Annotated in this window: 405 protein-coding genes, 9 tRNA genes, 1 other RNA gene and 4 pseudogenes; 155 read left to right on the forward strand and 264 right to left on the reverse strand. The window is 67.2% G+C overall.

Annotated elements, in window-relative coordinates:
* Positions 1-513: 513 nt before the first annotated feature.
* The 21 genes from ON062_RS04200 to infC all read right to left on the reverse strand — a co-directional run bounded on the left by ON062_RS04200 (position 514) and on the right by infC (position 21,798).
* Positions 514-1,329 carry a DUF4184 family protein gene (locus tag ON062_RS04200; RefSeq protein WP_274645888.1) on the reverse strand — a complete coding sequence of 272 codons (816 nt, stop codon included), beginning with the start codon at positions 1,327-1,329 and terminating at the stop codon, positions 514-516.
* An 8-nt stretch (positions 1,330-1,337) separates the two neighbouring features.
* Complete coding sequence (tyrS, locus tag ON062_RS04205; protein ID WP_274645889.1) at positions 1,338-2,642, reverse strand: tyrosine--tRNA ligase; 1,305 nt, start codon at positions 2,640-2,642, stop codon at positions 1,338-1,340.
* Between the two features lie 63 nt (positions 2,643-2,705).
* Entirely contained in the window at positions 2,706-3,500 is a 795-nt protein-coding gene (locus tag ON062_RS04210; protein WP_274645890.1) for a hypothetical protein, read from the reverse strand.
* Entirely contained in the window at positions 3,497-4,150 is a 654-nt protein-coding gene (locus ON062_RS04215) for a SatD family protein (RefSeq protein WP_274645891.1), read from the reverse strand. Before ON062_RS04215 ends, ON062_RS04210 begins: the two co-directional genes overlap by 4 nt.
* An 87-nt stretch (positions 4,151-4,237) precedes the next feature.
* Complete coding sequence (gene argH / locus ON062_RS04220) at positions 4,238-5,668, reverse strand: argininosuccinate lyase (RefSeq protein ID WP_274645892.1); 1,431 nt, start codon at positions 5,666-5,668, stop codon at positions 4,238-4,240.
* A gap of 9 nt (positions 5,669-5,677) precedes the next feature.
* A complete protein-coding gene (locus ON062_RS04225) occupies positions 5,678-6,814 on the reverse strand; it encodes a heparan-alpha-glucosaminide N-acetyltransferase domain-containing protein (protein WP_274645893.1) in 1,137 nt (378 codons plus the stop codon).
* Positions 6,811-7,734, reverse strand: a complete 924-nt coding sequence (gene argF / locus ON062_RS04230; protein ID WP_274645894.1) for an ornithine carbamoyltransferase — start codon at positions 7,732-7,734, stop codon at positions 6,811-6,813. The genes ON062_RS04225 and argF overlap by 4 nt, the downstream gene beginning before the upstream one ends.
* A complete protein-coding gene (locus ON062_RS04235; protein ID WP_274645895.1) occupies positions 7,731-8,945 on the reverse strand; it encodes an acetylornithine transaminase in 1,215 nt (404 codons plus the stop codon). The genes argF and ON062_RS04235 overlap by 4 nt, the downstream gene beginning before the upstream one ends.
* Positions 8,942-9,841: an acetylglutamate kinase gene (gene argB, locus ON062_RS04240; RefSeq protein ID WP_274645896.1), complete on the reverse strand. Its 900-nt coding sequence runs from the start codon at positions 9,839-9,841 to the stop codon at positions 8,942-8,944. Before argB ends, ON062_RS04235 begins: the two co-directional genes overlap by 4 nt.
* Entirely contained in the window at positions 9,838-10,995 is a 1,158-nt protein-coding gene (argJ, locus tag ON062_RS04245; RefSeq protein WP_274645897.1) for a bifunctional glutamate N-acetyltransferase/amino-acid acetyltransferase ArgJ, read from the reverse strand. The genes argB and argJ overlap by 4 nt, the downstream gene beginning before the upstream one ends.
* Entirely contained in the window at positions 10,992-12,044 is a 1,053-nt protein-coding gene (argC, locus tag ON062_RS04250) for an N-acetyl-gamma-glutamyl-phosphate reductase (protein ID WP_274645898.1), read from the reverse strand. Before argC ends, argJ begins: the two co-directional genes overlap by 4 nt.
* Positions 12,045-12,521: 477 nt before the next feature.
* The gene (gene pheT, locus ON062_RS04255) at positions 12,522-15,032 is read right to left on the reverse strand and encodes a phenylalanine--tRNA ligase subunit beta (RefSeq protein WP_274645899.1); all 2,511 of its coding nucleotides are present in this window, start codon (positions 15,030-15,032) and stop codon (positions 12,522-12,524) included.
* A complete protein-coding gene (gene pheS, locus ON062_RS04260; protein ID WP_274645900.1) occupies positions 15,032-16,072 on the reverse strand; it encodes a phenylalanine--tRNA ligase subunit alpha in 1,041 nt (346 codons plus the stop codon). Before pheS ends, pheT begins: the two co-directional genes overlap by 1 nt.
* A gap of 44 nt (positions 16,073-16,116) precedes the next feature.
* On the reverse strand, positions 16,117-17,046 hold the full coding sequence (locus ON062_RS04265) for an amino acid ABC transporter permease (RefSeq protein ID WP_274645901.1): 930 nt from the start codon (positions 17,044-17,046) through the stop codon (positions 16,117-16,119).
* On the reverse strand, positions 17,043-17,690 hold the full coding sequence (locus ON062_RS04270) for an amino acid ABC transporter permease (RefSeq protein ID WP_274645902.1): 648 nt from the start codon (positions 17,688-17,690) through the stop codon (positions 17,043-17,045). The genes ON062_RS04265 and ON062_RS04270 overlap by 4 nt, the downstream gene beginning before the upstream one ends.
* A 77-nt stretch (positions 17,691-17,767) precedes the next feature.
* Positions 17,768-18,628 (reverse strand): glutamate ABC transporter substrate-binding protein, encoded by an 861-nt coding sequence (locus tag ON062_RS04275; RefSeq protein ID WP_274645903.1) that lies wholly within the window; start codon positions 18,626-18,628, stop codon positions 17,768-17,770.
* Positions 18,629-18,710: 82 nt separating this feature from the next.
* Positions 18,711-19,508 carry an amino acid ABC transporter ATP-binding protein gene (locus ON062_RS04280; RefSeq protein ID WP_274645904.1) on the reverse strand — a complete coding sequence of 266 codons (798 nt, stop codon included), beginning with the start codon at positions 19,506-19,508 and terminating at the stop codon, positions 18,711-18,713.
* Positions 19,509-19,597: 89 nt separating this feature from the next.
* A complete protein-coding gene (locus ON062_RS04285; protein WP_274645905.1) occupies positions 19,598-20,392 on the reverse strand; it encodes an RNA methyltransferase in 795 nt (264 codons plus the stop codon).
* An 81-nt stretch (positions 20,393-20,473) separates the two neighbouring features.
* The gene (rplT, locus tag ON062_RS04290) at positions 20,474-20,854 is read right to left on the reverse strand and encodes a 50S ribosomal protein L20 (RefSeq protein ID WP_274645906.1); all 381 of its coding nucleotides are present in this window, start codon (positions 20,852-20,854) and stop codon (positions 20,474-20,476) included.
* A gap of 30 nt (positions 20,855-20,884) precedes the next feature.
* Positions 20,885-21,079, reverse strand: a complete 195-nt coding sequence (rpmI, locus tag ON062_RS04295; protein WP_274645907.1) for a 50S ribosomal protein L35 — start codon at positions 21,077-21,079, stop codon at positions 20,885-20,887.
* A gap of 71 nt (positions 21,080-21,150) precedes the next feature.
* Positions 21,151-21,798, reverse strand: coding sequence for a translation initiation factor IF-3 (gene infC / locus ON062_RS04300; protein WP_274645908.1), 648 nt, complete (start codon positions 21,796-21,798; stop codon positions 21,151-21,153).
* A 304-nt stretch (positions 21,799-22,102) separates the two neighbouring features.
* On the opposite strand from infC, the gene ON062_RS04305 reads away from it, so the two are divergent.
* Positions 22,103-22,456 carry a DUF1844 domain-containing protein gene (locus ON062_RS04305; protein ID WP_274646268.1) on the forward strand — a complete coding sequence of 118 codons (354 nt, stop codon included), beginning with the start codon at positions 22,103-22,105 and terminating at the stop codon, positions 22,454-22,456.
* Between the two features lie 6 nt (positions 22,457-22,462).
* On the opposite strand, the gene ON062_RS04310 is transcribed toward ON062_RS04305, so the two are convergent.
* From ON062_RS04310 to ON062_RS04335, 6 genes are all read right to left on the reverse strand, one after another.
* Entirely contained in the window at positions 22,463-23,257 is a 795-nt protein-coding gene (locus tag ON062_RS04310) for an SseB family protein (RefSeq protein WP_274645909.1), read from the reverse strand.
* Positions 23,241-23,987 carry a bifunctional 1-(5-phosphoribosyl)-5-((5-phosphoribosylamino)methylideneamino)imidazole-4-carboxamide isomerase/phosphoribosylanthranilate isomerase PriA gene (gene priA, locus ON062_RS04315; protein WP_274645910.1) on the reverse strand — a complete coding sequence of 249 codons (747 nt, stop codon included), beginning with the start codon at positions 23,985-23,987 and terminating at the stop codon, positions 23,241-23,243. The genes ON062_RS04310 and priA overlap by 17 nt, the downstream gene beginning before the upstream one ends.
* 54 nt (positions 23,988-24,041) lie before the next feature.
* Positions 24,042-24,692: an imidazole glycerol phosphate synthase subunit HisH gene (gene hisH / locus ON062_RS04320; RefSeq protein WP_274645911.1), complete on the reverse strand. Its 651-nt coding sequence runs from the start codon at positions 24,690-24,692 to the stop codon at positions 24,042-24,044.
* Positions 24,689-25,312, reverse strand: coding sequence for an imidazoleglycerol-phosphate dehydratase HisB (gene hisB / locus ON062_RS04325; protein WP_274645912.1), 624 nt, complete (start codon positions 25,310-25,312; stop codon positions 24,689-24,691). Before hisB ends, hisH begins: the two co-directional genes overlap by 4 nt.
* Positions 25,309-26,403, reverse strand: coding sequence for a histidinol-phosphate transaminase (locus ON062_RS04330; protein ID WP_274645913.1), 1,095 nt, complete (start codon positions 26,401-26,403; stop codon positions 25,309-25,311). The genes hisB and ON062_RS04330 overlap by 4 nt, the downstream gene beginning before the upstream one ends.
* Before the next feature lie 75 nt (positions 26,404-26,478).
* Positions 26,479-26,850, reverse strand: coding sequence for a LysM peptidoglycan-binding domain-containing protein (locus ON062_RS04335; protein WP_274645914.1), 372 nt, complete (start codon positions 26,848-26,850; stop codon positions 26,479-26,481).
* Positions 26,851-27,110: 260 nt separating this feature from the next.
* On the opposite strand from ON062_RS04335, the gene lexA reads away from it, so the two are divergent.
* Positions 27,111-27,791, forward strand: coding sequence for a transcriptional repressor LexA (gene lexA / locus ON062_RS04340; protein WP_274645915.1), 681 nt, complete (start codon positions 27,111-27,113; stop codon positions 27,789-27,791).
* A 70-nt stretch (positions 27,792-27,861) separates the two neighbouring features.
* Positions 27,862-29,394, forward strand: coding sequence for a hypothetical protein (locus ON062_RS04345; protein WP_274645916.1), 1,533 nt, complete (start codon positions 27,862-27,864; stop codon positions 29,392-29,394).
* A gap of 94 nt (positions 29,395-29,488) precedes the next feature.
* Here ON062_RS04345 and ON062_RS04350 read toward each other — a convergent pair whose 3' ends face one another.
* Positions 29,489-30,448, reverse strand: a complete 960-nt coding sequence (locus tag ON062_RS04350) for a methylenetetrahydrofolate reductase (protein ID WP_274645917.1) — start codon at positions 30,446-30,448, stop codon at positions 29,489-29,491.
* An 89-nt stretch (positions 30,449-30,537) separates the two neighbouring features.
* On the opposite strand from ON062_RS04350, the gene ON062_RS04355 reads away from it, so the two are divergent.
* Complete coding sequence (locus tag ON062_RS04355; RefSeq protein ID WP_274645918.1) at positions 30,538-32,451, forward strand: prolyl oligopeptidase family serine peptidase; 1,914 nt, start codon at positions 30,538-30,540, stop codon at positions 32,449-32,451.
* Between the two features lie 29 nt (positions 32,452-32,480).
* On the opposite strand, the gene hflX is transcribed toward ON062_RS04355, so the two are convergent.
* The gene (gene hflX / locus ON062_RS04360; protein WP_274645919.1) at positions 32,481-33,998 is read right to left on the reverse strand and encodes a GTPase HflX; all 1,518 of its coding nucleotides are present in this window, start codon (positions 33,996-33,998) and stop codon (positions 32,481-32,483) included.
* Positions 33,999-34,112: 114 nt separating this feature from the next.
* Between hflX and ON062_RS04365 the strand changes: the two genes are divergently transcribed.
* Entirely contained in the window at positions 34,113-34,754 is a 642-nt protein-coding gene (locus ON062_RS04365) for a class I SAM-dependent methyltransferase (RefSeq protein WP_274645920.1), read from the forward strand.
* 21 nt (positions 34,755-34,775) lie between these two features.
* Here ON062_RS04365 and dapF read toward each other — a convergent pair whose 3' ends face one another.
* The 20 genes from dapF to sigK all read right to left on the reverse strand — a co-directional run bounded on the left by dapF (position 34,776) and on the right by sigK (position 53,336).
* The gene (dapF, locus tag ON062_RS04370; RefSeq protein ID WP_274645921.1) at positions 34,776-35,645 is read right to left on the reverse strand and encodes a diaminopimelate epimerase; all 870 of its coding nucleotides are present in this window, start codon (positions 35,643-35,645) and stop codon (positions 34,776-34,778) included.
* Between the two features lie 9 nt (positions 35,646-35,654).
* Positions 35,655-36,614, reverse strand: a complete 960-nt coding sequence (gene miaA / locus ON062_RS04375) for a tRNA (adenosine(37)-N6)-dimethylallyltransferase MiaA (RefSeq protein WP_274645922.1) — start codon at positions 36,612-36,614, stop codon at positions 35,655-35,657.
* Positions 36,611-38,158, reverse strand: a complete 1,548-nt coding sequence (gene miaB / locus ON062_RS04380) for a tRNA (N6-isopentenyl adenosine(37)-C2)-methylthiotransferase MiaB (protein ID WP_274645923.1) — start codon at positions 38,156-38,158, stop codon at positions 36,611-36,613. Before miaB ends, miaA begins: the two co-directional genes overlap by 4 nt.
* Before the next feature lie 48 nt (positions 38,159-38,206).
* Positions 38,207-38,815 carry a regulatory protein RecX gene (locus ON062_RS04385; protein ID WP_274645924.1) on the reverse strand — a complete coding sequence of 203 codons (609 nt, stop codon included), beginning with the start codon at positions 38,813-38,815 and terminating at the stop codon, positions 38,207-38,209.
* Positions 38,816-38,829: 14 nt separating this feature from the next.
* Complete coding sequence (recA, locus tag ON062_RS04390; RefSeq protein ID WP_274645925.1) at positions 38,830-39,876, reverse strand: recombinase RecA; 1,047 nt, start codon at positions 39,874-39,876, stop codon at positions 38,830-38,832.
* 250 nt (positions 39,877-40,126) lie between these two features.
* Entirely contained in the window at positions 40,127-40,351 is a 225-nt protein-coding gene (locus tag ON062_RS04395) for a DUF3046 domain-containing protein (RefSeq protein ID WP_274645926.1), read from the reverse strand.
* A 7-nt stretch (positions 40,352-40,358) separates the two neighbouring features.
* Positions 40,359-40,667 (reverse strand): helix-turn-helix domain-containing protein, encoded by a 309-nt coding sequence (locus ON062_RS04400; protein WP_274645927.1) that lies wholly within the window; start codon positions 40,665-40,667, stop codon positions 40,359-40,361.
* 166 nt (positions 40,668-40,833) lie between these two features.
* The gene (locus tag ON062_RS04405) at positions 40,834-41,319 is read right to left on the reverse strand and encodes a CinA family protein (protein WP_274645928.1); all 486 of its coding nucleotides are present in this window, start codon (positions 41,317-41,319) and stop codon (positions 40,834-40,836) included.
* Positions 41,316-41,882, reverse strand: a complete 567-nt coding sequence (gene pgsA, locus ON062_RS04410; protein ID WP_274645929.1) for a CDP-diacylglycerol--glycerol-3-phosphate 3-phosphatidyltransferase — start codon at positions 41,880-41,882, stop codon at positions 41,316-41,318. The genes ON062_RS04405 and pgsA overlap by 4 nt, the downstream gene beginning before the upstream one ends.
* Positions 41,883-41,927: 45 nt before the next feature.
* Complete coding sequence (locus ON062_RS04415) at positions 41,928-44,654, reverse strand: DNA translocase FtsK (protein WP_274645930.1); 2,727 nt, start codon at positions 44,652-44,654, stop codon at positions 41,928-41,930.
* 54 nt (positions 44,655-44,708) lie between these two features.
* Positions 44,709-45,200, reverse strand: a complete 492-nt coding sequence (locus ON062_RS04420; RefSeq protein ID WP_274645931.1) for a GNAT family N-acetyltransferase — start codon at positions 45,198-45,200, stop codon at positions 44,709-44,711.
* 70 nt (positions 45,201-45,270) lie between these two features.
* Positions 45,271-46,947: a ribonuclease J gene (locus ON062_RS04425; protein ID WP_274645932.1), complete on the reverse strand. Its 1,677-nt coding sequence runs from the start codon at positions 46,945-46,947 to the stop codon at positions 45,271-45,273.
* An 81-nt stretch (positions 46,948-47,028) separates the two neighbouring features.
* On the reverse strand, positions 47,029-48,006 hold the full coding sequence (dapA, locus tag ON062_RS04430; protein WP_274645933.1) for a 4-hydroxy-tetrahydrodipicolinate synthase: 978 nt from the start codon (positions 48,004-48,006) through the stop codon (positions 47,029-47,031).
* A 31-nt stretch (positions 48,007-48,037) separates the two neighbouring features.
* Positions 48,038-48,802, reverse strand: coding sequence for an SDR family oxidoreductase (locus ON062_RS04435; protein WP_274645934.1), 765 nt, complete (start codon positions 48,800-48,802; stop codon positions 48,038-48,040).
* 1 nt (position 48,803) lies between these two features.
* Positions 48,804-49,316, reverse strand: coding sequence for a dihydrofolate reductase (locus ON062_RS04440; RefSeq protein ID WP_274645935.1), 513 nt, complete (start codon positions 49,314-49,316; stop codon positions 48,804-48,806).
* Positions 49,313-50,119, reverse strand: a complete 807-nt coding sequence (locus ON062_RS04445; RefSeq protein WP_274645936.1) for a thymidylate synthase — start codon at positions 50,117-50,119, stop codon at positions 49,313-49,315. Before ON062_RS04445 ends, ON062_RS04440 begins: the two co-directional genes overlap by 4 nt.
* A gap of 28 nt (positions 50,120-50,147) precedes the next feature.
* Positions 50,148-51,035 (reverse strand): aminodeoxychorismate lyase, encoded by an 888-nt coding sequence (locus tag ON062_RS04450; RefSeq protein ID WP_274645937.1) that lies wholly within the window; start codon positions 51,033-51,035, stop codon positions 50,148-50,150.
* 180 nt (positions 51,036-51,215) lie between these two features.
* Complete coding sequence (locus tag ON062_RS04455; RefSeq protein WP_274645938.1) at positions 51,216-51,854, reverse strand: DNA-directed RNA polymerase subunit beta; 639 nt, start codon at positions 51,852-51,854, stop codon at positions 51,216-51,218.
* A gap of 34 nt (positions 51,855-51,888) precedes the next feature.
* A complete protein-coding gene (locus ON062_RS04460) occupies positions 51,889-52,737 on the reverse strand; it encodes an anti-sigma factor (RefSeq protein WP_274645939.1) in 849 nt (282 codons plus the stop codon).
* Positions 52,734-53,336, reverse strand: coding sequence for an ECF RNA polymerase sigma factor SigK (gene sigK / locus ON062_RS04465; RefSeq protein WP_274645940.1), 603 nt, complete (start codon positions 53,334-53,336; stop codon positions 52,734-52,736). Before sigK ends, ON062_RS04460 begins: the two co-directional genes overlap by 4 nt.
* 220 nt (positions 53,337-53,556) lie before the next feature.
* On the opposite strand from sigK, the gene ON062_RS04470 reads away from it, so the two are divergent.
* Positions 53,557-54,219 carry a fasciclin domain-containing protein gene (locus tag ON062_RS04470; RefSeq protein ID WP_274645941.1) on the forward strand — a complete coding sequence of 221 codons (663 nt, stop codon included), beginning with the start codon at positions 53,557-53,559 and terminating at the stop codon, positions 54,217-54,219.
* Positions 54,220-54,347: 128 nt separating this feature from the next.
* A tRNA-Lys gene (locus ON062_RS04475) sits at positions 54,348-54,423 on the forward strand.
* A 17-nt stretch (positions 54,424-54,440) separates the two neighbouring features.
* Here ON062_RS04475 and ON062_RS04480 read toward each other — a convergent pair.
* Positions 54,441-55,019 (reverse strand): isochorismatase family protein, encoded by a 579-nt coding sequence (locus tag ON062_RS04480; RefSeq protein ID WP_274645942.1) that lies wholly within the window; start codon positions 55,017-55,019, stop codon positions 54,441-54,443.
* Complete coding sequence (locus ON062_RS04485) at positions 55,016-57,385, reverse strand: MMPL family transporter (protein WP_274645943.1); 2,370 nt, start codon at positions 57,383-57,385, stop codon at positions 55,016-55,018. Before ON062_RS04485 ends, ON062_RS04480 begins: the two co-directional genes overlap by 4 nt.
* Before the next feature lie 53 nt (positions 57,386-57,438).
* On the opposite strand from ON062_RS04485, the gene ON062_RS04490 reads away from it, so the two are divergent.
* Entirely contained in the window at positions 57,439-58,392 is a 954-nt protein-coding gene (locus tag ON062_RS04490; protein ID WP_274645944.1) for an EamA family transporter, read from the forward strand.
* 28 nt (positions 58,393-58,420) lie between these two features.
* Here the strand turns inward: ON062_RS04490 and ON062_RS04495 are convergent, their stop codons facing one another.
* A complete protein-coding gene (locus ON062_RS04495) occupies positions 58,421-58,819 on the reverse strand; it encodes a hypothetical protein (RefSeq protein WP_274645945.1) in 399 nt (132 codons plus the stop codon).
* Positions 58,820-59,292: 473 nt separating this feature from the next.
* On the opposite strand from ON062_RS04495, the gene ON062_RS04500 reads away from it, so the two are divergent.
* The 4 genes from ON062_RS04500 to ON062_RS04515 all read left to right on the forward strand — a co-directional run bounded on the left by ON062_RS04500 (position 59,293) and on the right by ON062_RS04515 (position 61,734).
* On the forward strand, positions 59,293-59,745 hold the full coding sequence (locus ON062_RS04500) for a hypothetical protein (RefSeq protein WP_274645946.1): 453 nt from the start codon (positions 59,293-59,295) through the stop codon (positions 59,743-59,745).
* A gap of 101 nt (positions 59,746-59,846) precedes the next feature.
* Positions 59,847-60,431, forward strand: a complete 585-nt coding sequence (locus ON062_RS04505) for a hypothetical protein (RefSeq protein WP_274645947.1) — start codon at positions 59,847-59,849, stop codon at positions 60,429-60,431.
* A gap of 106 nt (positions 60,432-60,537) precedes the next feature.
* Complete coding sequence (locus tag ON062_RS04510; protein ID WP_274645948.1) at positions 60,538-60,669, forward strand: hypothetical protein; 132 nt, start codon at positions 60,538-60,540, stop codon at positions 60,667-60,669.
* A gap of 66 nt (positions 60,670-60,735) precedes the next feature.
* The gene (locus ON062_RS04515; protein WP_274645949.1) at positions 60,736-61,734 is read left to right on the forward strand and encodes a hypothetical protein; all 999 of its coding nucleotides are present in this window, start codon (positions 60,736-60,738) and stop codon (positions 61,732-61,734) included.
* Positions 61,735-61,759: 25 nt separating this feature from the next.
* On the opposite strand, the gene ON062_RS04520 is transcribed toward ON062_RS04515, so the two are convergent.
* Positions 61,760-63,547: an SIR2 family protein gene (locus tag ON062_RS04520; protein ID WP_274645950.1), complete on the reverse strand. Its 1,788-nt coding sequence runs from the start codon at positions 63,545-63,547 to the stop codon at positions 61,760-61,762.
* A gap of 183 nt (positions 63,548-63,730) precedes the next feature.
* On the reverse strand, positions 63,731-67,396 hold the full coding sequence (locus tag ON062_RS04525) for a P-loop NTPase fold protein (protein ID WP_274645951.1): 3,666 nt from the start codon (positions 67,394-67,396) through the stop codon (positions 63,731-63,733).
* A gap of 197 nt (positions 67,397-67,593) precedes the next feature.
* Here ON062_RS04525 and ON062_RS04530 point away from each other — a divergent pair, with 197 nt between their 5' ends.
* Positions 67,594-67,905: a hypothetical protein gene (locus tag ON062_RS04530; RefSeq protein ID WP_274645952.1), complete on the forward strand. Its 312-nt coding sequence runs from the start codon at positions 67,594-67,596 to the stop codon at positions 67,903-67,905.
* 366 nt (positions 67,906-68,271) lie between these two features.
* On the opposite strand, the gene ON062_RS04535 is transcribed toward ON062_RS04530, so the two are convergent.
* Positions 68,272-68,661: a sulfate permease gene (locus ON062_RS04535; protein WP_274645953.1), complete on the reverse strand. Its 390-nt coding sequence runs from the start codon at positions 68,659-68,661 to the stop codon at positions 68,272-68,274.
* Positions 68,662-68,800: 139 nt separating this feature from the next.
* Positions 68,801-72,229: a MobF family relaxase gene (gene mobF, locus ON062_RS04540; protein WP_274646269.1), complete on the reverse strand. Its 3,429-nt coding sequence runs from the start codon at positions 72,227-72,229 to the stop codon at positions 68,801-68,803.
* A gap of 104 nt (positions 72,230-72,333) precedes the next feature.
* Here mobF and ON062_RS04545 point away from each other — a divergent pair, with 104 nt between their 5' ends.
* Both ON062_RS04545 and ON062_RS04550 read left to right on the forward strand, forming a co-directional pair.
* On the forward strand, positions 72,334-72,978 hold the full coding sequence (locus ON062_RS04545) for a hypothetical protein (protein ID WP_274645954.1): 645 nt from the start codon (positions 72,334-72,336) through the stop codon (positions 72,976-72,978).
* Positions 72,979-73,042: 64 nt separating this feature from the next.
* The gene (locus tag ON062_RS04550; protein WP_274645955.1) at positions 73,043-73,606 is read left to right on the forward strand and encodes an HD domain-containing protein; all 564 of its coding nucleotides are present in this window, start codon (positions 73,043-73,045) and stop codon (positions 73,604-73,606) included.
* On the opposite strand, the gene ON062_RS04555 is transcribed toward ON062_RS04550, so the two are convergent.
* Positions 73,594-74,064 (reverse strand): NUDIX hydrolase, encoded by a 471-nt coding sequence (locus ON062_RS04555; RefSeq protein WP_274645956.1) that lies wholly within the window; start codon positions 74,062-74,064, stop codon positions 73,594-73,596. The genes ON062_RS04550 and ON062_RS04555 overlap by 13 nt on opposite strands.
* Positions 74,065-74,081: 17 nt before the next feature.
* The gene (locus ON062_RS04560; RefSeq protein WP_274645957.1) at positions 74,082-74,855 is read right to left on the reverse strand and encodes a helix-turn-helix domain-containing protein; all 774 of its coding nucleotides are present in this window, start codon (positions 74,853-74,855) and stop codon (positions 74,082-74,084) included.
* Positions 74,856-75,040: 185 nt separating this feature from the next.
* On the opposite strand from ON062_RS04560, the gene ON062_RS04565 reads away from it, so the two are divergent.
* The 19 genes from ON062_RS04565 to ON062_RS04655 all read left to right on the forward strand — a co-directional run bounded on the left by ON062_RS04565 (position 75,041) and on the right by ON062_RS04655 (position 90,921).
* Complete coding sequence (locus ON062_RS04565) at positions 75,041-76,102, forward strand: ArdC family protein (RefSeq protein ID WP_274645958.1); 1,062 nt, start codon at positions 75,041-75,043, stop codon at positions 76,100-76,102.
* 26 nt (positions 76,103-76,128) lie between these two features.
* Positions 76,129-76,995 carry a bifunctional DNA primase/polymerase gene (locus ON062_RS04570; RefSeq protein WP_274645959.1) on the forward strand — a complete coding sequence of 289 codons (867 nt, stop codon included), beginning with the start codon at positions 76,129-76,131 and terminating at the stop codon, positions 76,993-76,995.
* Positions 76,992-77,621, forward strand: a complete 630-nt coding sequence (locus ON062_RS04575; protein WP_274645960.1) for a DUF2637 domain-containing protein — start codon at positions 76,992-76,994, stop codon at positions 77,619-77,621. The genes ON062_RS04570 and ON062_RS04575 overlap by 4 nt, the downstream gene beginning before the upstream one ends.
* On the forward strand, positions 77,614-77,958 hold the full coding sequence (locus tag ON062_RS04580; protein ID WP_274645961.1) for a hypothetical protein: 345 nt from the start codon (positions 77,614-77,616) through the stop codon (positions 77,956-77,958). Before ON062_RS04575 ends, ON062_RS04580 begins: the two co-directional genes overlap by 8 nt.
* Positions 77,959-77,963: 5 nt before the next feature.
* A complete protein-coding gene (locus ON062_RS04585) occupies positions 77,964-78,773 on the forward strand; it encodes a hypothetical protein (RefSeq protein WP_274645962.1) in 810 nt (269 codons plus the stop codon).
* Positions 78,770-79,300, forward strand: coding sequence for a ParB N-terminal domain-containing protein (locus ON062_RS04590; RefSeq protein WP_274645963.1), 531 nt, complete (start codon positions 78,770-78,772; stop codon positions 79,298-79,300). Before ON062_RS04585 ends, ON062_RS04590 begins: the two co-directional genes overlap by 4 nt.
* Positions 79,287-79,772, forward strand: coding sequence for a hypothetical protein (locus tag ON062_RS04595; protein WP_274645964.1), 486 nt, complete (start codon positions 79,287-79,289; stop codon positions 79,770-79,772). Before ON062_RS04590 ends, ON062_RS04595 begins: the two co-directional genes overlap by 14 nt.
* Before the next feature lie 42 nt (positions 79,773-79,814).
* Complete coding sequence (locus ON062_RS04600) at positions 79,815-80,474, forward strand: hypothetical protein (protein WP_274645965.1); 660 nt, start codon at positions 79,815-79,817, stop codon at positions 80,472-80,474.
* A gap of 6 nt (positions 80,475-80,480) precedes the next feature.
* Complete coding sequence (locus ON062_RS04605; RefSeq protein ID WP_274645966.1) at positions 80,481-81,644, forward strand: M23 family metallopeptidase; 1,164 nt, start codon at positions 80,481-80,483, stop codon at positions 81,642-81,644.
* Positions 81,641-81,913 carry a DUF6112 family protein gene (locus tag ON062_RS04610; RefSeq protein ID WP_274645967.1) on the forward strand — a complete coding sequence of 91 codons (273 nt, stop codon included), beginning with the start codon at positions 81,641-81,643 and terminating at the stop codon, positions 81,911-81,913. Before ON062_RS04605 ends, ON062_RS04610 begins: the two co-directional genes overlap by 4 nt.
* Positions 81,914-81,980: 67 nt before the next feature.
* Positions 81,981-82,250, forward strand: coding sequence for a DUF6112 family protein (locus tag ON062_RS04615; protein ID WP_274645968.1), 270 nt, complete (start codon positions 81,981-81,983; stop codon positions 82,248-82,250).
* A gap of 21 nt (positions 82,251-82,271) precedes the next feature.
* Positions 82,272-83,603 (forward strand): conjugal transfer protein TrbL, encoded by a 1,332-nt coding sequence (locus ON062_RS04620; protein ID WP_274645969.1) that lies wholly within the window; start codon positions 82,272-82,274, stop codon positions 83,601-83,603.
* Positions 83,600-85,063, forward strand: coding sequence for an SCO6880 family protein (locus ON062_RS04625; RefSeq protein ID WP_274645970.1), 1,464 nt, complete (start codon positions 83,600-83,602; stop codon positions 85,061-85,063). The genes ON062_RS04620 and ON062_RS04625 overlap by 4 nt, the downstream gene beginning before the upstream one ends.
* Positions 85,064-85,102: 39 nt before the next feature.
* Positions 85,103-85,525, forward strand: a complete 423-nt coding sequence (locus ON062_RS04630; protein WP_274645971.1) for a hypothetical protein — start codon at positions 85,103-85,105, stop codon at positions 85,523-85,525.
* Positions 85,522-87,015 carry an ATP-binding protein gene (locus ON062_RS04635; protein WP_274645972.1) on the forward strand — a complete coding sequence of 498 codons (1,494 nt, stop codon included), beginning with the start codon at positions 85,522-85,524 and terminating at the stop codon, positions 87,013-87,015. Before ON062_RS04630 ends, ON062_RS04635 begins: the two co-directional genes overlap by 4 nt.
* Positions 87,016-87,091: 76 nt before the next feature.
* Positions 87,092-88,075: a DNA-processing protein DprA gene (gene dprA, locus ON062_RS04640; protein WP_274645973.1), complete on the forward strand. Its 984-nt coding sequence runs from the start codon at positions 87,092-87,094 to the stop codon at positions 88,073-88,075.
* Between the two features lie 29 nt (positions 88,076-88,104).
* Positions 88,105-89,874, forward strand: a complete 1,770-nt coding sequence (locus tag ON062_RS04645; RefSeq protein ID WP_274645974.1) for a TraM recognition domain-containing protein — start codon at positions 88,105-88,107, stop codon at positions 89,872-89,874.
* A gap of 72 nt (positions 89,875-89,946) precedes the next feature.
* Positions 89,947-90,393: a single-stranded DNA-binding protein gene (locus tag ON062_RS04650; RefSeq protein WP_274645975.1), complete on the forward strand. Its 447-nt coding sequence runs from the start codon at positions 89,947-89,949 to the stop codon at positions 90,391-90,393.
* Positions 90,394-90,399: 6 nt separating this feature from the next.
* Positions 90,400-90,921 (forward strand): hypothetical protein, encoded by a 522-nt coding sequence (locus ON062_RS04655; protein ID WP_274645976.1) that lies wholly within the window; start codon positions 90,400-90,402, stop codon positions 90,919-90,921.
* 172 nt (positions 90,922-91,093) lie between these two features.
* On the opposite strand, the gene ON062_RS04660 is transcribed toward ON062_RS04655, so the two are convergent.
* Genes ON062_RS04660 through ON062_RS04680 form a run of 5 tightly spaced genes read right to left on the reverse strand, consistent with a single transcriptional unit; the run spans position 91,094 to position 97,924 of the window.
* Positions 91,094-91,621 (reverse strand): gluconokinase, encoded by a 528-nt coding sequence (locus tag ON062_RS04660; RefSeq protein WP_274645977.1) that lies wholly within the window; start codon positions 91,619-91,621, stop codon positions 91,094-91,096.
* A 5-nt stretch (positions 91,622-91,626) separates the two neighbouring features.
* Complete coding sequence (gene manD / locus ON062_RS04665) at positions 91,627-92,865, reverse strand: D-mannonate dehydratase ManD (RefSeq protein ID WP_274645978.1); 1,239 nt, start codon at positions 92,863-92,865, stop codon at positions 91,627-91,629.
* Between the two features lie 40 nt (positions 92,866-92,905).
* On the reverse strand, positions 92,906-94,291 hold the full coding sequence (locus ON062_RS04670; protein ID WP_274645979.1) for a mannitol dehydrogenase family protein: 1,386 nt from the start codon (positions 94,289-94,291) through the stop codon (positions 92,906-92,908).
* Positions 94,288-95,643: a glucuronate isomerase gene (uxaC, locus tag ON062_RS04675; protein ID WP_274645980.1), complete on the reverse strand. Its 1,356-nt coding sequence runs from the start codon at positions 95,641-95,643 to the stop codon at positions 94,288-94,290. The genes ON062_RS04670 and uxaC overlap by 4 nt, the downstream gene beginning before the upstream one ends.
* 37 nt (positions 95,644-95,680) lie before the next feature.
* Positions 95,681-97,924: a glycoside hydrolase family 2 protein gene (locus ON062_RS04680; RefSeq protein ID WP_274645981.1), complete on the reverse strand. Its 2,244-nt coding sequence runs from the start codon at positions 97,922-97,924 to the stop codon at positions 95,681-95,683.
* Positions 97,925-98,070: 146 nt separating this feature from the next.
* Here ON062_RS04680 and ON062_RS04685 point away from each other — a divergent pair, with 146 nt between their 5' ends.
* Entirely contained in the window at positions 98,071-99,282 is a 1,212-nt protein-coding gene (locus ON062_RS04685) for an AraC family transcriptional regulator (protein WP_274645982.1), read from the forward strand.
* Between the two features lie 65 nt (positions 99,283-99,347).
* Here the strand turns inward: ON062_RS04685 and ON062_RS04690 are convergent, their stop codons facing one another.
* From ON062_RS04690 to ON062_RS04725, 8 genes are all read right to left on the reverse strand, one after another.
* Positions 99,348-100,847, reverse strand: a complete 1,500-nt coding sequence (locus ON062_RS04690) for an MFS transporter (protein ID WP_274645983.1) — start codon at positions 100,845-100,847, stop codon at positions 99,348-99,350.
* Between the two features lie 156 nt (positions 100,848-101,003).
* The gene (locus ON062_RS04695; protein ID WP_274645984.1) at positions 101,004-101,978 is read right to left on the reverse strand and encodes a Gfo/Idh/MocA family protein; all 975 of its coding nucleotides are present in this window, start codon (positions 101,976-101,978) and stop codon (positions 101,004-101,006) included.
* A 59-nt stretch (positions 101,979-102,037) separates the two neighbouring features.
* Positions 102,038-102,907: a sugar phosphate isomerase/epimerase gene (locus tag ON062_RS04700; protein WP_274645985.1), complete on the reverse strand. Its 870-nt coding sequence runs from the start codon at positions 102,905-102,907 to the stop codon at positions 102,038-102,040.
* Between the two features lie 2 nt (positions 102,908-102,909).
* A complete protein-coding gene (locus ON062_RS04705; protein ID WP_274645986.1) occupies positions 102,910-103,743 on the reverse strand; it encodes an SDR family NAD(P)-dependent oxidoreductase in 834 nt (277 codons plus the stop codon).
* Positions 103,744-103,832: 89 nt separating this feature from the next.
* Entirely contained in the window at positions 103,833-104,633 is an 801-nt protein-coding gene (locus tag ON062_RS04710; protein WP_274645987.1) for an SDR family oxidoreductase, read from the reverse strand.
* Between the two features lie 3 nt (positions 104,634-104,636).
* The gene (locus ON062_RS04715) at positions 104,637-105,866 is read right to left on the reverse strand and encodes a family 1 glycosylhydrolase (RefSeq protein WP_274645988.1); all 1,230 of its coding nucleotides are present in this window, start codon (positions 105,864-105,866) and stop codon (positions 104,637-104,639) included.
* 38 nt (positions 105,867-105,904) lie between these two features.
* Positions 105,905-108,568 carry an alpha-L-rhamnosidase gene (locus ON062_RS04720; RefSeq protein ID WP_274645989.1) on the reverse strand — a complete coding sequence of 888 codons (2,664 nt, stop codon included), beginning with the start codon at positions 108,566-108,568 and terminating at the stop codon, positions 105,905-105,907.
* Between the two features lie 20 nt (positions 108,569-108,588).
* Entirely contained in the window at positions 108,589-109,887 is a 1,299-nt protein-coding gene (locus tag ON062_RS04725) for an MFS transporter (protein WP_274645990.1), read from the reverse strand.
* A 162-nt stretch (positions 109,888-110,049) separates the two neighbouring features.
* Between ON062_RS04725 and ON062_RS04730 the strand changes: the two genes are divergently transcribed.
* On the forward strand, positions 110,050-110,688 hold the full coding sequence (locus ON062_RS04730) for a TetR/AcrR family transcriptional regulator (RefSeq protein ID WP_274646270.1): 639 nt from the start codon (positions 110,050-110,052) through the stop codon (positions 110,686-110,688).
* 34 nt (positions 110,689-110,722) lie between these two features.
* On the opposite strand, the gene ON062_RS04735 is transcribed toward ON062_RS04730, so the two are convergent.
* Complete coding sequence (locus tag ON062_RS04735; RefSeq protein WP_274645991.1) at positions 110,723-112,696, reverse strand: FAD-dependent monooxygenase; 1,974 nt, start codon at positions 112,694-112,696, stop codon at positions 110,723-110,725.
* 161 nt (positions 112,697-112,857) lie between these two features.
* Between ON062_RS04735 and ON062_RS04740 the strand changes: the two genes are divergently transcribed.
* From ON062_RS04740 to ON062_RS04770, 7 genes are all read left to right on the forward strand, one after another.
* The gene (locus ON062_RS04740; protein ID WP_274645992.1) at positions 112,858-113,568 is read left to right on the forward strand and encodes an IclR family transcriptional regulator; all 711 of its coding nucleotides are present in this window, start codon (positions 112,858-112,860) and stop codon (positions 113,566-113,568) included.
* 236 nt (positions 113,569-113,804) lie between these two features.
* Positions 113,805-115,298 (forward strand): fumarylacetoacetate hydrolase family protein, encoded by a 1,494-nt coding sequence (locus tag ON062_RS04745; RefSeq protein ID WP_274645993.1) that lies wholly within the window; start codon positions 113,805-113,807, stop codon positions 115,296-115,298.
* Positions 115,295-115,969 carry a GntR family transcriptional regulator gene (locus ON062_RS04750; RefSeq protein WP_274645994.1) on the forward strand — a complete coding sequence of 225 codons (675 nt, stop codon included), beginning with the start codon at positions 115,295-115,297 and terminating at the stop codon, positions 115,967-115,969. Before ON062_RS04745 ends, ON062_RS04750 begins: the two co-directional genes overlap by 4 nt.
* A 21-nt stretch (positions 115,970-115,990) precedes the next feature.
* Positions 115,991-117,550, forward strand: coding sequence for a 5-carboxymethyl-2-hydroxymuconate semialdehyde dehydrogenase (gene hpaE, locus ON062_RS04755; protein ID WP_274645995.1), 1,560 nt, complete (start codon positions 115,991-115,993; stop codon positions 117,548-117,550).
* A gap of 77 nt (positions 117,551-117,627) precedes the next feature.
* Complete coding sequence (gene hpaD / locus ON062_RS04760; RefSeq protein WP_274645996.1) at positions 117,628-118,791, forward strand: 3,4-dihydroxyphenylacetate 2,3-dioxygenase; 1,164 nt, start codon at positions 117,628-117,630, stop codon at positions 118,789-118,791.
* A gap of 9 nt (positions 118,792-118,800) precedes the next feature.
* Entirely contained in the window at positions 118,801-119,586 is a 786-nt protein-coding gene (locus ON062_RS04765) for a 2-keto-4-pentenoate hydratase (RefSeq protein WP_274645997.1), read from the forward strand.
* Positions 119,571-120,374 carry an HpcH/HpaI aldolase/citrate lyase family protein gene (locus tag ON062_RS04770; protein WP_274645998.1) on the forward strand — a complete coding sequence of 268 codons (804 nt, stop codon included), beginning with the start codon at positions 119,571-119,573 and terminating at the stop codon, positions 120,372-120,374. Before ON062_RS04765 ends, ON062_RS04770 begins: the two co-directional genes overlap by 16 nt.
* Before the next feature lie 74 nt (positions 120,375-120,448).
* Here the strand turns inward: ON062_RS04770 and ON062_RS04775 are convergent.
* Positions 120,449-120,913, reverse strand: a pseudogene (locus ON062_RS04775) (ABC transporter permease); the annotation flags it as partial.
* Positions 120,914-120,991: 78 nt separating this feature from the next.
* Entirely contained in the window at positions 120,992-121,399 is a 408-nt protein-coding gene (locus tag ON062_RS04780; protein ID WP_274645999.1) for a hypothetical protein, read from the reverse strand.
* 125 nt (positions 121,400-121,524) lie between these two features.
* On the opposite strand from ON062_RS04780, the gene ON062_RS04785 reads away from it, so the two are divergent.
* Complete coding sequence (locus ON062_RS04785; protein ID WP_274646000.1) at positions 121,525-122,739, forward strand: acetyl-CoA C-acyltransferase; 1,215 nt, start codon at positions 121,525-121,527, stop codon at positions 122,737-122,739.
* Entirely contained in the window at positions 122,739-123,143 is a 405-nt protein-coding gene (locus ON062_RS04790; protein WP_274646001.1) for a PaaI family thioesterase, read from the forward strand. Before ON062_RS04785 ends, ON062_RS04790 begins: the two co-directional genes overlap by 1 nt.
* 21 nt (positions 123,144-123,164) lie before the next feature.
* On the opposite strand, the gene ON062_RS04795 is transcribed toward ON062_RS04790, so the two are convergent.
* On the reverse strand, positions 123,165-124,184 hold the full coding sequence (locus ON062_RS04795; protein ID WP_274646002.1) for a dihydrodipicolinate synthase family protein: 1,020 nt from the start codon (positions 124,182-124,184) through the stop codon (positions 123,165-123,167).
* A 16-nt stretch (positions 124,185-124,200) separates the two neighbouring features.
* Complete coding sequence (locus ON062_RS04800) at positions 124,201-125,214, reverse strand: ornithine cyclodeaminase family protein (RefSeq protein WP_274646003.1); 1,014 nt, start codon at positions 125,212-125,214, stop codon at positions 124,201-124,203.
* A 112-nt stretch (positions 125,215-125,326) separates the two neighbouring features.
* Between ON062_RS04800 and ON062_RS04805 the strand changes: the two genes are divergently transcribed.
* The 7 genes from ON062_RS04805 (at position 125,327) to ON062_RS04835 (ending at position 133,103) form a co-directional block, all read left to right on the forward strand.
* Positions 125,327-126,703 (forward strand): aldehyde dehydrogenase family protein, encoded by a 1,377-nt coding sequence (locus ON062_RS04805; RefSeq protein WP_274646004.1) that lies wholly within the window; start codon positions 125,327-125,329, stop codon positions 126,701-126,703.
* A 52-nt stretch (positions 126,704-126,755) separates the two neighbouring features.
* Entirely contained in the window at positions 126,756-127,661 is a 906-nt protein-coding gene (locus ON062_RS04810) for a LysR family transcriptional regulator (RefSeq protein ID WP_274646005.1), read from the forward strand.
* Positions 127,662-127,798: 137 nt separating this feature from the next.
* Positions 127,799-129,307 carry a bifunctional 3-(3-hydroxy-phenyl)propionate/3-hydroxycinnamic acid hydroxylase gene (locus ON062_RS04815; RefSeq protein ID WP_274646006.1) on the forward strand — a complete coding sequence of 503 codons (1,509 nt, stop codon included), beginning with the start codon at positions 127,799-127,801 and terminating at the stop codon, positions 129,305-129,307.
* 9 nt (positions 129,308-129,316) lie between these two features.
* Positions 129,317-130,258, forward strand: a complete 942-nt coding sequence (locus ON062_RS04820) for a VOC family protein (protein WP_274646007.1) — start codon at positions 129,317-129,319, stop codon at positions 130,256-130,258.
* 6 nt (positions 130,259-130,264) lie between these two features.
* On the forward strand, positions 130,265-131,263 hold the full coding sequence (locus ON062_RS04825; protein WP_274646008.1) for a fumarylacetoacetate hydrolase family protein: 999 nt from the start codon (positions 130,265-130,267) through the stop codon (positions 131,261-131,263).
* Positions 131,245-132,102, forward strand: a complete 858-nt coding sequence (locus ON062_RS04830; protein ID WP_274646009.1) for an ABC transporter substrate-binding protein — start codon at positions 131,245-131,247, stop codon at positions 132,100-132,102. Before ON062_RS04825 ends, ON062_RS04830 begins: the two co-directional genes overlap by 19 nt.
* Before the next feature lie 26 nt (positions 132,103-132,128).
* The gene (locus ON062_RS04835) at positions 132,129-133,103 is read left to right on the forward strand and encodes a helix-turn-helix domain-containing protein (RefSeq protein WP_274646010.1); all 975 of its coding nucleotides are present in this window, start codon (positions 132,129-132,131) and stop codon (positions 133,101-133,103) included.
* 41 nt (positions 133,104-133,144) lie between these two features.
* On the opposite strand, the gene ON062_RS04840 is transcribed toward ON062_RS04835, so the two are convergent.
* On the reverse strand, positions 133,145-134,755 hold the full coding sequence (locus ON062_RS04840; protein ID WP_274646011.1) for an FAD-binding oxidoreductase: 1,611 nt from the start codon (positions 134,753-134,755) through the stop codon (positions 133,145-133,147).
* Between the two features lie 101 nt (positions 134,756-134,856).
* Here ON062_RS04840 and ON062_RS04845 point away from each other — a divergent pair, with 101 nt between their 5' ends.
* From ON062_RS04845 to ON062_RS04865, 5 genes and pseudogenes are all read left to right on the forward strand, one after another.
* Positions 134,857-135,735: an SDR family NAD(P)-dependent oxidoreductase gene (locus ON062_RS04845; RefSeq protein ID WP_274646012.1), complete on the forward strand. Its 879-nt coding sequence runs from the start codon at positions 134,857-134,859 to the stop codon at positions 135,733-135,735.
* Between the two features lie 111 nt (positions 135,736-135,846).
* Positions 135,847-137,136, forward strand: a complete 1,290-nt coding sequence (locus ON062_RS04850) for an NADH:flavin oxidoreductase (RefSeq protein ID WP_274646013.1) — start codon at positions 135,847-135,849, stop codon at positions 137,134-137,136.
* Between the two features lie 9 nt (positions 137,137-137,145).
* Positions 137,146-137,853, forward strand: a complete 708-nt coding sequence (locus ON062_RS04855) for an EthD domain-containing protein (protein ID WP_274646014.1) — start codon at positions 137,146-137,148, stop codon at positions 137,851-137,853.
* Positions 137,854-137,934: 81 nt separating this feature from the next.
* Entirely contained in the window at positions 137,935-138,771 is an 837-nt protein-coding gene (locus tag ON062_RS04860; RefSeq protein ID WP_274646015.1) for a glucose 1-dehydrogenase, read from the forward strand.
* Positions 138,772-138,873: 102 nt separating this feature from the next.
* Positions 138,874-139,104, forward strand: a pseudogene (locus ON062_RS04865) (FAD-dependent oxidoreductase); the annotation flags it as partial.
* A 57-nt stretch (positions 139,105-139,161) separates the two neighbouring features.
* Here the strand turns inward: ON062_RS04865 and ON062_RS13815 are convergent.
* From ON062_RS13815 to ON062_RS04885, 4 genes and pseudogenes are all read right to left on the reverse strand, one after another.
* A pseudogene (locus ON062_RS13815) lies at positions 139,162-139,266 on the reverse strand (3-alpha-hydroxysteroid dehydrogenase); the annotation flags it as partial.
* A gap of 31 nt (positions 139,267-139,297) precedes the next feature.
* Complete coding sequence (locus ON062_RS04875) at positions 139,298-140,329, reverse strand: ABC transporter permease (RefSeq protein WP_274646016.1); 1,032 nt, start codon at positions 140,327-140,329, stop codon at positions 139,298-139,300.
* A complete protein-coding gene (locus ON062_RS04880) occupies positions 140,326-141,285 on the reverse strand; it encodes an ABC transporter permease (protein WP_274646017.1) in 960 nt (319 codons plus the stop codon). Before ON062_RS04880 ends, ON062_RS04875 begins: the two co-directional genes overlap by 4 nt.
* Complete coding sequence (locus tag ON062_RS04885; protein WP_274646018.1) at positions 141,282-142,787, reverse strand: sugar ABC transporter ATP-binding protein; 1,506 nt, start codon at positions 142,785-142,787, stop codon at positions 141,282-141,284. Before ON062_RS04885 ends, ON062_RS04880 begins: the two co-directional genes overlap by 4 nt.
* A 123-nt stretch (positions 142,788-142,910) precedes the next feature.
* Here ON062_RS04885 and ON062_RS04890 point away from each other — a divergent pair, with 123 nt between their 5' ends.
* From ON062_RS04890 to ON062_RS04915, 6 genes are all read left to right on the forward strand, one after another.
* Positions 142,911-144,164, forward strand: a complete 1,254-nt coding sequence (locus ON062_RS04890) for a substrate-binding domain-containing protein (protein WP_274646019.1) — start codon at positions 142,911-142,913, stop codon at positions 144,162-144,164.
* 97 nt (positions 144,165-144,261) lie between these two features.
* Positions 144,262-145,269, forward strand: coding sequence for a fumarylacetoacetate hydrolase family protein (locus ON062_RS04895; protein WP_274646020.1), 1,008 nt, complete (start codon positions 144,262-144,264; stop codon positions 145,267-145,269).
* A 2-nt stretch (positions 145,270-145,271) separates the two neighbouring features.
* Positions 145,272-145,880, forward strand: coding sequence for a cupin domain-containing protein (locus ON062_RS04900; protein WP_274646021.1), 609 nt, complete (start codon positions 145,272-145,274; stop codon positions 145,878-145,880).
* On the forward strand, positions 145,877-147,859 hold the full coding sequence (locus ON062_RS04905; protein WP_274646022.1) for an acetoacetate--CoA ligase: 1,983 nt from the start codon (positions 145,877-145,879) through the stop codon (positions 147,857-147,859). Before ON062_RS04900 ends, ON062_RS04905 begins: the two co-directional genes overlap by 4 nt.
* 55 nt (positions 147,860-147,914) lie before the next feature.
* Positions 147,915-148,499: a TetR/AcrR family transcriptional regulator gene (locus ON062_RS13925; protein WP_274646023.1), complete on the forward strand. Its 585-nt coding sequence runs from the start codon at positions 147,915-147,917 to the stop codon at positions 148,497-148,499.
* 571 nt (positions 148,500-149,070) lie between these two features.
* Positions 149,071-149,439, forward strand: a complete 369-nt coding sequence (locus tag ON062_RS04915) for a hypothetical protein (protein ID WP_274646024.1) — start codon at positions 149,071-149,073, stop codon at positions 149,437-149,439.
* Positions 149,440-149,521: 82 nt separating this feature from the next.
* Here the strand turns inward: ON062_RS04915 and ON062_RS04920 are convergent, their stop codons facing one another.
* The 13 genes from ON062_RS04920 to ON062_RS04980 form a co-directional block, all read right to left on the reverse strand.
* Positions 149,522-150,709, reverse strand: a complete 1,188-nt coding sequence (locus ON062_RS04920; protein WP_274646025.1) for an MBL fold metallo-hydrolase — start codon at positions 150,707-150,709, stop codon at positions 149,522-149,524.
* A 714-nt stretch (positions 150,710-151,423) separates the two neighbouring features.
* Positions 151,424-152,629: a site-specific integrase gene (locus ON062_RS04925; RefSeq protein WP_274646026.1), complete on the reverse strand. Its 1,206-nt coding sequence runs from the start codon at positions 152,627-152,629 to the stop codon at positions 151,424-151,426.
* Complete coding sequence (locus ON062_RS04930; protein WP_274646027.1) at positions 152,619-152,963, reverse strand: AlpA family transcriptional regulator; 345 nt, start codon at positions 152,961-152,963, stop codon at positions 152,619-152,621. Before ON062_RS04930 ends, ON062_RS04925 begins: the two co-directional genes overlap by 11 nt.
* Before the next feature lie 51 nt (positions 152,964-153,014).
* Positions 153,015-153,090 (reverse strand) — tRNA-Thr (locus ON062_RS04935).
* A gap of 73 nt (positions 153,091-153,163) precedes the next feature.
* Positions 153,164-154,729 (reverse strand): alpha/beta hydrolase, encoded by a 1,566-nt coding sequence (locus ON062_RS04940; protein ID WP_274646028.1) that lies wholly within the window; start codon positions 154,727-154,729, stop codon positions 153,164-153,166.
* On the reverse strand, positions 154,726-155,895 hold the full coding sequence (locus ON062_RS04945; RefSeq protein WP_274646029.1) for a DNA polymerase III subunit delta': 1,170 nt from the start codon (positions 155,893-155,895) through the stop codon (positions 154,726-154,728). The genes ON062_RS04940 and ON062_RS04945 overlap by 4 nt, the downstream gene beginning before the upstream one ends.
* 9 nt (positions 155,896-155,904) lie before the next feature.
* Positions 155,905-156,576 carry a dTMP kinase gene (gene tmk, locus ON062_RS04950; RefSeq protein ID WP_274646030.1) on the reverse strand — a complete coding sequence of 224 codons (672 nt, stop codon included), beginning with the start codon at positions 156,574-156,576 and terminating at the stop codon, positions 155,905-155,907.
* On the reverse strand, positions 156,573-159,278 hold the full coding sequence (gene topA / locus ON062_RS04955; protein WP_274646031.1) for a type I DNA topoisomerase: 2,706 nt from the start codon (positions 159,276-159,278) through the stop codon (positions 156,573-156,575). Before topA ends, tmk begins: the two co-directional genes overlap by 4 nt.
* A gap of 66 nt (positions 159,279-159,344) precedes the next feature.
* Complete coding sequence (locus ON062_RS04960) at positions 159,345-159,662, reverse strand: Rv3654c family TadE-like protein (protein WP_274646032.1); 318 nt, start codon at positions 159,660-159,662, stop codon at positions 159,345-159,347.
* Complete coding sequence (locus ON062_RS04965) at positions 159,662-160,036, reverse strand: TadE family type IV pilus minor pilin (protein ID WP_274646033.1); 375 nt, start codon at positions 160,034-160,036, stop codon at positions 159,662-159,664. The genes ON062_RS04960 and ON062_RS04965 overlap by 1 nt, the downstream gene beginning before the upstream one ends.
* Positions 160,033-160,245 (reverse strand): DUF4244 domain-containing protein, encoded by a 213-nt coding sequence (locus ON062_RS04970; protein ID WP_274646034.1) that lies wholly within the window; start codon positions 160,243-160,245, stop codon positions 160,033-160,035. Before ON062_RS04970 ends, ON062_RS04965 begins: the two co-directional genes overlap by 4 nt.
* A gap of 52 nt (positions 160,246-160,297) precedes the next feature.
* Positions 160,298-161,245: a type II secretion system F family protein gene (locus tag ON062_RS04975; protein ID WP_274646271.1), complete on the reverse strand. Its 948-nt coding sequence runs from the start codon at positions 161,243-161,245 to the stop codon at positions 160,298-160,300.
* Entirely contained in the window at positions 161,242-162,474 is a 1,233-nt protein-coding gene (locus ON062_RS04980; RefSeq protein WP_306802258.1) for a TadA family conjugal transfer-associated ATPase, read from the reverse strand. Before ON062_RS04980 ends, ON062_RS04975 begins: the two co-directional genes overlap by 4 nt.
* Positions 162,475-162,878: 404 nt before the next feature.
* On the opposite strand from ON062_RS04980, the gene acs reads away from it, so the two are divergent.
* Complete coding sequence (gene acs / locus ON062_RS04985) at positions 162,879-164,846, forward strand: acetate--CoA ligase (protein WP_274646035.1); 1,968 nt, start codon at positions 162,879-162,881, stop codon at positions 164,844-164,846.
* Positions 164,847-164,910: 64 nt separating this feature from the next.
* Here acs and ON062_RS04990 read toward each other — a convergent pair whose 3' ends face one another.
* Together ON062_RS04990 and ON062_RS04995 are read right to left on the reverse strand one after the other, a co-directional pair.
* Positions 164,911-165,378 carry a RidA family protein gene (locus tag ON062_RS04990; protein WP_274646036.1) on the reverse strand — a complete coding sequence of 156 codons (468 nt, stop codon included), beginning with the start codon at positions 165,376-165,378 and terminating at the stop codon, positions 164,911-164,913.
* Positions 165,378-165,593 (reverse strand): hypothetical protein, encoded by a 216-nt coding sequence (locus ON062_RS04995; RefSeq protein WP_274646273.1) that lies wholly within the window; start codon positions 165,591-165,593, stop codon positions 165,378-165,380. Before ON062_RS04995 ends, ON062_RS04990 begins: the two co-directional genes overlap by 1 nt.
* Positions 165,594-165,702: 109 nt before the next feature.
* Between ON062_RS04995 and ON062_RS05000 the strand changes: the two genes are divergently transcribed.
* From ON062_RS05000 to ON062_RS05015, 4 genes are all read left to right on the forward strand, one after another.
* Positions 165,703-168,507 (forward strand): transglycosylase domain-containing protein, encoded by a 2,805-nt coding sequence (locus ON062_RS05000; RefSeq protein WP_274646037.1) that lies wholly within the window; start codon positions 165,703-165,705, stop codon positions 168,505-168,507.
* 3 nt (positions 168,508-168,510) lie between these two features.
* Positions 168,511-169,458 carry a metallophosphoesterase gene (locus ON062_RS05005; RefSeq protein WP_274646038.1) on the forward strand — a complete coding sequence of 316 codons (948 nt, stop codon included), beginning with the start codon at positions 168,511-168,513 and terminating at the stop codon, positions 169,456-169,458.
* Positions 169,459-169,519: 61 nt separating this feature from the next.
* Positions 169,520-169,596, forward strand: a tRNA-Pro gene (locus tag ON062_RS05010).
* 61 nt (positions 169,597-169,657) lie between these two features.
* Positions 169,658-170,434 (forward strand): HAD-IIB family hydrolase, encoded by a 777-nt coding sequence (locus tag ON062_RS05015; protein WP_274646039.1) that lies wholly within the window; start codon positions 169,658-169,660, stop codon positions 170,432-170,434.
* A 3-nt stretch (positions 170,435-170,437) separates the two neighbouring features.
* On the opposite strand, the gene ON062_RS05020 is transcribed toward ON062_RS05015, so the two are convergent.
* Together ON062_RS05020 and ON062_RS05025 are read right to left on the reverse strand one after the other, a co-directional pair.
* Positions 170,438-171,793 carry an alpha-hydroxy acid oxidase gene (locus ON062_RS05020; RefSeq protein WP_274646040.1) on the reverse strand — a complete coding sequence of 452 codons (1,356 nt, stop codon included), beginning with the start codon at positions 171,791-171,793 and terminating at the stop codon, positions 170,438-170,440.
* Positions 171,794-171,840: 47 nt separating this feature from the next.
* A complete protein-coding gene (locus tag ON062_RS05025; RefSeq protein ID WP_274646041.1) occupies positions 171,841-172,554 on the reverse strand; it encodes a FadR/GntR family transcriptional regulator in 714 nt (237 codons plus the stop codon).
* Positions 172,555-172,671: 117 nt separating this feature from the next.
* Here ON062_RS05025 and ON062_RS05030 point away from each other — a divergent pair, with 117 nt between their 5' ends.
* Positions 172,672-173,352, forward strand: coding sequence for a DUF1295 domain-containing protein (locus ON062_RS05030; RefSeq protein ID WP_274646042.1), 681 nt, complete (start codon positions 172,672-172,674; stop codon positions 173,350-173,352).
* Here ON062_RS05030 and galE read toward each other — a convergent pair.
* The 5 genes from galE to ON062_RS05055 all read right to left on the reverse strand — a co-directional run bounded on the left by galE (position 173,337) and on the right by ON062_RS05055 (position 179,016).
* On the reverse strand, positions 173,337-174,356 hold the full coding sequence (galE, locus tag ON062_RS05035; RefSeq protein ID WP_274646043.1) for a UDP-glucose 4-epimerase GalE: 1,020 nt from the start codon (positions 174,354-174,356) through the stop codon (positions 173,337-173,339). The two genes, ON062_RS05030 and galE, sit on opposite strands and share 16 nt — an antisense overlap.
* A 13-nt stretch (positions 174,357-174,369) precedes the next feature.
* A complete protein-coding gene (locus tag ON062_RS05040) occupies positions 174,370-175,020 on the reverse strand; it encodes a thymidine kinase (RefSeq protein WP_274646044.1) in 651 nt (216 codons plus the stop codon).
* Positions 175,021-175,023: 3 nt separating this feature from the next.
* Positions 175,024-176,532: a malate:quinone oxidoreductase gene (locus ON062_RS05045; protein ID WP_274646045.1), complete on the reverse strand. Its 1,509-nt coding sequence runs from the start codon at positions 176,530-176,532 to the stop codon at positions 175,024-175,026.
* Positions 176,533-176,622: 90 nt separating this feature from the next.
* Positions 176,623-177,696: an aspartate-semialdehyde dehydrogenase gene (locus ON062_RS05050; protein WP_274646046.1), complete on the reverse strand. Its 1,074-nt coding sequence runs from the start codon at positions 177,694-177,696 to the stop codon at positions 176,623-176,625.
* A 33-nt stretch (positions 177,697-177,729) separates the two neighbouring features.
* Entirely contained in the window at positions 177,730-179,016 is a 1,287-nt protein-coding gene (locus tag ON062_RS05055; protein ID WP_274646047.1) for an aspartate kinase, read from the reverse strand.
* Positions 179,017-179,207: 191 nt separating this feature from the next.
* On the opposite strand from ON062_RS05055, the gene ON062_RS05060 reads away from it, so the two are divergent.
* Complete coding sequence (locus tag ON062_RS05060) at positions 179,208-180,614, forward strand: threonine/serine exporter ThrE family protein (RefSeq protein ID WP_274646048.1); 1,407 nt, start codon at positions 179,208-179,210, stop codon at positions 180,612-180,614.
* 30 nt (positions 180,615-180,644) lie between these two features.
* Here the strand turns inward: ON062_RS05060 and ON062_RS05065 are convergent, their stop codons facing one another.
* The 8 genes from ON062_RS05065 to ffs form a co-directional block, all read right to left on the reverse strand.
* Positions 180,645-181,583, reverse strand: a complete 939-nt coding sequence (locus ON062_RS05065) for a DMT family transporter (protein WP_274646049.1) — start codon at positions 181,581-181,583, stop codon at positions 180,645-180,647.
* Between the two features lie 10 nt (positions 181,584-181,593).
* A complete protein-coding gene (gene recR, locus ON062_RS05070; protein ID WP_274646050.1) occupies positions 181,594-182,187 on the reverse strand; it encodes a recombination mediator RecR in 594 nt (197 codons plus the stop codon).
* Positions 182,188-182,190: 3 nt separating this feature from the next.
* On the reverse strand, positions 182,191-184,413 hold the full coding sequence (locus tag ON062_RS05075) for a DNA polymerase III subunit gamma and tau (RefSeq protein ID WP_274646051.1): 2,223 nt from the start codon (positions 184,411-184,413) through the stop codon (positions 182,191-182,193).
* A 79-nt stretch (positions 184,414-184,492) separates the two neighbouring features.
* Entirely contained in the window at positions 184,493-187,021 is a 2,529-nt protein-coding gene (locus tag ON062_RS05080) for a glycoside hydrolase family 65 protein (RefSeq protein WP_274646052.1), read from the reverse strand.
* On the reverse strand, positions 187,018-187,770 hold the full coding sequence (locus tag ON062_RS05085; protein WP_274646053.1) for a beta-phosphoglucomutase family hydrolase: 753 nt from the start codon (positions 187,768-187,770) through the stop codon (positions 187,018-187,020). The genes ON062_RS05080 and ON062_RS05085 overlap by 4 nt, the downstream gene beginning before the upstream one ends.
* A 76-nt stretch (positions 187,771-187,846) precedes the next feature.
* A complete protein-coding gene (locus ON062_RS05090) occupies positions 187,847-189,088 on the reverse strand; it encodes an acetate/propionate family kinase (RefSeq protein ID WP_274646054.1) in 1,242 nt (413 codons plus the stop codon).
* A complete protein-coding gene (pta, locus tag ON062_RS05095; RefSeq protein WP_274646055.1) occupies positions 189,085-191,223 on the reverse strand; it encodes a phosphate acetyltransferase in 2,139 nt (712 codons plus the stop codon). The genes ON062_RS05090 and pta overlap by 4 nt, the downstream gene beginning before the upstream one ends.
* Positions 191,224-191,261: 38 nt before the next feature.
* Positions 191,262-191,358: signal recognition particle sRNA small type (gene ffs / locus ON062_RS05100), an RNA gene on the reverse strand.
* A gap of 217 nt (positions 191,359-191,575) precedes the next feature.
* On the opposite strand from ffs, the gene ON062_RS05105 reads away from it, so the two are divergent.
* From ON062_RS05105 to ON062_RS05130, 6 genes are all read left to right on the forward strand, one after another.
* Entirely contained in the window at positions 191,576-192,544 is a 969-nt protein-coding gene (locus ON062_RS05105; protein ID WP_274646274.1) for a MoxR family ATPase, read from the forward strand.
* A gap of 53 nt (positions 192,545-192,597) precedes the next feature.
* The gene (locus tag ON062_RS05110; RefSeq protein ID WP_274646056.1) at positions 192,598-193,845 is read left to right on the forward strand and encodes a DUF58 domain-containing protein; all 1,248 of its coding nucleotides are present in this window, start codon (positions 192,598-192,600) and stop codon (positions 193,843-193,845) included.
* Positions 193,832-196,156 (forward strand): DUF3488 and transglutaminase-like domain-containing protein, encoded by a 2,325-nt coding sequence (locus tag ON062_RS05115; protein WP_274646057.1) that lies wholly within the window; start codon positions 193,832-193,834, stop codon positions 196,154-196,156. The genes ON062_RS05110 and ON062_RS05115 overlap by 14 nt, the downstream gene beginning before the upstream one ends.
* A 28-nt stretch (positions 196,157-196,184) precedes the next feature.
* Positions 196,185-196,272, forward strand: a tRNA-Ser gene (locus ON062_RS05120).
* A 172-nt stretch (positions 196,273-196,444) separates the two neighbouring features.
* Complete coding sequence (locus ON062_RS05125; RefSeq protein ID WP_274646058.1) at positions 196,445-197,470, forward strand: LLM class flavin-dependent oxidoreductase; 1,026 nt, start codon at positions 196,445-196,447, stop codon at positions 197,468-197,470.
* 63 nt (positions 197,471-197,533) lie between these two features.
* Positions 197,534-197,695 carry a hypothetical protein gene (locus ON062_RS05130; protein ID WP_274646059.1) on the forward strand — a complete coding sequence of 54 codons (162 nt, stop codon included), beginning with the start codon at positions 197,534-197,536 and terminating at the stop codon, positions 197,693-197,695.
* An 87-nt stretch (positions 197,696-197,782) separates the two neighbouring features.
* Here ON062_RS05130 and ON062_RS05135 read toward each other — a convergent pair whose 3' ends face one another.
* The 4 genes from ON062_RS05135 to ON062_RS05150 form a co-directional block, all read right to left on the reverse strand.
* The gene (locus ON062_RS05135) at positions 197,783-198,313 is read right to left on the reverse strand and encodes a bifunctional nuclease family protein (RefSeq protein ID WP_274646060.1); all 531 of its coding nucleotides are present in this window, start codon (positions 198,311-198,313) and stop codon (positions 197,783-197,785) included.
* Between the two features lie 59 nt (positions 198,314-198,372).
* The gene (gene deoC, locus ON062_RS05140) at positions 198,373-199,038 is read right to left on the reverse strand and encodes a deoxyribose-phosphate aldolase (RefSeq protein ID WP_274646061.1); all 666 of its coding nucleotides are present in this window, start codon (positions 199,036-199,038) and stop codon (positions 198,373-198,375) included.
* A gap of 68 nt (positions 199,039-199,106) precedes the next feature.
* Positions 199,107-199,349 (reverse strand): hypothetical protein, encoded by a 243-nt coding sequence (locus tag ON062_RS05145; RefSeq protein WP_274646062.1) that lies wholly within the window; start codon positions 199,347-199,349, stop codon positions 199,107-199,109.
* A gap of 7 nt (positions 199,350-199,356) precedes the next feature.
* On the reverse strand, positions 199,357-200,835 hold the full coding sequence (locus ON062_RS05150) for an SDR family oxidoreductase (protein ID WP_274646275.1): 1,479 nt from the start codon (positions 200,833-200,835) through the stop codon (positions 199,357-199,359).
* A gap of 112 nt (positions 200,836-200,947) precedes the next feature.
* Between ON062_RS05150 and ON062_RS05155 the strand changes: the two genes are divergently transcribed.
* The gene (locus ON062_RS05155) at positions 200,948-201,961 is read left to right on the forward strand and encodes a hypothetical protein (protein WP_274646063.1); all 1,014 of its coding nucleotides are present in this window, start codon (positions 200,948-200,950) and stop codon (positions 201,959-201,961) included.
* Positions 201,958-202,614 carry a hypothetical protein gene (locus tag ON062_RS05160; protein WP_274646064.1) on the forward strand — a complete coding sequence of 219 codons (657 nt, stop codon included), beginning with the start codon at positions 201,958-201,960 and terminating at the stop codon, positions 202,612-202,614. Before ON062_RS05155 ends, ON062_RS05160 begins: the two co-directional genes overlap by 4 nt.
* A 31-nt stretch (positions 202,615-202,645) precedes the next feature.
* On the opposite strand, the gene ON062_RS05165 is transcribed toward ON062_RS05160, so the two are convergent.
* Positions 202,646-203,338, reverse strand: coding sequence for a CoA pyrophosphatase (locus tag ON062_RS05165; RefSeq protein WP_274646065.1), 693 nt, complete (start codon positions 203,336-203,338; stop codon positions 202,646-202,648).
* Positions 203,339-203,489: 151 nt separating this feature from the next.
* On the opposite strand from ON062_RS05165, the gene ON062_RS05170 reads away from it, so the two are divergent.
* A complete protein-coding gene (locus tag ON062_RS05170) occupies positions 203,490-204,491 on the forward strand; it encodes a lytic transglycosylase domain-containing protein (protein ID WP_274646066.1) in 1,002 nt (333 codons plus the stop codon).
* A gap of 18 nt (positions 204,492-204,509) precedes the next feature.
* On the opposite strand, the gene ON062_RS05175 is transcribed toward ON062_RS05170, so the two are convergent.
* From ON062_RS05175 to ON062_RS05220, 9 genes are all read right to left on the reverse strand, one after another.
* Positions 204,510-205,793 (reverse strand): M18 family aminopeptidase, encoded by a 1,284-nt coding sequence (locus ON062_RS05175; protein WP_274646067.1) that lies wholly within the window; start codon positions 205,791-205,793, stop codon positions 204,510-204,512.
* A gap of 29 nt (positions 205,794-205,822) precedes the next feature.
* Entirely contained in the window at positions 205,823-206,167 is a 345-nt protein-coding gene (locus ON062_RS05180) for a DUF2200 domain-containing protein (protein ID WP_274646068.1), read from the reverse strand.
* A gap of 21 nt (positions 206,168-206,188) precedes the next feature.
* Positions 206,189-207,193 carry a GyrI-like domain-containing protein gene (locus ON062_RS05185; RefSeq protein WP_308209614.1) on the reverse strand — a complete coding sequence of 335 codons (1,005 nt, stop codon included), beginning with the start codon at positions 207,191-207,193 and terminating at the stop codon, positions 206,189-206,191.
* A gap of 53 nt (positions 207,194-207,246) precedes the next feature.
* Entirely contained in the window at positions 207,247-209,574 is a 2,328-nt protein-coding gene (locus ON062_RS05195; RefSeq protein WP_274646069.1) for an FtsX-like permease family protein, read from the reverse strand.
* A gap of 5 nt (positions 209,575-209,579) precedes the next feature.
* Positions 209,580-210,311 (reverse strand): ABC transporter ATP-binding protein, encoded by a 732-nt coding sequence (locus ON062_RS05200; RefSeq protein ID WP_274646070.1) that lies wholly within the window; start codon positions 210,309-210,311, stop codon positions 209,580-209,582.
* On the reverse strand, positions 210,308-210,913 hold the full coding sequence (locus ON062_RS13930; RefSeq protein WP_274646071.1) for a TetR/AcrR family transcriptional regulator: 606 nt from the start codon (positions 210,911-210,913) through the stop codon (positions 210,308-210,310). Before ON062_RS13930 ends, ON062_RS05200 begins: the two co-directional genes overlap by 4 nt.
* 43 nt (positions 210,914-210,956) lie before the next feature.
* Positions 210,957-212,642: an AarF/ABC1/UbiB kinase family protein gene (locus ON062_RS05210; RefSeq protein WP_274646072.1), complete on the reverse strand. Its 1,686-nt coding sequence runs from the start codon at positions 212,640-212,642 to the stop codon at positions 210,957-210,959.
* 67 nt (positions 212,643-212,709) lie between these two features.
* Positions 212,710-213,264, reverse strand: coding sequence for a PadR family transcriptional regulator (locus tag ON062_RS05215; protein WP_274646073.1), 555 nt, complete (start codon positions 213,262-213,264; stop codon positions 212,710-212,712).
* A 71-nt stretch (positions 213,265-213,335) separates the two neighbouring features.
* Positions 213,336-214,991, reverse strand: a complete 1,656-nt coding sequence (locus ON062_RS05220) for an MFS transporter (protein WP_274646074.1) — start codon at positions 214,989-214,991, stop codon at positions 213,336-213,338.
* A gap of 145 nt (positions 214,992-215,136) precedes the next feature.
* Here ON062_RS05220 and ON062_RS05225 point away from each other — a divergent pair, with 145 nt between their 5' ends.
* A complete protein-coding gene (locus ON062_RS05225; protein WP_274646075.1) occupies positions 215,137-215,340 on the forward strand; it encodes a cold-shock protein in 204 nt (67 codons plus the stop codon).
* Positions 215,341-215,597: 257 nt separating this feature from the next.
* Here ON062_RS05225 and ON062_RS05230 read toward each other — a convergent pair whose 3' ends face one another.
* Positions 215,598-216,242: an SDR family oxidoreductase gene (locus ON062_RS05230; RefSeq protein WP_274646076.1), complete on the reverse strand. Its 645-nt coding sequence runs from the start codon at positions 216,240-216,242 to the stop codon at positions 215,598-215,600.
* Positions 216,243-216,308: 66 nt separating this feature from the next.
* On the opposite strand from ON062_RS05230, the gene ON062_RS05235 reads away from it, so the two are divergent.
* Positions 216,309-216,668: a hypothetical protein gene (locus tag ON062_RS05235; RefSeq protein ID WP_274646077.1), complete on the forward strand. Its 360-nt coding sequence runs from the start codon at positions 216,309-216,311 to the stop codon at positions 216,666-216,668.
* A gap of 15 nt (positions 216,669-216,683) precedes the next feature.
* Here ON062_RS05235 and fdhD read toward each other — a convergent pair whose 3' ends face one another.
* The gene (gene fdhD, locus ON062_RS05240) at positions 216,684-217,571 is read right to left on the reverse strand and encodes a formate dehydrogenase accessory sulfurtransferase FdhD (protein ID WP_274646078.1); all 888 of its coding nucleotides are present in this window, start codon (positions 217,569-217,571) and stop codon (positions 216,684-216,686) included.
* A 3-nt stretch (positions 217,572-217,574) separates the two neighbouring features.
* On the reverse strand, positions 217,575-218,669 hold the full coding sequence (moaA, locus tag ON062_RS05245) for a GTP 3',8-cyclase MoaA (RefSeq protein WP_274646079.1): 1,095 nt from the start codon (positions 218,667-218,669) through the stop codon (positions 217,575-217,577).
* A 161-nt stretch (positions 218,670-218,830) separates the two neighbouring features.
* On the opposite strand from moaA, the gene ON062_RS05250 reads away from it, so the two are divergent.
* From ON062_RS05250 to cydC, 4 genes are read left to right on the forward strand one after another with little or no spacing between them, the layout of a single operon-like run.
* Entirely contained in the window at positions 218,831-220,276 is a 1,446-nt protein-coding gene (locus tag ON062_RS05250) for a cytochrome ubiquinol oxidase subunit I (protein WP_274646080.1), read from the forward strand.
* Positions 220,277-220,294: 18 nt separating this feature from the next.
* Positions 220,295-221,326: a cytochrome d ubiquinol oxidase subunit II gene (cydB, locus tag ON062_RS05255; protein ID WP_274646081.1), complete on the forward strand. Its 1,032-nt coding sequence runs from the start codon at positions 220,295-220,297 to the stop codon at positions 221,324-221,326.
* A gap of 57 nt (positions 221,327-221,383) precedes the next feature.
* Positions 221,384-223,099 (forward strand): thiol reductant ABC exporter subunit CydD, encoded by a 1,716-nt coding sequence (gene cydD, locus ON062_RS05260; RefSeq protein ID WP_274646082.1) that lies wholly within the window; start codon positions 221,384-221,386, stop codon positions 223,097-223,099.
* On the forward strand, positions 223,096-224,820 hold the full coding sequence (gene cydC, locus ON062_RS05265; RefSeq protein ID WP_274646083.1) for a thiol reductant ABC exporter subunit CydC: 1,725 nt from the start codon (positions 223,096-223,098) through the stop codon (positions 224,818-224,820). The genes cydD and cydC overlap by 4 nt, the downstream gene beginning before the upstream one ends.
* Here cydC and ON062_RS13840 read toward each other — a convergent pair whose 3' ends face one another.
* From ON062_RS13840 to ON062_RS05290, 4 genes are read right to left on the reverse strand one after another with little or no spacing between them, the layout of a single operon-like run.
* Positions 224,821-226,563, reverse strand: coding sequence for a GNAT family N-acetyltransferase (locus ON062_RS13840; protein ID WP_306802260.1), 1,743 nt, complete (start codon positions 226,561-226,563; stop codon positions 224,821-224,823).
* A complete protein-coding gene (locus ON062_RS05280) occupies positions 226,560-227,357 on the reverse strand; it encodes an ABC transporter permease (protein WP_274646084.1) in 798 nt (265 codons plus the stop codon). Before ON062_RS05280 ends, ON062_RS13840 begins: the two co-directional genes overlap by 4 nt.
* A complete protein-coding gene (gene modA / locus ON062_RS05285; protein WP_274646085.1) occupies positions 227,354-228,136 on the reverse strand; it encodes a molybdate ABC transporter substrate-binding protein in 783 nt (260 codons plus the stop codon). Before modA ends, ON062_RS05280 begins: the two co-directional genes overlap by 4 nt.
* A gap of 3 nt (positions 228,137-228,139) precedes the next feature.
* On the reverse strand, positions 228,140-228,529 hold the full coding sequence (locus tag ON062_RS05290; RefSeq protein WP_274646086.1) for a molybdopterin-binding protein: 390 nt from the start codon (positions 228,527-228,529) through the stop codon (positions 228,140-228,142).
* Positions 228,530-228,658: 129 nt separating this feature from the next.
* On the opposite strand from ON062_RS05290, the gene ON062_RS05295 reads away from it, so the two are divergent.
* From ON062_RS05295 to ON062_RS05320, 6 genes are read left to right on the forward strand one after another with little or no spacing between them, the layout of a single operon-like run.
* Positions 228,659-229,789, forward strand: a complete 1,131-nt coding sequence (locus ON062_RS05295; RefSeq protein WP_274646087.1) for a ThiF family adenylyltransferase — start codon at positions 228,659-228,661, stop codon at positions 229,787-229,789.
* Positions 229,786-231,021: a gephyrin-like molybdotransferase Glp gene (gene glp / locus ON062_RS05300; protein ID WP_274646088.1), complete on the forward strand. Its 1,236-nt coding sequence runs from the start codon at positions 229,786-229,788 to the stop codon at positions 231,019-231,021. The genes ON062_RS05295 and glp overlap by 4 nt, the downstream gene beginning before the upstream one ends.
* Positions 231,018-231,491, forward strand: coding sequence for a cyclic pyranopterin monophosphate synthase MoaC (moaC, locus tag ON062_RS05305; protein WP_274646089.1), 474 nt, complete (start codon positions 231,018-231,020; stop codon positions 231,489-231,491). Before glp ends, moaC begins: the two co-directional genes overlap by 4 nt.
* Before the next feature lie 5 nt (positions 231,492-231,496).
* Positions 231,497-232,120, forward strand: coding sequence for a molybdenum cofactor guanylyltransferase (locus ON062_RS05310; protein WP_274646090.1), 624 nt, complete (start codon positions 231,497-231,499; stop codon positions 232,118-232,120).
* Positions 232,117-232,395 carry a DUF6457 domain-containing protein gene (locus ON062_RS05315; RefSeq protein ID WP_274646091.1) on the forward strand — a complete coding sequence of 93 codons (279 nt, stop codon included), beginning with the start codon at positions 232,117-232,119 and terminating at the stop codon, positions 232,393-232,395. Before ON062_RS05310 ends, ON062_RS05315 begins: the two co-directional genes overlap by 4 nt.
* Entirely contained in the window at positions 232,395-232,628 is a 234-nt protein-coding gene (locus tag ON062_RS05320) for a MoaD/ThiS family protein (RefSeq protein WP_274646092.1), read from the forward strand. Before ON062_RS05315 ends, ON062_RS05320 begins: the two co-directional genes overlap by 1 nt.
* Positions 232,629-232,649: 21 nt before the next feature.
* On the opposite strand, the gene ON062_RS05325 is transcribed toward ON062_RS05320, so the two are convergent.
* The 7 genes from ON062_RS05325 to ON062_RS05355 form a co-directional block, all read right to left on the reverse strand.
* Positions 232,650-233,078, reverse strand: a complete 429-nt coding sequence (locus tag ON062_RS05325) for a molybdenum cofactor biosynthesis protein MoaE (protein WP_274646278.1) — start codon at positions 233,076-233,078, stop codon at positions 232,650-232,652.
* Entirely contained in the window at positions 233,075-233,551 is a 477-nt protein-coding gene (locus ON062_RS05330; RefSeq protein ID WP_274646093.1) for a molybdenum cofactor biosynthesis protein B, read from the reverse strand. The genes ON062_RS05325 and ON062_RS05330 overlap by 4 nt, the downstream gene beginning before the upstream one ends.
* A 43-nt stretch (positions 233,552-233,594) precedes the next feature.
* Positions 233,595-235,175, reverse strand: coding sequence for an SDR family oxidoreductase (locus ON062_RS05335; protein WP_274646094.1), 1,581 nt, complete (start codon positions 235,173-235,175; stop codon positions 233,595-233,597).
* 62 nt (positions 235,176-235,237) lie between these two features.
* Positions 235,238-237,580, reverse strand: coding sequence for an FdhF/YdeP family oxidoreductase (locus ON062_RS05340; protein WP_274646095.1), 2,343 nt, complete (start codon positions 237,578-237,580; stop codon positions 235,238-235,240).
* Between the two features lie 27 nt (positions 237,581-237,607).
* Positions 237,608-239,497 (reverse strand): helicase HerA-like domain-containing protein, encoded by a 1,890-nt coding sequence (locus ON062_RS05345; protein ID WP_274646096.1) that lies wholly within the window; start codon positions 239,495-239,497, stop codon positions 237,608-237,610.
* A 9-nt stretch (positions 239,498-239,506) separates the two neighbouring features.
* Positions 239,507-240,214, reverse strand: coding sequence for a phosphatase PAP2 family protein (locus ON062_RS05350; protein WP_274646097.1), 708 nt, complete (start codon positions 240,212-240,214; stop codon positions 239,507-239,509).
* 25 nt (positions 240,215-240,239) lie between these two features.
* A complete protein-coding gene (locus tag ON062_RS05355; protein ID WP_274646098.1) occupies positions 240,240-241,574 on the reverse strand; it encodes a multidrug effflux MFS transporter in 1,335 nt (444 codons plus the stop codon).
* 270 nt (positions 241,575-241,844) lie between these two features.
* On the opposite strand from ON062_RS05355, the gene ON062_RS05360 reads away from it, so the two are divergent.
* From ON062_RS05360 to ON062_RS05370, 3 genes are read left to right on the forward strand one after another with little or no spacing between them, the layout of a single operon-like run.
* Positions 241,845-242,564, forward strand: a complete 720-nt coding sequence (locus ON062_RS05360; RefSeq protein ID WP_274646099.1) for a DUF3105 domain-containing protein — start codon at positions 241,845-241,847, stop codon at positions 242,562-242,564.
* Between the two features lie 5 nt (positions 242,565-242,569).
* Positions 242,570-243,259 carry a DUF305 domain-containing protein gene (locus tag ON062_RS05365; protein WP_308209615.1) on the forward strand — a complete coding sequence of 230 codons (690 nt, stop codon included), beginning with the start codon at positions 242,570-242,572 and terminating at the stop codon, positions 243,257-243,259.
* A gap of 27 nt (positions 243,260-243,286) precedes the next feature.
* Positions 243,287-243,712 carry a hypothetical protein gene (locus ON062_RS05370; RefSeq protein ID WP_274646100.1) on the forward strand — a complete coding sequence of 142 codons (426 nt, stop codon included), beginning with the start codon at positions 243,287-243,289 and terminating at the stop codon, positions 243,710-243,712.
* Here the strand turns inward: ON062_RS05370 and ON062_RS05375 are convergent.
* Positions 243,673-246,156, reverse strand: a complete 2,484-nt coding sequence (locus ON062_RS05375) for an HAD-IC family P-type ATPase (protein WP_274646101.1) — start codon at positions 246,154-246,156, stop codon at positions 243,673-243,675. The genes ON062_RS05370 and ON062_RS05375 overlap by 40 nt on opposite strands.
* A 58-nt stretch (positions 246,157-246,214) precedes the next feature.
* Between ON062_RS05375 and ON062_RS05380 the strand changes: the two genes are divergently transcribed.
* On the forward strand, positions 246,215-248,440 hold the full coding sequence (locus ON062_RS05380; RefSeq protein ID WP_274646102.1) for an alpha-galactosidase: 2,226 nt from the start codon (positions 246,215-246,217) through the stop codon (positions 248,438-248,440).
* Here ON062_RS05380 and ON062_RS05385 read toward each other — a convergent pair.
* The 4 genes from ON062_RS05385 to ON062_RS05400 all read right to left on the reverse strand — a co-directional run bounded on the left by ON062_RS05385 (position 248,424) and on the right by ON062_RS05400 (position 252,792).
* Positions 248,424-249,359 carry a glycosyl hydrolase family 32 gene (locus ON062_RS05385; protein WP_274646103.1) on the reverse strand — a complete coding sequence of 312 codons (936 nt, stop codon included), beginning with the start codon at positions 249,357-249,359 and terminating at the stop codon, positions 248,424-248,426. The genes ON062_RS05380 and ON062_RS05385 overlap by 17 nt on opposite strands.
* A gap of 37 nt (positions 249,360-249,396) precedes the next feature.
* Positions 249,397-250,350, reverse strand: a complete 954-nt coding sequence (locus ON062_RS05390; protein WP_274646104.1) for a carbohydrate ABC transporter permease — start codon at positions 250,348-250,350, stop codon at positions 249,397-249,399.
* The gene (locus ON062_RS05395) at positions 250,347-251,342 is read right to left on the reverse strand and encodes a carbohydrate ABC transporter permease (RefSeq protein ID WP_274646105.1); all 996 of its coding nucleotides are present in this window, start codon (positions 251,340-251,342) and stop codon (positions 250,347-250,349) included. Before ON062_RS05395 ends, ON062_RS05390 begins: the two co-directional genes overlap by 4 nt.
* Positions 251,343-251,454: 112 nt before the next feature.
* Positions 251,455-252,792 carry an ABC transporter substrate-binding protein gene (locus ON062_RS05400; RefSeq protein ID WP_274646106.1) on the reverse strand — a complete coding sequence of 446 codons (1,338 nt, stop codon included), beginning with the start codon at positions 252,790-252,792 and terminating at the stop codon, positions 251,455-251,457.
* Between the two features lie 207 nt (positions 252,793-252,999).
* Between ON062_RS05400 and ON062_RS05405 the strand changes: the two genes are divergently transcribed.
* A complete protein-coding gene (locus ON062_RS05405; protein ID WP_274646280.1) occupies positions 253,000-254,076 on the forward strand; it encodes a LacI family DNA-binding transcriptional regulator in 1,077 nt (358 codons plus the stop codon).
* 120 nt (positions 254,077-254,196) lie between these two features.
* On the opposite strand, the gene rplL is transcribed toward ON062_RS05405, so the two are convergent.
* Both rplL and rplJ read right to left on the reverse strand, forming a co-directional pair.
* On the reverse strand, positions 254,197-254,595 hold the full coding sequence (gene rplL, locus ON062_RS05410) for a 50S ribosomal protein L7/L12 (RefSeq protein ID WP_274646107.1): 399 nt from the start codon (positions 254,593-254,595) through the stop codon (positions 254,197-254,199).
* Positions 254,596-254,639: 44 nt separating this feature from the next.
* On the reverse strand, positions 254,640-255,155 hold the full coding sequence (gene rplJ, locus ON062_RS05415) for a 50S ribosomal protein L10 (RefSeq protein WP_274646108.1): 516 nt from the start codon (positions 255,153-255,155) through the stop codon (positions 254,640-254,642).
* A 414-nt stretch (positions 255,156-255,569) separates the two neighbouring features.
* On the opposite strand from rplJ, the gene ON062_RS05420 reads away from it, so the two are divergent.
* The 4 genes from ON062_RS05420 (at position 255,570) to ON062_RS05435 (ending at position 259,745) form a co-directional block, all read left to right on the forward strand.
* Entirely contained in the window at positions 255,570-256,232 is a 663-nt protein-coding gene (locus ON062_RS05420) for a YqaJ viral recombinase family protein (protein ID WP_274646109.1), read from the forward strand.
* Positions 256,233-256,358: 126 nt separating this feature from the next.
* Complete coding sequence (locus ON062_RS05425; RefSeq protein WP_274646110.1) at positions 256,359-258,113, forward strand: MDR family MFS transporter; 1,755 nt, start codon at positions 256,359-256,361, stop codon at positions 258,111-258,113.
* A gap of 11 nt (positions 258,114-258,124) precedes the next feature.
* Positions 258,125-258,583 (forward strand): MarR family transcriptional regulator, encoded by a 459-nt coding sequence (locus ON062_RS05430; RefSeq protein ID WP_274646111.1) that lies wholly within the window; start codon positions 258,125-258,127, stop codon positions 258,581-258,583.
* Between the two features lie 130 nt (positions 258,584-258,713).
* Positions 258,714-259,745 carry an NADP-dependent oxidoreductase gene (locus tag ON062_RS05435; protein WP_274646112.1) on the forward strand — a complete coding sequence of 344 codons (1,032 nt, stop codon included), beginning with the start codon at positions 258,714-258,716 and terminating at the stop codon, positions 259,743-259,745.
* A 20-nt stretch (positions 259,746-259,765) separates the two neighbouring features.
* Here ON062_RS05435 and ON062_RS05440 read toward each other — a convergent pair whose 3' ends face one another.
* Positions 259,766-260,659 carry a LysR family transcriptional regulator ArgP gene (locus ON062_RS05440; RefSeq protein WP_274646113.1) on the reverse strand — a complete coding sequence of 298 codons (894 nt, stop codon included), beginning with the start codon at positions 260,657-260,659 and terminating at the stop codon, positions 259,766-259,768.
* 68 nt (positions 260,660-260,727) lie between these two features.
* On the opposite strand from ON062_RS05440, the gene ON062_RS05445 reads away from it, so the two are divergent.
* Positions 260,728-261,384, forward strand: a complete 657-nt coding sequence (locus ON062_RS05445) for a LysE/ArgO family amino acid transporter (protein WP_274646114.1) — start codon at positions 260,728-260,730, stop codon at positions 261,382-261,384.
* Positions 261,385-261,451: 67 nt separating this feature from the next.
* On the opposite strand, the gene rplA is transcribed toward ON062_RS05445, so the two are convergent.
* From rplA to gabT, 10 genes are all read right to left on the reverse strand, one after another.
* Positions 261,452-262,141: a 50S ribosomal protein L1 gene (rplA, locus tag ON062_RS05450; protein ID WP_274646115.1), complete on the reverse strand. Its 690-nt coding sequence runs from the start codon at positions 262,139-262,141 to the stop codon at positions 261,452-261,454.
* 14 nt (positions 262,142-262,155) lie between these two features.
* Entirely contained in the window at positions 262,156-262,587 is a 432-nt protein-coding gene (rplK, locus tag ON062_RS05455) for a 50S ribosomal protein L11 (protein WP_274646116.1), read from the reverse strand.
* A 100-nt stretch (positions 262,588-262,687) separates the two neighbouring features.
* Complete coding sequence (gene nusG, locus ON062_RS05460; protein ID WP_274646117.1) at positions 262,688-263,695, reverse strand: transcription termination/antitermination protein NusG; 1,008 nt, start codon at positions 263,693-263,695, stop codon at positions 262,688-262,690.
* Positions 263,696-263,776: 81 nt separating this feature from the next.
* A complete protein-coding gene (secE, locus tag ON062_RS05465; protein ID WP_274646281.1) occupies positions 263,777-264,040 on the reverse strand; it encodes a preprotein translocase subunit SecE in 264 nt (87 codons plus the stop codon).
* 98 nt (positions 264,041-264,138) lie between these two features.
* Positions 264,139-264,211, reverse strand: a tRNA-Trp gene (locus tag ON062_RS05470).
* Positions 264,212-264,376: 165 nt separating this feature from the next.
* On the reverse strand, positions 264,377-265,738 hold the full coding sequence (locus tag ON062_RS05475) for an NAD-dependent succinate-semialdehyde dehydrogenase (protein WP_274646118.1): 1,362 nt from the start codon (positions 265,736-265,738) through the stop codon (positions 264,377-264,379).
* Between the two features lie 40 nt (positions 265,739-265,778).
* On the reverse strand, positions 265,779-267,338 hold the full coding sequence (locus tag ON062_RS05480; protein ID WP_274646119.1) for an APC family permease: 1,560 nt from the start codon (positions 267,336-267,338) through the stop codon (positions 265,779-265,781).
* Complete coding sequence (locus ON062_RS05485; RefSeq protein WP_274646120.1) at positions 267,335-268,219, reverse strand: universal stress protein; 885 nt, start codon at positions 268,217-268,219, stop codon at positions 267,335-267,337. Before ON062_RS05485 ends, ON062_RS05480 begins: the two co-directional genes overlap by 4 nt.
* Positions 268,216-269,577, reverse strand: coding sequence for an NAD(P)/FAD-dependent oxidoreductase (locus ON062_RS05490; protein WP_274646121.1), 1,362 nt, complete (start codon positions 269,575-269,577; stop codon positions 268,216-268,218). Before ON062_RS05490 ends, ON062_RS05485 begins: the two co-directional genes overlap by 4 nt.
* Before the next feature lie 40 nt (positions 269,578-269,617).
* Positions 269,618-270,976, reverse strand: coding sequence for a 4-aminobutyrate--2-oxoglutarate transaminase (gabT, locus tag ON062_RS05495; protein ID WP_274646122.1), 1,359 nt, complete (start codon positions 270,974-270,976; stop codon positions 269,618-269,620).
* A gap of 101 nt (positions 270,977-271,077) precedes the next feature.
* Between gabT and ON062_RS05500 the strand changes: the two genes are divergently transcribed.
* On the forward strand, positions 271,078-272,604 hold the full coding sequence (locus ON062_RS05500; protein WP_274646123.1) for a PucR family transcriptional regulator: 1,527 nt from the start codon (positions 271,078-271,080) through the stop codon (positions 272,602-272,604).
* A gap of 16 nt (positions 272,605-272,620) precedes the next feature.
* Here ON062_RS05500 and ON062_RS05505 read toward each other — a convergent pair whose 3' ends face one another.
* A complete protein-coding gene (locus ON062_RS05505; RefSeq protein WP_274646124.1) occupies positions 272,621-274,009 on the reverse strand; it encodes an FAD-binding oxidoreductase in 1,389 nt (462 codons plus the stop codon).
* Between the two features lie 95 nt (positions 274,010-274,104).
* Positions 274,105-275,583 (reverse strand): XRE family transcriptional regulator, encoded by a 1,479-nt coding sequence (locus ON062_RS05510; protein ID WP_274646125.1) that lies wholly within the window; start codon positions 275,581-275,583, stop codon positions 274,105-274,107.
* Positions 275,584-275,757: 174 nt separating this feature from the next.
* Here ON062_RS05510 and aceB point away from each other — a divergent pair, with 174 nt between their 5' ends.
* The 3 genes from aceB (at position 275,758) to ON062_RS05525 (ending at position 280,319) form a co-directional block, all read left to right on the forward strand.
* Positions 275,758-277,395 (forward strand): malate synthase A, encoded by a 1,638-nt coding sequence (aceB, locus tag ON062_RS05515; RefSeq protein WP_274646282.1) that lies wholly within the window; start codon positions 275,758-275,760, stop codon positions 277,393-277,395.
* 32 nt (positions 277,396-277,427) lie between these two features.
* The gene (locus tag ON062_RS05520; RefSeq protein ID WP_274646126.1) at positions 277,428-279,023 is read left to right on the forward strand and encodes an isocitrate lyase; all 1,596 of its coding nucleotides are present in this window, start codon (positions 277,428-277,430) and stop codon (positions 279,021-279,023) included.
* Positions 279,024-279,098: 75 nt separating this feature from the next.
* A complete protein-coding gene (locus ON062_RS05525; RefSeq protein ID WP_274646127.1) occupies positions 279,099-280,319 on the forward strand; it encodes a pyridoxal phosphate-dependent aminotransferase in 1,221 nt (406 codons plus the stop codon).
* Between the two features lie 62 nt (positions 280,320-280,381).
* Here the strand turns inward: ON062_RS05525 and ON062_RS05530 are convergent, their stop codons facing one another.
* From ON062_RS05530 to ON062_RS05560, 7 genes are all read right to left on the reverse strand, one after another.
* The gene (locus ON062_RS05530; protein WP_274646128.1) at positions 280,382-281,518 is read right to left on the reverse strand and encodes a UDP-N-acetylmuramate dehydrogenase; all 1,137 of its coding nucleotides are present in this window, start codon (positions 281,516-281,518) and stop codon (positions 280,382-280,384) included.
* A gap of 3 nt (positions 281,519-281,521) precedes the next feature.
* Complete coding sequence (locus tag ON062_RS05535; protein WP_274646129.1) at positions 281,522-281,923, reverse strand: MaoC/PaaZ C-terminal domain-containing protein; 402 nt, start codon at positions 281,921-281,923, stop codon at positions 281,522-281,524.
* On the reverse strand, positions 281,920-282,369 hold the full coding sequence (locus ON062_RS05540; protein ID WP_274646130.1) for a MaoC family dehydratase N-terminal domain-containing protein: 450 nt from the start codon (positions 282,367-282,369) through the stop codon (positions 281,920-281,922). The genes ON062_RS05535 and ON062_RS05540 overlap by 4 nt, the downstream gene beginning before the upstream one ends.
* Positions 282,370-282,430: 61 nt before the next feature.
* On the reverse strand, positions 282,431-283,249 hold the full coding sequence (locus ON062_RS05545) for a sulfite exporter TauE/SafE family protein (protein ID WP_274646131.1): 819 nt from the start codon (positions 283,247-283,249) through the stop codon (positions 282,431-282,433).
* Positions 283,246-284,226, reverse strand: a complete 981-nt coding sequence (locus tag ON062_RS05550) for a DUF2510 domain-containing protein (protein WP_274646132.1) — start codon at positions 284,224-284,226, stop codon at positions 283,246-283,248. Before ON062_RS05550 ends, ON062_RS05545 begins: the two co-directional genes overlap by 4 nt.
* 238 nt (positions 284,227-284,464) lie before the next feature.
* Positions 284,465-284,797 (reverse strand): hypothetical protein, encoded by a 333-nt coding sequence (locus tag ON062_RS05555; RefSeq protein ID WP_274646133.1) that lies wholly within the window; start codon positions 284,795-284,797, stop codon positions 284,465-284,467.
* A 92-nt stretch (positions 284,798-284,889) separates the two neighbouring features.
* Positions 284,890-285,369: a hypothetical protein gene (locus tag ON062_RS05560; protein WP_274646134.1), complete on the reverse strand. Its 480-nt coding sequence runs from the start codon at positions 285,367-285,369 to the stop codon at positions 284,890-284,892.
* Between the two features lie 294 nt (positions 285,370-285,663).
* Between ON062_RS05560 and ON062_RS05565 the strand changes: the two genes are divergently transcribed.
* On the forward strand, positions 285,664-286,404 hold the full coding sequence (locus ON062_RS05565) for a LysM peptidoglycan-binding domain-containing protein (RefSeq protein WP_274646135.1): 741 nt from the start codon (positions 285,664-285,666) through the stop codon (positions 286,402-286,404).
* A gap of 453 nt (positions 286,405-286,857) precedes the next feature.
* On the opposite strand, the gene ON062_RS05570 is transcribed toward ON062_RS05565, so the two are convergent.
* From ON062_RS05570 to ON062_RS05585, 4 genes are all read right to left on the reverse strand, one after another.
* Positions 286,858-286,931: transfer RNA gene (locus tag ON062_RS05570), tRNA-Met, on the reverse strand.
* A 34-nt stretch (positions 286,932-286,965) separates the two neighbouring features.
* Positions 286,966-287,037, reverse strand: a tRNA-Thr gene (locus ON062_RS05575).
* Between the two features lie 54 nt (positions 287,038-287,091).
* Positions 287,092-288,507, reverse strand: a complete 1,416-nt coding sequence (locus ON062_RS05580; RefSeq protein ID WP_274646136.1) for a M23 family metallopeptidase — start codon at positions 288,505-288,507, stop codon at positions 287,092-287,094.
* A gap of 191 nt (positions 288,508-288,698) precedes the next feature.
* Positions 288,699-289,499, reverse strand: a complete 801-nt coding sequence (locus ON062_RS05585) for an inositol monophosphatase family protein (protein ID WP_274646137.1) — start codon at positions 289,497-289,499, stop codon at positions 288,699-288,701.
* A 34-nt stretch (positions 289,500-289,533) separates the two neighbouring features.
* Between ON062_RS05585 and ON062_RS05590 the strand changes: the two genes are divergently transcribed.
* A complete protein-coding gene (locus ON062_RS05590) occupies positions 289,534-291,171 on the forward strand; it encodes an NAD(P)/FAD-dependent oxidoreductase (protein WP_274646138.1) in 1,638 nt (545 codons plus the stop codon).
* A 7-nt stretch (positions 291,172-291,178) separates the two neighbouring features.
* On the opposite strand, the gene ON062_RS05595 is transcribed toward ON062_RS05590, so the two are convergent.
* Positions 291,179-292,270 (reverse strand): hypothetical protein, encoded by a 1,092-nt coding sequence (locus tag ON062_RS05595; RefSeq protein ID WP_274646139.1) that lies wholly within the window; start codon positions 292,268-292,270, stop codon positions 291,179-291,181.
* Positions 292,271-292,429: 159 nt separating this feature from the next.
* Positions 292,430-294,265 (reverse strand): S9 family peptidase, encoded by a 1,836-nt coding sequence (locus ON062_RS05600; protein ID WP_274646140.1) that lies wholly within the window; start codon positions 294,263-294,265, stop codon positions 292,430-292,432.
* A gap of 304 nt (positions 294,266-294,569) precedes the next feature.
* Between ON062_RS05600 and ON062_RS05605 the strand changes: the two genes are divergently transcribed.
* Positions 294,570-294,989, forward strand: a complete 420-nt coding sequence (locus tag ON062_RS05605; protein ID WP_274646141.1) for a nitroreductase/quinone reductase family protein — start codon at positions 294,570-294,572, stop codon at positions 294,987-294,989.
* Between the two features lie 157 nt (positions 294,990-295,146).
* Here the strand turns inward: ON062_RS05605 and ON062_RS05610 are convergent.
* The 10 genes from ON062_RS05610 to ON062_RS05655 all read right to left on the reverse strand — a co-directional run bounded on the left by ON062_RS05610 (position 295,147) and on the right by ON062_RS05655 (position 305,942).
* Positions 295,147-295,231, reverse strand: a tRNA-Tyr gene (locus ON062_RS05610).
* Positions 295,232-295,320: 89 nt separating this feature from the next.
* Entirely contained in the window at positions 295,321-296,238 is a 918-nt protein-coding gene (locus tag ON062_RS05615; RefSeq protein ID WP_274646142.1) for a PfkB family carbohydrate kinase, read from the reverse strand.
* A complete protein-coding gene (locus tag ON062_RS05620) occupies positions 296,235-296,735 on the reverse strand; it encodes an FBP domain-containing protein (protein ID WP_274646143.1) in 501 nt (166 codons plus the stop codon). The genes ON062_RS05615 and ON062_RS05620 overlap by 4 nt, the downstream gene beginning before the upstream one ends.
* 21 nt (positions 296,736-296,756) lie before the next feature.
* On the reverse strand, positions 296,757-297,629 hold the full coding sequence (locus tag ON062_RS05625) for a bile acid:sodium symporter family protein (RefSeq protein WP_274646144.1): 873 nt from the start codon (positions 297,627-297,629) through the stop codon (positions 296,757-296,759).
* Between the two features lie 64 nt (positions 297,630-297,693).
* Positions 297,694-298,491: a hypothetical protein gene (locus ON062_RS05630; RefSeq protein WP_274646145.1), complete on the reverse strand. Its 798-nt coding sequence runs from the start codon at positions 298,489-298,491 to the stop codon at positions 297,694-297,696.
* Positions 298,488-300,416, reverse strand: a complete 1,929-nt coding sequence (locus ON062_RS05635) for a glycoside hydrolase family 13 protein (RefSeq protein WP_274646146.1) — start codon at positions 300,414-300,416, stop codon at positions 298,488-298,490. The genes ON062_RS05630 and ON062_RS05635 overlap by 4 nt, the downstream gene beginning before the upstream one ends.
* Positions 300,417-300,516: 100 nt before the next feature.
* Positions 300,517-301,998 (reverse strand): alpha-amylase family protein, encoded by a 1,482-nt coding sequence (locus ON062_RS05640; RefSeq protein WP_274646147.1) that lies wholly within the window; start codon positions 301,996-301,998, stop codon positions 300,517-300,519.
* A 3-nt stretch (positions 301,999-302,001) separates the two neighbouring features.
* Complete coding sequence (locus tag ON062_RS05645) at positions 302,002-302,991, reverse strand: sugar ABC transporter permease (RefSeq protein ID WP_274646148.1); 990 nt, start codon at positions 302,989-302,991, stop codon at positions 302,002-302,004.
* Between the two features lies 1 nt (position 302,992).
* Positions 302,993-304,615, reverse strand: a complete 1,623-nt coding sequence (locus ON062_RS05650; protein ID WP_274646149.1) for an ABC transporter permease subunit — start codon at positions 304,613-304,615, stop codon at positions 302,993-302,995.
* Between the two features lie 85 nt (positions 304,616-304,700).
* Positions 304,701-305,942: a maltose ABC transporter substrate-binding protein gene (locus ON062_RS05655; protein WP_274646150.1), complete on the reverse strand. Its 1,242-nt coding sequence runs from the start codon at positions 305,940-305,942 to the stop codon at positions 304,701-304,703.
* Positions 305,943-306,165: 223 nt separating this feature from the next.
* Between ON062_RS05655 and ON062_RS05660 the strand changes: the two genes are divergently transcribed.
* From ON062_RS05660 to ON062_RS05670, 4 genes are all read left to right on the forward strand, one after another.
* A complete protein-coding gene (locus ON062_RS05660) occupies positions 306,166-306,654 on the forward strand; it encodes a YajQ family cyclic di-GMP-binding protein (RefSeq protein WP_274646151.1) in 489 nt (162 codons plus the stop codon).
* A gap of 59 nt (positions 306,655-306,713) precedes the next feature.
* Positions 306,714-306,947 carry a hypothetical protein gene (locus ON062_RS13845; protein ID WP_306802263.1) on the forward strand — a complete coding sequence of 78 codons (234 nt, stop codon included), beginning with the start codon at positions 306,714-306,716 and terminating at the stop codon, positions 306,945-306,947.
* A 66-nt stretch (positions 306,948-307,013) separates the two neighbouring features.
* The gene (locus ON062_RS05665) at positions 307,014-308,378 is read left to right on the forward strand and encodes an alkaline phosphatase D family protein (protein ID WP_306802264.1); all 1,365 of its coding nucleotides are present in this window, start codon (positions 307,014-307,016) and stop codon (positions 308,376-308,378) included.
* 56 nt (positions 308,379-308,434) lie between these two features.
* Entirely contained in the window at positions 308,435-308,617 is a 183-nt protein-coding gene (locus tag ON062_RS05670; protein WP_274646152.1) for a hypothetical protein, read from the forward strand.
* A gap of 1 nt (position 308,618) precedes the next feature.
* Here ON062_RS05670 and ON062_RS05675 read toward each other — a convergent pair whose 3' ends face one another.
* Positions 308,619-309,134 (reverse strand): hypothetical protein, encoded by a 516-nt coding sequence (locus ON062_RS05675; RefSeq protein WP_274646153.1) that lies wholly within the window; start codon positions 309,132-309,134, stop codon positions 308,619-308,621.
* Between the two features lie 85 nt (positions 309,135-309,219).
* Entirely contained in the window at positions 309,220-309,603 is a 384-nt protein-coding gene (locus tag ON062_RS05680) for an SHOCT domain-containing protein (RefSeq protein WP_274646154.1), read from the reverse strand.
* A gap of 274 nt (positions 309,604-309,877) precedes the next feature.
* Here ON062_RS05680 and ON062_RS05685 point away from each other — a divergent pair, with 274 nt between their 5' ends.
* Positions 309,878-310,204 carry a carboxymuconolactone decarboxylase family protein gene (locus ON062_RS05685; RefSeq protein WP_274646155.1) on the forward strand — a complete coding sequence of 109 codons (327 nt, stop codon included), beginning with the start codon at positions 309,878-309,880 and terminating at the stop codon, positions 310,202-310,204.
* A gap of 7 nt (positions 310,205-310,211) precedes the next feature.
* On the opposite strand, the gene ON062_RS05690 is transcribed toward ON062_RS05685, so the two are convergent.
* The 9 genes from ON062_RS05690 to ON062_RS05730 all read right to left on the reverse strand — a co-directional run bounded on the left by ON062_RS05690 (position 310,212) and on the right by ON062_RS05730 (position 319,262).
* On the reverse strand, positions 310,212-312,455 hold the full coding sequence (locus ON062_RS05690; protein ID WP_274646156.1) for a LuxR family transcriptional regulator: 2,244 nt from the start codon (positions 312,453-312,455) through the stop codon (positions 310,212-310,214).
* A 249-nt stretch (positions 312,456-312,704) separates the two neighbouring features.
* Positions 312,705-313,103, reverse strand: coding sequence for a VOC family protein (locus tag ON062_RS05695; RefSeq protein WP_274646157.1), 399 nt, complete (start codon positions 313,101-313,103; stop codon positions 312,705-312,707).
* Complete coding sequence (locus ON062_RS05700) at positions 313,100-313,378, reverse strand: helix-turn-helix transcriptional regulator (RefSeq protein WP_274646158.1); 279 nt, start codon at positions 313,376-313,378, stop codon at positions 313,100-313,102. The genes ON062_RS05695 and ON062_RS05700 overlap by 4 nt, the downstream gene beginning before the upstream one ends.
* A gap of 226 nt (positions 313,379-313,604) precedes the next feature.
* On the reverse strand, positions 313,605-314,594 hold the full coding sequence (locus ON062_RS05705; protein WP_274646159.1) for an alpha/beta hydrolase: 990 nt from the start codon (positions 314,592-314,594) through the stop codon (positions 313,605-313,607).
* A 72-nt stretch (positions 314,595-314,666) separates the two neighbouring features.
* Positions 314,667-315,302 carry an HD domain-containing protein gene (locus tag ON062_RS05710; protein ID WP_274646160.1) on the reverse strand — a complete coding sequence of 212 codons (636 nt, stop codon included), beginning with the start codon at positions 315,300-315,302 and terminating at the stop codon, positions 314,667-314,669.
* 138 nt (positions 315,303-315,440) lie between these two features.
* Positions 315,441-316,811, reverse strand: coding sequence for an FAD-dependent oxidoreductase (locus tag ON062_RS05715; RefSeq protein ID WP_274646161.1), 1,371 nt, complete (start codon positions 316,809-316,811; stop codon positions 315,441-315,443).
* 15 nt (positions 316,812-316,826) lie between these two features.
* Complete coding sequence (locus tag ON062_RS05720; RefSeq protein ID WP_274646162.1) at positions 316,827-317,882, reverse strand: polyprenyl synthetase family protein; 1,056 nt, start codon at positions 317,880-317,882, stop codon at positions 316,827-316,829.
* 9 nt (positions 317,883-317,891) lie between these two features.
* Positions 317,892-318,680 carry a class I SAM-dependent methyltransferase gene (locus ON062_RS05725; protein WP_274646163.1) on the reverse strand — a complete coding sequence of 263 codons (789 nt, stop codon included), beginning with the start codon at positions 318,678-318,680 and terminating at the stop codon, positions 317,892-317,894.
* A 36-nt stretch (positions 318,681-318,716) separates the two neighbouring features.
* Complete coding sequence (locus ON062_RS05730) at positions 318,717-319,262, reverse strand: DUF402 domain-containing protein (protein ID WP_274646164.1); 546 nt, start codon at positions 319,260-319,262, stop codon at positions 318,717-318,719.
* A 44-nt stretch (positions 319,263-319,306) separates the two neighbouring features.
* Between ON062_RS05730 and ON062_RS05735 the strand changes: the two genes are divergently transcribed.
* Positions 319,307-320,590 (forward strand): isochorismate synthase MenF, encoded by a 1,284-nt coding sequence (locus ON062_RS05735; protein WP_274646283.1) that lies wholly within the window; start codon positions 319,307-319,309, stop codon positions 320,588-320,590.
* 18 nt (positions 320,591-320,608) lie between these two features.
* Here the strand turns inward: ON062_RS05735 and ON062_RS05740 are convergent, their stop codons facing one another.
* The 3 genes from ON062_RS05740 to ON062_RS05750 are packed head-to-tail and all read right to left on the reverse strand — an operon-like array spanning position 320,609 to position 323,814.
* Positions 320,609-321,472: a polyphosphate kinase 2 family protein gene (locus tag ON062_RS05740; RefSeq protein ID WP_274646165.1), complete on the reverse strand. Its 864-nt coding sequence runs from the start codon at positions 321,470-321,472 to the stop codon at positions 320,609-320,611.
* A 19-nt stretch (positions 321,473-321,491) separates the two neighbouring features.
* Complete coding sequence (menD, locus tag ON062_RS05745) at positions 321,492-323,303, reverse strand: 2-succinyl-5-enolpyruvyl-6-hydroxy-3-cyclohexene-1-carboxylic-acid synthase (protein WP_274646166.1); 1,812 nt, start codon at positions 323,301-323,303, stop codon at positions 321,492-321,494.
* A 1-nt stretch (position 323,304) separates the two neighbouring features.
* Positions 323,305-323,814 (reverse strand): PLDc N-terminal domain-containing protein, encoded by a 510-nt coding sequence (locus tag ON062_RS05750; protein WP_274646167.1) that lies wholly within the window; start codon positions 323,812-323,814, stop codon positions 323,305-323,307.
* A gap of 93 nt (positions 323,815-323,907) precedes the next feature.
* Between ON062_RS05750 and ON062_RS05755 the strand changes: the two genes are divergently transcribed.
* Positions 323,908-324,222: a DUF4229 domain-containing protein gene (locus ON062_RS05755; protein ID WP_274646168.1), complete on the forward strand. Its 315-nt coding sequence runs from the start codon at positions 323,908-323,910 to the stop codon at positions 324,220-324,222.
* A gap of 25 nt (positions 324,223-324,247) precedes the next feature.
* Here the strand turns inward: ON062_RS05755 and ON062_RS05760 are convergent, their stop codons facing one another.
* The 3 genes from ON062_RS05760 to ON062_RS05770 all read right to left on the reverse strand — a co-directional run bounded on the left by ON062_RS05760 (position 324,248) and on the right by ON062_RS05770 (position 327,755).
* Positions 324,248-325,228: a 1,4-dihydroxy-2-naphthoate polyprenyltransferase gene (locus ON062_RS05760; protein ID WP_274646169.1), complete on the reverse strand. Its 981-nt coding sequence runs from the start codon at positions 325,226-325,228 to the stop codon at positions 324,248-324,250.
* Positions 325,229-325,255: 27 nt separating this feature from the next.
* A complete protein-coding gene (locus ON062_RS05765) occupies positions 325,256-326,410 on the reverse strand; it encodes an AMP-binding protein (protein ID WP_274646170.1) in 1,155 nt (384 codons plus the stop codon).
* 442 nt (positions 326,411-326,852) lie between these two features.
* On the reverse strand, positions 326,853-327,755 hold the full coding sequence (locus tag ON062_RS05770; RefSeq protein ID WP_274646171.1) for a 1,4-dihydroxy-2-naphthoyl-CoA synthase: 903 nt from the start codon (positions 327,753-327,755) through the stop codon (positions 326,853-326,855).
* Between the two features lie 91 nt (positions 327,756-327,846).
* Between ON062_RS05770 and ON062_RS05775 the strand changes: the two genes are divergently transcribed.
* Genes ON062_RS05775 through ON062_RS05785 form a run of 3 tightly spaced genes read left to right on the forward strand, consistent with a single transcriptional unit; the run spans position 327,847 to position 331,823 of the window.
* Entirely contained in the window at positions 327,847-328,407 is a 561-nt protein-coding gene (locus ON062_RS05775) for a hypothetical protein (RefSeq protein WP_274646172.1), read from the forward strand.
* Entirely contained in the window at positions 328,407-331,373 is a 2,967-nt protein-coding gene (locus ON062_RS05780) for an ATP-binding cassette domain-containing protein (protein ID WP_274646173.1), read from the forward strand. Before ON062_RS05775 ends, ON062_RS05780 begins: the two co-directional genes overlap by 1 nt.
* A gap of 54 nt (positions 331,374-331,427) precedes the next feature.
* Positions 331,428-331,823, forward strand: coding sequence for a glucose-6-phosphate dehydrogenase (locus tag ON062_RS05785; protein WP_274646174.1), 396 nt, complete (start codon positions 331,428-331,430; stop codon positions 331,821-331,823).
* Between the two features lie 29 nt (positions 331,824-331,852).
* Here ON062_RS05785 and metH read toward each other — a convergent pair whose 3' ends face one another.
* The 4 genes from metH to ON062_RS05805 form a co-directional block, all read right to left on the reverse strand.
* On the reverse strand, positions 331,853-335,500 hold the full coding sequence (gene metH / locus ON062_RS05790) for a methionine synthase (RefSeq protein WP_274646175.1): 3,648 nt from the start codon (positions 335,498-335,500) through the stop codon (positions 331,853-331,855).
* Between the two features lie 53 nt (positions 335,501-335,553).
* Positions 335,554-336,348 carry an LLM class F420-dependent oxidoreductase gene (locus ON062_RS05795; RefSeq protein WP_274646176.1) on the reverse strand — a complete coding sequence of 265 codons (795 nt, stop codon included), beginning with the start codon at positions 336,346-336,348 and terminating at the stop codon, positions 335,554-335,556.
* Between the two features lie 62 nt (positions 336,349-336,410).
* Positions 336,411-337,358: a permease prefix domain 1-containing protein gene (locus tag ON062_RS05800; RefSeq protein WP_274646177.1), complete on the reverse strand. Its 948-nt coding sequence runs from the start codon at positions 337,356-337,358 to the stop codon at positions 336,411-336,413.
* Position 337,359: 1 nt separating this feature from the next.
* On the reverse strand, positions 337,360-337,695 hold the full coding sequence (locus ON062_RS05805) for a PadR family transcriptional regulator (protein ID WP_274646178.1): 336 nt from the start codon (positions 337,693-337,695) through the stop codon (positions 337,360-337,362).
* An 81-nt stretch (positions 337,696-337,776) separates the two neighbouring features.
* On the opposite strand from ON062_RS05805, the gene ON062_RS05810 reads away from it, so the two are divergent.
* Complete coding sequence (locus ON062_RS05810; protein WP_274646179.1) at positions 337,777-338,796, forward strand: o-succinylbenzoate synthase; 1,020 nt, start codon at positions 337,777-337,779, stop codon at positions 338,794-338,796.
* Here the strand turns inward: ON062_RS05810 and ON062_RS05815 are convergent.
* On the reverse strand, positions 338,769-339,428 hold the full coding sequence (locus ON062_RS05815) for a TetR/AcrR family transcriptional regulator (RefSeq protein WP_274646180.1): 660 nt from the start codon (positions 339,426-339,428) through the stop codon (positions 338,769-338,771). The genes ON062_RS05810 and ON062_RS05815 overlap by 28 nt on opposite strands.
* 125 nt (positions 339,429-339,553) lie before the next feature.
* On the opposite strand from ON062_RS05815, the gene ON062_RS05820 reads away from it, so the two are divergent.
* Both ON062_RS05820 and ON062_RS05825 read left to right on the forward strand, forming a co-directional pair.
* Entirely contained in the window at positions 339,554-342,433 is a 2,880-nt protein-coding gene (locus ON062_RS05820) for an MMPL family transporter (protein ID WP_274646181.1), read from the forward strand.
* Positions 342,430-344,781, forward strand: a complete 2,352-nt coding sequence (locus tag ON062_RS05825; protein WP_274646182.1) for a YhgE/Pip domain-containing protein — start codon at positions 342,430-342,432, stop codon at positions 344,779-344,781. The genes ON062_RS05820 and ON062_RS05825 overlap by 4 nt, the downstream gene beginning before the upstream one ends.
* Positions 344,782-345,016: 235 nt before the next feature.
* On the opposite strand, the gene ccsB is transcribed toward ON062_RS05825, so the two are convergent.
* From ccsB to ON062_RS05855, 6 genes are all read right to left on the reverse strand, one after another.
* Positions 345,017-346,102 (reverse strand): c-type cytochrome biogenesis protein CcsB, encoded by a 1,086-nt coding sequence (gene ccsB, locus ON062_RS05830; protein WP_274646183.1) that lies wholly within the window; start codon positions 346,100-346,102, stop codon positions 345,017-345,019.
* A 9-nt stretch (positions 346,103-346,111) separates the two neighbouring features.
* Entirely contained in the window at positions 346,112-347,830 is a 1,719-nt protein-coding gene (locus tag ON062_RS05835) for a cytochrome c biogenesis protein ResB (RefSeq protein WP_274646284.1), read from the reverse strand.
* A gap of 76 nt (positions 347,831-347,906) precedes the next feature.
* The gene (locus ON062_RS05840; RefSeq protein ID WP_274646184.1) at positions 347,907-348,722 is read right to left on the reverse strand and encodes a cytochrome c biogenesis protein CcdA; all 816 of its coding nucleotides are present in this window, start codon (positions 348,720-348,722) and stop codon (positions 347,907-347,909) included.
* Positions 348,719-349,360 carry a TlpA disulfide reductase family protein gene (locus ON062_RS05845; protein WP_274646185.1) on the reverse strand — a complete coding sequence of 214 codons (642 nt, stop codon included), beginning with the start codon at positions 349,358-349,360 and terminating at the stop codon, positions 348,719-348,721. The genes ON062_RS05840 and ON062_RS05845 overlap by 4 nt, the downstream gene beginning before the upstream one ends.
* Positions 349,357-349,989, reverse strand: a complete 633-nt coding sequence (locus ON062_RS05850; protein ID WP_274646186.1) for a histidine phosphatase family protein — start codon at positions 349,987-349,989, stop codon at positions 349,357-349,359. The genes ON062_RS05845 and ON062_RS05850 overlap by 4 nt, the downstream gene beginning before the upstream one ends.
* 20 nt (positions 349,990-350,009) lie before the next feature.
* The gene (locus ON062_RS05855) at positions 350,010-351,020 is read right to left on the reverse strand and encodes a DUF368 domain-containing protein (RefSeq protein ID WP_274646187.1); all 1,011 of its coding nucleotides are present in this window, start codon (positions 351,018-351,020) and stop codon (positions 350,010-350,012) included.
* Between the two features lie 110 nt (positions 351,021-351,130).
* Here ON062_RS05855 and aspS point away from each other — a divergent pair, with 110 nt between their 5' ends.
* Both aspS and ON062_RS05865 read left to right on the forward strand, forming a co-directional pair.
* A complete protein-coding gene (gene aspS / locus ON062_RS05860; RefSeq protein WP_274646188.1) occupies positions 351,131-352,474 on the forward strand; it encodes an aspartate--tRNA(Asn) ligase in 1,344 nt (447 codons plus the stop codon).
* Between the two features lies 1 nt (position 352,475).
* Complete coding sequence (locus ON062_RS05865) at positions 352,476-353,270, forward strand: tyrosine-protein phosphatase (RefSeq protein ID WP_274646189.1); 795 nt, start codon at positions 352,476-352,478, stop codon at positions 353,268-353,270.
* Between the two features lie 9 nt (positions 353,271-353,279).
* Here the strand turns inward: ON062_RS05865 and ON062_RS05870 are convergent, their stop codons facing one another.
* From ON062_RS05870 to ON062_RS05890, 5 genes are all read right to left on the reverse strand, one after another.
* Entirely contained in the window at positions 353,280-353,522 is a 243-nt protein-coding gene (locus ON062_RS05870) for a glutaredoxin family protein (protein ID WP_274646190.1), read from the reverse strand.
* 5 nt (positions 353,523-353,527) lie between these two features.
* Positions 353,528-353,821 (reverse strand): rhodanese-like domain-containing protein, encoded by a 294-nt coding sequence (locus ON062_RS05875; RefSeq protein WP_274646285.1) that lies wholly within the window; start codon positions 353,819-353,821, stop codon positions 353,528-353,530.
* Positions 353,822-353,901: 80 nt separating this feature from the next.
* A complete protein-coding gene (locus ON062_RS05880) occupies positions 353,902-354,000 on the reverse strand; it encodes an AURKAIP1/COX24 domain-containing protein (protein WP_003792170.1) in 99 nt (32 codons plus the stop codon).
* Between the two features lie 81 nt (positions 354,001-354,081).
* The gene (locus ON062_RS05885; protein ID WP_274646191.1) at positions 354,082-354,273 is read right to left on the reverse strand and encodes a helix-turn-helix domain-containing protein; all 192 of its coding nucleotides are present in this window, start codon (positions 354,271-354,273) and stop codon (positions 354,082-354,084) included.
* Between the two features lie 87 nt (positions 354,274-354,360).
* The gene (locus tag ON062_RS05890) at positions 354,361-354,765 is read right to left on the reverse strand and encodes a helix-turn-helix transcriptional regulator (protein ID WP_274646192.1); all 405 of its coding nucleotides are present in this window, start codon (positions 354,763-354,765) and stop codon (positions 354,361-354,363) included.
* 68 nt (positions 354,766-354,833) lie between these two features.
* Between ON062_RS05890 and ON062_RS05895 the strand changes: the two genes are divergently transcribed.
* A complete protein-coding gene (locus tag ON062_RS05895) occupies positions 354,834-356,273 on the forward strand; it encodes a TrkH family potassium uptake protein (protein ID WP_274646193.1) in 1,440 nt (479 codons plus the stop codon).
* The gene (locus ON062_RS05900; RefSeq protein ID WP_274646194.1) at positions 356,266-356,937 is read left to right on the forward strand and encodes a TrkA family potassium uptake protein; all 672 of its coding nucleotides are present in this window, start codon (positions 356,266-356,268) and stop codon (positions 356,935-356,937) included. The genes ON062_RS05895 and ON062_RS05900 overlap by 8 nt, the downstream gene beginning before the upstream one ends.
* 37 nt (positions 356,938-356,974) lie before the next feature.
* On the opposite strand, the gene proC is transcribed toward ON062_RS05900, so the two are convergent.
* On the reverse strand, positions 356,975-357,814 hold the full coding sequence (proC, locus tag ON062_RS05905; RefSeq protein WP_274646195.1) for a pyrroline-5-carboxylate reductase: 840 nt from the start codon (positions 357,812-357,814) through the stop codon (positions 356,975-356,977).
* A gap of 157 nt (positions 357,815-357,971) precedes the next feature.
* On the opposite strand from proC, the gene ON062_RS05910 reads away from it, so the two are divergent.
* Both ON062_RS05910 and ON062_RS05915 read left to right on the forward strand, forming a co-directional pair.
* The gene (locus ON062_RS05910; RefSeq protein ID WP_274646196.1) at positions 357,972-358,937 is read left to right on the forward strand and encodes a cation diffusion facilitator family transporter; all 966 of its coding nucleotides are present in this window, start codon (positions 357,972-357,974) and stop codon (positions 358,935-358,937) included.
* A 14-nt stretch (positions 358,938-358,951) separates the two neighbouring features.
* Positions 358,952-359,881, forward strand: coding sequence for an LLM class F420-dependent oxidoreductase (locus ON062_RS05915; RefSeq protein WP_274646197.1), 930 nt, complete (start codon positions 358,952-358,954; stop codon positions 359,879-359,881).
* Positions 359,882-360,023: 142 nt separating this feature from the next.
* On the opposite strand, the gene ON062_RS05920 is transcribed toward ON062_RS05915, so the two are convergent.
* A complete protein-coding gene (locus ON062_RS05920) occupies positions 360,024-360,455 on the reverse strand; it encodes a nucleoside deaminase (RefSeq protein WP_274646286.1) in 432 nt (143 codons plus the stop codon).
* A 63-nt stretch (positions 360,456-360,518) separates the two neighbouring features.
* On the opposite strand from ON062_RS05920, the gene upp reads away from it, so the two are divergent.
* Positions 360,519-361,151 carry a uracil phosphoribosyltransferase gene (gene upp, locus ON062_RS05925; RefSeq protein WP_274646198.1) on the forward strand — a complete coding sequence of 211 codons (633 nt, stop codon included), beginning with the start codon at positions 360,519-360,521 and terminating at the stop codon, positions 361,149-361,151.
* A 7-nt stretch (positions 361,152-361,158) separates the two neighbouring features.
* Here the strand turns inward: upp and ON062_RS05930 are convergent, their stop codons facing one another.
* Both ON062_RS05930 and ON062_RS05935 read right to left on the reverse strand, forming a co-directional pair.
* Positions 361,159-361,479, reverse strand: a complete 321-nt coding sequence (locus ON062_RS05930) for a DUF3467 domain-containing protein (protein WP_274646199.1) — start codon at positions 361,477-361,479, stop codon at positions 361,159-361,161.
* 85 nt (positions 361,480-361,564) lie between these two features.
* A complete protein-coding gene (locus tag ON062_RS05935) occupies positions 361,565-365,119 on the reverse strand; it encodes a bifunctional RecB family nuclease/DEAD/DEAH box helicase (RefSeq protein ID WP_274646200.1) in 3,555 nt (1,184 codons plus the stop codon).
* A gap of 86 nt (positions 365,120-365,205) precedes the next feature.
* Here ON062_RS05935 and ON062_RS05940 point away from each other — a divergent pair, with 86 nt between their 5' ends.
* The gene (locus ON062_RS05940) at positions 365,206-367,278 is read left to right on the forward strand and encodes an NAD(+) synthase (protein WP_274646201.1); all 2,073 of its coding nucleotides are present in this window, start codon (positions 365,206-365,208) and stop codon (positions 367,276-367,278) included.
* 11 nt (positions 367,279-367,289) lie between these two features.
* Here the strand turns inward: ON062_RS05940 and ON062_RS05945 are convergent, their stop codons facing one another.
* Entirely contained in the window at positions 367,290-367,868 is a 579-nt protein-coding gene (locus ON062_RS05945) for a hypothetical protein (protein ID WP_274646202.1), read from the reverse strand.
* Between the two features lie 107 nt (positions 367,869-367,975).
* Here ON062_RS05945 and ON062_RS05950 point away from each other — a divergent pair, with 107 nt between their 5' ends.
* On the forward strand, positions 367,976-369,442 hold the full coding sequence (locus tag ON062_RS05950) for an NAD(P)/FAD-dependent oxidoreductase (RefSeq protein ID WP_274646203.1): 1,467 nt from the start codon (positions 367,976-367,978) through the stop codon (positions 369,440-369,442).
* 26 nt (positions 369,443-369,468) lie between these two features.
* Here ON062_RS05950 and ON062_RS05955 read toward each other — a convergent pair whose 3' ends face one another.
* The 7 genes from ON062_RS05955 to ON062_RS05985 form a co-directional block, all read right to left on the reverse strand.
* Positions 369,469-369,651 carry a hypothetical protein gene (locus tag ON062_RS05955; protein ID WP_274646204.1) on the reverse strand — a complete coding sequence of 61 codons (183 nt, stop codon included), beginning with the start codon at positions 369,649-369,651 and terminating at the stop codon, positions 369,469-369,471.
* A 48-nt stretch (positions 369,652-369,699) separates the two neighbouring features.
* On the reverse strand, positions 369,700-370,542 hold the full coding sequence (locus ON062_RS05960) for an SGNH/GDSL hydrolase family protein (protein WP_274646205.1): 843 nt from the start codon (positions 370,540-370,542) through the stop codon (positions 369,700-369,702).
* Between the two features lie 184 nt (positions 370,543-370,726).
* Entirely contained in the window at positions 370,727-373,756 is a 3,030-nt protein-coding gene (locus ON062_RS05965; protein ID WP_274646206.1) for an AAA family ATPase, read from the reverse strand.
* Entirely contained in the window at positions 373,753-374,907 is a 1,155-nt protein-coding gene (locus tag ON062_RS05970) for an exonuclease SbcCD subunit D (RefSeq protein ID WP_274646207.1), read from the reverse strand. The genes ON062_RS05965 and ON062_RS05970 overlap by 4 nt, the downstream gene beginning before the upstream one ends.
* 127 nt (positions 374,908-375,034) lie before the next feature.
* Entirely contained in the window at positions 375,035-375,343 is a 309-nt protein-coding gene (locus tag ON062_RS05975) for a hypothetical protein (protein WP_274646208.1), read from the reverse strand.
* A gap of 81 nt (positions 375,344-375,424) precedes the next feature.
* A complete protein-coding gene (locus ON062_RS05980; RefSeq protein ID WP_274646209.1) occupies positions 375,425-375,718 on the reverse strand; it encodes a GNAT family N-acetyltransferase in 294 nt (97 codons plus the stop codon).
* 21 nt (positions 375,719-375,739) lie between these two features.
* Positions 375,740-377,194, reverse strand: a complete 1,455-nt coding sequence (locus ON062_RS05985) for a GH1 family beta-glucosidase (RefSeq protein WP_274646210.1) — start codon at positions 377,192-377,194, stop codon at positions 375,740-375,742.
* Between the two features lie 440 nt (positions 377,195-377,634).
* Between ON062_RS05985 and ON062_RS05990 the strand changes: the two genes are divergently transcribed.
* Positions 377,635-378,417 carry a winged helix-turn-helix domain-containing protein gene (locus ON062_RS05990; RefSeq protein WP_274646211.1) on the forward strand — a complete coding sequence of 261 codons (783 nt, stop codon included), beginning with the start codon at positions 377,635-377,637 and terminating at the stop codon, positions 378,415-378,417.
* A gap of 326 nt (positions 378,418-378,743) precedes the next feature.
* On the forward strand, positions 378,744-379,685 hold the full coding sequence (locus ON062_RS05995) for a DNA-3-methyladenine glycosylase (RefSeq protein ID WP_274646287.1): 942 nt from the start codon (positions 378,744-378,746) through the stop codon (positions 379,683-379,685).
* 519 nt (positions 379,686-380,204) lie between these two features.
* Here the strand turns inward: ON062_RS05995 and ON062_RS06000 are convergent.
* Entirely contained in the window at positions 380,205-381,113 is a 909-nt protein-coding gene (locus ON062_RS06000; RefSeq protein ID WP_274646212.1) for an aldo/keto reductase, read from the reverse strand.
* 110 nt (positions 381,114-381,223) lie between these two features.
* Here ON062_RS06000 and ON062_RS06005 point away from each other — a divergent pair, with 110 nt between their 5' ends.
* The 8 genes from ON062_RS06005 (at position 381,224) to ON062_RS06040 (ending at position 389,079) form a co-directional block, all read left to right on the forward strand.
* On the forward strand, positions 381,224-381,451 hold the full coding sequence (locus tag ON062_RS06005; RefSeq protein WP_274646213.1) for a hypothetical protein: 228 nt from the start codon (positions 381,224-381,226) through the stop codon (positions 381,449-381,451).
* Positions 381,452-381,599: 148 nt separating this feature from the next.
* Entirely contained in the window at positions 381,600-382,631 is a 1,032-nt protein-coding gene (locus tag ON062_RS06010) for an ABC transporter substrate-binding protein (RefSeq protein WP_274646214.1), read from the forward strand.
* A gap of 82 nt (positions 382,632-382,713) precedes the next feature.
* Positions 382,714-383,685, forward strand: a complete 972-nt coding sequence (locus tag ON062_RS06015) for an ABC transporter permease (RefSeq protein ID WP_274646215.1) — start codon at positions 382,714-382,716, stop codon at positions 383,683-383,685.
* Positions 383,682-384,674, forward strand: a complete 993-nt coding sequence (locus ON062_RS06020) for an iron chelate uptake ABC transporter family permease subunit (protein ID WP_274646216.1) — start codon at positions 383,682-383,684, stop codon at positions 384,672-384,674. Before ON062_RS06015 ends, ON062_RS06020 begins: the two co-directional genes overlap by 4 nt.
* Positions 384,674-385,426 (forward strand): ABC transporter ATP-binding protein, encoded by a 753-nt coding sequence (locus tag ON062_RS06025; protein ID WP_274646217.1) that lies wholly within the window; start codon positions 384,674-384,676, stop codon positions 385,424-385,426. The genes ON062_RS06020 and ON062_RS06025 overlap by 1 nt, the downstream gene beginning before the upstream one ends.
* Positions 385,423-386,217, forward strand: a complete 795-nt coding sequence (locus ON062_RS06030; RefSeq protein WP_274646218.1) for a siderophore-interacting protein — start codon at positions 385,423-385,425, stop codon at positions 386,215-386,217. Before ON062_RS06025 ends, ON062_RS06030 begins: the two co-directional genes overlap by 4 nt.
* A gap of 125 nt (positions 386,218-386,342) precedes the next feature.
* Complete coding sequence (locus ON062_RS06035; protein ID WP_274646219.1) at positions 386,343-388,160, forward strand: long-chain fatty acid--CoA ligase; 1,818 nt, start codon at positions 386,343-386,345, stop codon at positions 388,158-388,160.
* Between the two features lie 40 nt (positions 388,161-388,200).
* Positions 388,201-389,079 carry a DUF1295 domain-containing protein gene (locus tag ON062_RS06040; protein ID WP_274646220.1) on the forward strand — a complete coding sequence of 293 codons (879 nt, stop codon included), beginning with the start codon at positions 388,201-388,203 and terminating at the stop codon, positions 389,077-389,079.
* Positions 389,080-389,083: 4 nt separating this feature from the next.
* On the opposite strand, the gene ON062_RS06045 is transcribed toward ON062_RS06040, so the two are convergent.
* Positions 389,084-389,917, reverse strand: a complete 834-nt coding sequence (locus tag ON062_RS06045) for an aldo/keto reductase (RefSeq protein ID WP_274646221.1) — start codon at positions 389,915-389,917, stop codon at positions 389,084-389,086.
* A gap of 58 nt (positions 389,918-389,975) precedes the next feature.
* Here ON062_RS06045 and ON062_RS06050 point away from each other — a divergent pair, with 58 nt between their 5' ends.
* On the forward strand, positions 389,976-390,743 hold the full coding sequence (locus ON062_RS06050; protein WP_274646222.1) for a triacylglycerol lipase: 768 nt from the start codon (positions 389,976-389,978) through the stop codon (positions 390,741-390,743).
* A gap of 3 nt (positions 390,744-390,746) precedes the next feature.
* Here the strand turns inward: ON062_RS06050 and ON062_RS06055 are convergent, their stop codons facing one another.
* From ON062_RS06055 to ON062_RS06075, 5 genes are all read right to left on the reverse strand, one after another.
* Entirely contained in the window at positions 390,747-392,258 is a 1,512-nt protein-coding gene (locus ON062_RS06055) for a SulP family inorganic anion transporter (RefSeq protein WP_274646223.1), read from the reverse strand.
* Between the two features lie 102 nt (positions 392,259-392,360).
* Positions 392,361-392,522: a hypothetical protein gene (locus tag ON062_RS06060; RefSeq protein WP_274646224.1), complete on the reverse strand. Its 162-nt coding sequence runs from the start codon at positions 392,520-392,522 to the stop codon at positions 392,361-392,363.
* Between the two features lie 46 nt (positions 392,523-392,568).
* On the reverse strand, positions 392,569-392,871 hold the full coding sequence (locus ON062_RS06065; protein WP_274646225.1) for a metal-sensitive transcriptional regulator: 303 nt from the start codon (positions 392,869-392,871) through the stop codon (positions 392,569-392,571).
* Complete coding sequence (locus ON062_RS06070) at positions 392,864-394,600, reverse strand: FAD-dependent oxidoreductase (RefSeq protein WP_274646226.1); 1,737 nt, start codon at positions 394,598-394,600, stop codon at positions 392,864-392,866. The genes ON062_RS06065 and ON062_RS06070 overlap by 8 nt, the downstream gene beginning before the upstream one ends.
* A 22-nt stretch (positions 394,601-394,622) precedes the next feature.
* Positions 394,623-394,991: a rhodanese-like domain-containing protein gene (locus tag ON062_RS06075; protein WP_274646227.1), complete on the reverse strand. Its 369-nt coding sequence runs from the start codon at positions 394,989-394,991 to the stop codon at positions 394,623-394,625.
* Positions 394,992-395,312: 321 nt separating this feature from the next.
* Here ON062_RS06075 and ON062_RS06080 point away from each other — a divergent pair, with 321 nt between their 5' ends.
* The gene (locus ON062_RS06080) at positions 395,313-396,278 is read left to right on the forward strand and encodes a phospholipase (RefSeq protein ID WP_274646228.1); all 966 of its coding nucleotides are present in this window, start codon (positions 395,313-395,315) and stop codon (positions 396,276-396,278) included.
* 100 nt (positions 396,279-396,378) lie between these two features.
* The gene (locus ON062_RS06085; RefSeq protein ID WP_274646229.1) at positions 396,379-396,828 is read left to right on the forward strand and encodes a hypothetical protein; all 450 of its coding nucleotides are present in this window, start codon (positions 396,379-396,381) and stop codon (positions 396,826-396,828) included.
* A gap of 211 nt (positions 396,829-397,039) precedes the next feature.
* Here ON062_RS06085 and ON062_RS06090 read toward each other — a convergent pair whose 3' ends face one another.
* The 6 genes from ON062_RS06090 to ON062_RS06115 all read right to left on the reverse strand — a co-directional run bounded on the left by ON062_RS06090 (position 397,040) and on the right by ON062_RS06115 (position 404,535).
* Positions 397,040-397,441 carry a hypothetical protein gene (locus ON062_RS06090; protein ID WP_274646230.1) on the reverse strand — a complete coding sequence of 134 codons (402 nt, stop codon included), beginning with the start codon at positions 397,439-397,441 and terminating at the stop codon, positions 397,040-397,042.
* The gene (locus ON062_RS06095; protein ID WP_274646231.1) at positions 397,438-398,682 is read right to left on the reverse strand and encodes a S1 family peptidase; all 1,245 of its coding nucleotides are present in this window, start codon (positions 398,680-398,682) and stop codon (positions 397,438-397,440) included. Before ON062_RS06095 ends, ON062_RS06090 begins: the two co-directional genes overlap by 4 nt.
* A 189-nt stretch (positions 398,683-398,871) precedes the next feature.
* Positions 398,872-399,528 carry a hypothetical protein gene (locus ON062_RS06100; protein WP_274646232.1) on the reverse strand — a complete coding sequence of 219 codons (657 nt, stop codon included), beginning with the start codon at positions 399,526-399,528 and terminating at the stop codon, positions 398,872-398,874.
* Positions 399,525-401,543 (reverse strand): hypothetical protein, encoded by a 2,019-nt coding sequence (locus ON062_RS06105; RefSeq protein WP_274646233.1) that lies wholly within the window; start codon positions 401,541-401,543, stop codon positions 399,525-399,527. Before ON062_RS06105 ends, ON062_RS06100 begins: the two co-directional genes overlap by 4 nt.
* The gene (locus ON062_RS06110; protein WP_274646234.1) at positions 401,540-402,283 is read right to left on the reverse strand and encodes a TnsA-like heteromeric transposase endonuclease subunit; all 744 of its coding nucleotides are present in this window, start codon (positions 402,281-402,283) and stop codon (positions 401,540-401,542) included. The genes ON062_RS06105 and ON062_RS06110 overlap by 4 nt, the downstream gene beginning before the upstream one ends.
* Before the next feature lie 419 nt (positions 402,284-402,702).
* Positions 402,703-404,535 (reverse strand): DUF2207 domain-containing protein, encoded by a 1,833-nt coding sequence (locus ON062_RS06115; RefSeq protein WP_274646235.1) that lies wholly within the window; start codon positions 404,533-404,535, stop codon positions 402,703-402,705.
* A 46-nt stretch (positions 404,536-404,581) separates the two neighbouring features.
* Between ON062_RS06115 and ON062_RS06120 the strand changes: the two genes are divergently transcribed.
* Positions 404,582-405,013, forward strand: coding sequence for a MarR family winged helix-turn-helix transcriptional regulator (locus ON062_RS06120; RefSeq protein WP_274646236.1), 432 nt, complete (start codon positions 404,582-404,584; stop codon positions 405,011-405,013).
* A 312-nt stretch (positions 405,014-405,325) separates the two neighbouring features.
* On the opposite strand, the gene ON062_RS06125 is transcribed toward ON062_RS06120, so the two are convergent.
* Both ON062_RS06125 and ON062_RS06130 read right to left on the reverse strand, forming a co-directional pair.
* Complete coding sequence (locus ON062_RS06125; protein ID WP_274646237.1) at positions 405,326-405,622, reverse strand: DUF4287 domain-containing protein; 297 nt, start codon at positions 405,620-405,622, stop codon at positions 405,326-405,328.
* Between the two features lie 116 nt (positions 405,623-405,738).
* Positions 405,739-406,197 carry an Hsp20/alpha crystallin family protein gene (locus ON062_RS06130; RefSeq protein WP_274646238.1) on the reverse strand — a complete coding sequence of 153 codons (459 nt, stop codon included), beginning with the start codon at positions 406,195-406,197 and terminating at the stop codon, positions 405,739-405,741.
* A 307-nt stretch (positions 406,198-406,504) separates the two neighbouring features.
* Between ON062_RS06130 and ON062_RS06135 the strand changes: the two genes are divergently transcribed.
* The gene (locus ON062_RS06135; protein WP_274646239.1) at positions 406,505-407,476 is read left to right on the forward strand and encodes a hypothetical protein; all 972 of its coding nucleotides are present in this window, start codon (positions 406,505-406,507) and stop codon (positions 407,474-407,476) included.
* Positions 407,477-407,653: 177 nt separating this feature from the next.
* Here the strand turns inward: ON062_RS06135 and ON062_RS06140 are convergent, their stop codons facing one another.
* Entirely contained in the window at positions 407,654-409,219 is a 1,566-nt protein-coding gene (locus ON062_RS06140) for an L-serine ammonia-lyase, iron-sulfur-dependent, subunit alpha (RefSeq protein ID WP_274646240.1), read from the reverse strand.
* On the reverse strand, positions 409,216-410,442 hold the full coding sequence (locus ON062_RS06145) for a PLP-dependent aspartate aminotransferase family protein (RefSeq protein ID WP_274646241.1): 1,227 nt from the start codon (positions 410,440-410,442) through the stop codon (positions 409,216-409,218). Before ON062_RS06145 ends, ON062_RS06140 begins: the two co-directional genes overlap by 4 nt.
* Positions 410,443-410,552: 110 nt before the next feature.
* Here ON062_RS06145 and ON062_RS06150 point away from each other — a divergent pair, with 110 nt between their 5' ends.
* Positions 410,553-411,029: an Lrp/AsnC family transcriptional regulator gene (locus ON062_RS06150; RefSeq protein WP_274646242.1), complete on the forward strand. Its 477-nt coding sequence runs from the start codon at positions 410,553-410,555 to the stop codon at positions 411,027-411,029.
* A 101-nt stretch (positions 411,030-411,130) separates the two neighbouring features.
* Here ON062_RS06150 and ON062_RS06155 read toward each other — a convergent pair whose 3' ends face one another.
* The 3 genes from ON062_RS06155 to ON062_RS06165 are packed head-to-tail and all read right to left on the reverse strand — an operon-like array spanning position 411,131 to position 416,670.
* On the reverse strand, positions 411,131-411,451 hold the full coding sequence (locus ON062_RS06155) for a hypothetical protein (protein ID WP_274646243.1): 321 nt from the start codon (positions 411,449-411,451) through the stop codon (positions 411,131-411,133).
* A gap of 32 nt (positions 411,452-411,483) precedes the next feature.
* The gene (locus tag ON062_RS06160) at positions 411,484-414,228 is read right to left on the reverse strand and encodes a glycoside hydrolase family 3 N-terminal domain-containing protein (RefSeq protein WP_274646244.1); all 2,745 of its coding nucleotides are present in this window, start codon (positions 414,226-414,228) and stop codon (positions 411,484-411,486) included.
* 6 nt (positions 414,229-414,234) lie between these two features.
* Positions 414,235-416,670 carry a beta-glucosidase gene (locus ON062_RS06165; protein WP_274646245.1) on the reverse strand — a complete coding sequence of 812 codons (2,436 nt, stop codon included), beginning with the start codon at positions 416,668-416,670 and terminating at the stop codon, positions 414,235-414,237.
* A gap of 53 nt (positions 416,671-416,723) precedes the next feature.
* On the opposite strand from ON062_RS06165, the gene ON062_RS06170 reads away from it, so the two are divergent.
* On the forward strand, positions 416,724-417,362 hold the full coding sequence (locus ON062_RS06170) for a TetR/AcrR family transcriptional regulator (protein WP_274646246.1): 639 nt from the start codon (positions 416,724-416,726) through the stop codon (positions 417,360-417,362).
* A gap of 244 nt (positions 417,363-417,606) precedes the next feature.
* On the opposite strand, the gene ON062_RS06175 is transcribed toward ON062_RS06170, so the two are convergent.
* Both ON062_RS06175 and ON062_RS06180 read right to left on the reverse strand, forming a co-directional pair.
* Positions 417,607-417,679, reverse strand: a tRNA-Arg gene (locus tag ON062_RS06175).
* Between the two features lie 97 nt (positions 417,680-417,776).
* On the reverse strand, positions 417,777-418,403 hold the full coding sequence (locus tag ON062_RS06180; protein ID WP_274646247.1) for an asparagine synthase: 627 nt from the start codon (positions 418,401-418,403) through the stop codon (positions 417,777-417,779).
* 93 nt (positions 418,404-418,496) lie between these two features.
* Here ON062_RS06180 and ON062_RS06185 point away from each other — a divergent pair, with 93 nt between their 5' ends.
* From ON062_RS06185 to ON062_RS06195, 3 genes are all read left to right on the forward strand, one after another.
* Positions 418,497-419,342 carry an SDR family oxidoreductase gene (locus ON062_RS06185; RefSeq protein WP_274646248.1) on the forward strand — a complete coding sequence of 282 codons (846 nt, stop codon included), beginning with the start codon at positions 418,497-418,499 and terminating at the stop codon, positions 419,340-419,342.
* Positions 419,343-419,464: 122 nt separating this feature from the next.
* Positions 419,465-420,079 (forward strand): DUF4956 domain-containing protein, encoded by a 615-nt coding sequence (locus ON062_RS06190; RefSeq protein WP_274646249.1) that lies wholly within the window; start codon positions 419,465-419,467, stop codon positions 420,077-420,079.
* On the forward strand, positions 420,076-420,867 hold the full coding sequence (locus ON062_RS06195) for a polyphosphate polymerase domain-containing protein (RefSeq protein ID WP_274646250.1): 792 nt from the start codon (positions 420,076-420,078) through the stop codon (positions 420,865-420,867). The genes ON062_RS06190 and ON062_RS06195 overlap by 4 nt, the downstream gene beginning before the upstream one ends.
* 93 nt (positions 420,868-420,960) lie before the next feature.
* Here the strand turns inward: ON062_RS06195 and ON062_RS06200 are convergent, their stop codons facing one another.
* A complete protein-coding gene (locus tag ON062_RS06200) occupies positions 420,961-421,344 on the reverse strand; it encodes a DUF5684 domain-containing protein (protein ID WP_306802274.1) in 384 nt (127 codons plus the stop codon).
* A gap of 136 nt (positions 421,345-421,480) precedes the next feature.
* Here ON062_RS06200 and ON062_RS06205 point away from each other — a divergent pair, with 136 nt between their 5' ends.
* The gene (locus tag ON062_RS06205) at positions 421,481-421,669 is read left to right on the forward strand and encodes a hypothetical protein (RefSeq protein ID WP_274646251.1); all 189 of its coding nucleotides are present in this window, start codon (positions 421,481-421,483) and stop codon (positions 421,667-421,669) included.
* 366 nt (positions 421,670-422,035) lie between these two features.
* Here the strand turns inward: ON062_RS06205 and ON062_RS06210 are convergent, their stop codons facing one another.
* The 5 genes from ON062_RS06210 to ON062_RS06230 form a co-directional block, all read right to left on the reverse strand.
* Positions 422,036-422,977, reverse strand: coding sequence for an aldose 1-epimerase family protein (locus ON062_RS06210; protein WP_274646252.1), 942 nt, complete (start codon positions 422,975-422,977; stop codon positions 422,036-422,038).
* Positions 422,978-422,980: 3 nt separating this feature from the next.
* Positions 422,981-424,495, reverse strand: a complete 1,515-nt coding sequence (gene araA / locus ON062_RS06215; protein ID WP_274646253.1) for an L-arabinose isomerase — start codon at positions 424,493-424,495, stop codon at positions 422,981-422,983.
* Positions 424,496-424,525: 30 nt separating this feature from the next.
* Positions 424,526-426,097: a xylulokinase gene (locus ON062_RS06220; RefSeq protein ID WP_274646289.1), complete on the reverse strand. Its 1,572-nt coding sequence runs from the start codon at positions 426,095-426,097 to the stop codon at positions 424,526-424,528.
* A gap of 8 nt (positions 426,098-426,105) precedes the next feature.
* Positions 426,106-426,858, reverse strand: coding sequence for an L-ribulose-5-phosphate 4-epimerase (locus ON062_RS06225; RefSeq protein WP_274646254.1), 753 nt, complete (start codon positions 426,856-426,858; stop codon positions 426,106-426,108).
* A 110-nt stretch (positions 426,859-426,968) separates the two neighbouring features.
* Positions 426,969-428,087 (reverse strand): LacI family DNA-binding transcriptional regulator, encoded by a 1,119-nt coding sequence (locus ON062_RS06230; protein ID WP_274646255.1) that lies wholly within the window; start codon positions 428,085-428,087, stop codon positions 426,969-426,971.
* Positions 428,088-428,277: 190 nt separating this feature from the next.
* Between ON062_RS06230 and ON062_RS06235 the strand changes: the two genes are divergently transcribed.
* From ON062_RS06235 to ON062_RS06245, 3 genes are all read left to right on the forward strand, one after another.
* Positions 428,278-428,631 (forward strand): YidH family protein, encoded by a 354-nt coding sequence (locus ON062_RS06235; RefSeq protein ID WP_274646256.1) that lies wholly within the window; start codon positions 428,278-428,280, stop codon positions 428,629-428,631.
* A 12-nt stretch (positions 428,632-428,643) separates the two neighbouring features.
* The gene (locus ON062_RS06240) at positions 428,644-428,991 is read left to right on the forward strand and encodes a DUF202 domain-containing protein (RefSeq protein ID WP_274646257.1); all 348 of its coding nucleotides are present in this window, start codon (positions 428,644-428,646) and stop codon (positions 428,989-428,991) included.
* A gap of 153 nt (positions 428,992-429,144) precedes the next feature.
* Positions 429,145-430,374 carry an MFS transporter gene (locus ON062_RS06245; RefSeq protein ID WP_274646258.1) on the forward strand — a complete coding sequence of 410 codons (1,230 nt, stop codon included), beginning with the start codon at positions 429,145-429,147 and terminating at the stop codon, positions 430,372-430,374.
* Positions 430,375-430,609: 235 nt separating this feature from the next.
* On the opposite strand, the pseudogene ON062_RS06250 reads toward ON062_RS06245, so the two are convergent.
* The 5 genes and pseudogenes from ON062_RS06250 to ON062_RS06270 all read right to left on the reverse strand — a co-directional run.
* Positions 430,610-430,882 (reverse strand): annotated as a pseudogene (locus ON062_RS06250) (substrate-binding domain-containing protein); the annotation flags it as partial.
* 125 nt (positions 430,883-431,007) lie between these two features.
* Complete coding sequence (locus ON062_RS06255) at positions 431,008-432,012, reverse strand: tocopherol cyclase family protein (RefSeq protein WP_274646259.1); 1,005 nt, start codon at positions 432,010-432,012, stop codon at positions 431,008-431,010.
* Between the two features lie 355 nt (positions 432,013-432,367).
* Positions 432,368-432,889, reverse strand: coding sequence for a ribonuclease H (locus tag ON062_RS06260; protein ID WP_274646260.1), 522 nt, complete (start codon positions 432,887-432,889; stop codon positions 432,368-432,370).
* 19 nt (positions 432,890-432,908) lie between these two features.
* Positions 432,909-433,910: a DUF2804 domain-containing protein gene (locus ON062_RS06265; RefSeq protein WP_274646261.1), complete on the reverse strand. Its 1,002-nt coding sequence runs from the start codon at positions 433,908-433,910 to the stop codon at positions 432,909-432,911.
* A 33-nt stretch (positions 433,911-433,943) separates the two neighbouring features.
* Positions 433,944-434,291, reverse strand: a complete 348-nt coding sequence (locus ON062_RS06270) for an ATP-dependent DNA ligase (protein WP_274646262.1) — start codon at positions 434,289-434,291, stop codon at positions 433,944-433,946.
* Positions 434,292-434,332: 41 nt separating this feature from the next.
* Between ON062_RS06270 and ON062_RS06275 the strand changes: the two genes are divergently transcribed.
* The gene (locus ON062_RS06275; protein WP_274646263.1) at positions 434,333-434,695 is read left to right on the forward strand and encodes a hypothetical protein; all 363 of its coding nucleotides are present in this window, start codon (positions 434,333-434,335) and stop codon (positions 434,693-434,695) included.
* A gap of 29 nt (positions 434,696-434,724) precedes the next feature.
* Here ON062_RS06275 and ON062_RS06280 read toward each other — a convergent pair whose 3' ends face one another.
* The 4 genes from ON062_RS06280 to ON062_RS06295 all read right to left on the reverse strand — a co-directional run bounded on the left by ON062_RS06280 (position 434,725) and on the right by ON062_RS06295 (position 438,872).
* Positions 434,725-435,570 (reverse strand): NAD(P)-dependent oxidoreductase, encoded by an 846-nt coding sequence (locus tag ON062_RS06280; RefSeq protein WP_274646264.1) that lies wholly within the window; start codon positions 435,568-435,570, stop codon positions 434,725-434,727.
* Positions 435,571-435,608: 38 nt separating this feature from the next.
* A complete protein-coding gene (locus tag ON062_RS06285) occupies positions 435,609-437,432 on the reverse strand; it encodes a beta-galactosidase family protein (RefSeq protein ID WP_274646265.1) in 1,824 nt (607 codons plus the stop codon).
* Positions 437,433-437,533: 101 nt separating this feature from the next.
* On the reverse strand, positions 437,534-438,523 hold the full coding sequence (locus ON062_RS06290; RefSeq protein WP_274646266.1) for an SRPBCC family protein: 990 nt from the start codon (positions 438,521-438,523) through the stop codon (positions 437,534-437,536).
* A 1-nt stretch (position 438,524) separates the two neighbouring features.
* Positions 438,525-438,872, reverse strand: a complete 348-nt coding sequence (locus tag ON062_RS06295; RefSeq protein ID WP_274646267.1) for a helix-turn-helix transcriptional regulator — start codon at positions 438,870-438,872, stop codon at positions 438,525-438,527.
* Positions 438,873-439,365: the final 493 nt, after the last annotated feature.

The following is a 439,365-nucleotide window of genomic DNA, read 5'->3' on the forward strand; positions in this document are numbered from 1 at the left end:
GAGTTTGAACTGACCAAAAAGATGTCATTGCTGACAATCCATAACGCCAACCCCCAAAGGAGTTGGACTTGATCCAAAGGAATTCTCAACCAACCCTAAAAAAGGTTGGACGAGGATAATTTGGCATTTGACAAGTGCACGCTGTTGAGTTCTCAAGGATCGGACGCCCACCCGCTCAGCCTCACGACCTCGCCAGAAGGGCAACTTCACTATCTTATCCCCCACGCTCCGTCTGTCAAACCAACACACCAGAACACCTGGCAGCCAGCAACCGCGGTCACGAAAGGGAACCCCTCATCCTAGACACAAAAGTCCTACTCTCTCAACCGAGAGATTTGGGAAAAAGGAGACGTTCAACCAACTTGAGGGGGGTAAGACCTTCCGGCCCTTCCGCTTCCCTGTGGGGCGAACAAGTAATAACTTACGCGCAACCCCACCAACCCACAAATCCACCCCACACCCCGGGCGTGTCGCACCCCCGGGCCAGAGCCGTAAGCGGGATGTTTTCGCAGGTCACAGCGAGTAACGTGCGCGACGCGTCGCCTGCACGACGATGCAGAGCCCCAGAGTCGCCACTCCCCACACCGCGCACGCCGGCGGCAGTACCCGGTACGCGAGGTGCGCAACGGTCCATGTCGCGTCGAGCGGACCGTAAGCGGCCAGTCCCCACATCCACGCCGTCACAAGAAACACCGGCAACGCGATGATCCAGGCAAGACGCACCCACGCGGGGAGAACACGGGCAGCGACCGGGGCTGCCTCACGCCGGACCACCCACACAAGCGCGTAGGCCGCGAGGATCCCCAAGCCGAGCAGGCTCGACCCGTGCTGAATCCACTTGAAGCCGACCAGCGGCCCCCACTGTTGCTCGAGCACCGGAAGCGCGACGACTCCCCAGCGCCCCTCGTGCGTGAACAGATCCCACACGATGTGGCTGACGACACCGATCAGCAACGATACGAGCAGCAGAAGCCCACTCAGCCATGAGATGGCCCACCCCGTCGCGCCGCGCCGAACCCCAAAGGTCTCACGCAGCGCGGCCACGACCCCGCGATCCCATTCCGAAGGCAGCCGCTGCGCAAGGAGATTCGGCGCCAGCTCTCGCACCGCCGGACGCAACACACAGCGCCAGACCAGCAGGAGGACGAGCGCCAGTATCACCGTCGCCGGAAGCCATCCGAAGTCATGCGTGAACCCGTAGTGCAGCGGAAACGCCCGCACGAACAGCGGGAGGTCTGGAGTCATGGCTCCGACAGCGATGGCCGCGGGGACAAGGGGTGTCCTCACGAACGGCAACGCCACAACGGCGTGGCTCGGCGTGAAGGGCACCTGCTCGATCAGCCCTCGATAAACACGCCCGCGAGCGTCTTCTTGCCGCGGCGGAGCACGGACACTCCACCGGGGAGCGTCCCGTTCACGACGGCAGTGTCGTCGGCGATCTTTTCACCGTCGAGGCTCACGCCGCCCTGAGCGATTGCGCGCCGACCCTCTGAGATGCTCGCAACCAGACCCGTGTCGACCAGTGCGGTCAGGATGCCGGTGCCCGGCGCCACGGTCGCATTCGGCAGTTCTTCCAGCGCCGCGCGCAACGCCCCCGCGTCGAGCGAAGTGAGATCGCCCTGCCCGAACAGTGCCTCGGACGCCGCGATCACGGCGGTGGTGGCATCCACCCCATGAACGAACGTCGTGACCTCGAGCGCCAGGCGCTTCTGGGCTGCCCGGCGGAACGGTTCATCGGCGACGAGCTGCTCGTACTCGGCGATCTGGTCGCGCGTGAGGAAGGTGAAGACCTTCAGGCGCGAGATCACATCGGCGTCATCGGTGTTCAGCCAGAACTGGTACATCCGGTACGGGCTGCACATTGCAGGGTCCAGCCACACGGCGTTGCCCTCACTCTTGCCAAACTTCGTGCCGTCGCTGTTGGTAATCAGGGGCGTGCCAATCGCGTGCACGGACGCACCCTCGACACGGTGAATGAGGTCGGTGCCGCTAGTGAGGTTGCCCCACTGATCGGATCCACCGGTCTGCAGCACGCAGTCGTATTGGCGGTACAGCTCGAGGTAGTCCATGCCCTGCAGGATCTGGTAGCTGAACTCGGTGTAGCTGATGCCGGCCTCGGAGTTCAATCGCGCGGCAACGGCATCTTTCTTGAGCATGGTTCCGACGCGGTAATGCTTGCCGATCTCGCGCAGGAAGTCGATGGCGCTCATCGGCGCGGTCCAGTCGAGGTTGTTCACCATCCGCGCGGCGTTCTCCCCCTCGAAACTGAGGAAGCGCTCGACCTGGGAACGGAGGTAACCGACCCACTCGGCGACGGTCTCGCGCGTGTTGAGCGTGCGCTCGGCCGACGGGCGCGGATCGCCCACGAGACCCGTCGATCCCCCGACGAGTCCGAGGGGCTTGTGGCCGGCCAACTGCAGCCGGCGCATGGTGAGCAACTGCACGAGGTTACCCAGGTGCAAGCTCGGCGCGGTCGGATCGAAGCCGCAGTAATACGTGATCGGGTCCCCGCTCAGCAGCGCGCGCAGCGCATCGGCGTCGGTGGACACGTGCACCAGGCCACGCCAGACGATCTCGTCCCAAACATTCTCGAAGGACGCGTCGTTGGCCGGTGCGAGGGCAGTCACGGAAGGCTCAGACACGCGCTCCAGGCTATCAGCGACGACCACGCGTCCCGCGCCGAACCCACTGCGACAACTGCCCGATCACAGCAACGTTGCGTGCACACCCCACCACACCAGCACCGCGCAGGCGAGGGCAACGACCCAGCTCACCAAGCTGCCGACCAGAAAGTACTCCGCGCGCGTACCCGTGCCACGATCGTTGTTGATCTCGGGAAACCGAACGATCCCCTTCGCCGCGAGGACTGCCGCGATCAGGGTGTAGGCGCTGGCCAGCGTGAGCGCGAAAACGAGCACGCGTTCGAGCGGACCGATGAGCCGCCCGCCACGCAGTACCGGCGCACTTGCGCGGGCGGCCATCGACTCTTCGGCGCGATCGGTATCGGCATCCTCTGTGTCGGCCAGTGCCGTGTCTGTTGCGGGGGTGTCGGATGCCGCGGCGGCGCCCTGCTCGCTTCGCAGAGCGGTCCGCACGATGACGTTGCCGGATTCCAACAGGAAGACGATGGCTCCACATACCAGCACCGCTGCGTCGAAGGCAGCGTTGCCGAGTGCGGCATACTGCTGCCACGCGTCGCCGAGCGGCCCTGCTTCGCCGCGCCCACCGACGGTGGCGACCGCAATCGCGCACAGTGCCCCGAGCGCACCGATCGGCCAGAAGCCGCCGCGCCCGCGTCCGTCCGGTGGCACCGTCATCACCCAAAGCGCGGCGGCAGCGATCGCCGCGAAGCCCGCAGCTCCCGCGTCGGCACCCGAAGCCAGCACCAGGACGAAGAGTCCACCGGCCAGGTATCCGATCCATCGCCGACGCTCGGGGATGAATTGACGCATCAGGTCGGCCGTGCCGACGGCGAGCAAGAGGAGGCCAGCGAGGATCATTGGGGATCTCCGACAGAGGCGGTCAGCACGCGAAAGCCTTCGACGACCGCGCGAGCACCCGCGCTGCTCAACGCTTGCGACACTGCGGGCTGGCTGATGCCCTCGGCGCGCGCCAGGTCCGACTGCTTACTGCCTACGCACCGCCCGTACACCAGCCGGCGGGTCCGCTCGTTCATCTGCGCGACGAGATCGTCCTTCGCCAGCAGGTAGGCATTCGCCATGCTCGCCTGCGTCTTCATCTCGTCATGTTCCCCCTCGGCAACGACAATCCACGTTCTCGCCTGCGGCGCGGCGCGATGCTCGAGCGAACGCACATGTTCGATCGCGTCGCGCGCGGCCCACCACCCCGGCCCCTCGGGGATGTCACCGTTCGCGGCAGACACAGCGCGCACCTCTCCAACGCCGATCCCGAACCGACACTGGATACCTTCCGGCAGGGCGAGCTGCAGCAGCAGCAGGGAGGCCAGTGCCCGCGAAAGATCCGGGTACAGCCCCTGTTGCTCGTCTCCTACGGTCGGGTGCAAAGGCTGCGTGGCGAAAGGGCGATCCGCGTGGACCCGCGAGATCGCGGCATCCAGCATCTTCTGTCCGGCCTGCCGGTCAGGCAGGGCACGAGAGCCCACAATGTCGGCGATCACGGCAATGCTCATGCGCCGATGGTAGCGCTTATGAAATCTGAATATAAGTACTTTGCTTATTTTTTTCAGAACATAAGCACAGATGCCGCGGCAGCCGCCCTAGATACCCAGCGTGTGGGCACTCGCCTGGACGCGCTCGATCAACGCCGCGCGCTGCTCTGCCACACGCACGGGCGCCGTGCCGCCCGTTCCGGTGCGTGATGCCACGGACCCCAAAACAGTCAGCACCTCGCGAACCGCAGGGGTCAAGTGCGGCGACACCGCGGCGAGCCCAGCGTCGTCGACCTCGTGCAGTTCGAGACCGCTCTGCTCGCACACCCGCACTAGATGGCCCGAGATCTCATGCGCGTCACGGAAGGGTACGCCCTGCTTGACAAGCCACTCGGCCACATCGGTGGCCAGAGAGAATCCCTGTGGCGCGAGCTCGGCCATGCGATCGGTGTCGAACCGCAGGGTCGCGATCATCCCTGCGAACGCGGGAAGAACGGTCTCGAGGGTGCGCACCGAATCGAAAATCGGCTCCTTGTCTTCCTGCAGATCGCGGTTGTACGCCAGCGGCAGCGCCTTGAGGGTGGCGAGCAGGCCGGTCAGATTGCCGATGAGGCGCCCCGCCTTGCCGCGCGCGAGCTCGGCGATGTCGGGGTTCTTCTTCTGCGGCATGATGCTCGACCCGGTCGAGTAGCCGTCATCCAGCGTGACGAAGCCAAACTCCCGCGTGTTCCACAGAATGATCTCTTCAGCCAGACGCGATACGTCGATGCCGATCATCGCCGTGATGAAGGCAAACTCCGCCACCACGTCACGGGCAGAGGTGCCGTCGAGCGAGTTCTCGGACGGGCGCGCCAGCCCGAGCTCATCCGCGACGAGCTGCGGGTCAAGCCCCAGGGTGGACCCGGCGAGCGCTCCCCCGCCATAGGGGGAGACGGATGCTCGCACCGACCAGTCACTGAGCCGCTCGAGATCGCGCGCCAGCGGCCACGCGTGAGCCTGAAGGTGATGAGCGAGGAGCACCGGCTGGGCGTGCTGCAGATGCGTGCGGCCGGGCATGACGGCATCCGGGTGCGCCTCGGCTTGCGCAACAAGGGCGTCGACCAGCCGGAGCACCTCACGAGCGATGGTGCGCGCGTGGTCGAGCATGTACATCCGGACCAGGGTCGCGATCTGGTCGTTACGGCTGCGGCCGGCGCGCAGCTTTCCGCCAACCTCTGCCCCCACCGTGGCGATCAGCGCCTGCTCGAGGGCGCCGTGCACATCTTCGTCCGCCGGGGACGGGCGCAGGGTGCCGTCGGTGATCTGAGCGGCGAGCTGGTCGAGGCCCGCGTGCATCGTGCGCTCTTCGTCGGCTGTGAGATACCCCGCCGCAGCGAGCGCCTTCGCGTGAGCGTGCGAGCCGGCGATGTCGTAGAGCGCGAGATCCCAGTCGAAATGGGTGGAGCGGCTCAGTTCTGCCAGTTCAGGCGACGGGCCCGTCGCGAAGCGGGCGCCCCACAGTGCGCCCTCGTTGGTTCCGTCACCCTTGTTGTCACTCACCCCTCAAGCCTACCCAGCCCGAACGCCCGGACCCGAGCGGACGACGAAGCGTGACAACCGGTCGAGCGCCCACTCGAGCGGGCCGCGACCGACCAGGAGCGCCCACGCGGTGCACGCGGCGATCGTGATCAGCGTGAACGCCCAGAAAGGTTCCGTCGCACGGAAAGCCATGAGATCGCCCGGGGCACCCAGCACCGCCGTCGCTGCAATCGCCCACGCCACGATCTGAGCCGTGTAGGCGGTCAGCGGCATCGCGCCCAGCGCCCGCAGGGGGAACAGCGGCATGCTCACGATCGTCCGACACAGCAGAAGGCACGCGCCGATGACGGCAAGCGCAAAGCCGCCCGATCCGATCGCTTCCCACAGGCCCGTCGAGTGCGGCTCGGCGGAAAACACCTGTTCGAGATAGCTCGGACTGCCCCAGGCTCCCTGTGACGAGACTGCGGGAGACGGTGCGGTCCACGCGGCAAGTAGCGCACCGATCCCGCACAGCGTGGCGCCGACCACCAGCATCCCGATCTGCGTGCGCAACCGGCGCACGTCTGCGCGTCCGAGCGCCATGCCGGCGAAGACGAACGCGATCCAGGTGGTGAACGGGTAATGCCATCCAATAAGGAGAGCAAGATCGTGCCCGGCCGGAGTCGCCCAGAAGCTGAGGTCATCGAGCCACACCTGCACGAACGGCATCACCACAGCGATGACGGCCGCGAGAATCGCCAGCGTGCGTGCGCGCAACGGCACGAATGCGACGGCGATCAGAAACATCAGCGCATAGGCGGGCAGGATCACGAACACCGGCGCACCGGCGAAGATGAGGAACACTCCGAGCATCCACAAGGCGAACGCGCGCACTACCAAGCGCATCATTCCCACGCGCAGACGCTCACCGCGCAGCGGAACAGCACCGCCAGTCACCAGGGCGATCGACACGCCGGCGAGCGTTGCGAACAAGATCGACGATCGGCCGTTCACCACGGCAATCCAGGTGTTGGGATCGAGCCACTCGAGGGACTGCTCGATCGTCAGCAGGTGGGCGGCAAGCATGCCGATGACGGCAAGGCCCCGAGCGAGGTCGACGCCTTGGACTCTGCCCTCACCGTTCAGTCGCCGCCAGCGTGTGGCGACGCCGCCAGCCCCGGGTGTCACTGCTGCCGCAGCAACCAGACCAGCAGCGCCTTCTGGGCGTGCAGACGGTTTTCGGCCTCGTCCCACACCACGCTCTGCGGGCCGTCGATGACGGCCGCATCCACCTCGTAGCCGCGGTCGGCCGGCAGACAGTGGATGAAGATCGCGTCGTTCTGCGCGAGGGCCATCGTCTCGGACGTGACCTTGTACTCCCCCAGGTCGCGGAGGCGTGCGAGCTTCTCCTCTTCCTTGCCCATCGACACCCACGTATCGGTGACGATGACGTCGGCACCGGCCGCCGCCTCGTTCGGGTCGGTGTACAGCGTGACCGAGCCACCGGTCTCCGCCGCACGCCGGTCGGCATCGGCAACCACGTCTTCCCGCGGCGCGTACGCCTCGGGCGAGGTCACCCGCACGTGCATGCCCGCAGTGACGCCGGCGAGCATGTACGAGTGCGCCATGTTCGACTTGCCATCGCCGAAGAACGCCAGGGTGAGGCCCTTCAGGTCACCCTTGTGCTCACGGATCGTCAGGAGGTCGGCCAGCAGCTGGCACGGATGAAAGTCATCACTCAGTGCGTTGACGACCGGCACCGTGGTGCCCTCGGCCATCTGCTCGAGCCCGGACTGCGCGTACGTGCGCCACACGATGGCGGCGACCTGGCGCTCGAGGACGCGCGCCGTGTCGGCCGGCGTCTCTTTGCCGCCGAGCTGGCTGTTCGCCGTCGAGATGATGAGCGGCGATCCGCCCAGATCCGCAATGCCGACCGCGAACGAGACGCGCGTGCGGGTCGACGACTTGTCGAAGATCACCGCGACCGTCTGCGGGCCCTCGAGCGCCTTGACGGCGAAGCGATCCTTCTTCAGTTCGATCGCGAGGTCGAGGATCTCGGCCTGCTCGGCCGGAGTGAGATCGTCGTCGCGTAGCAGGTGGCGGGTCATGCGGGAACCTCCGAGGCGGTCTCGAGCAAGAGGGCGGCTTCGACAGTGCGGAGCGACGCGGTGAACAGGCTGATGAACTCGTCGATCTCGACGTCACCGATCGTGAGCGCCGGAACCAGACGGATGGTCTCGTCGTTGGGTGCGTTGATCACAAGACCGTGCACTTGCGCGGCTTCAACGATGGCCTTGGCGACCGGGCGTGACAGCGCCACGCCGACGAGAAGGCCGCGGCCGCGGCATCCACTGACCAGATCTGAGTCGATCTCACTGATCGCCTGCCGCAGTTGCGTGCCGCGCTCGGCGGCGTTGCGGACGAGTTCGGACTCTTCGATCTCGTTCAGCACGGCGTCAGCGACCGCGGTACCCAGAGAGTTGCCGCCGAACGTCGAACCGTGCGTGCCGGGGTAGAACAGCTCAGCAGCAGACGGGAAGGTGACCAAAGCCCCGATGGGGAACCCGCCACCAATACCCTTGGCCACGGTGATCGCGTCCGGCGTGACGCCCTCGTGCTGGAAGGCGAACCATTCGCCGGTGCGGCCGGCGCCGGTCTGGATCTCGTCAATGATCAGAAGGGCGCCGTGCCGCGTCGTGAGCTCGCGCGCGGCACGAAGGAAGCCCTCGGGCAAGTCGATCACCCCGGCCTCGCCCTTGATCGGCTCGATGAACACGGCCGCGACGCGGTCGTCCATGGCGGCTTCGAGCGCCTCGATCGACGTCTCGATGAACTCGGCGCCCGGCGCCATCGGCTCGAAGGGCGCGCGCATGCCCGCCTTTCCGGTGATGGCCAGCGCACCCATCGTGCGACCGTGGAAGGCGTTCTCAAACGACAGGACGCGCGGCTTGTCGACCCCGCCGTGCAGGCGCGCCAGCTTGAACGCGGCCTCGTTCGCCTCAGCACCCGAGTTCGCGAAGTACACCCGGCCTGCCTCACCGGTGCCGGCGATGCGCTTCAGCCGAGCCGCGAGCGCAAGCTGCGGAGGTGTGGCGAAGTAATTCGACACGTGTGCGAGCGTCGCCGCCTGCCGACTGATCGTATCGACGAACACCGGGTGGGCATGCCCCAGCGAATCGGCAGCCACGCCCGCGAGGAAATCGAGGTACTTCTTGCCCTCGTCATCCCACAGGTACGCCCCCTCGCCGCGGACGAACATCGCCATCCGCGGACCGAAACTGCGAACGAGGTCGCGCCCCGCGTCATCCTGCCAACTCATGAGAGCACCACCTCTGTTCCGATTCCCTTGCTGGTGAACATCTCCACCAGTACCGAGTGCGGCACGCGACCGTCGATGATCGCCGCCGTATCTACTCCCCCTTCGACCGCCTGCAGGCACGCGGTCATCTTGGGGATCATGCCCGATTCCAACTTCGGAAGCAGGGTGCGCAATTCGTCCGACTCCAGATGCGAGACGAGCGAGTCGCGGTTGGGCCAATCGGCATATAGCCCCGGCACGTCGGTCAGCACGACCAGTTTCACCGCGCCGAGGGCGACGGCCAGAGCGGATGCCGCGGCATCCGCATTCACATTGAGCGAGTGCCCGGGGTGATCCAGATCCGGTGCGATGCTCGAGACGACCGGGATTCGTCCTGCCTCAATGTGATCGAGAACCGGACGCGGGTCAACCTGCACGACATCTCCGACGCGCCCGAGGTCGTGCTCGATGCCGTCGATCGTTACGCCACGTCGACGGCCGCCAAACAGGCCCGCGTCTTCACCGCTCAGACCGGTCGCGACCGGTCCGTGCGCGTTGATCTTGGAGACAAGCTGCGGATTGATCTGCCCGGTGAGCACCATGCGCACGACCGAGATCGCTTCGGTCGAGGTGACGCGATAGCCGCCCTTGAACTCGCTCGGGATCGCCAGGCGGTCGAGCATCGACGAGATCTGCGGCCCGCCACCGTGCACGACGACCGGCTTCACGCCGACGTATCGCAAGTAGGCGATGTCGGCCGCGAAGGCATCTTGCAACTCTTCGCTGACCATCGCATTGCCGCCGTACTTGATGACAACGATCTGGTCGCTGTACCGCTTGAGCCACGGAAGCGACTCGATGAGGATCGCCGCCTTGCCGCTGGCCTCGACGGGGTCGGTGTCTTGAATGTCAGTCATGAAGAGTACGCGCTGTTCTCGTGGACGTAATCGTGCGTGAGGTCGTTGGTGAGGATCGTCGCCGATGCCTCGCCCACCTTGAGGTCGATGACCAGGTGCGTCGCGCGCGGAGTGAGATCCACATCCTCGCGGGGCGCGTCGGGGCCGCCGGCCGTACACACCCGCACACCGTTCATCCACACGTCGACGTCGTACGGATCGAAGGCGGCATCGGTGGTGCCGATCGCAGCGAGCACGCGACCCCAGTTCGGGTCGTTACCGAAGATGGCGGCCTTGAACAGGTTGTTGCGCGCGACCGAACGGCCGACCACGACGGCATCGTCTTCACTCGCGGCATTGACGACCTCGATCGTGATGTCGTGGCTGGCACCTTCGGCATCCCCCTGCAACTGACGTGAGAGATCGGCACTGACTTCGGCGAGCGCCTCGGCGAACGCGGTCAGGTCGGGCGTGACGCCCGATGCCCCACTGACCATCAACGTCACCTGGTCGTTGGTCGACATGCAGCCGTCCGAATCCAGGCGGTCAAACGTCGTGCGCGTGGCACCGCGCAATACGGCGTCGGCCTGCTCAGCGGTGAGCACCGCATCCGTGGTGATCACGACGAGCATCGTCGCGAGGCCCGGTGCCAGCATCCCGGCCCCCTTGGCCATGCCGCCGATGGTCCACCCGTCGCGGCTGACAACCGAGCGCTTCGGCTTCGAGTCGGTGGTCATGATCGCGAGGGATGCCGCTTCGCCACCGTCTGCGGAGAGTTCGGCAATCGCCTTCTCGGTGCCATCGAGGACCTTCGCGCGGAAGACCTCATCACCGGTACCGATGAGTCCGGTCGAGCAGATCAGCACGTCACCGGCACTCACGTCGAGCAACTCCGCAGCCTTCTCAGCGGTCTGATGCGTCGTCTGAAACCCGAACGAGCCCGTGAAGCAGTTCGCGCCACCCGAATTCAGCACGATCGCCTCGACCGTGCCGTCGGCGATGACCTGCTCTGACCACATGATCGGGTTGGCCTTGGCGCGGTTGCTGGTGAACACCGCCGCCCCCACCTTGAGCGGTCCGCGGTTCACCACGACGGCAACATCGGGCTTTCCGGTGGACTTGAGACCGACGGCCACGCCGGCCGCCTCGAATCCCTGGGCTGCGGTCACGCTCACGGGGCGACTCCGTTCACTGACAGGCCGGTGCTCTCGGTGAGGCCCAGCGCGATGTTCATCGATTGCACGGCCGCGCCGGCCGTGCCCTTGGTCAAGTTGTCGACCGCTGTGACGACAACGACACGGTTCGCCGCGCGGTCGACGGCGAGACCCATGAGTGCGGTGTTCGCGCCGATCACGTCGGCGGTGCGGGGGAACTCACCCTCGGGGAGCAACTGCACGAAAGTCTCATCGCCGTACGCCGACTGCCATGCGTCGCGGATCTCGGCGTCGGTCGCGTCCGCGGCGATCGGAGCCGTCGACGTCGCGAGGATTCCGCGCGCCATGGGGACCAGCACGGGAGTGAAGGACATACGGATGCCGTCGGCTGCCGCGCCCGCGGCGGCGAGCGCCTGCCGGATCTCAGGGATGTGCCGGTGCGTGCCGCCCACGGCATACGGGTTCGCCGTGCCGAGGATCTCGCTCGCAAGCAGGTTTGTCTTGAGGCTCTTGCCGGCACCAGACGGCCCGACTGCAAGGACCGTGACGATGTCGGTGGTGTCGATCACGCCGGCCGCGACGCCCGGGGCGAGGCTCAGCGAGACGGTGGACGCGTTGCATCCGGGTGCAGCGATTCGGGATGCCCCCACCAACCGGTCGCGCTGTTTGGCGTTACCGCCAATGAGTAGTTCGGGCACCCCGTACGCCCACGGCTCGTGGAAGGCACCGCCGTAGAACGCGTCCCACGCGGTCTCGCTCTCGAGCCGGTGGTCAGCGCCCGCGTCGATCACGAGTGGTGTGTCACCGAGCGCGTCGGTGTACTGCCCCGACTGACCGTGCGGGAGCGCGAGGAAGACGATGTCGTGCCCGGCGAGCGTGTCGGGAGTGGTGTCTTGCAGCGTCAGATGCGCGAGCGATCGCAGGTGCGGTTGGTGCTGGATAAGGGTCTGACCGGCGTTCGAATGCGCGGTCACGGTGCGGATCTCGACATCGGGATGCGCGGCAAGGATCCGCAGGATCTCACCGCCGGCATAACCGGATGCGCCGGAGACGGCGACCGAATAAGTCATGGCTTCCACCTTAGAGTCTGGGACGACGGACCGAAGACGGCGACGCCCACACACGGCGGTCCGCGCAGGACCTCGCGGCAGGGTCGCCTAGAGTCGGCGGCCGTCCAGCCCGAGGCGGCGTCGGCGCGCGGGAGCGATGCTCGAAGCGAGCATCGCGAGTCCCGAGGTGGCCGAAGGCATGCGCCGACAGTAGCGGGGCGGGCGCAGCATCCGCAAATCGCGCTCGTTACCCCTCACGCACCCGCGCCCCGTACCTCCCGCACCTCCCGCGCCCCGCGCGCCGCACCTCCCGGCACCCCGCGCCCCATCCCTAGCGAGTACACGTGTTGTCGCCGACTGCACGGGAAAACATACGCAGTTAGCGTGTGCTCTCGGCGATTACACGTGTACTCGGCGAAAAAGTGGGGTGTGAGGGCGGGGGCGCCAGGGCGTGGGGCGCCAGGGCGTGGAGGGCGGTGCCGGGGTGCGGGAGAAAACTCAGTCGCGGATCGTCGCGCCGACGCGCTCGTGCGCAGCAGCGACGCCGGCGAGCTTCGCCTCGGTGGCCTCGGCTGCGGTGAGCGTGCGGTCAGGCGCGCGGAAGCGCAGCGCGAACGTCAGGCTCTTCGAGCCCTCGGCAACGCCCTGCCCGCGATAGTCGTCGACCAGGCGAACCGACTCGAGCAACTCCCCCGCACCGGCGACCAGCGCATCGCGCACCGACGCGGCGGAAACGCCCGTATCGACGACCAGCGACACGTCCTGCGTCGCCGCCGGGTAGCCCGACAGCGATGCGGCGACGACCTTCTCGCCCGCGAGCGACAGCACCAGGTCGAGATCGAGCTCTGCCACCACCACGCGACCGGGCAGGTCTGCGGCATCCGACACCGCCGGAAGCACCTCACCGACGTACCCGACTTCGGTGCCGTCGACGCTCAGCACGCCCGTGCGTCCCGGGTGCAGCGCGGCGCGCTCACCCTGCGCGACATCGATGCGCACGCCCGCGGCGGAGGCGATCGTGCGAACGGCGTCGAGCGCGTCGACCAGGTCTGCGGGTGCCGCGGCGACACCCGGCTGCTTGGCGACGAGGTTTCCCGTCAGGAGCACCGCAACGTGCCGGTGCTGCGGCGGAATCGACTCGTCGAGCTCGGCGAGCATCGCCGCCGACGGGCGAACAGCCAGCGGCGGCACGTGCGAGGTGCCGTACTGCACGCCGGGCTTCGGCAAGAACACCACACCGGTTTCGAACAGGGCGAGATCGGTGAAGCCACGCGACAGGTTTCGATGCGCCACCTGCAGGAGCCCCGGAACCAGGCTGCGACGCAGGAACGCCGCTTGACCGTCGAGCGGGTTGGCGAGCTTGACGCTCGGGAGGTGCCCGCCGGATGCCGACCCGTGCAGATCGTTCTGCTCGTCGGTCGTGAACGCGAACGATGGGGTCTCGACGAAACCGGCAGCGGCCAGCGCGTTCGACACCCGACGGCGGCCCTGCTGCGCGGCCGTGAGCCCGCGACCGGACGGCGGCGTAGGGAGTACGGAGGGAATCCGGTGGTACCCCTCGATGCGCGCCACTTCCTCGGCGAGCGTCCACTTGTCTGTGAGGTCGGGGCGCCAGGTGGGCGGCGTCACGTGCCAGTCGCCGCCTTCGGCTTCGACGCGGCATCCGATCTTCTCGAGCGCGCCGGTGATCTCTTCGGGCGTGTAGTCGACGCCGATTAGGTTCGACGTGAATGCGGCGGGCAGCGTGACGGCGACGGTCGACACCGGCGTGAACAGCGCACCGCCGACCTCGGTGTCGAGCGTGCCACCGGCGAATTCGACCATCAGGTCTGCCACACGACGGGCCGCGACGAATGCGATCGCCGGGTCGACACCGCGCTCAAAGCGACGGGATGCCTCGCTCGGCAGCTTGTGGCGACGCGCCGTGCGCGCGATCGACACCGTGTCGAAGGTGGCCGCTTCGATCAGGACGTTGCGCGTGGCATCCGTCATCTCGGTCGTTCCGCCGCCCATGACACCGGCGAGGCCGATCGGACCGGACTCGTCGGTGATCAGCAGATCTTCGGTGTGCAGCGTGCGCACCTTGCCGTCGAGGGTCTCGAGCTTCTCCCCCGCGGTGGCACGGCGAACCGTGATGCCGCCGCGCAGCAGGTCGAGGTCGTAACCGTGGATCGGCTGGCCCAGCTCGATCATCACGTAGTTGGTGATGTCGATCAGGATGCCGAGGGAGCGGATGCCGGCGAGCGTGAGCCGCGCGATCATCCACGCGGGCGTGGGCTTGGTGGGATCGACGTCGCGCACGATGCGCACGGCGAACTCGGATGCCCCCACGCGCCCGCGAATCGGAGCCGCGTCGTCCACGGCAACCGAGAATCCCGACGTCGGGTGGGCGATCTCGTCAGCGTCGCGCAAGCCCGGGTCGCGGAAAGCTGCGCCCGTGGCATGCGAGTATTCGCGCGCCACACCGCGGATCGACAGCGCGTAGCCGCGATCCGGGGTGACGTTGATGTCGACGGCAACGTCGTCGAGGCCGAGCAGGGCAATAGCGTCGGTTCCGGCGGGGGCATCGATGCCGAGTTCGATGAGACGAAGGATGCCGTTGTGCTCGTCGCCGAGGCCCAGTTCACGAGCCGACGCGATCATCCCGTCGGAAACGTGCCCATAGGTCTTGCGGGCCGCGATCGGGAAGGGTCCGGGAAGGACCGCGCCAGGCAGCGTCACCACAACCTTGTCGCCGGGGAAGAAGTTGCCGGCGCCGCACACGATGCCGCGCACTCCCCCGTTGGCCTCGCCCACGTCGACCTGGCACCAACGGATGGTCTTGCCGTTGGATTGCGGCTCGGCCTCGAACGAAAGGACCTCGCCGACGACGATGGGTCCCTGCAGGTCGAACCCGAAGACATCCTCTTCTTCGAAGCCGACAGATACCAGCGCCGCCAGAACGTCCTCGGGCGTCGCGCCCGCAGGAACATCGACGTACTCACGCAACCACGAAAGCGGGACGCGCATCAGACCACCATCCCGAACTGCTCGCTGAAGCGCACATCACCCTCGGCCATGTCGCGCATGTCTTGCACATCACTGCGGAACATCAGCGTCCGCTCGATCCCCATACCGAACGCGAAGCCCGAGTACTCCTCGGGGTCAATGCCGGCTGCGCGCAGCACGTTGGGGTTGATCATCCCGCAGCCGCCCCACTCGATCCAGCGCGCACCGCCCTTGAACGTCGGGTGCCAGAGATCGAGCTCAGCGCTGGGCTCGGTGAACGGGAAGAAGTTCGCACGAAAGCGCGTCTTCGCCTCGGGCCCGAACAACACGCGCGCGGCGTGGTCGAGCGTGCCCTTGAGGTGGGCCATCGTGATGCCCTTGTCAACGACGATCCCCTCGAACTGGGTGAACACCGGAAGGTGCGTCGCGTCGAACTCGTCGGTGCGGTACACGCGTCCCGGGCACAGCGCATACAGTGGCAGGTCACGCTCGAGCATCGAGCGCACCTGCACGGGGCTCGTGTGGGTGCGCATCACGAGGTGGCGCTCCACCGGGTCGACGAAGAAGGTGTCCTGCATCTGGCGCGCCGGGTGATCGACGTCGAAGTTGAGCGCGTCGAAGTTGAACCATTCGTGTTCGAGCTCGGGGCCTTCGGCGATCTCCCATCCCATGCCGACGAAGATGTCCGAGATCTGCTCTTGCAGAAGGGAGATCGGATGCCGCGCCCCGACGCGCGCGCGCGAGGCCAGCGCCGTCACGTCGACACGCTCAGCTTCGAGCTTCGCGGCCGTTTCCGCTTCGGCGATCTCTGCTTCGCGCGCCGCAAAAGCCTGGTTCACGCGACCGCGGGCCTGTCCGACGAGCTTGCCGAACTCGGCCTTGCGGTCGTTCGGGACGTGACGCAACTGAGCGTTCAGTTGGGCGAGCGGTGAACCTTCGGCGCTGTGCGCTGAACGCACCTCTTTGAGGGTCGCGGAGTCGTGCGCGTCGGCGATCGCTGCAAGTGCAGCGTCGACCGCGGCATCCACCGCTTCGGGAGAGATCTCGGGAGAGTCAGACACGAGAGACGAGTCTACCGACCTCGTCCCCTGGTCTGCCCCCGAAGCTATCGCCCTTCGGACTGGCGCGCGGCCGCCGTTGCTTCGGCAGCCAGAAGGGCCTGATCCGGGTCGAAGTCGTCCTTCGGCGTGCCGCTCTTCTTGCGCCCCGAGCCATACCCGGATGCGGTGCGACGCGACAACCAGCGCGCGAACCACGACAGCGACAGGTTGATGATCAGATAGATCACCAGCGTCACCGCGAAGAGCGTGAACAGATACCGATTACCCAGAGCAGCCGATAGCTGATTCATGGTCGATCGAATGAGCTCGTGGTAGCCCACGATGTAGCCAAGTGAGGTGTCCTTGAGGAGCACCACCAGCTGGGCGACGATAATCGGCAGCATCTGGCGGAAGGCCTGCGGGAACTCCACCAGCATCTTCGACTGGAACACGCCCATGCCGACGCTCAGCGCAGCCTCGCGCTGGCCCCGCGGGAGGGAGGCGAGTCCGGCGCGGAGCGCCTCGCCGATCAGGGTGCCGTTGTAGAGGGCAAGGGCGAAAACGACGGCCCAGAACGCCCCCGTCGATGCGATGAGCAAGATGAAGAGCATCATGAGGAGCACGGGCATGCCGCGGAGGAACTCGATGAGCCACGCGGTCGGGATCCGGAGCCACGCCTTCTCGGAGCTTCGCATCAGCGAGAAGACCACGCCGAGAGCGATGGCGCCCACGGCCGCGAGCGCCGCAGCCGAAAGTGTGGCGACCACGCCTTCCCACACGATCTCCCAGAACCGCACTTGTGCGAGGGCTTCCCAGCGTGATGCATCGAACATGCCGGGAATCGTGATGCCGCCAGACTGGCGTGGGCCGGCCAGAGTGAAGAACACCCACACGACGGCCGCGAGGATGAGCACACCGGCGACGATGGAGCCGATCAGCGAAGCGCGGCGCGCGCGGGGGCCCGGGGCGTCGAAGAGAACGTTCGAAGCGCTCATCGCTGCACCACCAATCGCTTCTCGAGTTGCCCGGCGAGCAGGCCCAGCGGCACGGTGATCACGAGATACAAGGCGGCCGCGGTCAGCAAGATCGGGATCACCATGTTTCCGTTCGCGTTCGCCAGAGCGCGAGTGACCGCGAACAGTTCGAGCACGAAGAACCCTCCGGCAACGGATGAGTTCTTCGTCAGCGCGATGAACACGTTGATGAGCGGCGGGATCGTCATACGAAAGGCCTGGGGAAGAACGACAAGCGATACCGACTGACCGAACCCGAGTCCGATGCTTCGCGCTGCTTCGGCCTGGCCCACCGGAACACCGTTGATTCCCGAGCGGAGGGCTTCAGCGACGAACGGCGACGTGTAGTACGTCAGCGCGAGGATCGCGAGCGGCACGAATGCCCAGCGGAGGCCGAGAAACGGCAAGACGAATGCCGTGAAGAAGAAGACGAGGGTCAGCGGAGTGTTGCGCGCGATCTCGGTGTAGAACGCTGCGAAGCCGTTCAGCGCGGTCACCGGTGAGATGCGCATCGCGGCGACGAGTGTGCCGACGACCAGCGACAGGATGCCCGAGGCGACGAGCAACAGCAAGGTCATGCGAAAGCCCTCCCAAAAGGTGGGCCACAGACTCAGGTACTGATCCACAGGTAGTCCTCTCGCATGTCAGTAAGGGGAGGGATGCCTCGGCCCCGCGCGGCGGCAGGGCCGAGGCATCCGATCGCTCAGTAGCGGTCCGGTGTCGGCGGCTCGACGAACGGCAGGATGGTACCCGCCGTGGCGTTCCACGCCTCTTCGTAGCTGCCGTCTTCGTAGCTGGCTTCGAGCACGTCGTTGATCCACATGCGGAAGTCGGTGTCGTCGAGCGCGAGACCGATGCCATACGGCTCGTCGGTGAACGGCTCACCCACAACCTTGAACTCGCCCTCGTTCTGTGCGGCGAGACCGGCGAGGATCACGTTGTCGGTCGACACGGCGACGACTGCTCCGTTGCGCAGGGGCTCGAGGCAGTTCGAGTACGTGTCGGTGAGCACCGGCTCAGCACCGATCTCAGCGAGCTTCTCGGCTGGGGTCGACCCCGTCACCGAGCACACCGGCTGACCGACGAGGTCCTCCTCGCTCGAGATGTCGTCGTTGTCGGCCAGCACGAGGATGGACTGCCCCGCCATGTAGTAGGGGCCGGCGAACGAAATGACTTCCTTGCGGGCGTCGTTGATCGTGTAGGTCGCGATGACGATGTCGACCTCGCCATTCTCGATGAACGGCTCACGGTTGGCCGAGACCGCCTCGACCCATTCGATGTTTTCTTCTGCAATGCCGAGGTTTGCGGCGATGATCTTGCCGATCTCGACGTCGAACCCTTCGGGGCCATCCAGACCGTTCAGGCCGAACAGCGGCTGGTCGAACTTGGTGCCGATCGTGATCGTGCCAGCCTCGTTGAGCTCGGCCATCGTCGTGCCCTCTTCGAAGGTGACGTCGGTGTCGGTCTCGGGGGCGGCGGTGTCAGAGCCGTCGCTCGAGCATGCCGACAGCGCCAGGGCGCCCGCCGCCATCAGCGCGATCAGAGGGAGTCTCACTCGCTTCATGTCTTCGTCCTTTGCTGTTGCGGGCCGCTCGTGGCGACCCTCCTCTCGGTTCTCGGCCCCTGGGGAGTGGCCAAGTCTTGCGTCAGTGCTCCAGGATCTTGGATAGGAAGTCCTTTGCCCGGTCGCTCTGCGGATTGGTGAAGAAGTCCTCGGGCGTCGCCTCTTCGACGATTGCGCCGTCGGCCATGAAGAGCACCCGGTCGGCAGCCTTGCGCGCGAAGCCCATTTCGTGCGTGACGACGATCATCGTCATGCCCTCGCTGGCCAGACCGACCATGACGTCGAGCACCTCGTTGATCATCTCGGGGTCGAGCGCGCTCGTGGGCTCGTCCATCAGGATCAGCTTGGGGTTCATCGCAAGGGATCGCGCGATCGCGACGCGTTGCTGCTGGCCACCGGAGAGCTGGTTCGGCATCTTCTGCGCCTGGTTGGCCACGCCCACGCGGTCAAGGAGCTCCATGGCCTTGGCCTCGGCATCCTTCTTCTTCATCTTGCGCACTTTGATCGGACCGAGCGTGACGTTCTCGAGCACGGTCTTGTGAGCGAAGAGGTTGAAGGACTGGAAGACCATCCCGACGTCTGCACGCAAGTGCGCGAGTGCCTTTCCTTCTTCGGGAAGACGATCGCCGTCAATGGTGATCAGTCCCGAGTCGATGGTCTCGAGGCGGTTGATCGCACGACACAGGGTCGACTTGCCCGAACCGGAGGGGCCGATCACGACCACGACCTCGCCGCGATTGACCACCGTGTTGATGTCTTTCAAGACGTGGAGTTCACCGAAGTGCTTGTCGACGTTCTCCACCACGACGAGCGGTTCACCCCGCCGCACATTGATGTTGGACGTGCGCGGCGCAGGCGCCGGTGACTCTGGTGCGACCATGTGTTCACCCTAGGGGCGACCACGGACGCGCATCAGGAGGCCGGAGCGACCTTTACGAAGTTGTAACACCGGCGGAGGGCTGGCCCCCGCTACCCGCGCTGGGCGAACGCGGTTTCGTACAAGCACACGCTCGCTGCCGTGGCAAGGTTGAGCGATTCGGCCGCGCCGTAGATCGGCAGTCGCAGGGCGAAGTCGACGCGCGCAAGGTCCTCATCCTGCAAACCGTGCGCTTCGTTGCCGAAGAGCCATGCCGTGGGCGCTGCGAGTTTGTCTCGGGATGCCAGGAAGTCCCCGCCGCCGACATCAGCGGCAATCACCTGCAAGCCGGCCGCGTGTGAACGGTCGATCGCTGTCTGCAGGTCGACGCCGACGGCGACGGGAACGTGGAAGAGTGATCCCGTGGTGGCGCGCACCACCTTGGGGTTGTAGGGGTCGACGGTCCGTCCGGTGAGTACAACGGCATCGGCGCCGGCCGCGTCGGCCGCTCGAATGATCGTGCCCAGGTTTCCGGGGTCACGAACCTCTTCACAGATCACCACGAGCTTCGGCAGGGACGCGAAGACGTCGCGAATCGCGGTCGGCGACTGGCGGGCAACAGCCACGATGCCCTGCGGTGTCACGGTGTCGGCCATGGCATCCAACACGGCTTCGGTCGTCAGGACGACATCGAGGTTTGCTCGGGCCGCCGCATCGCGCACATCCGTGTGTCGTTCCATCGCCCCGGGGGTCGCGAACAGTTCCACAACCGAGTCGGGACGATAGGCCAGGGCTTCGCGAGCCGCCTGCGGGCCCTCGAGAAGGAAGAGCCCGGTCTCGTGACGCGCGCTGCGCTTGGTCAGCTTCGCCACCGCGCGCACGCGCGGGGATCGTGGGTTCTCCAGCACACGTTCACCCTATCGCCGTGCGGCGCGGGAAAACGCGAAATGGCGCCCTCCCGAGGGAGGACGCCATTTCTGCGAGGAAGGTCAGGCCTTGGGGGCGTTGACGTTCTCGGGAAGTGCGCTCTTCGCGGTGTTGACGAGCGACGCGAAAGTCGCGGCGTCGTTCACTGCGAGGTCGGCGAGCATGCGACGGTCGACCTGCACACCCGCGAGCCCGAGGCCCTGGATGAAGCGGTTGTACGTGATGCCGTTCTGACGTGCCGCTGCGTTGATGCGCTGGATCCACAGGCGGCGGAAGTCGCCCTTGCGCTTGCGACGGTCGCGGTACGCGTAGACGAGCGAGTGGGTGACCTGCTCCTTCGCCTTGCGGTACAGACGCGAGCGCTGGCCACGGTAACCCGAGGCACGCTCGAGGATGACGCGACGCTTCTTGTGGGCGTTTACCGCCCGCTTGACTCTAGCCATTTCGTTTCGTTCCTAACTTGCCCGGGTCGCTCAGCGACCGAGGAGCTTGTTCGCGACCTTGGTGTCGGCCTTCGACAGCACCTGGTCCTGGTTCAGACGGCGGGTGCGACGGCTCGACTTGCCTTCGAGGTTGTGGCGCATACCGGCCTGCTGCTTCTTGAGCTTTCCGCTGCCGGTGATCTTGAAGCGCTTCTTGGCACCCGAGTGGGTCTTCTGCTTCGGCATGTGTTCTTCCTTCGTTTCACTTCCCGCCCAGGCGGGAGTCGGTGTCCCGCCGGAGCGGGAGTCTGTGGGCCTTACTCGGCAGGAGCCGAATCGGGCGTCGGGGTGGGGGCACCGGTTCGAGCGGAGCGCGCTGCCTCTTTGTTGGCGGCACGCTGAGCGTTCTGCTCGGTCTTCACCTCGGACTTGTTCTTGTGCGGGGCGACCACCATCACCATGTTGCGACCGTCGATCGTGGGGTTCGACTCGACCGTGCCGAACTCGGCAACATCTTCGGCGAACTTGCGAAGCAGACGGACACCCTGTTCGGGGCGGGACTGCTCGCGACCACGGAAGAGGATCATCGCCTTGACCTTGTCGCCGGCCTGCAAGAAGCCCTCGGCGCGCTTGAGCTTGGTGATGTAATCGTGGGCTTCGATCTTCAGACGGAAGCGGACCTCTTTGAGGACGGTGTTGGCCTGATTGCGTCGGGCTTCCTTGGCCTTCTGCGCAGCCTCGTACTTGAACTTCCCGTAGTCCATGATCTTGACAACGGGCGGCTTCGAGTTGGGAGCAACTTCGACCAGGTCAAGGTCGGCTTCCTGAGCGAGGCGCAGCGCGACCTCGATACGGACGACGCCGACCTGCTCACCCGCGGGGCCGACGAGGCGGACCTCGGGGACGCGGATGCGGTCATTGGTGCGGGGATCGCTGATGCGGAACTCCTCTTCGTACGGTGACAAACGGCCGCATCACAGGTTGTGATCCGGCCGAAAGAGGGTCCATTCCACCCGCTCAGCGCACAAGCGCGAGCTTTTGCACCCGGTTTTCCACATCACGTGGAACTACCCGGAACGACGTACGTTCGGGGCGGAGCGCATGACCCGGTAGCCTGGAGCGGCAAGCGCGGGTGGGATAAATCCTCTTTCGGTCTGAAGCAGACTGCCCCAGAACTCGCACAAGTCTAGCAGAGAGAGTGGCGTGGACACGATTCCGGAGCACAACGGGCCCGATCAGGCATCAGATGCTGAGAGCGAAGCGGCCCGCCTGGCCCGCTGGGAAGAGCAGGAACGCGCCGCAAGCGACGCAACCCGAGACATCGCCGACGTGCCCGCCGTCGAGGTCATCACCACCACGTCAGTGCACCTGATGAGTGCCGCGGCCGTCAAGGTTGGCCTCGCGGACGACCCCGAAAGCCAGCTCGACCTCGACGAGGCGCGCAAGCTCATCAACGCCCTCGCGGGCCTGGTCACCGCTGGCGCCCCCGAGATCAGCGACATGCACGCACGCTCGCTGCGAGACGGTTTGCGCTCGCTCCAGCTTGCCTTCCGCGAAGCATCCACGATCCCCGATCCGATCGGCAAGGGCCCCGGCGAGAAATGGACCGGGCCGGTCAACTGAGGTCGGTCACGAGCTCCGAACGAGCTTGACTGCCAGCGAGTCGACGAGCACAGCGATCCTGTCATCGGCGGCCCAGCGCTTCGCGAGCCGAGCAAGCACGGCGTCCAGTTGCGCCTTGTCGAGGCCATCCATCAGGTGCAGACGCACGATCAACTCCGGCCCGCGCAGTCGCGCGGTCGGGTCACCTGCTTCCACCGAAAGATCGAGAACGGCGAGCTCGCCACCGATGCTTTCTTGAAGGCCGGCGAAGACCTCGGGTGACAGTGCGCTCGGCACCCACGGGTGCCCTTGAGCAATCGCCCAGACGGCCGGGCGACGCACGACGAACTCCGTCTCCGATGCCGGGTCGATGACGATCAGGTCGGTATCCTCCGCAGACGCCGCAAGGGCCGTGCGAACGCCGGGCGTCGGGATCGGGCGGGCCGTGGCATCCCACACCCTCATCGACTCGACAGAGGTGAAGACCGGCAGTACGCGCCGCCCGTCCGGCGCCGCGACAGTCACGATCGAGAGCTCTTGCGTCTTGTCGACCAACAGCCCGTGCGGCCCCACTCCCTCGTCGCCCTTGTCGGCGATCAGCGGGATCAGCACGCGCGCCTCACGGTATGCGTTGACGACGTCGGATGCCGCTGCCCGGCCTTCGTGAAAGTCGATCAGTGCACCGAGGAGCGCCGGATTGGCAGAGCCGTCATCGGCCGCATGTGGGTTCTCGTGAAAGCTGCGCCCCTCCCAAGGCACACCGGCAGAGTCGGCCGCGTGAGAGTGGCCTTCGGGGTGGCGCGGGTCAGTGTCCGGCGACATCCAGCGCCTCAGCGAGCGTGAACGCACCCGCGTAGAGCGCTTTGCCGACGATCGCCCCTTCGACACCCAGCGGCACCAGGTCGCGCAGCGCTGCGATGTCGTCGAGGCTCGAGATGCCACCCGAAGCGACGATCGGCTTGGGCGTGCGCGTGGCCATTTCGCGCAGCAGGTCGAGGTTGGGGCCCTGAAGCGTACCGTCCTTCGTCACGTCCGTGACCACGTAGCGGCTGCAGTTCGCAGCTTCGAGGCGTTCGAGCACCGTCCACAGGTCGCCGCCGTCCCGGGTCCAGCCACGAGCCGCGAGCGTCGTGCCGCGCACGTCGAGACCGACCGCGATCACATCGCCGTATCGTCCGATCACGTCGGCAGCCCACTCCGGGTTCTCAAGGGCTGCGGTTCCCAGGTTGATGCGCGAGGCGCCACTCTCGAGCGCGGCCTCGAGGCTGCGATCGTCGCGGATGCCGCCGGAAACCTCGACCTGCACTCCGCGCACCTGTTTGATCACCCTGCGGATGATCGCCGAGTTGTTGCCGCGACCGAACGCCGCGTCAAGGTCGACCAGGTGAATCCACTGCGCGCCCTGCTTGGCCCACTCGAGAGCAGCGTCGACGGGGTCGCCGTAGTTCGTCTCGCTACCGACCTCCCCCTGGGTGAGGCGGACCGCTTTGCCGTCTGCGACGTCGACAGCGGGAAGCAGGATCAACTCGGGTGTTGAGGCGAAATCGTTCATGGCTCCTTGTGCGGGAACAAAACGGAAGCACTCGCCTCCGCAGACAGCACGATTTCAGAGGGTAGTCGCGGTAAGGCCGTCGATCCAATTGGAGAGCAGACGGATGCCGGCATCCCCCGATTTCTCAGGGTGGAATTGGGTGGCGCTGAGCGGCCCATTCTCAACTGCGGCGAGGAACGGCGTGCCATAGTCGCACCAGGTCAGTGACGGTTTCGGGAACGGCGGGATCACATCGAGCGTCCACTTCTGCGCGGCGAAGGAGTGCACGAAGTAGAACGGCTCATTCTCAATGCCGCGAAACAAACGCGAACCCTCGTCGGGGCGCACGGTGTTCCATCCCATATGGGGCAGCACAGGAGCATCCAGTTCAGTGACCGCACCCGGCCATTCGCCCAGGCCCTCGGTGTCGACGCCGCGCTCGACGCCGAGCTCGAACATCACCTGCATTCCCACGCAGATGCCGAGCACCGGGCGCCCGCCAGCAAGGCGTCGACCGATCAGTTCATCACCGCGAATGGCCCGAAGCGCGTCCGCGACAGCGCGGAACGCACCTACACCGGGAACGAGCAACCCGTCAGCGTCGGCGATGAGTCCGCGGTCCGCCGTGAGCCGAGCATCGGCACCCGCGGCATCCAATGCCTTGACCACCGAGTGGACGTTGCCCGAGCCGTAGTCGAGGACCGCGACGACCGGTTTGCTCGTCACAGGGCGCCCTTCGTGCTCGGGATGCCGTCCACCAGCGGGTCGAGCGCCTTCGCCTGACGGAAGGCGCGCGCGAAGGCCTTGTACTCGGCCTCCGCGATGTGGTGAGGGTCACGGCCTGAGATCACGCGGACGTGGACGGTCAGCGCCGCCTGAAACGAGATTGCTTCGAACGTGTGACGCACGAGCGAGCCCGTGAAGTGGCCGCCGATCAGGTGGTGTTCGAATCCGGCGGGCTCCCCCGTGTGGACGAGATACGGCCGACCGCTGATGTCGACGACAGCCTGCGCGAGAGCTTCATCGAGCGGAACCAGCGCATCGCCGTAGCGCGAGATGCCCGACTTGTCGCCGAGCGCCTCGCGGATCGCTTGGCCCAACACAATGGAAATGTCTTCCACGGTGTGGTGTGCGTCGATGTCGGTGTCTCCGGATGCCCGCACCGTGAGGTCGGTCAGCGAGTGCTTCGCAAACGCCGTCAGCATGTGGTTGAAAAACGGCACCGTGGTGTCGATGTGGCTGCGCCCCGAGCCGTCGAGGTCGAGCGAGAGCTCTACCGTGGACTCGCTGGTGGCGCGCCGCAACGAAGCTGTGCGGGGCGAACGGTCAGAAGAGGGAGCGCTCATGTTGCCGATCCTAGCGAGGCGAGCGCATCGAGGAATGCGGTGGTCTCCTCCTCCGTCCCCGCCGATACCCGTAGGTGGTGGGGGATGCCGACGTCGCGAATGAGTACGCCGCGGTCATACAAGCCCTGCCACACCGTCCGGGGGTCGTCCACGCCGCCGAACAGCACGAAGTTGGACCAGGACTCGTAGGGGCGATACCCGAGAGCTTCAACTGTGGCGGAAATGCGGTCGCGTTGCGCGACGATCTCGTCGACCATTCGGAGCATGGTGGGCGCGTGCCGCAGGGCTGCAGACGCCGCTGCCTGGGTGAGCGCGCTCAGGTGATACGGCAGCCGGACCAGACGAAGTGCATCGACGATCGCGGGATCGGCGGCGAGGTAACCGACGCGCGCTCCTGCGAACGCGAACGCCTTGCTCATCGTGCGGGACACGATCAAGCGCTCCCGCCCCGGCAGCAGCGTAAGCGCGGAACGCTCACCGGACGGAGCGAACTCGTAATACGCCTCGTCCACGATGACGATGCCGGGAGCGGCGTCGTACACGGCCTCGATCACATCGAGGGGTACCGGAGTGCCCGTGGGGTTGTTCGGCGAGCACAGGAAAACGACATCTGGCGCGGCCTCGGACACCTGCTCGGCGGCGGACTCCGGCGTGACAGTGAAGTCGACGTCGCGCGTACCGGCGATCCACGTCGCCCCCACTCCCCGCGTCAGGAGCGGATACATCGAATACGTGGGAGCGAACCCGAACGCTGTGCGACCGGGACCGGCAAAAGCCTGCAGGATGTGTTGCAACACCTCGTTCGACCCGTTCGCGGCCCAGATGTTCTCGGCCGTCAGTCCGTGCCCGAGGTAATCGGCAAAGCCCTGGCGAAGTTCCGTGAACTCGCGATCGGGGTAGCGATTGACTTCGCGCAGGGCGAGCGCGACCGAGTCCATGATGTCGTCGGCGACGTCTTGCGGAACGGGATGCGTGTTCTCGTTCACGTTGAGCGCCACAGGCAGCGCCGCCTGAGGCGCGCCATATGGCGTGAGCCCACGCAGGTCGGCACGCAGAGGGAGGTCGTCGAGTCGAACGTTCACCCGTCCCATCGTAGGCCCGTCACCGCGATCAGGCCGCTGAATACAGGAGCACCGCGCCACCGCAAGCGAGCGCGGTCAGGCTGATCAATCGGCGGGCGCGTACTCCGCGGGAATAGCCAACCGCTGCCCCACGAGCACGTTGGCACCCTCGAGCGCGTTCAGACGCACGATCGCGTCAACCACGTCGCGGGGATCAGCCGCGGGCGCGACGTCCTGCGCGATCGACCACAGCGAGTCGCCCGTCGACACCGTCACGCTCACGAAGCTCCCCACCGGCGCGCCGTCCGCCTTCGACGCGAGAGCGCCACCACCACTGAGAACCGCGATCGTCACTGCGGCCACCAACGGAGTCGCAGCGAGAGCCGCCAGAACACGCCGGCCGCGCGTCGTCAGACGCAAGCGCGTGCGCGGTGCAGGAAGGATCTGTGCGTAGCCGGTGATGCCGATCGTGGTCATTTCGTTCTCCTCGATTGGGGGAAGTTTCGCCTCGGCGTCTCGGCCGGGAGAGGCCGAAGCGAACCTTCGTTCCGAAGCTATCTTCGATATAACCGCATGTCAACCCATGATGTTCATTCATGACCTTCGAACGCGACACGCGGCCAAGGTCGTGCAATCCCACATGGAATGCGGATACGGTTTCGATACGAGAACCACACCACGGACCTCAGACATTCGAATGAGGATGCTGATCTGGTGACGAGGAGACAGGAACACCCATGAGCGATGCGAGTGCACGGGAGAAGCCGCAAACACGCCGGCGTAAGAGCCTCAGCGACAAGCAGCTCGCCATCCTCGAAGTGATCCAGCGGGCGATCGCGCGCAACGGCTACCCGCCCAGCATGCGCGAGATCGGCGATGCCGTCGGGTTGAAGTCCCTCTCGAGCGTGACTCATCAGCTCAACCAGCTGGAACTCAGCGGATACCTTCGGCGTGATGCGGGCAAGACCCGTGCCATGGAGGTCCTCATCGACCTTCCCGGCACGGCAGCAGAAAACCCGGCAGACACCGCACCCGCCCTCGGCGATGCCGCGCTCGTGCCGCTCGTCGGGAGAATCGCGGCGGGTGTCCCGATTACTGCCGAGCAGCAGGTGGAAGAGATTTTCCCCCTCCCCCGCCAACTGGTGGGCAAGGGAGACCTGTTCATGTTGAAGGTCTCGGGCGAGTCGATGATCGACGCGGCGATTTGCGATGGCGACTGGGTCGTCGTCCGCTCTCAGAGCACTGCCGAGAATGGCGATATCGTCGCCGCGATGCTCGACGACGAAGCCACAGTGAAGGCGTTCCGGCAACGCGACGGCCACACCTGGCTACTGCCCCGCAACTCCGCATTCGAACCTATTTTGGGCGATGACGCGACAGTGCTAGGCAAGGTGGTGGCAGTCCTTCGCGCCGTGTGACGCCGCTACCGCGCACAACATTTGCGTTCCCACTAGTCTGGCGTCACCACGTGTGTGAGGGGACGAATAAATGGCGTCAGAAGTCGATCAGCTCCGAGCCGAGCTCGCGGCACTCCGAGCCGAGAACGCGGCACTGAAGGAGTCGCCGCAGCCATCTGCCCCTGCAAAGGCGGCATCGACGAAGAACCGGCGCGGGTGGTGGCGCGGACTTCTCTCCGCCATCTGCCTGATCTTGGCGGGGATCATCGTTCCGGTATCGATCGTCGGCGGGTGGACTCGTACTCAGCTGGTGAGTGAGGATGCCTTCGTCGCGACATTCGCACCGCTGTCTGAAGATCCTGATGTCCAGGCACTGATCATCGATGAAGCGACCACCGCGATCAACGCTTCGATCGACATTGAGAGCTACACAGACAACCTGTTCGACGGGCTCGCAACACTGGACCTGCCGAACCCCGCCCTCACTGCGCTCGAACTGCTGCGCGCACCGGCAGCCTCGGGCGTCCAGAGCTTGATCGACACCGGCGTCACGAAGGTCGTCGAGTCCGATGCGTTCTCTGCCGTCTGGCGCACCGCGCTCGTCGCGAGCCACCGCGCGTTGGTGGCCACGGCTACCGCGGGCGACTCGGATGGCGTCGTGAGCCTTGCCGACGACGGCACGCTGGGTATCGAGCTGGGCCCGATCATCGAAGAACTCAAGGCTCGAATGATCGATCAAGGAATCGGGATCGCGTCCCTGATCCCACCGATCGAGAAGACGATCGTCCTCGTCCAAAGCGACGCCTTGCTTTTGGTCGGCACGGTGTATGCCATCGCGGTTACCGTCGGTTGGTGGTTGCCGATCATCTGCCTGGCTCTGTTCGGTTTGGGCATTGCGCTGGCACGACGCCGGTCGGTAGCGGTGCTCGGCACCGGCGTAGCCATCGCGATCGGCGCGGGTGCACTCGCACTGGGATTCAACATCACCAGCGCGGTATTAGGTCTCAACGCGCCGTCTCTGGGGATACCGGCACACACCCTCGACACCATTTTCTTCGCACTCGTCGGAGCCATGCGGGACACGGCCGTGGTGCTGACGTTCTTGGGCGTCGTGGTCGCGGTCGCAGGCTGGCTCGGCGGGCGTTCGCAGTCTGCCGCGCGCACCCGCGCCCTCAGCGCGCGACTCTCGGGGTCAGCCCGCGGGGCGCTCCGCCGCAGCGGCCTCAACACGGGCGCGTTCGGCGACTGGCTCTACGCGCAGCGGACTCTCGTACGCGTCGCGATCCTGGTGCTCGCCCTTGTTCTGCTCTTCGCGCTCCGCCCGCTGTCGATCGGCGACATCCTGCTGGTCGTCATCCTGGCGCTGGCTGTATGGCTCATCGCCACGCTGCTGCAGCGCTCGCCCGACGACGATCTCACCCCATCAGAGCCGACGGAGGACGGGGAATCCGACACACTCCCGCTCGATGACGCGATCGTCCCTGAACCGGCACTCGTCCCAACAAGCGGGCCGAACGCCTCAGACCCTGATGCTGATACCGCCGTGCTCGAACCGACCGCTGACGCGCCAGCACCGAAGGCGCCGCGTAAGCCCGCGGCGAAGCGGCCGCCGCGCAGCACCTGATCCGGCGAGGTTCGCCATACGAGGGGGTGCCGTTCACTGATGTGGGCGGCACCCCCTCGTCGCACATCCGGCCTCGAAGAGTCAGCGCCCACTGCTATGCGGAGGGCAGCCCTCTCTCCGCCTCGGCAATGACCCCAGCCTCCCGCAGAACGGTGAGGACGGTGTCGTGGTTGTTGAAGGCGTACATGTGGATACCGGGAGCGCCGCCCGCCAGGACCTCGCGCGCGAGCGCGGCCGCGTGATCGATCCCGATCCGCTTCTGCCCCGACGTCGTCGGTTCGACCTCCAGAGCCACGGCGAGATCGCTGGGCAACGGTTCGCCGCTCAGTTCCAGCACCCGCTTGAGCCGCGACGGGGAGGTGATGGGCATGAGGCCGGGGAGGATCGGTATCGTCACGCCGGCACGCCGTGACCGCTCGATGAACGTCAAGTAGTCGTCGGCGTGAAAGAAAAGTTGCGTGATCGCAAGCGTGGCTCCGGCGGCTTGCTTCGCCAGGAGTGCGTCGATGTGCTCGTTCGGATGCCGCGACCGCGGGTGTCCGTTCGGGAACGCGGCCACGGCGATGTCTACCTCGGGCCGTCGGGCGACTTGCGCGGCCCCGGGCACACCCGGCAGGAGCACTTCGCTGTAGGGCGAGCGTTCCGCCTGCACTCGGTCGATGAGTTGAACGAGTTGCGCGGCACTCTCGAGATCGCCGAGGTAGACGTCGTCTTCGGAAGCACCAGCGGGAGGATCACCGCGCAACGCGAGGAAGCTGCGGATTCCCGCGTCGAGGAATTCGCGAATCAGGGCGTTGGTCGTGGCATACGTGCTCCCCACGCACGTCAGGTGAGCGAGCGGCTCGACGTGCGTCTCGCGCAGAATGTGCGTGAGAAGTTCGAGCGACTTGCCGCCGGTCGACCCGCCCGCGCCATAGGTGACGGAGATGAATCTCGGCCCCGCAGCGGCGAGGTGGCGAATGGTCTCGTGGAGTGACGCGGTGGCCGCTTCGGTGCGCGGCGGATACACCTCGAACGAGAAGGGGATGGGCGGCGCGCTGAGATCGATGGACATCGTGTGTGTCAAAGTTAGCGGATGCCACACCTGCCGCCCGACGTGTGACGACGTGTTTCATCTACGCCGATGCCCGTAACGTGGAACGCATGACTGCCCCACTCCCTTTCGGCTCCTGGCCATCACACGTTTCTGCCGCCGCTGTCTCGGAGTCCTCTCCGCGCCTCGAACGCGCGCAGTTCGTGGGCGATGAGATTTGGTGGGGACAGTCGGTTGCCGCGGAGGGCGGACGCACGACCGTGATGCGCCGATCGGGCGCTGGCACGGCCGAGCCGATTCTCCCTGCGCCGTGGAACGCGCGTTCGGCGGTCCACGAGTACGGCGGAGACGCGTGGGCGGCGACTCCGGCCGGCGCCCTCGTGTTCGTGGAGAAGACAGATCAGCGGATCTGGGCGCTCGACGGCGACACTCCCCGCGCTCTGACCCCGGAGCTCGGCGGCATGCGCTTCGGCGGCCTCCGCATCGCCGGCGACCGGCTCCTGGCGGTGCGCGAGACGCACGGCTCGGGAAAGGTCGTCCGCGACATCGTCTCCGTTCCGCTGGACGGTGCAGCAGCATCGACGCCCGATGCGCTCGTCGTCCTCGCCTCAGGGAGTGATTTCGTTGCACAGCCCGCACTGTCACGCGATGGCTCGACGCTGGCCTGGATCGCATGGAACCACCCCCACATGCCCTGGGATGAAACCACGCTGCGCGTTCGTGCGCTCACCGACCCCGACACCACCGGCACTGTGATCGCTGGCGGTGACGGAAGCGCACCCCTGCAGCCGGTGTGGACTGAGGGCGGCGAACTCACGTTCGTCGATGACCCGAGCGGCCGGTGGAACCTGTGCCGCGTGCGACCCGGCGAGCAACCGCGCCCGCTCGCGCCCGCCGACGCCGACACCGGTGGCGGACTGTGGGTCCTCGGGTCACGCTGGTTCGGCTCGTTCGCCGATGGCCGCATCGTCGCCGTGAGAACGAATGGCAGCGATCACGTGGTTCTCGTCGAACCCGACGGCGCGGTCTCCCCGCTCGACGTCGACGTCGTTTCGAACACGGTGATCGAAGATGTCAGCGGCACCCGCGTGCTGATTTCGGGGACCGCGCGAGACGGCGCGGCGACGGTGTGGGACGTCGACATCGACTCCCCCGCCAGCCCGACCCGAGTTGCCGGCGGAGGCTCTTCCCTCACAGAAGAATGGATGCCACGGGCACAGCCTCTGACGGTGTCCGGCCCCCATGGGCCCGTGCACGCATTCGACTACCCACCCACGCACCCGGAGGTGGTGGGTCCCGCCGACGAACGCCCACCGTACGTCGTGTTCGTGCACGGCGGGCCGACCGCTCACGTCGGTGGCGCGCCGTCAGCGAAGATCGCCTACTTCACTAGCCGCGGGATCGGCGTCTTGGACGTGAACTACGGCGGGTCCACCGGTTATGGTCGCGCGTACCGCGAACGTCTCCGCGGCATGTGGGGTGTGGTCGATGTTGACGATGTGATCGCCGCGGCCCGCGGCCTTGCGGACGCGGGCCGCGCCGACGCGCGTCGTCTGGCCATCGCGGGAGGCTCAGCCGGCGGATGGACTGTCCTGTGCGCCCTCGCGAACTCCGACGTGTTCAGCGCCGGAATCAGTCGATACGGGGTCGCCGACCTTCGTCTTCTCGCCGAAGACACCCATGACTTCGAGGCACGCTATCTCGACAGCCTGGTGGGTCCGCTTCCCGAGGCCGAACAGCTCTACATCGACCGGTCGCCGCTGTCTCACCTCGAGGGCTTTACGACCCCGATGCTCATCGAGCAGGGCCTCGATGACCACGTGGTGCCTCCCTCGCAGTCAGAGGCGGTGCGCGACGCGCTTGCCGGCAACGGCGTGCCGCATGCCTACCTCGCGTTCGAGGGCGAGGGGCACGGATTCCGCCGTGCGGAAACAATCGTCGCCACGCTCGAGGCAGAAGTCGCCTTCCTCGGGGAGGTGTTCGGCTTCACCCCCGACGGCATAGCGCCGATCGTGCTCGACTGACCTCCCGCGCGACCTGAGCGCTCCAGCGGTCAGCGCACAAATGGCTCGAGACGGGCAGCCAGGTGCGCGCCAACGCGTGCGTGGATCGCGGTGCCCTCGGCTTCGTGCTGCTGCTCGAGGAGCATCCCGTGCTCGTGGATCGCGGATACGAGGTCCCCGCGGTCATAGGGCACCAGCACGCGCAGTTCGACCTCTGGCAGCGGCAGCGCGTGTTCGATCGCCGCCCGCAACTCTTCGATGCCCTCGCCGGTGCGAGACGACGCGAACACGGCCTTGGGTTCCAGGCCCCGCAGCACCAGGCGCGTGTCCTCGTCCAGCAGGTCGGCTTTGTTGAAGACGACCAACTCAGGCAGGTCACGCGCGCCCACGTCGCCGATCACATCTCGAACAGTGGCCAGCTGCGCGGCAGGGTCGGGGTGCGCACCGTCCACGACGTGCACGATGACATCCGAACCGCCCACTTCTTCGAGCGTGGAGCGGAACGCCTCCACCAACTGATGTGGCAGGTTGCGCACGAAGCCCACGGTGTCAGTGAGCGTATAGACGCGACCGTCGGTCGTCTCAGAACGCCGCACCGTGGCATCCAACGTCGCGAACAACGCATTCTCGACGAGCACGCCCGCGCTCGTGAGTCGGTTCAGCAGCGAGGACTTGCCCGCGTTCGTGTATCCGGCGATCGCCACCGAAGGGATGGTGTTGCGCTTGCGCTCGGCGCGCTTCGCGTCGCGGGCCGGCGCGAAATCACGGATCTGACGACGCAGCTGCGCCATGCGCGTGCGAATGCGACGCCGGTCGAGCTCGATCTTGGTTTCACCCGGACCACGCGATCCCATTCCCGCGCCACCGGCTCCGACCTGCCCACCGGCCTGCCGGCTCATCGAGTCACCCCAGCCGCGCAGGCGTGGCAACAGGTACTCGAGTTGCGCGAGTTCGACCTGCGCCTTACCTTCACGGGACTTCGCGTGCTGGCTGAAGATATCGAGGATGACGGTCGTACGGTCGATGACTTTGACCTTCACGACGTCTTCCAACGCGCGTCGCTGGCTCGGAGCAAGCTCGGTGTCGGCGATCACCGTGTCGGCGCCGACAGACGCCACGATTCCCTTGAGCTCTTCGGCCTTACCGCGCCCGATGTACGTTGCCGGATCCGGGTGGGGCCTGCGCTGCAGCACGGCGTCCAGCACGATGGCCCCGGCCGTCTCGGCGAGCGCGGCAAGTTCGCGCAGCGAGTTCTCGGCATCCTCCTGCGCGCCCTGCGGGTGCACGCCGACGAGGACGACGTTCTCGAGGCGAAGCTGACGGTACTCGACCTCGGTGACATCCTCGAGTTCGGTCGAGAGCCCCGGCACGCGACGAAGAGCCGCACGCTCCTCGCGATCCCACTGATCCCCATCGGTGTCGGCGCGTCCGACGGTCGATGCGTCCTGGAGCGCCTGAGCAGAACCGAATACCCGCACACCCGAACGCGATTCTGCTCGCGAGAGCACGCGATCGATCGGGTCGCTGCCCGACTCGTCGGTGCCGGTCGGTGTGGTGGTATCGGTCATGGGGTCCTTTCGGCGCCCTCATCAGGGCTGTCAGGGGTGTCGGATGCTTCGGCCGAAGCATCCGTAAACTCTAGCCTCCCGCGCTGGGCGTGGACTCCGCTACGCTCAGAGGCCATGGGCAGTGACCACTACTTCAGCGCGTCGCCCGCAAGCGCTGAGAATCTGCGCCGCATTCGCGTGCGGCTGGACGGTGCCGACGTCGAGGTGACCACGGCTGGGGGTGTTTTCAGTCCCGACCATATCGACGCCGGTACCGGCGTGCTGCTCGCGAATACTCCCCCGCCGCCGCCCGGTGGTCATCTGCTCGACCTCGGGTGCGGTTGGGGACCGATCTCGCTCACCCTCGCTCTGCAGTCACCGCACGCCACCGTGTGGGCGGTCGATGTGAACGAACGCGCGCTCGATCTCGTACGACGCAACGCCGATGCGTTAGGCCTGCAGAACATCAACGCCGTGCTGCCCGATAATGTTCCCGACGATGTGTCGTTTCGCAGCATCCGCTCGAACCCGCCGATCCGCGTGGGCAAAAGCGAACTCCACGGACTCCTCGAGCGCTGGATCCCGCGCCTGGATGAGCGTTCGGATGCGTGGCTGGTGGTCCAGCGCAATCTCGGATCAGACTCACTGCAGCGCTGGCTCGCCGCGACGTTCGAGCGCGGCTACAGCGTGCACCGCACGGCGACGGGCAAGGGCTTCCGCGTCCTGCGAGTCCGGAAACACGGATCGCCGCCGAGCGAGCCGATCACGCTCCCCTGACGGCAGTCCGACGGACGGGCCTCAGGCCAGCGCGACCTCACCCGAGTAGACGAGTGTCGCCGGGCCTGAGAGCAACACGTGCTGCTCGTCGCCGACATACGGCATGCGAACTTCGAGCGTGCCCCCGGGAACACCCACACGCCAGTGATCGGGTGCCGCAGGTCCCGCCCAGTGACGCACGGCGAGCGCTGCTGCCGCAACGCCCGTGCCACAGGAGAGCGTCTCGCCGACTCCGCGCTCGAACACGCGCATGCGGATCGACCCGACGCCATCGGTGACGAGCGGATCGCTGGGCACGACGAACTCGATGTTCGCTCCGTGGGGAGGCTCGGGCTGCATGTGCGGCTGCACAGTGAGATCAAGACCGCCGAGCTCAGCCTCATCCGGGAGCGCCACGACGATGTGCGGGTTGCCGACGTCGATACCCAAGCCCGGCCTCGGTGCCCCGCCGCCCTTCGCGCGGACCACAACTTCCGCGGCATCCACGGTCCACGGGCCGAGATCCACCTCGTAGCCGTTTGGCGCGCGCGTGACGGTCTTCACGCCCGCTCGTGTGCCGAGCAGCATGGGGGTATCGCTCAGTTCACTCAACCCGGCCTGCACCAGATAGTGCACGAAGACCCGCACCCCGTTACCGCACATCTCTGCCTTCGACCCGTCGGCATTGCGGTAGTCCATGAACCACTCGGCGCCGGCTGCGGCGGCATCCCGCCCTTCAGGAATCGCTTCGGCACGTACCACGCGCAGAATACCGTCCCCGCCGATGCCGAAACGGCGGTCGCACAACACGGCGACCTGGTCATCGGTGAGATCAAGCGCGCCGTCGACGTCGGGCACGATGACGAAGTCGTTGCCGGTGCAGTGTCCCTTGGTGAACGTGATGGAGGGCATCGCCCCAGTCTAGGGTCGCGGCGGCACCGACTCGTCGAGCAGGCTCTCGGCGGGAATCACCGGATCCACCCATTCGAGGTCGGCATAACGCTTGAACCACGACACCTGGCGGCGGGCGTATCGTCGGGTGAGCGCCTGGGTCTGCGCGATGGCTTCAGCCTGACTGATGTCGCCGTTCAGCTGTGCAAGGGCCTGCGCATAGCCGATGGCGCGCCGCGCCGTCACGCCCCGTTCGAGTCCGCGCTCGCGCAGCCGGGTAACCTCGTCGATCAACCCTTCGCGCCACATCTCCTCAACCCGTGCATCCAAACGCGGTATCAGTTCTTCGCGCGCGACGGCCGTTCCGATGAGGCGCGTCGGCGTGTGCCACAACACCGGCTGCTCGGGCAGCGCGGCACCGTGTGTCGCACTCCCCTGCGCGAGGACTTCGAGCGCACGAACGATACGGCGACCGTTTTTCGGGTCGATGCGCGCGGCCGTCGCTGGATCAGCATCACGCAGGCGCGCAAAGAGCACGCCGGGCCCATGGGCGACGAGATCGGCTTCGAGCGCGGCACGGACTGCTTCATCGTGCGGCGGGAACTGAAAGTCAAACACCACGCTCGAGACGTAGAGCCCCGAGCCCCCGACGAGAATCGCGTCGGCACCGCGCCCATGGATGTCGCCGATGATCCCGCGGGCGGTCGGCTGATACCAAGCGACCGCGGCCTCTTCGGTGACATCGAGCGCGTCGAACAGGTGGTGCGGGATGCCACGGCGTTCGCCCTCGGGCAGTTTGGCAGTACCGACGTCCATGCCCCGGTAGAACTGCATAGCATCGACGTTGACAATTTCGGCCGGTGTCCCGCGCTCGCGCAGTGCTTCTGCGAGCCGGAGCGATAGCGAGGTCTTGCCCGTGCCGGTGGCGCCGACGATCGCCCACAACCGGTGGGTCGCGGGTTGTGCTGCTGTCGAACGCGCGGCGTTCACACTCCGACGCGAAGGGTGGGCAGGCCGAGCGATACGGCACGCGGGGCACCGGCATCCGCCGGCGCTGGCACGCCGCAAGATTCAGCCTGCGTGCGATCCCAGGCGTCGCCCGATCGCGTACGCCGGATGCGCAAGGGCGCGCCATCGGGTGAGTCAGCGAGCAAGTAGTAGGGCGCCGCCTGGGTGACGACAACCGACACGACATCGCCGGGGCGCGGAACGGGAGAGCCCTCGGGCATTTCGAAGTGCACGAGGCGGTTGTCTTCCGCGCGCCCGGTAAGGCGATGCGTTTCGGCATCCTTTTTGCCTTCGCCGGTCGAGACGAGCACCTGGAGTTCGCGGCCCACTTGCTTCTGGTTCTCTTCGAGCGAGATGCGATCTTGAAGGGCGGCAAGCCGCTCGTAGCGTTCCTGCACCACGGCCTTGGGCACCTGGTTCGGCATGGTCGCCGCTGGAGTTCCCTCGCGGATCGAGTACTGGAACGTGAATGCGCTGGCAAACCGTGCCTGCTCGACGACGCGCATGGTGTCTTCGAAGTCTTCGTCGGTCTCGCCGGGGAAGCCCACGATGATGTCGGTGGTGATGGCCGCGTGGGGCATCTTGTCGCGCACACGTTCGAGAATGCCGAGGAACCGGTCGCTGCGATACGAGCGACGCATGGCCTTGAGGATGCGGTCACTGCCTGACTGCAACGGCATGTGCAACTGCGGCATGACAGCCGGAGTTTCTGCCATCGCGTCGATGACGTCATCGGTGAAGGCCGCCGGGTGAGGACTGGTGAAGCGGATGCGCTCGAGGCCCTCGATTTCGCCGGCAGCCCGGAGCAGCTTTCCAAACGCCAACCGGTCGCCGAACTCGACACCGTACGAGTTGACGTTCTGACCGAGCAGGGTGACTTCCATCGCTCCGTCTTCGACCAACAGGCGGACCTCGTTGAGCACATCGCCGGGACGACGGTCCTTCTCCTTGCCACGGAGGCTCGGGACGATGCAGAAGGTGCAGGTGTTGTTGCAGCCGACGGAGATCGACACCCACCCGCTGTACACACTGTCACGCTTTGTGGGCAGGGTGCTCGGGAAGGTCTCGAGCGATTCGAGGATTTCGAGTTCGGCATCGCCGTTGTGGCGTGCGCGCTCGAGCAAGCTCGGCAACGATCCCATGTTGTGGGTGCCGAACACCACGTCGACCCAGGGAGCCTTCTGCTGGACGGCGTCTTTGTCCATCTGCGCCATGCACCCACCGACGGCGATCTGCATGCCATCGTGCTTGTCTTTGCGTGACTTGAGGTGCCCCAGCGTGCCGTAGAGCTTGCCGGCCGCGTTGTCACGCACCGCGCACGTGTTGATGACGATGACGTCAGCGTCGGTTCCGGCCTCTGCGCGGATGTATCCCGCGCTTTCCAGGGAGCCGGACAGCCGCTCGGAGTCATGCACGTTCATTTGACAGCCGAACGTGCGCACTTCGTATGTGCGCGCCGTACCATCGGCAGCGCGCGCCGCGGGGGACGGCGCAATGAGGGTCGGCTCGGAGGACGGAGAAGTCATAGTGCGAACCATTCTACGAGCCGCCGCTGGGCGGCGGCCGAAGGAGTCTCAGTCGAACCGCACTCTGCTGGGCGGGGCTGCCAGCTCGTCGAGAGCAGTACGTGCGGCAGAGAAGGCCACCCCTCCGCCGTACCCCCTTCGGGCGAGTTGGCCCGCGAGCCTGCGCAAGGCCGCATCACGTTCGACGCCCGCCAAAGAACGCGCCTTTGTTCGTGCGAACTCGAGCGCGCGTTCTGCGTCGTCATCGGGGAGGGTATCCAACGCGGCATCGGCGACGTCACGGGGAATGCCGCGCTTCGCCAGGTTCTGAGCAATGACACCGCGTCCCTGCCCCTTCCGCTGCGTTCCGGTATGAACGAGCTGCTCTGCCAGAGCAGCATCGTCGAGATACCCGTAGCTCAGCACTCTTTCGATGACCTCCGCGACGTCCGCATCCTCGAGCTCGAGCCCGCGAAGGACGCTCTCTGATTCCTTGATCGAGAGCGAACGCGTGCGAAGCCGCTTGAGCAGCGCCGCCATCCCGCGCTCGACCCGGTCGTCTTCGGTTTCAGGCTCAGCCTCGCGAGCCGCGGCAGTCAGTTCACCCCGGGCATCACCGAACATCGGGATCACCGGGGCGAGCGCATCCTCATCGGTCGCACCCGCCCCGGAATCCACAAAACGAACCATGATCAGGCCGGGCGTCGCGCCGCCAACTCGTCGGCAGCGGCTTCGCTAGCGGGCTGACCGATGCCGAGCTTGACCTTGATCTTCGACTCGATATCTGCGGCGATGTCGGGGTTCTTGATCAGGAAGTTGCGGGCGTTCTCCTTGCCCTGACCGAGCTGTTCACCGTCGTAGGTGTACCAGGCACCCGACTTCTTGACGATGGCGTGCTCGACGCCGAAGTCGATGAGTGACCCCTCGCGCGAGACTCCGACGCCGTACAGAATGTCGAACTCGGCCTGCTTGAACGGAGGCGCCATCTTGTTCTTGACGATCTTGACGCGCGTACGGTTTCCGACAGCCTCGGTCCCGTCTTTGAGCGTTTCGATGCGACGGATGTCGAGGCGGACCGACGCGTAGAACTTCAGCGCCTTTCCACCGGCCGTGGTCTCGGGCGAGCCGAAGAACACACCGATCTTCTCGCGCAACTGGTTGATGAAGATCATCGTCGTGTTGGTCTGGTTGAGACCACCGGTCAGCTTGCGCAGCGCCTGTGACATCAGGCGCGCCTGAAGGCCCACGTGAGAGTCGCCCATCTCGCCCTCGATCTCAGCCTTGGGCACCAGAGCGGCAACCGAGTCGATCACGACGAGATCGATAGCGCCAGATCGGACGAGCATGTCGGCAATTTCGAGGGCCTGCTCTCCTGTGTCGGGCTGCGAAACCAGCAGTGCGTCGATGTCGACGCCCAGCTTCTTCGCGTACTCAGGGTCGAGCGCGTGCTCGGCATCGATGAAGGCCGCGATGCCGCCCGCACGCTGAGCGTTGGCGATCGCGTGGAGTGTGAGCGTGGTCTTACCTGACGATTCCGGTCCGTAGATCTCGATGATGCGGCCACGCGGAAGTCCACCGATGCCGAGCGCGACGTCGAGTGCGATGGATCCGGTGGGGATGACGGCCACGGGAGCGCGCTCATCGCTACCGAGACGCATCACCGAGCCCTTCCCGAACTGGCGGTCGATCTGTGCGAGGGCCGATTCGAGGGCCTTCTCGCGGTCAGCGGGTGATGGCATGGCATGCTCCTTCTGCGTGGGTTCCGTCGCCTGTAGGCTGTCGCGCTCCCCTCCGGTGAAGCGGATGCTGCGACAAGGCAGGGGATGTCGGTATGACGTGTTTCACGCTACGAGCACCCTCGGACATTGGACCGAGATTCGACGTTGCGGTGGATAACATCCTGCCGACACCTCTTGGGGAGGAGCCTACGCGGGGATCGAACACATATTCGACGACACGCCGGTCGAGTATTCGATGTTCCATGCGACGTCAGGGCTTCTTCGGATCACGCCGGCCGACGCCGTAGCGGCGCTCGGCAGGTACGTCCATCTCTGCACACAGCGCGAGCCACACATCACGTGGATCGGCCCCGGCGCTGAGCGCGTCGCGCGCACTGCGGTCGCCGAACGCCGACAAGACGAGATCGCCGGTTACCGTGCTCGCGCGCGCGCCGAATTCATCGGACACGGCACGATCGAACTCGCTGCGCCGCATTCAGACGTCAGCGCAGCGACAGTTCGGCGTCGACCTGGGCGACGAGCTCGTCGGGCACGACGTCGGGGAAGTTCTGCAGACCCTCGAGAACCGAGAGCCGGTCGCCGACCTCACGCATGATGGTCGAGATAGGAACATCGAGCGCTTCCGCGACGGATGCGAGGATCTCGCTGGATGCTTCCTTCTGGCCACGCTCCACTTCGCTCAGGTAGCCCAGCGCAACACTCGCGCGACTGGCAACCTGACGGAGGGTGCGTCCCTTTTGTTGGCGGAAATCACGAAGGACTTCGCCGATCTCTTGACGAACCAGAATCATGGGCCCCCTCCTCACTTCTGATGTCCCGCGGATCATCCGGGTGGATAACAGTACATCACCGGAATGAAGCCAATCTAACCCGGGCGGCTGTGCGTTGGGCGGGAATCGCTGAAAGTAACCGACATGAAACACGATTTGTTCCCGACGTCACACGCGACTTTCCCGATCACGCCCCCGGCACCTCTGGCACATTCGCGACACACAGCTCGAGCGCTTCGCGCACCGCGGCGTGACGAATCTCGGCGCGATCGCCCGTCAACGCCAGCTCACGAACTGCGGCAGCCTCCGGTGTGACCACAGCCACGAACACGGTTCCCACGGCCCGGCCGCCCTGCGGCTCGGGGCCGGCCACACCCGTCGTGGCGATGCCCACGTCGACTCCCAGCGCACTCCGCGCCCCTTCCGCCAGCTGACGCGCCACGTCGGGATGCACGGGGCCGTGCGCGGCCAACAACGAAGCATCCACTCCGAGTGCGGACGCTTTCACATCCGTGGCGTAGGCCACAATGCCGCCGCGAACGCTTGCCGACGCCCCTGGTACATCGACAAGGCTGGCAACCACCAGACCACCCGTCAGCGACTCGGCCGTCCCGACGGTCCACCCGCGCGCTTGGAGGGCTCGCAACGCGCTCTCTGCGAGCGTTGCGCTCACGCCTGCTTCGCCCGCCGGGCGCGTACTTCTGTCACGACGTAGTCGATGCCGCTGGCGATCGTCAGGATGACGGCGATCGTCATCGTGACCCCGTTGACCCAGAAGATCCATTCACCCACGAGGGTCCACAGCGGCAGCAGCGCGAGCGCAAGCGCGACACCTTGCGCGACGGTCTTGAGCTTGCCCATCCACGCCGCGGCAAGTACGTGATCGCTCACCACCATGAACCGGTACACCGTCATGCCGACTTCTCGGATGAGCACGATGATCGTGACCCACCAGGGCAGTTCGAGAAGGATCGACAGTCCGATGAAGGCGAAGCCGGTGAGGATCTTGTCGGCAAGCGGATCCAGGAGCTTCCCGAGGTCCGAAACGATCTCGTACTTGCGGGCGAGGTACCCGTCAATGCCATCGGTCGCGATCGCAACGATGAACAGCACGGCCGCCCACCAGCGCAACGCTCCGTCTGCGCCGCCGTCCGCCAGCAGCATCCCGAGGAAGACGGGTGCGCAGAAAATGCGCACGATCGTGATCATGTTCGGAAGCTGCCGGGGAATCGCCATGGCTGCGAGCCTATCTGCTGGGCGTAAGCCGCTCCGGTAGCGACCTCAGTCGCGGCCGGTCAGGCCCCACGCGTCCTCAGATCCGTCCTCACCTTCGACGACGGGCAGACCGTCGTACTGTGCGTCCACAGCGTCAGACCCGTAGCGGTCGTCGGCCGCGCCCGCCGCGGGCGCGGCCGGCGCTGCAGGAACATCATCGCCCCGCAGCCGCGCCAGAACCTCGGGCAACTGCTCGGGGGTGACGAGCACGTCTCGCGCCTTCGATCCTTCGGAGGGACCGACGATCTCTCGAGACTCGAGGAGATCCATCAAGCGGCCCGCCTTGGCGAAACCGACACGCAGCTTGCGCTGCAGCATCGAGGTCGATCCAAACTGCGTCGAGATGATCTGCTCAGCCGCCGCGAGAAGCACGTCGAGGTCGTCGCCGATGTCCGCGTCGACTTCCTTCTTCTCCGCCACCGCTGCCACGTCATCGCGGTACTCCGGTCGGGCCTGCTGGGTGACGTGCTTGACGACTTTCTCGATCTCAGATTCGCTGACCCACGCGCCCTGCACACGCAGGGACTTCGACGCCCCCATCGGCAGGAACAGGCCGTCACCCTGACCGATCAATCGGTCAGCGCCGGGCTGGTCGAGGATCACGCGCGAGTCGGTGACACTCGTCACCGCGAACGCCAGACGCGAGGGCACATTCGCCTTGATCAAACCTGTCACCACATCGACGGACGGGCGCTGGGTGGCCAGCACGAGGTGGATGCCACTGGCGCGTGCGAGCTGGGTAATGCGAACGATCGAGTCCTCGACGTCGCGAGGGGCGACCATCATGAGGTCGGCAAGCTCATCGACGACAACCAGCAGGTACGGGTAGGGCTTGAGCACGCGCTCGCTGCCCACGGGCAAGGTGATCTCGCCCGCCACGACTGCCTTGTTGAAGTCGTCAATGTGGCGGAAGCCGAACGACGCGAGGTCGTCGTACCGCATGTCCATTTCTTTCACGACCCACTGCAACGCCTCTGCGGCCTTCTTGGGGTTGGTGATGATGGGCGTGATCAGGTGCGGGACGCCGGCATACGAGGTCAACTCGACGCGCTTGGGGTCGATCAGCACCATGCGCACGTCGCTCGGCTTCGCCCGCATGAGCAGACTTGTGATCATCGAGTTGACGAAGCTGGACTTACCCGAGCCAGTCGATCCCGCCACCAGCAGGTGAGGCATCTTCGCGAGGTTCGCCACCACGTATCCGCCGCCGACATCTTTCCCCACGCCGATGGTCATCGGATGGGTCGACTGGGCCGCGGCCTGCGACCGCAAGACATCGCCGAGCGTGACGATCTCGCGGTCGGTGTTCGGGATCTCGACACCGATGGCGCTCTTGCCCGGAATGGGCGCCAGAATGCGCACTTCGTTGGATGCCACGGCGTAGGCGATGTTGTTCTGGAGAGCGGTGATGCGCTCCACCTTGACTCCGTGCCCGACCTCGATCTCGTACTGCGTGACTGTGGGTCCGCGCGAGAACCCCGTCACCTTCGCGTCGACACCGAACTGCTGAAGCACACTCGTAATGGCGGCAACAGTGTCGTCATTGGCCTGCGAGCGCGCCTTGTGCGGCGTCCCCTCGGCCAGTGCGTTGACCGATGGCAAACGGTAGGGAAGAGGCGGGGCGGCGCGCATGCCGTCTGCACCGAGGCCGGTGGGCCCCGGCAGTTGGTCATCGGGAATCTCCCCAGTGTCGGAGTCATCGCGTAGCGAGACGCCGGACGCCTCACCCGCTCCGGCGACCACGCCGGCGAGGGCGGCGGCGTCAAACACCTCGGTTAACGCGTCGGGAGCGGACGTCTTCGCCCCCTGCCCGGGGATCGCGGCATCCGGGGTCACCGGCGCCATCGCCTGGTCGAACCCGCCAGAACTGGTCCCTACCGGCAGAAGCTCGGTCAAATCCTGCGAACCGATCCCGTCCTCGGGATCCTGTTCACGACCCGTGCGATTTCGCCGCCACCATGGCATAGACGAGTCGCCTTCTCCGTCCTCGGTCTCCGCACCTGCGGACGGTTTCTCAGCGCGCTCTTCGGGTTGGGCGTCGAACATCCACGCGTACAACTCCCCCAGCCTTCGACCAATGCGGTTGGGCGGAGTCTTGGTGATGATGAGCACGGACAGAATCGCCAGGAGGCCGAGCACGATGTAGGCACCGACATCGGTCAACAGCATCGCGAGCGGTTCTCCCAGCATCCACCCGAACAAACCGCCGGCTTCACTCAGCGCCGGGAGGCCCTGGTTGGGCTGCGGTCGACCGCCCGCGACATGGCAGAACCCGGCGATGGTCAGGACGAACAGGCCGAAGCCGATACCGATGCGCCCGTTGTCGTGCACGGATGAAGGGTGCCGGAACATCCATCCCGCGAGGATCAGCAACAGAACGGGGAGGATGAACGCCTCACGGCCCAGAAGGCCACCGACCGAGTACGCACTGATCGTGGCAGCGACATCCGTGCCGATGAAAAACCATTCGACGATGCTGCCCAGCACCGCCAAGAGCACCAGGAAGAACGGGAAACCGTCACGGCGCTGGTCTTTCTCCAGCGTTTCCGGCCCGAAGGCACGGAAGAGCCCACCGGTGGCGTGTGCCAGACCGAGCCACATGCGGACGATCACCGGCGGCTTGTCGGGTTCACCGACGTACTTCTTGGGCGCCGGTGCCGGCTTCTGCGTGCGCGACGACGCGCCCTTTGCGGGCGCGCGACCGCTCGTGGTCGGCTGTGAACTCCTGGCCATTCCCCCACGGTACGCCGAGCCGGCGACATTTCGCCGTCACCACACCGGCCCCGCTCAGCGCAGGCGCTTGACCATGGTGTCGCGTCCGTGAGCACGGTGGGTGACCGCGAAGCCCTCGGAGCGGTACAGCGTGGTGGCGTAGTTCCCTCGTTCCACGCTGAGACTCAGTCGCGCGTAGCCCGCCTCTTGTGCGCGGGCGCACAGGGCGGTCAACAGGCCGCGCCCTACGCCGTGCGCACGCCAGATCGGTCGGACACCGATGATCAGTTCAGGCACCCCGATATCGACGTATCCGAACCCCGGGTCGTTGCGTGGCAACAGGCGGTACCACGCCGCTCCTATGGGCTCACCGCCGACCTCGGCGATCACTCCGGTGTCGCCCGGGCGCATCCACCCCGCCACATAGCGGCGGTGTTCACTTCCTGTCAGAATCTCGTGCTTGGGACGTGCTCCCTGGGCACGCCAGTTCGCTGCTTCGACGAGCATGTCGGCAAGGAACGCACCGTCGGGCTGCGTCGCGTTGCGAAGCACGAACACCGGTCCCATGCGGTGAGTGTAGCGACACCGCGAGGACGCGAATGACCACGACGATTCGCGCGCGACCGAGGCGCGCCGATTAGGCCTCGATGACCAGCGGAACGATCATCGGCCGACGGCGCAGCGACTGGTTCACCCAGCGTCCGATGGTCCGACGAACCACCTGCGACAGGGCGTGCGTGTCGCGTACTCCCGACTTGGCCGCTTCTTCGAGCGCCGCCGCGATCTTGGGCTTGACGCTCTCGAACACGTTGTCGTCCTCCGCGAAGCCGCGAGCGTGGATCTCGGGACCCGAGATGATGCGGCCGGTGGCGGCATCCACTACAACGATCACCGAGATGAAGCCCTCTTCACCGAGGATTCGGCGGTCCTTCAGATCGGCGTCGGTGATCTCACCGACCGTCGACCCATCGACATAGACGAAGCCCAGGTCGAGTTGACCGACCACGTGGGCATCGCCGTCGCGAAGGTCGATGACGGTCCCGTTCTCACCCAGGATGGTGCGCTCGGGGTCGATGCCTGTGTCCTGAGCGAGCTTGGCGTTGGCCATGAGGTGTCGGTACTCACCGTGGATGGGGAGCACGTTGCGGGGCTTGACGATGTTGTAGCAGTACAGCAATTCACCGGCAGCGGCGTGCCCCGACACGTGGACACGCGCGTTGCCCTTGTGGACCACGTGCGCGCCGAGCTTCGTGAGCCCGTCAATCACGCGGTACACAGCGTTCTCGTTGCCGGGGATCAGGCTCGAGGCGAGGATCACCGTGTCGCCCGGGCCCGGCTCGATCGCGTGGTCGAGGTTCGCCATGCGGCTGAGCACCGCCATGGGCTCACCCTGGGACCCCGTCGACATGTAGACGATCTTGTCGTCCGGCAGGTCTTTCGCCTTCTTGTAGTCGATCAGCACACCGTCGGGAACCTTGAGGTACCCCAGATCGGAGGCGATCGTCATGTTCCGGACCATGCTGCGCCCGAGGAGTGCCACGCGACGACCGTGGGCGGCTGCGGCATCCAACACCTGCTGTACGCGGTGTACGTGGCTCGAGAAACTCGCGACGACGACGCGGCGCGGAGCGCGAGCGATCACCTGATCCAGAACCGGGCCGATCTCACGCTCGAGCGGCGTGAACCCCGGAACGTCCGCGTTGGTCGAATCGACGAGGAAGAGATCCACGCCCTCCTCACCGAGTCGCGCGAACGTGCGCAGGTCGGTGATGCGGCCATCCAGCGGCAACTGATCCATCTTGAAATCGCCGGTGGCGAGAGCCGTGCCGGCGGGCGTGCGGATCGCCACAGCGAGAGCATCCGGAATCGAGTGATTGACCGCGACGAACTCGAGGTCGAACGGCCCCATCTGCTCCTTCTGCCCCTCTGCGACAGTGAGGGTGAAGGGACGGATGCGGTGCTCTTTGAGCTTCGCTTCGATGAGCGCCAGGGTCAGACCGGATCCGACGAGGGGAATGTCGTTCTTGAGCTTCAGCAGGTACGGGACGGCGCCGATGTGGTCTTCGTGCCCGTGGGTGAGCACCACCGCAACGACATCGTCCAGCCGCGACTTGATCGGTTCGAAGTCGGGCAGAATCAGGTCGACGCCGGGCTGGTGCTCTTCCGGGAAGAGGACACCGCAGTCGACGATCAGCAGCTTGCCTTCGTACTCGAAGACGGTCATGTTCCGCCCGACCTCGCCGAGGCCGCCCAGCGGGATGATCCGCAGCGTTCCGGGGGCGAGTTCGGGCGGGTCGTAGACAGTGGTGGGCATGGTCTTCTCCTCAGGGCGCCTGTGCGTCCGGTTGCTACGGGTGTGTCCGAACGCGGCGGGAGCGCGACGGAGGGGTGCGCGTCATCTGGTCGTGCCGGACACCTTCGGAAGTGCGCCACCGGCGGCGGCGTTGCGATCGGGGCGGAAGTTCGAGAAATCGACTCCCGGAACTTCGCGCACGAGGGCGAGCTCATCTTCGATCATCGCGGCTTCCCACTCTTCGGGACCAACGAGCGGGAGTCGAACGCGCGGGCTCGAGATGCGGCCGAGGCCGTGCAAGATGTACTTGGCCGAGACCGTGCCGGGGACATGGGTCATGACGGCGCGCACGAGGGGCTCGAGTTGCTTGTGCGCGGCCGTGGCCGCGGCCAGATCGCCACGATTCACCGCGTCGACGATCACGCGGTAGGGCTGTGCGGCGATGTTCGCAGTCACGCCGATCAGTCCGCTCGCGCCGATCGACAGGTGCGGCAGCACATTGGCGTCGTCACCTGAGAAGTAGAGCAGATCCGTCTGATTGAGAACGCGGCTGACTTCGCTGAAGTCACCCTTCGCGTCCTTGACCGCGACGATGTTCGGATGCTTCGCCAGACGCAGAATCGTCTCGTACTTGATCGGGACACCGGTGCGCCCGGGGATGTCGTACAGGATGACGGGCAGGTCGGTGGCGTCGGCGACCAGCCGGAAGTGGGTGAGGATGCCCGCTTGCGTGGGCTTGTTGTAGTAGGGCGTCACGATCATGATGCCGTCGGCGCCGGCACGCTCGCTCGCCTTGTAGAGCTCGATCGCGTGGGCGGTCTCGTTCGAGCCACCACCCGTGATGATCTTCGCGCGACCGGCTGCCACGTCCTTGCCGACCTCGACGAGTCGGAGCTTCTCCGCATCGGTGAGGGTCGAGGTTTCACCGGTCGTACCAGTGACGACGATGCCGTCGGCACCGTCGGCGATGACGTCGTCGATGTGCTTCTCGGTCGCGGGCCAATCGACCTCGCCGTCCGCCGTCATCGGCGTGACGAGCGCAACCATTACCTGACCGAAGGGATTGCCGTTATGAGCCACGACTCCACAGTACCGGCCCGACGCACGCCGATCAGCGCCCGGATTCGCCGACTTTCGCTGCGAGCGAGGGTGGAACGAGCCTGGTGAGCGCGACCAGCGCGGCATACCGCTTCGATGGGACGGAGACCGCCTTGCCCCGAGCCGCGTCGCGGAGCGACTCTCGCACCACTCGCTCCGCGTCCAGCCACATCCACGCTGCCACGCCCTCTTCGCCCGGAGGCAGGCCCATGCGCTCGTGGAAGTTCGTGTGGGTGAACCCCGGGCACACTGCGGTTACGGTCACCCCGCGCGAAGCATAGCGTCCGTTCGCCCAGCGGCTGAAGCTCACCAACCACCCCTTGCACGCGCCGTATGTCGATCGCGGAATGAATGCCGCAACACTCGCCACGTTGATGATGCGCCCACCGCTATGAGGCAACATCGCGCGCAGCGCGGCGTGGGTCAGGCGCATCGGAACATCGACGTGGAGACGCAGGTGGCGAGACTCGTCCTCGATGTCATTGGACTCGAAGGCGAGTGGCAGGCCGAAGCCGGCGTTGTTGATCAGCAGACCGATCGGCCGATCGGCGTCGGAAACGCGATCGACGACCCGGGAGAGTCCGTCCGCGTCGAGCAGGTCAGCGACCATCGGTTCGACGTCGACTCCGTACTGCCCCCGAATGTCCGTGGCCAGCGACGCCAGGGCGGACTCATCACGCGCCACCAGCACGAGGTCACCCCCTTGAGCGGCGACCTGGCGTGCGTACTCTGCCCCCAGTCCAGAACTCGCGCCGGTGATCAAAGCGCGTCGTGCCATTTCAGCTGCCTTCCGGTTCGTAGGTGAGAAATCGATAGCGGATGCCACTCGAACTCGTGTGCCACCCGTGAGCGGGTTCCACCGCCGCCACCCGCCATCCATCCACCGCGGGTGCGAACGTGTCGCCCGCAACGTCAAGATCGAGCTCGGTGACTTCCAACCGCGAGGCGTGCGCGAGCGCGTCGGAAAACAGCTGGCTACCGCCGATGACCCACGCCCACGGACTGCCCTGCTCCCGCGCGGCATCCAACGCACTATCGAGGGAGTCGGCACGCTCGGCGCCCTCGCCCGCCCATTCGTCGTTGCGCGTCACCACGATGTTGCGCCGGTCGGGCAGCGGCCGAAACCTCGCGGGGAACGAATCCCACGTGCGACGCCCCATGACAACGGGAGTGTTGATGGTGAGCTCTTTGAAGTGGCGCAGATCTTCGGGAACGTGCCACGGCATTCCGCCGTCGGCGCCGATCACTCCCCCGCGCGCCTGCGCCCAGATCAGGCCGAAGCGGGTGGTCACACCGCCACCGCGCCGCGGATCGCCGGGTGGTGCTGGTAGTCCTCCACCACGAAGTCGTCGAAGGTGTAGTCAAAGATCGACTCGGGGTGACGCGCGATCCGTAGCGTCGGATACGCGTAGGGCTCGCGCGTGAGCTGCTCGCGCACCTGCTCGACGTGGTTGTCGTAGACGTGGCAGTCACCGCCCGTCCACACGAAGTCCCCCACCTCGAGCCCTACCTGCTGGGCGATCATGTGCGTGAGGAGCGCGTAGGAGGCGATGTTGAACGGCACCCCGAGGAACATGTCGGCACTGCGCTGGTACAGCTGGCACGACAACTTGCCGTCGGCGACGTAGAACTGGAACAGTGCGTGGCACGGCGCCAACGCCATGTCGGGGATATCGGCCGGGTTCCAGGCCGAGACGATGAGACGGCGCGAGTCGGGGTTCGTGCGAATCTGCTCGATCACCTCGGTGATCTGATCGATCGCCGCCCCGTTGGGGGTCGGCCACGACCGCCACTGGACGCCATACACGGGACCCAGTTCTCCGCGCTCATCCGCCCATTCGTCCCAGATCGTGACGCCGTTCTCTTGCAGCCACGCCACATTCGACTCGCCCCGCAAGAACCAGAGCAGTTCGTAGGCAATCGACTTGAAGTGCACGCGCTTGGTCGTCACGAGGGGGAATCCCTGTGACAGGTCGAAGCGGATCTGGCGCCCGAACGCACTCGTCGTCCCCGTGCCCGTGCGATCGGATTTGTGGACGCCATGGTCGAGCACATCACGCAGCAGGTCTTCGTACGGAGTGGGGATCGCGGTCACGGCTGCCACACTACCGGCTGGCTCGTACTCAGTCTCGGGGCGAGAGCAGGTAGTCGTTGAAGGATGCCGTGAGGGCGGCATCCACCTCGATCTCTCGTCCATCGATCGAGCTGATTGGTGCGGCAAGTCGCACGCTCGACAGCAGCCACGCCGCGTCGGCTGAGCGAAGCATGTCAACCGACACGGTGTCGTAGGCGGTGCTCTCTCCACCTTCGGCCAAGTGCTCGAACAGGCTGAGCTGTGTCGTGCCGTGCAAGATGCCGCCGTTCGGCGCAGGCGTGATGAAGCGGTCGGCCACACGCAGCACGAGCGAGGCGGTCGGCGCCTCGAGGACGAAGCCATCGGAGGTGACGAAGATCGCATCGTCGGCACCTCGGCTCTTCGCCTCGCGGATCGCGGCCATGTTCACCGCATACGACAGCGTCTTCGCCCCCAGCAAGAGCCAGGGTGCGCGCGCGGGAAGGTCGAGCGCGTAACCCCGGTCGAGAGTGACGACGCGGATGCCGTCGCGGCGCGGCCCGGTGAAATCGGCGGCGGGTGCAGAGGTGACCCACGCGGTGGGCGCAGGCCCGTGCTCGACGCCTCGACTCAGAATGAGCTTGATCACGCCCTCCCCGTGCGCCGGGGACTTTGCCGCGGCGAGCTCGACCGCCTGCCGCCACTGGTCGAGATGCGGAGCCGGGAGAGCGCAGATCGCGGCCGAATGCGCGAGGCGTTCCAGGTGGGCGGTGACCTCTTGCGGATGGCCGTCCACGACCCCGATCGACTCGAAGATGCCGTCGCCGCGCTGAGTGCTGAGCTCACCGACAGACAGCGCGGGCGCCGTCGGATCGATGGGAGCGAAGGTGTCGGAGAAATCGGTACGGCGATCGTCGGATGCCGCGGGGTCAATCACCAGCGCGAAGTGCCAACTCATGGGGGAAGCCTACGCCGCCGACCCCTCGGGAATACCTCCGGCGAGCGCGCGTTACACTGGTACGGCCGGGCCGCAGTAACCCCGGGCTCCAACTTCTGCCGCTGCGAGCGGCCTCGCGCCGAGAGGCGTTTCTGCGGCCCGGTTCTTGTTTGCCCGGGTGGGCCATGCCGCGGCGGAAGGTCAGCTCAGCGAGTCGCGGCGCCACAACGCAGCGCAGGCCGCGAGGTCCTCGGCATACGTCGACAGCCGCAGCGCTCGCGTGGTGAAGCCGCTCGCGCGATCCGGCTCGGTGCCTTCATAGTCGTCGGCGACATGGGTCGCACCGGACGCCTCGACGCGACAGAACGCAGCGGCCCGGTCCAGCGCGACCGCGAAGTCCCCCTGGAAAGCACCACGAAGAATCTCGTTGATGAGCGCGACCAGCTCGTCGGGCCCCGCGGGTGCGGGCGCTCCGGCGATCACCTCGTCAGCCGAACGCAGTGCGTGCCGCCCGCGCTCGTAGAGCAGCGCTGCCGTGCGCGCATCGTCATGGATCATGACCTGCAGCAGGTAGAGGCGCCAAAGCGCCCCGGGCAGCGATTTGGCTGGCGAACGCGACCAGAGTTCGGCGACATCGTCGATGCCGTGCTCGGTCGTGAAGGCGATGAGTCGCTCGACCACCGCATCGTCGCGCTCGGCCCGCACCCTCGACAGCAGGGCCTGCGCGGTGGAGTGTGCCACGCGCGAGACCTCGGCGGGGTCGTCCGCGGCGAACAGTCGGTCGAACAACTCAGCGGGCCGCCGGACAGGCTTGTGGAAGGAGCGGGAATCGTCGGTCATCGATTCCAGGCTAACCGCCGCTAAGGACGGGGGCTCACGCCGTGGGGATCGCGAGAATCGGATTGCTCGTCGGTTCGCCCGTGGGTGAACCGCCAGCCTCCTCGATCGTCACGGCGATCACGTCTCCCGCTTGCATGCGTCCGTCGACGAGCGCCGTGGTCGCGGCATCCGGATCTGATTCAAACGTTCCGGCCGCGATCGGCGCCTCGTCACCGCGGATGTACCAAAGCTCGAACGATTGGTCCTCCGCGATGGCGGGCAGACCGTCGGACACCAGCACTGCGCGCCCGAGAGAATTGGACCAGTGGAGGGTCGCGGTGCCGCCGCCGGTCACATCAACCGTCTCCTGTTCGGCGTCCGGAGCAGCCTCGATCTCATTCAGGGCGACAACTGCCGGCGAGGGGCCAATCAGTTCGCCGATGCTTGCGGCGCCCAGGCCCAGCGCGACAAGAAGGAGCAAGGATGCCGCGAGGCCGAACAAGCCGCGCGTCCAGCGACGACGCTCGATCGTCTGAATCGTGGCCGTTGTCGGTGCCGGGTCGTGCATGGGCGCCCGGGGCTCTTCATCTTCGGCCGTGGTGCCCTCATCGGTAGTTACGGGCTCGTCTGATTCCGTAGCCAGTGCGGGCGCAGCATCCACCCCCGAACCTTCGTCCTGCGGCGTCTGCGCGATAAGCGCGAGCAGGTCGGCGCGAACGTGAGGCGGCGGCGCCACCTGAGGCACCGCGTCTGCCAACTCTGCGGCAGTGTCGAGATCGGCGCGCACATGGTGCTCCCATTCGGGATGCAACGCACGAGCGGCCTCGAACGCTTCGCGATCTTCGGGCGAGAGGGCTCCGAGGGCGTAGCCGGCTGCGAGCTGCACGAACTCGTACTCGATCATGCCGTCACCCCCAGTTCCATTCTCAGTCGCGACATCCCGTCGCGCATTCGTGTCTTGATTGTTCCGAGCGGCGCTCCCACCAGAGCCGAGATCTCGCTCTGAGAGTAGCCACCGAAATAGGCAAGCGTGAGCGCCTCGCGTTGAGAATCCGGCAACAGCGAGAGAGCGTTCGTCACTTTCTCCCCCTCGATGCGCAGTTCCACTTGTTCGGCAACTCCGTCATGGGCGACCTCGAGATCGCGCACCCCAACGCGGACGTCACGATCGCTGCTCGCTTGAGCCGAGCGAACACGATCCACCGCGCGCCGGTGAGCGATCGTGAGAACCCACGATCTTCCCTGCCCTCTATTCGGAGCGAACTTGGAAGCGGATTGCCACACCTCGAGAAACACCTCTTGGAGGACTTCCTCGCTTTGCGACCGGTCGACCAGCACTCGAAGAATCAGGCCGAACACGCGTGGCGAGAGGAGGTCGTACACGCGCGCGAACGAGTTCTGATCCCCCTGGGCAATGCGCTGCAGGAGCTCACCAATGTGGTCGACGGATTCCGCGCCGTCTTCGGGCACATCGATTCCGTCAATGACCATGTGCACAAGCATGCCGTACCGCACGGATTTCTCACGAAAGGATGCGGCGCGGCAGGTGGTGCGGTAAAGGCGGTCCTCCGGCGCCGAGCATGCTCGCGGAAACTTTTTTCGCAGTTCTCCAATCCGATCCCATGTGCCCTCCGAATGGCCTTGTGTAACCGCCCCCGGCGGAAGCAGCCCTCACCGGGCACCTGTCATCACGGCCCATCCGGGCCTCATAGAGGAGGAAGTCATGTCACGCATCACCACGAAGCGCGTCTCCACCGGACTCGCACTCGCCGTCGCCGCCACCTTCGCGCTCAGCGCATGTTCGATGGGCAGCTCGACGCCGGCCACCGAATCGGACGAGACCGACGTCACCATGACCGAAGAGGCTGAAGAGCCGATGGAGATGGATCCCGCGGCAAACCTCGTCGGCCCCGGGTGCGCCGACTACGCCGAGGCTGTGCCGGATGGCGACGGATCGGTGGCAGGAATGGCCGAAGACCCGGTTGCCGTGGCCGCGTCGAACAATCCGCTGCTGACCACGCTGACGGCAGCAGTCAGCGGGGAACTGAACCCCGACGTCAACCTGGTCGACACGCTCAACGGTGACGAGTTCACCGTGTTCGCTCCCGTCGACGACGCGTTCGCCGCCATCGACGCCGAGACGATCGAGACGCTGCAGACCGACGCTGACCTGCTGACCACGATCCTCACGTACCACGTGGTCCCCGGCCAGATCGCTCCCGACGACATCGTCGGCATGCAGACCACCGTGCAGGGAACGGACATCGAGGTCACCGGCAGCGGTGACAGCCTGATGGTCAACGGCGCCAACGTCATCTGCGGTGGCGTCCAGACCGCCAACGCGACCGTCTACCTGATCGACGCAGTGCTGCTGCCCGAAATGTAATCAGCGGCGTTGCTTCACAGCCGGGTGCCGGGCCGTCGTCTTCTCACGAAGACGGCGGCCTGCCTCGTTGTGCGGGTGCGGTCCATGTGTCGGCAGCACCCCTCACCGCCCATTAGGCTGGAAGGCGAGGGCCTCTAGCTCAGTCGGTAGAGCATCGGACTTTTAATCCGCGGGTCGTGGGTTCGAGCCCCACGGGGCCCACCACACACGCGCGACGCGCGCTATGCGCCAGATTCGGCCAGGACCGCACCGGCGTGCGCCAGTTCATCCAGCGCAGCTTCGCTGGATTCAGCCGCGACCCCGGCGATGAGGTCCGTGAAGATCCGCACCCTCCGGCCGTGGGCGATCGCATCGACCGCCGAGGCCCGCACGCAGTAGTCGGTGGCGATACCCACGACATCGACATCGAGCACGCCGTGCTCGTCGAGGATGTCGGCCACCGTCTCGTCTTCGTCGGTGACCCCTTCGAACAACGAGTATGCCGGCACCCCCTGCCCCTTCTTCACATGGTGAGTCACCGTCGCAGTGTCGAACCCGGGGTCGTACTCGGCGCCCTCCGTGTCAGCGACGCAGTGCACCGGCCACGTGTCGACGTAGTCTGGCTGGTCGCTGATGTGCCCGCCGTTGTTGCTGTCGGGGTCATGCCAGTCGCGCGAAGCGATCACCACGGAGTACTCCCCCGCGTGCTCGGCCAAGTAGGCGCTGATGCGCTCGGCGACGGCATCCCCTCCCTGCACACCGAGAGCGCCACCCTCGGTGAAGTCGTTCTGAACGTCGACGATGAACAGTGCGGTGCTCATGTATCGAGACTACGCCGGTACTCCCCGCGTGTCAGGGCGTGCCCGTCTTCGGCGACCAGTTCCGGATCGGTGGACGCCGGGACCGCACCCCCTGCGGTCGTAACTCCGGAAAACCCATCACCGTCGCCGCCTGGGAGCGCCGGATTCTGCCCATCTGCGGTCGGATCTCCGGAGTTCGGGTCGGCGGACCGGCGCGCCAGCTTCGACGGCCACCAGATTGCCCGCCCGATGTCGTACGACAGCGCCGGCACCAGCAACGACCGCACGACGAAAGTGTCGAGCAGCACGCCGAAGGCGACGATGAAGGCGAGTTGCACCAGGAACAGAATCGGGATGACGCCGAGCGCGGCGAACGTGGCCGCGAGGACCAAGCCTGCCGACGTGATCACACCACCGGTCGCCACCAGCCCGCGCAGGATTCCCTTGCGGGTGCCGTGCACGAGCGACTCCTCCCTCACGCGTGACATCAAGAAGATGTTGTAGTCCACGCCGAGGGCCACGAGGAAGACGAACCCGTACAGCGGTACCGAAGGATCGGCCCCCGGGAAGTCGAAGATCCCGTTGAAGACGAGCGCGCTTACGCCCAGTGCCGTGCCGAACGACAGAATCACGGTCGCGATCAGGATGACCGGAGCGAGGATCGAGCGCAGCAGCAGCATCAGGATCAGCAGGATCACGACCAGGATCACCGGGATGATGACGGTGCGGTCGCGGATCGACGTGTCATTGGTGTCGATGTCGGTCGCCGTCTCACCGCCGACGAGGGCCACATCGGCGCCGAGCGCGTCGTCGAGGTCAGTGCGCAGTTCACGCACCGTGTCTTCTGCGGCAATCGAGTCCGAGGTGTCGGTCAGGGTTGCAGTCACCAGCACATCGCCGTCAGACACCGTCGGCGCGGGGGCTTCGGTTCCCGGAGGACCGACCGCGGTGAACACCGGCTCGCCGCCTTCGACGGTCACCTGAACCTGACCCGTGGGCGAGTCCTCACTCGATACCGCGACCGAGTCCACGCCGTCGTTCGCTTCGAGCACCTCAACAGTGTCAGCGAGTTCGTCCTCGGGCACGATCACATAGACCGGGCTGCCCGAGCCTCCTGGGAAGTGATCGGCAAGGACCGCTTGGCCATCACGCGCGTCGCTCGTGCCGAGGACTAGTTCGCTCGAGGGCACACCATCGGCCTTGAGCTGTGTCACGCCAACCGCGCCCGCAAGAAGAACGACCGTGCAGACAATCCACACCACGCGTGCGTGGCGGGCGACGAAACGTGCCTGGCGCGGCCACAGACCCTTGACGGGTTGCGTGAGATCGTCGGGGATCTCTTGCGTCGGATTCTTCGGGATGAACGGCCAGAAGGCTGCCTTACCGAACAGCGCGAGTAACGCGGGAAGGAATGTCAGCGCAGACAAAAGGGAGAACACGATCCCGATCGATGCGATCGGCCCGAGCGCGCGGTTCGTTGCGAGATCGCTCAGCAGCAAGCACAGCAGGCCGGCGATCACCGTGCCACCCGACGCGAGAATCGGTTCGACGGACCCGCGCCATGCCGCGGTCGTGGCATCCCATCGACGCGCACCCGTCGCGATCGCTTCTCGGAATCGCGCGACATACAACAGCGCATAGTCGGTGGCCGCGCCGATCACGAGGATGAAGAGGATGCCCTGCACCTGGCCGTTCAGCACCACGATGCCCGCATACGCGAGCCACCAGACGGTGAGTAGTGCCACGCACAGCGCGAACAGTGACGTCATCAGCACGAGGATCGGCAACAGCGGGGACCGGTAGACGATCACCAGGATGATGAAGACGGCAATGAGTGCCACACCGAGCAGTAGCCCGTCGATGCCCAGGAAGCCCTCGACGAGGTCTGCCGTGAAGCCTGCGGGCCCTGTCACCCAGCCTTCGAGCCCCACTGGCAGGTCGTCGGCGATGAGAGCACGAATCTCGGCCACCACTTCTTCGACGTCGGCCGCGGCATCCACCGGCACGAACAGTTGCGCCGCTTCGCCGTCCTCCGACGGAATCGGCGGCGATACCCCATCGAGCACGCCCGGCACCCCAGCGATGTCATCCGACAGCGTCTGAATCTCCGCCAGGTCGTCCTCGGTCAGCTCGCCCGAGCCTTCGACCACAACGATGGCCGGGATGCTGTCATCACCCAAGAAGTCGGTGAGGCGCTCATTGACCTGCGTTGCGTCTGCGCTCGAGGGAAGGAAGGACGACCGGTCGTTCGATGAGACCTCGTCGACTTTGCCGAAGTAGGGCCCGCCGAGTGAGCCACCCACGAGCCACAGCAAGACGAGGAAGACCGGAATCCCGATGCGCAACCATCGCGTCGGCTGGGCACTGGCGTGATGAGGCATCTGCATATCGCTAGTTTATCTAGCAATCTCCGCTTTCGCAAAACTCTATGCTGAGTCTGATGATCCCCGCCACTCTCGCCCTCGTCGGCGCACTCACCTACGGCGCGGCGGACTTCTTGGGCGGCCTGTCCGCGCGCCGCCTCCGCTCGATCGTTGTCACGAGCCTGGCGGCGTTCGCGGGGCTGCTCGCGTTCCTGCTCCTGCACCTCGCGTGGGGCGGGAGCTGGAGTGCGGCCGACACTCTCTGGGGCATCGGGGCAGGGCTTGTCGGCGTTGTCGCGCTCATGCTGCTCTACGCGTGCTTGGCCATCGGCCCGATGAGCATTCTCTCGCCGCTGACCGCGGTGGTCTCAGCGATCGCTCCGATGCTGTGGGGACTGCTCGCGAAGGGCGAAACGCTCTCGCTAGTCGGCTACGCCGGCCTCGGTATCGCGCTCGTCGCTGTCGTGCTTGTCGGCTTCATCCCCGGCGAGAAGGTGGTCCGCCCGAGCCTGCGGGGCGTCATCATGGCCATCGGTTCGGGCGTCGCCATCGGCGGGTTCCTCATCATCCTCGACCACACGTCCCCGTCGAGCGGATTCACACCGCTCATTGCCGGGCGCGCCACCAGCACGCTTGTGACCGGGGCCATCGTTGCGGTCATGGTGCTCGTCGCCCTGCGGCGCGACGGCGCGGCATCCCGAGCGATCGATGCCAGTCCCATCCCCCTGGGCGGCACCCCGACCGGCCATGGTGATGTCGAGCATGCGACGCAGACCCTGTCGGTGAGAATTACTCGCCAGCGAGCGGTGATCCTCGCGGTGGGATGTGGAGTGTTGGATGCCGCGGCCAACGCGCTGCTCTTGATCGCGCTGCGCACGGGGGACTTGACGGTGGTCTCGGCGCTCACAGCGCTGTACCCCGGCGGGACGATTCTGCTGGCCGGCGTCGTGCTGCGTGAACGCGTCGCGGGCATCCAGTGGCTGGGCCTCGTGCTCGCGCTCCTCGCCGGAGGCATGCTCGCCCTGGCGTGACTGCGCCGGGCGACTCCGAGTGGGCGCCCTACGCCCTAGCGAACAGTACGACCCACGACGCGATCACCGCGACCATCCCCAGGCCGGTCAGCGAGATGCCGAAGAGGAACACGGCGCGCAGTGCGGGCCAGAACGCGGTGAGCCGCATGCGGCCGGCGTCGCCGCGCCGATAGTAGATGTCGGCTTCGTCCGCCCCGCCGAGCGTCCGCTCCTGCTCATGGGTGAGTCGCGCGTGCCCCACAGACCCCTGCTCGGTGAACCACCGGGCGACACGCCCCGTGGGCGCGTCTTCGATCATTGCTCGGGCGGGCAGCCATGTTCCGTCGGCGAAGAACATGATCACGGCGACCGACAGGAGGAGAAATCCAAGCCCGAACCCCACCCACGCGAAGATCTCGAGGAGCGCGTCAAGTTCGTGTTCGGGCATGATCCACCACCGTTCTCGGAATGCAACAGAGGCCCGCACGCGGCGGGCCTCTGTGTCGGAGCCACCTAAGGGAATCGAACCCTTGACCTATTCATTTCGAAAGGCCCCAACCTCCCGCCGCGCGGGAGAGGTGTCCACGAGACGATTCGTCTCGACTTACCTGTATTCATCTGGGATTTCTCCCATGCGATGAACTTCGATCTCGGTTGAAGCCTACCCGACGCGTGGGCCCGTCTCGACCCGGTTGGGCTCATTTGTGGTCAACAAATGAACAACGCGCAGGTTCGACCAGCGGGGCCCATGCAGGGCGCACGTTCAGCGCGCGATCATCGGGCCGCTTCACGTCCGGGGCATACGGGCACCCGGCGCGGGAGTATGCCGGCACGCCGAGGAGCTGCCGCTCGCGCCCGATCGACGACCGGCTTGCGGACTCACCCGATCCAATGTCGGTGCCGAAGCGTAGGTTGCGCGCCATGGACAACCTCGGTGCTCCGCTCCAGATCCTCCTCGCGGTGCTCTCAGTGCCTGTTCTCACCGCAGCAATCACATGGCTTGCCCGACGATTCACGAAAGAGTCGCGGCTCACGATCCGAGTCGAGCGACTCGCCGCGATCTACTCGAATCTTCCCGACGGCTCTCCACGCGGAGAGTTCGCGAAGCGCCTCAATGAGGCGACGGCAGAACTGAACGCCCGCATCGACCCGCTGTTCAAGCGTGAGCATCGTCGGAAGTGGAAGGTCGGTGCCTGGATCATCAGCGTCGGAACAATTCTCACAGTGTTCCCGGGGCGCGCAATATTCGGCGAAGGAGTCACGAGTTGGGCTGGTGTGCTCATCGGCATCGTGTGTGTGATTGCCTTCCTCTTGATCGAGCGGGACACGCACAAACAGCGATCGGCGATCGCCGCGAAGGAGGCTGCGCTCTAGTCGACCGGTGATCGAGCGCGATCAGACAGCGCGTGACTTGCCCACGAATAGGCGCGGCGGAGGGCGAGATCCGATCCCGATGCTCTGCGACACTCGCTCACGTGACGAGCAGTTTGTGGCCGCAGATCATCATCGCTTCCTCGACATTGATCGCCGCGTTCCTCGGGTACGCACTCGCGGGCCTGAATGAGGCGCGGCGCGACCGGCGCGCGGCCGAGCGGGAGAAGCTCGCGCGCGCCGAAGATCGTTACTCAGCAGCGGTGCGCGATCGTCATCAGTTTCAGCTCGAGACACTCCTCGCGTTACAGGACGCTGTGCAGCTCATGGCGCGGTTCACCGGCCGCTCCATGCACTTTGACCACGTGCAAGCGCGGGAGGGGAAGTACACGCAACTCCCAGCGGACCACGACGCCGAAATCATGTCCAACGGCTTCGACGTCATTCGACTGCGAAACCGTCTTCTTGATCAAGACCTCCGACGCGCCATCGAGCGCTTCGAGTCAGCCGCGTCCGCCGGCATGCTGCCTCCTACACATTTCATCGGCCTGAGCGGACAGGCGCTCGAGTCCGCTGCCGCCCAGCTCGCCAGCCAGTTCGGCGACGAGTACACACTGGTGATGGGTCAACTCGGCCAGTCGCTACGAACCGAGCTCTCCTGGGTGCCGTCCGAAGCCGATAGACGATAGCCGATAGTGCCACGGGCGCGCCGCGCTGGGGTTCGCGTGTGAGCGAACCAGCGGAGGAGCGTGGAAAAGGAGTCGGGCGCGACTCGCATGGCGCCCGCTCTACCCCATGTTCTTCTTCGGTATCGCGCTCATCGGAACTCCCGCTGTCGTCGTGTGGAGTCTCGTCGAACCGGACCGCTCGGGCATCGACGGCGTCCAAAACCTCCGCGACCGCGTCCTCACCCAATACAGTGGCTGACGGCGGGAGATCACGCACTGATCACCCCTACGCGTCGATGACGGAGGGGGTGGCTAGGGTCGGCCCATGGCTGATGAGCAGGTCGAAAACCCGATCACAATCGCGTTCGCGCATTTCGATGGTGAAGACGAGGCAGCAGCCCACGGTGCGCTCACCCGGCTCCTGCAGGAGTTCGGGCTCGCGCGCGCCCTGGCTGCGGGCATCCTCGAGTTGGTCCCGGATTCGTCGCTCTGGCGGCTCACCATAAGCGGCGACATGGTCCAGACCGTCAACGAGCTCACCGAACGCGGCGAGGACAACCCCTACACAACAAGCAGGGGAGCCGGACATGTCGGCGCGATCACCCTCCCGCACGATGACGGCACTTTCGACATCGTGATTTCCGGACACGTCCTCGTCGAAACCCGCGACGAGCTCGGCAACATCGACCTGTTCGTGCAGCACATTGTGGCCAACGCCGAGCACCTCTCACGCCACGAAGCAGGCCACGTCGCGCTTCGCATCCGCGGCGAGGACAGCGAAGCTTTCCACGACCCGCAAGGCCTTACTCCAACCGATGCCGTCTGGCGCAAACATCTCGGCGCTCACATCGACGATCACCGTATCGAGCGCTACACCGCCGTTCATGCACCCTCACCATTCCGGCACGCCGACCACCTCACCGATGCCATCACGCACCTTCGCGGCGAACTCAACGAGTCGAAACGCGCATGGCGGGACGACATCGACCAGGCCCTCTTCCGCACGATGACCGCCGCAAGCGGGCTGATTCGCGTAATCGCCTACCTTTCGGCTGAGCTCGGGCTCGACGAGCACGGTCGACCCCGCCGCCCTGACCCGTCACCGGTGGGTTGGGATGAATACCTTGAGGACTCGTGGGATGCTTGGAGTCTCACGCTCCATCGCCTGCGTCCGGTCGACAAACTGATGACGGTCGGTGAGCTCGAACTGATCCTCACCAGTCTCTGTCGGCTCGCCACGACCTGGCTGCGCAGCATTGGCATCAACTACGGGATCACCGACGACGATCGGGAGTTCATCTTCTGGGAACGCGACCACTACTAGCCATTCCGTCGGCGCTCAGCGGACGTCACCACCGCTGATACTTCTTCAAGATCGCGCGCTGGGCGATGAGCGCCTCATCGATCGTGACCTTGCCGTCGAACAGCGCGGCCCACGCGGCCGCGTAACCGCGCTCGGCCTGCTTGCGCAACGCCAACTCAGCCTGCGGTTCCTCACCTCGCCAAGCCCACTCGCCGACATACTCGCCGCTCATCGCGTGAAATCCGGGCGTGAACTCTTGGATCAACCCGATTCGATACTCGAACCCGCGATACGCCGCCAGGAACTCCTCCTGGTCAGGGATCAGATCCGTGAAGAAGCGACGGATCTCGCTCGTGAACAGGTGACTTGTCGGATAGACCCAGCCGTTCGTGCCGGCCCAGCGCGGCAGATTCTTCGCCCAATCGTCCGAGAACAGCCGCTGATAGTGAAGGACCTGAGCGGCAGGTGCCCGTTGCTCGAATCCGGCATGGGTCTGACCTTCCACTTCAGTCGCGACCGTGAGCAGCAGCCCCTCTCGGTTTCGTCGCGTCGCGGTGATCGAGATGACCGCGACGGCCACGAACGCCGGGATCAGCCGCACCGAGCGCAGCGCTTGGTTGTACTGGGGCGGGAACGTCGCGCCGGCATCGACCAGTCGCTGCACCACGTCGACCCACAGCCGGTCGTGCACCCCGTCGGAGTCATGCCACACCCCTTCGATTAGTAGCGGCGCGAGCTGATCCATCGACCGGACGTGAGCATCGATCGCGTCATCCACCACCTGCCAGGTGACTTCCGCTCCATGCACAGCGGTCACCGGCTGTGCGGCAATCGAGTCGACCACGGCATCGACGACGCCCATCACAAGGTCGTGGAGATCGATCCGCCTCACCGGGTCAGGAAGATACCGTTTGAGCCGGGCGACCGCCATCGCCGTGGTCAACGGCGGCGCCGACAACCGATCCAACGCCTCCAGACTCTCGACAAGCTCGCCGAACAGGTCATCAGCGCTCGATGCGGGAAGCACGATCCCGCGACGCCCTGTCAGCAACCGCTTCGCCGCCTCGCCACGACTGCTGCGCTGGTCCCAATACAGCGGATATCGTCGGGACGTCGACTGCTCCAACGCGCCGACCAGGGCGACGTCCCAGTCCGCCGACCAGCCTGACACGATCAGCCCGTACTCGTCGAACACCTGCTCCAGCAGCCCCGTCCACTCCGCGGGATAGTCTGACAGCTCTGACGGCGTGTTTCGGGTCCCCAGATCCCGGTAGTCACCATGCAGCTTGATAACCGTCGCGTTCGAATGCGCCAGCGGCGCCATCCCTTTGACCGCCTCCGGCCGGGAGATCACCTGGGGAGACACGCCCACCGCATCGAGGGCCTGTTCCATCAGTCGGTCGAAATTGGTCGTGACGATGACCTTCACCGACCCGCGGCGTACAAGCTCTGCGATCGCACGATGCGCCTTGCTCGGCTGCCGTCCCGGCGTCTCGTCATCCGAGCCCGGCTCGAAGAAGCCTGCGAGCAGCCCTTGCCGAGCCGCCGCAGAAGGAGCCAGCTGCTCCAACAACGACGAATAACCCAGCTCGCCCTCGCCGTTCTCACTCCACCACGACTCAGGGTCAGCTCTGGCGGCGGAAACGGCATCGGCATCATCTGGAGCGGAGGCGGCCGCGACTCGAGCGACGAGCTCGGTCACCACGCCCCAGCCGGTCAGCATGCCTGCGCCGGTCGAGACGCCGGAACCCAGCAACACTGCATAGACACCTGGCTGCGAGTGCATCGACGTCGCCAAAGAAACCAGTGGGGAGAATCCTTGACTCACAACCATGCGGCAAGCCTGGCACTACCCGCCGACACCCGGGCATCGCGCGTCGCGTCACCCCCCGGCCAGACCCATCAGTCGTTCTCCACAAGCACCGCCGCGTCGACCTGGAGGGCGACAATCGTAGACGAATGTCCGCGGCGCTGAATGGCGCAGCTGGGGTGGGCGAAACCCTCCCGTTGTATCCCATCAGTCGGAGAGCCCGAGTCGCTTCATGATCCAAGACTTCTTCTGTGGCAACAGTCCCGCGTCCCGCAGATCGGCAACAGTTCGCTTTGAGACCGAGGTCGACGCTTCAATCCACGGCTCCAGAATCCTTCTCATCCGTGACTTCTCCGATGAAGTCAGATGCGCTCGTACTGCGAGAAGGTTGCTCGCGGCCATCCCTGCGTCGATCTTGTTCATCGGCTTTGCGAGCTCGGCAGCGAGGTAAACGGACGCGCGAGCGGCGGCAGGACTCGACGGCAGGGTCCGGAAGGCGCCATTGGCGGTCGCTCGCCGCGGATGTGTCGACTCGCCAGCGACAGCTTCTACGAGCTCTTGGTAGAGGGCCGGATCGACTCCATTCGAGGCGACAGCTGTCAACACCTTGTCCGAGGATCCACGTGCCCTTAGCCATTTCCACGCGGCCGTGGCTTGGCTGCTGTCGACTCGGCCCGCCCACACCCGCCAATCACTCGCCCGCACTTCGTCGATGCCTGGAAGGGCATCGGCGACGCGGGCGATCTCGGCCAGGGGTGGGCCGGTTGTTATCCAGTGCCGAAGGTGGGTTCCGTTTCCCTCCGGGTCGTTGACCCGCTCGACTTCCGCTGACCCCAGCAGTTCTGGCGTTTTCCCCCGTTGAAGGAGTATGGAATGCGCCGCCAGGACGAGCCGTACCATGGCGGTCACGTCGTGGTCGGGCTCGAGGCGCATCCACTCCCTTCCCCTTAGGGCCAAAGCGTGGAGAAGGTCAACCGATTCGCTCGTCAGCTCCCGCTCGACTTCTCCCAGTTCGTTGAGATCCGCGGTGGACTCGGCGAACCCGCAGAGCAAATCGCTCGCGAGACTGACATCTCGCTCCGCATTCGGGCTCACACTTGCGAGCTGTCGCATTGCGCGCCGCGCCGCCAAGAGGAGACTTGTAGTACCGTCCACCCAGTCGCGGGCTGCAATGGCTTGCAGCGTAGGAGCCAGTTTGTCAGCGTCAATCTTGATTCGGTGACCGCGCACGATCTCAACGATGGCGTCCGCAGCAGTAACCACCACTGATCGAGACCCATCATCCGCTCCGTCCTCACCCAATCTCGAGTAGAGGGCCAAGAGGGCTGCTTCGACGTCGGTGTCATCCGCAGAAGAAGTCGAATCCAGCTGTTCCGCCCAACCCGCCGCACGGGCCGCCGGGCCCACCGCGATTGCCTTCAGGAGCAGGTCATTTGCGATGGTTCCATATCCACGGGAGCGTTCAGACAACACCGCCGAGTCATGCAGGTTGGCCGCCCAGTCGTCAATGAGGGAGAGGCGAAGCACGCGAAAGATCCAATCCCGCCCCACTCCGTCAGCAGACAGGTGGGGCAACTCATCCACGAGTTCCTGGAGCGCGTTCCGCTCGCGCTCGATCGCAACCTCCCGATCCGCTTCGGCCTTGGCATGAGCTGCGGCTGCCTCACGGCGGGCAGCGGCCGACGCCGCTGGTGCCGGTTCGGTCAGCGGCTTAGGTGCAATGAGCTCACCTAGCTGCTCAGCGAGCATGTTCGTCAACGACGACTCGTCGGCATCACGAGTCCGAATGTATGCACGAAGTGGGTCAGAGTCCTCGGCGAAGAGTCCCACAGCCTGCCCACCGAGGTACGCGCTCAGATGCGGATCGCTCCGACCGGCACTTGACGCGATCAGCGCACTGAGCACTTGCCCGCGGGAGTCAGGTGCAATATCCGCGATGGACTCGTAGAAGTCGTGAATGGCGTCACTCTCCCCGGCGAGCGCGAGCAGGCGAGCAACACCCTCGCGACTGCGGGCAGGCAACCGCGAGGTCGCGTCTGCCTGGCTCCCGGTGAGACTGAGCCAGTGCCCATGGACCGTGCGCGCTGTGGTAGCGAGCTGGGCAGCGTCCATCTCCTTGGCAAGCACACCGACGATCGCGATGTACCTCGTCTTCACCACCGAGATTTCTCCCTCGATGTGCTCGAGTAGGTAGGCGATTGCCTCTGTTGCATCGGTTCGGCTAATGCCCTCTAGAGCCTCAATAACATCGTCGAGTGGGAGATCGCCTGCGAGCACCATCGTGTTGTAGACGCGAACGTCCTCAAAGGCGAGCAGATGGTCGCCGGAATGCATTAGCACGAGATCTGCGCGCGGAATCTGGCAATGCATCTCATTCAGAGTCCTCAAAAACCGCTTGAGGTTTGAGTGCAGCTGGTCAGCGACTCCTTGCGCGGCGCGCGGTGCACCCGCTTGCACGAGATCGCTTGTCTCCGTCGCGGAATCTGTTCCGACGATCTCGTCTAGAACAACAGCACCGTCGTCTTGAACGTACTGGCTGTACATCGTTCGTAGATCCGCACGCTCTGGCTCCGTGCTGGCCGCTAGCGCCGGGAGCAGCCCTGGCTCCCGTTCATTGTCCGCCGCGAGGCGAGGGAATTCGGTCTGAATAACGGTGAGCGCGGCGATCTCTTCCGCACGCGCAACCCAATCAAACCCCAGGCTCTCGAATACTCGAACGTTTATCGCAAAGTCATTCAAGAGAATCTTTGTTCGGCGAGGGCTCGTAACGTGAACAGGGGAGAGAATTGCGATCACGCGAGCGCGGATCTCTGCAGGGAGACCGGCCCACACCCCTTGGCTTCGTCCGTCAACGAGCGAAGCCGCGTACTTGCGGAAGGTGTGTGGAGGCTGGGGCGGGAGCGACACTTGGAATTGAAAGATCTTGTCCAGGTACTCGCCGGCAGTGCTGTAGTAAGGCCGCTCTGGGCGCGAGGGCACCGCACGATCCTGCTCCAGATGGCGTTTGATCGTCAGGGCAACTGCGTCTCGATCGAAGGCGACTACAAACACGCACTTGGCATGCCCGAGGAAAGTGCGAAGACCTTCGAGAGTCCTCATCACGTCGTCCGATGAGCATCGGTCGAGTTCGTCGACGAAGATGACGAACTTCTTCCCCCTACCACCCGCCCTCGGTGGGCGCTGAAGGATCTCGTTGAAGATCCGGCTGAACTGCGCGACGTGGCTGGGCCTGGACTCTTCGACTGTGACCTTCGACAGCTCCATGATCATCATCACCACGGCGACCAACAGCGCGCTCCCGGCAACGAATCCGAACCAAGTCGTGGTCTTCGCAAGCGCCTGCTGGAACCAGGTTGTCCCTGCAGATGGATCGAACACGATCGACGTCCACACGAGCGGTGGAACGAGAAAGACAAGCAACGCCAGCAGGACCGCCCCGATCCACCATCTCGTGCTCCGTACCCGATCACCAAGACCGAACGGGAGGCGTACGCTCCGTTGTGTCGTGAATAGCTTGATATCTGACGTGCCCTCCTTCCCGGAAAGTTGGAGGCTGATCTCGCTCAAGAAGTTCGCCTGGAATCCTTGCCCAGCGTTCTTCCATGCATCAAAGTGAAGCACCTCGACAGTCGGATCGAACTGCCGAAGCTCCTGTTGCATGAGACCGTAGAAGCTACTCTTGCCCGATCCCCATGGACCGAAGAGCGCAACGTTACTGTGCCCCGCAGACACCGAGACGAGCTCCGCAACGCGTCGCGCCACGACCCGATGGTTGAGCGAGTCATGCTCGGCTGTGATCTCGCCACCTGCGATGACGGCAAGCGGTTCATCGCGGACCAGATCCTCTATCCCTAGGCGCGTCTCGGCTACCATGTGTCCCCCTAACCAAGGCGTCGATGCGAGGCTGCCCACAACCCCCACAACTGGTTCAGCCGTCCAAGGCCGTGGTCTCGAGGGTAGCGACCGCCCTGGACGTCGCGTTATCGGCGCGCGGCGGGCCGGATGGCGCTGCGCAACCGCGAATCTCAGGACAGTTGCTGGCGCACCCCAGGTCAAGCGCGCGGCGGGTTGTGGCGGGGTACGAGGCGGAGGTCCAGGTCCTCGATGTCGCCCCCACCCACGTGGCACAGAACGTGGCAGTCGAGGCTACGACGATCGAGCAGCAACTCTCGGATGTCCGCGCCCTCGCTCCGACTCTCGTGAAGGGCCGCGCGTTCAGCGCCCCCGGGGGCGACGCACTTCAAGCTGGCAGCGATTCCAACGCCGACTTGGTCGCGCGATCGTGTGACGACCGATCGGGGGTACTTACCTACGCCACAGGATCCCCGTCATCCGTACTTGAGGACGAACTCTTCGCGCGCGCCGCGCGGCTCATCGATTAGACCAGTCGCGGCGTTCGGCATCTAGCAACTCACGGATGCTCGGGACATGAATCCCAGCTTCCTTTGGTCGCCGCGCACGCCGGCTCTGATGCTAAGCGGCAAACGCTGCATAGATGACGCAACCGACACCAACAAACACGGAGATCACAGCGCTCCAGAACTGGGCGTGATCCAACCCACACCCGAGACCAGCACGCCGTAGACGGCGACCGGGAGGATGGACCACCATCGCGGCCCATCTTCGAGCATTGACTGCGACCTAAGGCCCCTTTCGGACCGAGCCTCAGCCGGGCGTCGCCCGCTTGGGTCCCGTCAGCGCGCAGCGCCCGTATGGGGATGGGGTGCGGGCTCGATGCCGTCCAGTCGTCAGGCAGTCGCGCCGACTCGGTCACCTTCGGTACGCACGACGTTCACTCCCTCGCTCGCCACGAGCGCAACGGCAGCGCGGCGCGCACGTGCCTCAAGGATCCGGACGTGTGCCAGCCGGACAAGGCTCACCGGGCCGACGACCGCGAACTTGAACGCGTTCCACAGGCAGACAAGCGCGAGCAGGTAGAGCCACTTCGGCGCATCCTGGTCCGGGAGGCTGATGAACACGACGGCACCGAACACGTGGGCCGGAACGAGCAGCATCGCCGGCACGCCCCACTTGAGCCCGCGGCGAGTCATGATCGCGGCGATCAGGATGTTCGTCGGCATCGTGCGACGAAGGAATGTGTGGATGCGCGCGCTGAGGCTCCAGATGAGTCCGAACATGCGGCTGCCCTCCGTTGGTTCAGCAACGAGAACATGAAGGGACTGGCCGGAGCCGATGTCGTGCCGCCGCACCGAGCGGTGGCGCAGATGAGGTTGCTACTGCACAGACTAGGACGGTACGCGGACACTCGGTAGGCCCTCATCGAGAGAGCGCAGTTCCTCGGTGTTGCGCCGGACGCCGCGGTGGAGTCTGCTCGGCTGCGCGTCCAGCCCGACGAGCAGCGTCGATGGCTGCGCGCGCGGCTGCGGCATCCCGTCGCTGAATGTCGGTCTCGGGCTCTGGACCGATCGCGTCACGGCTGCGGACGTCGTACCGATCGCGGTAGGCCGCGACGATGGTCACTGCGCGTAGCCATGCTGTCTCGGTCGCGGCAGACGACGCTGGGCCAAGCTCCCGAAGCCATTGGTCGCCTCGCTCGCGCGCCCGATCAACGAGAGCCATAACGCGCGCATCCATCAGCTCGCGGCGCTCGTCGAGCGCATGACGCATCTCGTCGGGCATCGGCCCCAGCGCCTCGGGAACGAGCCCGACGATGTGGCGAGGCATTCGCCGCCCCAGACTCTGCCGACGGCCTTCGGATGCCCGAGCAACCCGCGCCGCGAGGACAGCCGCGGCGTCCTGAGCGTCGCCGAGCCCGCGAGAGCGCGCGACCGCGGGGAGCAACGCGTCGACGTTCGCTCCCCCGGCCTCGGCTCGCCGCAGTTCGACGCTTAGGTGTCCGAACGCGTCCGAATCGATCACGGCCGCCGCCTGCTCGGTGGACAGGCCTGAAGTTTCGATCATCGCCACCCATCTCGGGCGTTGCGCGGCCGCCGCGATGGTCTCGTACTCGGCCGCGAGCTGGGCGATCGAACCCCACTGGTCCTGTTCCGCACCCATGCGCTCGTGTGCCGAGAGCTCAGCCCCGACATGCTGCAGAACTCCTCGAAGTACGCTGCGCGCGGTGGCGCGGGCGTCTTCGCCGGGGTGCGGCTCGACGTGCTCGAGATCCGGTCGGTCGGTCGAGACGTAGGCGGTGTTGGCCTCGCGTCCGCGCGTCATCGAGACATAGAGGTTCTCGCGAGTCGTACCCGATTGCACAAGCGTGTGGGCGGTGTCGGTGGTGACGCCCTGCGCGCGGTGAGCGGTGATCGCGTAACCCAGGTCGAGGTTCTCGCCGACGTAGTCCGCGGGCAGGACCACGGACCAGGTCCGCTTCACCCCCGCGCGTCGCACCCGCACCGAGCCGCTGGCAAGCACCTCATCGACCACCCAACGGTCACCGTTGCGCACCCAGGAACGACCAGTGCGGAGTCCCCGGTCGTTCAGCCGCGTGATCACGATGTCCCCGCGTGCAGCACGAGATCCGTCCCGCAGTTCGACTTCGTTCGCGCCGGTCACCTCACCGGCGAGGATGCGGTCGGCGCGAGCGCGAGCGTTGAGCGTAGCGATCGCGTCGTTCGAGTCGCTGATCAGAATGCTGGACTTTCCGGCCCGCATGTCGTGACGCCAGGCTGCGTAGGCGTCGTCGATCATCGCTTCGACCGATCCTTCTCGGATTCGGTCGTGCTCCGCGTACGTCTCGACCACGTCGACATCGCCATCGCGTAGCTGGATGCTCGCGCGCTTCTCCCAGTCATGCCGGAATCGGTGGACATCCGAGAGGTGCGCCACGTCGTCCCTGTCGTGGACAAGGAGCGCGAACGCGCCGCCTGCGTCGACTGCCTGAAGCTGAGCGTGGTCGCCGACGAGAAGCACCTTGGCGCCAGCATCCACCGCAAGTCCTGTGATGCGATCGAGCGAGAGCGTGCCGGCGAGCGAAGCCTCGTCGATGATCACGAGTTGTCCCGCGCGGAAGGTCTCGCCGCGGCTGAGGTGGTTCTGCCACCACTTCGCGGTGTTCTCGGTGGGGATGCCGATGTCGGCCGCAAGCACGTGCGCGGCGGCGGCTGACGGTGCCAGTCCGACGACAGAGCCCGTACCGTGAGTCGCCTCCCATGCCTTGCGTAGTGCGAGCATCGCGGTCGTTTTTCCGGATCCGGCAGGCCCGACCAGCACGTCGAGCGCGCGGCCCGAGGTGAGCACCGTCGCGAGCGCGGCCACCTGAGCGGCGCTCAGCGTGACTCCCGCAGCACGGCGCCGAAGAACGTGCGGATCCACGCGCGGTGCAAGACGATTGCGCGATCGCGCGAGCAGGCGTGCCTCAGCATCCATGAGCGCATGCCCGGTGAACACAGCACCAGCGCGAGGGCGGAAGACGGAGCTGGCGTCTGCCCGCTGGAACTCGAGAGGGCTGCTCGCGAGCTCTGGAGGGGTGAGACGCAGCGATGCACGCTCGGCTGCGTCTGCAACCATCCCGGTGATGGCTTCGCGATCGGATGCCGCGGCGAAGCGGTACTGCATGGTCTGACGCGCCGCCTCAGCAACAAGGTTCCATCGACGCCAGGTGGTGCGCTTCTCAGCGACGGCGTCGACCACCGATCGTCCGAGTGACTCCATAACCTCGAGCGGAACATCCTCTGCCCGCATCACCGTTTGCCGATCACCCTGTGCGACTGAACGTGCCCAGAATGCGGCATCCTGGTCGAGAATCTGGCTGGCACGGTCCCTCCACGCCGCGGTGAGCTCCGCAAGCGACCGCGCCGTCTTCTCGGGCCGAGTCGAGAGTGTCGCCTGTGCACGCAGCTTCATGATCGTCACCGGCTCGGGACGACGGCCGTGTCGGTGGACGAACTGCGCAATGAGTGCGTCCGTCGCGACATCGATGTCGCGCGCCCTCGACGAGAACTCGCGAACCAGGGTCTCCGGAACCCCGCCCACCGCCCACGCGACGCTGCGATCGCGGCCGCGCTGACGTGGCTCCCATGCAACGCCGAGTCGACGGGTCAGCTCGTCCGCGAAGAGCGCCTCGTGCAGTTCCGACAACGCAACGACCGCGGCGTGCAGCGGCCTCCCGTCGAGCGAGCGCCACTTGCCGTCGAGCAGCGTCTGCACCTTGTTGCTGATTACGACATGCGTGTGCAGGTGCGGGTCGCCCGCACGACTGTCGAAATGGTCGAACGCCGTGGCGATGATGCCCGCGACCCCGACCTGTGCAACGGCGCCGTCGCGCCCCGTCGCCCCGATACGCGTGGCGGCAACTTCCCGTTCGAGATACGCAACGGCGTGAGCGACTGCCGCGTGATGGGCGTCGACGATGTGCTCCTGAATGCTCGCGTCTGCAACACCCCAGAGCACGCTCGCAGACTTCGGGATAGAGAAGGTGAAGTCGAACCCTGCGACAGCACGACGCCGGGATGCCGCATCCTCGGTCGGCGCGTACTGCGGGTAAGCGCGGCCCAGCGGTTCACCGCTGATCGGGTCGCGGCCCATTCCGATGAGAAGCTGCAACTGACGTTCACTGACTTCGTCGCCGGTATGGATGCTGCCACCCAGGCTTGTGAGACCGCCTCCCATCCAGCGCCCGGGCGGGGTTCCTTCGGCGGAGTAGTACCGAGTCAGCGGCGTCGAGAGCGAGCGATCACCGTCGCCCGCGGCGACAGTGCGAAGAAGATACTTGTAGCCGTCGCCAGCGCTCATCACCCGCATCGAGACCGTCACCGCCGCACCTCCTCCGTTCAGGAGGGAGGTGCGCGCGCCTCTACTGCAAGAGGCGTGATCCTCGTGTCGGTGGCCTCTGCGACGATCGGCGCATGAGTGAGGTTCGCGTGTCGACGAGGCCGGCAAACGTGGTCGGCTGGGTACTGGCGGTGATCACAATGTTCGTGGTGATCGGGTGGGCCGTCTGGGCTGCGGGAGTCCACGAGGCAGGTACGGCGATCATGCTGATCTCGTTCGCTGTCGCCGTCACGGGGTTTGCGGCTCTCGGTGTGACGATCGCGGCCGGGCTTCCGCGCCCCACACCGTTCGCCGAACGAAGCCTGCTCACCGCGCGATTGGCATGGATCGGTCGCACCTTGTGGGCGGCAGCCCTGATCGCAGTTGGAGGGTACTTCGGCGCGATCATCGCTGCCGACCTCGCGAATCCGAGCCTGAACACCCCTGACCGTGTCAGAAGCTACTTCGTCTTCATTGTTGTGATGCTCCTCGTCCTAGCGGCGTGGGGCATCGTCCTGCCGATCGCGATCGTGACTGGCATCGACATCATTCGCGCCGGTCCCGACCGTCGACGCGCCGCGATGCGCGGCGTGCTCTCGGAGCGCACGCTGAGCGATGCCTGGGTCGATCACCTCACGCACGATGCATACGCGTGGGCAACACTCGCGGCCCTTGTGCTCCTGGTCCCCCTGGCGGCTGCAGTGTTCTGGGGAACGGCCACAAGCGGGCTCTGGAGTTGACGCGCTTCGGTCCAAGGCAGTCCGCCGAGGTCCCTATGCGTCACGTCGCTCTACTCTTGAAGTGATGATCGTTGATCTCGCAGCCCACGCTCGAACACTGGCGGAGCGCCAGCTCGTTGAGGTGCCGCGGCGCTGGGCCCACGTGCAGGGCGTCGCCGCGACGGCGGCCGAGATCGCGTCGGCCCTCAACACCGATCATGCCGACGACATCGTCGCCGCGGCTTGGCTGCACGACGTCGGCTACGCGCCTGACCTCGCGAAGACCGGATTCCACCCCGTCGACGGCGCCCGCTTCGCGCGCGACCAAGGCATGCCTGACCTCGTGGTGCGGCTCATCGCGTTCCACACGGGCGCGGAGTTCGAAGCGCGCCAGCGCGGCCTGCTCGCCGAGCTCGAGGAGTTCACTCCCCCGCCGAGCGAAATCCTCGATGTCGTGACATTCGCCGACATGACGACGTCACCGACCGGTGAACCGATCGCTGCTACCGACCGCGTCGCCGAGATCCTCACCCGGTACGAGCCGAACACTCCCGTCTACGATGCGGTGTCCGCATCGGCGCCGGAGCTGCTCGCCGCCGTTGACCGTGTCAACGCAAGGCTCGCCCGAGTCGGCGTTCACCCGAGGTAGGGCTCGCTCCGTCCTTCGAGGAAGTGGTCGATTCGCAGCTTCATCGAGGGATGCATCGGCAGCTCCACAATCGCGGCGGGTGAGACCCACGCGATGTCGGTCGACTCGCTGTCGAACGTGAGCTCACCGCCGAGCAGTCGGGTTCGGTAGCAGAGCGAGAACTGCTGGCGCACTTCCCCGTCGTCGTACTTCATGACGTGGCGCGGGTTCGTGTAGACGCCGACGAGACCGGTGATCTCGACATCCAGGCCGGTCTCCTCCTTGACCTCGCGGATTGCGCAGTCCTCGATCGACTCCCCCAGCTCCATGCCACCGCCGGGCAGTGCCCAGAGTCCGTTGTCCTTCCGATGCACCAGAGCGATGCGTCCGTCGTCGTCGAGCACCACGCTCGTCGTTGACGGGACGACGCTGTTCGGAAACGGTGCCTCGGGGTCGTTGTAGTAGTCGATGCGTGCCATGAATCTGCCTTTCGCGATCAGCGGGTCGGATAGTGCGCGGGGTGCGCACCGACCCAGATCTGTTCGAACGAGTTCGTGTAGCTCTCCCACACCTCGGGGTCGAGGTCGCGCGGGATCTCGATGACCGGGTTGTCTCCGGCCGGCGAGCCGAGGATGTGGTGGTTGGCGTAGAGCGTGTCGTCGATGAAGAACATCGAGACGTAAAGCGGGGTCGAGTGGGTGCGGATCTGGACGCCCTCAAGATCGTGGATCGGGGCGAGACGCGACAGGGTGAGTCTGCAGCGTCCGGCGAGCGAGTCGCCGATGCCCTCTTCGAGCCCTCGCTGGTGCACGGCCGATGACCCTGGGTCGCCGACGGCGATGCGCACCTGAACACCGCGGGATGCAGCATCCCGCACCAGTCGCAGGAAGCCGTGGACGTTGTCGAACAGGAATGTTCCGCCGTAGACACAGATGTCGATACGGGATGCCGCGGCGGCGAGCGCATCGCGCCAGACGTCGACCGGAACCTGCGCGCGCGACGGGAACAACCGGACCGTCAGCGCACCGTTCAATGATGCTCCGGCGCCGGCGCGCGGCCAGAGATCGTCTGGCTCGCATTCCAGTACCGCGGCGATGGCCTCGGCCACGCGCAACTGAGGTGTCGTCTCGCCGTTGAGCGCTCGCTGGATGGTGCGTTCGTCGCAGCCGGCGCGCGCGGCCAGGTCGCGGATGTTGATGTGGCGCTGCTGCATCTGCTCAGCGAGGCGCTTGCCACTGTCGGTTCCGGTCGGTCGTTGCCCTGCACTCATCGGCACCCTCGCGTCAGATCTCGTCATCCCACTCTGACTCATTCTGACCCGCATCTGGCCTGTTTCTGGAGCATTTGGCCCTGTCGACTCGGCGTCATGTTCATCGGCTTCGCAGATCTCGCCTCCCGTTTCGGATGCGGCGGCGCACCTGATCTGCGAGGGCGGACAACGAATGAGGTGACGACATGACCGACGAGCAGCGGGCCGGCTCCAACGCGGAGGAGAAGCTGCGCGAGGTGCACGAGCGCTTGGCGCGCGCAGTCGAGGAACTGACGTCGGGCGACGAGTGGAGGCGCGCGCTCGAGTTCGCTGCCCGGTTCCGGACGAGATCCTTTGGGAACTGTCTTCTGATCTGGGCACAGCATTCCGCGGCCTATGAGCAAGGCCTCGTTCCGGAGCCGCTGCCGACCTTCGTCGCCGGTTTCCGACAGTGGCAGCAGCTCGGACACCAGGTACTCAAAGGGCAGCGCGGCTATGCGATCCTCGCCCCGATCACTGGCAACTTCGCCACCAAGACGCCGAACGACCCCATGTCATGGCGTCGACTTCGCCGTGGCGAGCGCCCTGGGGCGGGCGAGGTCGTACGTTCGCGGCTCATCGGCGTGAAGCCCGCGCACGTTTGGGACATCTCGCAAACGTCAGGTCCTCCCGCTCCGAGGCGGCAGCTTCCCGAGTTGTTGAAGGGTGAAGCGCCCGATGGACTCTGGAACGAACTCGCGCGGCTGGTCGAGAGCGACGGCTTCACCCTCTCGAGCGTCGCCGATTCAACAGAGATCGGCGGCGCGAACGGTCGTACTGACTTCCTCGCGCGCACCGTCGTCGTTCGCGCCGACATGGATGCCGCGGCCCGCGTCCGGACCCTCACGCATGAGCTCGCCCACATCCGGCTTCATGGCCCCGATCACGAAGCGATCAGTCATCGTGGCATCGGCGAGGTCGAGGCCGAGTCTGTCGCTCTCATGGTCGGAGCCGCGCACGGCATGGACACGAGCATCTACACGATTCCGTACGTCGCGTCGTGGGCGTCGACCGTGAACGGCAAGACCGTCGCTGAGGTCGTTCAGGACACCGGTGAGCGCGTGCGGAGGGCAGCAGTCGAGATCCTCGACGCTCTCACGACGACGAAGGCAGATCTGGGCCACCCGTCTGTGCAGCTCGAGCGCGGCGCACCCGACGCGCACTTCAGGCGCCCCGCCGACCGCCCTGTCGGCCGCGAAGCCGCGGGGAGGCCGACATGGTCCCGGTAGCGGACTTGCTGTTTACGACGGCGCGGATGTCGCGACCAGAGGCCGCACTCGCGTTCGCGCTGGCCGACGTCCCCGTGTTCCCGTGTGTTCCCGGCGGCAAGCGTCCGCTCACGCGCAACGGGTTCCACGACGCGTCGATTCTCGGCCACGTCGTTCACGGCTGGTGGCGGCGCTGGCCCGAGGCGAACATCGGCATGCCGACCGGCCGTCAGTCGGGTGTCGACGTCGTCGACGTCGACACGAAGGCATCCGGCTCTGGCTACGCGACATTCCAACGTGCGATCGATGACGGTGTCGCCGCTGGCGAGTTCGCTCGCGTGCGCACTCCGTCGGGCGGGATGCACGTCTACTACGTCAACACGGACATCGAGAGCCCCTGCTGGGTGTCGACGCGCGCGCACATCGACTTCCGCGGCGAAGGGGGCTACGTCCTCATCCCCCCGTCAGCGGTGGCGACAGACGACGGAGTCACGAGCTATCGGACCTTCTCGCTATCGACGGACCGCCAGCAGCGTCTCGACTCGACGGCCCTGCGGGGCTTCGTAGACCCCCGACCTGCCACGCCGTACTACACCGCCCAGGCGGACCGCGGGAACGCGGACGCTCTGGCTGTCTGGGTTTCGCGCCTGCGGGAGGGAGAACGCAATCGCGGTCTCTTCTGGGCCGCGTGTCGGCTTTTCGACGCCGGCGTGGAGTTCCCCGAAGCGATGAGCGCGCTCGCGCCAGCCGCCGAGGAGATCGGGCTCGACAGGCGCGAGATCAATGCCACGGTCAAGTCAGCCTGGCGACGCAGCGGCTATGACGCGACGATCCGCAAGTACGCGCCACCACTCCCACCGCCGCTTCCTCCGCTCCCACGGCAGCAGCCCGGCCACGGCAGGAGCCTGTCATGATCCGCCGGCCTGTCGATGGCATTCGGCTTGCGACCCTGACGGCGATTGCAGGAACCGTGTTCATCGCGGCGGGCGCCTTCTGGCTCTCGTTCACCTCACTTGCGGACCTTGCCCAGCGCTCGGGGCTCAGCCCCGAGCAGGCCTGGGCATGGCCGCTCATCGTCGACGGAATCATCGTCGTCGCCACCGTCGCGGCCGTCGTCCTCACCGGATCGCGAGGCGTCTGGTACCCGTGGGTCCTGCTCTTCGCGGGCGCATCGGTCTCGGTCGTCGCCAACGCGATTCACGCGATCCTCGCCGCCGACAGCGACGTCCCCGCTGCGCTCGCCGCGTCGGTCGCCGCGGTCCCGCCCCTCGTGCTCCTCGCGATCACGCACCTGACGTCGATCCTCATGCGGCGCCCCGGCCCCGCGATCGACTCGTCGTCCGTCGACGAAGAGCGCTCGCTCCTGACTGCCACCTCGGCGCGGCACCACGACGCGCAGATCCTCCGCGCGTCCGGTCTGTCCAACAGAGCGATCAGTAGACGTCTCGGGGTCCACCCCTCCACGGTCGGCCGCTGGCTGCGGACCACCGGTTCCACTCCCCCGCACGCACTCGAACAGGGAGGCCAGAGCAATGCGTGATGACATCGAACGCCTGACTGAGCCGGACGTCGAAGCGATACCGCCCCGACCCCACCTCGCGAGTCCCAGCACACGATTCGACGCTTCCGCGACGATCGGTTCCGGCGCTCCGGTCGACGCGGCCGAGCGCCATCGGATCGCATGGGTCCGCATCTCGGATCTCGTCAACTCTTCGAGCGGGCGCCTCATCGGGCGTGGACTCGACCTCCAGTCCGAGCTTAGGCGTCGGCTCTCCTCGTCACCCCAACCGGACGGTCAACGCCGTCGGCTCGCGCCGCTCAGCGCGTTCGGCGTCCGCACCTCGCCAACCACTGCCCGCACGCTCGAACGGAGTTGATCACGATGACCACGAACGCAATCGACTTTCGCGCTTCAGAGGGGCTGCGAGCGCTACTCGAACGGATGCACCGCGCCGACGGCCGCGCGTGGTCGAGCGATCCCGAAGCGGCAGACCTCATGCGGTACGCCGCCACTCGCTTCGCGGCGCTCGCCCGCAAGCACGGCCTCGACCCCTGGGAGGCGGCTGCGGCTGCCTTCGATGCCATGCGGGCACCGTGGGTACGGCGCGCGGAAGACCCCTGGGCGGTCGTGACCCGAGCGGTCCAGGTGACCTGCATCGCCGAAGAACGCGCACGCGGGCTGCTCTGCTCTGTGCACCAAGCACGCCGTACTCGCTACGCCGGCTTCCACGATGTCGAGCGATTCAGTGACCGCGAGAACCCGCTCACCGAGTACCACGCGGCGCTCTCGACATCGCCGGACTCAGACCCGCGATCCGCCGAGCTGCCGGACGTCACCGCTGCCGTCGATGACGCAGTGGCCGTGTTCGAACTCCTCGGGTGGCCCGCAGACCACGCGCGATCGAGCGTCGACTACGTCTGCACACGGCTCGGGGATGCCGCGTCCCGGCCGGCCGCGTATGACCTGCTGCGTCGCGACAAGGCCGCGCGAGTCGTCCTCGACCTCCCGGGCTACGCGTGGCGAACGATGCTCACTGTCCTTCTGGGAGTGCCGGATCCCGCGCAGCGGCAGACGGCGGCTGGCCGCGGCATCCTGGTGCGTCTCCTCATCGGTGAGACGATCGACTCACTTCTTGACGACGACCGGCTCGTCACCCGCATTCAGAAGAATCTCCCGGCGGTGCAGCGATGAGTTCCGCCCCGGGTGTCGAACTCGAGCGCTCGATCGATTCCATCCAGATCGGCGCCCGGCACCGCACCGACCTCGGCGATCTCGAGTCGCTCGCGGAGTCGATCCGGCAGCACGGCCTTCTTCAGCCGATCACGGTCACCCCCGAGGGCCTGCTCGTCTGCGGCAGACGGCGGCTTGAGGCGCTCCGCCTGCTCGGGATGCGCAAGGTGAATGTGTGGGTGCGCGCGGGGATCTCCGGCCGACTCACGGAGCTCCTCGCCGAGCAGGACGAGAACACCCTCCACAAGGGGCTCACGCTGACGGAAACGGCCACGCTGTATGCCGAGTGCAAGAAGCTCCTCTCAGAAGACGCGTCGCGCCGGCAAAAGGCATCCCGATTCGGATCGCCGTCAACGCCAGGAATGGACGGTGCCGTTACCGTAACGGCACCGCAAACGACCCCTGCTGGAGATGCCCGCGTCCAGGCTGCCGTGATAACCACCGGCAAGCAGGCGCGTCAACTCGATTCAGCAGGTGGCAGCCGATGAGTCGGTGGACCCAGAGATCAGGGCACGCGCCGACACGACGCTCGCTGCGGTCGACGCAGGTGCCAGCGTGCGCCCCGCGTTCGAAGCGATCACCGGCGAGCTCGCCGCCGCCGACCTCGATGCGATGGCGCGGGCGCCTGATCAGTCCCCCGAACTGCGGGAGGCAGCCGAGACCGCCGCTGCGCGACTCCGCGCCGGCGAGGAGCCCTCCACCGGCGAGAAGCCCGAGATAGTGGCGCGGAAGGCGCTCGCGCGAGCCCGCTCCGACGCCGACAACAAAGCACGGGATGCTGCCGCCCAAGTGCGCCGATTCGCCTTCACCTGGAACGACCTGCGTGAGTGGTGGTCGGGCTACGACCCCGCCGTACTCGCCGAAGGCACGACGGCCGAGGACTGGGCGGCGTTCGAGGCAACCCTCGAGGGCAGCCTCGCATTCGCTGAGGAGATCAGACGCCGGCGCGGGGAGACGTAGTGCACCTGTCGTTCGAGTACATCCCTCCTCGATCGGACCAACATGCTTCCCACCTCCTTTCGCCGCCGCGCCGCCCTCGTCGGAGCGATCACCCTCTGCGTCGCGCTTTTCACCGTGACCGTCGTCGGGATCATCGGCCTCACAATGCCGGCGCAGGAGCAGGACCCTGATCCTGTCAACGTCCGGGCCCAGTCGCAGGAAGCACCGTCGGCCCCCGGTGTGCTCACTCCTCATCGCGTACGACTCTCCTCTGACCCGGAAGCGTCAGCCCGTGCGGTCGCGATGGCCGTTCTGACGTGGGACACCCGAGGTCCCACCGATCCGCTGGACTGGGCACAGCCACTCGTCGACCTCGCCGACGCCGAAGACGCGGCAGCTGTCGCCGCGGACGTGCGCGGATATCTGCCGACGGCCGAACAGTGGGACAGCCTCCAGATGTATGGGACGCGCCAGTGGCTCACGATCGACGCGGTTGCCGTGCCTGACGCCTGGACCACCGCCCTCGAGCAGGCAGCGCCGGGCCAGCTCCCACCCGGTGCGGTTGCCGTGACGGTCACCGGCACGCGCCACCGCGACGGCATCTGGGAGACCGAGCACGTCACCTCCGCGCGGCCCGTGGCCTTCACCGTCTTCCTTGCGTGTCCCCCCGCCGAGCGGTGCCGTCTGCTCCGGCTGTCCCGCGTCGACGCACCCTTGAGATGAGGCGCCGTGCGCAAGCTTCTCGCGTTGCTCGTGATGCTGCTGTTTACCCTGCCGATCGCCGGTACGGCCTCTGTCGCACTGCTGGTGAACCCCGCGTTGGCCTCGTGTGCGACGACATCGCTTGTCGTCGGGCCGATCCCTGATTCACTGACCGCGACCGCTCGCGATGGCTCCGCAGTCACTCTGGGCCGCCAGCAGTTGACGCATGCTGCGACAGTCATCTCGATCGGTGCGGCCACGCGTGAGGTCGGCCGAGCCGGAATCGTGATCGCACTCACGGCTGCTCTTACCGAGTCGAATCTGCGGATGCTGGCGAACTCGACCGCGTACCCGGAATCGACCGAGTACCCGAACGACGGTGATGGCGGCGACCACGATTCGCTCGGGATGTTCCAGATGCGACCCACCAGCGGTTGGGGCACTGTCGCCGAACTGATGAATCCGGATTACCAGGCGCGCGCGTTCTACGGCGGCTCCGACAGCCCGAACAGCGGGAGCCCGCGCGGCCTGCTCGACATCCCCGGCTGGCGATCGCTCACGCCCGGACAGGCCGCGCAGGCCGTCGAGGTGAGCGCGTTTCCCGACCGGTACGACAACGTTCAACCCGTGGCCGAAGCGATCCTCGGAGCGCTCACGAAGACAGCAGGGAGCGCACAGCTGCCGTCCGAGGGAGCGCCGGCCGAGGCATCCCGAATCGTCGTTCCAATGGTCGACGGCACGTACACGTGGGTGTCGTCGTTCGGGTGGAGGACGGACCCGTTCACCGGGCGGCCCCGCTTCCACGCGGGGTCCGATCTCGCCGCCGCTGACGGCACGCCGATACTCGCCGCGGCCGACGGCGTGGTCACCTTCGCCGGAGCCAGTGGCGGGTTCGGCAACCTCATCGTGGTCCGCCATAGGGTCGACGGCGAGCGCGTGGATACGTACTACGCGCACATGTGGTCGAGCGGGGTGCACGTCGTCGTCGGCGAGACTGTTGCGGCGGGTCAGCACATCGGTGACGTCGGCTCGTCGGGGCGATCGGAGGGTCCGCACCTCCACTTCGAGGTCCACATCGGCATCGAGTCGCGGGTCGTGGATCCGCTCGAATGGCTCACCGAGCACGGGGCCACGGGTGTCGACGGTGCGACCGTTGCGCCGGCATCCTGCTCGCCGGAAGGCTCTCGATGACCGCCGTGGTGTACCCCGACTTCGGAGCCGTGGCGAGCGCGGCCCAGTTGCGCGAGGTTGTCGGCGCGCTTCTCATGACCTCCCTCGTCGTCGCGGTGCTCGTCGTTGTCGCGTGCGCGGCGACGTGGGCGATCGCGTCAGGAACCGGGAACGTCCGGGTGGCGACCCGTGCACGGGTCGGTGTGCTTGTCGCGTGCGGTGTGGCGCTGCTCGCCGGTGCGGGAAGCGCGATCGTGAACTTCCTCCTGCAGGTCGGCGCGACGATCTGACCCGCCCATTTGGCGGGCGCTGCGCACCTCCTCGTTGACACCGGCCCACGAGTGAAGGAGTTGCGCCGTGATCGACATCACCCCGAACGGAACCGGTCTGCCGGGCATCGAGCAGCTGCGCGTCATCGTCGGCGCGGTCATGACCGTCGGCCTGATCCTGAGCGTCCTCGCGCTCATCATCGCCGCGATCGTCTGGGGCTTCGGCGCCAACTCGTCGAACCCGCATCTGGCCTCGCGCGGCAAGCTCGGCGTGCTCGTCGCCTGCGGGGCCGCCATCATCTGCGGTGCGGCGGTGACACTCGTCAACTTCTTCTGGAGCGTCGGGCAAACGGTCTGACGCCTCGTCGGGATTCAGGTCATGAGCGTCTGCGACATCCCCGTCATCGCGCCCGTCTGCACCGCTGTGGGCGAGAACGCGGCATCCCTCATCGCCGCCCCATTCGACTGGCTCGCTTCCGCCATGGGTGCGACCGCCGGATGGCTGTTCACAGCCGTATGGGCAGTCTTCGACACGACGACACTCGTCGACCTCAGCGCTCCAGGCTACGTCGGGGTCTACAACGTGCTGTTCGGGATCGCGATCTTCGTCACCCTGGTGCTCTTCTGCCTGCAACTCATCACTGCGCTGGTGCGTCGAGACCCCTCCGCTCTCGGTCGCGCAGGGACGGGGCTCGCGAAGTCGGTCCTGGGGTCGTTCGTCATTCTGACCGTGACCGGACTGCTGATCGAGATCACCGACCAGCTCACGATCGGCATCGTGCAGGCGACCGGCAACACGATGGAGAGCATCGGCGATCGCATCGCGCTACTGGTCGCCGGCCTCGCAACCATCAACATCGCCGCCCCGGGGGTGGGCGCGATCCTGACGATCTTCCTCGCGGGCCTCGCGATCAGCTCAGCCGCGATCGTGTGGTTCTCACTGCTGATCCGCAAGGCACTTCTGCTGGTCGCGATCGTCTTCGGGCCGATCGCCCTCGCCGGGATGACCTGGGATGCCACCAAGGGGTGGTTCGGCAAGTGGGCCGCGTTCGTCCTCGCGCTGATCCTCTCGAAGCTCGTGCTGGTGGTGATCTTCCTCGTCGCGATCGCGCAGGTCGCCGCCCCGATCGACTCGGATCTCGCATCGGTCGGTGACCCCGTCGCCGGCATCGTGCTGATGTTCGTCGCCGCGTTCGCGCCTTACATCACCTACAAGTTCCTCAGCTTCGTCGGCTTCGACATGTACCACGCGATGTCGAGCGAGCAGGAAGCGAAGTCGGCGCTGAACCGGCCGGCGCCCGTGCCCGCGAGTGTCATCGCCGGAGGTGCACGTCAGGTACTCGGAACCTCGAACGGTCCTGGCTCCGGCGCATCGGGCGCACCCGGCGCGACCTCGAGCGGTGCCGTCGCGAGTCCTGCGGGTGCGTCCGGCGCAACCGCCGGAGTACCGGCATCCAGCGCCTCTGCGGGCGCTGCTGGGCTCGGTGCCGTGACCGGAATCGGCGCCGGTGTCGTCGCGGGAGCCGCGGTCGTTCACGGCATCGCCACCGCAGCGCCAAAGGCAGGCGCCGCTGTCGGCCGAGCGGCAGAAGCACACGGTGCAGAGTCCACCGCCTCGGAACCGGCTCGATCAGCTAGCGGGACCTCGAACGCGCGACCCGCGCCCACACCTCCCCCACCGGTTCTTCCGACCAAGGACACCCCGCGATGACCACACGAACAGTCCCCGCCGAGTACGCACTCGCCCCCGCTCGGTTTTCGCGCCTCTCACGACGCGGCATCCTTCTCGGTCTATCACTCCCCCAGCTCATCGCGGTCGCCATCGCTCTCATCACCGTCGTCGTTGCGCTGTACACGGTCGGGGGAACGGCGGTCGCATGGACAGCCCCGCTGTGGGGATCAGCGGTGGCGACCGCATTCGTTCGGCTCAACGGTCGGACAGTCGTCGAGTGGATGCCGATCGTGCTGCGCTGGGCTCGTCGGGCGAGCACCGGGCAACTCGAGTATCGGAAGCGCATCGAGCGCCCTCGACCGGTCGGAACGCTCGCGCTCCCGGGCGACGCCGCCTCGGCACGCGAATGGGAGGATGCCGAGACCGGCGCCGCGATGATCCACGACCCGCACGCCCGAACGCTCACCGCGGTGCTCGCCGTGACGCATCCCGCCTTCACCTTGCTCGATCCGGCCGAGCAGCAGCGCCGCGTAAGCGGGTGGGGGCGAGTCCTGGCGGCGACCTGTCGCTCGGGGCGGATCGCCCGCGTGCAGGTATCGGAGCGCACCCTCCCCGATGCTGGCACCGGACTCACTGACTGGTGGGCGCAGCACGCGACCGATGACGGCGGGTGGGCGGCCACCACCTACCGCACCCTCATCGACAGCGCCGGCCCCGCCGGCGCGCGCCACGAGACCACGATCAGCCTCGCGGTCGACCTGGCGGCGAGCGCCCGCCAAGTGCGCACGAACGGCGGAGGCATCCAAGGCGCAGCCGCAGTGCTGCGCCAGGAGATGTCGATGCTCGTGTCTGCGCTACGTGCGGCCGATATCACCGTGGGGCACTGGCTCGGCGCCGCCGAACTCGCGAAGGTGCTTCGCACGGCCTACGACCCAGCTGCCGCCACCCGCCTCGATCGCCACCCCACGGTGGGTCGAACCCTCGCCGATGCCGGGCCGCTCGCGGTCACCGAACGATGGGACTGCCTTCATTCTGACAGCGGCTTCCACACCGTCCTGTGGATCAGCGAGTGGCCGCGATCGCCGGTCTTCCCCGGATTCCTCGCACCTCTCATCCTCTCCGACGGCATCCTCCGCACCGTGTCGCTCCACTACGTCCCAGTCGCCACCGACCGCGCCGCGCGGGATCTGCGACGCAAGAAGACCGAACTCGTCAGCGATGCCCACCAGCGCTCCCGCGTCGGGCAGGTAGAGAACGCAGCATCCACCGCCGAGTACTCCGACATCGTTCAGCAGGAGTCGGAGCTGACGGCAGGACACGGGATGCTGCGCACCGTGGGCCTGATCAGCGTCACCGCCAGCTCGCGAGATGCCCTCGAATCCGCCGTCGCCTCCGTGGAGCAGGCCGCGGTCCAGGCGTCGTGCGAGACGCGTCGGCTCGTCGGACAGCAGGCGCAGTCGTTCACCGCCGCAGCCCTGCCGCTGTGCCGCAGCGTGTAGCGAGCGGCGCACCTCTTTCGTGAACGGAAGGAGTTAGAGATGCCTGAACGCGCAGGTACCGAGACGCCAACAGATGGGACGGAGCAGCGCTGGATCAGCGTCGTCTTCTTGCAAGGGGATGGAGCCGACGAAGTGCTCGACCTGATCGAACGGAACGGGAGCGCCGCGGCGATCACTCACCTGTCGGCCTGGGACTACGGCGACGAGACGACGGATGCTGCGCTCGTGAACGGCTACGTCTATGACGAGGTTCCGTGGACCACGACCGACCGCGTCGAACTCGATAATGCCTCGGCGTACGCGCTGACCTACAACCGTTCGTTCGGATACGTGTCGCTGCTACGGCGGTTCGTCGCGGAGCCGGAGCCCGCGCCGGCCGCGCCCTCTCGCGCGCCCGCCGGGCAGTGGTTCGCGGCATCCTCTCGTCGCGGCGCGCCCGACCGTGGAGCTGTGACACGGTGAGTGATCTCGAACGGACTCTCACAGCAGCCGTGGTCTTTCCCGCCGCGGACAGCGCCCGTGTGCGACGGGAGCGGTTGCGCTCGATCAAGCGTCTGAGCGTCGACGCCCAGCGTGCTCGCTCGCTCGAGCGTCAGGCGGCCTGGGAGCGCGAGCGAGCTGAAGCCAAGGCGGCGACCTATCTGCCGTCGTCCGGCGAGGACGGCCCGGCCGCGCTGCGCACCCCCGGACGGCTACGGCTGCCGAAGCACCAGGACACGTCGGCGACGCTCGCAGGACACTACCCGTTCCTTGCGGAGGGCGGCCTCGGGTCGTCCGGAGTGTTCGTCGGACAGGATCTCTTCTCAGGCGGCTCGTTCGTCTACGACCCCTGGGTGCTGTATCAGCAGGGCGTCATCACCGCACCCAACGTCGTCCTCGCGGGCATCGTCGGGGCAGGCAAATCCGCGCTCGCGAAGGCTCTCTACACACGATCCCTCCCGTTCGGCCGACGCGTGTACGTGCCCGGGGATCCGAAGGGCGAGCACACCGCCGTCGCCGAGGCGGTGGGTGGCCGAGCAATCGCGCTGGGTCACGGACTGCGCAACCGCCTCAACCCGCTCGACGAAGGACACCGGCCCGCCACGGCATCGGATTCCGAGTGGGCTGCGCAGGTGACCGCCCGGCGGCGGGATCTCGTGGGGGCTCTCGCGGAGACGGTGCTCGACCGCCCGCTCTCGCCCCTCGAGCACACCTCGATCGACCTCGCGCTCGCCGAAGTCGTTCGTGAAGCGAGCATCCCGACCCTGCCTATGGTCGTGGACCGCATCCTGGCCCCCGGTGCGGATCTCTCCGCTGCGGGCCATCCCGATGACGGCCGGCTCGTCGGCCACGCCCTCCGCCGCCTCGTTTCTGGCGACCTTGCCGGGCTCTTCGACGGGCGCTCGACAGTCCGGTTCGATCCGAGCCTGCCGATGATGACCCTCGACCTTTCACGCGTCGCCGAGAACTCGACGCTCGTGTCGGTGCTCATGACGTGCTGCTCAGCGTGGATGGAGTCCGCACTCACCGACCCGGCAGGTGGTCAGCGATGGGTGATCTACGACGAGGCGTGGCGCTTGATGGCCCACCCTGCCCTGCTCCGGCGGATGGACGCGCAATGGCGACTCGCGCGCCACTACGGGATCGCGAACATGCTCATCTTCCACAAGCTGTCCGACCTCGACAACGTCGGCGACCAGGGCTCCGCCATGCGCGCCCTCGCCTCGTCGCTGCTCGCGAACGCCGAGACGCGGATCGTCTACCGCCAAGAGCCCGACCAGCTCGGGGCCACCTCGGCCGCTCTCGGATTGACCTCCACCGAGGAAGCGCTGCTCCCGACGCTCGGACTCGGACAGGGGCTCTGGCGGATCAAAGGGCGCAGCTACGTCGTCCAGCACCAGCTGGCGACTGAGGAGGCGTCGCTGTTCGCGACAGTGGCCCGCATGTCGATCAACACCGAGAAGTTCCGATGAAGATTGACGGTTTCCGCGCGGACCACGGCGGTGGTGCATCACCGAGTGCCTGTGGATCCGAGCGACGGAGGACACAATGACGACATCCATCACCGACGAGCGCTCGGCACGCATCCTCCTAGCCGCAGCATCGGAACCTGGCGACCGCACCACAGGTGCGCTCGTGCGCAGACTGGGTGCGGTCGCGACGCTCGACCTCGTGCAGTCCGAGCAGGTTGTCGTTCACGAGGTCGACAAGGCGGAATTCGAGCTGTGGCGCCGACGCGTCGGACCGCGGATCGAACGAGACGGAGGCGCTCGGATCGTCGAAGCTACAGAGCGAATGAGCCTGCATCTCCTCACACCGGTTGATGAGGAGTGGCCCCGGGAGCTGAACCAGCTCGGCGACCTGGCACCTCTCACGCTCTGGGCGAAGGGCGACGTGAGCCACCTGACGAGACGGGCGTCGTCCCGCGTCGCGATCGTCGGGGCGCGTGCGGCGACGAGCTACGGCGAGCACATCGCGTCGGAGCTGGCCTCGGACCTTGCCGGCGCGGGCCGACTCGTCGTTTCAGGCGGCGCCTATGGCATCGATGGCGCAGCACATCGCGCGGCCACGATGTCGCGCCCGGGAGCGACAATCGCAGTCGTGGCGGCGGGCGTCGACCGCGCATACCCCGCCGGGCACAGCGACCTCTTCACGCGCATCGTCGACGGCGGCGGACTCATCGTGAGCGAGCTCCCTCCCGGTGCGACGCCGACGAGGTGGCGGTTCATGGAGAGGAACCGACTGATTGCTTCGCTCGCCGCGGCGACCGTGGTCGTCGAGGCCGGCTACCGATCAGGAGCGCTCGATATTGCAGCGCGAGCCATCGAACTCGGTCGGCCAGTCGGAGCTGTGCCCGGGCCGGTGACGAGCGCCGCAAGCGCGGGATGCCACCGTCTTCTGAACGAGGGCAGCGCCGAACTTGTGACCAGCGCGGACGACATCGTCGGGATGGTCGACCGGAGCCGACCCTCTTTGACGGGCCTGGCTCACCCGTCGACAGTGACGCGTCCGAACCCGGGGATCGCGCTGTGAGCACGCCCGGACCCCGCGGAGCGCGTCCGATGGGTGACGAACTGACCAACCTCGGGTTGATCGCGCTCGTCGGAGGAGTTTTGCTTCTGCTGATCCTTCGTGGCGCAGCATCCATCGCCGCGTGGGTGACTGGTGCGCGGCCGCCGACCCGTGGAATCGAATCGGGGCTGGCGATCCTGACGAACCCCAGCGAGCCGGGCGTCGCGGTCGGCAGCCCGGGCTTGAACGTCGTGGCGTACTGGGTCTGTGCGAGCCTTCTCTTGGGGACGGCGGCCGCGGTCGGCGTCGGGCTCTGGCTGGCGGTGCGCCGCATCGGCGGCCGAACCGATACCGCGATTGAGAACACACCCGGAATTGCGACGCGCACCGATGTCGCCGCCTTCACGTCGCGCCGCGCGCTGATGCGACGCGCTGGCCACCTGCGCCCGTCGCTCTCTCACCCGAAGGCGGCGGATGCCGGATACCTCCTGGGATACGCACGCTCGACGGCCGTGTGGGCGAGCGTCGAGGACTCCATCCTGGTGATCGGGCCACCCCGATCAGGCAAGGGGCTACACGTTGTCATCAACGCGATCCTCGATGCGCCGGGGGCTGTCGTCACGACCTCCACGCGCCCGGACAACCTCACGGCGACGATGCAGGCTCGATCACGCATCGGACCCGTTGCCGTCTTCGATCCCCAGGAACTCGCCGGCGCGCTTCCTTCGGGGCTTCGATGGTCTCCGATTCGCGGCTGCGACGACCCGCTCACCGCGATGATCCGCGCCGCCGGCCTCGCCTCCGGCACCGGTCTCGGGGCAGGCGGCGTCGACTCCGGCGGGTTCTGGGAGGCCAAGACTCGCACTGCGTTGCAGGCCCTCCTGCACGCGGCGGCGCTCGGCAACCGGAGCCCGAGCGACCTGTTCCGGTGGACGCTCGACCCGGCCGAGGCATCCGACGCCGTGCCGATCCTCGTCAACGACCCTCGCGCAGCAACCGGGTGGGCGGACTCGCTGCGGGCGATGCTCGAGTCCGACCCCCGGACTCGCGACTCGATCTGGCAGGGCGTGTCACTCGCACTCGGAGCACTCGCAGATCCACGGGTGTTGCGCGCGGTCTCGCCCAGCGAGGGTGAGCACTTCGACCCCGAAGCATTCCTCCGCTCGAACGGAACGCTCTACCTCCTCGCCACCGGCGCCGGGGCGAACAACTCCGCAGCGCTCGTCGCGGCTTTCGTCGAAGACCTCATCGAGTGTGCCCGCAGGATGGCCGCCCGCAATCCGGGTGCGCGGCTCGACCCTCCGCTACTACTCGCCCTCGATGAGATCGGCAATCTGGCTCCGCTTCCCTCGCTACCGACGCTGATGGCCGAGGGAGGAGGTACGGGGGTCACGACGATGCCGGTGCTGCAGTCATTGGCTCAAGCGCGTGCGAAGTGGAACGACAACGGCGCCGGCGCAATCTGGGATGCCTCCATCGTGAAGATCATCCTCGGTGGCGCCTCCAACTCGCGTGACCTGCAGGACCTGTCGACGTTGATCGGCGACCGCGATGAGGCGACGGATTCGACCACCGTCGGGGACCACGGCTCAAGATCATCGCAGCGATCGATCCGGCGCGTCGCGATCCTCCCACCTGACACGATCCGACGCCTTCCGTTCGGGACGGGTCTCGTGATGCTGCGCGCGGCGCCGCCGATCGTGACCCGGCTGCGACCGTGGATCTCGCGTGCTGACGCGGCCACGTTGCGGGCAGATCGCGCAGATGTCGAGGCTTCGCTTCGGCCGCGGTCGCCCCGCGACCTCGATCCCGAAGACTGACCATGGAGGGACTGGTGCACCTACTCGTCAGCGCGGGTCGCTCGTGACCCGCTTCCTGAAAGAGGTCCCGTCATGTCGCTCCACACCCAGCAATCCGTCTCCGGATTCATCGCCTCAGATCCGCAGCGGTCGATCACAGAGAACGGCGACACCCGGCTTTACGTTCGCATCGGCCAACCCCACTTCCGCCGCAACGACGACGGCAGCTTCACCGAACTCGACCCCAGCTTCCACGACCTCGTCGCCTACCGCGTAACCGCCGAACGCGCGCTGAGCCAGTTGCAGAAGGGCGACAGCTTCGTCGCCGAGGGCTACATTCGGAGCTTCGCTGTCGAACGCGAGGGACACAGCGTTGAAGCTGAGGAGTTCGTCGCCAAGCGGATCGGTCACGACACGGCGCGGACGAACTATGTCGTCGATCGAACTCGACGCGCGGCACGGGAGCTCGAAGGTCCAACTGCGAATCCGATATCACCGACTGCGCGCAATCGAGCGAACGCTCCGGCGCTCGGTCTGTGACCCGCGATGGATGCTACGACGCGTGAAGGCAACTCGTCACAACGGACTGAGAGCGACTACGCCCCCAGCCCGACAGGTGAGCCGCCCCGTCCGGTCAACTGGAACCTGCTTACGACCGAGGAGGCCGAGGCCGAATGGCTCGAGCTCAATCACTGGGTGAACTGGCTCCGCCGAACCTACGGGCTTCCAGCATCCATTGTCCCCCCGCTCTGGCACCGCCACTGGGAGCTTGTGTGGGAGCTGTCGGCGCTCCACACACACTGGCTCGGCGCGTACGACCCTGACCAACACGCGTCGGCGCCGCTCGGATGGCACCGCGATTTCGCTGACGCGCGGCAACGGTTGCGCGAGTGGGTGTCGATCTCGGGAACTCGCCCAGATCGCGACCGCGCTACTCGGATCACGAACTGGCCAGGAGAGTCACCAACTAGTGAGGCCCCCGAGCGGTGGATCGCGGATCGCGACGCGGATTTTGTCGAGTTTGTTCTGGCCGAGGTCGCGCGACGCTCTGCCGCATCGGCGGGCTGACACCGCGGCAGCGTGTTCACGACACGGTCTCGGTCCGCGGGGTAGCGACTCACAAGTTCATTCGTCCGCGACCTCCACGATCTTCTCCCTGGGGGAGGACGCTGACCAGACTGTGGCCGAGCTCTGCGTTCAGCAGCGACAGCTCCGCGGGCGACTTCCGCTCCGCAGGGTGTCATCCCAGAAACTCGATCGACGCGTCGACCGCTTCCTTGATCGGCATCGCAAGCGGGATGACAATACCGTTCTCGTCGTCGGCGAGCGGCTCCAGGGTCGCCAGTTGCGACGCGAGCATCGATGCGGGCATGAAGTGGCCGGAGCGCTGACCGATGCGCTCTGCAAGCTCCTCATCGTTGCCGTGCGCGTGCACGAAGGCGAGATCGAGCCCGCTGTCTCGGACCAGTGCCTCCCGGTAGACGCGCCGGAGCGCCGAGCAAGCGACCACGACCGGACGACCGGCACTGCGCGCGTCGCGAGCCCGCTCGGCGACGCGGGCGAGCCATGGCCAACGGTCGTCATCGGTGAGCGGCACCCCCGCTGCCATCTGCGCCTTCGCGTCCGCGGAGTGCAGATCGTCGGCTTCGATGAAGACCGCGCCCAGTCGCTCTGCGATGGCTGTGGCGAGCGTGGACTTTCCGGCGCCCGCCACCCCCATCACGATGACTGCGGCCGGCGACGTACGGGCACCGGCCGCGGCATCCATTGCACTCACCAGTCGTGGACGGTGCCGTCGGCGAGGCGGTTGTAGGGCAGGTATGCCTGCTCGTACGGGTACTTCCCCGCTTCGTCGACATTGAGCTCGACACCGAGACCCGGCTTGTCGCCGGGATGCAGCAGCCCGTTGTTCCAGGTGAAGGACTGCTCGAAGACCTGGTCGGTCTTCTGGCCGTGCTTCATGTACTCCTGGATGCCGAAGTTGTGGATCGACAGGCCCAGGTGCATCGCTGCGGCCATGCCGACCGGCGAGATGTCGGTGGGGCCGTGCATGCCCGACTTGATCTGGTACATCGCCGCGTAGTCGAGTGTCTTCTTCAACGGGCTGATGCCACCCATGTGGGTGACCGCTCCGCGGACGTAGTCGATGAGCTGGTCGCGGATGATGTCTTTGAAGTCCCACACGGTGTTGAAGATCTCGCCGATCGCGAGCGGGGTGGTGGTGTGCTGGCGCACCAGGCGCAGCGCCTCCTGGTTCTCGGCCGGGGTGCAGTCCTCCAGCCAGAACAGGTCGTACGGCTCCAGCGACTTGCCGAGCTTGGCTGCCTGGATCGGGGTCATCCGGTGGTGGCCGTCGTGCAGCAGCGGGATCTCAGGCCCGAACTCGTTGCGGACCGCTTCGAACACGGTCGGCAGGTGCCGCATGTACGCGCGGGTGTCCCAGTCCTCCTGCACCGGCTTCGCACCGCGGCGGGCCGGCTCGTGGTCGTAGCGGGCCTCGCCGCCGCCGGTGTCGGACGACTGCGACGCGATGCCGTAGATCGCCTTCAGCCCGGGGACGCCGGTCTGGATGCGGATCGCCTTGTACCCCTGCTCCAGGTGCGACCGCACGCTGTCGAACAGCTCGGGCAGCTCCTTGCCCGACGCGTGACCGTAGGCGAGCAGCCCTGTGCGCGACGCGCCACCGAGGAGCTGGTAAACCGGCATCCCGGCCGCTTTGCCCTTGATGTCCCACAGCGCCATGTCGACCGCAGCCGACGCTGCCATGGTCACGGGGCCGCGACGCCAGTACGCCGACCGGTACAGGAACTGCCAGGTGTCCTCGATCTTGCTTGCGTCCGACCCGATCAGCAGCGGCACCACGTGCTCGGTCAGGTACGCGACAACGGCGAGCTCACGCCCGTTCAGGGTCGCGTCGCCGAGGCCGGTGTGTCCTTCGTCGGTCGTCAGCTTCAACGTGACGAAGTTGCGGTCAGGGCTGGTCACGATGACCTCAGCCTTTTCGATGATCATGAGTTCTCCTTGGAGCGTGGAACGGGGAAGTCGGGTACGGTCACCGAGCGTGAGCGGCAGTCGCATCCTGGGCGAATCGTCGGACAACGTCAACGAAGGCAGGCAGGGACGCGAGCCGGGGCGAGACGAGTCCGATGAGTGCCGAAACGGAGTCGTCGGATGCCGCGGCCGCGGCGACCGCGTCTGCTCTGACGTCGACGGCGCCGGGGTCGTTACTCAGCCAGGTGATCCACGTCGCGAGAGCGCGCGCGCTGGCCGAGGCATCCCGACCCGCTGCGAGCGAGCGCTCGGCGACGGCCGCGAAGCGGAACTCCACCTTGGTGGTCGCCTCGGCGGCGATCTGGGCGAGTCTGTGGACGATGCGAGGGTTCTCGAAGCGCTCAATGAGCTGACGCCGGTACTGCATATGTTCAGTGCCGTCCGGGAGGCAGGCGACGACCTCGTCCCAGAACGACTCGACGAGGGCGCGACACTCGGGGTCGGCGATCGCCTCGGCGACGGTGTCGAGCCCGCGCGGCATGCCCGCGAAGGTGAGGAGACTGTGGGCGCCGTTGAGCAGCCACAGTTTTCGGTTCTCCCACGGTTCGATGTCGTCGACGAACCGTGCGCCGGCACTCTCCCAGTCGGGCCGTCCCGCGGGGAAGTCGCCCGCGAGCACCCAGTCCGAGAACGGCTCGGTGATCACCGTCAGGTCATCGAGCCAGCCGGCGTCCGCGACGACGGCGGGGACCTCGTCGGTATGAGGTGTGATGCGATCGACCGACGTGCTCACGAACGACACGTTCGCGGTGATCCACGCGGCGAGCGCGGGGTCGACCCGCTCGGCGAACGCGGTGAGGCCGCGCGCGACGAAGTCGCCGTTGCCGGGAATGTTGTCGCAGGGGACGACGGCGATCGGCCCGACGGCCGCGTCCCGCCGCGCGTGGAGGGCGGTCAGCAGCCGGCCGAGCACGGTCCTCGCCGCCGACTCTCCCGCCCGCAGTTCGGCGAGGTCTGCTCGCACGTCCCCGTCGTCGAGATCAGGCAGCCCGGCGGTGGTCAGCCGATAGCCGCTCTCGGTCACGGTGAGTGTGATGACGGCGACCTGCGGGTCGCGGGCGAGAGCGGCAAGGCGCTGAACGTCGTGTCCCGCGACGGCCTCGACGACGCTTCCGATCACCTCGAGCTGGTCGCCGTCAGGGCCACGCCCGACCAGCGTGAACAGCCCGTCCTGCCGTTTGAAGGCCTCGGCGCCCGCGACGCTGCGCCCGGTGAATGCCGCGATCCCCCACTGCCCCGCATCGGCGGCATGGGCGGTGTACCAGGCCTGGTGTGCTCGGAAGAAATGGCCCAGTCCGAGATGGATGATCCGCACGGGAGCTGGGGCCGACGCTGCGTCGCCGACGCGCCTTGCGAGCTCGTCGCGGGTGAGCGGTGAAAGGGTCACAGCTTGAACACCTCTCGCGGGATCGCGTCGACGAGATCCCGTGCCACCCGGCGCGCGGTCGGCAGGCTGACGCGCCCCTCGACGACGAGACGCGCCAGGAACGCGGCATCCGATCGTCGTGCCGTGTCGTGTCGTGCGGGAATGGAGAGGAATGCGCGCGTGTCGTCGATGAAGCCGCTCGACCGATAGAAGCCTGCGGTCTCTGTGACAGCCGACCGCCACCGCTGAATCGCGTCGGGCGCGTCGAGGAACCACCACGGAGCGCCGATGAACACGCTCGGATAGAAGCCGGCGAGAGGCGCCACCTCGCGCGAGTACACCGTCTCGTCCACCGCGAACAGGACGAGGTGGAACCCGGGCGCGGTCCCGAAGGCGTTCAGCAGCGGACGGAGATTGTGCGTGTACTCGGTGCGCATCGGGATGTCGTGCCCGGTGTCGGGTCCGAACCGATCGAACGTCTGGCGGTGGTGGTTGCGGAGCACGCCGGGGTGCACCGTCATCACCAGACCGTCCGAGACGCTCATCCGGGCCATCTGGAACAGCATGTGACCACGGAAGAGCCGGGCGCCCGCGGCATCCGCCGTCCCTGCCAACACCGCTCGGAACAGCTCCTCAGCCGTCCCCGGGTCCAGATCCGTGGTGAACGGCTCTGCGACCCCGTGATCCGCCGAGACCGCCCCGTTGTCGACGAAGTAGGCCCTGCGCGCCTGCAGCGCGTCGAGGTACCCCCCGAACGTCGTCGGCTTGCCCGTGGTCGCGAGCAGTCGTCCGACCCGATCAGCGAATCCGGGAGACTCCGGATCCAGGTACGCGTCGGGGCGGAAGGTCGGAAGCACGCGACCGCGAAACGCCGGGTCCGCGGCGAGCAGTGCGTGCGGCGCCAGATCGTCGAGCGGGTCGTCCGTCGTGGCGAGCACGTCGATGCGGAACTCGTCGAACAGAGCACGGGGTCGGAATCGAGGCTCCGCCAACGCGGCGGCGACGCGGTCGTAGATACGATCAGAACTCTCACGCGAGAGCTCCTCCTCCACGCCGAACAGCGTCGTAAGCTCGTCGGTCAGCCAGTATCCGCTGGCTGTCCCGGCGAAGCGGTGCCAGTTGGCCGCGAGGATGCGCCACGCCTCGCGCGGATCGACAGAGCGACCGGGGTCGAGGCCGAGATCGCCGAGCGACACCCCACTCGCATGGAGGAGCCGTGTGACGTAGTGATCGCGGGTGAGGAACAGCTCGGCGGGGTCGCTGAACGGAATGTCGTCCGCCAAGAGACGAGGGTCCACGTGGCCGTGCGGAGAGATGATCGGCGCGCCCGCCACCTCAGCGTGCAGTTCCGCCGCAAGTTCTCGGACACGCACGTCCGAAGGGAAGAGTCGAAAGTCCACGGGACCGGGCTTACTTCGCGATGAGGTTGAGCTGCGCGTTGAGCGCGGCGACCTGCTCGACAGGCACACTGCCTGCCTGCTTGATGAGCTTCTCCAGGCTCATCCGGTCGACGATCGCCTGCATTGCCGGAGGGATCTCGACGCCGCGACCGACTTCGCCTCGGCTTGTCGCGAGTGCTTCGAGCACCGCGCCGATCAGTCGTGCACCCTCCTCCGACTGCTTGATGTCGGCGAGCGTGTCGTTGATCGAGAAGAATCCCTCGGGAGCGGGCAGGGGCGCCTCGTCGAACCAGTTCGCGATGGTGGTGGTGGGCATGATGGATGCCGCGGGCACCTCGTCGACCTTGCGCAGGACGACCGTGTCGGTTTCTTCGCCGGCGCGCGCGGTGATCTCGTGCTCCCCCGTCAGCGGCACGTCGAACCGGAACGCCCGTGCGCCTGAGACCGTGCCGACTTCGGCGCCGTCGACGAGCAGCGTCACCTCAGTCTGGTTGGAGTACACGACCACTTCGCTCACATCTTCGGCGCGCTCAGCGCGGCGGCGTCCCGCCACGTGGACGAACGGCTCGGTCGCCCAGGCCGCCTTGTAGACGTAGAACGCGTCCTTCTTGAGCGAGCGGTCGAACGTGACGAGGCCCTTCTGGTTGCGCCCCGCAACGCCGCCCTCGTCACGGCCGGCCGAACCGAAGTCCGCGAGGTTCCACACGTGCGTGGCCCACAGCCACGGCCGTTCCTCGATCATGCCGACCATGTGCTCGTGATACAGCGCCTGGTAACTCTCGGTGTAGTCGCCCTTGGCGGGATCAGCGGTCTGGTATTGCGTGTTGGCATCGGCCCCGTACTCCGAGAGGCCGATCGCGATGTCGGGGTAGGCGGTGTGGAAGTCGTCGAGCCAGGTGTCGTTGTCGGGGGCTTCGCCGACGTACCAGCCGAAGTAGAGGTTGTACGACATGACGTCGGGCAGCGTGACCAGCGGGTGGTCCGTCTCGAGGAGGAACAGGTTGGCCATGGCTGTCAGACGCGTGGGGTCGAGGCGATGGGCGAGGTCGTTGAGATCGCGGTGCGCAGCCACGACGTCGTCGCCGGCGCCGGCGAGGGTGATCTCGTTCGACAGTCCCCAGCACACGATGCTCGCGTGGTGGCGGTTCTGCACGATCAGCTCGGTGAGTTGGTCGCGCGCGTTGTCGACCGCGCCGGGCAGGAACACGGTGATCTGCGGGATCTCGGCCCACACCACGAGACCCGCCTCATCGCACAGGTCGTAGAAGCGCTGGTCGTGCTGGTAGTGAGCGAGTCTGACCGTGGTCGCACCGATCTCGCGAATCAGTGCGAGGTCGGTCTGCTTCATCTCTTCGGTGATCGCATTGCCGGCGCCCTCGAAGTCCTGGTGGCGCGAGACTCCCCGCAGCGCGTACTCCTCGCCGTTCAGCAGAAACCCGCGTTGCGGGTCGACCGCGAACTCGCGGCATCCGAATCGCAGTTCGACCGCGTCGACGACGACATCACCGTCGACAAGCTCCGCGCGCGCGGTGTAGAGGTGGGGGTCGCGCAGCCCGTGCCAGCGGCGGACCTGCTCGATCGTCAGGTCGGCCCGGGCTGCGCCATCTACAACGGGCACAGAGACGCACGTCTCGCCGTCGATGATGAACCGAACGGATGCCTCGCCGCCGGCGACCCCGGACACGGCCGCGCTCATCGAGACGAGGGCATGCTCGCCTGTGAGCTGCGGCGTGACGGTGAGCCCCGGTCCCCCGTCTGCGTCGAGGGCGAAGTGCGTCGCGCCGACGGTGATCTGCCGGACCTCACGGTAGATGCCGCCGTAGAAGGTGAAGTCGGCCTGCTGCGGGTACACGGTCTCGTTCGCCGCGTTGTCGACCACGACGACGACGGTCGCGGCATCCTGTACGAGATGCTCGGTCACGTTGACACGGAATGTGGAGTACCCGCCGTGGTGACGCGAGAGGAGGTGGCCGTCGACGTACACCTCAGCGCTCGAGTTCGCTCCAGCGAACTCGAGCCAGGTCTCGATCGCGCCGATGTCGGCGGTCACGCGTCGCGCATATGTCGAGCGGCCACGTCGGTATCCGCCACCGGCGGCTCCGTCCGCGAGATTCCACGTGTGCGGAAGGTCGACGGCAGCCCCAGCCGCAGCCACCTCGTCCCAGCTCGCATTCGGCAGAGCCTCGGGGGCGAACGCCCACTCGTCGAGAATCAGCGTCGTCCGACGGGGGGAAGAGAGGGGAGGCTGCGTCATTGTGGTCTCCTTCGGCGCACAGCGCACCGGCGTGTGCCGGGCATGACTCCACGCTAGGAGCAGACGAGGACGAGTGATAGAACTGAAAGCGCAGGAACAGCATTCATCGCGCACGAGTGCCGACGCGATCATGGATCGAGATGACAATGGCGACGACGACGGCTGACACCGACGACCTCGGCACGATCGTCGGAATCCTCACCAACGTGTTGAGCTGTCCCGTGACCGTCACCTCCGACATCACGAGCGCACTTGCGGCATTCCAAGATGCGCATTGCCTCAACCCGCAGCTCCAGCCGGCCTTCACCGCTGCCGCGCTTCGCGAGTTCGTTCACGCGATGCCCGCGCAGGTCATCTACGAGGTCGAAGAGCCGCTCGGGATGGCGGTGACTCTGGCGCGCTGGGACGACCGGCTTCTCGTCATCGGCCCATACACGCACGCACCGATGTACCCTGGGACAGCCGAAGAGGTGATGAGTCGACTCGGGATTCCGACCGCCTACCTGTCGCTGTACAAGCTCTACCGAACGCGTTACGCGATCGTCGATGCCGAGTATGTCCATCGCAGCGCCTCGGCGGTCCTGCGTGCGGGTGGTGGCGAGGATGCTGCCGGCACTCTGCAGCACGTGAAGGCCGAGGGGGGCACCATAGCACCCGGTTTGGGCGACGCTCCGCAATCCGCGTCGTTCGCAGTGATCGAGGAGCGCTATCGCCACGAGCAGGACTTCATGGATGCCGTCGCCGACGGTGCGACAGATCGGGCCCTCGCTGCGCTTCAAGGGCTGTCGGGGATGCCGCGCATCAGCGGCTACTTGAACACGCCGTTCCTCGGCGCGACGATCCTGCGCATCATGGCCCGGGTCGCCGCCCAACGTGGCGGCCTGCCACCGGTGACAGTCGACGCGATCTCCCAGGAGTACGCCCAGCGCTTGCACCGGGTGGGCCACAGCGCCGATCCGCGACACGCGCTTGGGTTCACCTCGCAGATGGTCACCGACTTCTGCGAAGCGGTGAAGCGCCATCGTGTGCGCGGCTATCCGCCTCTTGTGCGGCGCGTCGCCGACGAGATCGACCTGCATCTCAGCCATCACGTCTCGACGCCAGAGCTCGCCGAGCGCCTCGGGGTGTCGGCCTCGACTCTGGCACGGCGGTTCAAAGAGGCCACCGGCACCACGCTTGCGGGCTACGTCGCCCAGCGGCGGGCCGAGCGTGCGGCGCGTCTCCTCGCCACCACCACGCAGGAGGTTCGCGAGATCGCGACGTTCGTCGGGTACGACGATGCCAACTACTTCGTCAAGGTGTTCCGAGCCGAGTATGGAATGACGCCGACGGCGTATCGCGCGCTGCACGGATCATGACGACGGCCCCGGGCGCAGACGCTCTCGCGCCGCCGCCCAGGGCCGTGATCTTCCGTGCGGTTCGGTCAGGCGAGCGACTCCGCCGGGGACTCGACCGTGAACTCGGCCTTGCGGTCCGCGATCCGCTTCTGCACGGCGATCATCTCGCCGCGGTTCAGCTTGTAGCCGTGCATCGCGATCAGCGTGCAGACCCAGCCGAGGATCGGCAGACCGAAGAAGAGCAGCATCGTCATGAGGAGGATCGCGGTGTTCGGGCTGTCCGTCGGCTGAGGCATGACCGCCGAGAAACCGATGAGCGCCACCGCACCCAGGGCGAGCGTCGAGCCGAGGGACGAGATGATCTGGTCGACGAAGTTGTAGGTGGCGGTGACCGTCGCAGGAAGGAACTTGCCCGAGCGGTCGAGTTCGTAGTCGATGACGTCGGCGCGCATGGCACCGGAGGCCACCGTGACCACCATCGACGCGCCGTTGAGGAGCAGGTACACGAGGAAGAACACTATGGTGAGGGGCAGGCTGCCCAGCACCGACCGCAGGTCCACCACCAGGCAGAACGCGGCGAGCACGACGGCGAGGATGATGCAGATCCACGTCCACGTCACCGTCGCCGCCTTCGAGCCGTGCTTGCCGGTGTAGCGAGCGCCGAAGATCGCGAAGACGATGCCAGGGAGGATCGCGATGAGGCTGAGCGTGGTTCCCAGCTGCATGTTTCCGAGCAGGATGCCCCACATCAGCGTGCCGATCACGGCCTGCGACTTCACGACCTGGGCGAGCTTGTCGGATGCGCCGCTGATGAGATACCGCAGGAACGCGCCGTTGTGGGCGAGCACATTCCACATGTCGCGCACCGTGACCTCGGCATCCTTCTTCGACACCGACGCGAGGTGGACGAAGCTCTCCGGCTTGTCGACGCGTGCCACGCCGATGCAGGCGAGGATCTGGAAGACCAGGGAACAGGCCACGTAGGTGATCGCGGTCTCACTGAGCATCCCGACGGTGAACTCGTTGCCGTGACGGGGCAGGAAGACGACGGTGGACACGATCGTGAAGATCGAAGGGATGAGGTAGGCGTACACGGTCGCCCAGACCTGAACCGTCGGTCGCTGACGAGGATCGTTGGTGAGCACCGGACCGGACATTTGTCCGGCGATATCGTTCATCGACGAGCCGATGATGTAGACGAGGTACATCGCGATGAAGTACACCGGGCCGAGGCCGGCGTTCGATCCCCAGACGAACAGCATGAGGATCGCGAGCGATCGGATCGCCCAGCCTGCGAGCATGAAGAAGCGCAGCTTGCCGAACCGGAAGCGCACCTTCTCGATGAGGAGACCGACGAGCGGATCGATCACACCGTCGAACACACGGGTGACGGTGAGGATGATCCCCGCAACGGCGACCGCGATGCCGTAGCCGGCGTTCTGCAGGTAGCTCATGAGTCCGACGAGAACGTAGAAGATCATCGCCGAGCCGTTGTTCAACTGGGAGAAGGCGATCTCCCAGGTGCGGGCTCGACGGTAGGTGACGCCGTCGGCTTCGCTGGCTGTCGGTTTCGGGTTACGCGCCATCGCGTTTCACACTCCTTTGGGGATACTCTCACGACCGATGACGGGAGTCGATCCACGTCGCGCGTATGAGACGACCGCAATCCTAAGTCGGCTGATCGAGCCGGGAATAGAACTGAATCGTCGCGAACAGAAGCAACGCGGCATCCGTGTTCTTCGTCACACGTCCGGCGACGCGGACATTCCCGCCAGCACCGCATCGAGGGTGCGGGTGATCGCGATCGAGTCGGCGTGCGAATGCCAAGGATGCTCGAGGCGCCCGCGACCGATGGCATCGGTGACCGCGCCGAGCATCGGTCCGTATCCGTTGCCCTGACGAGGATGCTCCACTATCTCGGGAACGCCGAAGATTCGCTCGACAGATCCCGCATGCACCCGGGCACGCGATCCGGCCCAGAACATCGGATCGATGGTGATCCATCCCCGCTCACCCGTGACCGTCGCGGTGAGGTCGAGGAAGCGGATCCCCGACCATGCGAGCTGCGCGAAGGACTGGCGGTTTTCGAGCGTCGCGTGACCGTCGATGTCGGTTCCGTCTTCGAAGACACCGGACGCGACAAGCGAGGCCGGCTCGCCGAGGAACCAGTGCGCGAGGGTGACCGGGTAGATGCCACGGTCGCGCAGGATGCTGCCACCCTGTCCCGGGGTGAGGATGCGGCCTCGTGCCTGGAACGGCGTTCCGAAGCTCGCCCGGACGTTGTGGACTGCTCCGAGGAGCCCTTCGCGGACGCGGTCGATCACCTCGATATGGAGTGGATTGAACCGCATCCACATCGCTTCCATCGCGAAGCGCCCGGCCGTCGACGCCGCCGCATACACGCGCTCCGCGTCAGCGGCGCATGTGGCGATCGGCTTCTCGATCAGAACGTGCTTGCCAGCCTCCAACGCCTCGATCGCGATGTCGGCGTGCGTGTGCGCGGGGGTCGCGATGTAGACGACATCGACGTCCACGCGGGAGAGGAGCGCGTCACGCGACGCCGTCGCGAACGGGATGCCGTGACTGAGGGCGAAGCCGTCCGCGCGCTCGGTCGACCTCCCCCACACCGCGGTCACGGTCGCACCCGGCACCGTGCTGAGGTCGGCAACCAGCCGGTCGGAGATGTCTCCCGTGCCGATGATCCCCCATGCGAGCATCGTTGCTCCCTTCCGTTGGCGCCTGGGCGCCCTTCAATCCGTGATGGGACAAATGGGTGTCAGGGAAGCAGGCGTCGGAGCACTTCTGCACTCATCTCAGCGCTGCGCAACGGCGACCCGTCGATCCAGTTCTTGTGTGTCTCGAGGATGATCGCTTCGACGTGCAGGGATGCCGCGCGGTCGATGATCGCTTCGATGGCCATGTTCCCGGTGCCGAGCTCGACGCTGTCGACCTTCACGATGGGGGTCATCGTCGATCCTGCGATCCGCGAGCCGCGATCGGTGATATGGAGCAGGCGCACGCGCTCGCCGAGGTGGTCGAGCAGCGCCAGCGGATCGGCGCCCGCAGTGGCGGCCCAGAAGCAGTCGAGTTCGAACGCCACGTCGTCGGGATCCGTCTGCTCGACGAGCATCGTGAACGCGGTGCCGCCGGACGGCAGCCGTCGGAACTCGGCCGTGTGGTTGTGGTACAGCAGGCGGATGCCGGCCGCGGTGAGCGTGCGGCCGGCCGCGGTGAGCCGTTGCGCGAGCTGACCTACGGCGACCTCGTCGCCGTAGTCGAAGCGGTGCATGCCGGTGACGACGACGTTGTGGGTGCCGAACTCGACGGCTCGCGCCACGACAGCGGCCGGATCCCGCTCGATCGTTCCCAGGTCTTCGTGCAACGCGATGACCGACAGCCCGGACTCCGCGACCAGGCGGGGCCAATCGAGGCGACCCCCGCCGCCCACCGGCATACCCGCAACCCTCGTGAGGGCGCGGACAAGCAGGGGCGTCGGCCGCGTCATGAAGCCGTTGAGTTCGATCGCCTCGAATCCGGCCGAAGCCAGGCGCGCGAGAGTGTCGCGCGCCTGGCTCTCGGTGGATGCGACCCGGCCGATCTGGATCTGCTGGATCGCGCGCAGCGGACGCGGCCGGGGCGGGGTCATCGTCAGAGCGTCTCGCCGGCGTCGGCGAGGAGCGTGCTGCCGGTCATGATCATCGACAGGTCGCTCGCCGCGAACAGGACGACGCGGGCGATGTCGTCGGGGGTGCCCATGCGGCCGATCATGCTCTTGTTCATGACCTCGAGCGGGGGCATCTCGATGCCGGCGGCCGCCGCGGCCTCAGCGCCGGCTTTGGCTGCGGCGAGGTTGCCTTCGGTGGGGACGAAGCTGGGCGCGACGCCCAGTACGCGAATGCCGAGCGGGGCGAGATCGACGGCGAGCGACTTTGTCATGCCGAGCGCCGCGTGCTTCGAGCCCACGTATGCGGCCATGCCCGGGAACGCGACCTGCACGCCCGCTGTCGAGATGATGTTGACGATGACGCCACCGGATCCGTCGGCCGACATGCGACGTGCGGCCTCGCGGGCGCCGAGGAAGACGCCGCGGGCGTTGACCGCGAAGGTCGCGTCCCACATCTCGTCGGGCATCATCGTGACCGGTGCGTTCGGGAAGATCCCGGCGTTGTTGACCCAGACGTCGATTCCGCCGAGTTCGGCGACTGCGAGGTCGGCGGCGGCGGCGACGGATGCCGAGTCAGCCACGTCGGCGTGGGTGCTCACCACGCGGACGCCGTAGCGGTCGGCGAGCTCGACCGCGGCGACGGCGGCGGCATCGGCGTTGAGGTCGATGAGGAGGAGGTCGGCGCCGGCTTCGGCCAGGCGCGAGGCGATGGCCTTGCCCAGGCCCTGTGCGGCACCGGTGACGACGGCGCGGCGGCCGCCGAGCGACAGCAGATCGGTGAGCGGGCGCTCCGAAACATCGGCGAAGGGGAAAGACATGGGTGCTCCTTTGCGTGCTGAGGATCAGCGGGTTGTCTGGGTGCGCATGGCGGGGCGCTGACGTAGGTGACGTCAACGCCCCGCAGGGGTCAGTGGAGAAGTGAGCCCATCTGCTTGGCGATGAGGGTGGTGGCGCGCCTGGGGCTGAGGCGGGACAGCTTGTCCATCGCAGCGGCGTCACTGCCGATGGTCGCGCGGTACTTCCCCTTTACCACGGCGTCGATGATGACCGCCGCGGCCGTCGACGGCGGGGTCGTCTTGTACGCGGGTGCATCGTGCGAAGATCCGTCGGACAGCGCGACTCCGGAGTTCGCGGCGATGTCGGTGCCGATCGCGCCCGGGAAGATGACCGTGACGGCGACGGAGGTGTCGAGGAGCTCCGCGTAGAGCGCCTCGGTCAGCACCTTGACGGCCGCCTTGGATGCGCCGTACACAGCCTGGCCGGGGACGGGTGCATAGGCGCCCATGCTGGCGACGTTGACGAGGGCGGCTTCCGGACGGGATGTCAGGACGGGAAGGAACGAGGTGACCATGTTCATGGTTCCCCAGAAGTTCACGTTCATGACCTTCTCGATCTCCGAGTAGGGCAGGTCGGCGACCTTCACGAACTTCTGGATGACACCGGCGACGTTGATCACTGCGTCGGCTGGGCCGTGCACAGCTTCGACAGCGGCAGGGAGCGACGCGACGGCATCCCTCTCAGTGATGTTCACGACGTGCGCCGAGAAGCGATCGCCCACGTTTGCGAGCGCCGCGGTCTTGCCGAGCCCGTCCTTGTTGAGGTCTACGCCTGCCACCGATGCGCCGGCAGCGAGGAGCTGCAGCGTCACCTCGCGGCCGATGCCGTTGCCGGCGCCAGTGACGACGAAGGTCTTGCCCGAGATCTTCATGGGTCAGGCCTCCGTCGGCAGCGCGTTGCGCTGAGCGACCTCGCCGAGCCAGCCGAGGCTGGGCTTAGGGGTGCGCACGAAAGTGTCGCGGTCGACGGCGATGAGGCCGAACGTCGGCTCCCAGTGGCCCCACTCGAAGTTGTCCAGGAGCGACCAGTGCAGGTAGCCGCGCACAGCAATCCCGTCGGCGATCGTGCCGAGCAGTCCCTCGAGCGCTTCGCCGGTGTAGCGGATGCGCTGGGTGTCGTCGGCCGTCGCGATGCCGTTCTCGGTGATCATGATCGGCGTGTGCTCGCTGACCTCCCACGCGTGGCGCACCGCCATCGCGAGCGAGTCGGGACGGTAGGCCGTGCCGACGAGGGTGTTGTCGGGGTGCGGCGGGTGCGGCACGAGTCCGTTCGCGTCGACCTGCTGGCTCGAGTAGGCCTGCACGCCGACGAAGTCGTCGCCGCGGCTGCCTTCCCAGTACACGTCTTCCTTGCCGTAGCGGATTTGGAGGAGCTTCTCTTCTCCGCCGGGGGCGGCCGTCAGAGCGCCCGCTGCGATGGTCCAACCGACCTTCGCATTCGTGCGGGCGCGGACGATCTCGCGTGCCGCGTGGTGGATGCGGGTGAACATGCGGCCGATCTCGGGATCCGCGTAGGTGAGGAACTCGCTGTGAGTCTTCTTCTTCTGCTCGTCACCGTCGGCCTCGACCGTCGGGCTCGTCCAATCGCCGCCCGACGTCGCGAGGTGACGCATCGCGGTCATGATGGCGGCCTGCATGTTGGGCTCGTTCATGGTGGCGACCCACTCGACGCCGTCGAGGATCGTGCACGCCTGCTCCACGAACGCGCAGAACAGCTCCTGAGCCTCAGGGCCGTCCCAGCCGCCGAGCGCGGCGAACCACTGCGGGGTCGTGAAGTGCTGCAGGGTCACGACCGGAGTCACGCCCTTCTCGAAGCAGAACTCGATCATGCGGCGGTAGTGCGCCAGCTCGGCCTTCGAGAAGTACCCGCGCACCGGCTCGATGCGCGACCACTCCAGGCTGAACCGGTACGAGGTGAGCCCTGCGTCGGCGAGCAGTTGGATATCTTCGCGGTAGCGGTGGTAGCTGTCCACGGCGTCGCCCGACAGTTCCATCCCGGGCATCATCTGCTCACGGGCCCACCAGTCGCTGTTGACGTTGTTGCCCTCGATCTGGTGGCCGGCGGTCGCCGCGCCCCACAGGAAACCGTTGGGGAAGCTGGTCATGTTCGTTCTCTCTTTCGCGTCGATGCGTCGGATGCGCGTCACCGGGAGGCGACGGCGGTGATGAGGGATGCCGGAAGCCCGGCGGTCTGGTCGAATCGACCCTGCTCGGCGACGTGCGTCTCGCCGTCCGGGAAGACGATGCGGGCGGTGGTGCCGGCCGGGATGTCGGCGACGATGCGGATGCCGTCGCCGTCGATCCGCCACTCGACCGCGATCTCACCCTGCGGGCCGTCGTGGGTGCCGCGAGCCCAGGTCATGCCCGGTGCGGGCACCGGGGCGATGGTGACCTTCTCCCACGCGATCGAGTCGGCGTCCTGCCGGAGTCCGAGCGTGTGGGTGCGAAGGAACCGGATCACGGCGCCCTTGCTGTAGTGGTTCAGCGACTCGTGGGCCTCGCCGTTCTCGTCGATGCCCTCCCAGTCCTCCCAGATCGTCGTCGCACCGCGATCGACCATGTACAGCCAGGACGGTGCGGTGCGCTGACCGAGCAGCGCGTAGGCGACGTCGGCGCGTCCGGCATCGGCGAGCACAGGCAGCAGGTCACCGGTGGCGAGGAAGCCGGTCGCGAGGTGCGTGTCCTTCTCATCGATCAGCGTGACGAGGCGGTTCACGGCGGCCGCGCGCAGATCTGCGGGTACCAGGCCGAACGACAGGGCGCGCACGTATGCCGCCTGGGTGTCGGTGGCGGTGGTGCCGTCGCTGTTCAGGTACGCCTGGCGCCAGGCATCGGCGACCTTCTCGGCGGTGTCGGCGTAGCGCGCAGCATCCACTTCTCGTCCGAGAATGTCGGCGACTCGCGCCAGCGTCGCGGTCGAGCGGTGCAGGTAGGCGGTGCCGACCTCGCCCTTGTCAGCCATGAACCATGCCATCGGGTTGTGCTTGATCGGGTCGATACGGTTGCCGTCGCCGTCGCGTTCCTTGGGCTCGGTCCACTCGCCCCAGTGGAAGGTGCCGTCCCACAGGTACTGCTCGAACGGCTCGGGCTCGGGCGACGCCTGCATGCGTGCGTGATGACGAGTGGTGCGCGCCTTCTCGAGCGCCCACTCCACCCAGCGCACCATCGCGTCGTAGTTCTCCTCGAGCACCAGCCGGTCGCCGTAGGAGAGGTACATCTCCCACGGCACGGCGACGATCGCGTCGCCCCACCCGGACGACCCGGTCATCATCGCGAACTGGTCGTCGAGATGGTGCTTGATGCGGCGACCGTCGGGCGAGAAGTTCGCGATGCGGCCGTCGTCGAGCTGGTCGTCACGGACGGACTGCAGCCACTTGCGGGTGAATCCGAGCACGTCATACAAGCGCGTCGCCGTCGGCGCGAACACCTGATAGTCGCCGGTCCACGCAAGCCGCTCACGGGTCGGGCAGTCCGTGGGAACGTCCACGGCATTGCCGCGGAAGCTCCAGTCGGCGATCTCGTGCAGACGGTTCAGATCCCCGTCGCTGCTCTCGAACGAGCCCGTACGTGCCAGGTCGGTCTGGACGACCTGCATCGTGACGGATGCCGGGTCGAATGCGGCACCACTGCGCGTAAGGCGCACATATTGGAACCCGTGCACCGTGTGACGCGGCTCGAACACCTCACCCGCAGGACCTGCGATGACTTCGTCGCGCTGAACGAACGCCTTGCGACCCTCAGGCCGCTCCGAGTCGAGGTGCGACGTCGACAAGTCGCCCAAGGCATCCACATACTCGCCGTACTCGATCTCGGTGCGCGTCCCGGGGTCTCCCAGATCGGCGAGCCGGACCCACCCCGAGGCGTTCTGACCGAAGTCGATCACCCAGACTCCGGGGCGGATCTCGCGCGATGAGACCGGCGAGCGCGTCTGGACCACGCGCACGGGCGGCGCGGGAGACCACGTGATCGCGGGCGCATCGACGACCGCTCCGACGCGGACGGGCTCGACGGCATCCATGTTGAGGGTGTAGTCGACGCTCTGCCCATCCATGAGGTCGGCGCGAGTCATCGTCGAGGCGACACACGTCCAGCTCTCGTCACTCACGACAGTGTGGATCGATCCGTCGGCGAGACGGGCATGCAGCTCGACCCGCGCACCCAGGGTGGTGCCCCACCCGGCGGGCAAGCGGAAGGCGCCGACCTGACCGCGGTACCAGCCGTCCGACAGCTCGATCTCGATCTTGTTGGCACCAGCCGTGACCAGATCGGTGACGTCGTGCGCCTGCGCGTACAGGGTCCGGTCGTAAGAGGTCGATCCGGGCGCAAGCTCGTCGGTGCCGACGCGACTCCCGTTGACGGCGGTCGTGTAGACACCGAGCGCGGACGCATACAAGCGGACCGAGACGACGTCTTCAGGAAGCGCGAACTCCCCGCGCAGCACGTGCGCCGCCCGCTTGCCGTACCCCGGGTCGCCGGCCTCGACCGGAGAGACCCACTCGGCCGTCCAGTCCTCGTCGAGCAACCCGACTTCGAACGAACCCCAGTCCGACCACTCGGCGTGCTCGCCGGTGACACGAACCCGCCAGCTCACCTGACTGCCGCTGCGCAGGGCGTCGAACGGCCAATCGACGAAGCGATGACCTCCCGTCGCGACGATCACCGAACGGTTGCCGTCGATCGACGCCTCGATCTCGAACCGGCCGGCCGAGAGCGGGGACTTCCACGAGAGCCTGGGCGTGGCACCGGTGACGACGAAATCGTCTCCTCCGCTGTCGACGGTCAGGGCGTAGGGGGCGCTGCGCAGCATGATGTCTCCTTCGATCCGGATCAGCGGACTGACTTGACCTTGAGCAGGATGATGAGTCCGCCGATGAGGGCGAACACGGCGCCGGTGAGGTAGAGCAGGGTGTAGTTCTTCACGTCACCTGCGGCGCCGATGGTGATCACGAGGCCTGCGAGCAGCGGCGCCACCGCGCTCGGGACCTTCTGGGCGAACTGAATGACTGCCATGTAGCGGCCGGCCTGGTCACGCTCGGGAATGATCGCGTAGACGATCGCCTGGTCGACGGTAGCGAACACGGCGATTGCAAGCTGCATGAGCAGAGCACCGACGATGATCTGGGGCAGCGACCAGGCGGTCGCCTCGACGACAGCGCCGGCGACGAACAGCAGGGCGGCGATCATCACGAACATGCGACGGCGCTGCAGCTTGTCGGAAAGGAAGCCGCCGAGGATCGCACCCGTCGCAGCTGCGACCACGCCGATCATCCCGACCGTGGCGACGATGCCGCCGACCTCAACGACGGGAAGGTCGAGTCGCTGGGCGTAGAAGAAGGTGCCGAACGTGGTGTTGAAGTACAGGCCGATGAAGAAGACGAAGCGGCCGAGCCAGTTCCATGCGAAGTCGGGGTACTTGCGCACGTTGAAGCCGTAGCTGCTGACGACTGACTTGACGGTGACGTGCTCGGTCTGCGGCAGGTCCTTGGAGCTGCCCTCCGGCTTGATCAGGGGGAAGATCGCGAGGAGGACGGCACCGATCACGCCGGGGACGACGAAGATCAGCATCGTGTCGATCGACGCGACCGCGTAGGCAATGCCGATGCCGAGCACCGGTGCGATCTGCGTGGTGAGTCCGGTGAGCGCGGACACCTTGCCGCGCTGCTGCTCCGGCAGCTTGTCGGCCTGGATCGTCTGAAGCGCGGCGCCCGCGATCGACCAGCCCGTCATGCCGAGCACCCAGCCCACGCCGATGACGAGGAGGTTCGGAGCGAGTCCGATGACGACCAGACCCGCGAAGCCGATGACCGTACCGAGGTAGATGAAGGGGCTGCGACGCCCGAACCGTGAACGCGTCCGGTCGCTCCAGATGCCCACGAGCGGGCTGATGATCAGGTAGACCAGCTGCGCGCTGCCGGTGATGTAGCCGAGAACCTCTTCGTGGCCGGGCGCGAGCTCCGAGATCCGCACGGCGATCCCGTACGACAGCGGAACCATCATTGCCATCGATGCGCCGAAGCTCGCCAGCATCAGCCAGAAGATGTAAGACCGGCTCATCAGCGTCTGCGGCTCGGCCGCGGGCGCCTGGGGAGCAGCGAACTCTTCGGCCTCCGACACATTGTTGGTCACCGTGACTCCTTCATCGTGTGATCCGATCGCGCGGCTGCGCGTGATCGAGGGGCGAGCCTGCTCGCCAAATGTAACCGACGTGGTTATCTTTGCTGAAGAGTAACCATAGTGGTTACGTTTAGCAAGCCGGATCCTCGAAGTGGAAGACTCGGGAGGGTGAAGATGAACGGCACGGATGCCTCAGCCGCGACGACCCCGCAGGTCGATGCCGGTCCGCGCCGGCGCGGCCCCTACTCCTCGACCCCTGCCCGACGCGCGCAGATCGTGCGCGCGGCCTTGGCAAGCATCGCCGAACACGGCTACGAACGCGCGTCCCTGCGCGACATCGCGGCGCGCGCCGAGGTGACCCATGCCGCGCTGCTGCGCCACTTCGCAAGCAAGGACGACCTGCTCCTCGCCGCCCTCGCGCAACGCGACGCCGACGACGAGGAGTTCGCGCGTCACATCATGGAGTCGCGCGTTCCCGCGGAACGGGTGCTCTCAGGCGTGCTCGAGAACGAGTTCGCCCACCCCGAGCAAGGGCGGAACTGGCTGGCCGTCACCGTCGCAGCGACGAACCCCGACCACCCCGCCCACGAGTTCTTCGTCGCCCGCCGCGAGCGCATGCGCTCCCACCTGTCGAGCAGGCGCTTCGGAACGGATGCCGATGGCGAAGAGCTCAGCGCAGATGACAAGGTCACGATGCTCATGGCGATGATCGACGGACTGAGGATCCAGGCGCTCATGGAGCCCGATCACGACGTCCTGCCGCTACTCGAGATCTTCATGCGGCTCATCGCGACGCCGGCTGACGCCGGCTGACGCCGCACGATCGCGCGAGCAGAACGTTCCAACGTCAGGTCACGGGCTCCTCCACCGCGCTACTTGCGGAAGACGTCGCAGCGCCCGCCAGCTGCTGCGGGACCGGCGCGGGCGCCGACTGCTGCGTGAGCATGTTCTGCGCGAAGAAGGCGACCAGGTCGCCCGTCGCCGAGAAGGGCAGCACAGCGGCGACGTACTGGTCGGGTCGAACAACGACGACCGCGCCCTCCGGGGCGATGTCCCGCGCGGCGAAGATGTCGGCTGACGTCCACGCGTTCGGTACGCCGGCGTAGACCTTCTCCCAGTCGGTGAGTCCGAGCGGTCCGGTGCGCGGCGCGAAGATCTCCGGCACGTGGATGATGTCGATCTCCTCGAAGGGCTGCCGGTACACGACCTTGACATCGAAGACCGCGTCGACGTCCGCGCCCTTCGGCGTGAACCGGGCGACCGGCGAATCCGGGGAGGCGAGCCATTCCGCCCATTCCTGGAGCGCCGAGGGCGCGCCGACGGCGGCTGCGTCCGCGAAGGCGTAGATCCTCCAGCGGCCGTCCGCCTTCGCGTGGTGACCGAGGTGGACGACGTTTCCATCGCATACCCGCACGACCTCGACGGACTTGAAGCGCTTCCCGATGGGAAACCCCCCGGCCAGGTTCTGATGAGCAGCGTCGCCCTCGATCATCGAAGGGCCGTACTGCGTCATGAAGCCGGAGGGGAACTCAGCGGTGCCCAGGTAGAACGTGGCCAGCTCGGTGGGATCGGCGATCTCCTCGGGCTTTCGCGCCATCAGGGTCGACCACTCGCGATCGAAGTCGATCAGCTGCTGCGCCACGGGCTGGCGCTCGGCGGAGTAGGTCGACAGCAGCGACGCAGGGCTCAGCCCGGTGAGAACATGCCCCAGCTTCCAGCCCAAGTTGAACCCGTCCTGCATCGAGACGTTCATCCCCTGGCCGGCCTTCGCGCTGTGCGTGTGGCAGGCATCTCCGGTGAGGAAGACGCGGGGAGCGCGATCGGATCCCTCGCCCACGTCGTCGAAACGGTCGGTCACGCGGTGACCGACCTCGTACACCGAGTGCCACGCGACCTCGCGAACGTCGAGCGTGTACGGCCGGAGGATGTCGTTCGCCTTGCGGATGATCTGATCGATCGAGGTGTTCCGCACCTCGTGGTTGTCACCGGCGGCGACCTCGCCGAGGTCGACGTAGACGCGGCTCAGGTACCCGCCCTCGCGAGGGATGTGAAGGATGTTCCCCGCCTCGGCGTTGATCGCGCACTTGGTGCGCCAGTCCGGGAAGTCGGTGTTGACCAGAACGTCCATGACGCCCCATGCGTGGGCAGAGATCCCGCCGATGTGCTTGCGGCCGATCGCCTCGCGCACGGCGCTGCGCGCGCCGTCGCACCCCACGACGTACTTCGCAAAGACCGTGCGCTCCTGTCCGGCGCGGTGCCCGTCGAGGTGACGCACGCGCACCTCGACGGGGTACTCGCCCACGTCGTGCACGGTGAGACCGATGAACTCGATGCCGAAGTCGGGGCGGATGCGCCCCGGGCCGTTCGCTGCGGCCTCGGCGAAGTAGTCGAGCACGCGGGCCTGGTTGACGATGAGGTGCGGGAACTCGCTGATCTTCAGCGCGTAGTCCTCGGTGCGTGCGGTGCGGATGATGTTCTGCGGGTTCTTCGGATCCGGTCCCCAGAAGTTCATGAAGGCGATGTTGTACGCCTCGGCGACGATGCGCTCGGCGAAGCCGAAGGCCTGGAACGTCTCGACACTGCGGGGTTGGATGCCATCGGCCTGGCCGAGTGCGAGGCGCCCTTCCCTGCGCTCGATGATGCGGGTGGTCAGCTGCGGGAACTGCGACAGCTGCGCTGACAGCAGCATTCCAGCGGGCCCGGAGCCGACGATCAGCACGTCCATCTTGTCGGGCAGCTCAGCAGGGCGGTGGATGCCGGTGCCCGCGGCATCCTGCACGCGCGGGTCTGCGGACACGTAGCCGTGGTGATGGAACTGCATGGGGTCTCTCTTCCTCGGACGCCGATGTCGAGGTCGCGCGGCGACGATGCTTGCGGCGAATCCTTGCGCATTCTATATTCGAATACGACGTTCTACTTTTGAACAGAACATATACGAAGAGTGGGACGTCTACAAGAGCGCGCTCGACCGGAGGGATCGCCATGCCAGACACCGAGCGGGCCTCGCCCGCTTCGCAGACCCTGAGCCGCGGCATCCGGATCCTCGAGATCCTCGCCGACGCCCGCGAGCCGCTCACGATCGACGAGATCGCACGGCGACTCGGCGTGCACCGCTCGGTCGCCTACCGCCTGCTCCGCACGTTGGAGGACCACGGCCTCGCGGTGAGGGACTCGGCCGGGCGCGTCGCACTCGGCGCCCGCATGGCGGCGCTGGCCGCCGGCGTCGCCCACGACCTTCAAGCCGAGGCACTACCCGAACTCACCGCCGTCGCGAACGAGCTGGGCATGACGTGCTTCCTGGCAGTCCTCGACCACGACCAGTGCATCACGCTCGCAAGCGTCGAGCCGCGCCACGCGATCGCCTCGGTCGCACAGCGCCCGGGCGCGCGGCATCCGATCACGGTCGGCGCGCCCGGCAAGGCGATCCTGTCCTTGCTGGCACCGGCCGAATTGCCCGACGGAATGTCGGACCGCCTGCGAGCCGAGGTGGACCAGGTCATGCTGACCGGATACGCCACCAGCCACGACGAAGTCATCCCTACCGTGCAGGCGGTCGCCGTGCCGCTGTGCGTGCGTGGTCATCGGCCCGCCGCGATCGCCGTCGTCCATGTCTCGAGCCCGGTCGACCAGACTGCCATCGCCGCGCGGCTGACGCGCTCGGCGACGGCGATCCGCGAAGCTCTGGGGAGCTGACGCCAGTGCTTCTCCGACGGGTGCGTGCAGCTCCGCCAGAACGCCGCCCACCCACTCCACTGCCGCCTCGGACGTCAGAACGATGCCCCCGCGTCATGGCGAACCTCGGGCGACATCTCTGGACGATCTCTTGCGCCAGCGTGGCGCCGAACCCGATGACCAGTGTTCGATCGACGCTTGCCCCGACTCCGAGCGATCATATACGATTTCGAATACGACGCAGAGCGAGGGAGCTCATGACCATCAACACCACACCGGCGAGCGCCCCCGACCAGCGGTTCGCCGCACTCCCCTCCCGTCCTGGGAAGATCATCGCGGTGCACTTGAGCTACGCTTCGCGCGCCGCGCAGCGCGGGCGCCGGCCCGACGCCCCCTCCTACTTCCTTAAGCCGTCGAGCTCTCTCGCGGCGTCGGGCTCGGCCATCGAGCGCCCGTCGGGGACCGAACTGCTCGCCTTCGAGGGCGAGGTGGCGGTGATCATCGGTGAGCCGGCCCGCAGCATCACAGCGGAGGCGGCTTGGTCGCACGTCGCGTGGGTGACGGCATCCAACGATTTCGGCGTGTACGATCTTCGTCCCAACGACCGAGGGTCCAACGTGCGATCCAAGGGGCGAGACGGCTACACGCCGATCGGCCCCGCCCTCATCGACGCGCGGACGGTCGAGCCCGACGCCCTGCGGGTGCGCACCTGGGTGAACGGCGTCCTGGCACAGGACGACACCACCGAAGAGCTGATATTCCCGTTGCCGCAGATCATCGCCGACCTCGCGCAGCACTTCACTCTCGAGACCGGCGACGTCATCCTCACCGGCACCCCCGCGGGCTCGTCCGTGGTGGTTCCCGGCGACGTCGTCGAGGTCGAGGTCGACGCACCCACCGCTCCCGGCACCCCCTCCTCGGGACGCCTGGTCACCGAGGTCGCCGAGGTCGAGGCCTCCTTCGATCCCGCTCTGGGATCGCTCCCGGCGACCGACGACGTCCAGCGCGCCGAGGCCTGGGGGTCGCGCGAGGCGGCCGGCCTGCCGCCCGTGCGCCGCGGGCTTTCCCCCGAGCTGCGGGAGAAGCTCGAGAAGGCCCCCGTCGCCGGGCTGTCGCAGCAGCTGCGCAAGCGCGGTCTCGACAACATCTCACTCGACGGCGTGCGCCCCATGCACCCCGGGGCCAAGCTCGTCGGCACCGCACGGACGCTGCGCTTCGTGCCGAACCGCGAAGACCTCTTCCGCTCGCACGGCGGCGGCTACAACGCGCAGAAGCGCGCGTTCGACGCCGTCGGCGAGGGCGAGGTCATCGTGATCGAGGCTCGTGGCGAGCGGGGCTCGGGAACACTCGGCGACGTCCTGGCCATCCGCGCCCGCGCGCGCGGCGCGGTCGGCATCGTCACCGATGGCGGCGTCCGCGATCATGACGCCGTCGCCGCCGTGGGGATCCCGGTCTACTCCGCCGGCGCCCACCCCGCGGTGCTCGGCCGCAAGCATGTGCCGTGGGACACCGACCTCACCATCGCCTGCGGTGGCGCGACGATCCAGCCCGGCGACGTGATCGTGGGCGACGCCGACGGTGTCATCGTCATCCCGCCCGGTATCGCCGACGAGGTCGCCGATGCGGCTCTGGCGCAGGAGGACGAAGATGCCTGGATCGCGGTCAAGGTCGCCGAGGGGCACCCCGTTGACGGACTGTTCCCGATGAACGAGGAATGGCGGCGTCGATTCGAAGAAGAGACCCGCCGATGAGCGCGCCCTTGCCTGCGACATCGAGCAAGTCGGAGCAGGCGTACTCCTGGATCCGCGAACGGATCGGTCGGAGCGAGTACGGCCCCGGCTATCGACTCGTGCTGGGCACCATCGCCGACGCGCTCGATATGAGCGTCGTCCCGGTGCGCGAGGCCGTCCGACGGCTCGAGGCCGAGGGCCTCGTCACATTCGAGCGGAACGTCGGGGCCCGGGTGGCCGTCGTCGACGAGACCGAGTACGTGTACACGATGCAGACGCTCGGCGTCGTGGAAGGAGTCGCGACCGCCCTGTCGGCGCCTCACCTCACCGACGCCGACCTCGACCGCGCGCTCGAGGTCAACGGTCGCATGGAGCGGCTTCTCGAGCACTTCGACGCGCACACCTTCACTCTGCTCAACCAGCAGTTCCACTCGGTGCTCTACGAGACCTGCCCGAACCCCCACCTCCTCGACCTGGTCCACCGCGGCTGGAACCGGCTATCGGGCATCCGCGACTCCACCTTCGCGTTCGTTCCCGGACGCGCACACCATTCGGTCGAGGAGCACGCCGAGATCATCGATCTCATCCGCGCGGGCGCCGATCCGCTCGACATCGAGCTCGCCGCCCGGCAGCACCGCTGGCGCACGCTGGACGCCTTCATCTCCTCCCGCCATCCCGACACTCTCGACTGAATCTTTCGAAGGGGAACTCCCATGACCGACACCGCCCTGGTCGCATCGCAGCGACACGTGCCCGCCGACCTTCCCACCCGCATCCAGCACTACATCGACGGCGAGTTCGTCCACTCGATCGACGGCGACACGTTCGACGTGCTCGACCCGGTCTCGAACAAGGTGTACCTGCAGGCCGCTGCCGGCAAGAAGGCCGACATCGACCTCGCTGTCGCCGCCGCCGCGCGCGCGTTCACGGAAGGGCCGTGGCCTCGGATGCTGCCGCGCGAGCGCAGCCGGGTGCTCCACCGGATCGCCGACATCGTCGAATCGCGCGACCAGCGCCTGGCGGAGCTGGAATCCTTCGACTCGGGTCTTCCGATCACCCAGGCCCTCGGCCAGGCGCGCCGCGCGGCCGAGAACTTCCGATTCTTCGCGGACCTGATCGTCGCGCAGGCCGACGACACCTTCAAGGTTCCGAATCGCCAGATCAACTACGTCAACCGCAAGCCGATCGGCGTCGCCGGGCTCATCACGCCGTGGAACACGCCGTTCATGCTCGAGTCGTGGAAGCTGGGGCCGGCGCTCGCCACCGGCAACACCGTCGTGCTCAAGCCCGCCGAGTTCACCCCGCTGTCGGCGTCGCTGTGGGCCGGCATCTTCGAGGAGGCGGGGCTCCCGAAGGGCGTCTTCAACCTCGTCAACGGCCTCGGCGAAGACGCCGGCGACGCGCTCGTGAAGCACCCCGACGTCCCGCTGATCTCGTTCACCGGCGAGAGCCGCACCGGCCAGATCATCTTCGGCAACGCCGCCCCCTACCTCAAGGGCCTGTCGATGGAGCTGGGAGGCAAGTCCCCCGCCGTGGTGTTCGCCGACGCCGACCTCGATGCGGCGATCGACGCCACCATCTTCGGCGTCTTCTCGCTCAACGGCGAGCGCTGCACCGCGGGCAGCCGCATCATCGTGCAGCGCGAGGTCTACGACGATTTTGTCGAGCGCTATGCCGCCCAGGCGGCGCGGGTGAAGGTCGGCTACCCCCACGATCCCGCGACCGAGGTCGGTGCGCTCGTGCACCCGGAGCACTACGACAAAGTCATGAGCTACGTCGAGATCGGCAAGACCGAGGGGCGCCTGGTCGCCGGCGGCGGCCGGCCCGAGGGCTTCGACGAAGGCAACTTCATCGCACCGACCGTGTTCGCCGACGTCCCGCCGGATGCGCGCATCTTCCAGGAGGAGATCTTCGGCCCGGTCGTGGCGATCACCCCGTTCGACACGGACGAAGAGGCGCTGGCCCTGGCCAACAACACCAAGTACGGTCTGGCCGCCTACATCTGGACCAACGACCTCAAGCGTGCGCACAACTTCGCGCAGTCGGTCGAGGCCGGCATGGTGTGGCTCAACTCGAACAACGTGCGCGACCTGCGCACCCCGTTCGGCGGCGTCAAGGCCTCGGGCCTCGGCCACGAGGGCGGCTACCGCTCGATCGACTTCTACACCGACCAGCAGTCGGTGCACATCACCCTGGGCGAGGTCCACAACCCGACGTTCGGCAAGCAGGAGCACCACGATGCGACCGACCTCGACGACCCCGACCCCCGCTGACCGGGAGCGGCCGCGCTCTCATCCCGCCGCCGCTCCCGCACCACACATCACCATCGACCCAAAGCAAGGACGCTGACATGACCGCCCAGACCGACAAGACCCTGACATCCTCCGGCTTCTCCGTGAGCCAGGAGGCCCCGATCCACACCGACAACCCGATCCCGACGCCGTCGTCGCCGGCGCCCGACATCCTGCGCTGCGCCTACATGGAGCTGGTCGTCACCGACCTCGCCGTGTCCCGCGCGTTCTACGTCGACGTCCTCGGCCTCTACGTCACCGAGGAGGACGACACCACGGTCTACCTCCGCTCCACCGAGGAGTTCATCCACCACAACCTCGTGCTCCGCCAGGGACCCATCGCCGCCGTCGCCGCGTTCTCGTACCGCGTCCGCACCCCCGAAGACCTCGACAAGGCTGTCGCGTTCTACACCGAGCTCGGCTGCCGCGTCGAGCGCAAAGCCGACGGCTACACGAAGGGCATCGGCGACTCCGTGCGCGTCACCGACCCGCTCGGCTTCCCCTACGAATTCTTCTACGCCACCGAGCACGTCGAGCGACTGTCATGGCGCTACGACCTCCACACGCCGGGCGAGCTGGTGCGCCTGGACCACTTCAACCAGGTCACTCCCGACGTCCCGCGCGCGACGAAGTTCATGCAGGACCTCGGCTTCCGCGTCACCGAAGACATCCAGGACGAGGCCGGCACCGTCTACGCGGCCTGGATGCGCCGCAAGCCCACCGTGCACGACACCGCCATGACCGGCGGCGACGGCCCCCGCATGCACCACGTCGCCTTCGCCACGCACGAGAAGCACAACATCCTCGCGATCTGCGACAAGCTCGGGGCGCTGCGCATGTCGGACCGCATCGAGCGCGGCCCCGGCCGCCACGGCGTCTCGAACGCGTTCTACCTGTACCTGCGCGATCCCGACGGCCACCGCGTCGAGATCTACACGCAGGACTACTACACCGGCGACCCCGACAACCCCGTCATCACCTGGGACGTGCACGACAACCAGCGCCGCGACTGGTGGGGCAACCCCGTCGTGCCGACCTGGTACACCGAGGCATCGCTCGTGCTCGACCTCGACGGCAACCCGCAGCCGGTCATCGCCCGCACCGACGACTCCGAGATGGCCGTGACCATCGGCGCCGACGGCTTCTCGTACACGCGTCCGGACGACGCCGACGAGATGCCCGCATGGAAGCTCGGCGAGTACAAGCTCGGCCACCAGCTGTAGGGTCGGCGGATGCTGACACCCGAGCAGATCGCGTCGATCGCCGACGAACTGGCCGAGGCGGATCGCAGCCACGGTGTGATCCCCCGGATCACCGCACGCTACCCCGAGGCGACCGTCGAGGACTCGTATGCGATCCAGGGCGTGTGGCGCGACACGAACCTCGCCGCAGGTCGGCGTCTGGTGGGGAGGAAGATCGGCCTCACCTCGAAGGCCATGCAGCAGGCGACCGGCATCTCGGAACCCGACTACGGCGTCATGTTCGACGACACCGTGTACCCGTCGGGTGCCGAGATCCCGGTCGACCACTTCTCGAACGTGCGGATCGAGGTCGAGCTCGCGTTCGTCCTCAAGACGCCGCTCGAGGGCCCCGACTGCACCCTCGAAGACGCGCTCGCTGCGATCGAATACGCCGTGCCCGCCCTCGAGGTGCTCAACTCGCACATAGAGCTCGAGGGCCGCACGATCGTCGACACGATCAGCGACAATGCCGCGTACGGCGCGATGGTGCTCGGCGATGTGCACCGGAGCCCTGACGAGATCGACCTGCGCTGGGTGCCCGGCGTGCTCTCCCGCAACGGCGAGATCGAAGAGACCGGCGTCGCCGCCGGCGTGCTCGGGCACCCGGCGACGGGCGTCGCGTGGCTGGCGAACAAGTTCCACCAGCACGGCGCGCGACTCGAAGCGGGCGAGATCATCCTGGCAGGCTCGTTCACGAGGCCGATGTGGGTCTCGCGCGGCGACACCGTGCACTGCGACTTCGGACCGATGGGAACCATCTCATGCCGCTTCGTCTGACCCCGACCTTCCGCAACGACCTGGCCGCGGCATCCCGACCCCTCGCCGGGATGTGGGTGTGCACCGGCTCGCCGCTCGTGGCCGAGATCGTCGCCGGCTCGGGCCTGGACTGGCTGCTCATCGACATGGAGCACGCCCCCAACGGCCTCGAGTCGGTTCTCGCGCAACTCCAGGCGGTCGCGGCGTACCCGATCACCCCGCTGGTGCGCGTGCCGTCGAACGACACGGTGACGATCAAGCAGGTCCTCGATCTCGGCGCCCAGAACCTCCTCGTGCCCATGGTCAACAGCGCGGCGGATGCCGAGGCCGCCGTCGCCGCCGTGCGCTACCCGCCACGGGGTCACCGGGGCGTGGGCTCGGCGCTCGGCCGCTCGGCGCGCTGGAACCGCGTCGACGACTACCTCGCGCACTCCGACGACCACGTCTCGCTGTTCCTCCAGGTCGAGACCGCCGACGCGGTCGCCGCGGCAGCCGAGATCGCCGCCGTCGACGGCGTCGATGGCGTCTTCGTCGGCCCGAGTGACCTTGCAGCCTCGATGGGGCTGCTCGGAGCCCAGACCCATCCACAGGTTCAGGCCGCAGTGCTGCGCACGTTCGAAGCGGTGCACGCAGCAGGCAAGCCGGTCGGTGTCAACGCATTCGACCCTGCCGTGGCGCAGGGGTATGTGGAGGCCGGGGCGGAGTTCGTCCTCGTCGGCGCCGATGTGGCCCTTCTCGCGCGCGGCTCGGAGGCGCTCGCATCGCGCTGGGTGGGCTCGCCCGATCGGGGCGAACGCGCATCGTACTGAGGCGTTCCGAAGCGCCGTGCGAGCGACGAACGCCAGCGCTTCTCCTCCGCCTCGCGGCGGCAGGTCGGGCGACGCTATTCGTAACGGAGCGACTCGACGGGGTCGGCGCTGGCCGCGCGCGCGGCGGGGAGTGTGCCGGCGACGAATGCGATCACCATCACAACGACGATGATCGTCGCGATCGAGACCGGGTCGAAGGCGATCAGGGTGAGCCCGGGTAGATCCGAGAGCAGCGTCGTGGACAGTCCGGCATTGAGGGCGGAGCCGGCGATCATGGCGATGCCGGTACCGATGGCGCTGCCGAAGAACCCGAGGAGCGTGGCTTCCAGGCTGAACAGGGTGAACACACGACCGGACCCCATACCCATCGCCTTCATGAGTCCGATCTCACGGGTGCGCTCCTGCACGCTCATCAGGAGGGTGTTCACGATTCCGAAGCTCGCGGCCAGCAGTGCGATGATCGCGAACGCATTGAGAACGAGCACGATCCCGTCGATCACCGTGGTGACTGTGCCGAGCTGGTCGGCGACTGTCGTGCCGGTGAATCGATGTACTAGCGCCGAGAGCGAGACGCGTTCCCCCATGCCGCTCAACAGCCCGAACTGCACCAATCTCGGTCAGGTCATCGGCTCCCACGGCGCCATCAGGCCCAGCAGCACCACCGCGATCACCATACTGAAGACCACCAGCAGTCCCGTCCGGCGGGCCACCCGGAACGCGACGCCGTGCGGGGCGATGGCGACCGCTGACGCCAGCCCCGGCGACAGCACCCCCAGCACCGCCATCACCCCGACCAGGACGACCATCAGTGAAAGAACCGCTATCGGCCATGTGCGACGGAAGGGCAACGGAGCAACCGCGATGATCGCTGAGGCGACGCTGGTCCACGACGGGACGGATAGTGCCTCTCCGGGACTCGGTGCGATCGTCAGATCAAGGACGACGCCGCCGGACACGACGTCGGAAACCCATGCCGGTACCCGCACAAACGTCTCCGCGTACGCCGAACCGGATTCATGAGCCACACGCACAGATTCGGTCTGCCCAGTCTCGATACAGTGACACCACTCACGAGACGACACCACGGCCACGCACCGGTGCGGTAGTATTCGATACGCTACGAATCGAATTCTATTCGCGAGGAGAAGCCGTGGATCTTGCCCCGAACGATGCGGTCTGGGTGTCATACCGGCGCACGGCTTTCGGAAGAGCTCGCAAGGGCTCGTTCGCCGCAGAGCGCCCCGAAGACCTCGCGCTCACGGCCGTGCGAGCCGCACTGGCCGACGCCCCGGGGCTGCGTCCAGCCGAACTCGACGACTTCTACCTCGGCACGGCCGTACCCGAGGGCGCGCAGGGCGACAACGTCGCACGACGAATCGCGGTGTACGCCGGCCACGACGGACTGCCTGCAGCAACCTTCAATCGCTTCTGCGCGTCATCGCTGCAGGCTGTCGCGACCGCCTCGCAGGCGATCCGCGCCGGTGACGGAGACGCCTTCCTCGTCGGGGGGATGGAGTCCACGAGCAGCACTCCCCCTGCGCCTCACGACATCTACCCCGGAGGGGAGGCCGCGGCGGAACGCGTCGACGCCATCCTCGCATCCGGGCGCGAATGGACCGACCCGCGCACGGAGGGCCACACCCCTGACGTGTACCTGGCCATGGGGATGACCGCCGAGCTCGTCGCCCGCCGCACCGGCACGACGCGGCCCGATCAGGATGCCTGGGCGCTGCAGTCACAAGAGCGCGCGGCCGCCGGGATCGAGGCGGGATTCTTCGCCCGGGAGATCGCACCTCACACGCGCGCCGACGGCAGTGTGATCACAGCGGACGACGGACCGCGTCCCGGAACGACCTTCGACGGCCTGGCCGCGCTCCGCCCCGCCTTCCTGGAGTCGGGCACCGTGACCGCCGGCAACGCGAGTCCCCTCAACGACGGGGCATCGGCCGCGGTCATGATGAGCGCACGGCGTGCGCACGAGCTCGGCCTCGCACCCCTGGCACGCGTGCGGGGTGCGGCGGCCAGCGCACTGTCTCCCGAGCTCATGGGCCTCGGACCGATCGGCGCCACCGAGCGACTGCTCTCGCGACTCGGACTCACCGTCGCAGATCTGGATCTCGTGGAACTCAACGAGGCGTTCGCTGCCCAGGTCGTCCCCGTCGTGCGCGAACTCGGGCTCGACCCCGAACGGGTGAATGTCCACGGTGGCGCGATCGCTCTCGGCCATCCGTTCGGCGCGACCGGCGTCAGGCTCGTCGGCACTCTCGTCAACGCCCTCCAGGCGAGGGACGGCCACCTGGGTCTGGCGACACTGTGCGTCGGCGGCGGCCAGGGCATGGCACTCGTCGTCGAGCGGCTCGCCTGATGATGGGTGAGATCGACCCCTTCATCCTCGCGCTGACGTCGGACGAGCCCGTGCTCGAGTGGTTCGGGATGGCGATCATAGAGGCGTGCAGGGGCGGAGCGACCGTGACGCTCACGGTCGCCCCGCATCATGTGAACGGCAACCGCATGACGCACGGCGGCGTCGTGTTCGCGGTCGCGGATCAGGCGTTCGCGATGGCGGCGAACACCGTCCTGCACTTCGCAGCGACGGCCGACGCGAGCATCCAGTACCTCGCCCCCACCCGCGCGGGTGATGCGCTGACCGCCCGCGCTCGGACGACCTACCACGACGAGCGGCGCGCCGTCATCGATGTCGAGGTGACCGTCGGGGACCGCGTCGTCGCGGTGTATCGAGGCACCGCCCGGGCGACTCGGCGCGCCTGAATCGCCCGGGCGGCGCGGCGATTACGCCGTCGTGCGGCCCTTCACGAACTCACTGTCGGGTAGGTCGGTGACGGGGAGCCCCGACGCGATCAGCGCCTGGCGGGCCTGCTTCATGAGGCGGTCGGGGATGCGCGGGGCGGGCGCCCGGAGTGCACCGCCGTTGAAGCCGGCGAGCCACTCCTGGTATTTCCAGCCCGTGCGGTTGATGACCGTGGTCCCGATCGCCGAGCCGGTGAGGATCGCGGTGTTCGCCGCCCGCGCAGGTGCTACCTGCCACCAGAGCTTCATCGCGTCTTCCCACTGCCCGTTGCGGGCGAGGTCGAACGCGCGGGGGAAGTAGTCGCTCATCCAGTTCGTGTTGCTCGTGCCCGAGAACTGGAAGTCGAGCACCGACATGAGCGGAATCGTCTCACCCTCGATCGGGCACGAGATCACGACCTCGTCACGGAAATGGTGGTACATCTCCATGATGCCCGGGATCCCCGGGTTCCCCTGCTCGGCCTTGATCGCCACGATGTTGGGAATCTCGTCGAGAACGGTCCGCACCCACGGCACCGGCATTCCCGCGTTGTCGATCCGCTCGAATCCCCACGCGGGCAGCCCGAAGAGCATCACGCCGAGATCCGTCGAATCCGCCAGGCGCTTGGTATAGTCGAACACCTCATCAAGAGACGTGGGCCAGAACGCCGTCGGGTAGGACAGCAGAACGCTGTCGACGCCCTCCTTCTCGGCGAGCGCGAGAGCGTGGATGTTCTCCTCGAGCGTGTTGAACGCGGCGTGGAAGAAGAGCTGGAAGTCCGGGCCGCCGGCCTCGCGCGCGACGGCGGTGATCCGCGCGTTCTCCTCGGGGGTGACGTTCAGCTCGGTGACGAGGAGGGTGCCCGCGAAGCCGAGATCCTTGAGCTTGAGGATGTCGTGGCGGATCGCGTTCTCGTTGATCCCTGCGAAATCAGGCGTGTAGGACGGCATCGTCACCGCGATGGCGCCCTTCCAGTGCTCCTTGGCCCACTCGCGGGCTTGGCTCTTCGTGTAGTCGACCATGGGTGGGTAGCTCCTTCTATTTGCGGGTGGTGACGATTCCGACCGGCAGCGCTGTGCCCACGCCCCGCTCGCGCGCGAGATCGACGAGCGCTTCGGCGACGACGATGTCCTGCAGACCTGATCCGGTCGATTTGTAGATGCGGATGCCGCAGTCGCGGTCGACGGACCGCACTTCGAGCAGGATGTCGTTGAGCGAGGCCGTCAGCGCATCGACGTCGACCCCTGCGGCGCGCGCGGCGATCAGGTCGCCGCTTCCGTTGACCACTTCGTCGACACCGTCCGCGACGATCAAGTCTGCGCGCGAGAGGAGGTCGGCGGGCAGTTCGCGCTGAGCGGGCGTCGTCGAGCCGATGGACACCACCGTGGCGTCTGCTCCGACCCATTCCGCGGCGATCGTCGGGCTCTCATCGCGGGAGCGCGCCGCGCACAGGATGAGATCGGCTCCGCGAGCGGCTTCTTCTGCCGTCTGGGCCGGCGTCACCGGCACGCCGAGTGCGTCCGTGAATCGCCGCGCGAAGGCCTCGCGGTTCGCCGCGGTCGGGCTGTAGACACTCACCGAGCCGAACGACGCGACCAGGGCGAGCGCCGAGGTGTGCGACTGCGCTTCGAACCCCGACCCGATCACACCGACCCGCAGCGGCCGCGCCGGAACGAGTCGCTCCACGGCGACAGCCGTGGTCGCGGCCGTGCGCAGTCCGGTCACGCGGTTGCCGTCGACGAGGGCGACCAGGTCGGCCGTCTCCTTGTCGAACAGCGAGATCAGATAGCTCACCTGGAGCCCGTCCGCAAACGACCCGTTGATGGACTTCGCGCCGAAGAGCCTGCCGCTGACCGGCACGGATGGCATGACGCGCGTCCACTCGCGACCGGAATCGGCGAAGATGCGGCCCGGATTGCGACGCTCATCCGCCGACGCCGAGTAGGCATCCCGGATCGCTCTGATCGCCCGGGGCACATCCGAGAGCGCAGAGATATCGGCATCGGTCAGAAAGAGCACCGGCCGAGCGGGTGACTGAGACTCGTTACTCACTGCGACACTCCTTCGTGATACACCGCGTCGTGTTGGAGAAATAATACACGATACGTTTCGTATCTGTTTGAGGTACATTGTGTCTCATCGGCCGAACGATGAGGAGAGGCACATGGCGATCGCGACCGTCAACCCCACCAGTGGCAAGACCGAGATGATCATCGAACCGCACACCCGCGACGAGGTGCTGGATCGCATCGGTCAGGCCGCTGCCGCCGCGGCCACCCTGCGCACCACGACCTTCGCACAGCGGGCGGAGTGGATGCGACGGGCCGCCGACTTCCTCGATGACCAGGCCTCGGGGCTCGCCGAGCTCATCACTGTCGAGATGGGCAAGCCGATCGCCCAGTCGCTCGCGGAAGTCCGCAAGTCGGCGCGGGCGATGCGGTTCTACGCCGACAAAGCCGAGCTGTTCCTCGCGGACGCCCCGCTTCACGACCCGTCCGCGGTCAACGCGAGCCGCGCCTGGACCCGCTACGAACCGCTCGGCGTGATCCTGGCGGTCATGCCGTGGAACTACCCGCTCTGGCAGGTCATCCGATTCGCCGCTCCGGCGCTGATGGCCGGAAACGCCGGTGTGCTCAAGCACGCGTCGAATGTGCCGCAGTGCGCCATGGCCCTCGACTCGTTGTTCGATAACGCGGGTTTTCCCGCCGGCTCGCTGCGTACGCTCCTGATCGGCGGAGCCGACGTCGCCGAGGTCATCGCCGATCCGCGCATCGCCGCGGTCACGCTCACCGGCTCTGAACCGGCGGGTCGGTCGGTCGCCTCGATCGCCGGACAGCACATCAAGAAGGCCGTGCTCGAGCTCGGCGGCTCGGATCCCTTCATCGTCCTGCGCTCGGCCGATGTCGCCGCCGCCGCCGAGACCGCGGTGCGAGCACGGGTCGGCAACAACGGCCAGTCGTGCATCGCCGGCAAGCGCTTCATCGTCCACACCGATGTGTACGACGAGTTCGCACAGGAGTTCACCCGACTGATGGCCGAACTGACGGTCGGCGACCCGCTGGACCCCACCACCGATGTCGGCCCGCTGGCAACCGAGGCCGGCCGCGAAGACCTCGTGGAACTCGTCGAGGATGCGCGGGCCAAGGGCGCCACGATCCTGACGGGCGGCCATGCACCCGATCGTCCCGGCTGGTTCTACGCGCCCACCGTCATCGCCGACCTCCCCGATGATGCCCGGCTCATCCAGGAGGAGGCCTTCGGCCCGGTCGCGTCGCTGTATCGCGCGCGGGATGACGACGATGCACTGCGGTTGGCGAACCAGACCGGTTTCGGCCTCTCGAGCGCGGTCTGGACGACGGATGCTGACCAGGAGCGGCGCTTCGTCGCGGAACTCGATGCAGGCGCGGTGTTCATCAACGGCATGACCGTGTCATATCAGGAGCTGCCGTTCGGCGGAATCAAGCGATCTGGCTACGGGCGCGAGCTCGCCGCCGTGGGCCAGCGCGAGTTCTGCAATCTGAAGACGGTGTGGAAGGCATAGCCTGAGGTGTCGCGGGGCCGCCGCCTCGCGATGCGGACGAAGGAAGTAGTCCATGGCCACTCCCCCCGACTACAACCTGCTGGCGCCCCTGCGTGCGCTCCTCGAGGAGCGCAACGTGACACGTGCCGCCGCTCGCCTGCACGTGTCGCAGCCGGTGATGTCGGTGCACCTCGCGAAACTGCGGGCGCACTACGCCGACGTGCTCCTCGTCCGCCGCGGCAATCAGCACACCCTCACCCCGCTCGCCGAGCGCCTCCTGGCGGCCCTCCCGCACGTCATCGCCGAGATGGATCAGCTGCTGCGCCTCCAGTCGCGCTTCGACCCCGTAACGAGCACGCGCACATTCACGATCGCCGGTGTCGACTACGCCGTCGCGAGGATCGCACCCGCCCTGAGCGCGGCGGCGGCGCGCGATGCCCCCAATATCCGCTTCGAGTTCCCTCCGGTCGACACGCGGCTGGTGAACGGCTTCCCGGATTCGCTCCGGACAATCGACACGGTGATCCTTCCGCACGGCTACCTCGTCGACCTGCCGCACATCGACCTCCCGCTCGAGCGATGGGTGTGCCTCATCGACGGCGCATCGGGAATCGCTGAGAACCCCTCGGCCGACGAACTGCTCACGCGCCCCTGGGTGCAGAACCTCGCTGCCCGAGAAGGGATGAATCCGGCGCGTCGCCAACTGCAGTTCCGGGGTATCGAGATCAGCGTGGCGGCCGTCACCCCGAACTTCTTCGTCATCCCCTCTCTCATCGTCGGCACCGACCGCGTTGCCGTGGTACCGGCCGGCCTTGCCGCGATCGCGGTGACGATGCATCCCCGCCTGCGCGCAGTCACGCCACCGCTGGATCTGGAACCCTTGCACGAGGCTTTCTGGTGGCTCCCCGATCGCGAGCACGACGCCGAGCACAGGTGGCTGCGAGATCTGCTCGCTCGAGTGGCCGCCGATGTGACCTGAGGGTGGTCATCCGAAAATCGGATGGCGGTTATACCTTTCCGCCTGTTCCCAGATGACAGCTACAGCGGCATAGTGGGACGCGGAAGCTCTTGATCGCAAAGCGATACGAGCCGTACCGAACACGAAGGAGTGTTTCTGTGAACATCGACGTCGACGTCGTGGTGGTCGGAGGAGGTCCCGTCGGGACCACCGCCCTCGCGCTGTGCGGGCGAGCTGGCCTGACCGCGATCGCCTTCGAGAAGGATGCCGAGCTCTGGCCCACCGCGCGCGCCGTGCACTTCGACGGCGAGACGATGCGCACACTGCAGGGGCTCGGCGTCGCGACGAGGTTCCAAGAGGTCACGATCCCGATGCGGGATGTCGCCATCGTCAACGAAGCCGGCGAGGTCCTGGTGCACGCCCCGACCGACCGCATCGGCGAGCAGGGCTGGAATGACCACATCAGCTTCCACCAGCCCGACATCGAGTATCTGCTGCGCGAGGTCGTCGCCCAGACGCCGGGCATCGAACTGCGGTGCGGCGTGAAGGTCACCGACGTGGCGGATGCCGACGGCGGGGTCGTGGTGACGACGGTCGACGGCGACGGCACTGTCGGCACGACGCGCGCACGCTGGGCGATCGTCGCCGACGGGGCACGCTCCGAGATCCGGCACGCGCTCGGCATCGAGAGTGACAAGTACGGCGAGGACATGCAGTGGCTCGTCGTCGACGGCCGGCTCGTCGACGCGCCGGGATACGAACCCGACATGATCCAGTTCGGCCGACACACCCGCCCGGCGCTGTGGCTGCGACTGCCGGGAGACCGCGTGCGCATGGAGTTCATGCTCATGCCCGACGACGACCCCGCCGAGATCGTCACTCCGGCCGCGGTCGAACGGATCAGCCGCGGCGCGCTGCCGGCCGACAAGTTCACGCCCGATCGGCAGGCGATCTACACGTTCCGCGGCCGCATCGCCCAGAAGTGGCGCCAGGGCAACATCTTCCTCGCGGGGGATGCCGCCCACCAGGCGCCGCCGCTGTTCGGGCAGGGCCTGTGCGCCGGCATCCGCGACGTGGCGAACCTCGTCTGGAAGCTGGACCTCGTCGCGCGCGGCGTTGCGGACCCGAGTCTGCTGGACACGTACGAGAGCGAGCGCAAGCCGCACGCGACCTTCTGGGTGGAGACGGCCGCCAATCAGGCCGTCATCATCCAGACGACCGACCCGAACGTCGCACACGGTCGCGACGAGTACATCCGCGCGAACCCGGGCGCGTCCGCGGTGCCCGAACCGCCCGCGCTCGGCCCGGGTCTGCACACCGGCGAAGACTCCGGCGGCGGCCGGCTCGGCCCGCAGCCGATCCTTGCCGACGGCACCCGGCTCGACGACATGGTCGGCGCCCACTTCCTCGTCGCCGCCGACCACTCCGTGTACGACGGGCTCTCCGGACCGCTGCGCCGCGCACTCGATGAAGACCCCGACACCGTCACGCTGCTCGATCCCGCGAAGATCTCTTGGCTGCTCGAGACGATCGGCAGCCGCGCGGCGGTACTGCGGCCGGACCACTACATCCTGGGCGTCGCCGAGACCGCTGCGGAGCTCGAGCGGCTCCTGCTGCTCATCCCCTCTCTTTCCACCACCGTCGACCTCGCAGCCGAATCGCGTTAGGAGAACGTCATGTCCTTCAGTCCCATCACCCACATCCGGCATTTCGACATCGCCGTGCCCGACTTCGAGAAGCAGGTCGAGTTCTACAAGAACTACTGGGGTTTGACCGTCCAGCACGACGACGGCGATGTCGTCTATTTCGCCGCGGAGGGCTCGCCCGAGCAGTACACCACGCGGGTGCGGCGCTCGGCCGACAAGCGACTGGACCTCGTCGCGTTCGGCGCCGCCGACCGCGAGTCCGTCGATGCGCTCGCCGAGAAGCTGGCGACCGCGGGCGTGCAGCTCGTGTTCGAGCCGACGGACCTGCAGACGCTCGGCGGAGGCTACGGGTTCCGCTTCTTCGACCTCGAGGGCCGCACCGTCGAGGTCTCGGCGGACGTCGAGGCGCGCCAGCACCGCAAGATCGAGCGCCGCGAGGCGATCCCGGTACGACTGTCGCACGTGGTGCTCAACTCGAACCAGCCCGAAGCGATGCGCGCCTGGTACGAGAAGCACCTCGGATTCCGGCTCTCCGACACCCTCAACCATCCGCACGCGGGCGATCTCTTCTACTTCATGCGGTGCAGCTCGCAGCATCACTCGATGGCGATCGCCCGGGGCCCGCACGCATCCCTTCAGCACGCGTCGTTCGAGATGCGCGGAATCGACGAGTACATGTTCGGCAGCGGCCGGATGATCCGTGCGGGCTACCGCAAGATCTGGGGTCCCGGACGACACCGGGCCGGCGACAACACGTTCACGTACTTCATCGACCCGAACGGCAACACGATGGAGCTCACGACCGAGCTCGAAGAGCTCGACGAGGACTCGTGGCACCCCCACATCTACAACGTCGAGGAGCCCGAGACCTCCGATCTGTGGGGCACCGGCGGCGACATGGACGAGTTCATCACGAAGGAGATGTTCAACGATTCCGACGACCGTCACCTGTTCAAGGCTCCGCCGGTCTGATCCGCGATGACTTCTTTCGCCATCGCCTCCGTCGAACTCGCCGGCGGAATCATTCCCTGCGTCGTCGCCGGTGACGCGGTCTACGACATCCGCACCTCTCTCCCCCGCGTCGCGCGGACGGCGGATCTATTCGCGGACTGGGACCGGAATCTCGATGCGCTGACCGAATACCTCGCGCACGAACCCGAGCCGCTGTGTCGATTCGAGGACATCGTGGCGCAGGGCGGACGCGTGCTCCCCCCGGTGCAGCCGGTCGGCCCGGTCATCGCGGCGGGCGCGAACTACCGTGAGCACATCATCCAGATGAGCGTCGCCCACGGACTCGGCTCCGAGGGCGCGTCCCCCGAAGCGCTGCGCATCGAGGCGGCGGCCGAGATCGACGAGCGCGTGCGGACGGGCGACCCCTACGTCTGGACGGGTCTTCCGTCCGCCGTATCGGGGGCCTACGACGACATCCAGCTGCCCGACGTCGGAACCGACGTGGATTGGGAGCTCGAGCTCGGCGTGTACATCGGCCGTCCCGCGCACCGGGTGAGCACGACCGAGGCCCTGCAGTACGTCGCCGGGTACACGGTCGTGAACGATCTGACCGCGAGATCCCTCGTCCCCCGCGACGACATGGCCAAGATCGGCACCGACTGGTTCCGTGCGAAGAACCAGCCGGGCTTCTTCCCCACCGGCCCGCTGCTGGTGCCGGCACGATTCGTCGCCGAGCCGGGCGATCTTGCGATGCAGCTGCGCCTGAACGGACAGCTCATGCAGGATGCCACCAGCGCAGACCTGGCGTTCGATGTGCTGGCCCTCATCAGCTACGCCTCGTCGGTCGCCCTCCTCCAGCCGGGTGATCTGCTCATCACCGGGTCGCCGGCGGGCAACGGCTCGCACTGGAAGCGCTTCCTGACCGACGGCGATGTGATCGAGGCCGAGATCGCCGGTCTCGGCATGCAGCGCAACGTCGTCCGCGGCGCGACGGGCGTGCTCCCGCCGTGGCAGGCGAGCAGATGAGCCTCCGTCAGAGTCAGTTCGTCCCCCCGGTGCCGCTCATCGCGGCACGCGAACTCGGGCTGCTCGACGGCATCGACCTCGAGACGCGCCGGACGACCGGCAGCCCTGAGCAGCTCGCCGGGCTGCTCGCTGGCGACATCGACGTGTGCGTCACCGCGATCGACAACCTCTTCGCGTGGACTCCCGCGGGCGCCGACGTGCGGCTCGTGGCCCAGATGGAGGCGACGACACCGCTCGGCGTCTACGCGACGCCCGCCGCCGACCGCCCCGCGCAACGCCTGACCGATCTCGACGGGAGCCGGTTCGCGGTGGATGCCGCCGCCAACGGCTTCGCGCTCGTCGCACGCTACCTGTTCGAAGGCGCGGGCATCACCGCGCGGTACGTCGAGGTCGGCGGCGTGAAGGAGCGCCTCGATGCCCTGCTCTCGGGCACCGTCGACGCCACGCTGCTCGGGCCGCCCTTCGACGTCGCCGCACACGAGGCGGGTGCGCCGCTGCTGGCCACGGTGGCGGAAGCGCTGCCCGCCTACCCGGGCCAGGGACTGGTCGTGCGTGCCGAGCTGATCGGATCGCCCGAGCTCTCGGCGTACCTCCGCGCGCTGCGGCTCGCGATCGAGTCGTGCGAAGCGATGACGGATGCCGACGGCGAGGACCTGCTCGAGCGCGCGGGCTTCGGCGCGGCGTCCGCCGCCGCGTGGGCGAGCCGGCCGCGCACCCTCGCGGTCGATCCCGGCGGGCTCGACCTCCTGACGCGGATCCGCGCGCAGCTCGGGCTGCTGCCGCCCGGCATCCGCCTCGAGGATCTCCACGACCCCGCACCGCTGCACATCGCGGTGTGACGCACGCCGATTCGACGAGGAGTCACATGTCATCCCCTGCCGACTCACCCACCCTCACCGCGCTCGACACGCGGCGTGTCGCGCCGTCGGACCGCCCCGACTACTGGTCCGCGGGGATCGCGGAACGCTTCTTCCCCATGCAGGTGGACGCGGTCACGGCGCCCTCGTTCGACGCGCGCCTCGCGGTCGGCGACGTGGGTGCGATCTCCGTCGGCGCGATCCAGGGGCACCCGCACCGTGTGCTCCGTACGTCCCGGATGATCGCCGCCGGGGACCCCGAGAGCATCCTGCTCTACCTTCTCGTGCGCGGAGCCGTGCGCCTCGAACAGGAGGACCGGTCGTGCGTGATGGCCCCGGGTGACATCGCGTGTCACGACACGTCGCGACCCTCCGCGTTCGAAGGCCGATCGGCGTTCGAAGTGCTCGTCTTCAGCATCCCGCGGTGGTTCATCGGCATCGGCGCCGCTGACATCGCCGCACGCAGCGCCACGACCGCGACCCATGCGGGCATGTCACTCGCGCGGGTCGCGGCGCCGTTCCTCGCGGGCGTGGCGCGCACCGCCGCGGGCGGCGCCGGCCTCCCCGCCGATCAGGCGGAGGCTGCCGCCGAGATGATCCTGCCCCTCCTGCGCACGTCGTTCATCGCCGAGCCTCCTGCGGCACACTCGTCCTCGAGCGGGCTCCTCGGCCGGATGCAGCGGTTTGCGCTCGCGCACCTGCACGAGCCGGATCTCGGACCGGAGCGCCTCGCGGCCGCGCACTTCGTCTCCACCCGGTACGTGCACAAGCTGTTCGCGGCGGGAGGGTCCGGAGTGTCGGAATGGATCCGCGATCGCAGACTCGAGGGCGCGACGGCGGACCTGCGCAGCTCACCGACGAGCCCGATCGCCGACGTCGCGGCACGATGGGGCTATCGCCACCCGGCGAGCTTCAGCAGGGCGTTCCGGGAGCGCTACGGCTGCGCACCGCGGGAGCTGCGCGCCATGCCCCTCTCGGCGTGAGGCGCCCCGCTCCGCACGGCGGACGGGGCGCCCCGCGCGCGTCACGACAGCGGGAACCCCTCCGCCCGCATCCGCGAGCCCCAGATGCCGGACTTGCCGGGCGCGATGACGCCACTCGGATCGAGCGTGTCCTTGAGCGTCTCGTTGAAGCGACGGACGGCGTGGTCGTTGAAGCCGAACTGATCGGCCGCGAGATCCATGAACGACAGGTGCGCGCGGTATTCGCCGTATCCGAGCTTGCCCGCGCGAGCGACCATCGCCTTCGCGTGGCGGTATGCCGACTCCACCTGCGCCGGGTTCTTCGTGTCGAACGGGATCACGTTGATGAACGTCGTCGCCCGTGCGTTGATCGGCAGCATCCCGCCCAGATAGTCGAGCCCGGCATCCTCGCACATGCTCTTGAAGAGCTGCTGCGCCTGTCGCGCGTGCGACGCGGTGAGCGGAATGACGGGCGAGAAGTCCACGTGCCCGCCCTCGTCGCCGCCCGACCATCCGGCCATCTTGTAGAGGTCGAGGCTCGGCACCCCGATCTGCACGCGTTCGTGCGGGTTCGGCAGCGTCTCCCACTCGTCCGCCGTGTGCTTCTCGCCCCACAGCTCGACGCTCGGGATCTGCAGGAAGCGCGCCTTGAGCCTGGCGAAGTTGTGGTCCACGACCGCTTCGTCGCCGTACAGCGCGAAGCGCATCATCCACCGGCCGAACCCGAATTCCTTCGCGATCGCGTCGATGATCTCCTCCGGCATCGGGCCCGCGCCGTCGTACCATTCGGCACGCGCGGTGGTCATCGACGCCATGATGAGCGTGTTCGACAGCTGCGGCCGCATGTCGATCGTCCCGGCGAGCATGAGTTCGCGCAGCGCGTCGACCACGGCGGGCATCTGCGCGTCGTCCCAGACTCGCAGCCACAGCGGCAGGTAGATCTCGGGCTTGGGCATCAGCCAGTACCCCATCTTCGTGACGATGCCGAAGTTGGACTGCATGAACAGCTCGGTCGAGGTCGGCCCGAGCCCGCGCTTGTACAGCGGCCAGGTGGGATTGTCGTCCATCGCGCCGGAGCCGGTGCGCATGAGGTCGCCGTCGGGCAGCACGACTTCGAAGCCGCAGTGCGACGCCTGGTCGATCGAGTACGGCATGTAGGTCAGGCCGTGCTCGAGCGTGTTCGACACGACCCCGCCCCAGCCGATGTCGACGATCGACGCGACCAGATCGTGACCGCCGGCCTCGATCGCGTCGTGCAGGTCGAACCAGCTCACGCCGGGCTCGACGATCGCGTAGCCGAGCTCTTCGTTGATCTCGAGCACCTTGTTCATCTCGCGGAACGAGAGCATGACCGAACCGCGCACCTGCGGCGCCGCGCCGCCGTAGCCGTTGTTCTTGCCCCGGCTGATCGGCCAGAGCGGAATGCGGAACTCGTTCGCGATGCGCACGATCGCCTGCACGTCCTCGACGCACGTCGGGCTCACGACCGCCGACGGCACGTTCGTCGCCGCGCCGGGCACTTGATAGGGGTCCTGGAAGTCCTGCAGGGCGGCGGCGTCGGTCGCCACCTTGTCTGCGCCGATCGCCTCGGCGAATGCGGCGAGCGCCGCGTCGAGCTCGGCGGCGTCGACGCCGGGCGGGAGCGGTCGGGTGACCGCGGTGATGTCGCTCATCGTCATCATCTCCTTCGATGTGTTCGGGATGCGGGATCCGCTCTCACTTTCGGCCGCCGCATGCGGAGCACCAGGCAGCCGTACAGCCACGGCACAGAACTGTGCACGAACTGCACGACACGACGGATGCCGGCCCCGAAGGGTTCACCGTCGTGTGGGCTCGCGCAGCGCGGGCTCCGGAGCACGTGAGCGGAGGAGACGTCATGAACGATGGGCGATTGGCCGGCAAGGTCGTCCTGCTGACCGGGATCGGCGGCGGAATGGGCCGCGTGACCGCACGGCTGTTCGCGCGCGAGGGCGCGGTGGTGGTCGGAAGCGATGTCGACGAGGCGAACGCGGCCGAGACGGTGCGGCTCGTCGAGGCGGACGGGCATGCGATCGACGCGACGACGCCGGTCGATCTGGCCCACCCCGCCGAGGTCGACCGATGGATCGGCGATGCCGCGGCCCGATACGGCCGCATCGACGTGCTGTACAACAACGCGAGCCTGCCGCGCTTCGCGCCGTTCGCGCAGATGAGCGAGGACGACTACCGCTTCACGATGCGCAACGAGCTCGACCTGGTGTGGTTCGCCTCGAAAGCCGCCTGGCCTCATCTCGCCCAGGCCCGCGGGGCGATCGTCAACATCGGCTCGGGCGCCGGCAGCCACGGTGTGAGGTCGCTTTCGCAGGCCGCGCACGCGGCGGCGAAAGGCGCGGTGATCGCGCTCACCCGCCAACTCGCCGCCGAGGGCGTCGCTGACGGCGTGCGCGTCAACTGTGTGAGCCCCGGCGTGATGGCGACGCCTCCCGTGCTCTCGATGATCGAGGAGTTCGGCGAGCGCGCGCCGGTGCGCTCGGTCGTCGAGCGCACGATCGACGGGCGACCGGGCGACCCCGTCGCCGTGGCGTACGCGGGGCTCTATCTCGCCTCCGACGAAGCGCGATGGGTCACCGGCGTGAACCTCGACGTCGACGGGGGTGCCGGCGCCATCATGTGACCCTGCTCGCCCGCTCGATTCTCAGACCATCACTTCTCTTTCGATACGGTGCGTAGCGTATACTTTCTCGCACGCACCTCGGATGCGAACAGCCCAAAGGAGGGTTCGTCCATGCAGACGCACACCACGGCGAGCGCGGTGCTCGGCTCGCCGCTGAAGATCAATTCGCTCGAGATCAAGAACCGCATCCTGCTCGGACCCATGGCGGTCCTGCGCCCGACCGAGGACGGCAGGCCGAGCCCGCAATCCATCGCGTTTCTGCGCCGTCGCGCGCGCGGCGGCGTCGGGCTCGTGTTCGTCGGCGGCGCCGTGGCCAGCGAACGCGCCTGGAACGAGTCCCCCTTCTTCCCGAACGTCCGCTTCGACAAGGACGAGTTCGTCCCCGACCTCGCCCGCATGGTCGATGCCGTGCACGACGCCGGTGCGGCGATCTTCGCCCAGATCTTCCCGAGCTTCGGCCGGATGGGGGTGCCGCGAAACGGTGCGCATCCGATCGCCGCGAGTCCGAAGCCCGTCGTCCTCGGCGCGGCCGGCTTCCCCGACCACGTCTACGTCCCCGGCGGCCGGGTGACCCCACCGCCCACCGAGGCCACGGCGGACGACATCGCCCAGGTGCAGGCCGACGTCGTCTCGGCCGCCCGCCGCGCGAAGGACGCGGGATTCGACGGCGTCGAGATCGGCGCGCACATGTGCTACTTCTACTCGTCGTTCCTGTCGCCCCTGGCCAACAAGCGCACCGACGAGTACGGCGGGAGCGCCGAGAACCGTGCGCGGGCGCTGCGCGACGCGGTCGCCGCCGTGCGCGCCGAGGTCGGGCCGGACTATCCGGTCGGCATCCGCATGAGCGTGAACGACCACATGCCGGGGGGTCAGGGTCCGGAAGGATTCGCCGAGGTCGCCGCGCACATCGTCACGGCCGGAGTGGACTTCATCTCGCTCAGCGAGGCCAACTACGAATCGATGGCCGAGAACGTGCCCTCGCGATCGGGCAACATGCTCGCGCACGGCGAGCCGCAGGCGTTCCGGGCCGCGGTCGGCGGCATCCCGCTGTTCCTCTCCAGCACGCCCGACCCCCAGCAGGCGGCCGATGCGATCAGCGCCGGTCACGCCGATGCGACGATGCTCGCCCGTCAGCTGCTCGCCGATCCGGACTACGCGAACAAGGTGATCGAGGGCCGCGAGGGCGACATCGTCTGGTGCGACCACGCGAACTCGTGCATGCGGCGCCTGATGACGAACATCCCGGTCGCGTGTCACAAGAACCCCAAGATGGGACGCGAAGATCCCGGGGCGAAACGCTCCACTGCCCTGCAGAACGTCTTCGTCTGGGCTGCGGGCAATGCGCTGCTGATGAAGATCGCCGACGTCGCGGCGAAAGCCGCACCCAAGCCGAAGCACTGAGGACGGATGATGAACCCCGCATTCAAGATGGTGTTGCTGCTCCGCTCTCGCGACGGGCTCGACGCGGATGCGTTCGTCGACGCGTGGACCGCCCTCGACCGCAGCGACGGCATCGCCGCCGAGGGCTTCGTCGACATCGCGTTCGACGCGCCGCTGGCCGGTCGGGTGCCGATCGAGGGCGTGCAGGAGGCGCCGTTCGACGCCGCCGTGGAGACCTGGTGGGAACGCAAGAACGACGCCGCCGACTGGATCGTCTCGCACGAGTTCAGCGACGAGTGGCTGCCGCGGAGGATGCCGCTGCTGCAGAATCGGCCGACCGCGATCGGCGGCGCTCCCCGACTGCTCTGGGAATCTCCGAGCCCCGTGCCCGCCGACGCGGTGAAGGTGCTCACGCTGCCGGTCGCGGCCCGTCGTCTGCGGGTGGCCGAGTTCGTCGATCACTGGACCGGCGAGCACGCCCGTCTCGCACTGAGCGGCCCGGGAACCCGGGAGCGACTCCTCCGCCTCGAAGACACGCCGGCACCCACCCCCGTGACCACGAGGCTCGACCGGGCTCTGGCGGACGGCATCGGGGCGCTCACGTTCGCATCGATCGGCGCACTGGAGGAGGAGTTCGCCAGCGAGCACTACCGCCGCGTTCTCGCGCCCGACGAAGTCACGTTCACGAATCCCGGGTTCTCGCGCGCGGTGCTGACCAGACCGGTCGCGGCGGTCTGACGACTCTCCCGACATCCACCGGCGTGTCCGCGCGGTCGTCCGCGGACACCTCCCGCTCGACGACGACCCGAGGAGGATGCCATGGCAGGAAGACTCGACGGCAAGGTCGCCGTCATCACGGGCGCGGCGAGCGGCATCGGCCGCGCGGCCGCCGAGCTGTTCGTCGCCGAGGGCGCGCGAGTGGTCGCCGCCGACATCGACGACGCCCACGGAGGCGAGCTGCAGCAGGCCCACCCGAATCACCTGCGCTACGTGCACACCGATGTGACGAGTGAGGCCGATATCGCCGCGGCGGTGACGGCGGCGGTCGACGCGTTCGGGCGGCTCGACATCATGTTCAACAATGCCGGCGCACCGGGCGATCCCGCCTCCGTGCTCGAGCTCGGCCCCGAGGGCTTCGACCGCACGCTCGCGCTCCTGGCCCGGTCGGCGCTCCTCGGGACCAAGCACGCGGCCAGGCAGTTCACCGCGCGGGGCGGCCCCGGGTCGATCGTCAACACGGCGAGCTCCGCCGGCGTGCAGGGCGGGTGGAGCACCGCGGGCTACACGGTGGCTAAGCACGCCGTCATCGGCGTGACCCGACAGTCCGCCGCGGAGCTCGGACGACACGGCATCCGGGTCAATGCGATCGCGCCCGGGATCATCCGCACGCCGATCATGGCGAGGAGCTTCGGAGTGCCGCTTGAGCGCGCCGACGAGTTCGCCGCGTTCCTGGATGAACGGCATGGCCCTCTGCAGCCCATCGGGCGCCTCGGGCTTCCGCAGGACATCGCGGAGGCCGCCCTGTGGCTCGGCAGCGACGCCTCCACGTTCGTCACGGGCATCGTGCTCCCGGTCGACGGAGGTGCGACGGTCGTCTACGCCGGCGCCGCCGCGACGGACGTCTTCAGCGCCGTGGCGGACTTCCTCGCCGAATGACCCCTTGACCGACACGAAGGACGTCATCATACTCGAAACGTATCGTTTCTGATGTGACGGTCATCACCTGCGCGGTGATCCCTACTCGATGAGGAGTCGACCATGCCAGCATCCACACATTCCCCGACGGTATCCGCGTCGACAATCGATGCCTGGGCCGACGAGACGGACGTGATCGTCGTCGGAGGCGGCGCCTCCGGATTCACGGCGGGCATCATGGCCGCCGAGGGCGGCGCACGGGTCGTCCTGCTCGAGAAGGCGCATGCGATCGGCGGCACGTCGGCGAAGTCCGGGGCGGGGATGTGGGTGCCGGCGAAGGTGCACGAACGTCGCTGCGGCTCCGAGCTCCGTCACGAGGCGCCGACCGTGCGCGTCGTCCACGTCGGCGATCACCACGCGGCCGCCCTCGCGGACGATCGCGCGCGCATGGGATTCCCCCATCCCGCCTGCCCCGCCCGTGACGAGCGCGACCTTGTCCGCGAGTCTGCCGGTCATTGCGCGCGCGCCGTCATCCGCAGCCGGGGCATCAGAAGCGATCCCGCACGTGACGCTCACGCCCGTAGAGCGCGACGACAGCGAGGATGATGATGCCGTAGACGATCCGGCTCTGCGCTTCAGCAAGCCCTCGGCTGGTGATGATCGTCGCCACGACCGTCAGGATCAGCGCGCCGAGCGCGGTGCGGGTGAAGCTGCCGCGGACGGACCCGAAGGTCGTTCCGCCGACGAGGACCGCTGCCAGCCCCGAGAACAGGTAGGGATCGCCGGTGCCCTGCGCCCACCCTGCGCCGAACGCGGCGATGAACATCCCGGCGATTCCGGCGAGCGTGCCCGACAGGGCGAACACCCCGGTCCAGATCGCCCCGGTGTTCACACGGGTGAGCGCGGCGGCGCGGGGATTGACACCGGTGGCGTAGAGTTTCCGGCCGGTCGCGGTGCGTGAGAGGAGGAGCCAGACGAGAATTCCCAGGATCACCACGATCGGGATGATCGGGGGAATCGGCGCACCGAAGGTCGTTCCGGTGAGCTGGGCGAGCGAGCGCAGCTCCTGCGGCGGCTGGCCGTTGTAGTCGCCGTTCACGATGAACATCGAACCGCCCGCGAGGATCGCTCCGACGCCGAGCGTGAGCACGAGCGGCTGGATGTGCAGCCAATGGCACAGCCAGCCGACGAGCGCACCGATCCCGCCGCAGACGCCGACGGTCACCAGGAGCGCGAACCAGATGGACCACCCCAGCCGGCTGGTCGCATTCGAGGCGATCATCGCCCCGAACAGGATGTACCCCGCCACCGCGAGGTCCATTCCGCCCAGGATCACGACGAGCGTCTGCCCCATCGCCGCCAGAGCGAGCAGTGACGCCAGCACCAGGATCGCGACCGCGGCCTGCGGTCTGGCCGCGAACGCCGGGATGAGCGCGACGAGGACCGCCACGAGCACGATCAGGACGAGCACCTGCACGAACGGGGTCTCGACGGCCCAGCGCCGCACCCGGGCCCATCCCCGCGCGGGGGGCTGCGGCACCGTGAGCGATCGGGTGACGCCGGTGGATGGATCGGTCATGCACGACTCCTTATCAGTCGCGGCTTGAGGAGGGTCGCCCCGAGGAGGACGCCGACCACCAGCACGAGTCCGTAGGTGACTTGGATGAGGCTCGGCTGCACGCCTGCCGCGGTCAGCAGCTGCTGCACCAGGTAGATCACGACGGCTCCGAGGAATGTGCCGAGCAGACCGCCTCGACCGCCGCCCAGACTCGCGCCGCCGAGCACGGCGGCGGCGATCCCGAGAAGCGCGTACGTCGTGGCGAGCCCCGACTGCGAGGACTGCAGCAGCGCCGAGAGGGCGATGCCCCCGACACCGGCGAACAGCCCGCCGATCGTGTAGGCGAGGACGCGGACGACGGTCACGTTCACTCCGGATCCGAACGCCGAGATGTCGCTCTCTCCGGTCGCGAGGAGGTTGCTGACGTACGCGGTGCGGCGCAGTCCGAACCAGGCCAGCGCGACGACGCCCATCGTGACGGCCGCCGCCGGGAACCAGCCGAACGAACCGGCGAGCGCATCGGTCCAGTTCGCCGGTGCCGACACGGGCTGCTTGGAGATCGTGACCGAGAGCCCGACGAGCACGAAGAACACACCGATCGATGCGACGACCGGATGCAGCCGCACGACGGCCACCAGAATCCCGGTGACCGTCCCCACAGCGGCGGCGGTGACGAGCAGGATGGGCGCGGCGATGTACCACTCCCCCCACCCGGCCGGCAGGAGGACCGCGATGAACAGGCAGTTGATCAGTGTGGCCAGGGGTCCGACCGAGATGTCGATCCCCCCGGAGAGGATCGACGGCGTGGAGGCGAATCCGACGAGAACGAAGGGCGCGAGGGTCGCCAGCGTCGCCGGAAGCCGCTCCGGCGAGAGGAAGCTGGGGCTCACGATCAGGTTGATCACGAGCAGGATGAGCGTGAGCAGGAGGGCGAAGGCCCACCTGCGGCGCTGAAAGAAGGCGAGGACCCGGCTCATGCTGCCTGTCCGATCTGCTGGCCGAAGTAGGCCGCGACGACCGCTTCACTCGTGAGCTGCTCCCGCGGGATCTCCGCGAAGACCGCCTGGTCGCGGAAGACCAGCACCCGGTCCACGAGTTCGACCAGTTCCTCCACTTCGCTGGAGAGCATGACAATGCTCATCCCGTCGGCGCACAGTCGGTCCAGCGTCGCGTAGATCTCCCGCTTCGTCATGATGTCGACGCCGCGCGTCGGGTCGTTCAGCAGCAGCACGCGCGGGTCGGTCGCAAGCCAGCGGGCGAGGACCACCTTCTGCTGGCTTCCGCCGGACAGGCTGGAGATCGGGTCCTCCTGTGTACCCAGCCGGATGCTTAGCGCGGAGACGAACTCGGTGAACCGCTCGCGCATGCGCTTCGCGCTGAGGAGCGGTCCGCGCCGATCCGCACCGAGCGTGGGCAGGGCGAAGTTGTCGCGGATCGACATCGACTCGAACAGGGACTCGCCCCGCCGCTCCCGAGGAAGGTACGCCACGCCGAGCCTCGCGCCGTTCCCCGAGCGCACCGGGATGTCGGGGCTCAGCACCCGGATCACGCTGCCCGGGCCCTCCGCGACTCCTGCGAGCCGCTTGAGGAACAGGTCCTGGCCGTGTCCTTCCAGCCCCGCGATTCCGACGAGCTCGCCGGCGCGCAGGGTCAGATCGATCGGGTCGGCGTGGGCGGTGAGCCGGACCCCCTCCACCCGGAGCGTGGCGTCGCCGAGGGGGCGATCGTGGGTGATCCGTTCCAGCACTCCGCTGGTGCCGGTCATATCCGCGATGAGACGCTCCACCGACAGCGAATCGCGATCGACGGTCGAGACCGTCCGGCCCGAGCGCAGCACCGAGACCCGGTCGGAGATCTCCTGGACCTCGTCCATGCGGTGCGAGATGAACAGGACGCTCACGCCGTGGGAGGTGAGCCGACGGATCTCCGCGAAGAGCCGGTCACGGGTCTGCACATCCAGCGCCGCGGTCGATTCATCGAGGACGAGGATCCCCGGCTCACGGACGAGCGCCCGCACGATGCACACCGCCTGTCGCTCGGACAGCGACAGGTCGCCGGCCGGCGCGTCCAGGTCGATGCCGTCGATGAGGCGGCCGAGCGTCTCCGCGGCGAGGGAGCGCTGCGCGGCGCGGCCGAGACGGCGCGAGAAGACCCCGTCGGTCCCGAGCCAGATGTTGTCGAGGACCGATTGGCTCGTCGCCGTCAGCACCTCCTGGAAGACGACGGCGATGCCGCGGCCGTTCGCCTGCCGCGGGTTGCGCAGGGTGAGCGCCTGACCGTCCAGCGTGAGGGATCCCGTATCGGGGCTGTGGACGCCGCCGATGATCTTGACGAGCGTGGACTTGCCCGAGCCGTTCTCGCCGAGAAGAGTGTGGACCTCGCCCGGGTGCAGGTCGAGTTCGGCATCCACGAGTGCGCGCGTCGCGCCGAAGCGTTTGCTTATCCCGCTGAGCCGCAGCCCGTCATCGGCACCAGACATCCCGTACTCCTCATCGAGTTCCCACCGCGTCGCGGCCCTGATCAGATACTAGACGAACCGTATCGAATGTGTCTATCCTGAATTGGCGCAACGGATGCGCCCACTCAAAGAGGAGATGCACACATGCTGAAGCCCACACGCGTGGCTCGGATGGGAACCGTCGCCACAGCCCTCGCCACCATCGGAGTCCTTGCGCTCGCCGGATGTTCGTCGTCATCGACCGGAACGCCCACCGAATCCGCCACGACTCCTGCCGCAGAGGGCTGCGGCTCGATCCCCCAGCTCGGAGCCAACGACCCGAACGGCCTGCTCGACGGCCTGAGCGCCGAGCTGCAGGATGGCTACAACGCCTACGACATCGAGATCCAGGAGTCCGCCTGGGCGGACTGGAAGTCCGACAAGACCGAGGGCTTCACCGCCGCAATCGTCGGGCAGGCTCCCGCCGCCCCGTACATCGCCACCTTCCAGGCGCAGCTGCTCGAGTCGCTCGAGGCGCAGGATGTCGAGGTCGTCGCCAACCTCGCTCCCAACGACCCTACCGACGTCCCCGGCCAGATCCAGATGTTCAACCAGGCGCTGTCGCTCAAGCCCGACATCATCTTCCTGAACCCGGCCGCCCCCGAGGCGGCGGTGGACCTCGTGAAGCAGGCATATGACGCCGGCATCCCGGTCATCTCGACCGTGGTGCCCCTGGACAGCCCCTACGCGATCAGCCTGGCGAACAACTCGAACCTGCAGGCGATGGAGACCGCGGCCGGCATCCTCGGCGCGATCGGCGGAAAGGGCACCATCCTCCAGGTCGACGGCGTTCCCGGCATCCCGCCGCAGCTGTTCTGGGAGGACGGCATCGCCAACGCACTCGAACTGTGCCCCGACGTCTCGATCGCCGGCCAGGTGCAGGGCTTCTTCCAGCCTCCGGCCGCGCAGCAGGCCGTCGTCCAGTACCTCGCGACGAACCCCGCGGGCGTGGATGCCGTCTTCCAGGCCGGCTCGATGGGTTGGGCGATCCGCGACGCGTTCCAGCAGGCCGGACTGCCGGTGCCGCCGATTCAGGACATCAACGCGTCGCAGGGCATGGCCGCGTACGCTGCCGCGACCCCCGACTACGCGTACTTCGGCACGGCGACTCCCCCGATCCCCGCCGCGCAGGTGGCCGCGCAGATCGGACTGAAGGTGCTCGCCGGCGCAGGACCCAAGGTGAACCAGGTCGTGTGGGGTCCGTACGTGGTCGATCAGAGCAACATCGCGGACGTCGTCGACCCGTCCTGGTCGGAGTCGGACGGAACCGACCTGACCGTAGACGGCGTCTACCTCACGGATGACCAGGTCGCCGAGTTCTTCAACAACCCGGAACTCGGCCCGCAGACAGCCGAGTAGAGCGAGGGGTGGGCGGCGCTGACCGCCCACCCATTCTCCTTACCCAATGCGATACAATACGTAGCGTATCGCTTGCATGATCTGAGGAAGGATCACCATGAAGCTCGGACGCATCACCGTCGAATCCCCCGACGGGCCCGAGGTCCGCGTCGTCGCCGCGGAGCCCGAGAACGGCCGCGTGGTCGATCTCAAGCGCGCGTATGCGCTCGCGCTGCAGCGCACCGGCGCCACGACCGACGGAGCACGACACCTCGCCCACGCGATCTTCCGCGACCTGACGCAGGGCATCTCGACCGGCGACTTCTTCCTCGAGGCTGCGCATCACGCGCTGACTGCGGCGGACGACGCATCGCTCGCCCTCGCCGACGCCTCCTTCGTCGCCGCGATCAAGCCCCCGGTCCTTCGCGACAGCCTGACCTTCAACGGGCACATCAAGAACTTCTTCGGCAACGTGATGAAGTCCAAGCCCACGCGGGCCGTCTACGAGCGGCCCGGGTTCTTCAAGGGGTCCACGGCCACGCTCTACGGCACGAACGAGACGATCCCCTACCCGAGCATCACCGAGCAGCTCGACTACGAGCTTGAGATCGGGTACGTCATCGGGCGCGCCGGGCGCAACATCACCCCCGAGAACGCCTTCGAGCACGTCTTCGGCATCACGATCTTCAACGACTTCAGCCTGCGCGACGTTCAGGTGCTCGAAAGCCCCATCGGAATGGGCGCGCAGCACTCGAAGGACTTCGCCTACGGGATAGGCCCCTGGATCGTGACGATGGATGAGATCCCCTCGATCATCGGCCTGAGGGGGCAGGTCCGGGTGAACGGCGAAGTCTGGTCGGACACGAAGGTCGAGGACTTCATCTGGACGCCGGAGGAGACCGTGTCATACGTGTCTCAGCTGGACGGCTTGCAGCCGGGCGACCTGATCGGGTCCGGGACGATGGCGTTCGGCGCCGGCGCGGAGTTGCGCCGCTTCCTCCAGCCGGGAGACGTCCTCGAACTCGAACTGGAACGGGTCGGGGTTCTGCGCTCCCCGATCGCCGCGGAGAAGGAGACCCCGACATGGTGGCCCACTCCCCAGCCGTACCCGTTCGAGGAGGCGTGACCGTGGCGGAGGCTCCTCGCGTGCGGCGCGTGGTCACCGGCCACGACGATCGCGGCCACGCCGTGATCCTGATCGACGACATCGCCCCCAACTCATTCACCTCGGATGTGATCCCTGGTTTCGGCGCTGCCGTTCCGTGGCTGAGCGGCCACCCCGTCGATCATGTCTCCGACGGCGATCCGGTCGGCGAGGGCTCACCGATCCCCAACTTCCCGCGCGTCGGTGAGACCGTCTTCCGCATCGCCGAGTTCCCGCCGGATGCCGCCTACCCGAGCGATGCACAGGACCGCATCTTCGACGAGATCGACGGAAAGGCGGAGGCCGCCGAGGGAGCGAAGCACTCGAACGGACGGCACTTCTGGTTCCACCGCACCGACTCGCTCGACTACGCGATCGTCCTGGAGGGTGAGATCACGCTCCTCGTCGATGACGGCGAAGCGACCCTCCGGGCGGGCGACGTCGCGATCCAGCGCGCGACGAGCCATGCCTGGTCGAATCGCACCGACCGCATCGCGCGTGTGGCGTTCGTGCTCATCGGCACCGAGCCCGTGTCGGCAGACGAGATCGCCTCGCGGCGCCGCGGTATCCCGGCGGAATCGAAGCGACTGTGATCGTCGATGCGGAAGCCGCCGTCGGCGAGGTCATCTGGCGCCTCGATCCGGCACTGCGGACGCAGACGAACATCGCGCGCTTCACGGGAGCCCTCGGCGACCGCGGCATCGAGCTCGGAGACCGTTACGAAGATCTGTGGCGATGGTCGGTGGACGAGCCCAAACGATTCTGGTCGGAGTGGGCGGATTTCGCCGGCGTGAAGATGGGCGGGACCGCCGGCCCCGTGCGCAGCGACGACGCGATGCCCGACACGCGCTGGTTCGCCGGAAGACAGCTTAACTACGCGCGCGAGCTGCTCGCCGCGCACGAAGGAACCGCCATCGTTGCGCTGACCGAGAGCGGCGAGCGCTCTGAGGTCACGTTCGCCGAGCTGCGAGACGATGTCGCGGCATTCGCCGCTCATCTGCGAGCCCACGGGGTCGGCGCGGGCGACCGGGTCGTCGGAATCCTGCCGAACATCCCCGAAGCCGTCATCGCCCTGCTGGCGACCGCCTCGATCGGCGCGGTGTGGTCGGTATGCGCACCCGAGTTCGGCCCGGGAGCCATCGTCTCGCGCTTCGCGCAGCTCGAGCCCGTTGTACTGATCGCCGTGCCCGGCTACGAGCTGGGCGGCACCGACAGGCACCGCGAGACGGAGCTGACCGAGGTGCTGACTGGGCTCCCATCGGTCGAGCACGTCGTATGGGTGACCGGCCACACGAGCGCGAGACCCATCGACTCGGTCCCGGACTCCTGCGACTGGGCGGATGCAGTGCGCGTCGTCGCCGAGCCCGACTTCGCCGACGTCGACTTCGACCACCCGCTATGGGTGCTGTTCTCTTCAGGCACGACCGGCATCCCGAAAGGGATCGTGCACGGTCACGGCGGGGCACTGCTGGAGCAGCTGAAGCTCTGCAGCATCCACGACGACATCCGACCGGGCGATCGCGTCCTCACGATCGCGTCCACCAGCTGGGTCGTCTGGAACGGCCTGGTCGCGGCTTTGGGCGTCGGGTCGACCATCGTCCTGCTGGACGGCAACCCCACCTACCCCGACCTGGACCGTGTCTGGCAGGTTGCGGCCGACGAGAAGGTCAGCGTGCTCGGCGTAGGGGCGGGCTTCGTGCATGCGTGCGCGAAGTCCGGCCTCGAGCCCGCCCGCGAACACGACCTGTCCGATCTCCGCGTGATCACGGTCACGGGCTCGTCGCTGTCCGCTGACGGGTACCGGTGGGTCTATCGTGCGGTCGGGGATGTCTGGCTCACGTCGCAGAGCGGTGGAACGGACATCGCCTCGATTTTCGTCGGCGGGGTCCCGACACTCCCGGTTCGCGTGGGGTACATCCAGGCTCCGGCGCTCGGCGTGCGCGTCGAGTCATGGGGCGCCGACGGTGAGCCGGCGCCCGGACGTGGCGAGCTTGTCGTGACGGCGCCCCTCCCGTCGATGCCCCTGAGATTCTGGGGCGATCCCGAAAACCTCAGGTACCGCGAGAGCTACTTCTCGACTTTCCCCGGGGTGTGGCGGCACGGCGACTTCATCGAGTTCTCACCGCAGGGCATCGTGATTCACGGACGGTCGGATTCGACGCTGAACCGCAACGGCATCCGTCTCGGATCCGCCGACATCTACGCGGCGGTCGAGGGACTCCCGCAGATCGCCGAGGCGATGATCGTCGGGGCGGAGCGGGGCACCGAGTACTACATGCCGCTGTTCGTCGCGCTCGCTCCCGGGGCGGATGCCGACGATGCCCGGGCTGCCGTTCGCGCGGCGATCCGATCGAATCTGTCACCTCGCTATCTGCCTGACGACATCGTTGTCATGCCTGGGATCCCTCATACGAAGACCGGGAAGAAGCTCGAGGTGCCTGTAAAGCGCATGCTCCAGGGCAGTCCACTCGAGGATGTGGTAGACCGGGGCGCTGTCGACGATCCCGCGCTCCTGGATCGCTATGCGGCCTTCGCTCGCGAGAAGGCCGCCGCCCCTGGAACGGATCGATAGGCGGCGCGCCTCGATGAACGTTTCGTATCGAACGAACAGGATCTAGGGTCGACTCGTGGCGATTCGCAGCGAACAGAGCCGGCAATCCATCCTCCAGGCGACGATGAAGCTCCTCGACGAGCGCGGACCGGATTCGATGTCGGTGCAGCAGCTGTCGATCGAGCGCATCGCGCGCGAGGCCGGCGTGAGCAAAACCACGATCTACCGATGGTGGCCCAGCAAGGCCGCCGTGATCATCGACACATTCCTGGAGAACCACATTCTCCACACGACCCTGAGAGATGATCTGCCTCCCGTGGACGCGCTCCGCGAGCACGTTATCTCGCTCGCGAAAGTGTACTCGGGGCACGAGGGTCGCCTCATGGCACAGCTGATCGCGGAGAGCCAGTACGACCCCACGACCCTTGAGGCGTTCAAGACACTGTTCTGGCGCCCGCGCCGCGAGGTGGTCAACCGGGTGATCGAACGAGCCATCGCCGAAGGATCCATTCGCGACGGCTTTTCGCCGGACGAGCTCGCCGAGCGGATCTACGCGCCCATCTACTTCCAACTGCTGTTCCGCGAAGGCAGCTTCGACGCCAAGAGCATCGCGGCGGGATTCGAACTCGCGCTCCACGGGATCGCCCGTCCCAGCGCCTGAACGACTGCTGCACCCGATCCTCGCGCGCCGCACTTCGCAAGTGGGCGCGGTTGACGTCCTCCACAGCGACGAGCACTTCGCCTTCCATGCTGGCTCTGGGGCTGTGGGTGTCTCAAGCTCGAGGACGATGTCTCCGCGACATCCTCCATCTTCAAGAGCGGAGAATGAGCTCGCGAAGTCGACGCGTCCGCAACATCACGCGCCCGATGTTGCCGCTGACACCGTTGCGCAGGCCCGCGGGAAGCATCCAAGCCTCCATCGCTACCGGGAACGTTACTCACCTGTGGGCCGGGCCACGAAGTCAGACGCGAGCCGCGGCCCGAGCGCGGCACGGTCACTGGAGGAGCTGCGGGAGCGGCTCGCCGTGACACGCACGCAGGAGTATGCGCTCCAAGACGAGGAGGTCGCGCGAGCCTGCGGTCGGTGTCCGTGCCGTGTTCGGCCGCGACGCGACGGCGGTATCCGCGATCAACATCGCCGTGGCGACCTCCCCGCCACGACGTCGCCTCTCTAGAGGGCCCGCTGTTGGAGCTGCTGCACGCCGCCGCGGCCGAGACCTCGCTCCGACTTGGTGCGGCGTGACGCACGCTCGCACCATCTGGTCGATGCGGTAGATGAGCGTCTCGCCGACGACTTCGACCAGCTCGGTATCTCACCCGCGTGCCACTACTGCCGAGCGGGACGCGCCGACCCCTTGAACGAGATGGAACCAAGAATCTCGATGCGAATGAAGGCGGCTGGCGCCGATCCCCAGTGGGTGGTCGAGGTGCTCAAAGCGAACCCCGGAATCCGCGACGACTACTCACCCGACGAACTCGCAGAGCGAATCTACGCGCCCATCTACTTCCAACTGCCGTTTCGCGACGGCAGCTTCGATGCCGACTCCGTCGCGTCGGGCTTCGATCTAGCGGTCCATGGCACTACCCGCCCGAGCGTGTGATCGGCTCCGGACGGCACGCCCATCAATTCCGACGATAGGGCTCGAATTGAACTCCGCTCATCGCTGACTTCCCCCTCTGCGCTCATCCCCGTGATCGAACCGGAAGGATGAGCAGGTCCGACCCGACTGTCAGCTTTCCGGAGAAGCCCTTGGACGCCGGCTTCCACACTCGGTCGGCAGACGTGCTCGGCACGAGGTGCGACAGGACGAGATTCTTGACTCCTGCGGGTTGCGCGACCTGAGCGCCCACCTGCGCGATCGTCGTGTGGGCCTCAAGCAGGTGCTGCCGCACCGGACCTGCCTGCTCCGGGGGCAGAGGGGAAACGACCTGATCCACCCAGGCCGGGTCGATCACTTCGTGAACGAGATAATCTGCCCCCCGCGCCAGATCGATGAGGTTCTGACTCACGGTCGTGTCACCCGAGACGACGACCGAGCCATCCGGGGTGTCGAAGCGGTACGCGAAGGCCGGTGCCGTCGGATGGTGGTCGACGAGGGTCGCCGTTATCGTGACGTCCCCGTCGACCCACACATCGATGGGCGCAGCCAGTCGCGGCGGGACACCCTGCGGATCCACATCCCACACGCCAGCGAGGTCGATATCTTCCACCCTGAACAGGCTCGACGGGGCACGGAAGTTGCTGTCCCGCGCGCGATCGTTCAGATCCTGGGCGAACGCCTCGTCGAGACGGCGCGTGAGTCCCGCAATGCCGGGCGTTGGGGAATCCGGAGCAACGACCGCCGGAGCAGGACGACTCGGTGGGAACACTCGCGGGAGCGTCCCGCGATCCCCCGGCCCGAACACGCGAATCGGGTCCGGGTCGGTGCGCCCGAAGGTGTTCGTGTGGACGGTCGTGTACATCGTCGGCCAGTCCGCGGTGTGATCCGAGTGCAGGTGCGTGAAGAAGACCCCCCGCACCAGGTTGAGCGTCCCGCTCTCGGGACCGAGTCCACTCTCCGACAGCCTCCGCAGCGAACCGACCCCGAGATCGACGATGTAGACCCGGCCGTCGTAGACGATCGCCGTCGACACGCCGGCACGATTACCGCCGCCACCCCAGTTCGGCCCGCCCGCCGTGCCAAGCAAGACCAGACGGGTCCGCGATCCGTGCGATCGGTCGACCACCGTCGCCGACCGGGTCATCGCATTCGCCGCCGCGGGCGACGCCACCGATACGACCGCAGTAGCCGCACCGATCCCGATCGTGCGCAACACCGAGCGCCGCGTCGGGTGGATTGCCTGGCCGTGCTGTCCGACGTCATCACACATCTTCGTGTCCTCTCTCAGTGGGCTAGACGGAGGTGATCAGCATCGACTCACTCCACATCCGATACTAACCGTATCGTTTAGAACACCCCATCGCCAACAAGAGATGCGTACGACATACCGAACCGGTAGCAAGCTCGTTTCTAGAGCAAATGCTTAAGACCGTCGCGGGAAACCATTCGATGGATGCCGCGAACGCCGTCCGTCGGGTCGATGCAGATGCGCGGCCGGTGCCCGACCCGGTCGAGACGTCAACCACCAGCCCGGCACCGCGTCCTTCTCGGCGCTGAAGCCGGCACACGCAGTGCTACGATCAGCCACGCAACGGCCCGCGATCCCGCTCGCGCCGACCAGTCCGAACCATCTGTCGGCGGCGGGTGAATCCTGGTCACCTTCGCCGCCGTGCGTTACCGTCCAGTATTCGAGCGCCGCCGACACCATCCGGCGCGAGCACACTTCGCGGAGCGCCAGGCACGCGTACACGCGCGGTTCTCGCGCTTCTCGAGGTGGTCCTCCGACTGATCGCCACGCCCGAGGGAGAGCCGTCCGGCAGCGATCGCCGTCAGGACGGCCGCGATCACAGGTAGGCGTTGGACTCGCCCGAAATCGCACGCGCATCCCGGTCGGCTCGGGGTGAGGGCGGTCAGCGACTGACGTTAGGGCAGATGTAGACCCACCCGCGCGTGACGGCTTCAACCACCGCTCCGACCCGCGACCTCACGCCTGCAGGTCGGTGCCGCGCGAGGGCGAAAGCTGCTCGAGGATCCGGGCCGTCTCCGGGTTCGCCTGCCTCTTCCGCTCAATGTAGTGCGCCCGCGTGATGGCGGCGTCGGAGTGACCGAGCACCTCCGCGGCGGTCTGGTCGTCCGCCTCCTGGCTGATCAGCGTGGCGACGGTCCTGCGGAACGAATGCGGCTTGATGCCGCGTCCAGCAAGCTCCGCTTCCTCGAGCACCTGCCGGAAGATCCTCCGCGCGTTGTACGGCGTGACGGGGGTGCCACGCTTCGTGAAGAACAACAGGTGCTCCGCATCGCTGTCATCGATGAGCGCAAGACGATGCCGAATGACTTCGGCGGCGAACTGTGGGATCGCGACGACGCGGTCGGACTTGTGCGACTTGGGCCATCCCTGCCGCAGGACTCCCCTCCCCTTCCGCACGACCACGGTTCCCCGGATGTGAATGGTCGGTGGGCTCACCGTCATGTCGACGTCGCACCTGCGGAGCGCGAGCGCTTCGCCGATGCGCGCCGAACTCCCGAGCATGACCTCGATGATCTCGCGCAGTTGGCCATCCGGCTTCGGTCCGGGAACCCCCGGTTCGGTGCGCCACTCACGTGCCGCCCTGCGGATCCGCGTGATCTCGTCCATGGTGAGTGCCTTCGGCATCGGCGTCGCTTTGGGCAGTGGAGAGCAGCCGGTGACCGGGTTGTGGCGGATCGCGTCGTGCCGCATCGCGAACTTCATGATCAGGTTCAGCAGCACACGCGACAACCTCGCCTTCGAATGCGATGCGGACAGCTGCGCCTTCAGGAAGCGGTCGATCCGCGCCGTCGTCATCTCCCGGAGGATCATGTGTTCCCATGCCGGCATGAGAAGGGTGCGCACCTCCGTGGCGTACTGCTCTTTCGTGCCGTCGGACAGGCGCGGGTCGTGCTCGACATCCTCGAGCCACAGTGCGGCAAGCTTCGGGAAGGGAGTGTCGGCCGTCACCGCCTGTCCGGTATCCGAGATGCGATCGCGCTCGGTGAGCTTCACACGGAGCGCGGCGATAGCCTTCGCCTTCGTCGCGGCCGACGCCGTCACCGGGCGCAGCCGACCATCCCAGTCACGGAACCGGCAGATCGCCTGCACGGCACCGGATGGCAGCTTCATCGTGCGGATCGCACCGAACGTTCCGATCTCGGTGCGCGGCCTACCGGGCATTCTCAGCACTCCCCCGCATCGGATCAGACCGCGATTCGAGCCACGCCCGGATCTCGGGAACGCAGTAGCGCAGCTCCTTGCCCACGCGGAATCCCCGCGGCCCCTCTCCCGTCCGGCGCAGGTCGTAGATCACTTGCGTCTTGACGCCGAGATACTCCGCGAGCTCGCTCGTCGTGAGCACCTCGTCCAACCCGACTGCGACGTAGTCCTTCATGCCACTGAGGTGCACCAGACGTGCCAAAGCCAACCCAGACGACTCGATCCACGTGCGCGACGCGCGCGTCAGAACGCTGTCGCGAACGCGAATGTGGCGAATAAATGACCAATCGGCCAATTTCCCCTCCTCGGATGAGAGGGAGGAAATACCAGATGATCAGGTGAGATGTGGAGCCACCTAAGGGAATCGAACCCTTGACCTATTCATTACGAGTGAATCGCTCTGCCGTCTGAGCTAAGGTGGCGCGCTTCGCTTGCGCGTTGCACGATCATCAATCCTACAGGGTCAAATGAGTGCTCGCGAACCACCGAGCATCCTTACTCGCAGCGCAGGCCGTCCTCGGGCGCTGCACCTTCGAGCAAGTAGGCTTCGACCGCGTCGTCGACGCAGCTATTGCCCTTGTTGTAGCCCGAGTGTCCCTCGCCGACACGCGTGACCAGCACGCCCGACGACAGTTGCTCGGCGAGCGACACCGACCACTCGTACGGGGTCGCCGGATCGTTCGTCGTACCCACCACGACAATCGGGGCGGCGCCCTCGGCGGTGATGCGCTCCCGCACGCCCGACGGCTCGTACGGCCACACACTGCATCCGTCCGGCCCGCTCCAGTAGGGGGCGACCGTCGGGGCTTCAGCTGCGAGCAACTCTTCCGCGGCGGCTTCCTGCTCGGGCGTCGAGTCATCGGGGTAGTCCAGGCAGTTGTATGCCGTGAACGCCTCCGTCTGGTTGTCGAGATACTCGCCGTCGGAGCGGTTGTAGTAGAAGTCCGCCAGGCTAAATGCCAGCGCCGGGTCCCCCTGCATGACATCCGTCAGCGCGGCGGTGAGATAGCCCCAGCTCTCTTGGGAGTAAAGCGCAGCCACGATCGCCGTCAGGAGCGAATCCGCACCGAGCATGCGTCCATCCGGCGCCTGCTGCGGAGTGCGGTCCACGGAAGCAAGCAGCGTACCGAGGTCCGCCATGCCTTGATCGACGCTTCCCCGGAACGGACACTCGTCGCTTCCCAGGCAATCCGCCATGTACGCCCGCAGCGCCGATTCGAAACCGAGGCCTTGCGTGGTGCCGACATCGAGCCCCGACACGGACGGGTCGATTGCGGCATCGAGCACCATACGCCCGACATTCTCGGGGTACAGCTTCGCGTAGGTCGCGCCCAAGAATGTGCCGTACGAGTAGCCCAGGTAGTACAGCTCGTTGTCGCCCAGCACGGCACGAATGAGATCCATGTCACGCGCCGACTGCTCGGTGGTGATGTACGGCAGAATGCCACCGCTGTTCTCTTCACACGCCGCAGCGAACTCGGCTGCCCCCTCGAGCAGTTCGTCCGACCAGGCATCCGATCCCCGAGGGTTGTCGGGAATGTCGAACAGGTACGCATCCATGTCGGCGGCATCGGTGAAGCACTCGACGGCAGTAGAGTCGCCGACCCCGCGCGGGTCGAACCCGATGACATCGAATTGCGCGCGCACGGCGTCGCCGGCGGCGTGCGTGACCGAGTCGCGAATGTACCCGACGCCGCTGGCTCCGGGGCCGCCGGGGTTCGTCAACAATGAACCGATCGCGGTGCCGCTTTCGGCCCGGCTGCGCACCATGGCGAGCTCGATCTCCCCTTCGCCGGGGTTATCCCAGTCCAGCGGTGCCGTGAGGGTGGTGCACTCCATCTGGCTCGCAGCCGGCTCGCACGGCCCCCATGACAGCGTCTGCGAGTAGAACGGCAACAGGTCGGCCGAGACGCCGTCGGTCACCGGGGCAGCCGACGCCGTCGACCGAGGTTGCTCGGCGGGGATCTGCGAGGACAGGCATCCGGAGAGTGCGAAGGATGCCGCGGCCAACGCGGCGACGACGCCGAGCATTCGGCGCGTGCGGCCAGAGGTGTGGATCACGGGGTCCTTCCGTTAGCGACGGTGATGAGCATGCTTTCCAGTGCCAGCAGCGGTGCAGCGTTCTGCTCGATGTTGGCGCGGGTCTCACCGATGCGGTCGACCACGGTGAGGGTGCGCTCGGGTGGCCACACTGCGCCGCACGCGCGCAGATCGGCATCAAGTTCACGATTGATCAGCGCCGCGTCGTTGCCGAACTGAATCATCAACACATCGCGGAAGAGGGATTCGAGGTCAGTCAGCACACGATCGATACCGTCGCGCAGGCTACGTGTGGCACGCCGTTTCTGCTCGTCTTCGAGCGCCGAGACCTGCGAACGCACCGCGGGCGGAACCGCCTGTCCCTCGGCGACGCCGAGGGTTCGCAGCAGGGCCGCCCGCTCAGACTCATCACGCTCAGCCGTCAGCGCCTTCGCGTCGTCGGTCGCCGCCGCCACCACCTGTCCAGCTACCTCGACGGCATCGCTGACCCCGCGCACACGCAACACGGCGCGCATGAGTTCGTCGCGACGCGCGCGTGACGCGTCGTCGGTGGCGAGGCGCTGAGCCATGCCGATGTGGCGCTGCGCGTGCCGGGCAGACTGCTCGGCGATGTCGTATGAGACCCCCGCGCGTTCGACAATCAGCCGCGCAACGTCGTCGACGTCGGGTTCGCGCAGGCGCAGGGTACGCACACGCGAGCGGATCGTCGGCAGCAGGTCGGCGTCACTGGGCGCACACAGCACCCATACGGTGCGCTCAGGTGGTTCTTCGAGTGCCTTCAGCAGAACGTTCGAGGTCCGTTCCGACATTCGGTCGGCGTCTTCCATCACGATGACGCGATACCGTCCGACGGACGGCGCGAAGTACGACCGCTCGACCAGCGCACGCGCGTGCTTGATGGTGATGATGACGCCCTCGGTGCGCAGAGCAGTGAGGTCCGGGTGGGTACCGGCAAGCACTTGACGCATCGCCGCGGTGTCTCCGGGTTCGGCGATTAATGCGGCTGCAAACGCGTGGGCAAGAGTCGAGCGCCCTGACCCTGGGGGGCCTGTGATGAGCCACGCATGCGTCAACGCTGCGGGGTCGGATGCTGCGCCCTGCAGCGCGCGGACCGCGGCATCCTGCCCCCAGACCTCACCCCACGGCAACGCGTTGAGGTCGGCCATGGCCGATGCCGTGGCATCCATGCGAACAGCCTAATGCGGGGCGCGGACACCACCGAGACGTGCCATTACACGCTCGCGCACCGCTTCAGCGATATCGGCCGCCGGACGCGACGCATCGACGACGAGAAATCTGCCCGGTTCCGCCTCTGCCAACGAGAGGAAGGCCGCACGGACGCGCGCATGGAAGTCCGCTTTCTCGGCTTCGAGTCGGTCGAACGGCTTGTCGTCGGCATCCAGCCGTGCTCGCGCGTCGGCCGGCTCGAGATCGAGCAGCACGGTGACATCGGGGAGCGCACCTTCGCTCGCCCACAGAGAGAGATCGCGAATCTCTGTGGCATCCAGTACCCGCCCCGCACCTTGGTAGGCCACCGACGAATCGAGATAGCGGTCCTGGATCACGACCTCGCCGCGCGCCAGCGCGGGACGCACGAGCGTGGCGATGTGGTGCGCGCGATCTGCGGCGTAGAGCAGAGCCTCGGCGCGAGGGGCGACGTCGCCGCGATGATGCAAGACGATGTCGCGAATCAGCGTGCCGACCTCGGTGCCGCCGGGCTCACGCGTCCGCACGACGGTGTGTCCGCACCCGGAGAGCCACTCTTCCAGCAGCGTGGCCTGCGTCGTCTTGCCGACGCCGTCGCCGCCTTCGAACGTGATCCAGAGACCGGCGGTGCTGCGGTCCGCGTCGTCGGCCCGCTCGGTCACTTCTTCGCCGCGGCCTTCTTCGCTGGCGCCTTTCGCGTCGTGCGCTTCGGTGCAGGCCCCTTCGCGCGCTTGTCGGCGAGCATCTGGACGGCGATCTCGTACGTGATGTCGTCCGGAGTCTGACCACGCGGGATCGTGACGTTCGTCACCCCGTCGGTGACATAGGGGCCGAATCGTCCGTCCTTCACCTTGATGGGCTTCTCGCTCACCGGGTCGGCCTCGAACTCCTTCAGCGCACTCGCTGCTGCCCGCGCACCATACTTCGGCTGCGCGTAGACGGCCAGCGCCTCTTCGAGCGTGATGTCGAAAAGCTGCTGTTCACTCTGCAGCGTGCGCGAATCGGTGCCCTTCTTCAGATACGGCCCATAGCGACCGTTCTGCGCGGTGATAGGCACTTCGGTCTCGGGGTCGACCCCGACTGTGCGCGGCAGAGAAAGCAAACGAAGAGCGGTGTCAAGGTCGATGGTGTCGACCGACATGGACTTGAACAGCGACGCCGTCCGCGGCTTGGGCGCCGCCGGCTTCTTCGCGCCCCGCTTGGGCTTTTCCTCCGGGGCGAGTTCTGCCGCGATGACCTCACCGGTCACTGGGTCGACGGCCTCCTCCTCGGGGGGATCCACTTCCTGCACGTACGGCCCGAATCGGCCGTCCTTGACGACGATCAGCTTGCCATTTTCGGGGTTCTCCCCGAGAACCCGGTCCCCTGCCACGGGAGCGTCGATCAGCTCCTGCGCGCGAGCGGGCGTGAGCTCGTCCGGGGCCAGGTCGTCGGGAATGTTGATGCGCCGCGGCTCGGCGTCCGGATTCTCGGAGTCGAGGACCTCGAGATACGGGCCGTACTTGCCGAAGCGCAGCGTCGCCACGTCGCCGATCGGGGTCGAGTTGAGGGCGCGGGCGTCGATCTCGCCGAGGTTGTCGACGATGTTCCGCAGCCCCACATGGCCATCCGAGCCGAAGTAGAACTCCTTCAGCCAGTCTTCGCGCTTCTGCTCACCTCGTGCGATGGCGTCAAGGTCGTCCTCGAGCGCGGCGGTGAAGTCGTAGTCGACCAGGTCGGCGAAGTGCTGCTCAAGCAGGCGGATCACGCTGAACGCGAGCCAACTCGGAATCAGCGCCTGCCCACGCTTGGTGACATAGCCGCGGTTGATGATCACGTCGATGATGCTCGCGAAGGTCGAGGGGCGCCCGATGCCCTTCTCTTCGAGCGCCTTCACCAGGCTCGCTTCGGTGTAGCGGGGCTTAGGGCTGGTCTCGTGCCCCTTGGGCTCGACGTCCCGCAGGGCCAAGGTGTCGCCGACGCTCAACTGCGGCAGTGACTGGTCTGCGTTCTTGTCGTCGTCACCACGCTTCTCGTCCCGGCCCTCTTCGTAGGCCTCCAAGAACCCTTTGAACGTGTAGACGGTTCCGGATGCCGTGAACTCGGCGCGCTTACCCGCGGCATCGACCTGCACCGTGACGGTGGTGGTCTCGTATTTCGCGTCCGACATCTGGCTCGCCATGGTGCGCTTCCAGATCAGGTCGTACAGGCGCTGCTCATCGCGGTCGAGCTCGCTGGACACGCTCGACGGTGTCCGGAATGTGTCGCCAGACGGGCGAATCGCTTCGTGTGCTTCCTGCGCGTTCTTGGAGTTGTTGCGGTACGAACGCGGGTTCGCGGGCACAGCCTTGTCGCCGTACATGGCAACCGCCTGCGCGCGGGCAGCTTCGACGGCCTGCTTCGACAGGGCGGTCGAGTCCGTTCGCATATAGGTGATGAAGCCCTTTTCGTAGAGTCGCTGGGCGACGCTCATCGCGTGCTTGGCGCTCATCGACAGCTTGCGGCCCGCCTCTTGCTGCAGGGTCGAGGTGGTGAAGGGAGGCTTCGGACTGCGCGTACCGGGCTTGGCCTCGATGTTCGCGACAGAGCCTTCGCCGGTCTTCTCGATCGCCTCAGCCAGTTCGCGCGCCTGCGCCTCGGTGAGGACGAGCACAGCCTTCTTCAGCTGACCGTGGTCGTCGAAGTCCGTGCCTCGTGCCAGCGGGGCTCCGTCGACACGAGCAAGGCGGGCCGAGAACGACTCGCTCGCCTTGGCCGCGGTCATGTCGATGTCCCAATACGAGGCCGATACGAAGGCCATACGCTCACGCTCGCGGTCCACGACCAAGCGCGTTGCGGCAGACTGAACCCGACCGGCCGAGGTCCCCTGCTGCACCTTGAACCAGAGAACGGGGCTCACGTCCCATCCGTAGAGACGGTCGAGAATGCGGCGCGTCTCTTGCGCGTCAACCAGTGCGTGGTCGAGCTCACGCGTGTTCTGTACCGCTGCCTGGATCGCGTCTTTGGTGATCTCGTGGAACACCATGCGCTTGACGGGAACCTTGGGCTTGAGGACTTCGAGCAGGTGCCACGCGATGGCTTCGCCTTCGCGGTCTTCATCAGTGGCGAGCAAGAGTTCGTCGGCGCTCTTCATGGCGCGCTTGAGCTCAGTGACGGTCTTCTTGCCGCGATCGCTCTCGACGTAGTAGGGGTCGAAGCCGTTGTCGACATCGATGGAGTATTTGCCGTACGCCTGCTTCTTGTCTGCCGGAATACTCTTCTTATCTGCGAGATCGCGAATGTGACCAACCGAGCTGAGCACCTCGTAGCCATCGCCGAGGTACCCCTGAATCGACTTCATCTTCGTCGGTGACTCGACGATGACGAGCTTCTTGCCTTCTGCCAACGTGGCCGTCCTTCCTTCGTCGCACACCATACACGCCACCACCCAGAGTGCTCGCTGTGAGTCTCCTCACGGCGGTGGTCCTGCTCGAGCGGATGCTGTCACCGGCAGCCCGGTGAACACCGCTGCGACGGTCACCGTGGCGACGAGCGATTCAACCTCACAACCGGCGAGTTCCATTCCCGCCGCTGCGGCAAGCTGCGCCGCGCGTTCACATGGGACTCCAACGATCGCGCCGCTCGCGGCATCGGCGGCGGCGAGCGCCGCGGAATCCGCGACGGCTGCGACGCGCTGCGACTGCACGTGAGCAGCACCCACAACGACGAGTCCCAGCGCCAGAGTAGAGGCCACGGCCACGGCACCTGCCGAAGCGACGGTGCCGGGCATCAGCCTCCCCCGTCGATCGCGCAGCCGGTCGCCGACAGCTCTATCCCGAGCCCGGCATCGAGCGTCGCATGCACGCACACCATGTCATCCGGCCCGCGTTCGACCACGCCTGTCGCCCCGTCAATGGCAGCGATGACGTCGTGGACCCGCTGCGCGCTCTCACCGCGTGCCGCCATTCGCGCCGCGTCGGCCACGGCATCCTGCAACCGCACATGACGCGCGCATGCGCCCAGTGCTCCGACCGTGATGACGATCACGGCAACGATCGCTGGCAACGACACCGCGAACTCGGCGGCGACCGCACCCCGGTCATCGGCCCATCCTCGAACGGGGCGCCGCCGGGAGCGCGCGCCGCCGAGTTCGCGCGCGCTCATGCGACCGTCAGCGCGCGTCGCACCAGATCCGTGAGGATGCCGCGCACCTCATCGCTGCGCATGATCACGACCAGCAGCCCGGCGAAGGCCACTGCGGCCATCGTCGCGATGGCGTACTCAGCGGTCGCCGCACCCGTGTCGTCTTTGCCGAACAGGCGGCGAGCGCGGCGCATCGTCACCGCGGGCACGTGTGAATCGTTCATGGACATTGTTCTCCTGTCATCGGTAGGTCGGGCACGGTTTCGGTGTGGGAGCGAGAGATCAGAAGTTCAACGACATCGTCGACATCACCCCCAGGAGCATCGGCGCGACGCCGAGCAGCAAGAACGCCGGCAAGGTACAGACGCCGAGCGGCAAGAGCAGGCGCGACGACAGACGGGCGGCGCGCATTTTCCCGTCGATGCGAGCGCGGTGACGAGCGAGAGCACCGCCCGCACGAAGCAACTCGCGAGCAGGGACACCCGCGGCCTTCGACAGCCGCAGATAAGCCTCGACGGCCGGATCGATGTCGACATCAGCGGCACCCACGATGGCGCGTGCTCGATCCATTGACACGCCGCCCGTCAGTGCGATCGCCATGAGGTCGGCACCCAGACCCGGCACACGCACATCCGTCCGCGCGCGCGCGACGAGCGCGCCGGTCCAGCGGTGCGCTGCGACGACGAGGACGAGTCCGGCGACGGCACAGACAATTCCTGCCGGCTCGGTCACCAGAATCGTGACGGTGTCGAACCCCAAGGCGGTGCCGAGGCCGATCGCGACCAGCGGCAGCCACCCCATCAATCGCGCGGTCCCCGCGGGCTCCGCCAGCGCCACACGCACGTCATCGGCGGTCTCGCGCCCGTCGCGCAATGCCGATGCCAGCGCGCGAAGACTGGGCGCAAGGGGGGCACCCACTGTCGTCGCCACCTGCCACGCCGCCCCGACGTCCTGCCAGACAGTTTGCTGAGGCGGCATGGCCTCCGATCGCAGGCGCAGCCGGCGGGGCGTCTCCTCCACCGTGGCGAGCTCGCTGATCGCCTGCGCAACCGTCATCCCGTCCGCCACCGAGGCGACAATGCGCCCCGCAGCGGGCTCACCTGTTGCAGCGAGATACTCCCACGCACGAAGCGGCGCGACGCCGGCCTCGAGCAGCACAGCCGTCTGCAGAACAAGATCAGCCTCACTTCCGACAAGAGTGTTGCGGGGAGTCTTCCCTCGCCCGGTCATGTCGGGCACGCGACGTCTTCCATGGCCAGACGCCCCGCCACGGTGACCACGGGGCGCCCGATGCCCGCCAATCGCCGCTTACCGGCCGCGTCACGCTCCACGTGGAGCACGTAACCGATGGCGCTCGCGACCTGTCGCGCCAACGCCAGGTCGTCGAGCCCGGCGAGCGCACCCAACGCCTCGAGGCGAGCTGGAACATCGTGAATGCTGTTGGCGTGTACGGTCCCCGCACCGCCATCGTGTCCGGTGTTCAGCGCGCTCAGGAGCTCTCGCACCTCTTCGCCACGGCATTCCCCGACTACCAGCCGGTCGGGGCGCATCCGCAATGCCTCTTTGAGGAGCCGCGCCAAACCGATAGCCCCGGCACCCTCGAGGTTGGCTTGGCGCGCCTCCAAACGCACGTGGTGAGGATGCTCGAGCGTGAGCTCGGCGACGTCCTCGATTGTCACGATCCGTTCGTTCGGTCCCACGGCGGCGAGCAGTGCCGCGAGCAACGTGGTCTTGCCCGCACCCGCAGCGCCGGTCACCAAGACGTTCTCGCGTGCCCGGATGAATCCTTCCAGCATGGTGCGGGCCGCAGCTGTGACAGTCCCCGCGAGTTCAAGATCGCCGAGAGAAGGCCGCACCATTCTCGGCACCCGCAGCGAGATGGTGGTGCCGTCGACGGCGACGGGCGGCAGCACCGCGTGGACGCGCAGTCCCCCGTCGAGCCTCACGTCCACGGCCGGGCTCGCGTCGTCGATGTGGCGGTCGCCCAGTGCGATCAGCGCGACGGCAAGCTCGCGCACGTGCGATTCCCCGGCCCGCCAGCGCTCCACGCGGCGAGGGCCATCGCCGCGGTCGACGAACAGGCCGGTCGCGCCGTTGATGAAGATGTCGGTTACGGCAGGGTCATCCAAGAACTCGGCGAGCGGTTGCAGCAACGGATGCCGCGGCTGGGCCAGTCGCGTGGCGACCGCCCGCTCGGTCTCGGAAGGTCGCTCGGTCTCGGGAGGTGGCTCGCCCTGCCCTGCGTCTGTGCGACGCGGTGGCGGAACGAAGCGGGCCGTCGGAGCAAAGCAGGTATCCGGAGGCCGGATTAGTGAGTCCGTCGCTCGGGCGTGAGCGTCAGGGCGAAGCGCCACCACGGGAGCGAACGCGGGCGACCCCGCGCCGGCGGCACCGGGACCTGGGCCGGGCTCGGCTGCGCGGCCGGTGGCACGCGGCTGAACGACGAAAGCGGAGGGCATGTCCCGACGCTAGATACCCGCGCGCTGCGCTACCGCACCAGACCTGAACGCCGTGGAGAACCCCCGCAGACCATCGCCTGGGGAGGAGGGGGCACGACACCGAGAAAAAACGGGGGCGGCATCCCATGGGGGGAATGGGATGCCGCCACGCGCAGCGTCACACTTCGGGGGTGATTTGGACGCTGCGATACACGAATCGAAGTTCGGCCGTTGTTGAGCATATGTGACAACAGCGTTGACAGCCAGCGGTTCGGGCGCGAATCCCACTGATATATCGCTCTGAATGCAAAAGTTCGTGGCTACCTACTATCGGAGGTAGTGATCAGTCCACGCCGACTGTACGGTGCTGACAAGCTCGCCGGCACTCCGGCGTCGTGTTCCAGCCCGCAAAGGAGCGTGCTCAGATGAGCAGCCAGATCGACCACCTTCTGAACGAGTCCCGGCGTTTCACCCCGTCGCCCGAGTTCGCCGCGCAGGCGCAGGGCACCGCAGAACTGTACGAACAAGCATCCGCTGACCGCGAAGGGTTCTGGGCTGACAAGGCCCGCGACCTGCACTGGCACACCCCGTTTACGGAGGTCCTCGACTGGTCGAACCCACCATTTGCGAAGTGGTTCGACGACGGCGAGATCAACGTGGCGTACAACTGCCTCGACCGCCACGTCGAAGCCGGCAACGGCGACCGGGTCGCACTGTTGTGGGAAGGCGAGCCCGGCGACGAGCGCCGCGTCACCTATGCAGAGTTGACAGACGAGGTCAAGCGTCTCGCCAATGTGCTGGAAGGTCTCGGGATCGGCGCAGGCGACCGGGTGGCGATCTACATGCCGATGATCCCCGAAGCCATCGCCTCGATGCTCGCCGTTGCGCGCATCGGCGCGATTCACTCTGTGGTCTTCGGTGGCTTCTCGGCCGACAGCCTTCGTGCACGCATTGACGACGCGGGCGCGAAACTCGTCATCACCGCAGACGGCGGCTACCGCAAGGGCAAGGTGTCGCCGCTCAAGCCCGCCGTCGACATGGCACTGGCCGACCGCAACGGCTCAGGTGTTCAAGAGAGCGTCGAGCATGTTCTCGTCGTCAAGCGCGGCGAGAACGAGGTCGACTGGACCGAGGGTCGCGACCTGTGGTGGCACGATGTCGTGCCCGCGGCATCCGCTGATCACGTCGCCCAGCCCTTCCCCGCTGAGAACCCGCTGTTCATCCTGTACACGTCGGGCACGACCGGAAAGCCCAAAGGCATCTTGCACACCTCCGGTGGGTACCTCACGCAGGCGGCCTTCACCAACAAGGTCGTGCATGACATCCACCCCGAGACCGACGTGTATTGGTGCACGGCCGACATCGGCTGGATCACCGGCCACAGCTACGTGACCTACGGACCCCTGGCGAACGGGGCCACCCAGGTCGTGTACGAAGGCACACCCGACGCACCGCACCCGGGACGCTGGTGGGAAGTCGTCGAGAAGTACGGCGTCACCGTGCTCTACACCGCGCCGACCGCGATCCGCTCCTTCATGAAGCTCGGTCGCGCGATCCCGCAGAAGTTCGATCTCTCTTCGCTGCGCCTGCTCGGTTCGGTGGGCGAGCCCATCAACCCGGAAGCCTGGGTCTGGTACCGCGAAGTCATCGGCGCCGGCGACGCGCCGATCGTCGACACCTGGTGGCAGACCGAGACCGGCGCGATCATGATCTCGGCGCTGCCCGGTGTCACCGAGACCAAGCCCGGGAGCGCCCAGGTGCCAGTGCCCGGGATCTCGGTCGACGTCGTCGACGAAGACGGCGCACACGTCGGCAACGGCAACGGCGGACTTCTCGTTATCACCGAACCGTGGCCGAGCATGCTGCGCGGCATCTGGGGCGACCCCGAACGGTTCGTCGAGACGTATTGGGAGAAGTTCCAGAAGCAGAATTTCTACTTCGCCGGTGACGGTGCGCGTCTCGACGACGATGGAGACGTGTGGTTCCTGGGCCGCGTGGACGATGTCATGAACGTGTCAGGTCACCGCCTGTCGACGACCGAGATCGAGTCCGCGCTGGTGGGGCACGAAGCCGTGGCCGAGGCTGCCGTGGTCGGCGCCTCGGACGAGACGACCGGTCAGGCGGTGGTCGCGTTCGTGATCGTCAAACAGTCCTACCTCAACGCACACCCGGTCGAGGGGCTCGGGCAGACGCTGCGTTCTTGGGTGGGCGAGCAGATCGGCCCGATCGCGCGGCCTCGCGACGTGTACATCGTCGGCGAACTGCCGAAGACACGATCCGGCAAGATCATGCGGCGTCTGCTCCGCGACGTCGCCGCGGGCCGTGAGGTCGGCGACACCACGACCCTTGCCGACACCGCGGTGATGAGCATCATCTCGGCACAGGTGAAGTAGACGGCTGCGCCGACAAAGATGGCGGATGCCACGTGGAATCGCTCCACGTGGCATCCGTCATTCATCATGCGTGGGTGAAGATGACCTCTACCTCGACCGGCGAGTCGAGAGGAAGCACCGGGACTCCTACGGCAGAGCGCGCGTGGATGCCAGCATCACCGAAGATCTCGCCAAGAACGTTGCTGGCGCCATTGATCACGCCAGGCTGACCGGTGAACTCGGGCACCGATGCGACGAAGCCAACGACCTTGAGCACGCCCGTGAGGCGGTCGACGTCTCCGACAGCCGCGGCGGCCGCGGCAATGGCGTTCAGAGCGCACTGGCGAGCCAGCGCCTGCGCGTCGGCGGGGGCCACCAAGGCGACTTCGTCACCGACCTTGCCGGTCGCCGCGAGCGCCCCGTCGACCATGGGCAGCTGCCCGGCGGTGAATACCAAGTCGCCGTGAACCTTCGCGGGAATGTAGGCGGCGACGGGGGGAACGACCGTGGGGAGTTGGATGCCGAGCTCGGCCAGCCGCGACGAGATGCTCATCACGCCCCCTCGAACTGCTTGGCTGCTTCGGCCGCTGCGCCCAGGCCCGCGTTGGCCTCGCCGCCGCCCACCGGGCGCTTGAAGTACGCGACCAAGCCACCTTCGGGCCCGGTCACCACCTGGACGAGCTCCCACCCCTGCTTGCCCCAGTTGTTGAGGATGGCGGCGGTGTTGTGAATGAGCAGGGGTGTGGTGAGGTATTCCCACGTCGTCATGGCGACTCCCGTCGAAGGCATGAAAAACAGGTCGGTGATAGCTGGGAATCCCCCCGCGTGGGCATACCCGTCAAGGGATCGCCCAGGGTTCTCCCCTACGATCAAGCCTATGCCTGGAACCAAAAGGACAGCCACTGGCGTGCTCGGCGGATTCGCCGGCGTCGTCGGCTTGAGCGTCGTCGCCGGTATTCTCATCAGCGCGACAGTGACCCCTGCCATCGCGCTGTCCGGCAACGCCGCGTCGAACGCGATCACCATGTTCGACCAGCTGCCCAGCAGCCTCGAGATCGACAAGCTCATGTTGCCGACGACGATCTACGCCAAGGACTCCGAGGGCAACGACAAGGTTCTCACCCAGTTCTACGACCAGAACCGCTCCCCCGTCGATTACGACGAGATCGCACCCGTCATGTACGACGCCGTGCTCTCCAGTGAAGACCCCCGCTACTACTCGCACGGCGGCGTCGACATCATCGGCACCAGCCGAGCCGTGCTGTCCAACATCCGTGGTGGTGCGGAAACACAGGGTGGCTCAACCATCAGCCAGCAGTATGTGAAGAACATCCTGGTGCAGAAGTGTGAAGCCGGCGCCGACGAACAGGCCCGCACCGAGATGACCGCTGAACGCGAGCAGGCCGCCGAAGAAGGCACCGCCGCCGCAGAGGCCGCAAGGGCCGAGGCTGAGGCCGAAGGCAAGAGCGAAGACGAGATCAAGAAGATCGTCTCGGAGTTCACCACCGAGTACATCGCTCCCAACGCCACTGAACTACGTACTCGCAGCGACGAAATCAAAATCAACTGCTGGAGCGAAGCCACCACGGCAGCCGGCAGCGAAGGCATCCAGCGCAAGCTGCAAGAGATGCGCTATGCGATCGCCCTGGAGCAGAAGTACTCCAAGAACGACATCCTGCTCGGCTACTTGAACATCGCCAACTTCGGTGGTCAGACGTACGGCATCGACGCGGCATCCCGCCTGTACTTCGGTATCCCCGCTTCGAAGCTCGATTACGCGCAGGCTGCGACGCTCGCCGGCATGGTGCAGAACCCGAACCTTTACCGCATCGACCTCGAGGGCGGCACGACCACCAACACCGACGGCGAAGGCGTCAACGGCGAAGCAGACGGGTACTCCCTGACGAAGAAGCGTCAGCAGTACGTGCTCGATCGCATGCTCGAAGACGGCAAGATCACGCAAGAGCAGCATGATGAGGCGTACGAAGCGCCCATCGAACCAAAGATCACCACGCCGAAGACCGGTTGCGTAGCCGCCACAGGAGCGGAGTACTTCTGCCAGTACGTGCGCTACGTCATCGAGGCCGACCCTGCGTTCGGAGAGAACGAGGTCGAGCGCCGTGAGATGCTGCGCCGCGGCGGGCTCAATGTCTACACGACGCTGGACTGGGATTTGCAAAAGACCGCACAGGAGAGTGTGTCCAAGTGGACGCCCTCCAAGCTCGAGGGAGCCGACTATGGTGCGACCGCCGTCAGCGTGGAGGCCGACACCGGTCGCATCCTGTCGATGGCGCAGAACACCAAGTTCTCCGAGACGAAGGAAGCGCCGGGCTTCACCTCGATCGTCTACGCCGGCGACAAGACCTTTGGCGGCTCGACCGGGTTCGGCGCGGGTTCGACCCTCAAGCTGTTCACGCTGCTGGACTGGCTCGAGCAGGGCCGCTCGGTCAACGAGGTGCTCAACGGGCGCTTGCGAGTGATCGATCATCTGACGAACAGTTGCGACGGTGACTGGTACAACACCTCGGACACGCTGGTCCACAACTTTGCCAAGGTCGGCGGATACGTCGGCACTCCGATGCAGTTCACCCGTGACTCGTTGAACACCGGGTACTTCGCGATGGCAGAACAGCTCGACATGTGTGACATCCCCAAGGTCGCGTCGAAGCTCGGCGTCGACGGGGTAACGATCGAAGGCATCGCCTCGATTATTGGGCCGGTCGCCGTCTCGCCGCTCGCGATGGCTGGCGCGTACGGCACGGTCGCCAACAACGGCGTGTACTGCGAGCCAAAGGCCATCGACAAGGTGGTCGATTCGGACGGTGTCGAGCTGGCATTGCCGGAACGTAGTTGCACCCAAGTTCTCGACCCGGCTGTTGCGTCGACTGCTGCGTACGCCCTCCAGGGCGTCATGAACTACGGCGGCACGGGCGCTGCCGGTAACCCGTTCGACGGCACACCGATGATCGGCAAGACCGGTACTCACGAGACATTCCAAACCTGGCTGGTCTCGTCGTCCACCAAGGTGGCGACCGCGGTATGGTCCGGAAACGCTAAGGGCTTTAGTAACGTCTACAACCCGTACTACAACGGCGTGGAGATGTCACAGTTTCGCTACTTGATCACGAAGGACATCGCCCGCAAGGCCAACGAGCTCTACCCGGGCACGGCCTTCCCGCAGCCGGACAGCAACCTCACGCGTCAGGTGTACACCACGCTGCCGAACGTTGTCGGCATGTCGATGGACCAAGCACGTTCGACGCTTGAGGCTGCAGGATTCAGCGTTCGCGAGGGCGACGCGGTGGACTCGGGCGAGCCCGAAGGCACCGTGGCCGAGCAGTCCCCCGGCGCCGGTCGTGTCGCGGGCGGCACGCTGGTGACGATCTCACCGAGCAACGGAAACGGCTTGACGGTTCCGAACGTCAACGGCTCTGTCGCAAACGCTGAGTCGGCGCTGCGCTCGGCAGGATTCGGCCGAATCAGCTCGTCGTGTTCAGAAGATGAGAACGCAGGTGGCGAGTCCGTCACAGGTACGTCGCCTGCGGCTGGCGAAGTCGTCAACCGCAACACCCAGATCACCATCAACTACGTCTCCCCCAACTGCGGCGGCGGCAACGGTGGTGGAAACGGCGGCGGCAACGGCGGCGGTGGCAACTGGAACAACGGCGACGGAGACGACTGACGCATGGCGGCAACATCCGCTCGCACCGCCCTCACCGCGCTCGGCGCCGTGGGGGCGGTTGCCGCTGGCGCCGCGGTCTGGGGCATCGGCATCGAGCGCTACTTGTTCACCGTCCGTGAGCACACGCTGCGCGTCCTCCCGCCCGGCTCACCCGCCCTCCGCGTGCTGCACCTCTCGGACGCGCATATGGCTCCGTGGCAGCATCGCAAGCAAGAGTGGATAGCCTCGCTCGTCGACCTCGCACCCGACCTGATCATCAACACCGGTGACAACCTCGGTCACGCCGAGGGACTACAAGGAATCCGAACCGCCTTCGCGCCCTTCCGCGGCATCCCTGGCCTGTTCGTCCACGGATCGAACGACCACGCCGCCCCGAGCCCGAGGAATCCGTTCAAGTACTTCATGGGACCTTCGCGCGTGCGCCACACCGAGGAACCCCTCGACACGCACGCGCTCGACGAATATTTGGCAGACGATCTCGGCTGGATGCCATTGAACAACGCAGCAACGTCGCTCAACGTCGCCGGCGTGAGCGTCGACGCGTTCGGAGTGAACGACGCACACCGCGGGTGGGATCGCTTGGAGGAACTCCCCGAGGCGCTGGACACGGTGCGTACGGGCCACAGCACCGACCACGAGCGCTTCACCTTCGGTGTCACACACGCCCCCTACCGTCGCGTGCTCGACGAGTTCACCAGCCTCGGTGCCGACATCATCTTCGCCGGCCACACGCATGGGGGGCAGGTCCGCATTCCCTTCTCGAACTCGGCTCTCGTGGCCAACTGCGACATTCCCCTGTCCCAGGCCCGAGGACTCAGCACGTGGACGCACGCCGGTCGCACGACGCCCCTCAACGTCAGCGCAGGTATCGGTCACTCGATCTTCGCCCCGGTGCGATTCGCGTGCCGGCCTGAGGCATCACTGCTGACCCTGACGCCCCGAGCCGAATGAGTTCGAGTCTCCGTCGGTTCGGTGCACGGCCGATCATCGGGTAGACTCGGAGGGTTGCCACCGGGGTGTGGCGCAGCTTGGTAGCGCGCTTCGTTCGGGACGAAGAGGCCGCAGGTTCAAATCCTGTCACCCCGACCAACACAGAGGGCCCCACCACGCAGTGGGGCCCTCTGCTTTCCGCCGACGCGACAGGATCACCATGCCCCGCACCACCCCGCCGAAGCTCGTCGCATTCGATCTCGACGACACGCTCGCCCCCTCGAAGACGGCGATCGCCCCTCGCATGGGCGACCTGCTGATCGCGCTTGCGGAGCGCGTGGAGGTGGCGATCATCTCGGGCGGGCAACTCGCCCAGTTCACCACCCAGGTGGTCGATCGGCTGCCGGATGCGTCCGCGGACGTGCGCGCTCGGTTCCACCTGATGCCCACGTGCGGCACCCAGTACTACCGGCTCGCAGAGGACGCCGTCACGACGATCTACGCGCGCACGCTGACCGAAGACCAGAAGACCCGGGCACTGACCGCCGTCGAGTCCGAAGCGCGGCGCCTCGGACTCTGGGAAACAGAAACCTGGGGCGACATCCTCGAAGACCGCGGGTCGCAGATCACCTTTTCGGCCCTCGGCCAGCAGGCACCGGTTGAGGCGAAGTCAGCGTGGGACCCGACCGGAGAGAAGAAGAACACGCTCCGCGCGGCGGTCGCAGCCCTTCTCCCCGACCTCGAGGTGCGGTCCGGAGGTTCCACATCGGTCGACATCACCGAGCGAGGGATCGACAAGGCGTATGGCATGACGCAGCTCGCCGAGCAGACCGGCATCCCACTCGATGACATGCTGTTCGTCGGCGATCGGCTCGACCCCGACGGCAATGACTACCCGGTACTCGCAATGGGTGTGGATTGCCACGCAGTCGAGGGTTGGGATGAGACCGCCGAGTATCTCGAACGCCTCATCCCCGCCCTTCCCGTGCGCGACTGAGGCTCAGGCCTTATTCGCCGGCGCCGTCTTCTTGGCGGCGGCGGGCTTCGTTGCGGGCGCCGTCTTGCTCGCGGCGGACGACGAACGCGGGCGACGAGCGGATGCTGCTGCCGCCTCGGCTGAACCAGTTGGCATCGGCATGAGGCGCGTCAGCTGCGTGACGTGGCGCGGCTCGAGCTCCTCGATGCTCGAGACACCGAGCAGCTTCATCGTGCGCTCGATCTCGGTGCGGAGAATCTCGATCGTGCGGTCCACGCCCTGGCGACCACCGGCCATCAGACCGTACAGGTATGCACGTCCGATCAGCGTGAACTTCGCCCCGAGGGCAATGGATGACACAATGTCGGCACCGTTCATGATGCCGGTGTCGACCATGACCGTGGCGTCCTTGCCGACCTCACGAACCACCTGCGGCAGCAGGTGGAACGGCACGGGTGCGCGGTCGAGCTGACGACCACCGTGGTTGGACAGGATGATTCCGTCGACGCCGGCGTCGATCAGACGCTTGGAGTCGGCGACGTTCTGCACGCCCTTCACCACGATCTTGCCGGGCCAGATCTCGCGGATGATCGCGAGATCGTCGTAGCTGATCGTGGGATCCATCGCGGCGTTCAGCAACTCGCCGACCGTGCCGCCGGTCGTCGACAGCGACGCGAACTCGAGCTTCGGCGTGGTGAGGAAGTCGATCCACCACCAGGGGCGCGGGATGGCGTTGATGATCGTACCGACGGTCAGCTGCGGCGGAATGGCAAAGCCGTTGCGCTTGTCGCGCAGGCGCGCGCCGGCCACCGGAGTATCGACGGTGAACTGCAGCGTGTCGAAACCCGCTTCGGCGGCGCGGCGCGCAAGCCCGTAAGAGATCTCACGGTCGCGCATGACGTACAGCTGGAACCAGTTGCGCCCGTGCGGGTTCGCCTTCTTGACGTCTTCGATCGACGTCGTGCCGAGCGTCGAGAGCGTGAACGGAATACCCGCCGCTCCCGCGGCCCCTGCGCCGGCGACTTCACCCTCTGTCTGCATGAGACGAGTGAAGCCGGTGGGCGCGATACCGAACGGCATGGCCGACGTGCCCCCCAGCACCTGCGTCGACATGTCGACGTTCTCAGCGGGGCGCAGGACGTCGGGGTGGAACTCCACGTCTTCGAACGCCTGGCGTGCGCGCGCCAGCGACAACTCCCCCTCGGCGGCACCGTCGGTGTAGTCGAAGGCAGCCTTCGGCGTCCGTCGCTTGGCGATCGTCCGCAGATCGTAGATCGTCAGCGCCGAGTCGAGTCGGCGCTTCCGCGCGTCGAGCTCGGGCTTCTTGAACTGCATGAGTTCGAGAAGCTCGCGAGGGTTGGGCAGCTGGCGCTGAACCATGGGTGGTGCCTTTCGTCGGTAGTCGGGGGCCGCGGGAAAGCGCGCGGTCACTCGGTCGTAGTGCGGGCAAGGCCCGCATGGGCGTAATAGCCGGCAATGTGGTCGTGAATGAGGGTCGCCGCGCTGTCAGGGTCGTGGGCCTCGATCGCCGCAATGATTGCGCGGTGCTCGTGGCTCAGGCGGCTGGCCATGGCATCCCAGTCCTGCACGCGCTCCGCGCCCGCCTGCACGTACGACTCAATGGCGGTGCGCAGCCCTGCCATGGTCGCGGCGATAACGGTGTTGCCGGATGCTTCGGCCAGCGCCAAGTGCAACTGCGCATCGAGCGCCAAGAACTCCGAGGGTGTCAGCTCGGGGAGGCCCATCGCGGCAATCACCGTGTGCGCCTCGACGACATCTGGCGCGGGTTGCGCAGCCAGGTCGCGCACGACGGCGGACTCAAGGACGAGCCTGGTTCGTACGATGTCATCGAGCGGGAAGCCTTGAGCGGCGACCTGCAGCCGCAGCAGCGCGGCCATCCCGCCGCGCGGTGTCGCGATGATGATCGCGCCGGCTGTCGGACCCGATCCCGTTCCGGTGCGGATGAGTCCCATCACCTCGAGCACGCGCAACGCTTCGCGAACGCTGGATCGACCGACGCCGAGGGCGGCTGCGAGCTCACGCTCGGGCGGCAGGCGGTCCCCCGGGGCGAGGCGACCATCGAGCAGGTCTGACTCGATCTTCTCGAGCACGACCTGCCATGCACGCGCTGTTGCGGGCACGCGAGACTCCTTCTTTGTGGTCCGACCACACTAGCTCGTGGTCTGACCACTCTCAAACCGACAGCACATCACGAGCGTGTTCGTGTCACAATCCGACGCACGCGCTACCGTGTCGACATGGATCCCCTCGTGATCGTCCTCCTCGTGGCGGCGTGGGGAGCCCGCCTCACGTTCAACTTCGCACGCAAGGGCGGGTACACGGGGATGGAGGACTACCGCTGGGCGATCCTTCGCTCACGCATGAGCCCCGCGATGTTCCAAGTGTTCAACCTGCTGTTCATCGTGCTCTACCAGAACGCGCTGCTCGTGCTCATCACGCTGCCAGCGCTCGTCGCCCTCCAGAACCCCGTCCCCTTCGGAGTGTGGGATGCCGTGTTCTGCGCGCTCTTCGCCTGCTTCCTCGTCGGCGAGACAATCGCTGACCAACAGCAGTGGGTGTTCCACCGTCGAAAGGCGCAGGCGGCGCAACGCGGGGAACGCCTGAATCCCCCGTTTGCCACACAGGGTCTGTTCCGCGTGAGCCGGCACCCGAATTTCTTCTTCGAGCAGGCTCAGTGGTGGGCGTTTTACGCGATCGGTGCGGCGGCGGCCGTGGCATCCGGTGCCGGTGTCATGGGCGGGGTCGTCAACGCCTCAATCATCGGGCCGCTGCTGCTTACGGCGCTGTTCGTGGGGTCGACGATCTTCACCGAGTCGATCACGGCATCGAAGTACCCCGAATATGCCGCGTACCGCCGTACGACGTCGATGCTCGTGCCGTGGCCGCCGCGGCGGGCGAGCGTTCAGGCGCCGGCGTAGCCGTTGGGATTGGTCGACTGCCAGTTCCAATAGTCGCGGCACGCGTCGTCGATACCCAGCTGCGCCTTCCAGCCGAGTTCGCGTTCGGCCTTCGCGGGGTCGCAGTACGTGGCAGCCACGTCGCCCGGGCGACGCCCGAGCACGACCTTCGGCAGTTCTCGTCCCACCGCCTTCTCGAACGATGTGACCAACTCGTGAACGCTCACTGGAGTCCCGGTGCCGAGGTTGAACACCGCGAATCCCGGCTGCGCCTGTTCGAGAGCCACGACGTGCCCCTCGGCCAGGTCGACCACGTGGATGTAGTCACGCAGTCCGGTGCCGTCGGGGGTGTCGTAGTCATCGCCGAAAATGCCGATCTGCTCGAGGGAGCCCACGGCCACACGCGAGACGAACGGCATCAGGTTGTTCGGGATGCCGGCGGGGTCCTCACCGATCAGGCCACTCGGGTGGGCGCCAACCGGGTTGAAGTAACGCAGGATCGTCACGTTCAGGTCGGGATTGACCCGTGCGATGTCTTCGAGCACCACCTCGTTCATGCGCTTGGACTTCGAGTACGGGTTCGACAGATCGATGCTCGTGGTCGATTCTTCCGTGAACGGAAGATCGGCCGGGTCGGAGTACACGGTACCTGTGCTTGAGAACACGAAGGAGCGGATGCCACGGGCAAGCCCCACGCGCATCAGGGCATAAGTGGTGTCGAGGTTGTTGGAGTAATAGTCCAGTGGCTTCTGCGTCGACTCACCCACGGCCTTGAACGCGGCGAGGTGGATGATCGCATCGAACGGCCCGTGGTCGTCGAACACCCCGCTCACGACCGCGTCGTCGGCGGCATCCCCCACCACGAGCGGCACCGAAGTCCCGGTGATCTGTGCGACACGCTCTGCCGCGACGGCGTGGGTACCCGACAGATCGTCGAGCAGCACGGCCTCATGACCGGCATTCAGAAGCGCAACAGCAGTGTGAGTACCGACATAACCGGCACCGCCGGCGAGGAGAACACGCATGTTCCCAGCCTACTCAGCCCAGACGCCCGCCCGATTCACGCAGGTAACACTCGGCGCACATCGATTCGTACGTCACGCGGTCCGCGGTGAGCTCGTCGATCGCCACCTGGTCGCCGTCGAATACGAAGCGCCCGCCGACCAGGCGCGCGTTGAACAGCGCTTTGCGCCCGCACCGGCAGATCGTCTTCAGCTCCTCGAGGCTGTGCGCCAGTTCGAGAAGGCGCCGTGACCCGGGGAAGGCCTGTGTCTGGAAGTCGGAGCGGATGCCGTAGGCCAGCACGGGCACGCCGTCGAGCACCACGATGCGCAACAGGTCGTCGACCTGTTCACGAGTGAGAAATTGCGCCTCGTCGAGGAGAAAGCAGGCGATGTCTGCGCGTAACGCATCCGCCGGTTCAGGGATCAGCGCGTCGGCCATGCTCTGGCGCGCTCGCTCGCGATGCTCGGCGAACAACGCGCGAAGATCGTCGTCGGGCTTGATCAAGAAGTCGACCGTGCGCTTGACGCCGAGCCGACTGTCGATCTGGTCGGCGCCCTTGGTGTCGATCTCGGGCTTTGCCAGCAACACGTGCTGCCCGCGCTCTTCGTAGTTGAAGGCCGCCTGCAGCAGCGATGTGGACTTGCCGGAGTTCATGGCTCCGTAGCGGAAGTAGAGCTTCGCCACGAGCTAGGCCATGAGGTCGAGCGTGCTGGCCGTCTCCTGCAGAACCTTGCGCGCTGCCTCGGGGCGCGGATTCAGCGACTCACCGTAGCTGGGGATCAGCTCACGCAGGCGCGGCTCCCAGCCATCAATCTGCTCGGGGAAGCATGACCGGAGCAGCGACAGCATGATCGACACGGCGGTCGACGCACCCGGCGATGCTCCGAGGAGGCCAGCGATCGATCCCTCGCCGCCGGTGACGACCTCGGTGCCGAACTGAAGCACGCCGCCCTTGTCCTTGTCCTTCTTCATGACCTGCGCGCGCTGACCGGCGTTGAGGAGCTCCCAATCCGCATCCTTCGCGGTCGGCATGAAGGTGCGGAGGCTGTCCACCTTGGCGGCGTGGTTCTTCAGCAGCTCGCCGATGAGGTAGGTGATGAGGCTCGGGTTATCGATCGCGACCTTGATCATCGGCCACAGGTTGCCCGGGCGTACCTGCGAGACGATGTCCCACATCGAGCCGTTCTTCAAGAACTTGGGGCTGAACGTCGCAAACGGGCCGAACAGCAGCGACGTCTCACCGTCCACAACCCGCGTGTCGAGGTGCGGCACTGACATCGGCGGCGCGCCGACCGACGCCTGCGAGTACACCTTGGCCTTGTGCTGCGCAACGATGGCGGGGTTCGAGGTCTTGAGCCACTGACCGCCGATCGGGAACACGCCGTAACCGGAAATTTCGGGGATCCTCGAGCTCTGCAGCAGCTTGATCGCCCAGCCGCCCGCGCCGACGAAGACGAACTTCGCGTTCGTCACGCCGGGCGTGCGCCCCACGGTGTTGCGCCAGTGGAGATCCCACGTACCGTCCTTGCGGCGGCGAAGCTTGCGCACCTCACGGTTGGTGACGACGTTCGCGCCCTTGGCACGCAGGTGGTCGAACATCTGGCGCGTCAGGGCGCCGAAGTCGACGTCGGTGCCGGCAGGCACCCGGGTCGCGGCGAACGGCTCGTCGGCCTTGGGGCGCTTCTGCATGAGCAGCGGTGCCCACTGGTTAATGACGCGCGAGTCTTCGGAGTACTCGATGCCCTCGAACAGCGGTTCCTTCTTGAGCGCTTCGTAGCGCTTCTTCAGGTAGCTGACGTCCTTCTCGCCGCGCACGAACGTCATGTGCGGTGTGGAGTTGATGAACGTCGACGGCCCGTCGAGCACTCCCTCGTCAACCAGTGTCGACCACAGTTGCCGGCTGAGTTGGAACTGCTCGTTGATCGCGATGGCTTTTGCGGCATCCACTTCGCCGTCGGGACCTGCGGGCATGTAGTTCAGTTCGCACAGCGCGGCATGACCGGTGCCGGCATTGTTCCAGGCGTTCGAGCTTTCGAGCGCGACATCGTGCAGGCGCTCGTAGACGGTGATGTTCCAGTCGGGCTGCAGCTCTGACAGCAGGATTCCCAACGTGGCGCTCATGATTCCGCCACCGATGAGAACGACATCCGCCGTCTTGTCACGCCCGTGATTGTTGTTCACAGGGGTTTCGGTCACCGGACAATTCTAGGCGCCATGATCGGCGGCCCTGACCGTACGACCCTCTTCAGGGACGAAACTTCGGGGATTCTTGCTATCCCGGTCCGCTCAGGCGACGCGCGCGCCGAGGTCGGCGGCAACCAACTCAGCGATCTGCACGGCGTTCAGCGCGGCACCCTTGCGCAGGTTGTCGTTCGAGATGAACAGGACCAGCCCCTTGCCCTCCGGCGCCGACTGGTCGGCGCGGATGCGTCCCACCAAGCTCGGGTCGGTGCCCGCCGCCTGCAGCGGGGTCGGAACCTCTTCGAGGCGAACACCAGGGGCGGATGCCAGTACTTCGCGTGCTCGTTCGGGCGAGATGTCGCGGTCGAACTCTGCATGGATCGACAGCGAGTGGCCGGTGAACACCGGCACGCGCACACAGGTGCCGGCAACCAGAAGGTCGGGGAGTTCGAGGATCTTGCGGCTCTCGTTGCGGAGCTTCTTCTCTTCGTCCGTCTCGTTGAGCCCGTCGTCGATCAGGTTCCCCGCGAGCGGGATCACGTCGAAGGCGATCGGCGCGACGTACTTCTCGGGCTGGGGGAAGTCCACGGCGGACCCGTCGTGGACCAAATCCAGCACGTTGTCCTGTGCGAGCACGCCCTCGACCTGACCGAGCAGCTCCTGTGCTCCGGCAAGCCCGGAGCCCGAGACCGCCTGGTACGTCGAGACGATGAGGCGCGACAGGCCCGCTTCGGCGTCGAGCGGTTTCAGCACCGGCATGGCGGCCATCGTGGTGCAGTTCGGGTTGGCGATGATGCCCTTGGGCGGGTTCACAATCGCGTGCGGGTTGACCTCGCTCACCACGAGCGGGACCTCGGGGTCCATGCGCCAGGCGCTCGAGTTGTCGATGACCACGGCGCCAGCCTCTGCGAACCGGGGCGCGTGCGCGCGGCTGCCGGTTGCGCCGGCGCTGAACAGGGCGATCTGGATGCCCGAGGGGTCGGCGGTCGCGACGTCTTCCACGATCACGGTTTCCCCGGCGAATTCGACGGCGGTACCGGCGGAGCGGGCGGTCGAGAACAAGCGCAGTTCGCGAATCGGGAAATTGCGGTCGGCCAGAATCTCACGCATGACCGTCCCGACCTGGCCGGTGGCGCCGACGACGGCGACAGAGAGTCCTGATTCAGAGATGCGGGTCATGGTGGATCCTTTGAAGAAAACGGTTGGTCGAGTTTAGCGGCCGGTGCCGGCGTGGACGACGGCTTCGACGTCGCCGTCGAGTCCATAGGCGGTGTGCACGAGACGTGCGGCGGCCGCGAGGTCGTCGCCGCGGACGACGACCGAGATACGAATCTCGGAGGTGGAGATCATCTCGATGTTGATTCCCGAGATGCTGAGGGCCTCGAACAGAGTCGCCGAGACGCCCGAGTGCGTGCGCATGCCAGCGCCGACGACCGACAGCTTGCCGATCTGGTCGTCGTGGACGAGGCTCGCGAAGCCGACGTCCTGCTGGTCGGCGGCGAGGGCCTTCAGCGCCTGCGCTGCGTCGGATTTGGGCAGCGTGAACGAGATATCCGTACGGCCCGTGTTCGCTGCCGACACGTTCTGCACGATCATGTCGACGTTGGCGCCGGACTTGGCGACGATCTTGAAGATTTCGGCGGCCTTACCGGGCACATCGGGAACACCGATGACTGTGATCTTCGCCTGGCTGAGGTCGGTCGCAACTCCTGCGACGATCGGCTCTTCCATTCCTTCTCCCTCTACCCCTTCGGGAAGCGACATTCCCTCGCCGAGCACGAAGGTGCCGGCGCTCGAACTGAATGTGGATCGTGCGTTGATCAGCACCCCGTGCCTGCGTGCGTACTCCACCGCACGGATGTACAGAACTTTCGCGCCGTTGGCGGCCAACTCGAGCATCTCTTCGGCCGAGACGACGTCGAGCTTCCTGGCGTTGGGGACGACGCGCGGGTCGGCGGTGAAGATACCGTCGACGTCACTGTAAATTTCGCAGACGTCGGCGTTCAAGGCTGCCGCCAGCGCCACAGCCGTCGTATCCGATCCCCCGCGCCCCAGCGTCGTGATGTCGCGAGTGTCGCGGTTGAAACCCTGGAAGCCGGCGACGATGACGATGGCGCCTTCGTCGAGCGCTTCGCGCAGGCGAACCGGCGTGACGTCGACGATGCGCGCGGCGCCATGCGTGGCATCCGTGATCATTCCCGCCTGCGATCCGGTGAAGGAGCGAGCCTCGAACCCCATCGAGTGAATCGCCATGGCCAGCAGCGCCATCGAGATGCGCTCCCCACTCGAGAGCAGCATGTCGAGTTCGCGCGGGGCCGGAATCGGGGCGACTTGCCCGGCCAGGTCGAGCAGTTCATCGGTCGTGTCGCCCATGGCGCTGACCGCGACGACCACGTCGTGGCCGGCGCGCCGGGCGTCGACAATGCGCTTCGCTACGCGCTTGATGCTCTCGGCGTCGGCGACGGACGACCCGCCATACTTTTGGACGATCAGGGCCACGATAGAGCTCCAGGACGCGCCGAATCGGCGCATGTGAGGGATGTGGTCAGGGGGCGATCGGATGCCGCACCCGCGCGTCCATCATATTCAGCCCCTCATGCACCCTCGTTCATGTGACGGCCCAAGTCACGATCGGTACGATCGACGCGGAGAGTCTTCGCTCTCTACGATCACGAAAGCGAGTTGTGCGGATGGCTGCACGCAGTCGGAAGATTCTGCGCCCGTTCGGCAGCTTGGTGCACCCCGACAACGCGACGTCGACCCCCACCGAAGTCCTCACCATCATCGATGAGGTCCTCGCCGTCCACATTCTCGACCTGGCGATCCGGATGGGCGAGACGATGCTGGTCTCGGGCGCTCCGGCCAGCGAAGTCACTCTCACGATCATCCGCGTCGCGGGCGTCTACGGGCTGGACCCCGTGCACGTCGATGTGACGTACAACTCGATCACGGCCGCGCATCATCAAAGCGGCGCGGCGCGCCCCCTGACACTCATGCGGGTGGTGAAGGGTTCGGCACCCGACCACGACAAGCTGCAGCGGTTGCAGGCGTTGTCAGCGTCGATCTCGTCGGGGATGCCGCTCGAGGAGGCGGCCTCGGAGTATCGCCGCATCCGGCGCGCACCGTTCCGGTACCGCCCGATGGTTGTCGTTGGCGCCCAAGCGCTGCTGGCGGTCGGGGTTGCGGTGATGTTCGGGGGAAACTGGCTGGTCATGGTGCTGGCCTTCATCGCCGCGGGCTCGGCCGCCCTCACCCAGTGGGGCATGGCGAAAGCTCGTGTGCCGTACTTCTTCAGCCAGATCGCGGGGGCCTTCGTGCTGACGATGGTCGCCGCGCTCGCCCAACTGCTGACCCTGACCGACTGGGCCGAGGCCGAAGTCGTGCGCCCGTCGATCATCGTTGCCTCGGGCGTGGTGCTCATGCTGGCAGGCCTCACCGTCGTCGGCGCCGCGCAGGACGCGATCGATGGCTTCGCTCTCACTGCTACCGGGCGCATTCTCGAGCTGACCACCCAGACCTTGGGCGTGGTGCTCGGCATCCTGGTGGGTCTGCAGACGGCACGCGTCATCGGACTGGGCATGGAAGCCCCGAGTAGCGCACTCCCCCTGGGCCCGGTTCCTCTGCAGTTCGTCGGCGCAGCGCTCATCGCCGTCGCTGTCGCGGTATACAACGGTGCCCGTTCGAGGATCATCCTCGTCAGCACGGCGCTCAGCATTGTCGCGTGGCTCGGCTATCTCGCCTCGACGGCGGTCGGGTTCGACGTCGCCACTTCGAGTGGCATCGGTGCGTTCGCCGGCAGCCTGGTCGGGATTGTCGTGGCATACCGGTTGCATGTGCCCTCGGTGGCTATCACGACCGCCGCTATTCTGCCGCTGGTACCGGGTGCCGCTGTCTTTCGCGGTTTGCTCATCGTCGTCGAGGCGGGCGGTAGCCCCGGCGAACTGATGGAGGGGTTCGGCACGTTGGTGAGCGCCGGCGTCGTAGGAATCGCCCTGGCGGTCGGGGCTTCGCTCGGTATCTACCTCGGGCAGCCGCTGCGGGGAACGCTGTACAGCCTCACGCGCCCGCGGTCGCGCGCCCGTGTCGGACCGCGCTGACCGAATCGTGCGCTCGGATCAGCTGTCTGCTCACCCGGGCGCGACAGGGGGCAGCTTGCCGGCCCGTTGCGCGCGCATGGTGCCGCCGGTTGCCGCCAACCAGCATCCGACGATGATCAACGGGAATCCCATCAGCAGGCTCGGCGTGATCGCCTCGCCAAGGAGCACGGCACCGAGCAGGATCGCGATCACCGGGTTGACGTAGGTGAACAGGGGCGCCCGAGCCGGGCCCACCCGTGCGATGAGGGCAAAGAACGCCACCAGCGCAAGCGCGGTACAGAACACACCGAGAGCGACCACCGCTGCGGTCGCGTCGAGTCTGAGGTCCGGCAGCGCGCTCTGTGTGATCAGCCCAAAGGGAAGGTAGAAGACACCCACAGACAGAAGCGCCACCGTCACCGTCCCGAGCGAGGGGACGTCTTTCAGTTTGTGCGCCACGATGAACGGCGCCACTGCGTAGAGCACGGCCACCAGGAGCACTTCGCCCACGGCGATGAATCCTGCAGCACCACCAACGGCGAAGCCTGGCCCGGCGACGACGACGGCGACGCCCGCAAACCCGACGATGAGGCCGATCATGCGCACCGGATGAAGGACGCTGCGGTCTCCGCTGAAGGCGAGGGCCGTGAGTGCGGCGAAAAGCGGAACCGTTGAGACCAAGAGGCCGGTCAGCCCGGAGGGGATCGTTTGCTCGGCGTGCCCGAGGAGCAGAAACGGTCCGGCCATCTCGACGGCGCCAAAGGCGAGCACCCACCCGATCTTCCGGAACGCCGGTCGCAGTGCGCGAGCCCGCAGTGCGAAGGGCAACAGAACGAGCCCACCCAGAAGCGTGCGGGCGGCCACGATCGCGGCGGGCGTGTAGTCCGCGACGGCGATCTTGATGAAGAGGTAGGGCATCCCCCACAGCACCGCCATGATGCCGAAGAGGATCCACGCGCGCGTATCGAACCGGACCACGGCGGCGTTCATTCGTTCCTCATCAGACCGAGCGGCGACCTTCGAATGCACGCCCCAGCGTGACCTCGTCTGCGTATTCGAGGTCGCCGCCCACGGGCAGACCAGAGGCGAGCCGTGTCACGGTGATCTCAAGTGTGTGCAGCAGACGGCTGAGGTACGTTGACGTCGCCTCGCCCTCGAGGTTGGGGTTCGTCGCGAGGATGACCTCCTGCACGGTGCCGTCGGCGAGCCGTTGCATGAGCTGGGTGATGCGCAGGTCGTCGGGGCCGATGCCGGCGATCGGGCTGATGGCGCCGCCGAGCACGTGGTAGAGCCCGCGAAACTCGCGCGTGCGCTCGATCGCGGAGACGTCTTTGGCGTCCTCCACCACGCAGATCAGTGTCTGGTTTCGACGGGGATCGCGGCAGATCGAACAGCGATCCTGTTCGGACACGTTCCCGCACAGGTCGCAGAACCGCACCTTGTCGCGCACTTCACTCAAGAGCACGGCCAGGCGCGACACGTCGAAGCTGGGCGACTGCAGGATGTGGAACGTGATGCGCTGGGCCGACTTCGGGCCAATGCCGGGGAGCCTGCCGAACTCGTCGATCAGGTCTTGGACGATGCCGTCGTACATGGGCTAGTTGAACCTCGTGGGTGACTCGTAGGGTTCCTCGCGCACGAAGGTCGCGCCGAGTACTTGACGCACGACGGCCTCGCCGTAGCGCTGAACGCCGTCGTTGCGGGACGTCACGGTGGGGATGATCGGCGGCGCCACGACCGGCGGAACCTGCGCGTCGGGCGGGACATCGGTTGCCAGTTCGTCATCCTCGTCGTCGTCGCGCGCAGCAGCGGGAGGGGGCACAACGGTGCGGGCTGGGATGTCTTCGGGTTCGTCGTCGACGGCGAACTGCGCGGGAGGCGCTGCGAAGGCCGCCGGGCCGGGATCGGGCGGCGGAGCATCGTCATCGGAGGGAATCGGCGCCACCGCCCACTCTGTGACGGGGTCAGCCGAGCGTGGGACGGTGGCTGTTCCTCGGACGATGCTCTCTCGGGGGCCCGCCCCTGGGTCAGGGTCGGAACTGCCAGAGGGAGCCCTGCTCGTGCTGCCCGAGGCAGGAGCGGGCGCGGAAGGCGCTCGGCCGGCACCCTGGTGCGCTGCGCTGGTCGGCATGGATCCGGCCGGCTTCGCGAGGTACTTCACCCGCAGGCCGACGACGCCGATGATCGCTTGACGAAGGTCTTCGCTCGGGCCCTTCCCCGCGTTGAGCTTCTTGAACTTGTCGATGTCGCTCGTGCTCGCGAACGTAAGGGTGAGGACGTCGTCTGCGAGTTCGGCGACCTGCGCGTTGGACACCACCAACCACGACGTGCGGGACATGTTCTCGAGCGCTCCGAGAATCTGCGGCCATGCGGCGCGCATCCGCTCAAGCGTGACCGGACCGGTCGGCGCCTGTGCAGCGGGCGCTGCCACTGCCGGACTGGCTGACGAGACAGTCGGGCTCGCGCCCGGAGCCTGCGCCGAGGAAGCCTGCGCAGATGGGGCCGGTGCGGAGTGCGCAGGTGCCGCGACTTCGTTGGCGGGCATGCGCGGTGGCGCCGCTGCTGGCGCCGAGTGAACCGGCACCGCTGTCTGCTGCGCCGAATTCGCCGGCGCGGCCGCGGCGGGGCTCTGCGGCGCGTCCGCGGGAGCTTGCGCGGAGGCAGGTGCTTCCGCGGGGACGGAAAGCTGCGGCGCCGCGCCGTAAGTGAGAACTCGGGCGACCATGAGTTCGAGTTGCAGCCGGGGCGACGTCGCTCCGGTCATGTCGTCGAGAGTGGCGATCACCAAGTCTGCCGTCCGTGACAGACGAGCCGTTCCCATGGCATCTGCTTGGGTCTGCATTCGGGCGAGGTCTTCGGTCGACACGCCTCTCAGCACCGCCGACGCATCGGAACCGGTGGCCGCGACCACAATCAGATCCCGCAAACGTTCGAGCAGGTCGTCGACGAAGCGACGAGGATCTTGGCCGGTCTGTACGACGCGGTCGACCGCGGCAAAAGCTGCTGCGGCATCCTGCGCAGCAAACGCGTCCACGACTTCATCCAGCAACTCCGCGTGGGTGTACCCCAGAAGCGCGACAGCCCGCTCGTACGCCACGAGCACCTCGCCGTCTTCTGCGCCATCGACGTGTTCCGACCCGGCGATCAGCTGATCGAGCAGGGAGAGCGTGTCTCGTGGTGACCCGCCACCCGCGCGCACGACGAGCGGAAGCACGCCGGGTTCGACATCGACTTCTTCTTCTGCGCACAGGTGTTCGACATACTCGAGCATCGCCGCGGGGGGAACCAGCCGGAACGGATAGTGATGCGTACGCGATCGGATCGTGCCGATCACCTTCTCGGGCTCGGTCGTCGCGAAGATGAACTTCACGTGGGCCGGCGGCTCTTCCACGAGCTTGAGCAGCGCGTTGAAGCCCTGCGGCGTCACCATGTGCGCCTCATCGAGGATGAAGATCTTGAACCGGTCACGAGCTGGCGCGAACACTGCGCGCTCGCGCAGGTCACGGGCATCGTCGACTCCGTTGTGCGACGCCGCGTCGATCTCGACGACATCCAGCGAGCCACCGCCGCCGCGCCCCAGCTCGACGCAACTATCGCAGGTGCCGCACGGCGTGTCGGTCGGGCCTTCCGCGCAGTTGAGGCAGCGCGCGAGGATACGAGCGGACGTCGTCTTGCCACACCCGCGTGGGCCGGAGAACAGATAGGCGTGGCCGACTCGGTCGCCGCGCAAAGCGGTCATGAGCGGGTCGGTGACCTGGGACTGCCCGATCATCTCCCCGAACGCTTCGGGACGGTAGCGGCGGTAGAGGGCTGTGGTCACTCCCCCAGCCTACGGCGTGGCTCAGACATCGTGGGGGCCGTTCTCCCCACGCGGACGGTCACCCGCAGCATCCATCGACTCACGCATCGACGCCATGATCGACGTCGCCCGTCGCGCCCACCACGGGGATCGCGGTCGTGACCGTCGGCACCGAGGCTGACAGCAACGAGCCGTCTTCGCGCCGCTGGTTCTTGAAGGTCTCCAGCGAGGGCTTGCCCCGACGCACCGGCCCCTGATCGGCGAGCGCAACGCGCACCGTCTGACCGGGCGACACGACATACCCGTCACCACGCACGCTGAAGGAGACAGGTGAGCCTTCGTCACTTGCGGTGATGGAGATCTCGTCGCGCGTGACCTCGACCGTCAGCCGAGTGCCGTGCCAGTGCGCGCGATACGACAGCGATGGCCAGCTCTCGGGCAGGCGCGGATCGAACGACAGCTCGCCGAAGTGATCGCGCATTCCACCGAATCCGCTGACGAGCGCCGTCCAGACACCACCGGCCGATGCGACGTGGACTCCGTCGGAGGCGTTGTGGTGCAGGTCGGCAAGATCGACGAAGAGCGACTGGCGGAAGTAATCCAGTGCGAGGTCCTGATAGCCGACTTCGGCGGCAAGGATTGCTTGCACAACTGCTGAGAGAGTCGAATCGCCCGTGGTCAGCGCGTCGTAGTACTCGAAGTCAGCCAACTTCTCTTCGGCCGTGAAGTGGTTGCCCTGGAGGAAGAGCGCGAGCACCACATCCGCCTGCTTCAGCACCTGATAGCGGTAGATGACGAGCGGGTGATAGTGAAGCAGGAGCGGACGCTTGTCGGCGGGCGTGTTCTCCAGATCCCAGATTTCACGCTCGAGGAAGACGTGATCCTGAGGGTGGATGCCGAGCGCCTCGCTGAAGGGAATGTGCATGGCTTCGGCCGCGCGATCCCACGACTCGGCCTCGCCCTCTTCCAGCCCGAGGCGGTCGACCATACGGCGGTACACCTCGCCGTCGACCTCTTGCATCTCACGAATCGTGCGCGCGGCGAATCGCAGGTTGAACCGCGCCATCACGTTTGTGAAGAGGTTGTCGTTGACGACCGTGGTGTATTCGTCGGGCCCGGTCACTCCGTGGATGTGGAACGAGTCGCCCTCGCTCTCGTGGGAGCCGTCGCTGGATCGCCAGAAGCCGAGCGTGGCCCACAACCTTGCCGTCTCGACGGCGATGTCGACGCCCTCGTGATGCAGGAATTCGGTGTCGCCGGTCGCCCGCACGTACTTGGCCAGCGCAAAACTCACGTCGGCGTTGATGTGGTACTGCGCGGTGCCAGCGGCGTAATACGCCGATGCTTCTTCGCCGTTGATCGTTCGCCACGGGAACAGCGCCCCGGCCTCGTTGAGCTGGTACGCGCGCCGCCGTGCGGCCGGCAGCATGAGGTACCGCATGCGCAGGGCGTTGCGCGCCCATAGGGGTGAGGTGTACGCCAAGAACGGCAGGACGTAGATTTCGGTGTCCCAGAAATAGTGACCCGAGTAACCCGATCCGGTGACGCCCTTCGCAGGGACGCCCTGCCCGTCCGCGCGTGCGGCGGCTTGCGCCAACTGGAACAAGCACCATCGGGTCGCCTGCTGCAGTGCGTCGTCACCCGGGATCTGGACGTCCGAGCGGTCCCAGAAGTCCGTCATCCACTCGCGCTGGCGCGCGAACTGCGCGTCGACGCCCTGCTCCATTGCGCGGTCGACCGTGCGACGGCACCGGTCGACGAGCTCGCGCGCGGGCACGCCTCGCGAGGTGTGGTACGCCACGAGCTTTGTGACCTTGACCGGCACTCCGGCCTTCGCCTGCACGCGGAAGACGTTCTTCGCGATGTCGGGCTCGATCAGGCGACGCGCGTTGAACTCGTTGGTTGTCTCGACCACGTGATCGGCCACCACGGCCAGCGTCATTCCCGACTCGGCCACGCGATACGACAGCGCCGAGCGCGATTCGTCCTGCCAGTACTCCTGGGGTTCGAGCACACGCTCGTGGATGCGCTCGGCCTTTCGCGGGTCGAAGCCGGCCTTCTTGGGGGCAGTCGGGGTGCCGCCGTAAACGTCCTCGCCATCCTGTCGGTTGATCAGCTGGCAGCTGATCGTGACGGGCGCATCGTCGTTGAGGACCGTTACTTCGACGGTCATGATCGCGAGATGCTTCTCAGCGAACGAGACCATCCGCTCGAACTCGATACAGACGTCTTTTCCGGACGGCGTCATCCAGCGGATGTGGCGCTTCAGCACGCCCTCCCGCATGTCGAGAACCCGCTCGTACTCGCGCACGTCGGCGAGATCGAGCGAGAGCGGTTCGTCATCGACGTAGACGCGCATCACCTTCGCGTCGGGCGCGTTGATGATCGTCTGCCCGACCTCGGCGAATCCGTACGCCTGTTCTGCATGCCGAATCGGGAATGTTTCGTGGAACCCATTGATGAAGGTGCCGTACTCGAGCCCGTGCCGACCTTCGGGGTTGTTCCCGCGAAGCCCCAGGTAGCCGTTGCCGGTGGCGAACAGCGTCTCGGTCACACCCACGTCTTCAACGTTGACCGACGACTCGACGAGCCGCCACGGGTCAGCGGGGAAGCGGTCGCGATCGATCATGCAGGTGTCTCCTTCGCGGACGGGATGAATTCGGCGAGGTCCTGGACGACGACGTGTGCGCCCGCCTCGATCAGTGCCTCGGATCCGGCGCCGCGGTCGACCGCTACGACCAGCGCGAACGCGCCCGCCGCGGCCGATGCGACTCCGCTCAGGGCGTCTTCGACGGCAGCCGAACGCGCGGGGTCGACGCCCATCATGCGCGCGGCTTCTACGAACACGTCGGGCGCGGGCTTGGATGAGAGTTTGTCGCGCTCGGCAATCACGCCGTCCATCACGACAGGAAAGCGATCGCGGATGCCGGCGACCGCGAGCACCTCTTCGGCATTCTTCGAACTCGACACCACCGCGACAGGCGTGCCGGCAGCGGCGAGCGCGTCCAACAGCGCAAGTGAGCCGGGGTAGGGGGCGATGCCTTCGTCGCGCAACACGCGTTCGAAGAACTCGTTCTTGCGATTCCCGATGCCGCACACGGTGTCCCGTGAGGGGTCATCATCGGGTGCGCCCCACGGCACCTCGACATCACGGGAGCGCAACAGGCTCGCGACACCGTCGTAGCGCTTCTTGCCATCGAGATAGTCGAAGTAGTCGCGCTCGGTGTAGGCCGGTGAGATGTCCCATTCGGCGAAGAGCTGGGTGAACATCGTCTGCCACGCGTGCATGTGCACCTCGGCGGTGGGTGTGAGCACACCGTCCAGGTCGAACAGCACGGCGTCGTAGGTCGTCAGGTCGGGCAGTGCATTCGCGGTCACGAGACCTCCAACGAGGTATGGATGACGGACATCGGCTCGCCTTCGCGCCGTTCAGCCAGCGTAGCGCGCCGATCGGTCACGACAGAGCGCTATCGGCAAGCGTGAGCGCCTGCCTCGCGATCTCGAGCTCTTCATCGGTGGGCACGACGAGCACGGTGACCGTCGACGCATCTGTCGAGATGACACGGATGCCGCGCCCCGGCGCTTGATTTCGCTCGGGATCGATCTCGATCCCGGCGAAGCCAAGCGTCGCCAGCGCTCCCGCGCGCACCGCGGCCGAGTTTTCGCCCACGCCGGCGGTGAAGGCAATCACGTCGGCGCCGCCCAGTTGGGCGAGATACGCGCCGGCATAGCCGCGCAGACGGTGCAGGTAAACATCGAATGCCAGCGCGGCCTGGTCGTCGCCCGCCGCGATCGCCGCCTGCAGATCGCGCTGATCCGAGTGCCCGGAAAGTCCGAGCAACCCGCTGCGCTTGTTCAGCAGCGCGTCCAGGTCATCGATCGACATGCTCGCTCGCCGCGCAAGGTGGAAGAGCACCGCGGGGTCGATGTCGCCGGACCTCGTGCCCATCACCAGCCCCTCGAGCGGAGTCAAGCCCATGGAGGTGTCCACCGATCGGCCGCCGTCGATTGCGGTGACCGACGCCCCGTTCCCCAGATGGAACACGATCTGCTTCAGCTCAGTGAGGTCTCGGCCCACGAATGCGGCCGCTGCTTCTGAGACGAACTTGTGCGACGTGCCGTGAAAGCCATAGCGGCGAATGCGGTGGGATGCCGCGAGCTCGGCGTCGATCGCATACGTGTACGCGCTGGGCGGGAGCGTCTGATGGAACGCGGTGTCGAAGACGGCGACGTGAGGAACGCTCGGGAAGGTCTTCTTGGCGGCGACGATACCGGCGAGATTGGCGGGATTGTGCAGCGGCGCGAGCACCGACAACTCATCGATGTTGATCTCTACGAGCGGCGTGATCAGCGTGGGCGCGAAGAAGCGCGCACCCCCGTGCACCACGCGGTGCCCGACGGCGACCGGTGCGAGGTCATCAAGGGACGGTCCGTATTCCGAAAACGCCTCGATCATGGCGCGAAAGCCGGCCGTGTGGTCCGGAATCGGTCGCTCGTTGTGGTGGGTGGCGTCGACGACGGTCGGCATCGCACCCTCGAGCGACGCGGCCGGATATACGGTGTGCGTCGCTTTACCCACGGCCTCACCGATGCGCTCGACGAGGCCAGACGCGAGCGTCCGCTCGGAGGCCATGTCGATCAGCTGGTACTTGAACGACGACGACCCGCTGTTGACCACGAGGACGGGTGCGCTCATCGTCGGGCCTCCCCCTGTGCCTGGATCGCGGTGATGGCGATCGTGTTGACGATGTCAGAGACGAGAGCGCCGCGCGACAGGTCGTTGATGGGCTTGTTCAAGCCTTGCAGCACCGGGCCCATCGCCACCGCGCCGGCCGAACGCTGGACCGCCTTGTACGTGTTGTTGCCGGTATTGAGGTCGGGGAAGATGAAGACCGTGGCGCGCCCGGCCACCTGCGATTGCGGCATCTTTGCGGCGGCGACTGCGGCGTCCGCGGCGGCGTCGTACTGAATCGGGCCTTCAACCAGTAGCTCGGGTGAACGCTCTCGGACGAGGGCCGTGGCATCCCGAACCTTCTCTACGTCAGCCCCCGACCCGGACTCCCCCGTGGAGTACGACAGCATCGCCACGCGAGGGTCGATGCCGAACTGCTCCGCCGTGGCAGCCGAAGAGATCGCGATATCGGCGAGCTGCGCGCTGGTTGGATCAGGGATCACGGCGCAGTCGCCGTACACGAGGACGCGATCGGCGAGCGCCATCAGGAAGACACTCGAGACGACCGAGACATCGGGGCGCGTTTTGATGATCTCGAACGCTGGCCGAATCGTGTGGGCCGTGGTGTGGGCAGCGCCCGAGACCATGCCGTCGGCGAGGCCCATGTGCACCATCATCGTGCCGAAGTACGACACGTCGGTCACGGTGTCGGCTGCGCGCTCGATCGTCATGCCCTTGTGTGCGCGCAATCGGGCGTATTCGTCGGCGAACTTGTGGACGTGCACGGCATCGAACGGCGAAAGAATCTCAGCGCCACTCAGATCGAGACCGAGCTCGATCGCCCGGGAGCGCACTTCGAAAGGCTCGCCGAGAATGATGAGGTCGGCGATGCCGCGCGTGAGCACCGTGGCCGCGGCGCGCAGGATGCGGTCGTCGCTCCCTTCGGGCAACACGATGCGCCGCCGCGCCGCGCGCGCACGCTCGATCAGTTGGAACTCGAACATCAACGGCGTGACGACTCGCGTCTCGGCAAGACCGAACCTGCGGCGCAGTTCATCGGTATCGACGTTCCGCTCGAACAACGCCAGCGCCGTGTCGTATCGGCTCTGCGAATCGGCGGCCAGCCGCCCGCGCGTCGACATGATGCGCAGCGTCGTCTCGTATGTGCCGTGCTCGGTCGTGATGATCGGCAGGGACGATCCGAGTCCGTCGAGCAGGCGCATCACCGGTTCTGGCACCTCGAACCCGCCGTTCAGCACGATGCCGGCGAGAGACGGGAAGGTGCCCGACGCGTTGGCCAGGAGCGCTGCGACCAGCACCTCGGTGCGGTCAGCGGGAATCACCACCACGGCACCCTCGAACAGTCGCGGCAGCACGTTGACCATCGACATGCCGGCGACGACGACGCCGAGCGCCTCACGGGTCAGGAGGGCCGGATCCCCAGACAGCATCTCGCCCTCAACGGCACGCTGGATGCCACGCATCGACGGTGCGACCAGCACGCGATCCTCGGGGATGGCCCACACCGGGACGGCGCCGCTGCCGCCGTAGGACGTGCCGGAAACGGCATCCGCAATCGATGAGATCGTCGCGTCCATGTGATCGGGGTCAGCACGGTTGGCCACCACCGCGAACAGTTCGGCGCGGCCGTGTGCCAGCTCGGCGAGCGCAAGAGAGGCGATCTGGCCCATCTCGGCAGGCGTGCGCGCCGTAGACGAACCAAGCTGCTCGGCCTGCCCCTGCGACGCGCGACCACCGAGAACCAAGATGACGGGCGCACCGAGGTTCGCGGCGATGCGTGCATTGAACGCGAGCTCGGCAGGGCTGCCGACATCGGTGTAGTCGCTGCCGACCACCACCACCGCGTCGCACTGCGCTTGGACGGCTTTGTACCGCTCGACGATCGTTGACAGCGCAGCTTCGGGGTCGGCGCGCACATCGTCGTAGGTGACGCCGATGCAGTCGTCGTACGCCAGGTCGACGCCGTCATGATCCAGCAGCATCTCGAGCACGTAGTCGCGTTCGATCGTGGACCGCGCGATCGCACGGAAGACTCCCACTCGCGGTGTCGCGGCGCTCAGCGCGTCAAGCACGCCCAGCGCTACGGTCGATTTACCCGAGTGACCTTCTGCTGATGTGATGAAGATGCTCTGCGCCACACGGCCAGCCTAGAAGGTTCGAGCCCGCCGCAGGAGAAAAGTAAGACTCTCCGCGAACCCGGCAGAGCCTGGTTACCCTTGCTACGTTTCCGTCCTGGGGGAGTTGGCCTGGATGCCGCCTCGCGGAGAGCTGTCACAAGTCTAACCCGAGTGTCGGACGCGGACGAACCCCGCCGGCAACGCTCGGCGAATACGACGGAGGCGGCCCATACGCACCACGGGATTGTTACGATCTGATAAAGGCGACGGAGCCTGCGATCGTCTGACCCGGGACGACGCGAGGGAGGTCACGATGGTCGACACCACGATGACGGATCGAGGAGCGGATGCCGCGCCCGGCGCCGCGTTCGAGATGAACGCCGAGGTGTTCGCCGCGACGACCGGGGCGATCACGTCCTCGATGGAACGCGTCATCGACGGCAAGCCCGAAGCCGTGCGCAGTGCGCTGGTGTGCCTCCTCGCCGAGGGGCATCTGCTCGTCGAAGATGTCCCGGGCGTGGGGAAGACGATGCTCGCCCGGGCGCTCGCAGCGACCGTGGATGCCAGTGTGCGGCGCATCCAGTTCACCCCTGATCTGCTCCCGGGCGACGTCACCGGCGTCAGCGTCTTCAACCCCGTCGAGCGAGAGTTCGAGTTCAAACAAGGTGCGGTGTTCGCGAACATCGTGATCGCGGACGAAATCAATCGCTCGTCCCCCAAGACCCAGTCCGCGCTTCTGGAGGCAATGGAAGAGGGACAGGTCACGGTCGACGGGCGCACGCACTACCTCCCCGACCCGTTCCTGGTGGTTGCGACGCAGAACCCCCTCGAGATGGAGGGCACCTACGCCCTCCCTGAAGCACAGCGCGACCGGTTCATGATGCGCGTGTCGATGGGCTACCCGGACGCGGCATCCGAAGCCCTCATGTTGCGGCAGCGCGACAAGATCAACCCCCTCTCACAGGTGCGCGCGGTCGTGAGCGAAGAGCGCGTGCGCGATCTCATCGCGTGGGCGCGTGCGGTGCACGTGAGCCCCGCCGTCGAGGAATACGCCGTGGCTCTCGCGCAGGCGACCCGCACACACGCGGATCTGCGCTTGGGCGCCAGCCCTCGCGCGACCCTTCAACTCATTCGGGCCGCGAAGGTGTGGGCCGCGCTCGACGGGCGCGGTTTCGTCATTCCCGACGACGTCGCCACGCTGCTCTCCCCCGTCTTCGCCCACCGGCTAATCCCCACGCGGGCCGCCGGTGCCGGGCGTTCGCGGAGTGGTGCTGACACGGTCACGATCATCCTCGAGCGCATCGCCGCGGCCACACGCGTGCCGATCGCTGCGCGAGCGTAGACGCGATATCGGTCTGGCCATGAAGGCGGTCTAGCGGTGAGAGCACTCCGATCATGAGGAAGGTATGGCCGCTCACCGTGCGCGGTACCGGAGCCGGTGCCCTGTCGATCGTCTGTTTCGTTCTCGCGGCCGAACTGGGCGTCACCGAACTCACCTACTTCGGCGTGCTGCTCGCGGCCGTCGTGCTCGCCAGCCTCGCAGCTGTGTCGCTCACTCGCCGCACTGACACCGTCGTCCGAACGATTCGCCCCGAAGTGGTGCACGTGGGGGAAGAGTCGACCGTGGTCACCCGCGTGGGGGTGCGCACCGCCGTCCCCACTCCTCCGGGTACGTGGCATGACACCCTCGGTAGCGGGCTGAGCGGCACACCCGAGGGCGTGCTCCCCGCGATCGGATCGGCCATGCGCAACGGTCAGCGCACCGTGGAGTTTCGCTACACCGCGCGGGGCACGAGCCGCGGCATTCACACCATCGGTCCTCTGTTCATCCGCACGTCTGACCCGTTCGGACTGGCGGTACGTCGCACGCGCTTCGACAGCCGCACAACCGTGACCGTCGCCCCCGCCGTCGTCGACCTCCCCGCCCTCACGCAGTACACCGGCGACAGCGGCGGACTGCTACACAGCACGACGCATCACCTGGGGCAGGGCGCCGACAATCTCGTCGCTCGCCCCTACGCGACGGGCGACTCGATGCGCCGCATCCACTGGCGCGCGACCGCGCATCGCGACACGCTCATGGTGCGCCAAGAGGAACAGGAATCCACCCCCGAGGCGACGGTCGTGCTCGATCGCGGCGGGGAGCGGTGGGCACGCGACGCGCGGTACGCACCCGGCCGCGACCCTGGCTTCGAAGCCGCAGTATCGGCGTGCGTCTCGGTGGTGACGCGGCTCGTGCGCGACGGCTACGCGGTCGAAGTCATCGACTCGGATGCCGCGGTCCTCGCCGAGCGCATCGATGGAGGCGACCTGACCGAGGTCGATGAGATGCTGACGCATTTCGCGTCGCTCACCGCACGGCGCGAAGACGATCTGTCACAGGTGTCGCGACTCTTCGCCGGCAGCAGCACGGGCCCGGTGATCGTCATCACCGGTGCCCTCAGCCGAGCGGATGCCGCGGCTCTCACCCCGCTCGCCCACCACTCTTCGTTCCCCGTGCTGTTCGCCGTCACACCCTCGGAGGGCGCGCTCGAAGACGCCGCAGCCAGCGGCTGGCATGCCGCACCGATCGATATCGACGGCGACTTCGCCGACACATGGCGGGCGACCGCGACGCCAGGAGCAACGCATGTCGTGGCGTGACGCGGCGAGCACTCCCGCGCCCGCGAGCGACGCGTCCTCCGCGCGCCGCGGGGCGCGCACTCTCACCCTGGCCGTGTATCTGACGTTGCTGGCCGCGATCTTCCCGGTCGTGCGCGTCGTGAAGCCCGGCGCGTGGCTGTGGGGATCGATCGTGCTCGCCGCGCTCATCCTCGCGGCAGGGTACGGCGCCCGGCGACTTCGCCTGCGCGCGGTGGCGGTGAGCCTCATCGAAGCGGGCGTCTGGCTCGTCTTCATGACCGGAGTGTTCTTCTCCTCCTCGGCGTTGCTGTGGGTCTTTCCGACACCCGCGACTGTGCGCGAAGTGCCGCCGGTCATCGAACAAGCCGTTGATGAGATCGTGCTCGGCGCGGCGCCCCTCGATCCGACAGCCGCACTGGCCGTCTTGATCGTCGGAGCCATGGGGCTTCTCGCGATCATCGTCGATCACGTGGTGATCACCGCACGGATGCCACTCCTGGCATCCGTGGGAATCATCGCCGTCTCGCTGATCCCGGCCATCGCCGTCGACATCTCGGTCGACGTCGTGTCGTTCATCTGGCTCGCCGCGGCGATTCTGTTTCTGCTGCGCGCCGAGACCCGCTCGCGCGAGAAACCTGCCGAGCAATCGGCCGAGAAGACGGCGGGCGTCCCCGCCACCGCGGTCGGGATCGCGGCGATCGCCGTCGTGGTGGCGGTCGTGGCATCCCCCCTCCTGCCCGAGCCGACAGTGCACGCGGGGTCGGGAGTCGGGCCCGGTCCGGGAATCGACGCGAGCCTCGCCCTCGGCGACGATCTGCGGCGACCGCAAGAGGTCGAAGTGCTGCGCTATACCTCGGACGCAACCACTCCGCCTTACCTGCGCGCCACGACGCTCACGCGTTTCGATGGCGCGATCTGGAAGCCCGACCCCGCACGCACCGTGCCGCTGAATAGCGGATACGGGCTCGACGGAGTAAACCCGCCCGATGACGTCAGGGTCGCCGAGTATCTCACCTCGGTCGAGGTCATCAACTTGTCGTCTTACTGGCTACCGATCCCGTGGGCCGCGACGGATGTCACCGGACTCGAGGGCGACTGGTCGGTCGTGCCGGCCAACCTCACCGTGCTGTCGCAGTCGGCGACCACGCAAGGCCAGACATACACCGTCGCCAGTGAGATCGCCCGCCCGACGCGAGAACAGATTCGTCAGATGGATGCTGTGAAGGGCGCCCGAATCGGCGATGACACCCTTGAGCTGCCGCTCGAGATGCCCCCGATCATCGCCGAGCTTGCCGCCGAAGTCACCGCCGAGGCGACGAACGACTACGACCGGCTGATCGCGCTGCAGCGGTGGTTCCGCGGCGGCGAGTTCGAATACTCGCTCGATGCGCCCGTGGAGGACGGGTTCGATGGGACCGGCGTCGAAGCCGTGGCGCAGTTCCTCGAGGTTCGCGAAGGGTACTGCGTGCACTTCGCATCGGCGTTCGCGTTGATGGCGCGCACGCTCGACATGCCCACGCGCATCGTGGTGGGCTACCTGCCGGGCGGCTCGACCGGTGACGTGCAAGACGGGCAGAGCGTGTATTCGGTTACCAGCGACAAGCTGCACGCGTGGCCCGAGGTGTACTTTGACGAGCTCGGGTGGATCGCGTTCGAGCCCACCACCAGCCTCGGTACGCCGACGAACTTCTCCCCCGCGTCACTCAACCCCGGAACGTCTGACGGCGGCACGACCGACCGTCCGGAGGATCGGCCGACCCCGACGGCATCCGCCAGCGGCACCTCCCTCGACCCCGACATGCCGCTCGGTGGATCCAGTGGGGTCGTGCGCGTTGACGAGGTCGACCTGGCGCCGATGTTCGGCATGATCGCCGCCATCGTGGTGTTGCTCGCCGCTCCCGGAGTGATTCACGTACTGCGCCGCCGCGGGCTCATCTCAGCCTCGCGTGAAGGTGACGCGGCAGCAGCGTGGGCCCTCGTGCAGAACACGGCGATCGATGTGGGAGTGAGCGTACCCGCGAGCGAGTCGCCGCGCGCCTTCGCCCAGCGGCTCACGCGCGAGCACGGCGTGCCGCCTGCGTCGATGAATGCCTTGGTGCGCGCAATCGAGTCGGCGAGCTACTCGCGTGCCGCGGGCAGGGGCTTCGAGAACGGTGAAACGTTGGCGACGGCGTCGAGCGACGTGTGCACGGCTCTCGTTCGTGCGGTGCCTGTGAGCCGGCGAATTCTCGCGGTGGTCGTGCCCCGCTCCTTGCTGATCAGGCCCGGCAGTGTGTATGCCGGAGCGGCAGCAGAACCGGCGTCGTCCGACACCGGCGCTTCGAGCAGGTAGGATGGCCTGTGGCCCTTCGGGGCCGCCTGGAGGATTCGCCTAGTGGCCTATGGCGCACGCTTGGAAAGCGTGTTGGGTGCAAGCCCTCAGGGGTTCGAATCCCCTATCCTCCGCCATTCTTCGAACGCGTCGCACCCCCTGCGCCGGCGACCCACTTCATATGGCGCGACACGCCGGGGGCAGCGCGTAAACGCCGCACACTTCGCCAGATGAGCCCGCAAAGTGCGCCACATAAACACAAACACCATTCACCGGAATGCATTTCGACGGCGTACGGTTGCATTCGACATGCAACGCTTCGGAACTCTCTCGTTCGGACACTACGGACCGCTGGGCGGTGGGCGCGTCCTCACCGCCGGCGACTCGATGCGCCAAGCCATCGACCTCGCGCAGGGCATGGATGACCTCGGCGCCGACGGCATTTACTTCCGCGTGCACCACTTCGCCCGCCAGCAGTCCTCCCCCATGCCCCTCCTCGCCGCGATCGCCGCGACCACGAAGCGCATCGAGATGGGTACCGGCGTCATCGACATGCGGTACGAGAATCCGCTGTACCTCGCCGAGGAAGCGGCTTCCGTCGACCTGATCTCTGAGGGACGACTCGCCCTCGGCGTCAGTCGCGGCTCACCCGAGTCAGTGGTCCGCGGCTACGAGGCATTCGGCTACACCGGGTCTGCCGACCCCCGCGGCGCCGACATTGCGCGCGAGCACTTCGACACGTTCCTGCGCGCGATCGATGGCGAGGGTATGGCAGAGCGCGACGCGCACTCCCCGTTCGGCGGCGGCACCGGCATGCAGCGCATCGAGCCTCACTCCCCTGGCCTGCGCTCGCGCGTGTGGTGGGGCGCGGGCAATAGCGATAGCGCGGAATGGGCGGGCCGCACCGGCGTCAACCTGATGTCCTCGACGTTGCTCACCGAAGCCGACGGCACGCCGTTCGACGAGCTCCAGGCGCAGCAGATCGAGGTGTTCCGCAGCGCCTGGCGCGACGCGGGGCATGCGGGGCAGCCGCGCGTCTCGGTCAGCCGGTCGATCTTCCCGATCACGACGGCCGAAGAAGACATGTACTTCGGCGGTCGGCAGGACGGCGACCAGATCGGCGTCATCGACGGCATCCGCTCGACGTTCGGCAAGACGTATGCGGCCGCACCCGACGTGCTCACCGAACAACTGCTTCAGGATGCCGCGATCCGCAGCGCCGATACGCTCATGCTGACGATCCCGAGCCAACTCGGCGTCGAGTTCAACCTGCGCATCGTCGAGTCGTTCGAAAAGTACGTCGCCCCCGCGCTACGCGCCGCGCACGGAAACTAACCCGTCAGGGCGTGAACTCAGGAACCTCCACGGGGCCGCCAGGCCGATGGACGCAACGATCTGGTGGCCGCCGGGATTGGTCTGAATCGGGACCGCTTCCCCGTTGTTGGCCACCCACACGTTGCCGTCGGCGTCGGATGCCACACCCATCGGCACCACGAAAGCGTCACCGGTCAGTGCCTCGCCGCCAACGAGGGTGCCGTCGTGCTCGAAGACCGCGACTGAGTTGCTGGGATACCGTTGCTGTTCGTCGCGTCCGCCACTGCCCGTGTTCCCCGTCCGCCGCGCTCGCGCGCCACGTTGGCAGGAGCCTCACCCGCGAAAGTCGTCTGGGTCGACATCGTCGAGGAATCGTTTGAATTCGTCCACTCGAGCTTCGGCTACCTCGGGCGCGATAGTGGCGCCTGCGGCATCCGCATCATCGTCGCCTGTCACTTCGTCAACGATTCCTGCTTCAGCGAGGACCGCGTCGGAAACCCAGATCTCGGCCGCCGTCCGGCACGCGAGGGCGATCGCGTCGGATGGGCGCGCGTCGATGCGGTGGATGCCGCCGCCCGCCGACACCACGATTTCGGCGTAGTAGGTGCCCTCGTCGATGCGGGTCACCTGGACCCGCTCGACGACTGCACCCAAACTGACGAGCATCGACCGCATGAGGTCGTGCGCCAGCGGGCGAGGGGTGTCCGCCCCCTCGACGGCGACAAGGATGGACGTCGCTTCTTGCGCGCCGATCCAGATTGGGAGGATTCTGCCCTCCCCCGCTCGATCCTCGAGCGGCTTCAGCAGAATGACATGCTGTCCTGCAGGATCCAGAGCGATCCCTGCCACGCGCACCTGCACCATGCTCGACTCCCTCCGCGCTCGCGGGTGGTGTCTGCCACGTTAGTAGGTCAGCGGCACCGTCAGTAGGTCGAGACTGCTTCGCGGTCCTCGATGATGGCGCGCGTGCTCGACAGACCCAGGCGCGTGGCGCCGGCGGCGAGCATGGCCTCGGCGTCCTGGCGAGTGCGAATACCGCCCGATGCCTTCACCTCGAGGCGGTCACCGACGGTCTGCTTCATGAGGGAGACGGCATGGATGCTCGCACCACCGGCCGGGTGGAAGCCTGTCGACGTCTTGACGAAGTCCGCGCCCGCGCGCTCCGCGGCTTCGCACGCCGCGATGATCGCGTCGTCGTCGAGGGCGGCGGATTCGATGATGACCTTGAGCACGATCGGGCTCGGGGCGGCCGCGCGGACGGCGCGAATGTCTGCCTCGATGTCACCGAAACGACCTTCGACCGCGGCGCCCACGTCGATGACCATGTCGATCTCGTCGACGCCGTGCTGCGCAGCAATGCGCGCCTCGGCGGCTTTGATCTCGCTGTGGTGCTTGCCGCTGGGGAAGCCGACCACGACGGCGAGCTTCAGCCCCTCGGGCAGGTCGACCGGAAGCACCGAGGGCGACAGGCACACGCTGTAGGCGCCGAGCTCAGCGGCTTGCGCGATCGCGGCTTTCACGTCCGCGGTGGTCGCGGCGGGAGCCAGCAGCGTGTGGTCAACGTAGCGGGCAAGGTTCGCAGAGCTCAAGACATCTCCTGAAGGGTGAGGGAGTGGTGCGTCATCGAACGGCGCAGGTGGGCGCCAAACCCCTGAGTTTAGCGCTCCGGGCTGGACGTCGGCCGTGTGCCCGATGCGCCTGGCGAGCGCGGCGCGGGTGGCGGAGGGACGACCTTCGCCACGATGACCGCACCCCGGGGAATGCGCTCGATTCCCCGCTTTCCGTCCACGACCAGCACGCTGTCGTTGGCGCTCAGCAGTTCGCCGAGCGCGTCGGTCGCTCTGCCGTCCGGCAGGATGTAGCGCACAACGACGCGCGTACCGGTGTCGGGCAGGTTCATCAGCGCCTCACCACTGACCGCGTGCGTAGTCCTTGAGGAACACACCGAAGAGGTCTTCGCCCGCTTCTCCGCGCACGATCGGGTCGTACACGCGCGCGGCGCCGTCCACGAGATCCAGGGGTGCGTGGAATCCCTCCTCCGCGAGGCGCACCTTGGTCGGGTGCGGGCGCTCGTCGGTGATCCATCCGGTGTCGACGCTTGTCATCAGGATGCTGTCGGTCTCGAACATTTCGCGCGCGCTCGTGCGCGTGAGCATATTGACCGCTGCCTTCGCCATGTTGGTGTGTGGATGCCCCGGGCCCTTGTATCCGCGGTTGAACACGCCCTCCATCGCGCTGACGTTCACGATGTACTTCCGGCGTGCCGGGCTCGCTGCCATCGAGGGACGCAGCTTCGAGATGAGGAGGAACGGCGCCGTCGTGTTCGCGAGCTGAACCTCGAGCATTTCGAGCGGATCGACCTCGTCGACGCGCTGCGTCCACGAGTTGATGTGGTCAAGGTCCGGCAACAGTCCGCCCGCATCGATGGCCGTACCGGCGTTCAGACGCTCGAGTGAACTCGACCCCGCCGCCATCGCCTGCTCGGTGAGCTCGTCCGCTTTGGCGGCAGCGGCGGCCAGCACCGGGTGGGCGGCAACCGAACGTTCCAGCGCCTGCGGGTGCTGATCATTCGTGTGGCCGAAGGTGACGAGCTCGGGAAGCGGACCGTCGGGCAGCGGTGCGAGTTCGGCATCGACGAGGGGCTGATACGCCCCCGGCGAGCGCCGCACGGTCTGCGTGGCGTTGTTGATCAGGATGTCGAGATGACCGGCCGCCGCGACATCCTCAGCCAGCCCGATCACTTGCGCGGGATCGCGCAAGTCGATTCCGACGATCTTCAGACGGTCGAGCCAGTCCGCGGCATCCGGAAGGGAAGAGAACCTACGAACCGCGTCACGCGGGAACCGCGTCGTGATCGTCGTGTGCGCGCCATCGCGAAGGAGCCGCAGCGCGATGTACATGCCGATCTTCGCGCGCCCCCCGGTCAGCAGCGCTCGCCGCCCGCTGAGGTCGGTGCGCGCGTCACGCTTGCGATGACTGAGCGCTGCGCAGTCCGGGCACAGCTGGTGGTAAAAAGCATCGACCAGCGTGTAGGGCTGCTTGCAGATGTAGCACCCGCGCGGCTTGATGAGAGTGCCGGCCGTGGGCGCCGTGGTCGACGTGCTGATCGGGATGCCGCGAGTCTCATCGTCGATCCGATCCGGCGCCCCGGTCGCCGTCGCGGCGACGACCGCACGATCGGCTTCGGCGACGGCCGCGCGGATCTCTCGCCGGCGCTCCTTCTTGACTGCTTTGAACATGGCCGCGGTCGCACGGCGGACGGTGATGTAGTCCGGATGCCGCTCATCGAGGCGCGCCATCCCCTCGAGCACACGCAATGTGGTCGCCAGCTCGTCGGGGTCGATACCGGGGCCGAGGTCATGCACGCTCGGCTCGTCAGCGGCCATGTCGGGCAGGTCGGCAGATTCGGAAGGCACACATCAGTGTACGGCGGAGCGTATCTGACACGCCCGCGCGCGCTCTTGGTGCACGGGGAGAACACACCACTGGGGGTAAGCGATGAGAGTATCCATCCACAAAGTTCCGATCGATGTGCGACGTCGCGCGGCACGCGCGATCAGCGCACTGGAGTCGAACCACGTCATGCCGAGTAAGCGACAACGCACGCTCAGCCTCGCGCTCAGTGAAGAGGCAACACCGATCTACCGGCCAGATCTGAAGGACCCCGCCTACTGGGAACTGGAGATCACGGGTGTGAAGACGGTCGTGCACACCGGCAAGGACGACACCGAGGCCTTCGATCGCGGCTTCATCATCGTCGCGACGGGTCCGCACGACGTACCGATCCCGCATCTCAGTCTCGACACGGCGGGGCCGAGCCGGCAACTAGAACACCAGGCACCGGATGCGGCGCGTGTTCTCAAGCTCGACGCGCTCTGCTATGCGGCCGAGCACCGTGATGGCAGCCTCTTGGCCCACATCGGTACGATGCCGCCGAAGTTGGAGGCGCTCGCTGACGACATGATCGCGAAGCCGCCCGCCGGGTGGGCGATCTCGGCAGAATCGGGGAACGAGACCGACAAGGGCGAAAAGCTGCCACCGCTGAAGATGCGCCGCTCGCGTGAGACGCGCCCGTACAAAGAGGTGGGCACGTGGAGGTCGTGGGCCGAGCTGACGCGGGGCTACGAGGCATCCTACGCTTCGCACCTCGCCGCGCTGGCGAAACGCGCGGAGGAACCGTGGCAGATCGAGAAGCTGACGGATGAGTTCGGCTGCGGCATCCACTCGGGCGAAGCCCACTCGATTCTGTTGCTCGACAAAGGCGAGTTCGCGCTCTCGGGACCGGGTGCCGAGTACGTCAGCGCCGAACTCGACGAATCCGCGTCGCCACCCACCCTCGTACTCAAAGCGAAAACGGACGCGAGCGTGAAGGACACCTCGTTCGAGGTAGCGCTGCGCTACGACGGCGCGTCGGAAACGTTGCCGTACTTCATCGTTCCGGTCGATGCGACAACCACGGTCCGCCCGCAACCGTCCCTGCTGGGACCGATCTTCGGAGGTGCATCACGATGACATGGACGATCTTCTGGGCGGGAACCGCTGCTGATCAGCCCGCCTATGACCAGTTCACGCACGGCAGCTGCGCGGTCGGATGCGGCCCGGTGGCGTGGGCGATTCTGTTCGGCTGGGCCGACCGCCAAGCGGCCAGTGGCAACGCATACTGGGCGCCGCGAAACGGACTGTATCGCGTGAACGGCGGGCGCGGCGCGGATGCGGTGGCCCCCATCACGCAGGATGCGGGCGTGAGAAACATGATCATCGAGCTGCACAATGCGGTGGGCACATTCTGCGCCTTCGGCTCGGGTGCCACCACACCATGGGATATGCCGGGCGCTCGCTCGTATCTGAACGGACGGACCGGCACGCGGCTGAGCGCGCATTGGAACTCGGTGGGAATCCATGAGACACGCCTGGCGAACTACGCCGCTGAGTCGATCGCCTATCGACGCACTCCTGCGGTAATCGGTACGGGATGGCTCAGCCACTACCCCGTGGCATGGGGATATGCCTGGCAACGACGGACCGTACGACACACGTTCGCGTGGTGGAGCTGGACCGAAACGGTGACCGACACCTGCTTCTATGTGAACAACGGCTGGGGCGGCGGGGGCGCCGGTCAGTGGATTGACGCGGGCACCTGGTTCGCCGGGGAGATTACGCCCTGACAGTGGGCGACCACTGAGACACAGTGGGGCGCTACGGCAGCGGAATTTCGCGCGTAGCGTCCCACGGCTCGGTCCAGCCGAGACGGTCGAACATGCTGTCGAGCAGCAGCGCCGTGAAGCCCCACACCAAGTGCTCGCGATCACCGTGCACCAGCTGGAAAGCGGGGCCGCGCCATTCCTGACCGCCCCGCCGAAGCACCGTCACGCCACGATTATCAGGATCGAGTAAATCGCCGACGGGTGCGCGAAACACCGCGGCGGACTCCGCTTCATCGACGACACCGACCGCAGAAGGATGCCGCCACCACCCCACTACCGGTGTGACCAGGTGCTGGGAAAAGGCCAGCGGGACGCGCGGCAGCGCACCCAGCACTTCGACACCTTCCGGGTCGAGGCCGGTCTCCTCGCGCGCTTCCCGCAACGCCGCGGCGACCGCGGATGCGTCCTCAGCGTCGACGCGGCCACCGGGAAATGCGATCTGCCCGGCGTGCGAGCGGAGCGTGGTCGCCCGCGCGAGCAGCAGCACATCCAATGTGCGCGACACCGCCGAGGCCTGCTGGCGAGGCTCGCTGAGCTGGTCGTCGAGGGTGCCGAACAGGATGAGTACGGCAGCGTCCCTCGGCTCGGCGGCGCTGGGCAGAGCGGCGAATCGGTCGAACACGTCGCCGGCTTCGACGAGTGCAAGAAGCTCGTCTCTCGCACGGGTCGACGGAGGTTCTGACATGGCTCTACGGTATCGTCGCTCACATATAACGTTCAGGTAACGTACCGGAACCGTCCAGACGACGTCGGCAGACTCGGGGACTTGTGCGCGCGAAAGCGCTCACTCTCGCGTCGCTTCGTCGGCGCCGACACTCGATACGGAACCGGTTTTCATGCGCTCCACTTCATCTTCTGCCCTCAATCGTCGCGCCCGTCGCGCCCGCCGCCGCACCCAGCGCCGTAGCGCTGTCGTCGCCGCGAGCCTCGCGGTCGGCTTGATCGCGACGGCCGGTTTCACCGCCGGAGGCAGCGTTTCGCAAGCGCAGGCGTCGTCTGACACCAGCGCGTTCGGGGCGTTCGAACTCGCGTCGTTCACGACGACGACCGACCCCGTGGCCGTTGTGACCGAAGATGGCACGGACGCGATTTCCACCGAAGCCCACGACGCCATCGCCGCAGCCGCCGCGTCAGCGGAAGCAGCAGATGCCATCGCCGAGGCGATCGACGACTCAGGTCTGAAGCTCGAAAGCGACACTACCGAGGTCGACACCACCGACCTCGTCGCCGCCGCCGCGCGCCTCGAGGGTTCGCTCGATCTGCCGGCGCCGCTGGTTCCCGGTCTGACCGCCGAGGTGACCACGCTCATCGCCTCTGTCGATGGCGAAGTTGTTGGCCTGAAGGAAGCCTTGGCCGAAGCCAAGAAGAAGAAGGCCGAGGAAGAAGCCCGCGAGAAGGCCCGTCTCGAGGCCGAAGCCAAGGCGAAGGCCGAAGCTGAGGCCGCAGCCGCAGCGGCTTCTTCGTCGTCGTCCTCGTCGTCCTCTTCGTCATCCGCCTCTTCTTCGCCCGTTCCGTCGGGTGGCGGCGGCGCCAGCCCCGCGCAGGCCAAGGCCATTGCCAAGACGATGGTCGCCAACCGCGGGTGGGGTGGCGATCAGTACGCGTGCCTCGAGTCGCTGTGGCAGAAGGAATCGGGCTGGAACTACAAGGCCTACAACTCCTCCAGTGGCGCCTACGGCATCCCGCAGTCGCTCCCTGGCAGCAAGATGGCCAGCGCCGGTGCCGACTGGCAGACCAACGCCGCCACCCAGATCAGCTGGGGTCTCGGCTACATCTCGGGCCGCTACGGCACGCCGTGCGGCGCATGGAACCACTCGAAGGCCTACGGCTGGTATTGATCTGAGCGCGGTCTGCGCTCAACCGCCGAAGTACGCCCGCGCCACGCGGGTGAGGTCCCACAGGTCACTCACGCCCGCCAACTCGCGAGCCGAGTGCATCGACAGGATCGGGATGCCGACATCCACCGTCCGGATCCCCAGCCGCGTCGCGGTGATCGGCCCGATCGTCGAGCCACACGGGACGGTGTTGTTCGACACGAATTCTTGACTGCTCACGCCAGCCTCAGCACACCACGCGTTCCAGGAGGCCGCCCCGGCGGCATCCGTTGCGTACCGCTGATTGGCGTTGATCTTGAGAATCGGACCTGACCCGAGCACGGGTTGCACGACAGGGTCGTGCTTGTCTGCGTAGTTCGGATGCACGGAGTGGCCGACGTCGCTCGACACGCACCACGATGCCGCGAGTGAGCGCAACTGCTGCTCGCGATCGGCGCCTAGCGAGATCCACAGCCGCTCCAGCACATCAGCCAAGAATGGACCACCGGCACCGGAGCGAGTCCCCGATCCCACCTCTTCATGGTCGAACACGGCAAGCATCGGGATGTGATCCGCGTCGGTGTCGGCGGCCTGCTCGAGGGCCACGACGCCGGCGTGCACCGAGGCGAGGTCGTCAAGCCGTCCGGCGGCAAAGAACACGTGGTCGCGCCCGAAAGTAGTGCCGCGCGCGGCGTCGGCGGTGACGATGTCGTAGCCACGGATGCGCGCGGCATCCACTCCCGCCTCTCGAGCGAGCTCGGCCAGGATGTCGGCAGAGTCGGTGTCGCCGAGGCCCCACACCGGCTGCGTCTGCGATTGCTTGTCGAGCGCGAGATGGTCGTTCGCATCACGATCGAGGTGGATCGCGAGCTGGGGCAAGCGAAGCAATGGGCCCGTTGCAGCGAGCACGCTCGTGCCGTCGTCCAGGACGAGTCGCCCTGCAAGGCGCAGTTCGCGATCGAGCCACGACGTGAGCAGCGGACCGCCGTAGACCTCGACACCGGCCTGCAACCAGCCGAGCTTGCCGGTGGTGGGCTTGGGCTTCAGCTTGAAGCCCGGCGAGTCACTGTGTGCGCCGAAAATGCGCACACCCGTCGATGCGGATGCTGCTTTGGGGACCGCCCACGCGATCACGGCACCATCGCGTACGACCAGGTAGCGCCCGCCCGCGGGCGCCGGCCATGCCGCATGCTCATCCAGTCGCGTGAAGCCCACCGCCTCGAGTCTGCGGGCGACAGCCTCGGCCGCGTGGAAGCTCGACGGCGACTCAGCAACGAAGTCCGCGAGGTCATCAGCATGGGCATGGGGGTCGGATGCGTCGGGCATTGAGGTCACTCCGGGTGTCGTATCGCGGGTCATGCTGAGCGCAGGACCTTATCCATCGGCTTGCCCTTGGCAAGCTCATCGACGAGCTTGTCGAGATACCGGATCTTCTGCATGAGTGGATCCTCGATCTGCTCGACGCGCACGCCGCAGATGACGCCGGTGATCTGGGTGACGCCGGGGTTCAGCTCAGCCTCGGCGAAGAAGTCCTCGAACGTCGTGTGTTCATCAAGATGACGGCGCAGCTGCGCATCGTCGAAGCCCGTGAGCCATTCGATCACCTGATCAAGTTCCTCGACAGTGCGTCCCTTCCGCTCCATTTTGGTGACGTAATGCGGGTAGACCGACGCGAAAGACATGGTGAAGATGCGATGCACCCCTCCAGGGTACTCATCGCTTCAGGAACGGGCGGTGACAGGCTGGCGCAGAATCGTGCGCAGCTTTTCCGGCTCCACCCGGCGGAAGTCGCTCAAGTAGATCTCATGGTGGCGGCCCGTCATCACCAGATTGTTCGCGGGGATGAAGTCGTCGTGCATGCGCTGGAGAACCGGGCCTTCGTCATCGAACGAGCCAACGTGGAGCGTCTGCACGCATCGGCCTTCGTCGAGCGACTCAACACGCACACCCGAGACGTCGTGGCCCTTGCTCGACGCGACCGAACGGGCAGCGTCGACGTCCTCGCGGGTGAGCCAGCCCGGAACCAGAAGCAGCAACGTCCACTGCCAGCGGGATTTGTTACGCGCGGTCGTGAAGGTCGACATGTCATCCGCCCACCACAGACCCTCGAGGGGCGGCACGACATAGTCGCGTTCACGTTCTTTCTTGCTGGCGAACTTCAGCGCATAGGCGACGGGGTAGAGCGACGAGATCGCCGAGGCAAAAGCATCCGAACCTGGAGATCCCTGGCCGTCGATGGCGAGATATTGCCGCTCGGGGATCTCGATCACTTCGAAACGCCCACGCGGTGCTCGATAGGACGGGATCTCTTTCTTCAGATCGACTTTCGCGTGCGCGGGCTGGATGCCGGTTGCGCGAAGCTCACGCTCGAAGGCTGATCGATCTGAGAAGTAGGACACTTCCTGATTCGCGTACGCGTCCCCGGCATCCGGGGCGCTCACACGCTTCCCGAACAGGGCATCCGCCTCATCGAACAGGAGCACCCACGACGCCGTCTCGGCACGCGCGAACAAGGTCGTGAGGTTCTTCTCTGTTTCGCCGATGTACGTACTCAGCAACGCCGACAGCCCAGCCGAAGGTTCATCAGCAGGAGATTTCTCGCGCACGCCCATGGCGCGGCGCATTTCCGCGGTCAGGGTCACGCGGTTCCACCCGTCGCGGGGGATGGCCGCCGCCAACGCACGCCAGGCTCGCGTTCTCGGTCGCACCACGACAACAGCAGTCACCCCGCCATTCTTCGCGCCCGCCCACGCACCTGAAAGCAACCCGACCCCGCAACCTAGGGCGCTCGCTCGCGGACGACCCGCGCGATGTCGATCTTCTTGATCTGACGCGCTGCCGGCCACTGCGAAATGAGGGCCGCGAGCAGCACGCCCAGCGCTGCCGCGGGCAGCGTCCACCACGACCAGCGAAGTTCGAGCGTGAACAGGTCGTCGTTGAAGGTCTGCAAGAACGTCGACGCCGACCAGACACCCAAGATCAGACCAATGGGGATCGCGAGGAGAGTTGCGAGCATGTTCTCGGTGGCGATGGCGCCAGCGACCTTTCGGCGCGGCGCCCCGGCCGCGCGCATCGTCGCAAGTTCGCCTATGCGTTCCACCACGCTGACCGCCATCGTGACGTACATCACCGCGAGCGCGAGGATCGTGCCCGCCACGATCATGATTCCGATAAACGCCCAGAACAGACCGAGGTAGTCGTCGAGAATCCCGACGACAGCCCGGACGTCCTGATAGGCAACGACGCCATCCAACTGTGTGATATTGGCGCGCAACTGGTCGCGGTCGGCACCGTTGGCGTAGAGGAGAGCGAACGACTCGACACCTGTATCCGGGAGGATGCTCGCCGCAACCTCGTCGGTCGCGTAGACCGCGGTGCCGATGGGCTCATCAACGAACGCGACGATCGTGACGTCTGTCTGTCCGTCCTCGGTCGACAGCGTGACGGTATCGCCTTCTTCGACGTCAAGGAGCTCGCCGATGCTGTGCCCCGCGAGGATCCCGTCATCGGGGAGCGAGATCTCGGCACCGTCCATTCCCACGAAGCCGTGCATCTGCGTGTCCGCCTGGAAGCCGTGCAGGACGGTCGCGTACGAGTCGTCGCTGCCAAGCACCGTCACCTTGCCGGCGGCAGTAGGTTCGACCGCCGAGACACCTTCCAGGTCACGCAACTGATCTTCCACCCCCGCACCGGACTGGGCCGCTACGGTCGCGTCTTCGAGATTGACCTCGTCGAATTGGATTTCGAGGGCTCTCAGCATCGACGTCATCAACCCGACCGACGTCAGCACGAGGACGAGGGCGAGCACTCCCCCGAGCATCGTCGCGAACGTACGACGCTTGGAACGGACGATGTCACGCAACGCCATGCGAGTGGTGGTGGGCAGCCAGCGCTGCCTGGCTACGAAGCGACTCCATGCGCCGGGCGCGGAGACCTCCGCCTGCGTGCGCATGGCTTCTGCTGGCGCGGTGCGGGATGCCGTGATCGCCGGGCCGAGGGCCCCCAGCATCCCGATGACCGCACCGAAGAGCAGACCGACCACGATCATCCAGGGATAGTTGCGCACCACTGTGTCGGGCACGCCCACAAACCCGGTGTAGGCGGAGGTGACGGCAGTGTTCGCGAACACTCCGAGAACGACACCGACGATCGCCCCGAGCGTGCCGATGATCAGCCCCTGACCGAGATAGTGGCGCAGCACACGACCGCGGCGAGCGCCGGCTGCCATCAGGGTGCCGATAATCGGTCGCTCCTGCAGAATGCGGCGCGTGAGGAGCACCCAACTCGACACGCCGGCGGCGATCAGGAACAGCGCGGGGAATGCAACTGACATTTGATCGAACCCCTGAAGGTCTTCGCTCAGAGTCGCGTTCGACGGCTGATCCTCCTGCGTCTCGACTGATGTCGCCCCGGCATCCGTCATTGCATCGGATACCGCGTCGGATTCTTCGGTGCTCACGGAGTCGGGCAGCAGCACGAGCGTCTGGTTATCGGGAATGCCGAACCACTTCGATACGTCATCGGTGGACGCGTAGACGACCGCGAACGACTGCGGGTCGCTCAAGATGTCTTGCCGCGAGCGCGCGGGCCAGAGGTACTCGGGCGAGTCCACGACGCCGGCAATGGTGACACTCTGCCATCCGGTCGCGGTGTACACGTCGAAACTGTCCCCCGGCGCGAGGTCGAACGCCTCGGCCGCGTGGGTCTCGAGAAGAACATCACCCGAGGTTCCGTCGAGGTAGTCACCGTCGATGACGTCGACATCATCGATGACGGGGTGCTCGTCAACGGGCACAGAAAGGACCCGCCCGAGCAACTTCGCATCGTCGATGAGCATGGGCGGGTCGATCTGAGTGCGGGTGATGGCATCGCTTGCTCCCGCGTCGAGCGCCGCCTGCGCGACGTCGGCGGTGTCACCGCCCGTCGCGACCAGATCAGCGAAGGAGAGCCGGTCGTACGTCTCTTGATAGCTCGCGGACAGGTTCTGAAACGCCCCTGCCGTCGCGATGTAGATGAGCACGCCCAAGGCGATGGTGACACCGACGGCGATCACCTGGGCGCGCTGGCGCCAGAGGTCACGGAAAGACTTTCGTGTGGAAGCCCTCATCGCGCTCACCAGGTCACGTCGGCCGCCGCCGCGGGGTTGTCGTTGACGACGGTGGACTCGACCTGACCGTCGACGATCGTCACGACGCGGTCGGCGATCTGAGCCACCGACAGGTTGTGCGTGACGATGATCACGGTGCGACCCTGGTGGTGCAGATCCTGCAGCAGGCCGAGGATCTGACGGCCTGTCGGCAGATCGAGTGCTCCGGTGGGCTCGTCGGCGAAGAGAATGTCAGGATCGGTGGCGAGCGCTCGCGCGACCGCAACGCGCTGTTGCTGACCACCCGACAACTGTGCCGGGAAGTTGTCCATCCGATCCCCCAGTCCGACCGCTTCGAGGAGTTCCGGCACGCGCGCTTTGTCGCCGCGGCCCGTCATCTCGATGATGACCTCGACGTTCTCACGGGCAGTGAGCGTGGGGATCAGGTTGAAGAACTGGAAGATGAACCCGACATGGTCGCGCCGGAAGTCGCTGAGCTTGCCCGGGTCTCGCGTCGAGATATCTTCACCGGCGACGATGACCGTGCCATCCGTCGCACGGTCGATTCCGCCGAGGATGTTGCACAACGTCGTCTTACCCGAACCCGACGGGCCGAGAATCACGACGAGCTCGCCCGACGCAATCTCGAGGTCGACGCCTTTGAGGGCGTGGACGGCGGCGTCTCCTGTTCCGAACACCCGCGTGAGCCCTGTGGTGCGGACTCCACGGTCGGTGGCGACGGAGGTCGAAGCGGTCATAAGGTTTCCTTCCGAAAGACGCCGTGCGTGTAAGCGTCGATGGCTTCTGCGGCCCACCGGGCGGAGCCGTCTGGCGACAAGGGATCGACGCCGGTGGCATCGTGGACGTGTTCGTGCAGCAGGATCATGGCGAGGTCATTCACGAGAAGAAATGCCGCGCGCATCTGGGGATCCACTGCCGGCCTCGCGATGTCGTGCACTTCGAGATTTGCCAGGAGGCGAACGCTGAGTTCGTACCAGCGCCGAAACAGCAATCGCCCACCCTCGGTGCCCGACAGCAAGAGGCGACGCACGTATGCGGGAATCGGTGAGCCCTGCGGCAACGCCGACAGCAATGCCTCGACGAAACCTGCTACCGCCCCATCCCCGGTCAGCTCGGTCGGGGGCTGCTGCTCGAGGGCGTCGAAGATCGCGATGACGTGTGCATCCACGGCATCGCGGAGTCCTTCTCGCGTTCCGAAGTGATGCGGAATGAGCGCCACCGATACGTCTGCGTCGCTCGCGACGTCGCGCAGCGACACCGCATCCACTCCTCGTTCGGCGAACAAGCGCAGGGCCGACGCGACGATACGCTCGCGCGCCGTGCGTTCGTCTTCACTCACGCGCTCAGCATACTGAACGAGTGTTCAGCGGTGCAACGGGCGGTCAGAATCGGCGCGAGAACAGTCCCGCCAGCACGGCATGCGCCAGAGGCACGATCGAGGCGATCATGAGCACGGTGCCGAAGACGATGTCATCCAGGCGCATCAAAATGCCGCCGATGAGCAACCCGGCGAAGATGATGGCTGCCACTACCCGGCGACCCGCACGCTCGAGCCCCGCGATCCGCTTATCGAGCTTGGGAGTGTCGACGGCGAGTCGCCCGTCTTCCAACCGCGTCACGACATCGTCGAGCCTGCGCGGCAGGCGAACGGCGATGCCCAACACGTCGCGCACCTCGGTCGCGAACGCCTGCACGACATTGCCGCTCTCCTCACGCAGAAGGCGCTGCGCATAGGGCTCGACCGCATCCCACACGTTGAACGCGGGATCGAGGGAGCTGCACACACCCGAGGTCAACGAGACAGTGCGGATGATGAGGAGGAAGTTCTCCGGCAACTGTGTCGGCATGCGACGAATCGTGTCGCCGAACTCCCGCGCGAAGTCTTCGAACTCGCGCGGGTCCACTTGCGCCAGTTCGGCGAAACCCATTCCACCGAAACGGGCGAACAGCGTCGTCATCGCCCGTTCCAACTCGGTGGTGTCAGCGTCCGGCAACAGCACGCCCACGTCGCGCATGCTCTCTACGAGCCGACGGCCGTCGCGGGCCGCCACCGCGATCAACACGCGACGAAGCCCGTCGCGCAGTCGGTCGGGCACTTCGCCCATCATGCCGAAGTCGATGAACGTGAACCGCCACGTTCGCTCCGTCTCTGCATCAGGAGTCGGGGTGACGAAAATGTTGCCGGGGTGCGGGTCTGCGTGGAAGAACCCATGATCGAAAAGCTGGTCGAACATCACGCGCGCGAACTCGGTGGCCACTTCGCCCGGATCGATGCCCGCCGCCCGCAGCGCATCGACGTCGTTGATCTTGATCGCCGTAACATCGGCCAGCGTGAGCACCTGCCGCGTCGTGCGCTCCCATGCGACCGCGGGCACCGAGACGCCGCCGTCATCGGCAAAGTCCGCGGCGAATCGCTCTGCACTGCCCGCCTCGTGGAGGTAGTCGATCTCTTCGAGGCTCGTGCGCGCGAACTCTTCCATGAGCACGGGCAGATCGACATGACGCCGGATGATCTGAACACGGTGCAACCACCCGGCCACCTTGCGCAGCGCCGCCAGGTCGACAGCGACGACCCGGTCGATGCCGGGGCGCTGGACTTTCACCACGACGTTCGTGAATCCCGCGACGCCCGCATCCTCCACCGACAGCGCCGCACGGTGGGCTTGCCCCAGGGATGCAGCCGCGAGCGGCAGGGGGTCGAACTGAGCGAACGCCCGATCCAGCGGCACCCCGAGCTCTGCCTCGGCGAGCGCTCGGATCTCATCGAACGCGACCGGCGGCACTTCGTCTTGCAGTCCCTCCAGCTCGCGCGTGATCTCGGGTGGGAGCACGTCGAGTCGCGACGACATGAACTGCCCGACCTTGATCATGAGTCCGCCCAACTGCACGGCGAGGGCATGGAAGTGACGAGCGATGTGCTGCAACCGCGCGGGGCGTCCGCGCGCGGCGAGAGAACTCAGCCCGACGCGCGGCAGAAAGAGCTCGTACCACCACGCCTGCACCATGTACCGCAGCGCGAAGCGCAGAATGCGCCGATATCGCGCGCGCGACGCACGCTCGTCGCTCATCACCCCTCCATCATGCCGTGCGAGGGCGAACGCCCAACGAAGGAACCTGCGCGCGCGACGAGAGCCGTCACTCCTTCGCCAGGAGCGCGTAGAGCTTTCGTCGCGCGTCGTCGAGGATCTCTACAGCCTCGGCGATCTGCTCCGGTGTGCCACTGCGCCCCACTTGCGCCGCCGCCTGGGCAAGCGCGAGGCCGGCTTTGGGGAGCGCCGTCGCCCGCGCGGCATCCTTCATCCCCGAGGTCTCCCATGGCGCGGCGCCTTCCTCGCCCGCCGCGGCCACTCCTGCATCGGTCAGGGAGTAGATCTTACGTCCGCCCGACTCTTCGGCCGCGATGAGCCCCTCATCGGCAAGCAACTGCAGCGTCGGATACACCGAGCCGGGGCTGGGCTTCCACGCACCGCCCGAGCGTTCCTCGATTTGCTGGATGATCTGATAGCCGTGCATCGGCGACTCTGCCAGCAGCGCCAACACGGCTGCTCGCACGTCCCCGCGATTCACACGTGACGCGGGTGCGCCAACCCGCTGCTCGAAGGCGTCACGCAGCTGATCCATTGCCTCGAAGATGCCGGGGCCGGGCCACCCGCTGCCGAACCCACTGGCCCGTGATCCTGCACTGTTCATGATCGATCTCCTCGCATCGCAGCTCGCCGCCACGATGACGACTCCCATGAACGATACCTACCGATATATCGTTACGGAAGGTCCTTGACAGATTCCGCCGCACGACGCAGGGCAAATGCGCCGACGAATCCGAGGAGTAGGAAGACGGATGCCACGAGCAGCGCCCATCGCGTCCCATCGGCGAATCCTTCGGCGAGCGCGGCGGTGACAGCGGCGGTCTGATCGCCCAGGGGACTCGAACTCCCCGCCTCGCGGAGCGCAGGGATGGCCGTGCCGGCGGACTGCCTGGTCGCCGTCGCGAGCTGATCAGCCTCGTCGCCACTCACGTCCACACTCTCGAGAGCCGCGGGAAGTGTGAGAGCGAGCGATACCGAGAGCGCCGCACCGGCGAACGCCGTGCCGAGCGCGGAACCGATCTGTCGGACTGTGCTCTGCGTGGCGGAGCCCTGCCCAGAAACTTCGACCGGAACGTCGCGCAACACCGTGCCTGTCAGTTGCGCGGAGGCAAGGCCAAGCCCCAAGCCGTAGACGACGAGAGGAAGCGCGATCACCACCCCGGGTGTATCTGCGTGGATGATGAGCGCGACCACCACGATGCCGACCACTTCGAGCCCGAGTCCGAGCAACACAGTGCCCGGGGACCCGAATCGCGCGGCCAGATGGCGAGCGGATGCTCCCGAGAAGAACGCGCCGATGGCCATGGCGGCGAGTACGAGCCCCGCCCCCATGACGTCGAGCCCGACCGCGTTGATGAGGTAGAGCGGCAGGACGAAGATGATGGCGAACTCCCCCACGGCCACCATCGCGGCGGTGAGGTTCCCCCACGAGAACGTGGGGATACGGAACAGATTGAGGTCAAGAAGCGCCGAACGGCGCACGCGCTCTCGATGGCGCTCCCACAAGACGAACAACGTCAGCGCGACTGCCGCGATCGCAAAGGCCACCGGAACGGCGGAGATCGCGGCATCCGCGGGCCACACCCACCCGAAGATCACCAGGTCATCCTTCGGCGCCCACCAGCCGAGGTCGGGACCCTCGATGACCGCGAACACCAGCGCGCCGAAGCCGATCGCGCTGAGCAGCGCTCCATCGACGTCGGCGCCCGGGCGCCCCTTGGCGCCGCGCGTTTCGGGCACCGTGAGCAGCGCCGCCACAAAGACGGCGATGCCCAGCGGGATGTTCACGAGGAACACCCAATGCCACGACGCCCACTGCGTCAGCGCGCCGCCGGCGAGCGGACCGATCGCCGCGGCCCCCGAGATCACCGCGCCCCACACACCGAACGCGGCCCCGCGATAGCGGCCGCGGAACACCGCATTGACCGTCGACAGCGTTGAGGGCATGATGAACGCCGCTCCGAGCGCTTGGACGGCGCGGGCTGCGATCAGCGGTCCACCACTGTCGGACGCAGCCGCCAGCACGCTGCCGCCGATGAAGATCACCACGCCGATGAGGAACATCAGCTTGCGACCCCAGCGATCGGCCAGCCGCCCGGTCGACAGCAGCAGTGCGGCGAGCACGACCGCATACAGGCTGTTGACCCGTTGCGCGTCGGTGAGGTCGAGACCGATGTCGCTGATGATCTCGGGTAACGCTACGCCGACGATCGTGCCGTCGAGGACGATCATGCCGAGCCCCGCCGACAGGACGGCCAGCGCCAGCCACTCGCGTCGCGTGGGTGGTGAAGACTCTGAGGTCGAGGGATCGAGTGGCTGCGATGCGCTCATTCGGCAGGGCCTTTCGCTCGAGGACGACGCTCGCGCACATCTGCGACGCAAGGCGTTCTCGAATCTATCGTGCAGGGTAGGCTCACTGCGAGGAGCTGACGGCTCCCGGTCGCATTGCGGCCCGCAAAGAAAAAGGAAAGACACGATGGCCACTGGCACCGTGAAATGGTTCAACTCCGAAAAGGGCTTCGGCTTCATCGCACCGGATGCAGGCGGAGACGACCTCTTCGCGCACTACAGCGCGATCGCCACCGAGGGCTACAAGGAGCTCCACGAGAACCAGAAGGTCGAATTCGACGCCGAGCGTGGCCCCAAGGGCATGCAGGCTGCGAACATTCGCCCGCTCTGATCGTCACTCGTCGGGTTTCGACCTGACGGGAAGCCGCAACACCCCGGTCCTTTTGGATCGGGGTGTTGTCGTCTTCCCCCCTCGGCCGCCTCGCCCCGCGAGAGTTCTCGAAAGCGAGCGGTGCGACCTCACGTAGATTTCGAGGAGTGGATGCCGGTGCTATCAGAGATTCGCACGCGAGACGTCACGGCGCCTGACGGTTCTCCTGCGACCCTCGATGATTCGGTCGTGCTGCTGCAACGTCGCAGCTGACCAGCTCAGCCTGCGATCGCCTCGACGATCGGCGTGGATCCTGCGTTGAAACGAAGAGTGCGCCCGATCGTCGAGTCGTCAGCGAGAACCGCGTCGATGACAGCAGCGACGTCTGCACGAGAAACCTTCGTGGCTTCCGTCGCATCGACATGGATGCGGCCCGTGGGCGGATCCAGCGTCAGCGCGCTCGGAGCGACGATCGTGTAGTCGAGTCCACTTGAACGCAAGTGTTCGTCCGCTGCCGCCTTAGCTTCGGCATAGGCGAAGAAGGCGTTGTCTTCGGGCACGCCGTGATCGGTGTCAGCGCCGAAGTACGACACCATGACGTAGCGGCGCACCCCCGCCGCCACGCACGCATCGATCGAGCGAATCGCTGCATCGCGGTCGACCGCGTAGGTTCGCTGAGGGTCTCCCCCACCAGCCCCGGCCGCCCAGATGACGACGTCGTTGCCACTCACGAGGTTTGTGAGCTGGTCGGTGTCGAAGACTTCGATGTCGGCGACCAGTGGCGCGGCCCCGGTTGCGGCCACATCGGTCTCATGGTCGGCATTGCGAAACAGGGCGGTGACGTGTTCGCCACGACCCACGAGCATCGGTTCGAGGAGGAGCGCGACCTTGCCGTGGCCGCCGATGAGCAGGATGCGAGACATAGGGCTCTCCGATCTGACGTTCTCTTCGAGCCTAACCGGGCCCGCAGACCGGCTAAAGTTCTGCGTATGTCTTCAGATCAGCAGGAACTCCACGGCGGCGCTCTCAGTGGGCACGGTAGCCCCGGCCTGTGGGGCACGCTGTTCGGTCTCATGGTCGCGGCCTTCATCGCTGTGCCGCTCTCAGCTGCATTCTCGTTCGCCACGCACCCCGGCACCCAGCAACTGTTCGCCGGTCGACTGAACGAGGCGACCACCGGCGGCTACGTCGCGTTCTGGTGGATCGTCACGATCTTCCTCGCCGCCCTGCCTTTCCTCGTCGGCTACGCCGTCGCGAAGCTGTCGGGCCGCACGCTCGCGATCGTCGGCGCCATCGTTGCCCTCTTCGTCGTCGCCGTACTGGTGCTGGGTCAGATCTTCGTCTTCTGATCTCCCCGGCGACGCTCAGCCGACGCGAATGCGCTCGGGGTGCGTGTACACGTTCAGCGTGTCACCGCGCGAAAAACCCACGAGAGTGAGTCCGCGGGCCGCCGCGAGTTCCACCGCCAGGCTTGACGGAGCCGACACCGCGGCGAGAATGGGGATGCCCGCCATCGCGGCCTTCTGGACGAGTTCGAAGCTCACGCGGCCCGAAACCTGCAGCACCGTGCCCGTCAACGGCAATCGACCTACCGTCAGGGCCCACCCGACGACCTTGTCGACCGCGTTGTGGCGCCCCACATCCTCACGCACGATCAGCTCTTCACCCGATGCAGCGTCGTACAGTCCGGCGGCGTGCAGACCACCAGTCTTGGCGAACGCCGCTTGCTTCACGCGCAGACGCTCCGGAAGTTCGGCGAGGGCCGCGGCATCCATCGTCGCCATATCTTGCGCCACATCGAAGCGCGACGATTTCTCGACGGCGTCGATGGATGCCGCGCCACACACGCCGCACGCGCTCGTCGCCACAAACGCGCGAGCCATGTCGGGAGTGGGAGCCACGGCTCCCGCGCCGAGCGTGACGTCCAGCACGTTGTAGGTGTTCCCGCTCGCGGGTGTCTCGAGCAATGCGGGCCGATCCATCGACTGCGCGCCGAGCCCCGGTCCGCCGCAGTGAATCGCCGCCGCGAGCTGGTCGCTCCGCCCGATCACTCCCTCTGAGACCAAGAACCCTGCCGCCAGTTCGACGTCATGACCGGGGGTCCGCATCGTGACAACGAGCGGCTGCCCGCTAAGACGAATCTCGAGGGGCTCTTCCACGGCGAGCACGTCAGCACGCCGTCGCGCCACAACTTCGCCGTCGCCGTCGAAACTGATTCGCGTGACGGGGCGGTTCGCCGTGATGCGCCCCATTACTCAGCCGCCGATCGCGTTCATACCGCGCGCGGGCTGCAGGAACGACGGTTCGTTGATGGCGTGGCCGGGCAACTTTCCCCGGACGCACGCGCGCAGCATCCCATCGATCCCGTCTGCGCGAGAATCCTCCGCGCCGGGCGCGCGCAGGATCGGCAGCAGGTCATACTCGGTCGTGGAGAAAAGGCAGTTGCGCAATTGGCCGTCTGCGGTGAGTCGAAGTCGGTCGCAGTCCCCGCAGAAGGGTGCTGTCACCGACGCGATGACGCCGACCGTGTCGGGCCCACCATCGAGCATCCAGCGTTCGGCGGGCGCACCCCCTCGCCCCGGAACCGGCGTCAGCGTCCACCGGCTCGACAGCGCCTGAAGAATCTCCTCGCGCGTCACCATGTTCTCGCGTGACCACGTGTGCCCGGCATCCAACGGCATCTGCTCGATGAAGCGCATCTGCGCCGAGTGCGCGACGGCGAAGGCGACCAGATCGACGAGTTCGTCATCGTTGACTCCCCGCATGGCGACCGCGTTGATCTTGAGCGGTCGCAGGTCGGATGCCGCGGCCGCCGCGATGCCAGCGAGAACGTCATCGAGCCGGTCACGTCGAGTGAGTTCGCGGAACCGATCGTGCCTCAGCGTGTCGAGGGAGATGTTCACCCGGTGCAATCCGGCATCGATGAGATCTGACAAGACCTCATCCAGACGGATGCCATTGGTCGTCATCGCAATCTCGACCGGCTGACCGTCGGGACCCCGGAGTCGGGCGAGCCTGCGCACCACATCCACGATGTCGGTGCGCAGCAGTGGCTCCCCTCCCGTGAGGCGAAACGTCGTGATCCCCGCTGCGGCGGCAACGCGGGCCACCTCGACGATCTCGTCGAGCGAGAGGATGCTGGTGCGCGCCAGCCATTCGTTGCCCTGCTCGGGCATGCAGTACGTGCAGCGCAGCGAACAGCGGTCGGTGAGCGAGATGCGCAGGTCGCGATGCACACGCGAATAGGTGTCGACGAGCGGTGCACCCGGCACCGCCGTCGCGTCGCTCGCAGCGTCCGCGGCGCCCGGGAGCGGCATCCGGACACCGATCGTCACGGGCACGGCGCTCATGGACGCGATCCCTCACGCACGCGGCCGTCCCCCGTCTCAGACATGTGTCGAGCCTAATCGCGACACGGGAACCGCGGCTCCTCAACTGGCGCTTGCAAAGGTCGTGCCACCTGCTACAGTGTGGTCAGACCACACCTCGACCCAATCGATCGGAGTGCACAGTGGACCTGCTCGACCCCCTGCTCCTAGCTCGTTGGCAGTTCGGCCTCACCACGCTGTACCACTTCCTCTTCGTGCCCCTCACACTGGGCATGGCGCTCACGGTCGCGATCTTCCAGACAGCATGGTTTCGCACCGGAAAGCTCAAGTGGCTTCATCTGACGCGGTTCTTCGGAAAGATCTTCCTGATCAACTTCGCCATGGGTGTGGTCACCGGCATCGTTCAGGAGTTCCAGTTCGGCATGAACTGGTCGTCATACTCGCGGTTCGTGGGCGACGTGTTCGGCGCACCACTGGCGTTCGAAGGACTCATGGCGTTCTTCTTCGAGGCGACGTTCATCGGCCTCTGGATCTTCGGGTGGGACAAACTCCCCCGCGCCGCACACTTGGCGAGCATCTGGATCGCCACCATCGGGGCGTGGTTCTCGGCGTACTTCATCCTCGCCGCCAACGCGTTCATGCAAAACCCGGTGGGCTACCAGATGGCCGCAGACGGCTCACGCGCCGAAATGAACGACTTCTTCGCCGTGCTGACGAACCCGGTCGCCTTGGCCGCACTCCCTCACACACTGTTCGCGGCATTCATGATGACGGCGGGCGTGATCATCTCGATTGCCGCATGGCACCTGGTGCGCCGCCAGAACATCGAGATGATGCGCTCGGCTCTGCGCTATGGCCTGTGGGGCATGATCGTCGCGTTCGCCGGAGTGGCGCTCTCCGGCGACCAGTTAAGCCTGGTCATGGTCGCGACCCAGCCCATGAAGATGGCCGCAGCAGAGGCGATGTTCGATAGCGCGTGCGGCGCCGATGCCTCGTTCTCGATCTTCACCCTCGGCACTCCCGATGGCACGAGCGAGTTGTTCTCGGTCCGCGTTCCGTACTTGCTCGCCTTCCTGTCGACGCACACGCTGGATGGCTGCGTCGAGGGCATCAACGACCTGAACATGGAGTACACCACGACGCTCTTCCCGCAGTTTGCCGATCAGGTCGACGGCAACTTCGCCCCCATCCTGTGGGTGACGTACTGGTCGTTCCGCTGGATGATCGGCCTCGGCGGGGTTGCCTTCCTTGTCGGTGTCGTCGGCCTCTGGCTCACCCGCAAGAAGGCGAAGCGCGAGGTTCCGGTGTGGGCATGGCGTCTGGCCATTTGGGCATGGCCCGCATCGCTGCTCGCGATCCTCGTCGGCTGGGTGTTCACCGAAATGGGCCGACAGCCGTGGATCGTCTTCGGGCTCATGCTCACCGAGGATGGTGTGTCTCCCAGCGTGCCGGGGTGGAACGTCCTCATCTCGCTGATCGCCTTCACCGCGATCTACGCCATCCTCGCGGTCGTCGAGGTCGGGCTCATCATGAAGACGGCACACGCCGGCCCCGCACCCCTCCCCGATCCGGGAGACCGCGACGAGCGGTCGACCGCGATCGAAGACACCCCCACGACGGTCTACTAGGAGAACACGGACACACTCATGGACCTCGCGTACCTCTGGTTCTGGATCGTCGGCTTCCTCTTCGTCGGCTACTTCGTCCTTGACGGGTTCGACTTCGGCGTCGGCATGTCTCTTCCCTTCCTCGGCAAGAACGACATCAGCAGACGCCAAGTCATCAACACGATCGGCCCCGTGTGGGACCTCAACGAGACGTGGGTGATCGTCGCCGGCGCCTGTCTGTTCGCCGCCTTCCCCGAGTGGTACGCCACGCTGTTCAGCGGCTTCTACCTGGCTCTGCTGCTCATCCTTCTCGCGCTCATCGCACGCGGCGTGTCGTTCGAATATCGGCACCAGCGAGACAGCGTCCGGTGGAAGCAGGGTTTCGACACGATGATCGTCGTCGGGTCGGCTGTGCCCGCGCTGCTGTGGGGTGTCGCGGTGGCGAACATTGTTCAGGGCGTGCCGATCGATGCCAACCACGAGTTCACCGGTTCGCTGCTGACGCTGCTCAATCCGTACGGACTGCTCGGCGGGCTCACCACGCTGTTGCTCTTCTTCACGCACGGGGTGTACTTCGTCGCTCTCAAAACTGATGGGCAAGTGCACGAAGATGCACGACGCCTCGCGCGGCGCTCGGGCCTGCTGACCGTCGTGGTCGCCGCCGCTTTCTTGGTGTGGACGATCTTCATCGCGGCCGGCCACGGTGCGCCGCTCATGGCCCTCGTGATCGGCGGAGCCGCGGTCGCAGCGGTATCGCTCATCTTGTCTCTCGTGTTCAATGCCAGGGATCGCGAAGGCTGGGCTTTCGGCGCGGGTGCCGTCACGGTCGTCGCTGCCGTGCTGACCCTGTGGTTCTCGCTCTACCCCAACGTCATGCCGTCATCGACGGACCCGGCCTACAGCCTCACGATCGAGAACGCTTCGAGCACGGACTACACCCTGCAGATCATGTCGTGGGCGGCGCTGATCTTCCTGCCTCTCGTCCTCGCCTACCAGGGATGGACGTACTGGGTGTTCCGCAAGCGCGTGACGCGCTCGCACATCGAGAAGGCGGCGGCGGTCAGCCACTGACCACACCCGCACTCCGCGTCGGCAGGTCCTGCGACGCGTAGGTAGGCTCAGAGAGTTGTGAACGAACAGACGGATGCCGCGGCGCCACCGCGCACGCGCACCGCACCAGTCGATCCCCGGCTGCTGCGGTATGCGCGCGCCTCGCGGGGCTTCTTCGTCCTGATCGCGCTGATCGCGCTGGCGCAGACCGCAACCATCGTCGCGTTCGCGTGGTTGCTCACCGCGGTGATCACGGGCGCGCTCGACGGAACATCCGTTGCCGAGCAGGCGCGTCTGCTGGCATTCCTCGGGCTGGTCGCGGTCGCGCGCGCCCTCCTGCTCTGGGCGCGAGAAGCGATCGCTGCGCGCGCGGCTGCGCGTGTGCAGACGCAGTTGCGCACCGCCCTGGTCGACGCGGTGTCGTCCCTCGGCGCCGGGTGGCTCGCGGGTCGCAATTCTGCCCACCTCTCGGTGACCGGCGGGCGCGGACTGGACGCGCTCGAGGCATACTTCGGCCGATATCTTCCCCAACTCGTGCAGACCGTGATCGCGACACCGATTCTTGTTGCCGTCATGTGGTGGTTCGACTGGATTTCGGGCCTGACGGTTCTGCTGACACTCCCCCTCATCCCCGTGTTCATGATCCTGATCGGGCTCGCGACGCAGTCGGTTCAGCGCACGCAATGGCAGACGCTGCAACGACTCGCCGCCCGGTTCTCCGACACCGTCGAGGGCCTGTCGACGCTCAAGGTGTTCGGACGACAGCACCGCGCGGTGGCGTCGATCGAGAGCGTCACTGACGAGTACCGCCGCCAGACGATGCGTGTGCTGCGCGTGTCGTTCTTGTCGGGCTTCGCCCTCGAGTTCTTCGCGAGCATCTCGGTGGCGATCGTGGCGGTGTCGATCGGATTCCGCCTCATCGACGGCTCTCTGCTGCTCGGCGTGGGGCTGTTCGTCCTGCTTCTGGCCCCCGAGGCTTACCTCCCGTTGCGCCAAGTGGGAGTGCAGTTCCATGCCGCGTCAGAGGGCGCGGCAGCGACGAATGACGTCTTCGATGTGCTGGATGCCGCGCGCGAGCACCCCAGAGGCGACGGCGCGGCGACGACCATCGCGCCACCCGCACTCGACGCCGACGTCACCGTTTCGCTATCACACGTGCGCGCGCGCCGCGGCGACAGACTGCTAGCGCCGGTGACGCTGACGGCGACGCCCGGGTCGGTGACAGTGATCGAGGGCCCGAGCGGCGCGGGGAAGACGAGCGTGCTCGCGGCACTCCTCGGCACCGTCGAGTTCGAGGGTGAGATCACGCTGCGGGCGCCGGATCGAACCCTGGACGCCGCGTCGGTGCCGGCGGCGTCGTGGCTGGCATGGGCGGGACAGCGGCCTGGTCTCGTGTCGGGCACCGTTGCGGAGAACGTCGCGTTGGGGGATAACGCGGCCGATGCCGACCTGGTCACGCGCGCGCTCGATCTGGCGTGCATCACGGAGGTATCGCCGACGATGTCGCTGGGCGTGCAGGGCTCGGGGCTCTCGGGCGGACAAGCTCAGCGCGTGGCCATCGCCCGTGCGTTCTACCGTCACTTGCGCGGGCGCGGGCCCGTGATCGCACTCGACGAGCCCAGCGCCGCCCTGGATGCCGCAACCGAATCCCGACTGTGGCGTAACGTGCGCGCGCTCGCTGACGCGGGCGCGACCGTGCTCGTGGTTTCGCACCGCACCAGCGTGCGGGCGATCGCCGACCAGGTTGTGACGCTGTCTCCTCCGGCACCCGCGCCGGCCGGGGGTGTCGCATGACCTCGACGATCCCCATCACCGTCCCCACTCCCACGCGCATCGGCGACCCCGTCGCCACCACGCTACGCGGGGCCGTCCCGCCGATGCGACGATTCTGGTGGGCACTGGCTGCGGGATTCGCATCAGAGGCCTCGGCCGTCGCCCTGCTCGCTGTGAGTGCGTGGCTGATCGTGCGGGCTGCCGAGCAGCCGCCGGTCCTCTACCTGAGCGCCGCGGTGGTGGGCGTCCGATTCTTCGCGATCTCGCGCGCGACCTTCCGCTACATCGAACGTCTGACCGGGCACGATGCAACGCTGCGTCAACTTGCGTCGACCCGCGCAGCGTTTCTGCATCGGCTCATTCCTCTCGCGCCGGCGGGCCTGGCCCGCATGCGCCGCGGGTCCGCTCTGGGGGCACTCGTCGACGATGTTGATGACCTTCAGAATCTTCCCCTGCGCGTGATCCAACCCCTGGTGTCATCCGCGACCGTCGCCCTGGCTGCGGTCATCTTGGTCGCCTTCGTCTGGTGGCCCGCCGCCCTGACCTTGCTCGCGTGCCTGCTGGTCGCCGCGGGCGTCGCGACCGCATGGGGTTGGGTGTCAGGGGCGCGCGCGGAGCGCGCCATCGCCCCGCTGCGCGCAGAGGTCTCGGATGCCCTCCACGACCACCTTGGCAGCCTGGATGTGCTGGTCGCGTATGGCGCCGAAGCCGCAAGCCGACAGCGCATCATCGAGGCGGACGGCGCACTGCGTCGCGCGGTGATTCGTCGAGCCGGCGCACAAGCTGGCACGGCCGGGGTCGTTTCCCTCGTCGCGGCCATCGCCTCGATCGCGGCGGTCTGGGTGGCGAGCCCGGCCGTGGCGTCGGGCGACCTGACCGGACCGTGGTTTGCCGTCGCCGTGCTGGTTCCGATGGCCGTGTTCGATGTCTTCGCTTCGGTGCCTGCCGCCGCAGCCGCCTGGCGTCAGGTTCGTGCGTCAGCCGAACGCATCGCCGCCGTCACTCCTGCCGAAGTTCCCGCGCAGATCCCGCGTGACATCTCGGTCCCCACGGGGACCGCCCCCGAACTGGGCGAGGGTCTGCGACTCCGCGGCGCCAGCGTGACCTGGCCGGGTGCTGAGGCCCCCGCGTTGCGCGATATCGACCTCGACGTGCAACCCGGCGAGCGCCTGCTGGTGGTTGGCTCGAGCGGGGCGGGAAAGTCCACACTGGCCGACGCGTTGGTGCGGTTTCTCGCCACGACCGGCGAGTACCGCATCGGCGGTCGCCGCGCCACGCAGATGGCCGCCGACGACGTGCGTCGAACAGTGGGGCTGTGCGAGCAGCGCCCGATGCTGTTCGACGAGGACATCCGCCAGAACCTCCTGTTCGCCCGCGAAGGCGCCACCGACGCCGAACTCACACACGTGCTGGAGCGCGTCGGTCTCGGGACGTGGCTCGCCGAGCGCGGGGGCTTGAGTGCGCGAGTGGGCGAGCGCGGGTCGCTGGTTTCGGGCGGCCAGGCGCAGCGCATCGCGCTTGCGCGCGCGCTTCTCCGTGGCTTCCCGGTGCTCGTGCTCGATGAGCCGACGGCGGGGGTCGATCCCGAGGCGGCCGATGCCCTGCTGGCCGATCTTCTGGGCGCGGTCGAGGACGACCAGGCCGTCGTGTTGATCTCTCACGCGACGGTTCCCGGTCATCTCGTCGACCGCGTGGTGAGGATCGACGCGGGCCGCATTGCCCCCGCAGACCAGCAAGACTGATCAGTTGGCCTTCAGCGGCATCCCGAACGCCTGCACGCCGTCATGCGACGGTAGTGGGACGAACCCCAGCCGCGAGTAGAACGCGAGCGCGCCGGTGTTGTCGCTGGATGCCACGAGGTGCAATCCGCTGACGCCGCGCTCGCGCAGAGCACCAACAAGCGTGTCGATGAGGCGCCTCCCCCATCCCTGACCCTGAAGTTCGGGGAGCAGATCGATGTGAAGATGTGCGGGGTAGTCGCGACCATACGGCTCGGCATCGGCACGTCGCCCATACGCGTAGATGAGCGTGCCATCTTGTCGCGTGCGTTCGACGTCGGGCCGTGGCCAGCGACCCGCGTGACGCGGCCACCAGACGTTAGCGAACCACTCCTCGAACTCTCGCGTGTCGGGTGTCGCGACGACATAGCCGACCACCCGACCATCCTCACCCTCGACAACGAAAGCCAGGTCGGGGTGGCGGGCAACATACGGCAGCACGAACACTTCGGCCCACAGATCGTCATCGTCGAAGACCCCGGTTGCATCGGCTCCCGCATCCGCCGTTTTGAGGCAGATGTCAGCGAGGGCTGGCTCATCGCCTGGGAGGAAAGGGCGGATGTGCGTCATGTCGCGAGTCTGCGGCCGCACGAACCGAACGTCGCGGCGGTCTATGCGTAGTCGCACGGGAGAGCCAGGCCCGAGGCCCAGGCCCGCCACGCGATCGGCGGAGGTGTCCACGATCACCTCGGGCTCCGCGGTTCGCACGCGAACGCCGGCCGGCGTCTGCTCGAGCCGCGTCACACGTGCGAGCCACTCCCCCTCGATCTTTGCGCCTAGTTCGGGCATGCGCAGCGCACCGGTCCAGGTGGCGGCCGGCACCGATTCGAGGTGCACGGTTGACGGGCGAAACACCGCAGCTTCGTCCACCGGCTGAGACGCGGAGGGAGGAGCATCCTGCACGTCGATGCCCCCTCCGCGACGCAGCCGGATCGGTCCGCATGCCCACTCGTCACCAGCCGTCGACCCCGGCACCCGGTTGAGGCCCGCGACCGATGCGACAAACCGCGTCGCTGGCGATGCCAGCACACCCCGCACGTCACCCTGCTGCGTGATCTCGCCGCCCTCGAGCACCACCAGCCTGCTCGCGAGTGCGACCGCGTCAACCGCGTCGTGTGTCGCCACCAGCGCGGTCGTGCGCGTCGCCGCCACCTGCTCGTGCACCAGGGCGCGCACGTCACCTGCCGTTTCAGTGTCAAGCGAGGAGAACGGTTCATCGAGCAACAGGACGTCGGGGTCGGCGGCGAGCGCCCGCGCCAAAGCGACCCGCTGCTGCTGCCCGCCGGACAGTTCCGCCGGTCGTCGCGTGCCGAGGCCTGCGAGCCCCACACGCCACAGCCATTCGTCGGCCTCGGTGTGGGCAGTCGCGGCGGGAACGCCACGCACGCGCAGCCCGAAGACCACGTTCGCGTGCGCCGTCAGATGTGGAAACAACCGGGGTTCCTGCCCCAGCAGCACGACGCCCCGCTTCGCGGGCGCGACGTGAGTACCCGGGCGAGGGGCCCGATCGAGTACCCGCTCACCCACTCGAATCTCGCCTGCCTTCAGCCGCGCCAGCCCCGCGAGCACCTCGAGCAGGGTGGACTTGCCCGCGCCACTCGGGCCCATGATCGCTACGACCTCACCGGCGGCGACCTCGAGCACGACCTCAAGACTGAAGGCGCCCCGGCGCGCGGTCACCTCGGCCGAAAGCGCGCTGCCGGTCATCGCTGCGCCTCCGGCCGCCACGCACGAACGAGCAAGAGCACAGCCACGGCCGTCACGAGAAGCATCAGCGACAGCGCGACGGCGGTGCCCTGCGAGATTCCTGCACCGTTGAACGCGGTGTAGATCGCCAGGGGCATGGTCTGCGTGACACCCGGGGCGTTGCCTGCGAACAGGGCCGTCGCGCCGAACTCACCGATTGCTCGCGCGAAACACAGCACGACGCCCGCGACGAGACCGGGGGCTGCGAGCGGCAACGTGACCTTCCGGAGCGTTGTCCAGCGTCCGGCGCCGAGTGCTGCGGCGACTTGCTCGTACCCAACTCCGGTAGCCCGCAGCGACCCTTCCAGCGCCAAGACCAAGAACGGCAACGCCACGAAGGTCTGCGCGATGACGACCGCGGCCGACGTGAAGGGCACCTGGATCCCCCACATGCTCAGGGCACCACCGAGCACACCGCTGCGACCGAACAGAAAGAGGAGCGCGACGCCACCGACCATCGGAGGCAGCACCAGCGGAATGGTCACGAGTGCCCGCAGCACCGCAGCCGTCCTCGGCCCACTGCGGGCGATGAGCAGAGCGAGCGGCACACCGAACATCACGCACAGCAGCGTCGCGATCAGGCCCGTCGTCACCGAGAGACCGAGCGCCGCCAGTGCCTCGGGCGAGGTGATGTCGGATGCAAGAGAAGACCACTCGACGCGAGAAACCAGTGCCGCGAGGGGCAGTACGAGAAGTGCGAGCCCGAGTACCGCGGGGATCGCGAGGACGCGAGGGACAAATCCTGACGAGTTCACGGCGCACCGAATCCGTGGTCCGCCAGCACGTCCTGCCCGTCGGACGAGAGCACGTAGTCGACGAACGCCTGCGCCGCGCGCGCGTTGTTTGCTCCGGTCGTCACCGCGATCGGGTAGTGGTTCACCACGCTGTGGGTGCCCTCGGGAATCACGGCGCTCACGTCGTCTCTCCCCTGCACGTCCGTCGCGTACACCAGGCCGGCGTCGGCTTCTCCGGCCGCCACCTTGGTGAGCACCGCGGTCACGTTCTGCTCGAGGCTCGCCGCGTCGACATGCACGTCCCCATAGCCGAGGAGTGTCTGCGCAGCCGACCCACACGGCACTTCCGCCGCGCACAGCACCACGGTGAGGTCGGGATCAGCCAGGTCGACGATGCTGTCGATGCCCGCGGGGTTCCCCGCCGGCACGACGATCACCAGCGTGTTCGAGGCGAACAGCACCGGGTTGGCGGCGGCTCCCGCATCAACCACGAGACCCATGGTGCGTTGGTCCGCCGAAGCGAACACGTCCGCGGGTGCACCCTCGATCAGCTGCGTGGCGAGGACGCTCGACCCGTCGTACGAGATCGGGCGCACGTCGAGGTCCGGATGCTGGTCTTCGAAACCCGCCGCGAGGTCATCGAATGCCGTGGCGAGCGAAGCCGCGGCGAAGATCGTCAATTGACCGCTGAGCGGATCGTCGCTTCCCGCGGCATCCGACGGTGCATCGCTCGACGCACACGCGCTGAGGCCGAGGACTCCCAGCCCCAAGAGGGCGGCGCGAATCACTGAGCGAGTCATCGGTCAGCGCCTCGCCGTCTCGACAACCACGGTGGTGGCCTTCACGACCGCCGTAGCGAGCGATCCCACCTCGAGCGCCAACTCGTCCACTGCTTCGGCCGACATCAGCGACACCACCCGGTGGGGACCTGCTTGGATGTCGACCTGGGCCATCACGCCGTCACGCTGAATCCGCGTGACGATGCCGACGAAGCGGTTGCGCGCGCTCGATGTTCCCCCCACCTCGCCACCGGACTCCCCCAGCGCGAGCGCACGGGTGGCCAGAGCATCACCGGGGACCTCGAGGGGAGAGCCGCCCGTCGTCGTCAGCGCGCCCGCATCGATCCAACGCCGCACGGTGTCGTCACTCACGCCGAGCAGTCGGGCCGCCTCAGAAACCTTGTAGGAGGGCATGAACGCCACGCTAGCACCGCACCAGCGGCGAAAGACTTCACTTTTCCCCGCACGCGCGGGTCCACGGTGCACATAGGCAACGCATCTGACACCGACCCCCGCCGGATGAGACAGGTTTACTCTGAGAGCATGCCGCTCCCACCCCTCGTTGAGCCGATCGAGCGCCTGCGCCCGGACGAGTCCGTCCGCACCGCGCGCCATGCCGCGCTCGCGGGCTTCGGTGACCTCGCTCAGCGCCGACTCGCGGCCGCTCACGTCGCGGTGGTCGGCGCGGGAGGAATCGGCGCGCCGGTAGTCCTTGCACTGAGCGCTGCGGGGGTGGGTCGCCTCACCGTGATCGACGATGATGTGGTCGAAGCATCCAACCTGCAGCGGCAGGTGATCCACCGCCGCACCGACATCGGCCGCCCGAAGGCAGACTCTGCCACCCGCGTGGCACAGGAGCTGTCGTCGACCGACGTATGCACCCACGTCGAGCGCCTGGACGCCGGCAATGCGGCTCGACTGTTGGCCGGCGCGGATGTGATCATCGACGGCACCGACACGTTCGCCACGCGCGAGGTCGTCGCCACGGCCAGCGAAGAGCTGGGGGTCCCCCTGGTGTGGGGCGTCGTGCAGGAATTCCATGCGCAAGCGACGGTGTTCTGGTCGCGGCCCCCCGACGGTATCGACGGTGTGCGGCTGCGCGATCTGTACCCGCCCGAGACGGTCGGTGACGTCCCCTCGTGTGCCCAGGTCGGTGTCCTCGGGGCGCTGTGCCTACAGCTCGGCGCCGTGCTCGCCACAGAAGCGATCAAATTGATCACCGGAACCGGGCAACCTCTGCTGGGGCGGGTCATGCTCATCGATGCCCTGCGCGGACGGACCACCGAGGTACCCCTGCGCACCGCGGGCGCCTCCGGCGGGGAGGTACGGGATGCCGCGCCCGAGCCCTCCGGTGCTGCACCGGCATCCGTCCCCCACCTCTCCCCCGCCGAGTTCGATGACGCGCGCGCGGCCGGGGCCATCGCCATCGACGTCCGGGATCCTCTCGAGACGGCGACCGGCGTGATCCCCGGATCACACCTGGTTCCGCTCCAGGCGTTGCTGAGCGATCCGACGGCCGTTGCCGCCTCAGGTCACGTCGTCGTGGTGTGCCAAGTCGGCATCCGCGCGGAGCGCGCCGCGCGGGCGCTCATCGCGCACGGCGTCGATGCGGCCGTCCTCACCGGAGGCATCGACGCGTGGCGAGCGGCCGCACGCGAAACGGTGCCCGCATGAGCGACGACCTGCGCGAGATCGCCGACCACCTCGCCGACGTGCTGTCGGCCGTGACAGCGCTGCCCACCGAAGTTCTCGCCCTCGAAGAAGCGGCTGGGCGCACGCTGACCGAACCCGTGTTCGCCGCCGTCGACATTCCGGTGTTCGACAATTCGGCCATGGATGGGTTCGCTGTGCTCTTCGACGACGTGAAGGACGCGTCCCCCGGCACGCCCGTCGCGCTGCGGGTCATCGCCGATCTCCCCGCGGGCACCGATCTCAATCCGCCCGTGGTCTCGGGCGAGGCGGCGCGCATTATGACCGGGGCACCGGTGCCCTCTGCGGCAACGGCTGTCGTGCCGTTCGAAGACACCGTGGGCGGGCTCGCGGACTCCCTCGACACCGTGACCGTCGTGCGGGCACCGCGCGGATCCGGTGCGCATATTCGTCGCCGTGGCGATGACGCGGTTCGCGGCGCCGAAGTGATCGCCGCGGGCACTCCCCTCGGAGGGTTGCAGGTCGGCGCGATCGCCGCCGCCGGCGTCGCACAGGTCGCTGTCGCGCGTCGTCCGCGCGTGGCGGTCGTCTCGACCGGGTCTGAGCTCGTCCGCGCCGGGGCTCCGCTGCGCCGCGGCCAGATTCCCGAGTCCAACAGCATTCTGCTGGCAACGCTGGTGACCGACGCCGGCGGCGACGTCGTTCAGCAGACCACCATCGATGACATTGGCGATGGACCGCTGCGGCTCATCGAAGAGGCCGAAGCGGCATCCGTCGACGTCATCGTGTTCACCGGCGGCGTAAGCGCGGGCGCGTACGAGGTCGTGAAGAACGCGCTCGGCGAGATGATGACCTTCTCGAAGGTGCGGATGCAGCCGGGCAAACCGCAGGGATTCGGTGCGACACCGGGCGGCACGTTGCTGTTCGGGCTGCCGGGGAATCCGGTGAGCGCCGCGGTGTCGTTCGAAGTGTTCGTCCGTCCCGCCCTTCTCGCACTGCAGGGCAGGTCACTGCTCGCCCGTCCGATCATCACCGTCGCCGCGGGCGCCGGGTGGCGCACCCCGCCGGGCCGGGCACAGTTCCTGCCCGTCACCATCGACCGCTCCGACCCTGCGGCGTGGGTCGCCGTTCCGGCGACAACGGGGGGATCTCACTTGGCCGGGGGCCTCGGCCGCGCCGAGGCGTACGCGCTGGTCGACGCAGACGTGACATCCGTGAACGCCGGCGACCTGGTCGATGTCATGCTTCTGTCATGAGTTTCACGCACCTGGATGCCGCGGGGCACGCCCGCATGGTCGATGTCACCGACAAGCAGCCGACGGTTCGATCCGCCACCGCCCGAGGATTCGTGCGGTGTGCACCCACCGTGGTCGCGGCACTGCGAGACGGCGACGTCCCCAAGGGCGACGTTTTGGCCGTGGCGCGGATCAGCGGCATCCAGGCCGCGAAGCGCACCCCCGAACTACTACCGCTCGCGCACGTGATCGGTGTGCACGGCGCCGTGGTCGACCTGACGATCGAGGATGACGGCGTGGCAGTCGAAGCCACCGTTCGCACCGCGGATCGCACGGGCGTCGAGATGGAAGCGCTCACGGCGGTCAGCGTCGCCGGGCTCGCCATCGTCGACATGGTGAAGGCTCTCGACAAGTCCACATCGATCGAAAACGTCCGTATCACCCACAAGACCGGCGGCAAGAGCGGTGACTGGACCCGACCGGGCGAGTGACCACGATGCCCGCACCATTCGGCGCGATTCTCCTCGCGGGGGGTCGAGCGACACGCATGGACGGCGTCGCGAAACCGCTGCTCGAGGTCGGTGGGCGCACATTGCTCGAGGCCGCGGCGAGTGCGGTGAGGGATGCCGGATGCCACCCCATCACGGTGGTCGCCGATGTCCTCGACCCCACGCTGGATGTGTCGTGGGTGCGAGAAGATCCGCCTTTCGGAGGCCCTGCCGCCGCGATCGTGGCCGCGTGCAACTCGTGGGGTGAGGCCGCGAACGCACCCGAGTGGACCTTCGTTCTCGCGTGCGACCTGCCCGCAGCCGGGCGTGCCGTGGCGATGCTGCGCGAGGCTCTCCCCCTCCTTCCGAGCGACGCCGATGGCGTGTGTCTGGCAGATCCCTCAGGGCGCCCCCAGTGGCTCACCGGCCTGTACCGCAGCACGGCGCTGGCCGCGTCCGCAGCCGCGTTGCCCGATCGAGGACGCAACGCACCGGCCCGCGCACTGCTTGATGACCTCGCGATCACGGTGCTGCGCGCCGACGCCGACATGACGCACGACATCGACACGTGGGAGGATCTGACCAGCGCACGAGAACACGCGCGCCCACGAATCGCCGAGGAGACACCGTGACCGAGAACTCCCGCACCCTCCCGCCCGAAGCGCTGGACGCGTGGGCAGCCACCCTGCGCGAGAAATTCGGTCTCTCACCCGAGGATCTCCCGGTCTCGCTCATCCTCGATCTGGCGCGCGACGTCGCCACGGGAGTCGCCCGGCCCGCAGCACCCTTCAGCGCCTTCGTCGCGGGTCTGATCGCAGGCCGCGCCGGCGGCAGCCCTGCAGAGGTCGAACGCGTCGTGGCGAGCATCACCGCACTGGCGGCAGACTGGCCGGAGCACACGAACTGATGGCGCGTGTGCGGTACTTCGCCGCGGCGGAAGAACTGGCCGGACGTAGCGAAGAGGTTCGCCCCGAGACCACGTTGGGTGAGCTGCGGCGAGCGCTGAGCGCCGAGAACCCGGGCCTGTCGGCGATCCTGCCGCGATGTGCGGTGCTCGTCGGCGGCTCCCGCGTGGCAGATTCGGCGGCCCTCGACACAGACACCCTGGTCGACGTTCTGCCACCGTTTGCCGGCGGCTAAAGATCCTCCGTCCCCGGGTGACTACCCGCCGAGTCCCTTCCACGCCGTGGTGCCATCGGATTCGACTTGGCGCTTCCACACGGGCAGATCCGTCTTGATCGTCTCGATGATCGTGCGACACACGGTGAACGCCTCGGCGCGGTGCGGTGAAGACACCGCAATCGCCACCGCGGCATCCCCGACGGCCAACCGGCCGATGCGATGACTCACCGCGACGGTGGCGCCCGTTTCGCCGATCGCCTCTTCGGCGATCCGGCGCAACGCCTGCTCGGCGTCGGGGTGTGCACTGTACTCGAGAGCGATGACGGCGGTCGCGGCATCCGGATCATGATCGCGCACGCGACCGACGAACGATGTCTCGGCACCCGCGGTCGCATCCGCGACGGCGCTCAGGTGCGCCGCGACATCGAGTGGTTCCAACGAGATTGCGGCCATGCGCACCGGCATCAGTGGTCACCCCCGCGCAGCTGATCGCTCACGTGCGAGGCCACCGACAGGACAACGGGCATGCCCGATCGCACCGCCGCGCTCGAGCCTGGCAGGTTGACGATCATCGTCGACCCGGCGACGCCCGCCCGCCCACGCGACAACATGGCGGCAGGCTTCTCGGCGACGCCCCGTCGACGCAATTCCTCAGCGATACCGGGGATCTCGCGCTCGAGTACGCTCGCGGTTCCCTCGGGGGTCTCATCTCGCGGTGAGACTCCGGTGCCCCCGGTCGTGACGACGAGGTCGACCCCCTCCGTCACAAGCGCGCGCAACGTCTGCGCGACACTCTGCTCGCCGTCAGGGATCACGACAGCGTCATCACACGTGTATCCGGCCAGGCGCAAGGCCTCGACGGCGATCGGCCCGCTCGAATCGGGCCGTTCACCGCGCGCCGAGCGATCCGACACGGTCACGACGACGGCACGGGGAGGCATATCCCCAGCGTAGGCCCCGGCGCCGCGACCAGGGCAGCCAGCTTCACTCCGGCGCCTGCCCCTCGTCGGTGAGGGTCTCGGCGGCCGCCGTGATCCGGTTCGCCATGCCCGAGAAGATGAACCCGTGGAAGGGCAGAACGGCGAGCCAGTACAGCCGCCCGGCGAGGCCCCGGGGGAAGAACACCGCCCGCTGCTCGTAGCGCGATTGAGGCGCGGCATCCGATTCCTCATCAGTTGACGGCTCCGTGGCCACGGCACGCAGTTCGAGCCACGCCAGCCCCGGCACCTTCATCTCGGCACGCAAGCGAAGGAACTCCCCCGGCTCCAGCGCCTCGACGCGCCAGAAGTCCAACGCGTCACCGACCGCGAGCCGGTCGCGACTGCGACGCCCGCGCGCCAACCCGATCCCCCCAACGAGCCGGTCCATCCACCCGCGGATGGCCCACAGCAACGGCGACGAGTACCAGCCGTTCTCGCCACCGATGCCTTCGATCACTCGCCACAGCGCCGGAGCGGATGCCGTCGTCTCGGCGCTTCGCTCATCGACGAACACCACGCGGCCCGACCAGTCGGGATCATTGGGCAACGGATCACTCGGAACCCCCAAGACCTCGGCATCCTGCCAACTGGTCTCCACCGTGTCTTCCTGCACGCGGCGCAGCGCGAGTGCGACCGCAGCACGGTAGGGCGTGAGCCCGCCTGAGGGGCGAGGGATGAGGTCGTCAACAGCATGATCCTTCATGACGCACTCGTTCTGCAGCGACGCCACGAGCGGACGCGCGATCGACCGAGGAATCGGCGTCACCAGGTTGACCCAGTGTGAGGCAAGCGTCGGTGTGAACACCGGCAGCGACGCGATCGGTCGCTGGTGCAGGCCCGCTTCGACGGCGTATCCGTTCATCATCTGCCCGTACCGCAGCACGTCCGGCCCACCGATGTCGACGGCGCGATTGACGGAGCCGTCGATGCGCGCGGCACCAAGCAGGTAATGCAACACGTCGCGCACCGCGATCGGCTGGATATGGTTTCGCACCCAGCGCGGCGCCGGCATGTACGGCAACACGTCGGTGAGGTGCCGCACCATCTCGAACGAGGCCGACCCCGCGCCGATCACGACACCGGCCTGCAGCACCAGGGTGGGCACACCGCTCGCGAGGAACACCTCCCCCACCTCTACGCGAGAGCGCAGGTGCGGCGACAGCTCGACCCCCTCGGGGTGGAGTCCGCCGAGGTACACGATGCGATGAACGGATGCCGCGACCGCCGCGTCTGCGACCGTCCGCGCGGCGCGCAGATCGGCGTCTTCGAAGCCCTTGCCCGCCGCCATCGAATGCACGAGGTAGTACAGGACGTCCACATCTTCGGCCGCTCGGGCGACGGCATCCCGATCCTCGGCGGCTCCCTCGATGACCTCGACCGCGTCGCCCCACGTGAATGCCGCCACGCGCGCGGCATCGCGAGCCAGCACGCGTACGCGGTACCCGGCGGCGAGGAGCCGCGGTACGAGCCTGCCGCCGATGTACCCGGTGGCGCCGAGAACGAGCGCACGAGGCGGGGAGCCGTCGGCGCGGGGCACGGCGAGGAGATCAGACTCTCGCCCCGTGGGTGCGGTGAGGTCGCTCATGGTGCGAGGCTACGCCGGGCGGGTCGCGACGCGAGAGAGCGTGCGCTATCGACCCAAGTGTGCTACTTGACGGGCACGGACCCCGGCGACGTCTCGCGCCGCTCGAGACGGATGATGACCGACTTCGACGTCGGTGTGCCGCTCACGTCGGCCACTGAATCCAGCGGCACCAGCACGTTCGTTTCGGGGTAATAGGCCGCCGCGTTGCCGCACGGCGTCGCATACGCCACGATGCGGAACGCCTCGGCACGGCGTTCTTGAACGACACCGTCCGGGCCGGTCCATTCCGACACAAGATCGACGATGTCACCGTCGGCAAAACCGGCTTCTTCGATGTCCTGCGCGTTCACCAAGACCACCCGGCGACCGCCGTGGATTCCGCGGTAGCGATCGTCCTTGCCGTAGATCGTGGTGTTGTACTGGTCGTGCGATCTGAGGGTCTGCAGGAGCAGGCGGCCGGCCGGAATCACCGGGTACTCCAGCGCGTTGGCGGTGAACCGTGCCGTGCCGTCGACCGTGGCGAATCGGCGCTCGTCGCGCGGTCCGTTCGGGAGGAAGAACGTCCGCCCCTTGTCGATGCGCGCCTCATAATCGTCGAAGCCGGGGACCACTCGGGCGATGTGGGCGCGCACTCGCGAGTAGTCGGCTTCGAGAGCGGCCCAGTCGGCGCTCGGCGCAGCGGCGGGGGCGGCATCCGCGAACACCATCGCGCACAGGCGCGCGACGATGGCTACTTCACTGAGCAAGGCTTCGTCCGGCGGGGCGAGTCTGCCCCGTGACGAGTGCACGGCGCCCATCGAGTCTTCGACCGACACGCGCTGCTCTTTGCCGTCGCGACGGTCGCGGTCGGTGCGTCCCAACGTCGGCAGGATGATGGCTCGCCGGCCGGTCACGACGTGCGAACGGTTGAGCTTCGTCGACACCTGCACGGTGAGATCGACCCTGCGCATTGCTTGTTCGGTGACCTGAGTGTCGGGCGTCGCGCTGACGAAGTTTCCGCCCATCCCCAGGAAGAACCTCACCCGCCCATCGCGCATCGCGCGGATCGCCTCGACGGTGTCGAAGCCGTGGCGGCGGGGAGCGGTGAAGGTGAACTCGCGATCGAGCGCCGAGAGAAAAGCCTCGGACGGCTTCTCATAGATGCCCATCGTGCGATCGCCCTGCACGTTGGAGTGCCCACGCACGGGGCACACTCCTGCGCCGGGACGGCCGATGTTGCCCTGCATGAGCAACACGTTGACGACGTCGCGCAGGGTCGCGACCGAGTGTTTGTGCTGCGTCAGTCCCATCGCCCAGCACACGATCGTGGCCGACGATCCGCGCACCAACTCCCCCACGCGCCGCAGCGACTCTTCGGTGAGCCCGGTCGCTCGTTCGAGTTCTTCCCACGCGACACCGGCGAGCCCGCGCTCGTACGCATCGAATCCGCTCGTGCAGTCGGCGATGAACGCGGCATCCAGCACACCACCGTCGCGCTCCTCGGCTTCGAGCAGGTGCTTGCCGACGGCCTGGAAGAGAGCCTGGTCACCGCCCAGCCGGATCTGCAGGAACTCATCCGCGAGCGCGGTACCGCCGAAGGCCACGCCCCTGATCGTCTGCGGGTTCTCGAAACGCAGCAGGCCCGCCTCGGGAAGAGGATTGACCGCGACGATGGTCGCGCCGCGCTGCTTCGCTTTCTCGAGAGCGCTCAGCATGCGCGGATGATTCGTGCCCGGGTTCTGCCCGGCAACAATGATGAGATCCGCCGAGTGGATGTCCTCGATCGACACGGTGCCCTTGCCGATTCCGAGGGTTTCGGTGAGCGCCGATCCACTCGACTCGTGGCACATGTTCGAGCAGTCCGGAAGATTGTTCGTGCCGACGCCCCGCACGAGCAGCTGGTAGAGGAAGGCCGCCTCGTTCGAGGTGCGACCCGAGGTGTAGAACACGGCCTGATCGGGATCCGGAAGACCGCGCAACGCATCCGCGATCTCGCGCAGGGCGTCATCCCACGAGATCGGCCGATAGTGGGTGTCGTCCGCGTCCTTGATCATCGGATGCGTGAGCCGGCCCTGCTGCCCGAGCCACCAGTCATCGTGTGCAGCGAGTTCGTCGATCGAATGCTCGGCGAAGAAGTCGGGAGTCACTTTTCGCAGCGTCGCCTCTTCAGCGACAGCCTTCGCGCCGTTTTCGCAGAACTCGGCCAGGTGGCGCTTGTTCTCTTCGGGCCAGGCGCAGCCCGGGCAGTCGAAGCCGTTCTTCTGATTGACCCGCACCAGCGTCTGCGCACTACGAACGAGCCCCATCTGTTCGTTCGCGATCTTCAGGGCGTGCACGACGGCCGGCACACCGACGGCGACCTTCTTCGGCGCGCTCGTTCTCAGCTCTGTTTCATCGATGTCACGGCTCGGCGGCTTCGTCACCATGCCCTCAGGCTACGGCGTCCCTCCCCGTCAGCGGCGCGAGTTGCCGAACAGACCGCGAATCACGCCGTTCAGCAGCGTCTGCGTGGACGGTGACGACAACACCTGTTCGAGCGGTGACCGGTCTGCGGCACGGCTCGTGCGGGAGGACCTCGAGGCTCCCGCGGTGCTGCGCAGCAGGCGTTCGTACTCGCGCTGCGCCTTTTTCTCGGCATCCGCCTGCTGCTTGTCGATCGCGGCCTGCTGGCGCGCGAGTTCGGCGTCGATCTTCGCCTTCTCGACCTGTGCGCGCTCGGCGGCCGCGGCTTCGTCGGCGGCTGCGAGCTTTGCGGCGAGCACTTCACGAGCCGATTCGCGGTCGATCGCCGAGCCGTACTTCGCGCTCAGCGGTGATGCCTGCACTGCGGCGGCAACCGCGTCCGCTGGTGTCGGTGACATGAGGCCCTGCGGCGCACGCAGTCGAGTCCACGCAACGGGGGTGGGGGCACCTCGCTCGCTCATCACGGTGACGATCGCCTCGCCGGTACCGAGCTCCTGCAGCACGCGCTCGAGGTCGTAACCCGATGTGGGGTACGTGCTGACCGTCGCGCGCAGAGCCTTCGCGTCGTCGGGTGTGAACGCGCGCAACGCGTGCTGCACGCGAGACCCAAGCTGCGCGAGAACATCGGACGGCACGTCCTTCGGCGTCTGCGTGATGAAAAACACCCCGACACCCTTGGACCGAATGAGGCGAACCGTCTGCACAATCGCCGCCACGAAGTCGCGCGACGCGTCGCGGAACAGCAGGTGCGCCTCGTCGAAGAAGAACACCAGCTTCGGCTTGTCGGTGTCGCCGACCTCCGGGAGGATCTCGAAGAGCTCGGCGAGCAAGTACATCAGGAACGTGGAGAACAGCGCCGGCTTGTCGATGACTCCGGGCACTTCGAGGAGGCTGATGATCCCCCGTCCGTCGGCCGCGTGGCGCAGGAAGTCGGTGACCTCGAACTCGGGCTCGCCGAAGAACACGTCGGCCCCGGCATCCGCGAAAGTGATCAGCTCACGCAGAATGACGCCGGCGGTCGCGCGCGAGAGCCCGCCCAGTTCCGCCAGCTCGGCCTTTCCCTCGTCGCTCGTCAGGTGCATCAGCACCGCGCGCAGGTCTGCGAGGTCCACCAGCGCGAGCCCGTGGGCGTCCGCATAGTGGAAGACCAATCCGAGGCTGGATTCCTGTGTGTCGTTGAGGCCGAGCACCTTGCTGAGCAGCAACGGGCCGAAGCCCGACACGGTGGCCCGCACCGGGACGCCCGTGCCCACGCCACCCAGCGCGAAGTACTCGGTCGCGGATGCCTCAGCCTGCCAGTCCTGTCCGATCGCCCGCGTACGCGCGAGCAACTTGTCGCTCGGCGTGCCCGCCGTCGCCACACCCGTAAGGTCACCCTTGATGTCAGCGGCGAACACCGGCACCCCGTGCGAAGCGAGCTGCTCGGCAATGCCCTGGAGCGTGCGTGTCTTCCCGGTTCCGGTCGCCCCGGCGATGAGCCCATGACGGTTGAGCATCGCGACGGGTATGCGCACCTGCGCCTCGGGCACCGCGTTGCCATTGACGAGCGCACCCAGGTCCAACGTCGCGGCATCGAAGGCGTAGCCCTCGATGATCGCCGTGACCTCTTCGGGCGAAAGCGGCCCGTCCGGCCCCTGCGGCTGCGGCTGCGGCGGTGCTGAGGGATCTGCTGCCTGCACGCTCGGCGCCTCGGTTGGCGCTTCCGGTGCTGTGTCAGCACGTGTAGCGACCTGCCCGGCCCCTGCACGTGCCGCCGCCGCTTCGGCGGCCGCCAGCGCGGCCCGTGCCTGCGCGGCTTTCAGTTCGGCTTCCGCGGCGGCCGCCTGGGCGCGTAGATGCGCTAGCTCCGCGGCGGCGACCTGATCTGCTTCGGCGCTCATGCCCTCAGCCTAGGGTTGCGTCGCCGTGTCGGCGAGTGCCTGCGATCCGCCCGAGCGACGGCGTGACTCTGCGGCGAGCTTGCCAACGAACATTGCGCCCACGAGCAGCGCCACTCCACCACCGATGCAGGCGCCGCCGAGCGTGTCGCTCAACCAGTGCGCGTGCAAGTACGTACGGCTGATGGCCATCAGCACGACCCACACCGCACCCACGATGAACACCCACACCCGCGGGTAGATCACGAGCGCCACAACCGCGAGCGTGGCCGCGTTGGCAACGTGCCCCGAGGGGTAGGACCCGAAATCCGAGAGGATGAGGATCTCTTCGGGGCGCCCGCGCGCGAACAGATGCTTCAGCAACTGCACCATCAGCGCCGACGCAGCCAGCGAGGCCAGCAGGTACACGGCAGCCCATCGTCGTTTATCGAGAACGAGCGCCAATGCGCCGACCAGCGGCACGACGAACACACTGAACCACCCGCCGCCGATGAAGTTCATCGTCTGCGAGAAGGCGAGCATGAACGCCGACTCCCAGTCGAGCAGCCACGCGTTCCACCACACGTCGACCTCGAAGGGGTCGTTGCCGAGCGCGAACGCCCATCCGCCGAGCGCTGTCGCGCTGACCATGAGAATCAACCCCGCGGCGGCGAGCCACGCACGCGTCAGCATCAGTCGACGGTCCGCCGTCGTGTCCGTGGAGTTGCTCGGTGAGGCCATCGGCCTATTGTGCCGTGCGTGCCACCTACGGCGCGAGCCTGGCCACGGTGCGAGGGCGCACAATGAGCCAGAGCGAGAGCACACCAACCATCGCGCACCCGGCCATCACCGATGCCATCGTCGTGGCGGTGATTCCAGTGTCATGCGCGAGCCATCCCACCAGCGGCGACACGATGCCGGCCACACCGAAGTTCGTCGCTCCGAGGATTGATTGAGCGGTACCGGCCGCTTTTCCGTGCCGGTCGAGCGCGAGGACCTGCGCGCACGGGAAGGTGAAACCACACGCGGTCATGAACAGGAAGAGGGGAATCATCACGCCCCAGATCCCCAGAGCGAGCTGGTCGGTGACGATAATCGCGCTGGCCGTGATGACGAGGGATGCGGTCGAGAACGCCATCACCCACTGCGGACCGAAGCGGGCCGCGAGCCGCGATGCCGTCTGCACACCAATCACGACGCCGACCGAGTTGACGGCGAACAGCACGCCGTACTGCTGCGCATCGAATCCGTAACTCTGCTGGAACAGGAAGGACGATGCCGACAGATAGGAGAACAGTCCGCTGAAGGTCATGCCGCCGATGATCAGCACGCCGATGAAGACGCGATCGCTGAACACGCTCCGATACCGCTGCCACACGGTCGTCGAGCCAGCCTCGTGGCGGCGAGCGCGCGGCAGGGTCTCGGGAATGAAGACGATCGCCGCAACGAGCATGATCGCGCCGTACACGGCCAGCACCACGAAGATCCCGCGCCACGGCATCACCAAGAGCAACGCCGAACCCACGAGCGGCGCGAGCACAGGAGCGACACCCGACACCAGCGCCATGCGCGACAGCATCACGACGAGACGCTTACCGCCGAAGAGATCACGGATCACGGCGGCCGCAACGACACCACCGGCGGCAGCACCGGCGCCCTGCAGCACGCGCGCGATGCTCAGCAACTCGAGCGTCGGCGCCAGCGCAGCGGCGGTGCTGGCGACGACATGGATCGCCGTCACGGTGAGCAACGGAATGCGTCGCCCCACCTTGTCACTGAGCGGTCCCACGATCAGCTGTCCCAACGCGAAACCAATCATGGTTCCGGTGAGCGTCAGCTGGATCGCCGCAGCGGTGGTGTCGAAGTCCGCTTCGAGAGTCGGGAACGCCGGAAGGTACAGGTCGATCGTGAACGGCCCGAGCGCCGTGAGTGCACCCAACAGGATGATGTAGAGCACCCGGCGCCGCGCCGAGATGGAATCACCCGGGTGAAGCACGATGGGCGCGGTGGCAGGGTTGCGCCCCAGGGTGCGGATCGCACCCGTCGATGTGTGAGGGGTGCGGGTCTTAGGAGAAGTGGGGATCGAGGCAGTATCGAGCAAGGCAGGCGCGTTTCGTGACGAGGGTGTAGCGGTGCGTGGCACGGGTCGCCGTGGGACGAGGCGTGGGACGCAACAAAAGGATGTCGATCAACGGCTTCACGCATCGAAGTCGAATCGATTCGAGAACCTATGGTAGCGGATGCCTCGACTCAGCCTCAGCGTGCTGCCAGACTCGGGATTCATTACGTCGAATAGGATGGTCGCGTCCCGACCCTCCGTCGCCGCTCGATCACGATCACGCGCCGGCGCGAACAGAAGAGCCGAGATCACATGTCTCCGAATCCTCCCAGCCCCTCGAACAAGCGACAGAGCGGCAATCCTGCGAAGCAGGCAGAGATCAATCTCACCGTGAAGCAGCAGCGCGAGCAGAAGCGACAGGAGAAGCTCGCCGAGTACCAGCGGCAACTGGCGAAGCGCCGGCGCAGCAAGATCGTCTGGTGGGTCGTGGGCGGAACAGCGGCCGTTGCCGTGATCGCGCTCGTCGCGGCATCCATCATCTTTGCTCCGCCGCCCCCGAAGGAGTACACGGCCGGGAGCGAGGGCGTGACGATCGAGGGCGTGGAAGAGTTCACGCACACGACTGAGCACGTCGAAGGCACGGTTGACTACGACCAGAGCCCGCCCGCTGGCGGACCCCATGCGGCCATCTGGCTGAACTGCGGCATTTACAGCGAACAGGTTCCGAACGAAAACGCCGTCCACTCGATGGAGCACGGCGCGATCTGGGTCACGTACAACCCCGATGACATCGCCGGCGATGACCTCGACACGCTGAAGGGCGAGCTTCCGTCGTCGTACGTGATTCTGTCCCCATATCCCGACCTCGACGCCCCGATCGCCCTCTCAGGCTGGAACCACCAGCTCAAGGTGGATTCGACCGACGACGATCGCATCGGCGAGTTCTTCGAAGAGTACTGGCGTAGCCAGAACGTCCCCGAACCGAACGCGGCCTGCACCGGCGCTCTCGATGGCCCCGGCAAGCAACGCTGAGCACTGTGCCCGACCCTGAGGACCAGGACGACCTCGCCACCGCACCACGGGTGCGCTGGTGGATGATCACTCTCGCGGTTCTGGGGATCGCCGGCGTGGCCTTCGCGGTAGGACGGTTCTCGACGTTCGGCGCATCGGCCCCCGCCGCTGACCCGACCACTTCGTCGCCGGAAGCGGGCTTCTCGCGCGACATGCAAGTGCATCACGCACAGGCGATCGAGATGGCGATGGAGACCTATCGCAAGACCGACGACGACGAGTTGCGCATCCTCTCCTATGACATCGCGACCGGTCAGGCCGGGCAACGTGGCGAGATGTACGACTGGTTGGTGCAGTGGGGCCTCCCCCAAGCAGGCGGCGCCCCGATGGCGTGGATGGCCGAGTCAGATGCGGGCCACGACCACGGCGTTCCGGATGACGAGCCGTTGACCGACGAGGAAGCGCGGGACGTCATGGGAATGGCATCCGACAGCGAACTCGATGCACTCGCCGCGGCCACCGGCGCCGAGGCCGACTGTCTGTTTCTCGAGCTCATGATCCGCCACCACGAGGGTGCGATCCCGATGGCCGACGCGGTGATCGAGCTCGGCTCCGAGCCCCGCGTGCTCGCCGTGGCGGGCAGCATCCGAACCGGGCAGTCGGCGGAGATCGAGGCGATGCAGTCGATGCAGCAGCGGCTCGGCTGCGGCGGCTGACCCCGCCTGCGCCGCTACAGTGGGCGGGTGAGCACGCCCGACGACACCGCGCGCCGGCGGCCGGTGCTGCTCACGATCGCGGTCGTGATCGTCTACCTCAGCGCCCTCGGGAACGTGGCGATCGGGGTCGTGGTGATGCTCAGCCGGTACGACGTCGCGCAGCCCTCCGTTCTGGCCGTGACGCTTATCGGCGCCGCGATCGTGCTGCTCGGTCTGCTGATCATCGCGATCGCCTCGGGCCTCGCGCGCGGGTCGCACCTCTCGCGCGTGCTCGTCACGGTCTACGTCGGCATCCTGGCGGTGGGGCACGTCGCGACGATCGTCGCCTCGGATGCCTGGGACTGGGGTGCGGTCGTGCAGCTCGTCGCCGAGCTGTTCGTCGTCGCCGTCGTCTGGCTGCCGCCGGGGTCGCGTCACTTCACGCGCGACGAACCCGCCGTCTCGCCGACCTGAGGCGCCGCGAGCGCCTTCGCCACGAAGCGGCGATGGAAGAACCGCACGATCTCGATCCCCCCGATCGTCAGCGACGTCACGATCGCGATCAGCCACGCGGCATCCTGCCCCGGGTCGACGAGCTGGAAGAACTCGGTCGCGAGGGGAATCGTGAAGATCGCGATCAGCGCGATGAACATCGCACCGATCACCAGCACCTTCAGGCGCGTCACGGGCCGTGAGAGCACCGTCAGAACCCAGATGCCCACGACCGCGAGGATGATCGTCGACCCGGTACGCAGCTCGGCCTCGTCGATGCCGAGCTGCATGGCGCCGAGCGTGTAGAGGGTGAGCGCGATCGCGATGATGATGCCCGCGGGGATGGCGAACGACAGCGAGCGGCGCAGGAATCCCGGCACGTACCGCTGCGCGTTCGGCATGAGCGCGAGGAAGAACGCCGGGATGCCGATCGTGAGCCCGTCGGTGATCGACAGCTGGCGGGGCAGGAAGGGGAACTCGAGCACGAGCAGTCCGAAGAGGATCGCGAGGCCGGTCGCGTACGCCGTCTTGGTGAGGAACAGCATCGAGACCCGCTCGATGTTCGCGATCACCTGGCGGCCCTCGGCGACGACGTCGGGCAGGTGCGAGAAGCGCCCGTCGAGCAGCACCAGGCGCGCGACGGCCTTCGTCGCCGCCGCGCCCGAGTTCATGGCGATGCCCATGTCGGCGGTCTTGATCGCGAGCGCGTCGTTCACGCCGTCGCCCGTCATCGCGACCGTGTGCCCGCGCGACTGCAGGGCCACGACGATGCGCTTCTTCTGCTCGGGTGTGACCCGGCCGAACACGGTGTGCTGCTCGAGCACGTCCGCCAACTCGGCGTCGTCCTCCGGCAGGTGCCGCGCGTCGAAGCCCTCGGCCGACTCGAGGCCGACCTCGCGCGCGATCGCCGCGACCGTGCGGGGGTTGTCGCCCGAGATCACGCGCACGTCGACGCCCTGCCGGGCGAAGTACGCGAGCGTGTCGGCGGCATCCGGTCGCACCTGCTCTCGGAACGTGAGCACGAGCACGGGTGTCACGCCGTCCGGCAGCCGCTCGGCCTCGACGTCGTCGTCGTCGAGCGCGGTGGCGGTGTGCGCGAGCACGAGCGTGCGGCGGCCCGTCGTCGCGAGCGAGGTGACCGTCTCGCCGAGCGGCTGAGCCGGGTCGGAGGCCGCGTCGCTGAACACCATCTCCGGCGCACCCATCACCCACGTGCCCGCGGCGCCCGAGGCGCCCGGGTCGCCCGATGAGAACGAGACGGCGCTCCACTTCCGCACCGACGAGAACGGGATGTACCGCACGGTCGTGAGGGGGTCGTCGACCGGGTACGGTTCGCGCAGGCACTTCGCGGTGGCGTTCGCATCGGGGGCCGAGCCGTACCAGGCGAGGACGGCCGCGGCATCCGCCTCGTCGGGGCTGCCGAGCGGGTGGGCCGCGTCGAACTCGATCTCTCCGGCGGTGAGCGTGCCGGTCTTGTCGAGGCAGATCACGTCGATGCGCGCGAGGCCCTCGACGGCCGGAAGTTCGTTGACGAGCACCTGCTTCCCGGCGAGCTTGGCAGCGCCCACCGCGAACGCGATCGAGGTCATCAGCACGAGTCCGAGCGGGATCATCGCGGTGAGCGCCGCGATCGTGTTGACGACCGCCTGCACCCAGGAGCCGTTCTCCCACGCCGTCACCCAGCCGCCGACGACCATCATCTGCGCGTTGAGCACGAGCAGCCCGACCGGACCGATCAGCCACGCCATCCAGCGGAGCACCCGATCGATCGACGTGCGCAGCTCGCTCGAGACCATCGAGAACTTCTTCGCCTCGTCGGCGAACCTGTTGGCGTACGCGTCGGCGCCGATGCGCACCGCGACGGCGTCGCCCTCGCCGGCGACGACGATCGAGCCCGAAAGCGCTTCGTCGCCGGGCTTCTTGTCGACCGCGTCGGACTCGCCGGTGAGCATCGACTCGTCGATCTGCAGGGCGCGGGATGCCACGACCACCGCGTCGGCGGGGACCTGGTCGCCGGCGCGCAGCACGAGGACATCGTCGGCGACCACCTCGGACGGCGCGATCTCGGACTCCGTGCCGTCGCGGCGCACCCGCGCCCGCGGTGCGTTGAGGAGCGCCAGGCGGTCGAGGGCGGCCTTCGCCTTGAACTCCTGGTAGCTGCCGATGATCGAGTTCGCGAAGGCGGCGAGACCGAACAGCGCGTCCTGCCACCGGCCGAGCACGAGCAGGATGCCGAAGCACGTGAAGACGATGCCGTTGAAGAGCGTGAAGACGTTGGCCCGCACGATCGTCCACGCGCTCCGGCTCGAGTCGGACTCGAACACGTTGACGCGACCGTCGGCGATGCGCTCGGCGACCTCGGCGGCGGTGAGTCCCGATGTCGCATCGGTCGGTGCGCGGTCGGAGACGTCGGGAGCGGCATCCATGCACACACCCTACGGTCGACGGGCTGTCGCCGCGGGTCGGAGACGACAGAATGGAGGGATGCCATCCGATGTGATCCTGCATCTGCGCCACGCCGGCGTCTCCCTCGTGCTCGATGGGCGCGCCGGGCGCCTCCCCCAGGTGGTCCATTGGGGTGAGGCCCTCCCCGACCTCTCCGCCGACGAGCTCTCCGGCCTGTGCGACGCGGTCGTTCCGGTCGTCGGATCGAACAACCCGGATGCCCCGCCCCGGCGCGCGATCCTGCCCGAGCACCGCGACGGGTGGACCGGGCGCCCGGGCCTCGCCGGCTCGTACGGCGGCACCTCGTGGTCGCCGCGCCTCGAGGTCCACAGGGTGACGGTCGACGACGAGGTCGTGCAGGGGGTGGTCGAAGCCGGCTCGGCGACGGCCCGCTTCGACGCCCACGACGGCGGACTTGCGCTCCGCCTCGAGGTCGAGCTGCTCCCGAGCGGCCTCGTCCGGCTCCGGGCGCTCGTCCGCAACGACGACGACCGGCCGTACTCCGTCGACGACGTGAGCCTCACCCTTCCGATCCCCGCCGAGGCCACCGAACTGCTCGACTTCACCGGCCAGCACAACGGCGAGCGCATGCCGCAGCGCACCCCGCTGGTCGGCGGCATCCACCTGCGTGAGAGTCGGCGCGGTCGCACCGGCGCCGACAGCGCCTTCGTGCTGCACGCCGGCGTCCCCGGGTTCGGGTTCGGCGCCGGGCAGGTCTGGGCGCTGCACACCGCCTGGAGCGGCAACCACCGTCACTACGCCGAGCGCGTTTTCACCGGCGAGCAGCTGCTCGGCGGCGGGGAGGTGCTGCTCCCCGGCGAGGTCGTGCTCGCGCAGGGCGAGGAGTATGCGAGCCCCTGGGTGTACGGCGCGTACGGCGACGGGCTGGATGCGGTCGCCCACCGCTTCCACGCCCACCTGCGCGCGGGATCGCGCGCGCCGTCGGCCGACCGTCCGGTCACCCTCAACGTGTGGGAGGCGGTGTACTTCCGGCACGACGTCGACGAGCTCGTGGCGTTGGCGGAGACGGCCGCCGACCTCGGTGTGGAGAGGTACGTCCTCGATGACGGCTGGTTCGGCGCACGCCGGCACGACCGTGCGGGGCTCGGCGACTGGACCGTGTCCGCCGACGTCTGGCCGGACGGGTTGCATCCCCTGGTCGACCGGGTCCACGCGCTGGGCATGCAGTTCGGGCTGTGGTTCGAGCCCGAGATGGTGAACCTCGACAGCGACCTGGCGCGCGGCCACCCGGAGTGGATCATGGCGGCACGCGACGACCTGCCCGTCGAGTCCCGATTCCAGCAGGTCCTCAACCTGTCGCATCCCGACGCCTACGCCCACGTGCGCGCGCAGCTGACCGCGCTGCTCGACGAGTACCCGATCGACTACATCAAGTGGGACCACAACCGCGATCTGATCGACGCGGGCGATCGCACGCGCGGCGGGCGACCGGCCGTGCACGCGCAGACCGCCGCGTTCTACCGCCTGCTCGACGAGCTGCGCGATGCGTACCCGCACCTCGAGATCGAGTCGTGCTCGTCGGGTGGAGGGCGCGTCGATCTCGGCGTGCTCGAACGCACCGACCGCATCTGGGTCTCCGACAACAGCGATCCTCACGACCGGCAGTCGATGATGCGCTGGTCGGTTCAGCTCGCGCCCCCCGAATACCTGGGCGCCCACATCGCGTCGGGGCACTCGCACACCACCGGTCGACGCATGGACCTCTCCTTCCGCGCGATCACGGCGGTGTTCGGGCACCTCGGGATCGAGTGGAACCTCGGCGACACGACCGAGGCCGAGAGGCGGGTGCTCGCGGCGTGGATCGACTTCTACAAGGAGCACCGGTCGGTCCTGATGGGCGGCGACGTCGTGCGGCTGGACGGCTCGAACCCGGAGGTCGTCACCCACGGAGTCGTCTCCCGCGACCGGTCGACCGCGCTCTTCTCGAGCGCCGTGCTCGACACCACCTCCCCCGAGCCGCCGGCACCGCTGAAGCTGCGGGGCCTCGATCCCGCGCGCGCGTACCGCGTCCGCCCCGTGCTGATCGGCGAGCTCCCCTCGGGCCTGCATGCCCCGCTGTGGTGGGGCGAGGCATCGGATGCCGCGGAGCAGGCGGCATCCGAGTACTGGGAGCGGGGAACGCGCAGCGACGTCACGTATCCGGGCGCCTTGTTCCACGCCGGAGTGCTCGAGACCGTGGGCGTCGCATCACCCCGCGTGCACCCCGATCACGCCGTGCTCTACCTCGTCACCGCCCAGGACTGATGCGGAGCCGCCCGTCGACGATCTCGACGGGCAGCGGATCGACGATGCCGCCGACGAACGTCCCGTCGTCGCCGGCGTTGCGGAATGCGAGCAGCACCCACGACCCGTCCCGACGACGCACGAGGCGTCCGACGTACAGCGACTCGTCGGTCACGCGATAGGCGTGCTCGATCGCGAAGGGCCCGGCGGTTCCGGGTGCGTCGACCGCCCAGATCCCGCCGCGTGATCCCGCGCGCGCACCGCCGAGTTCGCCCCCGAGACACGAGAAGAGCAGCACGCGGTGGCCGTCCACGTCGTGGACCTGCGCGACCTCGAGCTGGCCGAACCCGGTGCCCGGAGCCGACAGCGGGGGCTCGACGACCCACGACTCGAGATCGCGCGAGACGGCCGTGCCGATCACGCCGCGCTCGGCAGGTGCTCCCGTCGCCGACCGGGCGGTGATCAGCATCCGCCACCCGTCGCCCTCCCGGACGACGAACGGGTCCCGCCACGCCTCCTCGTGCCAGTCCTCGCCCGGCGCGGTCTCGTACCAGCGCGGATCGGCGCCGAGCACGACCTCGTCGCGCTGCCACGTGATCAGGTCATGCGAGCGCGACGACCCGATCCGCTGCACCCGCCCGTCTCCGTCGCTCGAGACCCCCGAGGTGAACATCCGCCACACGCCGTCGTCGTCGCGGACGACCGAACCGGTCCAGGTCGCGAGGTCGTCGAACGTGCCGGCCGCGCCGGGAGCGAGGGCGTCGGGCAGGACGACCCAGTCGACGAGGTCGCTCGAGACCGCGTGGCCGACCCGCGCGTTCCAGTGCCGCAGGTCGGGGTCGCCCAGCGCGCGCGGCGCCTTCAGGAAGAAGGCGTGGTACTGCTCGCCGTCGTCGGCGGTCCAGAAGTCCCAGACCCAGTCGTCGGCGAGGCGGAGCATCGAGGTCGACCGATCCGATGCCCCGCCGCGCCGGCCGCTACTTGACCGAGCCCGCCGTCAGTCCACGCACGAAGAACCGCTGGAGCGCGAAGAAGATGATCAGCGGCACGATGAGCGTGATGAACGAGCCCGCCGCCACGCGCTGCCAGCCCTGACCGTACTGGCCGAGGAGGGTGTACAGACCCTGCGTCAGCACCTGGTTCGGTCCGCTCTGGATGAACAGGTACGCGACGAAGAAGTCGTTCCACACCCACAGGAACTGGAAGATCGCGAACGACGCGAGCGCCGGCACCGACATCGGCACGACGAGCCGCCAGAAGATCTGGAAGTGGCTCGCGCCGTCCATGCGCGCCGCCTCGATCAGCGAGTTCGGCAGCGTCTGCATGTAGTTGCGGAGGATGTAGATCGCCAGCGGCATCGCGAATGTCGCATGCACGATCCAGGCCGCGGGGTACTGCCCGATGATCTGGATGCCGGTGGTGTTCCCGAACCAGACGAACAGCTGCAGGATCGGGATCACCGCGATCTGGATCGGCACGACCATGAGGCCGAGCACGATCGCGAAGTAGATCTCCTTGCCGCGGAACTGGAAGAACGTGAACGCGTACGCCGCCATCGCCGAGATCATCACGGGGAGGATCGTGGCCGGGATGGTGACGGCTGCCGAGTTCCAGAAGGTGGTTCCGGCATCCAGCGCCGTCCACGCCTGTCCGAACGGCTCGAGCGTCCACTCCGTGCCGAACGGATTCAGCAGAGCGGTCCACCAGCCCGTCGACTCGACGTCGGCACGGGGCCGCAGGCTCGTGATCAGCAGACCCAGCAGCGGGAAGAGCCACAGGACGGCGATCACTCCCATGATGATCGTGATCAGAACATGGGGCTTGTCCTTCTCGGTGCCGTCCTTGCGCAGGCGCTTCTTGGACTTCTTCTCGAGGTCGACCGTCTCGCGGTGGCCCTCGTCGTCGACGAGTGGGGTCGGTACGACGGTCATCGGAGTTCCTCCTGCGCCTTGTAGCTGCGGATCTGGTAGACGATGAGCGGCACCACCGCGATCATCAGGACGATGACCACCGCGGCTGCCTTGCCCGGGTTCTGGAAGCTGAACAGCTGCGCGTAGAAGTCCACGACCAGCACGCTCGTGTTGTACTGACCGCCCGTCATCGCGTAGATGATGTCGAAGGTCTTCATCACGAAGATGGTGACCGTGACGAACACCGCGAGGATCGTGCCGCGGATCTGCGGGACGATCACGAGGAAGAACGCCTTGCGCTCGCTCGCCCCGTCGAGGCGGGCCGCCTCGATGGTCTCCTCGGGCACGCCCTTGATGGCCGCGGAGAGCAGCACCATCGCGAAGCCGACCTGCAGCCAGATGGCGATGAACATGATCAGGAAGCTGTTCAGCCTGCCGGCGTCGAGCGTCAGCCAGGGCACCGGATCCTGTCCGGTCACTCCCGTCCAGATCGCATTGAGCAGATAGATCTGCGGGTTGCCCGGCGGAGCGTAGAAGTAGATGAACCGCCACGTGACCGCCGCCGCGATGCCGCTGATGGCCATCGGAAGGAAGATCATCGCCTTGAACGACGTCTCGCGCTTCTTGCCGAGACGGTCGGTGAGGATCGCGACCAGAAGACCGATCAGCACCGCGGACGCCGGGACGACGATGACCCACAGCAGGTTGTTCAGCAGCACCCCGAGGAAGTTCGGGTCGGTGAACAGGTCGATGTAGTTGTCGAGGCCGACGAACGTGGCGCTCTCGCCGCGGCGCTGGCTCTGCTCCATGAAGCTCTCGATGAAGGTGCGCACCGCGGGGTAGAGCAGGAACAGGATGCCGAGCGCGAGGACCGGGAAGAGGAAGACGTACGGCAGGAGCCGCGCCTTGGTCTTGTCACCCGTCTTCTCGACCACGAAGTTCAGCAGCCAGAAGATCAAGAACGAGACTCCGAGGCCTATCACCACGGAGAGGATTGCACTGAAGATGGCCATCGATACCGCCTGACGTCGTTGTGAGGTTGATGGTGATGCTAGTGGGGAGGCGACGTCGGCCGACAGAGCCGACGTCGCCTCCCTGCCGCTTACGCGGAGTGTCGGGGATGGATTACTGCGGCCACGAGGCGTCGATCGCCTCGAATGCCTGCTCCATCGTCTTCTGACCCGCGAACCAGCTGGTCAGCTCGGTCCACTCGGTGCCGGCACCGACTTCGCCGGGCATCTGGTCGGAGGCGTCGAAGCCGAAGAGCGTCGACGCTGCGAGCAGCTCCTGCGCCTTCTTCTGGAACTCGGTCGTGTACGCCGAGGTGTCGAAGTCGTTGTGCGGCGACAGGAAGATCGCCTGGCTGGCGTATCCGTTCGTGCCGAACTCCGGACCCGTGATGTACTCGACGACCGCCTTCGTGGCCTCGTTGTTGGTGAACGCGCCCACGAGGTCGCCGCCGCCGAGCATCGCCGTCTCCGTACCCTCGGGCGAGGGCAGCTGGAAGAAGTCGATGTTCGAGAGGTCGCCGTCGGCGATCTGCGCCTTGATGTCCTCGGGGAAGAAGTCCGCGATGAACGAACCCTGACGCATCATGAAGCACTGACCGTTGTCGATGCCCTCGACGAACAGCTGGTTGCCTGCGGTCTGGAACGCCGTCGTGGCCGCACCGGGTCCGCCGCCGTTGACCTTGCCCTCTTCGAGCAGCTCGGTCGCGACCTTGTCGCCCGCCTGCGTCACGAGGTCACTCGTGAACAGCACGTCGCCCGCGATCCAGGCGTTGTACTCGTCGAGGCCGCCGTAGCGCAGGACGTACTCCTCCAGCCAGTCCGTGGCCGGCCATCCGGTCGCCGCGCCCGACTCGAGGCCGACACACCAGGGGTAGCCGAGGCCGTCGTCCATGATCTGCTGCTGCAGTGCGGTGAGCTCGTCGTCGGTCGTCGGCACGGTCAGCCCGGCAGCGTCGAACGCCGCGGGGTTGTACCAGACGAGCGACTTGACGTTGATCGAGTACGGCAGACCGAACGTCTGCCCGTCGACCTGCGCGATCTCGCCGAGGCCGTTGGCCTCGTCGGCGATGATCGCTCCGACGTCGATGCCGAGCTCTTCCAGCGGGTACAGCGTGTTGGTCTGGCTCTTCAGCACGCCGGGCTGCGGGTAGATCGCGATGTCGGGCGGGTTGCCCGCCGTCGCGCGCGCGACAACCGCGGTCTGGAAGTCGGTGTTGCCGTCGTAGGTGACGGTGATGCCGCTCTCTTCGCTCCAGGCATCCAGGTCAGCCTGGAACGCCTCGGCCTGCGCGTCGGTGAAGGCTCCCATGATCGTGACCGTGGCGCCTTCGGTGCCACCGCCTTCGCCGCCCCCATCGTTTCCCCCTCCGCCGGTGCAACCGGCGAGGGCGAGTGCGACGAGGCCGAAGCCTGCGAGCGGAACGACGATCCGTCGTCGTTGCATCGTGCCCATCTGAACACTCCTCTTCGAGTTGGTGTGGTGTTGCATGTGACGGCGCCGTAGGGAACCGTTCCCACACAAGCTACGGCACGACGGCGGGCGGGCACAAGAACCCCGTATCACGAATCGATAACCTGCGGGAATTCAACGACATTTGACGCTACGTCGATCTGAAACCGTTCCCATATGCTCGGGCTTGCGGTTATGCTGGCGAGACCGATGCGGCAGCGCGCGACAGGAAGGACCGGCTCAGTGGCGAGCGGAATCGAGGACGTCGCCCGGAGAGCAGGCGTGTCCAAGTCGACCGCGAGCAGGGCTCTCAGCGGCGGGGGCTACGTCTCGGAGGAGACACGGTCGCGCGTGCGACGGGCCGCCTACGAGATCGGCTACGCGCCGTCCACGAGCGCGGTCAGCCTCGCCACAGGGCGCACCCAGAACGTCGGCGTGGTGATGCCCTACCTGAACCGGTGGTTCTTCGCCGAGGTGCTGGAGGGGATCCAGACGGCGCTCCTCGAACGGGGGCTCGATCTCACTCTCTACGACGCCGAGCCGGGTACCGATGGCCGGCGCCGCATCTTCGACGACTTCCTCGCGCGCAAGCGCTTCGACGGTCTCATCGCTGTGGGGCTCGAGCCCGACGATCACGAGGTCGAGCGGCTCGTGGCCATGGGCCGCCCGGTGGTGAGCGTCGTCGGAGCGGGCAGCGAGACGAGCTCGGTCGCGATCGACGACGAACACGCGGCCCGCCGGGCCACCGAGCACCTGCTCGAACTCGGACACCGGCGCATCGCCTTCGTCGGCGGAGAGCCCGACCATCACTGGGCGCAGGTCGACCGTTCGCGTCTGCGAGGGTTCCACACGGCCATGGAAGACGCCGGATGCGCCGACGAGGCGATCCACATCCGATCAGAGGTCACGATCCCCGGAGGCTACGCTGCGGCGGTCGACGCCCTCGGCGATTCGCGAGACCGCCCGACCGCGATCCTCGGCACGTGCGACGAGGTCGCGATCGGCGCGATCATCGCCGCCCGCCGGCTGGGCGTCCAGGTTCCGAGCCAGCTCAGCGTGGTCGGGATCGACGACCACGAGTTCGCCGAGATGTTCTCGCTCACGACCCTGCGCCAGGTGCCGCGCGAGCAGGGGGCGGCGGCGGTCGAGCTGCTCCTCGACCACATCGCCGACCCGGATCGGCCGCCCGAGCAGACGAGCCTGAAGGCGCGGATGGTGATGAGATCCTCGACCGCCCCGCCCCCGACGCACATGACCGCGGCGGCCGCGGACATGCGGCGGGAATGACGAAGGTCCCGGATGCGTGGCATCCGGGGGGGGGGGGGGGGGGGGGGGGGGGGGGGGGGGGGGAGGGGGGCCCCCCCCCCACCTTCGTAAGGTGCTGGCGTGGGGCTCAAGCCCCCGCGGTCACTTCAGGGTGACCGAGGCGCCGGCCTCTTCGAGCTTGGCCTTGGCCTTCTCGGCGTCGTCCTTGTTCGCGCCCTCGAGCACGGGCTTGGGGGCGCCGTCGACGACCGCCTTCGCCTCGCCGAGGCCGAGCGAGGTGAGCTCGCGGACGACCTTGATGACCTGGATCTTCTTGTCGCCGGCAGCCTCGAGGATGACGTCGAACGAGTCCTTCTCCTCCTCGGCGGCGGCCTCGCCACCCGCGCCACCGGCGGCGGGGGCACCCGCGGCGGCAACGGCGACCGGGGCGGCGGCGGTGACCTCGAAGGTCTCCTCGAACTTCTTCACGAACTCGCTGAGCTCGATGAGCGAGAGCTCCTTGAAGGCGTCGAGCAGCTCGTCAGTGGTGAGCTTTGCCATGATGATTCTCCTTGTTGGTGGGTTTCAACGACCGGGGCCCGATGTCAGGCCGCGGACTCCTGCTTCTCACGCAGCGCGTCGACCGTGCGGACGGCCTTCGACAGCGGCGCGTTGAAGAGATATGCCGCCTGGAACAGCGAGGCCTTGAAGGCGCCTGCGAGCTTGGCCAGCAGGACGTCACGGCTCTCGAGGTCGGCGAGCTTGTTGACCTCGTCCGCGGTCAGGGGGGCTCCGTCGAAGAAGCCGCCCTTGATCACGAGATGAGGGTGTGCCTTGGCGAAGGCACGAAGACCCTTCGCGACGGAGACGGGGTCACCGTGCACGAAGGCGACGGCCGACGGACCCTTCAGGTCGTCGTCCAGCGCCGTGATCCCCGCGTTGTTCGCGGCGATCTTGGTCAGCGTGTTCTTCACCACGGCGTATTCCGCGTCCTGACGGATGCTGTTGCGGAGCTCCTTGAGCTCGGCCACCGTCAGACCGCGGTACTCGGTGAGCAGAACGGCGGTCGAGTCCTCGAAGTTCTTCGTGAGCTCGGCGACCGATGCTTCCTTCTGCGCCATGGCCACTCCTTGTGTGTACGAGACGCTCCGCGGTGGCGGGGCGTCGGCCTGGACCTCGGTGCCTGCGCATGAAAAAAGCTCCGGCGCAAGCGCACGGAGCGGGAGTCCTGGATTCAGGAGATCGATCTGTGACACCTGCGCGGGCCCCTGCATTCGCAGTGCTTCGATCTCCGTGCGCAAGCGCACATCGATGACCGGCGGTCTTCGGCTCCGTCCATGGTACGTGACGGGGGTCCAGCGGCAAAATCGCGGGCATTCCGACGGAGACGAGCAGAAATGCGGATGCCTCGCGCCCGCGGCATCCGTCATCGTGCGCATCTCCGTCATCGTGCACACTCCCCTCATCGTGCGCGGCGCGCGCAGCGGCGGGTGTCGCGGCGGGTCGGTGTCGCGACGGCGGGATACCGTGAAGGGGTGACCCCCGAACTCGCCGCACGCGTCGTCGCCGACGCCCGCGACCGGGTCGCCTGGGTGCGTGCGCGATCGCGCGGGATCACCGCGACCGACGTCGCGACCCTCACGAGCGAGCGGGCGATCGTGCGCGCCGCCGACGCCAAGCTGGGCGGCTCGGGGTTCTCGGGCAACGCCTTCACGGCGCACGGTCGCGCGCGCGAGCCGCAGATCGCGGCGTGGGTCGCTGCGACGCACGGCATCCAGCCGTCGAGCGCGCTCTTCCACGCCGAGGTCGAGAAGCGCCATCTCGCGACGCCCGACGGCATCGCCGTCGACCCGGCGGGCCGGGTGACCCTCGCCGAGATCAAGACGACGAACAAGGCGTGGCGCAGCATCCCCCGCTCGTATCTTCGCCAGGTGTGGTGGCAGCAGCACGTGCTGGGCGCCGAACGCACTTTGGTCGCGTGGGAGCAGCACGACGACTTCGTGCCCGTGCACGACGAGCCCCGCTGCGTGTGGATCGACCGCGACGACGCGCAGATCGCCCAGCTCGTGCGCCTGGCCACGGCGCTCATCGACGAGCTCTACGAGCGCACGACCGGCCGCCGCGCACCCCGCACTGCCGAGCGGATGCCTCCCGCCCCGCCGCGTCAGCCGTTCCGCGCGCTCGCCCTCGCCGACTGACCGGCCCGCTCGAGGCGGTTGGTTGACTCAGATCAATCATCGTCGTATAGTTGACTTCGCTCAACCATTGACTTGAGTCAACCATCGATCGCGCCAACGACGTCGCCCGTCTCCGCGAAGGACCCCATGACCGACTCCTCCTCGAGCGCGCCCACGAGCGCGCCGACCGCCGCCCCCACGATGTCGCACCGCGCGGTGCTCCAGGCGCTCACGGGCCTCCTGCTCGGCATGTTCGTGTCGATGCTGGCGTCGACCGTCGTCTCGACCTCGCTGCCCGTGATCATCCACGATCTCGAGGGCGACCAGTCCGCGTTCACGTGGGTCGTCACCGCAACCCTGCTGACCACCGCGATCTCGACGCCCATCTGGGGCAAGCTCGCCGACCTGTTCAACCGCAAGCTGCTCATCCAGCTCGCGATCGCGATCTTCGTCCTCGCGACGGCGGCAGCCGGGTTCTCGCAGAACCCCGAGACCCTCATCGCCTTCCGCGCCGTGCAGGGCATCGGCGCCGGCGGGCTCGCCGCGCTCAGCCAGGTGATCATGGCCGACATCATCAGCCCGCGCGAGCGCGGCCGCTACATGGGCCTGTTCGGCGCCGTGATGGCCGTCGCGACGATCGGCGGACCGCTGCTCGGCGGCGTCATCACCGACACGCTCGGCTGGCGGTGGAACTTCTTCGTCGCCCTTCCCGTCGCCGTCGCCGCACTCATCATCCAGCAGCGCACTCTGCATCTGCCGGCTCGCCCGAAGCAAAAGGTGCGGATCGACTACCTCGGTATCGTGCTGCTCTCGGCATCCGTCTCTCTTCTTCTCATCTGGATCACTAACGCCGGTAGCAGCTACGACTGGTGGAGCACAGAAACCGTCTTGATGGTCGGCGGCGCACTCCTCGGGGTGATCCTGTTCGTGATCACCGAGCTGCGCACCTCGGAACCGCTGATCCCGTTGACGATGTTCCGCGACCGCACGTTCACGCTGTCGGTGCTGGCGTCAATCGCCACTGGGATCGCGATGTTCGGCTCGTCGGTCTTCCTCAGCCAGTACATGCAAATGGCACGCGGCGCGACGCCGACCGAGGCGGGTCTCATGACGATCCCGATGATGGCCGGCCTACTCATCGCATCGACGGTTGTCGGCGGCTTGATCACGAAGCACGGCGTCTGGAAGCCGTATCTCATCGGCGGCAGCATTCTGCTGATCGCGGGTTCGTCGCTGCTGTCGACGATCCACTACGACACCAACTTCGTACTGGTCTCGCTCTACATGTTCCTGCTGGGCGCGGGCGTCGGCTCGACCATGCAGAATCTCGTCCTCGTCGTGCAGAACACCGCGAAGCCGACCGAGATGGGCGTGGCCAGCTCGGGCGTGGCGTTCTTCCGCAGCCTCGGCGGCACGATCGGCGTCTCGGTCATGGGTGCCGCCCTCGCGACCTCGGCGACGAATCTGATGTCGGATGCCAAGGCCGACATCGGCGCGGCGATCGCCGCACTCGGCGAGAAGGGCGCCGCGATCGCCGAGCAGTTCGCCTCGGGTGCAATTCCCCAGGTGTCAGAGCTTCCCGACGGCATCCGCGTCATCATCGAGGACATCTACGCGCAAGCGATCGCCCATTCGTTCCTGATCGGCGTGCCGTTCGCAGTGATGAGCCTGGTCGCGATCATCTTCTTGCCGAACAAGCCGCTGACGCGCATGACCACCAGCGAGCGCATCGCCGCGAGCGAGGCTGATCTCGCCACGGTCACGACGGCGGGGGGCATGGATGCCCTCGCGGCAACGGGCCCGGCCACTGCAACGGGTACCGAGGTCGCCGATGAGATGGGTTCGGATGCCGCACCCTCGGCATCCGATTCGGCTCACGCATCGCGTCGAAGCCGCCGCTAGGGTCGATCCTGATGACCGACGACGACACCCGGCAGGCGCGGACCGATGCGGTGCGCGCCCTCGAGGGCGAGTTCAGTGCCCTGATCACACATTTCCGACGCCTGATCAGCGAGAATGCCACGCGGGTGAGCCCGGGAATGCTGCCCGGCGTCTACAAGGTGTTCACCACGATCGTGCGACGCGAGAATGTGACCTTGTCGGGTCTTGCCGACGAGTTGATCGCCGACAAGGGACAGGTCAGCCGCGCCGTTCGAGAACTCGAATCTTTGGGCCTGATCGCCCGCACCCCCGATCCCGACGACGGACGCTCGAGCATCCTTTCCCCCACTCCGCTGGGGCTCGAGCGATTGGCCGCCGCGCGCGCTCCACAAGAAGGCGCCCTCCTGAACGCACTCGACGACTGGTCGGTGGACGACATCCGCAATCTCTCGCGCATGCTGCGCGCGCTCGGGACCGGAGCAACCCCGTAACGGCAACTTCACGAGCACCTTCCTCGCAATGTCTCGATTGCGTAACACGCCTGAGACATTGACCCGCTTGACTGAAGCCATCGACGTCACGGGTGCCGTCGTGGATGAGGGTACCCGCGAAAGGAGCACCATGAGAGCGCGGACTCTGCGGAGCGCGACCGGCACGCAGCACGATCTGGCACCCGTCGGGGATCCGCCCGAGGACATGCGAGCCGTCCTGCTCGACGCCACTGGAGGCCCCGAGGCCCTTCGCCTGGGCACCGTACCGGTGCCGACGCCGGTGATCAGTGAACTTCTCGTTCGCGTGCACGCCGCGGGAGTCAACCCCATCGATGCGAAAACCCGCGCGGGCGCTGGCGTGTCCGGGGCCATCGCCGATTTCCCGTCGACCCTCGGCTTCGATTTCAGCGGCACTGTCGTGAAGGCTCCCTACGAGGCGCACCCCTTTCCACCCGGCACCCCGGTGTTCGGCATGGTTCCGTTCCCGCGCTCGGGCGGGTCGTATGCCGAGTACGCTGTCGTCCCCACAATGTCGGTCGCGCGCAAGCCACAGACGCTGTCGCACGTTGAAGCGGCCGGTGTTCCTCTCGCCGCTCTCACCGCATGGGGGTTGGTCGTCGAGACCGCTCACGCACACGAGGGCCAACGAATCCTGATCCACGCGGGTAGTGGCGGCGTGGGTCACTTCGCGGTGCAGTTCGCTGCCTACTTCGGCGCCCACGTGACGGTGACCGGGTCGGGGCGCAACGCCGCGTGGCTGCGCGAACTCGGGGCATCCGTCGTCATCGACTACACGACAACGCGCTTCGAAGAGGTCGTGAGCGACGTTGACGTGGTGATCGACCTGGTCGGCAACGTCCAGGATCGCACCGGCTCGCGTTCCCTCGGTGTCGTGCGCCCCGGGGGTCTGTATGTTCTCGTCCCGACCGGTTCGTGGCCGGAATATGCGCAAGAGGCGGATGCCGCGGGAGTGCGCTCTACCAGCTTCAAAGTCACTCCCGACGGCGGCGCGTTGGCCACGATTGCGCGGCTGCTCGACTCTGGAGCCGTACAGGTCTATGTCGATCGCGTGTTCGACCTCGGCGAGGCGGCAGACGCGCACCGCGCCATCGAAGAGGGGCATACGCGAGGCAAGATCGTCCTGCGGGTCTCCGAGGGCTGACGCGGCGCGCGCCCGCCCGCTCAGCGCCGGAGCACGCGCCTTCCGGTATCAACGATCTCGCTCGCGATTGCGTCAAGCAACGGCGAACTCAGGTTCCACTGCTGCCAGTGCAGCGGCACGTCCAACGGCCTGCCACCGAGCCGTATCAGCGCTCCCGATGCCAGCCCGGACGCGGACTGAAAGCTCGGTAGCATCGCCCACCCCATCCCGGCGAGCACCGCGGCGGCAAAGTCCTGGGATGCGGGCACATAGTGCCGCGGGGGCGAGACAGTGACGCTCCCGTACGCGCGTAGCCAGTCGTTTTGAAGTTCGTCGCGCCGATCGAAGTCCACGACAGGCGCACGACCGAGGGCATGCGCGTCAACACCGTCGCCAAACCACCGCGCCGCGAACCCCGGAGTCGCGACCGCCTCGTAGCGCATCGCACCCAACGGGCTTACTCGGCATCCGCCGACGGCCCGCGTCTGCGATGTCACCGCTCCGATCACCGTTCCCGATTCCAGGAGCTCTGCGGTGAAGCCCTGATCGTCTCGGTGCAGGTCGAAGACGACAGGATGCTGTTCACTCAGCCGCGCGAGCGGTTCGACAAACCATGTGGCCAACGAGTCTGCGTTGACCGCCAACGGCACGCGGGCGCGCACCGCATCCCCGTCATCCATCCCCAGTTCGGTCAACGTGTCGTGAGCGAGCGTGGCCGCCTGACGCGCGAATCGCAACACCGCGGCGCCCGCTTCGGTCGGCCGGATGGGCTTGGATCGCACCAGGAGGACCCGCCCGAGCCGGCCCTCCAGCGCCTTGATGCGTTGGCTGACGGCCGACGGCGTGATATGCAACCGGCGCGCGGCCGCCTCGAAGGTGCCCTCGTCCACGGCGGCGGCGAGTGTCTCGGCCAAGTCGAGCGGGATTTCGTTCATAAGGTGACCTTATGTTGCATCAGAATCCTTAGCTGGATTGTAGAGAAATGCGAGCGTAGCGTCTTCTTGTGCTCACCACTCTGCTTGCCGGTTTCGGACTCGGCCTCTCCCTGATCGTCGCCATCGGCGCGCAGAACCTTTTCGTCCTCCGGCAGGGGCTGCGCAAGCAATACGTCTTCCTGGTCGCCACGGTGTGCGCAGCATCCGACGCCGTCCTGATCGCGCTGGGCGTGTCAGGCATCGGGCTCGTCCTGGACGCAGTGCCGTGGCTGGTTGACACAGTGCGCTGGGCCGGCGCGCTCTTCCTGTTCGGGTACGGCTTCCTCGCGGCTCGACGTGTGTGGAGTCCGTCAGGTGAAAGTCTCCAGCCCGCCCAGGCGGACGACGCCGGCACCACGCATGCGGCGCGTTCCGGCGGCGTCCGGACGGCGGCACGCACGCGCCTGATGCCGGTACTCGCGACGTGCCTCGCGCTCACCTGGCTGAACCCGCATGTCTACCTCGACACCGTGTTTTTGCTCGGCACCGTGGCGAACACGCACGATGCGAAGTGGGTGTTCGCAGCCGGCGCGATGCTCGGCAGCGTGGTGTGGTTCTTCGGACTTGCGATCGGGGCACGCTACCTCAGCCGATGGTTGTCGACCCCCCGCGCCTGGCGCATCCTCGACGGCGTGATCGCCGTCGTCATGATCGCGCTGGGTATCAGCCTCATCTGGCCCCATTGACGCTTCCGCCCCCCAGCAACAGACGAAGGGCCCCACCTTGCGGTGAGGCCCTTCGGATGAGTCAGACTCAGATAGCGCTGACGTCCAGCGGGATGCCGGGGCCGAACGTGGTCGACACCGCACCCTTCTGGATGTAACGGCCCTTCGAGCTCGACGGCTTCAGACGCACGATCTCTTCGAGCGCTGCGGCGAGGTTCTCGTCGAGCTGCTCAGCCGAGAACGAGGCCTTGCCGACGACGAAGTGCACGTTGGCGTGCTTGTCGACGCGGAACTCGATCTTTCCGCCCTTGATCTCCTCGACGGCCTTGGCCGGGTTGGGGGTCACGGTGCCGGTCTTCGGGTTCGGCATGAGGCCGCGGGGTCCGAGGACCTTACCGAGGCGACCGACCTGGCCCATGAGCTCGGGGGTCGAGACGGCTGCGTCGAACGCGGTGTAACCGCCGGCAACCTTCTCGATGAGCTCGGCGCCACCGACCTCGTCAGCGCCTGCGGCGATGGCGGCCTCAGCGGCCGGGCCCGTCGCGAAGACGATGACACGGGCGGTCTTACCGGTGCCGTGCGGGAGGATGACGGTGCCGCGCACCATCTGGTCGGCCTTACGAGGGTCGACGGCGAGCTTCAGCGCGACCTCGACGGTCGAGTCGAACTTCGCCGAACCGGTCTCCTTCGCCAGAGCGACGGCCTCGGTGGGCGTGTAGAACTTGTCTGCCTCGATCTTGGCAGCAGCGGCCTTGAATGCCTTGGACTTGGTAGCCATGTTTATTCTTCCCCTCAGTCCTCAACCGTGATGCCCATGGAACGGGCGGTGCCGGCGATGATCTTCGAGGCGGCCTCGATGTCGTTCGCGTTCAGGTCGGGCTGCTTAGCCTCGGCGATCTGACGCACCTGCTCCTTGGTGAGCTTGCCCACCTTGACCGTGTGCGGCGTCGACGAACCCTTCTGGAGGCCAGCGGCCTTCTTGATGAGTTCCGCTGCCGGCGGGGTCTTGAGGATGAACGTGAAGCTGCGGTCCTCGTAGACGGTGATCTCTACGGGGATGACGTTGCCACGCTGCGACTCGGTCGCGGCGTTGTACGCCTTGCAGAACTCCATGATGTTGACGCCATGCTGACCGAGCGCGGGCCCGATCGGCGGCGCCGGGTTGGCTGCACCGGCGTTGATCTGAAGCTTGATCAGGCCGGTCACCTTCTTCTTCGGTGCCATTTCTTTTCCTTTCAACGAGCGGATGCCACGGCATCCGTTCTCCCGCGATTCCGGCCGTTCCGGATCGCGGTGTCTGTGGGCTCGATATCGAGCGGGTGAGTTAGAGCTTGGTGACCTGGTCGAAGCTCAGCTCGACCGGGGTTTCGCGCTCGAAGAGCGAGACGAGGACAGTGAGCTTTCCACTCTCGGGCTTGATCTCGCTGATCGAGCCGGGCAGACCCGCGAACGAGCCTTCCTTGATGGTGATCGTCTCGCCGACCTCGAAGTCGACCTCGGCGGGGATGCTGCGCGCAACCGGCTGACCGCCCTTAGCCGCGGTGGACTTCGCCGGAGCCGCTTCCTTGACCTCGACGAGGCTCTGCAGCATGTTGAACGCTTCTTCGAACCGCAGCGGGGTGGGGTTGTGGGCATTGCCCACGAAGCCCGTGACGCCGGGGGTGTGGCGCACAACCGACCAGGTGTCTTCGTTGAGCTCCATGCGGACGAGCACGTAGCCGGGGATCCGGACGCGCGTGACCATCTTGCGCTGACCGTTCTTGATCTCGACGACGTCCTCCATCGGGACCTCGATCTGGTAGATGTCTTCCTCAACCTCGAGCGTCGACTTGCGCTGCTCGATGTTGGCCTTCACCTTGCGCTCGAAACCGGCGTAGGAGTGGATGACGTACCACTTGCCCGGAAGGCTGCGTAGTTCGGCGCGGAACGCCTCGTACGGGTCTTCGTCGGATTCCTCTTCGTCGTCACCGTTGACATCGGGACCGTCGTACGGGGTGACCACGTCGGCGGCGGCGTCGGCCTTCTCGGCTGCCTCCTCGGCAGCCGACTCGGTGAGAACTTCAGCCGCAGCCTCGACCTCAGCGGTCTCATCGATGTTGAGAGCGTCGTTCACGATCGCGTCTGCCTCCGGGTCTGCCACTTCTACGTCATCCATTTCAGAATCGTCTTCGTCGTCGCCGTCCTCGTCCACGACGTGAATCGCGGCGTGCTCGGCGGACGTGCTCGAGAGCTCTTCGCTCGCGAGGACGTTGCCCTCCTGGGCTTCGTCGTCCTCGGAGGACTGCTCAGCGGCCGTCGCCCAGTCGGCGTCGTCGACATATCTTTCAGACACTTGCGATTCTCTTCCGTATTCGTCGCGGGGATTCTTCCCTCCGCGTCGCCCCCGGTTGCCTCAGGGACGGATTCCGATGGATCAGGTGGGACCGACGCCGAAGACGTACTGCGCAAGCAGAACGAACAACACGTCGAGGCCGTAGACGATCGCCATCATGACCACGACGAAGCCGAGAACGACCAGGGTGTACTTGATGAGCTCTTGGCGCGTCGGCGTGACGACCTTGCGGAGTTCTGCGAACACCTGACGAATGAACAGGGCGATACGAGCGAAGACATTCATCTTCTTCTCTCGCGTGCCGCCTGCAGCGACGACCTCGCCGTTCGGCTCGTCCTGAACCATCGATGTCACCTGATTACCTTCCGCGCCCGGCGGGGCCGGAGCGCTGTGTTGTCACCCACTGTGCTGTGACACGTACTGTCAACATTCGCGCTGACGCGCAGGGCGGACAGGAATCGAACCTGCAACCTGCGGTTTTGGAGACCGCTGCTCTGCCAATTGAGCTACCGCCCTAGAGGCCTCAAGGGCCTCAGGTTCTGCAGTCTTCTGCCGCGTCCATCAAGGGGAAGGAATCCTGCCCAGTGCCGGGCACGGCGAAAGAATGCAGATTTCTACTGCACGCTCCAGTGTACGGCATGCCTCCGCACCCCGCGAACCGAGGGCGGAGGCATGCACGCATCACACGGCTGTGCGAATGAGCTTTTTGTTCACGAACTCGTCGGCGGCGAGCAGACCCATCTCACGCGACGTGCCCGAACGCTTGACGCCACCGAACGGCAGCGCGGGCTCGTCGGCCAGCACGCAGTTGATGTAGACCATGCCGGCGTCGATCTGGTCGGCAATGCGCGCGGCCTGCTCGGCGTCAGTGGTGAACACGTACGATCCGAGACCGAAGGCGGTGTCGTTCGCAAGCTCTACGGCCTCCTGTTCGTTCGAGACCTTGTAGATGACACCCACCGGTCCGAAGAACTCCTCCTTGTAGGCGTCCATGGCCGGGGTGACATCGGTGAGCACGGTGCCTGGGTAGAACGCGCCGTCGCGCACTCCCCCGGCCACGAGCGTGGCGCCCTGGGCGACCGCACGGTCGACCTGGTCGGCCAGACGTTCGGCGGCGGCCAGCGACGACAGCGGGCCGAGAACGGTGTCTTCGGCGAACGGGTCGCCCACCTTCGCACTGGTCATCGCGGCGGTGAACTTCTCAACGAACGCGTCGTACAGGTCGTCGATGATGATGAAGCGCTTCGCAGCGTTGCAGGACTGGCCGGTGTTGTCCAGTCGTGCATCGATGGCCGCCTGCACGGCAGCGTCGAGGTCATCCGTCGACAACAGGATGAAGGGGTCAGAGCCGCCCAATTCGAGCGCGACCTTCTTCAAGTGGCGCCCGGCAAGCTCTGCGACGGCGGATCCCGCGCGTTCGGAACCGGTCACCGAAACGCCCTGCACGCGGCGGTCCGCGATTACCGTTGCGGCCTGCTCGTTGGTCGCGTAGATGTTCACGTAGACGCCCTCGAGCCCGGCATCGTTGTAGATCTTCTCGATGGCGGCGGCCGACTCGGGGCACTGCGGAGCGTGCTTGAGCAGGATGCTGTTGCCCACCACCACGTTGGGCGCGGCGAAACGTGCCACCTGGTAGTAGGGGAAGTTCCACGGCATGATCCCCAGCAGCACGCCGATCGGCGAGCGGCGGATCACCGCGTCACCCTCACCGTCGATCTCCAACGGCGAGTCGCCCGTGATCTTATCGGCGTGGTCGGCGTAGTACTCCGTGATGTCGGCAGCGAAGTCGACCTCACCGAGCGCGGCGTCGAGGGGCTTGCCCATCTCGCGCACGATGATCGCGGCGAGCTCGTCGCGGCGCTCGCGGTGCAGTTCGGCCACGCGGCGGATTGCTGCCGCCCGGTCTGCCACCGAGACGGTACGCCAGTTTCGGTAGGCGGCGTCGGCCGTGGCGATGGCCTGCTCCAAGCCTTCGTCGGTGATGGTCTCGACGGTTGACAGGGTCTCCCCCGTCGCGGGGTTGACGACGGCGTAGTCGGTCATGTGTGCTCTCCGTTCCAGAAGGGGTGGGTCAAGTCTGCCGTTATCGCTTCGCCCGGCGCAGGCTCGGCGGTGATTCCAGAGAAAGTGTCTCGCCCCGGAAGAATGCCGGACGCTTGAGCGACTGCCAGATCATGATGATCACGCCGACGAGCAGCACCGTGACGCCGAGGATGAACACCAGTCCGACGTCGGCGATGTTCGAGCCGCTGCCGTAGTCGGGGTTCATGCTGTCGACGAGGGTGATCACGAACAGCACCGCGAGGATCACCCCACCGACCAAGGGGAACAGCAACGTGAACACGAACGACCGGCCCGAGTCGAACCACTGCTTGCGGAAGTACCAGACGCACGCGAACGCGGTGAGCCCGTAGTAGAAGCAGATCATCATTCCGAGTGCAGTGATGGTATCCCACAGCACGTTTTCGCTCACGAAACGCATGACCGCATAGAAGACGGATGCCACCACCGACGACACGATGGTCGCGTAGCCCGGCGTGAAGAAGCGCGGACTCACCTCGGCGAACTTCTTTGGCAGCGCGCCGTAGTGACCCATGGCCAGCAGCGTGCGCGCCGGGCCGACGAAGGTGGACTGCAGGGACGACGCCGAGCTGGTGAGCACCGCGAGGGAAACCAGGAACGCGAACGGACCGAGGATCGGACCCGACAGGTAGAAGAACACGTTGGCTTGGATGTCGGGGTTGCCGAGGCCGAACTCCCCCTCGCCGGTGCCCGCGAATGACAGCAGCGCGATCGAGATCAGCAGATACAGACCCGCCACGATCAACACGGTGATGGTCGCCGCGCGCCCGGGGGTCTTCTCGGGGTTCTTCGTCTCTTCGTTCATCGTGAGAACGACGTCCCACCCCCAGAAGATGAAGATCGACAGCGACAGTCCCGCGACCACCGCCGCGACCGAGCCGACCGCGAACGGGTTGAACCAGGTCCACTCGAAGGGGCTCGCATCGAACGCGGAGCCATCCGAGACATGAACGAGCGCGGCGATCGAGAACACCACGAGCACGAGCACCTGGAAGCTCACGAGCACGTACTGCAGCTTCTCGGTGGTCTGCAGATCGCGGTACGACACCCACGTGGCACCGAACATGAAAGCCAGACACACGGCGACGTTGATGAACGGGTTGAACGCGAGTTCGGCGATCGTGCCCGGGTTGCCCGCCAACTGGTCGATCAACAGGAACAAGAACTCCACCGCGATACCAGCGAGATTCGACAGGACGAGCACGGTCGCCGCCACGAGTCCCCATCCGGCCATCCAGCCCACCCACGGGCCGAACGCGCGCGTCGCCCACGTGAAGGAGGTGCCCGAGTCGGGAATGCGGCGATTGAGCTCGCGATAGCCGAAGGCAACGAGCAACATCGGAATGAATCCGACGAGGATGATCGCCGGCACCTGGAATCCGACTTCGGACACCGTGGGCCCGAGGGATGCCGTGAGGGTGTACGCCGGCGCGATGGTCGAGATACCGATCACGACCGCGCCGATGAGACCGATCGTGCCGGCGCTCAGACCCTTCTTCGACACCGTTGCAGTGTCGGTGGGAACTGTCACGGGCGCCGCAGCGCCGTCGGGAGCCGTCATTGCCGCCCGCTTTCTGTGGCGCGCGTGCGCGGCACCACCACCATGGGAACAGGGAGCTCGTGCAGCATCTTCGCTGCTGTCGAGCCGAGGAAGAGCCGCCGCGGCTGCGCGAGCCTGCTCGACCCGACAATGGCGAGTTCGCCGGGCTCCCAGCCCAGCTGTGCCACCGCGTCTTCGATGCTGTCACCGCGCGCGACGACAACGTCTGCGTCGATACCCTCGGGCAGCGCGGCAAGGGTACGAGTCAGCACATCATCGGCGTGGGCCGCCCCAGCGATGCGGATGACGCCGGTGTCGACGGATGCCGGGAGGTCCACCGAGACCAGCGAAACCAGGCGCAACTCAGCACCGGTGGCTACGGCGAGCGCGATTGATTCCTCGAGCAGCGCATCGGCACCGGGCCGCGTGCCCACAGCCGCCGTCACGCGCGTGACACCGGTCGCGGGGTCGATGCGCCGCGCCCCTTCCGGCGCGAGGACGACGGGAACCTCTGAGGAATGCAACAGCTCATCAGCGACCGTGCCCAGCCGGTGACGCCCGCGTAGACCGCCGTTGGCGGCACCCACCACGATGTGCGACGCGCGGAACTCGGTCGCGGCGTTGATGAGGCCCTCGGCAAACGACTCGGCGTATCGCACGTGCGTGCGGTGGGCAACGGCATCCGGAATCTCCGACGACGCCGACGCAAGCCATGCGTTGGCCTGATCGACGAGGTAGCGGTCGTACGAGGCGTCGGGCGGGGTGATCACTCCGCGTTCGCCCGGGAGCACCACGATCAGGTCGACCAATGCACCCGACGCAGCGGCAAGGCGCGCGCCGAGGGCGACGGCGTCTTCACCGGCGGTCGTGGCCGTGTAGCCGACGACGATGCGGCCGGTCATGCGCGGGCCGCGTCGAGAATGTTCGCCGCCACAAAGCGACCCATGCGGATCGCGCCGTCCACGTGCTGGTACCCGGCGCCGGCCATGTCGCTGCACGCGAAGTGGATCGGCCCGACGGGGGTGCGCAGGTCAGCGCCGTAGCGGGCAAGCCCACCCAGGTCGAAGCTTGCGGCGTACGCGCCGCGTGTCCACTCTTCGGCGCCCCAATCGCTCTCGAAGTACACGAGCGGGTTCTTCGCTTCGGGCCCGTAGTAATGCGACAGCGACTCGAGGATGCGCTCCTTGCGCTCCTCAGCCGACACGCGGAACAGGTCATCCGCGTTACGGTCGGACACGAATCCCACCAGGGTGCCGCGTTCGTCGCCGTGGTTGGTGTTGTCGTATGCCTCGTGCGAGATCTCGTACGGGCTGAACGCCGTACCGCTGAGCCCCTGCTCGCGCCAGAACGGCCGGTCGTACACGGCATGCACCTTGATGACGAACCCCATCGAGATGTGCTGGTGCATCTGCTGCTTCAGGCGCGGGAGCGCTGGCTGGAAGTCGATCCACGGGTACAGCACGGGCGCGTGGGCGAGGATCACGAATCGCGCGCGCACGGTCATGCCACCGTCGGTACGCACGGTCACGCCGTCGTCACCCCACTCGACCTCGATCACCGGCTGGTCGAGGTAGACGTCCTCCCCCAAGCGCTCGGCGAGCAGCAGCGGAACCTGCTGCAGACCGCCGACGACACGTTCGTCGAGGATGAAGTCGGCGTCAACCAGGTTCGAGAAGCTTCCCGCGCTGGCGGCCATGAGGAGCGCCTGCAGCATCGAGAAGGCGTAGGCCGGCTTGGTGAGCATGGCGCCGGCGATGAACAGCGCGATGTTGTCGCGCGCCTCGACGTCGTCGGTCTGCTCTTCGAGCCAACCTTCGAACGAGATCCGGTCGAGCTCCTCTGCCTGCGGGTGCTCCCAGGGCTTATCGGGGTCGACCTGAGCGACCAACTCGTCGAGCACCTCGATGAGGCGCACGATCTCTTTCTCGGTCTCGGGTGCGACCGGGAAGATCTCCCCGGTGAACCTCTGCAGGGCGCCATCGCGGCCGATGTAGACCGATTCGCCTTCACGGTAGCGGCTGTAGGTCTCAAGGCCCAGCTCTGCCAGCGTCTCTTTGAGCGCGTCTTGATCGGGAGAGACCCACTGCCCACCGATCTCGAGCATGGCGCCGTCGACGGTGTCGGTCCACAGACGACCACCCACCCGGTCGCGCGCTTCGAGCACCGCGACGGAGAGCCCAGCCTTCTTCAGTTCGTTCGCCGCGGTCGTGCCGGCGGCGCCTGCGCCGACGATGACGACGTCTCGGATGATCTCGGTCATGTCACTCCTCTGTGAGAACCGCCCGTCAGAGCGGAAGGGATTACGCAGCGTCCAGCGCCGCGGCGACGACGTCCAGGCCTTCGTGGAGCAGCGCGTCGGGAATGCTGAGCGGCGGCAGGAACCGGATCACGTTGCCGTAGGTGCCGCAGGTGAGCACCACCACGCCCTGGGCGATGCACGCCTTCGCGACCGCGGCGGTGAGCGCGGCATCCGGCTCATTGGTTTCGGGATCCACGAACTCGGCCGCGATCATCGCGCCGTGACCACGCACCTCGCCGATGCGCGCGTCGCGCGCCTGGATGTCGGTCAGGCGCGAGGTGAGGATCGCTCCGATCTCGCGTGCACGCTCGATGAGCCCGTCGTTCTCGAACACGTCGATCGACGCGAGGGCGGCCGCACATGCCACCGGGTTGCCCCCGTAGGTTCCGCCCAGCCCGCCGGCGTGGGACGCGTCCATGATCTCGGAGCGACCGGTCACCGCGGCCAGCGGCAGGCCGCCTGCGATGCCCTTCGCCGTCGTGATGAGGTCGGGCACGATGCCGAAGACGTCGCTCGCGAACATCTCACCCGTGCGCGCGAAGCCGGTCTGGATCTCATCGGCGATGAAGACCACGTCGTTGGCGCGAGCCCACTCGACCAACGCGGGAAGGAACCCGTCGGCGGGAACGATGAAGCCACCCTCGCCCTGGATCGGCTCGATGATGATCGCCGCGAGGTTGTCGGCACCGACCTGCTTCTCGATGACCGAGATCGCCTTCTTGGCGGCATCCGCACCGCTGAGACCGTCGCGGAACGGGTACGACAGCGGGGCACGATAGATCTCGCTCGCGAAGGGTCCGAAGCCGCTCTTGTAGGGCATGGCCTTCGCGGTGAGCGCCATGGTCAGGTTCGTCCGCCCGTGGTACCCGTGATCAAAGGCGACGACGGCCTGCTTCTTGGTGAACTTGCGCGCGATCTTGATCGCGTTCTCCACCGCCTCCGCGCCCGAATTGAACAGGGCGCTCTTCTTCTCGTGGTCACCGGGGGTGACGCGGTTGAGCGCCTCGGCGACGGCGACGTACGACTCGTACGGCGAGACCATGAAGCACGTGTGGGTGAACTGCGCGACCTGCTCCTGCACCGCGGCGACGACCTTGGGGTGCGAGTTTCCGACGCTGGTGACGGCGATGCCTGACCCCAGGTCGATGAGCGAGTTGCCATCGGCGTCGACGATCACGCCTCCACCCGCGGCGATGGTGTGCACGGGGGCGGTGTGGCCGACTCCGGCCGCCACAGCCGCGGACTTGCGCGCGAGGAGCTCGGCCGACTTGGGGCCGGGAATGGCGGTAGCGAGCTTGCGCTCCTGGGGAAGCGTGGGGCCGCCGACGGGGGCAACGGTGAGGGTTTCAGCTGCGCTCATAGTGCCCGAGCGTAGGTGCGACCGGATGCCACACGCACCGTCCAGCGAGTACATTATCGGTACACGTTTGTACGTGTCGTACACACTCGCGAGGAGCACCCATGGCCGTCACCGCCGAGACCCCGACATTCCGCGCACTGCTCGCGCGCGGAGACCTGAGGCTGAGGCTGGATGACGACACGGTCGCCGAGCCGAGCGTGCTGGATCGCCCGGTGCGCTGGGTCCACAGCACCGACCTGATCGACCCCACGCCGTTCCTGTCAGACGGTGTCGTTCTCCTCACGACCGGAACTCAGTTTCGGGATGCCGCGACCACCGACGTCTACACCGCATACGTGGCACGACTGCACGGGCGGGGCGTGGTGGGCCTGGGCTTCGGCACCGAGGTCGTGCGCGACGGCATTCCGCCCGGTCTCGTCACAGCGTGCCGCGACATCGGGATGCCACTGTTCGAAGTGCCGTACCGCACGCCATTCATCGCCGTAGCGCGCGCCAACGCCGAGGCGATCGCCGCCGAGTCGTACTCGAGGCGCAGTTGGGCACTCGCCGCGCAGCGCGCCATCGCACTATCGGCGCTGCGGGCAGACGGCCTGGGTGCCACCGTCGCCGAACTCGCCAAGCAGATCGGCACGTGGGTCGGCATGTTCGACGCTGCCGGCGAGCTCTCACGCCAGTATCCGAGCAGCGGACTGGCACCGGAGGTCGCCGATGCGCTGCGCCACGAAGTGATCGGTGTCTTGGGCCGCGGGGCGCGCGCCGGTTCGTCGCTGCGCATCGGCGATACCACATTCTCGCTGCAGACCCTTGGACGCGGCGGGCACCTGCGCGGAGTTATCGCCCTCGCGGCCGGCGACCTGGATCATGAGGGCCGCGGACTCGTGACATCGGTGATCGCGATGGCGGGCCTGGCACTCGAACAGCAACAGGGTCTCAGCCGCGCGCGTGGGTCGCTACGCGCGGGCCTCATGGAGTCGATGCTCGCCGGGGATCCCGCGCTGGCGCGCCGCATCTCACGCGAGATGTGGGGCCCATTGCCCGCGGCGCCGATCGTTGTGGCGCTGACCGAACCGGACGCGGTACGCATCGAGCCGCTGGCCGAAAGACTCGAGTTGCGCGCTGAGGAACGGCGCGGTTCGGTGTTCTTCGGGCGAATCGACGACGGTGTGGCAATCATCACCTCGGCGTCCGATCGCACGGCCCTCGACGAGGTGGTCGACCTCTTCGGAACGCGTCTGGGTGTCTCGGAACCGACGACCTACGATGGCCTCGCCCCGGCGGTCGCGCAGGCGCGACTGGCGCGAGACCGCGGCACCGCCGCCGTGACCGAGTTCGCATCGGTGGCGGGCGGTGGAGTGCTCTCTTCACTCGGCGCGGACGCGCGTGCACTCGCGCGAGCAGAGCTGGCACCACTCACCCGCCACGATGATGAGCACGGCACACAGCTCGTCGAAATGGTGCGGGTGTGGCTCGACAACGATTGCTCCCACGAGGCGTCGGCGCGCGCTCTCGGCGTGCACCGGCACACCGTGCGCACACGCCTGTCGCTGGCCGAAAAGCTGCTGGCGCGCGATCTCACCTCCTTCGCCACGCGCGCCGAACTATGGGCGGCGCTGCGCGCGCTCGACTAGGCGCAGGGATCGCCGCTCAGCGGCCGGCGATCACGTCAGCGACCTTGGCCGGCCACGCCGTGCGGGTCGATGTCGAACGCGCCTCAATCCGGTCAGCGGTGCCGTACGCGGCGTAGATCCCCTGCACGGCGAGCCACCGAAGCGGTTCGACCTCCCACTTCCCGGCGCGGTGGCCCACCCACGGCAGCCGCGTGCGCTGGGTGTCCTCCCCCACGACGAGGTCGGCCAGCGTGCGACCGGCCAGATGCGTAGCCGTGACGCCGGTGCCGACATATCCGCCTGCCCAGCCGAGCCCGGTCGCGGCATCCAGCCCCACGGTCGCCGCCCAATCGCGCGGCACGCCGAGGACTCCCGCCCACGCGTGATCGATCGGCACATCGGCGAGCGCGGGAAAGAAGTCGTGCAGCAGCGCGGTGAGCGACGCGATGGTTCGCGGCTGCGTGACACCATCGGTGTCCACGCGTGAGCCATAGCGGTAAGGCACGCCGCGTCCGCCGAACGCGATGCGGTCATCGGCGGTGCGTTGCGCGTACATGTAGACGTGGGCATGATCGCCAAGAGTCTCGCGGCCGGCCCAGCCGATGGCATCCCACACGGCCTGCGAAATCGGTGCGGTGACGATCATCGACGAGTTCATCGGCAGCCACGTGCGATGCTGCCCCGCAAGGTCGGGGGTAAAGCCCTCGGTCGCGCGCAGCACGTGACGCGCGCGCACCGTCCCGCGATCGGTCACGGCGCGTCGCGGTGCGATCTCGCGAACGTGGGTGTTCTCGTAAATGCGCACGCCCAACCGTTCGACGGCGGCGGCGAGCCCGGCGACGAGCTTCGCCGGGTGGATGCGGGCGCAGTGCGGATGCCACGTGCCGCCGAGCACACCGTCGACGGCGATCCGCGCCGACGCGTCTGCCGCGCTCAGCACCTCGACGTCGGTATGCGGCCACTGCTGCTCACTCGCGGCGGCAGCGCGCATACGAGCAAGCTGCGCGGGGGTACGAGCGATCTCGAACTCGCCGCCCTTGACGATGTCGGCGTCGATCCCCTCGCGCTCGGCGATGGCGATCACTTCGTCGACCGTGTCGTTCAGCGCCCGCTGGTGGGCGATCGCCGCGTCGCGGCCGTGGGTTGCGACGTAGCGGCTTCGTCCACCGGTCACCGAGTTGGTGAGCCACCCGCCGTTGCGGCCGGACGCCCCGAACCCGGCAAAGCGCTGCTCGAGCACGACAACCTCGAGCGCCGGTTGCGCTCGCTTGAGGTAGTACGCCGTCCACAATCCGGTGTAGCCACCGCCAACGATCGCGACGTCGGCGTCGAGCGATCCGGGCAGCGCGCTCCGCGGCTCGGGCGTCCCGCCGAGGCTTCGCCACCACCACGACACGTCGCCGTTCACCGTCTGCTGCACGCTCATTCGCTCATCCTCTCGTGCGCGGGGGTTCTCACCCGCCGACAAGATGTCGCAACTTCCGTCGGCTTCCCTGCAGAGCGTCGCGCGGCGCGCACCTGTCACCGCGGGGCGTGCGCCTCGAGGAACTCGTAGACGTCGGTCGTGTCGACACCGGGGAACGCACCCGTGGGAAGAGTGGCGAGCAACGTGCGCGGAGTGCGCACATTGGGCCACGCGTGGTCACGCCAGGACTGCTCGAGATCGGCGGGGGCGCGCCTGCAGCACACCTCGACCGAGTGCTTCGACACCCCGCGGTTGGGGGTGTCTCGCCCGAGGAACCACTTGGTGTCGTCGAAACGCACCCCCACGCTCACCGAGTGCGCGCCCTCACTGGAGAGCTCGACGCGAGCCGTGCACCAGTACGTGCCGTTGCCGGTGTCGGTGTACTGGTAGTACGGGTTGAAGTGGTCGTCGACGTCGAAGACCACGCGCGAGGTCCACTTGCGGCAGCACATCTGCCCCTCGATCGCGCCGAGCCGATCTGTGGGGAAGTTGACGTCGTCGTTCTCATACGCCTTCGTGATGGTGCCCGACTCGTGGACCTTCAGGAAGTGCACCGGAATGTCCAAGTGACGCGTCGCCAGGTTCGTGAACCGGTGGGCCGCGGTTTCGTACGACACCGAGTACGCATCGCGCAGATCTTCGATCGAAATCGCCCGGTCGGCCTTGGCATCCTGCAGGACCGGCACCGCGTGCGATTCGGGCACCATGAGCGCACCCGTGAGGTAGTTCGTCTCGACGCGCTGGCGCAAGAAGTCCGCATAGCTCGTCGGTTCTTGGTGGCCGAGGATGCGGCTGGAAAGAGCCTGCAGCACGGCCGTCCGAGGATCACCCTTGGATGCGAGCCTGCTCGAGAGGTACAGGCGACCGTTCTTGATATCGGCCACGCTGCGCGTGGTCTGCGGCAGGTCGGGTACGTAGTGCAGGGTGAAGCCCAGGTGCGCGGCGATGTCGCTCGCTGTGCGCTGTGTCAGCGGACCGCCGGGGTGATCGACCGCATCGAGCACCCGCTTGGCGTGCACCTCGAGCTCTTCGAAGTAGTTGTTCTGCGTGCGCATGAGCTTGCGCAACGCCACGTTCGCACGGCGCGCCTCTTCGGGAGTGGCCGCACGCTCGTCGCGCAGGCGCTCGATCTCGCCCTGCAGCGACAGCATGGCCTTCAGCGCGTCCGTCGGCACGGTCTTGGCGATACGGAACGGTTCGATTCCGAGTGCCTGAAACGTCGGTCCCTTCATGGCCCGCTCGACGGCGATCTCGAGCGTGGAGCGCTCATCGAGTGGCGCGGATTCGAGGAGCGCGTCGAGGGAGGAACCCAGGGCACGGGCGATCGCCTGGAGCAGAGTGAGCTTCGGTTCGCGGCGACCGTTCTCGATCATCGACAGCTGGCTGGGCACGCGCCCCACCGCCGCCGCGAGCTCGTCGAGAGTCATACCTCGGTCGGTACGCAGTTGCCGAATCCGTCGGCCGATCGTCAGGGAGTCCACCTCTTCATCGTCGATCAGGTCAGGGAGCGTTTCGCGGCTCAGCGGGGTCGTCATGAGCCGATTCTGTCACGAAAGAAGAATTTTCTGTGATCTTCACACCACATTTTGTCGTGGATGACCTCGAACTTCACGTCACAGTGGATGCATCACCACCGCAGAGGCGCCTCGCCGAAGCATCCGATCACTCACAGACAGGACGCGGACATGACCATCGCAACCGACATGCCGATGCGTACACGCACCGGCCCCATCCCCACCACCCACCAGCCCACGATCGAGATCGTCGGTGCGCTGCGTGAGCGGTACGAAGAGATCCTCACCCCGGATGCCGTCGCCTTCCTCGCCGCGCTGCACGACCGCTTCGCGTCGCGACGCCACGACCGCCTGGCCGACCGCATGCGTCGCCGGTACGAGATCGGCAACGGACGCGACCCGCAGTTCCGCGACGACACCGCGCACATCCGCGAGGACACGTCGTGGCAGGTCGCGGGTGCTGGCCCCGGGCTCCACGACCGTCGCGTCGAGATCACGGGCCCGACAGACCCGAAGATGACGATCAACGCCCTCAACTCCGGGGCCAAGGTGTGGCTCGCCGACCAGGAGGACGCCACCAGTCCCACCTGGAAGAACGTGATCGAAGGCCAGCTGTCGCTGCGCGACGCGATCCGCGGCGAGCTGACGTTCACGAACGAGGCCGGAAAGACCTACGAGGTCACGGCCGAGCAGACGCCCACCATCGTGATGCGACCGCGCGGCTGGCACCTGACTGAGAATCACCTGCAGTACACCGACCGAGCCGGACGCACCATGTCGGCATCCGGATCCCTGACGGATTTCGGTCTGTACTTCTTCCACAACGCCGAGCAGCTCATCGCGAACGGCCGCGGACCCTACTTCTACATCGCCAAGCTCGAATCGAGCGAAGAGGCGAAACTGTGGGACGACGTGTTCTCCTTCAGCGAGGAATACCTCGGGATCGATCACGGTACGATCCGCGCGACGGTGCTCATCGAGACCCTGCCCGCGGCATTCGAGATGGAAGAGATCCTCTTCGAACTGCGCGACCACTGCGCTGGCTTGAACGCGGGCCGCTGGGACTACATCTTCTCGATCATCAAGAACTACCGGGGTCGCGGCGCACGGTTCGTGCTGCCCGACCGCAGCGAGGTCACGATGACCGTGCCGTTTATGCGGGCCTACACCGAGCTGCTCGTGCAGACCTGCCACAAGCGCGGGGCCTTCGCCATCGGCGGGATGAGCGCGTTCATCCCGAACCGGCGCGACCCCGAGGTCACCGCCGCGGCGTTCGAGAAGGTGGCCGCAGACAAGAAGCGTGAAGCCGGCGATGGCTTCGACGGCACGTGGGTGGCGCACCCCGACCTGATCCCGGTGGCTCGCGCCGAGTTCGACGCGGTGCTGGGCGAGCGGCCGAACCAACTCGACCGGCAGCGCCCCGACGTGCGAGTGGGTGCCGCCGACCTGATCGACGTGCACATCGGTCGTCCGGTGACCGCCAAGGGCGTGTACGACAACGTATCGGTGGGCATCCGCTACATCGAGGCGTGGTTGCGGGGCTTGGGCGCCGTCGCCATCGACAACCTCATGGAGGATGCCGCCACCGCCGAGATCTCGCGGAGCCAGATCTGGCAGTGGATCCATCAGGACCGCCACACCGACGACGGCACCGCCATCACCGCAGAGTACGTCGAGGGACTGATCAGCCACCTGCTCGACGAGGTCGACCGCCACGAGGGCGACCGCTTCGATGACGCCGCCGCGGTGTTCCGCGAGGTTGCCCTCGGATGCGAGTTTCCGGCCTTTTTGACCCTGCCGGCGTACTCGCGGTTCCTCACCGAGATCGCCTGACCCACATTCCCTCCCCTCACGAAGGAAAGACAATGACCACCTACCAGGACGACATCGACGCCATCCGGGGCCTCACCGAGCAGCACGGCTCGAGCTGGGCCGGGATCGATCCCGAATCCGTTGCGCGCATGCGGGCGCAGAACCGGTTCCGCACCGGACTCGAGATCGCGCAGTACACGGCCGACATCATGCGGCGCGACATGGAGGAGTACGACGCTGACTCTTCGGTCTACACCCAGTCGCTCGGGGTCTGGCACGGCTTCATCGGGCAGCAGAAGCTCATCTCGATCAAGAAGCACCTGAAGAGCACGAATAAGCGGTACCTCTACCTGTCGGGCTGGATGGTCGCCGCACTCCGGTCGGAGTTCGGACCGCTGCCCGACCAGTCGATGCATGAGAAGACGGCAGTGCCCGCCCTGATCGAGGAGCTGTACACGTTCCTCCGTCAGGCCGACGCCCGCGAACTCGACCTGCTGTTCACGAAGCTCGACGAGGCCCGCACGGCGGGCGATGACACTGCCGTGGACTTCATCCAGTCGCAGATCGACACGTACGAGACACACGTCGTGCCGATCATCGCCGACATCGACGCAGGATTCGGCAACCCCGAAGCGACCTACCTGCTCGCCAAGAAGATGATCGAAGCGGGCGCGTGCGCCATCCAGATCGAGAACCAGGTGTCGGACGAGAAGCAGTGCGGCCACCAGGACGGCAAAGTGACGGTGCCCCACGAGGACTTCATCGCCAAACTCAATGCCGTCCGCTACGCGTTCCTCGAACTCGGCATCGACAACGGCATCATCGTGGCTCGCACCGATTCGCTGGGCGCGGGCCTCACGCAGAAGCTCGCGGTCAGCCGTGAGCCGGGCGACCTCGGTGATCAGTACAACTCGTTCCTCGACGTCGAAGAGGTGGGTACGGACAAGCTCGGTAACGGGGATGTCGTCCTCACGCGCGACGGCACACTCGTGCGACCCAAGCGCCTCGCGAGCAACCTGTACCAGTTCCGTCCCGGAACCGGAGAGGAGCGCGTCGTGCTCGACTGCATCACGTCGCTGCGGCACGGTGCCGATCTGCTGTGGATCGAAACCGAGAAGCCGCACGTCGAGCAGATCGCGGCGATGGTGGATGCGATCCGCGAAGAGATCCCCAACGCGAAGCTGGTCTACAACAACAGCCCGTCGTTCAACTGGACGCTGAGCTTCCGTCAGCAGGCCTACGACGCGCTGGTCGAGCAGGGTGCCGATGTGTCGGCCTACGACCGCGCGGATCTGATGAACGTCGAGTACGACGACACCGAGCTGGCGGCCCTGGCGGACGAGAAGATTCGTACGTTCCAGCGCGACGGCTCGGCGCGTGCGGGCATCTTCCACCACCTGATCACCCTGCCGACGTACCACACGGCCGCATTGTCGACCGACAATCTGGCCAAGGGATACTTCGGCGACGAGGGCATGCTCGCGTACGTGAAGGGTGTGCAGCGCCGCGAGATCCGTGAGGGCATCGCGACGGTGAAGCACCAGAACATGGCCGGCAGCGACATCGGCGACAACCACAAGGAGTACTTCGCCGGCGATGCCGCCCTCAAAGCGGGCGGCCAGCACAACACCATGAACCAGTTCAGCTGACCCGGCTGCACCTGTCCCTGAACGGATGCCTCGACCCACCCGGTCGGGGCATCCGTCGTGTGTACGATTTGACCTGTGACTGAAAGCGCTCCTCACCCCCGCAAGCCCAGAGTCTCCGACAAGCTCAGTGCTATCGCCGAGTCGGCGACCCTCAAGGTCGACGCGAAGGCGAAGGCCCTGCAAGCCGCAGGTCGCCCGGTCATCAGCTATGCCGCCGGCGAGCCCGACTTCGCCACTCCGCAGTTCATCGTCGACGCGGCGGCAGAGGCTCTCACCAACCCCGCGAACTTCCGCTACACCCCCGCCGCGGGTCTTCCGGTGCTGCGCGAGGCGATCGCTGCGAAGACGCTGCGCGACTCGGGCCTCGAGGTCGACCCTTCGCAGATCATCGTCACCAATGGTGGCAAGCAGTCGGTGTACCAGGCCTTCCAGGCAGTGGTGAACCCTGGCGACGAGGTCCTCCTCCCCGCGCCGTACTGGACCACGTACCCCGAAGCGATCGCTCTCGCCGACGGTACGCCGGTCGAGGTTTTCGCCGGCGCCGACCAGGAGTACAAGGTCACCGTCGAGCAGCTCGAGGCGGCACGCACCGACAAGACCACCGTGCTGGTGTTCGTCTCCCCCTCCAACCCCACCGGGTCGGTCTACACCGCCGAAGAGACCAAAGCGATCGGCGAGTGGGCGGTCGAGCACGGCATCTGGATTATCACCGACGAGATCTATCAGAACCTCGTCTACGAAGGCACGCGCGCCGTGTCGATCGTTGAAGCGGTTCCGGATGCCGCGGCCCAGACGATCCTCGTCAATGGCGTGGCGAAGACGTACGCGATGACCGGCTGGCGCGTGGGCTGGATGATCGGCCCGAAGGATGCCATCAAGGTGGCATCCAACCTTCAGTCCCACCTCAGCTCCAACGTGAACAACATCGCGCAGCGTGCCGCGCTGGCAGCGCTCACCGGCCCGCAGGACGAGGTCGAGCAGATGCGCGTCGCGTTCGATCGCCGGCGTCAGCTGATCGTCGCCGAGCTCAACAAGATCGACGGCGTGCACACGCCCAACCCGCTCGGCGCGTTCTACGCGTACCCCGACGTGATGGGCCTTTTGGGTCGCACGTGGCGCGGCAAGACGCCGACGACCTCTCTCGAGCTCGCTGATCTGATCCTCGAAGAGGCAGAGGTCGCTGTGGTTCCCGGCGAGGCGTTCGGCCCGTCCGGCTACCTGCGTCTGTCGTACGCACTTGGCGATGACGCACTGCTCGAAGGCGTACGCCGCATGCAGGAGCTCTTCTCCGCGTAAGGCACGTGGCTGGGGCCTGGGGCCTGGGCACTCGTGCCCGGCCCTGCCGTCGCGCGCGCAGCCTAGAGTTCGACGCCGATGAGTACGGGCTCGGGCTGCAGGAGCAATCCGAACTCGGAGTACACGCGCGACTGGATGAACCGAGCGAGCTCGGCGATCTCGCCCGCGGTCGCCTGACCGCGGTTGGTGAGCGCCAGCGCGTGCTTGGTCGACAGCCCCGCGCGCGAACGCGGCAACTTGAAGGCCTTCGAGATTCCCGAATGCTCGATCAGCCAGGCTGAGCTGACCTTCACGTCAGAGGTCTGCACGGCGGGCTGCGGAACGAAGCCGTCGAAGGACGACAGCGGAATCACGAGGACCGGGTCGAGGTCGGGCGTGACCTGCCAGCGCGGGCACTCGGGCGGGAGCGTGCGCGCGAAGGATTCCGAGACAATGGCGTTCTGGAAGAACGAGCCCGCGCTGTACGTGTCAGGGTCGGCGTCGTCGAGCACCATCCCCTTCGTCGCGCGCGTGGCGAGCACGTGATCGCGGATCCACTGCACGCTCACGGTGTCGTCGGGGCCGAGGCGCAGGGCCGACCGCAACTGCTCCCCCGCGATCGGGCGTTCGGTGTGGCCGACCTGGGCAAGATCCAGCGTGACCGAGAGAATGACGGCGCGACGCTCGGGCACCGACCCGTAGTGATGCTTCAGCACCGACGTGCGAAAACCGAGTCCGAGCTCTGCGGCTGAGACGACCGAGACGTCACCGGTGGATTCGTCGATCAGCTCCACCTCGACGAGGGTCTGCACAATCTCCTGCCCGTAGGCACCGATGTTCTGCACGGGCGCGGCTCCCACTGTCCCGGGAATACCCGACATCGCCTCGATGCCCGCGAGCCCTTCCGCCACGGCATACGCGACCAACGCGTCCCAGTTGTGCCCGGCCTGCACGCGGAGGCGCGCGATCCCGGGGCGCGGGTCGGGCATCCGCTCGATGCCCTCGGTGAGGATTCGCACCACCGTGCCCTCGAATGGCTCGTCGCCGGCGAACAGATTCGACCCGCCACCGAGCACGAACCACTCGTCGCCGGTCGCCCACACATCGTGGAGAGCAGTGACCAACTCGTCACGCGTGGTGGCATCGATCATGCGCTCGGGCGCTGCACCCGTGCGCAGTGTCGTCAGCTCAGCAAGCCGAATCGGCGTGATCTCGCCCACCCGTCAGACCCGCACCCGCACCTGCGCCTTGCCGAGCACCGTGGTGTCGGCGTGAGACACGGTCAGATCCACACGCAGTTCGTCGTCGGAGGCCGCACCGATCTTGGCGACGACAGTGACGTCGGCCCCGGCTTCGGCGTCGACGACGACGGGGCGGGTGAACCGCACCCCGTACTCCAGGATGCGACCGGCGTCGCCGAGCCACGGCACGATGGTCTCGACCGACAGGCCCATAGTCAGCATCCCGTGCGCGAGAACCCCCGGCAGGCCCACGTTCGCCGCGACATCGTCGCGATAGTGGATGGGGTTGAAGTCACCGGATGCTCCGGCATAACGCACGAGCGACTCGCGCGTCAGGTGAACGGTGCGCTCGGCGACGACGTCACCCACGGTCAGCCCGCTCATGCGTCGCCCTCCCCCACCAGCAGGACGGATGTCGCCGTAACGACGTGGCTGCCCGCGGCATCCGTCATCTCTGCTTCACTCGTGACCATGGCGTTGCCTCCGAGAGTGCGGATGCCCGTGACCGACAGTTGGGCGACGAGCTCATCGCCCGCCGTGATCGGTCGCGTGTAGCGGAAACGCTGTTCAGCGTGCAGCACGCGCGAGAGGACGATGCCCGAGTCGGGCTCGGCGAGCAGCTGCTGGAGCGTGAGGTCCTGCAACACCATCGCAAACGTGGGTGGCGCGACGACGTCGTCGTAGCCGAGCGCGCGCGCGGCATCCACATCAAAGTGCTGGGAATCGGTCGCGAAGACGGCCCGCGCGAACTCGCGAACCTTCTCACGACCCACGAGGTAGGGGGCTGTCGGGGGGAATGTCCGGCCGACGAGCTCGGGGTTCACTGGCACGGTGCCATCCTACCCAGCGCTCTCGGCGAGCGCGGCGCGCGCCTCAGGCCCGGTCGTCACCTCAGGCGCGGTCGCGGCGGTCTTTGCGCTGCTGCCGCAGCGTGCGCACGCCCATCTGTACGGCGATGAACACGAGGAAGAGAGCGAACAGCACGTTGGCCGCGAACGGGTCGAGCAGAGTCGCGAACCACGCCCCGAGCGCGGTCGTTGTGCATGCCGCGAGCCCTACGGCGGCCGCGGCGAGCAGATCGACATTGTGCCGGCGGATGTTCGCCACGGTGCCTGAGATCGCCGTCGGGATCATCATCAACAGCGACGTGCCCTTTGCGATGAGGTCGCTGGTTCCGAACAGGAGAATGAGCGCCGGGACGACGATGATGCCGCCACCGACCCCGAGGATGCCGCTCATGATGCCGGTGACGAATCCGACCGCGGCGAGGCCGAGGCCGTTCCACCAATCGAGGTCAAGACCCGCGTCACGCGAAGGGATGACCAGGAACAGGCTGATGATGACAAGCCCGAGGAAGCCGATGAAGAACCAGCGCAGCGTGAGGACGGGAAGACGCGCGAGTAGCCACGCGCCCACTTGCGCGCCGAAGACGGCGGTGGCCGCGAGGATGAGCGCGGGGATCCACGCCACCGAGTCGTGCACGGCGTACGAGATGACGCCGACGGTTGCGGTGGGGACGATCGCAGCGAGCGAGGTGCCGGCTGCGAGCCTCTGATCGAACGCGAGGAGGAGGACCAGCAACGGGACGATGACCGTTCCGCCGCCGACGCCGAACAGGCCCGACAAGAGCCCGGCGAGCAGGCCGATGCCGACGCACGAGAGGAAGAACTTCGTGCCACGGGAGCGCTCGGCGCCTTCGATGCCCGTCATTGCTGATCGATGGTGTCGATCGCCCACGCGTCGCCGGCCGGCACGAGCGTGTACTCGTACTGGTCGAGAAGCTCTACGGGCGGATCTGCGGGGTTTCCCTCACCATCGAAGGCAGACAGATACGTCTCATCGGTCGACACGATGATCGTGCGATCCTCGTCGTCGATATCGGTCACCACCAGCACGTAGTTGCTCGTGGTCGCGTTGAAGTCGGTGACCAGCGCGTTGAAGTCGGTGCAGTTCGTGGCGCCTTGCGTGGCGCGGAACTGTTCGGTCGTCGCCTCGAAGTACGCCTCGCAGTCGGCGGTGTCCCACGCCCGGTCGTACAGTTCGACGACCTCGACGGCTGCGCGCTCCCGGTCCGTGGCGGGTTCGACCGACGACGCGTTGTTCGATGCGGACAGCCCGAAGATGATCAGCGGAATGACGATCGCGGCCGCGATCACGATGCCCAAGAGCACCACGCCGAGGATGACCCACACGATCCATAACTTGGACTTGTTGGGTTCGGTGGCGGCGACGAAGGCGCCGGAGTACTGCTGTTCGGATGCTGCGCCGCCGAGCTGCGCGGGGTCGCCGCCCGGGTATGCGGCGTTGGGGTAACCCGGGTAGGCGGCGTTGGGGTCGCCCGGGTAGGCGGCGTTGGGGTAACCCTGAGCCGGCACTGTCGGCGCCGTCTGGTCGACGGCCGCGACGAAGTCGGTCATGGCGTCGTGCTCGGGTGCCGGCGGCACGGCGTGAGCTGTCGCTGCGGACTGCGCGAGCCCTGGGTCTGCCTCGCCCGGCGCAACGGGCTCGGCTCCCTGAGCGGGGCTTGCCTCTGCGGGCGCTGCCTGCGCGGAGTCCTGCGCGTGCGCTACCTCGGCGGGCGCCGGCTCGGGGTCAGGTGTAGCGACGTGCTCGGTCCATTGGGCGCCGTCCCACCAGCGCAGCGCGCCATGGCCATCGTCATACCAGCCCGGAGGAGTCGTCGCCATGCTGACACCCTATCTGCCACCGGCGCGCGACCCGCGCCGCCCGCCCCGCCGCGCGCCACGGCCATGCCCACCACGCTCCGCCCCCAGAATCTGCGCTTTCATATGACGCGCTTTGCGGCCTCACCTCGAACTCGCCGGCGCGTTGCGCCATATGAGCAGGGCGGCAGCGCGCGGCCTCGCACGAGCGCCGGGTGGTGCGACGGCCGATTCGCAAGACCCCCGAGGTTGTTGCGCGGGTTCAGTTCCGGATGCCGCGCCCGCGCAACCCGGCTCTTCCCTGGCGCACTTCACCGAAGTGGTACGACACCACGGCGGCGGCCGTGATTGCCCCGACGAAGACAGCGATCAGTTCCGCGGTGGATCGGTCACGCTTCGGCAAGAGGACCGCGCCGGCGATCGCATTGGCTGCGCTCCAGCCGACGTTGACCAGCGGCGGCGAGTCTGCGACGCCGGGCGGGTCGCTGAACGGGGTAGGGAATGGCTTCCCCTGTACGCCACTCACTCCGTGCGGCACCGCGTTGATCACGAGGGCTCCGCCCAAGGCCGCGCGCAGAATCGATCCGACCGACATGCCGCGAGCCTACGGCACCGCAGTACGCCATCTGGCGAACGGTGAGCGCGTAGAGCGGATGCCGGTCCAATACCGCGCGTGAGAGTGATACATCAATCCGGACAGGCATCGCCGATGGCGGGGAATGAAAATGACGGGGTTCCCGGCACGGCGTGTTGCCTCCCATCGACCTCGTAGGTCAGGTCGAGGGACGTGAAACCGCCGGCGGCTCGCGTCGTCCGATCGATCTGGAGCGCGACGAACCACGTTTCGCCGCCGTCGTCTTGAACTTCCGCGCCGTGCAGGGGCGAACGAGCAATCCACGCCGGATCCGGGTCGCTGACGGGAAGATAGCCGACGCCGAGGTGTGCGCCGTCGTCGAGGAGCACCGCTCCTGTCACAGATTCGTCGCTCCCGCGGACACCAACCGCGTCGACAAGGTCGGCTCGAATCAACGTATCCGGGGCCGCACTGGCGTCGATGTGGAAGGGTTCTCCCACGTCATCGGCGTGCAGAACTCGCCGAGGCAGATGCTGGTCGTATCCGCGGGGGAACCCGAGCCGAGAACGAGCGCCGGGACCTGTGGTGCGCACCCCGCGAGGGAAGCGATACCGAGCGCGATCGCCACAGTTGCCCCGGCTCGCATGTGCGTCGCACGGGCACCCTATGGCCAAGACCCACTACGGCACCCGGTGCGGGCACACGTCCTGAGTGCCGAGATCGTGGGCAACGGCCAGGTCGACTACGGCGACTTGATGACGGGCTAGTAGTCGACGGGGTCGCCGATACTGAGGGCGCTTAGCTCTCAGCCCCAGACTGAAGCGGCCCACCGTGGGACGGGTCGCTCGACTAGCGGGCTCGCGTCGATCGATGCCAAGCTCGGAACGATGAACCGCTCACAGAAGATCACCGCTGCTGTCTCCGGCGCTGTCGTCGTCGGCCTCGTTGCACTCGCTGTGCCCGCTGTCGCTGGCGCGGTCGGCGTGGCCTCCTCGTGGCAGTCGCCCGTGCCTGCCGCGGCTCCGGCCGGCGAGGTCGAGCCGATCGCCGAAGTCGTCAACGCCGAACCTGCCGCAGCCGACGACCACCGCGACGAGCTGAACTATCCCGGCTGCGATGACATCTACTACCCGGACGCCGGGTACGGCGGTGCGCCTGCTCCGGTCGACCAAGGGCCGCGCGAGTTCGCCGCTGGCGACGTCGTCCTCGAGGACGGTGTGCCCGTGTCCTACACCGTCGCGCCTGGCGACGCGATCGCCGCGATCGGGGCTCGCTTCTGCGTGTTCTCGACCGGCCTGTTCTACGACAACGAGATTCACCTCCAGGGCGCTCTGCAGCCCGGCGACGTGCTCCGACTGTCCCGCGATGCTGCTCCGGTCGCCTACGACTGCGGCGGCTCGGTCATGCCACCCTCCGGCTCGAACCCGGTCGACCAGGGGTCGCAGTACGGCGCTACCGGCGAGGTCGTGCTCATCGACGGCGTGCCGACGTCCTACGTCGTCGCGGCCAACGACCACCCGGTCGCGATCGGCGAGCGGTTCTGCATCGATTACGCCACGCTCGGCCCGCTCAACGGCGGTGACCTCGCTGAGATTCATCCCGGCGACGTGCTCGCGCTGCGCCCGTAGCCGCGACGGCACGATCCAGCGCGACTTCCTGCGCACTCTGCTCATGCCGACTATGGGGTCGGCTGATCAATCTGCGCAGTCCGCGGCGCGGCATCCGCGGACTCTCGGTGCGTCGACCTATTCGCGGCCTGAACCGTTACTGCACCGATTCCGCTCCGCCGCTGCCACAGCCCGGCGCCCCTGAGCACGAAACCTGCGAGAGAGCATGAAATCTGATGCTCTCTCGCAGGTTTGATGCTCGCCCCCGCCACCGGCTTCAAGAAAACTCGGAAACCCCCGAAGATTCCGGGGGTTTCCATGAAGTAGCAGGAGCGGGGCTTGTCCCCACCGTCTCTCCACCCGCCGCTGCGCGGCGTGCGGAGCCTCTGGCGGCGTGGGCCCACCCGCGCGTGACGGCTTCAACCAACCGCTCCCCGATACGAAGAAAGACCGCCCGGAGGCGGTCTTTCTTCGTAGCAGGAGCGGGGCTTGAACCCGCGACCTCACGATTATGAGTCGTGCGCTCTCACCAACTGAGCTACCCTGCCGCGATGCATCCGGTGGAGATGATGGATGCTTGCGAGCCCCGAGTCAGGATTGAACTGACGACCCCTTCCTTACCATGGAAGTGCTCTGCCACTGAGCTATCGGGGCGTGTTACCTGCAAACAGGCAACTAGAAGAGGATACCAGAGCTTCGGCATCCTCATTAACCGAGTGACGACCTCCCGGCGTTGTTCTGCAGCCACGGCAATGGATCGACGGGCGTCGTGCCGTTCATCAGGATCTCGAAGTGCGTGTGCGCGCCGAAGGAACGACCCGTGTTGCCGGTACGACCCAGAACGGTTCCGACCGTGACCTTCTGACCGGTCGACACCTGCAGCGATCCGTACTGCATGTGCGCATAGTGGCTCGAGACCAGCTGGCCGTCGATGATGTGATCGATGATCACGTGAACGCCGTATGCGCCGCCGGCTTCGGTCGCCACACGGACGGTACCGTCGGCAATCGCCTGGACCGGCGAACCTGCCCCGGGGGTGAAGTCAATACCCTCGTGCATGCGACCCGAGCGCATACCGAATCCGTAGCTGTAGGGAACACCCACGGCGAACGGCCACTGAATTGCCGCGTTGGGGTCGTTCACGTACAGGTTCGACACGTTCGAGATGCCCGACTCCGAGGCGAGTTCGGCGGTGGTGACCGTGTCGTAGCCGCCCGAGCGCTCCAGCGTGGCGTTCTCAATGGTGGCCGGCGCCACATACGCCTGGATCTGATCTTCGTCGATCTGGGTTCCGGTGGTGTCGCCGGGGGCCATCACCGTGACGGACGAACCCGAACCCATGGCGGCCATCGCTTCGGCGGGCGTCGTAAGTCCTACGGTGAGCAACCCGACCGCGCCCATCACGCCGACCGAGAAAGACATGGTCGCGACGCGCTTGAACGCGGCACCGCGGCTCACTCCGCGACGCGCCGGTGCGGACTCGCCCGGCACTGCGCGCACACGCGTGAGTCCGGTGTCGGTGGACTGCGTGGCCTGCTCGCCCTCGTCCTCACCTTCGTCCGCGGCCTCAGGGTCGACTTCGGTCGCCACCTTCACCTCACCGGTGAAGGAGAACAGCCGCGCGGCAGCTTCAAAAGCATCAGTGTCGGATGCCGCGTCCGCGACGCGCTCGTCAGTGGGCGCCACGCTCTCGGGCGTCACGCTCGCCGGTAGTTCGGTCTCGACCGGAACCGGCTCGACAACGGCCTCCGCGGCCGCGCGCTCAGCCTCGACCTGCTCCACCGAGATCGGCTCAACCGCAGCCGACTCAACCGGCTGGACGGGCTGAGCGCCGGTTGCCAGACGCCGTGCGCGGCGACTCAGCGGTGCAGCCTCCGGCGCAACCGAAGCGCTCGGCGCCACCGAAACGGCAGGCACAGCGGCAACGGCCGGGGCTCCAGCATCCTTCGTCTTGACCGACTCTGCGACAGCCGGCGAGACCTCCATTGCGCCGGCGGCGCGCTTGCGCAACTCGGCGCGAGAAGAGATGACGCTGCCACCCGACGCCTGCACAGGCGTGGGTGAAGTACGGCTTGAGCGACGCGTGGGGGGCGCGTTCTCTGCCTGGGCAGCGTCAGAGGTCAAACGAAGTGGAGCTCTCGGGTCGTGTCGCTCGGGGGTGCAACGGTACGGTCTTCGGGCTTGTGATTCGCATTCTCGCGTTCGGGTTGCGAGGTAACGATCGGGTAAACACTACCGGCCGCGCCCTGAGAATGCCATGTACGCGACACACCCTTCGAGTGGATTCATAAGTACGCGAAACAAACTGTGCGATTTCAAGCGCCGCGTGCGGCGGTCAGTAGCCGGTCGAAGAGAGCGGGGCCGGATGCCACGACCAGCACGCGGCCGAAGTCATCGGGCTCGCTTCCGACGTCGATACGCCCGCCCGCTTCGGTGATGATGAGGCCACCTGCGGCGTGGTCCCAGGGCTTCAACCCGCGCTCGAAATAGCCGTCGAGGCGGCCGCACGCGACAGCGCACAGGTCGAGCGCGGCAGAGCCGAAGCGCCGCAGGTCGCGCGCGTAGGGCATGACCCGCTCGACTTGAGCGAGGTCGCCCGCGTGCGAGCGTGGGTCGTAGCCGAACCCTGTAGCGAGCAGCGCCCCCGCGGCGGACGGCTCGGGGTTGACCGCGATCGGGCGGCCGTCGAGAAATGCACCCTCCCCCGCGACTGCGTGAAACAGCTCGCCGCTGACTGCGCCGTAGACCACACCGGCGAGCGCCGTCCACTCGGCAGGCTCGGGCACGCCTTGCACCGCGGCGATCGAGACCGCGTAGTGCGGAATCCCGTACGCGTAGTTGACCGTGCCATCGATGGGATCCACCACCCAGGTGATCCCACTCGCGCCATGCTCGGGCTCGGACTCTTCCCCCACGAAGCCGTCCTCGGGGCGGGCCTCGCGCAGCCGGCGCCGGATGAGGGCCTCCACCTCGCGGTCCGCTTCGGTGACGATGTCGGCGATCGACGACTTCGTGTCGGCGACCCGGACGCCTTCCTCGCGGCGCTGCCGCGCGAGGACCCCCGCTTCCCGAGCGATGTCGGTGGCCAGTTCAGCGAGCTGCGCAGCAGAAGTCATGGTCTCACGCTACCGGCGCGAGATAGCGTGAAGCATGCTCGCCAATACGACTGCTCCCGTGTACGACGTCGCCATCATCGGGGGCGGGCACAACGCACTCGTCGCTGCCGCCTACCTGGCACGGGAGGGCGTGCGGACGATCGTTCTCGAGCGGCAGGCGCATGTCGGCGGGGCCGCCGTGTCGCAGCATCCGTGGCCCGGCGTCGACGCACGGTTGTCGCGCTATTCCTATCTGGTGAGCCTGCTGCCTCGACGCATCATCGACGAACTCGGCCTCGACGTCACCCTGCTGCGCCGCCGATACTCCTCTTATACGCCCGACCCGAGCGACCCCACCCGCGGAATCCTCATCGACAATGCGGATGCCACAGCCACCGCCGCATCGTTCGCGCGCGTCGCGGCGAGCCCGGCCGAGGCCGACCGCTTCGCGGCGTTCTCCCGGCGCATCGAGCCGCTCGCACGCGCCCTTTTTCCCACCGTGACGGAGCCGCTGCGCCGCGCATCAGAGATCCGCCAGATGTTGGGCGACGATGCCCTGTGGTGCGACGTCGTCGAAGAGCCGTTGGGACGGATGCTGCACGAATCCTTCGACGACGACATCACCCGGGGTATCGCGCTCACCGACGGACTCATCGGCACCTTCGCTCGTTCGGACGACGCGTCCCTCCGCCAGAACCGCTGCTTTCTGTATCACGTCATCGGCGGCGGCACCGGCGATTGGGATGTCCCCGTCGGGGGCATGGGCCGGGTGAGCGCCGAACTCGAGCGGGTGGCCCGCGAAGCGGGGGCTGAGCTGCGGTGCGGCACCGAGGTGACCGCGCTGCGCCCCGCACTGGGCACCGGCGACGCAAGCGAGGTGTGTATGGGGGCGGAGGTCGTGCGTGCACGCCTCGTGCTCAGCGGAGTCGGCCCGGCCGTTCTCGAGCGCTTGGTCGCCGCGGGCTGCGCGGGCGGCGCAGCGTCGGCAAATGGAGGCTCGAGCAACCTCACCCCCGCCACCGTGACACCCGAAGGGGCACAGCTCAAGGTCAACATGTTGCTCACGCGCCTCCCCCGCCTGCGTGATGCATCGGTGTCACCCGAGGCGGCGTTCGCGGGCACGTTTCATGTCAACGAGACGCTCACACAACTCGATGCCGCGTACGACGCGGCGGCGGGTGGCGGCATCCCAAACCCTCTTCCGCTGGAGATCTACTGCCACTCCCTCAGCGATCCGTCGATTCTCGGGCCCGAGCTCCGCGACGCGGGCGCGCATACGCTCACGCTCTTCGCGCTTCATGTGCCACATCGGTTGGTGAAGGGCAAGGATCCGGATGCCGCGCGCGACGCTCTGCTCTCGGCGGCGCTGCGCTCACTCGACGCCGTGCTGGCGGAACCGATCGAGGGCTGCCTGGCGACGGCGCCCGACGGGTCGCCCTGTATCGAGGCGCGCACCACCGCCGACCTCGAGGAGTCGCTGGGCATGGTCGGTGGCGACATCTTCCACGGCAGCTTGTCGTGGCCGTGGGCTGACGACGATGAACCGCTCGACACGGCGGCACGACGGTGGGGCGTCGGCACCGCGCATGACGGGGTCTTGCTGTGTGGCTCGGGCGCTCGCCGCGGCGGCGCCGTCAGCGGAATCGGCGGGCACAACGCGGCGATGGCAGCCCTCGAAATGCTGGGTGACTGACCAGTCGTCAGGGGCGCGGCGGCAACGGGGGCGGCGGCGGGAAGTCGCGATAGTCGACGGGCGAGTTGGACAGTCCCGGTTCGCTGTGTCGGGCGGGTGCGTGCTCCGGCGACAGCGCCGGCGGAGCGGGTGGAGGGGGCGCGAAGATGTGGGCTCCGGGGGTGGGCTGCCCGGTGTAATACGCGTTCCAGTCGGGGGTGCCATCCGGCAGCATCGGCAGGGGCGTGACGCCGTCGACGTACGTCGGCCACGGCAGCAACTCCGGTTCAGCGGATGCGTCCTCCGCAGGTGCGGCCGAATCAGGCTGTGCGCCTGACACCGAACCGCCATAGGCAAGCGCGCCGTATGCCGGAGCAGGCTCGCCGCCTTGAACGGGCAGGGGGGCGACGCCAGCAATCGTTGCTGGGCGCGCCGGGCGCGGTGCGAGGAGCACGTTGACCAGAGGGAGAAGCACGGTGCCCACTGCAGCGAGAATCGCTGTGGCCACCACGATTCGCCCGTAGATGTCGTGGAAGCGGATGTATTCCGACAGCATCAGCGGCAACGTCAGCAAGACCGCGAGCGCGCCCACCAGCACGACGGTGATGATCGCGACGACGGTGGTGAACGTCGTCACGTGGCGCTGCCACGCTTTGGCGTAGAGGCGCACGTGCAACAGCGCGAGTTGGAAGATCAGCACGATGAGCAAGAAGCTGATCAGGCGCGACGACGCGCCCCACCAGCCCCGTTCGGGCATCCAAATCATGAACGCACCGATGAGGAGGAGAACCACCCAGACGACCATGCTCGACAGCGCGAACCACGACGGGCGCCGGGGCGCCAGATGCGCGTCCAGGATCGTCACTCCGGCGAACGCGGTCAGCAGGAAGACGGTCATGAACGCCCGCCCGATGATGCCGCTCTGATTACCGACCAGCACCCACACGACGCACACTAGTGCGGCGGCGATAAGTGCTCCGATCGCTACCCAGATCGTGGCGCGCAACAGCGGCGACAGCGTGCGCTCCTCGTCCGGCGAGCTGACCCAACTCTGCTGCGTTGTCGACGGCGGGGTCACCGGGCCGGATGGGGCCGAGCTCGCCTGGTGCGATGATTCCACGGGACCGGAGTGGCTGGCGGATTGTGGTGCATTCCCGGGGTAAGGCGCGGTCATGTCGATCCTCTCTGACGCGGGATCATCTCCCCTGCCATCCTGACACGAACCACGCGCCGTGGCCCGGACGATTCCAACGAAGAATCACCCGGGCCACCAGTGCCGTCAGTAGACGACGGTGAGCGTGTTCGTCACCGACATGATGGTGACCACGAACGCGTTGATGAACCCGCCGATGTACGGGTTGTTGGTCGCGCGGTAGATCTTCCGCGAGATGACGGCCGAGGCCGCGAGGATGACGATCACGGGGAACAGCCAGATGCTGAAGATCCCACCGAACCCGTCGATCGTGTAGCCGGTGACGAAGAACGTCGTGTACTGCGCGATGACGAGGACGATCGGCGCCGCGGCGTTGGCGAGAGCGAGCACTGCCGTGTTGAGCCACTCCTTGCCGGCCAGCGTGAAGCGGTTGAAGCCGTTGATCGACACCGAGTTCGCGACGAAGTAGACCAGGAAGAACGGCACGTAAAGCAGCGCGATCCAGAGCTTGTCGACCTCGAATGCCTTGATGGCAATCACCCAGAACCGGAAATCGGTCTTGAAGAAGAAGTCCAACACGAACACGATGCTGAACGCCGCGGCGACCACCACGACACTCAGTCCGAGTCCGTGGAAGACGCTCCTCCAGCCGGGGAAGACTCCCGCGGCGCGCAGGTTCGCACCGTTCTTCTTGCCGAAGGCGAAGTAGGACACTGCCATGACGGCCAGCGTGAACAAGCCATTGATCGCAGCCCAGGTCGCGATGAAGAACACCGCACCCTGCGTGAAGACCGTCGGCAGCACGTTGAACGCGACGCCCTGGATGAGCGGCTGCTGGCTGAGCCACACATAGCTCCACCCCGAGAACAGCGTGGAGACCACCAGCGCACCCCAGAACCAGCCGAGGCCCTTGCGCGTGTTCGGCGTCAGCGCGTCGGCGCGCTCGTACTTGAGCGCGGCGAACGCGCGGGTGCCCAGCAGCGCGCGGGTGAAGGCCACGAGGAAGATCCCGAAGCCGACAAGCCCAAGGGCGGTGAATAGCTCCTTGACCTGCCACACCTGGGTGTCAGCGGGAATCGCCTCGGGGGCGCCGAAGACGTTCTCCCAGAACTCGATCTGACTGGCGACCGTGGTCTTCGAGATGGTGCCCCACGGGTGGGTCTCGGCCGGAGTGTAGACCACACGCTGGACGCCGTCCTCGGTGTAGTACTCGCCGGCCACACGCGCTTCACCCTCGGCGGGGTCGGCGCCGAAGTTCAGGAATGACTGCGCGTTCGGGGTCGTGATGTAATCGCGGGGCGGCGTCAGCACCGCGCCCTCGGGGCTGTAGCTGCGGAAGAAGAACTCGTCGTACTGGTCGGCGACCAGTCCCACGTCGCGCGTTCCGTAGACGTTCGCGTAGGCGCCGTCGGCGTCGGTGTACACCGCGTCGTTGTCGACCAGGAAGACCGCGTCGATCAACGACTCGTCCGCGGCGTTGTCGAGGGCGACCGAGAAGTTCGCCGCGCGAGCGCCGTTGGAGTGGCCCGAGACGCCGATGTGCTCCTGGTCGACGTACGGCAGGTCGGCGACGAGCTGCACGACGTCGTACATGCCCGTGCCGCCGAGGTCTACCTGGTCGTTGCGCAACGGCGACGAGTTGCCGTGGCCGTACATGTCGATTGACACGACGACATAGCCGCGCCGGGCGAGCTCGACGTAGTTCGCGTCCTGCATCTCACGGTTGTTCCACCAGCCGTGGCTCACGACAATGGCCGGCGCCGGGTTGTCCTCATCGACCTCGTCGGGCACGAACATTAGGGCGCTGATCATCTGACCAGACGGGGTCTCCCATCGCAGGTCCTTGACAGCGATCGAGCCACCGGCGGTCTGGACGGCGGATGCGACGATCGCCGACACCAGCATCAGAACAAGCGAGAAAGCGAGCCAGAAGCCGTTCCTTCGCAGTATTGGGGTCTTCATAGTGTCCCGACTCCTTCGTGGGAAAGCTCAGGGGGCCCGGGGTGGCACCCAACGTCGACTAGAGCGTAGGCGACCTCTGACACCTGGCGGCCATCCGACCATGCAACATGCACAAACGTGCAAGCTGGACGCGAAAAGGACCTTCCATCGTTACTCGTTTGAGACCTCGGGGGCGTTTTTGCGCGCGCGGCGTGCACCGTGTCGCAGACTCGCCGTCCCCGCGTGTCAACCCGCATGCACTCGCTGAGGGGCAGACTTGTGCACACGCCGCGCAGATAGGAACGCGTGAGATCGAAGGAGCACAATGTCCGACTGGAACCAACAGATCATCGAAGAGTTCCGCGCCAACGGCGGCACCGTCACCAGGGCGAACTTCGGGCGTGACCTCGTGCTCGTGCACCACGTCGGGGCGAAGTCCGGCGTCGAACGCGTAGCGCCTCTGCGCGGCATCCGAGTCGATGAAGACACTTGGCTGGTCGCTGCCTCGAAGGCCGGCGCTCCGGACAATCCCGCGTGGTACCACAACCTGCTCGCGCACCCCGATGTCAGCGTCGAGACTCCCGACGATGGCACCATCACCGTGCACGTCGACGAACTGAAGGGCCAGGAACGGGATGCCGCGTGGGCACGCTTCACTGCAGCGAGCGAGGGCTTTCGCGAGTACGAGCAGCGCACATCGCGCACGATCCCCGTGCTCGCGCTCCACCGCGTGTCGCCCCACTGACCCGCCCGCGCACCTGGGCGCGCCCGCGAATGCGACCGCACCGGCGCTCATGTTGCTCACATCGCGACGTTCCGCGAACACACCGAAGTGTCGTGCAACACGAACACCCGCGCCGCTCGGAAAACGAAGAAACGCCCCGATCAGGGGGCGTTTCTGTTGGTGGCGAGTGAGGGATTCGAACCCCCGAAGTCGATGACAGCTGAGTTACAATCAGATCCCTTTGGCCGCTTGGGTAACTCGCCAGTGCGCACCCGCCCAGCTTTCTCAGTCGACCGGAGGCGCGATCCACAATATTACCCCCTGTCGCGCGCAGCCAGAAATCGGCGAGGAGTCACGTTCCGATGCGGTCGAAATCGTCCCCGTGGATCGCGGTCGGCAGGCGTAGAAGCGCCCCTTCGAAACGGCACGTCGCGGCCGCGGCATCCATCGCATCATGCAATGCCGCGCGCCACTGATCCGGGTCGCGCGGAACGCCTCGCACCAGCGCGCTGAGCATCGAAGCGAACACCGCGTCTCCCGCGCCCATGGTGTCGATGATGGGGCCCGGCATCGTTGAGATCGGCGCCGTCACGACGACTCCGCCCGCCTCGATCGAGGCACCGTCGGCACCTTCTGTCGCCAGCACTGCGCGAGCGCCCTGCTCGATCAACCGCGCCCGGAGCGCATCGACCGGCGTGCCATACAGCAGGTGCGAATCGTCAGCCCCCACCTTCACCAGCGCCGCGCGCGCGGCGAGGCGCTCGAACCCGGTGACGAAGAGGCCGAGATCGCGCATCATCCCGGTGCGCGGGTTCGGGTCGATCGCGAACGGCGCCCCTACGTACTCGACCGCATCGGCGAGCGCCCGTACCTGGTCGAGGTCGTCGAGTGCCATACAACTGACGGCCACGAGGGGCGCCTCGGCGAGCGCGTCGGTCACGGCAGCCGAATCGAACCCGATGTGGCGCTTCTGAGATGCCTCGTTGAACTCGTACTCCGGCTCGCCGTCTGCGTTGCGCGTGCTCACGGCTCGTGCCGAACCGTGGGGCGCTTCAGTGGCGATGAGCTCAACGCCGTGATCAGCGACGTAGGTGCGGATGTGCTCGCCCGCCTCGTCGTCACCGACCATCGCGACGAGCGCTGCCGGCACACCCAATCGCTGCAGGCCGACAGCGACGTTCAGCGCCGCGCCGCCGACGAACTCACGCACGCCTTTGTGATCGCGAATCTCGTCGATCAGCGCATCGCCGACGACGACCACACGGCTCATCGGCGGGACCCCGCCGTCTCGAGCACTCTCGCGACGAAGTCCTCGACACGGCGACGTGTGCCGTCGATCTTGCGGTCGACGCTCGCCCGAAATTCGCTGGGCGCGAGCGGCGCAGCCAGCCGCACGTTGTCGTGGCACGACATGTCGACGCAGATGTAGGTGCCGATGCTGTCTCCGTTGACCCCGGCCTCGCCACCCTTGCGGGCGTTGAAGAGCTTGACCTGGTTGCCGGGCTGCATGGTGTGACACAGGTTACACATGCTCGATCGCGCACGCGAGGTGCTCTCGGCAGACCGCAGCACGATGCCGTGCGGCTGCCCGTCGAGCTCGACGATCAGGTAGGCGCGGCTGCGTGTGCGCGGGTCGCGCCAGGCGAAGAAATCGAGGTGGTCCCAGTCGGCGAGCATGAACTCGATCGGCAGGGCGAGCATCCGCAGTTCTTCCGCTGTGGCGTTGCGGAACACGTCGCGGACGTCGTCTTCGGTCAGTGGGCGCATGGGCACCTCCCTCCGCCCAGTCTACGAAGCGGGAGCCCGCTCGGCGCCGCTCCGGTCGCGAATGAGAAACCCGAAGCCGAACGCGATGAAGAACATCAGCACACCGTAGACCGCCGCCGGCAGGCTCAGCTCGGTCGAGCCGAGCACCGACTGTGCGATCACGATGGCGAGGGTGGCATTGTGGATGCCGATCTCGAACGAGGTCGCGATCGCCTGGCGCTTGCCGACCTTGATCGCGCGCGGCACGAGGTAGCCGACGGTCAGGCTGATGACGCAGAAGAGCACGGTGATCCCAGCGAGCTGTGCGACGTTGGCGACCAGCAGCGCCCAGTTCGACGCGACGGCACCGCCGATGACCAGCACGAGGATGAGGACCGAGGCGATGCGGACCGGCTTGTCCATCGTGTGGGCGAATGTCGGCCAGAAGCGCCGGATGAGCATGCCAAGCGCGACGGGCAGCAGCACGATCGCGAATACCTCGAGCGCCTTCGACCACTGAAGACCGAGCTGATCATCGAACGGGTCGAAGTAGGCGATCGCCAGGTTGGTGATGAACGGCAGGGTGATCACGGCGATCACCGAGTTGACGGCGGTGAGCGAGATGTTGAGCGCGACGTCCCCGCGGAACAGGTGGCTGTACAGGTTGGCGGTGGTGCCGCCGGGCGAGGCTGCGAGCATCATCATGCCGACCGCGAGGATGGGTGGCAGCGAGAACGCCAGTACCAAGCCGAAGCAGATGAGAGGCAGCAGGACGAGCTGGCACAGCAACGCGATGATCACCGCCTTCGGCTGCTTCAGCACTCGGGCGAAGTCACCGAGGGTGAGGCTGAGCCCCAGGCCCAGCATGATGATGCCGAGGGCAACGGGAAGGCCGATGGTCGTCAACGCTGACATGCCTTTCAGTGTGCCTCATCGCGGGCGGCGCGGTTGCCGCCCGCGATGGGCGTGTCAGACCGTGTCAGCTCTCCCTGCGCCACCCGAGTCGTTGCGCGACGGCGTCGGCGGCCGCCGTGGGGAACTCATCCCACCCGGGCTCCAGGATCTCGCGGGTCAGGGCGAACACGTCGCGCGCGGCTTGTTCGACGCCCTGGTCGAGCGCGGAGGCGATCGCCGCGCCCCACTCTGGAAAGTCCTGCTCGAACCGCCGCACCGGGTCGATCGTGTCGCGCAGCGAGGTGGATGCCGCGGCAAACCGCCCACGAATCGCACGCACCAACAGCTGCACCGCCCACTGGCGCACGAAGAAGCCGCCGTTGAGCACTTCTCCGCGGCGCACGCGGCCGACGCCGATCAGCAGCTTCACCAACACTAAGCGCACATCGTTCGCGGGGTCGAACGCATCGGCGGCCTCGGCGCGGGCACGGGACTCTGCGATGAGGGCCGCGGTCGTGGCATCCGAATCATCGACGACCACCGTCGCATCCCCGGCGAGCGCGCCCGACAGCTCCCCCGCCTCTGAGAAAGCGAACTCGAACACGTGGCCGTCGTCGTACACCGCAGCGAAGCCGATCTCGCCTTCGCGTGCCGTCAAGACGAGACGGTCCTGGTCGGGAAGCCACGAGAGGTCGGGTCGGATGCCGCTCCCGCGACCCTCCGCGATGAGCGCGAAAAAATCGTGATCAGACCATTCGTCGCGCCGATGGGCAGCCTCGTCCGACGCCGAGCCGAGGAGCGCCAAGCCGATGAGACCCTCGTGTGCGCGCACGCCGGAGGCCAGTCCGGCGCTCAGGGCGTCGAACCGTTCTGGAGCGGTCATGCGTCGGCGCCCGGAGCGGGAACCGCAACGCCCGGAAGCGACCACACCGCGAACGCGGGCCCCTCCGCCGAGATCACGACCGAACCGTCGGCGGCGACCGCGAGAGTGGCGTCACCGACCAGCGACGATGCACCGACGGCCCCGGCCACAGCGGGTGCGGGGAGTTCGACGTCGACGTCCTGACGCGCCGCGACCACGAGCAGCGCCTCGTCCACCGACTCGCGCACGAACACGATGCTCTGCTCGTCGACGTGCACCCACCGCAACCCGCCCGTGCCGAGCACCGGGTGCTCGCGGCGCAACGCGACCATCGCGCGATACATCTCCAGACGCTCGGCAACGTCGGGCTCGCCTTCGGTACCCCACGGCATCGGCGTGCGGCTGGCCTCGCCATCGGCGCCGACCAGGCCGTACTCATCGCCCGCGAACACCACGGGCAGACCCGGCATGGTCATCGACAGCCCGACCGCGAGCGGCACGGTGCCGGGCGCGGCGTTGGTGGCGAAGCGTCCGGTGTCGTGGGTGTCGAGAGGCTGCATGTTACCCAGGCGCACGCGCCACGGGATCCCGGCGGTGAAGCGCACCACAGCGTCGACGAACTGGCGGGCGGTGTAGCGCGGAATGCCGCCGATCGGCTGGCCGAAGAACCACGGCTCGGTCACTTCATCGCCATCGCTGGTGAGATAGTGCGTACCCGTCGGCTCGCTCAACCACCCCCACAGCGGGCGCGTGAACGACGGATACGTCATCGCGCCATGCCAGCCGTCACCCTGCAGATCGCTCGCCGCGTCATTGGTCGATTCGCCCAACAGTATGGTGTCGGGGTTGAGCTGGTGCATGGTCTCGCGCAGCAGTTGGCGCACGTCGGCGTTGAGGTCGACATCCCCCAACCGCCCGGTCATGTTCGCCACGTCGATGCGCCAGCCATCGGTCGAGAACGGCGGCTTGAGCCACTTGGCGACGACGGAGTCCTCACCGGTGATGAACCGTTCGCGCAGCTCGGGCGACGCCCAGTTGAACTTCGGCAGGGTCGGTGTGCCCAGCCACGACTCGTACTGCGTGTTCGCGTCGTCGGTGAAGTAGTAATAGCTCTCGGTCTCGGCCCCGGGGTGCCCGAGCGCCGATTGGAACCATTCGTGCCGGTCACCGGAGTGGTTGCTCGTCAGGTCACCGATCACGCGGATTCCGCGCGCATGCGCCGCCTCAATCAACCGCACGTACGCCTCGTCGCCGCCGAGCAGCTCATCGACGCGGTCGAAGCTCGCGGCGTCGTATCGGTGATTGGATGCCGCAGGGAACACCGGCGTCAGGTACAGCAGGTTGACGCCGAGCGACACCAGGTGATCGAGCTTCTCGATCACGCCGTCCAGGTCGCCCCCGTAGAACTGCTGCGAGCGCCCCGGCATGACCGGGTCGACAGGGTCGTTCCAGGCGGCCGGGATCGCCCACTCCGGTGTCTCGCGCTCGTCGGCCTGCGCCGAACGCGCGAAGCGGTCGGGGAACACCTGGTACATCACCGACTCGTACAGCCACGCGGGGGGCGCGGGGGTGGTGACCAGGGCGAAGTCCTCGGCATCCAGCGTCTCGAGGTCGTGCAGGCCGGTCTGGTTGAGCCACTGGGCGGTGCGGGTTCCCGCTGCGCCGTTGTCGTGGTCTGTGTCGTGGACGAGCAGCCACCGGTACCCGTGGCGGGGGTTGCGCACCGTGACGGGTGCCTCCCACCAGTCCCAGCCATCCACCGTGCCGGTGTGGACGGCATCGGTCCACTCGGGCTCGTGGTCGGGGTTCGAGCGGGTGCGCACCGCAGCCAGCGGGCCGAACTCGACGGGAACGCGCAGCCGGACCGTCACGACCTCGCCGAGTGCGGGGGCGAGATTCGAGACGTACAGCGGTGAGCCGTCGTGATGTGGGAGAAGGGATGCCATGAGTGTGCCTTTCGTGTGAATGATCGACGTGGTTGCACGGCATCAGCCATGACAGAGCCCTTGAGTTGTTGTTCAGTTGTGAGTGTGAGGTCGGCGCGTCCTACTGCCGCACCGGCACGTGGATCGCTGCCGCCGACACCGGTTCGAGGGCGAAGACCGCCTCACCGCTCTCCACCGAGTATTGCGCGCCGACGCAGGACTGCGCATCGCCCGAGGTCGCTCCTCCGGTGATCGCGTCGCAGTAGTCGCCGTCGGCCATCGAGGTGGGGATCCGGATCGTCACCGGCTCGTCACCGACGTTGACGGCGACGACGCCGCGCCCCTCGCGCTCGAACCCGTACGCATCGCCCTCATCGACGCCGGGCATGCGCGGTGCGTCACCGACCGCGGCGCGAAAGCGCAGCATCCCGATGACCGCGTCCCACGACTGCACGCACGTGCGCTCGCCGTCGTCGTACGCCTCGCGGGGGCCGCTCGCCTCGGCGCACGTCGCGTCAGAAACGCTGCCATCAGCTTCCGTCGAAGCCCCGGCATCGCGATCGCTGAACGCGTAGCCCGAGTAGACGATCGGTGTGCCATAGTCGTCGGCGAGCATCAGCGCGTTGGCGATCACGTACATGTCGCCGTCACGGTACGTGACGTTCGCCTCGCCGCGCTCGGTGTCGTGGTTGTCGACGAACACCAGGGCGTTCTCGCTCGGCACGTGCTGTGGGCGGTCGCCGCCGAGCTCAGGATCGCTGAAGACACCGTTCGATAGCGGCGGAGTGAGATCGCGCGCGTAGGTGAACTCGAACACCTCGCCGAAGGCCGTGTACTCCTCAGGAGTGATCGGCTCTCCGCCGCCGCGGATCACCTCGCTCATGATGCGTGTTCCCTCGGGCAGCTCGCCCACGATCGCGGCGACGTCGTCAGCTGCCATGTGTTTGGCGGCGTCAATGCGGAAACCGGCGACGCCGAGCGACAGCAAGTCGTCGAGATAGGAACCGATCTGCTCACGGACGCGGGGGCTGGCCGTGTCGAGATCGGCAAGATTCACCAATTCGCACTGCTGCACCTGCTCACGCGAGGTGTAATCCTCGATGTCGTCGTACGTCGTCAACCCGCAGTGGTGAAAGTCGTCGACATCGTACAGACCGGGGTATTCGTAGTGCGCGTATTCAGATCCTGCGAAACCGATGCCGGGGTCGTCTTGCCCGGTCATGTGGTTGATCACGGCGTCGGCGATGATGTCGACGCCCGCGGCGTCACAGCGCGCGACCATGTCGGCGAATTCGTCCCGCGTGCCCAGGCGAGACTGCAACTGATAGCTCACCGGTTGATACGACGCCCACCACTCGTCACGCGTGATGTGCTCCTGCGGCGGCGAGGTGAGCACCCACGCGAATCCGTTCGGCCCGAGCGTCGTCTCGCACTCGTTCGCGATCGAGGTCCACGGCAATTGGAAGAGTTGGATGCCGACATCCGGCGCCGCCGGATCGACCTCGGCGTTCTGCGCGGGGGCCGCGCACGCGCCGAGCGCGAGCGTGGCGACCATGGCGACCGCGACGAGTGCCGAACGGACGAGAAGGGTCGGGCGCGGCATCCGCTACTTCACACTGCCCGCGGTGAGGCCCCCCACGATGTAGCGCTGGAGCGCGAGGAAGAGGGCGACGGGAAGGATGGCGGCCAGCACCGCACCGGCGGCGAAGACGCTCCAGTTCTTGGAGAACTCGTCGCTGATGAACTTGTACAACCCGACCGCGAGGGTCTGCTTCTCGGGGTCGACCAGCATGACACTCGCCAGCACGAACTCGCTCGAGGTGCCGATGAAGCTCAGCAGTCCGACCACCGCGAGGATCGGAGCAACCAACCGCAGGATGATCGTGAAGAAGATGCGCGCGTGACCGGCGCCGTCGATCTTCGCCGCCTCGTCGATCGAGGCTGGCACCGTGTTGAAGAACCCGTACATGAGGTACGTGTTGACCCCCAACGCGCCGCCGAGGTAGATCATGATGAGGCCGATCTGGCTGTTGAGGCCGATCGCGGGGAAGATGTCGCCGATCGCCACCATCAGAAGGAAGATCGCGACCATCGCGAGCATCTGCGGGAACATCTGCACCACGAGGAGCGTCGTCAGGCCAAATCGCCGCCCGGTGAACCGCATGCGCGAGAACGAGTACGCGGCAAGCGCGCCGAGCAGCACGGTGCCGGCGGCGGTCACCAGTCCGATCACGAGCGTGTTGATGTACCACGCGCCGTATGGCTGACGATCGCTGGAGAACAGCGTCACGTAGCTGTCGACGCTGACGTTCGAAAACAGCCCGTTAGCCGTCAGCAGCGTGCCGCCGGGGTTGAGAGATGCCGAAAACACGTACAGCAGCGGGAAGATCGCGAACACCGAGATGGCGAGGGCGACGAGGTGGCGCCACCCCGTCTCGCGGAAGTAGCGCTTGAACGGGCGCCGCGGGGCGGGCGCCACGCCGGGTGTTCCCGCCGATCCGTGACCAGACGTGCTGGTGGCGAGGTCGTCGTCCTGCGTGGCGACGTTGTCGAGAAGGCTGCGTGCGGCGGGGGCGCCGGGGCGGAGGTTGCTCATGTCAGTTGATCTCCTCGAGTGCCTTGGTGCGCCGGAAGGCGATCACCGAGATCGTGCCCACCAGCAGGAAGATGATGATCGAGAACGCGCTGGCCAGGCCGTAGTCGCTCGTGGATCCCACGAACGCGACCTTGTAGACCATCGTGATGAGGATGTCTGTCGCGCCGACATTGACGCCGGCCGCGGCATCCCGAGGACCACCGCCGGTCAGCATGTAGATCAAGCTGAAGTTGTTGAAGTTGTACGCGAAGGAGGCAATCAGCAGCGGAGCCACGGCGACGAATAGCAGCGGCAACTTGATGTTGCGGAACACCTGCCACGCACTCGCACCGTCGACTCGAGCCGCCTCTTGCAGTTCATCGGGGATCGCCTGCAGCGCTCCGGTGCAGATGAGGAACATGTACGGGAACCCGAGCCACAGGTTCACCAGCAGGATGCTGAACTTCGCCAGCCACTCGTTCGTGAGCCACGGGATGTCGGCCCCGCCGAATAGCACCACATTGAGGAAGCCGAACTCCTGGTTCATCATGCCCGCCCACACGAGTGCCGACAGGAACCCGGGGAACGCGTAGGGCAGGATCATGATCAGTCGGTAGTACTTCTTCGACTTCATGCGCGGGTCGTTCAGCACGATCGCGAGGAAGAGCCCGAGGACGAACGTGGTCGCCACCGAAAAGAATGCGAAGACGAACGTCCAGACGAGGACCGACAGGAACGGACCGCGGATCGAATCCTCGGTGAATGCGCGGACGAAGTTGTCGAAGCCGACCCAGATCTGCCACCCGGGGCGCAGCTCGGTGCCGTCCTCGGCGACGAACGCGCCCGTGCCCTGATCGGAGTACACGACCCCGGTGCGCGTGTCGGTCATCGTGTCGGCCTGCTCGTCGTACACCAGCTTCGAGGTGTAGACGTAGGCGCTCGACCCGTCGGGAGTGCGCAGCACGCCATCATTCGGGTCATCGCTGAGTGGGACGGAGATGTCGGCGATGGCCTGCTGGTTCGCGACGATGTCGGCGAACTGCAGGCTGTTGTATCCGTCAAGGCCGACGGCCTTGCTGCCGTCCATCTGGGCGCCGGTCACGGGCTCGAGCGGGCGCTCTTCGCCACCGATCTCGACGGTGCCGTCAGGGTCGGTCACGAGGAAGGAGAACTGCCCGAGCTGCTCGACGACCGTCAGCTGGTAGGTCGGAGAATCGGGCACACGCTCCTGCGCCGACAGCATCAGCGAGTTGATCGCGCTGTCTTTGTCGCTGTTGTGTCCGGTGCCGTAGTTGGTGAACGCCACGTAGCCGGTGTAGCCGGCCGCGAAGATCTGGAAGACAAACAGGAAGACGAGCCCCGGGATCAGATACTTCGCCGGCAGGTGCCCCCGGCTGAAGTAGATCCAGTTCGCGTACCCGGTCACGGCCAGCACCACACCCGCCGCGATCCACTGGTCGCTCTGAATGAGCACGAGGATCGAATACACCGCGAGGGCATCGATGATGCCGAGCGAGACGATCTTCAGCAGCAGCACTTTCCAGCCGACGGATGCCGCATCCGCCATTTTCGCTGCGCGGGCAGACCGCTTCGCTCGCTGCTTCTCGACCGCGGCGTCACGGTTCTGTGTGGTGGGGGTCGTCATTGCCATCCCTCGGTTCGGTGCGGGTGATGCGTGTGGGGTGGGGCGGCACCGGGTGTCGATGCCGCCCCACCCTCACGAGGGAGTGTTACTCGATGGCGGTCTGCACGTCGGCAGCCATCTTGTCCCACAGCTCAACCGGCTCGCCGCCGTTGATGATGGCTGCTTCGGTGACGCCCCAGTACTGCCAAACCGAACCCATCTCGGGGATCGACGGCATCGGTACGGCGTTCGCGCCGACCTCACCGAATCCGGCAACGACCGGGTCGTTCGCGAACGCGGTATCCATCGCCGCCGTCAGAGCGGGCGCACGTCCGCCGACCTCGTAGAGTGCGGTCTGCACCTCTTCGGAGCCGATGTAGTTCACGAGGAACTCGTTGGCGGCGAGGCGGTTGTCGCTCTCGGACGAGAGGAAGAAGCCCTGGACGCCGGCGAACGGCTGGGCATCCTGGCCACCGGCCGAGGGAATAGCATCCACCGAGAAGTTGATGCCGGCTTCTTCGATCGCGGGGACGTTCCAGGGACCCGTGAGGTAGAACGGCGCCTTTCCGCTGGTGAAGTTCTCCAGCGCAAGGTCGCCGGTGATGTTGGTGTTGAGGATGCCGGCGGCACCCTGCTCGCCGAGCCACTCGGCGAAGGCGTCGCCACCGTCGTTACCGATCTGCAGGTCATCGGCGTTGTAGCTGCCGTCGGCGTTGTTACCGAAGACGGGAGCGCCAAACGACGTCTGGAACGGGTACAGGTGGTACGGGTCTGCGGCCTCGGGGTCAAGACCCACGAGGAACGAGTACTCCGTGCCGGCAGCCTCACCCATGGCGATCATGTCGTCGTAGTCCGACGCGGCCTCGGGCGCGAGGTCGGTGTTGCGGATGAGCGCGATGTTCTCGATCGCGTACGGCACAGCGTAGGTCTGGCCGTCGTAGGCCCATGCGTCGATAGCGACCTGCTCGAAGTCGGCAGCCTTGTCGCCGAGCTCGACCGGAGCGACGACGCCGTTGGTGGCGAGCACGCCCAGCCAGTCGTGTGCGCCCACGGCGATGTCCGGGCCTTCGCCGGTCGGCACCTGCTGGACGAACTGGTCGCGGATCTCGCCGAACTCTTTCTGGACGAGGTTGACCTCGACGCCGGTCTGGTCAGTGAAGTCGGCGGCGGCGTCTTCGAGGACACCGGCACGGTCTGCGTCAACCCAGACCGTGATCTCACCCGACATTGCGGGCTCTTCGGTTTCTTCTTCCGTCGAGGTGCTGCTGCTGGAGCAGCCGACGAGGACGAGCGATGAAACGGCTGCGATCGCGCCAAAGGCGGCGATGCTCCTCTTGTTCACCTTCATTGGTGTGTGCCTCTCTTGAGTGGGGTGCTTTGTGAGTGCTTCTGTGGGTCTCATGCAAGCGCTTACATTGTTACCCGACACGAGAGGTTGTTGCAACATCGGGCGCGCGATCGATATGCCGCCGTTATCTGCGACTTGGACTGTAACCGCTTCCAGTCCGGGTGGGCTTGGAGTCTTCGACGCCACATCGCCGTATCCGCGTTGCGCGGATAGACTCTCGCGCATGGCAGATTCTTCGTTCGACATCGTCAGCAAGGTCGATCACCAAGAGGCTGAGAACGCCCTCAACCAGGCCCGCAAAGAGATCGAGCAGCGCTACGACTTCAAGGGCACGGGCGCATCGGTCGAGTGGAGCGGCGAGCAGGTGCTCATCAAGGCGAGCACCGAAGAGCGCGCGAAGGCGGTGCTGGATGTCTTCCAGTCCAAGCTGATCAAGCGCGGCATTTCGCTGAAGAGCCTCGAGTCGGGCGAGCCGTTCGCCAGCGGGAAGGAATTCCGCATCGTCTCGTCGATCAAGGACGGCATCTCGTCTGAAAACGCGAAGAAGATCAGCAAGCTGATCCGCGACGAAGGCCCCAAGAGCGTGAAGTCGCAGATTCAGGGCGACGAGCTGCGCGTGCAGTCGAAGTCACGTGACGACCTGCAGGAGGTCCAGCGCCTGCTCAAGGCCGCCGACCTCGAGGTCGACCTGCAGTTCGTCAACTACCGCTAGCAGTCACGGAGGGCCCACGCGAGCCCTCGCCCACCCCCGGGGTGCGCTAAACCTGGAGGATGGCGACTCCCCTGGTCCTCGGCCCGATGCTGCGGTACACCGACGAGACGACGGCCGCGGTCTGGGTCGAAGTCGAACGCGCCGCGCAGGTGACCGTCCGCATCGCCGGCGCAGAGTGGAGCGCCCGCACGTGGCGCGTCCACGACCACCATTACGCCCTCGTCGAGATCGAGGGACTCACGCCAGGCTCGCAGTCCGCCTACGAGGTGCTCATCGACGACATGGTGGTGTGACCCGAGCGCGGGGCGCGGCATCCGGAATCCGTCATCGTCACCCGCGAGGCGTCGACTCCCCTGCGCATGGCCTGGGGGTCGTGCCGCACCAGCGTCGCGCATGACAAGCATGGCAACCGCACCCACGGCGTCGATGCCATGCGCACTTTCGCCCTCGCGATGCAAGAAGATCGGATGCTACGCCCCGACCTCATTTTGCTCCTCGGCGACCAGGTGTACGCCGACATCACCACCAAGCCCATGCAGGACTTCATCCGCCAGCGCCGCGACATCAAGAAGCCTCCCGGCAAGGAGCTGAAGGACTTCGAGGAGTACGCGCACCTGTACCGCCTCGCCTGGTCGGACTCCACCAACCGCTGGCTGCTGTCGACCGTGCCGAGCGCCATGATCTTCGATGACCACGACGTGCGCGATGACTGGAACGCCTCGCTGTCGTGGAAGAAGTCCATGGAGGCCACCTCGTGGTGGCACGGACGCATCGTCGCCGGCCTCGCGTCGTACTGGGTCTACCAGCACCTCGGCAACATGTCCCCCAGCGAGCGCGCCGACGACCCCATCTGGCAGCTCATCGCCACGCACGCTGGGGACGACGAGCTCGACCTGAGCGATGCGCTGGATGACTTCGCCGACCGCGTCGACAGCGAACCGACCACTTACCGATTCAGCTACGCCCGCACATTCGGCGATGTGAAGCTGGTGGTCGTCGATTCGCGCGCGGCGCGCGACCTGTCACCCGACGGACGCGCCCTGGTCGACGCCGTCGAGTGGGAATGGGTCGACGACCAGCTACGCGGAGACGTGCGTCACCTCTTGGTCGCCACATCATTGCCCTACCTGTTGCCCATGGGGCTCCACCACGTCGAGTCGTGGGACGAAGCCATCGCGCAGGGTGCGCGGGGGCGCGGGTTCGCCAAGATCGGCGAGCGCCTGCGGCAGATGGTCGACCTCGAGCACTGGGCAGCATGGCAGAACACGTTCCGAGCGATGGCCCGCAGCCTCACCGAGGTCGCTGATGGCGCTCGCGGAGCCGCACCCGAGACGGTCACGGTGCTGTCGGGTGATGTGCACTATTCGTACATCGCCGAGGTCGAGCGTGGGACGGGCAGCCGCATCCTCCAGGCCGTGTGCTCGCCGGTGCGCAACCCGCTGCCCATCGTGCTGCGCTGGTTCTCGGTGGTCATGTCGTACGGCGCGGCCACGCCGATCGGAGCGCTCGTCGCCCGCTCGGCGAAGGTGCCGAATCCGCCGTTCTCGTGGTCGACGATCGCGGGCCCGTGGTTCGACAACAACCTGTCGATCCTGCAGGACGGCCCCGACGGACTCGACCTGAGCTGGCACGCCGGGCGCGTGAAGAACGGCGATGAGGAGCATCCCGACATCGATGAAGTGGCCCGGATGCTGCTCGGTGCCCGCGAACGCGAGCAGGCGTGACGCGATGCTGACGCGCCCGCCTGCCCGCGACTCAGTGAGCGCGTATCCTGCGAGGTATGGAGTCCGCCCGTTCGCTGCCGAAGCTCGCCGCTCCCGCTCGCCGTGCCCTCGCCGCGGCGAACGTCCACACGCTCGCTGACGTGGAGCGTGTCGGTCTCGACCACATCGCGACGTTGCACGGGATCGGGCCGAACGCGATCAGCGCGCTGCGCGCAGCGCTCTCGGATTGGTCAGCCTGAGCTACGACCCCGTCATCGGCGACGTCGTCATCTCGACCGACCCGAAAGGGAACGGATAGACGAACGTGCCTGTGCCGTCCCAGGACGTGATCGGGATCAGTGAGAACCACACCTGGCTGATGATGACGGATGCCACCGCCACGATCGCCACGATCGCCGCCGCGCGATCGAGGATGCGCACGGCCGATGACTCGTCGCCGGCACGATTGAGCACGCGGGTCAACGCACCGATCACAATCGCCGCGAGCGCCAGATACACGAGCCCACTCGGCTGCAGCGTCATCGAGATGCAGCTCGGCGCGAGGTCGGTCGGATTGCCCGCGGCATCCAGGAACCTTCCATCGCCCGTGATTCCGCCCGGGCAATAGCCCTTGCTCGCCGTCATGAACATCGCGTAGCCGGCGACCGCGGTCACGGCGACGATGAGCAGTCGGCGGATGCGGGCGATCACCGCCGCACCTGGCAGCGCAGCTGCGTGGTCGTGAACCTCGAGGCTGCTCGCCGTCGTCGCCGTCATGCTTGTCAGCCTAGGGCGATGCTCGCATGCGCCGCCACCGCGCTCGCGTACGCGCGGCGCCCACGGCGCCCCGCGGCGCCGAGGATCAGCCGGCGAGCGCCTTCGCCTTCAGTGCGTCGAATTCGGCCTGCGTGATCGTGCCCGAAGCCAGCAGGCCCTGAGCCTTCTCGATCTCGGCCGACGGCGACACCGAGGTGCCGGCGACGTCTCGCACGTACTGCGCTTGCGCGTTCGCGACAGCGGCGGCTTGGGCCATCTGTCGCTCGCTCATCGACCGACCGCGGGCGATCAGATAGATCAGCGCACCCAGGAACGGCAGGAAGACCAGCAGGATGACCCATCCGGCCTTTCCCCATCCGTTCATCGTGTGGTCGCGGAACAGGTCGATGAAAATCCAGATGAAGATCCAGATGCACATGACGGCCAGGTAGATCCACAGCATCCACAGCAGAAAGTCCCAGAAGCTCATTGCAGTCCCCACTCTCGTTCGCTCACGCGACCGAGTGTGGCCGCGACGCAAACGTATCGAGGGCGTTGAGCCTGTCGCATCACCCGGATCGTGTGATCCTGTTCGCGGTCGGATGCCGCGGCCGAGCAATCGAACCAGGATCACGATCGAGCCGGTCGCGCGAACTCTCGGACCGCGAGCGATTCCCAATCGTGCGATCTGAATGGTGCGCTGCAGCCGCATCTGCGATGAGATCGCAGAATGACACCACACGTGCGAATCGCCAGGTAGCGGCATGGACGCCGCGGAACGGCTGAGGCGGTACTGCATCAACGACCGGCGACTGTTCGGCGAAGACGATCGGCCTATGGCGGAGTCGCTCGACGCGCGCACCGATGCACTCGTGCACCTTGCCGCACTCGTCGCCGCGCGGGCACCGGGAGCGTCGTTTCACGTGGCCGTCGACGACGCCGTCGCCGCCGGCGCCTCGCTCGGCGAGATCGTCGCGGTGCTCGATGCCACCCGGTCGATCGCCGGTCTGCCCCGCGTCGTCGGCGCCGCGCAGCAGATCGCCGCCGCGCTCGGGTTCGACGAGGAGTTCGTCCCCCAAGCCGAGAGATGACGCGGGCTCAGCCGCCCAGCATCCCCAACGCGACGGCGCGCTCGACCGCCGCACCCCGCGTCGTGACGGCGAGCTTGCGGTAGATCGAGCCGAGTTCACTGCTCACGGTGTTGCGCGAGATGAACAGCCGCTGCCCGATCTCGGCGATCGTCAGATGCGTCTGCAGGTACGGCAGCAGTCGCAGTTCTGCTGGCGTCAGCGGCACGGACCCCTCGCCGGCAGGCTCGTCGGTCATGCTCGCTCGCAGCTTCTCCACCTCGCCATTCAGCGCCCCGACATCGGGCCGCTTGCGCAGCAGCTCGTCGATCTCTTTCATCAGATGCCACGCCGCCCCCCGCTCACCCAGGGCGATGTGGGCCTTCGCGAGTTGCAGACGTGCGCGCACGGAGACCCAGGGCATCACGTGCGTGCAGCCCACGCGGGCGCGCATCCCGCGCGCGAGCAGGCGCATCGCATGATCGCGATCACCGTCGTGCAGCGCCACACGTGCGGCGACGGCGAGCGCCAGCGTGGTCGTCGGGTAGCCCTCCATGTGGCTGTCATCGACCATCGTGACGGCCTGCTCGACATGCTCCCTCGCCGCGCCCCACCGACCCTGAGCCATCGCGAACAGCGCCAGCTCGGGGGCGCTCAGGATCACCGTGTCGGCGTTCCCCATGATCGTCGCCATGTCGATCGCCTCTTCGAAGATCGGCTCGGCCTTCGCCGCGTCACCCGCGAGCAGCAACGACGAACCCCACAGGTGCAGAGCCTGGTCGCGCCACGGACTCGTCGCCGGTTCGTGCGCCATCGCGTACGCCGCGTCGGCGAGCACCTGCCGATGTCCGCCCCGCCCCATCGCGGCGCGCACCATGGCCCGTGCCGATTCGAACTCCGCGCGCTCGCTCGCAGGCATTCCTGCGGCGTCTACCCCGTCGAGACTGCGCGCCCAGCGCTCCCCCGCAGCCGTTTCGCCGAGCAGCACCGTGATCCACGTCATCGAGATCACCAGCGCCGGGTGCCGACGCACCAGGTCGTCCCCCAGCTCGTCGAGCCAGCGGCACACGGTCGCCACGTGCCCCGATCCGTACATCGGCAGGCTGATCTCGGCGACCCGCGCAGCCGCACGTTCAGTGTCACCGGCGCGCAGCAGGTGCTCCACGACCTGCTCGCCATCACCGTGCTCGTCATGCCACTCGGCGGCCCGCCGGTGCAGGTCTGCGACGGCGGATGCCCCTTCCGAACGCTCCAACTCGGTCAACAGGAACTCGTGGAACAGCGAGTGATACCGGTACGACCCGCGGCGCCGGTCCACCGAGATCAAGAACAGGTTCGCCGCCTCGAGGTCGAACAGTCGCGACCGCGCATCCTCGATGCCCAGCACCGCATTGCACGACGCCGCCGACATCCGGTCGAGCACCGCACTGCGGCGCAGGAACGCCTGCGTGTCCTCCGGCAGCCGTGCCACGCACTCCCGGTAGAGGAAGTCGGCGACGAACCGGTCGTCGCCGGTGATCGCCGCGGCATCCCCACCCGAACGCGCGACCAACGCACACAGGTACACACCCGCCGGCCACCCTTCGCAGCGCTCAACGATCTCGACGAGTTCGGAGTCGGATGCCCCGGTGGCGCCGGCCTGCGCGAAGATCGCGCGCGCCCCCGCGGCATCCACCCTCAGTTCATCGGCCGACACCTCATGGACGTCACCGCACGCGCGCAGACGCCCGATCACCGAGGGAACATGGCGGCTGGCGAGCACGATCTGTGAGCCGACGGGAACTCGCGCGACCAGCACCTCGAGCGCGTCCTCGCAGTCGAGCGACGAGGCCCAGTGCAGGTCGTCCACGAACAGCACGAAGCTCTGCGGCGCCGCCGCGAGCGCCCGCGCCAGCAGCGGAGCGGACCGCCCCAGCGCCGCCGTGCCGACGCCGCGCATATCGGCCATGACGGTCGCGGCATCCGGCGAGAAGGAGACGGATGCGGCGGCGATCTCCGACAGCAGCGCCGCCGGGTCCGCATCGGTGCGATCGAGCGTGGCCCACCCCACCGCACGGGTCTCGGTTGCCGCCCACTCGGCGAGGAGCGTTGACTTGCCGTACCCGGCCGGGGCGACCACCGACACCACCCGCGCGGCGCTCGTGCGCGCCACGTCGATCGTCGCGCGCCTGCTGACGGCGCTCTCGCGCACCGGTGGGGTGTCGTTGCCGGCGCTGAGCGGCGCGGTGAGCAGGTCGGGCTCCCCGCGGCCCGTCTGCCGGAGCGTGTCCGTCACGTGCCTCATCGTAGGGGTGCCTGCGCGTCGGCGACAGGTGTGTGACGCGCGGCGCCCGGGTTCCCGACTTCGCCGAATGCACCACTTCGCATCGAGTACACGCGTTGCCTACCGTGGCAAGATCATGCACTCGGCGGCAAGGCATGCACTCGGCGGCAAGGCGTGCACTCGGCGGCAAGGCGTGCACTCGGCGGCAAGGCGTGCACTCGGCGTGCGCTCGGCGCGCGTGGCGCGGGCCGAGTGCACGCCTTACGCTGCCGGCGGCGCGAACGCGGCGATCTGAACCAGGTTGCCTACCGTGTCGTCGAGCACCGCGGTGGTGACCGGCCCGTGGTTCATGGGCGGCTGCGTGAACGTCACGCCCAGGCCGGTCAGGCGCTCGTACTCGGCTTGGACGTCGTCGACGCCGAACATGCAGAACGGGATCCCGTCCTCGGCGAGCGCATCGGTGAACGGCGTCACCGCGGGGTGGTCTTTCGGTTCGAGCGAGATCTGCGTTCCGTCCGGTACGGCGGGGTCGACCACGGTCAGCCAGCGGTGCTCGCCGAGCGGCAGGTCGGCTGCAACCTGGAAGCCAAGCTTCTCGGTGTAGAACTCGAGGGCGCGCTGCTGGTCGTCGACGAACACGCTGAACGTCTGGATCTTCATGATTCTCCGTCTGGGATGGGCCATCGCTCAGCGATCTGGGCGAGGGGCCGGGTATCAATGGTGTGGAACTTGTAGCGGCCGCGCCGCTCGCTATGGACGAGCCCGGCGGACTCGAGCACCTCAAGATGCTGCGACACCGCCTGCCGGCTGTGGGTGAGCCCTCGCGCGTTCAACCTGACGCACAGCTCGAACAGCGTCTGCTCGTCGCGCCCGACGAGCTCGTCGAGAATGACCCGACGCGTCTCGTCAGCCAGCGCCTTGAACACGTCGCTCACGGTGTCGATGATAGGCAAGCGAATGCTTGCATGTCAATCGGCGCACCCTTCCCCGCCCCGGCGCCCCCACCCTTCCCCGCCCCGGCGACAACACATGTTGTCGCCGAGTGCACCCCTTAGCCGCGGGAGGTATCCCGTCCATTCGGCGATTACACGTGTATTCGACGAGAGTGGGCGGCTGGCGACGTAGGGATCCGGCGAGGATGGGCGGCTGGCGCGACGCAGGTCAGCGCAGCGTCGCGCGCACCCAGATGTCGAGAACGCGGTACGCCTCTTCCCTCGGCTCGGCGCGCGAGAGGAAGATGTCATGGATCGCCCCATCGATGCGCCCGATCGTCACCAGCTTGCCGATCTTCGTCGCCATACGTGCAATGTCGTCGACCACGAGCACCGAATCCGCGCGGGTCGCGGCATCCGTCCACGAAAGCGGCGAGGCAGAGTGCGCCGACAGCAGAACGAGGGCGGGGCATCCGACATCCACCCCTTTGGAGATCTGCCGATGCCCGCGCAGCACCGCCTCGAGCCAGCCCGGATTCGTCGCGAACCCACGCTCGGGCCGCCACTCCTCGCGATATCCGTCGACCGGGAGCGACCCGATCTCGGTCTGCGCGCGCGTGTAGTAGCCGAAGTCGACCTGCGGGTTCGTGCCCCGCGGATCAACGCGCGCCCGCATCCCCACCAGCGGAGCCACCACGTGCCGTCCGACAGCGCCGATCTGGAACTCCAGCCACGGACTGTTCAGCACCACTGCCTGCGCCCGCCCGGGATGCCGCGCCGCCCACAGCGTCAGCGTCAGCCCTCCGGTCGAGTGCCCGAGCAACACCAGCTTGCGTTTACGTTCTCCTGCGTCGGCGCCGTGCCCCATCGCCTGCAGCGCTGCTTCGATGTCGGTGTCGTACTCGTCAAGCGAATCCACGTATCCACGGGTCTGCCCCTCACGGATGCTACGCCCGTACCGCCGCAGATCCAGCGCGTGGAACCGTGCCCCGCGCGCCGTCCAGAAATGCGCGAGCTCTGTCTGGAAGAAGTAGTCCGACCACCCGTGCACGTACAGCACATCGACGTCACCGAGTGGCTTCGTCCAGGCGAGTGCAGGGTTCGGGATGCTGCGCACCAACGTCGCCACCAAGGGTCCCGCCAGCCCGTCCACGCCCAGGGGCAGCGTGAGCTGCTCGAACCCCTTGCCCAGGATGTCGGGAACCCACTCGTCGGCCACGGTGCCAGCCTATGGGTGCTGGCTGTGCGGCGGCCGGATCGTGGGCCCGGCGCACGAGCGTCGTGCGCGGCTTCAGCCCAGCGGCGTGCTGGCCTCGAGCCCACACCACACGTCGCCACCGGCCAGGACCCGACCCGAAGCATGCAGACGATGCGCCTGCGAGAGTGGCTTACGCTCTGCTTGCTCAGCGATGCTGCTGGCGAAGTGATGGGTGAAGTCTCCGCGGGGAAGGCGACGCTCGACGTCGCGGAGGAACGCGGCATCCCACCTCTCCGGGCTCGCGCCACCGACATCGAGGCTGGTCGCCGTCTCGAGCAGGTAGCCTTCGATGTCCAGCTCTGGGTCGACCGCGGTCCACATGTGCCGCTCGATGATTTGCTGCACGCGAGCGCAACGCGCGGGAGGCCACCCGGCACCGGCCGCGAATACCCAGCCGACGGCGCCACCCGCGGCCTCGAACGGCACCGCATGGGCGTCGAACTCGGTATCCAGCCCGATGTCATGCAACATTGCGGCGACGTACAGCAGTTCGCGGTCGAACGCGCGCTTCTCAGACTCGGCGAGCGCGATGGCCCAGACCCACGAGCGCAGGCAGTGGTGCACCAGCTCAGGCGAGGACCACTCCTCGACCACCGCCCGCGCGCGGGCAGCCGTTGGCGTGGGCGGTGCGATCAGCGCCTCGAACTCGGCGTCAGTGAACGGGTGCACGCGGGGCTCCTCTCGTTGCTCCCGAGTCTGCCGCGTTGCGTGAGGCTCATCGACCGGGCGGCCTGCCATTCACCGGCGGACTTCCGCCACTGCTGATTGCCTGGGTCACGGGGCGTCGCGCGCAGCCGAGCGCCGCCGCTACTCCCCGCGCGAGACGCGGACCATTTCTTCGCGCGGGACGACCTTCACGCGCGCGCGCCCCTGCGGGGCGCCCAGTGCCATTTCGTGCTCGTCGAGCCGGTGCCACCCCTCGAGGTCGGTCCAACGGACTCCACGCGAGGCGAGTAGTTCGGTCACGGCCGACTCGGACGGATCGGCTGGCTGCCACCACGACCCCTGGTCGTTGATGATGTGTCGCACGGTCTCCATGGCATCCGACTTCGTGTGCCCGATCAGCCCGACCGGGCCACGCTTGATCCACCCGGTGGCGTACACGCCCGGCACGCGCTCGTTCGAATCCTTGTGCAGCACCTGACCCTCGTGGTTGGGGATCACACCGTGCCGCTTGTCGAACGGCACTCCGGGCAGGGGCGAGCCGAAGTATCCGACCGCGCGGTACAGCGCCTGAATATCGACCGACCGGATCTCGCCCGTCCCGACCACGCCACCCTCACCGTCGGGCCGCGTCCGCTCGTACCGGAACGCCGACACCCGCCCTGACGCATCGTGCTCCACTGAGACCGGCTTCGCCCAGAAGTGCAGGTGCAGTCGTCGCGAGGCCGTCCCGCCGGCGTTGTTCACCGAGTCGCGCTGTCGCCACGACTGCAGCACGCGATCGATGACCATCACCTGCTTGTTCGAGGCGATCGCTGCTTTCGATGCCTCGTCGTAATCGAAGTCCTCGTCGTAGACGACCATGTCGACATCGCGCAGCTCCCCCAGCTCTCGCAACTCGAGGGGCGTGAACTTCACCTGCGCCGGTCCGCGGCGACCGAAGACGTGCACGTCGGTCACCGGCGAGGCCTTCAGCCCGTCGTAGACGTTCTCGGGGATCTCGGTAGGAAGAAGGTCTTCTGGATGCTTCGCCAACATCCGGGCGACATCGAGGGCCACATTGCCATTGCCGATCACGGCGATCGATTCCGCTTCGAGCGGCCACTCGCGCGGCACATCCGGGTGCCCGTCGAACCAGCTGACGAAGTCCGCCGCGCCGTACGATCCGTCGGCGTCGATGCCGGGGATATCGAGAGAGGTATCGCGCACGGCGCCCGTGGCGAAGATCACCGCGTTGTAGTGCTGCTTGAGGTCATCGAGCGTGATGTCCGAGCCGAATCGCACGTTGCCGAAGATGCGGATATCGCCGCGATCGAGCACTTCGCGCAGCGCTGTGATGATCCCTTTGATGCGCGGGTGGTCGGGCGCGACGCCGTAACGCACGAGCCCGTACGGGGCGGGAAGCTGATCGAACAGGTCGATGGAGACGTCGAACTTCCGCTCTGCTTTGAGGATGATGTCGGCCGCATAGATACCGGCGGGGCCAGCCCCGACGATGGCGAGTCTCAGCTTCATGTTGCCCTCCAGCCCCTATCGGGATCGATCGACCACCGCCCGCGCGAAGCGCATGAGCGCCTCTCGCACCGCGCCGTCCGGCAGCGGGTCCAGTGCCGCAATAGCCTCGTTCGACCACGAGTAGGCGAGGTCGAGCGTGGCCTGCGTAGCCTCATGATCGCGCAATTCCGCCAGCGCGCCGTCAAGAATCGCCGGGTCTTCGCCGTCGCTGATGCTCGCCACCCCGGCGTCGATGCGTTCCCTCAGGCCGATGGATGCCGCATCTGTGCGCTCTGAGAGCACCAGATACGGCATCGTCGGAACCCCTGCTCGCAGGTCGGTACCCGGCACCTTGCCCGTCTCGTCAGCGTCCGCCGACAGATCGATCACGTCGTCGAGCAACTGGAAGGCGACGCCGACCTTCTCACCGAACGTCTTCAGCGGAGCTTCGAATTCGACCGGCCCACCGGCGAACACACACCCGGTCTGGGCGGCAGCGGCGATGAGCGACCCTGTCTTGTCGGCGAGCACCTGGAGGTAGAACTCCACGCGATCGTCGCCATCCTGAGGGCCGACGGTCTCGTGCATCTGACCGATGACGAGCCGTTCGAACGTGTCGGCCTGCAAACGAATCGCCGCTTCGCCGTGGCGCGCCATAATCTGGCTGGCGCGCGAAAAGAGCAGGTCACCGGTGAGAATGGCGATGTTGTTGCCCCACACCTCGTGAGCAGCGGGGACCCCGCGGCGCTTGTCTGCGGCATCCATCACATCGTCGTGATACAGCGAACCGAGGTGCGTCATCTCGAGTGCCGTAGCACCGTCGATCACCTTGTCGGTCGGGCCTTCGCCCAACTGCGACGTGAGGAGCGTGAGCATGGGACGCACGCGCTTGCCGCCCGCGTCGTACAGGTAGCGGCTGGTGGCATTGGCGAGCGAGTCGGCCATCACCAGTTCGCGCGCAAGCGCCTCGTCGACGCGCTCCAGCCCCGACTCGACGGTCGCAAGAAGTCGGCGCGAGCGGGGCCCGGCAAAAATCCGGTCGCTCAAGCCCAGCTTGCTCGCGATGCGCGAGCCCGGAGCCGAGAAAGTCACGAACCCAGCCTAGCGGGGCGAGGCAACGCCGGGTTCGGTCACTGCACCGTCGCGCTTGAACGCACGATGCAGCGCCACGATCCCCATCGAGAGGTTGCGGTAGGCAACGTCATCCCACCCTGCCTCGCGCAACCACCCCGACAGCGTGGGCTGGTCGGGCCAATCCTTGATCGACTCATTGAGGTAGTCGTACGCATCGGCGTTCGAGCTGACGGTCTTGGCAACGGCGGGGAGGATGCGGTCGTTGTAGAAGCGGTACAGCCCGCGAAACGCCCGCGACGGCGGCTGCGAGAACTCGCACACCACGATGCGCCCGCCCGGCTTGGTCACCCGCAGCAGCTCCCGCAGCGCCTTCTTCGGATCGTTGACATTGCGCAGACCGAACGACATGGTCACGGCGTCGAACTCACCGTCCGCGAAGGGCAGTGCCGTGGCATCCGCCTGCACGAAAGAAAGGTTCGGGATGCCGCCGCCCGCCGACTGCGGACCGTAACGACGCACGCCTTCGGCGATCATGCCGGGCGAGAAATCGGCAGCGACGATGGTGGCGCCGCTGCGCGCAAGCGACACGCTCGATGCGCCCGTGCCCGCTGCGAGGTCGAGCACCCGCTGGCCGGGCTTCGGGGCCACCGCCCGCGTGGTCGCCGCGCGCCACAGCTTGTCGTTGCCCATGCTCAGCACCGTGTTGGTGCGGTCATACCCGGGCGCGACCTCGTCGAACATTCCGCTCACGCGGGCCGGGTCCTTGCCAAGATCAGCGCGCGCGGGTTCACGGGGCTCTGCGGTGTTGTGCGTCACCCCTCCACCCTAAGCGCGTGCCGCGGTCCGCCGCGGCTACAGCTCCAACTCGGCCAACCGGTCGAGCCAACCCTGTGCCGTCGCGGTGTCGAACGGCGCTTCGTGCGCGGCCACCTGCTTCTCGAGCGCGTAGGCGAGCGCATCGAGCTGCTCGACGATCTCGGCCGGGTAGCCGTAGGCCACGCGGTGCTCATCCCATTCGTCACGGTCGTCGATGTACACGCCGCCGTCGACGCGGTCGACCACATCGAGATCCATGTCGATGCCCGTCGGTTCACCGCCCCGCCAGCGGACATCCCACGCAATATCGATGTACACGCGGGTACGGTGCGGTGCGGCGTTCGACGTGTACGCGTAGTCGCCCGACGGCGGAATCAGCGTCACGTTCGCGTGCTCTGCGTTAAACGTCCGCCCCGGGCGCTTGCTCCCCCATCCGGGGATCTGGCCGAACCAGTCGCCCCACTGGTCGCTCCCCAGATACACGCATTCGTGCACCCAGTGCACGCCGTCATCCCACTTGCGCCAGCGGAAGAGCAGGCGGGTACCGGGCGCGGGGCGATCCGAATCGGTGGCGTCGTTCACGCCGCGAGTCTATGCGCGCCGCGCGCAACTAGGCTGGAAGAGTGATCGACCCGTCTCGCCTCCCGCGACTCGTGGTCACGACAGAAGAGATCGACCCGGTCGACGACCTGCTGCTGTTGACCGAGCCCGATGCCCCCCTCGCGTGGATGCGCCGCGACCACGGCATCGTCGGCGCCAGCGCCCCCGTCGTCGAGCTCCAACTGCAGGGTTCGGGTGCGTCGCCCGCCCGGTTCGCCGACTTGTGGCGCCGCCTCGCGGCGACCGCGATCATCCGCGACGACGTGCGCCTTCCCGGTACGGGCCTCGTCGGTTTCGGCGCACTGGCGTTCGACCCGCAACACTCATCGGCTGGCAGCGCGCTGATCGTGCCGTCCTACGTCTTCGGGCGCCATGACGGACGCTCGTGGGTCACCCGGATTTCTCGAGCGGATGCCACGACCACCACCCCGGTTCCGGCGGCGAACGGGGGCCTCACCACCCCAACCCCCTACGGCCCCCTATGGTCGGCGACGCTCGGGCCGGGACGGCAGGGCCCGGCGGGCTACCAGGCCTCGGTGGCGCAGGGCATCGCGGCGATCGCCGCCGGCGACTACGACAAAGTGGTTCTCGCGCGCGATGTCGCCGGGACGATCCCGCGCGGCGCTGACCTTCGACGCCTCGTCCGCGCACTCGCGCACGACTACCCCGACACGTGGACGTTCGCCGTCGACGGCCTCGTGGGGGCGAGCCCTGAGACACTCATCACGGTCCGCGAGGGGCGCGCGACCGCACGCGTGCTGGCCGGCACGACGCCGCGCGGAGCCGACGCGACCGAGGACGCTGCGGCATCCGCCGCCCTCATGCAGAGCGAAAAGGACCTCAGCGAACACCGCTTCGCCGTGCAGAGCGTGCTCGACACCCTCGCGCCCCACACGCGCGACCTGCACGCCGACGACAGCCCCTTCGCCCTCGAACTGCCGAACCTCTGGCACCTCGCAACCGACGTGGCCGGCACGATCCGAGACGACGCCAGCGCGCTGGACCTCGTCGCGGTGCTGCACCCCACAGCGGCAGTGGCGGGAACCCCGACGGATGCCGCGATCCGCGCGATCCGCGACCTCGAACCGTTCGATCGTGGGCGTTATGCCGGGCCCGTCGGGTGGGTCGATGGCAATGGCGACGGCGAGTGGGCGATCGCGCTCCGCTGCGCGCAGATCGGCAGCGAGGGCGGCGAGACGCGCCCTGTCACCGCGTACGCGGGTGCGGGGATCGTGGCCGGAAGCGTGCCCGAAACCGAGCTTCTCGAGACACGCGTCAAGCTGCGTCCGGTCATCGACGCGCTCGCCTAGCCGCGCTCGCGACCCGCGTCAGCTCGCCGCGAGCCGCGCCTTCTCAGCCTCAACGTCGAAGGTCGCCGCCGGCCACCGGGGGTCGATGTCCTCTAACGCTTCGAGCAGGAGGTGCTGCACGGCGAGCCGTGCGTACCACTTTCGGTCGGCGGGAACGACGAACCATGGGGCGTGTTCGGTCGAGGTGCGCTCGAACACCACCTGATAGGCAGACATGTAGTCATCCCACAGCATCCGCTCGTCGACATCGCCGGGGTTGTACTTCCAGTACTTGTCGGGGCGTTCGAGCCGCTCACCCAAGCGCGCTTTCTGCTCCTCGGGCGAGATGTTCAGCATGACCTTGACCACGCGCGTACCCGAGTCGACGAGCGACTTCTCGAACGCGTTGATCGCGTCGTACCGGCGTTCGATCTCGGCGGGCTCGGCGAGGTTGCGCACGCGACCGATCAGCACGTCTTCGTAGTGCGAGCGGTCGAATACGCCGATGAACCCGGGCTCGGGCACACGCTTCTCGATGCGCCACAGAAAGTCGTGCTCGAGCTCTTCGGGCGTCGGCTTCTTGAACGCTGTGAGCTGCACGCCTTGCGGGTCGACCGACCCCACCACGTGACGCACGATGCCACCCTTGCCGGCCGAGTCCATCGCCTGCAACACCAGCAGGACGGAGGCGTCCGTGGCATCCACTCTCGACTGCGCGAACAGGCGTTCCTGGTACTCGTCGAGCTGCATCGCACCCGAGGCGAGATCGTCGACCGCGTGCTTCTTGTTCTGCACGTACCCGGGTGTCGATCGCGGGTCTACGTCGGCGAGGATGAATCCGGGGCGCACACGCAGCAGGTCGGCGACATCGCCGGTCCAGTGCTTCTGACTCTGAGCTGTCATCCGTTCAGAATGCCAGGCGTCAGCGCTCGAGCGGTACCTCGATAATCTGCATGCCGCCGACCGGCGACGTGAGGGCCTGATCCAGCGCGGCACGGGTCGTGACCTGTCGGTACTCCCAGCCGTACGCCTGCGCGATCAGATCGATGCGCGCATCCTGCGGTGTGTAGAGCACACGACCGAAGTCATCTGAGGACGCGACGGATGCCACTTCGAGCCCATCGAAGATCGTGCCACCTCGGTCGTTGCCGACAATCACCTGGATGCGCGGTTCGCTCTCACTGGGTGGCTGCAACAGTGCGCCGACGTCGTGCAGGAACGCGAGGTCTCCCACGAGGACTCGGGTGACTCCCGCCTCGCCGGTGCGCTGGCGCGCCGCGGCGACACCGAATGCCGTCGCGATCGTGCCGTCGATCCCGGCGAGGCCGCGGTTAGAGTGCACCGGAACCTTCTTTCCCGGCAGCACCGTGTCGGCCACGCGCACGAGGCGCGACGACCCGAACACGAGTCGGTCGTGGGGCCATGTCGCACGCCAGACCGCGTCGACGAGAGCAACGCGATCGAGTGGTGCGCGAATCGCGGCAACTTCGGCGGCAAGTGCGGGGAGGCGGCGTGCAGGCTCTACCGACGACAGCCCGTCGGCATCCGGTGCCGGAGGCGCAAGATCGACGATCCGCTCGCGCGACGCACTCATCCACGCGCCGAGCCACTCGCGGTCGATGTCGCCTTCGGCGACCGCCAGCGCGTCGACGGCGAGCGCCGAGCCGTTCAGGTTGAGCGGTTCGCCCGGCCCGCGCATCGCGACAACCTCGACGTCGGGGTTCGACAGCAGTGCGGTCACTTCACGGCTGAGGGTCGGATGCCCCAGCACGACGGCCCGCTCGACGCGCCCGCCCAGATTCTCGTCGCGCAGCAGCTCGCGGTATCCGTGGACGATCTGCCGGCCGAACCGCGCCCCGCTCACGATCTCCGCGATGAGCGGCCAGCCCCCGATGTGCGCGAGCTGTTCGGCGCCGGGCCCGGCATCCGCCCCCGCAATCACGACCGTGCGTGCGCGGCCCTCGAGCACGAACGGCAGGGCTTCGGGGTCGGTCGCGACGTCGGCTTCTCCGATCCCGCCACCGCCTTGGTACAGGGCGCCGGATGCTTCCGTCTCGTCCTCTGCATCGATCGGCGCGAGGTCGAGGTCGGCGTGGGTGCCGGTCGCGAGCTCGGCGCTCGGCGTGGCGAACCACTCGGGCAGCTCACCGGCGAGCGGCTCGCGGAACGGCAGGTTCAGGTGCACCGGACCTGCTGCGCGCAGGCCCTCCCCCAGCGCTGCCGCGAAGGCTTGCTCGGCCGCGGTGCGGAACATCACCGACTGCTCGGAGTCGCCCGCGTCATCGGTGACATCGGGAACAGGCAGATCGGCCTCGTAGCGCACGGTCGGAGCGAACATGCCCGGCTGACGCGTGGTCTGGTTGGCGCCGACTCCGCGCAGCTCGGGCGGGCGATCTGCCGTGAGCAAGAGGAGAGGGATGCCGGAATGGTGCGCTTCGAGCGCGGCCGGCAGCAGGTTCGCCACCGCGGTGCCTGACGTGCAGATCACGGCCGCAGGAACGCGGGTCTCGCGGCCGATACCCAGCGCCGTGAACCCCGCGACGCGCTCATCGACGCGCACGTGCAAGGCGATGGCCCCGCGCCGCTCGAGGTCGGCAGCGGCAAGCGCCAGGGCCTGTGAGCGCGACCCCGGCGAGAGCACGATGTGCTCGACGCCGAGTTCGACCAGACGAGCCAGCAACGCCGCAGAGGCGTCGGTGGCGGGGGACGCGATCCCCCGGGTGTGTGCGGTCACCTCAGCGGGCGGCGCCGCGCTGACCGCGCGTGTCGTCGTCGTCGGCTGAACGTGGCGACGTACGCGGCGCGTCGCTCGCGTCACCTGCGCCCGAGGGAGCCTCGGTGGCGCCGGCGGGGCCGTTCGTGGTCGAAGCGTCCGCGCTGTCTGCGGTGTGGTCGCCCTGCGGGCGAGGGAAGTTCCAGCGCGGGTCGTCGTCTTCGCTGTCGAGCTGGGCGAGCTCTTCCTCGAGGCGACGGATGCGCTCATCCTGCTCACTCGTCGAGCCCAAACGCCCCAAGAACTCGGGGTCATCGTCGGGTGCGCGGCGTGCGGCAATCGTGGCCGCGCGCATGCGACCGACCGCGAACCAGAGCAGCCCACCGAGCACCGGCAGCAACACCACGATGAGGATCCAGACCGGCTTGCTCACGCCGCGGTGTCTCGCCGGGGGCTGGACGGCGCAATCAACAATGGTGAAGACCCAGAACGCGGTCGCCACCAGGGCCAGTATCAACAGCACCCGAGGCATCTCTCCATCCTATGCGCGATCGGGCGGAGTCGCTCTGCCGTGCGGGATCGTGACCGAGATGGTAGGAGCCAGCCGCCGACGTAGGATGGTCGGGTGAACGCACGCTCCACCCTCGTCTACACGGTGTTGCGTCTGCTCGCCTTCCTGGTGCCCTTCGGCCTGCTGATGCTGCTGCCGATCATGCGGCAGTACTACTGGCTCGCGGCCATCTTCGCGGCTTTGATCGGCCTCAGCCTGTCGATCCTGTTCCTGCGCCGCCCGCTCGAGCAGATGAGCGCGTCCATCGCGGAATCACGCGCACGGGCGAAGGCTCCCGTCACCGATGAAGACGTCGAGGATGCCGCCCTGGACGGCGCGCCCGAGGGCGACGCGGCGGCAGACGAAGCATCCGATCACCCTCGCCCCTGATCAGGCGCCCGGGTGAGGACTCACCTCAGCCGATGAACGCCCAGAAGAGGATGCCACCGTACGCCAGTGAGGTGAGCGAGGTGACGCTCAGGGCGACGACGAGCTCGCGCGGGTCGCGGTAGGTCCAGACGATCAGGATCGCGGCCAGCGCCGCGACGAACGGCAGCAGCGTCAGCCACGCAATCGGGTAGACCAGCGCCAGCAGGATGGCGATCGCAAACGGCGCGAGGATGAACACAGTGAACACCCACCGCGTCGCGGTGCGTCCGATGAGCACCGTGAGCGTGCGCTTGCCAGCCTTGCGATCCTGGTCGATGTCGCGCAGGTTGTTGGCCAGCAACACGGCGCACGCGAACAGTCCCGCCGCGACGGCACCGAACCATGCTTCTTGCGGGAGCGCGAATGCCTGCACCCACGTCGTCCCGAGCGTGGCGACGAGCCCGAAGAAGACGAAGACCACCACTTCGCCGAACCCGTAGTACCCGTAGGGACGCTTTCCGCCGGTGTAGAACCAGGCGGCGATGATGCACGCGACGCCGACCGCGAGCATCCACCATTGCTCTGTGCGAATCACGATCGCGAGCCCTGCGACCGCGGCGAGCGCGAAGAATGCCAGCGCGACGGCCAGCACCGTCTTGGGCTTCGCGCTGCGTGAAGCGGTGAGGCGGGCGGGCCCGACGCGGTAATCATCGGTGCCGCGGATGCCGTCGCTGTAGTCGTTCGCGTAGTTCACGCCGATCTGCAGGAAGATCGCGACCAGGAAGCAGAAGAGCGCGATCACCCAGTGGAACGCGTCGCTGACGACCATGGCAGCGCCCGTGCCGATGAGCACCGGCGTCGCCGCGAGCGGGAGCGTGCGCAGACGGGCCGCGCCGATCCAGTCCCCGGCGGTCGCCTTTTCGACGTATGCGGGGTCGCCTGACTCGTGCACCTTCTGCGGGTTACCGCGCGACGTGTGCTTCTTCGGGGTGGGCCGCTTGCGCTTCTTGCTGGATGTTCCTGCCACGAGTGCACATCCTATGCCTCCTGTGCCTCAGCGCAGCGTGGCTACCTCGCGGCGGATCGCCTCCCGGTCGGGCTTGCCCGAGGGCAGGAGCGGAATGGCATCCACGAGTACGAGCCGCGACGGGCGCGCGTAGGGCCCCACGACGTCGGCGACGGCATCCCGAGCCTCACTGAGCTGCACCGACTCGCTGCGCCGCAGCGCCTCGCCGCGCGCCGCGACGATCACCGAGGCCTCGCCCCACCGCTCGTCGTCAACCCCGACGACCACCGCACCATCGAGTCCCGGGATCGTACGGACACACTGCTCGACACGATCCAGCGAGATGTTCACTCCGCCCGAGACGATCACGTTGTCGATCCGCCCGTGCACCCGCAGCACCCCGTCGTCGAGCAGCCCGGCATCGCCCGTGCGATACCAGCGCACGCCATCGTGGTCGCGGTGGAACGCGGCATCCGTCATCGCATCATCGCCGAGGTATCCGTCGGCCAGCACCGGCCCAGAAACCTGCACCTCGCCGCGCTCGATCCGCAACGACACTCCCCGCAGCGGCACGCCGTCATACACGCAACCGCCACTGGTCTCGCTCGACCCGTACGTGCGAACGATGCGAACACCCGCGTCTTCGGCGCGCTCACGCAGCGCCGGAGCCAGCGCCTGCCCGCCGATCAGAATGGCCTCGAACGACCGCAGCGCCGCCAGCACCTGGTGGTCTTCAGCGCTCGCGTCGAGCAAGCGCGCCAGCTGCGCCGGCACGAGCGACGTGAAGGTGGGAACCCGCGCACCGCGCTCGGTGGAGACCATCATGAGGGATGCCGCGGCGAACGCCTGGGGAGTGAAGGCCCCGCTCATCACCGCCGGCTCGCGATCAGCCACGAGCGACCGCACGAGCACCTGCATGCCGGCGACGTAGCTCGGCGGGAGTGCGAGCAGCCACGCGCCCGAACCGATGCGATCGGCCGTGGCGAGGGCGCCGGACGTGAGCGCGTCGCGGCTCAACACCACGGATTTCGGCACGCCGGTCGACCCTGAGGTGGTGACCACCACCGCCGTGCCCGCGCGCACCTCGGCGGGCAGCCGCCCGACGGCACCCAGCGCGAGGGCCGGGCCCGCGCCGTGCAGTGCGACGCGCAACGCGCGCAGGATGTCGCGCGGGTCGTCTCCCAGGACAGGTTGTAGCTTCATCGGTCTGCAAAACTCCACCGTGAAGCCGCCGAACCGGCCTTCGTGGGGCGCGGACGGTGGTTGGCGGGGCGGATTGGTGGAGTTTTGCAGGTCGCCGGGCGGGGTGCCGGCGGTTTTCGGGCTGCCGGCCCGGCTGGCGCCAGGTTGCGGGCTGCCGGCCCGGCTAGCGCGGTGTTGCGAGCCGCTGTCCCGCCCCAACTCCTGTAATCCGCAGCCAATCCGGCAGCTACGGCGCGTAACCCGGGCCGCGGGGCCGAAACTTCAGGAGTTACGCGAGCGACAGCGGCGGCAGGGGTGGAAGAGCCGGGCCGGGCGCGAGCGACGGCAGCGGCGGGGATGGCAAATCCGGGCCCTACGCGCGCGACGGTGGCGGCCGGGGCGCCAACTCCCGGTCCGCGGGCAACCAACCCGCCCCCGGCACCCGCACCAACCCCGCCCACGCTCAGTACTGCCAGGGGTAGGGCGACCAGTCGGGCTCGCGCTTCTCGAGGAACGAGTCCCGACCCTCGACGGCCTCGTCGGTGCCGTAGGCCAAGCGCGTCGCCTCGCCGGCGAACACCTGCTGGCCGACCAGACCGTCATCGACGGCGTTGAAGGCGAACTTCAGCATGCGGATCGCCGTCGGCGACTTGGTGAGGATCGTGCGCGCCATCGCCACCGCTTCGCGTTCGAGGTCGGCGTGCGGCACCACGCGGTTGACGGCGCCCATCTCGTACGCGCGCTGCGCCGAGTACTCCTCGGCGAGGAAGAACACCTCGCGCGCGAACTTCTGCCCGATCTGGCGGGCGAAGTAGGCCGAGCCGTAGCCGGCGTCGAACGAGCCGACGTCGGCGTCGGTCTGCTTGAACCGGCCGTGCTCAGCCGATGCGACGGTCATGTCGCACACGACGTGCAGCGAGTGTCCGCCGCCAGCCGCCCACCCGGGAACAACGGCGATCACGGGCTTCGGCATGAAGCGGATCAAGCGCTGCACCTCGAGAATGTGCAGCCGACCGGCCCGTGCCGGGTCCGGCGCCGTGGCGTCGTCGGCGGCGTAGGTGTAGCCCTCTCGCCCGCGAATGCGCTGGTCACCACCCGAGCAGAACGCCCACCCGCCGTCCTTGGGGCTCGGCCCGTTGCCGGTAAGCAGCACGACTCCGATGCGCGGATCCTGCCGGGCGATGTCGAGCGCGCGATACAGCTCGTCGACCGTGTGCGGGCGGAACGCATTGCGCACCTCGGGCCGGTCGAAGGCCACGCGGGCGATGCGTCCGTCGCGCGAGACATGCGACGTGATGTCGGTATACCCGTCGGCGCCGGGGGCCGGCATCCATTCACTGTCGTCGAACAACTCCGAAACACTCACTGCCCCAGCCTACGACTGCGGCGCGCACCGCGCCCTGACCCGGGGCGACACACGACCAGTTACCACGACCGCCGAGCCCTACGCTGGAGGCGTGACTACGACTCTGCGTGCCTTCGCCGCTTCTGCCGCCGCCGCTCTGCTTCTTTCGCTCGCCGCGTGTTCGACCGCGACCGACCAGCCAGACACGACCGCCGAGGAGATCCCCGACGGGCAGGTGGCGGTCGCCATGGACACCGCGTGCTCGGGCGATGAGGGCGTGACCCTCACGGTCGATGCCACCGCTCTCGAAGACGCCGATGACGTCTCGGCGACCTGGTGCGTCCTCACGGACGAAGCGATTGACGCGTCCGAGGTGCTTGAGTTGGCCGTGATCGAGACCGAGGGCACGGACGAGTACGGCGACCAGGTCGTGTGCCGTGTCAACAACGTGCCCGCCGAGGACCTGGCGCTGAGCGCCGAGGATGGCTCGGAGTACTTCGAGATGTGCGAGTCCATGCCCGCGGCGTTCGCGTACTGGTCGATGTGGGTGCAGCCTGCCGGCGGCGAATGGGGCTACGCGCAAGAGGGCCTCGAGACCCTGCAGCTGCAGCCGGGCGAGGGCTTCGCTCTGCTGTTCACCCTCAACGGCGAACCGGCCGAGCCCAGCGCCTGATGACTTTTCGACCCGGACCCCTGCGAGCCGCGGCTGTTCTCGCCGCCGGCTTCGTGGGGGTCCGTGTCGTTTATCGCGTCCTCTTCCATGGCGCCGAGGGTTCGGGCGTCGTGCTCTTGCCGTTCGCCGAGTACCGTCTGCCTCCACCGTTTTCGCATGTGGTGCTCCTCGGCCCCACGACGGTGGATGGGATCTGGGATGCCGCGGCCAGCGCCTTCCCCATCGCGCTGACGATCCTCGCGTTCGGCGTTCTGAACGCCCTGGTCGATATGCCCCGCCTGCTCGCGCGCGGATCCCGCCGCGGCCCCCTGCGCGGAATCGCGCGCACCCTCGCCATCGCGTGGGCGACGCTGCCGGCGCTGGCCGAGGCCGTGCGGCGCGTGCGGCTCGCGCAGAGGCTGCGCGGCGAGCGCGGTGGTGTGCGTGTGCTGGCCCCGGTGCTCGAGCGCACTCTCGAACGGGCCACCGCGATCGCTGCGGCGCTCGAACTGCGCGGCCTCGCGGGTCGCGGGCTCGAAGGCGATTGCGCGCACCCGGTGGTCACACGGGGACTCAGCCTGAGTCACCGCGACGCGCGCGGGGGCCGGGATGCCACTCCCCTGGCGGTCTGCGACCTCGACCTCCCCACCGGCTCCGTGAACCTCGTGACCGGACCGACAGGCAGCGGAAAGTCGACGTTGCTGCGCGCGATCGCCGGCCTGCACACGCATCTCGACGGTGGGGCCCTCGACGGCGAACTCCGCGTCGTCGGCCACGATCGCGTGGCGACGCCACCGCGCGATACGAGTCGACTCGTCGGCGTGGTACTGCAGAACCCCCGCGATGGATTCACGGCCGAGAGTGTCGCGGACGAGATCGGGGCGGCGCTCGACCTGCGCGGCGTGGCACGCACGATCGTGGGCGCTCGCGTCGATGAAGTGTGCGAGCGCATCGGCATCACGCACTTGCGTGACCGTGCGGTGACGGGCCTGTCAGCGGGAGAGGCGACGCTGGTCGCGATCGCGGCAGCGGTGGTCGAGAACCCGGTGCTCCTCGTCGTCGACGAGCCGCTCGCTGATCTGGATGTGGAGTTCCGCGCCCGTATCGTCGCCCTGCTGGATGCCCTCGCCCACGACGCCGGGATATGTGTCATCGTCGCGGAACACCGTCACGCCGACCTCGCACAGATCGCGGATGCCCGCCTCGACATCACGGATGGCGCGGTACGTCGCGCACTCGCCGGTGTTGCCGATCCCACCCGTCCCGCCGATGGCGCGCCTCTCCCACGCAACGCCCCTGGGGCCATTGCTCTGCGCGCAGATGACGTCACCGTCCGTCACGGCGATCGCGTGGCGGTGGATGCCGCGTCCCTCACGCTCTGCTCCGGAGAAATCGTGGCCCTGGCCGGACCGAACGGCGCCGGAAAGTCGAGCCTGCTGATCGCGATCGCCCTGCCACACCGCGGCGACCACGCGGTCACGACCCCGCAGCCAGGCGGCGTGGCGCTTGTGCCCGATGCATCCGACGACCTGTTCGTCTGCACGACGGTCGGCGCCGAATGTGCGCGAACAGACCGCCGTGCACGGTTGCCGCGCGGCACCACGGCGACGCGCTTCGCGACGCTGTTGAGCCGAGAGGGTCAGACCGGCGAGGCGACCGCGAGGTTTGCCGCGCAGCATCCGCGTGACCTCTCGACCGGCGAGCGCCGCTGCCTCGCGATCGCCTTGCAGTGGGCGCGCGATCCTGCCGTGCTTCTCGTCGATGAGCCGACACGGGGGCTGGATGCCACGGCCTGCGCACTCGTCGCCGCAGCACTCGGCCACGTGGCGGCAGACGGCGCGGCGGTCATGGTGGCCACCCATGACGACGTCCTGCTCCCGCTCGCGGACCGCATGCTCGCGATGCGCGACGGCCGGCTGGTGGTGGATCCCGCCGCGCGCCGGGCAGCGGTGACGCGCGCGGGCGACGAAGGTGTTGCCGCTGCGACCGAGGAGGCGGCGCGAGCCGCGACTACCTCGTCGACGACCGGGGCGACCGTCGCGGCTACCGGGCACGCGCACGAACCCCACGAGGCGCCGCCCTCGCGTGCGAGCACCCCCGACGATACAACGTCCACGCACACACAAGAGCCGCGCCGCCACCCGCAGCGACCGAGAGGAGCATCGACCCTCGTCCGCCTCCCCGTCGCGGCACTCGCCCTCGCGAATCTCGTCGCGCTCGCCGCGTTCACGTGGCCCCTCGTCGCGTATGCCGTGCCGGCCGACAGTTCCGCGGCGGTTCCCGCGGCTGCCCTCGCCCTCGCGCCCGTCGCCGCCATCGTGGTGCTCCTCGCGCTCGATTCCACCGTGCGCAGCGCGCACACCCTGGCCCTGCTCGGCACGCTCGCCGCGATCGGCGCCGCGGTGCGCATCGTCGGAACCGGCGTCGGCGGGGTCGAGGCCGTGTTCATCCTGCTGATACTCGCCGGTCGCGCCTTCGGGGCACGCTTCGGCTTCCTGCTGGGTCTGCTCACGATCGCCCTGTCCACGCTCGTCACCGGCAGCTTCGGCCCCTGGACGCCGTTCCAGATGTTCGCATGCGCCTGGGTGGGCGCCGGAGCGGGCCTGCTCCCCCGCCGCCTCACCCGCGGGGCGGAGATCGCCCTGCTGTGCACGTACGGCGTGATCGCCTCGTACCTCTTCGGTCTCATCATGAACCTCTGGTTCTGGCCCTTCGCCGTCGGCGGCGGCGCCGGGATCTCGTACGAACCGGGCGCCCCGATCGGCCAGAACCTCGCGAGCTTCGTCGTCTATTCGCTCGTCACCTCCTCGCTCACGTGGGACACTCTGCGCGCCGTCACGACGGTCATCGGCATCACCGTGGTCGGTGGCGCGGTGCTGGCCGCCCTGCGACGCGCGAAGCCGGTGGAGGCTGCGAGCACGCGGCATCCGCTCCGCGCATCGCGCCGGACTTCGTCGGCGGCACCACGGCACGACCTGAGCGTGTGACACTAGAGGGGTGGTTCCCGAGATCGGGTTGCAGCCGCCGAAAGGACTCCCCCGATGAAGATCACCTCGTCGTCAGACTGGCGCGATGCGATGGCGTTCGAAATCCCCGTTCCCGCCGTCGACGTGCTCCCCGGTGAGCCGACTCGGTGCGTGGGATGTGGACCGGATGCTGCGCCACACCCGCGCGAAGAGCTGTGGGCCGTCAAGCACAAGCATCCGAACAACCACTCCGGATACGTGCGCCTGTATTGCAGCGCCCACGCGCCGAAGCCCGAGCGCCGCGTCGTCGAGCCGAACCGCCGGTCCAACGGCGCCCGCCGCACGGCGGAGCGGCTCGCGAGTCCGCGCCGCGACGTCGCCGTCGAGCGCCCGCGCGAGCTGTGCCCGAACTGCTTCGTCGAGATCCCGCCGGCCGGCACCTGCGGCATGTGCGGCTACGAAGTGGGCTGATCCCGCCCCCATTCGGCCTGCGGGCCCTCCTACACCGAGAAGTACTTGGCCTCGGGGTGGTGGAACACGAACGCATCCGTGGACTGCTCGGGGTGCAACTGCAGCTCGTCGCTGAGGTGCACGCCCATGCGCTCGGGGCGCAGCAGTTCGACGACCTTGCGGCGGTCTTCCATCTCGGGGCACGCCGGATAGCCGAGCGAGAACCGCGCGCCGCGGTAGGCGAGCTTGAACAGCCCCGCCACGTCATCGGGCTCTTCCTCCGCGAAGCCGAGCTCGGCGCGCACTCGGGCGTGCCAGTACTCGGCGAGCGCTTCGGTCAGCTGCATCACGAGACCGTTGAGCTCGTAGTAGTCGCGGTATTTGTCTTCGGCGAACATCTTCGCCGTGACCGCGTCGATCGCAGCGCCCGCTGTGACGAGCTGGACGGGCATGACGTCGATCACACCCGACTCGCGCGAGCGCACGAAGTCTGACAGGCACAAGTGCCGGTCGCGTCGCTGACGAGGGAAATGGAAGCGCAGTCGCTCGTCTCCGAGGGCGCCACCGGATCCACCGTCAGGCGCCAGCAAGCCGGGAACACCCAAGACGCCGGCCGGGTCGTCACCGTGATGCAGGACGATCAGGTCGTCGCCCTCTGACGCCACAGGGAAGTACCCGTACGCCACCGACGCGTCGAGCATGCCCTCGGCGAGGATCCTGTCGAGCCAGTACCGCAACCGCGGGCGTCCCTCCGCTTCGACGAGCTGCTCGTAGGTGAGACCGTCTGCGCCGCGACCGGGCTTGAGCCCCCACTGCCCCATGAACGTCGCCCGCTCGTCGAGGAACGCCGAGTAGTCGGCGAGCGCCAGTCCCTTCACGATGCGCGTGCCCCAGAACGGCGGGGCGGGGACGGGATTGTCGGATGCCACATCCGAACGCGCCGGCATCGCCTCAGGCTCGGTGAGGGTGAGCTTCGACCCCGCCGCGTGCCGACGCTTCTTCAGCGGGGGCAGACCCACCGAGTCGGGCGCCGCGCCGCGAGCGATCGCGACCAGGGGCTCCATGAGCGCAAGCCCCTCGAACGCATCACGGGCATAGCGCACCTGGCCTTCGAAGATTCCGGCGAGATCCTCTTCGACGTACGCGCGCGTGAGCGCGGCCCCGCCGAGAATGATCGGCCAGCGCCCGGCGAGCCCCCGCGACTGCAGTTCGAGCAGGTTTTCTTTCATCACCACGGTCGACTTCACCAGCAGGCCCGACATGCCGATCACGTCGGCGTTGTGCTCTTCGGCCGCCGCGATGATGTCGGTGATCGGCTGCTTGATCCCCAGGTTGATCACGTCGTATCCATTGTTGGTCAGGATGATGTCGACGAGGTTCTTGCCGATGTCGTGCACGTCGCCGCGCACCGTGGCGAGCACGATCTTGCCCTTGCCGGACGCGCTCGAGCGCTCCATGTGCGGTTCGAGGAGTGCCACCGCGGCCTTCATCGTCTCGGCCGACTGCAGCACGAACGGCAACTGCATCTCGCCCGAGCCGAAACGCTCTCCGACGACTTTCATGCCCTCGAGCAGATGGTTGTTGATGATCTCGAGGGGAGACAGACCTCCCTCACGCGCCAGGTCGAGGTCGCCTTCGAGCCCCTTCTGTGCGCCGTCGATGATGCGGCGCTCCAGCCGCTCCCCGACCGGCAGTGCTTCGAGCTCGGCCGCACGCTGGTCGCGCAGCGCCGCGGTGTCGACGCCGGCGAAGAGGTCGAGCATGCGCGCGAGCGGGTCGTAGGTGACGTTCCCATCGGCGTCATACTCGCGGCGGTCCCAGACCAGGTCGAGCGCCACCTGGCGCTGATCTTCAGACAGCGAGGCGAGCGGCACGATCTTCGCGGCGTCGATGATTCCCGAGTCGAGTCCCGCCTCGACGCACTCGTGCAGGAACACCGAGTTGAGCACGCTGCGCGCAGCCGGGTTGAGGCCGAACGAGACATTCGAGACACCGAGGGTCGTGTGGATGCCGGGATACTTGGCGACAAGACCGCGAATCGCCTCGATCGTCTCGATGCCGTCGCGTCGGGTTTCTTCCTGACCGGTCGCGATCGGGAAGGTCAGGCAGTCGACGATGATGTCCTGCACCCGCATGCCCCAGTCCGCCACCAGCTCGTCGACCAGGCGCGACGCGATGCGCAGTTTGTCTTCGGCGGTGCGGGCCTGACCCTGCTCGTCGATGGTGAGGGCGATCACCGCGGTGCCGTGCTCCTTGACCAGCGGCATGATCCGCCCGAAGCGGCTGTCGGGACCGTCGCCGTCCTCGTAGTTGACCGAGTTGACGACCGGGCGACCGCCGATCAACTCGAGCCCGGCGCGGATCACCGCCGGCTCGGTGGAATCGATCACGAGCGGCAGGGTCGATGCCGACGCGAAGCGCGAGACGACCTCGCGGATGTCGTCCACGCCGTCGCGCCCCACGTAGTCCACGCACACATCGAGCAGGTGCGCGCCCACGCGGATCTGGTTGCGCGCGATCTCGACGCAGTCGTCCCAGCGCCCCTCGAGCATCGCCTCGCGGAACGCCTTCGAACCGTTCGCATTCGTGCGCTCGCCGATCGCGAGGTACGACGCATCCTGCTGGAACGGGACGTGTTGGTACAGGCTCGCCACGCCAGCCTCGGGGGTCGGATGCCGCTCGGCCGGCCGATCCGCGCCGCCGTGCCCATCCACCCCGCGCAGGCGCTCGACGACCGCGGCAAGGTGCTCGGGCGTCGTGCCGCAGCATCCGCCGATCAGCCCCACACCGAACTCGCGCACGAACTGCGCGTGTGCGGTCGCCAGCTCGGCTGGCGACAGTGGGTAGTAGGCACCGTCGGCGGTGAGAACGGGAAGACCGGCGTTCGGCATACACGCCACCGGCACGCGCGAGTGCTTCGACAAGTGACGCAGATGCTCGCTCATCTCGGTGGGTCCGGTGGCGCAGTTCAGGCCGATCGCGTCGACGCCGAGCGGCTCGAGGGCGGTGAGCGCCGCTCCGATCTCACTGCCCATGAGCATGGTTCCGGTGGTCTCCACCGTCACCTCGACGAAGATCGGCAGACGGATGCCACGGCTCACGATCGCCTGCTTGCAGCCGTTGACCGCGGCCTTCGTCTGCAACAGGTCTTGAGAGGTCTCGACGAGGAACGCGTCGGCTCCGCCGTCGATGAGGCCCTCTGCCTGAAGGGCGAACGTCTGCTTCAGGTGCTCGTAAGTGGTGTGCCCAAGACTTGGGAGCTTGGTGCCTGGCCCCATGGATCCCAGCACCCAGCGCATGCGGCCGTCGGCTTGCTCCGCCGCTTCGGCGCGCTCACGCGCGATGCGCGCGCCGGCTTCGGCGAGTTCGTGGATCCGGTCGTCGATGTCGTAGTCCGACAGGTTCGACCAGTTGGCGCCGAACGTGTTGGTCTCGATCGCGTCGATACCCGAGGCGAGGTACTCGTCGTGGATCGCCGCGATCATGTCGGGGCGCGTGATGTTGAGGATCTCGTTGCAGCCCTCGAGCTGGCGGTAGTCCTCGAGTGTCGGCTCGTGACGCTGCAGCATCGTTCCCATCGCCCCGTCGGCGATCACGACGCTGGTGCGCACCGCGTCGCGGAGCGCTTCGGCTCGCGCCGGTCGCGGGATTCCGTCGATATCGAGGGCGAAGCGGGGGGCGGAGGGGAGACCTGTCACCCGGCGAGTCTACTCAGCGCCTGCGCTTCCCGATCCGGGCGTGACGCCCCGCGTCAGCCGTTCTTGGCGTCGCGCCAGGCCAGCCACTTCGTCACGATGTCGTAGTCGTAGTCGGGGCCGTTGAAGTTAAGCGTGAACAAGCGCGTGCCGGCGTCGTACAGCGCGTCCGCGGCGGCTTCGTCGCGGCGGTGCAGCTCGTTCGAGACGACGAGGTTCGACAGGTCGCGCTCTTCTTTCTCGGCCCACTTCTCGATGACCGAGATCTTGTGCCCGATCTCGTCGGCGCCGACGAAGCTGTGCCAGATGTCGGCATGACGGGCGACCAGTCGCAGCGTCTTCTGCTCACCCTTGCCACCGATCATCACCGGAATGTCGCGCGTGGGCGCGGGGTTGAGCTTCTTCCACCGCGCCTCGATGCGCTGAAGTCCCTCGGCGAGATCATCCAGGCGCGACCCGGCGGTACCGAACTCGTAGCCGTACTCGACGTAGTCGCGCTCGAACCAGCCCGAACCGGTGGCGAAGATGAAACGCCCTTCTCCCCCGCGTGCAGAAATGTGATCGATCGTGCGGGCCATGTCGGCCTGCAGGTCAGGGTTGCGGTAGCTGTTGCAGTTCACCAGCGCACCGAACTCGACTCGCTCGGTCTGCTCTGCCCACGCGGCCAGCATCGTCCACGACTCGTAGTGCAAACCGTCCGGCTCTCCAGAGAGCGGGAAGAAGTGGTCCCAGTTAAAGAGGATGTCCACACCCATGTCTTCGAGGCGCCGCACGGCGTCACGCATGAGGTCGTAGGTCACGTGCTGGGGGGCGAGCTGCACGCCAAGGCGCACCGGAGTGTCAAGAAGCATGCGTCACAGCCTAGGACGCGCAACAGACACCGGGGCCGGGGCGCGGCATCCACTCTTCACGATCAGTGGGCGCGACGGGCCTTGAGGAATCCGTCGATGATGTCCCACACGGCGATGCCCGCGATGAAGAACCCCGTGATGATGGCGAGGATGCCGCCGACCTCCGACCCGTCATCGGGAACGACCGACGTCCAGAAGTCGAGGTTGATGAGGCGGCCCTGCGTCAGCAGCCACAGGGCGGGAACGGCCGCGGCCAAGGCGAGCACGGTGTTCCCCACCGCGAGGGGTATCGTCCACCTGCCGGCGCGGTAGACCATCACCTGCAGGATGCCGTCGAGCACCATCACGCCGAACAGGCCCGCCACCCACCAGGGCCAGAGCCCAGCGTCGAGGAGCGAGAGCTCAGGGCGGCCCGGAACGAACCCGATGAGCAGATCCCACAGGATCGCGGCCGCGCCGAGCACGAGCACCACCAGGGACGCGATCATGTCGGCGAAAGTGGCACCCGACTGCTTGGGCTCGGGCAGGTTGTCAAGACTCCAGGGCACCAGGGGGCCAGAGGATTCCCCGGCACGCTCGACCAGTGCGAACACCAGCGTCGTCCAGAAGAAGATATGCACGACGACACCGATCACCGCGGCGACGGTGGTGCCGATGACCGTGCCGAGCCCCGCACCGGCGATCGTCTGACCGAGGGAGACTCCGAAGGCGGCGATCGGGATCAGGATCCACAGCAACAGTTTCAGCAGGCGCCACCACTCAAGGTAGTACCGAGGGCCGATGAGCCACAGCACGCGCTCGGTGTACCCCGCGGCGAGCTTGTCCGGATCGCCGAGGTCGAGGAGTACGGCTCGCTCAGCTTCCTCGGGGTGCATGCCCTCTTCGACGCGACCGTCGATCAGATCGGCGATGGATGCGAGCAGTTCGGCGGAGAGGTCGTCGCGCTGAGCGACAGGAACGGTGCGCATCGCCGCAGCGACGTAGCGTTCGGTGAGAGTGGGAGAAGTCATGTCAGTCCTTGAGGGGCAGCGCGGCAATCGCGGCGGCGATCGCGCGGTGTTCGTCTGTGAGGGTGTCCGCCAGCAGAGCGCCAGCAGAGCTCGTGCGGTAGAACTTGCGCGGGCGCGCTTCGTCGGTGTTCCACTCGCTCGTGAGGTGCCCTTGCTTCTCGAGGCGTCGGAGCAGTGGGTACAGAGTGTTGGCGTCGGTGTCGAACCCACGGGCGTTGAGGTCTTCGAGCAGCGAGTACCCGTAGCCGGGCTCGTGAAGGAGGCGTAGGCACGCCAGCACGACGGTTCCGCGCCGCAGTTCTTGGCGGTGCGTCTCGAGTGCTTCGGTTTCGCTCATGCATCACACGGTACAGTGTGACACACACTATAACAAGTCGCACACTGCGATTCCGCGTGACTGCTTTGCCATGATGAAGGCATGACGCTCCCCCCGCTCGACGAGATCCTCGCCAGCACCCGCGTGGTCGCACTCCCGCCCGTCACCCCGTTCCGCGGGATCTCGACGCGCGAGGCCGCAGTGTTCGTCGGCCCGCAGGGATGGACCGAGTTCTCTCCCTTCACCGAGTACGACGATCTCGAGGCGTCGACGTGGCTACGCGCGGCGATCGATTTCGGATGGATGCCACAGCCCCCCGCCCGGCGCACCGAGATTCCCGTCAATGCGACGGTGCCGGCCGTCGTCGCCGCCGCGGTCGCCGGCGTGCTGGCCCGGTTCGACGGATGCCGCACGGCGAAGGTCAAGGTTGCTGAGCGGGGCCAGGTGCTCGCCGACGACGTCGCGCGCGTGCGGGCGGTACGCGAGGCGATGGGCCCGGAGGGGCGCATCCGCGTTGACGCCAACGGCGGCTGGAACGTCGACGAAGCAGAGCACGCGATCCATGCCCTGGCGGAGTTCGATCTGGAATACGTCGAGCAACCGTGCGCGAGCGTCGACGAACTGGCCGAGATCCGTTCGCGCGTGGCCTACATGGGGATCCCGATCGCCGCGGACGAGAGCATCCGGAAGTCCTCCGACCCCCTCGCTGTCGCGCGCGCGGGCGCGGCCGACCTGATCGTCATCAAGGCACAGCCCCTCGGCGGGGTGGAGCGCGCCCTTCGCATCGTGTCTGCTGTCGGTCTCCCAGCCGTGATCTCCAGCGCCCTCGACACGTCCGTCGGCCTCTCGATGGGCGTCACCCTCGCGGCAGCCCTCCCCCACCTCGAGTTCGATTGTGGGCTGGGGACGGCCTCCCTGCTGGCTGCCGACGTCACCGCCGCACCGCTCGTCCCGCGATCGGGCGCGCTACCCGTGGGGCGCGTCGACGTTGACGAGACACTGCTCGCCGAGAACGCGGCATCCGATGACCGCGAGCAATGGTGGCGGTCACGCATTGCGCGCTGCCACGCTCTGCTGGCGGCGGGCGGTGAACCTCAGGCAGCCGAAGCGATGATGAGCTGAGCGGCGATCGCGAGCTCTTCGTTCACCCGCAGGCGCATCTCGTCGGGCTCGAGGCCCGCCATGACGGCCCGCACCGAGGCGCTTTCCCACGCCACGAGCATCGCGCGCGCTGCGCGATCGGGCGGCACGCGAAACGTCAGCGCCTTCGAGCAGGCGATGTCGTCGATGATCTGGGCCACGGCGGCGAACATCTCTTGCTCCTGCGCGAGGTATGCCTCGGCGACGTTCCGGTCTCGCAACGCGTGAATGCGGATCTCACTCATCAGCAAAACGGTCAGGCGATCATCGCCAGCCACGTCGAGAATCTGCTGCACGAGCGCGAAAGCCTTCTCGGGGTTGTCGAACCCTGCACCGGCCACCCCCGACATCTCCTCAGAACCCTCGAGCTCAGCCACACGCCGACGCACCGACTCCACACGCTCGAACGCCACACGGGCGGATAGTTCGAGGAACAGCTCGTCTTTGGACTCGAAGTTCGAGTAGAAAGCCCCGCGGGTGAACCCGGCCCGGTCGCAGACCGCCTCGACGGAAGCGGCATCCAGGCCGACCTCGGCGAATACCTGAGCCGCGGCATCCAGCAATTTCTGCCGTGTCGCCTCGCGGCGCGGCGAGGTCGCCGTCGCATCAGACATTCGTCCTCCTCGCTCTCATCTTCACACGCGGTACTCAGGTTGAGTACGGCCAACGCGCCTACGATACAGTCTTGTATCCGATACAGCGTTGTATCTGTTTTGCCTGAAACCGTCTCGGAGGCGCTGTGTCCACTCTGCTGTACTCCCTCGGGCGTTGGTCGTACCGTCACCCATGGCGCGTCCTCGTCACGTGGCTGTTGTTGCTCGCCATCGCCGGCGGCAGCGCCGCGGCGTTCATGAAGAGCACCGACAACTCGTTCTCGATCCCCGGCACCGAGGCACAAGAGGGCATCGAGCTCCTCAGTCGCAGCTTTCCCGAAGCGAGCGGCACCGGTGCACAGCTGATCGTCGTCGCCGCGGACGGCGACGACATCACTGCCGACCCTTACCACGACATCATCGAAGACACCGTCGCCGAACTCGAAGACATCGACGGTGTCATCGCCGTCACCGACCCGTTCGACTCCTACGTCGACGGCGCGATCGCCGACGACGACTCCGCCGCCATCATCCGTCTGCAGTTCGAGGGCGAGGCCACAACGATTTCGGACGAGACCAAAGAAACGCTCACCGATATCTCGGCCGACCTGCGCGAGACGCTGCCCGAGGGCGCCACCGCCGCGATGGGTGGCGATCTGTACGCCACCGACGTCCCGGCGCTGTCGATCATCGAGGCCGTGGGCGTACTCATCGCCCTGTTCGTCCTGATGGTGACCTTCCGCTCGTTCGCCGTCTCGTGGTTCCCGCTTGTGAGTGCCATCATCGGCGTGGGCCTCGCAATCTCCCTGATCTACGTGTCCACGGCGTTCGCGACCATCTCGTCAACGACGCCGATGCTCGCCATCATGCTGGGCCTTGCGGTCGGCATCGACTACGCCCTCTTCATCGTCGCTCGACATCAAGACCAAGTGCGCGCCGGGGTCGAACCGGAAGAGTCCGCCGCGCGCGCTACGGGAACAGCAGGCTCCGCCGTCGTCTTCGCCGGGATCACGGTGCTCATCGCGCTCATCGGACTCGGCTTCGCCGGCATCCCCTTCCTCACCACGATGGGCATCGCCGCCGCCGTTGCTGTCGCCATCGCCGTCGTTGTCGCCGTGTCGCTGACACCCGCTCTGCTCGGCTTCGCCAAGGGTCGCGTCGTCGGCTGGGGCTTCGGCGCAAAGAAGTCGTCGCGGCGCCGGGGCGCGGCATCCACTGATCACGAGAGCGAAGAAGCGGATGCCGCGACCGCGCAGATCGACGCTCCTGCCCCGGTGACGGTGAGCACCGAGCCGGTCGCCACCCCGGTCGCGAAGACCAACCGCTGGGTGACGCTCGTCACCACGCACCCGCTGATCGCCACCGTCGCTGTCGTCGTCACGCTCGGCGTGATAGCAATTCCCGCGGCGAGCCTGGGCCTCGCCCTGCCGAACGCCGGGGTGCAGCCCGAATCGAGCGAAGCCCGCCAGACCTACGACCTCACCGCCGAGCACTTCGGCCCCGGATCCAACGGGCCGCTCATCATGACCGGCACGATCGTGACTTCGACCGACCCGCTGGGCCTCATGGACGACCTCGCAACCGAGATCGAAAAGGTCCCCGGCGTGAAGGAAGTCGCCCTGTCGACGCCCAACATGACCGCCGACACCGGCCTCATCCAGATCACACCCGACACCGCGCCCGACGACCCTGCCACAGCTGAGCTCGTGCGCGCGCTGCGCGATCTGGCACCCGAACTCGAAGAGGAATACGGCGTCGACCTGAAGGTCACCGGGTTCACCGCCGTCGGCATCGATATCTCCGACCGCCTCGGGGCCGCCCTCGTACCGTTCGGCTTGTTCGTCGTCGGCCTGTCGCTGATCCTGCTGATGATCGTGTTCCGCTCGATCTGGGTGCCACTGAAGGCCGCGATCGGGTACCTGCTCTCGGTCGCCGCATCGTTCGGGGTCGTCGCCGCCGTGTTCGAATGGGGCTGGTTCGCCGATCTGCTTCACGTCGCGAAGACCGGGCCCGTGATCAGCTTCATGCCGATCATCCTGATGGGTGTGCTGTTCGGCCTCGCGATGGACTACCAGGTCTTCTTGGTCTCTCGCATGCGCGAGGACTACGTCCACGCGGTGCGCGGGGGCGCAGAGCCGAACCGCGCGACGGCGATCGGCGCCGTCCGATCCGGGTTCACGGCGTCTGCCCGCGTGGTGACCGCCGCCGCTCTCATCATGTTCGCCGTCTTCGTGGCGTTCGTCCCCGAGGGTGACTCGTCGATCAAGCCGATCGCCTTGGGCCTTGCCGTCGGCATCGCGATCGACGCGTTCCTGGTGCGTATGACACTCGTGCCCGCTGTCATGGCGCTGCTCGGCGAGAAGGCGTGGTGGATGCCGCGCTGGCTCGACCGCGTGCTGCCGCACTTCGACATCGAGGGCGAGGCCGTCGAGCGCGAACTATCGCTGGCTGAATGGCCCGAGCCGAACACCACGGCCGCTGTCGTCGGCGCCGGCGTCTCGATGCGTGTCGACGGCGGTAGCCGGACCGGCACCGTCACGCTGTTCTCTGACGCCGACTTCCGCGTGGAACCCGGCGGCACCCTGGTCGTGACGGGTGACAGCCGCGCCAGCCGCGCGTTCGCGCTCACCGTCGCGGGGCGCGCGACACCCGACGACGGCCGCCTGCGGGTCGCTGGGCACCTGCTGCCCGGCCGGGCCACCTGGGTGCGCTCGCACGTGGGTCTCGCATTGCTCACGGGGACCGACGACGCGTCGAAGGAGGTCCGCAACGCCGTGTCGGGCCGCGCACGCATCGTCGTCATCGAGGGCATCGACACGCTCGACGGTCCCGGTCGCGACCAGGCGGCCGCCGCCCTGCGCGACGCCGCCGCACGCACCGATGACCTCACGGTCATCGTCACGACCCGCAACGAGGGCGCCGCACTCGCCCTCCTCGCTGATGCGCACCGCACTGACGTCTCGTCGCTGGCGCTTCAGCCGCGCACATCTGCTCCGTCTTCTTCCACCGCCGAGGTGAACGCATGACTCTTCCCATCGAACGCTCCCGCTCTCGTCGTCCCATCACGTGGGTGACACTGATCGGTGTCCTCCTGCTGCCCGTCGTCATCGGCGGCATCCTGATCGCAGCCCTCTACGACCCCACCGAGCGCCTCGACAACCTGACGGCTGCCGTCGTGAACGAAGACGAGCCGGTCGAACTCGACGGCCAGACAGTGCCCCTCGGGCGTCAGTTGACGGCGGGACTGGTCGAAGGGTCCGACTCGCTCGACAGCAACCTGACGTGGGTGCTCTCGAACCCCGACGACGCAGAAGAGGGGCTGGAAGACGGCACGTACGACGCCGTCATCACAATCCCCGAGAACTTCACCACCGCGGCACTGTCGACGCGCCCCGGCGAAACACCGGAGCAAGCCGTCATCGAGGTGACGACGGCGCCCGACAGCCTCATTGTGGACGACGCGATCACGGCGCAGGTCGCCACGACCGCGGCATCCGTCATGGGTGAGGAACTCTCGACCACCTATCTCGAGAACGTGCTGCTCGGGTTCACGACCCTGGGCGAACAGCTCGGCGAGGCAGCCGATGGCGCATCGCAGCTCGCGGATGGCGCCGGGGAGGCTGCGGACGGCACGATCACCCTCGCCGACGGCATCGACCAGCTCGCCGGCGGTGCGGGAGAACTCTCCACGGGCGCGTACGGTATCTCGGGTGGCATCGGTCAGCTCGCCGGAGGTGCGGGCGACCTCTCAAGCGGCGCGTCGGGCATCGCGGGCGGCATGAGCAGCCTCGCCACCGGCGCTGACGACCTCGCCGACGGTGCGAATGGCATCTCTGACGGCGTAGCGGGCGTTGCCGACGGCGCATCACAGCTCGCCGACGGAACAGCGCAAGCCGCGGCTGGCTTGGACGAATGGGCTGCTGGCGCGGGCGCCACCGCGGGCGGCACGTACCAGTTGGCCGACGGCCTGACGCAGATGGCCGACGAAGTGTCGGCGCTGCCGGACGTGCCCACCGAGGTCGTCACTGCCGCTCAGCAGCTCGCCGACAACAGCGAGCAGATCAAGACGACGGTGACGGATGCCGCGAGCGAACTCACCGCACTCGCAGACCAGTGCCTCGCCGAAGGCGGCTCACCCGAACTGTGCGACGCTGTCGCGCAGGTGTCGACCACGGTAAACGACGCGCTGCCGACGGTGACCGGATTCCTCGACGACTCGCAGCAGCTCGCCGACGGCGTCGCCGGACTCGCCGAGTTCGAGCCGCAGCTGGTCGCCGCCCTGCGGCAGTCCGCCGAAGGCGCCACCCAGCTGGGTGACGGCATGACGGCACTCGCCGACGGAGCTACCGACGCCGCAGACGGCGTGGGGCAGCTCGCCGTGGGTATGAGCGACCTGGCCGACGGCGCAGACCAGCTCGCCGGCGGGACGTCGACGTGGGCGGCTGGCGCTCGCCAGTGGGCGGACGGAGCCTCGGAGCTCGCTGCCGGCACATCAACGTGGGCCTCGGGTGCCGGTACGTGGGCGCAAGGCGCCGGGACAGCCGCCACGGGTGTGAACACGTGGGCCGCGGGCGCGGGCACGTGGGCGGCAGGAGCAACGGATGCCGCAAGCGGCGCAGGCGACCTCGCCGACGGCATCACACAGATCGCCGATGGCACCGAGGGTCTCGCAGACGGTCTGACAATGGCCACCGAGGAGATTCCGTCCTACACCGAGGACGATGCGGACGCGCTGGCGACCGTCGTGGCCGATCCCGTATCGGCGTCGGGCACGGGTAGCTCGCTGTTCGGGGCCTCGGCCATCCCGCTGCTCGCCATGCTCGCCCTGTGGTTCGGCGGCCTCGGAAGCTTCATCGCGCTGCAGGCGGTCTCGCGCCGCGCGCTCACCTCGCGCACCTCGTCGGCTGTGCTGGCGCTGCGGGGTCTTGCCCCGGCGGCCGGTATCGGTGCCGCGCAGGGTCTGCTGGTGGCGGGCATCGTGCAGATCGCGGCCGACTACGCGTGGGGTGACTGGTGGGTCTTCGCCGGCGTCTGCGTGGTCGCGGGTGTCGCGTTCGCCGCGGTGAACCAGGCACTTGTCGCCGCCCTGGGCGGCGCCGGGCGCTGGGTCGCAGCGATCATCGGAGTGCTGGCCGTTGCCACGGGCATTGTGTCGACGGTGCCGGGCGCGCTGTCAGACATCGCCGCGCTCATGCCGACGGCCCCCGCCTACAACGGCATGCTGGCGGCCCTCACCTCGGTGGGCGGCGTGGGCTCAGCGCTCGTCGGCCTGGCGATCTGGGCAGCCATCGGGCTCGCGGTGACGATCCTTGTGGTGGCCCGCCGCCGCTCGGTGAACGCGCGGGCGCTGCTGGCGGCCCCCGCGGCAGCGTAGCCCGCGGGACGATTCAGGGCGGGGCGACTTCGGTCGCCCCGCCCTTTCCGTTTGTCACGGCCGCCCGCCCCGCCGCCCCTCCCGCCCCGCCGCCCCTCCCGCTCCCGTTCATCTGTCACGACACGCCGGGTCCCGCACGAAAAAGCCGCAAAGTGCGCCAACTGAACGCCGGCGCGCGGGGGCACCGCCACGGCCAGCGTTCCTCAGCAGCTGTCGCGCAACGCGCCGGCGCGGCTCAGCTCAGGCCCGAGTACGCGTGCAGGCCCTTGAAGAACATGTTGACGATCGTGAAGTTGAACAGCACCGCGGTGAAGCCGATGATCGACAACCAAGCCGAGCGCGCGCCGCGCCAGCCGCGCGTTGCGCGGGCGTGAATGTAGCCGGCGTAGAGCACCCAGATCACGAAGGTCCACACCTCTTTAGTGTCGAAGCCCCAGTAGCGGCCCCACGCGTCGTTCGCCCAGATTGAGCCGGCGATGAGCGTGAACGTCCAGAAGATGAATCCCAGAATGGCGAAGCGGTACGCCAGCGACTCCAGGGCATCTGCGCTCGGCAGGGTGCGCAAGAATCCCGGGCCGGTCTTGACAGTGGCGACCTGATCGCCGGTGCCGGCGGAGCGCGCGGCCGCGGCATCCCGATCCGCGAGAGCGATCTTGGCTTCGCGGCGGCCCTGCATCAACTGCAACACCGAAAGGCCGAACGCGAGGGCGAACAGCGCGGTCGCCAGAGACGCGACGAACACGTGGATCACGAGCCACACGCTCTTGAGCGGGTCCATCAGCGGCGTGATCTCGACGTAGAACGCGAGCGCAGAAGCTCCGAGCAGAACCACGGTAAGGCCGGTGATGAACGAACCCAAAAAGCGCAGGTCGTACCTGATCAGCGTGACCAGGTAGACGCCGACAACCAGCATCGTGCCGGTCAGGGCGAATTCGTACATGTTCGACCACGGGACGCGTCCGGCCGCAATGCCGCGCGTGACGTCGCCGGCAACGTGGAACAAGAAGCCCAGTACCGTCAGCGACGTGCCGATGCGGGCCCACATGTAACGAGGGCGCTGACCGGGTGCGGCGTTGAGCGCCTTCTCGGCGGCATCCTCTTCCGCACGCAGTCGCGTCATCGACGCACCCACGCCCTCGCGTGAGCCCGTGGCGCCGACGAGCTCGCGCTTGAGCGCGGCATCCTGCTCATCGACGGCGGCCGCCGAGCGGCGGGCGAGGTCGACCGAGTACGCAACGAACGCGAGCGCGTAGATGGCGATCGCCGTCCACACCAACAGCACCGAAATCGAGTCGAGCGAGAGCGTGGAGGATTCGGGCATGGGTCCAGTCTACTTTTCGTCGGTGCCGGGGCGGGCGGAGTCTGCGGGCTCGTCGGTGCCAGCGAGGACCTCGGCCCCAGCCAGGTCGTCGCGCACGGCGGTGGAGTGACGGGATGCCACGGCGTCGACGGCTGCGCGCAGTGTCGGGTCTTCTCCGCGAGCAAGGCCGGCGTATTCGACCTGCAACGCGTCAACGCCGGGTGTCACCTTGATCCACATGCGGCGACGCGGCACAAACAGCGCCACCAGCAGACCCGCGGTGGCGAGCACGGCGAAGATCAGCACCCACGTCGCCCCGGCGTCATTGTGCACCGACAGCGACACGTACCGCTTCACTGACGCCTCGTAGCCGGTCGCCCCCGCCGGCGACTCGTCTTCGAAGGTCACCGTGCCGTAGCCACCGGGCAGATCGGCTGACTCCCCCGGCGCGAGCTCGATCGATTCAAGATCCGTGCCGCGGCCGGTGAGCTTCTCCATACCGGTCGGGTCGAGCGTATATACCGAACGCGGAATGCCCTCGTTGATGCCCAGGTCTCCGACGTAGACGTCAAGCGACAGTACGGGGTTCACCAGCGCCGGGTAGGCCGACGTGAATGCACCGGTCGACAGCGGCGCCTGCGTCGGATAGAAGAATCCCACGAGCCCGAGCTGCTCACTCAGGCCATCCGGCACCTTCACCACGCCGAGCGAGGTCATGTTGGTGTCCTGCGGCAGGAACGGCACCGACTCTGAGAACACGACGTCGCCCGCCTCGTCGCGGATCGTGATCGTGGGCGCGTAGCCGTTGCCCATGAGGTAGACACGGTCGCCGGCGATCTCGAGCGGGTGGTTGACGCGGACGTCGTTCTGCTCTGGTTCTTCACCTGCGAGCTGCGTCGTCAGGTGCGCGACGAAGTCCCCGGCCTGCCCCGCCCCCACCGTGCCGGCGGGCTGGTACGTGACGTCGAACTTGTCGAGCGTCATCGCGTACGGCGACAGCTGCTCTTCGTCGACGAAACGTCCGGGGTTGAACGACGCATAGTCCAGCAGCGTGTTGACGAACGTGCGCCCTTCGATGATGACGCTCTGCCCCGTGTGGGTGAACCCGCCGCCGACGCCGACCGCGATCAGCACGCCCACCAGCGCCGAGTGGAACACGAGGTTGCCGGTCTCGCGCAGGTATCCGCGCTCGGCGGAAATCGATCGCGACGAGCCCTGGTCGAACCGCTCGACGCGATAGCCGGCGGCCTTCAGTTGTACGCGGGCACTCTCGACGGCGCGCTCGGCGGCGGCATCCGCTCCCACGCCGATCGGGACGTCGATGCTCTCGCTCGCGTAGTCACCCAGGCGCGACAGGCGTGCGGGCGTGCGCGGAGGCTTCGCGCGCAGCGCCTTCCAGTGGTGCTTGGTGCGCGGAATCACGCAGCCGATGAGCGAGATAAACAGCAGGATGTAAATCGCCGAGAACCACGGCGATGCGTACACGTCGAACAGGCTCAGGTTGTCGAGGATCGGCGCGAGATCGGGGTTGTCGGTGAAGTACTGCGTGACGCCGTTCGGGTCGGCGCTGCGTTGCGGCACCAGTGAGCCCGGGATCGCGGCGATGGCGAGCAACAGCAACAGCACGAGCGCAGTGCGCATCGAGGTGAGGTGGCGCCAGCCCCAGCGGATCCAGCCGATCACTCCGAGTTTGGGGTTGGAGATATCGGATGCCGCGGCCACAGAATCCGCGTGATCGGACGGCCGCAACGGGTCGCCCGCGTTCGGCGAGTCCGTCGCGGCGGCAGGCGACGCCGGCGCGTCGGTCGCGGCATCCAATTCTTCGTCAGAGCGGGAGCGGGACACTGGCAAACACCCCCTGAAGTTGGGCCATCCAGACGGTCCAGACGCCCGTCACCATCAGCACGCCGAGCAGCACGAGAATCGCACCGCCGATCAGATTCACCGCGCGGATATGCTCGCGCAGGAATGCCACGGAACGAGTGGCCCAGCCGAACCCGAGCGTGAGAAGAATGAACGGGATGCCGAGCCCGAGCGAGTACGCGAGCCCGAGCAACGCGCCCCTGCCGACAGAACCGCTGTCGAACGCCATACCGAGAATGACGGCGAGCGTGGGGCCGATGCAGGGCGTCCAGCCGATGCCGAGGGCGATGCCCAGCAGTGGCGCTCCGATGAGGCCGACATTGCCGCGTACCTGCGGGCGCGCGGTGCGCTGAGCGAGCCCGAACACCCCGACGAACACCAGGCCGAGCGCGATGATCACCACGCCGAGGATGCGCGTGATGATGTCGGCGTACTCGAGCAGGAAGCGGCCGAGCGTGCCGCCCAGCATCGCGACGCTGACGAAGACCAGCGTGAATCCGGCGATGAACAGGAGCACGCCGAGCAACAGACGGCTCTTCGGCGGCGCTTCGTTGACGCTGACCGATGAGGTTCCGGATGCCGCGGCCGTGCCGTCGGCGTCGCTCTCGCGTGCACCGGCAACCGCGGGCCGCGGCGCGACGGCACCGCCGATGAAGCCGAGATACCCCGGAACGAGGGGCAGCACGCACGGCGACAGGAAAGACAACAGGCCGGCCAGCACCGCGATCGGGATTGCGACGAGCAGCGAACCGTCGGCGACGAGGTCGCCCGGGTTCACGACCCCTCCGCCGTCTCGTCGAGAGTGTCGCGCACGACGGTCTCGAGGATCGACGCGTCCTCGACCACCCCGATGATTCGTACGGCGACGCGGCCTTCATCGTCGAGGACGAGGGTGACGGGCACTGCGTTGAGCGGAGTCTGCCCGGCGAAGGCGAGCTTGATCGAGCCGTCTTCCGTGGTCAGCGCGCTCGGGTACTCGATGCCGTAGGTCTCGGCAAAGGCGAGCGACTGGTCGGCGCCGTCATAGAGGTTGACGCCCAGGAACTGCACGCCCTCGTCCGAGAACGTGTCGTACGCTTCGGCGAGCTCGGGCGCTTCGACGCGGCACGGCGCGCACGCCGCGTACCAGAAGTTGACCACCAGCGGAGCGCCCAGATAGTCGTCGCTGGTCACGGTCTCGCCGTTGTCGAGCACCGCCTCGAACTCGACCGGCTCGGTGCGCTCGTCCTCGGGAATCTCGACCACGCGGAATCCGTCGGCGGCGATGAAGCCCTTGTTGCCACCCTCGCGATACGCCTCAGCCAGGGGGTCGGCCGCGCATGCGGCGAGAGAGCCGACCATCGTGAAGACGAGCAGAGCGGATGCCACGGCCCGGCCGACAACTGAGGTGCGCTTCCCGCGCTCAATGGCGGTCATACCGCTCCTACATCCACGGCATTGCCGGTCGACGCGGGCTCGACGTACGACACTTCGGCCCACTTCTTGCCGTCCGGCATCTCGAAGCTGGTGACGCTCGACAGCGCGCAGCGGCGCTCGCGAGGATCGTGACGCGAGGGCAAACCAGCCACCGCGAGGTGCGTGATCCAAATCGGCAGCTGGTGCGACACGATGACGACGTCACCCGAGTCGACGGAATTCCACGCCGTCGTCATGGCCTTGTTCATGCGCGCCACGACCTGCGCGTACGGCTCACCCCAACTGGGGAGGGCCGGCTTGCGCAGGTGGCGCCAGTTCCACGGATTGAGCAGCGAGCGCACCATGCGTCGCCCCTCGAAGACGTTCGTGGGCTCGATGACGTCTTCATCGACGCGCGGGTCAAGACCGAACAGTTCAGTGAATGGCTCGGCGGATTCACGCGTGCGCTGCAACGGTGAGCACACCAGCGCCGTGACCGGCCGATCGAGGGTCTGGATGTATTCGGCGGCGCTGCGCGCCATCTGGCGGCCGTCGTCGCTCAAGCGGAATCCGGGCAGACGCCCGTAGAGCACGCGGCGAGGGTTGTAGACCTCCCCATGGCGCACGAGGTGGAGTCGTTCGGCGGGCACCCGCCCAGTCTACGTGGCGCTCAACTGTGGGCTGGCTGAGCGCCGACAGGCTCCCCCAACGCGCGACGGGCGATGAGCACGCGCTCGACCACCAGCATGACCACGACGACCGCCGCACCGAGGACGGCGCACAGAATCGGGCCAAGAATCGGATCGTACGGAGCCACCGGCTCGCCCACGCCGTGCGCGTCTCCGGTCGGGACTGCTTGCCACGGCCACAGCGCGCGTAGCGAACCGAGCATGAGCCCGGCCATCGCCAGAAGGGTGTAGCGACGGTGATGAGCGAGCAGCCACTTCATCAGCCGCACAATCGTCGCGAGCCCGACGAGCGCACCCAGCGCGAAAACGCCGAGGTAGCCAAGATCGCGTTCGTCAACCGCCACAAGGGTCGGCGAGTACAGCCCGATGGCCAGCAGGAAGAACGAGCCCGACACACCGGGGACGACCAGTGCGCACACCGCAATCGCCGCGGCGAAGAACACGACCCAGAGCGAGGGTTCGGCATCCGTCGCGCTGCCCGACAGCGCCGTAAGCACGAACGCAAGGGCGGCGAACGCCACGAACACGGCGACACCCGCGATGTGCGCACCGATTGTGCGACGAGCGCGGGGAATCAGCAGGATCGGCACGAACACGCTCGCGGCGACCAGCCCGAAGAATAGCCCGCGAGCGAGCTCAGGATTGCCAGACACAAGTGCCTCGATGGGGCCGGCCAGAGTGAGAACCATGGCCGCCATCCCGACCAGGACGGGGACGACCAGCATCCACTCCACCGCGCGCATCTCTTTTGCGAACCCGGCCCGCCGCTCGGGCCCGCGCACGAGCGCGGTGACCGCGGACAGCACGTGAGCGACGGCGGAGATGAGTCGCTCGTACACACCGGTGATCAGCGCGACCGTGCCGCCCGAGATCCCGGGCAGAAGTTCGGCGAGGCCGATGAGGGCTCCGCGCAGGGCGTCGAAGAGCGCAGAGCCGAGCGTGCGGGCAGGAGAGGTCGCGCGCGCAGGCGGCGTCACCGGGGGCGTCGTCATCCGTCGAACATACGACACCGACCTGCCCGCCGCCGGAGAATTCACCGAACGCGCAACGAACAAGCTCTGACGGAGGGGGGACACAGCCACCGCACGTAGACTAAGTGCCCGTGAGTGAACGCGTTCTCGTAAAGCAGCTTCAGGACCGCGCCGACGGCCCGGTGTCCGTCTCGGGATGGGTGGAAACCGTCCGCGATCAGAAGAAGGTGCAGTTCGTCATCCTTCGTGATGAGTCCGGCGCCGTTCAGCTGGTCAATCCCGCGACGCGTGAGGTGGGAGAGGATGCCACGCCCGAAGCATCCGCTGCTCTGGCCCTCACCGAGACGATCTCGGAACTTGCGACCGGCACCTTCTTGACCGTGACCGGCGAGCTCAAGCACGACGAGCGCGTGAAACTCGGCGGCGTCGAGGTGAAGATCGCCGGGCTCGAGATCGCTGCGGCGGCCCTGCCCGAGACGCCGATCGCGGCCGACAGCGGGCTCGACAAGCGCATGGACTGGCGATTCCTCGACCTTCGCCAGCGTCGTAACAACCTCATCTTCCGCGTGCAGACGACCCTCGAGCACGCGATGCGCACGTACTGGATCGAGCGCGACTACATCGAGGTGCACTCCCCCAAGCTCATGGCGTCGGCGTCCGAGTCGAACGCTGAGCTGTTCGAAGTGCCGTACTTCGAAGACAAGACGGCCTACCTCGCGCAGAGCCCGCAGTTCTTCAAGCAGATGGCTCAGGTGGCCGGCTTCGGCAAGATCTTCGAAATCGGCGACGTGTACCGCGCCGACCCCTCGTTCACATCGCGGCACGCGACCGAGTTCACCTCGATCGACGCGGAGATCAGCTGGATCGACTCGCACGAAGACGTTGCGGTGATTCAGGAAGAGCTGCTCGCCTACGCGATCGGAGCGGTCGCCGACAAGCACGGCGACGAGATCAAGGAACTGTTCGACATCGACGTCGTCGTACCGGCAGTGCCGTTCCCGCGCATTCCGTTGGCCGAGGCGCGCGAGATCGTGAAGGCCCGCGGCTACGACATCCCCCGCACCGACGGCGACCTCGACCCCGAGGGCGAGCGTCAGATCTCGGCGCATGTGCAGGAGACCTACGGACACCAGTTCGTATACATCACCGACTATCACCCGGAAATCCGCGCGTTCTACCACATGCGCGATGAGGAGACCGGGCTGACGAAGTCGTACGACCTGCTGTTCAAGGGCGTCGAGATCACCACCGGCGCGCAGCGCGAACACCGCGTCGACGTGCTCGAGAAGCAGGCGCGCGAGAAGGGTCTCGACCCCGAGCACCTCGCGTTCTACTTCGACTTCTTCCGGTACGGCGCACCGCCCCACGGCGGGTTCGGCATGGGACTTGCTCGCGTGCTGATGCTGTTGCTCGGGCAGGACTCGATCCGCGAGGTGACCTACCTCTTCCGCGGACCGACGCGTCTGGCACCCTGACATGACGCTGCTCGACATCGACGGTACGCAGAACTTCCGCGACACCGGCGGTATTGCTCTTGCGGGCGGTGGTGTCAGCCGATCGGGAGTGTTCTATCGGTCCGAGGGGCTCAACGCGCTCACGGACGAGGGTGTCGAACAACTCGCCACGACGCCCATCGGCGTCATCATCGATCTGCGCACCGATGCAGAGCGCGGGATGGCGCCCGATCGTCTACCGGCCACGCGACCGTTCGACGTTGTCGAACTGCCACTCCTCGAGGGTGCGGCCACGGGCATGGCCAAGGGCGTGATGGGCGGTGCCGACCCCGAGGCAGCGAAGTCAGCAATCGCCGCGGCGATGGCGACAATTCCGGCGCTGAGCGAGCTGTACGTGTCGATGCTGCAGTCAAGTGCACGCGCGTTCGCCGTGGTCGCGCGTCGCGTGGCGGCATCCCACGACGACGAACCCACCGCCGTCGTCGTCCACTGCACCGCCGGCAAAGACCGCACGGGCGTCGCGATCGCCCTGGTCCTCGATGCCATCGGTGCTGACCGCGATGCCGTGGTCGCCGACTACGCGTCGTCCGCCGGGTACCTTGCCGGCCCCTGGGCCGACCGCATGCGCGCGATGGTCACCGGCATGGGCGTACCGCTCACCGAACAGATCGACGAACTGCTGACGCAGACTCCGGCAAGTGCGATCGAGACGGCTCTGGCGTGGGTCGACGCGCAGGGCGGGTCGACCGCGTATCTGCGCTCGGGCGGACTCACCGACGATGAACTTGCCTCGCTGCGTCGTCGACTGACTGTCTGAAAACCGCCGTTAGGACAGAGCGGCGCGGAGTCGATCGGGCGACACTCGCCAGTGTGCGTGGAACTGCCCGTCGATGAGCACGACGGGGATCTTCTCCCACCACTGCGCGTAGAGCGCCGGGTCATCGGCGATCGACAACTCCTGCACGTCGATATCGTCTCTCGGCAGGTCGGCGAGGACCGCGTCGATCACCTCGCCCGCCACGTCGCACAGGTGGCAGTCGGGCTTGCCGATCACCGTGATGGTGGTCACGCGCGTCAGCTTTCCACCGGGTAGCCGGCAGCGATCCAGCCGTAGGTACCGCCGTCGACGTTGGTGGCGTCGTACCCGCGCGCGGTGAGCGCCTGCACGACCTGACCCGAGCGGCCACCGACCGCGCAGATCACATCGAACGCACCATCGGGCAGTTCATCCAACCGGCCGCCGAGAGTCGACATGGGGATGTTGATGGCGCCTGGCACGCGCCCGCCCGCAAACTCGTCGACTTCGCGCACGTCGATCAGTGGCGTGTCCACGCGCTCGCGCAACTGCTGCACGGTAATCGAGGGCAGAGAGTGTGAATGCATACGACCTCCGACGGCACCAACACGAAGCGCCCATCCGAAGATAGGCGCTTGGTGTCTTGCCGCTGCTACTTCTTGTTGCGGCGCTGGTGGCGAGTCTTGCGAAGCAACTTGCGGTGCTTCTTCTTCGCCATGCGCTTGCGGCGCTTCTTAATGACTGAACCCACGGAAAACCTCACAATGTCGGGGTCTGGACGCGTTTTCTCGCGTCCGGGAACGGGCAAATCTGACTAATGCCTCTCGACAGTCTAGCCGACGTCGGCGATAGGACGTTGCAAAGCCTCGGTCACGGCCGTCTCAGGCACGCGATAGCTCCGTCCGAAGCGCACCGCTGGCAGGTCGCCAGCGTGCACGAGCCGGTACACCGTCATCTTCGAGACACGCATGATCTCGGCGACCTCGGCCACCGTCAGAAACCTGACATCAGGCAACTGCGACATGCGTGTTCCTTCCCCAGTGTGCGTGTCCACACTCTAGAGGGCTGAACGCACGCGTGTAAACCCGTGTGGCGCGTGAGAATCGTGTGATCAGCGGCCGGGGAGCTTCTTCAGGGCGCTTTCGAGCGCATGCTTTGCGGATGCCGCGGCCCGGCCGACGACCTCGGCAGCGTGCGCCGCCGAGTCCGGCAACGTCGAGACGCCGTCCCAGCCTGTCTCATCATCCCCGAGAAACGGCACCAGCCAGTCGTCGACTTCGTCGAGCGGCTCGGGCGACAGGCTGTAGTAGCGGTGCTGACCGTCTTCGCGTACGGAGACCAGATGTGCTTCACGCAACACCTTGAGATGCTTCGACACCGTGGGCTGGCTGACGCCCAACTCGGTCACGATGTGAGAGACGCTCGTGCCCCGCTCACCGTCGGCGACTCGATCAAGAAGTAGCCTCAGGATGTCGCGACGAGTACCGTCTGCAATCACGTCGAAGATGTCCGGCATGACTTCAGAGTAGTAGGGCGCCGGGCCGAGTACCATGACTGAGGTTCACGAAACGAAGGGGGCAGGGCATGGCGGCTGGCCGCAACGCGTCATTCGCGGGTGGCTTCACTGCCTCACTCAAGTCGGGCTTCGACCGGGTGCGCTCCCTCACGACCTCTTCGCCCGCGCGGTTCGCGGTGGGCGTCTTCGTGTTCTTGATCCTGGTCTTTACCGCGCTGCTATCGTTGCCGATCGCGGCGACGGGCGGCCGGCGCATCGCCCTGGCTGATGCCCTGTTCACTGCGGTCTCGACGATCTGCGTCACCGGGCTCACAACCGTCGAGATCGCGACGACGTTCTCCGCGTTCGGCAAGGTTGTCATCTTCATCGGCGTGAACATCGGCGGCATGGGCGTGTTGACGCTCGCGTCGATCCTGGGCCTCGTCATCTCGAAGCGCCTGGGCCTGCGCGCGAAGCTGATTGCCGCGGGCGATTCGAACCCGTTGCGCGCGCATGGCGGTCCCGTCAACGAGGGCCAGACCATCCGACTCGGCGAGGTCGGCCTTCTGCTGCGCACCGTCGCGCTGTCGACCCTCCTCATCGAGGGCCTGGTGGCGGTGGCCCTCTACCCCACGCTCGTGATGGCGGGAATCAGCCCGCTCGACGCGCTGTGGGAGGCGCCGTTCTATGCGGCAATGGCGTTCACCAACACCGGATTCACGCCCAACCCGGGCGGCCTCGAACCGTTCGCCGACGATTACGTACTGATGACGATCCTGATGATCGCCGTGTTCCTCGGCAGCATCGGATTCCCGGTGATCTACGCGCTGTGGCGCCACCTGTGGCACGTGCGCCGCTGGCCGCTGCACACGAAGCTCACCATCATCACGACCGTCCTGCTGTTCTTCGCCGGCGCGATCGCGTTCCTCGGTCTGGAATACAACAACCCCGCCACCTTCGGCTCCATGGATGCGTGGGACACCACGTTCCAGTCCTTCTTCCTCTCGGCGATGACCCGCTCGGGCGGCTTCGCCGTCGTCGACGTCGGCGAACTCTACGGGTCATCACTCGTCGTCGGCTCGATGCTCATGTTCGTCGGCGGCGGCTCGGCATCAACGGCCGGTGGCATCAAGGTCACGACACTCGCGGTGTTGGCTCTGGCTGTGTGGTCGGAGGCGAAGGGTCGCACCTCGGTCGAAGCCTTCGGCCGCCGCATCCCCAGCGACGTGCAGCGCGTGGCATTGTCGGTCGTCGCGTGGGGCGCGACCATCGTCGCGGTCTCGACGATCGTGATCGCCCAGATCAGCAAAGAGCCCATCGCCGACGTGCTCTTCGACGTCATCTCAGGTTTCGCCACCGTGGGATTGTCGACAGGACTGACCGCCGAGCTCTCAGATCCTGCGGTCTACGTGATGGCCCTGACGATCTTCATGGGCCGCATTGGTACAGTGACACTCGCCGCGGCGGTGGCCGCGACATCCCGATCGCAGCTGTTCTCGCTGCCCGTTGAAAGGCCGATCGTTGGTTGAGCGCATCCGGAGCGACGCTCCCGTCCTGGTGATCGGTCTCGGGCGATTCGGCGCCGCGTGTGCCGGCGAGCTCGATCGACTCGACCGTGAAGTGCTCGCGATCGACGAGAACCTCGACCTCGTGCAGAAGTGGTCCGAGCGGGTCACGCACACCGTCCAGGCCGACGCACGCAACATCGACGCACTCAAGCAGATCGGGGCGCAGGAGTTTCAGGTCGCCGTCGTCGCCGTCGGATCATCGATCGAGGCATCCGTCCTCATCACCGCGAACCTCGTCGACCTGAAGGTGCCCCAGATCTGGGCGAAGGCGGTCTCGCAATCGCACGGAAAGATCCTCGCCCGTGTCGGCGCGAACCACGTGATCTACCCCGAGCGTGAGGCCGGCGAGCGCGTCGCCCACCTCGTGAGCGGCCGCATGCTCGACTTCATCCGGTTCGACGACGACTTCGTACTCGCCAAGATGTATCCGCCGAAGTTCATCCGTGGCGTCGGGCTCAACGAGTCGGGTGTGCGCACGAAGTACAACGTCACGGTTGTCGGCGTGAAGAGCCCCGGTCGCCCCTTCCGCTACGCGGAGGCGAACACGGTCGTGACCAACCACGACCTCATCATCGTGTCGGGGACCAATTCCGACATCGAACGGTTCGCCGCGCTCGATCGCTGAGCAGGCCCCGGCCGCTGAGCGGGCCCTCGAGCGTCGCTCAGGCGCCGGCCGCGAGTTCCTTCGCACGGGCAAGCGCAGCATCCGTCGCCCGCGTGAACGTGTCGGCCAGATGCGCGTCCTGCAGGACGGCAATGGCGCGCTCGGTGGTGCCCTTCGGGCTCGTGACGCGACGCCGCAGCTCCGCAGGATCGTCGGGGGATGCCGCGAGCAGCGCCGTAGCCCCGATAAACGTCTGCTCGACCATGAGTCGCGCCTGGTTCTCGGTGAATCCCTTGTCGATGGCCGCTTTCGTCAACTCTTCGATGAGGAGGTAAACATACGCGGGACCGGAGCCCGAGATCGTCGACAGCGCATCGATCTGCTCCTCAGGAATCTCAAGCACCTCGCCGCACGTCGAGAACAGTTCGTGGATCGTGCGCATGTGTTCGGCGGTCGCGCGTGTGCCGGCCGAGATACCGGTTACCGCTTTGCCTACGATCGCCGGTGTGTTCGGCATCGAGCGCACCACCACGGCGTCAGGGCCGAGCAGCGACTCGAACGTGGCGATGGTGACGCCCGCCGCAAGGCTCACCACAATCGTCCCCGGCGCCAGTTCTGGAGCGATCTCGCGAAGCAAGTCGGGCACCATCGCGGGCTTCACGCCCACAAGGACGATGCCCGCTCGGCGCGCGGCCACGCGGTTGCCGTCCGCGGACACTTCGAGCGCGATGCTGTCGACCCCGTCGAGCGTGCGAAGAGGCGCGGCCTTCTGCGACGACCGATTGGTGACCGTGACACCGTTCGCCGCTCTCCCCGAGGCCACGAGGCCGCTGAGGATGGCGCCCCCCATCGATCCGGCTCCGAGGATCGCGACGTGGGGCAGCGAGTTGTCGGTCATGTCGCCCATCCTACGAGCGGGCGGCCTCTGCGTCGTCGCGCCGCAACTCCGGAGAATCGCACGTGATCGGCTTCACGCGCGCCCCGCATCCCCGCCGAGTCCGCGAATCTCAGGAGTTGCGCACGGCGGCTTGCACCTGCGTCCGTAGACTCGTCGCATGAGTGCATCCGGCGGCGGCAAGGCGATCCTCGCAGCGTTCCTGGCGAACATGGGGATCGCGCTGGCAAAGTTCATCGCGTACTTTGTCTCGGGATCGGCATCGATGCTCGCCGAGGCTATTCACTCGGTGGCCGATTCGGGGAACCAGCTGCTTCTGATGCTGGGCGGTCGCAAGGCACGCCGGCACGCTGATGCATCGCACCCGTTCGGCTATGGCCGCGAGCGCTACGTCTACGCGTTCGTCGTCTCGATCATCCTGTTCTCAGTCGGTGGCCTGTTCTCGATCTACGAAGGCGTCGAGAAGATCCGTGATCCCCACGAGCTCACCAACGCGTGGCTGCCGATCACGGTTCTGCTTATCGCCATCGTGCTCGAGTCGTTCTCCTTGCGCACCGCCGTGAAGGAGAGCAATCGTGTGCGGGAGAAGGGGCAATCCTGGATCTCATTCGTGCGTCGAGCGAAAGCGCCCGAGCTTCCGGTTGTGCTGCTCGAAGACGTCGCCGCCCTCACCGGCCTGGCCTTCGCGCTGCTCGGCGTGAGTCTGACGGTGATCACGGGCGACTCGGTCTTCGACGCCATCGGCACGCTCATGATCGGTGCGCTGCTGATCATCGTGGCGATCATCCTCGGCGTCGAGACGAAGAGCCTGCTGGTCGGCGAAGGTGCGACACCCGCTGACCACGACCGCATCGTGAGCGCGATCGTCGATGGCCCTGAGGTACACAAGCTCATCCACATCAAGACCCTCTACCTCGGCCCCGACGAGCTGATGGTCGCCACAAAGCTCGCGTTCGCCGCAGACAAGAACTTGGCCGACGTCGCTTACGACATCAACACGATCGAGAAGCGCATCCGCGAGGCTGTGCCGACTGCGCGCGTGATCTACATCGAGCCTGACGTGTACCGTCCGAGCCTGGACCCCGCTCCTCCCACCGAGGAGTTCTTCATCCGGTCCGTCGACTGAACAGGAAATACTTCGTGGAGTACTGCCTTTTCACCGAGCCCCAACAGGGTGCCTCCTACGCAGACCAGCTTGCGTTCGCGCAGGCTGGCGAACGCCTAGGCTTCACCGGTTTCTTCCGGTCAGACCACTACCTGCGCATGGGGCCGGGCAATCCCCTACCCGGGCCGACAGACGCCTGGACGACCCTGGCGGGAATCGCACGCGAGACATCCACGATCCGCCTGGGCACCCTCGTCTCGTCGGTGACGTACCGCGTTCCCGGGATCCTGGCGATTCAGATCGCGCAGATCGACGACATGTCGGACGGTCGCGTCGAGCTCGGCCTGGGCACGGGCTGGTTCGAGGCCGAGCATGCCGCATACGGCATCCCGTTCCCTGCCAAGCGATTCGACCTGCTCGAAGAGCAACTCGAGATCGTGACCGGCCTGTGGGCGACGCCGCCCGGCGACACCTACGCGTTCGCCGGACAGCACTACCAGCTGACCGATTCGCCTGCGCTCCCGCACCCCGTACAGGACCGTGTGCCGGTGATCGTCGGCGGCGGCGGACCGAAGCGCACACCGAATCTGGCGGCGCGCTTCGCCACCGAATACAACATCGGTTTCGTCTCTGAGGCTGTCGTGGCAGAGAAGTTCAAGGTGGTGCGCGCGGCGTGCGAAAGCGTCGGGCGTGATCCGCAGACCCTCAAGATGTCGGTGGCGCTTCCCACGCTTGCTGCGGCATCCGATTTCGAACTCTCGGAGCGGGCTGCCCGGATCGGAACGACCCCCGCAGAGTTCCGCAATGACGCGAACATCATCGGCGGCGCCTCAGAGATCATCGACAAGGTCACTCGCCTGGTCGAGCTGGGGGCCGAGCGCGTGTACTTCCAGCTGATGGATCTGCAAGACGTCGACCAGGTGGAGTTCCTCGGCGCCGAGGTGCTGCCCCACCTTCCCCGCTGATCACACCCCTGAGGGGGTGATTCGGCAGGACGGCAGGCCGCACCGAGGTACACGCGGCCGGCGGCCCGGTGCACCCGCGGAGGGCTGAAACCACGGCACCAGGGGGCGGACCCCCGTGAGCGTCGTGGGAGAGCCCCCGCCGTCAGCGTTTGGTATCGAAGAAGTTCCGCAAGAGCGCGGCGGCATCGTGCTCGAACAACCCGCCGACGACTTCGGCGCGGTACGGGAGTCGTCGATCTCGCACGACGTCGTAGGCCGAGCCGACCGCGCCCGCCTTCTCGTCCCACGCGCCGAACACCACGCGGGACACGCGCGCCTGCAACAGTGCCCCGGCGCACATGAGGCACGGTTCGAGGGTCACCACCAGGGTGCAGCCCTCGAGGTTCCATGAGCCTCGTGCAACGGCCGCGTGGCGCATCGCGACGACCTCGGCGTGCGCGGTGGGGTCGTGCGTGGCCTCGCGCAGGTTGCGCCCTTCGGCGACCACGGTGCCCGTGGCATCCACCACCAAAGCTCCGACAGGGACGTCGCCGGACTCCCCCGCTTCGGACGCGAGGGCGAGCGCGCGCCGCATCGCTGAGACGTCAGCCGGATCGAAGTTCACACGACGAGACTACGACGCGACTACCCTGGGCGTATGCGCCTCCACGTTGCGGATCACCCGCTCATCACCCACAAGCTCACCGTGCTCCGTGACGAGAGCACGCCGTCACCGGTCTTCCGTCAGCTCACCGAGGAGCTGGTCACACTGCTGGCTTACGAAGCCACCCGCAGTGTGCGTGTCTCGCCACACGAGATCCAGACGCCGGTCACCACGACCGTGGGCGTGAAGATCAGCGAACCGCGCCCCCTCGTGGTGCCGATTCTTCGTGCCGGTCTCGGCATGCTCGAGGGCATGGTGAAGCTGATTCCGACGGCCGAGGTCGGCTTTCTGGGAATGGTGCGAAACGAAGAGACACTCGAGCCGTCAACGTATGCGGAGCGCCTTCCTGACGATCTGAGCGACCGCCAGTGCTTCGTGCTGGATCCGATGCTCGCAACGGGAGGTTCGCTGGGCGCGGCGATCGACTTCTTGTTCGACCGTGGGGCGCAGGACGTCACGGCTATCTGCCTGCTGGGCGCTCCCGAGGGTGTCGCCGCGATCGAGAAGCAGATCGCGGGCCGCGACGTGACGCTGGTCCTCGGCGCGATGGACGAACGCCTCAACGAGAAGGGCTACATCGTGCCCGGTCTCGGCGACGCCGGCGACCGACTGTACGGAACCGTCTAACAGTTACTCAGTCCCCGACGATCGGGTCTCCGGGTGACCGCCGACCCGTCTCGCGTTCCCAGAACTCGAGCTGCTGGGTGAGCGCTTTGGCGAGTTCGAACACCTGCTCGGGGGGAATGCGAATGCGACTGACGACCCGCGCCGGCACGGTGGTGCGTCGGGCGCCTGTCTCGGGGTCAACGCTTTCCTGAGGCGGCCGCGCCAGGGTCAAGAAGTCCATGACGAACACGGTGGGCGTGTGCCAGACGTTGGCAAAGTCGGCGTACGAGCCCGCGATCTGTTCGGTGGGCAAGTCGATGTCGAATTGACGCGCGGCGTCGTCTGCCATCTCTGGTCTCCTCAGAAGTCTCGTGTCGGTGGTGACGGTTTCGGCGCGTGATCCCAGCGGCGCGTGGCGCGAGTCTACGCCGCCCTCAGATACGACCGACGAGTCTCGCGAACCCGCTGAGTCGCGCCATGCCTTCGGCGGTGTACGGGAGGTCATCGAGCAGCGCCGGCGAATACACGACGTACGCGGTGTGCTCGGCGCGCGAGATCGCCACGTTCAGGCGGTTGCGCAGCAGCAGGAAGTCAAGGCCGCGCGGCGCATCGCGCCCCGAAGACGCCGCGAGCGACAGAATCGCGACCGCCGCCTCTTGGCCTTGGAACTTGTCGACGGTGCCGACGCGCACGTCGCCGAAGCCTTCGGCCCGTAGCGCGTCTTCGACGATCACCTGCTGTGCGTTGTAGGGCGTCACGACGATCACGTCGCGTGCCGTCAGTGCACGCGGAGGGCACACCGTCACCTCGTCTGCCGCCGACACATCGACATCTGTCCATGCACGGCCGACGACGTCGCGCACGAGGGAGACCACGGCGGCGGCTTCTTCGGGCGATGACGTCGTGTTGCCGCGGTGGCGTACCGGAACAGGCACGAGCCCCGCAGGCACCCCGTCGATTGCACGGTGAGAGGTCGAGGAGTGCGCGGCGAGCTGGCCGCGATAGGACAACTGAGAGATCGGCGCGGCCACTGCCGGGTGCATGCGCCGGGTGCGCGCAAGAAAGTAGCCGTACTCCGGCGGGATGACGTCGGCCCCGTCCATCACCCAGCCCAGCGCGGACGTGTCGACGGGCTCGGGGTGGGTGCCCTGACTGACCTGGGGCAACTGCTGCGGATCGCCGAGGAGCAGCATCCGGGAGGCCGCCAGCGACACAGCGATAGTCGAGGCGAGCGAGAACTGCCCGGCTTCGTCGATGACGAGCAGGTCGAGGCTGCCGCGCGGGACGCGCGTGGTGTGGGCGAAGTCCCATGCCGTGCCCCCGAGGACGTACCCCGATTCGGCGTGCTCGGCGGTGAACTGATGCACGGCGTTCTTCCGCAGGACCGTGAAGGCGAGGCCTTCGGCATGCGGATCTTTCGGCGCCTTACCGACCTGGGAAGCATCAAGACCCGCGTCAATGATGCGACCGAGCATGTGCTCGACGACCGCATGCGACTGCGCGACGACGCCGACTTTGAAGCCGTGCTCGCGCACCAGCCGCGCGATGACGTGCGAGCCGACGTAGGTCTTCCCGGTACCGGGCGGGCCCTGCACAGCGAGATAGCTGCGATCCAGGTCGCGGATCGCGCGCATGATCGCCTCGACGTCGTCGCCCTGAGAAGCAGGGAGCGCCCCGGCGTGCATACGGGGTGCTCGGCGAGCGAGAAGATCGCTCGCGGGGTCTGCCGGCAAATCGGGAGCGGCATCGATCACGGCGTCGGCCCACGCGTCGATCGCCACCTGCTGATTGAGTGCGCGAGGTGGCGCCGCGGGCGTCAATGCCACGGGGAGCACGTCCCACGTCTGGCCGTCGACGGCGCTCTCCTCGACGATCGCGCCGTCGTCGAGAGCCTCGATCACGGTCAGCCGATGATCCGCGTGGATCCAACGCGACGATGCCGTGAACGGGAACGGTGCCGGAAGCTCGTAGAGGCCGAACGGATTCCCTCCTTCGCTCAGCCGCGTCCCGGGTGCGAGATCACCTCGGAGTTCGATGACGCGACGTTCGGTACGCGCACCCTCGGGTCGGTGCCAGTCCTCGAGAACCCGCGATCGGCCGGCGTCGACCACGACGACATCGCGCGTTTCTTCCCACATCGACACCGGCTCGCGCAAGCGCAGGTAGTGCAGGGCCCAGAAGCTCTTCGCCTCGCGCGGATAGTAGTCGATGGCGGCCGCCGCGAGCCGCAGAGACTGGGCTTCACGCGATTCGCGATCGTGTTCACGGGAGAGCGCGTCGAGGCTGACCGATCGCGTGGACGGCGTGTAGGACGTCTCGGCGGGTTCATCGTTGCGGGCCGGCGTCAGATTGCTCTCGCGGGCGCGATCGACCAGCCAGTTGCGCAGACGCCGGGTCGACACGCAGTCGTAGCGGTTGTAGTCGGCCAAATCGTCGAGGATTGCTCGGGCACCGCCCACATCGCCGTCGTCCTGCAGTGCGCGCGCCTCGACATAGCGCACGATCGAGTCATCGCCTTTTTGCACGTCACTGGTGCGCACTTCTTCGCCCATGTAGAGCGGTTCGAGCTTCTTTATCGAGTACGAGCGGGAGCCCACGCGCAGCGCACGACGCACGATCGGATACAGATCGACGAAGATGCCGTCGGCGAGCAGACGGTCGACATCGGCTTCGCGCACGCCGTATCGCGCCGCCATGGCGAGCAGGTGGGTGGGCTCGTACGGCGCGTAGTGGTAGATATGCATGTCGGGGTGGGCCGCGCGACGCACCGCGACCATGTCGAGAAAGTCCTCGAGCGCTCGCTTCTCGTCGGCGAATGAGTGCGCCCACAGCGCCGAGTACTGATCGGCATCGTCGGTCCAGCCGAACAGATAATCGATGCCCCACAGCGTCGGGTCGCCCGCATCGCGTGGCGGCTCTGAGTACAGCGGGTCGCCTTCGAAATCGAAGTACAGGTCGCCGCGACTGGGCCGCGGTAGCGACGCCAGCGCCGTCGGTGCCACGACCTCGTACGTCGGTACGGGCGGGGTCGCCTCCCCCGCGCCAGCGCCGCCGTCGTCGCCAGGTGCCGCCGCAGGCTCGACACCACCGGCCGGGCTCTGAAGTTGCAGCCGCGCTTGCGTGCGCAGCATCCCGAACGTGTCAGCGCTCATTGCCTTCGGCGGCGAGGGCGCGGTCGCGAGATCATCGATCGTCGTGATTCCCGCTGCGCGGAGCCGCGCACGCTGGACGGGTCGCATTCCCGCGACGAGTAGGAGGTCTCGGGATGCCACGACCTCGGCGTCGCAGGTCGCGCAGCGTCCACAGGCGAAGACATCGAGCTCACCGCGAGGATCACCCCACGCGAGCGGCGCACCCGCCACACCGTCGTCGAGCGCGCGGTCGGCGACGAGCGCCGCCAACCGGTCGCGCCGCAACACGAACACCGGGAAGATGTCGTCGAGGTCGTGTTCGCTCACGCTCCCATCGCCGAGCAACAACTGCACACGGGGCGACCGCGGAACGTTCAGCCGATCAAGCTGGTCAACGTATGCCGCGAGCTGCATTAAGGCGGTCACACGGGCGTGCCGCGCCAGCTTGGTGTCTTGCACGAGCCAGCGACCGGCGTCATCGCGCACGAGAAAGTCCGCGAACCCCACGAAGTCGGGGGTGGAGAACGCCGCTTGATAGATGACCTTGGCATCCGACGAGAGAGCGCGATTGGTCAGGTCGACCGCTTCGGCAAGGGCAACGGCATCCGACGATCGCACTTCGGGAATCTCGACGACGCCGTCACCGAATCGCCGCACGTAGTCGTCGAGCACGCGACGCTCGTGCACCGTTCCCAGCCGACCGGCCCGCTCGAGTGTGAGGTCCTCGGGTTCTTCGACAGCATCGACGCGACCCAGACGCGCGTCGATCGCGCGCACCCAGGCGAACTCGCACTCAGCGGCGGCCTTGAGATCACTGGCACTCCAAATGATCCGTCGTTCGTCCTCGATGTAGCGCATGTCTCCCCTTCCCCGATGACCCTAGCCGGGGGCGCCGACATCGCAGGCGCGTGCGGTGCGCGGCATGCACCTGCCAGACTGGACGCGTGAGCACAGCCCTCCCGTTCGCCAGCGCCTACCGGCACGGCTTCGCGCGCGTCGCGGCCTGCACGATTCCGGTAGCCGTCGCCGACCCGGCAGCGAACGCCGATGCCATCCTTGACGCCGCCCGCGAATGCCACGACGACGCGGTCGCCATTGCGGTGTTCCCCGAACTGTGCCTCACCGGTTACGCGATCGACGATCTCGTGATGCAAGACGCCCTCCTCGACGCAGTGGTCACGCAGATCGAGCGCCTGGTCGAAGCATCCGCAGATCTTCTGCCCGTACTCGTGGTGGGCGCGCCCCTGCGTCACCGCAACCGTCTCTACAACTGCGCGGTCGTGATTCACCGCGGCGCCATCTTGGGTGTTGCGCCGAAGTCGTATCTGCCCACGTATCGCGAATTCTATGAGCGGCGTTGGTACGCGCCGGGCGAAGAGTGGTCAGGTGAGGCGATTCGCATCGGCGAGCACGAGTGCGTGATCGGCACGAATCTGCTGTTCGATGTGCGCGATGTTGCCGGACTCACTTTTCACGCCGAAGTGTGCGAAGACATGTGGGTGCCGGTGCCGCCGTCGTCGAAGGCCGCTCTCGCCGGTGCCACCGTTCTCCTCAACCTCAGCGGCAGTCCGATTACGATCGCGCGCGCCGACGACCGCACCACGCTCGTGAAGTCGCAGTCGCTTCGGTGCCTGGCTGCCTACGCATATGCGGCGGCCGGCGCGGGCGAATCCACAAACGACGTCTCGTGGGACGGCCAGACCATGATCTACGAGGCCGGGGCCCTGCTGGCCGAGACCGAGCGATTCCCTGACGGCCCGCGCCGCGCGGTCGCCGATATCGACCTCGACCGGATCCGCCAAGACCGAATCCGCCAGGGAACCTTCGACGACAACCGTTCTGCCCTCCCGCAGAACGACTTCCTCACGATCGAGACGTTCCTCGAGCCGCCAGCGACCGATATCGGCCTTCGCCGCCCGACCGACCGCTTCCCGTTCGTGCCCGATGACCCCACGCGACTGGAGCAGGACTGCTACGAGGCGTTCAACATCCAGGTGTCAGGGCTCGTGCAGCGGTTGCAAGCGATCGGCGGGCCACGGCCCGTGATCGGCGTCAGCGGCGGGCTCGATTCCACGCACGCGCTCCTCGTGATCGCCCGCGCGATGGACCGGCTCGACCGGCCGCGCAGCGACATCCTCGCCTACACGATGCCGGGCTTCGCGACCAGCGAGCACACGCGCTCGAATGCCGTCGCGTTGGCCGAGGCCATCGGAGCGAGCATCGAAACGATCGACATCCGACCGGCCGCGACCGAGATCCTCACCGGAATCGGGCACGCGTTCGCCGACGGCGAGCCCGTCTACGATGTCACCTTCGAGAACGTGCAGGCCGGCATCCGTACCGACTTCCTGTTCCGCCTCGCCAACCAGCACGGTGGCATCGTGGTCGGTACATCGGATATGTCTGAGCTCGCCCTGGGCTGGGCGACGTACGGCGTCGGCGACCACATGAGCCACTACGCGGTCAACACCGGCGTGCCGAAGACGCTGATTCAGCACGTCATGCGCTGGGTGATCGCCCACGAGGGTGACGGCTCGACCGATCTCTCCCCCGAGGCGAAGGTCGTGCTGCAATCGGTGCTCGACACCGAGATTTCGCCCGAGCTGGTGCCCGCCGATCAAGACGGCAACATCCAGTCCACTCAAGACCGCATCGGCCCGTATGCGCTCCACGACTTCACGCTCGCGTGCATCCTGCGCCACGGCTTCCGCCCGACCAAGATCGCCTTCCTCGCGCAGCACGCGTGGAGTGATGCGGATGCCGGGGCTTGGCCGCCCGGCTACCCCGCCGACGACCGGGTGGCATACGACCTCGAAGAGATCGTCCGCTGGCTACGCGTGTTCTTGCAGCGCTACTTCGGTTTCGCGCAGTTCAAGCGCTCGGCGATTCCGAACGGGCCGAAGGTGTCGCCGATTGGGTCCCTGTCACCGCGCGGGGACTGGCGGGCGCCATCGGATGGCAATGCTCGCGCGTGGCTGGCCGAGCTCGACGCGGCATTCCCGCCCGACGCGGCGTAGCCGTTGGTGGACTACTCGACCAGTTCGGTGTGCGCGAGGGTGATGATCCATCCGTCGCGCGAGAGGTCGACGATCTTGTAGACGACGTGACGATCAGGGATCCATCCCTTGGCCTGCGCAGGGCCGAGGCGAACGTGGTCCGCAGCGATTCGAGAACCGCGGCCATCCGCGTCGCGCACCGCCTGCACACGGGTCCAGTGCCTGAGCAGTTGTGGAAGTTCGGCTTCATCGAAAAAGTGCGAGTGCTTCTTCATCTGGTGCAGCGTCGGGTCATCAGGGTGAGCATCGCGCAGATCGATACCGACGGTGATCGCCGGGTCGAATACCGCCACCACGGTTGCCGCCCGGAAGCTCGCGTTGCGGATAGACAGCGGCACTTCCTCACCGTCCACCTCTGCCACCAATTGCGTATGGAATCCGAACTGGTTAGGAAGCTCTCGTTCGACGCGCACATGCCGTTCTTCGACACCGAGCTTGGCGGAGAGGATCTCCTTGACGAGCGTGCGTTTGCGATCGTGTTCACTCATCTTCGGGTCCCAGCCCAGTCGGGCCGTGATTCCGGCAGGGGCGTCGAGAAGCACGGACTGCATGTTCCACCTCACGTTCCGCGGCGCTCGCCGCTCTCTCATCTTGTCGGAGGTGGGGCGCCCATGAAAGAGCACCACGCCCGAAGTGTGACCACCTGGGAAGATGAGGCATGGGCAGACGCGCGACGATCGTCGGCAGCGGCCCGAACGGGTTGGCCGCTGCCGTCTCCCTTGCGCGTGCGGGGTACGAGACCACGGTGCTCGAAGCCGCAGAGACGCCGGGCGGCGGCATCCGTACCCTCGAAGCACCCGAAGGCTGGCAGTACGACGTGTGCTCGGCCGTGCACCCGGCAGCGCTCACCTCGCCCTTCTTCACGGCGTTCGGCCTGCGAGAGAAGGTCGACTGGATCGTGCCCGAGATCTCGTATGCGCACCCGCTGGACGGCGGTCGTGCGGCGCTCGCCTGGCGCGACCTGGATCGCACGGCGGAGGATCTCGGATCGGATGCCGCGGCCTGGCGCGCTCTGCTTCGCCCCCTCAGCACTCATCTTCACGAACTGGTCGACCTCACCGGCTCGCACCTGTTGAGGGTGCCCCGCTATCCCGTGATAGCCGCCCGATTCGCCGCGCGCGTCGCGCAGTCGAGCACCCGGGCCGGTCACGGCACCCTGCGCACGGTCGAGGCGCGCGCACTGCTCTCGGGGGTACTCGCCCACGCGATCGCGCGGCAGCCGTCGTTCGGTGCGGCGGCCTCGGGCTTGTTGCTCGCGGCGCACGCGCACTCCGACATGGGATGGGCGTATCCGCGTGGTGGCGCGGGGCGCATCGCCGACGCGCTGATCGCCGACCTCGACGCACACGGCGGGCACGTGCAGACCGCCTCGCCGGTGCGCTCGCTCGAACATCTCGATTGGGGCGACCCCGGCGCAGGAGACGTCCTGATCCTCGACACGACGCCGCGCCTGCTCTTGACACATCCCGATCTGCCGACCGCCTACGCCCGTGCGGTGAGGCGTTATCGCTACGGCGGCGGCGCGGCTAAGGTCGACTTTCTGCTCGACGGGCCCGTTCCGTGGGCGAACGCAGATGTGGCCCGATCCCCCACCGTGCACGTGGGCGGGACGCGCGCGGAAGTCGAGGCCAGCGAAAACGCCGTCGCGCGCGGCCAGTTGAGCGAGCGCCCCTTCGCGCTCGTCGTTCAGCCTTCGGTGTTCGATGCGACGCGCGCAACGGACGGCCACCATGTGGTGTGGGCGTACATCCACGTGCCGTCAGGATCGACGACGGATGCCACGGCCCTCATCACCGCTCAACTCGAGCGCTTCGCGCCGGGCTTCTCGAGGGGGGTCATCGCGTCACGATCGATGACGGCCGCCGAACGCGCGGAGTTCAACCCGGCCGACATCGGCGGAGACATTCTGGGCGGGCAGTTCACTCTGGCTCAGGCGATCAGGCGCCCCGTGGTCGCACGGGTCCCCTGGCGTACGCCCCTGCCCGGCGTGTATCTGGGATCAGCGGCCAGCCCACCCGGCCCGGGGGTGACGGGGCTGCCGGGATGGTACGCAGCCCGTCAGGCACTTCGTGACGGGCTGGTGGGCGCGGCATCCCTCTCGGATCTCTTCGGGGAACGCGACTGAGGCCCCTCACCGTCGCGCAGTGGTGATCAGCTGGCGTTGCGGTCGCGGAAGAAGTAGCGCAGCGCGAAGAAGACCAGGGCCGCGACCACGAGGACGACGAGCGCCTTGAAGAAGAAGGCCAGCACCGAGAACAGCACGTTCACGAGGAACCAGGCGATCACGATCGCCACGATCACGCCGACGATGGTCCAGATGGTGTTCTTGGTCATCGCACCAGCCTAACCGGGCGCCGCGCCCCGCCAGATCTCAGCCCCGGGTCACGAAGCCCACTGCGTGGTCGCCCAAGTCACCGCTGACAGGCTCGCCTGGCCCGAGACCGAGGGGTGGAAGTAGTCCCTCGTGCTGATGTCGGACTTGCTGAACTCGTAGTTCGCCACCGCTCCCCCGTCGTAGCGGCACTTCGCCGTCTGCGCGCAGAGCTCCGCGAGCGTCGCGTTGTACTCATTCACGCGGGCCTGCACCGCCGCGCGTCGGTCGACATCCGCTTGCTTCGTACTCGTGGGGTTGGCGAGCATCGACGGGCAGAAACGCAACGTCGCCCAGGCGAGACGAGCTTTCACGGTTCCCTTGTTCAGCTCGTACAGGCGCTGCAAGCTCGGGATGCTGGCCACGAAAATCTCAGCGTCGGATGCTGCAAGGGCGTCCAGCGCGGCTTTGACATTGTCTCGGTAGGTCGTCGTCGCAGTCATCGCACTCACCGACGACGCGCACGCGTCGTTCGCGCCGATCTGTACCGTCACGTATTGCGCGCCTTGGCGTACAGCCCTCTGCGCTTGTGCGGCAAGGTCTGCAGAATCCGCTCCGGAGACGCTGTTGTTATAGGAACGCAAGGAGGTCGCGCCAGCGCTCTTCATCCGCGAGGCATGGGATGCCACGCTGCTCGCTGTACCGGTAGACCAACTGTTGGACATGCAGAGCACGAGGTTGCTGCAACTCATCGCCGCCTGCGATATCGAGTCGCCGATGGCAGCCATCTTGGTGATGGATGCTGGCGACGGTGCCGCCGTCGCCGCCGATGCTGTGGCGAGGGTTCCCGTGACGAGGAGCGTCGCCGCCGCGGTGGCGGCGAGGGCCCGGCGGGCCTTGGTGGTAAAGCGCATGATCGGACTCCAGGGTTGAGAGCGGGACTGGCAGAGCACGGCGTGCGGTCGCGCTCGATTCGGGTCGATTGATCAATTCATCGATGATTCGCGCAGACCCACTCGTCGTCGAGTAGATCTGCCCGAAGAGTACTCTCGTGCGTCGCGACTGACAACGGGAAGTTCGCGACTCCGCGAACGTCGGTCAGGGGTGCGATACCGCCGCCTGTGCGATCGTGCTCGCGCCCTGCGCGGAGGCACGCACCTCGACGCGCGCGGGAATACGTTCCTTCATCGCCGCCACGTGGCTGATGATCCCCACCGTTCGGCCTCCCTGACGCAGCTCGTCGAGCGTACTCATCGCCATCTCGAGCGTCTCAGCGTCGAGGGAGCCGAAACCTTCGTCGATGAACAACGTGTCGAGAGTGACGCCTCCGGCGCGTGCGGTCACCACTTCGGCAAGACCCAGCGCCAGCGCGAGGGATGCGAGAAAGGTTTCCCCTCCGGAGAGCGATTGCGGGGATCGCGCTTTGCCGGTGTGCGCGTCGACGACTTCGAGTCCGAGACCCGAGGCACGGTTGCGGGCGGCGAGTGCATCAGTGTGGCGCAAGCGGTATCGCCCACTCGACATCTCCTCGAGTCGGCGGGCGGCGGCGATCACAATCTGTTCGAGCTCGGCGGCGAGCACGAACGTCTCAAGGTCCATCTTCTTCACGTTGCGCCCCGCGACGGCGTCGGCGAGCCCCACAATCACACGATGTTCGGCCGCCGCGGCGGCTGTGCGTTCGTGCGCGCTCGTGGCGCGAGCGTGCACGTCAGCCAGCCGTGTGGCCACGCTTCGGGCCGTCGTCGCGGTCGCCGCCGCCGCCGCATGCGCGCCGTCTGCCACCGCGGCCGCTTCGCGCGAGGCGTCGATGTCGACCAGGTCTTCCGGCGCGCCAGCCAGGTCGATCTCGAGTTGGCGCAGCGTCTCTCGGCGCCCGGCCAGGTCGGCGTCGTACTCACGCACACGCGCGTCGAAAGCATCACGCTGCGACGCAGTGCGCAGGGCCGTACGGGCCGCACCGGCATCGCTGAACGTCGACTCCTTGAGGCGTGCGACAAGGTCAGCCTCTGCCACCGCAAGGGCCTCGCGTGCAACCGCGAGATCGCTACGAGCATCGCGGAGCGCGCGAGCACGTTCGCGGTGTGCCGAGACGTCGGCCACGCGCTCTGAGACCGTGGCGAACTCGCCCCGGGCGGCGACGACCGCCGCGCGGGCCGCATCGGCACGGGCGCTGAGCGCGGCGCGCTCCTCCTTGGCGGCTGCGGCTACAGCCGTGGCATCGGCGATCTGCCTCTCGGACTCATCGATCCGCTGACGCGCCGCCTCCTGTTCCTGGCGGATCGCCTGCGCGCGCACGACCGCCTCCCCCGCCGCATCCCGTGCAGCACGCGCGGTTGCGAGCAAATCGTCGAGTTCTTCGCCCCCCATGTCGTTGGCGCGTGCTCGCGCGTCGGCGAGCTTGCTGTGCAGGTCACGTGCTGCCTTCTCGGCGGCCGTTGCGGCGCTCCCGGCCGCGTCGGCGGCCCGCTGGGCGCGATCAACATCGTCATCGGTGACGGCTTCGTCATCCGTTCGCGTCGCAGGGTGGGGGTGTTCGTGCGACCCGCACACGGCGCACGGCTCGCCCTCGACGAGATCCGCGGCCAGGTCCGCGGCGGCACCCGTGAGGCGCCGCCGCAACAGCGTCCCGACCGCTGCGACCGCCAAAGCGTGCGCAGCAACGGCGTCTGCGTGACGCTGATCGGCCGTCAGTGATTCACCCGTGAGGTCGCGCACGCGGGCGGCGGCATCGCGCTGCGCGCTCAGCGATTGCACACGCTCAGCCAGCACATCAGCCTGCGCCGCGCGCTCCTGCACCTCCGCGTAGTCGCGTTCGAGCTCGGGCACCTTCTGTCGCGCTTCGTCGCGCCGGCTCACCGCGGCGTCGATCTGCGACTGGGCACGCGAGACACGAGCATCCACTTCACTCATGTCCGCGTCGAGGGTGTGAAGCGCGTGCTCGTGCTCGAGTGCCTCTTCCCAAATGCGAATGTCTCCCGTAAGCGCGTCGATCACCTCTGCCAGCTCCGACACCTCACTGTGCGCGTCGCCTCCCGCGTTCTGCCACTCGCGCTCGCGCTGTTCCACACGAGTTGTTCGCACCTCGCAGGCGGCCGATGCGGTTTCCGCGGCGTCGAGGGGCGCGCGCAGCGACTCGGCCGCGAGTGCCTCTGCAAGCTCGACGCGTACGAGTGCCACTTCTCCCGCAGACTCTTCGAGAACCGCCAGCGCTTCGCGCGCACGCACGCGCTTGAGCTGTGCTTCTCTCACCGCGACTTGCTCCGCGTGAGCACCTTGCGCGGCAACGCGCACTTCATCAGCCCGTTCTCGCGCGAAGTCGGCGGCGTCGGCGGCGTAGCGGGCGCGCAGGATGGAGCGTTCCAGCGCGATCAGGCGGTGCGCCGGGTCACGATCGGCGGGCGGCGCGTCACTGCCCTGCGAGTCGTCTTCGCTCGCTTCCGCAGCACCGAGCGCGTTCTCGGCGACAACGCGCTCGGCTTCGGTCAGAAGAAAATCCAGTTCGTCCCCACGCTTGTCCGCCGAGCGCTGCGAGTCACGACGCCGCTGTTCGAGCGCTGCCTCGTAGTCGACGTAAGTCCGCGAGCCGAACAGATTGCGCAACAACGCCTGCCGCTCGTCGTTACCCGCGAGGAGGAAGTCGGCGAACTTGTTCTGCGCCAGCAGGATCACCTGCAGAAACTGCGCGCCGGTGAGGCCCACGATCTCCTCGGCGATGAGCGTGCCGGCCTCTTTCGCGTGGGTGGTCAAACCGCGCCAGCCCTCGCCGTCGCGGACCGACACTTCGACCCGCGCCTTCTCGGGCGTCATGCCCTCGCCGCGCGCCTTCGGCCGGTCGTACTCGGGAGAACGCACCACGCGGTAGCGCTGGCCATGCGCAGAAAACTCGAGCACGACCTGGGTCGGTTCGTCGGGGGCGCAGTGGTCGCTGCGGAGGCGCTTCCCCGCCCCCTCGTAGCGCGGCACCATGCCGTACAGCGCGAAGCACACCCCGTCGAGAATGCTGGACTTGCCCGCGCCCGTGCGCCCCGAGATCAAGAAGATGCCATCGTCGTCGAACGCGTCGAAGTCGACGACCTGCCGGTGCCGGAACGGACCGAATCCCTCGAGTTCGAGTCGGTGCAGCTTCATACGAGAGCGTCCGAGGCCTCGCGCTCGCGCACCACCTCGCGAAGAATCTCGCGTTCTGCGTCACTGGCGCCGACACCGTTTCGCACGTGGGTGAGGAAGGCATCGATCACCTCGAGGTCACTGCGGGTCGCCCGCAACCTCGACGCGTAGGACGTCTCACCATCGTCGTGAATCACGTCGGGCGCGTGCACGACCTTGGCACAGTGCGCGAAGCGCGTCTGCAGTCGCCGCATCGGATCACTCTGCGGCGCGACGTCGGTGTAGCGCGCGAACACCCACGCATCCGTCGCGTCCTCGAATCGGGCGGGGTCGAGAAGTTCATCCAGCGTTCCGGTCAGCGTGACGAGGCGTCGCGGGATCGGCAGATCGAAGGACTCGATGGATGCCACGCCCGTGGCATCCATGTCGATGATCCATCCGCCGCGGGGCTTGCTTCCCTCACCGAAGCTGTAGTGAAGCGGCGCCCCCGCGTAGCGGACGTGTTCGCTCAGCCGCTGACGCCCGTGGATGTGGCCGAGGGCGGCATAATCCACGTCGTCGAAGACAGCAAGCGGAACGACATCGAGTCCCCCCTGTTGAATATCGCACTCGAGGTGCGGGGTCGGGTCGACACCCGCTGCGAAGCAATGCGCGATCGCGACCGTTCGCCCGCCACGAGCGCGCGCGTCATCGCGCACCAGCGACATGGCGTGAGTGAGCGCATCGCGCTGCGTGCGCACCGGCACCCCGTCCCACAGGTGACGCACCAGAGCGGGCTCGAGGTACGGGATTCCGTAGAAGTGGACGGGGCCGGATTCGTCGTCGATCGTCACCGGCGTCCCGATCGATGCCGGGTCGGTGACGACCGTGATCCCGTCGCTCAGCAGGCGCGACTGGAACCCGAGACGCGCTGCCGAATCGTGATTTCCGCTCGTGAGAATCACTCGCGCACCGGCGTCGCGGATCGCGACGAGCGTGTCGGTGAGGAGTGTGTAGCAGTCGGCCGCGGGCATCGCCGAGTCAAAGACGTCGCCAGCGACGATGACCACGTCGACCTCGCGCGCAGACACTTCTGCCACGAGGGACATGAGCACGCCACGCAACGCATCGAGCGTGGAGTGCCCGTGAAACGTGCGGCCGATGTGCCAGTCCGAGGTGTGCAGAATTCGCATGTCTCAAACGTACGGAGCACCTCCGACATCGCCGCCGAGGCACTCCGTGGACCAACAACGCGATCCTGCGACGCGCCGCGCTGTTGCTGCTCGGCTATCTCATCACCGCGCGAAGCGGCGTGCGGTGCTATTCGGCGGCGCCGGCCACCTGCCGCGCGTACTCGTCGATCTGAGCATCGGTGGCGCTCACTCCGGTCTCTTCGAGACGCTGCACGAGCACCTCCCGCACACGCTCGAACGATTCCCCGCCGACGTCGGCCCGTGTCTGCTCGACAACGCCGAGCAACTTCTCCTCATTGCTCGCGTTGTTCTGGTCCATCGCCGGAAGGCTCTGCTCTCCGTGCTCACCAAGGGCGCCTTCACGCTGGGCTTCGCCCGCGCTCAGCGTCTCTCGTCCCAGGTCCTGGCCGAGGTGGTCTTTCTCATCTGCGCCCATGATCGGCATCCTTTCGTCTGCCCCCACTGTGGTCGCAGTGAAGGCGCGTCGAAAAGGGCCTTGACTTCGGCGCGCGATCGGCTATGCGCGCGTGTGCAGGATGCCGCGGCGGGCGGGATGCGCTTCGAACCAGTCGGCGACATACCAACACACCGGAACCACCGTCCGGTCGCCCTGTTGCTCGAGCGCATCAACGGCGCGCTCAACCACTTCCCCCGCGTAGCCGTGCCCACGAAACGTCGGCACCGTGTACGCGCGCGTCATGGCGACCGATTTCCCATCGTCGCGATAGTCCAGCACGCTCACCAGATCGTCGCCGCGGTGGAGCGTGTAGCGGGAGGCATCGGACTCGTGGGTGAAGCGCAGGTCAGTCACGATGTCAGGTTACGTCTGCCCTCACTCGGGCAACACACCGGTCGTGGCGAGTCGGGAATACCAGCGGCCGCTGTCTTTCACTGCGCGCTCGAGGGTGTCGAAGTCAACCCGCACGATGCCGAAACGCTTGGCGTAGCCGTACCCCCACTCGAAGTTGTCCAGCAGCGACCAGACGAAGTAGCCCCGCAGATCGACACCGCGCGAGAGCGCACGGTGGGCGGCCGTGAAGTGGCGCCGCAGGTAGTCGATGCGGTCGGCGTCGGGGACGCTGCCATCCGCGGCGACCACGTCATCGAACGCCGCGCCGTTCTCGGTCACCATGAGCGGCTGATGCGGGAACTGCTCGTGCAACGACATCAAAAGGTTTTCGAGACCATCCGGCGCGATGTTCCATCCCATCGCGGTGAACGGGCCGGGTTGCTCAACGAACTCGACGAGTTCATGCGAGCCCGGCCACGCCGTTCCGTCGGATGCCCCCTTGTGCCCGTCGTTCTGCTGCCTCGGCGATGTGCCATCCCACAGGCGCACGGTCGCCGTCGAGTAATAGTTGACGCCGAGAACGTCGATGGGCTGGCACACGGCATCCAGATCACCGTCCTTCACGAACTCCCAGTCGGTCACCGCCGCCGTGTCGGCGATCACATCAGCGGGGTACTCGCCGCGAAGCATCGGGTGGGTGAACACCCGGTTCGCGAGGCCGTCGATGCGCCGGATGGCGTCGTCGTTGCCCGGCCCGTCAGTGCGCAGCACGTGGAAGTTGAGAGTCACCGAATACTCCGGGTCGCCCGCCGATGTCGCGCGTAGCGCCTGAAGTCCACGACCGTGCGCGAGATTCAGGTGATGCACGGCGGCCAGCGCCGCCGCGGGCTCGTGCCGCCCGGGGGCATGCCCGCCTTGCCCGTACCCGAGGTACGCCGAGCACCAGGGCTCGTTGAGCGTCGTCCACGTGTGCACTCGATCGCCGAGCGCGCGCCCCATGATCGCCGCATACTCTTCGAACGCATCCGCGGTGCCCCGGGCTGGCCAGCCACCGGCATCCTCCAATGCTTGCGGCAAGTCCCAGTGATAGAGAGTGGCCACAGGCCGGATGCCGCGCTCGAGCAGTCCATCAACGAGACGCGAGTAGAAATCGACGCCGGGCTGGTTCACCGCCCCCGTTCCGGTCGGCTGGATGCGCGGCCATGCGATGGAGAAGCGGTACGCGCCGAGCCCGAGTTCCTTCATCAGATCGAGGTCGGCGCCCTGCCGGTGATAGTGGTCGCAGGCGACGTCACCGGTGTCACCGTTCCACACCTTCCCCGGCGTCTTGCTGAACGTGTCCCAGATCGACGGCCCGCGCCCGTCTTCGTCGAACGCGCCCTCGACCTGATAGCTCGCCGTCGCCGACCCGAAGACGAATCCGCGCGGGAAGATCAGTCCGTGATCGCGATAGTCGGCCGCGCCGCCGTGCGTGTGCAGTTCAGTCACGGTGTTCATCGTGCCAGCCCGTGGGAGCGCTCTCAAGCCTTCTAGCCAGTCTGGCGTCGTCGTAATATTGCGGCGACGCGTCGAACTTCGTGCTAGGCGCGATTTGACGCATTGCGACGCACTCCGTCATAATCGGCCACATGACTGACAACGCACGCTCACTGTCCGCCTGGGAGGCGAACGGAGCTGCCGGCATGATGATGGCTGGCCGCGTTGTCACGTGTTGTCGAATGTGCCACTAGCACGGTGACCCCGCCGGACTCGAACGCCGCCCGCCAGGGCGTGCTGTCAACGGGTCCCCGAAGAGCCGGACACGCGTGTCGATCACACGCTCCCGCCTGCTTCGTTCCCCGCCCGCATCCGGGCACCGCCCCATCGCCGGGCAACAACACTCGAATCTCCGCCAGGTGTCGCACCGCCGAGATTCCCCTCTCTTTAGGACCATCATCATGTCGAACACCGCTCTCCTCGAACGCCCCACCCGCCACTTGCGCGCCGTGACCTCTCCTGTTCCCACCGTGGCGCCGTCCGCGCCCGCCGGGCCTGCCACTTCTGGTGCCGCTTCGGCGCCCACGGCTTCCGGCGTTCCTGCCGCTCCCGCTGGCGAGGCCCGCGCGCTCCCGGCAGGAACCGCCCCGCGCGGCTTCGCACTGTACGTCGGCATTGACGAGGCGAAGGCCGCGGCATCCGGAGTCTCCTTGGGCACGCTCGTCGATGCCCTCCGCCGCACACTCGGAGAGCTCGCCCCGAACGCCGAAACCTACGCCACCGTCGCGCTCGCGCCCGTCGGCGCGGGCGGCCGCGACGTCGACGTCGTTCGTCTCGCGCTGCACGAGCCCTCGGCCGTCGCACGCACGAAGCCTGAAACACCCGTCGAAGAAGAGCCGACGCCCGGCGGCGTCGTGGTCGACATCTCACGCAAGCGGGTGCTGATCGACGGCGAGTCGGCCGCGTTCACCTTCAAGGAGTTCGAACTTCTGCAGTACCTGGTCTTGCGCGAGGGCAGCACCATCGAGCGGGCCGAACTCGTGACCTCACTCTGGCAGGGCGCGACCGAAGAGGAAGCACCCGGCGAGCGGACGATCGACGTCCACGTGCGACGTCTGCGCGCCAAGCTCGGACGCTACGAAGACATCGTGCGCACGGTGCGTGGCGTGGGCTACCGGTTCGACCGGCACGCTGACGTCGTGATCCGCTACGGCCACGGGACCCCGTCGCCCGACCGCTTCTAGCCGGCGCCTGGTGGTATTGCCCGCCTCGGTGCGTGCGATGCGCCCGCCCCGTAGCATCCATTCCTGAAACACACCGCGCGCGATCAGCCACAGCGGCAGGCAGCGTGTCTCAGCGCGCGATGCATGTCTCGCGCGGGGGAGGTCCGGCGTATCGTCGTGACATGACCTTCGTCGCGCCGGACCGCCGCACGTCACGCGTGCGCCCTGGCGCACCGAACGGTCCCGAGGGCCGGCACACTCACGCCCCCGGCGAGCACGCCGCCGCACCGAGCACGCGCGCCCACCCACCCGAGCACGCCGTCGGCGAGCACGCGGTCGCGCCGTCAATGCGCGACTCTCGCCCCACTCACGCTCGGCCGATCGAAACGGAGTATCGGCCGCGGCATCCACTTGATCTGCGACGCACACTCCTATTTCTGCGACGCGGGGCGAACGACCCGACGATGACGGTCTCGGGTGCTGTGATCTGGCGCGCCAGCCGCACGCCCGCTGGCGTCGCGACGTTGGCGATCCGCGAGACACACCCCGGAGTGATCCGCGGCGCGGCATGGGGTCCGGGAGCCGAGTGGGCGCTCGACCAGCTGCCTGCGCTGTGCGGTGCAGACGACTCACCGGCGGACTTCGACGCCTCGCGGCATCCGCTCATTGCCGATGCACATCACCGCAATCCCGGGTTGCGCCTCGCTCGCACCGGGCTCGTGTTCGATGCCCTCGCGTGCGCGATCTTCGAGCAGAAGATCACCGGCATGCAGGCGTTTTCCGCGTGGCGCAGCATCGTCACCTGGTGCGGCGAGCGGGCGCCCGGCCCGACGCCGCGCCCCATGTTCGCTCCGCCCACGATCGACGGCTGGCGCCATGTGCCTTCGTGGATGTGGCATCGGGCTGGACTCGAGCCGCCGCAGTCAAAGACGGTGGTGCGCACCGCGCGTCGCGGCGATGCGATCGTGCGGGCCGTGCTCGAAGCCGAGGACGGCGAGGCGGTGGATCGGGTGCTCGTGAGTCAGCCGGGGATCGGACCATGGACGTCGGCCGAGACGCGTATCCGCGCGCTCGGCGACTGCGACGCCGTAAGCGTCGGCGACTATCATCTGGCGCACGAAGTCGGCTACGCGCTGGCCGGCGCGCGCACCGATGATGACGGGATGCTGCAGCTTCTCGCCGCGTGGGCAGGGCAGCGCCAGCGGGTGGTGCGGCTCATCGCCGCGAGCGGAGTTCGTGAGCCACGGCGCGCCCCGCGCCTGCACCCCGAAGGTCACCGCGACCGCTGAGCCTGCGGTCGCCCTGATCGCCGCGCGGGTGAGCGACGCGTGGCTCCGTCCACCCGCGCAACCCGCGGCGCCCGCGCCGCCCGCGCCGCCCGCGCGGCCCGCGTGGCGCATCGCGCGCGCCCGCCCTCCCGAGTCCGCTCATCTGGCGCATCGCGCGGACTCATATGGCGCAACACGCCGGTGCCAACGCCGGAACACCGCAAAGTGCGACCAACGAACGGCCGGGTGGCCCTGAGGCGACCAACACCGAAGCGCTATGACATCCCAGACGCGCGCCACTTCATGTGGCGCATCGCGCGCGCCCGCCCTCCCGAGTCCGCTCGTCTGGCGCATCGCGCGGACTCATATGGCGCAACACGCCGGTGCCACCGCCGAAACGCCGCAAAGTGTGACCAACGAACGGGCCGGGTGGCACGGGCGGCCCAGCGCGCGGCGCGTGCGGCACGGCACGGGCGGCACGGCACGGGCGGCCCGACGCGAGGCGCCGGAGGGCGGCGCGCAGCAGGCGCACGCCGCGGGTCAGGCCGCCGAGTCGTCGATGGGCGATGGCGCGGGGCCCAGCGCGTCGAGCGCCGCCCACACCTCATCGGGCACCACCGCGCGAGCGAGTTCGTCGAGCTGCGCCAGGCGCCCGGGCCGGGCGACGCCGACGACCGTCGAGTCGACATTCGGGTTGCGCAGCGAGAAGTGCAGCGCCACGGCCGGCAGCGTCGTCCCATACTCGTCACACACCGCGCTCGCGCGCCGCACCCAGTCCTGCAGCTCGGGCGCCGGTGCGCCGTAGTGGTACTGCGCGTCCGCGCCCTTCGCCAACAGTCCCGACCCGAAGGGTGCCGCATTGAAGACGGTCATCCCCCGCTCCTTCGCTTCGGCGAACATCTTCTCCGCCGAACGGTCGACCAGCGTGTAGCGGTTGTGACAGAGCACAGCGTCAAATACCTCAGTTCGCAGATACCGCTCGATGGGCGGTACCGGCCCGTACGCGATGCCGATCGCATCCACACGCCCGGATTCACGCAACTCGATCATCCCCTCAAGCGCGCCGCCCGCCCCGACGGTCTCTTCGAACGAGACGGTGAACGGGTCGTGAAAGTGCAGCAGCGGCACCCGATCGACACCGAGCTTCGCGATGCTCTCGTCGAACGAACGCAGCACGCGTTCGCGATCAAACGCTCCCGTACGCGGATCGCGGTCGACCTTGGTGATCACGCGCGCGGTCGCGTCCTCGCCGACCTGACGGATGGCCTTCCCGATCACCGCCTCAGACCGACCACCGGCGTAATTGTTCGATGTATCAAGGAACATATGAGCGCTGCCAAACAGGGCAACCGCAACGCTCACGGCCTCGGCCTCTTCCGCGGATCCGACGACGGTGTCTCGTCCCAGGCCAGAGGTGCCGAGGGTGAGCGGGCTGACATTGAGCGTCATAGTGCGGATTCCGTTTCGTGTGCGTCGTTGCGTTTCAGGCCTCTTTCACTCTACGGATGCCGCGGCCAACGTACCGATCGGCCCGTACCGCTCGCCCGTAAGCTGACCGCATGGCATCGACACGCAAGAGCGGCTGGCAGCGCGGACACTCTGGCTGGGCCTTCGGCACCGCCCTCATGTTCACCCTGGGCATTATTTTTGGGATGATCTGGGGTAATGTGTGGCTGGGAGTCTTCATCGCGGCCGCACTGTCAATCGGGTGGCTGATCGCATACGAGTCCTGGCGCGGAAAGAACGTCGGCCTCGAAAACCGCGACGACGACGGCGCGCAAATCTGACGGCGCGCGCACGGGGCCCGCGCATCGCCGCAGCGCGGGCCTGAAGCCGTGTCGGTTCCGCGCAACGTCGTTCGGCGTGGGACGAACCGGCGCGGCGGAGGAGCATAGCAAAAACGCGCGAGCAGCGAATTAGGTTAGCCTTACCTTCATGCACACCAGATTCCGCTTCGCAGTCCCTGTTGCCGCCCTCGGCGTCGCCACGCTCGCCCTCGCCGGCTGCTCGAGCTCGACCGACACCGACGCAGGCGCTACTCCCGACACCGCCGAGGTCGTTGTCGTCGAAAACGCCAAGCCCACCCTCGTGCTCGTCGAAGAAGAGGGCGAGAGCTATTACCAGGAAGACACCGAGACCGCGCGCGGCGCCGTCGAGGTCGTCGCGAACCCCGAGGCCGTCGTCACCTTCGACATCGCCACGCTCGACACGCTCGACGCGATCGGCGCCGGCGACGCCGTCGTCGGCATCCCCGACATCGCACTCCCCGACTACCTCTCGGAGTACGCGGACCTTCCCAAGGTCGGCACGCTGTTCGAGCCCGACTTCGAGGCCGTTGCCGAGCTCGAGCCCGACCTCATCGTCGTCGCCGCGCGCAGCACTGGCCAGTACGACGAGCTGTCTGAGATCGCCACCACGATCGACCTGACCGGCACGTTCGGCGGCACGTTCGACCCCAGCGCGGGCCTCGAGCGTGCCGCGCAGCTCGGTGAGATCTTCGGCGCAGAAGAAGAAGTTGCGGCCCTGACCGCCGACATCGAAGAGCTCACCTCGACCATCCAGTCCGAGGCAGACGGCACCGCGCTCGTCCTATCGGTCTCGGGTGGCGAGTACGGCGCCTTTGGTGAAGGCTCGCGCTTCGGCTACTTCTACGACGAGCTCGGATGGACTCCGGCTGTCGTGGCATCCGAGCTCCCCGGCGCCGAGGGCTCGTCGCACGGTGACACAGTGACCAACGAGTTCATCCTCACCGCGAACCCCGACTGGATCTTCGCGTTCGACCGTGGGGCTGCCGTGGGTGAGGGTTCGTCGGCAGAAGAGACGCTCGACAACGAGCTGGTCGCCGAGACCACGGCCGCGCAGGAGGGCCAGATCGTCTACCTGCCCGCCAGCGAGCTGTACATCGTGATCAACGGTCTGACCGCGATCGAGAACGTCCTCGAGACGATCCACGACGCCGCGAGCTGACATCACTGATGTCGCACGATCTCGCTGCGGGGAGCGCTGAACTCTGAAACGCGTCTCCCCCACGATCTTGATCGTCGCGGGGGTGGTCCTGGTGGCCGCCCTCGCGACGATCTCGCTGTTCATCGGTGTCGCCGAGCTCGACGCCTTCATCCTCTTCGCCAGCCGCGTCCCGCGCACGGTCTCGCTGGTGCTCGCCGGTGCCGCGTTCGCCATCATCGGGCTGATCATGCAACTGCTGGTCCGCAACCGCTTCGTCGAGCCGGGGACGACAGGGGCGACGGATGCCGCGAGCCTGGCCCTGCTGGCCGTCCTGCTCTCGGTCCCCGGGCTCCCCATCGCCGGCAAGGCGATCATCGCCGCCGTCGGCGCACTGGTCGGAGTCGTCGGCTTTCTCGCGCTGGCCCGACGAATCCCGGCTCGTTCGAGCGTGCTCGTCCCGATCGTCGGCATCCTGTACGCCGGCGTGATCGGGGCCGTGACGACGTTCATCGCCTATCGCTCCGACATGCTGCAGGAGCTCCTCAGCTGGGGCGTCGGCGACTTCTCCAGCATCCTGCGCGGGCGCTACGAAATCCTGTACTTCGCCGCCGCGGCGGCGCTGGTCGCGTGGATCGCGGCCGACCGCTTCACGGTCGCCGGTCTCGGCGACGACGCCGCCCGCGGGCTTGGGCTCGAAACCCGTGCGGTGATGGGTATCGGTGTCACGATCATCGCCGTGGTCACCGGCATCCTCATGGTCGTGACCGGCGCGATCCCCTTCCTCGGGTTGATCGCGCCGAACATCGTCAGCCGACTCATCGGCGACAACATGCGCCGCTCGGTTCCTCTGGTCGCGCTCCTCGGGGCCTCGATGGTGCTTCTGTGCGACATCATCGGGCGCGTCGTGCGCTTCCCCTTCGAACTGCCCATCTCGATCGTCATGGGTGTGCTGGGCGGCATCGTTTTCTTGTGGATGCTGCTGGGGACCGCCCGCCCGGTCGATGATGTGGGAACGGCTCGGCGAGCGCGCCGACGCACCCAGCGTCACGCCACCCGAGAGGCGGCCATCCGATGACCACCGCATTCCTCGACGGCACGCGCCGCGCAGCCGGGCAGCTCAAGAATCCCACCGGCGCCTTGATCGCGCTCACCGCGCTCGCCGTCGTCGTTGTCGTCGCGTTCCTCTTCATCGACCTGCCCGGCAAGTGGGAGTACGCGCTCGGGCTGCGCACCCGCACGATCGCCGGCATGGTGATCGCGGCTGCGGCCATCGGCGCCGCGACCGTGCTGTTTCAGACCATCACGTCCAACCGCATCCTGACCCCCGGCATCATGGGGTTCGACGCGGTGTTCTTGGCGATCCAGACGATCACGGCATTCGCGATCGGGCCGGCGCTGCTCGTGTCTGCTCCCCCGCTGGCGTCGTGGGTCGTCGAACTCGTCCTCATGATGGGGTCGATCGTGCTGCTGTATTGGTGGCTGTTCCTGAAGCGCAGGCTCGATCTGCACGTGATCGTGCTGGCGGGCCTCGTGCTCGGTGTGCTCTTCCGGTCGGTCACCGGCTTTCTGCAGCGTCTCCTCGACCCCGACACCTTCGCAATCCTGCAGAACTTGACGTTCGCGAGCTTCACGTCGGTCGACCGCAACTTGCTGCTGCCGACCGGCATCCTTGTCACCCTTGCCCTCGTCTCGCTCTGGCCCATCCGACGCGAGCTCGATGTCCTGTCGCTCGGCGAGAGCACCGCGATCTCGCTCGGGGTGAATCATCGCCGCGTGGTGATGCACGTCATCGTCGCGATTTCGGCCATGGTGGCGGCATCCACCGCCCTCGTGGGTCCGGTGACGTTCTTCGGACTGATCGTGGCGAATCTCGCGTATGGCGCCGTAGGCCACCGGCATCTACGGAGCGTTCCCGCGGCGATCGCCATCGGCGTGATCACACTCGTCGGCGGTCAGCTGATCCTCTCCCGCGTGCTGGGTTTCGGCACCGAGCTCCCGATCGTGATCGAGTTCGTCGGCGGGCTGTTCTTCATCATTCTCGTCCTCTCAGGAAAGGCCCGCTGATGATTCACGCCGAATCTGTGACCAAGCGGCATGGCGCGCTGACCGCTCTCGACGACGTCGCGGTCGACATCCGCCCCGGCGTGACCGCGATCATCGGCCCCAACGGCGCGGGCAAGTCGACGCTGCTGGCGGCGATCGGGCGGTTGATCGGGACGGATGCCGGTGACATCACCGTCGATGGCCTCGACGTGGTCACCACCAAGTCCCGGCTGCTCGCGCAGCGGCTCGCGATCCTCCGTCAAGACAATCACCTGGCCATCCGCTTGAGCGTAGAAGACCTCGTCGCGTACGGCCGGTTTCCGCACGGCGGTTCGGGCCGCACCCCCGACGACCGCGCACACGTCGAAGCGGCGATCGACCTGCTCGATCTGGGCGCCGTGCGCCATCGCTTCCTCGATGAACTCTCCGGCGGCCAACGTCAGCGCGCGTTTGTCGCGATGGCTCTCGCTCAAGACACCGATCACCTGCTGCTCGACGAACCCCTCAACAACCTCGACCCGCGCCACGGCGTCGCCCTCATGAAGCTCGTCCGGCAGTTGGCGGACGAGCGCGGCATGACCATCGTTGTCGTGCTGCACGACATCAATGTGGCGGCGCAGTACGCCGACGACATCGTCGCGATGCGCGAGGGGCGCGTCGCGCATCACGGCCCGGTCGCCGAAGTGGTGACCGCCGAGAACCTGGCCGCTCTCTACGAAACCCCCGCTCACGTGGTCGACGTCCTCGGTCGACCTGTCGTGCTGTGGGAATGACCGAACCCGAAATGGAGACACCGATGGCATCCACCTTCACTCTGACGCCGCAGGGGCTCGAACTGCGCTTCCGCAAGACGACCTTGGCCCACCGCGAGTGGGTCACCGACTCGTATGTGCGGGTGCGCCTGCAGGGCGACGACCTGCGCGGCTTCGACTCGCCAGGATCGGACGACCACATCCGCGTCTTCTTCCCCGAGGGCGATCCGGCGACGGTCGAAGAGCTCCGCGCGACCCCCAGTCGCGAATACACTCCGCTCGCATGGGGTGAGGATTGGCTCGACCTCGAGTTCGCGATCCACGGGGATGAGGGCGTTGCCGCGCCGTGGGCGGCGAAGGCACCGCTCGGCTCCCTCGCCGGCGTCGGCGGCCCGCGCGGCTCGAAAGTGCTGCACGGCCGGCCGGACGCCTGGTTCTTGGCGGGCGATGAGACGGCCGTCCCCGCCATGCGCCGCTTTGCCCGCCTCATGCATGCCGATGCCATCGGTCACGTACTCGTCGAGGTCACGGATGCTGCGCACGAACTTCCCATCCAGACGCCATCCGGCGTGGGTGTCGAGTTCGTGCATCGCGGTGCGGCGCCCAGCGGGTCCGCGCTCGCGGCGCGCCTCGGCGCGGTCACCGCACACGAGCGACCCGAAGGATCCGTATTCGGATTCATCGCGGCTGAGCAGTCCATCGTGAAGCCCGGTCGCGCGCTCCTGCTGGATCGCTGGGGGCTCGACGCAGACTCGGTGATCGTGAAGGGCTACTGGAAGCGCGGCGAAGACGAGTACCACGCACCGCACTGACGGCCCCGGTCATCGCAGAGCGCGCTTATATCACGCGCGGACAATCGCACCCCATCCGGTCCGGCGTCGGCTACGAATGAAGGGACACACCCTCCATTCGGCGTGCCGACGAAAGGACCCACCCGGTGCAAGAATCCGCGACCGCGCTCCTGGTCGATGTCGACGACCATCGAAACGTCACCGATCTGCTCGTCCGGCGTGCGATTGCCGCGCCCGATCACGCGGCCTTCGATGTTCCCGACCACACCGCCCCCGGCGCGTGGCACCAGGTGTCGACGCGCGCCTTCCTCGATGAGGTTCGCGCACTCGCCAAGGGCTTCATCGCCGTCGGTGTGAACCCGGGCGATGCAATCGCGATCATGGCACCCACTCGCTACGAGTGGGCGGTGGCGGACCTCGCGTCGTGGTTCGCCGGCGCCGTCGTCGTGCCGATCTACGACACGTCGTCGCCCACCCAGGTCGCCGCGATCGTCGCTGATGCCGAAGTTCGGGTGGCGATCGCGGGAACCGACACGCAGGCAGAAATGCTGTCCACCGCACTCGATGAGGCCCCGCACGAGACGCGAGGGGTGTGGTCGATGGATGCCACGCTCGGCGAACTCTCTTCGGCGGGCACCGCGATCACCGACGACGAGCTCGAGTCCCGCCGGGTCCACGCGGGGCTCGACTCCCCCGCGACGATCGTCTACACCTCAGGGACCACGGGCGAACCGAAGGGCGCGGTGCTCACGCACCGCAACTTCCTCGGCCAGGTACTCAACATCGCGGCCGCCTACGGCGAGGTCGTCCACCCCGGCGGAAACACCATCATCTTCCTGCCCCTCGCGCACGTGCTGGCCCGGGGGTTGCAGCTGATCTGCCTCGCAAGCGGAATGCGCATCGCGCACCTGTCCGACACCACCGCGGTCGTCGCGACGCTCAGCGACCTGCGTCCGACATTCCTGGTCGTCGTTCCGCGCGTGCTGCAGAAGATCCAGGCTGCCGCAGCGGACAAGGCCGCGGCGCGCGGGCTCTCCCGCGTGTGGCGCGCCGCTACCGATACCGCCGAGCATTGGGGTCGATCCCGCGAAGAACTCGAAGCGGACGCCGGCACCCGCGTCGGCGTCGGGCTGCGCGTGCGCAGAGCACTGTTCGACCGCCTCTTCTTCTCGCGCCTTCGCGACGTGATGGGCGGGCGCGTCGACTACATCCTGTCGGGTGGTGCCGCGCTCGATGCCCCCTTGTCGCTGTTCTTCCGCGGACTCGGCGTGCCCGTCATCGAGGGGTACGGCCTCACCGAGACCACGGCTCCGCTCACCGGGAACCTGCCCGGCAACATCCGTTCCGGCACCGTGGGATCGCCCCTCCCGGGGTCGGAGGTCCGCATCAGCGATGAAGGCGAGATCCTCGCACGCGGCATCGGCGTGTTCAGCGGCTACCGCGATCCGCACCACAACGCCACGGCGTTCGTCGACGGCTACTTCCGCACCGGCGACCTCGGGCGCATCGACGACGAAGGACGCATCATTCTCGAGGGGCGCCTCAAGGACGTGATCGTCACCTCGAACGGCAAGACGATCGTTCCCACCGCGTGGGAACGCCACGTCGAGGCCAGCCCGTTGGTCGCTCACGCGGTGATGGTCGGCGAGGGTCGGTCCTACCTGTCCGCCCTGCTCTTGCTCGACCCGGAGGAGACACGGAAGTGGGCGGATGCCGCGGGCATTCATCTCGCAGAAAACGGCAGTGAACCGCTGGGCGAAGTTGTCGACGCAAAGCTACGCGAGCATCTACAGACCATCATCGACGGCGCGAACGCCCGCGTCGCCCGCAGCGAACAGGTCAAGCGGTTTTCGCTCGTGTCGGCGTCCCCCGACGACACGACCCTCATCACTCCGACCATGAAGGTCAAGCGCAGCGTCGTGCTGCAACGCGCGGCATCCGCTGTCGAAAAGCTCTACGCCTGACCGCCACGAATCCACCTTCCCGATCCCCGAAGGGAAACAAATGAACTCGCAAAGCCGTGCCTCTCTCATCGCCATCATCATCGCCGTCGTCCTGGCCGGTCTCGTCGCCTGGGCGGGCAGCCAGGGCGGGGCGACCGTGGGCGGCATCCCCCTGTTCGCACTCGCGGTGGCCGCCGCATTCGCCATTCAGGTGATCGTCTACGTGCCCTCGATGCTCGCCCAGACCGAGCGCTTCTTCGACCTCACCGGCAGCCTGACCTTCATCCTCATCACCGCCGGGCTCCTCGTGCTGGCACCGGCGCCCGACGTGCGAAGCATCATCCTCGCAGCGATGGTCGTCATTTGGGCTGTGCGCCTGGGGTCGTTCCTGTTCGTGCGGATTCATCGCTCCGGCTCGGACGACCGCTTCGACGAGCTGAAGACCTCGCCGATCCGCTTCCTGCGCGTGTGGGTCCTCCAGGGTCTGTGGGTGAGCCTCACCGCCGCCGCGGCGTGGATCGCGATGAGCACGGCCGCCACCGAGCGCGCTCCCCTCGGCGTGCTGACCTTCGTCGGCATCGCGGTGTGGCTGCTCGGCATCACCATCGAGATCGTTGCCGACCTGCAGAAGTCGGCGTTCAAGGCCGACTCCGCAAACCGCGGCGACTTCATCCGCACGGGCCTATGGTCGCGCTCGCGCCACCCGAACTACTTCGGCGAGATCGTGCTGTGGATCGGTGTGACCCTGGTCGCAGCACCCGTGCTCGCCGGATGGCAGTGGGTCGCGCTGATCTCCCCGCTGTTCGTCACGCTGCTCCTCACGAAGGTGAGCGGCGTGCCACTCCTCGAAGCGAAAGCCGACAAGCGCTGGGGCGGTGACGACGACTACGCCGCGTACAAGAAGCGCACGCCCGTGCTCATCCCTCGGCTGAGCGCGTAGCCGCTCACATCTCTTCGTGCGTGAGCGGGTCGCCGCCCCACAGGCGGCCCCGCTCGAGCGCGGTCAATGCCTCGACGTGTTCGTCGGCGAGCGTGAATCCGAACACGTCGGCGTTCTCGCGCTGACGGTCCGGATCGCTCGACTTGGGGATGGGCGTGCTGCCCAGCTGCGTGTGCCAGCGCAACACCACCTGAGTCGGGCTGGCGTCATAGACCGCCGCGAGCTCGATGATGATCTGTTCGGTGAGCAGCTCGCTGCGCCGCGCGAGCGGACTCCAGCTCTCGGTGCGGATGCCACGCTCGGCATGAAACGCGCGAAGCGCGGCCTGGGGGAAGTACGGGTGAAGCTCGACCTGGTTCACCACGGGTGCGACACCGGTGGTCTCGATCAGCTCGTCGATCATCTCGGCCGTGAAGTTGGAGACACCGATCGAACGCACGAGTCCACGCTCACGGGCTTCGATCATGCCGCGCCACGTGTCGACGTACTTGCCGACGCTGGGGTTCGGCCAGTGGATCAGTTCGAGGTCAATGTAGTCCAGTCCCAGCGTACGCAGCGAGTTCTCGATGCTGCCGATCGCCTCGGCGATGCCGTGGTCACGCCCGGGGATCTTGGTCGCGACGAGCAACTCCTCCCGCGGCACCGATGCGCTGCGCACCGCCTCCCCGATCTCTGCCTCGTTCTCGTAGTTGACCGCCGAGTCGAGCAGCCGGTACCCGTTGTCGATCGCCGAGATGACGGATGCCACGCCCTCCGCCCCGCGAAGGTTGTACGTCCCGAACCCCAGCTCGGGGAATGCGGTGCCGTCGGACAGAGTCACGCTGGGGATCTGGATCATGCCTCCATCCTGCCGCGGTCACCGAGGTCGAGGGCCGAATCCTCGTAGACTCCCAGCCATGCCCGACACCGTTTCCGCCTCGTGGGCGCAGAAGCTCGCGTGGTGGGCGGCGGACTATCTGTATGCGGGCCGGCGTCAGGTGGCGATCCTCCAGCCGCCGTGGACGTTCGGCCGTCGCCGGCGCACACCGGCCGCATGGCGCGCGGGCCGCGACGATCTTCCCGAAGTGGTGCTGGTTCCCGGGGTCTACGAGCACTGGACGTTTCTGCGCCCGCTGGGTGACGCACTCGCTGCCGCCGGGCACCGCGTGAGGGTCGTCCACGGGCTGGGAGTGAACCGGCGGCCCATCCCCGCGACCGCACAGTACTTGGGCACGCAGCTCGCGGCTCTCCCCGTCCCCGAGGCTGGCCGCGTGCTCGTGGCGCACAGCAAGGGCGGCCTGGTGGGCAAGAACCTGCTCATCGATTCGGGCGCGGCGACTGAAGACGACGACACGGATGCCGCCTCACGGCCGCTCGGACTCCTGGGCCTGGTCACCGTGTGCACGCCGTTTCACGGAGTGCGCCTAGCCAGCCTGTTCGCCGATCCCAGCATCCGAGCATTCCGTCCTCAAGACGAAACGATCGTGTGGCTGGCGAACGAAACGTCGGTGAACGCGCGCATCGTGTCCGTGTTCGGCGCGTTCGACCCTCATATCCCCGAGGGGAGTGCCCTGGACGGAGCGACCAACGTTCTCGTCCCGACGTCCGGGCACTTTCGCGTGCTGGGCGCGGCATCCACTCATCAGTCGGTGATCGAGGGAGTGGAATCCCTCACCCACCGCTGAGGGCTACTCCCCCGATCCGAGGTTGCCGGTGAGGCGACCATGGAAGTCCTGCGTCGCCGCGTTCATCCCCTCGATGACGACGGTCTTCTCGCGCTGGGCGTACTTCGTGGTGATCGCATCGAGTGCCGCGACGGTCGAGGCATCCCAGATGTGCGAACGCGACATGTCGATCACGACGCGATCGGGGTCGGCCGCATAGTCAAACTGCGTGGTGAGGTCGTTGCTCGACGCGAAGAAGAGCTCACCCTCGACGGCGTAGTGCGCGGTGTCACCGTCGACCGTTCGCGTGACCGACGTGAAGTGCGCGACGCGACGCGCGAAGAGCACCATCGCCGTGACGACACCGAGCGCGACGCCGATCGCCAGGTTGTGCGTCCAGACGGTAGCGATGACGGTGACGAGCATGACGCTGGTCTCGCTCCACGGCATGCGCTTCAGGGTCGAAGGGCGGATGCTGTGCCAGTCGAACGTCGCGACCGAGACCATGATCATCACGGCGACCAGCGCCGCCATCGGGATGATGGCCACGATGTCGCCGAGGGCGACGACGAGGATCAGCAGGAACACGCCGGCGAGGAACGTCGAGATGCGCGTTCGGGCGCCCGAGACCTTGACGTTGATCATCGTCTGACCGATCATGGCGCATCCGCCCATGCCGCCGAACGCGCCCGACAGCACGTTCGCGACGCCCTGGCCCCACGCTTCGCGCGTCTTGGGCGAGTGCGTGTCGGTGATGTCGTCGACGAGCTTCGCCGTGAGGAGCGACTCGATGAGGCCGACGAGCGCGACTCCGAGCGCGAACGGCGCGACGATCGAGAGCGTCTCGAACGTCAGCGGCACGTTCGGGATGAACAACTCGGGCAGGCTTTCGGGCAGTTCACCCTGGTCGCCGACGGTCGGCATGGTGAGGCCGAACGCCACCGCGGCAAGCGTCACCAGAACGATCGAAACGAGCGGCGCCGGAACAACCTTTGTCAGGCGCGGCAGCAACACGATGATCACGAGACCGACCAGCACCATTGGGTAGACGATGAAGGGCACATCGACCAGTTGCGGCATCTGCGACATGAAGATGAGGATCGCGAGCGCGTTGACGAAGCCGACCATGACGCTGCGGGGAATGAAGCGCATGAGCTTGGCGACACCGAGAGCGGCGAGCACGATCTGCAGGATGCCGCCGAGGAGCACCGTCACAATCAGGTAGTCCATGCCGTACTCGCGCGCCACGGGTGCCACCACCAGGGCGATCGCGCCGGTGGCGGCGGTGATCATCGCGGGGCGACCGCCGACGAAGGCGATCGCGACCGCCATCACGAACGATGAGAACAGCCCGACCCGCGGGTCGACGCCGGCGATGATCGAGAAGGCGATCGCCTCGGGGATCAGCGCGAGGGCGACGACCAGACCGGCGAGCACCTCACGGGTGAGCAGTCTCGGGCTGCGCAGCGCCTGCATCACGGTGGGTTCAATGCGATAGCGCGTGGGCGGATCCGGGGTGGGGGTGACAGCGGTCATGACTCTCCGAGTGGTCGGTCGCACGGCCTCGCGCACGCGAAAAAGAGGGGAGGATGCCGCAGCCGGACGGGCCGCGGCATCCTCCCACTCTATTCGGCGGCCTCAGCGACCGAACAAACGGGCGAAGAAGCCGCTCGAGGGTTCGTTCTGGTGGCCGGCGCACCGCTGCGATGCCGGCACGCCCCGCATCACCTGGTCGACGTGCTGCCCGCAGCCCGACCACGTGGTCTTGCCGCACTTCTTGCAGTTCACTGCGTAACACATGGGTTCTCCTGAAGGTCGCGGTACCGGCATCGCCGACACCGGGTGGTCATGCGAGGGTGAGGAAGAGCTTCTCGAGCTCGTCGATCGTGAGATCGCCCTCGGCGCGTTCGGACTCGGGCTGGGTCACGCATTCCTGCATGGCGGTCGCGACGATCGCAAAGCCGGCGCGGTTGAGCGCGCTCGAGACGGCGGAAAGCTGTGTGACGATGTCGCGGCACGGCGCCCCCGAATCAACTGCGGCGATCACGGCGTCGAGCTGCCCGCGCGCGCGGCGAAGGCGGTTCGAGATGCGCTTCTGCGCCGCTGCGCTGGGGGTCTGTACGGGGACCTGGCTCTGCGGGTCAGACATTCTGAAGCTCCTTCTGTGCGGAGAGGTCGGGGGTGACCAGGACGTCGCCGGCGCGCGCGCCGAGAGTGGCGCGCAGGGTCAGCATTCCGCCCGAAAGCGACGCGGAATCGATGCCCGCCTGGGTGAGGATGCGATGCGCGATCGCCGAGCGCACACCCGACGCGCACATGACACGGACGGGACGACCGGCCGCCTGCGCGCGCACCTCGTCCAGGCGCTCGCGCAGCTGGGTGTGAGGAATGTGCAGCGCACCGGGCACGTGGCCGGTCACCCACTCGTCGTCACGGCGAACGTCGAGCACGAGCGAGGTCGCGAGCACGTCGTCGAGGGCGGCGGCGTACCAGAGGGCGAGGGTGCCGCCCAGCACGTTCTCCCCCACCATGCCCGTCATGTTGACCGCATCCTTGGCGGCGCCGTAGGGCGGCGAGTACGCCAGGTCGAGGTCGATCAATTCATCGACGGTCATGCCCGCGCGAATGGCGGTCGCGAGCACGTCGATGCGCTTGTCAACACCATCGAGCCCCACGGCCTGCGCGCCGAGCAGCAGTCCGGTTTCGGGCGCGATGTGCACCACGAGGTGCACCTGGCTCGCGCCGGGGAAGTACCCCGCGTGCTGGTTGGCGTGCAGGTGCAATGTGCGGTGATCGATACCGGCCTCGGCGAGCGCACGACGATTCGCGCCGGTCAGCGCCACCGTCAGCTCGCCGACGCGGACGATCGCCGTGCCGACCGCGTGCGGAATCTCTCGGGCCGATTCAGGGCGGATGATGTCGTCCGCGACCAGTCGTCCGGCACGGTTCGCGGGGCCCGCAAGTGCCACGGGACGGCGCGCGCCGGTCGCGGCATCCACGCTGATCGTGGCATCACCGACGGCCCAGATGCCGGGCACCGAGGTACGCCCGTGCGCGTCGACGACGATCGCACCGCGCTCGCACTCGACGCCGCCCGTCTCGAACACCGACGTGTCGGGGCGCACCCCGACCGAGAGGACGACCAGATCGGCGTCCACCCGCGCGCCGTCGGCAAGCACCACGACATCGTGGTCGTCGTGATGTTCGATGGATGCCGCGGCCACCCCCACGCGCACGTCGATGCCCAGGCGAGCGAGTTCTTGCGACACGAGCCATGCCAGTTCTGCTTCCACCGGCGGCAGGGGCTGCGGCGCCATCTCGACGACGGTGACGTCGAGGCCTTCGGCGGCGAGTGCCTCAGCGGCTTCGATTCCGATGAACCCGGCCCCGAGTACAACGGCCCGCCGTGAACCCGCAGTCAACATGTCGCGCAGATCGGTGGCGTCGCGCACCGTACGAAGCGTGCGCACACGCGGGGAGTCGATCCCGGGAATTGGCGGCACGAAGGCTGCGGCGCCGGGCGAGAGCACCAGGGCGTCGTACTCGATGTGCTGGTCGCCGCCCGCCGTGCGAACCGTGAGCGTCTTGGTCGCGGCATCCAGCCCGATCACGTCGTGACCGGTGCGGACATCCAGCGCGAGCGCGGCACGCAACGAGGCGGGGGTCTGCACCAACAGGGCGGCGGGATCGGCGATCTCGCCACCGACGAAGTACGGCAGTCCGCAGTTGGCGAACGACACGTGCTCGCCACGCTCGAGCACAATGATTTCGGCGTTCTCGTCGAGGCGACGCGCGCGCGCCGCGCAACTCATTCCCCCGGCGACACCGCCGACGACGACGATGCGCTTTGTTGCGGCATGACTCTGCAGGTTTTCCATGATGACTGTGTCCTCTCGAGGCTTACGGGATGCGGGGCAGCCCGGTCGCTGTTTCGGCTTCTGCGAGGCTGCCGGCATCGACGACGTCGAGCCCGATGCCCTCCATGATCGCCGCGGCCTGACCTGAGCGATTGCCTGACTGGCAGTACACGACGTAGGTGGCCTCGTCGTCGAGCTGCGCGATCTCGCCCTCGAATTCCTCCGAGCGCAGATCGATGTTGACCGCACCTTCGAGATGGCCCGCCGCGTACTCGGCGGGTGTGCGCACATCGACGATCACGGTGTCATCATCGAGCGCGATGGGCTCCGCAGGCGCGCAGCCAGCGAGAGTCGTCGCGGCCACAAGGGCGGCGGCGAGCGCGGCCACAGACCGCGCACGGCCCAGCATCATGCGTGCCCCTGGCAACGCTGCTCTTCGGGGACGCCAGCGAGCGCTTCTTCGATGTGCTGCCCGCAGCCGTCCCAGGTTGCCTTGCCGCATTCGTGGCAGGTCACTCTCATGCACATGGTGGTTCCCTTTCGGTTGATCTGGTGCCAGCATAGCATACCCCCCGGGGTATCTTCCGTGCACGAATCGTTCAGGGAGCGCAGACGATTCACTCAGAACGGCGACGCAGACTCGGGGACTTGGCGCCGACCCGACGGCGCACTGCCCGGCGCTGAACGCATCACGCGTGCGCGGCGTACACTCCCTCGATCCCCCTTACTTCTTATGACACACCTCACTCCTGCCCCCGAATCCGTGCTGCCCAGTGGCGATACGCGACGCGCGCGCCGTGCGGCGACGCGGCGTACTCGCGCCACCCTCGCCGGCGCGGCCGTTGCGGCATCCGTCGCGCTCGGAGCCACCCTCCTCACCGGATTCGCCAGCACCATGCCCGCGTCCGCGGCCGAGCCAGCCGACATATCGATCACCCCGGCAATGGCCGTGCAGTTCTCGGCCACGTCGCCCACGCTCGCTGCCGCCGCGGCCGGCGCGCAGACCCTGACCGACATCACCGACGCCGCCGAGAGCGCGCTCGCGCAAGGGCAGGGGGCACTCGATGCCGCGGAGGTCGTCGTCGGCGAGGTCGCGGCATCCGACCTCGAACTTGAGGGCAGCACTCGAGTCGATACCTCATCGCTCCGGGCGGCACTCGATGAGCTCGCGGGCAGCGATGTGCTGCCGCTCCTGCTGTTGCCGGATCTGACGCAGGCTGTCACCGACGCGGCCGCCGATGTGACGGCCAAGGCGTCGGCGCTCAGCGACCGGCTGGATGCCGCTGAGAAGAAGGCCGCCGAAGAAGCCGCCGAAGCGCGGCGAAAGGCGGAGGAGGAAGCCAAGCGACAGGCCGCCGAAGCGGCTGCGGCCGCCGCAGCTGCCGCGAACACTCCCGCGGGCGCGCAGGCGACGGCGCAGCAAATGTCGGCTGAGAAGTACGGCTGGGGCGCGGGCCAGTTCTCATGCCTGGTGTCACTGTGGCAGAAGGAGTCCGGCTGGAACTACCAGGCCTACAACTCCAGCAGTGGCGCGACCGGCATCCCGCAGTCCCTCCCCGGGAGCAAGATGGCGTCAGCCGGCGCGGACTGGCAGACGAACGCCACGACGCAGATCGCGTGGGGGCTCGACTACATCTCGCGCGCCTACGGCACGCCGTGCGCGGCGTGGGGTCACTCGCAGGCCGTCAACTGGTACTGATCGCTCGGCGCGCTGCGGGCGAAGCCCTCGGTGCCCCGCGGCAGTACGATCGTGCTGCACCGGGATGGGTGCCATCAGCCGCGCAACGAAAGGGCCCCTCATGGCAGGCAAGACCAGCGAAGGCGTCGGATTCTCCGAAGAAGAGAAGAAGGCGATGAAGCAGCGCGCCGAAGAGTTGCGCACCACCAAAGGACTCAAGGGAGCGGCGAAGCTCGCGAAAGAGCTTGAAGCGTGCGCCGATGCGATCGAGGCGCTCGACGGCATCGACGGCGAAGTCGCGCGGAGCGTGCACCGCATCGTCTCGGATGAGGCACCCCACCTGAACCCGAAGACTTTCTACGGCTTCCCTGCCTACGCCGCCGACGGCAAGGTCGTCATCTTCGTGCAGCCGAAGTCGAAGTTCGACACCCGCTACCCCACCGTGAACTTCGACGAGACGGCCACGCTCGACGACGGAGACATGTGGGCGACCTCGTTCGCCGTCGTTGCGGTCACGGATGCCGTTAAGAAGCGCATCCGCGACCTCGTACGCAAGGCCGTCGGGGCGTAGTCGCGGCGCGGCACTTCACCCAGCTGTCGGATCTCACGACTGTTGTCAGTCGAGGTGAATACTGATCAGGTCTTTTCTCAAAGATGGCATCGGCTGTCTCGGCGGACAATTCTCAGAGGAGTTGCCAGCAATCCGGTGGACCGCCCCAGTGGCTCCTGAGTGTTCGTGACCGGTGAAGTGACACCGCCCTCAGCTGGTCAAACCGCCACCTTCAGGGCTCCTGAGAGACGATGAACACCTCGCCGACTACGCACGCGGCGCCAGCCTCGACATCGACGGTCTGCGCGTCGACGTAGCCACCACCCAAGCTGATCCGATCCCCATTGTTGAGCGGTGCGTCTTGCCAGAGCGGGCCGGAGTCATCGACCCGTAGAAGAGTCGAGGGGAACACCGGGACGACCGCGGCGCCGCCCCCATCTGGCTCGATGACCAGACAACCGTTTCTCGACGAGACGACACCTTCGAGTGCGGCAGTGAAGCCGCCCTCACCGGAGGGTTCGTACGTCGCGATCGTTCCTGTCGCGGTGCCGCCCTGCGTCGTACAGCCGACGAGGAGCACTCCCACCACACCCAAGGCCGCAACCATTGCACTGATCGACAGGTCGAGCCTCATCGTTTGATCGTCACGTAGGCCGGGGAGTAGTTGATCTTTGAGTACACGGATATTCCCGTGCCTCCACCCTTATGTACTCCGACCGGTCGGTTGCTGGAGAACCAGGGGCCACCACTATCCCCGCCTCTACTTGTCAAGCTGACGGATACAAAAACGCTGTTGCATGTGACGCCCGGGCAGGCGTTCGTCCATGTCGGCTTGTATGAAGCGCTCGTGATCGTTCCGCAGCCGTAGCCGCTCGTCTTGCCGCGCCTGCAGACCGTCGCACCTGTGGTGGGCGTCAAGTTGGCCCCGGTCGCAACAGTTGTTGCGGAGTTGACGGTGTAGAACCTGCCTACGATGGTATCGGTGCTCTTCACGCTGTGGAAGGCGATGTCGGCGTTAGCGCCGTAGTTCTGAGATCGTCTCGTTGACGTCCCGGCCGCCGATCCTGAGCCAGAGATGTTTGCCCAGTAGCTCTGGCTAGAACCGCAGTGACCAGCGGTGAGGAAGCCGTTGTAAGTTGAGTTGTACGCAGTGAAAGCCGCGGTGCACGAGCCCAATGCGACGCCGCCGCGGATATAGGCCTGATCGCTGAGGCCGCCTTCATAGGGAACCATCCGGACGCTACCGAGGCCTTCGACCTTGAGCGCATCGGCACGGTCGACGTCCGAAGACGCAGCTGGCACATCGAGAACGATTTCCCCGGTTCGGACGTCAACATAAACGCCGTCGAATTCAACACCGATCTGTTGGAGCTGATCAAGCTCGTCATCGACCCCATTGGTCCGAGCCACGGCGAAGGCGTCTTCCTGAAAAACTGCCAACTCAAAGCGTTGTGTTTCGGCGGCCGCGCGAACAACTTTCTCAATCTCCTTATTGGAAGTACGCAGACTGATCAGCTGGGTGTCGCCGTCGACATCGATCCAAAAGTCGAACTCCGAACCGTCGAATCGATCTGCTAGTTCGACCGTCAGATCACCGAGATACTCCTGAATTGCCACCTGTTCTGCGGCTCGAAGTTCCGAGATCCCGTGAAGTTTCGCGTATGCAGCCAGGAAGCCCCCAGCGCCACCCTCGTCATCTTCGTTGATACCTGCGGCAGCAGTGGGGAATTGTGAACCTGAGGTGCTGAGGGCGCTGCCCGTTCCCATCGCGCTGGTGTTGGCTGTCGTGGTAAGACCGAGAGTAAGGATCACCACTCCCAGCGTGTATGTCCACTTCTTTTTGGACGAAGAGAAGCGTCGGGTCGTGTTTCTCATAGCTTCCTCGCTGATACCTAGTCGGCGACGGAACGCGCCCCCTATGGCCAAATAATGCCCCGCCCGCCCACCTTCCACAAGAGGTATTGAGCGACACAGGCTGGGCGGCAATGATCGATTGTGCGGGCGGCTGTAGCACACACTCTCCGGGCGCCCGCTTTCGCCGAGAGCCGAACGTCCGCGTCGGGGTTAGGCCATCGCGAGTTCGTCGCGCTCGTATGGCCACGAGCGGATGACGCGTGCGCGTGTGGCGGCTTGGCCGGTCTTGCCGGCAAGGTTGGGGATCGCCCTGGGGTTGACGTGTCGAAGAATGCAGGCGCGCTTACGGTGTGCGGCGACTATGAGCGCCCGGTTGAGTGGACACCGCTGGTGCTTGACGTGCGTCGAGCTGCGGAGCCCGTACATATACAGCATCGCCTGGTGGGCGTACATCAGGTTGCGCCGCGTGCTGCCTGCGCGTTGCCGACGGGCTCGCTCGAACGCTCTGCCAAACTCCTGAACCGCTGTGGTCTTCCCGAGACCTGGCCGACCGGAGATGATCACCCCGGACTTGCTGGCGTCCGGGGAGCGGTTGTCCGCCATGGCATGGCGGATCGCGACGGCGACCTGCCGCAGCGATGGGGTCGCGACCCGGGCGCCGAGTGTCATGTACCGTTCGCGGGCGATGTTGAACAGCGCACGCTCTGAGGAGTGCATCGTGTCGTACTCGGTCAGTGTGATCGGGAGCGGCCGCTGTGCGACGAAGTCTACGAACTCGCGCCATCCCTCCTTGGTCGCGTAGTCGAAGTCGGTGGATGGAGCATCGAAGTCGAAGTCTCCCAGCAGGTCATCGAACATCGCGCTCACGCCTCATCCGGCGACCGGGTCATGCCGAACGGTGCCGCGACCGGCCACGCCGGCTTCGCCGCCACCGCATCGGTTTCCTTGTCGCCGACGTCACCAGCAGCCGAAACCTCGCCGCCCGGCACGGTTTCGGGTGCGGTGTGTGGGAGCTGGTTGGTGATCGCCAGCGGATCGGTCCGTGCGCTGATCGCGCGCTTCTTCTGCCGCGACGTCGGCAGAGCGTTGCCTTTGTACATGAACCGGCGCATCACTTCGTTGAGGTCGTCCGTGCTCGGCTCGCTCTCGCCGCGTGCGGCTGCTTGTGCGCGGGCGACCCGCCACACTTCGTCGGCCATCGGAGCACCGCTGTACGGGGACCGCCAGTCCAGCGGGAGGAATTGGTCGCCGAGTTCCAGCCACACCGTCATCGGGTTGTAGGGGTCAACGTGGAACGGCCACTTGCCCTGCTGCCGATGATGCGGCGACCGCTTCTTCCGCAGCGGGCCGAGTTCTGTGGAGTCGTAGACGCGCAGGTCGATGTCAACGCCATAGTGGTTGATCACCCGCCATTCGGTCGGGAGAAGGGCAATGTACTTCTCGGCCGTCAGCGGAACCTGCAGCTCCGGCGCAACTTCCCGGTACGCGGCGACCATCTGGTTCGGCGTCAGCATCAGCCGCGGGTTGCGGGGGTCTCGCAGCGCCTTGTGGGGTCGGTTCTGCCAGGTCACCGCGACCCAGTCCTCGAACAGCTCCTGCAGCTGCTCGAGGGTGAGCAGGTGGCTCGTCGCGATCACCTCGTCGCCGCGCATGTCGGTGCTCTGCCCGAGGAACGCGATCGCGTACTGGGTGAACTGGTCTTTGACCGTGCGGAACATCCGCTCGATCTTCGCTTTCTGCGTCGGCGAGTACTCCGCGTTGACCGTCAGCGAGATCCTCAACGTCCGGCAGGCATCCGAGAAGTGACGAGACACGTACGACGCGCCACGGTCTGTGGTTATCGACTCCGGGAAGATGTACGGCTGCGCATCACGCATCGCCTCGAACCGCTCCACCACGAGCCCGTCCGTGCCGGTCCATGCCTCCGACACCTGACGCCGGTTCGCGCGCACCCCGTCGGGACGCGACGCGTACGGCACAAGTGCGCGAGCGAGGACCACCACCAGGTCGATGCTGCGGGAACCCACGGTGACGATGCCGGAAAGCACCGACCGGGATGCCTCACACAGCAGCAGAGTGAGATCGGGCCGTACGGGCTCACCGTCGCACTCGACGAGGATCTCCATCGGCGTCGTGTCGATCCGCACCTGCTCACCAGGTCGCACCCCCGACCGCACCCCGTGCATGTGATCCGGCTGATTCGCCGTGGTGCGGCGGGCACGGGCAGTCCCGAGCGTGTGCTTGCCCGCATCGAGCTCGTTCAGCAGGCGGTACATCGTTGCGCGGCTCGGCATCGGTACGACGCCCTCGCCGAAGCGGTCGTCCAGTTCTCGGCGGACGAGCCAGATCAGCCTCGTTCCGGTGCCCGTGGATTTCCGCTCCTGGCCGGCCTGGACAGTCAAGATCGCGTCGATGAGGCGCTCGTCGTAGGAACGACCGGGCATGTCGGCCAGGCCGTGGCGACGTCGATCGAGAAGACCGCTGACCCCGAACTCTTCGAGCGCGCGTTGCTGACGCGAAACCTTTACCGGACTGTAGTCGGTTCCGAGACGACGATTGACGCTGTCGATGACCTGCTGCCGCGCCGCGGGCTTGGTCACCCCCGCCGCCACGAGATCGTCGAACCGGGCGAGTTCCTCGAGCCACACGTCAACGACCTTGCGGTCACGCGCGTCGAGGTCCTGCAGGCTGCGCAAGTCAAGCAGGGAGCGGAGCGATGCCGGTGCGGCAGGTTCCGCCTCATGCCGCAGATCGGCGGCGAGAACCTCCACGTCGTCTCCGTCGCCGTCGACGGCGCGCAAGGTCAGATAGGTGGGTCGGATCGCAACGACCTGGTGGCTTCCGCCCTGCCACCGGATGATGTCGCCCGGGTGAATGGTCATGATGCCGCTCCGACGTCGACGACGGTCGTCATCGACAGGGGACGCTGTAGATCCGCCACGGCAACCCCGCTCCACACGAGTGCATACGCGGCACCGACGCCGGAGTGAGCGGCGCCACCGAGGACCGCCGCGAGCGACCCCAGACTCATCCGGCCGGTGAGCCCGAGCGCGGCGATGTCGACGCCCTCGAGCCACGCCGGGTCGCGGTACCGAAGCAGGAAGCGCAGGTTCGCCTGGGTGGCGCCGGGAAGCTGATCGAAGACGAGGTATGACCAGCCCAGTGCGGCGGCAAGGCGCCGGGTGAGTTCGAACTTGATGCTGTCCTCGGGCTTGATCAGTTCGACCGGCTTCACGTCGACGAGCAGCGCACTCCCATCGGAGCGGCGCACGAAGTAGTCGGGCGCGTGTGAGCGCTTCGGTGACCGCCATCGGATCCACATCGGCTGGCTCGACACACCTACGACATCCCCGGTCCGGTCCAGCGTGGTCAGGAACGAGCGTTCCCAGAACGACTCGAACGAGACGTGCCGGCCCGTCGAGGCCATCCACAGCTTGCCCTCGAAGTTGCGCTTGCCCGGCCACGATGGGAACTCGCGTACCGGATCCGCATCCTCGAACATCACGCGCGCCGCATCGACGGGATCTGCGTGCCGGAAGAGGCCGTGTCTGGAGAACTCGATCGTGCCCGCGAGAGCATTCGTCCCGTCGATCGCGGCGAGCCAGTCTTGGGTCAAGGTCACGGAGAACTCTCCCTCCCGGAGAATCCCGCACCCGATCAGAGCGCTCCTATGGAACCTCCCGGCTTGAACCGCAAGCTACTCCCGCCTCGGAGCAGCCCGAAGCGGCGCGCCGTCCTCCCGACAACTGGAGTGAGAATCAGACAACTGGTGTGAGACGACTCGACAGGTCCGTGAGAATCGGACAACTGGAGTGAGACACGACACCCAGCACTTTCATCACAAAAAGATAACGAGAAACGCTTGCCGTCGTTATCTTTCCGTTATAGAGTTCAGGAACGGTAGTTGTTTTGCTGTGGCAGCTACCGACATGTGATTGCAGGACACTCTTGGTGCAAGGGACAAGGCCCGGTCAGAAGCCTCTCTGACCGGGCCTTACTCTTGCCTCTCATCCTCGATCAGCAAGTGTGTTCGCGGGGCGCTCAGACGCCGCCGCCACCTCCACCGCCTCCACCGCCGCCGGCCGATCCCCCGCCGCTAGACCCGCCCGACGACGATGACGTTGACGAGGATGCCGCCGCGCTGGCCGACAGGGTCGCGATTCGCGCGGAAAACGACGTCGCGTCGAAGGTCGACGAGCCGACGTACCAGCGCGGGCTCCCACTCACGTCGTACAGCACCGCGAGCTCACCCGCCCACTTCTTCTCCTGGCCGAACACCACCGCGAACGGCAGCAGCGCTTCGTAGAGGTGCAGCATCTGACGCGGGTCGTGTACATCGACGCTGCGTCGCTCGGCGCCCTGGGGCGACTGCAGCATGCGAATGCGGTCAGCTTCCGCCCACTCGATGAACTCGCGAAGACCCGCCAGGTGATCACGAAGTTCCGCACCGGATGCCGTGAGCGGCGACTTCGCCAGCACGAACATCACGGCAAGCATCAGCGGAATACCAAGCGCGAGCAGCGCGATCACCCACCACGCGAAGTACCCCTGCTCGAGCGCATTAATGCCGAACACCATAGCCAGAGGCCCCGCCACCGCCGCAAGCGCACCCGGCGGCAGCCAGAAGCGCGCCGGCACCTTGCGGCGAAGGCCGCGCGCATTCAGCGCCTTCTTGGCATCGGCGAGCATCCGCTGCGCCGCCTTCGACACTCGCGTGTCGGTACGGCCGAATTCATACTGCTCACCGGGATGGCCGGCCGGAAAGAGCGCGCGCAGCAGCATCCGACCATCTCCCTCGGCGCGAGACGGATCGACAAGCTCAGCGATCAGCTTCGTGCCGCCGAATATCTTGCGTTCGCCTTCGAGAATGCGGATGCTGCCCGCGACAGCCTGTTCAAGCACCTCCGCCGGGACAGCCTTCGCCGTCTTGTGAAGAAACACCGCGCTTTCGAGCGCATCGATCCCCGGCGGCGGCAGGTACTCGGCGATCACCGCCAGTCGGCCCGGCGCATCCCGCATGTGCCGGGAGCGCATAACGATCGCCCACACCAACGCAGCGATCAGGCCGAACCCGACGACGAGCTGCAGCCATCCCCACACCGACCGCAGCGGCGACGGATCGAACGCGGCGAAGGTACCCGATTCGAACCCGACGGCGATCGTCATCGTCTGCCGCGGATCAAGAGCGGTAGCGGATGCCACGACCGCCCCATCGACGATGTCGATGTCACACGTGGTGGTGTCACCGGCGGCCCCGCGATAACAGGCCATGTCACCGGTCAGCGCATCGGGGAGGCCATGTTCGAGTGTGAGCGACGCCGTGACGCGGCCGAAGGGTTGCGCCCACGAGGTGCCGTTGACGTTCCAGTAGAACTCGTCATCATCGGTGTCGGCGAAGTAGCGCGTCACATTTTCGAGCGTGTAGGTGAAGACATAGACCTGGCGGCCGTGCACGTAGTCATCGGCGCGGGAGGTCATTGAGAACCAGCCGTCTTCCTCATCGACTTCACTCGGCCGGGATGCGCCGTTCTCATCGGTGATCGACACGAAGTGGGGCCTCAGTGGCGCCCCGAGGTACTCGGTGGGGATCGTGCGTCGCATCCCACGGTTCTGATCGAAGTCGGGGAAGAGCGCCACGAACGTCTCGGTGACGTGGAGAGTGGATGTACCGTCGTCTGCTCGGCCCAGCACGTACTCGACGTCCATGCTCTCGAACGCGAAGTCATCGACTCCGGCGGTGACGATGCGCGTCGGCTGCGCCGATGCCGCGTCGGTTGGAAAGACCGTCGGCAGAGCCGCGCCCAGCACGAGGGCGACGAACACGAACGGGACGAGCAGGCACGGCATCCGTCGACAGAGAATGAGCGCGCGCACCTGCCCAGCTTAACCAGGCACGCCGCTCCCCGTTACGCTGGGGGTCATGACCGATCGCCGTCTCGCTATCGCCGCGTGGGAGAGCCTGTTCCGCGCACAGCACGAGGTGTTCGCCGAGATCAGTACCGACTTCGACGACGCGCTTTCGCAGGCGGAATACGACGTTCTGCTCACCGTGACGCGCGGCGAAAACCTGACCGCGCGCCTGCGCGACGTGACAGCGAACATGCTCATCAGCCAGCCGAGCGTGTCGCGCCTGGTCGACCGCATGGTCGCCCGAGGGCTGATCACCAAGTGCGCCGACCCTGTTGACGGCCGTGGCGCCTTGCTCACCGCAACCGACGAGGGCGCCGCCCTGTTTCGCCGGATCGCCGCCGGGCACGGCAAGGCGATCGCCGAGCGCATGTCGGTGCTGAGCGACGACGAGCTCGCGCAGCTGCGCGCACTCACGGCGAAGCTGCGGCCGCGCGGGCGCTGACGGCCCGATCGCACCCGGGCGGCGTTCCACCGGCGCCCCGACAGGACCGCGCGTCACCCCACCCGCGCCCCGACAGGACCGCGCGTCACCCCACCCGCGCCCAGGCAGGACCGCGCGTCACTCCACCGGCGCCCCGACAGGACCGCGCGTCACCCCACCCGCGCCCCGACAGGACCGCGCGTCACTCCACCCGCGCCCCGACAGGACCGCGCGTCACCCCACCCGCGCCCCGACAGCATTCATGTGGCGAGACACGCCGGTGGCCCGCGGCGCCCACCGGCGTGTTGCGCCATATGAGCGCCGAGGGCGCGTCTACGTCTGGTTCGCGGGGTTCGTCGTCTTGCCGTCGAGCCAGAGCTCGTCGCTCGGGTCGGAGTGCGCCGTGCCCGACTTCACATGCTTGGGGTCGATCTTCGGCCGCTTGGTGATCACGTGCACGAGGGCCATCGCGTGACCACGGCCGAGACCGTAGTCGGCGGCGAGCCACGCCACGATGTCTCCCGCCTTCGACCCTGGGCCGAAGCCCTTACCCTCGGCGAGCGCCACGAACTCGCGCGGGGTGACGCCCGTCTTGGCCTCGATATTGTCGAGATACGCCTGGAACGACATGTGTTCACCGTAGAGGAGATCTGGGCGCGAGCGGCACCCGAATCAGCCGCTCACATGCGCGAAGCGTGCCGCACCCCGAGGGGTACGACACGCTTCGTGCGTGAACCTGCGCGTGACTACTCGACGGGCGCAGGCTCGTCGGTGCGCGCGGACTCGCGCCCCGTGATGACCTGGTGGTCGTCGGCGGTCGTGACGGCGACCTTGCGCGGCTTGGCCTTCTCGCTCACCGGGATCATGACGCTCAGCACGCCGTTGTCGTAGCGAGCCGAGATGTTCTCGGTGTCGATCCCCTGGCCGAGGTTGAGCTGACGGAGGAAGCTCGCAGCCTCACGCTCGCGCGTGATCCACTTCACGCCGTCCCCGGCGGTCAGCGTGCGCTCGGCACGAATGGTGAGCAACTGGCCGTCGACGTCGATGTCCACCGACCCCGGATCGATGCCCGGCAAGTCGGCCGTGAGCACGTAGTGGTCTCCGTCGCGGTACAGGTCCATCGGCATCTGCCGGGGCCCACGACGTGCGTCGAAGAAGCCGGCGGCGAGGCGGTCGAGGTCGCGGAACGGGTCATAAGTAGCCATGTGACTGTCTCCTTCTCATCGCGAGTGATGGTTTTCTAAAGTTGAGCCACAGCGACTCAACTAAGAAGAGGTTAGCACTCTCAAGGTGAGAGTGCTAACGCGATTTGCGACGATTCGCCGTAGGCGAACGAGCGCTGTCCGGGCCGTGCCGCGCGCCCGCGCGGCACACCGTGTCGGGCGCGATCCCCTTCCCGCTGGGAGCTCCTACCGACGGCGCCCCTCCTCCCCAGGCGGCCGCGAGGCGGCATCCTCCACAAAAGTCGAACTGACACCGCCTGCGGGCGCCTGGACCCGCAAGTCTTGACGGATGACCCCGCCGCGCATTGCCGAACTTGGTGAGGCGTTCACGGTGCACGAGGCACGCGCGGCCGGCATAACGTCGTGGCAACTGCGATCGGGCGCACTCGAGCAGCCGTTCCACGGCGTGCGGTTGCGGCCGCACATGGCCGCCGATGACGACCGGCACACGGCCAGCGACGCCCCTTACGACGCCATCAGACACGAGGTCATACGGCGTGCCGCGGCCTACCGCGAGATCATGAGGCCCGGGCACTTTTTCGTATCCGACACGGCGGCGCTTCTGTATGGGCTGCCCATCGATCACGGTCACGACCTGATGGTTGCTGCGCCACGCCCCGCTCGCGCGCCGCGGGGGCGCGGCATCCACGGCATCCAGATTTCCCCGGAGCTCGTGCGCGTGCGCGAGCACCGTGGGTTCCGGGTCTCGAGTCCGGCGTCGACGTGGGCGACGCTGGGCGCGGCGCGCAGCGTGCGCGACCTGGTGCGCGTCGGCGACGCGCTCGTGCACGTGCCACGCGACGACTGGGGCCGGCCGCACCCTGAGGTCGCGCTGGCCACCATTGCGGAGCTGCACGCTGCGGTCACAGCCGGCCGCCGGGTCGGAGTCGTCGCGCTCCGCGAAGCTGTTGAGCTCGTGCGCGTCGGGAGCGCGTCACCCCTTGAGACCGATTTTCGACTGGATGCCGCGTCCGCCGGGCTACCCACACCCGAGCTCGACGTCGAGATCTTCGCTGCCGATGGTCGGCGGATTGGGATCACCGAGTTCGTGTTCCGCGAGTACCGCACGGTCGTCGAGGTCGAGGGCGACCATCACCGCACCAGCAGGGCACAGTGGAACCGCGACATCGAGAAGTACGCGGCGTACGCGGCTTCGGGGTGGGAAGTTGTCCGCCTCACGTCAGCGCACATCCGTGCGCCCCACGCTCGCGCCACGCAGATCGTGCGCGACGTGCTCGCCCGCCGAGGGTGGCGCGGCTAGCGAGTGGGTTGCGCGCCCGTGCTCCGCCGTGCGCACGCGCCCCACGATCCACGGCCGCTCACTTGTCACGACACGCCGGACGCACGGCCCAGAACCCGCAATGTGCGCCATACGAACGATGGCATCCGCGCATCCATGCCCCAGCGCACCCGTGCAGGCCGTGCGCACGGCGGCGCGTCAGCACTCGATGACGTTGACGGCGAGCCCACCCTCGCTGGTTTCCTTGTACTTCGTCGACATGTCGATCCCCGTTTGGCGCATCGTTTCGACGACCATGTCGAGCGACACATGATGCGAACCGTCGCCGCGCAGCGCAAGCCGCGCTGCGGTCACCGCGGTCGATGCGGCGATGGCATTGCGCTCGATGCACGGGATCTGCACGAGCCCGCCGACCGGGTCGCACGTCAGCCCCAGGTGGTGCTCCATCGCGATCTCGGCGGCGTTCTCGATCTGCCGGTTCGTGCCGCCCATGACCGCGGTCAATCCCCCTGCCGCCATCGCGCATGCCGAGCCGACTTCGGCCTGGCATCCGCCCTCGGCGCCCGAGATCGACGCGTTCGCCTTGAAGAGCGATCCGAGCGCGGTCGCTGTGAGGAGGAAACGCCGGATGCCGCGCCGCCGATTCGCTTCGGCGATCACCTCGTCGTCGAGCGTGGCCTGTGCGTTGCCCGCGCCCGCCGGATCACCGGCCCGCGCGCCAGCAGCACCTCCGGCGCTCGAGCCTGGACCCACCCCCGCGGCCACGTCACCCGAGAATCCGAGCAGGGCGCTCCCGACGAGCTCGCCGTAGGGCGTCACCGCGTTGCCGGCACCTAAGCCTGAGTCGGCGAGGAAGCGCCACCAGTACATGGCCACAGCCGGCACGATGCCTGCGGCACCGTTGGTCGGCGCCGTCACGACGCGCCCGCCTGCGGCGTTCTCTTCGTTCACGGCGAGGGCGAACGCTCCCATCCACTCCCCCGGCACCTCGTGATGTCCCTCGGCTTGCGCCGCCTCGAGCTGCGCGCGGATCATCGACGCGCGACGCGCGACGCGCAGTCCGCCGGGGAGCACGCCGTCAGAGCGCAACCCCGCGTTGACGCTGCCGGCCATGGCATCCCAGATCGCGTCGAGTCCGGTGGCGATCGACTCGTCGTCGCGCAATGCCTCTTCGTTGATGCGCGCCGCTTCGGCGATGGTGATGCCCCGCTCGTCGCAGACCGCGAGCAGCTCGTCGGCGGACGCGAACTGCAGCGGAAAGGCCGCTGCGCGCACCTGCTCGGCGGCTCCGTCACGGCGAATGAACCCGCCACCGACCGAGTAGTACGTCTCCGTCGCCAGGGGAATCTCGGCCTCGTTCGTCCAGACCTCGAAAGTGAGGGCGTTCGGATGCCCCGGCAGCCGCGTCCGCGGTTCGAACACCATGTCTTCGCGGGCGAACGCGACATCGTGCGAGCCGTCGAGGCGCAGCATCCGGTCATCGGCATCGCGCGACCACGCAGCCCGCACCACATCGGGATCCACAGTCTCGGGGGCGTGCCCTTCGAGGCCGGCGATGACAGCTCCCGGCGTGCCGTGGCCGATGCCCGTGGCGCCCAGCGACCCGTAAAGCACGCATCGCACGCGCGTGACCGACGACAGCACTCCGCTTTCGCGCAGGCGGGTCGCGACGTCGCGCCCGGCCCGCATCGGTCCGACGGTGTGCGAACTCGATGGGCCGATGCCGATCGAGAACAGTTCGAACGCCGAGACGTATGCACTCACGGTGTCAGGCTACGCTCGACAGCCTCGAGGCGCGCGGCATCGGATCCGCCGATCACCGCCAGCGCCTGGAAGATGTCGGCCCAGAGATCATCCACATGCTCGAGCCCGATCGACAGGCGCACCACACCGGCACCCGGTTTCGCGTCACCGGCGACCGGTCGGTGGGTGAGAGATGCCGGATGCTGCACCAGCGAGTCGACGCCGCCGAGCGAGACCGCGTGGGTGATCAGCCGGCACGACTCGGTGAAGCGCGCTGCGGCGTCGTACCCGCCCGCGAGTTCCATCGCGATGATCGAGCCGGGCCCGTCGAGCTGTCGACCCAGCAGACCCGAGGGGTCCTGTCCGGAAAGGCCCGGGTAGAAGACGCGCGCAAGGGCCGGATGCTCCGCCAACCGCTCCGCCAGCGCCATGGCCGTCTGCTGTTGCGCGCGCACGCGAAGCGGCAGCGTGCGCAATCCGCGGTGCAGCAGGTAGGCGCCCATGGGGTGCAGCAAGCCGCCGGTGAGCGCACGAACCTGGCGCAGTCGCTCGACCCACTCCCGCGTCGTGGCGACCACGCCGCCCATCGCATCCCCGTGCCCGCCGATGTACTTCGTCGCGCTGTGCAGGACGAGCGTGGCGCCGTGCAGCGCGGGACGCTGGAGCACCGGCGTCGCGAACGTGTTGTCGACGAGGACCGGCACGCTGCCGGCGGCGCGCACGACCTGGTCGAGGTCGACGAGTTCGAGGGTCGGATTCGCGGGAGTCTCGACGATCACCAGGCCGGTGTCGGGTCGCACGGCGTCGGCGATGCCGTCGGCATCGGTCCAGGTGACGGTGGTGCCGAGCAGTCCGCTGGCGAGCACATGGTCTGATCCGCCGTAAAGGGGACGCACGGCCACGACGTGCGGGGTGCCGCCCGTGACGCAGGCGATGAGGCACGCCGAGAGCGCGGCCATGCCGCTGGCGAAGGCGACAGCTCCGTCGGTGTACTCGAGCTCGGCGAGCGCCTCTTCGAACCGGGCGACGCCGGGCTGCCATAGCCGCTGGTAGACGGGGCTGCGGCCCGCCCCCAGGTCGTGCCCGGTCGCGAGCTCTTCGTACGACAGCCCGCCCGCGTCGACGTCGGGCAGTGAGTATGTGGTCGAGAGATCGATCGGGGGAACGTGGGCGTGGGTGTCGCGCAGTCCCGACATTCCGGCATGTACGGCCGTCGTGTCGATGTGGTGGGGCATCTTGTCCATTCGCCCATGGCAACAGATTATGGAAGAAGGATCAATCGAACCCGAAGATCACCACGAAAGAAGACGGTGACCACGCAGATCCTGCAGATCGGATGCCAAGGAGGCTGCCCATGGCGAAGGTCGTTGACCTCGATCCCACCGACCGCGCGCTGTTACGCGCGCTCACCGAGAATGCGCGCGCATCGGGGGCGTCGCTCGCGGCATCCGTCGGCATCGCCGAGTCGACTGTCTCGCTGCGCCTTCGGCGCCTGCAGGCCACCGGGGTGATCCGGCGCTTCCGCATCGACATCGACCCCGCCGCGTTCGGCGCGACAGTGCAGGCGCTCATCGCCGTGCGGCTGGTCAAACACGCCCGCGATGAGATCGAGGCGTTCCGCCGCACGGCGACCGCCCTTCCGGGCGTACTCAGCCTGTTCCATATGGCGGGTGCCGACGACTACTTGCTGCACGTCGTCGCCCGCGACTCGAACGAACTGCGCGAATTCGTGCTCGCGAATCTCACCGGGCACCCAGCGGTCTCGCACACCGAGACCAACCTGATCTTCGAGCACGCAGACGGCGACGGGTGGGAGCAGTTGCTCCGCTGATTCACTCAGAAGCGACTGTTGCTCGCTCCCGCTACGACCGGGGCGTCGCCGTCATAGAGATAGCGCGTGACGTCACTCTCGCCCGAGGCATCCGTGTTCGACTACTCGCCGACCTCGGGCTCGCCGCTGGCGCCGCTGCGCTCGGCGAGGAACGCCGCCGAGTCTTCCGCCGCCATCACCTCACCCAGCTTGCCCGCGAACGAGCCGGCCTGCCCGCCCTCGAACGGACTGATCGGATCGGCGGTTCCGAGCACGACCATGGTCGGCACGGCGACTCCTGACCACTCGCACACGTTGGGCGCGTGCGGGACGACGGCGGTGTACTCGCGCGGCATCCCTTCCACATCGACGGAGCCGTGGATGACATCGGCATCGAGGTCAGGCTCGCCCGAGGCGGGCGAGACGACGTCGGTGTCGGTCATGACGGGTGTTTCTTTCTCTCTATTGGTGCGGTTCAGTCGAACAGATCGGTTTGCAGCAGGGCGTACAAGACGTTGTGCACGCGGTCGCGCAGCCCCTCGCCGACACCCACCGGGTCATCTTCGAGGGCAGCCTTGGTGCTGCTCGCCGCCGAGGACGGCAGCATCGCGAGCATCAGGTCATTGCCATACCGCACCGCGAGGGTGGGGTCCATGAAGCCGCCGAGGACGGCATCCGTCGACACCACACCGTCGAAGCCCCACTCGCCACGCAGCACCTCTTCGAGGAGCACTTCGTTTCCGCCGGACCAGCGACCACCGATGTTGATGAACGATGACATGGCGCCGTTGGCGTCACCTTCCTTGACCGTGATCTCAAACGGACGCAGGTACAGCTCACGCAGGGCCTGCTCGTCAACGAAGACGTTCATGCCCGGTGCGCGTGCGCTGACCTCTTGCTCGTTGAGCGCGAAGTGCTTCATGAACGTCAGCACGCCCTTGCTCTGCGCGCCCGAGACCATCGCGGCGCTCATCTTGCCCGACAGGAGGGGGTCCTCCGAGAAGTACTCGAAGTTGCGGCCACCCATCGCCGTGCGGTCGAGGTTCATGCCGGGGGCATACCACCCCTGCACACCGTACGCGTTCGCTTCGGCGCCCACGGCCTCACCCAGCGCGTACGCCAGCTCGTCGTTCCAGGTCGCTGCCACCACGGCTTCAGTCGCGAACGATCCGGCCGTCATCTCACCGAACAGGTAGTTGAGACCCGCGGGGCCGTCCAGCAGGATCGCGGAGGGGATGCCGAGGCGCTCGATCTCTTCGGTCAGGTACGCACCGTTGGCGAACAGGCTGATCTGCTCGTCAACGGAGAGCTGGTCGATGAACGCGTCCCACTGGGGGTCGTCGTACGCGAGGCCCTTGAGGTCAGCGAGCATGAGGCCGTTGTCGGCTTCGTAGGTCGGAGCCTCACCCGGCAAAGGAGCGATTTCGGGGTCCATGACCTCGAGGAGTTCATCGGATGCCACGAGGTTCACGTCGGAGCTGTCGGGGTACGTTCCCTCCCAGTCATCGCGCGAGAGGGACGTGAAGTCGCCGCGCGCGAAGTCGAAGCGGTTCTCCAGCGCGACTCCGGTCACGTCGTCGGTGTCGTACACCACGTCGTCGGCGACGGTCGTGTTGAACGTGTACAGCGGGCTGTGCACGTCGGTCGCGACGACGATGTCGTAGTCGCCGGCCTCGAGCAGGTACGCACCGGCACCGCTCTGGTCCCAAGACGCCATGTCGCGCACGTCGTAGGTCACGGTCACCGTCTCGGAGGCGCCGGGCTCAAGCTCGGACGTCTTGGCGTATCCGCCCAGCTCGATCGCGGACTTCTCGATGCCACCGGGGGTGTACGGGGCCGAGTAGTAGACCTGGACAACGTCCTTGCCCGCGACATCACCAGTGTTCGTCACCGTCACATCGATCGAGACCGTCTCGTCGTCGACCACGGGCTGCGAAGCGTCCCACTCGAACGTGGTGTAGCTCAGGCCGTACCCGAACGGGAACTGCACGATCTGGTCGTAAGCCTCATCCTCGGCGTACCGCGTCTCGTAGTAGCGGTAGCCGACATAGATGCCCTCTTCGTATTCGAGGACGGCACGGTTGGCGTTCTCGTAGCGGAAGTCACCGAGGTTCTCGACCGACGGCGCGCTCGTCACGTCGTAGGCGTACGTGTCGGTGAGGCGACCCGACGGGTTGGCGTCACCCGCGAGAATCTTCGCGAGCGAGACGGCACCGAGCGGACCGGGAGTTCCGATCCACACGGCACCGGTGATCTGCGGGTACTCCTCGAGGAAGCCGAGCTCCATCGCGTTGCCGGAGTTGACGATCACCACGACGTCGTCGAAGTTCGCCGTTACGACATCGAGCAACTCGCGTTGCTCGTCGGTGATGCGCAGGCTGTCCGCGGTCTGGTCGGCCGCCTCCGTCGCGCCGGCGCCCACGACGATGAGTGCCGTGTCGGCGTATTCGCGCGCCTGGGCGAGCACGTCGTCGGTCAGGTAGTCCGGCGCCGGCTCGGTGGCATCCCCGCCACCGATGAGCATCTCGGCGATCTGGATCAGGCCGTTGCTCGATCCGCTGGTGGTCTCTGCTCCGGCATCCTCCATGGCTGCATACAGGTCTTCGTTGTACTGCACGCCCTGCTGCTCGAGAGCGTCGTACAGCGTGATGGCGCTCGACTGGTTGGCACCCCCCGACCCTGCACCGCCGTAGCGGAGGTTGAACGACGCGAAGCTGAACACGTTCACGCGGTCCTCGGCGAGAGGCAGTGCCCCCTCGTTCTCGAGCAGCACGATCCCCTCGTCGGAGATCTGCTCGGTGACGGCGGCGCTGTTCTCGCGCGCTTCGGCGCCGGCTGTCGTCGTGCTGTCGACCTCGATCGACAGCAGACGCGAAATGTCACGCACGATGGGCGCGAGCGCCACGGCGATCACCGCGACGATGGCGACGACAACGCCCCAGCCGATCAGACGGCGCGGACGATTCTTCACTCGCCGGTACGCGCGCTCGCGACGCTTGGCTTCGCGGCGCTCGGCGCGGCTCATCGACGCGCGGGCGGCCTTGCGGTCAGCCTTCGCCGCCTTCTTGGCCTCGCGCGCTGCCGCGCGGTCGCTCACCTTCGCCGCCTTGCGGTCTTCGGGCGACATCGCCTTCAGCTCTTCGCGACGTGCGCGCTTCGCCGCTTTCTCTTCTGCGACCCGGGCGCGCGCCTCTGCGCGGATTTCTTTGCGTGTTGCCATGACTGCTTAGTTCCTTTCCGCGGCGCGCTGAATAGCTCGATGGGCGCGCCAGGCCGAGAACGCATGACGCACGCCACGCAGGAATCGACCGTTGACCATGAGAAGTAGCCCGTCCAACATGTCGGCGTCGACCATGCCACCCGACATGCGCTCGATCGACCGGAAAGGCAGATCGAGCACGAAACGTGTGTTGTTCGCCGCGTGGGGGCGGCCAAGAAGCATGAGCACCCGACTCGTCGTGATGATGAGCGTGTAGAACAGACTGGCGAAACCGCCACGACCCTGTGCCTGGGCGATGATGTCGTCGCGCGTCAGGGGCCGTTGCCGCACCCAGTCAGCGGCGGGCAGCTCACGCCCGAGGAGCCGGGAGTACTCGTCCGCCCCGACACGGTCGACCTGACCGCTGACATAGTGAGGCAGATCGTCGGCTGCGAAGTCGAACGGCGCACCCTCGATCACGACCTCGGCACGCGCGCGAATGTCGCGCGACGACGCTCCGGCGAGCACCGTGTACGTGCCCGGTGCGACGCGCCAGTCGTGCGCCTCGACGTCGTACGCCGAGAATGCGTGCTCCGCGAACGAGACCTCCACCTCGGCGCTCTCGCCGGGCTGCAGAGCCACCTTGGCGAATCCCCCCAGCTCGCGCACGGCGCGGAACTGCCCGGCCGCGGCATCCGGAGCCTCGAGATACACCTGCACTACCTCGGCACCCGCGCGGTCACCGGTGTTGGTCACCGTGACGCGGGCCGATGTGGCATCCGCCTGCAGATTCGAGTACTCGAACGTGGTGTAGCTGAGCCCGTGGCCGAAGGGGTAGCGGACCTCGGCGCCGATCTTGTCGTAGTAGCGGTAGCCGATGTAGATGCTGTCGCGGTGCTCGCTGCTGGCTTCAGTGCGAGAGAAGGATGCCGCGCTGGGCACATCGGAATACCGCAACGGGTACGACTCGGCCAGCTTGCCGGACGGATTGACCTCACCGGTCAGCACCGCGGCGAGCGCGGGACCGACGCCCTGGCCGCCGAGGTACCCGAGAACGATCGCGTCGACGTCCTGGGCGAACGGAAGCTCGACCGGAGCACCGCCCGCAAGAACGACCACGATCGGCACACCGCAGGCGATGAGCTCCCGTGTCAGGTCGAGCTGGTTCTGGGCGAGGCGCATGTGGGCACGGTCGATGCCTTCGGCTTCGGCTGACTCGTCCAGCCCGAGGAACAGCACCACCACGTCGGCCCGGCGCGCCAGCTTGAGGGCACGCGAGGCCAGGGATCGTGAGGCGCCATCGCGGCGACGGAAGCCCTTCTCGAACCCGATGATGTCGAGGCCGCTCTCGCGCAGCGCGTCGAGCGGCGCGTCCACGCGCGTCGGGTTCACGAGCGAACTGCCCGCTCCCTGGTAGCGCGGAGTGGCGGCGAAGTCACCGATCACGGCGACACGACCGGACTGAGGGCCGAGGGGAAGCGTTCCGCGCACGTTCGACGCCAACACGACGCTCTGCGCGGCGGCGTCGATGGCCAACTGGTGGTGCGCATCGTGGTCCGCCGCGGGGGCGGTACCATCGGTCGCCGCCGCGGTGCGGTCGATCAGCGTGAGGAGCTCATCGACCCGGGCATCCAGCACACTCTCGTCGAGCGTTCCCGCCTCGACAGCCGCGACGATCTCGCGATCGGTGACGCCATCGGTGGATGGCATCTCGAGTGTGCTGCCGGCTTCGAGCGCCGCGACGCGGTCGTTGTTGCCGCCCCAGTCCGAGACGACGAGCCCGTCCCAGCCCCAGCGCGTGCGCAGGGTGTCGGTGAGCAGCATCCGATTCTCATTCGCGTATGTCCCGTTGACTTTGTTGTACGACGACATGATCGTCCAGGCGCCGCCGGCGGTCACCGCGATACGGAAGCCCTCGAGATACGTCTCGTGAAGGGCGCGCTCATCGACGACCTCGTCGATCGACATGCGGTGAGTCTCTTGGCTGTTGACGGCGAAGTGCTTCGCGCTCGCAGCGACCCCGTGAGATTGGATGCCGCGGATCAGCGCCGCCGCCAGGGTGCCCGACAGAAACGGGTCCTCGGAGAAGTACTCGAAGTTGCGCCCCGACAGCGGGTTGCGCTTGATATTGAGGCCGGGCCCAAGCAGCACGCTCACGCGTTCGGCTGCGGCTTCGGTACCCAAAGCCTCACCCACGCGCGTGATGAGCGTCGGGTCCCAGCTGTTGGCGAGCGTGGCCGCCGTGGGGAAGCACGTGGCGGGAATGCTGGCGTTGAGCCCGAGGTGGTCGGCGGCGCCGCCCTGTTTGCGCAGGCCGTGCGGTCCGTCGGTCAGCATGATCGACGGGACACCGAGCCGTTCGACCGGCTTGGTGTTCCAGAAATTAGCGCCCGACATGAGCGACGCTTTTTCGGTCAGCGTCATTGCATGCCGGCGCGAAATGACATCATCGTTAGCGCCCACACCAAACACTGTAATCGAAGTTCCACCACGTGGTGGACATCCAAGGAGCACCCGTGGCTGAACGCAGCGTCGAGTCGACACGCGCAGAATCGTCACGCTCTGATGGCTACGCCACCGGACGCGCCACGAAGAAGGCGATCGTCGCCAAGGCTGCTGAGGCCTTCGCGCAGAAGGGATTCTACGGAGCATCCCTGCGAAGCATCGCCCGCGAAGCCGGCGTCGACCACTCGACCCTCATGCACCACTTCGGCAACAAGACCGCACTGCTTCTCGCCGTCATCGAATGGCACGACCAGCAGCAGTTCCGTGCGGAATTCCCCATGCGCATCAGCGCCGAGGGCTTGGTCGACGCTTTCGTGAACGCCGCCGAGGCCAACCGCGCGACCCCCGGCCTGGTGCAACTGCTGTCGATGCTCACCGCCGAGGCCGGCGCCGAGGACCACCCCGCGCGGCCCGCCCTGCAGCGGCGCCACAAGCGCCTGGTGACGATCTTCGCCTGGATGATCAAGCGCCAGCGCAACAAACTCGACCTGCCCGATGACGGCACGACGCCCGAGCAGCGCGCCGCGCTGGTGATCTCGACGTGGGACGGGCTACAGCTGTTCGACGCCCTGAACCCCGGCACGCTCGACGTGCCGACCATGGTCGGGCGCACGCTGCGCGAAGCGTTCGGCCTGCCGCTGGACGGCTGACGCCTGGCGGCGCGGTCGCGCCGGCGCCGCGCGCCTGCCGGCTGGCACTCGCCGGCCCCGCGCGCCGGCGGCGCGCCATCCATCGGCCCCGCGAGCACGAAACCTGCGAGTGAGCACGAAATCTGATGCTCACGTGCAGCTTTGATGCTCACTCGCGGGGGAGGCGAGAGCCACGTGCCCGGCGACGCGACAAAAGCGAAACGGCCCGCCGAAGCGAGCCGTCTCTTACTGTCTCAACACAGTGTGCGCCCGAAGGGACTCGAACCCCTAACCTTCTGATCCGTAGTCAGATGCTCTATCCATTGAGCTACGGGCGCATGGTGCCCGGCTTGCAAGTCTCCATTTCTTGAGACTCACCGCTGCGAGCACCGAGAGTCAACAATACCCCACGAATCGCATCCTCGCGAATCGGGGTCAGCCGTCGAGTTCGCTGACGTCGATGCCCGAGACGCGCGCTGCGGGCGGAGCATCCGAGACCGGCGCCGCCGTCTCGTCCGAGCCTCTCCCCACACGTCGGTGAGCGGCGAGTTTCGGCAGATCGACCAACCGCAGCGACTGCATGCGCGCGGCGCGCATCATCTCGTAGTCGGGGTCCAGGTCGGGGCGCATGCCTTCGACGTTGAGGCGTCGCTCGAGGTTCGCCTCGACGTCACCCCACGCGGCATCCCGAGACTGCTCAACGAGCACGCGAACGGCGTGCGGGTCTTCGGCGCGCTGGCGCAGTTCCTTCGCCACGCCCAGGTACTGCCGGCGACGCTTGCGCAGGTTGCGCGTGTCTCGATCGCGGTAGTCATGCGTGCCGTCGGGGTCGGTGAACTTGCCCCAGGCGCTCTTGCGTTGCTTGCGCGCGAGCGCCGCGGCGTCTTCCTGTTCCTTCGCGAGCGCGTGCAGCGTCTTCTTCGCGAAGGGCATGAAAGCACTCACGTCGAACGCCTCATTGCGCGCGATCGTGGCCACCAGAATCCGGTTGCGCACGGTCAAGCGTGCGGCCGCGTACGCAATGGAGACACCTTCGGCGATGGCATCCGCCGTCTTCCCCATTCCGACCTCCTGAGAGAAGGCTAGCGCGCGGAGCACCCTCGATCGTCAGCGACAATAGACGGCAGCCCTCCTCAACGACGAACAGGCGGAACAGTGGCACGACAGCACATCCTCGATGTACGCGGCAAGACGACCGTGATCACCGGAGCAGCCAGCGGCATGGGCGCAGAGGTCGCGCGCAACCTCGCCGCGCGTGGTGCACGCCTGGCGCTCGTCGACCGTAACAGCGAGGGCCTTGCCGCCCTGGCAGCCGAACTGCCCGGCACCGGCAACACCGTTCACACCGTCGACCTCACCGACGACGACGCCGTGTTCGCCCTGGCATCCGCCATCGAAGCCGAGCACCCCCACGTGCAGGCGCTCATCACGTGTGCCGGGTCATCGATGCTCGGCAACATCGACCAGCTCACGATGGCCGAGATGCGCTGGCTGATGGACGTCAACTTGTGGGGCACCGTCAACATCACCAAGGCGCTGCTCCCGGCGATGCGGCGCGAAAAGGCGGCGCACATTACGCACCTGGTGAGCATCTACGGCCTCGGCGCGCCCGCGGGGCGCATTCCGTACGCGATGAGCAAGTACGCCGTGCGCGGTTTCACCGAGTCGCTGCGCCACGAACTCGAGAACAGCCCCGTCAGTGTGGGCGCGGTCTACCCGGCGGGCGTGAAGACGGGCATCATCCTGCACGGCCGCTATGCCGCCGCACTCGACCCGGCGATCGCGCAGCGCGCCGCTGCAGCGCAGGCGAAGATGTACCACACCGAGCCGGCCGACGCGGCAAACCGCATCGTCGAGGCCACCCTCGGGCGACGCGCACGCACGTTCATCGGCCGCGAAGCGCGCCTGGTCGACATCATCACGCGCCTCGCGCCGAGCCACTACTGGAACGCCATGCGCAAGCCGCTGCGCGAAGCTGTGGACACCACGACGCCGGTGTAGCGCCGGGCCGCGGCATCCATCACCTCTGCTCACGGAACTCGCCGCAGGGGCAAAGTCGCGTCATAGGAACCCCATAGCATCGCGGGCCTCAATGGGAACATCACGTTTTCCGGAGGACCCCCATGAACCAGCTCATCGTCATCGCCCTCGATCTCATCGCGATCGGCGTCCTTGCCTTTGCGGTGTACTACCCGCGGCACCGCCGACGTGACCTGGCTGTCGCCTTCGTCGGCATCAACGTCGGCGTCCTCGCTGTCGCCATGGTGCTCGGCTCGTCGACGATCGGCGCCGGCCTCGGGCTCGGCCTGTTCGGTGTGCTGTCGATCATCCGGCTGCGCTCGCGAGAGATCGAGCAAAGTGAGATCGCGTACTACTTCGCGTCCCTCGCGATCGGCTTGATCGCCGGCATCTCGGGGTCGATCTCGTGGCTCGCTGCGAGCCTCATCGTCCTGGTCGTCGCCGTCATCGCGATCGTTGACTCCCCCGCCATCCTCGGCGGGTCACGCGCTCGCACCATCACCCTCGACCGCGCATACACCGACGAAGACGAACTGCAGCAGGCCGTGGATTCTCTGCTCGGATGCCGCGGGGCGACCATTTCGGTCCGCTCACTCGACCTCGTGTCTGACACCACCTCGGTCGACGTCCGCTATCGCGCCGTACTCAAGACGCCTCGCCCGGCGGCAGCGGCACCGGTCACCCCGACCCAGACCCCAACTCTGCAGGTGCAGCGATGAGCGCCGCCATTGAACGCCTCCGCACGCTGCGCACGGTGTCGCTGGAAGAACTCAACGCGCAGGCAGCACTGCAGACCCGCGTCGACCGCAAGTACATCGTCGCGGCGCACGACGCAACGGCAGTCCTCGCCGCACTCCCTCGCGATGCGCAGGTGCTCGAGATCGATGGGGAGCGCGCCCTGCGCTACGCATCGCGCTACTACGACACCCCGACGCTTGACAGCTATCTGGGTGCCGCGCGCGGTCGCCGCCGCCGCTTCAAGGTGCGTTCGCGCAGCTATGTCGACTCGGGTGGGCAGTTTCTCGAGGTGAAGACGCGCGGCGGCCGCTCGGCCACGGTGAAAGACCGCGTCCCGGTCGCCACGAGCGGGCTGGACGAGGCCGGCGTGCAATACGCGGCCGAGATGCTCGCCGACGCCGGCATCCCCGAGTCCGGCCGCATCGCCGAACGACTGCAACCTACCCTCGAGACCCGCTACCGCCGCGCGACCCTTCTCCTGCCCGGGAACGAGACGGGCGGCATATCAGCCGCCCGCGCCACGATCGACATCGACCTTGCGTGGGCCGACATCACCGGAGAACGGATGCACTTGCCCGGCGCCGTCATCATCGAAACCAAGTCGGGGCAGCGCCCCGGGGCGCTCGACCGGACCCTGTGGCGTCACGGGCATCGCCCGTCGAGCATCTCGAAGTACGGGACGGGGCTCGCGGCACTGCGCCCGGCTCTCCCGTCGAACAAGTGGCGCCGTGTGCTCTCCGACCACTTTGCGGACGCGATCGCGGCATGAGCGCCGTCTGAGCGCCACGGGGCGCTCCTGAAAGCGACAAGACCCCTTGAATCCGCCCCGCCGGGAGCCGGGGTCTTGCTCTGAGCCTGGAGATCAGGCGGGCTTGGTGTAGCTGTCCTTGCCGAAGCCGATGATGAAGTAGCCGATGAAGGCAAACATCCACAGCAGGAAGAACGAGAACACTCCGCCCTTGCCAAAGGCGCGCCCGACGCGCAGCGCGACGATGATCGAGAACACGAGGTTCACGACCGGGATGAACCACAGCAGACCGAGCCAGGCACTGAACCCTGCGATCTTCGTCAAAACGAAAAAGTTGACGATCGGGATGATCGCGAGGATGCCCGGGTATCCGGCCTTGGAGAAGACCTTCCACAGAGCGACGGCAACGAGAACGTAGATGACGATGCCAACGAAGGTGGTGGGACCGAACAGCGTGCCGACATCGGCAGTGGACGTGACGGAGTTCATATTCAGCATACTTTCAGCTTAGGGCTCCACGGCCACCGTCTAACACTCCCCTTCCGCGCTCGCAACCCCCTGTGTGACTGCCGACCAGGCCTCTACCGTGAGAGTCACATGACCGCACGGGTGAGAGGAGCGAAGCATGGGATTCATGGACGACGCGAAAGAGACGGCCAAGGCCGTCGGCGAGAAGATCACGGATGCGTGGGAAGACACCACCGACCGCATCGGGGACAAGATCGACGAAGCGAAGGCGGACGCCGAGGTGAAGAAAGCCGAGGCCGAACGCGACTCTGTTCACGCGCGCAACGAGATCAAAGAAGACCTGCGCGACAACTGATCGCGTATCCGCCGCGTTGCGGCGCACGAAGGGCCTTGGAGAGTACTCCGGGGCCCTTTGCCCAGGTCAACCACTCAGGTGCAGCGCTCACTCCAAACCGATTCGCCGACGGTTTCGAAGAAGACATGACGATGAGGGATGCCGCCAACTGGCCGCGCAACACGGGTGCCATCGCGGCCCGGCGGCATGACGTCACGTCAGCTCGTAGACGCTGAGAGCACCTCACCTCCGGGGGGCGGTGTGTGCTCATCATGCCCGGCGTCACGAGCGAAAGGTGGCACGGCGACCCTGTCCCAGGCGTGACATCCACGTCTCGGTCAGGGTCGCCCGCGCCGCCGAGGCGTCCGAGCCCGGCATCAGACGGCGTCAGATGGCGGAGATCCGCCAGGAGGCCTCGGTGCTTTCGCCGGATTCCAGAACGATCAGCCCCGTGTCGTATGAGTAGTTCGCGTCGTTGAAGGCGTCGGGTGCACACGTCATCGGTTCGACGGCAAGCCCGATGCGGCTGGCCGCCGGCTCAGGCTTGTCGGCCGTGTGCACCTGCACCCATGCGCACGAGGTGTTCCACGACATCGCAACGCCCGTCCCGTCGGCGACCGTGACGCGCACGGTCGCGTCGCCGGAGTCATCGCGTGCGAGCCCGGTGTACGCGTGGTCGATCTCGGCGGCGCCGATCACCCGCGCATCGCGGAAGTCGAAGCGCGGAGCATCATCGGCATCCACCGCGCGAAGCTCGGTCGGGATCAAGCGGTCATCCGTCACCGCGAGAACCTCGGATGCCGGAAGCTCGAGCGTCCACTCATCGACCTTTCCGGGGCCAGCCACCAGATACGGGTGCGGACCCGTGCCGAAGGGCGCGGCATCCGGACCCTCATTCGTCGCCACGACGGTCTGGGTGAGGCCCTCGGCGGTGAGCTCGAACGTCGTGCGGATCGCGATGCGCCACGGGTAGGCCGTCTGCGCGGGAATCGACGCGGCGAGGGTCACGTGGCTCGGCCCCTTGTCGACGGCTTCGTAGTCGAGCCACACCGCCAGGCCGTGTAGCGCGTGCGAACGCGCGGGCTCGGTCAGGGCGAGCTGGCGCTCCACTCCCCCGAACGTGTAGCGGCCGTCGGTGACACGGTTCGGCCAGGGCGCGAGCGTGACACCGCGGTGCGCGGGGCGCACCTCTGCGGCCTCGAACGGCACGACGAGGTCGCGCCCGTCGTAGGTGAGCGAGCGCAGCGTCGCGCCGACGCTCGCGATGACGGCTTCGTAGTCGCCCGCGCGCAGCGCGTGCTGAGTTCCGGATGCCGGAGTGAGTGCCATGAATCAGATCCCCTGAGCGAGTCGGTAGTAGGCCTGGTTCCAGCGAAGTTCACGCTGGAAGCCGCGCACCGTCGTGTCTTCGTCGATGACGACGAGTTCGGTTTTCGCGATCTCGGCGAAGTCGCGGAACACCTCGATGCCGACGGCGGTCGTCATCACAGTATGGTGCGCCGCGCCCGCCGCGAGCCAGCACGCCGCGCTCGTCGCGAAATCGGGGGCCGGCTCCCACACCGCGCGACCGACCGGCAGCTTGGGCAGATCGGGCGCGTCGACGTTCTCGACGACGTTCGCCACCAGGCGGAACCGGTCACGCATGTCGCTCATCGCGACGACCAACGCGGGCCCCGCGTCGGCGGTGAAGACCAGGCGCACCGGGTCCTGCTTGCCACCGATACCGAGCTCGTGCACCTCGAGCCGCGGCTTGGCGGTCGTGAGGGACGGCGACACCTCGAGCATGTGGGCGCCGAGGATGCGCTCCGATCCCGGCACGAGGTCGTACGTGTAGTCCTCCATGAGGCTTGCCCCACCGGGCAGTCCCACACCCATGACGTTCGCCACGCGCACCAGGATCGCAGTCTTCCAGTCGCCCTCGGCGCCGAACCCGTACCCCTCGGCCATGAGTCGCTGAACCGCGAGGCCCGGCAGCTGCTTGAGCGCACCGAGATCTTCGAAGCTGGTCGTGAACGCGCCGAAACCGCCCTCTTCGAGGAACGACCGCAGTCCCAGCTCGATGGCCGCACCGTCGCGCAGCGACTGGTGGCGTTCGGCGCCGGGCTTGAGCTCGTCGGCCACCTCGTACAGAGCAAGGTATTCGGTGATGAGGGCGTCGATGTCTTCGTCGGATGCCGCGTCCACGGCATCCACCAACTCATTCACACCCCACGTGTTGACCTGGACTCCGAAGCGCAATTCGGCCTCGGTCTTATCGCCCTCGGTGACGGCGACGTAGCGCATGTTGTCGCCGAAGCGCGCGAGCTTGAGCGTGCGTGCGGCCGTCCAGCCCGCCGCCGCCCGCTGCCAGTCTTCGATCTGCTGTTGCACAACGGGGTTCGACACGTGGCCGACGACCGTCTTGCGCGCCACGCCGAGACGCGTCTGGATATAGCCGAACTCACGGTCGCCGTGCGCGGCCTGGTTCAGGTTCATGAAGTCGAAGTCGATGTCGGCCCACGGCAGTTCGACGTTGGCCTGCGTGTGCAGGTGCAGCAGAGGCTTCGCCAGGGCGTCAAGGCCCGAGATCCACATCTTGGCGGGGCTGAACGTGTGCATCCACGCGATGACACCGATGACGTCGTCGCGAGCGTTGACGTCGAGAGCCAGGCGCCGGATGGAGTCGGAGTCCTTCAGGACCGGCTTCCACACGACCTTGATCGGCACGTTGCCGTTGAGCCCCTGCACGACGGCCTGCGACTGCTCGGCGACCTGGCGGAGTGTCTCTTCGCCATAGAGGTTCTGACTGCCGGTGACGAACCAGACCTCGTAGCGGTGGAGGGAGGTGGACAGAGAAGAGCGTGACATGCGCAATTCCTTCGATCGTTCGAGAAGTGATTAGAGCGCGGCGGTGGCGGCGCGTTCGACCGCCAGCCCTGCGCGGTAGGTGTCGAGGTAGGCGGCGAAGCCGGCAACATCTGCCGGAACGGGTGTGGCAGTCTCGAACGGCGCGTCCGCGAAGACCCGCTCGGCCAAGTACGTCGTGAGGTCGTGTTCAGCGGATGCCGCGAGATACGCCGCGAGCACGGCAATGCCCCACGCGCCACCCTCGGAAGCGGCTTCGCCGACAGCCACCGGGGCATCCAACGCCCCAGCGAGGAAGCGCTGCGCCACACCCGCGGTGCGGAACATGCCACCGTGGGCATACATCCGGTCGAGCGCGACGCCCTCATCCCCGAGCACCCTCATGCCGAGCGCGAGCGTGCCGAAGACGCCGTACAGCTGCGCGCGCATGAAGTTCGCGAGCGTGAAGCTGCTGTCGGGCGTGCGGACGAACAGCGGGCGCCCCTCGGTGAGGCCGGCGATCGGCTCGCCGGCGAGATGGTTGTACGCGAGGAGGCCGCCGGCGTCGGCATCCCCGAGGAGCGCTTCGTGGAACAGCGCGTCGAAAGTGGCATCCGAATCGACATCGGCACCCGCTGCCGCAGCGAACCGGGTGAACATGCCGACCCACGCAGCCAGCTCGCTCGCCCCGTTGTTGCAGTGCACCATCGCGACCGGATCGCCCGCGGGGGTGGTGACCACGTCAAGCTCGTGATGAACCTCGACCAGCGGCCGCTCGAGGACGACCATCGCGAAGATGCTCGTGCCCGCACTCACGTTGCCGGTGCGGGGGGCGACCGCGTTCGTGGCGACCATGCCGGTGCCCGCATCCCCCTCGGGCGGGCAGAAGGGGATGCCGGGGCGAAGCGCGTGCGACGGGTCGAGGAGTGTCGCGCCCTCGGCAGTCAGCCTTCCCGCCGCGGCGCCCGCGGGGAGCACCGACGGTAAGACATCGAGGAGCGGGTGCGGCAACGCTCCGGCGACGAGTTCGTCGAAGCGGGCCACGAGTCCGGCGTCGTAAGTTCCCGTCGACGAATCGATGGGGAACATGCCCGACGCGTCGCCGACGCCGAGCACCTTCTCACCAGTGAGGCGCCAGTGCACGTAGCCAGCCAGGGTCGTGACGAACTCGATGCTCGGCACGTGCGGCTCGCCATCGAGGATCGCTTGGCGCAAGTGCGCGATCGACCAGCGCAGGGGGATGTTCTCGCCGAACAGATCGGTCAACTCAGCTGCTGCGCGCGACGTCGTCGTGTTGCGCCACGTGCGGAACGGCACGAGCAGTTCGTCCGCCGCGTCGAAGGCGAGATAGCCGTGCATCATCGCCGAGACGCCGATCGCGCCGAACGTCGTGGGGCGCACCCCGTAGCGCGCATCCGCGTCTTCGATGAGGGATGCGTACGCGGCCTGGACGCCGGACCATACGGCATCCAGGTCATAGGTCCACATGCGGTCTTCGAAGCGGTTCTCCCACTCGTGCGCGCCGACGGCGAGCACTCGCGTGGGGTCATCGGCGTCGATGAGGCACGCCTTGATGCGGGTCGAGCCCAACTCGATTCCGAGCGCCGTGCGACCGTCGGTGATCATCTCGGCGGTCACGATGCGTCCGCCTCGTCTGTGGTGTCGTCATCGGGGTTGTTATCGCGACGCGCGTCGCTCGCCTGCCCGTAGACGTTCTGGTAGCGCTGATAGAGCGCATCGATGCGGTCCTGCGGAATCGGGATGAGTGGTCCCGCCTCACGCGCGATGTGCACGGAACGTGCAGCGTCTTCGCACATCACCGCCGCCTTGACGGCGTCCTTCGCGCTCACACCGATCGTGAACGGGCCATGGTTCTGCATCAGCACGGCGCGCGAGCGGTGACCGCGCAGCGTCTCGACGATCCCGCGACCGATCGAGTCATCCCCGATGATCGCGAACGGGCCGATGGGGATCGGCCCGCCGAACTCATCAGCCATGCCGGTGATCACACACGGAATCTCTTCGCCGCGCGCGGCCCACGCCACCGCATATGTCGAATGCGTGTGCACGACGCCGCCCACCTCGGGCATGTTTCGGTACACGTAGGCGTGTGCGGCGGTGTCGGACGAGGGCGAGCGCTCACTGCCCGGAGTGCCGGGGATCACGTTGCCGTCGAGGTCGCACAGAATCATGTTCTCGGGGGCGAGGTCGTCGTACGAGACACCCGATGGCTTGATGACGAACAGGTCTGCGCCCGGCACACGGCCGGACACGTTGCCGCCCGTCCAGACGACAAGGCCGTAGCGCACCAGCTCGCCGTGGAGCTTCGCGACGTCGTGGCGCACCACGTCGATGGCCGCCGTGATCTCGGCGCTGAAATCTGTCACGGGTTCCTCCGTCGGTCTCGTGCACGCGGCTGTGTCGCCCGCGTCCTCGCTATGTTACCGGTAACATCGCGTGGTTGTCACCACTCGATGTGGATTCCAGGGCGCGCGGTCTACGGGCTCGAGGCGGGCGGCGCCGTCGACGCGCGCACGATGAGCACCGGTGGCGCGACGCCGTCGGGAGTAGCGCCCGCGGCGGAATCGCCTGTGCCAGCACCGGTCCCGGCGGAGTCGACCCCGGCTGAGGCGACCCCGGCCCCGGCCCCGCCCGAGGCGACAGCACCGCTACTCCGCCCGCCGCTGCCCGCGAGCACCGCGGCAACCACGCGCCGCGCCTCACCCGCAAGGTCGACGCGCACGGTCGTGAGAGCGGGGTGGTAGTACGCGGCATCCGGATTGTCATCGAATCCCGTCACACTGACGTCCCCGGGAACATCCAACCCCGCCCCGCGCAAACCCGCGATGAGCCCCAACGCCATCTGATCGTTCGCCACCGCGATCGCCGTCGGCCCTCCGGGTGCGCGCACCGCGGCGGCCACCTCGTTCGCCTGAAGCGCGGCCGTCGCGGCCGTCCAGTCCCCCTGCCATACCGGCCCATCGACAGCCATCGCGCTCGCAGCCTGCCGCATACCGTCGGAGCGGGCGCGCGCCTCGAGCCAATCGGCCGGCCCCTCGAGCCGCGCGATGCGGCGGTGACCAAGATCCCACAGGTGTCGCACGGCGTCGGCGGCACCCTGGATCTGCGCCTCCGCGCCCTCCCCCGCGTGCAGCGCCACGACCGGCACCTCGGGGTGTGCACTCGTCAGGGCTGCGAGCGAGCGTTCGTGGGGCGCGAGCACCACGAGTCCATCCACACCTTGGGCGCGCAATCGTCGTGCGGCGTCGTCGACGGATGCCGTGTCCTGCGCATCCGCGTACGCCGTGGCGATCCAGTGCCCAGCCTCGCGTGCGGCCGCTTCGAGCGCAGCGATCCCCACCGACGGGCCGTACAGCGCAGCGTCGGAGGCGATCACCCCGAGCGTGCGCGTCGTACGGGTGCCGAGCGCCCGCGCGGCGTTGTTGACGCGATAGTCGAGCTCCGCCATCGCCGCCAGCACGCGCTCGCGAGTCTCGGGGCGAATGTGCGGGTGATCATTCAGCACGCGCGACACCGTCTGCGTCGACACCCCGGCCCGCTCGGCAACCTGGCGCACGCCGATACGTTCGGCGCCAGATCGGGGCGGGGATTCCATGATCCCTCAGGCTAGCGCCCACCCTCGCCCAGGCATGGATGCGATCACGCAGGCGGGCGGTAAGGCGATCGTTCGGCTTCGCTGCCTGCTGCCCGATCGGGTGATGGACCTCATCCTCTCCCGCTTGGCGTGACGCGTCGCCGCCCACACGGGCGCGTAGGCTGTAGCCCAACAAAGCGAACGAGGAGACATGGCACGATTCCCGAAGGCGGTGTACGGGCAGGGCACCGAGCCCGATGTTCGATTTACGCTGGCCAACGAGCGCACGTATCTCGCGTGGATCCGTACTGCACTGGCGTTGGTCGCCGGCGGCGTCGCCCTCGAAGTTCTCGGCCTCGATCTGAACGCACAACTGCGGTTGTCGGCGTCGGTTGTGCTGATCGTCGCGGGCACCCTGGTCCCCGTTCTGGCCTGGATCAGCTGGGCGCGCACCGAACGCGCGCTGCGCAACGACAAGCCGCTCCCGGCGTCGCTTCTGGGCACCGTGCTCGCCGTCGCTGTCACGACGGCCGGCATCCTCGTGACCCTCGCTGTCTTCCTCTAGGTCGCCGCGCCGATGCGTCCGTCCGACTTCGACAAGGGCCTTCAGCCCGAGCGCACCGAACTGGCGTGGCGACGCACGACGTTGTCGTTGGCTGTCGGCTCCCTCGTCGCGATGCGCTTGCTCCCGACGATCTTGGGTGATCCGCTGTGGTTCATCCCCGGCCTGGTCGGGCTGCTCATCGCCGTGGGATTGTGGAGCGCGACACGACACCGCTATGCCCGCGTGAGCCACGCGACCATCACCCATGGCGACCGCGCCGAACTCCCCGATGGAAAGCTCCCGCTGTGGTTGGCCATCGCCACGTTCGCGATCGGACTGTTCGGCATGTGCGTGCTCGTGGTGATCACTGCCGTTCGCTAGGCCGCCGGGGCGCGGCATCCGAAATTCACGTACCTAGCGGACACCCAGCTGCCCTCGCTACACTCGAGGGTCGATTTCTTTCGTGCATCTACCTCGCGCCCACGGCGAACCAAGGCGGCACCACGTTCCATTCCGCTGCGGAGACTGCTTCATATGACCATTGAGACGGATGCCCCCACCCCCACGCGACGAGCAGAGACGCTCATCGGCGCCACCGGGCCAGGGTACTTTCCCATCGCGCTGATCGCGCGCCTGCCCTTCGCGATGATGGTGGTCGGCATTCTGACCCTTCTCGTCGCGGCTCGCGACTCCGTCGCGCTCGGCGGCATGACCGCCGCGATGACCGGCCTCGGCACGGCCGTGTTCGGTCCACTCATCGGCGCAGCCGCGGATCGGTACGGCCAGCGCCGCGTCCTCCTCGTCTCGGGCATCGCTAACAGTGCACTGCTGGCCGCCATGGCGTGGCTCGCCTTCAGCCCGGCGGCCGATCAGGTGCTGCTCGCCGTCGCGTTCCTCATCGGCGCGACGATGCCGCAGGTCGCCCCCATGTCGCGCAGCCGCCTCGTGGGGATCATCGACCGCACCTTCACGGGGCCTCGCCGAGGCAAGACCCTCAACGGCACGATGGCGTACGAATCGGCCGCGGACGAGATCGTGTTCGTGTTCGGCCCCGTCGTCGTGGGGTTGCTCGCCACCACCCTGAACCCGGCCGCCCCGGTCATCGGCGCGGCGATCGTCGGGGTGGTCTTCGTGACCGCGTTCGCGTTGCATCCGACCGCTCGTACGCCTGTCCCCCACCACGAGGCCGAGGATCAGGCGCCGCTGGGTGAGCTGTTCCGCCCCGAGGTGCTGGTGACGGTGGCCGGCGCCGTGGGCATGGGGCTGTTCTTCGGTGCCATGCTGACGTCGCTCACCGCGTTCATGGCCGAGCGAGGCGCAGCCGAGCAATCGGGCCTGGTCTACGGCGCAATGGGTATCGGCTCAGCGGCCCTGGCCCTGGGCGTCGCGCTGTTCCCGGCGCGATTCACACTGCACGCACGCTGGGTGACGTTCGCCTCGATCCTGTTCGCCGGCACGCTCGCGCTGCCGTTCATCAACACTATCGGCGCGATGGCGGTGTGCCTTCTGGTGATCGGCGTCGGCATCGGTCCGACGCTCGTGACGCAGTACAGCTTGGCCGCCGCGCGAAGCCCGAAGGGCCGCTCCGCGACCATCATGACCATGCTCGGGTCGGGCGTGGTCGTCGGCCAGTCGGCCGCGTCGGCACTCACGGGCTGGATCGCAGAGGATGCCGATGCCGGCATCGCCCTCATCGCACCCCTCAGCGCCGCGGCCGTGGTGCTCGTCGCCGGCATTCTCAACGCCTCGCTCGCGCGGCGGTAGCGCGGGGCACCGACGTCGCGGCGCGGGCACTGGCGGCGCGGTGCATGGCGGCGCGCGGTGCGGCTCACCCGACACCTCATGAGGAGAATTCACCTGCAGAGGATCCACCGCGAGAAATCGACCTCAACACCAGAATCTTCCTCAGCTACTGCCGCGAGAGGCGCCCACACCGCGGCGCGGGCACGCAACAGCGCCCGGCCCCACAGGGGGACCGGGCGCTGAACGATACAGCGGCTTAGAAGTCGAAGTCGCCGATGTTGTCTGCGTCGAACACGTACGGGTCGCCCAGGAGCACGACACCGTCAGCGCCGACCTCGTACGAGCCGAGGTCACCCGCGTCGAACGTGTCGCCCTCGTCGCCGGCGATCTCACCGGTGACGAGCGCCTGCGCGGCGTAGGCGGCGAGGTAGCCGAGGTCAGCCGGGTTCCACAGCGCGAACGCGGTCACCGTGCCGTCTTCGACGTACTCACGCATCTGGTTCGGGGTGCCGAGACCGGTCAGTGCGACGACAATGCGTTTGCTGCGGTTCCCGCCCGAACTGGTGGTGCGCGCCTCGACGCGGGCCCGCTGAAGGGGCGTGGCGCGGGGCTGCGGCGCGGGACTTGTGCCCCGGCATCCGATCCCGACATCGGCTAGAGCGCGAGCAGCCGATCGGTGTCGCCGAACACTTCGAGGCCGGCGCACTCTGCCACCCCTTCGAGCAACACGCGACCATCAAGGCTTTCGTGACGGAACGTCACCCTCGCGTCGAGCGTCTCTTCGACCCGCTGGTGCATCGCGGTTCGCAGCGGAGCGTGCAGCAAGCCGCCGCGCACGCGCGCAGCATCCAGGAACAACACCCCGTCGGGGCCTTCGACCTTCCATCGCACGCGCGCATCGTCGATCGTGAGCAAGCGCTCCTTCGAACCGTTGTAGGTCGTCCACCGGTGCAGCCGGCCCCCGTGGCGGAATCCGATGATCGAGCCGCGAAATGCCCGCCCCAGCCAAGGGATGATCGCAACGGACGCGATCAGTGACGCGTCAACTTCGCCGGTGTCCGTGTCGATGTGATTGGAGGCCATCCAGATATACCCGGAAGGGAATGCTTTGCCCCAGTCCTTCTCGATGTAGCCGCGTCCACCATCGAGCGACACCGAAGACCCCTCGATGTCGAGCGTTCCCGCAAGCGAATGTCCGAAGGACACGATGCCATGGAAGCACTCCATGAACGGCACCAAGCCATACCAGCCCATGATTCCCGGGGCAGCCGGCGTGACCGGCCACGGGATCATCGGCGAGGTGTAGTCCACGCGCCCTTTCAACTGCGGCAGGTCGAGCGTGACGCCGGTGGGCGAGAAGTGATTGTCGCCCACCCACACGTCGAACCGGTCGTCGCTGGCCCGGAACTGCGACGGCTCGAACCGGTGGTACCACGACCGACCCGTCAGGCCATCGAGCACCTGTACGAATGCTTCATCGCGCGTGCCCTGGTCGTCGGAGAGCCCGCGAAAGATCCCGGGGATCACGGCCCACCGCTGCGCGCGGTCGGCGGTGACCAGCTTGATGTACCAGCCTTCGAAGAAGGCGTGCCGGACTCCGTGTCCATGGAATGCTTCGGGATGCCGGACCCCGCGAGCCCACGCGACGGGAGATCTCATGCGCCCACCCTACGCGCGGGCGGCGGCACTCCGCCCCCGCCCGCCCGGCACTCCGCCCCCGCCCGCGCCCCCGCCCCCCGCTACGGGAGGAGATCCAGGAACGGGAGGATGATGAGGGGCCGCGCGCTCCTCCCCTACGCAAATCTCCTCCCCTACACGGAGGGCACGCGGCTTGTGCCGGTGAGGCGCATGGCAAAGGGAAGCACCCGGGAGGGGGCAAGGTGCGCATCAGGCGCGGGGGCAAGGTGCGCGTCAGGCGCGGGGGCAAGGTGCGCGTCAGGCGCGGGGGCACGGTGCGCGGCCGACCTGGGCGTGGGCGGCCGCGGGTGCGCGGGGACGCGGGGGTCTTGCTCGTCTACCGCGGCGCGGCGCTCACGTCGAGCACGTCCTGCCCGGCGTGCGAGGACCACGCGCTGGCGCGCCCCTCGGCGGCGTGCTTGGACGCACGCACCGCGCGCTCGTCGGCCCACTCGTTGAGCACGTGCCCCGCATGGCCGCGCACGTGCTCGAGCACCACATCCGGCATCCCTGAGGCCCGACGCGCATCGCGCACGGCGATCAACTGCTCGAGGATCTCGCGGTTCTTCGTCGGCTGCCCACCCGAGGTCTTCCAGCCGCGGCGCCGGTGCCCGTCCATCCACGATGCGTAGGTGTCGATCGCGTACTTCGAGTCGGCCTGCACGATGAGATGCCGCACGTGTGCGTGATCTTCGATCGCGTGCAACAGCCCGAGCAGTTCGCCGATGTTGTTCGTGCCCTGCGGTATCGACCCGGCAGCCCAGTGCCCGTCTTCGCCGACCCAGGCCCACCCGGCCGGCCCGGGGTTGCCCTTGCAGGCTCCGTCGGTGGCCACGGTGTATGTCTGCTCGTCAGTCACCGAGCAAGGCTATCCCGGCTCACCAACGGTTGTGCACGTGCTCGGCCCAGCCCTCGATCTGCGAGAACGCGACCGGCTCCCCCGCTTCCGGAGCGAAAGTGCCACTCCAGGCCCCAAAGCATTGATCCGTCGAGGATGCCACGACCCCCAGATTCGTGCGGGTCACCTTGTTGTAGAACGGCGTGAAGGTGGCATCCACCCCTTCTCCGATCACCCGCCATGGGGCCATCAGGTCCGCGAGGTCGTAGTGCCATTCGAGTTCTTCGCTGATCTTGTGGATCGTCCCGTCGATGTACATGGCGTTCTCGGTCGAGCCGGTGCCTTGCGTCCACCGGCCGCCGAATTGCACGCCGACCACCCGGCCGTGCGAGCGCCCCGACCCTGCACCCCAGTTCCACGTGATGTCGTAGGGCCAGCGGCCGCGCCCGTGATCGAGCACCGCCCAGGCATCAGTCGGCGAGACCCGATGTTCCGTGCCGTCGATCGTCAGAGTTCCCTCGGCTGGCCGGGCGACGTCCTTGACCGTGTACTGGAAGCGTCGCGAACTCCACGGCACGACAACTGCGAGCCGCTCATGCCCCGCGGGCAGGTGCGCGACGATGTCGAATTGCACGCCCGGGATCTCGCCGCGCAGCCGAGTACCGCCCTCGACCTCGTCGATGTCGATGCTCAGCTCGCGCACACGCGCAGACGAACTGTCAGTTTCGAGAGTGGGGGCGAGCGTCACACCCCGCGACGGCAGCACCGTTGCCGATCGATGCCAGGTCTGTTCGGTCTCGCGGTCGAACACCCACACCTCGTGCACCGCCGCGTAGTCGAGCGACGAAACGGTGAGGGCAAGAATATGGGTCGGCGTGAGGACGTTCCAGTACTCCCACCGTTTGTTGCGCCCGAAACCCCGGCCGACTCCTGAGGTCTCAATGATCGGATGCCGCGCCCAGCCGATCGCTGCCGGGTTCAGCCGCCCGCCGCGAAGCGTCAGCGAAACGGGCGCGGTGATCTCGCGCTCGCGCGCGCTCATCGATCCCTCATCCGGTCTCTTGCGGAACCCTGGTCAGCTGGCCGGGGACGGCGAGTCGACCAACTGGCCATTCGTCGGCGCAGGGGGTTCCGTCGGTTCGGGCAGCAACACCAAGCCGTTGGGGCTGCTCGCCGCCTGCATGAGCTCTTCGACCCAGTGGCGGTTGATGCTCTGCGGGCGGCGATCGATGAACTGGAACTGAAGCGGCACCGAGGGGTGAATCCAGAAACTGCGGCGCCCGGTTCCGTCTCGCATCTCGTGGTCGAACATGAAGGCTTCCGACCGGCGGAGTTTGTTCATGACAACGAGACGCAGGTGCGCCAGCGTACGGTCGTCGATGTCGACGGCGTTCGCCATCGTGTCGTAGATAAATCTGCCCACACAGCGAGAATAGTCGGCATTTCGCGGGTTAGTCTGTGCGTGTGGGAACCCTGTATTACGGCGGGTCGGCGACACCGATCCACATCGAAGATCGCGCGCTGGCGCACCTCAAAGTGGTGATCGCCACGAAGCTGCGTCGTGACGAGAGCTTCACGGTCTCGTGGGTGCATCCTGAAGACCAGGAACGCGGGCGCAGCACCGTGTGGATCCATCCCGCAATTCCGCTCCGGTTCGTCTTCGACGACCCTGAGCCGACGCCGCTCAGCCGCGACTGGATCGAAGCTCTCGCGTCGTCGGCGAACTCCACCGGCGGAATCTCGCTGATCGCCGAGCACTTCGACACCGGCCCCGTCGACGTCGACGACGAGTCACCTCAGGTGGTCTCGGTAGCGCCCGAGGACTGATCCTTAAGGGAGCGCCCCGCGCCACTGGCCTACACGTGGTCGCGCCATGAGTGTTGAGGCGCATAGCCGAGCATCCGTCGCGCTTTATCGATCCCGAGCATGGTGCCGTGCTCACCGAGCTCGCCCTGGCGCGGAACATCAGGGAAGACGGCGTCAACGAGCTCTGTGTTCGAACGGCGCATCACCGTGTCGGCGGCGGCGATGATGTACGCCTCGAACCCGGGAATCGATGCGTCCAGCGCGCGCTCGATCGCCTGCGCCGCGTCGCGCGCATCGATGTAGCCCCACAGGTTCCACTTGCGGAGCATCGGGTCGGCATCGAAGGCGGGAAAGTTCGCGTAGTCCTCGGGAATCATCACGTTCGACAGGCGGAGCGCGGTGATCGACAGCGTGGGATCCCACCGCACCAGCTCTTGCGCCATGCGCTCCTCGAGGACCTTCACGAGTGAGTATGTGCTCTCCGGACGCGGCGCGTACTCCTCGTCGACGGGAATGTAGGGCGGCGGAACATCAAACGGCAGACCCAGCACGGTCTCGCTCGAGGCATAGACGATGCGCCCGATGCCCAGGCGCCTGGCCGCTTGGAACACGTTGTAAGTGACGATCATGTTGTTGTGGAAGGTGGCAACGTCGCTCACGATCCCGGGGGCCGGCACCGCCGCGAGGTGGACGATCGCGTCGACGCCCGCGTGCTGGTCATTGACTCCGGCGAAGGCGTCGATGACTTGCCCGTAGTCGGTCAGGTCGACCCGCACGAAGCCCGGGCCTTTGTCCCCGTGCTGATCGAGGGCGATCACCTCGTGATCTCGCGCGCGCAGCTCTTGCACGACGACACGACCGAGCTTTCCGGATGCTCCTGTGACGGCAATTCGCATGGCATCCACTCTGTCACTCACCGTGGACAGCCGGGCGACTACTCTTCGCGCGACCCCAAGTCGGCGCGCGGCACGAAGTGCGCCGTCGGCGTCGTGACGTGTGACAATTCGAGGACCACGATGCGGTTCTCCCCTGCGTGCACGACCGGCGCGGGCACGTACAGCGTGCGCTGAGGCCCGACCTGCGAGTAACGACCGAGCAGGAACCCGTTGATGGCGACGAACCCGTGCCCCCAAGCCGTAGTGTCCAGGAACAGATCCGTGGGCTGGTCGAGAGTGAACGAACCCGCGAGGGCGACCGGGCCGGCGATTACGGGCGGTTCCGCAGGCGCACCCGAGCCGGGTCGCGCGGGCGGATCGACGCGACCTGCGGCCTCGGCCACGGCGGGACTCACCACCGCGGCCGCCCACTGCTCCACATCGATCGGCAGAGCCGTCCACCCTTCGACAGCCACACCATCGACCGCGACCGGCCCGATGAGCCCTTTGTGTTCGCCAATGCGCACGTCGTAATTCACGCGTCCCTGCTCTTCGACGAGAACGCTCACGCGGCGGCCACACGGGATCACGATCGCCCGCTCGTGCCGCGCCCGATCGAGCGTGCCCACGCGCACTCCGTCGACCGACACCCACCCCCGGTCGCGCACCTCGCCGAAGGCCAGCACCGCCGACGACCCATCGCCCGGCATGCTCGGGAGCTCAGCCTCATAGCGCACCAGCGCGCTGACGTGGCCCAGCTGTTCGAAGGTCGGCGGCTGCACTGCAGAGACGGCGGTGGCGGCATCCGTCCATGAAAATGCGTCTGCCCTGGCATCCACTGCCCGAAGCGGCACGTCAAACGTCAGCGCATCCGGCGCCGTGGCCGGTACCTCGTCGGGCACGTCGAAGTACTTCGCGATCACGTCACGGAACGCGAAGTACTTGGCGGTCGGGTTACCGGCTTCATCGAGCGGCGCGTCGTAGTCGTACGACGTGGTGATCGGCAGATACCGACCCTTGTGATTTGCCCCGTTGGTCAGGCCGAAGTTCGTGCCACCGTGGAACATGTAGAAATTGACGGATGCCCCTGCCGAGAGGATCGCGTCGAGCTCGGCGGCCGACGCCTCGGCGCTCGTGGTGTGGTGCACACTGCCGATCCAGTCGAACCAGCCATCCCAGAACTCGGCGCACATGAGCGGCCCGGTCTTCTGGTGAGCGCGGAGCGTCGCGAGTCTCTCGGTCGCGCGCGAGCCGAATGATCCCGTGAGGTGAAGCCCTTCGAGGCTACCCGCGGCGAGCATCTCGTTTGTGGGCTGATCGATGGTCGTGAGCGGTACCGTGATGCCCGCCGCTCGCGTCACGCGGACGAGTTCGCGCAGGTAATCCTTGTCGTTGCCATAGGCGCCGTACTCGTTCTCGATCTGCACGAGGATCACGGGCCCACCCCGGCTGATCTGCCGTGGAGCGACGATCTCGTACACACGATCGAGGTACTCCGTCAGCGCGGCGAGGTAGGCGGGCTCCGAACGGCGCAGACCGATGCCCTCCATGGCGGTGAGCCACGTCGGCAGGCCTCCGTTATGCCACTCGGCGCAGATGTATGGGCCAGGCCGCACGATCGCGTGCATGCCCTCGGCCGCCACCAGGTCGAGGAAGCGCGCGAGATCTCTCGGCCCACTCGCATCCCACTCGCCGCGCACGGGCTCGTGGAAGTTCCACGCCACGTACGTCTCGATCGTGTTGAGCCCCATGAGGCGTGCCTTGCGAATGCGATCCGCCCACTGGTCGGGGTGCACGCGGAAGTAGTGCAGCGCGCCAGCGAGGATGCGGTGCGGCCGTCCGTCAAGCTCGAAATCGGTATCGCCGATGGTGAATTCCGTCACGCCTCCCCACCCTACGCGCGAGGAGGGAAAGCGCATACCGACGTCAGGCCGATATGCGCTTTCCGTTCGTGCGATGCGCGGGTTGCGTGCGCGGTCGACGGTCAGGCGTGGGCGAGCTCGCTTTCGAGCCGCGCGTAGCTGGTCTCCATGCCGTCGGTCATACCGGTGGCGAGCACGATGTCGCGCACTTCGGCGCTCGGGTAGGTGACGACGATGCTCAGCAGCGTGCCCCCATCGACGGGAGTCAGGGTCATCTCGTTGACCGTGCCCGGCCCCTCGAGTCCGATCATGTTCTCGGTCGTGACCTCACGGTGCGGGGCATCCGACTCGAGCAGTTCACCGACGAATCCGAAGGCGTCCGCTCCATCGGCCGGACCGCCAGCGACCGGCGCCCACTCGTGGCGGTAGTCATCGCCGACGGATGCCGCAAGGTCGCACACCGTCATCTCCCACCCGTCGGGGCCGAGAAGCCAGCGCTTCATCAGGTCCGCGTCATGGTGTGCACGCCACACGTCCTCGACGCTGCCACGGATCACCCGCGCGACCCGCACATGCGTGTCGTCGAGGATCTGCGCCTCGGTCGCGAGTTCGGCCGAGAACGACGCCAGGTCGGCGAGAACAGCGTCGATCTGGCTCATCGCCTCGCGCATGCCGTCTTCCATTCCCATGCCGATCAGCTCTTCGAGCGCTTCAGCCGACGGGAAGTACGTCGTCGTGGTTAGTCGGGAACCGGCATCCGTACTGTCGAAGACGAACGTCATGCGCATGCTCGGCATGTCGGTGTTCTCCTCCCCCGCCTCGTTCGCGAACCCGTCGCGCACCTCGAAGCTGCGGCCGGGGTCGACGGCGAGGAACTCCCAGAAGCCGCTGGAGCGCTCACCGTCGGGGCCGGTCATCGTGTACTGGCTGCGCCCGCCGGGGTACACATCGTGCCGGTAGAACGTAGCCGGCCAGCTCGGCGGGCCCCAGAACTTCTCGATCTGACGGGGATCGGTGTACGCGTTCCAGAGTCGCTCGACGGATGCGGCGAACTCGGCGACGACGGTCATCGTCAGCGCTGTCGCGTCCTTGTCTACGTGTGTGATGGGCATGTCAGGACCTTTCGTTGTCTTCGGCGAGCAGGGCATCGAGTCTGTCGATGCGCGAGCGCCACAGTTGCTCATAGCGGTCGAGCAGGGCCTGCGCCCGGCGGATCGCCTCGGGATTGCCGCGAACCATGCGCTCGCGGCCATGAGGATGCTTGGTCACCAGACCCGCCCCCTCCAGCACGGCCACGTGCTTCTGCACCGCGGCGAAGGACATGTCGTACGAGGCAGCCAGGTCAGAGACCGACTGCTCGTCGACCAGGGTGCGGCGCACGATGTCACGGCGCGTCGCGTCGGCGAGGGCCCGGAAGATCCGGTCCACCTCGTCATCGGAGAGCTCAGTTTGTACAACCATTTGGTTGTACGTTACGACGCGCGCGGATCTCTGTCAAGTACTCGATGCGCTTCGCATCCGACCATCCACCCCTCGCCCGACCGGCAGCTCGCCCCCACCCGAACGCTCCGCCCCCACAATCTGCACCCGCCCGCAGCACATCCTGGGGGCGGAACGAGAGGAACTGGACCACTCCCGACTTCCGCCCCCACAATCTGCACCCGCGAACAGCACATCCTGGGGGCGGAACGATCGGGGTGGCTGGGCATCTCTGCGGCGCGCCGCACCCGGTGCCTCCCCCGGGTTGCGCCCCCAAGATTTGCACCGACGGACAGCACATTCTGGGGGCGGAGCGGCGCGCCGGCGGGCCGCACCCGGCAGTCCCCGGTTGCACCCCCAGAATTTGCGTCTACGGGCGGCACATCTTGGGGGCGAAGTGCCAAGGGTGGCCGCGGAGCGGGGTGAGTCCCATAGCGTGGTGTCAATTCCCGCGGGGGTCCTCGGCGTTGTAGAC

The organism is Microbacterium sp. C7(2022), assembly GCF_028823665.1.
Taxonomy (GTDB): Bacteria; Actinomycetota; Actinomycetes; order Actinomycetales; family Microbacteriaceae; genus Microbacterium.

What these genes read in the sequence shown, in the direction of transcription:
- ON062_RS05005 (WP_274646038.1), top strand. Translation starts at nt 168,511, where the DNA reads ATGGCGGCAACATCCGCTCGCACCGCCCTCACCGCGCTCGGCGCCGTG.
- ON062_RS05310 (WP_274646090.1), top strand. Translation starts at nt 231,497, where the DNA reads ATGCCCGCACCATTCGGCGCGATTCTCCTCGCGGGGGGTCGAGCGACA.
- ON062_RS05765 (WP_274646170.1), bottom strand. Translation starts at nt 326,410, where the DNA reads ATGAAGCTACAACCTGTCCTGGGAGACGACCCGCGCGACATCCTGCGC.
- fdhD (WP_274646078.1), bottom strand. Translation starts at nt 217,571, where the DNA reads ATGGGGCGCATCACGGCGAACCGCCCCGTCACGCGAATCAGTTTCGAC.
- ON062_RS04810 (WP_274646005.1), top strand. Translation starts at nt 126,756, where the DNA reads ATGGCCACTCCCCCCGACTACAACCTGCTGGCGCCCCTGCGTGCGCTC.
- ON062_RS05215 (WP_274646073.1), bottom strand. Translation starts at nt 213,264, where the DNA reads ATGAACAGTGCAGGATCACGGGCCAGTGGGTTCGGCAGCGGGTGGCCC.
- ON062_RS05635 (WP_274646146.1), bottom strand. Translation starts at nt 300,416, where the DNA reads ATGGCATCCCTTCTCCCACATCACGACGGCTCACCGCTGTACGTCTCG.
- ON062_RS06010 (WP_274646214.1), top strand. Translation starts at nt 381,600, where the DNA reads ATGCACACCAGATTCCGCTTCGCAGTCCCTGTTGCCGCCCTCGGCGTC.
- ON062_RS05330 (WP_274646093.1), bottom strand. Translation starts at nt 233,551, where the DNA reads ATGCCTCCCCGTGCCGTCGTCGTGACCGTGTCGGATCGCTCGGCGCGC.
- ON062_RS04655 (WP_274645976.1), top strand. Translation starts at nt 90,400, where the DNA reads ATGGATGCTACGACGCGTGAAGGCAACTCGTCACAACGGACTGAGAGC.
- ON062_RS05485 (WP_274646120.1), bottom strand. Translation starts at nt 268,219, where the DNA reads ATGACCGGCCGCATCGTCGTCGGCTACACGGCCACGACCGCCGGTGAA.
- ON062_RS05975 (WP_274646208.1), bottom strand. Translation starts at nt 375,343, where the DNA reads ATGGGCGCAGATGAGAAAGACCACCTCGGCCAGGACCTGGGACGAGAG.
- ON062_RS04835 (WP_274646010.1), top strand. Translation starts at nt 132,129, where the DNA reads ATGTCATCCCCTGCCGACTCACCCACCCTCACCGCGCTCGACACGCGG.
- ON062_RS06075 (WP_274646227.1), bottom strand. Translation starts at nt 394,991, where the DNA reads ATGATGCTGGGCCGTGCGCGGTCTGTGGCCGCGCTCGCCGCCGCCCTT.
- ON062_RS06050 (WP_274646222.1), top strand. Translation starts at nt 389,976, where the DNA reads ATGCCCGACACCGTTTCCGCCTCGTGGGCGCAGAAGCTCGCGTGGTGG.
- ON062_RS06190 (WP_274646249.1), top strand. Translation starts at nt 419,465, where the DNA reads ATGAACCAGCTCATCGTCATCGCCCTCGATCTCATCGCGATCGGCGTC.
- ON062_RS06145 (WP_274646241.1), bottom strand. Translation starts at nt 410,442, where the DNA reads ATGGACAAGATGCCCCACCACATCGACACGACGGCCGTACATGCCGGA.
- ON062_RS05680 (WP_274646154.1), bottom strand. Translation starts at nt 309,603, where the DNA reads ATGAGCTTCTGGGACTTTCTGCTGTGGATGCTGTGGATCTACCTGGCC.
- ON062_RS04685 (WP_274645982.1), top strand. Translation starts at nt 98,071, where the DNA reads ATGGCGACGACGACGGCTGACACCGACGACCTCGGCACGATCGTCGGA.
- ON062_RS04850 (WP_274646013.1), top strand. Translation starts at nt 135,847, where the DNA reads ATGCAGACGCACACCACGGCGAGCGCGGTGCTCGGCTCGCCGCTGAAG.
- ON062_RS05235 (WP_274646077.1), top strand. Translation starts at nt 216,309, where the DNA reads ATGTCTTCAGATCAGCAGGAACTCCACGGCGGCGCTCTCAGTGGGCAC.
- ON062_RS05395 (WP_274646105.1), bottom strand. Translation starts at nt 251,342, where the DNA reads ATGGCCATCTTCAGTGCAATCCTCTCCGTGGTGATAGGCCTCGGAGTC.
- ON062_RS06105 (WP_274646233.1), bottom strand. Translation starts at nt 401,543, where the DNA reads ATGACCATTCACCCGGGCGACATCATCCGGTGGCAGGGCGGAAGCCAC.
- ON062_RS05115 (WP_274646057.1), top strand. Translation starts at nt 193,832, where the DNA reads ATGTCGTGGCGTGACGCGGCGAGCACTCCCGCGCCCGCGAGCGACGCG.
- aceB (WP_274646282.1), top strand. Translation starts at nt 275,758, where the DNA reads ATGCGTACACGCACCGGCCCCATCCCCACCACCCACCAGCCCACGATC.
- ON062_RS05500 (WP_274646123.1), top strand. Translation starts at nt 271,078, where the DNA reads ATGGCCGTCACCGCCGAGACCCCGACATTCCGCGCACTGCTCGCGCGC.
- ON062_RS04770 (WP_274645998.1), top strand. Translation starts at nt 119,571, where the DNA reads ATGCCGCTTCGTCTGACCCCGACCTTCCGCAACGACCTGGCCGCGGCA.
- ON062_RS05960 (WP_274646205.1), bottom strand. Translation starts at nt 370,542, where the DNA reads ATGCGCTTTACCACCAAGGCCCGCCGGGCCCTCGCCGCCACCGCGGCG.
- hpaE (WP_274645995.1), top strand. Translation starts at nt 115,991, where the DNA reads ATGACCGACACCGCCCTGGTCGCATCGCAGCGACACGTGCCCGCCGAC.
- ON062_RS04945 (WP_274646029.1), bottom strand. Translation starts at nt 155,895, where the DNA reads ATGGATGCCACGGCATCGGCCATGGCCGACCTCAACGCGTTGCCGTGG.
- ON062_RS04435 (WP_274645934.1), bottom strand. Translation starts at nt 48,802, where the DNA reads ATGGCACGACGCGCTTTGATCACCGGCGCGAGTTCTGGACTGGGGGCA.
- ON062_RS05505 (WP_274646124.1), bottom strand. Translation starts at nt 274,009, where the DNA reads ATGAGCGTGCAGCAGACGGTGAACGGCGACGTGTCGTGGTGGTGGCGA.
- ON062_RS04575 (WP_274645960.1), top strand. Translation starts at nt 76,992, where the DNA reads ATGATCCGCCGGCCTGTCGATGGCATTCGGCTTGCGACCCTGACGGCG.
- ON062_RS05155 (WP_274646063.1), top strand. Translation starts at nt 200,948, where the DNA reads ATGAGAGTATCCATCCACAAAGTTCCGATCGATGTGCGACGTCGCGCG.
- ON062_RS05015 (WP_274646039.1), top strand. Translation starts at nt 169,658, where the DNA reads ATGCCCCGCACCACCCCGCCGAAGCTCGTCGCATTCGATCTCGACGAC.
- ON062_RS06025 (WP_274646217.1), top strand. Translation starts at nt 384,674, where the DNA reads ATGATTCACGCCGAATCTGTGACCAAGCGGCATGGCGCGCTGACCGCT.
- ON062_RS04610 (WP_274645967.1), top strand. Translation starts at nt 81,641, where the DNA reads ATGACCGCCGTGGTGTACCCCGACTTCGGAGCCGTGGCGAGCGCGGCC.
- ON062_RS04345 (WP_274645916.1), top strand. Translation starts at nt 27,862, where the DNA reads ATGGCGTCAGAAGTCGATCAGCTCCGAGCCGAGCTCGCGGCACTCCGA.
- ON062_RS04215 (WP_274645891.1), bottom strand. Translation starts at nt 4,150, where the DNA reads ATGAGCATTGCCGTGATCGCCGACATTGTGGGCTCTCGTGCCCTGCCT.
- ON062_RS05050 (WP_274646046.1), bottom strand. Translation starts at nt 177,696, where the DNA reads ATGACCCGCATCTCTGAATCAGGACTCTCTGTCGCCGTCGTCGGCGCC.
- ON062_RS04515 (WP_274645949.1), top strand. Translation starts at nt 60,736, where the DNA reads ATGGCTGATGAGCAGGTCGAAAACCCGATCACAATCGCGTTCGCGCAT.
- ON062_RS05655 (WP_274646150.1), bottom strand. Translation starts at nt 305,942, where the DNA reads ATGAAGGTGAACAAGAGGAGCATCGCCGCCTTTGGCGCGATCGCAGCC.
- rplA (WP_274646115.1), bottom strand. Translation starts at nt 262,141, where the DNA reads ATGGCTACCAAGTCCAAGGCATTCAAGGCCGCTGCTGCCAAGATCGAG.
- ON062_RS05785 (WP_274646174.1), top strand. Translation starts at nt 331,428, where the DNA reads ATGAAGATCACCTCGTCGTCAGACTGGCGCGATGCGATGGCGTTCGAA.
- ON062_RS05545 (WP_274646131.1), bottom strand. Translation starts at nt 283,249, where the DNA reads ATGACGGGCATCGAAGGCGCCGAGCGCTCCCGTGGCACGAAGTTCTTC.
- ON062_RS05110 (WP_274646056.1), top strand. Translation starts at nt 192,598, where the DNA reads ATGAGGAAGGTATGGCCGCTCACCGTGCGCGGTACCGGAGCCGGTGCC.
- ON062_RS05795 (WP_274646176.1), bottom strand. Translation starts at nt 336,348, where the DNA reads ATGCTTCTTGACACTCCGGTGCGCCTTGGCGTGCAGCTCGCCCCCCAG.
- ON062_RS05160 (WP_274646064.1), top strand. Translation starts at nt 201,958, where the DNA reads ATGACATGGACGATCTTCTGGGCGGGAACCGCTGCTGATCAGCCCGCC.
- ON062_RS04980 (WP_306802258.1), bottom strand. Translation starts at nt 162,474, where the DNA reads ATGCCCTCCGCTTTCGTCGTTCAGCCGCGTGCCACCGGCCGCGCAGCC.
- ON062_RS04660 (WP_274645977.1), bottom strand. Translation starts at nt 91,621, where the DNA reads ATGGATGCCGCGGCCGGTGCCCGTACGTCGCCGGCCGCAGTCATCGTG.
- ON062_RS04425 (WP_274645932.1), bottom strand. Translation starts at nt 46,947, where the DNA reads ATGCCCACCACTGTCTACGACCCGCCCGAACTCGCCCCCGGAACGCTG.
- recR (WP_274646050.1), bottom strand. Translation starts at nt 182,187, where the DNA reads ATGTACGACGGCATCGTCCAAGACCTGATCGACGAGTTCGGCAGGCTC.
- ON062_RS04420 (WP_274645931.1), bottom strand. Translation starts at nt 45,200, where the DNA reads ATGGGACCGGTGTTCGTGCTTCGCAACGCGACGCAGCCCGACGGTGCG.
- ON062_RS04700 (WP_274645985.1), bottom strand. Translation starts at nt 102,907, where the DNA reads ATGACCCCGCCCCGGCCGCGTCCGCTGCGCGCGATCCAGCAGATCCAG.
- ON062_RS04925 (WP_274646026.1), bottom strand. Translation starts at nt 152,629, where the DNA reads ATGCCCGGTAGGCCGCGCACCGAGATCGGAACGTTCGGTGCGATCCGC.
- ON062_RS04350 (WP_274645917.1), bottom strand. Translation starts at nt 30,448, where the DNA reads ATGTCCATCGATCTCAGCGCGCCGCCCATCCCCTTCTCGTTCGAGGTG.
- dprA (WP_274645973.1), top strand. Translation starts at nt 87,092, where the DNA reads ATGACGACATCCATCACCGACGAGCGCTCGGCACGCATCCTCCTAGCC.
- cydC (WP_274646083.1), top strand. Translation starts at nt 223,096, where the DNA reads ATGACCTCGACGATCCCCATCACCGTCCCCACTCCCACGCGCATCGGC.
- hpaD (WP_274645996.1), top strand. Translation starts at nt 117,628, where the DNA reads ATGACCGCCCAGACCGACAAGACCCTGACATCCTCCGGCTTCTCCGTG.
- ON062_RS05225 (WP_274646075.1), top strand. Translation starts at nt 215,137, where the DNA reads ATGGCCACTGGCACCGTGAAATGGTTCAACTCCGAAAAGGGCTTCGGC.
- ON062_RS04975 (WP_274646271.1), bottom strand. Translation starts at nt 161,245, where the DNA reads ATGACCGGGCGAGGGAAGACTCCCCGCAACACTCTTGTCGGAAGTGAG.
- ON062_RS04840 (WP_274646011.1), bottom strand. Translation starts at nt 134,755, where the DNA reads ATGAGCGACATCACCGCGGTCACCCGACCGCTCCCGCCCGGCGTCGAC.
- ON062_RS05385 (WP_274646103.1), bottom strand. Translation starts at nt 249,359, where the DNA reads ATGCTCCGCCTCGCCGACGACTGGGTCTGGGACTTCTGGACCGCCGAC.
- ON062_RS04960 (WP_274646032.1), bottom strand. Translation starts at nt 159,662, where the DNA reads ATGCCCGGCACCGTCGCTTCGGCAGGTGCCGTGGCCGTGGCCTCTACT.
- ON062_RS06055 (WP_274646223.1), bottom strand. Translation starts at nt 392,258, where the DNA reads ATGACCGCTGTCACCCCCACCCCGGATCCGCCCACGCGCTATCGCATT.
- ON062_RS05800 (WP_274646177.1), bottom strand. Translation starts at nt 337,358, where the DNA reads ATGACTTCTCCCACTCTCACCGAACGCTACGTCGCTGCGGCGATGCGC.
- ON062_RS05535 (WP_274646129.1), bottom strand. Translation starts at nt 281,923, where the DNA reads ATGAGCGGGCTGACCGTGGGTGACGTCGTCGCCGAGCGCACCGTTCAC.
- ON062_RS06090 (WP_274646230.1), bottom strand. Translation starts at nt 397,441, where the DNA reads ATGAGGCTCGACCTGTCGATCAGTGCAATGGTTGCGGCCTTGGGTGTG.
- ON062_RS06030 (WP_274646218.1), top strand. Translation starts at nt 385,423, where the DNA reads ATGACCGAACCCGAAATGGAGACACCGATGGCATCCACCTTCACTCTG.
- ON062_RS04740 (WP_274645992.1), top strand. Translation starts at nt 112,858, where the DNA reads ATGCCAGACACCGAGCGGGCCTCGCCCGCTTCGCAGACCCTGAGCCGC.
- ON062_RS05230 (WP_274646076.1), bottom strand. Translation starts at nt 216,242, where the DNA reads ATGTCTCGCATCCTGCTCATCGGCGGCCACGGCAAGGTCGCGCTCCTC.
- ON062_RS04875 (WP_274646016.1), bottom strand. Translation starts at nt 140,329, where the DNA reads ATGACCGATCCATCCACCGGCGTCACCCGATCGCTCACGGTGCCGCAG.
- ON062_RS05995 (WP_274646287.1), top strand. Translation starts at nt 378,744, where the DNA reads ATGCGCGACTCTCGCCCCACTCACGCTCGGCCGATCGAAACGGAGTAT.
- ON062_RS04585 (WP_274645962.1), top strand. Translation starts at nt 77,964, where the DNA reads ATGACCACGAACGCAATCGACTTTCGCGCTTCAGAGGGGCTGCGAGCG.
- ON062_RS05890 (WP_274646192.1), bottom strand. Translation starts at nt 354,765, where the DNA reads ATGCCGGACATCTTCGACGTGATTGCAGACGGTACTCGTCGCGACATC.
- ON062_RS04750 (WP_274645994.1), top strand. Translation starts at nt 115,295, where the DNA reads ATGAGCGCGCCCTTGCCTGCGACATCGAGCAAGTCGGAGCAGGCGTAC.
- ON062_RS06290 (WP_274646266.1), bottom strand. Translation starts at nt 438,523, where the DNA reads ATGCCCATCACACACGTAGACAAGGACGCGACAGCGCTGACGATGACC.
- ON062_RS04565 (WP_274645958.1), top strand. Translation starts at nt 75,041, where the DNA reads ATGACCGACGAGCAGCGGGCCGGCTCCAACGCGGAGGAGAAGCTGCGC.
- ON062_RS04600 (WP_274645965.1), top strand. Translation starts at nt 79,815, where the DNA reads ATGCTTCCCACCTCCTTTCGCCGCCGCGCCGCCCTCGTCGGAGCGATC.
- ON062_RS05715 (WP_274646161.1), bottom strand. Translation starts at nt 316,811, where the DNA reads ATGAAGCTGAGACTCGCCATCGTCGGGGCTGGCCCCGCCGGTATCTAT.
- ON062_RS05585 (WP_274646137.1), bottom strand. Translation starts at nt 289,499, where the DNA reads ATGACTTCTGCTGCGCAGCTCGCTGAACTGGCCACCGACATCGCTCGG.
- ON062_RS05220 (WP_274646074.1), bottom strand. Translation starts at nt 214,991, where the DNA reads ATGAGCGCATCGCAGCCACTCGATCCCTCGACCTCAGAGTCTTCACCA.
- ON062_RS04460 (WP_274645939.1), bottom strand. Translation starts at nt 52,737, where the DNA reads ATGATCGAGTACGAGTTCGTGCAGCTCGCAGCCGGCTACGCCCTCGGA.
- ON062_RS05825 (WP_274646182.1), top strand. Translation starts at nt 342,430, where the DNA reads ATGACTCTTCCCATCGAACGCTCCCGCTCTCGTCGTCCCATCACGTGG.
- dapF (WP_274645921.1), bottom strand. Translation starts at nt 35,645, where the DNA reads ATGCCCTCCATCACGTTCACCAAGGGACACTGCACCGGCAACGACTTC.
- ON062_RS04745 (WP_274645993.1), top strand. Translation starts at nt 113,805, where the DNA reads ATGACCATCAACACCACACCGGCGAGCGCCCCCGACCAGCGGTTCGCC.
- ON062_RS06245 (WP_274646258.1), top strand. Translation starts at nt 429,145, where the DNA reads ATGACCATTGAGACGGATGCCCCCACCCCCACGCGACGAGCAGAGACG.
- recA (WP_274645925.1), bottom strand. Translation starts at nt 39,876, where the DNA reads ATGCCATCACCCGCTGACCGCGAGAAGGCCCTCGAATCGGCCCTCGCA.
- miaB (WP_274645923.1), bottom strand. Translation starts at nt 38,158, where the DNA reads ATGACTTCTCCGTCCTCCGAGCCGACCCTCATTGCGCCGTCCCCCGCG.
- ON062_RS04630 (WP_274645971.1), top strand. Translation starts at nt 85,103, where the DNA reads ATGCCTGAACGCGCAGGTACCGAGACGCCAACAGATGGGACGGAGCAG.
- ON062_RS04555 (WP_274645956.1), bottom strand. Translation starts at nt 74,064, where the DNA reads ATGGCACGCATCGACTACTACAACGACCCCGAGGCACCGTTTCCGAAC.
- ON062_RS06210 (WP_274646252.1), bottom strand. Translation starts at nt 422,977, where the DNA reads ATGGCACTCACTCCGGCATCCGGAACTCAGCACGCGCTGCGCGCGGGC.
- ON062_RS04765 (WP_274645997.1), top strand. Translation starts at nt 118,801, where the DNA reads ATGCTGACACCCGAGCAGATCGCGTCGATCGCCGACGAACTGGCCGAG.
- ON062_RS05780 (WP_274646173.1), top strand. Translation starts at nt 328,407, where the DNA reads ATGACTTTTCGACCCGGACCCCTGCGAGCCGCGGCTGTTCTCGCCGCC.
- ccsB (WP_274646183.1), bottom strand. Translation starts at nt 346,102, where the DNA reads ATGCCCGAATCCTCCACGCTCTCGCTCGACTCGATTTCGGTGCTGTTG.
- ON062_RS05970 (WP_274646207.1), bottom strand. Translation starts at nt 374,907, where the DNA reads ATGCGAATTCTGCACACCTCGGACTGGCACATCGGCCGCACGTTTCAC.
- rpmI (WP_274645907.1), bottom strand. Translation starts at nt 21,079, where the DNA reads ATGCCGAAGCAGAAGACCCACTCGGGTGCCAAGAAGCGCTTCAAGATC.
- ON062_RS04645 (WP_274645974.1), top strand. Translation starts at nt 88,105, where the DNA reads ATGGGTGACGAACTGACCAACCTCGGGTTGATCGCGCTCGTCGGAGGA.
- sigK (WP_274645940.1), bottom strand. Translation starts at nt 53,336, where the DNA reads ATGCTTGTGCACATGGTCATTGACGGAATCGATGTGCCCGAAGACGGC.
- ON062_RS05675 (WP_274646153.1), bottom strand. Translation starts at nt 309,134, where the DNA reads ATGACGGCGACGACGGCGAGCAGCCTCGAGGTTCACGACCACGCAGCT.
- ON062_RS04895 (WP_274646020.1), top strand. Translation starts at nt 144,262, where the DNA reads ATGAAGCTCGGACGCATCACCGTCGAATCCCCCGACGGGCCCGAGGTC.
- ON062_RS05335 (WP_274646094.1), bottom strand. Translation starts at nt 235,175, where the DNA reads ATGAGCGACCTCACCGCACCCACGGGGCGAGAGTCTGATCTCCTCGCC.
- ON062_RS06265 (WP_274646261.1), bottom strand. Translation starts at nt 433,910, where the DNA reads ATGAGCGCGCGCGAGCGCGAGATCACCGCGCCCGTTTCGCTGACGCTT.
- ON062_RS06220 (WP_274646289.1), bottom strand. Translation starts at nt 426,097, where the DNA reads ATGATCACCGACGGTCGCACGGCGCTCGGAATCGAGTTGGGCTCGACC.
- ON062_RS04710 (WP_274645987.1), bottom strand. Translation starts at nt 104,633, where the DNA reads ATGAAGATCTCGGGCAAGACCTTCGTCGTCACTGGCGCCGGCAACGGC.
- ON062_RS06295 (WP_274646267.1), bottom strand. Translation starts at nt 438,872, where the DNA reads ATGGTTGTACAAACTGAGCTCTCCGATGACGAGGTGGACCGGATCTTC.
- rplK (WP_274646116.1), bottom strand. Translation starts at nt 262,587, where the DNA reads ATGGCACCGAAGAAGAAGGTGACCGGCCTGATCAAGCTTCAGATCAAC.
- ON062_RS05555 (WP_274646133.1), bottom strand. Translation starts at nt 284,797, where the DNA reads ATGTCGGTCGGATCGATTCTGCGCGCGGCCTTGGGCGGAGCCCTCGTG.
- ON062_RS06235 (WP_274646256.1), top strand. Translation starts at nt 428,278, where the DNA reads ATGGCACGATTCCCGAAGGCGGTGTACGGGCAGGGCACCGAGCCCGAT.
- ON062_RS05935 (WP_274646200.1), bottom strand. Translation starts at nt 365,119, where the DNA reads ATGCGCTACATCGAGGACGAACGACGGATCATTTGGAGTGCCAGTGAT.
- ON062_RS05480 (WP_274646119.1), bottom strand. Translation starts at nt 267,338, where the DNA reads ATGACGGCTCCCGACGGCGCTGCGGCGCCCGTGACAGTTCCCACCGAC.
- ON062_RS06155 (WP_274646243.1), bottom strand. Translation starts at nt 411,451, where the DNA reads ATGACCGACACCGACGTCGTCTCGCCCGCCTCGGGCGAGCCTGACCTC.
- ON062_RS05810 (WP_274646179.1), top strand. Translation starts at nt 337,777, where the DNA reads ATGACGCTCCCCCCGCTCGACGAGATCCTCGCCAGCACCCGCGTGGTC.
- ON062_RS06060 (WP_274646224.1), bottom strand. Translation starts at nt 392,522, where the DNA reads ATGTGTTACGCAGTGAACTGCAAGAAGTGCGGCAAGACCACGTGGTCG.
- ON062_RS06150 (WP_274646242.1), top strand. Translation starts at nt 410,553, where the DNA reads ATGGCGAAGGTCGTTGACCTCGATCCCACCGACCGCGCGCTGTTACGC.
- ON062_RS05910 (WP_274646196.1), top strand. Translation starts at nt 357,972, where the DNA reads ATGAGTGCATCCGGCGGCGGCAAGGCGATCCTCGCAGCGTTCCTGGCG.
- ON062_RS04275 (WP_274645903.1), bottom strand. Translation starts at nt 18,628, where the DNA reads ATGAAGCGAGTGAGACTCCCTCTGATCGCGCTGATGGCGGCGGGCGCC.
- ON062_RS04705 (WP_274645986.1), bottom strand. Translation starts at nt 103,743, where the DNA reads ATGTCTTTCCCCTTCGCCGATGTTTCGGAGCGCCCGCTCACCGATCTG.
- gabT (WP_274646122.1), bottom strand. Translation starts at nt 270,976, where the DNA reads ATGAGCGCAGCTGAAACCCTCACCGTTGCCCCCGTCGGCGGCCCCACG.
- ON062_RS06160 (WP_274646244.1), bottom strand. Translation starts at nt 414,228, where the DNA reads ATGGCAACACGCAAAGAAATCCGCGCAGAGGCGCGCGCCCGGGTCGCA.
- ON062_RS04680 (WP_274645981.1), bottom strand. Translation starts at nt 97,924, where the DNA reads ATGACGCAGCCTCCCCTCTCTTCCCCCCGTCGGACGACGCTGATTCTC.
- ON062_RS05390 (WP_274646104.1), bottom strand. Translation starts at nt 250,350, where the DNA reads ATGACCGTCGTACCGACCCCACTCGTCGACGACGAGGGCCACCGCGAG.
- ON062_RS05630 (WP_274646145.1), bottom strand. Translation starts at nt 298,491, where the DNA reads ATGACCGCTCCAGAACGGTTCGACGCCCTGAGCGCCGGACTGGCCTCC.
- ON062_RS04485 (WP_274645943.1), bottom strand. Translation starts at nt 57,385, where the DNA reads ATGCAGATGCCTCATCACGCCAGTGCCCAGCCGACGCGATGGTTGCGC.
- ON062_RS05345 (WP_274646096.1), bottom strand. Translation starts at nt 239,497, where the DNA reads ATGAGCGCCGAAGCAGATCAGGTCGCCGCCGCGGAGCTAGCGCATCTA.
- upp (WP_274646198.1), top strand. Translation starts at nt 360,519, where the DNA reads ATGCGCCTCCACGTTGCGGATCACCCGCTCATCACCCACAAGCTCACC.
- ON062_RS04890 (WP_274646019.1), top strand. Translation starts at nt 142,911, where the DNA reads ATGCTGAAGCCCACACGCGTGGCTCGGATGGGAACCGTCGCCACAGCC.
- ON062_RS06200 (WP_306802274.1), bottom strand. Translation starts at nt 421,344, where the DNA reads ATGCTGAATATGAACTCCGTCACGTCCACTGCCGATGTCGGCACGCTG.
- ON062_RS04560 (WP_274645957.1), bottom strand. Translation starts at nt 74,855, where the DNA reads ATGAGTGCAGGGCAACGACCGACCGGAACCGACAGTGGCAAGCGCCTC.
- ON062_RS05475 (WP_274646118.1), bottom strand. Translation starts at nt 265,738, where the DNA reads ATGACCGACTACGCCGTCGTCAACCCCGCGACGGGGGAGACCCTGTCA.
- ON062_RS05930 (WP_274646199.1), bottom strand. Translation starts at nt 361,479, where the DNA reads ATGGCAGACGACGCCGCGCGTCAATTCGACATCGACTTGCCCACCGAA.
- ON062_RS06240 (WP_274646257.1), top strand. Translation starts at nt 428,644, where the DNA reads ATGCGTCCGTCCGACTTCGACAAGGGCCTTCAGCCCGAGCGCACCGAA.
- ON062_RS06135 (WP_274646239.1), top strand. Translation starts at nt 406,505, where the DNA reads ATGACCCCGCCGCGCATTGCCGAACTTGGTGAGGCGTTCACGGTGCAC.
- ON062_RS05740 (WP_274646165.1), bottom strand. Translation starts at nt 321,472, where the DNA reads ATGACAGCTCAGAGTCAGAAGCACTGGACCGGCGATGTCGCCGACCTG.
- ON062_RS05090 (WP_274646054.1), bottom strand. Translation starts at nt 189,088, where the DNA reads ATGAGCGCACCCGTCCTCGTGGTCAACAGCGGGTCGTCGTCGTTCAAG.
- ON062_RS04730 (WP_274646270.1), top strand. Translation starts at nt 110,050, where the DNA reads ATGAACGGCACGGATGCCTCAGCCGCGACGACCCCGCAGGTCGATGCC.
- argC (WP_274645898.1), bottom strand. Translation starts at nt 12,044, where the DNA reads ATGACTTATTCGGTCGCCGTCTCCGGCGCATCCGGTTATGCCGGCGGT.
- pheT (WP_274645899.1), bottom strand. Translation starts at nt 15,032, where the DNA reads ATGCGCGTCCCGCTTTCGTGGTTGCGTGAGTACGTCGATGTTCCTGCG.
- moaA (WP_274646079.1), bottom strand. Translation starts at nt 218,669, where the DNA reads ATGAGCGCCGTGCCCGTGACGATCGGTGTCCGGATGCCGCTCCCGGGC.
- ON062_RS05030 (WP_274646042.1), top strand. Translation starts at nt 172,672, where the DNA reads ATGGATCCCCTCGTGATCGTCCTCCTCGTGGCGGCGTGGGGAGCCCGC.
- ON062_RS05080 (WP_274646052.1), bottom strand. Translation starts at nt 187,021, where the DNA reads ATGATCGATCGCGACCGCTTCCCCGCTGACCCGTGGCGGCTCGTCGAG.
- ON062_RS04235 (WP_274645895.1), bottom strand. Translation starts at nt 8,945, where the DNA reads ATGAGTTGGCAGGATGACGCGGGGCGCGACCTCGTTCGCAGTTTCGGT.
- ON062_RS05145 (WP_274646062.1), bottom strand. Translation starts at nt 199,349, where the DNA reads ATGAACCTGCCCGACACCGGTACGCGCGTCGTTGTGCGCTACATCCTG.
- ON062_RS13845 (WP_306802263.1), top strand. Translation starts at nt 306,714, where the DNA reads ATGGCGACTCCCCTGGTCCTCGGCCCGATGCTGCGGTACACCGACGAG.
- mobF (WP_274646269.1), bottom strand. Translation starts at nt 72,229, where the DNA reads ATGCGGGTGATGAGCGCTGGCGACGGCTACAAGTATCTTCTTCGCACT.
- ON062_RS04400 (WP_274645927.1), bottom strand. Translation starts at nt 40,667, where the DNA reads ATGATTCTGGTTCGTCAAGAGATCGGCGAAGTCCTTCGTGATTTCCGC.
- ON062_RS05640 (WP_274646147.1), bottom strand. Translation starts at nt 301,998, where the DNA reads ATGCCGCGCCCGACCCTTCTCGTCCGTTCGGCACTCGTCGCGGTCGCC.
- ON062_RS04995 (WP_274646273.1), bottom strand. Translation starts at nt 165,593, where the DNA reads ATGACGACGTGGGAATACCTCACCACACCCCTGCTCATTCACAACACC.
- ON062_RS04885 (WP_274646018.1), bottom strand. Translation starts at nt 142,787, where the DNA reads ATGTCTGGTGCCGATGACGGGCTGCGGCTCAGCGGGATAAGCAAACGC.
- ON062_RS13840 (WP_306802260.1), bottom strand. Translation starts at nt 226,563, where the DNA reads ATGACCGGCAGCGCGCTTTCGGCCGAGGTGACCGCGCGCCGGGGCGCC.
- ON062_RS05605 (WP_274646141.1), top strand. Translation starts at nt 294,570, where the DNA reads ATGTCCGACTGGAACCAACAGATCATCGAAGAGTTCCGCGCCAACGGC.
- ON062_RS06255 (WP_274646259.1), bottom strand. Translation starts at nt 432,012, where the DNA reads ATGAGATCTCCCGTCGCGTGGGCTCGCGGGGTCCGGCATCCCGAAGCA.
- ON062_RS04920 (WP_274646025.1), bottom strand. Translation starts at nt 150,709, where the DNA reads ATGTGTGATGACGTCGGACAGCACGGCCAGGCAATCCACCCGACGCGG.
- secE (WP_274646281.1), bottom strand. Translation starts at nt 264,040, where the DNA reads ATGGTTCAGGACGAGCCGAACGGCGAGGTCGTCGCTGCAGGCGGCACG.
- ON062_RS05360 (WP_274646099.1), top strand. Translation starts at nt 241,845, where the DNA reads ATGTCTCCGAATCCTCCCAGCCCCTCGAACAAGCGACAGAGCGGCAAT.
- ON062_RS04590 (WP_274645963.1), top strand. Translation starts at nt 78,770, where the DNA reads ATGAGTTCCGCCCCGGGTGTCGAACTCGAGCGCTCGATCGATTCCATC.
- ON062_RS05405 (WP_274646280.1), top strand. Translation starts at nt 253,000, where the DNA reads ATGCGGCAGCGCGCGACAGGAAGGACCGGCTCAGTGGCGAGCGGAATC.
- ON062_RS05615 (WP_274646142.1), bottom strand. Translation starts at nt 296,238, where the DNA reads ATGAGCCGTGTGGTCGTCGTCGGCGATGCGCTGATCGACGAGATTCGC.
- acs (WP_274646035.1), top strand. Translation starts at nt 162,879, where the DNA reads ATGAGCAGCCAGATCGACCACCTTCTGAACGAGTCCCGGCGTTTCACC.
- ON062_RS06205 (WP_274646251.1), top strand. Translation starts at nt 421,481, where the DNA reads ATGGACGACGCGAAAGAGACGGCCAAGGCCGTCGGCGAGAAGATCACG.
- galE (WP_274646043.1), bottom strand. Translation starts at nt 174,356, where the DNA reads ATGCGTGTTCTCCTCGCCGGCGGTGCCGGTTATGTCGGTACTCACACT.
- ON062_RS05350 (WP_274646097.1), bottom strand. Translation starts at nt 240,214, where the DNA reads ATGGCCTCACCGAGCAACTCCACGGACACGACGGCGGACCGTCGACTG.
- ON062_RS06120 (WP_274646236.1), top strand. Translation starts at nt 404,582, where the DNA reads ATGACCGATCGCCGTCTCGCTATCGCCGCGTGGGAGAGCCTGTTCCGC.
- ON062_RS06070 (WP_274646226.1), bottom strand. Translation starts at nt 394,600, where the DNA reads ATGGAAAACCTGCAGAGTCATGCCGCAACAAAGCGCATCGTCGTCGTC.
- ON062_RS05965 (WP_274646206.1), bottom strand. Translation starts at nt 373,756, where the DNA reads ATGAAGCTGCACCGACTCGAACTCGAGGGATTCGGTCCGTTCCGGCAC.
- ON062_RS04330 (WP_274645913.1), bottom strand. Translation starts at nt 26,403, where the DNA reads ATGGGACGGGTGAACGTTCGACTCGACGACCTCCCTCTGCGTGCCGAC.
- modA (WP_274646085.1), bottom strand. Translation starts at nt 228,136, where the DNA reads ATGACTCGCTCAGTGATTCGCGCCGCCCTCTTGGGGCTGGGAGTCCTC.
- rplL (WP_274646107.1), bottom strand. Translation starts at nt 254,595, where the DNA reads ATGGCAAAGCTCACCACTGACGAGCTGCTCGACGCCTTCAAGGAGCTC.
- ON062_RS05945 (WP_274646202.1), bottom strand. Translation starts at nt 367,868, where the DNA reads ATGCAGTCCGTGCTTCTCGACGCCCCTGCCGGAATCACGGCCCGACTG.
- ON062_RS05550 (WP_274646132.1), bottom strand. Translation starts at nt 284,226, where the DNA reads ATGGCGACGACTCCTCCGGGCTGGTATGACGATGGCCATGGCGCGCTG.
- ON062_RS04855 (WP_274646014.1), top strand. Translation starts at nt 137,146, where the DNA reads ATGAACCCCGCATTCAAGATGGTGTTGCTGCTCCGCTCTCGCGACGGG.
- ON062_RS05150 (WP_274646275.1), bottom strand. Translation starts at nt 200,835, where the DNA reads ATGGCCGCTGACGAGCCGAGCGTGCATGACCTCGGCCCCGGTATCGAC.
- ON062_RS04310 (WP_274645909.1), bottom strand. Translation starts at nt 23,257, where the DNA reads ATGTCGCCGGACACTGACCCGCGCCACCCCGAAGGCCACTCTCACGCG.
- ON062_RS04805 (WP_274646004.1), top strand. Translation starts at nt 125,327, where the DNA reads ATGGCGATCGCGACCGTCAACCCCACCAGTGGCAAGACCGAGATGATC.
- ON062_RS05920 (WP_274646286.1), bottom strand. Translation starts at nt 360,455, where the DNA reads ATGCGGCGCGCGCTCGCCCTCGCGTCCGAAGCGGGGGAGTCCGGCGAC.
- ON062_RS04970 (WP_274646034.1), bottom strand. Translation starts at nt 160,245, where the DNA reads ATGTCCATGAACGATTCACACGTGCCCGCGGTGACGATGCGCCGCGCT.
- ON062_RS05435 (WP_274646112.1), top strand. Translation starts at nt 258,714, where the DNA reads ATGAGAGCGCGGACTCTGCGGAGCGCGACCGGCACGCAGCACGATCTG.
- ON062_RS05375 (WP_274646101.1), bottom strand. Translation starts at nt 246,156, where the DNA reads ATGGATGCCGCTCCCGACGTCTCCGACCGCGCACCGACCGATGCGACA.
- ON062_RS04860 (WP_274646015.1), top strand. Translation starts at nt 137,935, where the DNA reads ATGGCAGGAAGACTCGACGGCAAGGTCGCCGTCATCACGGGCGCGGCG.
- argF (WP_274645894.1), bottom strand. Translation starts at nt 7,734, where the DNA reads ATGACCCGCCACCTGCTACGCGACGACGATCTCACTCCGGCCGAGCAG.
- ON062_RS04265 (WP_274645901.1), bottom strand. Translation starts at nt 17,046, where the DNA reads ATGAGCGCTTCGAACGTTCTCTTCGACGCCCCGGGCCCCCGCGCGCGC.
- ON062_RS05650 (WP_274646149.1), bottom strand. Translation starts at nt 304,615, where the DNA reads ATGACGACCCCCACCACACAGAACCGTGACGCCGCGGTCGAGAAGCAG.
- ON062_RS06095 (WP_274646231.1), bottom strand. Translation starts at nt 398,682, where the DNA reads ATGAGAAACACGACCCGACGCTTCTCTTCGTCCAAAAAGAAGTGGACA.
- ON062_RS06045 (WP_274646221.1), bottom strand. Translation starts at nt 389,917, where the DNA reads ATGATCCAGATCCCCAGCGTGACTCTGTCCGACGGCACCGCATTCCCC.
- ON062_RS05200 (WP_274646070.1), bottom strand. Translation starts at nt 210,311, where the DNA reads ATGACCGCTTCGACCTCCGTCGCCACCGACCGTGGAGTCCGCACCACA.
- ON062_RS05520 (WP_274646126.1), top strand. Translation starts at nt 277,428, where the DNA reads ATGACCACCTACCAGGACGACATCGACGCCATCCGGGGCCTCACCGAG.
- ON062_RS05955 (WP_274646204.1), bottom strand. Translation starts at nt 369,651, where the DNA reads ATGACCAAGAACACCATCTGGACCATCGTCGGCGTGATCGTGGCGATC.
- ON062_RS05590 (WP_274646138.1), top strand. Translation starts at nt 289,534, where the DNA reads ATGCTCGCCAATACGACTGCTCCCGTGTACGACGTCGCCATCATCGGG.
- argB (WP_274645896.1), bottom strand. Translation starts at nt 9,841, where the DNA reads ATGACTGACATTCAAGACACCGACCCCGTCGAGGCCAGCGGCAAGGCG.
- ON062_RS04455 (WP_274645938.1), bottom strand. Translation starts at nt 51,854, where the DNA reads ATGACCGACGATTCCCGCTCCTTCCACAAGCCTGTCCGGCGGCCCGCT.
- ON062_RS05020 (WP_274646040.1), bottom strand. Translation starts at nt 171,793, where the DNA reads ATGGTTCAGCGCCAGCTGCCCAACCCTCGCGAGCTTCTCGAACTCATG.
- ON062_RS04550 (WP_274645955.1), top strand. Translation starts at nt 73,043, where the DNA reads ATGATCGTTGATCTCGCAGCCCACGCTCGAACACTGGCGGAGCGCCAG.
- ON062_RS05685 (WP_274646155.1), top strand. Translation starts at nt 309,878, where the DNA reads ATGGACGCCGCGGAACGGCTGAGGCGGTACTGCATCAACGACCGGCGA.
- proC (WP_274646195.1), bottom strand. Translation starts at nt 357,814, where the DNA reads ATGACCGACAACTCGCTGCCCCACGTCGCGATCCTCGGAGCCGGATCG.
- ON062_RS04690 (WP_274645983.1), bottom strand. Translation starts at nt 100,847, where the DNA reads ATGGCGCGTAACCCGAAACCGACAGCCAGCGAAGCCGACGGCGTCACC.
- ON062_RS05400 (WP_274646106.1), bottom strand. Translation starts at nt 252,792, where the DNA reads ATGGGCACGATGCAACGACGACGGATCGTCGTTCCGCTCGCAGGCTTC.
- ON062_RS05670 (WP_274646152.1), top strand. Translation starts at nt 308,435, where the DNA reads ATGGAGTCCGCCCGTTCGCTGCCGAAGCTCGCCGCTCCCGCTCGCCGT.
- ON062_RS04580 (WP_274645961.1), top strand. Translation starts at nt 77,614, where the DNA reads ATGCGTGATGACATCGAACGCCTGACTGAGCCGGACGTCGAAGCGATA.
- ON062_RS05895 (WP_274646193.1), top strand. Translation starts at nt 354,834, where the DNA reads ATGGCGGCTGGCCGCAACGCGTCATTCGCGGGTGGCTTCACTGCCTCA.
- ON062_RS04510 (WP_274645948.1), top strand. Translation starts at nt 60,538, where the DNA reads ATGTTCTTCTTCGGTATCGCGCTCATCGGAACTCCCGCTGTCGTCGTG.
- ON062_RS04520 (WP_274645950.1), bottom strand. Translation starts at nt 63,547, where the DNA reads ATGGTTGTGAGTCAAGGATTCTCCCCACTGGTTTCTTTGGCGACGTCG.
- ON062_RS04720 (WP_274645989.1), bottom strand. Translation starts at nt 108,568, where the DNA reads ATGCTGCGCAGCGCCCCCTACGCCCTGACCGTCGACAGCGGAGGAGAC.
- ON062_RS05060 (WP_274646048.1), top strand. Translation starts at nt 179,208, where the DNA reads ATGGCTGCACGCAGTCGGAAGATTCTGCGCCCGTTCGGCAGCTTGGTG.
- ON062_RS05135 (WP_274646060.1), bottom strand. Translation starts at nt 198,313, where the DNA reads ATGGTGCAGGTGCGCGTGGCAGGGATCGCTCTGGATCCTGCAGGACAG.
- ON062_RS05660 (WP_274646151.1), top strand. Translation starts at nt 306,166, where the DNA reads ATGGCAGATTCTTCGTTCGACATCGTCAGCAAGGTCGATCACCAAGAG.
- ON062_RS05175 (WP_274646067.1), bottom strand. Translation starts at nt 205,793, where the DNA reads ATGCCCGACGCATCCGACCCCCATGCCCATGCTGATGACCTCGCGGAC.
- ON062_RS05885 (WP_274646191.1), bottom strand. Translation starts at nt 354,273, where the DNA reads ATGTCGCAGTTGCCTGATGTCAGGTTTCTGACGGTGGCCGAGGTCGCC.
- ON062_RS05490 (WP_274646121.1), bottom strand. Translation starts at nt 269,577, where the DNA reads ATGACCGAGATCATCCGAGACGTCGTCATCGTCGGCGCAGGCGCCGCC.
- ON062_RS04280 (WP_274645904.1), bottom strand. Translation starts at nt 19,508, where the DNA reads ATGGTCGCACCAGAGTCACCGGCGCCTGCGCCGCGCACGTCCAACATC.
- cydB (WP_274646081.1), top strand. Translation starts at nt 220,295, where the DNA reads ATGGACCTCGCGTACCTCTGGTTCTGGATCGTCGGCTTCCTCTTCGTC.
- ON062_RS04570 (WP_274645959.1), top strand. Translation starts at nt 76,129, where the DNA reads ATGTCGCGACCAGAGGCCGCACTCGCGTTCGCGCTGGCCGACGTCCCC.
- ON062_RS05165 (WP_274646065.1), bottom strand. Translation starts at nt 203,338, where the DNA reads ATGTCAGAACCTCCGTCGACCCGTGCGAGAGACGAGCTTCTTGCACTC.
- ON062_RS05665 (WP_306802264.1), top strand. Translation starts at nt 307,014, where the DNA reads ATGGCCTGGGGGTCGTGCCGCACCAGCGTCGCGCATGACAAGCATGGC.
- manD (WP_274645978.1), bottom strand. Translation starts at nt 92,865, where the DNA reads ATGATCATCGAAAAGGCTGAGGTCATCGTGACCAGCCCTGACCGCAAC.
- hisB (WP_274645912.1), bottom strand. Translation starts at nt 25,312, where the DNA reads ATGAGCGCTCCCTCTTCTGACCGTTCGCCCCGCACAGCTTCGTTGCGG.
- ON062_RS04470 (WP_274645941.1), top strand. Translation starts at nt 53,557, where the DNA reads ATGTCACGCATCACCACGAAGCGCGTCTCCACCGGACTCGCACTCGCC.
- ON062_RS05380 (WP_274646102.1), top strand. Translation starts at nt 246,215, where the DNA reads ATGCCATCCGATGTGATCCTGCATCTGCGCCACGCCGGCGTCTCCCTC.
- ON062_RS04825 (WP_274646008.1), top strand. Translation starts at nt 130,265, where the DNA reads ATGACTTCTTTCGCCATCGCCTCCGTCGAACTCGCCGGCGGAATCATT.
- ON062_RS05990 (WP_274646211.1), top strand. Translation starts at nt 377,635, where the DNA reads ATGTCGAACACCGCTCTCCTCGAACGCCCCACCCGCCACTTGCGCGCC.
- ON062_RS05620 (WP_274646143.1), bottom strand. Translation starts at nt 296,735, where the DNA reads ATGCGCCCACTGACCGAAGACGACGTCCGCGACGTGTTCCGCAACGCC.
- ON062_RS05065 (WP_274646049.1), bottom strand. Translation starts at nt 181,583, where the DNA reads ATGAACGCCGCCGTGGTCCGGTTCGATACGCGCGCGTGGATCCTCTTC.
- ON062_RS06125 (WP_274646237.1), bottom strand. Translation starts at nt 405,622, where the DNA reads ATGTCGTTCCAGGCGTATCTCGACAATATCGAGGCCAAGACGGGCGTC.
- ON062_RS06065 (WP_274646225.1), bottom strand. Translation starts at nt 392,871, where the DNA reads ATGTCTGACCCGCAGAGCCAGGTCCCCGTACAGACCCCCAGCGCAGCG.
- ON062_RS06040 (WP_274646220.1), top strand. Translation starts at nt 388,201, where the DNA reads ATGAACTCGCAAAGCCGTGCCTCTCTCATCGCCATCATCATCGCCGTC.
- ON062_RS04355 (WP_274645918.1), top strand. Translation starts at nt 30,538, where the DNA reads ATGACTGCCCCACTCCCTTTCGGCTCCTGGCCATCACACGTTTCTGCC.
- ON062_RS05845 (WP_274646185.1), bottom strand. Translation starts at nt 349,360, where the DNA reads ATGACCGCCATTGAGCGCGGGAAGCGCACCTCAGTTGTCGGCCGGGCC.
- ON062_RS04365 (WP_274645920.1), top strand. Translation starts at nt 34,113, where the DNA reads ATGGGCAGTGACCACTACTTCAGCGCGTCGCCCGCAAGCGCTGAGAAT.
- ON062_RS04490 (WP_274645944.1), top strand. Translation starts at nt 57,439, where the DNA reads ATGATCCCCGCCACTCTCGCCCTCGTCGGCGCACTCACCTACGGCGCG.
- ON062_RS05815 (WP_274646180.1), bottom strand. Translation starts at nt 339,428, where the DNA reads ATGTCTGATGCGACGGCGACCTCGCCGCGCCGCGAGGCGACACGGCAG.
- ON062_RS06000 (WP_274646212.1), bottom strand. Translation starts at nt 381,113, where the DNA reads ATGACGCTCAATGTCAGCCCGCTCACCCTCGGCACCTCTGGCCTGGGA.
- ON062_RS05855 (WP_274646187.1), bottom strand. Translation starts at nt 351,020, where the DNA reads ATGACGACGCCCCCGGTGACGCCGCCTGCGCGCGCGACCTCTCCTGCC.
- ON062_RS05170 (WP_274646066.1), top strand. Translation starts at nt 203,490, where the DNA reads ATGCGCTCCACTTCATCTTCTGCCCTCAATCGTCGCGCCCGTCGCGCC.
- ON062_RS05295 (WP_274646087.1), top strand. Translation starts at nt 228,659, where the DNA reads ATGCCGCTCCCACCCCTCGTTGAGCCGATCGAGCGCCTGCGCCCGGAC.
- moaC (WP_274646089.1), top strand. Translation starts at nt 231,018, where the DNA reads ATGAGTTTCACGCACCTGGATGCCGCGGGGCACGCCCGCATGGTCGAT.
- ON062_RS04990 (WP_274646036.1), bottom strand. Translation starts at nt 165,378, where the DNA reads ATGAGCATCTCGTCGCGGCTGGCCGAGCTCGGCATCCAACTCCCCACG.
- ON062_RS05000 (WP_274646037.1), top strand. Translation starts at nt 165,703, where the DNA reads ATGCCTGGAACCAAAAGGACAGCCACTGGCGTGCTCGGCGGATTCGCC.
- ON062_RS04795 (WP_274646002.1), bottom strand. Translation starts at nt 124,184, where the DNA reads ATGGTCGACTACACGAAGAGCCAAGCCCGCGAGTGGGCCAAGGAGCAC.
- ON062_RS04495 (WP_274645945.1), bottom strand. Translation starts at nt 58,819, where the DNA reads ATGCCCGAACACGAACTTGACGCGCTCCTCGAGATCTTCGCGTGGGTG.
- ON062_RS04450 (WP_274645937.1), bottom strand. Translation starts at nt 51,035, where the DNA reads ATGAGTTGGCACTTCGCGCTGGTGATTGACCCCGCGGCATCCGACGAT.
- ON062_RS05210 (WP_274646072.1), bottom strand. Translation starts at nt 212,642, where the DNA reads ATGAGCGACGAGCGTGCGTCGCGCGCGCGATATCGGCGCATTCTGCGC.
- hflX (WP_274645919.1), bottom strand. Translation starts at nt 33,998, where the DNA reads ATGACCGATACCACCACACCGACCGGCACCGACGAGTCGGGCAGCGAC.
- ON062_RS05985 (WP_274646210.1), bottom strand. Translation starts at nt 377,194, where the DNA reads ATGAACACCGTGACTGAACTGCACACGCACGGCGGCGCGGCCGACTAT.
- ON062_RS05600 (WP_274646140.1), bottom strand. Translation starts at nt 294,265, where the DNA reads ATGAAGACCCCAATACTGCGAAGGAACGGCTTCTGGCTCGCTTTCTCG.
- glp (WP_274646088.1), top strand. Translation starts at nt 229,786, where the DNA reads ATGAGCGACGACCTGCGCGAGATCGCCGACCACCTCGCCGACGTGCTG.
- ON062_RS04965 (WP_274646033.1), bottom strand. Translation starts at nt 160,036, where the DNA reads ATGAGCGCGCGCGAACTCGGCGGCGCGCGCTCCCGGCGGCGCCCCGTT.
- priA (WP_274645910.1), bottom strand. Translation starts at nt 23,987, where the DNA reads ATGAACGATTTCGCCTCAACACCCGAGTTGATCCTGCTTCCCGCTGTC.
- ON062_RS06195 (WP_274646250.1), top strand. Translation starts at nt 420,076, where the DNA reads ATGAGCGCCGCCATTGAACGCCTCCGCACGCTGCGCACGGTGTCGCTG.
- ON062_RS04335 (WP_274645914.1), bottom strand. Translation starts at nt 26,850, where the DNA reads ATGACCACGATCGGCATCACCGGCTACGCACAGATCCTTCCTGCACCG.
- ON062_RS05425 (WP_274646110.1), top strand. Translation starts at nt 256,359, where the DNA reads ATGACCGACTCCTCCTCGAGCGCGCCCACGAGCGCGCCGACCGCCGCC.
- rplJ (WP_274646108.1), bottom strand. Translation starts at nt 255,155, where the DNA reads ATGGCGCAGAAGGAAGCATCGGTCGCCGAGCTCACGAAGAACTTCGAG.
- ON062_RS05510 (WP_274646125.1), bottom strand. Translation starts at nt 275,583, where the DNA reads ATGACGACCCCGCTGAGCCGCGAAACGCTCCCTGACCTGATCGACGAT.
- ON062_RS05105 (WP_274646274.1), top strand. Translation starts at nt 191,576, where the DNA reads ATGAACGCCGAGGTGTTCGCCGCGACGACCGGGGCGATCACGTCCTCG.
- ON062_RS06085 (WP_274646229.1), top strand. Translation starts at nt 396,379, where the DNA reads ATGGCAGGCAAGACCAGCGAAGGCGTCGGATTCTCCGAAGAAGAGAAG.
- ON062_RS05750 (WP_274646167.1), bottom strand. Translation starts at nt 323,814, where the DNA reads ATGCCTCGGGTGCTGTTGATACTGGCCCTGGTGGCGACCGCGTTCTGG.
- ON062_RS06080 (WP_274646228.1), top strand. Translation starts at nt 395,313, where the DNA reads ATGACACACCTCACTCCTGCCCCCGAATCCGTGCTGCCCAGTGGCGAT.
- ON062_RS04715 (WP_274645988.1), bottom strand. Translation starts at nt 105,866, where the DNA reads ATGACCAGCTTCCCCAACGGTTTCCTGTGGGGCGCGGCGACCGCCGGC.
- ON062_RS05125 (WP_274646058.1), top strand. Translation starts at nt 196,445, where the DNA reads ATGCAACGCTTCGGAACTCTCTCGTTCGGACACTACGGACCGCTGGGC.
- ON062_RS05195 (WP_274646069.1), bottom strand. Translation starts at nt 209,574, where the DNA reads ATGAGGGCTTCCACACGAAAGTCTTTCCGTGACCTCTGGCGCCAGCGC.
- ON062_RS04480 (WP_274645942.1), bottom strand. Translation starts at nt 55,019, where the DNA reads ATGAGCACCGCACTGTTCATCGTCGACGTTCAGAACGACTTCACCGAG.
- rplT (WP_274645906.1), bottom strand. Translation starts at nt 20,854, where the DNA reads ATGGCTAGAGTCAAGCGGGCGGTAAACGCCCACAAGAAGCGTCGCGTC.
- ON062_RS04650 (WP_274645975.1), top strand. Translation starts at nt 89,947, where the DNA reads ATGTCGCTCCACACCCAGCAATCCGTCTCCGGATTCATCGCCTCAGAT.
- ON062_RS05320 (WP_274646092.1), top strand. Translation starts at nt 232,395, where the DNA reads ATGGCGCGTGTGCGGTACTTCGCCGCGGCGGAAGAACTGGCCGGACGT.
- ON062_RS04620 (WP_274645969.1), top strand. Translation starts at nt 82,272, where the DNA reads ATGAGCGTCTGCGACATCCCCGTCATCGCGCCCGTCTGCACCGCTGTG.
- ON062_RS04210 (WP_274645890.1), bottom strand. Translation starts at nt 3,500, where the DNA reads ATGATCCTCGCTGGCCTCCTCTTGCTCGCCGTCGGCACGGCCGACCTG.
- ON062_RS04735 (WP_274645991.1), bottom strand. Translation starts at nt 112,696, where the DNA reads ATGCAGTTCCATCACCACGGCTACGTGTCCGCAGACCCGCGCGTGCAG.
- ON062_RS05565 (WP_274646135.1), top strand. Translation starts at nt 285,664, where the DNA reads ATGAACCGCTCACAGAAGATCACCGCTGCTGTCTCCGGCGCTGTCGTC.
- ON062_RS05805 (WP_274646178.1), bottom strand. Translation starts at nt 337,695, where the DNA reads ATGAGCGAAACCGAAGCACTCGAGACGCACCGCCAAGAACTGCGGCGC.
- ON062_RS05950 (WP_274646203.1), top strand. Translation starts at nt 367,976, where the DNA reads ATGGGCAGACGCGCGACGATCGTCGGCAGCGGCCCGAACGGGTTGGCC.
- ON062_RS05865 (WP_274646189.1), top strand. Translation starts at nt 352,476, where the DNA reads ATGACGCTGCTCGACATCGACGGTACGCAGAACTTCCGCGACACCGGC.
- ON062_RS04525 (WP_274645951.1), bottom strand. Translation starts at nt 67,396, where the DNA reads ATGGTAGCCGAGACGCGCCTAGGGATAGAGGATCTGGTCCGCGATGAA.
- ON062_RS05625 (WP_274646144.1), bottom strand. Translation starts at nt 297,629, where the DNA reads ATGTCAGCGTTGACGACCATCGGCCTTCCCGTTGCCCTCGGCATCATC.
- ON062_RS04820 (WP_274646007.1), top strand. Translation starts at nt 129,317, where the DNA reads ATGTCCTTCAGTCCCATCACCCACATCCGGCATTTCGACATCGCCGTG.
- ON062_RS06180 (WP_274646247.1), bottom strand. Translation starts at nt 418,403, where the DNA reads ATGGGGAAGACGGCGGATGCCATCGCCGAAGGTGTCTCCATTGCGTAC.
- ON062_RS05430 (WP_274646111.1), top strand. Translation starts at nt 258,125, where the DNA reads ATGACCGACGACGACACCCGGCAGGCGCGGACCGATGCGGTGCGCGCC.
- ON062_RS04790 (WP_274646001.1), top strand. Translation starts at nt 122,739, where the DNA reads ATGATGGGTGAGATCGACCCCTTCATCCTCGCGCTGACGTCGGACGAG.
- ON062_RS04535 (WP_274645953.1), bottom strand. Translation starts at nt 68,661, where the DNA reads ATGTTCGGACTCATCTGGAGCCTCAGCGCGCGCATCCACACATTCCTT.
- ON062_RS04545 (WP_274645954.1), top strand. Translation starts at nt 72,334, where the DNA reads ATGAGTGAGGTTCGCGTGTCGACGAGGCCGGCAAACGTGGTCGGCTGG.
- ON062_RS04695 (WP_274645984.1), bottom strand. Translation starts at nt 101,978, where the DNA reads ATGCTCGCATGGGGGATCATCGGCACGGGAGACATCTCCGACCGGCTG.
- ON062_RS06230 (WP_274646255.1), bottom strand. Translation starts at nt 428,087, where the DNA reads ATGGAATCCCCGCCCCGATCTGGCGCCGAACGTATCGGCGTGCGCCAG.
- araA (WP_274646253.1), bottom strand. Translation starts at nt 424,495, where the DNA reads ATGTCACGCTCTTCTCTGTCCACCTCCCTCCACCGCTACGAGGTCTGG.
- ON062_RS06130 (WP_274646238.1), bottom strand. Translation starts at nt 406,197, where the DNA reads ATGGCTACTTATGACCCGTTCCGCGACCTCGACCGCCTCGCCGCCGGC.
- ON062_RS04395 (WP_274645926.1), bottom strand. Translation starts at nt 40,351, where the DNA reads ATGCGGCGCAGCGAGTTCGATCGTGCCGTGTCCGATGAATTCGGCGCG.
- ON062_RS06020 (WP_274646216.1), top strand. Translation starts at nt 383,682, where the DNA reads ATGACCACCGCATTCCTCGACGGCACGCGCCGCGCAGCCGGGCAGCTC.
- ON062_RS04625 (WP_274645970.1), top strand. Translation starts at nt 83,600, where the DNA reads ATGACCACACGAACAGTCCCCGCCGAGTACGCACTCGCCCCCGCTCGG.
- ON062_RS05440 (WP_274646113.1), bottom strand. Translation starts at nt 260,659, where the DNA reads ATGAACGAAATCCCGCTCGACTTGGCCGAGACACTCGCCGCCGCCGTG.
- ON062_RS05695 (WP_274646157.1), bottom strand. Translation starts at nt 313,103, where the DNA reads ATGAAGATCCAGACGTTCAGCGTGTTCGTCGACGACCAGCAGCGCGCC.
- ON062_RS05340 (WP_274646095.1), bottom strand. Translation starts at nt 237,580, where the DNA reads ATGGTGACGAAGCCGCCGAGCCGTGACATCGATGAAACAGAGCTGAGA.
- ON062_RS06280 (WP_274646264.1), bottom strand. Translation starts at nt 435,570, where the DNA reads ATGCGAATTGCCGTCACAGGAGCATCCGGAAAGCTCGGTCGTGTCGTC.
- ON062_RS04415 (WP_274645930.1), bottom strand. Translation starts at nt 44,654, where the DNA reads ATGGCCAGGAGTTCACAGCCGACCACGAGCGGTCGCGCGCCCGCAAAG.
- ON062_RS04500 (WP_274645946.1), top strand. Translation starts at nt 59,293, where the DNA reads ATGGACAACCTCGGTGCTCCGCTCCAGATCCTCCTCGCGGTGCTCTCA.
- ON062_RS04880 (WP_274646017.1), bottom strand. Translation starts at nt 141,285, where the DNA reads ATGAGCCGGGTCCTCGCCTTCTTTCAGCGCCGCAGGTGGGCCTTCGCC.
- ON062_RS05645 (WP_274646148.1), bottom strand. Translation starts at nt 302,991, where the DNA reads ATGAGCAACCTCCGCCCCGGCGCCCCCGCCGCACGCAGCCTTCTCGAC.
- pgsA (WP_274645929.1), bottom strand. Translation starts at nt 41,882, where the DNA reads ATGGCGATTCCCCGGCAGCTTCCGAACATGATCACGATCGTGCGCATT.
- ON062_RS05290 (WP_274646086.1), bottom strand. Translation starts at nt 228,529, where the DNA reads ATGCCCTCCTACAAGGTTTCTGAGGCGGCCCGACTGCTCGGCGTGAGT.
- lexA (WP_274645915.1), top strand. Translation starts at nt 27,111, where the DNA reads ATGAGCGATGCGAGTGCACGGGAGAAGCCGCAAACACGCCGGCGTAAG.
- ON062_RS06005 (WP_274646213.1), top strand. Translation starts at nt 381,224, where the DNA reads ATGGCATCGACACGCAAGAGCGGCTGGCAGCGCGGACACTCTGGCTGG.